This is a genomic window from Couchioplanes azureus (assembly GCF_014648355.1).
GTDB classification, from domain to species: Bacteria; Actinomycetota; Actinomycetes; order Mycobacteriales; family Micromonosporaceae; genus Actinoplanes; species Actinoplanes azureus.
Genome location: NZ_BMQY01000001.1, coordinates 225,050 through 681,379, shown reverse-complemented (window position 1 = coordinate 681,379; position 456,330 = coordinate 225,050). Strand labels below are relative to the sequence as shown.

Here is a 456,330-nt window from a genome sequence, read left to right as displayed (position 1 = left end):
TCTACGTGGCCACGATGGACTGGAGCTACCTGGTCCACCTGCTGTCCGACACCGCGCCGCCGACCGACCCCGCCGGCTGGGGCGCCGACCTGTGGACCTTCCCGTCCGCCGACTCGCCCGCCCAGCCGGTCGACGTCAGCGGCCTCGGCAACCCCCTCAACTACGGCATCCGCACCATGGCCGCCGACGGTGACGACCTGTACCTCGGCATGGCCAACCCGATGAACCTGCGTACCGACCCGGCCGACTCCGTCCCCGAGGGCGGCTGGGAGCTCATCCGGCTCGACAGAACCGGAACCGTGTCCTGAGAGGACCCCCCGTGAGAGCTTCTCTGCGCAGACTCGGCACCGCCGCCGCAGTCGTTCTCCTCGGCCTGACCGCCCCGGCGACCCCCGTCGCCGCCGCCGACGGCTCCTACACCTTCACGCTGCTGGCGAAGGCGGCTCCCGACGAGTGTTTCGACGGCATCGGCAACCCCTATCCGCCGGGGCCGCCGTGCGCCGTGGGCCAGGCCAAGGTCAGCCAGGCGTACGTGTGGGGCCTCACCCGGGTCGGCGCCGACATCTGGTTCGGCACCGGCGCCAACGTCAACTGCCTGGTCGGCGGCGCCACGCTGGACAACGTCAAGCCGGTGGTCAACGACGACTACGTCTGCGAGTACGGCGAGAGCCAGATCGTCGCGAACGACCCGGACTGGCCGGTGGAGATCGGCGACCAGCGCGCCCCGGAGGTGTGGCTCTACCACGCGTACACGAAGCGGAAGGTGAACAAGAGCGCGGAGATCCGGGCGAAGAGTACCGGCGACGCGGAGCGGCTGCGCACCACCATCGGCCTGCGCGCCGCCGGCAACCTCGACGGTGTCGTCCTGCTCGGCGGCCCGGCGCTCAACGACTCGCTCAACCTGTTCGCGTTCGACGCCCGGACCAGGCGCTTCCTCGGCTCGGTCAACCTTCCCCAGTACGGCAACATCCGCACGTTCCTGGTCGCCGAGAAGGAGCTGTACCTCGGCGTCGGCATCGGGGCCAACGGCGGCTCCGGCGGTGGCGTGCTGCGCTGGACCGGGAGCCTGGCCGACCCGTTCGCCTTCGAGATCGTGGCGAACCTGCCGGTGCAGGCGGCCGATCTCGCGTACCACGACGGGCGGGTCGCCGCGACCAGCTGGCCGGCCAACCAGCCCGCCTCGCCCGCCCAGCTGGCCGGCGTCTGGCTCAGCCCCGCGCTCGCCGACGGCGCGCCCGGGCTCAACGCCGAGGACGCGGCCGGGTGGCGGCAGGCCTGGCATGTGCGCCAGTACGAGACCGACCGGGTGGTCGCCGCGACCTACGGCGGGGGCGGGATCGCCTCCTACGGCGGCTATCTCTACTGGGGCACGATGCACGTGCCGCTGAAGTCGACCAAGGTGCACCAGCAGGTCTACCCGCAGACCACCGACGAGTCCAAGCAGGCCCAGGCGGCGAACACCCAGCGGGCCATCAGCATCTGGCGCGGCAGGGATCTGGGCCTGCCGACCCAGAAGATCGAGCTGCTCTACGGGGCGACGGCGCTACCCGCGTACGACCCGGCGACCGGGGCCTGGACCTCGGTGCCCACCGGCTGGACGCCGCTCTACGGCAAGTCCGGTTTCGACAATCCCTTCAACAACTACACCTGGCGGATGACCGTCGCCGGGAAACGGCTCTACGTAGGGACGATGGACTGGAGCTACATCGTCCAGCACATCGTCGGCGAGAACCCCGGCATCCGGGTCCGCGACGTGGCGCCGCCGCCGATCGACCCCGCCGTGTACGGCGGTGACCTCTGGGTCTTCCCGTCCACGTCGGAGAAGGCCCAGGCGGTGAACACCCAAGGCGTCGGCAACTACCTCAACTACGGGATACGCAACATGATCCCGGACGGTCCGGACCTGTATCTCGGCATGGCCGACCCGATGAACCTGCGGACCGACCCCGCCGACGACGTTCCGGAGGGCGGCTGGGAGCTGATCAAGCTCACCGCGCCCCGCACGTAACACCGCAAGCGTGGGCGGGCGGTGCATCCCACGACGCCGCCCGCCCGCCCGCCAGCTCCTCTGCGCCCCCGCGGACCGCCGCGGCGGGCGCTCCTTGCGTCTCGGAAAGGAATCGAAGTTGACCAATATACGAAGGGTCCTGTCGGCGGGGGCGGTGGCACTCGTCGCCGCCGGCGCCGCGGTGGCGCCCGCCACGGCCGCCCCGGCGCGGTTCGACTACACGTTCACCCGGCTCGCCAAGGCCAAGGCGGACGAGTGCTTCGACGGCGTCGGGAAGGCGTATCCCGCCGGCCCCCGCTGCCAGACCGGTAAGCCGAAGGTCAACCAGGCGTACGTCTGGGGCCTCACCCAGGTCGGCAAGACCCTCTGGTTCGGCACCGGGGCCAACGTGCACTGCCTGGTCAGCGGCGCCACCCTCGACTACGTCAAGCCGACCGCCAACGACAACTGGACCTGCGAGTACGGCGAGAGCCAGGCCCGCAAGGCCGACCAGGCGATCCCGGACTACATGGGCGACATGCGCGCGCCCGAGGTGTGGACCTACGACATCGCCACCGGACGCTCGGTCGACAAGAGCGCCGAGATCCGCGCCAAGTCCCCCGACGACGCCCTGCGCCTGTCGCACACCGTCGGCCTGCGCGCCGCCGGCACCATGGGCAACGTCGTCCTGCTCGGCGGCCCGGCGCTCGAGAACACCCTCAACATGTTCGCCTTCGACGCCACCACCCAGCAGTACCTCGGCTCGATCAACTTCCCGGACTTCGGCAACATCCGTACCTTCCTCGTCGCCGAGGACGCCCTCTACCTCGGCGTCGGCATCGGCCGCAACGGCTCCGCCGGCGGCGCCGTCTGGCGCTGGAACGGCGACACCGCCCGGCCCTTCGACTTCACCACCGTCGCCAGCCTGCCCGTGCAGGCCGCCGACCTGACCGTCTACGACGGCCGCATCGCCGCCACCAGCTGGCCCGCCGAGCAGCCCACCAGCCAGCAGATGCTGGCCGGCCTGTGGATCAGCCCCAAGCTCGCCGACGGCCTGCCCGGCCTCAACGACGAGGACAAGGCCGGCTGGCGCCAGGTCTGGAACGCCCGCCAGTACGAGCAGGACCGCGTCGTCTCCGCCACCTACGGCGGCGGTGGCATCGCCGCGTTCGACGGCTACGTCTACTGGGGCACCATGCACGTCCCGATGAAGTCCAGCATGGTGCACGCCACCGTCTACCCGCCCGCCACCGACCAGGCCGCCAAGGACCAGTCGGTCAAGACCCAGCGCGCGATCAGCATCTGGCGCGGCAAGGACCTGGGCACGCCGACCCAGAAGATCGAGCTTCTGTACGGCGAGAAGACCCTCCCCGCCTGGGACCCGGCCACGTCCACCTGGTCCGACAAGCCCACCAACTTCACGCCCCTGTACGGCAAGTCGGGCTTCGGCTACCTGTTCAACAACTACACGTGGCGCATGACGGTGGTCGACAACAAGCTCTTCGTCGGCACCATGGACTGGAGCTACCTGGTCAAGGACCTGCTCGCCGGCGCGGCACCCCAGCCCCCGGTCAATGCCCGGGCCCAGCGTGCCCTGGCCGACCCGGACAACTGGCACACCCCCCTGATCGACCCGACCAAGTTCGGCGGCGACCTCTACATGTTCCCCGACGCGAACTCCCCGGCCCAGGCGGTGAACGTCCGGGGCCTCGGCAACTACCTCAACTACGGCATCCGCAACATGATCCCGAACGGCAAGGGCGGGCTCTACATCGGCATGGCCAATCCGATGAACCTGCGTACCGAGCGGTTCGACCTGCGCCCCCAGGGTGGCTGGGAGCTCATCGAGATGAACAAGCGTCGATGACCGGCCGGGCGGGTATCCACCGTGGATGCCCGCCCGGTCCCGTCCCTGACCGCGCCCGAACAATCCCCGAACATCGCCGAGGAAGGCTGGTCCCATGAAGCGCCAGACCGCCCTCGCGGCCGTGCTCCTGCTGCTCCTCGCCGGCTGCACCGGCCGCGACCGCCGCGACCCGTCCCCCGCGCCGAGCTCCGCCCCGTCGGACGGCGCCCCCTCCGCTTCCTCCGCGCCCGCCTCCGCCGCGCCGGGCGGCACGACCGGTGCGCCCGGGCCCACGTCGGCCCTGCCGGTCGGCCTATCCAGCGCGGCACTGACCGTCGACGGCCGTAGCCGTACGTATGCGCTGTACCGGCCCGCCTCCGCCAAGGCCGGCGCGCCCCTCGTCGTGGTGCTGCACGGCGCGGTGGGCACCGGCCGGCAGGCCGAGCAGGCGTACGGCTGGGACGCCGAGGCCGACAAGGGCGGCTTCCTGGTCGCCTACCCCGACGGCGTCAACCGCACCTGGAACGTCAGCCCGGACTGCTGCGGCGTGGCGGCCCGCGACGACGTGGACGACGTCGGCTTCATCACCAAGCTGGTGGCGGCGGTGCCCGGGGTGGACCCGAAGCGCGTCTACGCGACGGGCATCTCCAACGGCGCGATGCTCGCCTACCGCCTCGCCTGCGAGACGACCGTCTTCGCCGCCATCGCCCCGGTGGCGGGCACCATGCTCAACGAGTGCGACGACCCCGCGCCGATCTCGGTCATCCACATCCACGGCGACCAGGACCCCACCGTCCCGTACGGCGGAGGCCCGGGCCGCCGCAGCAACGCGGGCAACGGCCGCCTCCCGGTGAAGATCGACGGCCCGTCGGTGCCGTCGCTCATCGACACCTGGCGCCGCACGGCCGGCTGCCCGGCCCCGGCCACCACCAAGTCGGGTGCGGTGACGACCTCGGTGGCGACCTGCCCGCAGGGCCGCGCGGTGGAGCTGATCACCGTCGCCGGCGCGGGGCACCAATGGCCGGGGTCGAAGCCGGCCCCGGCGGCCCAGCGCCTGCTCAAGCTCGACCCGCCGTCCACGGCCCTGAACGCCACCGCCACGATCTGGACCTTCCTCGCCGCTCACCCCAAGGCCTGACCGCCGAACCGTGTTCTCCCCCGCCCGGTACCGAAGACGCACAACCCGTCCACGCCGGACGGCGGCGTGCGGGATCCTGGTCGTGGCTGCCAGATGGTCGAGGTGTCCGAGTCCGGGGAGACGCTAGTATGTAACCCGCGTACATGACCTAGGTCGCTTTGTCCGCTTAACCCTCCCGGGTCGTCTAATGGTAGGACCGCGGCTTTTGGTGCCGTTTATAGGGGTTCGAATCCTCTCCCGGGAGCTTTCTTCCTGCGGCTAGGCTGGCGCCGCTTCTCTGACACACTGCAAACGATGGAGTCCCGCGTGAGCCAGGCCCCGAGCCGTACCGTCGTCGTCCTCGCCGCGGGCGAGGGCAAGCGGATGAAGTCCGCCACGCCCAAGATGCTCCACCCGCTGCTCGGGCGGACACTGCTCGGTCACGTCCTGCACGCGGCCGAGGCCGCGCAGGCGTCGCGGACCGTCGTGGTCGTGGGGCACAAGGCCGACCAGGTGCGCGCCCACCTCGCCGAGATCGAGCCCGGCGCCACCCCGGTGCTGCAGGCCGAGCAGAACGGCACCGGGCACGCCGTGCGCATCGCCCTCGAGGCCATCCCCGAGGCGACCGGCACCGTGGTGGTGCTGAACGCCGACGTGCCGCTGCTGCGGCCGGAGACCGTCGAGGCCCTCGTCGCCGCGCACGAGAACGCCCGCACCGGCGCGACCGTGCTCGCCGCCGAGGTGGCCGACCCGACCGGGCTCGGGCGGATCGTGCGCGGCGCCGACGGCAATCTCGAACGCATCGTGGAGGAGCGGGACGCCTCCGCCGAGGTCCGGGCGATCCGGGAGATCAACGCCGGCATCTACGCCTTCGACGCCACCCTGCTGCGGGAGGCGCTCGGCAAGCTGTCCACCGACAACGACCAGGGCGAGGAATACCTCACCGACGTCTTCGGGATCCTGGCGGCGGTCGGGCACCCGGTCGGCGTGTACGTCGCGGCGGACTCGCGGGAGACGCTCGGGTGCAACGACCGGGCCGAGCTGGCGCGGCTGCGGTCGCTGCTGCGCGACCGGATCAACACCGCCTGGATGCGCTCCGGGGTCTCGATCATGGACCCGGCGACGACCTGGATCGACGTCACCGTGACCCTCGAGCCGGACGCGGTGGTCGACCAGAACTCGCAGCTCCAGGGCTCCACCAGGGTCGCGACCGGTGCGGTGGTCGGGCCGGACACGACGCTCGTCGACACGGTCGTGGAGCAGGGGGCGACGGTGCTGCGGTCGCACTCGCTGGGCGCGGAGATCGGCCCGGAGGCCACCGTGGGCCCGTATTCCTACCTGCGGCCGGGCACGCGGCTGGGGCGCAAGGCGAAGGTCGGCGGTTTCGTCGAGACCAAGAACGCCGAGCTCGGGGCGGGCGCGAAGGTGCCGCACCTGTCGTACGTCGGCGACGCGACCGTGGGCCCGAAGTCGAACATCGGCGCGGGCACGATCTTCGCCAACTACGACGGGGTCGCCAAGCACCACACGACGATCGGCGAGGCCGCGTTCGTCGGCAGCGACACCGTGCTGATCGCGCCGGTGGAGATCGGGCCGGGGGCGTACGTGGCGGCGGGCAGCGCCGTCGCCAAGGACGTGCCGGCCGGCAACCTGGGCGTGACGCGCGCGCAGCAGCGCAACATCGAGGGCTGGACGGCGCGGAAGCGGCCCGGCACGGTCTCCGCGGAGGCGGCGGAGAAGGCGGCCCCCGAATCCGGCGAGTGACGATGACACCGCCTGCCGTGCCGGGTGCGCCCGGCACGGTCCTAGGCACTGAGAACGCGGTTGCGCAAGCTGGGGTGAGGCATCCCACGACGCGGATCCGGCACGTGGCCTTCCGGCGGCCGCGGGTAATACTTCACCTGAACACCACCCCCTCGAGCCACGGGAGCGGACGAGCCCATGGGCAGCATCGTCGCGGAGAACCGTAAGAGTCTGATGCTTTTCTCCGGGCAGGGCTTTCCGGAGCTTGCCGAGGAGATCGGCCAGGTGCTGGGCGTGGCGCCCACGCCGTCGGACTCGTACGAGTTCGCGAACGGCGAGATCTTCGTCCGGTTCAAGGAGTCCGTCCGCGGCTCCGACGCCTTCGTGGTGCAGTCGGTCACCGAGGGCGTGAACCGGTGGGTCATGGAGACCCTGATCATGATCGACGCCCTCAAGCGGGGGTCGGCCAAGCGGATCACCGTGGTGCTGCCGTTCTACCCGTACTCGCGGCAGGACAAGAAGCACCGCGGCCGGGAGCCGATCTCGGCCCGGCTGGTCGCCGACCTGCTGAAGACCGCGGGCGCCAACCGCATCCTCACCGTCGATCTGCACACCGCGCAGATCCAGGGATTCTTCGACGGCCCGGTGGACCACCTGTTCGCCATGGACATCCTGGCCGAGCACGTCCAGCGCAAGTTCGAGGGCCGGCCGATGACGGTGGTGGCGCCGGACTCGGGCCGGGTGCGGGTGGCGGAGCGCTGGACGGACCGGCTGGGCGGCTGCCCGCTGGCGTTCATCCACAAGACGCGCGATCCCCTGAAGCCCAACCAGGTCGTCGCCAACCGCGTGGTCGGCGAGGTCGAGGGCCGGGTCTGCCTCGTGGTCGACGACATGATCGACACCGGCGGCACCATCACCAAGGCCGCGGACATCCTCTTCGACGCCGGCGCGGCGGACGTGATCGTGGCGTCGACGCACGCGCTGCTGTCGGACCCGGCGACCGAGCGGCTGAAGAACAGCAAGATCTCCGAGCTGGTGGTGACCAACACGCTGCCGCTGCCGCCGGAGAAGCGGCTGGACAAGATCACCGTGCTGTCGATCGCGCCGCTGCTGGCCCGGGCCATCCGCGAGGTCTTCGACGACGGCTCGGTGACCACCCTCTTCGGCGGCCTGAGCTAGTCCGGAACCGGCCCTCGTTCGCAGCGCCGCCGTCCGCAGCGCCGCCGTCCGCAGCGCCGCCGTCCGCAGCGCCGCCGTCCGCAGCGCCGCTTCCCGCTTGCGCGGGCTTCGTCCCGACCAGCCTTCGGCTTCGTCCCGACAAGCCTCCGGCTCTGCCCCGACCGGCCTTCAGCCACGCCCGGGACCGGGCGTTCGGGCGCCCGGGTCGGGCGGCTGATCCGCGGCCGCGCGGGGGCCTGTGCAAGTTGCATCAGGCGGGTGAACTTTTCGCAGGGAGAGTGAGCCCTCGGGACCCGCCCGCTAAGGCGTGGCATGAGCAGGTAAGCTAGTGCGGTTGCCACGGCGAGGGTGCCACGCGGTCTGCTGCAGGTTTGCGGAGTTCGCTTGAGGCACCGTGATCGACGCGGTGCTCCGGGCCTGTGCCCAGTGCGCCCCTGCCGAGCACTGAGCACCACCACCGCTCGGCCCCCGCCGATCACCGCCCGTAGCCCGCAGACTTAGACGCAGCCCGATTCAGAGTTTCAGGAGTTTCCCCGTGTCCGAGGTAAAGATCAGCGCCGAGCCCCGCACCGAGTTCGGCAAGGGTGGTGCCCGCCGCACGCGCCGGGCCGGCCTGGTGCCCGCCGTGCTGTACGGCCACGGCGAGAAGCCGCAGCACATCGCGCTGCCGGCGCGTGAGTTCGCGGCCGCGATCCGGCACGGCGGCCTCAACCAGGTGTTCACGATCGACATCGCCGGCGGCTCGGGCGCCACGCTCGCGCTGCCGAAGGCGATCCAGCGCGACCCGATCAAGGACACCTACGAGCACGTCGACCTGATCATCGTGAAGCGCGGCGAGCAGGTGCAGGTCGACGTCCCGGTGACGCTGGTCGGCGAGGCCGCCAAGAACACCCTCGTGGTGAGCGAGAGCACGACGCTCTCGGTGACCGCCGAGGCACTGCACGTGCCGGCCGCTCTCGAGGTCTCCATCGAGGGCCTGGAGGCCGGTGCGCAGGTGACCGCCGGCGACGTCACGCTGCCGAAGGGCACCCAGCTGGCCGTGGACCCGGGCCACGTCATCGCGATCGTGTCGCAGGCCCAGACCGCCGCCCAGATGGAGGGCGACACCGGTGAGGCTGCCGAGGCCGCCGAGGGCGAGTCGACCGAGGAAGCCGCCGGCTGACCGGGCAAAGCGCCGAACAGGGAAAGTGCCGGCCGGCACTTTCCCTGTTTTCGTGAGGAGGGTTGATGGCGGAGGACGCACCCTGGCTGGTGGTGGGTCTGGGTAACCCCGGCCGGGAGTACGCGGGCAACCGGCACAACGTCGGGTTCATGGTCGCGGACCTGCTGGCGTCCCGGGTCGGCGGCAAGTTCGGCCGGCACAAGCGCGCGGTGGCCGAGGTGGCGGAGGGGCGGCTCGGGTTCGGTGGACCGAAGCTCATTCTCGTCAAGCCGCTGACGTACATGAATCTGTCCGGGGCCCCGGTGGCGGCGCTGGCGCAGTTCTTCAAGGTGCCGGTCGAGCAGGTGATCGCCGTCCACGACGAGCTGGACGTGCCGTACGGCCAGGTCCGCGTGAAGCGTGGTGGCGGTGAGGGTGGTCACAACGGTCTCCGGTCCATGTCGAAGTCGCTGAGCACCAAGGAGTACGCCCGGGTCCGGTTCGGCATCGGGCGGCCTCCGGGGCGGCAGGATCCGGCCGACTTCGTGCTCTCCGACTTCTCCGGTGTGGAGCGCAAGGAGCTGGAGTTTCTCGTCGACCGGGCGGCGGATGTGGTGGAGGCCGTGGTGGTCGAGGGCGTCGAGTGGGCGCAGAACAAATACCACGGGAATTGATCCCATGAGGGGCGAACGGATAGATCGTTTGGACCGTTTTGTCCGTCTATCGGTCCCGTGACGCCGCCTGCCGTTAGCGCGTTGGTCACATAGCCGCACCCACAACGGTGCGCGTGATCTGACGGCGCGGGGGAGGTTCGGGTGACACAGGACCTGTCCGGAAGCCGCAAGGCGGCGATCGACGAACCCACCGTGGTCCTGCCGACCGTCCAGCAGCGGGGCGGCTCGGAGCCGGCCCGGGCCGACGTCCCGGAGCGCCACGGTCCGGCGAACCATCCGCCGGCCAACCACGGGCCACGCCCGCATCGCCCGTCGCCGTACCGGGACCGGGCCCGCAACAGCAAGATCCCCTCCCCGGCCCGGCCCGCGGGCGACGAGGACAACGGGCCGCCCCAGGCGGGTGCCGGCGGGTGGCTCGCGAGCGAACGCGCGAAGAACCAGGCCGTGGACCGGCTGTGGTCGCCGCGGCCCAACCGGTCGTCGGCGGCCCGGCCCGCGGGGCGGCCCTTCGTCCGGGTCCGCGGCAAGCACGCCGCGATGTCGAGGCGTCAGCGCTGGGAGCGCCGTTACGTGCGGACCCTGGTCGGCAGCGACCTCCTCGCCGGGGTGACGGCCGGGGCGGTGACCTTCGGGCTGCGCTTCGGCGACGAAGTGACCACGTACAACCGCTGGTATCTGCTGCTGTCCGCGCTGTTGCCGGTGGCGCTGCTGGCGGTGCTGGTGGTCAGCCGGGCGTACGAGCGCCGCTTCCTGTTCGTCGGCACGGATGAATACCAGCGTGTGTTCCGCGGGGGAGTGGGCCTGATCGCGGGCGTGGCCGTCGTCTCGTACGCGCTGGAGCTGGAGCTCGCCCGGTCGTACGTCCTCGCCGCGCTGCCGACCGCCACCGTCACGGCCGTGGTCCTGCGCTTCGCCCTGCGCAAGCGCCTGCATCTGGAACGGGCGCGGGGCGCGAGCCTGCGCCGGGTGCTGGTGGTGGGGCACGAGTTGTCCGTCATCGCGATCACCCGGCAGTTACGCCGCGAGCGCTACCACGGCCTGGAGGTCGTCGGCGCCTGCCTGCCGCCCGAGCCCGACGGCAGCCCCGACGAGCACGCCGGGCGGGGTCCCGGTGACCACGCCGAGCGGCGCGACGGCCGGCCCCGGCCCAAGGCCAGCGACGTGGATCTGCCCGTCTACGGCACCTTCGACGACGTGGCGACCGCGGTGGACGCCGCCGACGCGGACACGGTCGTGGTGCTGAGCTGCCCCGAGCTCGACGGGGTGGCGCTGCGCCGGCTCGCGTGGCGCCTGGAGCGCGACGAGGTCGACCTGATCGTGGCGAGCGCGCTGATCGACGTCGCCGGGGCCCGGACCACGATCCGCCCGTTCGACGGGCTGCCGATGCTGCACGTCGAGCATCCGCGGCTGCACGGCGGCGCGCGGATCGTCAAGGACCTCTTCGACCGCCTCGGTGCCCTGTTTCTCCTGGTCCTGTTCGGTCCGCTGCTGTTAACCGTCGCACTCTGTGTCCGGCTGACCTCGCGCGGGCCGGTACTCTTTCGGCAGGTCCGGGTCGGCCGCGACGGCTCCCCGTTCCGCATCTTCAAGTTCCGCAGCATGTATGTCGATGCCGAGGCCCGGCTGGCCGAGCTCCGGCACCTCAACGAGCACGACGGTGTGCTCTTCAAAATCCGCGACGACCCGCGCGTGACCCCGGTCGGACGGTGGTTGCGCCGGCTTTCGCTGGACGAGCTGCCCCAGCTTCTCAACGTCCTGTCGGGCCAGATGTCGTTGGTCGGCCCGCGTCCGCCGTTGCCGTCGGAGGTCGCGGCCTACGCCGACGACGTGCGGCGCCGGCTCGCGGTCAAACCGGGCATGACGGGCCTCTGGCAGGTTTCCGGTCGCTCGGACCTTCCGTGGGAGGAGGCGGTCAGGCTGGACCTGCGCTATGTGGAGAACTGGTCCCTGAGTTTGGACCTGGTGATCCTTTTGCGGACCATGACCGCCGTGGTGCGATCGTCGGGAGCGTACTGAATCATGAGGAGAGCGATGAGCGAGCAGACAGGGACGTCGGCACGCGTAGCGGGTCAGCGGGAACCGGAGCCCGGCGGCACGCCGCCGGTCAACGACTCCGCGTTCGCCCGCTGGCTGGCGGACCGCGCCGGCCAGGTGCTGCTCCAGGTCCGTGCGGAGATGGGGTACGCGGACGGCAAGGCCCTGAAGGCGGCCGGCGACAAGGCCGCGCACGACCTGCTGCGGACGGAGCTCGCCCGGTGGCGCCCGGCCGACGCGGTGCTGTCGGAGGAGGACGACCACTCCCGCGTCGCGTGGCAGGACGGCGAGCACGGCATCGTGCGCCCGGACCGGCTGGACGCCTCCCGGGTCTGGATCGTCGACCCGCTGGACGGCACCCGCGAGTTCTCCGAGGAGGGCCGCGCCGACTGGGCGGTGCACGTGGCGCTCTGGACCGCCGACTGCTCGAGCCCGAGCTGCCTGGCGGCCGGGGCGGTCGCGATGCCGGCCCAGCACCGGACGCTCGCCACGGACAACATTCCGGCCTACCCGCCGCTGCCGCTCGCCGCCGCCACCGGCGGCCCGATCCGGATCGCCGCGAGCCGCACCCGCCCGCCGGCCTTCGTCACCGCCCTCGCCGAGGACATCGGCGCGGAGCTGGTGCCCATGGGATCGGCCGGCGTCAAGATCGCCGCGGTGATCAGCGGGGAGGCCGACGCCTACGTGCACGCGGGCGGCCAGTACGAGTGGGACAGCGCCGCGCCCGTCGCTGTGGCGTCAGCCACTGGACTGCACGCTAGCCGAATCGATGGAAGTGAGTTGAAATACAACCAGGCCGATCCCAAACTGCCGGATCTCCTGGTCTGTCGCAAGGATCTTGCTCCCCGTCTGCTTGCAGCGCTGCAGCGTCACCTCCCGCTAACCTGACCCCTGCACACACGCACATCGAAAGGCTAGGGATCCTGTGAGCCAGGCGAAGCCCTATCGCGTATCCCATCTCGACGCCCTGGAGGCCGAGAGCATCTTCGTGATGCGCGAGGTCATGGCGGAGTTCGAGCGGCCCGTCCTGCTCTTCTCCGGCGGCAAGGACTCGATCGTGATGCTGCGGCTGGCCGAGAAGGCCTTCGCCCCGGCGCGCATCCCCTTCCCGGTCATGCACGTCGACACCGGTCACAACTTCCCCGAGGTCCTGGAGTACCGCGACGCCCGGGTCTCCGAGCTGGCCCTCAACCTGGTCGTCGCCAGCGTGCAGGAGGCGATCGACTCCGGCCTGGTCCGCGAGCTGCCCGACGGCACCCGCAACCGGATCCAGACGCCGGTGCTGCTGGCCGCGGTGGAGAAGTACCGCTTCGACGCCCTCTTCGGCGGCGCCCGCCGCGACGAGGAGAAGGCCCGCGCCAAGGAGCGGATGTTCAGCTTCCGCGACGAGTTCGGCCAGTGGGACCCGAAGAACCAGCGTCCCGAGCTCTGGTCGCTCTACAACGGGCGCCACCACCCCGGCGAGTCGATCCGCGTCTTCCCGCTCTCCAACTGGACCGAGCTGGACGTGTGGCACTACATCGCCAAGGAGAACATCGCGCTGCCGAGCATCTACTACGCCCACGACCGCGAGGTCGTCGAGCGCGACGGGATGTTCTACGCGGTCAACGAGTTCATCGTCCCCAGGGAGGGCGAGAAGGTCGAGACCCGCCGGGTGCGCTACCGCACGGTCGGCGACGCGTCGCAGACCGCCGCCGTGCTCTCCGACGCCGACACCGTCGAGAAGGTCATCGACGAGGTGGCGGCGACCCGGATCACCGAGCGCGGCGCCACCCGGGGCGACGACAAGGTCAGCGAGGCCGCGATGGAAGACCGCAAGCGGGAAGGCTACTTCTGATGAGTCAGGCAGTTCTGGAGACCGAGGCGGCCGCCGCCCGCAACATGGACCTGCTGCGGTTCGCCACCGCGGGCAGCGTCGACGACGGGAAGTCGACGCTGATCGGCCGCCTGCTCTACGACACCAAGTCGCTCTTCTCCGACCAGCTCGAGGCGGTCGAGGCGGTCAGCGCCGCGCGCGGCGACGAGTACACCAACCTCGCGCTGCTCACCGACGGCCTGCGGGCCGAGCGTGAGCAGGGCATCACCATCGACGTGGCATACCGCTACTTCGCCACGCCGCGGCGCAAGTTCATCATCGCGGACACCCCGGGCCACATCCAGTACACCCGCAACATGGTCACCGGGGCCTCCACGGCCGACCTGGCGCTGATCCTGGTGGACGCCCGCAAGGGCCTGGTCGAGCAGTCCCGCCGGCACGCGTTCCTGACCTCGCTGCTGCGCGTGCCGCACCTCGTCCTCTGCGTCAACAAGATGGACCTGGTCGGCTGGGACAAGGAGGTCTACGACCGGATCGCCGACGAGTTCACCTCGTTCGCCGCGAAGCTGGACATCACGGACCTCACCATCATCCCGATCTCCGCGCTGGAGGGCGACAACATCGCCTCCCGCTCCGAGAAGAGCCCCTGGTACGAGGGCCCGTCGCTGCTCCACCACCTGGAGCACGTGCACATCGCGTCCGACCGCAACCTGGTCGACGTCCGCTTCCCGGTGCAGTACGTGATCCGGCCGCAGTCCACCACCGTGACCGACTACCGCGGCTACGCCGGCCAGGTGGCCTCGGGCGTGCTCAAGCCGGGCGACGACGTGATGGTGCTGCCTTCCGGCATGACCAGCAAGATCGCGGCGATCGACACCGCCGACGGCCCGGTCGACGAGGCCTTCCCGCCGATGTCGGTGACGGTCCGGCTGGCCGACGAGATCGACATCTCCCGCGGCGACATGATCTGCCGGCCGCACAACGCCCCGGCGGTCGCCCAGGACATCGAGGCGATGATCTGCTGGATGGACGAGACCGCGCCGCTGCGGGTCGGCGGGAAGTACACGATCAAGCACACCACGCGGACCGCCCGGACCGTCATCCGCGGCCTGCAGTACCGGCTCGACGTGAACACCCTGCACCGCGACGAGGGCGCGCCGCAGCTGGGGCTGAACGAGATCGGCCGGGTCCGCCTGCGCACCACCCTGCCGCTGCTCGCGGACGAGTACCGCCGCAACCGCACCACCGGCGGCTTCATCCTGATCGACGAGACGACCAACCGCACGGTCGGCGCCGGCATGATCATCGAGGCCGCCTGACGCCACGGTCGCCGACCAGCCCGTCCGGCCCCGGGCCGGGCGGGCTGGTCCGCGTCAGCGGTCGTCGTCGCGGGTCGTCGCGTCCTCGATCGCCTCGCTGACCGCGCCGGTGATGTCGCCGGCGGGCACCGCGATGCTCTCGCCGTCGACCTTCCCGGCCGGCTCGGGCGCGCGCTCGGGCTCGGGCGCGGTGGCGGCGCCGGAGAAGCCGTACTCGTTCGGCCGGTGCTCTTCCGATTCGACTGTCATGCCCTGCGCATACCCGTCCGATCCCGCGGATATGCCGATCAGAGCCGGCGGGCCCCCGGGCCAGGGGTGGCGGACCAGGCGGTCGGCGGGGCGAAGGAGCGGGTGCGGTAGGCCTCCTCGATCGCTCGGGTGACGGCCGTGGCCGCCTCGGTGTCGATCAGAGCCAGGACGCAGCCGCCGAAGCCGCCGCCGGTCATCCGGGCGCCGTACGCGCCCGCGGCGAGCGCCGCCTCGACCGCCACGTCCACCCGGTCGACGGTGATCTCGAAGTCGTCGCGCATGGAGACGTGCGACGCGGTGAGGAGCGGGCCGATCTCCCGGATGCGCCCCGCGCGCAGCAGGCCCACAATGTCGAGCACCCGCTGGTTCTCGGTGACGATGTGACGGACCCGGCGGCGCATGACCTCGTCGCCGAGCCGCGCGAGCGCGGCGTCGAGCTCGCCGGTGGGCACGTCGCGCAGCGCCGGCACGCCGAGGATCCGGGCCGCCGCCTCGCAGGATGCCCGGCGGGCGCCGTACTCGCCGTCGATGTGCCGGTGCGGGGTGTTGCTGTCGACGACCAGCACGGCCAGCCCCTCGGCCGCCAGGTCGAAGGGGATCTGCTCGATCTCCAGCGACCGGCAGTCCAGGAAGAGCGCCCGGCCGGCCTCGCAGCGCAGCGAGGCCGACTGGTCCATGATCCCGGTCGGCGCGCCCACGTAGCCGTTCTCGGCGCGCTGGGCGAGCGCGGGCCGCCGGGCCGGCGGGAGGTCGAGCCCGCCCAGGTCGGCGAGCGCCGTGAGCACCGCGGACTCCAGCGCCGCCGAGGAGGAGACCCCGGCGCCGACCGGCACGTCGGAGGCGAGCGCGAGCCGGGCGGGCGGCACGGTGTGCCCGGCCTCGCGCAGCGCCCACACCACGCCCGCCACGTACGCCGCCCAGCCCTCGACCGTGCCGGGTGCCGGGTCGGCGAAGGTCACCGCCCCCGGGGCGAGGTCCGAGCAGACCGTCCATCCCGGCCCGTCGCCGGGTGCCGCGGCCGCCACCACCTGCTGGGGCAGGGCGAAGGGCAGCACGTAGCCGGCGTTGTAGTCGGTGTGCTCGCCGATCAGGTTGACCCGTCCGGGCGCGGCCCAGAGGCCGGCCGGATCGGTGCCGAAGGCGGCGCGGAAGGCCGCCGTGGCCGAGGCCGCGACATCCATGACGGGGTCAGCTCACGCGACGTGAGTGCGGTAGAACTCCCAGGCGTCGCCGATCATGTCCTGCAACGTGGCCTTCTCCGGCACCCAGCCGAGCTCGTCGCGGGCGCGCTCCGACGAGGCGACCAGGGTGGCGGGGTCGCCGTCGCGCCGCGGGGCCACCTCGACGTCGAGCGCGGCGCCGGTGACGTCGCGGGCCACCTCGACGACCTGGCGGTTGGAGAAGCCGTTGCCGTTGCCCAGGTTGTAGATCTTGTGCTCGCCGCCGGTCGCCGCGTCGAGGGCGAGCAGGTGGGCGCGGGCGAGGTCGGCCACGTGGATGTAGTCGCGGACGCAGGTGCCGTCGATCGTCGGGTAGTCGTCGCCGAAGAGCTGCAGCTTGTCCCGCTTGCCGGCGGCCGCCTGCAACGCGATGGGGATGAGGTGCGTCTCCGGGTCGTGCCGCTCGCCGATGGCGGTGCCGTCGGCGCGGATCAGGGCGCCGGCCACGTTGAAGTAGCGCAGTGACACGGCCGCCAGCCCGTGTGCGAACGCCTCCGAGGTGAGCGCGAAGTCGAACGTCAGCTTGGTGGCGCCGTACGTGTTGGTGGGCGCCTTGGTGGCGGACTCGGTGATGGGCAGCTCGGTCGGGTTGCCGTAGACGGCCGCGGTGGAGGAGAAGACGAGGCGGGGGACCCGGGCGGCGCGGACGGCCTCGAGCAGCGCCAGGGAGCGGGTGACGTTGTGGTCCCAGTACAGCTCGGGCTTGACCATCGACTCGCCCGCGGCGATCAGCCCGGCGAAGTGCAGCACGGCGTCGAAGCCCGAATCCGGGGTCAGCACCGAGGCGGCGTCGGCGATGTCGGCCTCGACGAAGGTAGCGTCGGGCGCGACCGCTTCGCGGAAGCCGGTGCTGAGGTTGTCCAGAACGACCACCTCGTGACCGGCGTCGAGCAGCAGGCGGCTGGTGACGCTGCCGACGTAGCCGGCGCCTCCGGTGACGAGAAGTTTCACCACACGACCTTTCGTAGCGGTTGGGGCTCGGTCCAGAGTCGCTCAATAACAATCATAAGTCAACACGCTCGAACACCGGGTCGGACGGTGGCGGGCGTTTGACGGGAAGCCCGGCGAGACTGACACAATGGCGCTCATGTCCGACCCCGACCGCCGCCCCCGGGTGCTTTCCGGTATCCAGCCGACCGCCGACTCGTTCCATCTCGGCAATTATCTCGGAGCGGTGCGCAACTGGGTGGCCATGCAGGAAACGGCGGACGCCTTCTACTGCGTGGTCGACCTGCACGCCATCACCATGGGGCACGATCCGGTGGCCTTGCGGAACAGGACCCGGCTGTCGGTCGCGCAGCTGCTCGCCCTCGGGCTCGACCCCGAGCGCTGCACCCTCTTCGTGCAGTCGCACGTCCCGGAGCACGCCCAGCTCGGCTGGGTGCTGAGCTGCATCACGGGCTTCGGCGAGGCCGGGCGCATGGTGCAGTTCAAGGACAAGTCCGCCAAGCAGGGCTCCGACACCACCAGCGTCGGCCTGTTCACCTACCCGATCCTGCAGGCCGCCGACATCCTGCTCTACCAGGCCGACGCCGTGCCGGTCGGCGAGGACCAGCGGCAGCACCTCGAGCTGACCCGCGACCTGGCACAGCGGTTCAACACCCGGTTCGGGCGCACGTTCACCGTGCCGTCGGCGTACATCGTGCGGGATACGGCCAAGATCACCGACCTGCAGGACCCGACCTCGAAGATGTCGAAGTCCGCCTCGTCGCCGAACGGCATCATCGAGCTGCTCGACGACCCGGCCCGCTCGGCCAAGAAGATCAAGTCCGCGGTCACGGACACCGGCCGGGAGATCCTCTACGACGAGGAGAACAAGCCCGGCATCAGCAACCTGCTGACCATGTACGCGGCGCTCACCGGCCGGACCATCGACGAGCTGCTCGAACAGTACGACGGACGCGGCTACGGCGACCTCAAGAAGGACCTCGCCGAGATCGTCGTCGAGTTCGTCAAGCCGGTCCAGGAGCGCACCCGCGCCTACCTGGAGGATCCGGTCCACCTCGACAAGGTCCTCGCGGTCGGCGCGGACAAGGCGCGGGCCGTCGCGGCGGCGACGCTGTCCCAGGCGTACCAGAACATCGGCTTCCTCAGCCCGTCCCGCGGGGCCTGACGCCGGTGGCGCAGACGGAGACACCCACGACGCGGATCGGCGTCGCGATCGACATCCCCGAGCCCTGGGGGGAGCTGCTGACCCGGCGCCGGGCCGAGGCGGGTGACCCGCAGGCGGCGTACACGCCCGCGCACGTCACCCTGCTCGGCCCGACGGAGGTCTCCACCGCCTCGCTGCCGGCGATCGAGAAGCATCTCGAGGAAGTCGCCTCGGCGCAGGAGCCCTTCACCGTCCACCTGCGGGGCACCGGCACGTTCCGGCCGATCACGGAGGTCGTGTTCGTCACCCTGGCCGCCGGCATCAGCGAGTGTGAGCTGCTCGCCGCCGCGATCGCCGGCGCCGAGGGCGTGGAGCGCGACTCGCGGTTTCCGTACCATCCGCACGTGACGGTCGCCCAGGACGTCGCCGCGGCCGCGCTCGATGCGGTCTTCGAGGACCTGGCCGAGTTCGAGGCCCGGTTCGACGTGTCCGCCTTCACGCTGTTCTCGCACGATCTCTCCGCGCCCGGCGACCGTCCCTGGCAACGCCGCCGCGACTATCCGCTCGGCACCCCGTAAATCGCTGCTCCATTGGGTACGGTCACCGGCGTGAACGCCATCGACCGGGCGTACGCGGTGGTCGAGGCGCGGATCATGGCCTGGCGGCACCGCTCCCGCTACTTCGACCACCTGTGCCGGGCCGCCCTGCGCTACGACGAGGTCAACGGCGGCCGTCTGGCGGCGGCGATCGCCTACTACGGATTCTTCGCGGCCTTCGCGCTCGCACTGATCGGCTACTCGGTCTTCGGTTTCCTGATCAACTCCAATGCGGCGCTGTTCGAGGTCGTCCAGGACTTCCTGGCGGCGAACCTGCCGTTCCTGGACGTGCAGGCGATCCTCGACAGCGGCAAGACGGTCGGCATCGTCGGCATCGTCGGCCTGGTCCTCACCGGCGTCGGGTGGGTCGAGGCGATCCGGTCGTCGCAGCGGCTGATCTGGCGGCTCAACGAGCAGCCGGGTTACGTCGGGGTGCGGCAGGCGGTCGACCTGCTCGTGCTGATCGGCATCCTGCTGTTGCTCGTCGTGTCGGTGTGCGCCGTCTACGGGCTGGAGGTCCTGCTCGAACGGCTCGCCGACGGGCGCCTGGGCCTCCTGCTCTCCGTGGTCAGCGTGGTGCTCACCATCGCGGTCGACATGCTGCTCGCGGCCGCCCTGCTGGCCGCCGTCCCGCGGCTGCGGATGACCGCGCGGCGGATGGCCCCGCCCGTGCTCCAGGTGGGGATCGGCATCTATCTGCTCAACACCGTGGGCAAGTCGTTCGTCGGGCTGATCCAGCGCAATCCCGCGTACGGTCTGGTCGCCAGCGCCGTCGGCCTGCTGGTCTATCTCTACGTGCTGAACCAGCTGCTGCTGTTCGGCGCGGCGTGGGCGGCGACCAGCCCGCACGGCCGCGTGGTCGACCTCTCGGCAGACGACAAAACGGCTCCGGTAGGGCAAAATACCTGGATTCGGCACCGGGGCCCGGAATGATGATCGGTGTGGGCACACTCGTGACGCTGCATCTGCCGCCGGGCTCGCCGGTGGCCGACCTGCCGTGGATCATCACCATCGGGCCGCTGGACGACGATGAGGGATGGGAGCCGCTGGTCTGCGGCCCGTACGAGCGACCCCACGCCCTCGCCCTGGCCCAGGACGTCGTCGCCGACGAGGATCTGATGGCCGTGGTCGAGCCGCTGCTGCCGCTGGCCCACGCCGACGCGATCCGTGCCGAGGTCGAGCTCGCCAAGGCCGGGGGCGACCCCGGCGCCGACGAGTTGTCCGCCGAGACCTTCGACCAGGACGAGCCGCGCCGCACCACGCCGGGCCGTCCGCCCACGGAGGCCGAGGTGCGCGCGGGCTTCGGCCGAATCGCCGCCAAGCTCACGACGGCCGGCTAGCCGGCAGAACACGGCGCGGCATACTGGTCCGCGTGCAGCTCTCCCGCAAGTGGTCCGCTTTCCTGGTCGCGGTCGGCGTCTGGACGTGGCTGATCTGGCCGCGCTTCGGCGTCGCCATCGCCAAGGACGACCGGTCCTTCGCGGCCGGGGAGCCGACGTCCTTCCTCTGGGTGCACGCGTTGTTGATCACCGCGTCCCTGGCGATCGGCACCACCGTGGGGGTCCTGGGCGTCCGTGGCTGGCGTGCGGCGCGAGCCCGGACATCGATATCCGAAAATTCATCGGCGGACCGGGCGCATTCGCCGGAAAATTGACTGTTTGTGGCCAGCGTGGCGGACTTTCCTGCGGTTTGGCACCCGAACGCCGATTCGGTCGGACCACCGGTTGCGGCCAGGTAACGGTGAGCCAACAGTCCGGGCCGATTTCCTGACGGGGACTTTACCTGCGGTTACGCTCCCGACCTGAGATGCACCGCGCAGTGTCGGTGCGCTGTGGAAGGAGGGCGTCTTGCGCCCAGTAAGTGGGAAGCGAATCGTTGCGATTCTCGCGGCGGGTGGGCTGACGCTCGCCGCCGCTGCCTGTGGCGACGCCCCGAAGGACACCCCGAGCGGTTCCGGCGCGAGCGCTGCCGCGGGATACAAGGCGTGCATGGTCACTGACACCGGCGGCATCGACGACCGGTCCTTCAACGCCTCGGCGTGGGCCGGCCTGCAGGCCGCCAAGCAGGCGCAGAGCAACGTCGACCCGAAGTACGCGCCGTCGTCGGCCGAGGCCGACTACGAGCCCAACCTGCGCGGGTACGTCACGCAGAAGTGCAACTTCATCCTCTCGGTCGGCGGCCTGATGGGCGACGTGACCAAGAAGGTCGCGGCGGAGAACCCCAACGCGCAGTTCGGCATCGTGGACAGCGCCGTCGAGGGCGCGACCAACGTCTACCCGATGCAGTTCGCCACCGAGCAGGCCGCGTTCCTCGCCGGCTACCTCGCCGCGGGCTACTCGAAGTCCGGCAAGGTCGCCACCTACGGCGGTCTGAAGATCCCGCCGGTCACCGTCTTCATGGACGGCTTCGCCGACGGCGTGGCGCACTACAACAAGACCAAGAGCAAGAACGTGCAGGTGCTCGGCTGGGACAAGGCCAAGCAGAACGGCACCTTCGCCGAGAACTTCGGTGACCAGGCCAAGGGCAAGACGATCACCAACACGTTCGTCTCGCAGGGCGCCGACGTGGTCATGCCGGTCGCCGGCGGCACCGGCCTGGGCACCGCGGACGTCGCCAAGGCGTCCGGCGGCAAGCTCGCGGTCGTCTGGGTGGACCAGGACGGCTGCAAGAGCGCCGAGCAGTACTGCGACGTCTTCCTGACCACCGTGGTCAAGAACATCGCCGGCGCCGTGGAGCAGGCCGTGGTCGACGGCGCGCAGGGCAAGCCCCTCGCCGCCACCCCGGGCTACCTGGGCACGCTGCAGAACGACGGCGTCTCGCTGGCGCCGTACAACCAGTTCGACAGCAAGGTCGACGCGGGCCTCAAGTCCGAGGTCGACAAGCTCAAGGCGGACATCATCGCGGGCACGGTCAAGGTCGAGTCGGCCAACGCGCCCAAGAAGTGACTTGTAAGTTGATCTAGCAAACCGGCCGCCGCGCGGTCGCGGGGAGCGATCCCCGTGGCCTGCGCGGCGGCTCTGCTCGGGCCGTCACCGCGTCCCTCACGTTGTGCGGCCGGCCCCTCGTCTGCAGGAGATTGCGCTGAGACTCGAGCTGCGCGGCATCACCAAGCGCTTCGGCGACCTGGTGGCCAACGACCACATCGACCTGACCGTCGAGCCCGGTGAGGTTCACGCCCTCCTCGGCGAGAACGGTGCCGGCAAGTCCACCCTCATGAACCAGCTCTACGGCCTGCTGCAGCCGGACGAGGGCGAGATCCTCGTCGACGGCGAGGCGCGGACCTTCCGCAGCCCCCGCGACGCCATCGCCGCCGGCATCGGCATGGTCCACCAGCACTTCATGCTGGTACCCGTCTTCACCGTGGCCGAGAACATCGCCCTCGGCGCCGAGAAGACCCGGGCCGGCTTCCTGGACCGCCGCCGGGCCCGGCGCGAGGTCCTCGAGGTCTCCGAGAAGTACGGCCTGCCGGTCGACCCCGACGCGCTGGTCGAGCACCTGCCGGTCGGCGCGCAGCAGCGCGTGGAGATCGTCAAGGCCCTCACCCGCGACGTCGACGTGCTCATTCTCGACGAGCCGACCGCCGTGCTCACCCCGCAGGAGACCGACGAGCTGCTCGCGGTCATGCGCGGGCTGACCGAGGCCGGCAAGTCCATCGTCTTCATCACCCACAAGCTCAAAGAGGTCAAGGCCATCGCCGACCGGATCACCGTGATCCGGCGCGGACGGACCGTCGGCACCGCGAGCCCGGACGCCGCCGAGGACGAGCTGGCCGCGATCATGGTCGGGCGCGCGGTGAGCCTCGAGGTGGACAAGGCGCCCGCCGATCCCGGCCGCGAGGTCCTGCACGTCTCCGGCCTGATCGTCGACGACGACCGCGGCGTGCGCGCCGTCGACGGCGTCGACCTGACCGTCCGCGCGGGCGAGGTGCTGGGCATCGCGGGCGTGCAGGGCAACGGGCAGACGGAGCTCGTCGAGGCGGTGATGGGCCTGCGCCGCCCGCGCGCCGGGTCGATCAAGGTCGACAACGAAGAGCTCACCGGCATGACGACCAAGCAGATCCTGCGCTCGGGCGTCGGGTACGTCCCCGAGGACCGCAGCCTCGACGGTGTGGTCAAGGAGTTCTCCGTCGCGGAGAACCTGGTCCTGGACCAGTACGACCGGCCGCCGTACGGCAACGCCTTCCAGCTCAACCCGGCCGCGGTCGCGAAGTCGGCGCGCGAGCGGGTGGAGCAGTTCGACATCCGTACGATGTCGCCGGACACCCCCGTGGGCACGCTGTCGGGCGGTAACCAGCAGAAGGTCGTGGTGGCCCGCGAGCTGTCCCGGCCGCTGCGGCTGTTCATCGCCGCCCAGCCGACCCGGGGCGTGGACGTCGGCTCCATCGAGTTCATCCACAGCCGCATCGTGCACGAGCGCGACGTGGGCACGGCCGTGATCGTGGTGTCCAGCGAGCTGGACGAGGTGGTCGGGCTCGCGGACCGGGTGGCGGTGATGTACCGGGGCCGGATCCTGGCGATCGTCTCGCCGGACACCCCGCGCGAGGAGCTGGGCCTGCTGATGGCCGGCATCACCGGAGCGAAGGACGGCCCGGCGCCCGACGGGGACCAGGCCGTAGAGAAGGGGACGAAGTGACAACCGACGGACCGGTCGGCGCGCAGAAGGACGCCGACGAGACGGCCGCGGAGACCGCGACGGGCGCTCCCGTCACGGAGGCGACTCCTGCCGAGCCGCAGAAGCCGGAAGGCTTCCTGAGCCACTTCGTCCACAACCTGTGGGCGGCCAACACCGTGACGGTGACGGTGCTCTCGGTCGTGATGGCGATGCTCATCGGCGCGATCATGATCATCATCTCCGACCCCGCGGTGCTCAGCACCTTCTCCTACTTCACCGCGCGGCCCGCCGACGCGCTGAACGCCAGCTGGACGCTGGTGAGCACCGCGTACGCCGACCTGTTCAAGGGCGCGATCGTCGACCCGGCCGCCGTCACCGCCTGGGCCGACGGCTCGGGCACGTGGCGGCCGGTCTTCGCGCCGATCTCCGAGACGCTCACGTACGCCGCACCGCTGGTCTTCACCGGACTCTCCGTGGCGCTGGCGTTCCGCGGCGGCCTGTTCAACATCGGCGGTCAGGGCCAGGCGATCATCGGCACGATCACCGCGGCGATGGCGGGCTTCTTCCTGCCGCTGCCGCCGGTGATCCACCTGATCGCGGCGTTGCTGGCGGGCATCCTCGGCGGCGCGCTCTGGGGCTTCGTGCCGGGCATCCTCAAGGCCCGCACCGGTGCCCACGAGGTCATCGTGACGATCATGCTGAACTACACGGCCAACCTCTTCCTGGGCTGGCTGATCCTGCAGAAGGGCATCCAGCAGCCCGGCCGCAGCGACGCGATCAGCAAGGCCGTCGACGAGTCGGCGCAGCTGCCGTCGTTCGGCGCCGAGCTGCGGGCCAACCTCGGCATCATCCTGGCCGTGCTGGCCACCGCCGGGGTCGCCTGGCTGCTCAACCGCTCCGCGTTCGGCTTCGAGCTGCGGGCGGTGGGGCACAACCCGGCCGCCGCCAAGACCGCGGGCATGAGCGTTGCCAAGACGTACACCCTGCTCATGGTCACGGCCGGCGCCCTCGCCGGTCTCGGCGGCGCCACCCAGGTGCTGGGCACCGCGCACGCCCTGACCCCGCAGGTGGCCGGCAACATCGGCTTCGACGGCCTGCTCGTGGCGCTGCTCGGGCGCAACCGTCCGTGGGGCACGCTGCTCGCGGCGATCCTGTTCGGCGCCCTGCGCGCCGGCGGAAACCGCATGCAGTCGTTCACCGGCATCTCCCTGGAGCTCGTCACGGTGGTCCAGGCCCTGATCGTCATCTTCATCGCCGCGCCGGCGCTGGTGAAGGCGATCTTCCACCTCCGCGCCGCCCGCACCGCCCGGCTTGGCGCCTCCATGGCGAAGGGCTGGTGACCGGCGTGTCGACGGCGACAGTGGAAGAGACGGTGACGGCCGCGGCGCCCGCGCGGTTCTGGGACCGGCAGCGGCGCCTCGGCGTTGGCGTGGTGTTCATCGGCCTCGTGGCGACGATGGTCTTCGGTGCCCTCGCGGCCTCGGAGACCGCCCGGTTCACGCTCAGCGAGGACGCCGAGGGCGCCGCGCTGTCGATCAACGGCCAGTTCGGGGCGATCCTCTTCGGCATCGTCTCGCTGGTGGCGGGCGCCGTGCTGCTGGCCGGCCTGCTCCGCAAGTACCAGACGTGGGTGCTCTGCCTGGGCATCCTGACCTTCGTCCTGTCGTTCCTGTGCTGGCAGGTGGCGGGCAAGTTCCTGCCGCTCGTGGACACCGCCAGCGGCACCCTGGAGCTGGCCGTGCCGCTGATCCTCGGCGCCCTGGCCGGGGTCCTTGGTGAGCGTTCCGGCGTGGTCAACGTGGCGATCGAGGGCCAGTTCCTCATGGGCGCGTTCGGCGCCGCCCTGGTCGGCACGATGGCCACCAGCGTGTGGGCCGGCGTGCTGAGCGCGGCCCTCGGCGGCGTGCTGATCGCGGCGATCCTGGCCGTGCTGGCCATCCGCTACCTCGTCGACCAGGTGGTCGTCGGCATCGTGCTCAACCTGCTCGCGCTCGGCGTGACCGGGTTCCTCTACGAGCGGCTGATGCAGCCCGACGCCCAGTCGTACAACCAGCCGCCGAAGATGCCCGAGTGGAGCGTCCCGGTCCTGTCCGACATCCCCGTCGTCGGGCCGGTGCTGTTCCAGACCAACGGGCTGGTCTTCCTCGCGCTGATCCTGGTCTTCGTGGTGCACTTCGGGCTCTCGCGCACCCGCTGGGGTCTGCGTACCCGGGCGGTCGGCGAGCACCCGACGGCGGCGGACACCGTCGGCATCCGGGTGCGCGGCCTGCGCTACCTGAACGTGCTCATCGGCGGCCTGATCGCGGGTGCCGGCGGTGCGTACTTCACCCTGGCGGCGACCGGCAGCTTCAACAAGAACATGACGGCGGGCGCGGGCTTCATCGCGCTGGCCGCCCTGATCTTCGGCCGCTGGACGCCGTTCGGGGCGCTGGGCGCGGCGCTGTTCTTCGGCTTCGCGCAGAAGCTGGCCACGTACCTGAGCGCGGTCGGTAGCCCGGTGCCCAGCCAGTTCCTCAACATGCTGCCGTACCTGGCGACCATCGTCGCGGTGGCGGGCCTGGTGGGCCGCGTGCGGGCCCCGGCGGCCGACGGCCAGCCGTACATCAAGAGTTGATCCGCGGGTGCGGACCGGCCGATCAGGGGAGCCGGTCCGCACCGTAAGGGTGTGGGGCAGAATCGGCGGCATGGAGATCGACTGGGGATCGCTGCGGGCCGCGGCCGTCGAGGCGATGCGGCACGCGTACGCGCCCTACTCCGACTTTCCCGTCGGAGTGGCCGCGCTGGTGGACGACGGCCGCGTGGTCGTGGGATGCAACGTGGAGAACGCGTCGTACGGCCTGACCCTCTGCGCGGAGTGCGGGCTGGTCAGCTCGCTGCACGCCACGGGCGGAGGCCGGCTGGTCGCCGTGTCGTGCGTCGACGCCACCGGGCAGCCGTGCATGCCGTGCGGGCGCTGCCGTCAGCTGCTCTACGAGCACGGCGGCCCGGACTGCCTGGTCGAGGCGCTGCCCCGGCCGCTGAAGGTCTCCGAGCTCCTGCCGCACGCGTTCGGCCCCGAGGACATCGACCGGGTCACCGGCGCGGCCGCGGTGCCGGAGGTGCCGGCCCAGCTCGCCCGGTGGCGCGGCCGCGGCACGGTCTTCGTGCACCCGGACCTCTCCGGCGGCACCCAGGTGTGGACCGGATACTGGGAGCGCTCCGGGGGCAGCCCCGAGGAGAGCGACGCCGACAAGGGCATCCTCGAGGAGGGCCCGATCTTCCCCAGCGCCGCCGCGGCGGTGACCTGGGGTCGCACCCGTACGTCCCGGGTGGTCGTGGTGGACGCGGAAGGCGGGCTCTCGTGGGCCGGCGAAGGTGAACCGCCGGAAGGCATCGGCGCTATGTGGGAGCAACAATGACGGAGTTCGCGGCTGTTGACGTCATCCGGGCGAAGCGCGACGGGCACCCGCTGTCCGACGCGCAGATCGACTGGGTCGTCGACGCGTACACGAAGGGCGTCGTCGCCGACGAGCAGATGTCCGCCCTCGCCATGGCGATCCTGCTGCGCGGCATGGCGCCGGGCGAGATCGCGCGCTGGACCGCCGCGATGATCGCCAGCGGTGAGCGGCTCGACCTGTCCGCGGTGTCCCGCCCGACGGTCGACAAGCACTCCACCGGCGGCGTCGGCGACAAGATCACCCTGCCGCTCACCCCGCTGGTGGCCGCCTGCGGCGCCGCCGTGCCGCAGCTCTCCGGCCGGGGCCTCGGTCACACCGGCGGCACCCTCGACAAGCTCGAGTCGGTGCCGGGCTGGCGCGCCCGGCTCGGCAACGACGAGTTCGTCCGGCAGCTGCAGGACATCGGCGCGGTCATCTGCGCGGCCGGCGAGGGCCTCGCTCCGGCCGACCGCAAGCTGTACGCCCTGCGCGACGTCACCGGCACGGTCGAGGCGATCCCGCTGATCGCCAGCTCGATCATGAGCAAGAAGATCGCCGAGGGCACCGGCGCGCTGGTCCTGGACGTGAAGGTCGGCACCGGTGCCTTCATGAAGGACCTGGACATGGCCCGCGAGCTGGCCCGGACCATGGTCGAGCTGGGCGGGGCGCACGGCGTCAAGACGGTCGCCCTGCTCACCGACATGAACACGCCCCTGGGCCTCACCATCGGCAACGCCATCGAGGTGGAGGAGTCGGTGGAGGTGCTCGCCGGCGGCGGACCGGCCGACGTGGTCGAGCTGACCCTCGCGCTGGCCCGGGAGATGCTCGCCGCGGCCGGCATCGACGCCGACCCGGCCGAGGCGCTGCGCTCCGGCGCCGCCATGGACTCGTGGAAGGCGATGATCCGCGCCCAGGGCGGCGACCCGGACGCGCCGCTGCCGGTCGCCCGCGAGACGGAGTTCCTGCGCGCCACCGAGGACGGCGTGGTGGCGTCGGTGGACGCGCTCGGCGTCGGCCTGGCGGCCTGGCGGCTGGGTGCCGGCCGGGCCCGCAAGGAGGACCCGGTGAGCGCCGGCGCCGGCGTGGTGCTCAAGGTGCGTCCCGGCGACCGGGTGAGCGCGGGCGACGTGCTGCTGGAGCTGCGTACCGACGAGCCCGGCCGGATCCCGGCCGCGCAGGCCGACGCGGCCGGCGCGATCCGCATCGCGCAGGAGGCGCCCGAGCCTGGGCGGCTGCTCCTCGACCGCATAGCCTGAGCGGTCATGAAGGCGGCCCCCGACCCCCGAGCGGTACGCGACGCCAGCCTGGACGAGCTCCGGCGGCTCGGCCTGCCGCTGCCGCCGCCGGCGTTCCCGCTGGTCTGGGAGCCGGGGGACGGCGTGGAGCTGCGGCCCACGGCGGAGCTGGAGGCCCGGGCCGCGGTGCTGCACGTGGTGGTGGGCCGGTGCTTCGGCATGCCCGCCGAGACCGCGATGAGCTGGCTGCTCGCCTCCAAGCTGGTGGATTTCGTCACGCCGCCGGAGTGGCAGTTCGTCGCCGGTGACCGGGGCGACCACCGCTCGTTCGTGCTGCACCACGACGCGGTGTTCGCCCTGGCGTGGCTGCTCGGGCTGAGCCGTCACCTCGACCCGACGGCGCCGCCGGAGGAGAGGTTCATGCGGCAGATGCCGGACCTGCCCGGCGGGGAGCTGTTCAACGAGTGGCGGTCACGGTCGTTGGTGGCGCCGCGCGACGCCGTCGAGGCGGCGGTGCTGCTCGACCTCTACTACTGCCTCGACTGGGCGTTCCAGGAGGCCGAGCGGCACGGCGTGCGCCCGCCGGGCGAGGTCGACAGCAACGCCGTGGGGCAGCGGCGGTGGGCCCTGGAGTGGGCGGTGCTGTTCTCCGGCCCGTACCACGGCGCCCCGCCGGAGTGGGAAGAGGTCGACCTCTCGGTCTAGACCCGTCGATAGACGGTCAGATCAACGGCCGCGGTCACGTCGTGGGTCCCGGCCGCGTCGCGCGGCACATGCCGGGCACTCGGTGTCATCCCGATCAACGTACGGGTCTCCGCCGCCGACAACCGCAATGCGCGGCGCTGCCGCGAGGTGCTCTCCACGGCGAACCCGGCGCCGAGCGCGCCCGCCACCCGCCCGGCCTTGTCCGGGTCGACCTTGATCATGCCGAACTCGGCGATCAGCTCGGCGAGATGGTCCGCGGCCGGGGTGACGACCAGCAGCAGCCCGCCGGGGCGCAGGACGCGGTGGAACTCCGGGCCGTTGCGCGGGGCGAAGACGTTCAGGATCACGCTCGCCGAGGCGTCGGCCACCGGGATCGGGCGCCACAGGTCGGCGAGGGCGGCCGCGGCCCGGTCGTGCGCGCGGGCGGCGCGGCGCAGGGCGGGCTTGGAGACATCGATGCCCAGCCCCTGGGCGGCCGGATGGGCGTCCAGGAACCCGGCCAGATAGCTGCCGGTGCCCGTGCCGGCGTCGAGGACCAGGCCATCGGCCGGATCCGCCGCCGCGGCCAGCGCCTGGGCGATGAAGTCGTAGTGGCCCTCGGCGAGGAAGGCCTCCCGGTCCGCGATCATCTCGGCCGAGTCGCCCGAGTGGGGCGACCTTCCGGCCGTCAGGTTGACGTACCCCTGCCGGGCGATGTCGAAAGAGTGCCCGGCCGGGCAGCGCAGGGCCCGTTCGACCGGGCGCGCGAGTGTTCCGCCACACACTGGGCACCGCAGGTATGGCAATGCGCCGTCGATCATCTGCCGCGCCCCTCTAACATCTGCTGATGACTGCCATCTCCTACGACGACATAGTCAAAGCCCCCAAGGCTCTCCTGCACGACCACCTCGACGGCGGGTTGCGCCCCGCGACGATCGTGGAGCTGGCGGACGCCGTCGGGCACCAACTGCCCGAGACCGACCCGGCGCGGCTGGGTGAATGGTTCGTCGCCGCCGCCGACTCGGGGTCGCTGGAACGCTACCTGGAGACCTTCGCGCACACGGTCGCGGTCATGCAGACCGAGGAAGGCCTGCACCGGGTCGCCAAGGAATGCGCCCTCGACCTCGCCGCCGACGGCGTCGTCTACGCCGAGATCCGGTACGCGCCCGAGCAGCACCTCGAGTCCGGCCTGACCCTCGACCAGGTGGTCGACGCGGTGCACGCGGGCTTCCAGGAGGGCACCGCCGAGGCGGCGGCCCAGGGCCGGCGGATCCGCGTCGGCACGCTGCTGACCGCGATGCGGCACGCGGCCCGCTCCCAGGAGATCGCCGAGCTGGCGGTGCGCTACCGGGACCAGGGCGTCGTCGGCTTCGACATCGCCGGCGCCGAGGCCGGCTTCCCGCCCACCCGGCACCTGGACGCCTTCGAGTATCTGCAGCGGGAGAACTTCCACTTCACGATCCACGCGGGCGAGGCCTTCGGCCTGCCGTCGATCTGGCAGGCCATCCAGTGGTGCGGTGCGGACCGGCTGGGCCACGGGGTACGGATCGTGGACGACATCACCGCCGGGAAGCTGGGACGGCTGGCGTCGTACGTCCGCGACAAGCGCATCCCGCTGGAGCTGTGCCCGTCCTCCAACGTGCAGACCGGCGCGGCCGCCTCGATCGCCGAGCACCCCATCGGCCTGCTGAAGGACCTGCGCTTCCGGGTCACCGTCAACACCGACAACCGGCTGATGAGCGGCACGTCGATGTCGAAGGAGATGGCGCTGCTGTCCGAGGCGTTCGGCTGGGGCTGGAGTGAGCTGCAGTGGCTGACGATCAACGCGATGAAGTCGGCCTTCATCCCGTACGACGAGCGGCTGGCCATCATCAACGACGAGATCAAGCCGGCGTACGCGAAGTTGCTGGGGTGAAGTCCGTTTTTAACCGGCATGAGGGACACGTGCGTACTTTCGTCGCACGAAACTGGCGATTCGGTCAGGGGGGCCAGCCGTTCGGACAGATGGCGTCTACAAACACTGCATAATCCGGCATCTTGCCTTGCCGTCGGCTTCTGTGCGAGCCATCGTCTGTGCTGCGCGATCGAAGGAGATCGGGCCAGATCGGCACGCACGGATCCCCGGGCGCGCCGACTGGAGCGAGTGACGTTAAGAGACTTTTCATATACGAGCAGTGATGACTGGCCGGCGATGTCGGCGTCTCCGGACGCCGCTTCGCGTCACACAAACGGTCCGGGTCAGGCTGCTCTTTCTCTTTGACACTCGTCGTGATGGAATCTCGGGGGCCCGACCGGTGAGTCGGCCGTGTGCGGTGCCCGGTGATCCGAAGACCGGGTCCGAATCAGGAGGACGGTGACGTGAGCAAGCGCCCCAAGACGGCGAACGCTGTCATGTCGCGTCTCCGCCGGCCGGCAGGCCGGCTGCGGGACCTCCCCATCTGGTCCAAGCTCGGGCTCATCATGCTGGTGCCCACGCTGGCGACCATCATCGTCGGCACCCAGGGCCTGATCGACCACATCGACGAGGCCACCAACGCCGAGCGCGCCCGGACGCTGTCCGTGCTGTCCCAGGCGGCTGGTGGACTCGTCGACCACCTGCAGAACGAGCGCTCGTTCGCGGTGATGATCGCGACGACCCCCAAGGACTCCGCCGAACGCGCGACCGCCAACGTCTCCTACCGGCGCGAGCACCCGAAGGTCGATGCCGCCAAGCTGCCGTACTCGCAGCAGAAGGCCGCCCTGGACGACATCCCGCCGCAGGTCAACACGCTTCTCGTGAAGCTCGACCGCAACCTGGAGGGTCTGCCGGCGGTCCGCAGCCAGACGGCCAACGGCAACCTCGAGGTGGGCGACATCGAGTCCGCCTACGCCGAGATGATCGACGACCTGCTCAACGTGCGGGACGCGTCCGCCCAGCTGGCGCTGGACACCACGCTGAGCGACCGGCTGCGGGTCGTCGCCGGCGTCGCCCGGGCGAAGGACTACATCTCCCAGCAGCGCAACGTCGGGCACCAGGTGCTCGGCAAGGGCGACTTCACCACCGCACTGCGCCGCGAGTTCCTGCTGACCGACACCGGCTTCGAGATCTCCAACGCGGCGATGCGCCAGGTCGCCAGCGACGAGGACGAGGCCCTCATCGAGCGCGTCATCAGCGGGCCGGCCAAGCGGAACGCCACCGACTTCACCACTCCGCTGAAGAACCTCGCGGCGAACCAGTCCACGCAGATCCCGTTCAACCGGGAGCAGTGGGAAACCGCGATGATCGGCTACAACGACCTGTTCCGCAGCGTCGAGAACCGGCTCGACGGCCAGATCGTCGACCAGGCCACCGACATCCGCGACGACGTGCAGCGCCGGGTCTTCATCGAGACCAGCGTCCTGCTCGGCATGCTGCTGCTCGCCATCGTCTTCGCCTGGCTGGTCGCCCGGTCGATGGCCCGGTCGCTGCGCGAGCTGCGCCAGGGCGCGCTCAACGTGGCCCAGTTCGGCCTGCCGCAGGCGGTCGAGCGGCTGCGCGACCCCGCGCTGACCGGTTCGCTCACCCCGGCCCAGGTGGCCGACCAGGTCGCCGAGCCGCTGCCGGTGCGCAGCCGGGACGAGTTCGGCCAGGTGACCGAGGCGTTCAACGCCGTCCACCTGGAAGCCGTCCGCACCGCGGCCGAGCAGGCCGCACTCCGCTCCTCCGTCTCGACGATGTTCGTCAACCTGGCCCGCCGCTCGCAGATCCTGGTCGACCGGCTCATCGGTCACCTCGACCGGCTGGAGCGCGGCGAGGAGGACCCGGACCGCCTGGCCGAGCTCTTCCAGCTCGACCACCTGGCCACCCGGATGCGCCGCAACGACGAGAACCTCCTCGTTCTCGCCGGCGCGGACTCCACCCGGGTCCAGCGCGAGCCCGCCGCCCTCATCGACGTGCTCCGCGCCGCGCAGTCCGAGGTGGAGCACTACACCCGGATCGAGTTCGGCATGATCGACCGGGACATCGAGGTGTCCGCGCACGCGGTCAACGACATGGTCCACCTGGTCGCCGAGCTCTTCGACAACGCCACCGCGTTCTCCCCGCCGAACTCGCACGTCCTGGTCGAGGCCCGGCGCCTCGGCGACGGCGTGGTGCTCTCGGTCGAGGACCGCGGCATCGGCATCAGCCGCGAGCAGCTGCGCGACCTCAACGAGCGCCTGGCCAACCCGCCCATGGTGGACGTCGCCGTCTCCCGCATGATGGGCCTGGTCGTGGTCGCCCGCCTGGCGAACCGGCACGGCGTCAAGGTCGAGCTGCGCCCGGCCGACACCGAGCGCGGCACGGTGGCCGACGTCGGCCTGCCGGTCGGCGTGCTGGTGTCGTCCGCCACGGCCGCCCGGGTCCCGGCCGGCGCGAGCGCCGGCGCCGGATCCTTCGGCGGCACGGAGCAGGCCCGTCCCTCGTTCGGCGAGCCGCCGCTGGCACTCGAGAGCGGCGCCAACGGCCGCGGCGGCTACCCCGGCGGGCGTCCCTTCGACCCGAACCCGCCGATGCCCACCGGTGGCATGCTCGGCACCGGCGGCGGCCGTTCCGCCCCCGCCTGGTCCGACCTGACCGGCGTGTCGTCCAACGGCTTCGAGGCGCCGAACGGCTTCGGCGGCCCGTCCCAGGGTGGTTCCGCCAACGGCTTCGGCGGTCAGCCGCACGGCTTCGCCAACGGTGCCGGTGGCGCCAACGGCTACCACGGACCGCGCAGCAACGAGCCGATCCCGCCGCTGCCGCAGGCCGGCCCCCAGGGCTTCGCCGGTGGCGAGGTGCTCCCTCAGCGCCGCAACGGCGAGACGTTCCGGCCGGACGAGACGGGCTCCTTCGGGCACACCATCCCGCGTCAGCTTCCGCCGAGCCCGGAGTCGCAGGGCCGGTCCCCGTTCGTGCCGCCGGTCTCGGCGCCGCCGGTGCCGCCGGTCTCCGCGCCGCCCGTGCCGCCGGTCTCCGCGCCGCCGGTGACGTCCGCCCCGCCGCATGCGGGTGGCCGTCCGGTGTCGTCGCCGCCCGTGGCGGGCGCGCCGATCTCGGCCCCGCCGAGCGTCAACCGGCCGCTCTCCGCTCCGCCGAGCGTCAACCGGCCGCTGTCGGCCCCGCCGCACGCGGGTGGCCGTCCGGTGTCGTCGCCGCCCGTGTCGGGCACGCCGATGTCGTCGCCGCCCGCCGCCGCCAACCCGCCGGCGTGGCCGCCGGTGTCGGCCGACCGCGAGCACGGCACCCCGCCCGTTCCGGAGAGCCTGGCGGCCGCCTTGGACCTGACCGCCGAGTTCCCGCACTACCGTGCGGATCGCGCCGGCGCCCAGCCGCAGGTCGCCCGCCCGTCCGGTGCGCCGGAAGCGACGCCGTCGCCGCAGAGCGACGCCGAGCGGTCCGCCGCGGCCGCCGCGGCGGCGCACGAGGCGGCGACCCAGCAGGCCGCGGCCGCCCAGGCGACCGCCGCCGCGCAGATCGCCGCCGCGCAGGCCGCCGCCCGCCAGCGGGCCGGCGAGGGTCAGGCGAAGTTCTCCGACGAGACGATGGAGCTGCCGATCTTCCGGGAGCTCGAGTCGGCCTGGTTCACGACGGCCCGTCCGGCCGAGTCCCGGTCCACCGAGGTCCGGGTTTCCGAGCCCGCGCCGTCGGCCGAGGCTCAGGACGACGTGGTCAGCACCCAGCGCTTCTCGACCGGGGAGCCGGCCCGCACGGCCGCCGTGCCGCAGCAGGCCGCCTCGCCGGAGAAGCGCGACGCCGACCGCGAGCCGGCGCCCGTGGGCGCCGCCGCCAACGGCTCGGTCGCCAACGGCTCGGTCGCCAACGGCTCGGCCGGCTCGGCTGCCAACGGGTCGGTCGCCAACGGCACCTCGGCCGCCGCCAACGGCACGTCCGGCGTCGGTGGACCGGTCAACCCCTGGCAGACCGCGGCCGACGAGGGGTGGCAGGCCGCCCGCAAGGCCGCCGAGATGCCGGTGGAGACCACGACGACGGCCGGTCTGCCGCGCCGTACGCCGATGGCCCAGCTCGTTCCGGGCGGTGTCGACCGGACCGAGACCTCGGTTCAACGCCGTACTCCCGAATCGGTGCGCGGGCTGCTGTCCGCATACCACCGCGGGGTGCAGCGGGGTCGTACCAAGGATCAATCGACCAACCCGGAGGAGACTCCGGGAGGGCAGCAGTCCTCGCAGGCTGGCAAGGAGCATGAGGCATGACAAGTACGCAGGATCTGGGTTGGCTCCTCGCCAACTTTGCCGACCGCGTTCCCGGGGTGGCGCACGCGATCGCGGTCTCCGCCGACGGTCTGCTGCTCGCGGCCTCGCGGGACCTCCCCCGTGATCGTGCCGACCAGCTGGCGGCCATCGCCTCCGGTCTGGTCAGCCTGACCCAGGGCGCCGCACGGTGCTTCGAGGGCGGCGCGGTACTGCAGACCGTCGTGGAGATGGACAACGGGTTCCTCTTCCTGATGTCGATCTCCGACGGCTCCTCGTTCGCCGTGCTGGCGGCCCGGAGCTGCGACGTCGGTCAGGTGGGCTACGAGATGGCGCTGCTGGTGGACCGCGTGGGTGAGGCGCTGACGCCGGCTCCCCGCTCAGCGGCCGGGGTTCTCGGCTGAACGGATGGTTCTCCGGATCCGTCCGGTATCTGTCCAAAACCTTGACAACACGAGACACTTCTATGGGCCTAGGGATGGGGTGAGCGGTGACGATGCCCGAACGCGATGAGCCGACCGGCGCACTGGTCAGACCGTACGCCGTAACCCGTGGCCGGACCCGGCCCAAGCTGGAGATCGCGCTGGAAGCGCTCGTCGAGACCACCGTCCGCGGCCGTTCCACCGGTACCGGCCGGGGCGGGAGCGAACACCAGTACATCGCGGCGATGTGCGACGGCGGCAGAGTGCAGTCGCTGGCCGAGATCGCCGCACGCATGCAACTACCGCTCGGGGTGGCTCGAGTTATCGTCGCCGACATGGCCCACGACGGCCTGGTGGCGGTCTACGAGCCGACATCGCTGGAGGATGAGACCGATGCGGTGGGTACGGAACTGCTGGAAAGGGTGCTGAGTGGACTTCGCAGGCTCTGACATGGCGCGCCGGCCGACCGCCGGACGCGTGACCTCGGCGAAGATCGTGATCGCCGGTGGGTTCGGCGTCGGTAAGACGACGCTGGTGGGGTCCGTCTCGGAGATCACCCCGCTGACCACCGAGGCGATCATGACCTCCGCCGGTGTGGGCGTCGACGACAACCGGCAGGTGCCGGGCAAGATGACGACCACCGTGGCGATGGACTTCGGCCGCATCAGCATCGATCGCGACCTGATCCTGTACCTCTTCGGCACCCCGGGCCAGACGCGTTTCTGGTTCATGTGGGACGAGCTGGTGCGGGGCGCGATCGGCGCCGTCGTCATGGTGGACACGCGCCGGCTCGCCGACTGCTTCGCCGCCATCGACTTCTTCGAGCACCGGCGGCTGCCGTACCTGGTCGCCATCAACTGCTTCGACGGCATGCAGTACCACAACGCCCAGGACGTTCGCGACGCCCTCGCGATCTCCAGCGACGTGCCCGTGGTGAGCTGCGATGCCCGCAACCGCGAGTCGACGAAGAACGTACTCATCTCGCTGGTCGAGTACGTCCTCACGATGCGCCGGTCGCGCGCGGTGGCGCCCGCCTGACAGCCGGTCGAAAGTCCCGCTCTGCTCGCCAGAGCGGGACTTTTGCATGCGCCGAACCTGCTGCCCCTCCGGTCGTGACCGCATAGCGTGTCTCCGCGGCGTTGGCCCCACCACGAAGTGCAGTCCCTCCGCGCCGGGAGAATGATCTGTCCCGCGGAGCGCAGGGGCCTTCGCCGACGTGGTGAGCTCCGTCCGCCTGCAAGGACAGTTCTCATCGGACCCAGACGCCCCTGGCGAGCCGCTGAGCGCGACGCTGAGCGGCGAAAGCCTCGCGGACGTCGCCCAAGGCTAGGCCTCGAAGGCTAGGCCTCCGAGGCGGCCTCCTGCGCCTTCGCCCTCTTCACCACGTCCGCCCGTGCTGCGCTCATGCGTCCGAACCCGATGCAGGACCGCTCTCGAGCACCAAGCGCTGCGCGTCGACGCGCAGCACCGCTCGGGGTGTGGCGACCGTCCGGCGTGTGACACCGCTTGGCGTGTGACACCGCTTGGCGTGTGGCAACCGCTTGGCGTGTGGCAACCGCTTGGCGTGTGGCACCGCCTGGGGTGCGGCAACCGCCTGGGGTGTGGCACCGCTTGGTGTGCAGCGACCGCCCGGCGTGCGGGACCGCCCGCCTGGGTGCGGCAACCGCTTGGCGTGCGGCAACCGCATGAGGTGCGGCACCGCCGCCGCGGGGCGGGGTCAGCGGCTGGGGTAGCCCGCGTTGCGGTAGTCCTCGACCTCCTGGCCGTCGCGGCTGAAGTCCCAGCCGCCCGCGGACTCGCGTCCCGGGCGTCCGCCGATCGCGTAGCCGCCGATCTCCTGGCCGCGGCGCCAGCCGCGGAAGTAGCCGGTGGTGTGTGCCGCGATGCTGGCGGCGTCGCGGACGATGCGCAGCGGCCGCTCCTCGCGCAGCGGCGAGCCCGGCACCAGGTTGGCCTGCGGGACCCGCTTGGGCAGGCCCGCCTTGGTCTCCGCGGCCACCTCCGGCGCCGCGGCCTTCTCCGCCGCGCGCCAGCCGGTGTCCATCGGGCTGGTCCAGTCCAGGTCGGCCGCCGAGGTCGTCGAGGACTCGTCGTGACCGGTGAACCAGGCCGAGCGGGCCGCCGCGAAGATCAGCAGGTCGCCGTCGCCCTCGTCGGGGACGGGCGGGGTGGTGCTGCGGTCGAGGGCGGTCAGCGTGGGGGCGCGGCGGGCCGCGGCGCGGCCGTTGCGGCCGGCGCGGTCGTCGACCAGGCGCAGGGACGGCGGCTCGGTGATCGCCGTGACGTCCGCCGAGGTGCTCGCCAGGCCGGAGTCGACCAGGCGCAGGGACGGCGGCTCCTTCGGCATGTCCTGCCACGGCGGCTTGACGCGGCCGTCGGCGGGCGGGCTGCTCACCGAGGCGGCCGGCGGGGTGGCCGGCGCGGCCGAGTCGGCCGGCTCGTCGCCGTTGAGCAGCGGCCAGTTGGCGCGGGAGCCGGGCTCGGGCGTCTCCGAGGCCGATCGCTGCACCGGCATGGGCAGCGAGAAGTCGGTCGCGCTGCTGCGGGTGCTCGGCGGGATGACCGTGCGCTGGCGTTCGGCGCGGGCGCTGCTCATCGCGGCGTTGGTCAGCGTCGGGCGGAACGGCTGCCCGGCGTCGGCGGGAGGCACCGAGGAGGGGCGCGTGCCCGGCGTGATCGGCGTCATTCCCGGCGGGGGAGGCGGCACGGAGACCGGGCGGCTGGCCGGCGCGGGGTTCGGCGTGCGGCTCGGCAGGCCGGCGGCCGGGGCCACCGGCGGCGGCGTGACCGGGCGCGGCGCCAGCGGGGGCGGCGTGACCGGCTCGGGCGCGACCGGCGGGGAGGTCATCGGGCGGGGAGTCACCGGGCCGTTGCCGGAAGCGGCGGGCTCCGGGCGGCTGCGGCGTCCGACGCGCGCGGCGCCGGAGGTGCGGGTGGGCAGGCTGGCGGCGTCGGGCTCGGCGGCCCGGCGGGAGCCCGCCTGGCGGCGGCCCGCGGTGCCGGCCTGCTGGCCGGCGCGGGCGGCGAGCGTGCCGACCATGGCCTCGCAGGCCGAGTCGCACGAGCGGACCGCGGCGACCGCGTGCCGGACGGTGTCGGCGGCGGCCGGGGCCAGCGCCTTGTTGACGCCGCCGCGGCGGGGCGACTCGCTGATCGCCACGACCAGCGCGGTGACCGCCGAGACGACCTGGTCCTCGGTGCCGGCACCGGCCCGGGTCAGCTCGACCGCGACCTCCTCGGCGACCTGCTGGGCGTCCTTGCCGCGGCTGGTGAGGCGGCCCGGCTCGGGCAGCGCGTCCAGCACGGCCAGGGCCAGCGGGTGCGCGGGGTCCGGATACGCCCGCAGCGCCGCCGGATACAGCTCGCGCAGCACCTCGCGCAGGGCCATCGCGGCGGCGTGCCGGCCGTCGAGCATGGCGATGTGGGCGGCGAGCACCGGCTTGTAGCTGACCAGCTCGCGGGGGGCGGGGATGGTGACGGCCGCGATGGCGCCGGCCTGCAGCGCGCGGGCGAGGCCCACGGCGCGGCGGGCGGCGGTCGGCGCGGCGATCTCCTCCGGGGAGTCGTCGTCGGAGAAGCGCTCGGCGAAGTCGTCGGCGGAGTCGTCGTCGGCCACCACGAGGGGGCGCCCGGCGGCGGTCAGCAGGGAGGTGACGACGTGGTCGTCGCTGTCGGCGGCCACCGCGGCCTCGGCGAAGCCGCTCGTCCGCTCCACGAGCAGCGTGCCGAGCTGGGCGTACCCGGCCGGGTCGTCGCTGATCTCGTGGACGCCGAGCAGCCGGCCCGCGTCGTCCACCACGGCGACGGTCAGTGCCGATCCGGCCGAGGCCGTGCGCACCGACTCATCAGCCGACGCCAGACCGCAGTACACGCGCACGAGCGCCACGGCGTCGTCCTCCTCCCCAGGTGAGGGTTGTTCGCGACCAACCCCGAGTTGCACGGCCGGCCAGGACTGATGGTCCCTGGTGAGGGTCAGTCGCGCCAGTCCACAGCCGCAGAGATCTTGCCGATGACCGAGCGCCACCCCAGACTCGCCTGCTGCGCCCCGATTTTACGGAGCTTGCGGCGACCGAAGAAACCGCCCATTCCGCCACTTTCCGCGGACCGCAGGGACTCGTCCAGGTCGTCGAGTGGCGATCCCGGCGCCAGGGCCAGGATCACCGGCTTGAGCCGCAACGCGTGCCCCAGGTCGCGGGCCACCTCGCCCGCGGCGATGAGCAGTGGCAGGTCCCATGTGTCGTGACCGCCGCGCAGGTTCTCCACCACGAGGTCCAGCTCGTAACGGTCCTCCGGCAGCGGGTCGATGTCGGACGACTGTACCCGCTGGGCGAGCGTCTCCCAGGTGTCGAGTTGTGCGAGGTCGTGCGGAGCACCCGATTGAATGAAGGCGACCAGCGACTCGGCGGTCTTGAAGGCCAGCAGTTTGCCGCGGTGGCTCAGGAAGACGGGCACCTCCTCATCCCCCGCCTGGAGGTCGGCCTCCTCCGCGGCGTCGTCCTTGAAGTCCTCGGGGTCGGGCTCCTCGACGATCTCGCCGTCCTCGTTGCGCAGGACGTCGCCGGACTTGCGGTCCTTCGGATCGGCCTCCCCCTCGGCGACGAGCGCGGCGAACTCGTCGTCGACGATCACGCCTTCCTCCGCGGCGGCGCGCGCGGCGGCGGCGCGCTCGCGTGCCTCGAACGGGTCGTCCTCGTCGGTCTCGATCTCGGTGGGAGTGAGCTCCGAGGCCTTCCGGTGCGCCCGGAGCGTCAGCGCCACGCCGCCCGGCATGGCGATCTCGACCGGCGACACCCGGACCTCGTCCCAGAGTGCACGGCCTGAGAGGCCTCCCTTGACCGACGAGGTTTCTGCGGCCTCTTCGGGCGACTGGCTGGCCACACTGACCTCCGGGTTGGTTCTCGCGAGCTGTTCGGACGGGTGAGTCTGGGCACACACCTTAGTGGTCCAACCTGGAAGGAGCCCGACCGCGGTCGGAAACATCCTCCCGCGGGTCAGAAGCCCTTCGGGTGCCAGACGGTCTTGGTCTCCAGCAGTGCCGTCATCGCGCCCAGCCCCGGGTCCGCGGTGAAGTCCGCAGGCCCGGTGCCCGGACGGACGACCCGCTTGAGGCTGCCGGCGGCGGAGCGTTCCAGATCGGCGGCGAGCGCCGGGTCGGTGACCCCGGTCAGGTCCAGCGCGTTCACGTCGTCGTGGGAGGCCAGCCAGGGCGCGACCTCGGCGGCGTACCCGGTGAGGACGTTGACGACGCCGCCCGGCACGTCGGAGGTGGCCAGCACCTCGGCGAGGGTGATCGCGGCCTGCGGGGCGGCGGCGAGCACGACGACCGTGTTCCCGGTGACGATCGCCGGGGCGATCACGCTGACCAGGCCGAGGAAGGACGGCGGTGCCACCACCGCGACGACCCCGGTCGGCTCGGGAGCGGAGAGGTTGAAGAACGGTCCGGCGACCGGGTTGGCGCCGCCGTGCACCTGGGCGATCTTGTCGGCCCAGCCGGCGTACCAGACCCAGCGGTCGACGGCGGCGTCCACCTCGGCGGCCGGGACGCCGCGGGCGACGAACTCGGCATGACGGGCCTCGAGCATCTCCGCGACCCGGTAGAGCACCTGTCCCCGGTTGTAGGCGGTCGCGCCCGCCCACTTGGGCTGCGCCGCGCGGGCCGCGAGGACGGCGTCCCGCGCGTCCTTGCGGGAGGCGAGCGCGACGTTGTCGCCGTCCACGAGATAGGTCCGTCCTGATTCGCTGCGCGGGAAGGCCCCGCCGATGAAGAGCTTGTAGGTCTTGCGGACCGCCAGCCGTCCGGCGCCGCCGGGTCGGGGCACGGTCGCGACGGCGGCCGGGACGGCCTTCGTCGTTCCGGCCTTGACCGGGGACGACCTCCGGACCGCGACGGCCTTTCCGGCGGCCACGGTGCCGGGCTTGCGGGAACGGGACGAGGAAGACTCAGGCAAGGTACGCCTCCAGACCGTGCCGGCCGCCCTCACGGCCGTATCCGGACTCCTTGTATCCCCCGAAGGGGGAGGTCGGGTCGAACTTGTTGAACGTGTTGGCCCACACCACGCCCGCGCGCAGCTTGTCGGCGACGGCGAGGATCTGCGAGCCCTTCTCGGTCCAGATGCCGGCCGACAGCCCGTACGGCGTGTTGTTGGCCTTCTCGATCGCCTCGGCGGGCGTACGGAAGGTGAGCACCGACAGCACCGGGCCGAAGATCTCCTCCCGGGCGATCCGGTGCGCCTGGGTGACCCCGGTGAAGATGGTAGGCGCGAACCAGAAGCCCTGCGCCGGCAGCTCGCACGGCGGGGACCAGCGCTCCGCGCCTTCCTCGGCGCCGATGTCGGAGAGCGTACGGATGCGCTCCAGCTGCTCCGCCGAGTTGATCGCGCCGATGTCGGTGTTCTTGTCCAGCGGGTCGCCGACCCGCAGGGTGGCCATCCGGCGCTTGAGCGCCTCGATCACCTCGTCGTAGGCCGACTCCTGGATGAGCAGCCGGGACCCGGCGCAGCAGACGTGCCCCTGGTTGAAGAAGATGCCGTTGACGATGCCCTCGACCGCCTGGTCGATCGGCGCGTCGTCGAAGACGATGTTGGCCGCCTTGCCGCCGAGCTCCAGCGTGAGGCGCTTGCGGGTGCCCGCGACCGACCGGGCGATCTGGCGGCCGACCTCGGTGGATCCGGTGAACGCCACCTTGTCGACGCCGGGGTGCTCGACCAGGGTGCGGCCGGTCTCGCCGGCGCCGGTGACGATGTTGACCACGCCGGGCGGGAGGTCGGCCTGGCGGCAGACGTCGGCGAAGAACAGCGCCGACAGCGGCGTGGTCTCGGCCGGCTTGAGCACCACGGTGTTGCCGGTGGCCAGCGCCGGGGCGATCTTCCACGCAAGCATCAGCATCGGGAAGTTCCACGGGATGACCTGCGCGGCGACGCCGAGCGGACGGGGGTCGTCGCCGAAGCCCGCGTACTTCAGCTTGTCGGCCCAGCCGGCGTAGTAGAAGAAGTGTGCCGCGGCGAGCGGGAGGTCCACGTCGCGGGACTCCCGGATCGGCTTGCCGTTGTCGAGCGACTCGAGAACCGCCAGCTCGCGCGAGCGCTCCTGGAGGATGCGGGCGATGCGGAAGAGGTACTTGGCGCGCTCGGCGCCGGGCAGCGCGGACCATGGGCCGAATGCGCGCCGGGCCGCGGCCACGGCCCGGTCGACGTCCTCGGGACCGGCGGTGGAGACCTCGGCGAGGACCTCCTCGGTGGCGGGGTTGACGGTCTTGAACACCCCGCCGGAGGACGCCGGCGGCACGAACTCGCCGTCGATGAAGAGGCCGTACGAGGGTGCGATGTCGACGATCGAGCGGGACTCGGGCGCGGGAGCGTATTCGAACATCTCTTACCGGTTTCTCTGTGCAGTGCGGCGAAGCCGCTTCTCGGCCGGCTCAGTCGGGTCTTCTACTCACAGTGCGGCGAAACCGCTTCGCGGCCGGCTCAATCCAGGGTGAAGTAGTCGGGGCCGGAGTAGTGGCCGGTCGCGATCTTCGTGCGCTGCATCAGCAGGTCGTTGAGCAGCGAGGAGGCGCCGAAGCGGAACCAGTCCGGGTCGAGCCAGTCGTCGCCGACGGTCTCGTTGATCATCACCAGGTACTTGATGGCGTCCTTGGTGGTGCGGATGCCGCCGGCCGGCTTGACCCCGACCTGGCGGCCGGTGCGGGCCCGGTAGTCGCGGACCGCCTCGAGCATCACGAGCGTGACGGGCAGGGTCGCCGCCACCGGCACCTTGCCGGTGGAGGTCTTGATGAAGTCGGCGCCGGCCAGCATCGCCAGCCAGGAGGCGCGGCGGACGTTGTCGTACGTCCCCAGCTCGCCGGTCTCGAGGATCACCTTGAGGTGCGCGGAGCCGCACGCCTGCTTCACCGCGACGATCTCGTCGAACACGTGCTCGTAGCGCCCGGCGAGGAACGCGCCCCGGCTGATCACCATGTCGATCTCGTCGGCGCCGCCCGCGACGGCGTCCCGGGTGTCGGCGAGCTTGACGTCCAGCGGCGCCTGCCCGGACGGGAAGGCGGTGGCCACGCTCGCCAGGTGGACCCCGGTGCCGCGCAACACCTCGGCGGCGACCGGGACCATCGCGGGATAGACGCAGACCGCCGCGACCCGGGGGCAGCTCGGGTCCGCCGGATCCGGGCGCACCGCCTTGGCGGACAGGGCGCGCACCTTGCCGGGCGTGTCGGCGCCCTCGAGGGTGGTCAGGTCGACCATGCGGATCGCGAGGTCGATGGCGGCCGCCTTGGCGCTGGTCTTCACCGACCGGGTGCCGAGCGCCGCCGCCCGCGCCTCGACCCCTACCTTGTCGACCCCGGGCAGTCCGTGCAGGAAAGACCGGAGGTTGAAGGAAGAATCGGACAGGTCGGACAGCCTCGACGTCGTCGTCGCAGTCATGAGAGGGATTCTACGCAGCCCACCGACAGTTGATCTTGGATAACCCCGGTAGGTTGAGCGACGTGGACGTACTTGTCGTTGATCACCCGCTGGCCCAGACCCGACTCACCGTCATGCGCGACGCCAGGACGGACTCCGGCGTGTTCCGCGCCGCCCTGCACGAGCTCACCACCATGGTCGTCTACGAGGCCGCCCGCGCCTTCGCCGTCGAGCAGTTCCCGATCAGCACCCCGGTCGCGCCGACCCAGGGCACCCGGCTGGCCAACCCGCCGCTCATCGTGCCCGTGCTGCGCGCCGGGCTCGGCATGGCCGACTCCGCGCTGGCCCTGCTCCCCGAGTCGTCCATGGGCTTCGTCGGCCTGGCCCGCGACGAGGACACCTACGAGCCGCGCGCCTACATGGAGTCCCTGCCGGGCGACCTCAGCGGCCTGCCCGTGCTCGTCCTCGACCCGATGGTGGCCACCGGCGGCTCGCTCGTGCACTGCTGCCAGCTCCTGGTCGACCGCGGCTGCACGGACGTGACCATCTGCTGCGTGCTGGCCGCACCCGAGGGCATCCAGCGCTTGAAGGACTCCGGCCTCCCGCTGCGGCTGGTGACCGCCAGCATCGACGAGGGGCTGAACGACAAGATGTACATCGTTCCGGGACTCGGCGACGCCGGCGACCGCCAGTTCGGCGGGATGCCCCGCTTCTGATCCCGGCTCCGCCGGGATGGGGATTCGTGCCCCAAGAGGTCGGTGTCGAGGACACCGAAACAGACCACGGCAAAGAGCGCCTTGTCTGTTTCGGCGCCCTCGACACCGACGGGCGCAAATCCGACGTGGGTTGCGCTTACCCCTGTGGGGATCAGCGCTCCAGGAAGGCGAAGAGGGCTTCCCAGCGGTCGATGATGGAGTCGGGGGAGAAGCGGCGGACCGATTGCTGGCCGGCGGAGCCCAGGCGCTTGCGGAGGTCGGCGTCCTTGATGAGGCGTTCCAGGGCGGCGGCCATGCCGAGGACGTTGCCGGCCGTGACGACGATGCCGCCGCTGACCTCGTCGTCGATCAGTTCCCGGATGCCGGGGGCGCAGTCGAACGCGACCGTGGGCAGGCCGTACGCCATGGCCTCCATGACGGCGATCGGGAAGCCCTCCTCCCGGGACGGCAGGGCGTAGATCGACGCGGCGGAGAGCGCGGCGTCGATGTCGTTGGTCTTGCCCTGGAAGATCGGCGTGTCGTCGAGGCCCAGCTCGCGGGCCTGCGCCCGGAGCTGCGCCTCGTCGGGGCCGGCCCCGTAGATCTTCAGGTCCCAGTCCGGATGCTGCGGAGCCACGAGTGCCCACGCCTCCAGCAGCATGTCGATGCCCTTGTCGTGGGAGAGCCGGCGCAGCGTGACCACCGTCTTCTCGTCCAGCGTCGGCAGCGTCTTCGGCACGGTCATCAGCGGGTTCGGCATCGCGCCGACGTTGGTCATGCCGGCCCGGGCCCAGGCGTCCGCGTCGGCGTCGGTGAGCGCCAGGTGGATGTCGGCCCGGGTGTAGTACTGCAGGACGCGGGCGTACCGGCTGCTGTTGCGGGTCGCCTCGAAGGACTCGTGGGACATGCCGATCACCGTCATGCCGGTGGTGTCGGCGCGGACGACCCACTCCATCGCCCACACCTGGGCGGCGATCACCACGGCGCCGGGGCCGGCCTCCCGGAACAGTGCGGTCAGCTGCCGGGCGCCCTGCTCCTGGAGCGTCTCGCGCAGGCGGTTGCGCCGCCGGACGGCCGGCTTGAACCGGTCCAGGCCCACCGTCTTGCGGCGCCGGGGCAGGTGGCGGGCGTGCAGCGTGATCGTCGGGTACGGCAGGTCCGACCCGTAGTCACGCGCCTCGGTGGCGGGCTCGACTCCGATCAACCGGACCCGGTGGCCGCGCGCGGTGAAGAGCCGGGCGACGTCGTGTGCCCACTGGACCAGGCCGCCGAGCTCGTTGACGCTGTTGCAGACGATGAAGATGTCCCGGGTCTCAGCCACGGTGTCCCTCCGGACGGAAGAAACGGTCGACGACTGCCTTGGCGGCGTTCCCCGTGTCGTACTCGCCGAACTGCGAGACGAAGGACTTGCGTTGGTCGGCGTAGCGGCCGGCGAGCTGGTCCAGGTCGGCGATCGCCGCGAGGAGGTCGTCGGAGGTCCGGGTCAGCGGGCCCGGCGCGACGCTGGCCAGGTCGAAGTAGGAGCCGCGGCTGCTGCCGACGTAGTCCTCGTAGTCGGGCACGTGGAAGATCATCGGGCGATCCAGCAGGGCGTAGTCGAACATCAGCGACGAGTAGTCGGTGATGAGAGCGTCCGAGATTTCCAGCAGCGGCGTGACGTCATGGATGTGTGCCGCGTTACGTACGGTGTGACCGTATTTCGGGGGAAGGGCGAAGTGAGTCAGGTAGTGCGGCCGGACGAGCAGCACGGTGTCCTCGCCGAAACGCTCGACGAACTCGTCGAGGGAGAACGGCAACTGCAGGCCGGATGAGCCCCGCCCGAGCTCCTGCGGGCGGAACGTCGGGGCGTACAGCACCACCCGGCGGTCGTCGGTCAGGCCGAGCGTCCGGCGCAGCTCCGCCACCTCGGCGCCGTTCTCGTTGCGCACCAGTGCGTCGTTGCGCGGGTAGCCCACCCGCATCAGCTCCGCGCCGACCCGCAGACCCTTGGTCAAGGTGCGCACGTCGTGCTCGGTGCGCACCAGGAAGACGTCGAACCGGTCGATCGCGTTCTGCAGGCGCCGCTGCTTGGCCGCCGTCTGGCTCTTGATGGCCGCCTCGTCGAAGCCCATCCGCTTGAACGCGGACCCGTGCCAGGTCTGGATGTACGTGGTGCCCGGGCGCTTCTTGATGTCGAACGGGAAGCCCTGGTTGTCCACCCAGAACGCGGCACGGCCCAGTTCGCGCAGGTACGCCAGCGACTGCCGGCGTACGAGCTTGACGCCGGCGGGGAAGCCCGTCGGATGCTTGGCGGAGTACGACCAGACGGCACGGAAGTCGACGCCGGACCGCTTGAGCTCCTCGTAGATCGCCCGGGGACTGTCCGAGAACTGCTTGCCCATGTGGCTTTCGAAGACGACGGTCCGCTTGTCGATCGGCACCTTGGTGAACACGTTGTCGTACAGCGCCATCTTGGTGGTCCGGCGCTCCAGGAAGGAGAGCGTCTCCCGTTGCAGGCCGCGGACCGCGTTCCAGGTCAGCCCGCCCAGCTTGGTGGCGCGCACCCGGGAGATGGTGGAACCGCCGAGGACGGCCGCACGCCCGGACGCCGCCATCCGCAGCGCGACGGAGCGGGCATCCGTCGCGTATCCCTCCAGCACGTCGGCGGCGACCCGGGTCAGCCGTGGCCGTACCGGAAGGACGAGCTTCTCCAGCACGGACGGCTCGGCGAACAGATGCAGCTCCGTCGCGTCGTGCCCGGCGGTGAGGCGCAGGTGCATCGAGTAGATCGGGTCCACGAAGCCGATCGGGCGCAGGTCCTTGGCGGGCGTGAACCGGGCCGTCCACCGCACCCGGGTCTCGTCGACGTCGAGGCGCGCCGGCACGGTGAAGGTGCGGCGCGACCCGCGGCGGTCCTTGAGGACGAGCTTGGCGGTGGTCTTCTTGCCGGGGATGCGGCCCAGCGGGTTGACCAGGACGCCCTGGAGGGTCACCTCGTCGCCCGCGGTCTGGACGTCGACGATGTCGCTGCCCAGCCGCAGCTTCTCCAGCGGGAGATCCTGGAGGCCGAGCGAGGTGATGTCGAGGATCTCGCGGCCCAGCGGGTCGTCCAGGTGGCGGTCGCACCAGAACACCCGGCCGTCGTGGATGGTGAGGTCGGTCCGCAGGACCGCCCGCTGGCCCCGGGACACCATGTAGTCGTGGACCGCGGCGACGCCGGCGTGGTCGCCCACGCGCGTCAGGTACGCGGCGATCGCGGGCAGCGGCTTGGCCTGCCGGAAAGCCTCCGGATCGAGTGTCTCCACGTACGGCCGGGCGATGCCGACCATGGTGCGCTGGGTCTCTTCCGGCATCCCGCTCAGCCCCGCGAGGTGGGTCCGCAGGTCGTTCTCGATGAACCGGATGTCCTTCTGCAGCCGCAGCTCGGCGGTCCCGTACTCGGCGAGCAGCTTGTCGATCTCCTGCGCGACGGCGATGCGGTCGACCAGGTTGCGCTGGTCGCCGGCGCGGTTGGTGATGGACAGCGTGGCGGCCTTGCGCTCCACGTTCCACGTGTAGACGCGCTGGGGAATCACCGCGATCTTCTTCGCCGTCAGGTAGGCGTGCGCCGAGAACAGGTTGTCCTCGTAGAGCCGGCCCTCGGGGAAACGGAGGTTCTCCCGGACGAGGAAGTCGTGGCGGTAGAGCTTGTTCGTGGAGAGTACGTCGTACAGCAGGTCGGGCTGGTCGGACAGCGACTCGTGCACGACCTGGCGCTGGACGAGCCACGGCATCCAGGCCTGCTCGCTGCCGGTCAGCACGTCCCTGCGGACGCACCGGCCGACGACCATGTCCGCGCCGGAGCGCTCGGCCATGGCCAGCAGGTTGCGGCAGGCGTGCGGGTCGAGCGTGTCGTCGCTGTCCAGGAACATGACGTACCGCCCGGCGGCCTGCTCGATGCCGACGTTGCGGGGCCGGCCGGCGGCACCGGAGTTCTCCTCCAGCCGCAGCGAGCGGACCCGGTCGGGGTACTGCGCGACGAGCCGCGCCATCACGGCCGGGGTGCCGTCGGTGCTGTGGTCGTCGACGACGACGACCTCGTGGCTGCGTAGCGATTGGTCGAGAACCGAGCGGACCGCCGTCTCGACGCGGGCGGCGTCGTTGTAGGTGATCACGATGACCGTGACATCGGGCCGAGGAGTAGGCGAGGTCACGGGTACCTACCTTCCGGGTCGTCTGGGGGGGGCTCTCCAGTCGCCTCGGGCGATCGCCGCGGAGCGCGACGAGGGACTGGGCGGTCGCTTGCCGTCCGGCGCACCACCTCGAGGCGCCGGCGCGCTGAGTGCAGGATGTGAAGCAGGCTCGGCGTGCCAGCATCATAGACTACAGCCGGTGAGGTCCCGGGCGGCCCGCGAGACGGGTAAACGCCCGGTTTGCCAGGTCTGGACGCCTGTTCGCCGGGGCGCTGCCCGACCTCGCCGGGTGGGTGCCCCGGCCGGCCGGTCCGGGCGGGGAATCGCCGCTCGCGCCCGGAACGCGGGACTGTTGCCCGGCCACTATCCTCGTGAGCCATGACCTCCATCGCGCTCGCTGAGGAGCTCCTCCTCCTCGCGTACGACGACCAGACCGGCAAGGCGACCGGTTCCCGCATCGGACTGGATCTCGGCATGGCCGCGGCGGTGCTGGTCGATCTGGCGCTGGCCGGCAGGATCGCCTACGTCAACGGCAACCTCGTCGTCACGGACGCGACGCCGACCGGCGAGCCGATCGCCGACCTGGTGCTGGCCAAGGCGGCCGGGGACACCCCGCACACGCCGGCGCAGTGGGTCCAGCGGCTGCGCCACCGGCTGCGCGAGCGGGTCCTCGAGGACCTGGTGTCGCGGGGCGTGATCCGCGACGTCGACGAGACCCAGCTCGGGGCCATCCACGTGCACCGCTACCCGACCACCGACCCGGCGTGCGAGGCCGAGATCCGCAAGCGGCTCGCCGACGCGCTGATCACCGACGCGATGCCGGACGAGCGCACCGCCGCCCTGGCGACGCTGCTGGTGGCGACGCGGATGGAGCCCGCCCTGCGGCTCCCGCCCGAGGAACAGGCCCGCGCCCACGAGCGCCTGGAGGAGATCGCCAGCGGCGCCGGCTTCGCCGCCGGCACCAACATCGAGGACTCCATCGTGCGCCCCAGCGTCGCGCTCGTGGTGGCCACGCTGAGCCGCGCCATCACCGCCGCTCTGGGCGCCCCCAAGACGCCGTAGGCGGCGCCGCGCCCACCGCGGTGGGAGTCCCGCGCGGCGCCGGCCGCGAGAGATTGCGCGCGGCGCGGGCGCCCCGCGGCCGCTGCGACGACATCGCCGCCGCGTCCATCGCGAACGCAGAGGGGGCCGGTGCGACAGAATCGCCGCCGCGCCCCTCGCGAACGCAGAGCGGGCGCGGCGGCGTTCGCGTCACAGGCCCAGGGCGGCCGAGACCTCCTTGCGGAGCTGGGCCATGCCCACCCCGGAACGGAACTGGGCGTCGGCCAGCTTGCCCGTCCCGACCGGCTCGACCACCTCCAGGTACGCCTTGAGCTTCGGCTCCGTGCCCGAGGGGCGGATGACGACCCGGGCACCCGCGGTCCGCAGCGTCAGCACGTCGGCCGCCGGTGCCCGGTCCTCGACCTCGGTCACCGGCTGGCCGAGCAGCGCCGCGGGCGGGTTCGCCCGGACGTGCGCCATCGCGCGGGTGATCTCGGCGAGGTCGTCGACCCGGACCGACACCTGGTCGGTGCGGTGCACGCCCAGCTCGGTGTCGAGCTCGTCCAGCCGGTCCCGCAGCGACTTGCCCTCGGCCTTGAGGGTGGCGGCGAGCTCGGCCACGGTCAGGGCGGCGGTGATGCCGTCCTTGTCGCGGACCAGGTCGGGGGCCACGCAGTAACCGAGCGCCTCCTCGTAGCCGAAGGCCAGCTCCTCGGCGCCGCGGACGATCCACTTGAAGCCGGTGAGGGTCTCGGCGTACGGCGTCTCCCGGGCCGCGCACAGCGCCTTGAGCTGGGTCGACGACACGATCGTGGTGGCGTACGTGCCCGGCGTGCCGCGGCGGATCAGGTGGTCGGCCAGCAGCAGGCCCAGCTCGTCGCCGCGCAGCGGCCGCCAGCCGCCGTCCTCGCCGACCGGGATCGCCACCGCGCAGCGGTCCGCGTCCGGGTCGTTGGCGATGGCCAGGTCCGCGTCCTCGGCCGTGGCCAGCGCGAGGAGCAGGTCCATCGCCCCCGGCTCCTCCGGGTTGGGGAACGCCACCGTGGTGAACTCCGGATCGGGCTCGAACTGCTCGGCCACGACCGCGGGTGCGGCGAACCCGGCGGCGAGGAAGGCCTCCACCAGCACCCGCCCGCCCACGCCGTGCAGCGGCGTGTACGCGACCTTCAGCTCGCGGGCACCGGCCGGGATCACGGCCGCCGCGCTGTCCACGTACCCCTGGACGATGTCCTCGCCCAGGACCGTGCCCGGATCGCCGAGCTTGACCTCGGCCAGCGTCCCGACCGCCTGGATGGCGGCCTCGATGCCGGCGTCGGCGGGCGGCACGATCTGGGCGCCGGCGCCGCCGGGGCCGCCGAGCTGCGCGCCCAGGTAGACCTTGTAGCCGTTGTCCTGCGGCGGGTTGTGGCTGGCGGTGACCATGACGCCGGCCACGGCGCCGAGCTTGCGCACCGCGTACGCCAGCACCGGCGTCGGCAGCGGGCGCGGCAGCACCAGCGCCTCGCGCCCGGCGGCGGTGGCCACCCGGGCGGTCTGCTCGGCGAACTGCCGCGAGCCGTGCCGCGCGTCGTACCCGATGATCAGGGGGCCCTCGCCGCCCTGGTCGGCGAGCCAGCCGACCAGGCCGGCCGCGGCGCGGGTGACGACCGCGAGGTTCATGCCGTTCGGCCCGGCCCGGAGCCGGCCGCGCAGGCCGGCGGTCCCGAAGGTCAGCGGGCCGGCGAACCGGTCGGCGAGCTCGGCGGCGCTGTCCGGGAGCCGGTCGAGCAGCGCCCGGATCTCGTCGCGGCCGGCCGGATCCGGATCATCGGCCAGCCACGTCTCGGCCAGGGTGCGAAGGTCGTCAGTTGCCATGCCATGTGGATAGCACGACAGGCGCTCTCACCTGCTCTTGCCCTGGCGATTTCGGCCCTCAGCCGAGGGTGAAGGTCCGGACCAGTTCCTCGAAGACCGGCTTGCTCTCGGCGAACTGGTCCTCCGTGCTCGTCAGGTAGAAGGAGTACGCCTTGCCGTCGTGCATCACCGCGCCCCAGAGGCCGTGCCGCTCGTCGCTGCAGGTGTACTCGAGGACGGCGCCGGGCTGGCCGGCGATGGTGCGGTCGGTGAGGCCGATCTGCGCGTAGGGCTTCGGGCAGCTCGAGCTCCTCTTCTTGAGGTTCTTCTCCGCGATCTTCAGGAAGCCCTGCGGCGTGCCGTTGCCCGACTCGACCAGCAGCCGGACCTTGCGGTCGGCTCCCTCGTCGACGTAGTCGACCCAGCTGCCGCCGCTCCTCTTGGTCCAGCCCTTGGGCACCGACACGCTCGTGCCGCGGCCCTTGTAGGAGACCGTGGGGAACGGCGGCGCCGCGGCGGCCGCGCTGGGCTGCGGCCCGGCGGCGGCGGTGGGGGTCGTGGCGTCGTCGCCGCCCCCGGACAGGGCCAGCACGAGCACGAGCACCAGCAGCGCCGCCACGCCACCGCCGGCGGCGAGCTGGGTGTTGCGGGGCCAGCCACGCACCGTGGTGACGGCCCGGCCGGTGGTCTCGCGGGCGGTGGCGACGGCCTTGTCGATGAGCGCCTTGCGCTTGGCGCCGGGGCTCATGACGACGGTGCCGCCGGCCATCGGCTCGCGGGCGGCCCGGGCGCCGTCCCACTGCTGCCGAGGAGGGATCACGCTGGTGGTGTCGCCGTCGGTCGCCGGCGGGATCACGCTGGTGGTGTCGCCGTTCTGCCGGGGTCCCGGGTAGGCCCCGGTCGGCTGGCCGGCCGCGGCCGGGCCGGCGGCGGCCCGCTGGGACCCGGCCTCGCCGCCGTTGCGCTTGATCTTGGCCAGGTGCCCCGACAGCGACTCGCCGGGCGCCAGCATGGCCCGGCCGCCGATCTGGCCGGTGGGCTGGGGCTGCGGCGGGATGGGCTGGGTCTCGGCGGCCGGCGGGCGCTGCGACGGGACGACCGAGTAGGGGTCCGTCATCAGGTGTGGCGGGGCCTTGCTGGCCAGCGGGCCGGCGAGCTGCTGGCGCAGCATGGTGCGGGCGGTCTGCACGTCGAAGCGGCGGGCCGGGTCCTTCTCCAGCAGGCCCATCAGCACCGGGGTCAGCGAGCCGGCGCGCACCGCCGGGGTGGGCGGGTCCTCGACGACGGCGTGCATCGTCTCGATGGGGTCGCCCTTGTCGAACGGCGGCCGGCCCTCGATCGCGGTGTAGAGCGTGACGCCCAGCGAGAACAGGTCGCTGGGCGGGCCGAAGTCGCTGCCCATGGCGCGCTCGGGCGAGATGAAGTGCGGCGAGCCGAGGACCATGCCGGGCGTGGTGAGCTGCACGTCGGTGGGCATCCGGGCGACGCCGAAGTCGGTGAGCACGCAGCGGCCGTCGGTGCAGATCAGCACGTTGGCCGGCTTGACGTCGCGGTGCAGCACGCCGTGCGCGTGCGCCACCTCGAGGGCGCCGAGCAGGGCGATGCCGATCTTCGCGACCACCCGGGCCGCGACCGGGCCGTCCTCGATCACCATGTCGGCGAGGCTGCGCGCCTCCAGCAGCTCCATGACGATCCAGGGCCGGCCGTTCTCGTGCACGACGTCGTAGACCTGCACCACGGCCGGGTGTTGCAGGGCCGCCGCGGCGCGCGCCTCGCGCATGGTGCGCTCGTACATCGCGTCGCGGTCGCTGGGCGCCAGGCCGGGCGGAAGGATGACCTCCTTGATGGCCACGTCGCGCCGCAGCAGGGTGTCGGCGGCACGCCAGACCGTGCCCATGCCGCCGTGCCCGACCGCTGCGCGCAGCGTGTACCGCCCGCCGATGAGCGTGCCCGGGGCGGCACGTCCGCTGATCGGAGCGGTGTCGCCACTGCTCCACGTCGGGATCTGAGTCACGTAGCTGCCACCGAAGGGGGTTTAGGGGGCGGTCGGTCAACCCCGCTATCTTGCCGGTTCGCACCCCCATTCGAAAAGCCGCTGGGCGGGTGTTATCTGGATCTCGACGGTGCGTGGTGGTGGCGTCGCGCAGAGTGGAACTTATCGGACGGTGTGTGCAAAATCCCTCACGCACCACGGAGCTGAACGACGCTTTAGGATCCGTGGGGTGAACGCAGAATCCGGGTTCGAGATCAAGCCGGTGTACGACAGCGGCGACCTGCCCGACGACGTGGACGGCAAGCTCGGCCGGCCCGGCGAGTATCCGTACACCCGCGGTGTCTATCCGACGATGTACACCAAGCGGCCGTGGACCATGCGGCAGTACGCCGGCTTCGGCACCGCGGCCGAGTCCAACGCCCGCTACCACCAGCTGCTCAAGGCCGGGACGATGGGCCTGTCGGTCGCGTTCGACCTGCCGACCCAGATGGGCTACGACTCCGACGACCCGATCGCCCACGGCGAGGTCGGCAAGGTCGGCGTCGCCATCGACTCCCTCGACGACATGCGGCGGCTCTTCCACGACATCCCGCTGGACAAGGTGTCCACGTCGATGACGATCAACGCGCCCGGGTCGGTGCTGCTCCTGCTCTACCAGCTCGTCGCCGAGGAGCAGGGCGTGCCCGGGTCGGCCCTGCAGGGCACGATCCAGAACGACATCCTCAAGGAGTACATCGCCCGGGGGACGTACATCTTCCCGCCCAAGCCGTCGCTGCGGCTGGTGGCGGACACCTTCGCGTACTGCCGGACCGAGATCCCGAAGTGGAACACGATCTCGATCTCCGGCTACCACATGGCCGAGGCCGGCGCGTCGCCCGCGCAGGAGATCGCGTTCACCCTCGCCAACGGCATCGAGTACGTCCGCGCCGCGATCGCCGCCGGCCTCGCGGTGGACGACTTCGCGCCCCGGCTGTCCTTCTTCTTCGTCGCCCGCACCACGCTGCTCGAGGAGATCGCCAAGTTCCGGGCCGCCCGGCGCATGTGGGCCCGGATCATGCGCGACGAGTTCGGCGCGAAGAACCCCAAGTCCCAGATGCTGCGGTTCCACACCCAGACCGCGGGGGTCCAGCTCACCGCGCAGCAGCCCGAGGTCAATCTGGTACGCGTCGCGGTGCAGGCCCTCGGTGCCGTCGCCGGCGGCACCCAGTCGCTGCACACCAACGCCTACGACGAGGCGATCGCGCTGCCCACCGAGAAGTCGGCGCGGCTGGCGCTGCGGACCCAGCAGGTGCTGGCGTACGAGACCGGCCTGGTCGACACCGTGGACCCGTTCGCCGGCTCGTACGTCATCGAGGCCATGACCGACCAGGTGGAGGCGGCCGCCACCGCGCTCATCGAGCGGGTCTTCTCGCACGGCTCGGCGGTCGACGCGATCGAGCAGGGCTTCCAGAAGCAGGAGATCGAGACGTCGGCGTACCGGATCTCCCAGGAGATCGACGGCGGCGAGCGGGTCGTGGTCGGGGTGAACCGCTTCGGCGTCGACGAGGAGGAGAAGTACGAGCCGCTGCGCGTCGACCCGAAGATCGAGGCCGACCAGGCCGCCCGGCTCGCCACCCTGCGCGCCGAGCGGGACGGCTCGGCGGTCGAGGCGGCGCTCGCCGACCTGCGCAAGGCCGCCGAGGGCACGGACAACGTCCTGCCACCGATGCGCGAGGCCTTGCGCCGGCGTGCCACGGTGGGAGAGGTCTGCCACACGCTGCGCGGCGTCTGGGGGGTGTACCACCCCGTGGAACACTTCTGACAGTGACGGATTTTGAACCGCGTCACCTCCTACATTCGTAACCCGTTGTTGTAGGAGGTGGTGGGTCGGATGACCGCCGGAGATCGCGCCTATCAGGGCTTTCGTGACAGTGCGCGACGCGATCCGTACGGTAATGGCGTTGCACAGCGTCACCGAAATGGGTCTAGGCTATCGCGCGTTGCCGAAAGTGGCCCAAACCTCGAGAGCGATAGAGAAACCGACGTGACGAGTGCATTGACGGCGCCCGAGGGCGCGGAGACGGCACCCTTCCCGGGCCCGCCACCCGGGGCCGAGCCCCTGCCCGGGCAGCTCGACCGCTGGCTGGCCACGCGGGGCGCCGAGCTGGTGGCCATCCGCCGTCACATCCATGCGCACCCCGAGCCGTCGAACGCCGAGTTCGAGACCGCCGCGCTCGTCGCCCGGGAGCTCGCCGTCGCCGGGCTCAGCCCCCAGCTGCTGCCCAAGGGCAACGGTCTGATCTGCGACATCGGCCAGGGCGACCGGGTGATCGCCTTCCGCGCCGATCTGGACGCGCTGCCGCTGCAGGACACCAAGGACGTGCCGTACCGCTCCACGGTCGAGAAGGTGGCGCACGCCTGCGGCCACGACGTGCACACCACGGTCCTGCTCGGGCTCGGCCTGGCCCTGGCCCAGCTGAACGAGCAGGGCGAGCTGCCCGGCCGGGTGCGCCTGATCTTCCAGCCCGCCGAGGAGTGCGTGCCCTCCGGGGCGCCGGAGGTCATCGAGGCCGGCGCGCTCAAGGACGTGGCCGCGATCTTCGCGCTGCACTGCTATCCGCAGCTCCCGGCCGGCCTGGTCGGCGTCCGCTCGGGCCCGTTCACCGCGGCCGCCGACACCATCCGGGTGCGGCTCACCGGCCCCGGTGGCCACACCGCCCGGCCGCACCTCACCGCCGACCTGGTGCACGCGCTCGGCCGGGTGATCGTCGACGTGCCGGCGCTGCTGGACCGCCGCGTCGACCCGCGCGCCGGGGTGTCGATGGTGTGGGGCGCCGTGAAGGCCGGGCAGGCGTTCAACGCCATCCCGGGGGAGGGCGAGGCGCTGGGCACCGTGCGCATCCTCAACCGGGAGGCGTGGCGGGAGGCCCCGGAGCTCATCACCAAGCTGATCCGCGACGTGGTCGCGGCCACCGGCGCCGAGGCCGAGGTCGTCTACAACCGCGGCGTCCCGCCGGTGATCAACGACCGGATGGCCGCCGCGGTCATCGCGGGCGCCGCCGGCGCCGCGCTCGGCGCCGACCGGGTGGTCGAGGCCGAGATCAGCATGGGCGGCGAGGACTTCGCCTTCTACCTGGAGAACGTGCCCGGCGCGATGATCCGGCTGGGCACCGGCACGCCGGGGGTCGAGGCCAAGTACGACCTGCACCAGAGCAACTTCGACGTGGACGAGCGCTGCATCGGCTACGGCGTGCGGGTCATGGTGCACACCGCCCTGGCGGCCCTGGCGACCGGCGCCTTCTGACGCTATTGCGTCTCGGCCGGGGCGGCCGTCGCGACCGCGGGCCGCAGCCGCCGGCGGCGCCGTACGAAGTGGACGGCGGCCCACGCCGGCACGCCGAGGGCCAGGAGCCACGGCAGCAACCAGCCCAGGACGGTGGCCACCACGCCGAGCGAGGCGAGCAGGCCGGTCCAGCCGTTGCGCAGCCCGGCGAGGAACCCGGCCGGATCGTCGTCCTCCGGCGCCGCCTCGGGCTCCGGGTCCAGCAGCACGAGGGTGATCGTGGACAGTGCGGTCAGATCCGCGAGCCGGCGCTGCTTCGCCTGCAGCGACGCGAGATCGGCCTCCCGGGTCGCCACCTCGCGCTCCAGCATCACCAGGTCCTCCAGGGACTTGGCCTGGGCGAGCAGTTTGCGGCCGCTGGCCACCCGGGCCTGCTGGGTCGCGATCCGGGCCCGCAGGTCCACCGTCTCCTCGGTGACATCGTCGGTGTCGATGCCGCGGCCCTCCTCCTTGCCGAGCCCGGCGAGCTGGTTCACCACGGCGTAGAACTTGGCCGCCGGCACTCGCAGGGTCAGCGTGGCGTCGGAGGGCCCGTCCTGACCCGAGCTGCTGCGCTTGTCGCCGCCGACGAACCCGCCCGCGCCCGTCACGATGCCGGTGGCCCGCGCGGCGGCGATGCCGACGTCCTGCACCCGTACGGTGATCGACCCGGTGTAGACGATCGCCCGCTCCTCCAGGCTGAGCCTGGGCGCCTCGGCCGCGGTGTCCTTGCCCTGCGGCGCCGCGGGGCCGGCCTGGTCGGGCCCGGCACCGCCCTGCGCGGGCCCGCCTTCCCGCTCGGCCGGGGCCGGTCCGGCGATGCCTTCGCCGCGGCTCGACGTCGCCGCCGAGTCGGTGCTGCTGCCGCCGCTGCAACCGGCCAGCGCGAGCGCGGCGGCCGTCGCGGTGACGCAGAGGCCGGCGGCCAGCCGGTGCCGTGCGCGTGATGGTCTGGTATATGTCGCACTCGCCATGGTGATTCTCCTTGCCCCGTGAGGTCTGGAGCCTGGGACGTGCGGCGCACGCCCGCCGGTTCCGGCAGACTGCGGGTTGGACGGTCACGATTCGGCAGCGGAGGAGACCCGTGCGCGTCACGAAGTTCACGCATTCCTGCTTGCGGTTCGAGGGCGACGGCGTGCTCGTCGTGGATCCCGGGGCCTTCAGCGAGCGCTCGGCCCTCGCCGGCGCGGACGCCGTCCTCGTCACTCACGAGCACTTCGACCACGTGGACGTGGACGCCCTCACCGAGGCCCTCACGGCCCGGCCGGAGCTCGCCGTCTACGCCCACGCCGACGTCCTGCCCACCCTCGGCGGCTTCGCCGGCAAGGTGACCGCCGTGGAGCCGGGCGCCCAGTTCGACGCCGCGGGTTTCACGGTCCGGGCGTACGGGGGCCGGCACGCGGTGATCCACGACGACATCCCGCGCATCGCCAACCTCGGCTACCTCGTGTCCGACGGCACCGACTCGGCGTACACGCCCGGTGACTCGTTCACGGTCCCGGACGAGGAGGTCGGCACGCTGTTCGTGCCGTTGAACGCGCCCTGGATGAAGCTCAGCGAGGCGATCGACTTCGTCCGGGCGGTCCGGCCGGGGCGGGCGTACGCGCTGCACGACGCCCTGCTCACCGAGACCGGCGCGGGCATCTCCAACGGCCACCTGGAACGCCTCGGCGGCACGACGTACGCGCAGGTCGCGCCCGGCACCACGATCTCCTGACATGGGCGCGCCCGCGGACACCGACGAGCTGATCCGGCGGCTGTACGAGGCGCCGCCGGACGGCTTCGTCGCGGGCCGGGCCGCCGCGGTCGCCGCCGCCCGCAAGGCCGGCGACAAAGAGGCGGCCAAGCGCCTCGCCGCCCTGCGCAAACCCACCGTGGCGGCCTGGCTCGTCAACCTGCTCGCCCTGCGCCGGCCCGAGCTCATCGACGACCTCGTCGAGCTTGCCACGGCCCTGCGCCAGGCCCAGCGCAGCCTGCGCGGCGACGACCTGCGCGAGCTTTCCCAGCAGCGCCGGCAGGCCGTCACCGCCCTGGTCCGGGCCGCGCAGCAGCTCGCCGTCGAGGAGGACCCGGCGCTGCGCGGCGCGAAGCTGCCGATGGCCGAGGTCGAGGCGACGCTCAGCGCGGCCCTGGCCGAGCCGGACGTCGCCGAGCAGGTGCGCAGCGGCCGCCTGGTCAAGGCCGCCACGTACGCCGGCTTCGGCGAGGTCCCCCGACCCCGCCTGCGCCTGGTCACGGCCGAGGACGAACCCGCCGCCGCGCCCGAGCTCCCGGCCCCGGCCGAGCAGGAGAAACCCAAGCGCGTCCCCCTGCTGGAGGAGCGACGGCGTCGCGCCGAGCAGAAGGCCCGGGACGAGCGCGCGGCGAAGCGCCGCGAACTACGCAAGGAACTCACCGCGGCGCGGGCTGCCGACCGCAAGGCGAAGAGCGCCCTGGAGGACGCCGAGGAAGCCGAGCTCGCGGCGAGCCAGGCCGTCGACGAGCTGGAGGAACAGATCGCCGAGCTGGAACGCCAGCGCATCGTCGCCCAGGCCGAGGTGTCCCGCCGCAAGCTGGCCCGGCGCTCCGCGGAACGCGACGCGTCGGCCGCGCGCCGGCGGGTCGGCGACGTCGAAGCGGCCCTCGAGGACCTCGATGCCGACGAACCCGACTGAAGGACGGTTTTCCAGAATCGGCCGGGGAGAGCAGAATCTCCTCGTGTGACCCCCGAACAGGCAGCCGCCAATGCCCGGCCGGGACTGACGTCCCTCGTCGGGGCGTTCGCCGAGTCCCCGCAGACGCTGCGCCGCGCGCGGTTGATGGGACTGTCCGGGTGGGCGTACCACGTGTCGGCCCGCGCCGGCGCGCTCGGTGACGTACGCCCGGAGACCGTCGCGGCCGCGCTCGGCTTCATCGCCCCCGAGGCCGTGACCGACGGCTGGGAGGCGGCGGCGAAGACCATCCCGCCCGTCGAGGTCGCCACCTGGCACCTGCACGAGCTCTGCCGGTGGGGCGTCGACCAGCTCGGCGGTTTTCCCCGCCTCACCCGCCTGCTCGACCTCTCCAGGCGCGTCGTGTCCGCTGTGGACTGTGCCGGGCTCCCGCTGTTCGCCGCATGGCGCGCGATGCCGGTCCCGGACGCGTCGCCGGGGGCGCAGGGCGCGGTCCTGCTCCACCTGATGCACGAACACTGGCTGGGCGTGCACGTCGTGGCCGTACGGGCCAGCGGCCTCACCCCGCTGCAGGCGATCATCGCCGGGCCGGAGGGGGAGACCGGCGCGGTGGCGTTCGGCTGGCAGCCGCCGTACCCGCCCGCCGGGCCCCTCGTGCGGCGTCTCATGTGGGCGGAGTCGGTCGCGGGGTCGCTGGCCGGTCAGGCATACGCCGCCCTCGACCGCGCCGAGCGCGTCGAGCTGATCGGCCTGCTCGAATCCCTGTCGCATCGCCTCGGGAGATGAGGCAGGCTGGCGCGGTGACCCACCTGCCTGCCGGCTGGCGCACGCGCCGGCCGACCCTCGACGACATCCCCGAGATCCTGGCCCTGGCCCACGCGAGCGACGTCGCGGCGGTCGGCGAGCCCGACTTCACCGTCGACGAGGTCCGGGAGGCGCTGACCGGCCCGAACACCGACATGGCCCGGGACTGCTGGCTCGCTCTCGACGCGGACGGCGCCGTGGTCGGCTGGGCGTACCCGCACAACGTCGACCGCGGCGACCGCGACTTCCTCGAGGTCTACGTCTGGCCGGGACGCGGCGTCCCGGCGCAGCGTCCGCTGCTGGAGCTGCTGCTCGCCCGCGCCGCCGAGCGCGGTGCGGAGTTCGGCCACGAGAGCTACACGGTACGGGCGGGCGCGATCCCGACCGAGAAGGCGTGGATCGAGACGCTGACCGACGCCGGATTCACGTTCCTCAAGCAGCACGCCCGCATGACCATGTCGCTCGAGGGTGTGTCACCCGTCGCGCCGGAACCGCCCGCCGGGATCACCGTACGGCCCGTGGGCGCCGGTGAGCTCCGCCGGTTCCACGCGACCATCGCCGAGGCGTTCGCCGACAGCGACCACCCGACCGCCGGATACGAGGCGTGGCGGTCCCAGGCCGGCGAGGCCTCCGGCGAGTGGTTCGTGGCCTTCGCGGATGGCGAGTGGGCCGGGGTGCTCCAGTCGTCGGAGTCCGCGGCCGAGGATGGCTGGGTGCGGTATCTCGCGGTGCTCCGGGCGTACCGGAGAAGGGGTGTGGGTGAGGCCCTGCTGCGCCGGGCGTTCGCGGCCTACGCCGCGCGCGGGTGCACCCGGGCCGGCCTGGGTGTCGACATGGCGAACCCGACCAAGGCCGCGCGGCTCTACCACGCGGTCGGCATGCACCCGCTCTACGCGGCGAACATCTACCAGCGCCGGATCTAGATCTCCGGCGAGGAGGTGCGGGTCGGGCGCTGGCGCAGCTCGGAGACGTAGTCGTCGGGGGCCCCGGCCTTCTCGGCGGCGTTCGCGATCTCCGAGAGATACCACGCCGTGGGCATGCCGCCCTCGTAGCCGTCGAAGACGTAGACCCAGGCGCTCAGGTCGCCCTCCAGCGTTGAGACGCGCACGGTGAGCTTCTGGTACGCCCCCGCGGTCACGCCCTCGACCTCGTCGAGCTGAGCCGCGTCCCACGGGTGCACGTCGTAGAGGGCGACGAAGACCCGGTCGCCGGGGGACTCGACGATCGTGGTGACCGCGCCCTCCCAGCCCAGGTCGCCCTCCCCGGCGAAGGTCAGCCGCCAGCCCTCGACCCACCCGACACCCACCATCGGCGAGTGCGGACAATAGGCCCGCATCCGGGCGGGATCAAGGTTGGAACCGTACGCGGCGTAATGACCCACGGCGATGACGATAGCCCGGCACCACGTTGGGGGAGAATACGAGGCGTGCGTGTCGGCACAACTGAGTCACGTAAGTGACGAAACGTAACAATGGAGGTAGAGCGCGTGAGTCGGATCGTGATCATCGGCGGTGGGCCGGGCGGGTACGAGGCGGCCCTCGTCGCCGCGCAGCTCGACGCGGACGTGACCCTCGTCGAGGCCGACGGCGCCGGCGGAGCGTGCGTGCTCTCGGACTGTGTCCCCTCCAAGACGTTCATCGCCAGCTCGGAGGTCGTGACCGGCTACCGCCACAACGAGAGCTTCGGCGTCCGCTCCGCGGGCCTCGAAGGGGTGACCGTCGACGCCGCGGCGGTCAACGAACGGGTGAAGAAGCTCGCGCTCGCCCAGTCCGGGGACATCCAGACCAAGCTGGTCAAGGCCGGTGTGGACGTGGTGCAGGGGCGGGCCCGGCTGGGCGAGGACACCCTCGGCCACACCCACCAGGTGCTGATCACCCCGGACGGCGGCTCGACGTACGCGGTCGACGCCGCCACGGTCCTGCTGGCCACCGGCGCCACCCCGCGCGTCCTGCGTACGGCCGTCCCCGACGGCGAGCGCATCCTCGACTGGCGTCAGGTGTACGACCTCACCGAGCTGCCCTCCCACCTCGTGGTGATCGGCTCCGGCGTGACCGGCGCCGAGTTCGCCAGCGCCTACCTGGCGATGGGCGTCGACGTGACCCTCGTCTCCAGCCGCGAGCGCGTCATGCCGCACGAGGACGCCGACGCCGCCATGGCGATCGAGAGGGTCTTCCGCGAGCGCGGCATGACCATCCTCAACCAGTCCCGCGCCGACTCGGTCGTGAACACCGGCGACGGCGTCGAGGTCACCCTCGCCGACGGCCGGGTCGTCACCGGCTCCCACGCCCTGATGGCGGTGGGCGCCGTGCCGAACACCGCCGACCTGGGCCTGCGCGAGTACGGCGTGGACGTGGCCCAGGGCGGCTACGTCACCGTCGACCGGGTGTCACGCACCAACGTGCCGGGCATCTACGCGGCCGGCGACTGCACCGGCGTCCTGCCGCTGGCCAGCGTCGCCGCCATGCAGGGCCGCATCGCCATCTGGCACGCCATGGGCGAGGCCGTCGCGCCGCTGCGGCTGCGTACGGTCTCCGCCAACGTCTTCACCGACCCGGAACTGGCGACCGTCGGGGTGTCCCAGGACGACGTGGACGCCGGCAAGGTCCCGGCCCGCCAGGTGATGCTGCCGCTCACCGGCAACGCCCGCGCCAAGATGGCGGGCCTGCGCGACGGCTTCGTCAAGCTCTTCTGCCGCCCGGCGACGGGCCAGATCGTCGGCGGGGTCGTGGTGGCGCCGAAGGCGAGCGAGCTCATCCTGCCGATCACGATGGCGATCGAGAACAACCTGACGGTCGACCAGCTGGCCCACACGATCACGATCTACCCGTCGTTGTCCGGCTCGATCGCCGAGGCCGCCCGCCAGCTGATGCTGCACGAGCGCCAGTAGGTGATGATCCCGGGGCGGGCCCACCGGCCCGGGCTTGTCGGGGCTTCGCGGGGCTTCGCGGGGCTTCGCGGGGCTTCGCGGGGCTTGTCGCGGGGCTTCGCGGGGCTTCCCGGGGCTTCGCGGGGTGGACGGGTTGGACCGGCGCGTTCGGCACCGGCTCGTCCTGCCCGGCGGCGTCCTCGGGACGCTCGTCCTCGTTCTGGGCTTATCCGGGGTGGACGGGCTGGACCGGCGCGTTCGGCACCGGCTCGTCCTCGCCGGCGGCGTCCTCGGGCAGGTCGTCCTCGCTCTTGCGCCCGCCGAAGAGGGCCAGGACCCAGCCCGCCGTCCCGAAGATGACCGCGGCCGTCGCGGCGATGGCGAAGAGCCGCCACGCCGACTGGGTCACCGCGGTGCCGCCGACATGGCCGACCAGGCCGCCGTACGTCGCCCAGGCCAGCGCGGCGCCGCCGTCGTAGAGCACGAAGAGCTTGATCGGGTAGCCGGTCCGCCCGGCGTGGTAACCGGCCGCCATCCGGCCGCCGGGCACGAAGCGGCAGAGCAGCAGCACGAGCGGGCCGGGTCTGCGCAGGCCCCGGGTGAAACGCTGGGCGGCCCGGCGGGTCTTGGACCTACCCTTCGCCGCATCCGTGGCGCGATCGTGCGGCCCCCTCGCCACATCGTCCGTGCCGTAGCCGCCGTCGACGTCGCCGGCGCCATCGGTGCCCGGCGCGAACCGGTTGCGCAGGGCGGCGAGGCGGCCGCCGCCCCGCTGGTCGGCGGCATGCCCGGCCGTACGCCCGAGCCAGAAGGCGATCGAGTCGCCGGTGAACATGCCCAGCGCACCGACGGCGATGACCAGAGCCAGGTGGAGGTTGCCGTAGACCGTGAGGGCCCCAGAGGTGATCATGACGGCCTGGGTCGGCACCACCGGAACCAGCGCATCGACGGCGAGGAAGCCGAAGAGAGCGAGGTAGGCCCACGCCGGTGTTGCCAGAATGGTCAACAGATCGGTCATCGGCTCGGCCACCTCACGGCTCCAGGGGTCCCCGCATTGTCCGCGGGCGCACCTGAGAATGGGCTGAGCTCAGCATGCGCCCCGATCAGGCCCGGCTAACGGTGATGCCCGACACGGTACGTCCTTCGCGGTGCACGCGCAGTACGTGACGCGGGAGGTATCCCCGGATCTCCGCGACCTAGGCGCCGATCGGCCATGGGCGCCCTGCCGGCCTGGTGCGGAGGCCGAGATCGGTCCCGTCGCCGGGAAGGATGCCCGCCTCCTTTCGCCACGGCGGGGGATCCACGAGTGCGTCGAGGCGTGTGTCCAATGGGACACCGGCTTCTTATGGGAGGGCCGTCCGCGTACCTTTGTTAGGAGTCCGAAACGCCGAGTCTCCCGTTCTCGACGTTTACGGACAAATGGCGCCCGCCGCCCGCTATCGGTCCGGCAGCGAGGCGCCCGGGCCGTCGGTAGGTCCCGTACCGGCGGCCCGACTTCTGCCGCGGCCATGTCTGGGAGGCTGCTGCCCTCACCGGCGACCGCGCCATCCCACCCGGGTGCACGACTTCCCCGACGGGGGTATGCCGCGTTCGCGTGGGACAGTGAGGCCCGGGACCGCGTTTCGCCGCGGTCGCCCGGTGGCGGTCACGCCGTTCCTCCATGGCCCACGACCCGTGCCGCGGTGTGTTGGTGTGGCCGACGGCTCGTGCCGGGGCGTGTCGGTGTGGCCGACGGCTCGTGCCGGGGCGTGTTGGTGTGGCCAACCGCCCTTAACGTCGGTGTGCCGTGTGGCTCACGGCCTCCGTCGCCCGATGTGCTCTCTGCGGCGCCTGTCGCCGTCGGCCTTCGCCCTAGCGGTGCATTCGCCCTTGGCGGCCGGCGCCTTCGGCCTCAGCGGCGCCTTCGCCCTTGGCCCGACTCCGGCCTGGACGGCGCCTTCACCCTGGGGTCGACTTTGCCCTCGACGGCCCCTTCGCCTCCGGGCCCTGCCTTCGCCCTCGGCTGTTTGGTGCCTTGGGCTCCGGCAGGCGCTGTGTGAGGACCCGGCTGGCTGCCCGGCTCAGTCGTCGATCGTGCAGATCGTGGTGCCCGCGGTGACCGTGGAGCCGACCTCGGCGGACAGGCCGTTGACCGTGCCCGCGCGGTGGGCCTGCAGGGGCTGTTCCATCTTCATCGCCTCGACGACCACGATGACGTCGCCCTCCGCCACCGTGTCACCGTTGGCGGCGGCAACCTTGACGATCGTGCCCTGCATCGGTGCGGTCAACGCGGCGGCGCCGCCCGGGGCCGCGGACGCCGCTCGGGCGCTCGCGCGGCGGGAGGCGGGACGGGCTGCGGGGGCTGCGCCCGTACCCGTACCCGTCATGAGGTTGGCCGGGAGACGCACCTCCAGGCGCTTGCCGCCGACCTCGACCACGACGGTTTCGCGCTCCGGCGCTTCGGGCGCCGGGGCGGCGGTCGGCGTGAAGGCCGGGACGCCACCGGTCCACTCGGTCTCGATCCAGCGGGTGTGCACGGAGAAGGGCTCGTCGGTGAACGCCTCGTCGCGCACCACCAGGCGGTGGAACGGCAGGACGGTCGCGATGCCCTCGATCACCGTCTCGTCGAGCGCCCGGCGCGCCCGCTGCAGGGCCTCGGCCCGGGTCGCCCCGGTCACGATGATCTTCGCCAGCATCGAGTCGAAGTTGCCGCCGATCACGCTGCCCGCCTCGACACCCGCGTCGACCCGGACGCCCGGACCGGACGGCCAGGTCAGAGCCGTCACCGTGCCCGGGGCGGGCAGGAAGTTGCGGCCGGCGTCCTCCCCGTTGATCCGGAACTCGATCGAGTGCCCGCGCGGCTCCGGATCCTCGGAGAGCGCCAGCGGCTCACCGTCGGCGATGCGGAACTGCTCGCGGACCAGGTCGATCCCGGCGGTCTCCTCACTGACCGGGTGCTCCACCTGCAGCCGGGTGTTGACCTCGAGGAACGAGATCGTGCCGTCCTGCCCGACGAGATACTCGACCGTGCCGGCGCCGTGGTAGCCGGCCTCGCGGCAGATGGCCTTGGCGCTGGAGTGGATGCGCTCGCGCTGCTCGGGGGTGAGGAACGGCGCCGGCGCCTCCTCGACCAGCTTCTGGTGCCGGCGCTGCAGGGAACAGTCGCGGGTGCCGACGACGACCACGTTGCCGTGCGTGTCGGCCAGCACCTGAGCCTCGACGTGCCGCGGCCGGTCGAGGTAGCGCTCGACGAAGCACTCGCCGCGGCCGAACGCCGCCACCGCCTCGCGAGTGGCGGACTCGAACAGCGAAGGAATCTCCTCCAGCGTGCGCGCCACCTTGAGGCCGCGCCCACCGCCACCGAAGGCGGCCTTGATGGCGACGGGAAGGCCGTGCTCGCGAGCGAACGCGACGATCTCGTCCGCCCCGGAGACCGGCTCGGCCGTGCCCGGCACCAGCGGCGCACCGGCCCGCTGCGCGATGTGCCGCGCGGTGACCTTGTCGCCCAGGTCGCGGATCGCCGCCGGCGTCGGACCGATCCAGGTCAGGCCCGCATCGAGTACGGCCTGAGCGAACTCGGCGTTCTCGCTGAGGAAGCCGTAGCCGGGATGCACCGCATCAGCGCCGCTGCGAGCGGCGACATCGAGAAGTTTGTCGATGCGCAGATAAGTCTCGGCCGCTGTCTCCCCGTCGAGGGCCCACGCCTCGTCGGCGAGCCGCGCGGGTAGCGCGTCCCGGTCGCTGTCCGCATAGACGGCGACACTGGTCAGGCCCGCGTCGTTGCAGGCCCGAATGACACGTACGGCGATCTCGCCGCGATTAGCGATCAATACCTTGCGCACGGCCTGAGCCTATCGTCAGGTGTCACCGGCGCGCTCGGACCTGTGGACAGAGCGGAAGCCTGTGCCGAATGTCTGCCTTGTCCTGCGCGGAGTTGTCTAACTTCCCTGCTCATCGGCGCTGGGCTTTTTCCACAGGGCCGGCACGCTGACGCCGAAGGTCTGCAACAGCCGGCGAAGAAGCGGAAGGGACAGCCCGACGACGTTGCTGTGGTCGCCCTCGATCCGCTCGACGAAGGCACCCCCGAGCCCGTCGATGGTGAACGCCCCGGCGACATGCAGCGGCTCGCCGCTGGCGACGTACGCCTCGATCTCGGCGTCGCTGACATCGGCGAAGTGAACGACGGTCCGGCCCACCTCCTCCGCCTGCTTGCCGCTGGTGAGATCGGTCAGATGATGCCCGGTGTGCAGCACCCCGGACCGCCCCCGCATGGCCGTCCACCGCCGCACAGCCTCCGCGGCGTTGGCGGGCTTGCCCAGGATCTGGCCGTCGAAGGCGAGTACGGAGTCACAGCCGAGCACAAGAACATCAGGATCGGGAGGAAGCGTGGAGGCGACGGCCCGCGCCTTCATCCGCGCCAGCGCAAGGCAGAGGTCGTAGGCGTCGGTCGCCTGGACTATGGATTCGTCGACGCCGCTGACCTGGACCGCGGGATCGAAGCCGGCGGCCCGGAGCAGGGCCAGCCGGGCAGGGCTGGCAGAGGCAAGAACTAGCCGAAGGCCATCGTCAGTCCGCACAACGCCCTACGCTACAAGCCCTTCAAAGCACGCTCAGCGAGCCCCGCCGGAAGACTTACGCCGCACCCACGCGACTGCGGCACTCCCCATGACCAAGACGGCGATCGCCGCTCCGGTGATGAATGGAGTGCTGCTGCTGTCGGGTTCGGTGTGGGTGGAGGTCCGGGTTGGTGAGGGCAATCCGGTACGCCCTGAACTGCCCTGTGGCTCGGGGGCAGAAGCGTCTCCTGCTCGGAGCGCTGCCACGATGTTGACGATGCCGTGCCCATACTCTTCGTCAACGCCGGGAGCGCCCTTGTCGGTGGCTGTGTCCTTCAATCGCTGCACAACCTCTTCAGCGGTCATGCCGGGATATTTGCTGCGAAGCAGCGCCGCCGCCCCCGAAACGATGGCGGCGGCGTCCGAGGTGCCTTTCTGCCCGACGATGTAGCCGCCTTTGTTGTTGGTGCTGGTGATGTCTTCACCCGGCGCTGACAGGTCGAGCGCCTGGCCGGTGACAGAGATCGCTGCCCTACGGCCGGACCGGTCGACGGCCCCCACCGCAACCACGCTGTCGAGGAAGGCGGGCGCCGAAATAGCCACGCTCTCGGGCCTGTTCCCTGCGGAGGCTACTACTACTGCGTCGGCGGTAGCGGCCTCTTTGAAAACGGCAAAATCGTCAGGCTGTACGCCGCCTCCAATGGATATGTTGATAACCTTAGCGCCATGGTTCAGGGCGAAGCGAACAGCCTTGCCGAATGGAACATTGGTCCGGCCGCTGCCAAGTACCCGGATGGGAATCACCTTCGCATCGGGTGCTATTCCGAGTGCGCCTTGATCGTCTTCGCCGTGCGCAGCGATCAAGCCGGCCATACTGGATCCGTGGCCCGTTAGGTCTGTCCGTCCGTTGCCGGATTTGATCAAGTCCGTTCCGCTCAGAATGCTGCCGTCGAGATCGGGATGCTGAGCTACTCCGGAGTCGATAACTGCGACTGTGACACCTTTGCCGGTGCTGATCAGATGTGCTTCTGACACCTGCAGAAATGTTAGATGCCATTGCTTGTTGCGGATTTCGTCGGCGTAAGCTGGTGAGCTGCAGAAGGCGGTGAGAGCGGCAACAGCTGCCGCTGCAAGCTTCCGGTTCACCGGGGATAGCCGATGGCCGGACCGGGATCGATCGGCCCTGGATCATCGGGAGGCAACACCACCGGATCCACGCCCTTCGCCGTCTCCCATGGGTTGTCCCGGTCCCAACGACGGGACTTCCCGTCGCAGCGAGTTCGACCATCGCCTTGGCGACCCGTCATCGTGCCGGTCTGCCCGGCGTTCACAGCCGCGGCCTTCAAGTCTCCGCGCGCGGACGCCGTGTCCTGTGGCTGGCCGATCACGCCGCCCACCGGGTTGGGTCGCCCCAGTGCGGATCGACCGGATGAGGGCGGCCCTTGTGGAGCCCGTCCGATGATGCCGCCTCCAGGTGGCGCGCCGATGACACCGCCGGGAAAGGGGGTGGAGGGCCCGACGACGGGACTTACTCCGGATTTGAGGAACTTGCTCGGGGATGCGCGGCCCGGCGCAAGTGTAGAGGGCGGAATAGCGCCTCCGTTGCCTGAGGGGAATGTCGTTCCTGGAACTATGCCGATCTGTCCGGCGGTCGGTGCAAGAGGGGGCGCAGCAACCGATGGGATCGTGCCCGGCGGCTGGCTGATCAGGGGTGGCGACGAGTTGCCACTGAGAATCGGACCGCCTCCGGCTCCGTCGGGAACTCCGAAGTTCTCGCTTCGAGGAAGGTCAGTGGTCCGTGCGTCTACGGCGCCCGGATTGTCATGCGGATCGCTCGCGAACGAGCCTGGCGACGATGCTGAACGGGACGGCCTGCTACCCGGAGGTGGGATCGGTGGTGGTGCGGCCAACCCGCCCACGCCGTTGTTTCTGTCCTCCCCGCCATCGCCTTGTCCTGTCTCGGCGGGATCGTATGGTCGAGGATTTTTGAGCGCAGCCTGCCCGCTGATGAGCGTGCTGCTCAGGTCGTACATGATGACGCGCGCTTGATTGTTCAGTTGTTCTTGCTGCGCCGAAGTGACCGGCGGCGTAGTGGATCTCGGGGACGGCGACGGCGACGGCTTGCCTGACTTGGCGGCCGTGGCTTCCTGCTGAGCCTGCCAGTCGAGAATGCGCAACTCGTTAGCTTCGTACTGCTCGAGGATCGGCTTCAGCTTCGTTCGAGCGAGGCTCAGCGTGAGTGTCACGGTCGAGAAGACCGAGTAGTTCGCCGCAGCTGCATCGTGTGTCGCTTGCAGATCTGCGATGAGTTTGTCCAGACGTGCGATGTAAGCGGCGGACGCGGCGCTCTTCGACGGCGGCCACACGCTCGCCAGATTCTCTCGGTAGCTCTTGACCTGGCCCAAGTGGGCCAGCGTCAGGTCTGCCGTCTGGCTCCAGCCTTGAACTACGTCGAAGTGGGGGTCGGTGTTGTGGTCGGCGATCGCCGCCCACATGGCGCGGACGTCTTTGGAGTTCCAGTTCGTGCCACCGTACCCACCGCCGCCGTCAGCGATCAGCATCAGAGGTTCCCCCGATCGCTTGACCGTCGAGGAAGGGATCGTTGGCATCTGTGAAGCCGTCGGTCACGTCCTTGACGTTGGCGCGGGCGTAGGCGTCGCTGTTTCCGTACTCCTCGCTGATCGACCGTGCCACGGTCGCGAACTGGTGCGTACCGTCGCGAAAGTTGAAGGTATTGGAAAAGGTCTGCAGCTGGGCGTCGTAGTGGTGCTGCATGAAGCTCTGCAGCTCGGGGAACGCCGGGCTGCCCGCTGGGAGTTCGGTGACCATCGCGGCGGTGATCTGCTGCAACAACGGGTCGTATCCCGATTGCACCTCTTCGGCCAGAGCCGCTGCGAACTCCTCCATCGCCCGGATGTCGGTCTCGATCGAGGTGAATCCAGCCGTGAACGTCGAAGCCGGCCCGTTGTCCTCCACTGTGCGACCTCCCCGGGAGTGCGAAGTCTTCCGCGACCCTAGACCGGCCGGCTCGGGGTTTCGACCCCCGAGGCCGGGGCTGTGGACACTCCCACCATACTGAAGGGTGTCTATCCCAGGGGGTCCTCAGCGGGGCAGGCCCGACTCTCGCCAGGAGCCGCGGCCCGCGCCCGGGCGGACGCTGCGGAGCCAGGGGTTCGTCGAGGGGCGGGACGTTGCGGCATCCGTGCCCGTGGATGCTGCGATCAGGGCTCCTACCAGGGCGGCCAGCTCTTCTTCCGTCGGTGCGCCGTGCACCACCCTGACCAGCGGTTCCTCATTCATTGATCAAGCGTACGTTCTGCCCCGCGGTGAGCGGTGACACGCATCCCACACTCGGCTGATCGATTCGCTGCGGCTCGACAGGACCGGGTATTTTCTGCGTGATGTCTACTTCCCCCCCGCTCGTTGTCGCTGACCGCTACCGGCTCGTCGCGCCGCTCGGTCAGGGCGGGATGGGTCGTGTCTGGCGGGCGACCGATGTCGTCCTGCACCGGGAAGTGGCGATCAAGGAGCTTGTTCCTCCTCCCGGCCTCACTCCCGACGAGCGGCAGGAGATGCGGGAGCGCTCGTTACGGGAGGCGCGGGCGATCGCGCGGCTCAACAACATCAACGTGGTGCGCGTCTTCGACGTGCTGCGGACCGACGCGGATCCGTGGATCGTCATGGAGTACGTGCCGTCACGTTCCCTCCAGGACATTCTGGCCACCGACGGGCCCTTCAACCCGGTCCGCGCCGGCGAGATCGGGCTCGGCGTCCTCGGGGCGCTGCGGGCCGCTCATCGCGCCGGCGTGGTGCACCGCGACGTCAAGCCCGGCAATGTGCTGATCGGCGAGGACGGCCGCGTCGTGCTGACCGATTTCGGTCTCGCCACGGTGCCCGGCGACCCCAACGTGACGCGGACCGGCCTGGTACTGGGCTCCCCGGCGTACATCGCTCCGGAGCGTGCCCGCGACGGCTCGGCCGGTCCCGGCGCCGACCTGTGGTCGCTCGGCGCGACCCTGTACGCCGCGGTCGAGGGTGCGTCGCCGTTCGCGCGTCCCTCGGCGATCGCGACGCTTGCCGCCCTCGCCACCGAGAATCCGCCGCCGGCCCGCAACGCCGGTCCGCTCAAGCCGGTCCTCAACGGCCTGTTGCGCAAGGACCCCGCGCACCGCATCGACGCCGACGAGACCGAGCGCCTGCTGCTGCGCGCCACCGGGCGCCGGTCGCGGCTGAGCTTCCCGATGAGCGCGACCATGCGGCGTCCCGGCGCCGGCCGCGAGCGTCCGCCGATCCTTCCGGGCGTGTCCGGCAGCGCGCCCGTCGTGCCGGGCCCGCGACCCCCGGTCACGTCCGGCCGGCCGCCGACGCCTCCGCCGATCGGCTCCGGCCGCACCGGTTCCACCCCGATCACTCCGAGCCGGGGGACCGCGCCGCCGGTCAATCCGGGCCGGGCCACTCCGCCGGTCACGCCGGGGCGGGCCGGGATGGGCCGGGCCACCCCGCCGGTCACCTCCGGTCGCGCCACGCCGCCGGTCACCTCCGGGGCGCCGGGTGCGCCGCCGCCGGGCCGTCCGCCGGTCGCGCCGGGCCGCGGGCCCACGACCCCGCCGCCGGACCAGGGTCGTCCGACGATCTTCACCCCGGGCAAGGCCACGGTGGGCCGCGCGCCGCGTCCCGCGAACGCGCCCGCAAAGCCGGAACTGGACGCGACCCGGGTGGACCGCCCGCTTCCCGGCGCGGCCGACGCCACGCGGGTGGACCGGCCGCTTCCCGGCGCGGCCGACGCCACGCGGGTGGACCGGCCGCTTCCCGGCGCGGCCGACGCGACCCGGGTGGACCGGCCGCTTCCCGGCGCGGGCGACGCCATGCGGGTGGATCAGCTTTTTTCCGGTACGGGCACAGCAAACCCCCCGCCCCCAGGGCAAGAAGCAGGAGCGGAAACACCGGCCGCCTCCAGCGCGACGATGCGCGGTGCCGGCTCCGCCCTGGGCTCCTTCACGGCCGAAGAGGTCGCCGAAGCCCGCAGACGCCACGCGGACCGGCACCCACAGCCGACACCCACCCCGGCACCCCCGCCGCCACCCTCGACCCCAAGCCGCTCGACCGCGCCCAGCCGCCCCTCACCCACGAGCCCCGCCGAGGCGTCAACCTCGTCCGGCCCGGAAAATCCCACCGAGCCCCCGGCGTCCCCGAAGGCGTCGCGGCCTGCAGAGGCAGTCCCAGAGGCGCCGACCGCGGCAGAGGACTCGGCCGGTCCCGAGCAGGCGAACGTCGCCAAGGCCCCGGCCGATGCGAAGACCCCGGCCGATGCGAAGACCCCGAGCCCCGCCGCCGACGCGCCCACCCCGAAGCCGTCCGCGTCGGACAAGACCACCGCCAAGTCCGCCAGCACGGCGGACGGCGCCGCGCTGGCAACGGACGAGCGGACTATCGACCAAGCGCCCACGAGCACCGGAGACGCCGCAGACCAGGCCGCGACGGACAAGGCTCCGACGGAAGAGGCCGAGCCCGAGGCGTCGCCCGCCAAGCCCGCGGTGGGCGCGCGCGCCGGGGCTGCCTCGACCAGCAAGGCCAGCCGGAAGAAGGGCCGCGGACGGCAGACGGCTGCCGCGAAGCCCGCGGCGGACCGCCCGGCTCAGGCGGACCGCCCGGCTCAGGCGGACCGCCCGCCTCAGGCGAAGACCTCGGCGCCATCGGTCCCCGCGCAGGATGCAAACGCTCAGCCCGCGAAGCCGGACCCGAAGGCCCTGGACGCGGAGGCCCCGGCTCAAGACGCGACGGCCCCGGCCCAGGACGCGACGGCCCCGGCCCAGGACGCGACGGCCCCGGCCCAGGACGCGACGGCCCCGGCCCAGGACGCGACGGCCCCGGCCCGGGACGCGACGGCCCCGGCCCAGGACGCGACGGCCCCGGCCCAGGACGCGACGGCCCCGGCCCGGGACGCGGAGGCCTCGGCTCAGGACGCGACGGCCCGAGCTCAGGACGCGGAAGGTCAGGTCCAGGACGCGAAGGCGCAAAGCGCGACCGCGCCCACCGCGGCGGCGAGCCCGGTGGGGCAGGGCGCAAAGACGCAGGCGGGGGACGAGGAATCCCCCGTTGATGTCACGGCGCAACCCGAGGATCCATCCGATCCCGACGTTGCAGAGCCGTCCGCGAAGGCCGTCGACAAAAAGGGCAAGTCCGGTTCCGCGACGAAGAGTGCCGAGAACCCCGAGTCCGAGAGCGGCGAGTCCAACGGTGGCAAGTCCAAGGGCGGTGAGTCCAAGGGCGGTGAGTCCAAGGGCAGCGGCGCTGACGGCGGCGCGTCCGGGGTCGGTCGGTCCGAGAGCAGTCCGTCAGAGAAGAGTGAGCCGGGCCGCGTGGAGCCTGCCAGCGGTAAGACCGGTGGGGCCGCGAGCAAGCTGACCGGCGGAGTTGCGGGCGGTCCCGAGACAGAGCCTGCGTCCCACCCGGATCTCGGGTCGCTCGGCGCGTCCGAGCCGGAGCTTGCGTCCGTCGGCGCGTCCGGTCCGGACTTCCGTACCGGGGCGATCGCGGCCGACCGGGGTGAGCTGACGTCCGGGGTGCTCGCGAGCCGGCCGGCGTGGCAGCCGATGAACCTGCGGGCGCCGTCGGCCGGGCGCCGGGGGTTGACCGTCTTCGGTGTCACGCTGACCCGGCGGCAGACCGTGATCGGGATCGGTGTGCTTGCCGCCGTACTCGTGCTGCTGGCCGTTGTCGTTCCGATGGCCTTCGGGAGCGGCGGGGGTGACCCGGGTTCGCAGGCCGGGACCGCGCCGACGACGGGGGCCGGGAAGCCGCAGGTGTCCGCGACGGCCGCCGTGCCGCCGCCGGTCGCCGCGCCGCCGTCCGCCGGGTCGACGCCGTCGAACGCCCCTTCGCAAGCGCCTTCGCGAGCTGCGGTGCCCCCGGACTGGAAGACCTACGGCGGTCCCGAGACCGGCTTCTCCGTGCCGTTGCCGCCGAACGCCGTGGTGAAGGCCGAGAACCCGGACGAGATCTACATCGAGTACGACCACCGGCTGCTGCTGATCGCCCAGACGGACCAGCCGAAGCCGGATCCGATGGCCGACTGGCAGGAGCAGGAGAGAACTCGCTCGGGCGGCAAGTACCGCCAGTACCAGCCGGTCGCCATGAAGTCGGTCGACTACTTCCAGAAGGCCGTCGACTGGGAGTTCTACTACACGACTTCCACCGGGTTCCGGCAGCACGTCGTGCGGCGCAATTTCCTGGTCGGCACCAAGAAGGCGTACAGCATCAACTGGTACGTCTCGCCCGAGGACTGGAAGGCTTCCCAGAAGGATCTGCGGGTCATCTACGACTGGTTCAAGCCCCTGCCGTGAGCTCCATGCATGAGGTGATCGATGAATGGGTACTCATCGGGCACCGAATGAGGAGGTGCACGATGTTCCGCCGTCACGGCAGCAAGCCCACGCTCGCGTTGTGGATGCTGGTCGCGCTCGCCGACATCGCCATCCTCGTGGCGGCCGCGGGTGTCATGACCGTGCTCCTGGTCGCCACCGGAGCGATGCTCGTGGCAGGCGCCTTCGCCGGTGTCCGCCAACTCCAGCGCCGCGCGGCACCGCAGCCATCCTCGGCCCTGCGCCGCCGCGCCTGAGCGGTCAGGATGGGCCTGAGGGGGCGGTGATCCGCTACGCTGCCGGGCTGTGTCGATCGACTCGGTGACTGATATCTGGGAGACGCTGTTCAGCGCCCAGCCCGACCCGCCAGGGTTCCTCGTGCTGGTCACGGCGGTGGCGGCGCTTCTCGTGGTCGCGTTCCGGCCGCTGTGGCGGGTGGCGCGCAACGCCGTCACCATCGCGCACGAGGGTGGCCATGCCCTCGTCGCCCTGCTGACCGGGCGGAAGCTGCGGGGTATCCGTCTGGAGTTCGACACGTCCGGCCTGACGCTGTCCGCGGGGCGGCCCACCGGGCCCGGCATGATCTTCACGCTGCTCGCCGGGTACGTCGCGCCGTCGCTGATCGGGCTGGGCGGCGCCTGGCTGCTCGGCGGGAACCGGATCACCTTGCTGCTGTGGCTCGCCGTCGTGCTGCTGCTGCTCATGCTGATCAACATCAGGAACGTCTTCGGCGCGGTCTCGGTGGTGGTCACCGGGGCGATCGTCTTCGCCGTTTCCTGGTACGCGTCCGCGCAGGTGCAGGCCGCTTTCGCGTACGTCGGCGTGTGGTTCCTGCTGATCGGCGGGGTGCGCCCGGTGTTCGAGTTGCAGAAGTTGCGCGGCCGCGGCCGGATGCGGGACTCGGACGCCGACCAGCTCGCCGGTCTCACCCACGTGCCGGCGCTGTTCTGGGTCGGTGTCTTCCTCGCCGTCGACGTCGCCGCGCTGGTCGTGGGCGCCTTCATGCTCGCGGGGCAGTGGCTGGCCGGGTAACCGAACGGTCACTCTTTGCCCGTACAAAAGGTGATGTCGGTCACGTATCGCGCCCGATAGCTTCGGGCGTATGGCTGCTGAGCCTGGCATGGCCTGGAGTACCGCGCTGGTGGCGTTCGTCGGCGCCGTACCGCTGTGGCGCTACACCACCAACGCGATCACGATCGCCCACGAGGGCGGGCACGCGGTGTTCGGCTGGCTGTTCGGCTCGGCCGTCAAGCACGTCAAGATCTTCCGCGGCGGTGGTGGCGAGATGCTGCCCGGCGCGGAGAACTGGGTCTCGAAGTTCGTGTCCCTGGTGGCCGGCTACCTCGGGCCCTCGATCTTCGGCTTCGCCGGCGTGCTGCTGCTCGTCCACGACTTCGATCCGCGGTCGGTGCTCTTCCTCAGCCTGGCCTTCCTGGCCGGCGTCCTGATCATGGTGCGGAACCTGTTCGGCGTCGTCGTCATCCTCGCCGTGGGCGCGCTGCTCTGGGTGGTCGCGATGCGCTCGACGGCGGCGGTGCAGCTCGCCTTCGCGTACGTGTGGGTCTGGTTCCTGCTCATGGGCGGCGCCCGGCAGGTGCCGGAGCTGTTCTGGGCGATGCACACCGACCCGTCGACCGATGCGGGCCTGCTGGAGAAGCACACCCACATCGGCGACGTGGTCTGGCTCTTCGTCTTCTGGCTGCTGTCCCTGGGCGCCCTGGTCTACGGCGGCGCCCTGCTGCTACGCCATTAGAGCGGGATGTTGCCGTGCTTCTTCGGCGGCAGCGTCTCCCGCTTGGTGCGCAGCGTACGCAGCGCGCGGGTCACCTGGATGCGCGTCTCGGACGGGGCGATGACCGCGTCCACATAGCCCCGCTCGGCCGCGATGTACGGGTTGGCCAGCGTGTCCTCGTACTCCTCGATCAGTTCGGCGCGCAGCGCGGTGGGATCCTCGGCGGCGGCCAGCTCGCCACGGTAGAGGATGTTGACCGCGCCCTGTGCACCCATCACCGCGATCTGGGCGGTCGGCCAGGCGAAGTTCATGTCCGCGCCGAGGTGCTTGGAGCCCATGACGTCGTACGCGCCGCCGTACGCCTTGCGGGTGATGACCGTGACCTTGGGGACGGTCGCCTCGGCGTACGCGTAGATGAGCTTGGCCCCCCGGCGGATGATTCCGTCCCACTCCTGGCCGGTGCCCGGCAGGAAGCCGGGCACGTCGACGAACGTGACCACCGGGATGTTGAAGGCGTCGCAGGTGCGCACGAAGCGCGCGGCCTTCTCCGAGGCGGCGATGTCCAGCGTCCCGGCGAAGTGCATGGGCTGGTTGGCGACCACGCCGACCGGGCGGCCCTCGACCCGGCCGAAGCCGACCACGATGTTCTGCGCGTAGAGGGGCTGGATCTCGAGGAAGTCCTCGACCACGGCCTCGATCACGCGGTGGATGTCGTAGGGCTGGTTCGCCGAGTCCGGGATGAGCGCGTCCAGGGCGAGGTCGGTGTCGCCGGGCGTGAGATCCGCCGGGGCCTCGAAGACGCTCGGCTCGTCCAGGTTGTTGCTGGGCAGGTAGGACAGCAGCGCGCGCACGTAGTCGATCGCGTCGTCCTCGTCGCTGGCCAGGTAGTGGGCGTTGCCGCTGCGGCTGTTGTGGGTGCGCGCCCCGCCCAGCTCCTCCATGCCGACCTCTTCGCCGGTCACCGTCTTGATCACGTCGGGGCCGGTGATGAACATGTGCGACGTCTGGTCGACCATGACGGTGAAGTCGGTGATCGCGGGGGAGTAGACCGCGCCTCCCGCGCACGGGCCCATGATCAGGGAGATCTGGGGGATGACGCCGCTCGCCCGGACGTTGCGGAAGAAGATGTCGGCGTAGAGCCCGAGAGCGACCACGCCCTCCTGGATGCGCGCGCCGCCCGAGTCGTTGATGCCGATGATCGGGCAGCCGATCTTCATGGCGAGGTCGAGCACCTTGACGATCTTCTCGCCGAAGACCTCACCGAGGGAACCGCCGAAGACGGTGAAATCCTGCGAGAAGACGCAGACCTGGCGGCCGTCGATGGTGCCGTGGCCGGTGACGACGCCGTCGCCGTACGGGCGGTTCTTCTCCAGGCCGAAGTTCGTCGACCGGTGCCGGGCCAGCCCGTCCAGCTCGACGAAGGAACCCTCGTCGAGCAGCATCTCGATCCGCTCCCGGGCGGTCTTCTTGCCGCGGGCGTGCTGCTTCTCGACGGCTCGCGCGGAACCGGCGTGCACCGCCTCGTCCGTCCGCCGCGCCAGGTCGGCGAGCTTGCCGGCCGTGGTGTGGATGTCGGACTGCTCCACGTCCTGCTGGGTCGTCACTGTCCCGTGCCTCCACTCGCCCGCGCCCGTACGGTGGTCGCCGCCGGGCGCGCGTTCTCCGCGGTCGCGGTCGCCGCGCTCACTTGCTCGTGCGCGGTCTGCGCCCGTGCCGGGGAGATCGTATCCAGCGCCCCGAAGCGCCGGGCCCGGGCGGCGTCGAGCCGGGGTCGTTTCGTTCTTAATGCACCATTCGTTACAACCCGCGTGACGACATGGATGACCCCCGTCGGCGTGGCGTTGATCGTCGGTGGCATCGCGACGCTCCTCGCGTTCCGCAAGGTGCTCTTCGGCGGCGGCGAGGCCGCCGCGGCTCCCGGCAAGCGGGCTCTCGCCGCCCGGCGGGCCGCGCAGGGCAAGCGGTCCGCCCGGGCGGAGCGGATCGCCGGAGGCAAGCGGCCCGCGGAAGGCAAGCGGCCCGCGGAAGGCCAGCGGGCCGCCGAAGCCGAACGGGCCGCCGGCGCCGAGCGGGCGGTCAGGGTTGAGCGGGCCGCAGGCGCCGAGCGGGCCGTCGAGGGTGCGCGGGCCGGCGGTGCGCGGGCGGAGAACGTGCGGGCTGTCGAAGGTGTGTGGGCGGAGGGCGTGCTGGCCGAGAGTAGGCAGGCCGGGAGCGGGCGGAGCGGGGACGCCGTCCGTCGGCGTCGGCGTCACGTGGCGACCGCGGACGCCGCGGTCGCCGGGCGCCGGGCAGAGGCGGCGGAGCTCGAGACCGTGCCGGGTGGGCGTCATGCCGAGGCGGCCGCCGGCAGCGCGACCGACCGGTTCTCCGCCGACGAGTCGCCGGCCCCGGGTCCGCGGGCCTCGCGGCGCTTCTGGCCCACGTCGGGGGCCGCCGACTCCATGAGGGACCCGGCGGGCGAGGGTGCTCTTCCTGCCGTTGCGACGGACGACGCGGTCTTCGTGGACGAGGGAACGTCCGAGCCCGAGGCAATGGAAGGAGCCGACCGCTCCGGCCGGTCTGGCTTGCGGCATTTCCGGCCGGCGGAGGAGGCCGTGGAGACCCCGCCCGCCATCGCGGCCGCCGGACCGACGGACGTGCGCCTGGTCAGCCTGGGCCTGCCCGGCGAGTCGATCCTCGACGAGGAGCCCCTCCTCGACACCGTGGATGACGAGGAGTGGCCCTCGGCCGCTGCCGACGACGACAGCGCGTGGCCGGCCGCCCCCACGGCTTCCGAGCAGGACGTTCCGCTCGGGCGGGAGCAGGACTTTCCGCCGGGGCAGGAGCAGGATGTTCCGCTGGGGCGGGATGTTCCCCTGGGGCGGGATGTTCCGCTGGGGCGGGAGCGGGATGCTCCCGTCGGGCGGGAGGAGGCCGGCCTGGAGGATCCCGACCTTTCCGGCGACTTCGAGGCCGTGCACGACACCGACGCCTCGGGCAGCTACCCGGCCGCCGTGGACCCCTTCGCCGGAGGCGCCTTCGACGTCGACCCGTTCGAGCCGGAAGCCGAGACCGCGCCGGAGGAACCCGGAGCGCGGCGGTGGTCCGGCCCTGCCGCTCGCCGCTTCGGCGACCGGGTCGACGGGTGGGTACGTCCGCAGTACCGCGACGAGCCCGTGTCGGGCGACTACTGGACGCCCATCCCGGACGCCGGTTACGGCTGGCCGGTGCCCGTGGAGCGCATCCCGGCGGTCCCGCCCGCGCCCGGCGGCGAGCCGGCGGCGGAGGTCGAGTCGGAACCGACCGCGCTGGTCCCGCAGTGGCCACCGGTGCGCCCCGACGACCGCATCGGAGCGCCCCGTCCCTGGGACGGCGAGGAGTACGAGGCCGCCGGCAGGCCGGACTATCGGCCCGTTCAGCACCGGGAGCCCGCTCGGGACCACGAACCCGGCGGGGACCCGCAGGACCATCGGGACCAGCCGTCCGCGCCCGAACAGGACCGGCTGCCCGAACGCTCGCGGCGCCCGGAGCGGCCCCAGCTGCCCGGACGGTTCGGATTCGACCCGGGCCCGCGAGGCGACGACGACCTTGCGGGGCGAACGGACAAGGCCGGACCCCGCCGGGCAGACAGTGAAGGCTGGGCGGACCGGGAAGGCTGGGCGGACCGGGAAGGCTGGGCGGACCGGGAAGGCTGGGCGGACCGGGAAGGCTGGGCGGACCGGGAAGGCTGGGCGGACCGGGAAGGTCGGGCGGACAGTGGCGGCTACGCCGGCCGGCAGGCGAGTGCCGACGGCCCCATCTGGACGGTCCCGGATCTGCCCGATGCCGCGCTGCCCGAGCTGACCTGGGCGCGTACCACCGCGGACGACGACGGCTTCCGGCGTTCCTCGATCAAGGTGAGACCGCGGCGCGGGGTTGCCAGCGATCCCACCCAGAACCTGCCGGCCGTCGACGCCGGGGACCACGACCGGGCTGCCCAGCAGCCGGCCCGTCCACGTCCCCGGCCGCGCCCCCGCCCCGGCGCCGGCCAGTCCGAGGCGCGCAGCACGGTCTACGTGAGCAAGCACGCCGCGGAACCGAGCTGACTCCTGCCCGAACCCAGGACAGCGGCTCGCCGCCGGTGCGGGAAAGTGCCTGCGCCTACGGGGCTAGGGTGTGGCGATGGCCTCCTCGCCGTACGCGGATCTCGATCGCCCGCCGCTGGCCGCGCGTGCCCTGCAGCGTGCGCTCGTCGTTCCCGGCGCGATGTGGCGCCGGATCGACGTGGTCGCCGAGACCGGGTCCACGAACGCCGACGTCGCGCAGGCCGCCCGGGAGGGCGCCGGCGAGGGCCTGGTCGTCGTCGCCGAGCGGCAGGTCGCCGGGCGGGGGCGGCGCAGCCGGGAGTGGGTTTCTCCGCCGCGGGCGGGTCTGACGCTCAGCGTGCTGCTGCGGCCCGGGGTCCCCGACGCCGGGCGAGGGTGGCACGCCGTCCCGCCGGGGCGGTGGGGGTGGTTGCCGCTGCTGGCCGGGGTGGCGCTCGCCGAGGCCGTGCGGCGGGTGGCCGAGGTCGGCGCCACGCTGAAATGGCCCAACGATCTGCTGGTGACCGCGCCCGGCGGGGGCGAGGGCAAGGCCGCCGGGATCCTGGCCGAGGTTGCCGGGGACGCCGTGGTCCTGGGAGTCGGGTTGAACGTCTCCACCCGGGCCGAGGAACTGCCGCCCACGACCGGCCTGCCCGCCACGTCGCTGCGGGCCGCCGGTTCCGGCTCAGCGGATCGCGATCCGCTGCTGCGGGCGCTGCTGCGGAGCTTCGAGCGATGGTACGGCGGGTGGCGCGAGACCGGCGGCGACGCAGAGCTGTGCGGGCTGCTGGAGGCGTACCGCCGGGACTGCGCGACGATCGGGCGTGACGTCCGGGTGCTGCTGCCCGACGCCGACGCGCTCACCGGCGTCGTGACCACCGTGGACCGCGACGGGCAGCTTGTGGTCCGTACGGCTGACGGCCGGGAGCATCGCGTCTCGGCGGGTGACGTCCTGCACGTACGCTGAGGCCGTGGCTTTCCCGGACGACGTGCTGACCGACGAGGAGGAGGTCGTCCTCCACCTGCACCCGCACGCGAAGGCGGCGGTCGGGCCGGTCCTGGTCCTGCTGGCCGCCCTGGCCGCGGTCATCCTGGTGTGGGTGATGCTCCCGCCGAACACCGGCGGCCTGATCGGCGTCTGCGTCGTCGGCGCGGTGGCCCTCTTCGTCGGGGTGACCCGGGGCGTGTGGCCGTTGCTGGTCTGGCGCACCACCCACTACGTCTTCACCGACGAGCGGATCCTGCTGCAGGACGGTGTCGTGGCCCGGGAGCGCCGGGATCTGCCGCTGAACCGGGTCAACGACCACGTGGCACAGCAGTCGCTGTTCGAGCGGGTGCTGGGCTGCGGCACGCTCACCGTCGACTCGATCGGCGAGCAGTCCGCCGTCATGCTGTCGGTGCCGCGCGTGCAGCAGGTGCAGACGACGCTGTACGAGCTGATCGAGATCGACCGGGAGCTTCGGCCGGAGGACGACGAGGAAGGGGAGGAGCCGGAGCCCGAGCCGCCCGTGGCTAGACAGCGCGGCGCTGGGCGTCGATCTCCATGGCGATCTCTTCGTCCAGCCGGCCCTCGGCCTCGGCGCTGAGTTCGGCCAGGCCCGCCGCGACGTCGAGCTCGGCGATCGCGGCCTCGTGGCCGTCCACCGGCGGCTTCAGGAAGACGAACGTCCGGTACGCCCAGAAGCGGAAGAGCGTCGCGACGCCGATGCCGAGCATGGTGACGCCCATGAACAGCAGGGCGTCCTTCTCCTCGGTGAGGCCGAAGCCGTACTTGCCGATGGTCACCGCGCCCGACTGGATCACCATGCCGACCAGGTTGAACCCGAAGAACAGCGTGTACTCGCGGCGCAGTGCGGTGCGGGTGTGGTGGCGGTAGGTCCAGAAGCGGTTGGCGACGTAGGCCAGCGTGGTGGTGACGATGGTGGCGACCACGCTCGCCTTGACCGCACCGATGGGCAGCAGGGCCCAGGTGATGGCCATGTAGAGCAGGGTGTTCGCCGCGCCGATCACGCCGAACGCCAGGGCCTCGGGGGCGAGGTGGCGCAGGCGTTCCGTCAGGGGACGGGCTGAGGGCATTGGGCAACCTTACGGGGGAACGAGGGACGAAGGACCGAGCCTGAGGCTGGGCCCTGCGTCACATCCGCGGGACGGCTCGGGGTGCCGTCGGCTCGGCCGACTCGGGGAGGGTCGTGCCGGCCTGCGGGGCGGGCGCCGCCGGGACTGCCGGAGACGTGGGATCGGGGACCGTGCTCTCACCGAAAACGAAGCGACGGTACGACCAGAAACGGAAGAGCGTGCCGGCGGCGGTGCCGACGAGCTGTCCGGAGATGTTGTCCGCGAGCGGCGTCTGGAACTCGGGCCAGATCGCGCCGAGGCCGTAGTGGCTGACTGCCAGGCAGGTCAGCCCGATCATCAGGCCGACCCCGTTGAGCAGGAAGAACATGGTGTACTGCTTCGCCATGTGGGTGTGCTCGCGGTGCCGCCAGGTCCAGAACCGGTTGCCGGCGAACGCGACCGTGGTGGCGACGACGGTGGAGCCCGTCTTGGCGAGCAGGGTCTCGGCGCCCGCCTGCAGCAGCACGTTGAAGATCAGCAGGTCGATGGCGAAGGCGATGCCGCCGACGGTGCCGAACTTGCTCAGCTCGCGCACCAGTGCTCCGAAGCGTGCCCGCAGGGCGGGCAGGAGGGCGGCAGCGGGCACGGGTCGAGACTACCGGCGGGGGTCAGCCGGTGCGGACGACCTGAGCGACTCCAGAGCTTTCGTGAGCCACTCTTAACCCGGCGGGGCCGCAGGGTTGCGCTGGCGGTACGGTCGGTGACGACGCAGGTGCATTTCGGTCACCTCGTCCAGCCGGGCACGGCAGTCGGTGCACCAGGACAAATGGCTGTCCAGGCGGACGGACTCCCGCGGCGCGAGCCGTCCCCGGATGCGGCCGCCCAGCCGTTCCCCGGCCCACCGGCATTCCGGCGGGTCGGCGACGGCGACGTGCTGCTGCAGGTAGAGACGGCGCAGCCCCTCCCGGGCGCGGTGGGCGAGCACGGCGACGGCGTTCGGCGTGAGCCCGAGCTGCGGGGCGACCTCCGCCGGGCTGGCCCCTTCGACCTCGGTGCGCCAGAGCACGTCGCGCCACCGGTCGGGCAGGGCGCGGAAGGCCTGGGCGGCGTACGTGCGTTCGAGCTTGTCGAGGGCCGGGTCGAGGAAAGGCTCGCCCTCGTCGTAGCGGGTGAGGTCGTCGGTGAACTCGAGCCGCCGGTCGCGCCGCGCCCGGTGGTAGCAGACGTGACGCAGCGTGGTGTTCAGGTACGCCCGGAAGGCCACGAGCGGCCCCCGCCCGGCCCGCAGCGTGGCGAACACCTTGGCGAACGTCTCGGCGACCAGGTCGTCGGCGTCGGCGGGATCGGTGACGAGCGCGTGCGCGAGGGCTCGGGCGGCGGCGCGATGACGCTGGTAGAGGACGCCGTAGGCGCCGGTGTCGCCGGCCCGCACGGCGGCCAGCAACTCCGTGTCGGCGTCGCTCTCGCCGGCCGGGATCGACATTCCTGCCTCCTGTAGCCGGGAGTGGGAGGAAAGCCCGATTGTGGCCAAGCTTAGGGTGTTTTGTCCATTTCGGGAAATGGCGCCGCGACGCCCCGACGCTTCAACGCTGTGTGCGCACCGTCGCGCGCTCTGCGCACTCGTGCGCTCTCCAGGGAAGGATCAATCGTCATCGCGCACAAACTCCGAGGATTGTGCGGTTGTCCACAAGATTCGCCGATGAACTGAACGTTCACTCGGCATACGCTGACGTGACTCCCGTGATGGGGCCGGACCGCCGGCCTGCTTCGTCACAGGTCAGTGCCGACCGAAGGGACTCACATGTCTGTGCCCCCCACCTCCCACGCCCGCCTGCTGAGCTGGGTGGAAGAGGTAGCCGCTCTCACCACGCCCGACCGGGTGGTCTGGTGCGACGGCTCCGACGAGGAATGGACCCGCCTCACCGACGCGTTGGTGGAAGCCGGTTCCCTCGTTCGCCTCAACCCCGAGCGCCGGCCCAACTCGTTCTGGGCGCGTACCGACCCCGGGGACGTCGCCCGGGTCGAGGAACGCACCTACATCTGCTCCGTCGACCCCTCCGACGCCGGGCCCACCAACAACTGGATGGCGCCGGCCGAGATGAAGTCGACGATGACGGAGCTGTACCGCGGCTGTATGCGCGGACGCACCATGTACGTCGTCCCGTTCTGCATGGGCCCGCTCGACGCGCCGAACCCGATGTTCGGTGTCGAGCTGACCGACAGCGCGTACGTCGTCGCCTCCATGAAGATCATGACCCGGATGGGCGCCAAGGTCCTCGAGGCCATGGGCGCCGACGCCGACTTCGTGCCCGCGCTGCACTCCGTCGGCGCGCCGCTGGAGCCGGGTCAGGAGGACGTCGCCTGGCCGTGCAACGAGACGAAGTACATCTCGCACTTCCCGGAGACCCGCGAGATCTGGTCCTTCGGTTCCGGGTACGGCGGCAACTCGCTGCTCGGCAAGAAGTGCTTCGCCCTGCGCATCGCCAGCGTGGCCGCCCGGGACGAGGGCTGGCTCGCCGAGCACATGCTGATCATGAAGCTGACCTCGCCCGAGGGCCAGGTCCGCTACATCGCCGGCGCGTTCCCCTCGGCCTGCGGCAAGACCAACCTGGCCATGCTGGAGCCGACGCTGCCCGGCTGGAAGGTCGAGACGGTCGGCGACGACATCGCCTGGATGCGCTTCGGGGAGGACGGCCGCCTCTGGGCGACCAACCCCGAGTACGGCCTGTTCGGCGTCGCCCCCGGCACCGACCAGCACACCAACCCCAACGCGATGCGTACGCTCGCGCAGGGCAACTCGGTCTTCACGAACGTGGCGCTGACCGACGACGGTGACATCTGGTGGGAGGGCATGGGCGAGCCGCCCGCGCACCTCATCGACTGGAAGGGCAACGACTGGACGCCGGAGTCGGAGGCCGTCTCCAGCCACCCGAACAGCCGGTTCTGCACGCCCATCACCCAGTGCCCGATCCTCGCGCCCGAGTACGACGACCCGCGCGGCGTACCGATCGACGCGATCCTCTTCGGCGGCCGCCGCAAGACGACCGTGCCGCTGGTGACCGAGGCCCGCGACTGGGTGCACGGCGTGTACTTCGGCGCGACGCTGTCGTCGGAGACCACCGCCGCGGCGGTCGGGCAGGTCGGCGTCGTGCGCCGCGACCCGATGGCGATGCTGCCGTTCATCGGCTACCACGCCGGCGACTACTTCAACCACTGGATCGAGATGGGCAAGGCCGCGTCGGGAGACGCGAGCAAGCTGCCCAAGGTCTTCTACGTCAACTGGTTCCGCCGCGGCGACGACGGCCGGTTCCTGTGGCCGGGCTTCGGGGAGAACTCCCGGGTGCTCAAGTGGATCGTCGAGCGGCTCGACGGCAAGGCCGAGGCCGTCGACACCCCGATCGGTCAGGTGCCGACCCCCGAGGCCCTGGACCTCACCGGTCTGGACATCGACAAGGCCGACATCGAGGCCGTCCTCAAGGTGGACCGCGAGGAGTGGCTGGCGGAGATCCCGCAGGTCGAGGAGTGGTTCGCCAAGTTCGGCGACAAGCTGCCGGCCGTGCTCTGGTCCGAGCTGGACGCGCTCAAGTCCCGCCTCAACGCGTGACGACCCGCGCCCGCCTCGCGTTCGAGGCGGGCGCGGCCTGGGTACCGTCGCGTTCGTGACCATCGACTCCGGCCGGCCGGGCATCATCCGCGCCCTGCGCGGGCTGCTCGTCGCGACGGCGGCGGCCACCGTCGGGGTCGAGCTCCTCAATCTCTGGTACGCCCCGGAGCACGGTTTCGGGCTCGCCGTCCGTACGGGCTGGGCGCTGCTGCGTACCGTCGGATGGCTGGTCCTCATCTGGCACGTGGGCCGGGGGCGTGCCGCGGCCCGGCCGCTCGGCCTCATCCTGGCCGTCACCACCGTGTTCGCCGTCGGGCGGCTCGTCGTCCCGCGGACCGGCGTGCCGCCGCTCGCCGGCGTGCTGGGTTTCGCCGCCCTCACCGCGCTGTGCGTCACCGTGGTCGTGCTGCTCTACCGGCACCCCGCCGTCCGCGCTCATCTGGTGCGGCATCCGGCCAGGCTGGCCGTCACCCGCACGGGCCTCGAATGGCGCGAGACGGCGCCGAAGCGCCCGCCGGTGCCGGCGTGGGCCCTCACCGCCCGGGTCGCGGCGTTCACCTACAGCCCCTTGATGCTGGTGCCGGCGCTGATCTCGGTAGGTGAGCTGGGCAGCCGTCCGCAATGGCTGCTCGCCGTCGGTTTCTGGTTCCTGGCCGGTGTCGCCGCGAGCTACGCGGTGCTGCTCAGCACGTTCTTTCTCCTGCGCGGCAAGCGCTGGGCGCCGCGGCTGCTCATCTGGGTCACGCTCGGCGTGCTCGCCGTGGACCTGCCGCTGTGCCGTCTGCTGCTCGGCTGGGACGGCGTGATCCGCGACGGGGCGCCCCTGCTGGCCGCCGCCGTGCTGGTCTTCTACTCCCTGTGGAGGGTGGCACGCACGCCCGTCCCCGCGGCAGCGGCGGCCTGAGTGACGTCCCGCGGCTTGCCGGCCGATCCCGGCCTCCACCCGCGGATTCCCGCGGGGCGCGCCGTCTCGTCGGCGGTGACGCGGTGACTTTCGACGTCGCGGTGGTCGGTGCCGGGCCGGCCGGGTCCGCCGCCGCGCTCGCCGCCCGGCGGGCCGGCGCCTCGGTCCTCCTCCTCGACCGGGCCGGCTTTCCGCGCGACAAGCCGTGCGGCGACGGCATCGCGGCAGAGGCCCTGGACGTGCTCGCGGACCTCGGCGTGACCGGGGTGACCCACGGGTTCCCGCCCGTCGCCGGCCTGCGCCTCGTGGCGCCGGGCGGCGTCGAGGTGGCCCGGCCGCTCCCGCGCCCCGCGCACACCGTGCCCCGCCGGATCTTCGACGCGCGCCTGGTCGAGACGGCCGTCCGGGCCGGCGCCGAGCTGCGCCGGCACACGGTCCGCGCGATCCGGTGGTCTCCGTCCGGAGTGGTGCTCGACGACCGCATCGAGGCGCGGGTGGTCATCGGCGCCGACGGCGCGGGTTCCGTGGTGCGGCGCGCGCTGGGCCACCCGGCGAACCCGCCCGGGCACCTCGCCATCGCCATCCGCGGATATGCCCCGGCCCACGCACGTGGGGGCTCAGATCATCAGTCGGCCGAGCGCGGCGCCGCCGCCGTCCCGGCCCACGCCGCCGCCGTCCCAGCCGACGGCGGCGCCGCCATCCCGGCCCAGGGCGCCGCCGCCATGGCAGGCCCCCGGGCGGAACAACTGATCCGGACGACGCGCGACCGCTGGCCCGCGTACGCATGGTCGTTCCCGCTCGGCGACGGCACCGCCAACGTCGGGTACGGCGAGGTCCTGCGGGGCACGCCGCTGACCCGGGCATACCTGCTGGACCGCCTGGCCGCGCTGCTGCCCGGCACCGAACCCACCGGCCTGCGCGCCCACCACCTGCCGTTGTCCACCCACCGGCCGCCGCCGGCCCGCGGCCCGGTGCTGCTCGCCGGCGACGCGTTGTCGCTGATCAACCCGTTCACCGGCGAGGGGATCTTCTACGCCGTGCTGTCCGGTGCCCTGGCCGGCACCGCCGCGGCGGGCGGCCCCGAGCGGGCCGCCGCGCGCTATACGCGGGCGGTGCGCGAGCGGCTCGGCCGCCACCTGCGCCACTCGCGCGCCGCGGCGCTGCTCACCCGGCAGCCGCGGGTCGTCGACGCGGCCGTACGGGCGGCCCGGCGCGACGGTGCGGTTTTCGACCGGATGGTGGACCTCGGTCTCGGTGACGGGGTTTTCGACCTTCGCACGATCGGACGCATCGCGGCCGAGATGGCCCGAATCGTCGCCATGCCCTCTTGAGTGGGGCTTCCGGCTCGATAGGCTGGACGCGATGAGTCTGCGCTCCCTGGTCTACTCCCTGTACGAACGGCGGCTCGCCGGCAAACTGGCCGGCAAGCCGGTGCCGCAGCACGTCGGGGTCATGTGTGACGGCAACCGGCGCTGGGCCCGGGAGATGGGCTACGTCGACCCCAACGACGGCCACCGGGTGGGCGCGGCCCGGGTCAAGGAGCTGCTCACCTGGTGCGACCAGGCGGGCATCAAGCACGTGACGCTCTACCTGCTGGCCACGGACAACCTGCAGCGTCCCGCCGCCGAGCTGGACCCGCTGGTGAAGATCATCGAAGACCTCGCCACCGAGCTGGCCGAGGACGGCAACCCGTGGCGGCTGCGCATCGTCGGCGCGCTGGACGTCCTGCCCGCGACCACGGCGACGACCCTCAAGGCGGCCCAGGAGAAGACCCGCGACCGCTCCGAGGGCGTCGAGGTCAACCTCGCGGTGGGCTACGGCGGCCGCCGCGAGATCACCGACGCGGTCCGGTCCCTGCTGCACGAGCACGCCGCGGCCGGGCGCACCCTGGAGGAGCTCGCCGAGATCCTCGACGTCGAGCACATCGCCGAGCACCTCTACACCCGCGGGCAACCCGACCCCGACCTGGTCATCCGCACCAGTGGCGAGCAGCGGCTGTCGGGCTTCCTGCTCTGGCAGTCGGCGCACTCGGAGTTCTACTTCCACGACGCCAACTGGCCCGACTTCCGGCGCACCGACTTCCTCCGGGCGCTGCGCTCGTACGCCACCCGCCAGCGCCGCTACGGAGCCTGAACGACCACGCCGCCTTCTCTGCGCCGCGCTCTCCGCGCGTCCGCTCAGCCTGGGAGCTGTCCCCTGCTCGGGGCGGGAACTCCATCCGGCTCCGAGCTGAATCTCGCTCAGCGTGGAGCGACCCGCGTCGGCGTCGTTGGGTCGGCGCGCTGCGGTGCGGAACCAGGCGGTGGGAGCGCCGGGTCAGGGGGCGAAGGTGGGGAGGGCGTCGGCGAGGAAGCCGGCGACCGCTTCGGGCGACTCCAGGGTGAGGTCGGCGGCGCTGGAGACCTCCGCGCCCGTCTCCGGGTTGGCGACCGCGACGCACATGCCGAAGAAGCGCGGGTCGACCGCCTCGCGGGCGCGCAGCGCGTCGAAGGCCTTGATGTCCGACATGTCGTCGCCGAAATACCAGGCGCAGCCGGAGTTCAGCACGCCCTCGCTGATCACCATGCCCTTGTCCTGGTCGACCGGGGGCTTGAGCTCCACCACCATGCGTCCGCCCTGGATGCGCAGGCCCAGCCGCTCGGCCTGCTCGTGGCCCCAGCGTTCCACCTGAGACGCGAGCTGGGGTGCGGTGCGGTAGTGCAGGGCGACCGAGAGGCGCTTGTACTCCACCAGGATGGCCTCGGGCAGCTCGGCCCGGGCGCGCTCGGCCAGGTCGGCCATCGCGGGAACCCAGGGCAGCGCGGCCGGCTCGGTGACGACGTCGCCGTCGTGCCAGACCTCCAGGCCGTACAGGCCGTAGAGGTCGACGTGCTCCAGCGACTCGAACCGGGAGCGCAGGAAGCTGACCGGCCGCGCCGAGACGATCGCGACCCGGGCCACCCGGGCGGCGAGCTGTTCGAGGACGCCCAGTACGGACGGGACCGGCTGCGAGGCGTCGGGGTCGTCCGTGACCGGCGAGAGGACCCCGTCGAAGTCGAAGAAGAAGGTGGTCTCCCGGGCGCGCGCGGCGGTGAACTGCAGGGCCTCGGCGACGCTCAGGGGGTGTGAGGGGCGCGCGTTGCTCGGCGGAGACTCAGGCACGCACCCCAGCGTACCCGCCGTTCGGCGCATCGCACTCTGGCGCAACGGCCTCGAATTGGCGTATGTCGCGGGTACTACCGCAGGTGGCTCTTGACCGCTAGCGTTTATGCATGGCAAGGGGTTTTCCCGAGCCAGCCGGCCGGCCCGGACCTGCGACAATGCGCCACGGGGCCCGCATCCCGACCCCGTGCAAGTGACGGGCGCCGGACGAGGCGGACCGCGGGCGGACCGGGTTGCACGCCCGCTGGAGCAGGCCTGTGACATCTCGCCGAACCGACGCCGGGGTCGCCCACACCGATCCGGCCGCCAACGTCTCCAGCAGCCGTGCCTCCTCGGGACGCCGCGCGTCCCGGGACCGGCACGCCGACGCGGAGCCCGCGCCCGCAGGCCGGGTCTTCGTGCTGGACACCTCGGTCCTGCTGTCCGATCCGGCGGCCTTCCGCCGGTTCACCGACCACGAGGTGGTGATCCCGCTCGTGGTGATCTCCGAGCTGGAGGGCAAGCGTCACCATCCCGAGCTCGGCTGGTTCGCCCGCCAGGCGCTGCGCATGCTGGACGAGCTGCGGATCAAGCACGGGCGGCTGGACCATCCGGTCCTCTGCAACGACGAGGGCGGCACCCTGCGGGTGGAGCTGAACCACGCCGACCAGAGCGAGCTGCCACACGGCTTCCGCAACGACTCCAACGACACCCGGATCCTGTCCGTGGCGCTGGGGCTGTCCGCCGAGGGCCGGGACGTCACGCTGGTCAGCAAGGACATGCCGCTGCGGGTCAAGGCGGCCTCGGTGGGCATCACGGCCGACGAGTACCTCCACGGCCAGGCCAGCGACCCGACGTGGACCGGCATGGCCGACCTCAGCCTGGGCGACGAGGACGTCAACCGCCTGTACGCGGGCGACGAGCTGGAGCCGGAGGAAACGGGGCACCTGCCCTGCCACACCGGCCTGGTGATCCACTCGTCGCGCGGCTCGGCGCTGGGCCGGGTCACTCCGGACAAGACCGTGAAGCTGGTCCGGGGCGACCGCGAGGCCTTCGGGCTGCGGGGCCGCTCGGCGGAGCAGCGGGTGGCGCTCGATCTGCTGCTGGACGAGTCGATCGGCATCGTCTCGCTGGGCGGGCGGGCCGGCACCGGGAAGTCCGCGCTGGCGCTCTGCGCCGGCCTCGAGGCGACGATGGAGCGCGGCCGCCACAAGAAGGTGGTCGTCTTCCGCCCGCTGTACGCGGTCGGCGGTCAGGAGCTGGGCTATCTGCCGGGCAGCGAGTCCGAGAAGATGTCGCCCTGGGCGCAGGCGGTGTTCGACACGCTCGGGGCCGTGGTCCACGCGAACGTGATGGAGGAGGTCCTCGCCCGCGGGATGCTCGAGGTGCTGCCGTTGACCCACATCCGCGGCCGCAGCCTGCACGACGCCTTCGTCATCGTCGACGAGGCCCAGTCGCTGGAGCGCAACGTGCTGCTGACCGTGCTCTCCCGGATCGGGCAGGGGTCGCGCGTCGTGCTCACCCACGACGTCGCCCAGCGCGACAACCTGCGGGTCGGGCGCCATGACGGCGTGACCGCCGTGATCGAGGCGCTCAAGGGACATCCGATCTTCGCGCATGTCACCCTGACGAGGTCCGAGCGGTCTCCGATCGCAGAGGTGGTCACCGATCTGCTGGAGGAGATCCCACTCTGACGCAGCGTCATCGTGAGGCGGAAATCAGTTCGGATTTCCGCCTCACGCCTTGTTTGGGGCTGATTACGAACTGTGACTAACGCGATATCGCAAGGGTGAATGGAATAGCCCTTGTTTGCCCGGAATGGCTCCTAAACGTCCTGTGATTCATTTCACAGGTGGGCGTCGTCATTTCACATCGCCTTCACGGTGCGCCATGGTGGCTGACGAGCATCGTCCGGGTGGCCGCGCAAACCGAGATCGATCGGTGGCCGCCTCGGGCCGGCGAGCAAGGGCCGGTCCGCGCGGCCTTCGCCGGCCGCCGGTGCTTGCGGTGCGAGATGTCGCCGGTGCGGGAAGCCGGCGGATCCGCTCCGCGTCATTGCCCCCTACGAAGGGAATCTTCGTGAATCGGCTCTGGAGCCGGGTCGGCATCCGTGCGGCCTCCGTGGGTCTGCTCGTCGCGGGCGTGATCGGCGGGGTCTACCTCGGACAGGACCGGGAAGTCCAGGCGCGGAGCGCCCAGGCTCAGCTGGTGGTCCAGGCGAACAACGACGAGATGGCGCTCCTCAAGGAGCGGCACAACGAGCACGCCGCCGTTCGCGCCTACCAGCGCCGGGCGGAGGGCGAAGCCGCCACCAAGGCCGCGGTCGAGGCCAAGGCCGCCGCGGGCAAGGCACACAAGCTGGAGAAGAAGGCGATCGCCAAGGCCGCCGAGAAGAAGGCCGCGGAGAGCAAGGAATCCGGCGGATCCGGCGCCACGCCGCCGTTCACGGGTGACATTCCGGCCTCCTGCGACGAGTTCAGCGGCAACCGGGCCATCGGCTGTGCGCTGATGCTGGACGCCGGCTTCGGGATCGACCAGTTCCCGTGCCTGAACAAGCTGTGGGACAAGGAGAGCGGCTGGAACCACCGCGCCCGCAACCCCAGCTCCGGCGCGTACGGTATTCCGCAGTCGCTGCCCGGTGACCGGATGGCCTCCAAGGGTGACGACTGGCAGAGCAACCCGGCGACCCAGATCAAGTGGGGCCTCAGCTACATCAAGGGCCGCTACGACACTCCGTGCGGCGCCTGGGGTCACTCGCAGAGCGTCGGTTGGTACTAGACCTCGGGACCTCGTGACAAAGGGGTGCGCGCTTCGGCGCGTACCCCTTTTTCGTGTCGCCGACAGTGATCAAATGTCCACATGGTCCGGAAAGTCGCTTCGCTGGTCGTTCTCGGTGTGCTCGCCTCGGTGCTCACGGCGAGCCAGATAGCCGCCCGTGCCGGCGACGCCTCGCCCGCGACCGGCTCCGCGCCGCCGCTCCGGGAGGTCGTGGGCGGCGACCTGGCCCCCGAGGGGCGCTTCCCCTGGATGGTGCGGCTCTCGATGGGCTGTGGTGGCGCTTTGACGGCGCCCCGCGTCGTGCTGACCGCGGGCCACTGCGTCAGCGGCAGCGGCGAGGACGACAGCATCGGCGTCGTGGCCGGCGTCACCAACCTCAAGTCCACGGAGGCGATCGAGGCCAGGTCGGTGTCGGTGATCCGCGCCGACGGGTTCCGCGGCGAGACCTACGGCGACGACTGGGCGCTGATCCGGCTGGACCGGGACATCGATCTGCCCCTCCTGGAGCTGTCGCACGGCGGCTCCGACGAGAAGGGCCCGATGACGGTCCTCGGCTGGGGTCAGACCAGCGAGAACGCCCTGCGCCAGGAGAAGCGGCTGCGCTACGCGTCGGTGCCGGTGGTGGCCGACGGGGACTGCGCCAAGGCGTACGACAAGGTCGGCGTCGAGCTCGTGAAGGAGGAGTCGATCTGCGCCGGGAAGCGCGGGGTCGACACCTGCCAGGGCGATTCCGGCGGCCCCATGGTGCGCAAGGCGGGCGGCAGGTGGGTCCAGGTCGGCATCGTCAGCTGGGGGCTCGGGTGCGCGCGCAAGGGCTACCCGGGCGTCTACACGCAGGTCTCCACGTTCCGTGCCGATATCCGAGCGGCCACCCGCCGCCTAAGCTGAACGTGCCGGATTCGACACGCTTGGTTGGCTTCACTGGCGACCATCGGTAACCATCGGGGGATGGGTTACCCGGGAGCACAGGACGAGGCCGCCGCGAGGGTCGGTTCGGAAGCGTTCTTCGCCGCGATCGGACGCGCCTTCGTGGCCATGTGCGCGGTGATCCCGGTGCTGTTCCTCATCGAGGCGATCGACCGCGGCCTCGGCGCGGGCTCGCTCGACCTGGCCGGCGGCATCATTCCCCGCCGCCTCGACGGCCTCGACGGCATCGTCTTCAGCCCGTTCCTGCACGCCGGCTGGGACCACCTCTACGGCAACAGCGTGCCGCTCATCCTGGTCGGCACCTTCGCGCTGGCCGGCGGCACCCGGCGCTTCCTCTGGTCGACGCTGGTGATCGTGCTGGTCAGCGGCTTCGGCGTCTGGCTCGTCGGCGACCCGAGCAGCGTCGTCGTCGGGGCCAGCGGCGTGGTCTTCGGCTTCCTCGGGCTGCTCTTCGCCCGCGGCTTCGTCGAGCGCAGCTGGTGGAACCTGGGCGTGGCGGCGTTCATCGGGTTGCTCTACTGGTACCAGCTCTACAACATCCTCCCCACCGACCAGCCGGTGTCCTGGCAGGGGCATCTGCTCGGCCTGCTGGCCGGGGTGATCGCCGCGATCGCGTTCCGGCGCCGTAAGCCCAGGCCGGTCCCGAGCCTCTACAACCCCGACGCGACGCTGACCGACATCTGAGCGTGGGAGATCAGCGTGACCGGCGGGCCGGTGCGACGGCCACCGCGACCGCGACGAGCGCCAGGGCGGCGCCGAGCACGGTGTTGACGCCGGGCGGGCCCGCGGCGCCGGGGACCATCCGGTCGAGCAGCAGCGCGCCGCTGACCTGCCCCGCGATCATGCCGAGGCCGAGCAGCAGCACGCCGGTGTAGCGCACCACCGCGGCGCCCACCGCGATGAAGACGATGCCGATGGCGCCGCCCGCGTAGAGCCACCACGGGCCGGCCGGCAGGTGCGCCGGGACGCCGCGCAGGAGCACGGACACGGCGAAGGCCAGGGTCAGCACGGCCGTACCCATGACGAAGTTGACCAGGCCCGCGACCAGGGCGCTGCCGGAGACCACCCGGACGTGCCCGTTCACCGCCTGCTGCCAGGCGATGCCGACGCCCGCGAGCAGGGGCAGCACGGCCAGCGCCAGGGCGCTCGGATGTCCGATCCGGTCGGCCACCGAGATCAGCACCGCGAGCACGGTCAGCGCCGCCCCGGCGAGCCGCGGCACGGTCACCGGCTGCGGCCCGGCAGGACCCGCTCCCGCCCGGTCCACCATCAGGCTGCTCGAGGACTGGCCGGCGACGAGGGCCACGATGAAGACGGCCACGCCCACCGTCGGCACGGTCAGTCCCTGGGTGGCGACGAGGAAACCGCCGCACATGCCTCCCGCGCACTGCCAGGGGCGGATCCTGCGCTCCCGCAGGCCGCTGCGCAGACGGCGCAGACCGGACCGGCCCGCCGGCAGCAGCGGCACGCACACCGCCAGCACCAGCAGGCCGGAACCGAAGGAGAACAGGGCGGCGCCCATCGCGTCGTCGAGGCGTACGGCGAGCTCGCCGTTGATCCTCGACTGGACGGCCAGCGCGACGCCCGAGAGCACCGCGAGCGCCACGCCGATCGCGCGCCGCCCGGCATGCACCGCGGGTGGAGCGGCGGCGGTCTGGGTCACTCGCGGCCCGGCGGGAGCACCGTGGGCAGGTGACCGTCGAAGTCCACCGCCGAGTAGAGCTTGAGCTTCTCCAGGCGGTGGTACGAGTCGATGACCCGGATCGTGCCGCTCTTGGACCGCATGACGATCGACTGGGTGTACGCGCCGCCGGAGCGGTACCGCACGCCCTTGAGCAGGTCTCCGGACGTCACGCCGGTGGCCACGAAGAAGCAGTTGTCGCCGGTGACGAGGTCGTTGGTGGTCAGGACCCGGTCGAGGTCGTGACCGCCGGCGATCGCCTTCTCCCGCTCCGCGTCGTCCCGCGGCCACAGCTTGGCCTGGATCTCGCCGCCGAGGCACTTGAGCGCGCACGCCGCGGTGATGCCCTCCGGGGTGCCGCCGATGCCCATGAGCACGTCGACGTCGGACTCCGAGCGGGCCGCCGAGATGGCGCCGGCGATGTCCCCGTCGGAGATGAACTTGATGTTGGCGCCGGCCGCGCGGACCTCCTCGACCAGCTTCTGGTGCCGCGGCCGGTCGAGGATGCAGACCGTGACGTCGGAGACCGCGCTGCGCTTGGCCTTGGCGATGCGGCGCAGGTTCTCGGCGGTGCCGGCGTTGATGTCGATCACGTCGGCGCAGTCCGGGCCCACCGCGATCTTCTCCATGTAGAACACGGCGCTCGGGTCGAACATCGCGCCGCGCTCGGCCACGGCCAGCACGGCCACCGCGCCCGGCATGCCCTTGCTCATCAGCGTCGTGCCGTCGATCGGATCCACCGCCACGTCGACCTCGGGACCGGTGCCGTCGCCGACCTGCTCCCCGTTGTAGAGCATGGGGGCCTCGTCCTTCTCACCCTCGCCGATCACCACGACGCCGCGCATCTGGATCGAGTTGATGAGCGTACGCATGGCGTCCACGGCCGCGCCGTCGCCGCCGTTCTTGTCGCCGCGGCCGACCCAGCGGCCGGCCGCCATCGCGGCGGCCTCCGTGACGCGGACAAGATCGAGGGCGATGTTGCGGTCCAGATCCTGCGGATTGGCGGAAACGGGCATGACAGGGCCTCCTCGCGACGGTGCGGGGTGTGGTCGTTACTCGATCCTCACATGGGACCTGCGCAAAGTCCCGCCGCAGCGACATGGTTAACAATGGTGGGGTGTCCAGCCCCGAGACCCCCACCGTCGGCAAGCGTGCCGAGCGCCGGCCGCGGGACATGGTGATGTCGCTCGCCGTCCTGCTCGTCCCGATCGCGCTGCTGCTCCTCTTCTACCGGCTCGTGCTGGACGGGGACAAACCGATCAGCGTGGACGCCGCGCCCACCCTCCAGCAGGCCCGCGCGGCCAACGTCTTCCCGGTCAGCGAGCCGCAGGGTCTCGGCGCGGACTGGCACGTGCAGACCGCCACGTTCAAGCGGGAGCCGGGTGGCGCGACCCTGCGCCTCGGCTACGCCGACCCGGGCGGCGACTCGCTGCAGGTCGTCGAGAGCAGCGTCGCCACCGCCACGCTGATCCCCGCCGAGCTGGGCAAGGAGCCGAAGGCGGTGGGTACGTACCGGGCCGGGGCGCGCACCTGGCAGCGCTACGACGCCCGCCCCGGGGAGAACGCCCTCGTGCTGCTGGAGAAGGGCCGCACGATCATCGTGGTCGGCAAGGCCGACTCGGCGTACCTGGAGAAGCTCGCCGCGGCCCTGCCCTGATCGAGGGCTGCGGATCGAGGGGTGCATCGTCTAGGCTCCCGCCGTCCATCCGTACTGCCTTCGGAGTCACCCCCATGAACCGTCGGTTCGCCGCCGTTCTCGTGCCCCTGCTCGCCCTCTCGCTCGCCGCCTGCACGGGCGACGACGACCAGCCGGTCGACCCGAAGGCCGCCCTGGTGGCCTCGACCGCCGGGCTCAAGGCCGGCAACTACAGCTTCACGGCCACGCTCCCGGGCGACTCGACGGCCAAGGGGACCATGCACACCCCGTCGAAGACGGCCTCCCTCGACTTCGACACCGTCCAGGAGGGCACCAAGGGGAAGATCCAGTTCCGGATCGCCGAGCCCGTCCGCTACGTCAAGATGACGATGGACATGAGCGAGGCCACCAAGCAGGCGGAGAGCCTCGCGGCGCTCGGTGACGACCCGCAGAGCGCCAAGGTCGTCGAGAGCCTCAAGGCGATGATCGAGCTGTTCAGCGGCAAGAACTGGCTCAAGCTGGACGCGGCCAAGGTGACCAACGACGACTTCAAGGTCGGCATCGAGGACCCGGACCTGACCGGGGCGGCCGGCCTCTTCGGCGGCATCGCCACGGCCGAGCGCAAGGGCTCGGTCATCACCGGCACCCTCGACGCCACGGTGGTCAAGGACGACTCCCACCTGCTCGGCACGTCCGTCTTCAAGGGCGCCGACCCGGCCCAGGCCAAGGCGATCCCGTACGAGGCCACGCTCGACGACGACGGCCGGCTCACCAAGCTCGTGCTCGACGTGCCGAAGACCACCGACGCCCCGGCCGGCAAGGTGACCGTGGAGGTCAGCGGCTACGGCGCCGCCGCGAAGCAGGACGCGCCTCCGGCCGCCGAGACCAAGGACGCGCCGGAGTCCGCGTACGCGATGATCAACGGGATGAACTGAGCGTCACTGGTCGCCGCGGGCCGCCCGGGCCGCTTCGATGCGGTCCCGGGCCCCGTCCAGCCAGCGCTGGCAGACGTCGGCCAGCTTCTCGCCCCGCTCCCACAGCGCCAGGGACTCCTCCAGCGAGGCGCCCCCCTGCTCCAGCTTCTCCACAACCGTCGCCAGCTCGCCCCGGGCCTGCTCGTAGCTGAGTCTCTCGTCGGTCATGTGATGCTCTCCTGTACTTCCGTGCGCAGCTCGCCGTCGGCCAGCCGTACGCGTACGACATCTCCGGTCCCGACCTCGCCCGCCGCCCGGACCACGTGGCCGTCGGCGCGCTGCACGATGGCGTACCCGCGTTCGAGCGTGGCCGCGGGCGACAGCGCCCGCAGCCGCGCGAGGGTGTGCCGCAGGTCGTCGTCGGCCCGGCGGATCCGGTGCTCGAGGCTGCGCCCGGCCCGGTCGCGCAGCCCGGTCACCTCGGCCGCGCGCTGCTCGACCAGCGTCTCGGGGCGCGCCAGCGACGGACGGGACCGCCAGGCTTCGAGCCGGTGCGCCTCGCGCTCGATCAGGGTGAGCACCGCGCGGTCCAGCCGGCGCCGGGCCTGCCCGATCAGCAGCGTCTCCTCCGCCAGGTCGGGCACGATCCGCTTGGCGGCGTCGGTCGGCGTCGAGGCGCGCAGGTCGGCGACGTAGTCCAGCAGCGGCGCGTCGGTCTCGTGGCCGATGGCGCTGACCACCGGCGTCCGGCAGCCGAAGACCGCCCGGCACAGCGCCTCGTCGGAGAAGGGCAGCAGGTCCTCGACGCTGCCGCCGCCGCGCGCGACGACGATGACGTCGACGGTGTCGTCGTTCTCCAGCACCTTGAGCGCGTCGAGGATCTGCGGCACCGCCGTCGGGCCCTGCACCGGCACGTTGATCACGCGGAAGTCGATGCCCGGCCACCGGCGGCGGGTGTTCATCAGCACGTCCCGCTCCGCGGCCGAGGCGCGTCCGGTGATCAGGCCGATGCGCCGCGGCAGGAACGGCAGCCGGCGCTTGCGCTCGCGGGCGAACAGGCCCTCGGCGGCGAGCAGCTTCTTGAGCCGCTCCAGGCGGGCGAGCAGCTCACCGAGCCCGACCTGCCGGATCTCGTCGGCACGCAGGCTCAGCGAGCCGCGCGCCGGATAGAACTCGGGCTTGGCGTGCAGGGTGACCCGGGCACCCTCGGCCAGCTCCGGCGCGCCGGCGTCCAGGACGTCGCGGTGGGCGGTGACCGTCAGGCTGAGGTCGGCCGACGGGTCGCGCAGGGTCAGGAAGACCACGGCGGCACCGGGACGGCGGCTGATCTGGGCGACCTGGCCGTCGATCCACACCCAGCCGAGCTTGGCCACCCAGGCGCCGAGCTTCTGGCTGACGACGCGGACCGGCCACGGCTCGTCGGCGGTCGACTTCGGCTCCGGCTGGGTCACCCGGCCTAGCCTACGGGCGGGTGCAGCCCGTTCCCTCGTGCGGGCGGCCCAGGCGGCGCGCGAGACAGGACAGCAGGAGCGCGATCAGCCCCGCGTACCCCCAGAAGAGCACGTCGGCGGCGAGATGGAGGCCGTTGACGTGCCAGCCGCCGCCGGGGTTGCGGGCCATGATGGCGAACGGGTAGCCGTGCCGCTGGGCGAAGCTGTCCAGGCAGCATGACGCCGAGTCGGAGGGCACCGCGCTGACCAGCAGACCGGCGCCCAGCACGAAGCCGCCGACGAGCGCGACGGCGGGGCTCGGGCGCGCCGCGATCGAGGTCAGGGAGATCAGCAGTACCCCGCCGACCACCAGCATGGCGTGGAAGAGCAGGTAGGCGCTGTCCGGCGTACCGGACCGGCGGTCCAGCTCGACGCCGAGGTCCAGTACGCCGATCAGGACCGAGGACCAGCCGACGAGCAGACGCAGGGCCGTACCGGCGGACTCCCACACGCCGGGCGCGCCCACGGTGCCGGTGGCGCTCATGGCCCGAGTATCCCGCCGAGCGGTCCGTCAGGGTGCCGAAACGCGCCCCGACCTGGCCCTGGTCACGGCCGCGGCCACCAGCAGGCCGAGGAAACCCCAGAACACGGCGGTCGCGGCCAGGTTCACCGCGTCGACCTGCCAGCTCGCCTGCTCCGCGAGGGCCCGGGCGGTCCGGGGGTCGTCCGCCACCGCACCCCGGTTCAGCCACTCGTACGGCCAGCCGCGCCGGGCCACGAACGCCCACATCCCGCCGGACCGTGTGGTCTCGGTGAGCAGCCCGGCGAGCGCGCCCCCGACGGCCGCCGCGGCGAAGGCGCTCGCCGTCGGCAGCGCCGGCAGCGGCACCCGGTGCGGCATCAGCAGCACCAGCCCGCCGGCCGCGAGGACGGCGCCCACCATCAGATCGGCCCGCCGGCCCGGCGCCTGCAGGTTGAGCAGGATCCAGGTCAGCCCGCCGACCAGCAGGACCGCACCGGCAAAACCCCTGGTCAAGGCCCCGAGACGGGACCTGGTGCCGGTCCTGCCGGCGGCCACCTCAGTGTCGCTCACCGGCCGAGTATGCCGCGCCGGGAGCGAAACGTCCCTGGACCGGGCCGCCAGACGATCATCATCGGACCCGCTGTGGTGCGGATCGCAGCCCGGCGGTTCCCGGCGGCGGGCACGTACCATGGCCGGGTGACCTCCGAAGCCAGCACCCCAGTCCGCAAGCGTGTGCTCCTCGCCAAGCCGCGGGGCTACTGCGCCGGTGTCGACCGCGCGGTGCAGACGGTGGAGGAGGCGCTCAAGCTCTACGGCGCCCCGGTCTACGTGCGCAAGCAGATCGTGCACAACAAGCACGTGGTGAGCACGCTCGAGGCCCGCGGCGCGATCTTCGTGGAGGAGAACGAGGAGGTGCCCGAGGGCTCCACCGTCGTCTTCTCGGCGCACGGCGTGGCTCCCGAGGTCCACGAGCAGGCCCGCGAGCGCAACCTCAAGGCCATCGACGCCACCTGCCCGCTGGTCACGAAGGTGCACCACGAGGCCAAGCGCTTCGCCGCCGCCGACTACGACATCCTGCTCATCGGCCACGAGGGTCACGAGGAGGTCATCGGCACGTCGGGCGAGGCGCCGCAGCACATCCAGCTGGTCGACGGCCCCGACGACGTCGACAACGTGGTGGTCCGCGACCCCGCGAAGGTGGTCTGGCTGTCCCAGACGACGCTGTCGGTCGACGAGACCATGGAGACCGTGGCCCGGCTGAAGACCCGCCTGCCGCTGCTGCAGTCGCCGCCCAGCGACGACATCTGCTACGCCACCTCCAACCGCCAGCACGTGGTCAAGGAGATCGCGCCGGAGTGCGACGTGGTCATCGTGGTCGGCTCGGCCAACTCCTCCAATTCCGTACGCCTGGTCGAGGTGGCCCTCGGTGCCGGCGCCAAGGCCGGGCACCTGGTCGACTACGCCACCGAGATCCGGGACGAGTGGCTGGAGGGCGCCAGCACGGTCGGCGTCAGCTCGGGCGCCAGCGTCCCGGAGGACCTGGTCATGGAGGTGCTCGCCCACCTCGCGGAGCGGGGCTTCGGCGAGGTGACCGAATACACCACGGCCGAGGAGCGGCTCACCTTCTCGCTGCCGCAGGAGCTGCGCCGCGACATGAAGGCCGCGGCCGCCGCCCGCTCGTGACCGTCTAGAAGTCCCCGCCGAAGTCGCCGCCGTCGCTCCAGTCGCCCGGGGCGAAGTCGCCGCCGCCTTGATCGCCGAGGTCGCCCGCGGCGTCCTGGAAGCCTTCCTCGTAGCCCTCGGCGTAGCTCATGTCCCCGAACCCCGGCGACAGGAGCGCATCGAAGATCAGCATGCCGCCGAGCGCGCCGGCACCCGCGCCGAGCGCGGTCTTCCACACCGGCGTCGAATACCAGCCGGACGGGACCGGGCGGCCCTGGATGCGGCCGCCGGGGTAGTAGTAGGGAGTCTCCGGACCGGGCCGGGGCCCCGCCCGGTAGTGCTGCCCCTGCACGGTGACCTCGCGTTCGCGGGTCAGCTGTCCGGCCCCCTGCGCACCATGCAGCGGCGGCAGCTCCGGGCCCGGGTCGATGCCCATGGCGATGCGCGCCGCCCGCACGTACGCGAGCCCCTCCAGCGCCGATTCGCGGGCCAGCTCGCACTGCCTGACGGTCTTCGCCTGCTGGAGCTGGCCCCCGGCCGCGTTGTAGCGCTCGCCGGCGTCGGCCAGGGCCTGGCGCGCCGCCGGGTCGTCGCCGTGGAGGTTCATCACCTGGCCGCCGAGGCGCTCGTACCAGCGCTGTGCCTCGGCGCGGGCGTCGTCGAGCCGCCGCTGCTCGCGGGCCGCGCTGCCGTGGCGCCACGCCACGACGGCCGCCACCACGACCAGAACCAGGATCAACAGCAGAAACACCTTCATGTCCTCGACGGTACGCCTGCGGCGGAAACGTCGTACCTCTCTGGCAAGCTCGCGGGGTGAGCTACTCGACGCTGGCCGTGGTGGTCATCTGCCTGGCGGTCGGGGCCGCGCTCGGCTGGCTGGCCGCGCGGCTTCGGGCCGCTGCCGACATCGCCCGCCTGGAGGCGACGGTGCAGGCCGGCCGCGACGGCGAGGAACGCCTCGAGCAGTCGCTGCGAGCGCTGTCCTACGAGTCCACCGCCCAGTCGCAGGAGGCCGTCGCGCGCGCCGTGGCGCCCCTGCACGAAACCCTGCGCCGCTACGAGCAGCGGGTCGCCGACCTGGAGCGCGAGCGGGTCGACGCCTACGCTGAGCTCCGTGAGCAGGTGCGGGCCATGGGCGCGGTCTCCGGCGAGCTGCGCACCGAGACCAAGCAACTCGTCGCGGCGCTGCGCGCCCCGCAGGTCCGCGGCCGGTGGGGCGAGCACCAGCTGCGCCGCATCGTCGAGGCCGCCGGCCTGCTCGAGCACTGCGACTTCGCCGAGCAGGTCACCTCCCGCACCGACCACCAGGGCGTACGCCCCGACATGGTGGTCCGTCTGCACGGCGGACGGTCGGTGGTGGTGGATGCGAAGGCGCCCTTCGACGCGTACCTGTCTGCCATGGAGGCGCGCGACGAGCGCACCCGCGACACCCACCTCGACCAGCACGCGAGGGTGCTGCGCGGCCACGTGGACGCGCTCGCCGGCAAGGCGTACTGGACGGCGTTCGACCAGACCCCCGACTTCGTGGTCCTCTTCGTCCCGGCCGACCCGTTCCTCGACGCCGCCCTGCAGCGCGACCCCACGCTGATGGAGCACGCGTTCACCCGCAACGTCGTGCTGGCCACGCCGGCGACGCTGGTGGCGCTGCTGCGCACGGTCGCCTACTCGTGGCGCCAGGAGGCACTGGCCCGCAACGCGCTGGCGGTGCACGGCCTGGCCCGCGAGCTGTACGGCCGCCTCGCCACCCTCGGCGACCACGTGGGCAAGCTCGGCGCCTCCCTGGGCGGCGCGGTGACGGCCTACAACCGCGCGGTCGGCTCCCTGGAGTCCCGGGTCCTGGTCAGCGCCCGCAAGCTCGCCGAGATGGGCGTCTCCGACGAGGAGCTGACCGTGCCGGCCCAGGTCGAGCTCACGCCCCGCCAGCCCCAGGCCCCCGAGCTGTGCGACGAGCCGGATTCCCCGTTGTTCCGCTGACCAGGCCGCCCCCGGGGGTTGCTCGGCCGTGGGTCAGCGGGGGGTGAGGGTGGTCGTGAAGGTGGAGTAGTAGAGCTGGGTCAGGCCCTCGTAGCCGGAGTCCGTGCCGAAGTCGACAGAGGTAGCCCTGCTTGTCGGCCCGCACCGTGAGTGGGGTCGCGCGGGGGCTGGAGCGGGTGACCTCGACCCACTTCTCGGGGGTGCCGCACTCCTGGCCGTTCTCGATGTTGCCGAGGTACGCGGACTCCGGGCCGCCGTTGATCTGGTCGCCCTTGTCCAGGGTCACCCCGTAGTGGTTCGTCGCATCGAGGTAGACGGTTGGTTCCGCGGTGGAGGCGCCCGCCTTGACGTGGACCGAGCCACCCTCGGAGCCGCCGCTGCCCAGGCAGCCGGAGGCCGCCTCGGACCAGAAGGACACCGAGCTGGCAGGCGTGACCAGCGGCGTGGCGAGGTTCCCGCGGCCCTGCGGCGGGCATGAGGTGATCGTCACAGCTCAGCGGAGATGGCGGGAGAGCTCGCGGCGCAGCGCCCGGGGGCCCGGCCAGACCTGGGTCAGGTCGGCGGTGAAGGCCGGGGCGCCGTCCGCCTCGTCGTGCAGGGCGGGCCAGCCGTCGTCGCCGTCGGCCACCGAGTGGACGCGGTCGAGGTCGACCGGCGTCACGTCCAGCACGGTTCGCAGGCCCCGGCGGTGCACCACCGCGCGGTCGATGTCCGGCCAGGCCAGCAGCACCGGGTCGCTGCCCTCGGCGGCGAGCTCCAGGCCCGCGGAGGAGGCCCGCACCCACGTGCGCATCGCGGACCGCGACGACAGCGCGTAGCCGCCGCCCACCAGCACGCCGATCACCGCGCCCTGGGCCAGGGTCGCCCACCAGGGATCGTCCGGGGCGCCCAGCAGGAAGGCGACCAGCGGCGACACGGCCACGTAGGCGACCACCAGCACCCCGGTCATGACCAGGAACGTCCGCCAGGGGGAGGAGCGGAACAGCACGGCGTCCGCAGCGGGCGGTTCGACCTCCTCGGGCGGTAGGGACATGCCCACCATGCTGCCGTGTTCCGGCCGCCCAGAGGACCGGCTTCGGCGAAGTCCCGGCCCCGGCCGGCCCGGGAAGTGGGCCGGGCCGGCCGGGGAGGCGGGGGACGGCGGTCAGAAGGCGCAGGCGACGACGAGCTCGGGCGTACGGTCCGGGAGCATGTCGAGCTTGCCGATCCGCCCCGCCGCCCGCAGGTCCGGCTCGACCAGCGCCAGCCGCTCCAGCAGCGCCGCCGGGCCGAGCGCCTCGGCCAGCGGCACCTCGGCCTTCATCGACAGCTTGCGGTCCGACTTCGCCCGCCGCACCTGCCGCAGCGCGTCGCCCGCCAGATCCAGCAGCTCCGCGTCGCCGTCGGGGGCGACGCGCAGCAGCTCGTAGCGGGTCGGCCAGGTGGCGCGGTGCACCGAGCCGTAGCGCCACCACGACCAGATCTCCTCGGTCGCGTACGGCAGGAACGGCGCGAACAGCCGCACCAGCACCGACAGCCCGGCGGCCAGGGCGGCGCGCGCCGAGTCGCCGGCCGGGCCGGACGCGTACGCCCGGTCCTTGACCAGCTCGATGTAGTCGTCGCAGAACGTCCAGAAGAACGCCTCGGTGGTGGTCAGCGCGGTCGTGTGGTCGTACCCGCCGAGCGCCGCGGTCGCCTGGTCGACCACCGTGGCGAGCCGGGCGAGCACGGCCCGGTCCAGCTCGGCCGTGACCGGGCGGCGCAGCGCGTCCGCGGCGCCCAGGCCGAGCGCGAAGCGGGAGGCGTTGAGCAGCTTCGTCGCCAGCCGCCGGCCCACCTTGATCTGCGCCGGGTCGAAGGCCAGGTCGGCGCCGGGCCGCCCGTTCGCCGCCCAGTAGCGGACCGCGTCGGAGCCGTGCCGTTCGAGCAGGTCCATCGGCGTGACCACGTTGCCCTTGGACTTCGACATCTTCTTGCGGTCCGGGTCCAGGATCCAGCCGGACTGCACGGTGGTCGTCCACGGCAGGGTGCCGTGCGCGAACTGGGCCCGCACCACGGAGTAGAACAGCCAGGTGCGGATGATCTCCTGGCCCTGCGGGCGCAGGTCCATCGGGAAGACCCGCCGGAACAGGTCGTCGTCGCTGCCGAGGCCGCCGGCGATCTGCGGGGTGAGCGACGAGGTGGCCCAGGTGTCCATGACGTCGGGGTCGGCGGTGAAGCCGCCCGGGACGTCCCGGTGGGACTCGTCGAAGCCCGGCGGGCGGTCCGAGGTTGGGTCGACCGGCAACGCCGAAACGTCCGGTATGAGAGGCTGGCCGTAGTCCGGCTCGCCAGCGTCGTCGAGCCGGTACCACACCGGGACGGGCACGCCGAAGAAGCGCTGCCGGCTGATCAGCCAGTCGCCGGTGAGCCCGCCGACCCAGTGCTCGTAGCGGTGCCGCATGTGTTCCGGCGTCCAGCGCAGCTCCCGGCCCCGGGCCAGCAGCACCTCCCGCAGGTCCCGGTCGCGGCCGCCGTTGCGGATGAACCACTGCCGGCTGGTGACGATCTCCAGCGGCGAGTCGCCCCGCTCGTAGAACTTCACCGGGTGGGTGACCGGGCGCGGCTCGCCCAGCAGGTCACCGGTCTCGGCGAGGATCCGGACGATCTCGCGCCGGGCGGCGGTGACCGTCAGCCCGGCGAAGGGCGCGTACGCCGCCTCGGGAACGCCGGCCGGGCGGTCCGGCAGGAAGCGCCCGTCGCGGCCGAGCGCGACGCGGGTGGGCAGGCCCAGGTCACGCCACCAGACGACGTCGGTCAGGTCGCCGAAGGTGCAGACCATCGCGATGCCGGTGCCCTTGTCCGGGTCGGCGAGCGCGTGCCCGTACACGGGGACCTCGACGTCGAAGAACGGCGTGCGGACGGTCGTGCCGACCAGCGGGTGGTCCGGCGGGCAGACCAGCGCGACGCAGGCCGGCAGCAGCTCGGGCCGGGTCGTGTCCACCTCGACCGGACCGCGCGCGCCGTGGAAACGCAGCCGGTGGAAGGCGCCGGGCCGCTCCCGGTCCTCGACCTCGGCCTGCGCGACGGCCGTGCGGAAGCCGACGTCCCACAGCGTCGGCGCCTCGGAGGTGTACGCCTCGCCGCGCGCGAGGTTGTCCAGGAACGCCCGCTGCGACACGGCCTGCGCCTTCGGCCCGATCGTGGTGTACGTCATCGCCCAGTCGACGGAGAGCCCCAGCCTGCGCCACAACGCCTCGAACGCCTTCTCGTCCTCGACGGTCAGCCGGCCGCACAGCTCGACGAAGTTGCGCCGGGACACCGCGACGGCCGGCTTCGACGGCGTCGCGGGCGGCTGCCACCCCGGGTCGTACGGCAGTGCCGGGTCGCAGTAGACGCCGTAGACGTTCTGGACCCGCCGCTCCGTCGGCAGCCCGTTGTCGTCCCAGCCCATCGGATAGAAGACCGTCTTGCCCCGCATCCGCTGGAAGCGCGCGACGACGTCGGTGTGCGTGTACGAGAAGACGTGCCCCATGTGCAGCTCGCCCGATACGGTCGGCGGAGGCGTGTCGATCGCGTATACGTCGGCGCGCTCCTTCGAGCGGTCGAACGCGTACGTGCCCTCCTCCTGCCAGCGGCGCGCCCACTTGTCCTCGAGCCCGTCCAGCGACGGCCGCTCGGGCAGGCCGGCGCGCGCGGTCCCTGCCGTATCAGTCATGCGGTCAGGCTACGGCTCTCCTCGGGCTCCAGCAGCTGCGTTTCCTTCCGGAGCCGGGCGCACGACGCGTCGAACCCGGCGACGGCCTGCTGGATCCGGACCAGCAGCCCGTGCAGGCCGGCGTCGCGGATCTCCATGCTCTGCTCCCGGCCGCCGGCGCGGAGCCCGATGGTGGCGCGGGCGTCCAGCAGGATCGTCACCTGGCCGAAGTGCCGGTAGGCGACGGCGACGAAACGCCCGCTGCGCAGACGGCAGGCGAGCGTGGTGTCGGTGAAGACGACGACGGTGTTGCCGAGGAGGCCGGGACCGACCACCGCATGACGCACGGGCGTACCCCGGTCCAGACCGGCGCGGTCGCAGATCTGCTCGGCGGTCCATCTGGCCCGGCCGCGGACCGGTATGGCCGAGACGAGGTCGTCGACGAGGAGGTCGACCGCGGCGACCGACGCGTGCGAAGCCACTCCCAGCAGCGCGTTCGCCCGCGGGTGCAGGCCGGCCTCGCCGAGGACCGCCGCCAGCGCGCACACCCGGGCCAGGGGCGACAGCGCGCGCAGGGCCGCGGTCAGCCGGCCGGCGTCGCGGTGCCGGCCGGCGGTCTCGAGCAACCTGAGCAGCTCCAGCTGGGTGGCTGCCGTACCGGTGGCGGCGATCGTCGTGGTCAGGTCGGGGGCCACGTCGAGGACGCGGAGGACGTCCGGCGCCGCCCGCCTGCCGAGCGCGTCGTACAGCGCCTGCCGGGCGGCGGGCTCGGCCAGCTCGATCAGACTCCCGACGCATCCGGCCGCATCCCCGAACGCCCCGGAGAACGCCGCGTCGATCAGCGAGGGCGGAATCGGCAGCGAGCCGCGGAGGTGCCGCAGGACGGTTCCGCGAGCCGGCTCCGGAAGCCCGCGCAGGCACAGGGAGACCGCGGGTTCGCGTAACGCCTCCGGGTCCACGTCGTCCGGCAGCGCGCTCAGCGCCCAGGCCATCGCCTCGGGCGGCAACCGGGCGGCAAGCTCCACGATCTGCGGGGGCGTACGCTGCGCGAGGATCGGCCGGGCGAAGCGGCGTAAGTCGCCCGGCAGCGCCGCGAGGACCTCCGCCGACAGGCCCCGGTCGAGCACCAGGCGGGCGTACGCCTCGTGCCCCGTGCCGGCGAATTCCGCGACGATCGCGGCCACCTCTGCCGGCGGCCGGGCGGCCGCGTGTTCGAGCAGACTGTGCGCCTCCATGGGCAGGCCGGCGTCGTGCAGGGCCACCACGGTGCGCACGGTGCTGCCCGGTGGCCGCGACTGCAGTGCCCCGAGCATCAGCCGGCGGACCGCGGCCTGGTGCGGCAGGGTGTAGAGCTCGAGGGTCGCGTCGAGCAGCTCCTGATCGTCGAGATGCGCCAGCTGCTCGGCGGGACCGGCCGGTGCCTGGGCGGTCCACAGTGCATCGAGCAGGCCCACGCGCCGGCGCAGACCGCGGTGCCGGGCCGCCATCAGGTCGACGAGGTGGCCGGCCTGGTGCTCGCGGCCGGCCCGGTGCATCGCGGCGGCCAGCCGGGCCGCGGTGGCCGCCGGCCGCGCCGCGACGAGCCCGGCCACCCCCTCGTAGAACATGAATGCCGCCTGCTCCTGACCCGCATCGCGCAGAGCGTCGGCAAGCTGCACCGTCCGCCGGGCCGGGAAGCCGGCGCCGAGCCGGGCCAGCAGGGCGGCGACGCGGTCCCGCAGGCCGGCGGTGACCAGCGCGACGAGCAGCGCGATCAGCTGCCGGGGCCGGTCCGTCCGGGCCTCGACCGCCGCGTCCAGCAGGGCGTCGACCAGGTCGGCGTGGTCGCTGTCGAGCAGCTGCGCGGCAAGGGCCGTGATGCGGTCCGCCGGTTGCCCCGCGCAGGCCGTCAGCAGGCGGCCGATCTGCTCGCTCTGACCGGTCTTGCGGAACGCCTCGACGAGTACCACCAGCGACGCGGGCCGCCGTCCCGCCGCTCCCGCCAGGACCGCCCGGGCCTGCGCCACGGCTCCCGCCCGGGTGACCTCGTCGACGACGGCGGCCACGCCCTGTTCGGCTCGCCACGTGCCGACCGCCCGCAGCAGACGCTCGGCGGCGCCGGTGTCCTGGCTGCTCAGCCGGGCGATCAGCTCCCGCAGCCGGGCCGGCGGCAGGTGCAGCGAGCGTTGCTCGTGCTCGCCCAGCGGGGCCTGCCCGGCCGGGCCGGTCCGGCCGTGGTCGGCGAGGCCGACGTTGCGGACCAGCGCGATCCGCCCGCCCTCGTCGCTGGACCGTTGCTGGGGCGTCGGCCGTCCCGCCGCCTCCAGCGCGCTGCGGATCCGGGGATAGAGGGTGGTGAAGTCCAGGACGTCCGGGCCGCCGGGCACGCCGTCGCGGACGGCCTGCACGAGGGCGCCGGTGAAGGCGGTGAGCGGCTCGGTGGGCGGTGCCAGCGCCACCGCGTTCTCCGCCACGGCGGTCATCAGATAGGTGCCCTCGATGCGGACCCGGTCGCCGATCTCGGCGCCGGCGCTCATGCCGGGCATCATCGCCATGCCGGCGTAGCAGCAGTCGAGCAGGACGACCTTCGCCTTGGGTCCCGGGTGGTCCATGATGACGCGGCGGATGTCGTCGTAGCGCACGGCGTGCCACCACCGGTCCAGGGCCCCGTGCTCCAGGGCCAGGTAGAGGTCGTAGGCGTCGGGGCGCAGGATGCCGTGGCCCGCGAAGTAGAACACCAGCGCGTCCGACGCCTCGCCCGCGGCCCTGGCGAGCGCGTCGAGCACCGCGGCGGGATGCTCCGGGTCGACGAGCCGGACGCAGTGCTCCTGGGGCAGGCCCCAGAACCGCTCGTCGGTGAGGATGCTCGCGACCTCGTCGACGTTCGCGGCGACCGTGGGCAGTGGCTCCAGCTCCCGGTACCGCGAGGAGCCCACGACGACCGCGCGGGACTTGGCGGCGTCAGGCAGCATGCCCGCGGTCGGACAACGCCTTCGTCAGTCTGCCCAGCGTCTCGGGGTCGTCGATGACGACGGTGACGGATCCCAGCGTCACGGTCATCGACGGCGCCGTACGTCGGCTGCGCCGCCAGTTCGCGTACGCCATCAGGACGTTGGCGATGCCGGTGGCGCTGCTGATGACGACGCCTATCGTCGCCACCGCGTTCATCGAGCCGTCGCGGGCCGGCGTGGCCCGGACCGGGCCGTGCCGGGCGACCTCGGGGGTCCTGCGCAGCCACGAGCAGAGCGAGAGCAGGGCCGGTGCGTCGGAGTCCGCCGAGATGGTGAGCAGAGTGCCGGTGTCGTCCATCGGTGTGGTCCCCGTCCTCACGTGCCGTTGGGAATCAAGGGCGTGGTCCAGGAGGATCCGGCCGGCCACTCCTGCGCCGCCGGGCCGATGCGGATCACCGGCACGGGTTTGCCCACCGGCCAGAGGTCGTTGCCCGGCTGCTCCTGGAAGTACAGCGCGCCCGACGCGGCGGGTATCCGGTCGGTGCTCGAGCCGAAGAGCGCGTTGCGGACGTCCTCCGGCGTCGGGGTCTCCGGGACCGCCGGAGCGCTGCCCCGGGCGGCGTTGCGCTGCGCCTTGGCCGCCGCGTCCCGCCGGGCGGCCCACACGGCGGCCACGACCGCGTCCCGGTGCATGATCGCGTAGCCGCTGCGCAGGTCGTCCGCGGAGAAGCCCAGGCCGTCGGGTTCCGCGGCGGTGAACAGCCGCGCGAAGGCCGCGTAGTGGGCCGGCGTCCCGGGCGCGTTCGCCGCCCAGGCGAGCGGGTCGGTGGACGAGGCGTCCAGCACGCCGACACGTGCGTCCGCCAGCTGGTCGCCGGCGATGGTGAGACCCGTCGCGCCGGTCGCGATCACGAGCGGGCGTACCTTCTTCTGGCACTGGCCTCTCGTGCCGAGGGCGTCGACGAAGGTCGGCAGGTCGCGGTTGCGTCCGCTGTAGAAGACGATGTCGGGGTCCACCGCGCAGAGGCTCCGGACGATGTCCGAGAACAGCTGCGGCGTGCCGAACGACGGGGGCTTGCTGCCGTTGAACGCGTGGTTGTGGTCGTTGAGCTGGTAGCCGGTACCGAAGGCCGCGACGAACCCCTGCTTGAGCTGCTGCACGTAGCTGTCTTCGGGATTGCGGTCCCACACCAGGAACCCGGTGCGGACCTCCGGCCGCCGGCTCAGGTAGGCGCTCAGCGCCGCGGTGTACTGCTGGTTCGGCGGCGAGATCTTGAACAGCCACGGCGCCACCATGTCGTCGGCGGTGATGACCGCCCCGATGCTCGGGATGCGCAGCTCGCTGAGCCGCAGGCCAGCCAGCCGGGTCTGCGGCACGCTGATGCTCATGCCGGTCACGGCGACCAGCGGATGCGGTCCCTCCTTGAGCCTGCCGAGCTCCTCGACCACCGTCGACCAGGCGCTCTGGTCGGTGCCCTCGTTCGCCAGCACCAGCTGGAACAGCGGCGTGGGGTCGCCGAGCTCGGAAGCCCGGCCCGCGTTCGCCTGGCGCTGGGCGGCGTACGCGCCCTGCAACGAGTGCAGGATCTCGGCGCCGGACATGGCGCCGCCGGGTGCCGCCGTCATCGGCATGAACACCGCGATCCGCACGTACGGCTTGCCGCCCGGTCGCCCGGCCTGCTCGCGGACCCGGAGGTTCTCCGCGACGATCCTCGAGACGACGCCGTTGACCGCCGCGTCGCGGGAGCCGAACGGAAGGTCCTGCTCGACGATCCACCCGACGCACTCGACGCCGGCCGAGGTCGCCGCCGGCACCAGCTTGAACCCGGTTCCGGCCGGCGCCGTCAGTCCCGGGCAGGACGCGGCGGCGGCCGGGCGGCCGGCGTCGCGGTGCGTGATCGCATACCCGCCGGCGGCCACGGCGACGACCAGCAGGGCGACCGCGACGTAGCTGAGCACGCGCCGCCCGTTCCCGGCGGAAGGTGGATCCTCCACGGTCATGACTTCCACTGCCGCTCCTCGACAAGCTGGGCGATCGGCCCCAGAGTCAAGCAGTGATGAGCGCCGTTACGACGGACAGGTCGTCTTCATGACACCGCAAGGAGTAACCTGCTCGTGCTCCAGCAGCCAGGTCTTGACCGCCAGACCCCAGCGGTATCCGCGCAGCGTGCCGTCCGTGCCCAGCACCCGGTGGCAGGGCACGAACAGCGCCGCCGCGTTGCGCGCGCAGGCGGTGGCCGCCGCGCGGATCGCGGCGGGCCGGCCGGCCAGCTCCGCGAAGCCGGTGTAGGTCAGCGGCGCGCCCGGCTTGATCTCGCGCATGACCCGCCAGGCGTGGGCCAGGAACGGCCCGCCGGTGTGCTGCTCGACCACCACCCCGTCGATCGCGGTGAGATCGCCGTCGAGATAGGAACGGACCGCGTCGCCCACCGGCCCCGGCGACGCTGCGGGCCGCGTCTCCTCCCGCAACCTCTCGTGTACGAGCGCAAGCAGCTGACCCACATCCGCGGTGAATCCGGCGGCCCGCACCGCCCCGGCGTCGCTGACGACGTAGGTGAACGGGCCGGCCGGGGTGCCGACGGTCGTGTACTCCATCATGCTGATCTCCAAAGTCGCATCAGGGCGTAGGAGCGCCAGGGCCGCCACCGTTCGGCGTGCGCGGCCAGCGCCGGGGGATCGGACGGCAGGCCCAGCGCGCGAGCCCCGCGCTGCACCGCCACGTCGGTGGGGAGGAAGACGTCGGGGTCGCCGATGGCGCGCATCGCCACGTATCCGGCGGTCCACTCGCCGACGCCGGGAAGCTCGCGCAGCCGGGCGACGGCCTCTTCCCGGTCGGCGCCCGGCTCCAGGTCCAGCTTGCCGTCGGCGACCGCCTCGGCCAGCGCCCGGATGCTCCGCCGGCGGGCGGCCGGCATCCGGAACGCGTCGTCGCCCAGGGCGGCGACGGCCTCGGCGGTGGGGAAGCCGCGCAGCTCGGCGGCGGGTGCCGGCGCTCGGCGAGCCCCGGATGCCGGTGCCGTGCCCGCGGTGTCCGGACCGAGCAGGCGGCCGAGCGTGGTGCGGGCGCCGGCGACCGAGACCTGCTGGCCGACGATCGCCCGTACGGCCATCTCGAAACCGTCGACCGCGCGCGGCACCCGTACCCCCGGCTCGGTGTTGATCTTCTCGGTGAGCGCGGGATCCGCGGCCAGCGTGCCGTCGACGGCGACCGGGTCCGCGTCGAGGTCGAACAGCCGGCGGCAGCGGGCCACCGCGGGCGCCAGATCCCGCACGTCCGCCAGCCGCAGCGTCGCGGAGACGAAGCGGTCGGCCGGGGTCAGCGCGACCGTCGCGCTTCCGTGCGGCAGATGCAGACCGCGACGGTACGTCGACCCGTCGCGTTCCTCGACCCCGGGCAGCGCCCGCGCGGCGAGAAAGTCCAGCAGCGCCCCGGCGTGCAGCGGCGCCCGGTACGCCAGCCGCAACGCGATCGTGCCCGGCTCGCCGTGCCGTGCCGTGCGGCGTTCGCGCAGGGCGCTCGGCGAACGGGCGTACACCTGCAGGATCGTGTCGTTGAACTGCCGGACGCTGCCGAACCCGGCGGCGAACGCGATGTCGGCGAGGCCCAGGTCGGTCGTCTCGATGAGGATGCGGGCGGTCTGCGCGCGCTGGGCGCGGGCCAGCGCGAGCGGCCCGGCGCCCAGCTCGGCGGTGAGCATGCGGTGCAGGTGCCGTTCCGTGTAGCCGAGCCGTCCGGCGAGGCCGGGCACCCCCTCGCGGTCGACGACCCCGTCGCCGATGAGCCGCATGGCCCGGCCCACGACGTCCGCGCGGACGTCCCACTCGGGCGAGCCCGGTGCGGCGTCGGGCCGGCAGCGGCGGCAGGCCCGGAACCCGCCGCGCTGCGCGGCGGCCGCGCTGGGCAGGAACGTCACGTTCTCCCGCTTGGGTGTGACGGCCGGGCAGGACGGGCGGCAGTAGATGCCGGTGCTGCGGACGGCCGTGTAGAACCAGCCGTCGAAGCGCTGGTCTCGGCTGTCGACGGCCCGGTAGCACCGCTCGAAGTCCAGTTCCATGCCGACGAGTCTGCCCCCGCCGGCCCCCGCGCGGCTGGCGGGATTCGGACATGAGCGTGGGCGTCTGGCGAGGGGGGTGGCCGCGGGCCCCGTAGACTGGCCTGTCGTGAGCCTTACCATCGGGATCGTCGGCCTGCCCAACGTCGGCAAGAGCACCCTCTTCAACGCCCTGACCAAGAACGACGTGCTCGCCGCGAACTACCCGTTCGCGACGATCGAGCCGAACGTCGGCGTCGTGGGGCTGCCCGACGAGCGGCTGACCAAGCTGGCCGAGGTCTTCGGCAGCGAGAAGATCATCCCGGCGCCCGTCTCGTTCGTCGACATCGCCGGCCTGGTCCGCGGCGCGTCGAAGGGCCAGGGCCGCGGCAACGCGTTCCTCGCCAACATCCGCGACGCCTCGGCCATCTGCCAGGTCGTCCGCGCCTTCTCGGACCCCAACGTGCTGCACGTGGACGGCAAGGTCTCGCCCGCGGACGACATCGAGACGATCAACACCGAGCTGATCCTGGCCGACCTCCAGACGGTCGAGAAGGCCCTGCCCCGCCTCCAGAAGGAAGCCAAGCTCAAGAAGGACCGCGCCCCCGTCGTGGCCGCGGCCGAGGCGGCCTTCAAGCTCCTCAACGACGGCACCACCCTGTACGCCGGGGCCAAGGCGGCCGGCATCGACCTCGACCTCCTCGCCGAGCTGCACCTGCTGACGGTCAAGCCCTTCCTCTACGTCTTCAACGTCGACGAGGCCGAACTGGCCAACGCCGCCTTCCTCGACGAGCTGCGAGCCCTGGTGGCCCCGGCCGAGGCCGTCTTCATGGACGCGAAGATCGAGTCGGAGCTGATCGACCTGCCCGAGGACGAGGCGATGGAGCTCCTCGAGTCGACGGGCCAGACCGAGCCGGGCCTCAACCAGCTCATCCGGATCGGCTTCCAGACCCTCGGCCTGCAGACGTACCTGACGGCCGGCCCCAAGGAGGCCCGCGCCTGGGTCATCCCGATCGGCGCCACGGCCCCGGAGGCGGCCGGCGTCATCCACTCCGACTTCCAGCGAGGCTTCATCAAGGCGGAAATCGTCAGCTACGACGATCTGATCGAGGCAGGCTCGATGTCCGCGGCGAAGGCGGCGGGCAAGGTCCGCATGGAAGGCAAGGACTACGTCATGAAGGACGGCGACGTGGTGGAGTTCCGCTTCAACGTCTAGATCGGCTGCTCCTCAGCGGCGTCTCACTGGCTTGATGTGTACGGCAGGACCGGCGGGCCGGACCAGGTCGAGAAGATCAGGTGGGTCTGGACCCGCCCGACCTCCCGCCGGGCGGTGAACTCGTCGAGCACCAGGCGCTGCAGGTCGGCGCTGCTGCCGCAGGCGACGTGCACGATGAAGTCGTCGGAGCCGGTGACGTGGTGCAGGGCGCGGGTCTCCGGCAGGGACAGCACGTGCGCGACGAAGGGGTCGACCACGCCGCGGGCGTGCGGCTGCACCTGGACCATCAGCAGCGCCTCGACGTCCCGGCCGACCGCCGCCGGGTCGACCTGGGCGGCGTAGCCGGTGATGACCCCGGCGCGGCGCAGCCGGGCCACCCGGTCCAGGCAGGTGGAGGGCGCCACGCCGACGGCCGCGGCGAGGTCCTTGTTGGCGATCCGGCCGTCGTTCTGCAACAGGCGCAGAATGGCGACGTCAACCGGATCGAATTGCAGATCGGTGCCCATCCTCCGAAGATAATTCGGCGGTTCGACCGTTGTCTCGCCCTCCGCCCGACACTCAGCGCATGGAGCTCACCACCCGCGCCGTGCACGCCGGACGCGACGACCTGGTCGCGCAGGGGCTGCACGCCGTACCCCTGGACCTGTCCACGACCTACCCGGCCCGCGACACCCGCGCGGAGGCCGAGCGCCTCCACCTGCTCGGCACCGGCGCGGAGATCCCCGGCCTGCCGGTCTACGGCCGGATCGGCAACCCCACCGTGGCGCGCTTCGAGCAGGCCCTGGCCGAGCTCGAGGGCTGCGCCGCCGGGGTCGCCTTCGCCAGCGGCATGGCCGCGCTGTCCGCGTGCCTGCTCGCCGTCGCCGCGGCCGGCACCCCGCACGTGGTGGCGGTCCGCCCGCTGTACGGCGGCTCGGACCACGTGCTCACCACCGGCCTGCTCGGCACGTCCGTCACCTGGGCGACGCCGGACACGGTGCGCGAGTCGCTGCGCGCGGACACCGGCCTGGTCATCGTCGAGACCCCGGCCAACCCGACGCTCGCCACGGTGGACCTGCGCAAGCTGGCCGACGCCTGTGGCGACGTGCCCCTGCTGGTCGACAACACCTTCGCGACGCCGGTGCTGCAGCGGCCGGCCGAGTCCGGTGCCGGCATCGTGCTGCACAGCGCGACCAAGTTCCTCGGCGGTCACGGCGACGTGCTCGGCGGCGTCGTCGCGACGACGGACGAGTTCGCGGCGCGGCTGCGCCAGATCCGCTTCGCGACCGGGGGGATCCTGCACCCGCTCGCCGGCTACCTGCTGCTGCGGGGGCTGTCGACCCTTCCGGTACGCATGCAGGCGTCCTCGCGGACGGCCGCGGCGCTCGCCGAACGGCTCGCCGGCCACCCGGCCGTGACGAAGGTGCACTACCCCGGGTTCGGCGCGCTCGTCTCCTTCGAGGTCACCGGCGACCCGCACGAGGTGGTCGGCGCGGTGCGGCTGATCACCCCCGCGGTGAGCCTGGGCAGCGTCGACAGCCTCATCCAGCACCCGGCCTCGCTGACCCACCAGGTGGTCGACCCGGAGTCGCGGGCCGACGGCGGCATCGGCGACCAGCTGCTGCGCATGTCCGTGGGCCTCGAGGATGTGGACGACCTGTGGACGGACCTGTCGAAGGCGCTTGCGATGATCGACGGGTGACCGCCGACCGCGCCGCCCGGATCGCCTCCGAGATCTTCGCCCCGGCGGTCCTGGTGGCCGGTCTGCTGCTGGTGGTCGGCTGGCACGCCGGCGAGACCGCCGGCGTCTCCCGCTGGTGGGGCCTGCCCGGCGCGCTGTTCGCGGCGGGCATCCCCCTGGCGTACGTCGTGCGCGGCGTCCGCGCCGGCCGTCTGACCAACCACCACATCCCGGAACGGGAGCACCGCCGCGTGCCCCTGCTGTTCGGCATCGCCTCGGTGGCGGCAGGCCTGGTGGTCCTCCTCCTGCTCGGCGCGCCCCGCGACGTGCTCGCCCTGATGGCGGCGGGCGGCACCGGGCTGCTCGTGTTCACCGTGGTGACCCACTGGTGGAAGATGTCCATCCACGCCGGAGTGGCCGCGGGCACGGCCGCGACGCTGACCGCGGTGTACGGTCCGGCGGCGCTGCTCACCGTGCCGTTCGCCGTGCTGGCCTGCTGGGCGCGGGTCCGCCTCTCGGCACACACCGTTCCGCAGGTGATCGCCGGAGCGATCGTCGGCGCCGTCATCGCCGGCACGGTCTTCCCGGCGCTCCGGGCCGGCTGAGGTAGATCACGATTTGTACGGTCGGACCATGAACTCCTACGGACAAGCGACGGGCTCGGCGGCGCTGCAGGGACTGATGACCGGCGTGTGGGTGGCGGCCGGCGAGCTGTCACCGGCGAAACGCCGACTGGCACGGCTGGGCACGGTGGTGGCGGTGGCCGGCGCCGGAGCGGTCCGGGAACGGGTCTTCCCCGACCCCGCCCCCGCGCCCGCTCTGCCCGAGGCCGACGACACCGGAGAGCCGGAGGTGATCAGCAAGGCGAAGCTGATCGGCATCGGCGCGGGCGTGGCCGTCTCCGTCGCCGCGATGGTGGCCGGGCGCCGGCTGGAGAAGCGCTGGCTCGCGGCCCTGACCCGGGACGGGCACGCGCACCCGTACCGTGCTCTGGCCGTACGCCTGGGACTGATCTCGTTCGGCGCGACCCTGGCCCCCAACCTGATCCGCGTCCGGGAGGCCCGCCACGGCCGTTGACCTCAACCCAGGTGGAGGTCCTAGGTTGCGACGATGATCGCAATCCTGCGGCGGCCGTACACCCTGACCACCATCGGCGCCTGGAGCTCGGTCTTCCTCGCCGCGTTCGAGTCCCTGGCCGTCACCACGATCATGCCGGCGGTCACCGCCGACCTGGACGGCCGCGGCCTGTACGCGCTCGCCTTCTCGTCCACTCTGGCCGCCGGCGTGGTCGGCATGGTGGCGATCGGCTCGTGGGCCGACCGGCGCGGGCCCGCCGTGCCGCTGCTGGTCGCGACGGCGCTCTTCGTGGCGGGCCTGCTGGTCGCGGGCACGGCCGCCACCATGCCGGCCTTCGCCGCCGGGCGTTTCCTGCAGGGCCTGGGCGCCGGGGGTGAGACGGTCGCGCTCTACGTGCTGGTCGCCCAGGTCTACCCGCCGGCCCTGCACATCAAGCTCTTCGGTGCGTTCGCGTCGGCGTGGGTCGTACCGTCGATGATCGGGCCCTTCGCGGCCGGCCTGGTGACCGACGCGCTGAGCTGGCACTGGGTCTTCCTGGGCGTGGTCCTGCTGGTCGCGGCGGCGACCGCGCTGATCCTGCCGGCGCTGCGCGGCCGCGACCGCCCGCCCGCGGACCGGCTCCCGGCCTCTCCGGAGGACGTCCGCCGCATCGCCCGGGCCGCGGTCGTGGCCGCGAGTGTGGTCGCCCTCAGCTCCCTCGACGGGATCGACCGCGAGGTCGCCTTGCTGGTCGTTCCGGCGGCCCTTGCGCTCATCGCGCTCGCGATGCGCCGCCTGGTGCCCGCGGGCACCTACCGGCTGCGCCCGGGCCTGCCCGCCGCGGTCGCCCTCTGCGCGACCGCGGGAGGCGTCTTCTTCGGTACGGAGGTCTACCTGCCGTTGCTGCTGCACGACCGGTACGGCTTGCCGACCTGGCTCTCCGGCATCACCCTGACCGCCGGGGCGGTGGCCTGGGCGCTGGCGTCGGCGGTCAAGGCCCGGCTCGGCGAACGCACCGCCCCGGCCACGGCCATCCGCGTCGGCGCCCTGTTGCTGACGGCCGGCGCATCGGTCGAGCTGGCCACGGTCATCGTCGGTCTGCACCCGGCGGTGGCGGCGCTGGGCTGGTTCACGGCGGGCGCGGGGATGGGCACGCTGTATCCGCGGATCAGCGAGCTCGTCCTGGCCCGGTCGGCGCCGGCCGAGGCGGGCTTCAACACGGCGGCGAAGAGCATCGCGGACGCGGTGGGCGCGAGCGCCTCGCTCGCGGTGGCGGGCCTGCTGTTCGCCGTCGCTCCGTTCGCCGGGCCGTTCACCTTCGCCGTGGCACTGGGCGCGGTGACCGTGCTGGTCGCCGTGCGTGTGTCCAAGCCGCTACTCCCGGTAATCGCAAACTGAGCAATACGGGTGATCCACGCCCGGCCGAACGGGCACAGCCGTCACGCTCCGCTTTGAGCCAGGCCGACGAATACGTAGCGTTCCCGCGGCAGGGATCGATCCGCCCGGAGAACGAGGAGCAAGAATGCGCCGCATCGCCGCCATGCTGAGCACGGTGTCACTTGTCTGCGCAATCATGGTCGCCGCTGCCCCCGCACAGGCCGCGCCCGCGCAGGCCGCGCCCGCGTCGTCCGTCCCGTCGGCGTCCGCGCGGGCGGCCGCGGCACCCCGCACGGTGTACCTCACCTTCGACGACGGACCGTCCGCCACGTGGACGCCCCGGTACCTCGACGTGCTGAAGAAGTACGGCGCCAAGGCGACCTTCTTCACCACCGGGCAGAACGCCAAGGCGCACCGCAAGATCGTCGCTCGCATCCACCGCGAGGGACACCTGCTCGCCAACCACACGTGGAGCCACGCCGACCTCACCCGGCTGGGCAAGAGCACGGTGAAGAGCCAGCTCACCCGCACACAGACCGCCCTGGGCCGCTACAAGAGCGCCTGCATGCGGCCGCCGTACGGCGCCACCAACACATCGGTACGCCGCTGGACGAAGGAGGTCGGGCTGAAGACGGTGCTGTGGGACGTCGACAGCCGCGACTGGGAGAACTCCCAGACCGCGACCGCCATCTACCAGCGGGTCGTCCGCAACGTGCACAACGGCTCGAACGTCCTGATGCACGACGGCGGAGACTCCCAACGGGACTCCCTGGCAGCCCTCAAGCGGATCCTGCCGAAGCTGAAGAGCATGGGCTACACCTTCAAGGTCCTGCCGTACTGCTAGCCGCACCGCCGGAGGACGTCGCTTGACCGTCTTTGCCTGCGCCACCTGCGACGCTCCACTGACCGTTTCGCTGTCCCGGGTGGCTCTGCCCGACCACGCCGGCCAGAAGTACGGGCGCGGACTGCTCGGCGTCCTCATGGAGCCGGGCACGTACGCCGAGCGGCCTGCACCGGTCGGCCGCCCGTGGCGACGCGGGGCCGAGGCCGCCGCCGACGACCGGCATGTCTTTGTCACCCTGCGCGAGGGCCCGGTGGATACCGTGGCCGTCGCTCCCGGCGACACCCGGAACACCGTCCTGATCCCCGGCAGGCTGGACGGTGACTGCTGCGGCCTGGACGGCGCGAACGGCTCGAACATCGCCTGTGCCGGCTGCCGCACCCCGGTCGCCACCCGGATCGACGACTGCGGTCACTGGCAGGTGACCTGGCTGGACGTCCGCGCCACCCGCCGGATCCCCGAGCGGGCCGACACAGATCCGCCCACCGATTGGGCTGTCCTGCGGATGAGGCGCACCGGCCTGCGGTTGGTCGAGGAGCCGTGGGGGTGGCATCCGCTGTGGGAGGCCGCCGCCGGGGTCGCCCTCGCCCATGTGCTGGCCGCGTCGGACGGCCACCCCGTGACCGTGCCGGACGGCCCGGTCGCCGACGTCTTCCGCCGCTCTCTCGAGACCCTACTGAGGGCCGACCGGAAGCCTCGGAGCCTGACCCTGGCCGGCCCCGGACTGCCGCCGACCGAGGGCGATCTCGCGCTCGTGCCCAGGCATCCGGAGACCGGCGAGGTCTGGCGGCCGGCCGGGCCGGCCGTTGCGGTCCCGCTGTCCTACGAGGCATGGCATGGACTGTCTTTCCCGCAGGACCGGCCGCTGCTGGCCGGTGCCGGCGTCATCCCGCCCGAGATCACCGGGCGCGAGCGGCTCCCGTGCGGTCCGTTCCGCCCCGACGGCCGCTTGTGCGGCGCCCGGCTCGCCCGTCTTGCCGAAGTCCGCCGGCCGTGGCTGCGCGAGATCTACGAGCGGTACCAGCCGCTGTGGCTCGCCGATCCGTTCTAGGTCGCCCGAACGGGGCTCAGCAGGCGACCCAGGTGCGGTCCTTCTTCGACTTCCAGGTGCAGGTGTCGAGTTGCTTGCCCGCGGCGTTGCGCAGGGACGCGGTGTCGCCCGTGTTGTTCCAGACGTAGTTTCCGCTGCCCCAGTACCGGGTCCTGGCCTTGTCCGTGCCCTTGCCGGTGCGCAGCCAGAGGCGGCCTCCGTTGCCGGCGATGGAGACGCTGCCGAAGGTGTAGACGTGGTTCGACGTGTCTCGGATGGTGTAGCCGCGCAGGTTGACCGCTCGGCTTCCCGTGTTGACCAGGGAGATCCATTCCTCGTTGAGGCTGGCGTTGCTGCGGGTGTCCTTGCCCGGGGAGTCGTACTGGGCGCCGTGGAAGCGGAGTGGGGGTGTTGCCGCCGCGGTGGCGGGGCCGGCGGTGACGAGGGTGCCGGTGAGGACTGCCGCGGTCGTGGTGAGGATGCTGATTGTTCTGCGCACCGGAGCTCCAGGGATGTCGGTGTGGGGCGCGGACATTCTGGGCCGGGTCGGGCTCGGCCCGGTGTCGCATACCCGTCGGTCCGGCGGGCGGTCATCCTTTCGGGTGCGGCGGTGACGCTGGTGCCGCGCGCCGTCGGCCGCACAATGCTGTGGTGCTAAACCAGACATCTAGTGATTCCTGGCAGCATCTACTCGAAATGCCGCGAAAGTCTTTCTGGGCGCGCCTGCCCTTCGGCGTCCGGATGACCACGGCCGGCCTGGGCGTGCTCGCCCTGGTGGCCGGGACGGCGGGTGGGCTGGCCGCCATGACCGGTGACGAACAGGCCCGTGCGGTCACCGCCGTCAAACAGGAGGCCGCCGTCGCCGCGCCGCCGACGGTACCGGCCGAGCCACCGGCCGTGACCGCGGCGGATCCCGCCGGGCGGGCCGCCGACAAGGCGGTGGTGGGCGACGACCGTTCCGCGCCGGGCGAGGCCGACCGTACGGCGACGCGTGCCCCGCGCCGGGCGGAAGCGGACGAGCGCGGCGCGAAGTCCCCGGCGAAGCCCGCCGTGCCCGCGGCGCCGGCCGGGCCGGTGGTGCACACCGAGCGGGTCTCGGAGACGCACACCATCCCGTTCCAGACCCTGCTGGTCCGGGACCCGTCGCTGCCGCGGGGCAGCAAGCGGGTGCAGACCCGGGGCGTGCCGGGGGAGCGGGTGCTGCACTACGAGGTGACCTACACCGGTACGGAGGAGACGGCGCGGCGGCTGATCGCGTCCACCGTCACCCGGGAACCGCAGCACCGGGTCATCGCGTTCGGCAACCGCCGGGACTCCGGTGACGGCCACAGCGGGCGGGACCGCGACCGGGACCGCTGGTGCGGCGGCGACCGGGGCGAATGCGCGCCGGCCGGACGCGTCGCCGTGTGCAGCGACGAGACGATGCCGGAGGAGGAGAAGCTCCTCGACCGGCACCTGGGCCTGCTCAGCGCGGAGGACCTGAACGCCCTGGACCTGACGCTGCCCTGCGACGAGGTGCCGGCGCCGGCCGAGAAGCCCGAGGCCGAGACCCCCGGGAGGACCTGAGCGGGGGAGGATGGCGGCGTGACGGTGAACGATGCACGGCTGCACGAGCTGGCGGCGCGTCTGGTGGCGGTGCCCGGAGTGGTCGCCGTGCTGCTCGGCGGCAGCCGCGCGCGAGGCACGCACACTCCGACTCCGACACCGACCTCGGGCTCTACTACCGTCCCCCGCTGGATGTCGCCGCGCTCGACGCCCTCGCCCGCGAGGTGGCCGGGCCGCATGCCCGGGTCACCGCGCCCGGCGAGTGGGGGCCGTGGGTGGACGGTGGCGGGTGGCTCACCGTGGACGGCGCCGCCGTGGACTGGATCTACCGCGACCTCGACCGGGTCACCCGGGCGGCCGAGGACGCCGAGCGCGGCCGGTACGCGTTCCACGCCCAGGCCGGGCACCCGCTGGGCGTCGCGGACTTCGCGTACGCCGGGGAAGTGGCTCTGGGGGTGATCCTGGCCGACCCCTCCGGCGAACTGTCGGCGCTGCGGTCGCGCACCCTGGCCGTCCCGCCGGCGCTGCGCGAGGCGCTCGTGGCCGGCCTCTGGGAGGCCGACTTCCTGACCGGCGTGGCGCGCAAGGCGGTGTCCCGCGGCGACTCGTCCTACATCGCCGGCTGCCTGTTCCGCATCGTCGGCGTCTGCGCCCACGCCCTGCACGGCGCGGCCGGGCGGTGGCTGATCAACGAGAAGGGCGCGGTGGCCGCGGCGGCGGCGCTGCCCGGTGCGCCCGAACGGTTCGCCGGGCGGGTCGACGAGCTCTTCGCCGGTGTGGACGGCGATCCCGTGCACCTGTCGGCGGCCCTGGACGCGGCCGCGGACCTCGTTCTGGAGACGGCCGACGCGTGCGCCATGATGTCGCGATGACCGCCGATGAACCCACCATCCTCGCCACCAGCGCCGGCTTCGAGCGGGGCGAGCACGGACTCTTCGACCTGCGCCCCGGCCCGATCCATCACTTCGCCGCCGAGCTGGCGAACGCCGGGACCGACGCCAAGTTCTGCTTCCTGCACCAGGCCACCGGTGACCCGGAGAACTGGATCGGTGCCACCTACGCGGCCTTCGCGAAGACCGGTTACCGGGCGTCGCACCTGCAGCTCTTCCCGATGCCGAACCACGAGGACATCCGCGCGCACCTGCTGGACCAGGACGTCATCTGGGTCAACGGCGGCAGCGTCGCCAACCTGTGCGCGGTGTGGCGGGTGCACGGCCTCGAGGAGATCCTGCACGAGGCGTGGCAGGCGGGCGTGGTGCTCGGTGGCGTCTCCGCGGGCTCGATCTGCTGGCACGTCGGCGGCAGCACGGACAGCTACGGGCTGAAGCTGCGCGGGTTCACCGACGGGCTGGGGTGGCTGCCGTACAGCAACGGGGTGCACTACGACGCCGAGGAGCAGCGCCGTCCGATGATGCACAAGCTGATCGGCGACGGGACGCTGCCCGACGGGTACGCGACCGACGACGGCGCCGGTCTGGTCTATCGCGGCACCCGGCTCGCCGAGGTGGTGGCCGACAAGGAGGGCCCGCGGGGCTACGAGCTGAAGCGGGCAGCGGGCGGCTCGGTCACCGAGACGCCGCTGCCCACCCGCGTGCTCAAGTACGGCTAGGGGAGCGTCCACCGCTGGTTGGCGGCGCCGTGGCAGTCCCAGATGTGGACCTGCTGGCCGTCGACCGGGCGGTTGGCGCTGACGTCGAGGCAGCGGCCGGACTGCGGGTTGCGGATCGTGCCGTCCGGCTGGGCCGCCCAGGTCTGGGCGCCGGTGCCGTTGCACGTCCACAGTTGCGTCCGGGTGCCGTTGGCCGTGCCGCCGCCGGCGACGTCCAGGCACTTGCCCAGCGCCTTGACGGTGGCGCCGGGCGTGACGGTCCAGGTCTGCGCGGCGGTCCCGTTGCACGTGTAGAGCTGGACCTTCGTGCCGTCGGCCGTACCCGCGCCGGCGACGTCGAGGCACTTGCCCGCCAGGCCGACGACCGGTCCCGTGCGCGGCGGCTGCGGGCCGCCGAGCTCCTTGACGCGGACGTTGCGGAAGGACACCTCGTCGCCCGCGCCGTGGTTCTGCAGGCCGATGTGCCCGGCCAGGGACCGCGCCGGGTCGGCGTTGGTGAAATCGTTGATCTTCCGGCCGTTCAGGAAGATCTGCAGGCGCTCGCTCTCGACCAGAAGCTCGAAGGTGTTCCACTCGCCGGGCGGGTTCAGCGCGGCGTCGCGGGCGGCGAGGTCGGCCGACTTGAACCCGTACACGGCGCCGGTGGTGCGGTCGGGCGCGTCCGTGGCGTCGATCTGCACCTCGTAGCCGTTGTTCACCGCGGACCACGGGTCGTCCGAGGGCGGGAAACCGAGGAAGACGCCGGAGTTGTCGTCGCCGGCCAGCTTCCAGTCCAGCTTGAGCGAGTAGCTGGTGAACTGTGCGGCGCTGTACCAGAACAGGCCCATGCCGCCGGTGGAGGTCAGGGTCGCGTCCGTGTTGGTGAAGCCGCCCGGACCGGCCTGCGACCAGCCGGTCGTCGCGCCGTCGTAAAGCTTCGCGTAGCCGGTCTCGGGGCGGCAGTCGGCGTTGGTCCGGCCGGCCGCGTAGCGGATGCCGCCGAGCAGGTGGGCGCGGAAGGCGGGATCGGCGTACGACTCCCGCGTGTGCCCGCCGCCGGTGTAGAAGGAGCGGCCGGCGTCGAGGGTCTTGCACCACGCGTGCGGGTGGTCGGCGCCCATCCGGCCTCCGGAGTACGTGCTCTCGTCGAGCGTGGCCAGCACATGCGCGGTCGAGCGGGCGTTGGTGCGGTAGTCGTACCACTCGTCGGTGCGGTTCCAGCGTTGCGGCAGGTGGGCGGTCGCCGCGTGCGCCCGGTCCTCGAGCACCACGGTGGCGGGCTGGATCGCCGGGTGGGAGGCGAACCAGGCACCGACGAGCTCGCCGTAGAAGGGCCAGCCGTACTCCGTGTCGGCGGCGGCGTGCACGCCCGCGTACCCGCCGCCGCCGCGGATGTAGCCCTCGAAGGCGGCCTGCTGGGCGGTGTCGAGGACGTCACCGGTGGTGTTGAGGAAGACGACCGCCTCGTAGCCGGCGAGGCCGGCGGCGGTGAAGACGGCAGGGTCCTCGGTCGCGGTGACCGAGAAGCCGTGCTGGGCGCCGAGGTCGCGGACGGCCTGGGTGCCGGCCGCGATGGAGTCGTGCCGGAAGCCGGTGGTCCGGGAGAAGACCAGCACGTCGTACGGGTCGTCGGCGGCCACCGCCGGCGCCGGGATCAGGAGCAGGGCGGCGAGCAGTTTGCCGATCATGGCAGCACCCACTTCTGGTTGGCCGCGCCGTGGCAGTCCCAGATGTGGATCTGCTGGCCGTCGGCGGGATTGTTGGCGGAGACGTCGAGGCAGCGCCCCGACTGCGGGTTGCGGATCGTGCCGTCGGCCCGCGCGGACCAGGCCTGGGCGCCGGTGCCGTTGCACGTGTAGAGCTGGGCCCTGGTGCCGTTCGCGGTGCCGCCCCCGGCGACGTCGAGGCACTTGCCGAGGGCCTTGATCGTGCTCTCGGGGCTGACCGTCCAGGTCTGCGCCGCGGTGCCGTTGCACGTGTAGAGCTGGACCTTCGTGCCGTCGGCCGGGGAGCCCCCCGCCACGTCCAGGCACTTGCCGGCCAGGCCCCGGATCGCCCCGGTGCGCGCGGTGCCGGCGCCGTCGAGGGTGAACGCGTCCACGTCGAACAGGGCGCCCGCCCCGCCGGAGAAGGTCAGATAGAGCGTGCCGCCGGCCGCCGGGGCGCCGCTGATCGTCCCGGTCACCTCGGTGAACGTCTCCCAGCTCCCGGTCACCGGGACCGTCGCGGACCCGAGCACGGTGCCGGTCGGCGAGCCCGTCCGGAGTTGCAGGGTGCCGCCGGTGCCGCCGGAGGAGACCCGGGCGGTGAAGGAGACGGCCTTGTCCAGCCGGTACGGCTCGAACGAGACCCAGTCGCCGTGGTGGATGTTGCCGACCGTCCTGCCGCCCTCGGCCTGGGCCTTGGTGATCGGGGTGACGCCGGAGGCCGCCTTGTAGTGCTCCGCCTGGCGGTGCCGCGGCTGGAGGATGTGCTGGGTGTGCGTGGTCAGGCCGCCGGCGTCGGTGTACTCGGCGTCGAAGACCGCGAAGATGTTCGCCGCCGAGTCGTGCTCACCGTCGACCGGGATTCCGATCGTGCCGGTGCAGCCGGTGCGCGAGGTGATCTGGTGTCCGTGGTTGTCGTGGCCCAGGACGTAGGTCATCGTGACCTTGGCGCAGTCGATCGACGTGTCCTCCGGGTCGGTGACCGTGACGGTGAACGGGATGGAGTCGCCGTAGGTGAACAGGGAGCCGGCGGGCGGGTCGGCGATCCGTACCGTCGGAGCGGTGTTGCCGACCGTGACCGTTACGGTCGCGGTGCCGGTGAGGCCCTCCGCGTCGGTGACCGTCAGTGTCGCGGCGAACGTGCCGTTGCGGGTGTAGGTCTTCGTCGGGTTCGCCGCCGTCGAGGTGGTGCCGTCGCCGAAGTTCCACGAGTAGGTCAGCCCGCCCCCCTCCGGATCCGACGAGCCCGCCGCGGAGAACGTCACGGTGAGCGGTGCCTGCCCGGAGGTCCGGTCGGCGCCGGCCACCGCGGTCGGTGCCCGGTTGGCCCCGCCGAGATAGTCGAAGCGGTAGAGCGCCGAGTTCTCGTCGCCGTTGAAGTAGCCGGTGCCGTAGTCGAGGACGTACAGCGCGCCCTCCGGGCCGAAGGCCATGTCCATGACCTGCTTGCCCGCCCAGGGGAACGCGGAGATCTGGCCGGCCGAGCCGTCCGCGCCGACGTGGATCGGCTTGATCCAGCCCCGGCCCAGCTCGCCGGCGAAGAAGTGCCCGTCGAGGGCGGCCGGGAACTTCGTCGGCGAGGCGAGGCCCGGGTCGAAGCGGTAGACCGGGCCGCCCATCGGGGACTCCGAGCCGGTGCCGAACTCCGGCGGGGAGCCGGCGTCGCCGCCGTACTTGATCCAGGCCGGGCGGGCCGGTGGCAGCTTGGCCTGGCCGGTGTTGCGGAACGAGTTGTTGAGCGGACCGTTGGCGCAGTCGTACTTCGGCCCGGTGCTGTTGGTGGCGAAGTTCCACTCGTTGTAGGTCTCGGTGGGGGTGTTGGTGCCCGTGCAGTACGGCCAGCCGTAGTTGCCCGGGCTCGTGATCCGGTTGAACTCGACCTGGCCACCCGGTCCGCGCGCGGGATTGGTGGCGCCCGCGTCGGGTCCGTAGTCGCCGAGGTAGACGACGCCGGTGGCCCGGTCGACGCTCATCCGGAACGGGTTGCGGAAGCCCATCGCGTAGATCTCGGGCCGGGTGCCCGCGGTGCCGGGCGGGAACAGGTTGCCGGCCGGGATGGAGTACGACCCGTTGGCGTTCACCTTGATCCGCAGCACCTTGCCCCGCAGGTCGTTGGTGTTGCCGGCGCTGCGCTGCGCGTCGTACCCGGGATTGCGGTTGGTCCGTTCGTCGAGCGGCGAGTAGCCGGCGGAGTCGAACGGGTTGGAGTCGTCGCCGGTGGACAGGTAGAGGTTGCCCGCCGCGTCGAAGTCGATGTCGCCGCCGACGTGGCAGCAGAGGCCACGGTCGGCCGGCACGTCGAGGACGTCGACCTTGCTGGCGGTGTTCAGGCTGAAGTCGGCGTTGAGCGTGTACCGCGACAGCCGGTTGACGCCCTGCCAGGACGTCCAGGTGGTGCCGCTGGCCGGGGCGTCGCCGGAGGGCGTGGCGAGCGGCGGCGCGTAGTAGAGGTAGATGTGCCGGTTGGTGGCGAAGCCCGGGTCGACGCCGACGCCCTGCAGGCCTTCCTCGTCGTGGCTGTAGACGGCGACCGTGCCGATGACGGTGGTGGTGCCGTTCGCGTCCGTGCGCCGCAGCGTCCCGTTGCGCGCGGTGTGCAGCACGGACCGGTCGGGCAGGACGGCGATCGCCATCGGCTCGCCGACCTCGGCGACGCCCTTGGCGAGGGTCACTTGCTGGTAGTCGTCGGGATCGATGTCATGCGCCCGCGCGGGGGCGGACACGGCGGTGAGCAGGGCGGCCGCCGTCACGGCCAGCACCGCGGCCGATCGAAGTCTTGACATGTATGAATGTCTAGCGACTTCTGACGTTGCTGTCCACGCTTTAGGTCTCCATGGACGCACTTTCGTCCATGGCGACAAAAGTCGCCGTCAGGCGGCGTAGTGCAGGATCACGTTGTGCACGTGGTGGGTCTTCTCGGAGCCACGGAACTCGACCTCGTAGACGTGCTGGCCGACGGTGATCGCGATGGTGCCGGTGGAGAAGTACTGACCGGCCCAGCTCTTGTTGCTCACCACGCTCACGCTGCTGATCTTCGAGTACGGAATGCTCGTGATCGCGAAGCGCTTGCCGACGAAGGACTTGTCCTGGATGATCACTCGGCGGTCGGTGAGGCCGATGAAGCCGGTGCCGACGCCGACCGCGTCGTAGACCGCGATGATCTGCTCACCTTCGAGGAGGCCGGACGCGATCTGCTGGTACTGACCCTTGCTGTCGTAGACCGGTGCCGTCATGGTGCCGAGGCTAGCGAGCGGGCGCTACCGTGGCCCGACGACCGTGCGGTAGGCGTCCTCGATCCGGGCGGCCAGGGTGACCTCACCGTCGGTGATGGCCCCGCCGTCCGACGCGCCGAGCAGGATCTGGGTGTGACCGTTCGCGCGCTGGATGCGCGGCCGCAGGCGCAGGGTGTCGGCGGCGACCTTGATCCGCTCGGTCAGGGCGGCGTGCTGGCTGTCGTCGCAGGGGAGGACGCGTTTGAGCTGGACACCGTCCCGGGTCCAGCCGCCCAGCACCGCGAGTGCGTCGGTCAGGTAATCGGGGCGGGCGCCCCGTGTCTTCCTGCCCCGCATGGCCCACCTCCCAGGCGTCGTTGCCGGCTTGTGGCCAAACTGTCGCCATGTCGTCATGTCAGTGCCCACAGTGTGGTCCGCACTGTCAACGATGTCCACGCCCACATATCCGTGTTCTCGTGACGATCGGGACGCATCGCTCAACCTGTTCGGTCAAGATTTGTGGCACGCTCTAGGCTCATGCCCCCTGGACAGCACGTCAGCGCCTCGTCGTCACGCAGAGTGATTGTTGCGGCCGCCATCGTCAAGGACGGCCGGGTGCTGGCGTGCGAGCGGTCCGCGCCGGCCGAGGTTGCCGGGCGTTGGGAGTTTCCCGGCGGCAAGGTCGAGCCCGGGGAGAGCGACGCCCAGGCCCTCGCCCGCGAATGCGCGGAGGAACTGGGCGTCCGGGTGGAAGTCGGTGCGCGGGTCGGTCCGGACGTGTCGCTGGCGCACGGCCGCGCCGTGCTGCGCGTCTTCGCGGTGACGCTCCGGGACGGCGACGTGCCGCGCGCCCTGGAGCACACCGCGATGCGCTGGCTCGCCGTCGACGAGCTCGGCAGCGTGCCCTGGCTGCCCGCCGACGAGCCGATCGTGGCGGAGCTGCCCGCGCTACTGGCCGCCGAACGTCTTGCGTAGCTCCCGCTTGAGCACCTTGAAGCTCGGCCCCATCGGCAGCTGCTCGACGAAGCGGACCTGACGCGGATACTTGTGCCGGCCCAGCCGCTCCTTCGACCACTCGACCAGCTCCTCGGCGGTCACGCCGCCGGCGTCCGGCACCACGACCGCGCAGATCTCCTCGCCGTGCAGCTCGTCCGGCACGCCGATCACCGCGACCTGCACGACCCCGGGATGGCGAGCCAGCACCTCCTCGACCTCGCGCGGGTAGACGTTGAAACCGCCGCGGATGACCAGGTCCTTCTTGCGGTCGACGACGGTGATGAAGCCGTCGGCGTCCTTGGTGCCCAGGTCGCCGCTGCGGAACCAGCCGTCGACCAGGGCCTGGGCGGACTCCTCCGGCCGGTTGAGATAGCCGGCGAAGACGTTGTGGCCGCGGATCACGATCTCGCCGAGCTCCCCGGCGGGCAGCAGCTCGACGCGGTCGTCGACCTCGGCCCGGGCGATCTCCACCTCGACGCCCCAGACCGGATGCCCGATCGTGCCGGGCCGGGCGCCGAACGCCGGCTGGTTGGCGGTCGCGGTCGGGGAGGTCTCCGAGAGCCCGTACCCCTCGAAGATGGTGGCGCCGAAGGTCTCGGCGAACCTCTCCAGGACGGCCACCGGCAGGGAGGCACCGCCGGAGACGCAGAGCCGGAGGTCCGGCTTCCGGTCGGCCTTGGCGGCCGCCTCGAGCAACGCGACGTACATCGTCGGTACGCCGTGGAAGGCGGTCACGCGCTCGCGCACCATCAGCTCGATCGCCGCCTCGCCGGTGAAGCGGGCCAGCAGTACGAGCGTGTTGCCGACGCGGAAGGCGCCGTTCATGCTCACCGACTGGCCGAACGTGTGGAACAGCGGCAGGCAGCCCAGGACCACGTCGTCGTGGCGCACGTCGTTGACGTCGAAGACGTTGACGGTCGCGTTCATCACCAGGTTGAGGTGGGTCAGCAGGGCGCCCTTCGGCTGGCCGGTGGTGCCGCTGGTGTAGAAGACGACCGCGACGTCCTCGGCCTCGCGGGACACGTACGTCGGCAGCCGGGGGACCGCCACGACGGCCTTCTCCAGGCGTTGCGGGGCCTCCGGCAGATCGGGCGGCAGCGGGCCCACGGAGACGAGCCGGACTCCGGCCTTCAACGCGGCGGCGGTCGCCGTCTGGAGCTGGCTGGAGTGCGCCACGAGCATGCTCGCGCCGCTGTCGCGAAGGATGTACGCCATCTCCTCGGGGGTCAGCAGCAGATGCACCGGCACGACGCGCGCGCCGGCGGCCAGCGCGCCGTAGTAGACCCGGGGGAAGTCGGTGATGTTGGGGATCAGCACGGCCACCGCGTCGTCGGGCCGGATGCCCAGCTCCTGCAGGCCCGCCGCGTAGGAGAGGGATTCCGCCCAGAGGTCCCGGTAGGTCGTGCGGGTCTCGCCGTCGACGACGGCGACCTTGTCGGGATACCGGCGTGCGGACTCGGCGAGGATGGTGGCCAACGACAGTGCGGTCATGCTGCGCCTCCCTCGGCATGCCCTCCTGGCCCTTGCTTCGCTGCGGTGCAGTCGGTCATGCTGCGCCTCCCTCGGCATGCCCTCCTGGCCCTTGCTTCGCTGCGGTGCAGTCGGTCATGCCAAGTGCCCTCCGATCTTGGTGTATCCCCGTAGGAGATCTCTGGAGATGATCAGGCGTTGCATCTCGTCGGTGCCTTCGTAGATGCGCATCAGGCGGACCTGGCGGTACCACCGCTCGATGGGCAGCTCGCGGGTGTAGCCCATGCCGCCGTGGATCTGCAGCACCCGGTCCACCACGTTGTTGACCATGTTCGCGCCGTACAGCTTCGCCATCGAGGACGAGTGCCGCGGGTCCTGGCCCTGGTCGACCGTCCAGGCCGCGCGCAGGGTCAGCCAGCGGGCCGCCTCGAGCTCGACCTCGGAGTCCGCGATCATCCACTGGATGGCCTGGTTCTCGCCGATCCGGCGGCCGAAGGTCTCGCGGGTGTTGGCGTAGTCGATCGCCATGCCGAGCGCCCGCTCGGCGATGCCCAGCGCGTGCGACGGGATCAGGTAGCGGCCCTTGCCGATCCACTTCATGCCGAGCTCGAAGCCCTGCCCGATCTCGCCGAGGATGTTGCGCGACGGCACCCGGACGTTGTCGAAGACCAGCGCGGCCGGCCCGCCCTCGCCCATGGTCTGGATGAACTCGGAGCGCCACCCCATCTCGCGGTCCACCAGGAACGCCGTCGTCCCGCCACCGCGGACGCCCTTCTCCCGGTCGGTCACCGCCACCACGATGGCGAAGTCGGCGTCGTTGCCGTTGGTGATGAACGTCTTCTCGCCGTCGAGCACCCAGTCGTCGCCGTCGCGCCGCGCGCTGAGCTTGATGTTCGCCGCGTCCGAGCCGGCGCCGGGCTCGGTGATCGCGAAGCAGGAGACCCGCTCGCCCTCGATCGTGGGGATCAGGTACTCCCGCTTCTGCTCCGCGTTGGCGTGGTAGAGGATGTTGTCGGCCTCGCCGCCGAACGAGAACTGGACGAACGAGCGGCCGGTCTCGGTCAGGATCAGTGACTGCATGACGGCGGGCAGGTTCATCCCGCCGTACTCCTCCGGAGTGGACAGTCCCCAGAAACCGAACTTCCTGGCCTTGAGCCGCAGCTCGCGCAGCTCGCTGCGGTCCAGGCCGGGCCGGTGTTCCCGCTCGCGGCGCAGCGCCTCCTGCTCGAGCGGCATGACCTCGCGGGTGATGAACTGGCGAGCGGTGTCGCGGACGGCCCGCTCTTCGTCGCTGAGTGAAAAGTCCACGTGCTAAAACTAGCGGCGTAAGTTTTCCGGAGTCCAGAGTCGCAGGAGCATGGAATGGCCCGCCCCCGCCAGACGGTGCTCACCCGGCAGCGGATCGTCGAGGTGGCGGCCGCCCTGGTGGATGCCGAGGGGCTCGAGGCCGTCTCCGTGCGGCGCCTCGCCACCGAGCTCGGGGTCGCCGGGCCCTCGCTCTACCACCATTTCGCCACCAAGAACGAGATTCTGGACGCGGTCGCCGACGCGGTCGTCGCCCAGGTGGACGTGTCGGCCTTCGCCACGCACGGGTGGGCGGACGCGCTGCGGCACTGGGCGAACTCGTACCACGCGGTGCTCTGCGCCCACCCGAACATCGTTCCGGTGCTGGCCCAGGGCCCCGGGCGCCGCCCGGCCGCGCTCGCCATGGCCGACACCGTCTACGGCGGGCTCATCGCGGCGGGGTGGCCGCCCGCGCGGGCCACCCACATCGGCGCGCTGATGCGCTACCTGGTGCAGGGCTCGGCGCTCGGCTCCTTCGCCCAGGGCTTCGACGAGGACCCGCAGGTCTACGCCGAGCGCTATCCCCACCTGCGGGACGCCCACCTGCTGGCCGAGCACCGCCGCAGCGTCGACGAAGGCGCGTTCGCGCTCGGCCTGGAAACCGTGATCACCGGCCTCGAGGCCATGCGGAACGGAGTGCTGCGATGAACCGGGACAGCATCTACATCGGCGGCCGCTGGGTCGCGCCGTCGTCGGCGGAGACGATCGCGGTGGAGAACCCGGCGACCGAGGAGATCCTCGGCCACGTACCGGCCGGCACCGCGCAGGACGTGGACCGGGCCGTCGCCGCCGCGCGGGCCGCCTTCGACGGATGGGCCGGCACCCCGATGGCGGAGCGCGGCGCCCTGCTCGGCAAGCTGCACGAGGCGCTCGCCACCCGCTCGGCCGACATCGCCCGGACGGTGGGGCTGGAGCTCGGCACGCCGGTCAAGATCGCGAAGGCGGTCCAGGCCGGACTTCCGCTCACCGTGCTGCGGGGGTACGCGGACCTGGCCGCCCAGCCGGTGGCGGAGGAGACCATCGGCAACTCGGTGGTGGTCCGCGAACCGGTGGGCGTCGTCGGCGCGATCACGCCGTGGAACTACCCGCTGCACCAGGTGGTCGCCAAGGTGGCCGCCGCCCTCGCCGCCGGCTGCACCGTGGTGCTCAAGCCGAGCGAGCTGACGCCGCTGGTCGCGTACCTTCTCGTCGACGCCGCCGACGAGATCGGCCTGCCCGCCGGGGTTCTCAACCTCGTGCCCGGCACCGGCCCGGCCGTCGGCGCCGCGATCGCCGCCCATCCGCACGTCGACATGGTGTCCTTCACCGGCTCCACCGCCACCGGCCGGGCGATCTCGCACGCGGCCGCCGACCGGATCGCCCGGGTCGCGCTGGAGCTGGGCGGCAAGTCGGCCAACGTGATCCTCGAGGACGCCGACGTGCCGAAGGCGGTGAAGGTCGGCGTCGCCAACGCGTTCCTCAACTCCGGCCAGACCTGCTCGGCGTGGACCCGCATGCTGGTCCACCGCGCCCACTACGACACGGCGGTCGAGCTGGCCGCGTCCGCCGCGGCCGGCTACCGCACCGGCGACCCCTTCGACGAGGCCACCCGGCTCGGCCCGCTGGTCTCCGCGGCGCAGCGCGAGCGGGTGCGCGGCTTCATCGCGCGCGCGGACGCCCGGCTCGTCGCGGGTGGCGCGCCCGTACCGGAGAGAGGGTATTTTGTGGCTCCCACCGTCTTCGCGGACGTGGACCCGGACAGCGAACTGGCCCAGGAGGAGATCTTCGGACCGGTCCTGTCGATCATTCCCTTCTCCGACGACGACGAGGCGGTGCGCATCGCCAACAACTCCCGCTACGGCCTCGCCGGCGGGGTCTGGGGCGAGCCCGGCCGGGCCCTCGCGGTGGCCCGCCGGATGCGCACCGGGGCGGTGGACGTCAACGGCGGCGCGTTCAACCCGTTCGCGCCGTTCGGCGGCTACAAGCAGTCAGGCATCGGCCGTGAGTTCGGTGTGCACGGCCTCCACGAGTTCCAGCAGACGAAGGCGATCCAGCAGTGACGGCTCACATCCGTGCCCTCGTGGCACGCGGCCCGGGCGTGCCGCCCGCGGTCGAGGAGATCCACCTTCCCGAGATCGGCCCCGGCCAGGTCCGGGTCCGCATCCGCGCGGCCGGCGTGTGCCACTCGGACCTGTCGATGGTGAACGGGACGTTGCGACCGCCGCACCCGCTGATCCTCGGGCACGAGGCGGCCGGCGAGGTGGTCGAGGTGGGCGCGGGCGTCACCCGTGTCTCCCCGGGTACGCACGTCGCCCTCGACTGGTCGCCCCCGTGCCGCGACTGCTGGTTCTGCACCCACGGCGAACCGTGGCTCTGCGCGACGGCGAACGTGGCCGCGCTGGAGAACGGCATGACGCTCGACGGCGCGCCCGTGCACGTGATGCTGGGGCTGGGCGCCTTCGCCGAGCAGGTCGTGGTGCCGGAACGCGCCGTGATCGGCGTACCGGCCGAGCTCGGTTGGGAGAGCGCGGCCCTGCTCGGCTGCGCGGTGCTGACCGGCACCGGTGCGGTGCGCAACACGGCCCGGGTCGGCGCGGGCGACGCGGTGGTGGTGCTCGGCCTGGGCGGCGTCGGCCTGTCGGTGGTCTCCGCCGCGCGCGCCGCCGGAGCGGCGACGGTGCTCGCCGTGGACGTGTCGGAAGGCAAGAAGGCGCTGGCCGAGGCGGCGGGCGCGACCGAGTTCCTGGTGTCGGGCGAGACGCTGTCGAAGGACGTCCGGGCCCGCACGCAGGGACGCGGCGCGGACCACGCCTTCGAGTGCGTCGGCCGGGCGGCGACCATCCGCGCGGCCTGGCGGGCCACCCGCCGCGGCGGACAGGTGACGGTGGTCGGCATGGGCCGGGCCGACGACATGGTCGAGCTGAGCGCGCTGGACATCTTCACGTCCGCGCGGACCCTGCGCGCCTCGGTGTACGGATCGTCCGATCCGGACGTGGAGGTGCCGCTGCTCGCCCGCGAGGTGCTGTCGGGCGCGCTGACCCTCGACCACCTCGTGACGGACCGCATCGGCCTGGCGGACGTGCCGGCGGCGTTCGAGCGGATGGCCCGCGGCGAGGGCGCCCGTTCCGTGGTCGTCTTCTGACCCGGTCCGCGCCCGTCAGCCGATCAGCCGCCGGAACTGCAGCGTGGAGGTGCGGTAGATGAACCGTTCCGTCACGCGGCGTCCGGCACCCGGCGCGTCCACCATGCGCCAGCGGCCCACCAGGATGCCGACGTGCCCGCGCATGGCGACCAGGTCCCCGACCCGGGCGGCCCGGGGCGTGACCCGCTTGCCGCGCCGGGCCTGCGCCCTCGACGAGTGCGGCAGGCGGATGCCCACCACCCGGTAGGTGCGGGCGGTCAGGCCGGAGCAGTCCCACCGGTGCGGGCCGCTGGCGCCGTACGCGTACCGGTCACCGCGCTGGGCCCGGGCGTACGCGACGACCCGGACCCGGGCGCGGGCGTGCCGCAGGGCCAGTTGCCGTGCCGACAGGCGCGGCACCTTGCGCGGCGTCAGCCGGGGAACCTTCACCGGCCTCAGCCGTGGAGCTTGCCAGGCCACCGGCAGGGGCCGGTGCTTCTCGGCCGAGACGGCGGGTGCCTCGAGGGTGGCGGGTGCCGCCTTCGTGGGGGCGGGCAGCAGCAGCAGGGAGAGCGCACCGGCGCAGGCGGCCAGGCGCAGCGGGCTCGTGGACAGTGCGGGCTCCTCGGTCGGCCCGCCGGCATGGGCCGATCCGGGCGAAACGTCTGACTGGCGGACCGTAACTCGGCACTGTCTTCACTGGTCAATCCGCACAGCCGGGAGCCCACGTCAAGGTGGCGCGCGCGGCGGGAAACCCCGGAGGCGCGCCACTCGTTGATCTTGTCCGAGGCGGCCGGGCCGCCACGTCGGCGGCACCGGGCGGGCCCTCCCGCCGATCACCGGTAAGGGTGATCTTCAGTGCGGGAGGTGGCGGCAGAGCAGGTCCAGCTCCTCCTCGGTGTTGTAGTAGTGCACCGACGCCCGGACCACGTCCGGCAGGCCGCGTCCCTTGAGGTGCCACTGGGCGTAGTCCGCGGAGCTCGTGCTGGTGTTGATGCCGGCGGCACCCAGGGTCCGCTTCACCTCGGCCGCGTCGACGCCGTCGACGGTGAACGTCACGATGCCGCCCAGCCGGGCGCCGCGGTCGTGCACGGAGACGCCGGACACGGCACGCAGGCGCTCGCGCAGGCCTTCGGCCAGCATGGCGATGCGGGCCGTGGTCGCCTCGGCGTCCCAGGACAGCGCGTAGTCGGCCGCCGCGCCCAGGCCGAGCTTCGTCGCGTAGTTGGTCTCCCAGGTCTCGAAGCGGCGGGCGTCCGGGCGGATCTCGTACCGGTCCGGCGCCGGCCAGCTCGCCGCGTGCAGGTCGAGCAGGGGCGGTTCGAGGCGCTGCGCGAGCTCGCGGCGGGCGTAGAGGAACCCGGTGCCGCGCGGGGCGCGCAGGAACTTGCGCCCGGTCGCCGAGAGCAGGTCGCAGCCGATCTCCCGGACGTCGATCGGCAGCTGGCCGACGGACTGGCAGGCGTCGAGCAGGAAGGGCACTCCGGCCGCGCGGGTAAGCTTGCCGACCTCTGCCGCAGGGTTGACCAGGCCGCCGGAGGAGGGTACGTGGGTCAGCGCGACCAGCTTCACCGTGTCGTCCAGGCGTCTCGCCAGGTCCGCCACGTCGATCTGGCCGTGCTCGTCGTCATCGACCAGCTCGACGACCGCGCCCGTGCGGCGGGCCACCTGGAGCAGGGCGATGACGTTGCTCGCATACTCCGCGCGGGTCGTCAGGATGCGGTCGCCCGGCCGGAAGCCGAACCCGTAGAAGGCCATGTCCCAGGCGCGGGTCGCGTTCTCCACCACGGCGATCTCGTCGGGGTCGGCGCCGATCAGGCGGGCCAGCGAGCGGTAGACGTCCTCGACCCGCCCGGCGGCTTCCGCCGCGGCCTCGTAGCCGCCGATCCGGCTCTCCCGCTGCAGGTACCCGATGACGGTGTCGGTGACGGCGGCCGGCGGCAGGGCGGCGCCGGCGTTGTTGAGGTGGGTGACCGAGGCGCAGCCCGGGGTTTCCCGGCGGGCGCGGTCGACGTCGACGGTGGCGATGGCAACTCCCTGGTCCGGCGGTCTGGCACAGAACCTACCTTCACTCACTGCACGGCATCGACGCATGTGTGTATGGTTCCGAAGGATTCACCACTCAAAGGAGAGCTGTGACTACCGAAAGTAGTGACGACGATCCGGCCGGAGGCATCCTGCGGCGTCTCTCCGACGCCGCCGACCACGTCTCCGGCATCTGCTTCAAAACCGGTCCACCCCGTCGCGTCGGCGTCGAACTGGAATGGACCACCCACCGCGCCGCAGATCCCGCGGCGCACCTGCGGGCCGCCGACCTGAGCGGGGCACTCGGACCCCACGCACCCGCAGCCCTCACGAACACCGAGCCCCGGCCGCTTCCCGGCGGCGGCACCGTCACCGTCGAACCCGGTGGCCAGCTCGAGATCTCCTCCGCGCCGGCCGGCTCCCTGGCCGCCCTGCACACCGCCGTCACCGCCGACCGGCAAGCGCTGACCGGCCTGCTGGGCACCGCCGGCATCGTCCTCGGCGAGTGGGGGCTCGACCCCCACCGGCCGCCGGTACGCATTCTCGACACCCCCCGATACACGGCCATGCAGCAGGCCTTCGACCGCGTCGGCACCCTGTCCGGGCGGACCATGATGTGCAGCACCGCCGGGTTGCAGGTCTGCCTCGACGCCGGCACCGAGGCCCGGATGCCGGCCCGGTGGGGCGCCGTGCACGACCTCGGCCCCCCGCTGCTGGCCGCCTTCGCCACCTCCCGCAGGCACGCCGGCCGCGACACCGGATGGGCGAGCGGCCGGATGGCGGCCTGGTACGGCATCGATCGCCGCCGCAGCGGCCCGGTCCGTTCCTCGGCCGATCCCACCGACAGCTGGGTTCGCTACGTCCTCGCCGCTCCCGTGCTGTGCGTGCGGCGCGGCCACGGCCGCTGGGAAACCCCGGACGGGATCACCTTCGCCGACTGGATCGGTGGCGCCCTGCCCCGTCCGCCCACGGTGGACGACCTCGACTACCACATCAGCACGCTCTTCCCCCCGGTACGCCCGCGCGGCTACCTGGAGGTCCGATACCTCGACGCGCAACCGGGCCCCGAGTGGATCGCCCCGGTCGCCGTGCTGTGCGCCCTGCTCGCCGACGACGCCGTCACCGACAAGGCGCGCGACCTCGCCGCACCCGCCGCCGGGCGCTGGCGGGAAGCGGCCCTGGACGGCCTCGCCGACCCCGTGGTCGGGGCGTGCGCGGCCGGACTCCTCGACCTCGCCTGCCGCGGTCTCGACCGGACCGGCCTGCCCGGCCCGGTGCGCGACCTGGTGGCGGCCGTCGCCGACCGGCGCCTGCACGGCGGCGACGCCGTCCCCGCCGGTTCACCCAGGAAGGACCAGTTCCGATGACCCAGGACCTGCGGCTCACCGTCGCCGCCGAACTGGAACGCGCGCGAGCGCGGACCACCCTGCTCACCGACGCCGTCGACGACGGCGACCTCGTCCGTCAGCACTCGCCCCTGATGTCGCCGCTCGTCTGGGACCTCGCCCACGTCGGCAACCAGGAGGAGCTGTGGCTGGTGCGCGACGTCGGCGGCCGCGAGCCGGTGCGCCGCGACATCGACGAGCTCTACGACGCCTTCAGACACCCCCGGCGCAACCGTCCCGCGCTGCCGCTGCTCGATCCGGCCGAGGCCCGCGCGTACGTCGGCCAGGTGCGGGACAAGGCCCTCAACGTCCTCGACCGGGTACGGCTGACCGACCGCCGGCTGGTCGCCGGCGGGTTCGCGTTCGGGATGATCGTCCAGCACGAGCAGCAGCACGACGAGACGATGCTCGCCACGCACCAGCTCCGCACCGGCGCCCCGGTGCTGCAGGCGCCGGCCCCGCCGCCGGCCCGGGTGAGCGTCTCCGGGGAGGTGCTGATCCCCGGCGGCCCGTTCACGATGGGGACCGACACCGAGCCGTGGGCGCTGGACAACGAGCGTCCCGCACACCCGGTCGACGTACCGGCGTTCTACCTCGACGCCGCGCCGGTCACCAACGCCGAGTACGCGGCCTTCATCGCCGACGGTGGCTACGCCGACCCGCGGTGGTGGAGCGAGCGCGGCTGGGCGCACCGGCAGGAGGCGGGGCTGACCGCGCCCATGCACTGGCGGCCGGACGGCGACGGGTGGGCGTACACGCGGTTCGGGCGTACCGAGCGGGTCGTCGCCGACGAGCCGGTGGTGCACGTCTGCTACTTCGAGGCCGAGGCCTACGCGTCCTGGGCCGGACGGCGGCTGCCGACCGAGGCCGAATGGGAGAAGGCCGCCCGGCACGATCCCGCCACCGGCCGCTCGCGCCGCTATCCGTGGGGCGACGAGGCGCCCGGCCCCGAGCACGCCAACCTCGGCCAGCGGCACCTGGCGCCCGCCCCGGTGGGCGCGTACCCCGGCGGTGCCTCGCCGCTCGGGGTGCACCAGCTCATCGGCGACGTCTGGGAGTGGACCAGCACCGGCTTCCACGGCTATCCGGGCTTCGAGGTCTTCCCGTACGCCGAGTATTCGCAGGTGTTCTTCGGCGGCGACTACAAGGTGTTGCGCGGCGGCTCCTTCGGCACCGACGCGGCGGCGTGCCGCGGCACCTTCCGCAACTGGGACCATCCGATCCGGCGGCAGATCTTCAGCGGCTTCCGCTGCGCCCGCGACGCGGCCGCGGAGGCCGTCTGATGTGCCGTCACCTCGCGTACGTGGGCCCGCCGCAGCCCCTGTCGCCGCCGTTGTTCGACGCGCCGCACGCGCTGGTCCGGCAGGCCTGGGCGCCGCGGGACATGCGCGGCGGCGGCACCATCAACGCCGACGGCTTCGGCGTCGCGTGGTACCCGCGCGACGGCGGTGAGCCGGTGCGTTATCGCCGCGCGCATCCCCTGTGGTCCGACACGGCACTGCCCGCGCTCGCGGCCGCCACCGTGAGCTCCGGCTTCCTCGCCGCGGTGCGCTCCGCCACCGTGGGCATGCCCGTCGTGGAGACGGCGGCGGCGCCGTTCACCGACGGGCCCTGGGCGTTCAGCCACAACGGTGTCGTGCGCGGCTGGCCGCACACGGTCGCCGGCCTGGCCGGCGCCCTGCCCGTGGCGGATCTGCTCACGCTCGACGCGCCGACCGACGCCGCGCTGCTGTGGGCGCTGGTCCGCAACCTGCTGCGGGCCGGGAAACCGGCGGCGGAGGCCGTCGCCGACGTCGTCGCCCAGGTCTCCGCGGCCGCGCCCGGCTCCCGGCTCAACCTGCTGCTCACCGACGGCCGGCAGATCGTCGCCACCACCGCCGGGCACGCGCTCTCCGTACGCGCCGAGGCGGGCGCCGTCCTCGTCAGCTCCGAACCGCTCGATCCCGGCCCGCAGTGGCGGCCCGTCCCGGAGGGTCAGCTGCTCGTCGCCACCCCGTCCACTCTTGACCTCACTCCGCTAGGGAGATCGTGACCATGCTCGAGATCCACCTCGACGAGAGCGACATCGACCGCGAGCTGCGCGCCGACGTGGCCACCGGACTGACCGCCGCACCGAAGTGGCTGCCGCCCAAGTGGTTCTACGACGCCCGCGGCAGCGACCTCTTCGAGCAGATCACCCGCCTGCAGGAGTACTACCCGACGCGGACCGAGCGGTCCATCCTGGCGGCCCGGGCGCCCGAGTTGGCCCGGCTCACCGAGGCGAAGACGCTGGTGGAGCTCGGCTCCGGCTCCTCGGAGAAGACCCGCCTGCTGCTGGACGCGCTGCTGCGGCGCGGCACCCTGGGCGCCTTCGTGCCGCTGGACGTCTCGGGCTCGGCCCTCGCCGACGCGGTCGAGGGGCTGGCGGTGGACTATCCCGGTCTGACCGTACGCGGGGTGGTCGGCGACATGACCCGCCACCTGCATCACATCCCGGACGGCGACAGCCGGGTCGTGGCGTTCCTCGGCGGCACCATCGGCAACCTCGACCCGGCCGAGCGCGCGACGTTCCTGACCGCGCTGCGCGGGGTGCTGCACGAGGGCGAGTGGCTGCTGCTCGGCACCGACCTGGTCAAGGACCCGGCCGTGGTGGTGCCGGCGTACGACGACGCGGCGGGGGTGACGGCCGAGTTCAACCGCAACGTGCTGCACGTGATCAACCGGCGGCTCGGGGCGGACTTCGACGTCTCGGCATTCGAACACGTGGCGCTCTGGGACGCCGAGCAGGAGTGGATCGAGATGCGCCTGCGGGCGACGTCGGCGCAGCGGGTGCGGGTCGCCGAGCTGGGGCTGACGGTGGACTTCGCGGCGGGGGAGGAGATGCGTACGGAGATCTCGGCGAAGTTCCGGCGCGCGGGGCTGGAGGCGGAGCTGGCGCGGGCCGGGTTCGCGCTGCGGCACTGGTGGACCGATCCGGAGAGCCTGTTCGGCGTCTCCCTGGCCCAGGCCGTCACCGCCTGAGCCGCGGTGCCGGCCCGCCGTCAACCGCCCGGGCGGGTCGGTGCCGGCGCGCCCAGGGTGTGGCGCAGGCGGTCTAGATGGGTCTGGACCTGGTCGAGCTGGTGCAGCAGGACGCCGGCCGGCAGTTCCGGGGCGGGCCGGGCGATGCCCAGGTCGCGGAGCGTCGCGAAGTGGGCGTGCACCAGCTTCTCCCCGGCCGCGACCAGGCGCGCCAGGTCCGCGGGATCGGGTTCGCCGACGCCGCCTGCCGGGTTCCGCTCGAAGGTGCGCATGGCCTTGTTATCGGCCGCGGCGCCCCGGGGTTGCAGAAAAGGAGCCGCTCGGGTGTCCAGTGATCTGTCCCTCAGCGGCCGGGCGGCCTTCCTCAGCGGCCCAGTGCTGAACGGACGATCCGGGCGAGGGCGGCGCGGGCCGCGGCCGGGTCGAGGCCCATGGCGTCGCGCAGGGTGCCCCAGGTCGGCCACATGGCGGCGGCCGTCAGGGCGTTCAGCGTGTCCTCGTCGCCGTCGATCTCGCGGGCGAAGAGCGACTTCAGCTCGTCGCGGACCCGCTGGACATGGATGCGCCGGTAGCTCTGCAGGGCCGGGGAGAAGGGCTCCTTGAGCGACGACGCCCGGGCGATCGGGGCGATGTGCTCCAGCTGGCGGGCGCGCTGGTGGCAGTACAGCTCGATGCGGCGCTCGAGCGGCAGGTCGGCCGGGATCGGCTCCTGGATGTCGTCGCGCTGGTTCAGGGTGAGCTGGCCGCTGGCGGCGAAGAGCGCCTCCATGTCGGCGAAGTGGCTCCACAGGGCGCGCAGCGAGACGCCCGCCCGCTTGGCGATGCGGTCCGCGGTCGGGCGCAGGTCGCCCTCGCGGAGCAGCGTCACGTGGGCGTCGACGATCGCGGCCCGGGTGCGCTCGGCGCGGGCGGTGCGCCCGTCGATGCGCTGCGGTGGTTGGGGTGAGGCGGCCGGCATCACGACGCTCCGGTGGTATCTGGCGGACAGGATTCGGTAGCCGGTGAGCTCGGCCAGGGGTTCCGGTAGCCGAGCTCGCCCCGGGTTTCGGTAGCCGGCGAGCCCGGCTATGGGGTTCGGTAGCCGGCGAGCTCGCGGCGGGCCAGGGAGCGCTTGTGCACCTCGTCCGGTCCGTCGGCGAGGCGCAGCGTGCGGGCGGCGGCCCAGAGGCGGGCGAGCGGGGTGTCCTGGCCGACGCCGGCCGCGCCGTACGTCTGGATGGCCTTGTCCACGACCCACTCGGCGGTGGCCGGCACCGCGATCTTGATGGCCTGGATCTCGGTGTGCGCGCCCTTGTTGCCGACGGTGTCCATCAGCCAGGCCGCCTTGAGGACCAGCAGCCGGGCCTGTTCGATCCGGACCCGGGACTCGGCGATCCACTCCTGCACCACGCCCTGGTCGGCGAGGGGCTTGCCGAACGGGGTCCGCACCAGCGACCGGGTGCACATCAGCTCGAGCGCCCGCTCGGCCATGCCGATGAGCCGCATGCAGTGGTGGATCCGGCCGGGGCCGAGGCGGGCCTGGGAGATCGCGAAGCCGGAGCCCTCCTCGCCGATGAGGTTGGCGGCCGGCACCCGTACCCCGTCGAAGGTCATCTCGGCGTGGCCACCGTGGTCGCCGTCGTCGTAGCCGAAGACCTCCATGCCCCGCCGGATCGTCAGGCCGGGGGTGTCGCGGGGCACGAGGATCATGCTCTGCTGCACGTGGCGCGCGGCCCCCGGGTCGGTCTTGCCCATGACGATGAAGATCTGGCAGTTCGGGTTCATCGCGCCGGAGATGTAGAACTTGCGGCCGGTGATGACGTACTCGTCGCCCTCGCGGGCGATGCGGGTGCCGATGTTGGTGGCGTCCGAGGAGGCGACCTGCGGCTCGGTCATCGCGAACGCCGAGCGGATGGTGCCGTCGAGCAGCGGCCGCAGCCAGCGCTCCTGCTGCTCGGGGCTGCCGAACTGGGCCAGGACCTCCATGTTGCCGGTGTCCGGTGCCGCGCAGTTCAGGGCGGCCGGGGCGATGGAGGGGCTGCGGCCGGTCAGCTCGGCCAGCGGCGCGTACTGGAGGTTGGTCAGGCCGGCGCCGTGCTCGCCGGGCAGGAACAGGTTCCACAGGCCCGCGAGCTTCGCCTTCTCCCGCAACCGCGCGATCACCGGCGGCGGGGACCAGTCTCCCGCGTACGAGGCGTGGAAGTCCTCCTCGGCGGGGTAGACCCACTCGTCCATGAAGGCGAGCAGCCGCTTGCGGTAGTCCTCGGTCTTCTCGTCGAACGCGAAGTCCATCAGCTTGCCTCCAGCGTCCCGTCCAGCGACTCGTGTCCCTGCGCGACGAGGGGTGCCACCATCGCGCCGACAGTGTCGAAGCCCTCACCCACCGTCTTCCCTTGAACGTATCGGTAGTGCACGCCCTCGAGGATCACGGCGAGCTTGAATGCGGCGAACGCCACGTACCAGTGGAGGTCCGAGACGTCGCGCCCGGAGCGTTCGGCATAGTGGTCGGCTATCTCCGTCAGCCCGGGGTGACCCGGCACGGAGAGCGGGCTGCGCGGACCGCCGTCGCCGAGCAGCAGCGGCCGACCGGCGTAGACCAGTAGGAGAGCGAGGTCGCTCAGCGGATCGCCCAGAGTGGACATCTCCCAGTCGAGCACCGCGTTGACCTGCAGCTCGTCGCCGATCAGCACGTTGTCGAGGCGGTAGTCGCCGTGCACGACCGCGCCCGGGCCGCCCGCCGGAACCTCCGCGGCGAGCCGGGCGTGCAGCTCCTCGATGCCCGGCACGTCGCGGCTGCGGGAGGCGTCGAGCTGCTTCTTCCAGCGGCGGACCTGCCGCTCGTTGAAGCCCTCGGGCCGGCCGAAGTCGCCGAGCCCGATGCCCGCCGGGTCGAGGGAGTGCAGGGCGGCCAGGGTGTCCACGAGGGACAGCACCAGCCGCCGCATCGACTCCGGGCCCATCTTCTCCAGGACGCCGGCGTCGCGATGGATGGTGCCGTCGGCGTGCTCCATGAGGTAGAACGGCGCGCCGATGACGTCGGGGTCGGTGCAGAGCCGGACCGGCCGCGGTACGGGGAAGCCGGCACCGCAGAGCGCGTCCAGCACCCGGTGCTCGCGCGACATGTCGTGCGCGGTCGGTAGCACGTGCCCGAGCGGGGGACGGCGCAGCACCCAGCGGTGGGTGCCGTCGGTGACCGCGTAGGTGAGGTTGGACCGGCCGCCCGCGAACATCGTCGCGCTCAGCGGCGGCGAGCCGAGGTAGTCCCGCAGACGCTCCAGGTCGAGTCCGCGCGGCCCGCTCATGGGTGCACCGCCGCGTCGAAGCCGCGCTGGACCTTGTTCATGCCGCCGAGCCAGCGGTCGGTGTCGGTGGCCCGGACCCGGTAGAAATCGGCCACCTCGGCGTGCGGCAGGATCAGGAAGCTGTCGCCGCGCACCGCCTCGGCCACCACCGCCGCCACCTGTTCGGGCTCGAGCGCACTCGCGGCGAGGATCGCCCGGCTCGCGCTCTCGCCGCCGTCGGTCATCATGGCGGTGTTGACACCCTGGGGGCACAGCGCCTGCACGGTGATGCCGCGGTGGGCGTACGTCGCCCGGAGCCATTCCGCGAAGCCGAGAGCGGCGTGCTTGGTGACCGAGTACGGCGCCGAACCGAGCAGCGTGAGCAGCCCGGCCGCGGAGACGGTGAAGAGCAGCCGGCCGCCGTCCGAGTCCAGCCAGCGGGGAAGCAGCGCGCGGGCCACGTACACGTGGGACATGACGTTGATCTGCCACGCCTTCGCCCACTCGGCGTCCGGTGCGTCGGCCGACCCGCCGGTGAGGATGCCGGCGTTGGCGCAGAACAGGTCGCAACCGCCGAGCTCCTCCCACGCGGTGTCCACGAGCCGGCGCACGTCCGCCTCGTCGCCGGCGTCACCCGGGACGGCGATGCCCCCGATCTCGGCGGCGACGACGGCCGCGGCCGCCTCGTCGAGGTCGTTGACGACCACCCGGGCGCCGTCGGCCGCGAACCGCCGCGCCATGGCGGCGCCGATGCCGCCGCCCGCCCCGGTGACGACCACGCGCCGGATCACTGGACCGCCCCGGTCAGCGTGAGGCCGCCGTCGACGACGAGGGTCTGGCCGGTGATCCAGGCGGCGTCGGGCGAGCAGAGGAAGGCCACCGCCCCGGCGATGTCCTCCGGCGTGCCGAGGCGCTTGAGCGGATAGGTGGCGGCCACCTTCTCCTCGCGTCCCTCGTACAGTGCGGTCGCGAACCTCGTCTTGACCACCGCCGGCGCGACCGCGTTGACCCGGACCGCCGGCGCGAGCTCGACGGCCAGCTCCTCGGTGAGGTGGATGAGCGCGGCCTTGGTGACGCCGTAGAACGCGATGCCGGGCGCCGGGCGCACGCCGGATACCGACGAGATGTTCACGATCGAGCCGCCGTCCAGGCCGCCCCGCAGCGCCTCCTGCACCCATCCGAGCGTGCCGAGCACGTTGACGTCGACCATCTTGCGCGCGGCGCCGAGGTCGAGCCCCGCGAGCGGCCCGTACGCGGGGTTGATGCCCACGTTGTTGACCAGGATGGAGACGGGCCCGAAGGCGTCCCGAACGGCGTCGACGACGGCGGCGCGGTGGTCGGCGTCGTCGCCCTTGCCGGGCACTCCGATGGCGACGTCGGCGCCGCCCAGTTCCTTGACCGCGGTTTCCAGGGCCTCCGTGTCGCGGCCGGTGATGCACACCCGCGCGCCCTCGGCGACGAAGCGCTGCGCTATCGCAAACCCGATTCCGCGGCTGGCGCCCGTGACGATCGCGACGGCACCCGAGAGCTTCGACATCCGGTAGAACCCCCAAAGATCTTGCACGCTTAGTGCTGGATACTAGTGAGTAACCATCCCGCCGCCAACCCTGCATCGGCCGGCGGCGAGCCGCAACCGTTTCGCTTTCCTTACCGATGTGCTATCGAGGCGCTGCCGGGATGCCGTTCTGCGGCGGGATGGCCGGGTTGGCCACGTACGCCCGCACCGGGCCGTCGCCGTCATCGGTTTCCTGGACGGTGCCGAAGTAGGCCTGGCGGCCGCCCTGGACCCGGCTCAGCCGCTGCCCGCCGTACCCGGAATGATCGTCGGCGGAGAACCTCAGCGGGGCGAATCCCGGCCCTTGGAAGCCGCCCTTCTCCACCGCCGTGATCAGCCCGTCCCGGGTCAGGTTCCGGCCGGCGGCCTGCAGCGTCTGCACGAACAAGTATCCCACCGACATGCCGTAGACGATGTTGTTGTCGAACTCCGCGTTGTTGTTGTGCTGCGCGTTGACCCGCTTGAAGAGCTGGATCCACGGGTCGGCGTCATCGGTGCTCAACGGCAGGTAGTTGGCCGAGACCATGCCCTCGGTCAGCCCGGCGGCCGGGCCGAGCTGCTTCGCCAGGGTGGTCAGGTCGGCACCGACCTGCGAGACCACGAACTGCGGCTGGAAGCCGATCTTCGCGGCGGTGCCGAGGGTCAGCGCGGTGAAGCCCGGCACGGTCGCGAGCATGACGACCTGGCAGCCGGCCTGCTTCAGTGCGCCCAGCTGCGGGCCGACGTTGGGGTTGCTGGTCACGTACGACTGCTTCGCCGCGACCGGGCCGAGAACCTTCTCGATGCCGGCGAGGCTGTCGCGGCCGAAGTCGTCGTCCTGCCCGAGGAAGCAGACCTTCCGGCCGCCCTGGCTCTGCTTCACGTGGGTGGCGAGGATCTTGCCCTCCACCGTGTAGTCCACATTGAGCCCGAAGGTGCCGGGATACTTGTCCGGCTGGTTCCAGCTGCGACTGCCCGAGGCCACGAAGAGGTCCGGGACCCGGTTGGTCTTCAGGAAGTCCAGGACGCCGGTGTGGGTGGGCGTGCCCAGTCCGTTGAGGATCGCGAAGACCCGGTCCTGCAGCACGAGCTCGCGCACCACCTGCTGGGTGGTCGCCGGGTTGTAGGTGTCGTCCATGATCTTGTAGGTGATGGCGCGGCCGTGCACGCCGCCGTTGGCGTTGACATAGTCGAAGTAGGCCCTGGTCGCCGGTGCGATCTTCGAATAGCCGGCCGCCGCCGGGCCGGTGAGGGGCATGTGCGTGCCGACGAGGATCTCGGTGTCGGTCACGCCGGGGGTGTTTCCGCCGCCCCCACTGCCCCCGCCACCGTCGCAGGCGGTCGTTGCGGCGGCCAGGGCCAGGGCGGCGAGAGCGATGCGGAATCGCCTCATGTCTTTCTCCTTTCAGGCCTTTCGCTTCGCGCGTCTGCCTCGTGTCGCGCGTCGGAGGTGTCGCGGGGGCCGCAGGGACGCGATGCCGCCGGGAGCGGCGAGCATGACGGCGACCAGGCTGACGCCGAACAGCGCGAGCGGCAGGTTGCCTTCGAGCCGCTGCACCCCGACGTCCTCGGTGACGGTGTGCGCCAGGGCCGGCAGCGCGACGAGCAGGACCGCACCCCAGACGGCACCGGCCAGGCTGCCCAGCCCGCCGATGACGATCGCCATGACCAGGAAGAGCGACAACGACAGCGGGAACGCACCCGGCGAGACGCTCTGGGCCAGCACGGCGAAGAGGGCGCCGCCCAGACCGGCGCAGGCCGCGCTCACCACGAAGGCCAGGACCTGGGTACGGGCGACGCTGACCCCGGCGAGCCGGGCGGCGGTCTCGTCGTCCCGGACGGCCCGCATCCGCAGACCGAACGGGCCCCGCACGAGCACCGCCAGCGCGAGCATGGTGACCAGGGCGCCGGTCCAGGCGAGCCACGCCTGCCACCGCTCGACGGCGATGCTGCCGGGCGGCGGGTCGAGCACCACGGAGAGGCCCTGGTCGCTGTTGAACGTCCCGTCGTAGGTGCTGGTGATCGCCGGAACCACGACCGCGACGGCGAGCGTCAGGCCGGCCAGATAGGGGCCACGCAGCCGCGCGGCCGCCAGACCTACCACGGCACCGACCACGGTGGTCACCCCGATCGCCGCGGCGATGGACACCAGCAGGGTCCACGAACCCCGCCCGGCCATCGCCTGCTGGAGCAGGGCGACCGTATAGGCACCGGTCGCCATCAGTGCGCCGTGCCCCAGCGACAGCTGCCCGTTGAGTCCGGTCAGGACCGTCAGTCCGGCGGTGACGCACAGGTACGCCCCGACGGTGGCGAGCTGATAGGTGCGAAAGGGTGGCAGCAGGTAGGTGAGCACGACGATCAGCAGCGCGGCGCCGGCGGTGCCGCCCAGCTGCCACACCAGCCACGGTCGCCGCGGCGGCGCAGCGACCGTGGCTCCGAGCGGGGCGCGCTCGCGCAGGATGCTCATGCCGTCCTCGCCGCCGCTCGGGAGAACAACCCGCCGGGCCGGCCCAGCAGCACCACGACGAGCAGCAGCAGGACGGCGATCGGCGCCACCGTGGCGCCGAGATAGCCGCTCACGTACGACAGCAGCAGCCCCACGATCAGCCCGCCGAGCACCGAGCCGATCGCGCTGTCCAGGCCGCCGACGACCGCCGCGGTGAACGACGAGACGAAGACGATGTCCATCGCGTTCGGATGCAGCCCCAGCTCGGTGGGGATGACCAGCATGCCGGCGAGCGAGCCGACCGCCGCGGCCAGTGCCCAGCCCAGCGTCAGCATGCCGCCGACGTCGACGCCGAGCAGCCGGGAGACGTCCGGGGCGAACGCCGAGGCGCGCATCCGCAGGCCGGTCGCCGTACGCCGGAACAGCAGCGCGAGCAACCCGACCACGGCGGCCACCGCCGCGAAGACGAACAGGTCGAAGCGGGAGAGCAGGGCGACCCCGCCGACCGTGAAGGCGTCGCGTCCGAACGGCGCGCCGGCCGGGCGGAACTCGTTGCCGTAGATCATGCCGAGCACGCCCTGGATGACGAGCACCAGGCCCAGCGCGACCACCACCCCGGTGAGCGGCGACTCATGGTCGACGAAGCGCATCACCACCCGCTCGGTCACCGCGCCCAGGGCGAGGCCGCCGAGGATCGCCACGGCGAAGCCCAGCCAGTAGGAGCCGGTCGCGGCCGAGACGGAGTAGCCCGCGTACGCGGTGGCCACCGCCATCGCGCCCTGGGCGAAGTTGACGATCCGGGTCGACCGCCAGATCAGGACCAGGGCCAGGGCGAACGCGGCGTACACCGCGCCCCGGCTCAGGCCGTCGAACGTGAGGAACACGAACCGGTCCAACGGACCTCCTAGAAGCCGAGATAGGCATGCCGCAACTCGTCGTCGACGGACGTGCCGCGGCTGACGACGCGACCCAGCGCCAGCACGACGGCCTCGTCCGCGATGGCCAGCGCGCCGCGCACGTTCTGCTCCACCAGCAACACGGTCAGCCCGCTTCGGTCGCGCAACGTGCGCAGCAGCCGCAGAATCCGGGCGGTGATCTTCGGTGCCAGCCCCAGCGACGGCTCGTCGAGCAGCAGGAGCCGGGGGCGCCCGACCAGGGCGCGACCCAGCGCGAGCAGTTGCCGCTCGCCGCCGGAAAGCTGGTGCCCCGGAGCCTCCCGGCGGCGGGCCAACGGCTCGAAGAGCTCGTACACCTCGTCGAGGGCACGCTTGGCGTCCGCGCGGTCTTTACGCCACAGGCCGCCCAGCCGCAGGTTCTCGTCCACGGTCAGCTCGGTGACCACCCCGCGGCCCTCCGGCACGTGCGCCACGCCGCGGCGTACCATCTCCTCCACCCGGACCCCGCGCAGGTCGCGGCCGTCCAGAAGGATCCGTCCGTGGACGGCCGGCAACAACCCCGACAGGGTACGCAGCAGCGTCGTCTTCCCCGCCCCGTTCGCCCCCAGGACGGCGGTGATCGAACCGGCCGCGACGCTCAGATCGACGTCGTGCAGAACCGGGGCGGCGCCGTACCCGGCGGTGAGCCGCTCGATCCGCAGCAGCGCGCTCACGCGACAGCACCGAGGTAGGCGTCCGCGACGGCCTCGTCGGTCCGGATCTCGGCCGGGGTGCCGTACGCGATCGGCCTGCCGAAGTCCAGCACCAGGATCTCGTCGCAGACCGTCATGACCAGATCCATGTGATGCTCGACGAGCAGCACCGAGCAGGACAAGCTCTCGATCAGCTCGCGCAGCTCGTCGATCTCCCCGGCGCCGAGCCCGCCCGCCGGCTCGTCCAACAGCAGCAGCCTCGGCTCGCTGACCAGAGCCCGGGCCAGCGCGACCCGCTTGCGCAGCGCGTAGGGCAGATGCCCGGGCAGATCCCCGGCGCACGGCCCGACGCCGCAGCGATCGAGTGCCGCCAGCGCCCGTTCGGGGCTGCCCGGGGCGGCGACAAGCACGTTCTCCAGGACCGTCAGGCCGCTGAAGAGGCCGACGCCTTGCAGCGTGCGGGAGATACCGAGCCCGGCGAGCCGGTGCGGCCGGGGTCGCAGCGGTCGCCCGTCCAGGGCCAGGGAGCCGCTCGTCGGCGTCACGAAACCGCAGACAACGTTGAAAAGGGTCGTCTTCCCGGCGCCGTTGGGGCCGATGACCCCCACGGTACGTCCGGGGGCGACGCGCAGGGAGACGCCGTCGAGGGCGACCAGGCCACCGAAATGGACGCTGATCCGGTCGAGGGTGAGGCCGGCGTTCTCGGAAGGTGAAGCGGTCATCGTCACCTCGGCATCAAGGGCGTGGCGGTCCTGAATGGAGGTAGCTCGGAGATCAACTAAATACACTAGGAGTGTAATTACCTAGTGGTGGGTGTCAATGTCCGAAAACATCGCCGACCATGAATTCCGGCACGGCTGGGCGTCGCCTCATCCGGTCCGGGCGGATGGTGTCAGTCCGGCGGCTGGCAGCGGCAACGGCCGGCGGTCCAGTCCTGGAGCCGGCGATCCAGCTCATCGACGTCCAGGCCGTCGCAGAGCCGCAGGTTGATCACCATGGGGGTGCCGAACAGGTAGGTGTTCGTCAGCATGGTGCGCTCGACGGCCGAGGCGGGTGCCTGCGCATCGGCCCACGCCACCGCCCGCCCGCTCAGCCGGGGGCCGGACAGGTGGCGCAGCGGGTCGTCCGGCGGGGTCGGATACCGGCCGTCCGCGTCGATGCAGAAGACCGGCGCAGGGCCCAGGCCGGGGCGGAAGGCCGTGGCGGTCACGTCGGACCAAGGCATCGACATCGCAAACTCGCCGTTGCGCCACGACGGGGAATATTCCACGCCCCAGGCGCTCAGGCGCATGGCGGTGGGAGGCCCGCGGTGAACTGCCCACCAGGCGATGAGATCGGTGATGCCGTCGACCAGCCACCAGGCGCCTCGGTAGGCCAGCAGCAACCCGGAGGCCACCAGTAGCACGATGGCTGCGATTCGCAGCGCACCCTCCTCGTCGGCGCGCAGCACGGCCACGAAGCTGACGACCGCCACGATCAGCGGTGCCAGGCCGTAGAGGGTCTTGCGTACGCCCGCGGCGGGGGACTTACGCCGGTGGACCAGTACGACAGCGCCTGCATCCAGCAATGGCCACCCTCACCTCCGTGCGCGGTGCATGGTCATTCTGTCGTACCAGTGCCTGCCGTGGGAGTGTGCGCTGCGGGGATCTCACCGGGCCGGTCCCGAGCGGACGGCTAGGCCACGTTGACCGGGCGGAACTGGACGCTGACCCGGGGGCCCACCGGCCGGGCGGTCTTCGGGATCGCGTGCTCCCAGGTGCGTTGGCATGAGCCGCCCATCACGATGAGGTCCCCATGGCCCTGCGGGAAGCGCAGCGTCTCCGTGCCGCCGGCTCGGGGACGCAGCATCAGAGTGCGGGGCGAGCCGAACGACACGATCGCGACCATGGTGTCCTGTCGCGATGCACGGCCCAGCCTGTCGCCGTGCCATGCGACGCTGTCACGGCCGTCGCGGTAGAGGCACATGCCCGCGGTGACGAAGGGCTCGCCCAGCTCCGCCCGGTAGTGCGCCGACAGGCGGTCCCGGGCCTCGGTCAGGGTCGGGTGCGGGAGTTGCTCGTCGCGGCCGTACCAGCACAGGAGGCGGGGGACGTCGACCACGCCGTCATACATCGGGCGGCGTTCGGCGCGCCAGGCGACGTCGGTGAGGAGGGTTTCGAAGATGTCGTCGGAGCCGCTGACCCAGCCGGGCAGCACGTCGACCCAGGCGCCCGCGGTGAGGTGGTGACGGGTCAGGCGGCCGGGCAGGGGCTCGATCGCGGGCCCGGCCTCACCCATGACATCGAGCATCGACGGCTGGTAGGAACTCACCGGCCTATCGTACAGGTGTTCGACATCCGGAATCCTGACGGCCGGGTGGGGCGGTCTCCGCCGGGAGGCGAAGGGCCCGCGGAAAGGCGAAGGACCCGCCCGAGGGCGAGTCCTTTCCGTCAGTCCTTGTCGGGCTCGGGGTGGTTGTAGGTGATCTTTCGGAGCGGGAACTCCTGATCGTCACCGAAGGGTGACGGGCCTCCCGCGTTCTGTGATACCAGCTCGGCGACGTCCATCTTGCCGTCCGGGCCGATCGGCGGGCCCTGCGGCAGACGCGCGCCCGCCCCGGACAGGCCTGCCGCCACGCCGGTGACGCCCTCGGAGGAGCTCGGCGCCATGTTGTCGCCGCTGCGGCTGCGGGTCGGGATGCCGCCGTGGCCGATCGAGGGGTCCTCGAGCTGGTCCCGGCGGAAGATCTTGCGGCCCAGCCGGACCAGGGGGTCGTAGCGGCGGTCCACCACCCGTTCCTTCATCGGGATGATGGCGTTGTCAGTGATCTTGATGTGTTCCGGGCAGACCTCGGTGCAGCACTTGGTGATGTTGCAGTAGCCGAGGCCCTGGCTCGCCTGCGCGTACTCCTTGCGGTCCGTGCGGTCGTCGAGCGGGTGCATGTCCAGCTCGGCCGCCCGGATGAAGAAGCGCGGCCCGCTGAACGCCTTCTTGTTCTCCTCGTGGTCGCGCACGACGTGGCAGGTGTTCTGGCACAGGAAGCATTCGATGCACTTGCGGAACTCCTGCGAGCGGTCGACGTCGACCTGCTTCATCCGGTAGTCGCCCGGCGCGACCCCGGGCGGCGGGGCGAACGCGGGCGTCTCGCGGGCCTTCTCGTAGTTGAAGGACACGTCGGTCACCAGGTCGCGGATCACCGGGAAGGTGCGCAGCGGCGTGATGGTGACGGTCTCGTTCTCCTCGAAGGTGGACATCCGGGTCATGCAGCCCAGGCGCGGCTTGCCGTTGATCTCCATCGAGCAGGAGCCGCACTTGCCCGCCTTGCAGTTCCAGCGGCAGGCCAGGTCGGGTGTCTCGGTCGCCTGGAGCCGGTGGATGATGTCGAGGACGACCTCGCCGTCGTTGACCTCGACCTGGAAGTCCTGGATCTCGCCGCCGGACGCGTCGCCCCGCCAGACCCGGAAATGGCGCTTCATCAGTTGGCCTCCGTCGCGATCGCGTCGTACTCGGCGAGTTCCTGGTCGGTCAGGTACTTGCTGAGCTCGGTGCGCTTGAAGAGCCGCAGCAACTCCTCGCGCATCTTCGGCAGCGGCTTGCGCTCCAGGTGCACGTCGCCGGCGTCGTCGAGCGAGCAGACCAGGTTGACCTTGCGCCATTCCGGGCTCATCTTCGGGAAGTCCTCCCGGGTGTGCCCGCCGCGCGACTCCTCCCGCTCCAGCGCCGCCTTCGCGGTGCACTCCGAGACGACCAGCATGTTGCGCAGGTCCAGAGCCAGATGCCAGCCGGGGTTGTACCGGCGGCCGCCCGTCGCGCTGACGTTCGCGACCCGCAGCTTCAGCTCCTGCAGCCGCTTCAGCGCGTCGGACAGCTCACCCTCGCGCCGGATGATGCCGACCAGGTCGCCCATGACGGCCTGCAGATCCTGCTGCAACGTGTACGGGTTCTCCCCGCCGCTGCGGTTCAGCGGGGCGAGCGCGGTGTCCACCGCCCGCTCCACGTCCGCGGTCGCCACCTTCGGCCGCTTGCCCAGGGCATCCGCGTACGCGGCCGCGTGCTCGCCCGCCCGCTTGCCGAACACCAGCAGGTCGGAGAGCGAGTTGCCGCCGAGCCGGTTGGAGCCGTGCATGCCGCCGGACACCTCGCCCGCCGCGAACAGGCCCTCGACGTGGCCGTGCGCCGCGCCGGAGTCCGGGTCGACCTCGACGCCGCCCATGACGTAGTGGCAGGTGGGGCCGACCTCCATCGGCTCCTTGGTGATGTCGACGTCGGCCAGCTCCTTGAACTGGTGGTGCATCGACGGCAGCCGCCTGACGATGGTCTCGGCCGGCATCCGGGTGGAGACGTCGAGATAGACGCCGCCGGACTTGGTGCCCCGGCCCGCCTTGACCTCGCTGTTGATGGCGCGGGCCACCTCGTCGCGGGGCAGCAGCTCCGGCGGGCGCCGGTTGTTGTCCGGGTCGGTGTACCAGCGGTCGGCCTCCTCCTCGGTGTCCGCGTACTGGTGCCGGAACACGTCGGGGACGTAGTCGAACATGAACCGCTTGCCGTCGGAGTTGCGCAGCACGCCGCCGTCGCCGCGGACCGACTCGGTGACCAGGATGCCCTTGACGCTGGGCGGCCAGACCATGCCGGTCGGGTGGAACTGCAGGAACTCCATGTTGATCAGCGTGGCGCCGGCCCGCAGGGCGAGCGCGTGGCCGTCGCCGGTGTACTCCCAGGAGTTCGAGGTCACCTTGTACGAGCGGCCGACGCCGCCCGTGGCCAGCACGACCGCGGGCGCCTCCAGCAGGATGAACTCGCCGGACTCGCGGTAGTAGCCGAACGCTCCGGCGATGCGGTCGCCGTCGAGGAGAAGCTCGGTGATGGTGGTCTCGGCGAAGACCCGGATCCGGGAGTCGTAGTTGCCGGTCTCCGCGAAGTCCTCCTGCTGCAGGGAGACGATCTTCTGCTGCAGCGTACGGATGAGCTCCAGGCCGGTGCGGTCGCCGACGTGCGCGAGGCGGGGATACTCGTGGCCGCCGAAGTTGCGCTGGGAGATCTTGCCGTCCTTCGTACGGTCGAAGAGCGCGCCGTACGTCTCCAGCTCCCAGATCCGCTCCGGGGCCTCCTTGGCGTGCAGCTCGGCCATCCGGAAGTTGTTGAGGAACTTGCCGCCGCGCATGGTGTCGCCGAAGTGCACCATCCAGTTGTCGCGGCTGTTCACGTTCCCCATGGCCGCCGCGGCGCCGCCCTCGGCCATGACCGTGTGAGCCTTGCCGAACAGCGACTTCGAGATGATGGCGGTCTTCTTGCCGGCGAGCCGGGCCTCGATGGCGGCGCGCAGCCCGGCCCCGCCCGCGCCGATGACGACGACGTCGTAGTGGTGTCGTTCGATTCGCGTAGTCATTGTGTGTGGGGGCCCTCTAGTTGATGAAGCGCAGGTCGGGCCACCAGCCGGCCGCGAGCGCCATGATGTAGAAGTCGGTCAGCGCGAGGGTGCCGAGGGTGATCCAGGCGAGCATCATGTGCCGCGCGTTGAGCTTCGACACGAACGTCCAGAAGCGGTACCGCACCGGGTGCTTGGAGAAGTGCTTCAGCCGCCCGCCCGCGATGTGCCGGCACGAGTGGCACGACAACGTGTAGGCCCACAGCATCACCACGTTGACCACCAGGATCACGTTGCCCAGCCCGAACCCGAACTCGTCGCCGGAGCGGAACGCGACGACCGCGTCCCAGGTGTTGATGATCGAGATGATGAAGGCGGCGTAGAACGCGTACCGGTGCAGGTTCTGGAAGACCAGCGGGAAGCGCGTCTCGCCGGTGTACTTCTCGTGCGCGTCGGGCACGGCGCAGGCCGGTGGCGACAACCAGAACGCCCGGTAGTACGCCTTGCGGTAGTAGTAGCAGGTCAGCCGGAACAGCAGGAGGAACGGCAAGGTGAGCGCCGCCTCCGGGATCAGCCAGAAGCTGGGCAGCGGCGTGCCGAACATGGCCGACCCGTCGCCGCACCGGTCGGTGAGACACGGCGAGTAGAACGGCGTCAGATAGTGGTACTGCTCGACGAAGAACCACTTGTGCATGAACACGCGGACGGTCGCGTAGATGACCCACGCGCTCAGTCCCACGAAGGTGACCAGCGGCGGAAGCCACCACCGGTCCGTACGCAACGTCTTCGCCGCGATGGCGGCGCGCGCACGCCCCGCATCCGGCCTCGTTGCCGTCGTCGTCATTGACGTCTCTCCCTGACAGTGCTGCGTTTGACGTGCTCTGCCGGCGGGCGCGCCTGAACCTGTCTGCCAGACGGGGGTGTGCGTCCGCAATGTGTGGCACACGTTACAACGAAGGTCAGCGGATTGCTGCGTAAGGGAGGGCTTACTGCACGCTACAGCTCCGGAGCGGCAAGTCGGCGGATAAGTCCGGAACACGCCGGGGGAGACAACCGCGCCAGCTCGTCGGCCACGGCAGCGCCGTCGCCGGTCCGGGGAACGACGAAAAATGCGGGCGTACGCGACTTAGGCTGGGCGTCGAGGGCCTCGGCGAAGGCGGTGCGGGCGTCGAGCAGCTGCCGCCACAGGTCCTCGACGCGCTCGCCCTGCAGCTGGGTCACGTAGACCCGCACGGCGGCGTTCTCGTCGCGCACCGCGACGGCCCGGGCCTGCGGGGTCGTGGTCGCACCGGGCGGGACGAGCCGGTTGAGCCGTTGCTCCAACTCGAGGCAGGCGGTGTCCCGCACGTGGCGGTCCACCCGCACCTCGCCGGCATCGTCGCGGAAGTCCGCGACGGCGGAAACGACGGCGAGCCCACCGGCACAGAGCGCGACGACGACGAGCGCCGCGCCCGCGGCGATGCCCCCGACGAACCACCGGCGCCGGCGCCGCCGGCGGGGGTCGTCCTCCGGGCCGGCGGGCGCGAGGCGAGCGGCTCTCGTCCGCCCGGCATTTCCCGCGCCCGGCCCGGCCTCCCGGCCGCCGAGCACATCACCGCCCGCGGCGTCCGGGCCAGCCGCATCGCCGCCCGCCGCACCTGGACCGGCGGCCGCGCCGCCCGCGGCACCTGGACCGGCGGCTACGCTGCCCGCGGCACCTGGACCGTCGGCCGGGCTGCCCGCCGCGTCCGGGCTGACCGCACCGCTGCCCGCCGTAGCCGGGCCGGTAGCACCGGCTGCGGCGGCGCTTCCTCTCGCCGAGCCGGCGCGGTGGCCGGGCGGGACGGTCGTGGTCTCGTCGGCCGGGTCGAAGCCTGCCGCCGCGCCGGTGGCTCGGGGCGCTTCCGGGGCCTGGTCACGCGAGTTGTCACTCACCGCCTCAGTGAAGCATGCCGGTCAATGCGGAGACCCGGACCGCGCATCCGTCAGCGTCCCGGCTGGTGCAGCCCGGGTGGTGCATCGTGTGCGGCCCCGGCCCGGGTGGCCGGGGCCGGCGCCGGGCCGGGTCAGCCGGAGGCGTTGCCGGTGAAGTTCCAGGAGGCGAGGTGGAGGGCCGGCGCCGTGTAGCGGACGCCCGACCAGCGGTCCGGGAGGGCGACCGTCTCCGTGCCCAGCCCCAGGACCGCGCCCGGGCCCAGCGCCTGCGGGTAGGACTGGGTGAAGCGGAGGTTGCCCACCGCCGCGGTCACTTCGCCGTTCTCGATCAGCCAGACGCCGTTGCGGGTGAGGCCGGTGACCACGAGGCTCTTCTGGTCGAGCACCCGCGTGTACCAGAGGTCCGTGACCAGCAGGCCGCGGCGCACGCCCGCCGCCAGAGCCCGTGCCGAGGCCGCGACCGGCCCCGCGCCGGCCTGCCCCGCCCCGGTCTGCCCGACGTCCCCGGGTGCCGGGGCCGGGGAGGGGCTTGGCGTGTTGCCGGGCGCCGAGCCCGGGGAGCGATCCGACGCGTCCGAACCCCGGGTGGCAACCGGCGAAACCGGTGCCGGGGCGAGGCGGAGGTCGGCGGCGATCGGGCCCCAGGAGCGGGAGGACGGGGAGGCGTGGCCCGTGGAGACCGTGCCCGCCTCGGCCGCCGAGGTGCGGTCGTGGCTCACCGCGCGGGTCACGCCGGACTCGACCAGGGTGAGGGTGTCGCGGGGGGTGCCTTCCGCGTCGAAGGGCAGGGTGGCGCCCAGCGGCTCGTCGGCGATGGTGATGCTCTCGTCGAACTGCTGGACGCCCAGCTCGGCGAACGACTGGTGCTGGGCGAAGGCCTTGCCGTTGAAGCCGAAGCCGGCCAGGTTGCCGAGCAGGTCGGCCACCGCGGTCGGTTCGAGGACGACCTCGTAGCGCCCCGGCGGCAGCTCGATCGGGTCCGCGCCGGCCCGGGCCTTGGCCGCGGCGACGGCACCCAGCTCGGCGCCGTCCAGGCCGGCGAGGCGCCCGCCGGCGCGGCGGGCCACGCCGTCGGCGCCGGCGAGCCGGGCGATGCCGTCCATCGCCGCCTCGGCGGACCGACCGTGCACCGCCTGCCCGAGCGTGTTGGCGAATCCGCCCGACGCGTACGCCGTGCGGCAGAACCCGGCCGTCTCCAGCCCGCCCGCGGCCCGGACGAAGTCGCGGACCCGCAGGGCGCGTTCCTCGGGCCCGGCGCCCGCGGTGGCCTCGTCGAAGCCGGGGTCCGGACGCAGCGCGGTGGGCGGCGTGAGCCCCGGCCAGGTGACGTCGGGCGGCGACAGCCGGGCGGCGGCGACGGTGCGCTCCACGAGCGAGCGCAGTCCGTCGGCGGTCGTCACCGTGGTGGAACCGCCGGCCGTGCGCCCGTCGAGGTGCAGCCGCAGCCGGACGGTCGTGGTGGCCTCGGCGACGTTCTGGTGGATCGCGGAGTTGGCGAACCGGGTCAGCGCCTCGGCCGAGTGCGCGGCGACCACCTCCGCCTCGGCTCCGGGGCCGGCCAGCCGCCGGGTCAGTTCGACGACACGTGCCGCCAGGTCCAGCTCGGCGCTCATCCGCGGACTCCTACCCGTACGCCGGTGAAGCGGGCCGGTGCGGCGGGATGGCCGGTGTGGCCGATCTGGCCGGGCTGGCCCTTGCCGCAGTTGGGTGTGCCCCACGCCACGGTCTCGGCGGACAGCATGTCCATCGACTGCCAGAACTTCGGCCCGATGCCGGTGTAGGTGGGGTTGCGCAGGATCCGCCCCCGCTTGCCGTTCTTGATCTCGTAGCCGATCTCGCAGCCGAACTGGAAGTTGAGCCGGCGGTCGTCGATCGACCAGGAGCGGTTGATGTCCATGAAGACCCCGTCGTCGGTGGCGGCGATCATCTCGTCGAGCGTGTGCGGGCCGGGCTCCAGGCCGACGTTGGTCATGCGGACCATCGGCAGCCGGGCCCAGCCGTCGGCGCGGACGCTGCCGGCGTAGTCGAGCCCGGCGACCGCCGCCGAGTCACGCCCGGCGAGCACGCCGACCCAGATGCCGTCGCGGACCGCGTCGCGCTTGGTGGCCGGGGAACCCTCGTCGTCGTAGCCGAAGCTGCCGAGCGCGCCGGGGATCGTCGGGTCGATGGTGATGTTCATCAGCTCGGAGCCGTAGCGCAGGCTGCCGAGCCGGCCGAGGTCGAGCCACGACGTGCCGGCGAACGCGGCCTCCCAGCCGAGGATGCGGTCGAGCTCGATGGCGTGCCCGACGGACTCGTGGATCTGCAGGGCCATCTGCTCGCCGCCGAGGATGAGCGTGGTCTCCCCGGAGGGGCACAGCGGTGCGGTCAGCAGCGCGCGGGCCTCGTCGGCCATCCGGGCCGCGTGGTCGGTCAGGGCCAGCTCGTCGACGAGCTCCCAGCCGCGGCTCGCATATTGCCCGCGGTGCGAGGGCCAGGACCGGCGCTGGATCTCGCCGTCGCCGTAGGCGCTGGCGGTGATGCCCGCGCCGCACTCGCGGACGTGCTGGTCGATGCGGTGGCCCTCGCTGGAGACGAACCACTTGCGGGTGTCCCAGATCTGGTAGATGCCCTCGGCCAGGTCGGCGCCGGCGTCGCGGGCCGCGGCGGTGGCCGCGACCAGCAGGTCGCCCTTGGTGGACAGTGGCACGGACAGCGGGTCGACCTCGCAGGGACTCGCCCAGCTCGCCGTCTCGGCGCGGGCCGGCACCAAGTCGATCGCGGGACCGGGCACCCGCGCGCTCGCGGCGGCGATCTCGGCGGCCCGGCGCCCGGCGGCCCGCGCCGCGGCGGCGGACAGGTCCGGCACGGCGTAGAAGCCCCAGCTGGAACCGACCAGCGCCCGGACACCGATGCCCGCGCTCTCGTCGGAGCTGAGGTCCTCGATCTCGCCGTCACGGGCGCTCATGGTCTCGGTGCGCCGCAGCATGACCCGGGCGTCGGCATAGCGCGCCCCGGCGTCCAGAGCGGCCTCGACCGCCGCGCCGGCCTCGTCGAAGTGATCCACACTCATGCCTCGACCCTAGGGGACCGGTGCGACAAAATCCGGCCGGGCTCAGCCCGGCGGCAGCAGATCCTCCGGCGAAATCTCGGCGACGACGGGATCCGTCAGGTGCAACACCTCGCCGACCTTGGTGACGGACCGCTCCTTGTACTTGCCCGCAGCCAGCTCATGGAGATGCAACGCCCCGGTCTCCTGCTCGACGATCAGATACCAGGGGATCCCAGCGGCCGCGTAGTAGTGCATCGTGAGGACCCTGTCCGCCGAGGCGTTGGACGGCGACACGATCTCACAAACCATGAGGACGGCATCGGCGTCGACGACCGATGCATCGAAATCGATCGACTCGTGACCACCACGTCCGGGACCGGGATGCGACCTGTTGGAGCCGGACGTTGATCGCTTCCGTCACATGCTGCCGGCCTGGTGCCGCCCCGCGTTCCAGGGCGTTCGCAAGGCGGCGGGAGATGTGCTGGTGGCGGGGGTCGGGGCAGGCGTCACGTGCAGGCTCCCGTCGAAGAGCTCGACGCGCTCGGGGGTCTCCCCGAGCGCGAAGTGGCCCTCCTCCGTGATGGGGAACCCCGGCCGAAGATGGCGGACGTCATGGCGGCGATTGTCTCATGACTAGAGCCTGTCCGACAGGTCAGAGGTTGAGGCCGGTGACTCGGACGAGTTGCATCACCGATTGTTCGACGTAGCCCTGGGCCGTGAGCATGTTGCTGTGCAGCAGACCTCGCTCCGGTTCCGCCAGGAGGTAGCAGGGGATGCGGGCCTGGGCGTACGCGTGCATCTTCAGCGTCCAGTCCACCGTGGCGCTCGCCGCCGAGGTGATCTCGCAGACCAGGCGGACCGAGGCCGCCTCCACCAGCGGGATGTCCGGGTCGATCGCGCCCGCGATGATGAGGTCGGGTACGGCGATGCGGCCCGGGCCGAGGCGTACCGGGACGCCGGTGACCACGTTGAGGTCGGTGCGGCCCGCGCGCAGCGCGTTGGCCAGGGCGTTCAGGATCATCTGGTGCCGGGGCGTGTCCCTGGGGCAGGTGAGGACGTTGCCGTCCCAGAGTTCGGAGATCGCCGAGGTCTCGCCGAGCTGGAGGTAGTCGACCTCGGTCGTCGGCAGGGCTTCCATGGGCAGGCTGCGGCCGATCAGGGCTGACGTCATGCACACTCCCGGATGACGAACTCACGTTCTTCGGACAGACCCCCGGCGGGGGAGATCAACAGTGGCGCCCGGCACCCGGGGGCGAGCGCGTGGTGGGTGTAGATCTCGGGGTTGTCGGCTTGCGGGCCGAGGTAGCGCTCGGCGTACGCGGGGGAGAGCTGGGTCCAGTCGGTGACCGGGTCGATCGCCACGCCGCAGCGGAAGACGTCGGGGCGGCGCTGCACCGCGTACGCCGCGAGCCAGCCGCCGAGGCCGGTGCCGCGGACGGCGACGCGGCCGAGGTCCAGGTCGGGGTGCTTGCCGGTGAGCCCGTGCAGGGCGTCGATCTGGTCGGTGAGGGCCACGTCGGCCAGGCGCCGGTGGACCACCTTCTCGTAGCTGGGCGCCACTCCGGGCGTACCCCGGGAGTCGACGCTGACCACGACGAAGCCGGCATCGGCCCACCATTGCCTTTCCTGCCACCGGGCCGGGTCGGCGACGACGTGCTGGTGTCCGGGGCCGGCGCCCAGGTCGAGCAGCACCGGCAGGCGCGTTCCGGTGACGTGCCCGGACGGGTAGAGCACGCCGGTGGGCAGGCGGCGGTCGGTGACCCGGGTGAGGACGGGCCGCGGCCGGTACGGCAGCGGGTGCGCCTCGCAGGGCAGCGGCAGGACGGCGGCGCCGCGCCGCACGGTGTCGTCGACCACGATGACGTCGCCGCCGAGGTGCGCGTGGTGCCAGCCGGGTTCGGTGGTGATCCGGCGGACCCTGGTGCCGGCGCCGCCCAGGGCGGTGCGTACGGCGAACACGTGCTGCTCGGCCGGTTCGCCGTCGGTGGCCTCGACGATCAGCTCGCCGGTGCCGGCGAGCAGTCCGACGACCCGGCGTACGTAGACCTCGGGCGGGGTGAGCAGGCTGCCGTCGGCGAACAGGCAGCGGGCGTCGAACCCGTCGTGGGCCAGCTCGCCGCCGACCAGGACCCGGCCGTCGTTCAGCAGCAGCGGGGTCCCGGGCACGGGTTCGACCCAGCGCGCGTCGGCGAGCTCGGCGTGGACCTGCGTCTCGCCGGTGCGCGGGTCCACGGACAGCACCAGCCCGTGCTGCTGGCTGCGGCGCAGCACCGTGATCAGGGGGTTTCCGGCGGTCCAGCGGACGTCGACGAGGTAGGGGTACGTCTCGCGGTCCCAGTGCACGTCGACCCAGCCGCCGTGCAGGTCGAGCAGGTGGAGGCTGACCGCGGCGGCGCTGCGGACGGCGAGGATGCGGCTGCCGTCGGGGGACCACCACCAGCCCCGGGTACGGCCGAAGTCGGCGGCCGCGGGCTCGGCGACCCCCCAGGACACGCCGCTGCCGGGCTCGCCGGCGAGCAGCTCGTCGTGGCCGTCGGGGCCGATGACCCGCAAGGTGGCGTCGGGAGTGGTGTATCCGATGGCGTTGCCGGTCGGGTCCGGCCGCGGCTCGACCACCCGGGCGGCCGCGGCGGGCTCGCGCCCGGAGCAGTGCAGCTGCCCGTCGCGGGCCCAGGCGAGCACGGACAGGTCGGCCGATCCGGCGTACGAGTCGACGGGACCGTCGGTGATCTTGGTGACCGTGCCGGAGGAGACGGTGAGGACCCACAGCGCCGCCGCGGGATCGTAGGGTCCCGCGGAGCGCAGGAACGCCACCCGGGCGCCGTCGTCGCCGACCGTCACGGCGTGCGGCGCGCCGAAGCGGAACCGGCCGGTGCGCTCGGCGAGTTCGGGATAGTCCACGCCGACCAGCATCGCTGATCGGACACCCCTCATGGGGGGCAAACAGCAGACGCGGGGCCGGGGCGGCGCGCGCGTAAAGTGGCGCGGGTGACCGACACGCTGCCCGCCCGCCGCCTGATGCTCGTGCACGCCCACCCGGACGACGAGGTCACCGGCACCGGCGCCACCATGGCTCGCTACGCCGCCGAGGGCGCCCTCGTGACGCTGGTGACCTGCACGCTGGGTGAGGAGGGGGAGATCCACGTGCCGGAGCTGGCCGGGCTCGAGGCGCGGCAGGCCGACCAGCTCGGCGGCTGGCGCATCGCCGAGCTGCAGCGCGCCTGCGCCGCGCTCGGCGTCACCGACCACCGCTTCCTCGGCGGCGCGGGCCGCTACCGCGACTCCGGGATGATGGGCCTGGAGACCAACGACCATCCCCGGGCCTTCTGGCGGGCCGACCTCGACGAGGCCGCGGCGCACTGCCTGGAGATCATGCGGGAGGTGCGCCCGCAGGTGCTGATCACGTACGACGAGAACGGCTTCTACGGCCACCCGGACCACATCCAGGCGCACCGGGTGGCGATGCGCGCCGCGGAGCTCGCCGAGGCGGAGGGCTTCGGCCCCGAGAAGATCTACTTCACGGCGATGCCGCGCAGCGTCCTGGAGGGCGGCATGGAGGCGTTCAAGGCGCTGGACGACAACCCGTTCGCCGAGGTGGAGAACGTCGACGACCTGCCGTTCGGGCACCCGGACGACGAGATCGCCGCCCGCATCGACGGCACCGACTTCTACGAGCGCAAGGTGGCGGCGATGCGCGCGCACGCGACCCAGATCCCGGACAACTCCTGGCTGTACGGCATCGCCGGCGACTTCGGCGGCGAGTTCATGGGCGTGGAGTACTTCACCCTGGCCAAGGGCGAGCGTGGCGAGGTGTCGGGCCCGCACAAGTGGGAGAGCGACCTGTTCAGCAACGTGGTGGGGCGATGACGCTGGAGGCCCCGGCGAGCGCACCCCCGTCGGGCCCCGCGCCCGTGCCGAGCCCGGTCGGCGATCGGCTGATCACGGCGGCCGGGATGGTGGTCGCCCTGCTCGCCACGGTCGCCACGGCCCTGCTGGAGCTGTTCACGACCCCGCTGCGCCTCGGTGGTGTGCCGATCTGCGTGGCCGTCCTGCTGGCGGCGGCCGCCAACTACGGCATCGCCTGGTTCGCGGTGACGACCGTCGGGCGGCGCTGGGCCGTCGCGCCGCCGTGGGGACTGTGGACCGCGATCATGTTCTTCGCCGCGGGTGTCCGTACGCCGGAGGGCGACTATCTCATCGGCGCCGAGGACTGGGTCGCCCTCGCGATGATCCTGGTGGGCAGCCTGTCCTTCGCGGTGTTCACTTACCGGGCGATTCTGCGGGGACCAACCGTCACAAAGCTATGACAAACGGACGTGGCGTTCCGGTCGCCGCGAACGCCGGGCGGCAGACTGGCGCGAAATCCGCCGCCGCCGCTGAAGGTGACATCCGTTGACCTCCGTATCCGAAGACACCGCCCCACCGGTCACCTCCGTCCCTGCGCCGGTGGGACCTGATCCCGCCCCCGGGCCGGTCAGCCGCAGCCGGATCGTCGTGGTGGGCACGGTCGCCGCCGTCCTGATCGCCGGTGCCGGCGTGGTCGCGTGGGCGTACGGCGGTGACGTCCCGCGCGGCACCCGCGTGCTGGGCGTGGACCTCGGCGGCCGCTCGCGCACCGAGGCGGAGCGCGCGCTGACCGAGGCGGTCGGGCCGCGCACCGGCGATCCGGTCCGGGTGGACCTGGACGGCGAGCTCGTCACCATCCGGCCCGCGGACATCGCGATGACCCTGGAGGTCGACCTCAGCGTCGGACGGGCCATGCGGGGCCGGCCGGCGCCGTTCGGCACCCGCACCGTCGCGCCCGTCATCGACCTGGACGAGGCGAAGCTCGAGACGCTCCTGCGCCGAGAGCTCGACCCGGAACGGATCACGCTCAAGAAGCCGGGGATCGCGTACGCCGGACGGGTCCCGCGGCCGACGTACCCGGCGGCGGGCCGCAACCTGGACCCGGCGCTCGCCGCGGCCGAGGTCCGCAAGGCCTGGCTGGTGGGCGGTACGGCCCGGGTGCCGCTGGTGCACCGGGACCCGGCGACCAGCGGGGGGCAGGTCGACGCGCTGATCCGCGAGCTGGCCGTGCCCGCGGTCGCGGCGCCGGTGACGGTCCGGGTGGGCGCCAGGTCGTTCCCGCTCCCGCCGCGCGCGATCGCCGCGGGCCTGGTCTTCCGCTCGGACGACGACGGCCTGCTCACCCCGGCGATCGACGGCGCAAGGCTGCATGCTGCCGCGGCCAAGGGCTTCGCGCGGGTGGAGAAGGAACCGCGGGACGCCCGGATCGCACTGTCGAAGGGCAGGCCGCGGATCGTCGCGGGCGAGCCCGGAGACATGGTCGACCTGGAGGCGCTGGGCCCGGCCCTGCTCGACGTGCTGCGCAAGCCGGCGCCGCGCTCGGTGCAGGCCGTTCTCACCGAGCGGGAGCCCGATCTGACCGCGGCCGAGGTGAAGCGGTTCGGCATCAAGGAGAAGGTCTCCACCTTCACCACCTACTTCACCGGTGGCGCCGGCTCGCCGCGCAGCCAGAACATCATGACCATCGCCCGCGCGGTCGACGGCGCGATCGTCGCCCCCGGCGAGACCTTCTCGCTCAACGGGCACACCGGTGAGCGCGACTATGCCGCCGGATACCAGGACGCCCCGGTCATCGTCAACGGCAAGCTGGAGCTCGGGGTCGGCGGCGGGGCGTCGCAGTTCACCACGACGCTGTTCAACGCCGCCTACTACGCGGGGCTGGAGGACGTCGAGCACAAACCGCACTCGTTCTACTTCTCCCGGTATCCCGCGGTGATCGAGTCGACCATCTTCTACCCGACGCTCGACCTCAAGTTCCGCAACACCACGCCGTACGGGATCTTCATCGACACGTCGTACACCGGCGGCTCGGTGACCGTCACGATGTGGAGCACGAAGGTCTACGACAGCGTCAAGACCGTACGAAGCCCCCGCCGCAACCTCACCTCCCCGCCCACGGTCCACCGCGAGCCCGGCCCGAGGTGCGTCGCCTCCAGCGGACTTCCCGGCTTCACGCAGGATGCTTGGCGCGTCATCCGCAAGGACGGCGAGGAGGTGGCGCGCGAGAAGTTCACCTGGCGCTACGATCCCGAGCCACGATTCGTGTGCGGCGAGGAGCCGTGAGGCCGGTCCTGGAGGAACGTCATGAAGCAGCGTGGGGTGAGGATCGCGGTGCTGGCCGCGGCGCTGTTCGGGGTCAACGTGGTGGCGCGGCTGGTGGTGCGCCTCGGCTTCGACGGCGACGACGTCGCCGAGAGCCGCGTCTCCATCGCCATGTTCGCGGTCATCGGCCTGGTGCTGGCGGCCGTGGCGTTCGTGCGCTCGCAGCGGGTCCCGCTCGGCACCTGGCTGCCCGACCTGGCCGCGGCGGCGGTCGGCGGCATGCTGCTCACCATCCTCGTGGGCCCGTTCGTCAGCGGCGACTACCCGTTCTCCGGCGGCGCGGGCAACTTCTTCTCCCAGGTCTGGCTCTACGGCGGCTTCGCGATCGTCGGCACCCTGCTCGGGTACTGGATCGCCACGATGTTCGGCCGTGACTACCGTTCGAAGTCGCTGCAGGCCTTCACCGTGGCGAAGACGACGAGGCCCCGGCGCGTCGTGCGGCGCTGAATGTGACCCAGGACACTTACTTCGGAGAACCGTCGGGGAGCCACCCGTCGTCTAGCCGGGTGTGAGACGAACCTTGGAGTCACTCGACGAGGGTGAGTTGCTGCGCCTGACCGCGCGCGGCGACCGGCGCGCCTTCGACGAGCTGTACCGGCGTACCGCGCCGTGGCTGGCGGTGCGGCTGCGCCGGCGCTGCGCCGACGAGGACGTGGTCGCCGACGTGCTCCAGGAGACCTATCTGGCGGTCTGGCGCTCCGCGGGCAGCCAGGCGCAGGCCTCGCCGCAGGGCAGCGCCCTCGGCTGGCTCTGGACCATCGCGGCGCACCGGCTCGTCGACGCGTTCCGCAGCCGGGCGCGCCGGTCCCGCGTCCCGGCGGTGGAGACGGCCGAGACCGTGGCCCCGGCGGCCGAGGACGAGGTGATGGCCGGCCGGATCGACGCCGACCTCGAGCGCGCCCTGCTGGCCCTGCCCCCGGAGCTGCGCCAGGTGCTGCGCGCGATGGTGCTCGACGGCCTGACCGTACGGGAGACCTCGCTGCTGCTCGGCATGCCGGAAGGAACCGTGAAGACCCGCGCGCGGCGGGCCCGGATCGCGCTGCGGGAGGCGCTGTCATGAGCACTCACCCGACCCCTGAGCTGATCTCCCGGTACGCCTCGGGCGACGCCGGCGTCGACGACGCGACGGTCTGGGCGGTGGAGGCCCACCTGGAGTCCTGCGGCACCTGCCGCGGCCTGCTGACCGACGCCGTGGACCCCGGCACCCGCGACCTGCTCCAGCGGGTGTCCGAGGGCATCTCCGCGGGCATCGCCGCCGGGCCCGCGCCGGTGCGGCGCCGGCGCCGGCTGCGGCGTACCGGCGTGGCCGCCCGGGTTCTGCCGTGGCTGGCCACGGCGGTGTTCCTGATGCTGTCCGCGACCCTCTTCGAGCAGGCCTTCCCGGACGCGCCGTCGCTGGTGCTGCTGCTCGCGCCGGTGGCGCCGCTGTTGCCGATCGCCGCCGCCTGGAGCCGGCGTACCGATCCGGCCTGGGAACTGATGGCCAGCATGCCGCGCACCGGGCTGGCCCTGCTGCTGCGCCGCACGCTGGCCGTGCTCGCGGCGGTCGTCCCCGTGCTGGCGGTGGCGGCGTGGGGCACCGGCCACTCGCCGGCGCTCTGGCTGCTGCCCTGCCTGGCCTTCACCGCCGGGAGCCTGGCGCTCGGCGGGCTGGTCGGCATCGACCGGGCCGCCCTCGCGCTGGCCGTCGTCTGGTCCGCCGCGGTCGTGGTGCCGAGCATGGCCACCGACCGGATGCCGGTGGTGCTGCGCGGCGGCAGCTGGCCGCTCTGGGCGGTGAGCACCGTGCTGCTCGCGGCGGTGGTGCTCGCGCGGGCCGCCGACCATCGCCGGTTCGGCACCGGCGGCAGCTAGCACCTCCCACCCGGCGATCCCTTACCGAGCACGACGAACGGAGAGACGATGATGCGCGTCGTCAGCGCGGCCGAGACGGCACCGACCACCTATGCCTGGGCGGTGCATGCCTCCGGCCTCAAGGTCCGTGCCGGGCGGCACCTCGCCGTCGACGGGCTCGACCTGGCCCTGGGCACCGGCGTGCACGGCCTGCTCGGCCCCAACGGCGCCGGCAAGACCACGCTCATGCGCGCCCTCGCCACGGTGATCAACCCGGCCGGCGGCGCGCTGACTCTGCTCGGCCAGGACGTCTCCGGCCGGGCCGACCTGCGCCGGATCCGTCGGTGCCTGGGTTACCTGCCGCAGCACTTCGGCTGCTACCCGCGCTTCACGGTGCGCGAGTTCGTCGAGTACATGGCCTGGCTCAAGGAGATGCCGAAGGCCGCGGTCACCGGGGCGGTCCAGCGCGCCATCGACCGGGTGGGGCTGACCAGCCGCGCCGACTCGAAGCTCAAGACCCTCTCCGGCGGCATGCTGCGGCGCGCGGGCATCGCCCAGGCGATCGTCAACGACCCGGAGATCCTGCTGCTCGACGAGCCGACCGTGGGCCTCGACCCGGAACAGCGCCTGGACTTCCGCGAGCTGCTGCGCGAGATCGGCGTGGACAGCTGCGTGCTCGTCTCCACCCACCTCGTCGAGGACGTCGTGGCCGCCTGCTCCGACGTCGTGCTCGTCGACGCGGGGCGCCTCGTCTACCAGGGGACACCGGAGGATCTCGCCGCGCGGGGCGGTGCGGGTGACGCCGGCGACAGTCCCGCCGAGCGGGGGTACTCGGCGCTGCTGCGCGCGTACCGGAAGGAGAACGGCCGATGACGCGGGTGTTCCGCACCCAGGTGCTGCGCTCCTCGGCGCTGTTTTCCCTGATCCTGCTGCTCGTCCTGGGTCTGGTCTGCATGTTCGCCGCTCCCGGGTCGTGGATCGAGGGATGGCTGTTCCTCGGTACCGGCCAGCGGACCTACCTCGTGTTCCTCTGGCCGCTCGCCCTGGCGCTGGGCGCCTGGCAGATGCGCCAGGAGCACCGCGCCCGGGTGGACGAGCTCTTCGCCGGCACGGCCCGCCCCCGGTGGCAGCGGGTCACGGTCACGGCCGCGGCCCTGGCCTTCGCCGTGGCGGTGGCCTACGGGCTGGTGTTCGCCGTCGCCGCGGGATGGATCGCCGGCACCGCGACCTACCTGCCCGGCGCGGTGCCCGCGATGGCGGCCGTCGGCGCCCTGTCTCTGGTGGCGGCGGTGTGGGTCGGCATGGGCGTCGGAAGCCTGCTGCCGCACCTGGTGACCGCGCCCGCGCTGGCCACGACCGGCTTCGCGCTGCAGCTCTCCCTGCCGGTGATCTTCCGCGACAGCGACTGGCTCGCCAACCTGCTGTCGCCGTTCCTGACCCGGCCCTGGGACGCCTATTTCACCCTGCCGGCCCGGTTCCACGCGGGCCAGGCGATCTGGCTGACCGGGCTGGCCGGGACCGGGCTGCTCCTGCTGGCCGCCGCCACCCGGCTGTCCCGGTCGGCGGCGGTGCTGCCGGTGGTCCTGGGCCTCGGCGTGGCCGTGGCGCTCGCCCCCCGGGTGGACGACCACAGCACCCCGTGGGTCCGTGACCTCGCGGCAGCCGAGCTGGTCTGCACCGACGACGCCCCCCGGGTCTGCGTCACCCGGGTGCACACCGAGCTGCTGTCCGACGTGGCCCCGGTGGCCCGGGAGGCACTGTCCAAGGTGAAGGAGCTCCCCGGGGCGCCGACGAGCGCCGTGGAGGACTGGACGCTGACCTACGGCGACGACCGGGACGCGCCGGTCGGGGCCCCCGGCCCGGACACGCTGGAGTTCATCGTCGACGTCGACGGCCGGGGCAGGCTTTCGCGGCCGGAGAGCTTCGTCGCGCTGACCCTCGAGCAGCTCGCCTTCCGCGACTGCCGGGAAGCCTCCGCGGAGCAGTTCGCCGAGGATGCCGCGGTCGCCGAGGCCATCGGCTTCTGGCTGGCCGGGCGCCCGCTCGATCCGGGCGAGTCCTTCGGAGGCGAGGAACTGCACCGCAAGCGCCGGCTCTGGGACGTACTCCAGGCGCTGCCCCGGGAACAGGCGTTGCAGCGGATCGCCGAGGTACGCACCGCGGCCCGCGACTGCTCCGGCGGTGGCCTGGCCGCCATCCTCGAAGGGAACGCGCGATGAGGTGGACGTGGCTCTATCTGCGCTCCCGCGGCGTCGCTGCCTCCGCGGGGACGGGCGTGGCACTCGTCGCCACGGTGTGCGCGCTCTGGTCGGCCTTCGCCGGGTCGCGGGACGTGGACTTCCCGCTGGCCCTGCTCGTGGTGGTCCTGCTGGTCTCCGCGGTCTCCGCCACCCTGGCCGGGCCCGACGACGCGCTGGACCGCACCGCGGCGAAGCCCTGGCAGCCGGTACGGCTGGCCCACCTGCTGAGCGCCTACGCGGTCATGATGGCGCCCCTGCTGCTGACGCGGGTCACGGCCGGGCGGTTCGGGCCCGTCGCGGAGCTCGCCCGCGACGCCGCCGGCCTGCTCGGACTGACCGCCCTGGGCGCGGCGCTGATCGGTGCGCACCGGGCGTGGCTGCCGCCGCTGTTGTGGACCCTGCCGGCGCTCTACTTCAGCGCCGGCGGCGCGTCCGAGAAGACGGCGGCCCGGGCCCTCACCTGGATGGTGCAGCCGATCGGCGACCGGCCGGCGGCCGTCATGGCGGCGGCGCTGGCGGCCGCCGGGCTGCTCGCCTATGCGCTGCGCGGCACCCCGCCGCGGCCCGCCTCCGACCCGGCACCGGCCTGAGTCAGGACGGCGCCTCGCGGGTCAGATAGGTGTGGTGGGTGCGGAAGCCCAGCTTGCGGTAGAGGGCGACGGCGGCCGTGTTGCGCTCCTCGACCTGCAGGTAGGCGCGTGCCGCCCCCTGCTGCCGCGCCCATCCCGCCAGGGCTCGCACGACGTGCGCCGCCAGCCCGCCGCGCCGCGCCGCCGGAGCGGTCTGCAGCAGCGACACCCCCAGCCAGCGGTCCGGCCCGGTCACCGCGCCGCGGCCCACGGCGAGCAGGTCGCCGGCGGCGTCGCGGACATGGGCGAAGACCGCCACGGGTACGCCGGTGAGCACCTGGATCGCCGTCTCGGGCAGGGCGCCCTTGTGCTCGGCGACCATCGCGTACCAGTCGTCGGTGGGCGCGTCGGCGAGCTCGACCGTGGGCAGGTCGTCGCGCGCGCCGGTGGCCTCCAGCAGGCCCCCCACCCGCGCGGTCTGCACCAGGGTCAGCGGGCGGGCCGTCCAGCCGCGCGCGTCCAGGGCGGCGTTGACCGGTGCCGCCAGGGGCATCGGGGCGTTGACGAGGGGGCGCTGGCCGCGGGCCGCGTACCACCGCTCGACCGCGTCGATCGCGGCGTCGAGGGTCCGGTCCGGGTCGCCCACCGCCAGGGCCGAGTTGGCCCGGCCGGTCCAGCCGCCGGCCGACCGCAGGATCCAGGCGCCGAGCCGGGCCTGCGCCGGGGCCGGCCAGCCGTCGTTGGCCGCCAGCTCCAGGGCGGCCACCTCGGCGGCCGGGGGCCGGCGCGCGGCCGGCACCCGCTTGGCCCGGTGGACCTCCGCGAGCGGGACCCGCAGCGTCCCCTTGGCCGTGGCGAGAGTGAGATCCGTCTCCGTCAGCTCGACCAGTTCCCCGAGCGCATCCGTGAAAAGGGGGCGATCGTGGGAAACACCTACAATTCGACGAACCACCACCCGGTGTCCCACATCCTGCCGTCGGAGCACGTCCCACCTCCTCCCGGCGAGATACTAGGCTCTGCCCGTACCGTCGCGCTTTTCGAGCGGCTGGGCTTTGGTAAGCAAGGCTCTGGAAGGGAAAGACCGTGACCTACATCATCGCTGAGCCCTGCGTCGATGTGCTGGACAAGGCATGCATCGAGGAGTGCCCGGTCGACTGCATCTACGAGGGCAACCGGATGCTCTACATCCACCCCGATGAGTGCGTCGACTGCGGGGCCTGCGAGCCGGTCTGTCCCGTCGAGGCGATCTTCTACGAGGACGACGTTCCGGAGCAGTGGAAGGACTACACGAACGCCAACTACGAGTTCTTCGAGGATCTCGGTTCCCCCGGGGGCGCGTCGAAGGTCGGCAAGATCGAGAAGGACGCGACGTTCGTGGCGGCGCAGCCGCCGCGCGGGGACGCGCACTGACCGTGCTTTCGGCGTCGCTGCCCGACTTCCCCTGGGATCAGCTGGAGCCGGCCAAGGCCGTCGCCGCCGCCCACCCGGACGGCATCGTCGACCTGTCGGTCGGCACACCGGTCGACCCGGTGCCGGCGTCGGTCCAGGCCGCCCTGGCGGCCGCCGCGGACGCGCCGGGTTATCCGCAGACCGCGGGGACCCCGGCGCTGCGCGCGGCCGTCACCGCCTGGCTGGCCCGGGCCTGCGGTGCCTCGGGCAGCCTCGCGGTACTGCCCACCATCGGCTCCAAGGAGCTGGTGGCCTGGCTGCCCACCCTGCTCGGGGTCGGTCCGGGTGATGTCGTGGTCGTTCCCCGGGTGTGTTACCCGACGTACGAGGCCGGGGTGCGGCTCGCCGGTGCGGAGCTGGTCCGCAGCGACTCGCTCACCGCGCTCGGCCCGGATCCGCGGGTCAAGCTGGTCTGGGTCAACTCGCCGTCGAACCCGACCGGCAAGGTCCTGCCCGCGGCGCACCTGCGCAAGGTCGTCGACTGGGCGCGGGAGCGCGGCGCGGTCGTGGCCGCCGACGAGTGTTACCTCTCGCTGGGCTGGGAGGAGACGCCGGTGTCGGTGCTCTCCGACGAGGTCTGCGGCGGCGACTACACCGGCGTGCTGGCCGTCCACTCGCTGTCCAAGCGCTCCAACCTGGCCGGCTTCCGGGCGGGTTTCGTCGCCGGCGACCCGGCGGTGGTGGGGGAGCTGCTCGCGGTCCGCAAGCACGCGGGCATGATCGTCCCGGCGCCGGTGCAGGCGGCGATGATCGCGGCCCTCGGCGACGAGTCGCACGTCGCCGCCCAGCGTGACCGGTACGCGGCCCGGCGCGCGGCGCTACGGGCGGCGTTGACCGGCGCGGGCTTCACGATCGACCACAGCGCGGCAGGGCTCTACCTGTGGTCGACCCGCGGCGAGGACAGCTGGAAGACGGTCGACTGGCTGGCCGAGCGGGGCATCCTGGCGGCGCCCGGTGCCTTCTACGGCCCGGCGGCGGCGCAGCACGTGCGCATCGCCCTGACGGCCACGGACGAACGGGTCGCGGCGGCGGTCGCCCGCCTGGCCTGACCCGGGACGAGTCCCGAGCCGGGGAGGGTCCGGGCCCCGGACGAGAGACGCGGGCGGGAGCCGAAGCTTCCGCCCGCGCCGACGCAACCGCCGGTGATCGGCTAGACCAGCACCTTCAGCGCCTCCAGGCGCAGGCTCTGGCCGGTGGTGCCGACCTCGACCCAGTTCCACTTCCGGGCGCACTCCATGCCCTGCCAGCCGATGTTCTGCACGTGGCCCTCGGCGCAGACGCGCTTGGCGGTGCTGAGGCGCAGGGCCTCCAGGCGCAGCGCCTGTCCGGTGGTGCCCACCGTGACGATCCGGTTCGCGCGGGCGCAGCGGGTGCGCATCCAGCCGATGTTCTGCACGTGCGCCTTGGCGCAGATGCCGCCGGCCTTGGTGGTCAGGATGGAGACCGCCTCCAGGCGCAGCGACTGCCCGGTGGTGCCGACCATGACCGGGCGGCCGGAGCGGTTGCAGCGCCAGCCCTGCCAGCCGATGTTCTCGACGTGCCCGTTCACGCACACGGCGCCCTTGAACTTCGCCGTGTAGGCCTTGGCTGCCGCGCTCAGCGCCGGAGCCTGGACGGTGGCCGAGGGAGCCGCCGGGGTCACCGGGGCCGCCGAGGCGCCGCCGTGGGTGGGCAGGATGACGGTTGCGGCGGCAAGGCCGGCCACGGCCGCCGCGCGAAGGAAGTGAGTGATCCTGATCATGGCCGGAAAGTAGCCGCCCAAATGGGATGAAAAACACAGATTGCCCTAGGAAGCCTCCGAGTTGCACCTAACGGGTGATCAAGGACGATCGTTTGACGGCGGGCCTGCCGGGTAGCCGCAGAGAGCCCCGCCATCGTCCTGGAGGACCCGACCCGATGACACGTAAGCCCACCGAGGTGGTCAAGGATGCCGTCCAGGCCGCCACCGCGAAGGTGACCGACGCGCTGACGCCCGACGTACCCGGCTCGCCGGGCAGCGCTCCCGCGCCCCTCGAGGAACCCACCAAGCCGCACCCGCCGCTGCCGGCCAAGGCCGAGCAGGGCGCCCCCGAGACCCGCACGCCGACCGGCGCCGAGACCGGCGCGCCGGCCGAGGCCAACGGGCAGCAGGGAGCGTTCCTGACGACCTCGCAGGGCGCCCGGCTCGCCGACACCGACCACTCGCTGAAGGCCGGCCCGCGAGGCCCGATCCTGATGCAGGACCACCATTTCCGGGAGAAGATCACCCACTTCGACCACGAGCGGATCCCGGAGCGGGTCGTGCACGCCCGGGGCGCCGGAGCGCACGGCGTCTTCACCGGCTACGGCACCGCCGAGGGCGTCACCCGGGCCGGTTTCCTGACCAAGGGCAAGGAGACGCCGGTCTTCGTCCGGTTCTCCACGGTGCTCGGGTCGCGCGGCTCGGCCGACACCGTGCGGGACACCCGCGGCTTCGCCACGAAGTTCTACACCGACGAAGGCACGTTCGACCTCGTCGCCAACAACATCCCGGTGTTCTTCATCCAGGACGCCATCAAGTTCCCGGACATCATCCACGCGGGCAAGCCGCACCCCGATCGCGAGATCCCGCAGGCGCAGAGCGCGCACGACACGTTCTGGGACTTCGTCTCCCTGCACACCGAGGCCCAGCACCACACCATGTGGAACATGTCCGACCGGGGCATCCCGCGGTCGTACCGGACGATGGAGGGTTTCGGCGTCCACACGTTCCGGATGGTGAACGCGGCCGGCGAGACGGCGCTCGTCAAGTTCCACTGGAAGCCCAAGCTCGGCGTGCACTCCCTGGACTGGGAGGAGGCGCAGATCGCGGCCGGTGTGGACCCCGACTACCACCGCCGCGACCTGTACGACGCGATCGAGGCCGGCGCCTTCCCCGAGTGGGAGCTGGGCATCCAGGTCTTCCCGGACACGCCCGAGGAGACCTTCGCCGGCATCGACCTGCTCGACCCCACGAAGATCGTGCCCGAGGAGCTGGCCGCGGTGCAGCCGATCGGCAAGCTCGTCCTCAACCGCACGCCCCGCAACTTCTTCGCCGAGACCGAGCAGGTCGCCTTCCACCTCGGCCACCTGCCGCCGGGCATCGACGTCACGAACGACCCGCTGCTGCAGGGCCGGCTCTTCTCGTACGTCGACACCCAGCTCACCCGGCTGGGCGGCCCGAACTACCCGCAGATCCCGATCAACCGCCCGCACGCCCCGGTCAACGACATGCTGCGCGACGGTTTCCACCAGCACGCCGTGCACGCCGGGGTGGCGCCGTACCGGCCGAATTCGCTCGACGGCGGCAACCCGTTCCCCGCCGGGGTCAAGGAGAACGCCTTCGTCGACGTGCCGGTGCGGGTGGCGGAGGCGCCGAAGGTGCGGGCGAACCCGGTCTCCTTCGACGACCACTACAGCCAGGTCCGCCTGTTCTGGCTGAGCATGTCGCCGGTGGAGAAGGAGCACATCATCCGGGCCTACACCTTCGAGCTGGGCAAGTGCTACGAGCAGGCGGTCAAGGAACGGCAGCTGCGGTGCCTGGCGAACATCGACCCGGTGCTGTGCGAGCAGGTCGCCACCGGGCTGGGTCTGCCCGTACCCGAGCCGTCCGTCCCGCTGGCCGACGTCACCCCGAGCCCGGCGCTGTCGCAGGTGGGCGGGGAGTGGCCGGCCGACGGCCGGATCATCGGCATCGTCGTGGACGACGGCGACCTGGACGGCGTGGACGCGGTGCGCCAGGCGGTGTTCGGCGCCGGCATGGTGCCGCTGCTGATCGCCGCGCACGGCGGCATGGTGGGCCACCTGAGCGTGCAACGCACCTTCGCCACCGCCCGGTCCGTCGAGTTCGACGCCCTCCTGCTCGCCGCGGCGCCCGCGCCCGCGCCGGATGCCCTGCCGGCCCGGGACGCCAAGGCCGGCGCCGCCGACACGGTCACCGTGGACCCGCGCGTGGCGCTGCTGGTCGAGGAGGCCTGGCGGCACGCCAAGGCCATCGGGGCGTGGGGCGCCGGCGTCGCCGCGCTGGGCCAGTCGGGCGTGACCGGCACGCCGGGCGTCGTGACCGCCGATTCGGGTACGGAGGCGCTCGCCGGCGTGCAGCGGTTGCTGGCCGCCCACCGGGTATGGGAGCGGTTCCCGGCCACGGTCGCCTGATCCGCGGACACCGGAGAGGCGCGTCCCGGACGGGGCGGGCCTCTCCGGGGTTACGGCCAAAACATCAACCTTTCGGTGTGGTTCTTCTGACTGTTCGGAGGAGTTTGGCCGTCCCTTGCCGGGGGGCAAGTATCCGGACGACCTGCGACGGATTCCGGCATTCCCGGCCGTCGCTCGTTGTGCAGGTAACAGGGCCACCGACCCTCGGTGGCTGGATCGAAGGAGTCGTCCATGACGGTTATCGCCGCCCCTGTCGACAGCGCCGACCTCGCTGCTGATGCCTCGGCGACGACGGACCGCGCGAGCGAGCTGATCGCCGCGGTCGCCGCCCTGCCCGCCGGACACCCGTCCCGGGCCGCGCTGCGGGACCGCGCGATCGAGGCGTGGATGCCCCTGGCACGGCACCTGGCCAACCGCTACGCGGGCCGCGGCGAGCCGCTCGACGACCTCTTCCAGGTGGCCGTGATGGGCCTGATCAAGGCGGTCGACCGGTTCGAGGCCGACCGCGGCGTCGAGTTCGCCGGCTTCGCCATCCCGACCATCGTCGGCGAGCTGAAGCGCCACTTCCGCGACCGCACCTGGTCCATCCGGGTCCCGCGGCGGCTGCAGGAGCTCCGCCTGGCGATCACCGCGGCGAACAACACGCTCAGCCACACGCTGGGCCGGTCGCCGACGGTCGCGGACGTGGCCGACCACCTCGGCGTCACCGAGGAGGACGTGCTCGAGGGGCTGGAGGGCGCCCGTGCCTACAGCGCCACCAGCCTGTCCACCCCGATCAACGCCGACGGCAGCACCGAGCTCGGTGACACCCTCGGCGGCGACGACACCGGCTTCGAGCTCGCCGAGACCCGCGTCGCCCTCGGCCCCGCGCTGGCCCAGCTGGACGAGCGCGAGCAGAAGATCATCGCGCTGCGCTTCTACGGCAACCTGACCCAGTCGCAGATCGCCGAGCAGGTGGGCATCTCGCAGATGCACGTCTCGCGGCTGCTCACCAAGGCCCTCACCAAGCTGCGGGGCCACCTGGAGCTCGCCGTCTGAGGGCCGGACCTCAGCGGTCGACGGTGCCCGGCGGTGCCATGATCCGCAGGGCGTTGGGGTCGACGGTGATCCGGACGGGAGTCTGCCCGCACGGTTCCCCGTCGACCTCCACCCGGGCCGGCCGGTCGGTCTCCAGCCACAGCTCACCCACCGCGAGGAAGGGCTCGTCGCGCAGCGTGCGGCGGTGCCCGGTGGCGGCGTTGCGGGCGGTCTCCCGCAGCAGGGCGCGCCGGCTCGCGCCGCCCACCGGATAGGCCACCAGCAGCCGGTCGTCGGCGTCCGCGTCCCCGGCGATCGGCCGTCCGGCGTGGAAGCCGCCGTTGGCCACGTACAGCTGATGGGTGAGGAACTCGTGCTGCCGGCCCTGGGCGCGGAGCCGGGCCCGCAGCGGGCGGTGCCGGGCCAGCAGGGCCAGGGCGGTCATCGGGTACGCGAGCCGTCCGGCGACCCGCTTCAGCCGCCGGGGCGCCCTGGTCATCACGTCCGCGGAGAGCCCGACGCCGACGTGGTTGGTGAACAGCAGGTCCCCGGCGAGCCCCAGGTCGACGTCGACCACCGTGCCGTGGGTCAGCGTCGCGACGGCCTCGCCGAGATCGAGTGGCACCCCCACCGTACGGGCGAAGTTGTTCGTCGTGCCGAGCGGCAACAGCCCGAGCGCGATGTCGCGATGGGCGAGCACCCGGGCGGCCGTGCTGATCGTCCCGTCGCCGCCGCCCACGGCCAGCACGTCCGGGCCCAGCGCCACGGCGGCCGACAGGCTCGCCTCCAGCTCGCCGGGCCGGTGCACGGGAAAGTCTCCGAGCAGCCGGAATCCCGCGGCGAGCAGCCGGGACCGGGCGTCGGCATAGCGCCTCCCGCCGCGCCGGGAATGGGCGTTGACCACCAGGGCCGCCCGTCGCTCGCCGTGGATGTCCGCACTGAGCTGCTGCTTCGTCCGCATCGGCGATGACCCTACCGGTCAGGCGGTGAAGCGCATCCGCCGTCGCACGATGCGGATGGCGAGGAGGCCGAGGAGCAGGAGGGCGCCGCCCGTCGTGACCACCGTGGCGCTCGGCGTGCCGGTGACCGGCAGCCCCTCGCCGCCGGCCGCGCCGCCGGCCGCGCCGCCGGTCGCCGCCGGGGCCGCTCCCCCGGTCGCGGACGGGTCCGGCCCGGACGGAGGCGGCGGCGAGCCCGGGGAGGCGGGTGGTGTCGCGGCCGGGGTGAGCGGAGGGCCGTCGGTCACGGTGAGACGGACGAAGTTGCCGTTGGCCCGGATGTCCGCGGTCGGCAGCGTCCGCTCGCCGAGCGCCAGCACGCCCTGGTCGCCGCGGACGACCGGCTCGCCCGGGCCGGCGAAGTACGCGGCCACCCGGCGCAGGCCGCCGCGGGCGTCGGACCATCCCCTGCTCTGCCAGCGGAACGCGATGGTCGCGACCGCTCCGGGCTCCGTGCCGGGCCGGACGGCCGCGACCGGCGTCGTGATGGTCAGGCCTCCGTGCGCGGGCAGCGTCACGGAGAACTCGCACCAGGCGATGCCGCGGCCGGCGTTGGCCGTGTACCAGCAGTTGCGGTAGCGGCGGGCGAACTCGAGGCCGGCGTCGATCTCGAGCTTCGCGACCAGGCCGCGTACCGGGCCGTCGTCCGCGCTCCGTACGCCGAGGGGTACCCGGACGACGTCGCCGCGGCGGGCCCGGTACTCGACCTTGGCGGGCCACTCGTCGTCCTTGATCTCGGTGACCGCCTCCAGCCGGGCGGGATCGGCGGGCGCCGCGGCCGCGGCCAGGCCGGCGAGGGCTCCGGCGGCGAGGGCGATGGTCGTGAGCACACGAGCGACTGTCACCGCATCATGCTTCCATATCACTACAAATAGGACGTAGTTAGCCGATCGCGACCCAGACGTCGTCGAGGGCGCCTTGGAACTGGTCGTTGTCCCGGTAGGCGCCCTTGCCGCCGATGCTGAGCGGAATGGCGTTGGCGACCGACAGGGCTGCCGGCACGGTGGTGCTGCCCCGGCGGCGGCCGTCGACCCGGATGGCGAGCCAGGTGCCCCGGCGGCGGCACTCCAGGGTGTGCCAGGCGTTGTCCGCCACCGTGACGCTGCTCCGGGCGATGTGGACGCGGCCCTGGGCATCCACCATCGCGCAGCTCGGCTTGCCCGCCGTACCGTCGATCTGCAGTTTGTACTGGCTGCCCCGGGCCGAGTAGCCCTTCTGGACGATGTTCTCGCCCTTGCTGGTCTGCTTGCGGGAGAGCAGCACGGAGGCGCCGAAGCGGATCGGCTTGCGGCCCGGGTTGAGGGCCGCCGAGCTCTTGGCGCGCAACGCCACCCGGGGGCACGGCTCCTGCCGGCACGGCGGCGGGAACTGCAGCGCCGTGCCGTCACCGTGGGCGATCGAGGTGAGCGTTCCGCCCTTGCTGCTGACCGTCCTGAGCGGGTGGAGGCCGCCGGTGGCGTCGGGGAAGAGCGTGCCGGCGGTGCCGTCGAAGGTGTAGCGGACCACCTCCGTCGGCGCTGTCCCGGCGTCGGCGCGGATCCAGAACGAGCCGCCGACCGTGGCCGCCGTGGCGGTGGCGGCCACGATCGCTCCCGTCGTCCAGCGTCGGCGGCGGGTCCGTACCCGCGGCTGGTGATCGTCAGTCATGTCCGAATAATCCCAGTTTGGGGGAATCTTCGGCGCGTGCGGCGGCGCGGTCGAACGGCCAGGAACCGATGGCCGTTCGGCGGGCTACTCGTCCTCTTCCCGGGATTCCGGCTCCTCGGCCGCGGACTCGCCGGCCGCCTCGGGCTCGGCGTCGTCCAGCTCGTCCCCGACGGCCGGCACGTCGACCCAGAGGGCGCGCAACTGGTTCTGCATGAACGCCGTCAGCCGCGCCCGGTACTCCCGGTCGAACCGCTCCAGGGACTCGATCTGCCGCTGCAACGCCTCCCGCTTGGCGCCGAGGCTGCCTACGGCGTCCTCGTACCGCTGCTGGGCCTGCAGTTTGAGCTGATCCGCCTGCTCCTCGGCCTTCTTGGCGACGGTCTGCGCCTGGGTCCGGGCCTCCGAGACGATCCGGTCCGCGCTGCGCCGGGCCTCCTCGGCCTGGGCGCGCGTCTCGCGGGCCGCCTTCTCGGCGGTCGCCCGCGCCTCGGCCAGGACCTTGTCGGCCTCCCGCCGGATGTTCTGCGAGTGGGTCTCGGCATCGGCCGCGATCTTGTCGGCCGCCGCCTGGGCGTCCGTACGGATCTTCTCCGCCTGGCGGTTGGCGATGGCGATGTGCTCCTCGGCCGTCCGCTGCGCCAGCGTGAGCACCTGGAGGGCCTGGTTCGGGTGCATGGTGCCCGGCACGATCAACGGGTGCTCCGACGTGGCGGTGTCCGGAGAGGATCCGGCGAGGACGGCCTTGATGCGGTCCTTGATCTGGTGCTCGGTCACGGTCACGGCGATCTCCCCTGGGGTCGTGGGCGGACTTCTCGTCGCAGGACTCATAACGGGCGAGGGCCGCCCTTCGGCGCGGCAGTGAGACATGACTCGCCGCGACGGCTCACCGCCGCGCCGGGCCGGGACGGCCGGCGAGCCGACCGGATGGTGGAGCCCGGCTGTTCGGGCCACTTCCCGGGCCCGCGGGCGGCGGTTGTCAGGGAGCGTGGCCGGATCCTCGGGTGGTTGGTCCGGCCACGCTGCACGTCCGGACCGGCGCCACGGGAGAGCCCATGTCCAACCTCCGGCGCCGCGACGCCCGGTCGCTGTGGCCGTGGATCGCCGGCGGCCTCGCCGTCGCGATGATCGCCGCCCTGATCGCCCTGTTCGCGGTCCTCGGAGTGATCGCGAACCGGCTCTCGGCGGGCCTCGGCGCCGGCGGTTCCCCGCGTCAGGAGGCGGTCGGCGGCCGCCTGCACGAGGTGGTCGCCGACGGCGGCTTCCAGTTCTCGGTCGCCGGGATGCGCTGCGGCGCCCGCCGGCTCGGCAGCGACGACTTCGGGCAACGGGCGCGCGGCGAGTTCTGCCTGGTGGCGGTCACCGTCCGGAACATCGGCACGCGGCCGGAGATCCTCGACGGGGCGGCGCAGACCGCGTACGCCGCCGACGGCTCGGCCTTCGTCAGCGAGGTCGGCGCCGCCATGTACGTGGGCGGCCGGCGCCCGGGCATCCTGGAGCGCATCGACGCCGGCGCGCGGGTACGCGGCACGCTGGTGTTCGACGTCCCGCGCGGCACCCGGCTCACGTCGATCGTTCTGCGTGACTCCGTCCGTACCCGGGGAGTGCGCATTCCGCTTGCGCGGGCGTAGGTTTCTCGCCATGGCTGAGCAACCCGTGATCGTGGTCCGCGGCGAGGCCGTCCGTGAGGTGCCGCCGGAGATCGCGCAGTTCTGCGTCACCGTGTCCGCGCGCGACAAGGATCGGCAGGCCGCCCTCGCCCGGCTGGCCGAGCGGGCGGCCGCGCTGCGTGCCGTGCTCGACGGCTACGCCGACGCGATCGAGCGGCGCGACACCGCCGGGATCCAGGTGCGGCCCGAGCTCAAGCGCGGCGGCGAGCGCGTCTCGGCGTACGTGGGCAGCGTCGGCACCACGGTCACGGTGACCGACTTCGGCGCGCTCGGGGAGATGCTGCTGCGGCTGGCCGACGCCGAGCAGACCGCCATCTCGGGTCCCTGGTGGCAGCTGCGCCCCGGCAGCCGGGCGGGCGCCGACGTGCGGCGGGAGGCGATCGCCGACGCGCTGGGCCGCGCCCGGGAGTACGCGCAGGCCGTCGGCGCCGAGGTGGACCGGCTGATCGAGATCTCCGACGAGGGCGCCGGCGGCGGTGGCGGCGGCATGATGCGCGCCGCCGCGTTCGGCCTGGAGTCCGCCGACCTGGAGCTCGAGGTCGATCCGCAGCCGCAGACCGTGCACGCCGCGGTGGTGGTGCGGGTGGCCATCACGGAGCCCACCCTCATGTCGGAAATGTGTGACAAAAAGATATAAGGGAACTCTTCAGACCGGGCTCTCCACGCCGATGGGTGTGATTCCCGGTCCTGAAGGGTGTGAGTGCGATGGCTTTGCCGCAGCTCGGCGCCTGGGTACTGGAGGAGCTGCCGAAGCTCAACCAGGCCATCCTGCGCGACGTCCTGGCCCCGCGGGTGCTGACCGACGCCCTGCACGAGGTGGTCCTGCCCGATCTGCCCCTGCCTGAGCGGCTGTCCGCGGAGGAAGCGCAGCGGCTCGTGGTCAATCTCGGCTTCGTGGGTGCCTCGGTGGCGAGGCACTATCAGGAGCGCACGCCCGGCGGCAAGGAGACGCCGGAGCGGGCGTTCGAGGGGCTCGCGGCGGGTACGGAGCAGATTCCCTTCCAGCGCTACTTCGCCGGGCTCGCCGACCGGACGGGCACCGGCCACGACCATCGCGACAGCTACGCCTCGCTGGTGCGGTGGAACGTGGGCACGGTGGAGGTCCGCCTGGGGGAGCGGACCGTGGCGGTGCTCCCGGGGGTGTTCGACGACGGCAGGACCCGCACGTACACCGGCACCACCGGGGAGGAGAACTTCTTCGCGCTGGTGAAGAAGGGCGAGGCGGTCGAGCGGGCGGTCAACGACCTGCTGGAGCCGCTGGCCACGCCGGAGACCCGCTGGGCCTCCCCCGAGGCGGTGTCGCGGGTGCGTACCGCGACGGTGCTGGTGGACGCGCTACGGGACCTCTTCCTGGAGTTCGCGGCCCTGCCGCCCGAGAAGAGCATGCCTCCCGAGCAGTTCATGGACGTGTTCCGCCAGTTCGCCGTGCACTGGAAGCCGGGCGACATCCCGCCGAGCGGCGCCCTGGACGTCGAGGCGCTCAAGCGTGACTTCCTGCTCGGCATCGCGATTCCCGACTACGCCACGCACGTGCGCCGGTTGTTCCCGGGATTGCTGAGCGAGGAGCAGGCGGCGCTGGAGAGCCTGATGGCCCAGCCCACCCTGCCCCAGCGGATGGCCGCCGACCTCGGCGTCGACCTCGACCGGCTGCCGGCTTCCGGCCTCACCGAGCTTCGTCGGCTGGTCGGCCACCACCCGGTGCTGGCCGACTGGTACGACCTGCTGACCGCGCATGCGCGGGCCGCCGGCTCGCACCTGATGCTGAGCAAGAAGTTCCTGTTCAAGCCGCAGCGCCAGCGCGACGCCGCGGGCCTCGGCGACCGGCCCCTGGTGTCGAACCGGTCCGGCACCACCGGCATGACCGAGACCTACCTGGAGCGGCTGACCCGGGCCCGGCGTCAGCACGTGCTGGCGCCGCTGCGCCCCGCCCTCGATGCGGAAGTCCGGGAAGACGCGCCATTGAGTGCGGTACGGTCGGATTTGTTGGAGATTGCACCGGTCGAGGTGCGGCTGGTTTCGTGATTGCCGATGGCCGCGCCCGCCGCGGGCGAGGCCGCAGCCGGGAGCGGATGGTGGGCACGAAGGTGAACGGGAAGCCGGCGGTCGAGGCACGACCACCGGCGCTGGTCGGTCACGAGCAGTTGATGGCACTGATCGACCACACGTCTGCCGTTATCTACATGCGCGATGTCGACGGCCGCTACCTGCTGGTCAACCGCGAGTACGAGCGGCTGTTCGAGCTGTGCCGGGACGACATCGTCGGCCTGACCGACCACGACCTGTTTCCCAAGGACACGGCCGACGCCTTCCGCGCCAACGACCTGGAGGCCTTCGCCCGGGGCGTACCCGTGCAGATGGAGGAGGAAGTCCCCGGCGACGACGGGGTACGCACCTACATCACCGTCAAGTTCCCGCTCATCGACGAGGCCGGCCAGCCGTACGCCGTCTGCGGCATCTCCACCGACATCACCGACCGCAAGCGGGCCGAGGAACAGGTACGCCAGCTCAACGCGAACCTGGAACTGCGCGTCCGTGAGCGCACCGCCGAGCTCGAGGCGTCCACCCGTGAGCTCGACGCGTTCGCGTACTCGGTCTCCCACGACCTGCGCGCGCCCCTGCGCAGCCTGGAGGGCTTCAGCCAGGTCCTGCAGGAGGACTACGCCGACGTCCTCGACGAGCAGGGGCACCAGTATCTGCGCCGGATCCAGGCGAACGTCGCGCGCATGGCGCAGATGATCGACGACCTGCTGGGCCTGTCCCGCGCGACCCGCACCGAGCTGCACCGCGAGCACACCGACCTCTCGGCGCTGGCCCGCGAGGTGATCGCCGAGCTGCGCAACGCCGACCCCGGCCGCGAGGTGGAGGTCGTCGTGGCCGACGGGCTGGTGGCCCAGGCCGACCCGCACCTGATCCGCCTGGTGCTGCAGAACCTGCTGGGCAACGCCTGGAAGTTCACCTCGAACCGGGCCGACGCCACCATCACGATGACCTCGGCAGCGCAGCAGGGCGTCGAGGTGTTCGCGGTGACCGACAACGGCGCGGGCTTCGACATGCGCTACTCGCACAAGCTCTTCGACCCGTTCCAGCGGCTGCACTCGACGGCCGAGTACGAGGGCACCGGCATCGGCCTCGCGATCGTGCAGCGGATCATCACCCGGCACGGCGGGCAGATCGTCGCCGACAGCTCGCCCGGCAACGGCGCGACGTTCCGGTTCAGCCTCACCCCCGCACCCGCCGACTGGGAGATCCGATGAGCGACGGCCCCATCCTGCTGGTCGAGGACAACCCCGATGACGTGATGTTCACGATCCGCGCGTTCGGCAAGAACCACATCAAGAACGAGGTCATCGTGGCGAGCGACGGGGAGGAGGCGCTACGGCTGCTGCTGCCCGACGACGGCAGCCCGCCGCTGAAGCCGGCGCTGATCCTGCTCGACGTCAACCTGCCGAAGGTCAACGGGCTGGAGGTGCTGCGCCACATCCGCGGCAACGAGCGCACCATGGGCCTGCCCGTCGTGGTGCTGACCACCTCCAACGAGGAGCGCGACATCGTGGAGAGCTACCGGCTCGGCGCGAACAGCTACGTCCGCAAGCCGGTGGTCTTCGACGAGTTCCTCGCCGCCGCCAAGGTCCTCGGCGTGTACTGGCTGATCGTCAACGAGCCGCTTCCGCCCGGGCTGGGCCGGTGAGGATCGCGTGGACCCGTGCCACCTGCTCGTCATCGACGACAGCGACGACGACGCCTTCCTGATCGCCCGGCATCTGGTCCGCGCCGGGCTGACGGTCGAGCACACCCGCGTCGACACGGCCGCGGACGTGGCCGCCGCCCTGCGCGACCGGCCGCCCGACGTGGTCATCTGCGACTACAACATGCCGGCGCTGCGGGCCGAGGACGCCCTCGAACAGATCCGCCGGCAGGACCCGGACATCCCCTTCATCCTCGTCTCCGGGGAGGTCGGCGAGGAGACCGCGGCGGCGGTGATGCGCGCCGGCGCGCAGGACTTCGTGCTCAAGAGCAAGCTGGCCCGCCTGGCGCCCGCGGTGCAGCGCGAGCTCCGCGAGTCCGCGGAGCGCCGGCAGCGCCGCCGGGCCGAGGCGGCGCTGCGCGACAGCGAGGAGCGGTTCCGGCTGCTCGCCGAGCACGCCCAGGACATCATCTTCCGCTACCGCCTGGTCCCGGAGCCCGCCGTCGAATACCTGAGCCCGGCCATCGCCACGATCATCGGGCGGCCGCCCGACGACTTCTACGACGACCCGGACCTCATCTTCCGCCTGGTCGAGCCGGAGGACCGGCCGGCGCTGGAGCAGTCCTGGCGGTCGCCGCGCCCCGGCACGGTCACCGTCCGGTGGCGCGGGCCCAGCGGCGCGACCGTCTGGACCGAACAACGCGCGGTGGCCATCGTCGACGACGCCGGCCTGGTCCTGGCGGTCGAGGGGATTCTGCGCGACACCACCGAACAGGTGCTCGCCGAGCAGCAACGGGCCGAGTTGGAACGGCAGTTGCGCCAGGCCGAGCGCCTCGACTCCCTCGGCCAGCTCGCCGGCGGGGTCGCCCACGACTTCAACAACCTGCTGGCGGTGATCTCCGGCTACGCGGCCATGCTGGCCGAGGACCTTCCGCCGGACGATCCGGTCCAGTCCGACGTCAACGGCATCCAGCAGGCCGCGGCGCGGGGTACGGCCCTGATCCGCCAGCTGCTCATCTTCAGCCGCCTGGAACCGTCGCAGCCGGAGGTCCTCGACCTCAACGCCGTCGTACAGGAGATGCAGAAGCTGTTCGACCGTACGCTCGGCGAGGACATCGAGATGAGCACGATGCTGCAGCCCGGCCTGCCACCGGTGACGATGGACCGCAGCAAGCTCGAGCAGGTGCTGATGAACGCCGTCGTCAACGCGCGCGCCGCGATGCCCACCGGCGGCCGGCTGACCATCACCACCGGTGAGGGCGGCGACACGCAGGTCGGCGGCGGGTCGGCCGTCACCCTGACCATCACCGACACGGGCTGCGGCATGTCCGCCGAGGTCGCCGCCCGCGCCTTCGAGCCCTTCTTCACCACCAAGGGGCGCGGCCAGGGCACCGGTCTCGGCCTGGCCACCGCGTACGGGGCGGTGACCGAGGCGGGCGGCACGATCGCGCTGGACTCCCGCCCCGGACAGGGCACCACGCTGCGGGTCTGCCTGCCCGCGACGGCCGCCCCGGCCACCGGCGCCGACGCCGACGCGCCGAGCGCGCCCACCGGCGAGACCGGGCAGATCGTGCTGGTCGTGGAGGACGAGGACGCCGTCCGCGACATCGTCTGCCGCATCCTGACCAAGGCCGGGTACCGGATCCACCGGACCGCGACGCCGCACGAGGCGCTCAAGCTGTGCCTCGAGGACCAGGTGCAGATCGACGTCCTGCTCACCGACGTCATCATGCCGGGCATGTCGGGCACCCAGCTGGCCGCGGAGCTGCGGCGCAACCGGCCGGACCTGCCCGTGCTGTTCATGTCCGGCTACACCAACGGCATCGCGCCCGGCGGGCAGGAGCTTCCGCCGGACGCCCCGCTGCTGCGCAAGCCCTTCGGCAAGGACACGTTGCTCACCGAGCTGCACCGGCTGCTGCGCCATGGCACCGGCTCGTAGCGGTCCGGCCGATCCCTCCGTTTCGGCACCGCGAGCCGCCGCGATCGGCGAGACTCGCACCATGCGTCGATTGTTGCTCCGGATCGCCAACGTGAACCCGGAGAGCGTGACCACGCACTCGGACCGGGTCCTCTACTGCTCCATCGGCGTCTTCATCGTGCTCTATTTCGGGTACGCGACGGTGGGCGGCGCCGCCTTCGTGGACGCCAGCGCCAACTACACCGACCCGTGGTATCAGTGGCTGGTCGGCCCGCTGGTGGCGACGGGCGTGGTCGCGTACGACCGGGCCGTGGTCGGCCGGGTGGCGATCAACTTCGAGAACCTGGACTCGCCCGACCCGAACGAGCTGCTGCGCAAGCCCACGCTGGGCCTCTACGCCGGCCGGCTCTGCCTCGCCCTGCTCTTCGCGGTGATCATCACCGAGCCGCTGATGCTGGAGCGCTACAAGGGCGAGATCGACGCCCACCTCAACGACGTGCACAACGCCGAGATCAGCGAGATCGAGAAGGGCGGGGCGATCGCCGCGTACGATGCCCGGCTCGCGGAGCTCAAGAAGCAGACCGCCGCGGAGAACAAGGCGGTGCAGGCGCTGAACACGCGGGCGGCCGAGAAGCGCCGCGACGCCCGCCAGCTCTACGCCCAGGCGGTCGCCGACTCCGAGGGCGACGGCGCGTCCCGCAAGGCCGGCTGCCCGCCCGGCGGCTTCTGCGACACGCTGGTCAAGCGGTCGCGGGGCCTCGACGAGGAGGCGGCCCAGCTCGACGCCCAGGCCGCGCGGCTGCAGGAGAGCCAGAAGGCGGCCCGGGAGTCGCGCGCCGCCGAGGAGACGGACCTGACCAACAAGATCAAGGCGCAGCGTACGGCGAACGCCGAGGCGATCGCGGCCGACGCCGGGTTCGGCGCCCGTACCAAGGCCATGTGGTTCCTGGTGAGCAGCGACTTCTGGGGCATCGGCGTCTTCTACGTCGGCATCGCGCTCCTGCTGGTCGCGCTGGACTGCGCCGCGGTGGGACTCAAGATCGTCTCGCACGGCAACGCCTACGAGCGGACCGAGGCACGACAGGCCCGCTGCCGCGAGCACGAGGCGGCGATCGGCTACGAGCAGGGCCTCAAGGACGCCCGCCGGTACGCCGAGGCGGCCTCCCGGGTGATGGCGGAGAGCATCGGCAAGGCCTCGCACGACGAGGAGCTGGCCGACATCGCCATGGAACGGGCCCGGGCGCACCTGTACGACAGCGTGGCGGGCGCGCCGATCTCGCCGGTGTCGTCCGTGCCGCTGATCGACCACCACCCGCCGCCGAGCCCGCCGCACGGCCCGCCGCCCACGCTTCACGATGTGGACAGCGTCAGGGCGTAGTGCAAATTGCACGAGGGGGCTACGATTTCATCCCGGTACACCGCCAGCCCACGCTCTGTTTTCGGCGGTGGCGCCGGGCTCGAGGAGCGGCGGAGGCGGCGAGCGATCGCCGTCGCCGCCGTGGCCGGCACCGGCTGTGGATGGCCGGCGGTGGGCTGCTGTGGCACCCGCACCCCGCCATCCCGGCGGTTGCCGTCGTCACCGGCTCGGGCTCGGCCCGTCGGTGGCGCTGGTCCGGGGCTCGCAGTCCACGACGCGGACCGCCCGCTGCGGGACCGGCCGCAGCACCGGCGCCGCAAACCGCGCGGCATAGCGCGCGCGGGTCGCGGAGGTTCCCAGCGCATGCCGGAGCTGCTCGAACTCGTCGCTGGACAGGATGACGCTCGCCATGTCCAGCGCCTGCTGCCGGGATCTGCCGCGCGGAAGAGCGACGACGACTCCCTGCGGCGTCTTCACACGGACCGCGATCGGCAGCTCGGTCATGCAGACGCGCATGGTACCTCCTGAGATTCGCTGATTGCGGCGGTCGCGAGCGGGGCGCGGTGCGCCTCCGGCTACTGAATGTGTATCCGCCCACACTCTATGAAGCATCCGACATGATCGATGCCTGCGGCGCAGAATTCTTGCGATACGAAAACGGGGCGAAAGGGGCGTGCCGGGGTTTACGCCGATCGATCGGCGCTCAGCAGGGACTGCACCAGGGCGAGCACGTGCCGCCGGTCGTCGGGGCTGAGCCGGGACAGCGCCGCGACCAGGATGGTGATCTCGGGATCGGTGGCCGGCTCCTGCCAGGTGGCGAGGCCGGCGGCCGACGCGGCCACGGCGCGGACGGCGTCGAGGGGCACGGCGAGCCCCTCCGCGAGCCCTTCGAGGGTCGCGGGATGGGGCGGCCGGCGCAGGTGCTCGGCCGTCGCGAGGTGGTGGACGGTGGAGCGCGGTATGCCGCCGCGGCGCGCGACATCGGCATACGACCAGCCCTGCTCCGCCATCCGGTCCCGGATGAGCTGCTGGAGAGGGTTCATCGGCATCCCGGTCATCGTCGTGCGTCGCTCGCTCTGAGTCTGTCTCGGGTGTCCGAGTCAGCGAAGTTCATAATTTACCGCGCAAATATATCGAACGAGGTCGACCCCTTGTCCGGCACCATCGTCGAGCGTAGCGTCCGATGTCGATGGACAACCTGTCCATCGAGGTTGGACGTTGGGAGGCACGATGTCAGCCATGACGTACGCACCCACCATGTCGGCGACGGGCCAGGGCCAGATGTTCGGCGGCTGGGGCGACAGCGCGTACGGTCCACAGCAGCAGAGCGGCCAGAGCATGGGCCAGCAGCCGCTGCAGCAGCACTTCGCGCAGCAGCAGCTCGCGCTCCGCATCGCTCAGCAGCTCATCCGGCAGCAGGTCACCCAGCTGCTGGCTCAGCAGCCGCAAATCACCCAGCAGCTCGAGCACATGCAGCTCATCCAGGTGCAGACCCAGTCGCACCCCCTGGTGCAGGTGCTCGCCCAGCAGCCGCTCGTGCAGCAGATCGCGCAGCAGACCATCCAGCAGCTCACGCAGTCGGGCGTGCTGCAGGTCGCGCACCAGGTCGCCCAGCAGCTCGTGCAGCAGCAGCTGATGCAGCAGGGTTACGGCCAGCAGGGCATCGGCCAGCAGTTCGGTCAGTTCGGTCCCCAGTACGGCCAGCAGGGCTTCGGCACCCCGGGCTTCGGGCCGCAGCAGTACGGCCAGCAGCAGTTCGGTCAGCAGCAGAGCCCGTACGCGAGCTTCACCCCCGGCCCGTTCGGCCGCTGACCGTTGCGAGCCGGACAGCCGCGATCGCCTTCCTGCGCCGCCGGCGGCCACCGCCGTCGTGACGCGGTGGCAGGCCTCCCGATCGCCGCGCGGCCGGCGCGTCAGCTCTCGGCGGTGACCGGACCCCGCGTCCGGTCACCGCCGACGCACATGCGATCCCGCGCCGGTCCGGAACGATCCGGCGGCGCCACGTCAGTGGAAGGAGCACGCCATGCCCGAGCAGGGCCAGGCACCCGGCACCGGCCGGCCGAAGGGGCGGCCCGACAAACCCACCGACCGGCCGGCCGAGCCCCGCGTGGCCGACGCCCGGCCGGGCGGAACCGACGACACCCCGCGCGCGCAGGGGCCGCGCGAGTCCGGCGACGAGACGGGCAGCCGCCCGGATTCCGTGCGGCGCCGCCCGGAGCGGTATCTGGTCGCTCCGACCGGCTGGGCGACCGCGCCGGGACTCCCCGGCGCCGCCGATCCGGCCGCCGCCGGACAGCAGCTCATCGAGGCGCTGCAGCGCGATCCCGCCCTGCACGTGCTCCGGGTCATCCGCAGCTCCGCGAGCGAGTCGGGCCCCGGCGACCAGGCCCCCCTCGTGGCGGGCATCCGGTACCCCGCGGTCGCCGTGGTCGAGGCCACCCCCGAGCAGGCGGCGATCCTGGCGGCGCGGCCCGAGTTCCACGTCGACGTCGACCACCCGCTGCGGCACGGCGAGCAACTTCCCGTGCCCGCCCCGGTCCCGGGCACCGGCTCGCTGGACCAGTCCGTAACCGTGCGCTTCCGCGTCCGCGACGAGCGCGACCAAGCGCTGCGCGACGCGGTGGTCTACGTCCACGGCGGCCTCTACCCCGTCGTGGGCCGCACCGATGCCGACGGCACCGTGGAGATGGCCGTGCCGGTCGACTCCCTCGACGCCGTACGCGGCGTCTACGTGCGCCCGCGGGCCGACTGCTGGAGCACGATGCTGGACTCGCCGTCGCTGTCGGCCACGGAAGCGAACCCGGTGGTCTGCCGGCGGCTCGACACCGGGCCCCGCGAGCTCACCGGCGACGGCTGGGCCCGGCGCGCGATGAACTTCGACCGGCTGCCGCCGACGTACCGCGGCCACGGCGTGCGCATCGCCGTGATCGGTTCGGGCGTCGACGGCGGGCGCCTCGGTGCGGCCGAGGGCGTCATGTCGGGGATCAACGTCGTGGGCCAGGACGAGAAGTCCTGGGACCAGGACGCGATCGGGCGCGCGACGCACGCCGTCGCCCTGATCACCGGCACCGACGGTGACCAGGCCGGAGGTCTCGCCCCCGAGGCGGAGGTGCACGTCTGCCGGGTGCTGCCCGGCCGGCTCAGCGACCTCATCGAGGCGCTCGACTACTGCATCGCCCAGGAGGTCGACGTCATCGACCTCGGCGTCTACACGGAGGGCGCGGCCGGGCTGGTGGCGTACAAGCTGGAGGAGGCCCGGCAGGCCGGCATCCTCTGCGTGGCCGCGGCCGGCGACACCGGCGGACCGGTCACGTTCCCCGGCACCCTCGCCCCGATCTTCACCGTGGGGGCCGTCGGGCAGGTCGGTACGTACCCGCCGGAGAGCCACCATGCGGCGCAGCAGAGCGGGATGCCGACCCGGGAGGGCCTCTTCGTGGCCCGGTCCAGTTGCACGGGCCCCGAGGTGGACGTGTGCGCGCCCGGCGTCGCGGTGATCTCCGCGGTCGGCCCCGAGGGCCGGGCGGCGCTCGACGGCACGCCGATCGCGGCGACCCACGTCGCCGCGCTGGCCGGGCTGGTCCTCGCCCACCACCCGGACTTCCGGTACGGCTTCGGCATGCGCGGCCCGGCCCGGGTGCACCGGCTCGTGCAGCTGATCAAGGCGAGTTGCCGGCCGCTGGCGGGCGCGGACCCGTACCGCTGCGGCGCCGGGATCCCGGACGCGGCCGTCGCGGTCGGGCTGGTCCCGCAGTGGGCGTCGTACGGCATGCCCGAGGGCCGCGGCGTCCCGCTGGACCCATCGGTCCCGTCGGCCACGGCCGTACCACCGGCCGCGGCGACGCTGGTGGCGGCGATGCGGGCGGCCGGCTATCTGCTGCCGGACCCGGACGAGTGAGGCCGGCTGCGCCACCGAAGGCCGCCGGGCGGACGCGAGTCCACCCGGCGGCCTCGCCGTTCCGGTCGCCCGGAGAAGTTCCTCCAGCCTTGCCGCGGATTTGACGGCGGCTTGAGTCCCGGTTGAGGGAGCCCGCCGAACTACCCGGCTGACAGTGAGAGATGGCCGGTGCGCCGGTCGGTGAGAGGAACACAAGATGCAGTTGCGCGGAACGAAGATGCTGGCGGTGGCGCTGACGGTGACCGGCGGAATCGTGGTCAGCTCCGGCGTCATGTGGCAGGCCTCCAGCGCGGCTTTCACGGCGAACACCGGCAACAGCGCGAACAGCTGGAACGCGGGTACGGTCGCGCTGAGCGACGACGACACCGGCGCGGCGATGTTCTCGCCCACGAACCTGCGGCCCGGCTCGACCGGCGACAAGTGCATCACGGTTTCGTACACCGGCAGCCTCTCGGCCACGGTGAAGATGTACGGCAGCGGCATCTCCGGCGCGCTCGCCCCGTACCTCGACCTGGTGATCGAGGAGGGCAGCGGCGGCGGCTACGGCAGCTGCACCGGCTTCACCGCGTCGGGCACCGCCTACACCGGCACGCTGGCCAACTTCGGCAGCACCAGGAACAGCTTCGCCAACGGCGTCGGCACCTTCGCCCCGGCGTCGGCGAGCAGCAAGACCTACCACATCTCGTACACGGTGAACGCTTCCACGCCCGACAGCGCGCAGGGCGCCTCCGCGGCGGCGACCTTCACCTGGGAAGCGGCGAGCTGACCATGACCACCATGTCCGCACCGGCCAGGTGGGCCGGGACCCATCGGCCGGCCGGACGCCGCACGATCCCGCCGGGTCTGCCGGGGATGCTGCTCCGGTTCGTGGCCATCGCCGTCCTGGCGGCCGTGGGTGCGCTCGTCGCGTGGAGCTCGGTGCCGGCGATCTGGGGCTGGACCCCGGTCGCGGTCGTCAGCGAGTCGATGAGCCCGTCGCTGCACCGCGGGGACATCGCCGTCACCTCGGCACCGCCGGAGAACTGGACGCCGATGATCGGCCAGGTGGTGGTCGTTCCCGACCAGCAGCACCCGGGTCAGACCCGCATCCACCGCATCTCCGGCATCGACGAGAACGGCCTGCTGATCACCCGCGGGGACGCCAACAACAGCGACGACAGCTTCCGTACGGCACCCGGCCAGGTCAAGGGCATCGGTCGCCTGCTGATCCCCGGAGTCGCCCTGGCGACGCTGGACATGCGCGAGGGCGACCCCGCGATGTTCGTGGCCCAGACGCTCGCCGTGCTCGGCGCGGTCACTCTGGTGCTGCGCCCGGCCCCCAGGCCCGAGTGACGCCCCGGCCGACTTGACGGCTCGCGGGTCGGCTTCTACGGTCGGCCCACAACCGAAGATTGCGCTGCTCGAGCCCTGGCGGGAGAGCACCCGACCCGGTCGGGACGCCGAAGGAGCAATTCCTCCCCGAGAATCTCTCAGGCACAGATACCGCCAACGGCGAGGCGACTCTGGAAAGCCGGGACCACCCGAGGACCCGCACCCACGGTGCAAACCGCCTGCCGGCGGTGAAGCTCTCAGGTATAGATGACAGAGCGGGGAGGGTCATCTGCGACCAGGGAGCCTTCATGGCGGTCAGCGCCTTCGACCTCTATTCCATCGGCATCGGCCCGTCGTCCTCGCACACGGTCGGTCCGATGCGCGCCGCGCGGCTCTTCGCGGCCGCGCACCCCGGCGCGTCCCAGGTGCGGGTCGAGCTGTTCGGCTCGCTCACCGCGACCGGGCGCGGCCACGGCACCGACGGCGCGATCCTGCTGGGCCTCGAGGGTGAGGACCCCGCCACCGTCGACCCCGACCGGGCGGCCGTGCGCGTCGAGGAGATCCGTACCGACGGCAAGCTGCTGCTCAACGGCGCCCGGCCGGTCTCCGCCGAGTTCGTCCGGCACCGGCGCAGCCTGCCGTACCACCCGAACGCGCTGCGGTTCAGCGCCGACGACGGCCCCGAGGTGACCTACTACTCGGTCGGTGGCGGGTTCGTGGTGCAGGAGGGCGCGAGCACCGACCCGGACGCGACCGTGCTGCCGCACCCGTTCGCCAGCGGCGACGAGCTGCTGGAGATCTGCCGCCGCGAGGGCATCTCGATCTCCGGGGTGATGCTCGACAACGAGCGCGCCTGGCGTACCACCGAGGAGATCCACGCCGGCCTGCTGCACATCTGGGAGGTCATGCGCGGCTGCGTCGCGCGCGGGCTGCGCACGGACGGCGTCCTGCCCGGCGGCCTGCGGGTACGCCGGCGCGCCCCGGCCCTGCACGCCGAACTGGTCCGGCGCCAGGACGCCGACCCGTTGCACGTCATGGACTGGGTCAACCTCTTCGCCCTGGCCGTGAACGAGGAGAACGCGGCGGGTGGCCGGGTGGTCACCGCCCCGACCAACGGCGCGGCCGGCATCGTCCCGGCGGTGCTGCACTACTACACCCGGTTCGTGGCGGGCGCCGACGACGAGGGCGTGGTCCGCTTCCTGCTGACCGCCGCCGCGATCGGCATCCTCATCAAGGGCAACGCGTCGCTCTCCGGTGCCGAGGTCGGCTGCCAGGGCGAGGTGGGCTCCGCCGCCGCGATGGCGGCCGGCGCGCTGTGCGAGGTGCTCGGCGGCACTCCGGAGCAGGTGGAGAACGCGGCCGAGATCGCCCTGGAGCACAACCTCGGGCTCACCTGCGACCCGGTCGGCGGCCTGGTGCAGATCCCGTGCATCGAGCGCAACGCGATCGCCAGCGTCAAGGCGATCAACGCCGCGCGGCTCGCCCTGAACGGCGACGGCGAGCACCGGGTCAGCCTGGACACCGCGATCCGCACGATGCGCGACACCGGACGCGACATGTCGAGCAAGTACAAGGAGACGTCCCGCGGCGGACTGGCGGTCACCGTCGTCGAGTGCTGACCGGATAGTCGGATAGGGTGCAATTTGCACTCGCGACCGGGGAGCGGAGACGGTGAAGGTCAAGCTGAACAAGCGCCAGCTCGTCATCGGCGTCGCGGCGGTCGTGGTGGTCCTCGCCGGCCTGGCGATCGGCCGGTCCGCCCAGGACCCGGGCCCGGGCCGGCTGGACGACGGCGCGGAGCGCGCCTGCACCGCCTTCGCCGCCGGCTACGCCGATGCCGGCACCAAGACGGCCCGGCTGTCCCTTGCCGACGAGGTCAACAAGTGGTCGGCCGGCAGCGGGAACGCGCGGATCGCCGAGCGCGCCACCGCGCTGGGCCGCAGCGCGAACGAGACCACCACGGCATGGCAGGCGGACGCCACCGCCTTCACCCAGGCGTGCCGGGACGCCGGCTGGAGCGGCTCGACCGGCTGACCCGCCCACCCGTCAGGGGCGGCGCGCCTCGCCGGTGACGCGGACCGGCACGGTGAAGACGGCGCCGCGGCAGGCCGGGTCCGCGTCGGCCGCCATCCGCAGGGCGCCGGGCACGGTGAAGACGGCCACGTCGTTGCGGGCGACGTCCCAGCGCACCGCCAGCTCCGGGCGCGTGAAGCTGACGCCGTGCCGTTCGCAGCCGTTCTCGCGGTGCTCGTCGTCGGCGATGACGTTGTCGGTGCCCGCCTCGACGGAGGCGACGCGGATCGCGAAGTCGTTGTGGTTCAGCACCGTCACGGTCAGGTCGCCGGTGCCGCCGGGCGCGAGCGGGACGTCCAGGCTCGAGCGTCCCCGCAGCGCCATCTCCACGGAGGCGCCCGCTCGCGCCGAGTCGCTTCCCGAACCGGTGATCTTCCAGTACGCCCACATGGCGCCGGCGTTGACGACGGCGGCCGCCACCGCGGCGGCCACCAGGATGCCCCGGGTCCGCCGGTCGAGTCCCCGCCGGCGGGGTGGCACCTCGGTGACCGGATCGTCGAGGTCGATGCCGTTCCCGGGCGGGGGCCCGGCGGTGTCCTGCGCCCGGGTGTCGCCGGGCCTCTCGCTGCTCAGCACGGCTCGCCTCACGAGTCCGCACCGGCCTCGTCGGCGGTGCTCATGGAGCGGGGCGTCGCGGTCGGGGCGAGCCGTCTGCGGGACGTACGCATACGGGGCTTCCTTCTGCGAGGGTGCGGGTGCGTCGGCCGGTCGGCCGGCGGCGGCAGGTACGCCGGGTGCCGACACCCACAGTGCCCGATTCGCGAGCTCGCCGAGATCGGCGTTCCGTCTCGCGTTGCCCGCGCATGACTCATCAGGACAAGCGGTACGGGCTAATTCCTCCGGGGGAGGGACGGTCGTCGCGCCGATCTTCGCGAGGCCGGCCGGTGTCCGCGGCGATGACGAGTGACCAGCGGTTTCACTGCTGTTAACACTAAGAACTGGAGCGGGCAAACGCGAGGCGCGGTGGCGAATGCGCCTCGGGTCGGCCGGGGTGCACAGGGGAGCATCCGGGACGTTCCCCGGCCCGGGGCTTCAGCTCCGGGCGGTGCGGCGCCGGCGCCGGCCGCCCGGCGGGGGCGACGGGTCCGCCTGGATGCGCCGGCGTGCGTGGCCGACGAGGTGCTGCCGGTCCTTCGCCGGGGAAAGATCGCCCTCGGCGGACGTCTGCTGGCGCTTGCGGATGGCGAGGTCGAACATGGAGTCGGAGGCCTGGTCGTAGCCGGTGCGGTAGGCCTCGTCCCGATCCAGTCCCTGCTTGTACCACTGGTGGATGCGTCCGGCCGCGTACCCGCTGGCGACGACGAAGGCGAGCGCGAACAGCGCTTGGATGATGCTGTTGCCGGGCACTGTCATGACTCTCGTCCCTCCGTGGGGTCAGACCTGGTGGTGCAGCAGGCGGGCGGTCTCGCGGCGCTCGGCGTGGATGTCGTAGGCGGTGCGGTCGCCCGGTGCGATGTGGTCGCCCGGTGTGGTGCGGTCGCTCAGGTGGTGCAGCGGGACGACGGCGCGGACCTGTGCCGGCGCCGGGCCCGGCACGGCGGTCTGCGGCGCCCCGGGGAGGCCGCCCGCGGCGGTCGTGGAACCCGCCGGATGGCTGCGGACGGCAAGCTGGAACAGGGTGTGCGACGCCTGGTTGTAACCCTCCCGGTACGCCACATCGCGGTCGAAGCCGTGCCGGTACCACTGGTGCACCCGCCCGGAGACGTACGCGGTGAGGATGACCATGGCGACCGAGAGGGCGAGCTGGAGGGCGATGGAACCGGCAGGTGTCATGTTCCCGATGTTATTAGTTGCCCTAGGGAAAGTAAGCCGTCTGTAACGGCAGGACGGACGTACTCCCGGACGCCGCGAATTGACTGTTTGTTCATGGCGTTTCGGCGTGACACCGCAACGTTTTCATGAACTTCGACGGACTTCTAGTCAGCCGACCGGAAAAGGCGTTTCTGCCTCGGCTTTTTCCGGGTTGTCCGAAGGGGACGGCGGATTCGCCGGCGGCTCCGCCGGTGCGGTCGTCGTGCCCGGCCCGGGCTCCGGCGGTTCCGGCGGCACGATCACCGGCACCGGCGGCGGATCCGTGGACTCGGGCGCCGGAATCGCCGGCTCGGCCACCGCTCCGGGCGCACCGCCACCCGCGGGCGCGGCGGCGCTGGGCCCGTACGCCGGCACCACCGGGTCGCCGCCGGCGCCGGGCAGCACGACCGCGTCGCCGCCGGCGCCCGGGAGCACGACCACGCCGTCCACCACGATCGGCGCGGCCTCGCCGGGCAGCGGGATCGGCGCGCTGGGCGGGCTGGCGAGCCCGGTCCAGAAGGCGCCGTGGGTGGCCACGACGGTGTAGGTCACCAGATATCCGGCCGGTGGATGCTCGTCGACGCACCCGTGGCGGCCGGCCGGTACGTCGCAGACCAGCTGGGTGACCGGGCCGAGATGGCGGGTCACGAGGTACCGCTGCACCGGTGTGCCGGCGGCGATCTCGACCCGGTCCCACCCGATCCGCGGGCCCCGCGCGAGCAGCCCGTCCGAGGTGATCCGCGGCTCGCCCGGGGGCAGCGCCGCAACCGGCGCCGCCATGCGGGGAATGCTCGCGGCGTGCACGGTGAACGTCGCGGCGTCGGCGCCGACGTCCCAGCCGCCGTACGCGGCGACTCCGCTGCCGATCGCCACCGCGAGCGCCGCACCGGCGATCGGCAGCGGGGACCGCAGGAAACGCAGCGCCGATCCGGTACGCGCGTGGCGCCGCCTCACCGGGCGCCCATGTGCCAGCGATGCACAGCCCTGACTCCTGACATGCTCACGCCGACGTCGCGGTGCCGCGGGCGGTACGTCGGCGAGACGCCCGCGGAATGGCTCAGGATGCGCTGCTCAGGCCCTTGGCCGTCACCGGGATGGTGAAGGTGGCGCCCTGGCAGGCGGTGTCCGAGCTGTTGGTCATCCGCAGTCCGCCGGGCACGGTGAAGACGCCGATGGTGTTCTTCGGCACCTCCCAGGACACGGTCAGCACGTCGGCGCTGACGAGCACCCCGGTCTCCAGGCAGCCGGCGTCGCGGTGCGCCGGGTCCGCCGTCACCCTCCCGCGGCCGGGGCTGATCGAGGTGATCCGCACCGGGAAGTCGTTGCGGTTGGTCACCGTCACGGTCAGCCCGGCGGACCCGCCGGGATACAGCGGCTCGCTGCCGTCCGAGCGGCCCTGCAGTTCCAGCTCCACGGCGGAGCCGGCGACGGCGACGCCGGTTCCCGCTCCGCCCAGCCGCCAGTACGCCCAGGCGGCACCGGCGTTGACGATCACGGCGGCAGCGGCGGCGGCGCTGAGGATCGCCTTGCCGCGACGGTCGAGCTTGCGCATGCCAGTCCTTTTCGGTCGTGAAGCATCCGTGGCGGGGGGCGACGGGGCGAGGCCGGCGCTCGCACCCCGCCCCGTCGCCGCCGTCACGCGGCCGCGCTGACGGCGTCGAGGTGGACGTGGAACGTGAACGGTGCGCCCTGGCAGGCGTCCGCCGGGTCCGGCTTCATCCGCAACGGGCCGCTCCACGCGATCTGCGCGGTGGCCGGCTCGTCCGCGCGGCCCGCCGGCACGGTCGCCTGGGCGGGCAGCGGCGCGTCGGGGACGACCTCGACGTTGGTCTCGGCGTCACAACCCGCCCGCGAGGAGGCCAGCTTCGTCAGGTCGATGTTCGTGATGCGTACGGGAAAAGCATTCCGGTTCTCCACCGTGAGCAGCACCGTCGTCGCGTTGCCGGGAGTGAGCCCGCCCGCCGCCAGGCCCGCGCCGGTGACCTTGAGCGTGACCACGGAGCCGGCCTTGGCCTCGGCGGTGCCGGAGCCGGTGAGTCCCCAGGCGGCCCAGGCCGCGCCGGCCGCACCGAGCGCGACGGCGGTGAAGACGACAACAGTGGTGGACCGCCTGCTCAACGGACGCATGCGCGCTTGTCCTCCTGCGAACGTGAAAGTGTGGCTCCGGCCGCCGGGACACGGCCGGAGCCACGGGGAATGAAGTGCGCCCTCCGGTGGAGGCGGAACGGGCGCTGCACAACATTCCCGGACGAAGGGCAGAAACGTGATCGGATATCCGTGCGGCATTCCCACCGGATGAAGTCCCGCTTCTGCGCTCACCGGTTTAACCCGTCCGGAGTACGGCGCCGCATGCGCGGCCTCGGCGGTCGATGCCCGCTCGCCGGCGTTCCACCCGGCACAAGCCCGTCACCAGCGACGACATGCGGCTACCACCTTCGGAGTACGGTCTTCAAATCGGTGTCGGTCACGCTTCGGCCGGCTCCCCGCCGCCGGGCGGCCGGGCGACGACGAGGCTCCTCACTGGACTAGAGTCGCCTGGCGCGGGTCCTCGGCGTCTTCTGGCCGCCGAGGACCCGCCCGATCCACGCACGCGCCACGACACGGCCCGCGGATCTTTCTCCACCGCCTGCCGGGTTCGTCGGACGGCAGGCGCACGGTGCAGGGCTTCCGTTGGGGAGACGCCGTCACTTCGCAGGTAGGACGGCGTCTCGTAGAAGAAAACGCGGGAGGGGCGCCCCCGGAGATCGGGCCTTCGTGCGGCGAGTTCCGGGTTTTGATCATTACCCTGCGGCCGGTCGGATTAGCCCGTACGGGTGATCCAGCGGCGCAGCCGCCGGCGGACCGGATAGGGGACCCGGCGGGCCTGGCGGACGGCCAGATACCGCCAGGCGGGCAGGTCACCGACCGCCGCCGCCGGCGCTGCCGGGCCGGTCGCGAGAGAGGCGACGTCGAAGTCCTTCAGCCAGGACAGGTACGCGGCGCTGCCGTGCACCTCGAACAGCTTGTCTCCACCGCGCAGGGCCTGCTGGATGCCCTGCCACATGAAGAGCTCGTTCTGCCCGAAGTGCGCCTCGCCGCGCTCCAGCCGGGACCGCCACGACGTCAGGGACCCGGCGTCGAAGGGCAACCCCGCGTCATGGGGATCGACGTGGGCGGCCAGCAGGCCGGAGATCGTCCGCAGGCACTTCTCGCACCGCCCGCAGTTGACGCCCGTCCCGTCGCGGTCGAGCTGGTAGCAGACCGCCAGTGCCAGCTTGTCGCCCCGGGCGAGCCACGGCGCGACGACGTGCGCGAGCTTGTCCTGGCGTTCCAGCTCGAAGCCGTCGTGCTCCACGCGGCCGCCCGACCAGCGCACCAGGTTGTCCAGCTCCGGGTTGCTGCCCCAGGGCACCCGGAAGCCCGCGGAGTGCGTGCTCGAGACCAGCACCCGGCCGAGGCCCAGCCGTACGGCGACCGGCGCCACCAGGCTGGTCAGTGCCAGGCCGTGCTGCACCGCTCCCCACCAGTTCGTGCTGGCGAAGCCGCGGTCGAAGTCCCGGTTGAGCCGCAGCTCGTCCAGCGCCTCGCGGAGGTTCGAGCGGGCCACCACGTGGCGGGTCCCCGGTCGGACCGGGGCCGCCGCCACGATCGCGGAGAGGCGGTCCCAGAGGCCGGCGTTGCCGAGCTCGACGTCGGCGCCCCAGACGGTGACGACGCAGTCGACCGCCGGCCGATGCCGCAGCAGCGTGGTGACCGAGTCGACGCCTCCGGAGTAGAGCATCGCCGCCCGGTCCGGGTCGCTGGCGCTCGCCGCCGGCCGGCGTGCGCCGGTGAGCTGGAACCGCTGCTGCGGGAAGTGCGGGTACATCGCCTGGAGCGTCTTGGCGATCCCGGCGGCCCCGTCGGCGAAGACCGCGTCGACCTCCGGGACGTGGACGCTGCCGCCACAGGCGAGCGCGACGGGGATCACCACGCCCAGCGCGGGGACGACCGCCACGGCGGGATCGACGCCGTCGAGATCCACGTCGCGGTACTCGACGCGGATCTCCCGCTCGCGGAAGTAGCGGGCGGCCACCCGGCCCGGGCGCAAGGAAACCGAGATGCGGTTGCCGGAGATCGCCGGCGCCGCCACGACGACGTCCCGGTCGCCGGCGGGTCCCCGCTGGTGCGGGGTCGCGGCGCTCATGCGCCCACCGCGGCGGAGGGGCGGCTCTGGCGGGCGGACCAGCGCTGCGAGATCTCCGTCAGGTCGCCCTGCCAGCGGTGCGAGCGGTGGGTGAGCTCGCGCCGGGTGTCCGGGTGCAGCAGCCGCTCGACGACCGGCGCCGCGGCGGCTGCGGAGAAGGCGCCGTACTCGCACCAGGCGTCGGGCAGGCCGACGCCGGCCATCACTCCCTCGGTCTTGCGCGTGAGGTAGGCGATGGCGTACGCCGGCGTGCCCTGCGCGAGGGCCAGGATGGCGGCGTGCAGGCGTACCGCGATCACCAGGCTGCACGAGCCGTAGAGCGCGGCCAGTTCCTGCGGCGACAGGTCGTCCTCCATCAGCACCACCGGCACGGTGCGCTCCAGCCGCGCGGCCAGCCGCTCCGCGATGGGCCGGTCGTCCTCGACGGGCGTCGGGCCCTGGCACTGGGCGACCACGACGAATCCGTCCGCCCTGCCGTCCCGGTACGCGTCGCGGGCCAGCTGCACGAGCTCGTCGACGACGCGTCCGTCGGCCGCCGCACCGGCGTGCGGATGGGTCCGGGGTGCGAGGGCGATGATGCGGGGGCCGGGCAGGGAACCCAGTGCGTCCTGGACCCGGCGGGTGCGCTGGGCCGGCGTGGCGAAGGCCATGTCGGGGGCGACGCCGGCGGTGCGCAGGCCGAGCTGTTCGCTCATCGGGAGCGAGGTCTGCTCGCGCAGCGTCACGTCACCGGCCCCGCGCAGCAGCCGCCGGGCGATCCAGCGGCCCGTCGCCCGGGGGAAGGGCCCGAGGGTGTGACCGGCCAGGACGACCGGGATGCCCAGACGCGTCGCCGCCCAGGCGGGGAACAGGATGCAGAACAGCCGCGCCCAGCTCAGCAGCGGGGTGACGCTGGGGTTGTCGTAGATGTTGCTGCCGCCCACCAGGACCACGAGGTCGGCTCCGGACAGCCGGCGGCGGGTCTCGCGGTCGACCCGGCCCAGCGCGACGCCAGCCACTCTCGGGGCCAGCCGCAGCAGCCACCGCGCGGCGGCCGGCACGGAACCCACCCGCCGCCCGCCCGCCGAGCCGATCTCGGTCGGGATCCACGTGCAGTCGGTCTCGATGGCGTCGTTGCGGGACAGGTGCCGGAACTGCGTCCGGGACTCCGCCGTACCCGCCTCGTGCAGGCTGGTGACCCGGATCCGGGCCGCGGGCCACCGATCGCGCAGCAGCCGCAGGATGCCGCCGGTGATGGCGCTGTCGCCTTTGTTGTCGTCGTGCCAGTGGTTGAAGCAGACGATGAGGGGATTGCCGCGCAATGTCCGTCCTTTGGTCTCGCGCCTGGGTGAGGTGACCGGTTCAGCCCGGTCGCCCGGCGAGGCGCCGGGATGCCGCCGCCGTCGCGGGCGGGCGGCCCAGCAGCTCGTCGAGGAGCCGCACATAGGCAACGATCTGCCCGTCCAAGGTGTGGCGCCGACGGACGTGCGCGATTCCCCCGGCACCCAGACGGGTACGCAGCTCGCAGTCGGCGAGCAGGGCGCTGAGGTGCCGGCGCAGCGCAGCGACGTCGCCGGCGGGGGCGAGCAGGCCCGTCTCGCCGTCCACGACGGCCTCCGGCACCCCGGCGACCCGGTATCCGACCACCGGCACCCCGCAGGCCTGCGCCTCGAGCATGCCCAGCGGCATCCCCTCGACCATCCCGGCGTGCACGAGCAGGTCCGCGGCGCGGAAGATGTCCGCCACGTCGGCGCGCCGGCCGGCGAAGGTGACCTGGGCGCCGAGCGTCTCCCGCGCGAGCTCGCGCATCTGCCGGGCGTACTCGGGGTGGCGGGAGGTGACCCCCACGATCGCCAGGTGCCAGCCGGGCCGGCCCCGGTGCGGCGTCAGGGCGGTGATGATGTCCTCGATGCGCTTGTCCGGGTCGATGCGGGTGACCGCCACGACGAGGACGTCGTCCGGCGCGGCGCCCAGGCCCGCGCGGACGTCCGCGTCGGCGGCGCCGGGCCGGAAGGTCGCCGTGTCGACGCCGTTGGCGATGACCGTCACCCGGGATCGGCTGCGGGGGGACAGGCCCGCGGCGACGGCCTTGCTCACCGCGACGCTCGCGTCCGCGGCCCGGACCGCCGAGGCACGCAGCGCTGCGCCGAACCGGTGCGGCATCTCCTCGTGCAGGTGCAGCACGGCGGGCCGGCCGGCGGCCCGGGCGGCCAGCGCCGCGTCGAGGTGGATGGCGTGGCCGTTGGCGTGGACCGCGTCGCAGCCCGAGGAGGTGATCGCGTCGCGGATGAGGGCGCGGGTACGCCAGAGCTGCCCGCCCTCGCGCATCATCGCCCGCACGCTGAGCCTGCCGCGGTGGCCGTCGCTGCGCACCGACCGGACGATCGGCAGGGGCAGCGCGATGTGCGGCAGTCCCGCGGCCTGCCACGCCTGCGCCAGGTCCAGCTCCGGCGGCCCGGCCAGCGTCATCTCGACGCCGTGGCGGGCCAGTCCGGGTGCCATCCGCAGCAGGTAGGCCTGTGCACCCCACACGCCCACCGCCTGGTCGAGCACCAACAGTCGCACGGGCGCCGTCATGTCAGACTCCAAGGTTCTCTCTGCTGGTCAGCACGGCGATGGGATCCGCCGCCATGAGGGTCATCGCCTGCTCGATCCGTCCGGCGTCCAGGACGTTCGCGTGGAAGCTCGCGGACAGGTGTACGGCGCGGCCGGTCTCGGTCACCGCGAAGGTCAGCCCCTGCGGAGCGGCGGGCTGCACGCTGCCGCTCCACACCGGAACGCTCCCGGCTCGCCACGGGAGACGTTCGATCGGCAGGGGCCGCCCCAGATAGGTGAAGGCGAGGTCGGCCCGGGGCCGGACCGGTGCCGTGACGGGAGACCGCAGGGCGCGAGCGCCGAACGCCAGCCCGGCGCCGAGCGCGGTCAGCGGCCGGCCGGCCGCGCCGGCTCTGGCGATCATGTCGGAGATCCGCTCCGCCGGCATCGCGGCGGACATCGTCATCAGCAGACCCACCGAGAAGTTGCCGTGCAGTTCCGGATAGCTCACCGGCAGGTAGCGCCGGACGTCGTAGAGGACCCGGACCTCCGGGCTGACCGGCACCCCGCTGAGGTGGAGGGCTCGCATGATCAGACAGAGGTCGACCGCGGCGCTGGTCGCTCCGGAGGCGCTCGTCTTGCGCCAGCGGCGGACCTCGGTGGCGAGCTCGCCGGGGATCCGGTGGTAGAGCGTGACCCGCCGGGGCGACCAGGGCCGCGTGGCGACCTGCGCCGCGGGTGGCGCGTGCCGGATCGCCCGGGCGGCGGCGAGGACGCGCCTCGGCGAACGGCCGAAGAAGTTGCCGAGGGCGGCGGCGAACGGGGGCATGGCCGGCCGCGGCGGGAAGGCCGCCGGCCGGCCGGTGGCCGCGCTCTCCAGCAGCCGGGAGAGCAGCACGACGAGCGCCCGGCCGTCACCGATGGCGTGCGACATGCGCATGGCCACGTGGTCGTGGCCCACCGAGAAGGCCAGCGGCCAGCCCTGGCGCTCGTCGTGCACCAGGCCGGTCAGGAACCGTCCGTAGTCGAGACCCGGATCGGTGTCCAGGTCGGTGACCATGCCGTCGGCGACGTCGTCCAGCCGCGCCGGCGGCCGGCACCACCGGCGGCCGGCACCGTCGATCGACCAGCCCAGCCGGCTTTCCGGCCAGCGCGCCGCGGTCCGGGCGATGGCCTCGACCAGGGCCTGCCTGGCCGGCGCCCGCAGCGGACCGAGCACGGTGGCCGTGGATGCCGTCGTCCAGGGCCGGTCGAGCCGGCCGATGGGCCGCGTGGCGGTCCGTATCGCAGGGGTCATGGCCAATGCACCAGATTCCGTCGGGGGGTGAACTCGCGGGCGCGGAAGACGATCACCTTGTGGTCGTCGTGCACCACCGTCCACCGGGGATCGCGCCGCATCCGCTTCTCCAGGTTGTCCAGCGCGCGCGGGGGGAGGATGCCGAAGTACCAGTCGTACACGCGCATCTGCTCGCTGATGATCAGGTAGTTGTGGCCGCCGGTCCGGCCGGCGATCAGCTTCATGAACGTCGCGTACGAGGCCTCGGTGTCGAAGTTCGAGCCGACAAGGTTCGCCGAGTAGATCATCGGCGAGTCGTAGTCGCGCTTGAACCGGGCGAACTGGGCGTACCGGCCGTTCACCCGTTCCGGCCACACCGGCGCCGCGACCGTCACGTAGGACGGGAACGGCACATTCGTGAGCAGGTCGTCGGCGAAGTCCACCTGCTGCCGGGTCATCAGGTTCGCCGACCAGCCGCCGAAGTAGCCCTGCGCCGAGGCGCCCACCAGCCAGGCCAGCAGGATCACCACCGCGCCGGCCCGGAAGAGGCGGGCCTGCAGCGCTTCGGTGAGGGGGGTGGCCACCAGCAGCGCGCAACCGAGCAGGGAGTAGAGGAAGACCCGGAAGATCGCCTCGCCGCCGTAGTTCTGACCGCCGAGGATGAGAATCGGGCTGAAGGCCAGGATGCACGGCGCCAGGATGGGCCGGTGCTTGCTGCGCCCGGCGACGGCGCACACGCCCGCGAGCATCAGGTACGACACCGACAGCGACCGCATCACCAGGCTCGTCACCTGCTGACCGAGGACGCCGACGGTCGGGATGTTGGACTTCGCGTTGCTGATCGGATCCGCGGAGAAGAAGAGGAAGTGGCTGGCCATCTCCCAGTTGAGCAGCAGCCAGATCCCGGCGAGGGCCGCCATCGGCAGCAGGATCCACCACGGCCGCAGCCGGCGCGTCACGATCAGCAGACCGGTGGCGAGCATGACCCAGTACGGAGTCAGCTGGTGCGTGACCACGATGGCGGCGAACAGCACGAGGGCGGCACCGACGCTCAGTGGCGACGGCCGGCTGCGGAAGCGACCGGCCACGGCGAAGAAGCCGAGCATCAGGATGAAGGCGACCGCCTGCGGCGCGAAGTAGTCCTGCGCGACCCAGTTCGTGGCCTCCACGAGGAAGGCGGCGGTCACGGCCGGCAGCCGGTCCAGCCCCCACGAGCGGGCGGCGACGATCACGAGGCCGACGATCGCCAGGTGCACGCCCGTGGTGAACCAGTGCGCGACGGCGATCGGCGAGAGCCCGGTGACCTCGCTGAAGTGCGCCGTGACGGCGAACAGGCCGGGCCAGCCGCTGTAGATGTCGACGCCGCGGGCCAGGCTGCCATGGTCCTGGATGTAGTCGGCGACACCGATGTGCTTGTACGTCCACGAGTACGGCGCGACCTCGGTGATAAGCGACGTCGTCAGCCGTTCCACGGCGACCAGTCCGACGGTCACGGTGACCGCGGCGACGGTGTTGCGGAACCGCACCGCGAGCACGAACGCGATCAGCACGGCCAGCAGGGCGGCCGGATAGGTGACCGGGCCCGCCGCGATGAGCCCGTACTGCGAGACCGGCGCATCGCGCAGGCCGGGCAGGGAGACGAGCCACAGGACCAGCGCGGCGGCGAGGGCCACCCAGGGCGCCGCCACCCGTACGGGAGAGATGTGGTGCCGCCCCCGGCGGTGGGGGCGGGGAGCGGGCCGCGGGGGTGCACCGGTGATCGCGGCGGAGCGGGCGACGTAGACGGTGCCGGTCCGGACGAGCGTGTCGGTCACGAGACTCCCTCGGTGCCCGGCATCCGGCGCCGGGCGGCGAGCTGGGCCGTCGAGATGGTCAGGAGGGCGCCGGCCAGCAGCAGCGGACGCGGCTGCCACCACGGGATCGACACGGACGCCGTGACCAGGACGGTCCACACCGCCAGGCCGGTGACGGGGACGACGGCGAGCACGAACGACGCGGGCAGGGGGCGCCGGCTCCAGGCCAGCACCGCCGACCCGGGCCCGCCGAGGATGAACAGCAGCATGAGCGGGGCCCGCAGCGCCGGCGGCAGTGCCGGGACGGCGGCGAGAAGGCCGGAGACGCCGGCGATCCAGGCGACGACGAGGAGCGGGTGGCCGGTCACGAAGTCGAACACCCGTACCGCGCGGGAGTGCCGGGGGCTCATGAGGCACGCCGGTCGGCGTGGGCGAGCGGACGACGGCGGGCACCGTGCAGCCGCGCCCGCAGCAGGGCGAGCGGGCCCCGGAGGACCGCGAGCCGCTCGGCGCGCCCGAGGTCACCGATTCCGGCGAGGTCGAGGTCCCGGTCGCGGGCGACCCGGGTGATCCGGCCGAGGTGCGTCAGCGCGTGCACCGAGCGCCGGGTGATCATCATCGCCGTCCGGGGTTGGAGCGCGAGCTGGGTGATCCACGCGCCGAGGCCCGTGCCGTAGTCGCGGATCTGCCGGCTCAGGCTCGCCAGGTCCGGCCGGTGCCGGTGCCAGATGATGGCGGACGGCTCGTAGACCAGGGTGTGGCCGCTCAGCAGCACCCGGACGAACATGTCGATGTCCTCGCCGCCGCCGGTCGGCGACCCGACGCCGAAGCCCTCGTCGAAGCCGCCGAGCGCGAGGACGGTCTCCCGGCGGATGGCGAAGTTGGCGCCGGTGCCGAACCGGCCCACCTCGAAGGGGAACATCGGCTCGGCCGGCCGCGGACGCCGCAGCGAGAACGACTCCCGGACAGAGTTGCGCGCCCAGGTCACCCGCTTGTCGAAGTACGCCTGGCACGGCGAGGTCAGCTCGACCGAGGGCACCATGCCGGAGACGCAGCTGACGCCGGGCTCGGAGCGGAAGCCGGCGGAGATCCCCGCCAGCCAGCCCGGATCGACGACCACGTCGTCGTCGGTGTACGCGACGACGTCGTGCCGGGCGTGCCGGAGGCCGACGTTGCGGGCGCGCGACAGGCCGGGGACCGGAGCGTCGACGGAGCGGATGCGCGGGTCGCCGAGCTCCGCGACGATCCGGTGCGTGGCGTCGGTGTCCGACCCGTTGTCGACGACCACCACCTCGAAGGTCCCGTAGGCCAGCCGTTGCAGCGACGCCAGGGCGGTGCGGAGGTGGCCGGGGCGGTTCCGGGTGCAGAGCACGACGCTGATGCCGAGGCCGTGGTCCGGCGCCGCGACCGCGGTGGCCGGCAGGGTCGCGATGCGGCGCCGCAGCTCGGCGCCGTCCACGCGGCCCGCCCGCACCGGCAGCTCGACGAAGCCACGAGGTGCCCGGCCGTGCCGGACCAGCAGGCGGGCGCGGCCGAAGCCGGAGGCCCCGGTGAGGGTCAACGTGCCCGTGGTCTCCGCGTCGTCGGAGATCTCACCCACCCAGACGGAGTCGGGCCAGTCGGGTGTCGCCACCGGCAACACCGGTTCGAGCCGGTCGATGTGCGCCGTTCTCATGCGGTCCCCCTGCGAGAAGATCTGGTGTTGCCACGCCGGTACGTCCAGAAGATGTGCAGTGCGGCGCAGGTGGTCATCCACACCTGCGCGATCAGCAGGCCCCCGGCGGCGCCGACGCCTCCGAAGCGACTCGCCAGCAGCCCGACGGACGAATACAGGACAATCACCGTCATCGCGTTCACCCGCAGCAACGGACGAACGGTGCGGCGTGCCCGTTGCAGGGCCGCCCAGATGATGAAGAGCGTGCGGGGCACGGCCGCGGCGGACAGGATGGCGATGATCCGGGCGCCGCCGAGCCCGGCGTACGTCTCGCCGAGCAGCGGCAGGGCGACGGGCGCGATCAGGCTGAGCCCGACGGCGCCCGCGGTGACCAGCAGCGCCGTGCGGGCCAGCACGGCCCTGGCCACGCGGGGAAAGGGCGCGTCGTCGAGCCCGGCGTGGTGGACGACCAGGGACACGCCGAGCGCGGCGGAGACGAAGTCCAGCCCCTGGACGATGGTCAGGCAGAGCGCGAAGATCGCCCCCTCGGCCGGGCCGGCGACGGCGGTCACCACGAACGGCAGCAGCGTCATCGCGCCGATCGTCATGGCGCCCGCGGTCATCAGGCGCCACGCGAGCGCCGTCGCCTCCGCGGCGAGCTCCGGAGCCGGTGCCGTGTCCTCGCCGGCAGCCGCCAGCCGGAAGACACTGGGCGTCATGAGCAGCACCGCGATCAACGCCGGCAGCAGGGTCGCGGTCACCACGGCCGGGCCGAACGCGCTGGACACCGCCAGCACCGGGAGGAAGCCGATCTTGCCTACGCTGACCAGGCCATTCTCGATCGGCAGCCAGCGGGCCCGGCCCATCGCGGTGAGCGCGCAGTCCTGGACGACGAAGTAGCTCCACAACGTGGTCCCGGCGAGGACCAGGAGCACGGTGGTCACCGAGCCGCGCAGGCCGGGCAGGAAGGTGACCGAGGCCAGGCCGGAGACGAGACCGGTCGCCGCCGCGGTCAGGCCGAGCTGCCGGTAGCCGGCCCGCAGAATCTTCAGCCGCGAGGCGCCGGCCCGGGGCAGCAGGCTGACGAAGGCGTCGCCCACGCCGGTGCCGATGACGATGGCGGGCGCGGTGATGGCGGAGAGCAGGGCGGTCTGGATGCCCAGGCCGGCCGGGTGCACGGCGCGGGCGGCGACGAGCCAGAACAGCATGCCGAGGCCGGCCGACAGCGAGGAGGAGCCGGCGAGCGCCATCGCGTCGCCGTACATGCGGCGGTTGCCGGCCCGGGTCTGGGGTGCGACGGCTGCGGCCGCCCGGGGCAGCCGTCCGGCGGCCGTGCCGGTCATGCGGATCCACTCCCGGCGCCGATCCGCGGCCGCGGCGTGCGTGTCCGCCCTGCCGCCTCTGTTCGCGGTGCCGCCTCTGTTCGCGGTGCCGCCTCTGTTCGCGGTGCCGCCTCTGTTCGCGGTGCCGCCTCTGTTCGCGGTGCCGCCTCTGTCCGCCGCGCCGCCCAGGAGGCCCACGCGGCACCCGCGGCGGCGCACGCGATCCCGAGCGCCATGGCGGCGGCGCGGTCGAGGCGGCCCGTCACGACGTTGCGGGCGAGACCGAGCGGGACCGTCCGGGTGAGGTACGTCTGCTCGTCGCCCAGGGCGTCCGGCAGGTCGTCCAGCGCGGCGCGCATCTCGATCTTGCCGACGCCCTCGGCGTAGCACCGGCCGGCGAAGAAGCGCAGGGAGGCGCGGGAGGCCGGGACGTCGTGGTCCACGATGGCCTGGGGCACGTACATCCAGTGACCGCGGCGTTCGGCGGCCATGCGGATGCACAGGTCGGTGTCCTCGGGCCGGCTGACGTCGCCGACCTTGCCGAAGCCGGTCCGGAAGCCGCCCACCGCGCGGAAGACCTCGGCACGGACCGCCATGCTTCCGGCCCAGACGTTGCGGACCCGGGCGGTGGTGGTCGGCATTCCGCGGTAGTGTGCGCCCACCACCCAGCCGAACTCGTCCGGAAACCAGAAGGGCCGGCGGCTGTTCCAGACGGGACGGTAGCGGCCGCCCGTGCCCACCACGCGCGGGTCGTCGAACGGGGCGACGAGACCCGCCAGCCAGGTGGGCGCGGCGGTCTCGTCGTCGTCGAGAAAGGCGATCAGCGGCGTACGGGCCCGCGCGGCGGCGACATTGCGGGTGGCGGACGCCCCGCGGTCGGGGCCGTCGTTGCCGACCACGACGGCCGAGGGGAACTCCGTGCGCAGCACGGCGCCGAGGGCGGCGTTGTGGTCGACCGCCACGACGACGGCCGCCGGGCGGTGGCTCTGCCGCCGGAGGGATTCGATCGCGGCCCGGATGCTCGGCAGGCGCTCCGCGCTGTGGCAGGCCAGCGCCACTGTGACGGCAGCGGGATCAGACATCGCGGAGGCACGTCCGGGGGGTGAGGGGTGAGCGGGGGAGGGTCACCAGGCACCGCCGACGCGGGTGGTGACGGTGGCCGGGTCGGACGGTTCGGCGACGGGCCGCCGGGGCGGGATCGCCGGTTCCCGCCGCATCGCGGGCAGGGACCGGGTGGCCGGACGGGCCGACCGCGGCGCGGCCCGGACGGCCCGCGCCGCCGGCGTCCGGTACTCCTTGGCGATCACCCGCAGCACGCGCAGACCGTCCCGGACGGCGTTGAGGTTCGACGCGCCGGACAGCCGGTCGGATTCGTAGCTGGCGACCTCCCGCACCACGAGGGGTGCCACCGCGGCCCGGATGTTCATCATCGTCTCGACCTCGAAGCCGTCGCCGGTCTGCGGCTCGCGTCCTTCGGGGGTGGGCAGTTCCAGGTGCTTGACCGCGTGCGCCCAGAAGGCGTTGTAGCCGTAGCAGAGGTCGGTGAACGACGCCTTGTAGAGCACGTTCACCAGGCTGTTGAGGGCCGCGTTGCCGGCCCGGCGGATCCGCGTGATGTCGGACGAGCCGCCGCCCAGCGAGAAGCGCGTGCCCTTGACGTAGTCCGCGCCCGCCAGCAGCTCGTCCACGAAGGACACGATCTCGGCGGGGTCCATGGAGCCATCGGCGTCGATCATCACGATGATCTCGCCCCGGGCCGCGGCGAAGCCGCAGGCGAGCGCGTTTCCCTTGCCGGAGCGGGTCTGCTCGACGACGACGATGTCGTCGCGGATGCTGCGGGCGACCTCGACGGTGCCGTCCACGGACGCGCCGTCCACGACGATCACCTCGAAAATGCCGAGGGGAAGACGCTCGAGCACCCAGGGAATGTTTCTGGCCTCGTTCTTCGTCGGAATGACCACGGAAACCCGGGGGCAGTCGGCCGGCAGAACGGTGACGGATGCAGGCGTGGCAGCGTCCCTTGGCTTGGGCATGCGGTTTTCTCCCGGGAATAGGGCGCGAAGCGGGGGGAAGTCAATCGGCGAAGGAAAATGCCGATCGGGCGCCTGATTCGATGTCAGTTTTGCCCGATTCCTTGCTGCTGGAAGCTTCGCGGATCGCCTCGGACCGCGTCAAGGCGCCGCCGGTGGTTTCGGATTATCGCCGGGTGCCGGCGAACATCCGTAGTTTCCGGCGGTCCGATCAGACGACCCTGTTCGGTGACGACGTACAGCTATTCGCGAAAGGATGTCCGGGGCGGTCTCACTTTTGCCGGTGGAATGGCCGAACGGCATTCACGTCCACGCACGAAAAACTGCCCGCGTCCGTGCGGACGCGGGCAGCCGGGGTTCTTCGCCGGTCGGTCAGAAGGGCAAGCCGGTGTTCCAGATCGAGATCGGACCCACCGCCATCTCCCGGGGGAAGGCGGTCGCGGAGGTGTCGACCTCCCCGGAGACGGCCACGTTGAGGATCACGTACTGCGAGCCGGTGAACGGCCACGTCCGGCCGGTCGCGAGCGCGTCCGCGGCCCACAGCGTCATCGTCGGCTTCCGGTCGATGTAGAAGCGCACCGTGTGAGCGTCGAAGTAGACGCCGTACGTGTGGCTCCGGGCGTCGAGGGGCTCGCCGAGATCGGTGCTGCCGCCCGCCTCGCCCCAGCCGTACGGAAAGTCGGCCCTGGGGTTGCCGGCGGCGGCCATGTGCGCCGCCGAGTGGGCCATGGTGGGCCGGCTGCCGACACCCTCGAAGATGTCGAGCTCACCCGAGGCCGGCCAGCCCACCTTGTCGATGTTGGTGCCGAGCAGCCAGAACGCGGGCCACAGGCCGGTGCCGGTGGGTGCGGTGATGGACGCCTCCAGGTAGGAGCCCGGCGCCACGGCGAGCTTGCCCTTGGTCGTGATCCGGGCGCTGGTGAACTTGCGCGTGACGCCGTCCGGGCCGGTGAGCGTCTCGCGGCGCGCCGTGATCCTCAGCTTGCCGGTGCCGTCGAGCCGCACGTTCGACGCCCGCGAGGTGTACGTCTGCGCCTCCCCGTTGCCCCAGCCGTGCCCGCCGATCTCGTAGTTCCAGGTGCGCGCGTCCGGGGCCGTCCCGGCCGCCCCGGCGAACGCGACCACGGTGGACGGCGGCGCCGCCGAGCGGGCCGGGGCGGGCATCGCCGCCGCCCGCACGCTGAGGCCGGTGAGCTGGAAGTCGAACGAGCCGTTGGCGGGCAGGCCGAGATAGAACGCGGTGTCCGCGAAGCCGGGCGCGGTGCAGACGAACGTACGGCTGACGTAGTGCCAACCGGTGTCGGTGAACTTGGTGTACTCCGCGGTGGTCGTCGGCCGGTGCTGGTAGTTCGCGTTGCCCAGCAGCAGCCCGATCGGCCGGCCCGAGCCGGTCAGGTCCCGCACCCATCCGCTCATCGTGTAGGTCCTGCCCACGACGAAGGCGGTCTGCGGGCTCTTCAGTGCGGTGAGGGCGTAGGCCCAGGTGCCCGTGCCGCCCGACCGGCTGATCCGCACGCCGGTCGTGCCCGGGAAGGCGCCCGCGAGGCCGGTCACCCGGTTGATGGTCACGCCGCCCGACTGGGACCGGACGGTCCAGCCGGTCAGGGAGGTGGCCGCCGAGCCGTTGGCGGCGATCTCCACCAGGTCGGCGGTGGTGGCCTGCGCGCTCCTGACCGTCCGGGCCGGCGACGTCGAGGCCGCGACCGCCTGCGTGCCGTCCGGCATGGTGAGCGCCGCGGTCGCGCCGAGGACGAGCAGGTTGGCGAGCGCGGTGAGCCGGGCCGTCCGGGTGGCCGGTGCGCCGAGCGCCGGCGAGGCGGCACGCATGTTTCGGGCCAAGGCTCCTCCAGATGTGCGGGACCGCCTCGGAACGAGGACGTGAGCAACCACAGTGTCGACAGCATCGGGGCCGGACTTAGTCCGCCGCCGCTACCGGCGCCGGGCCGGGTGGTCTCACCGAGGTGACAACGATCAAGTGACCGGTGTGGGATTGCCGCGGAACACGGCGGTCCCACACCGGTCGTGACCGTCAGGGCATGACCTTCAGGGTCCAGTTGTTGATCTTCTGCACCGACACGTCCTCGCCCGTACCGCCGGTGAAGCCCACGAACGCCTTCTTGTAGCCCAGTGCCCGGCGCAGGTCGATCCGCTTCTCCAGGATCTTCATCTCCTGCCCGCCCAGGGCCCGGACCCGCACCTTGAGCGTCTTGCTCGCCGCGAGCCAGGTGATCCGGACCCGCACGGTCTGGCCGAACATCTGGATCGGCGAGGGCGCCACCATCGGCTGCACCTCGTCGGAGGCGCCCCCCGTCACCACGGCGACGTGGTTGTTGTCCACGTCGTTCGGGTTCCGGAAGGTGTCGAGCTCGACGGCGACGCTGTGGGTCATCCCGCCGTACCCGATGCTGCCGCCGTGCCCGCCGATGGCCGTGGGTCCGTCGTTCTGCAGGACGAACGCGACGCCGTCGGCGTGGCCGACCGCCCCGGTCATCGAGACCTCGAACACCGTGTCGAAGGACATCTTGGGGTTGATCTTCACGCGGGACCAGGCCGCGCCGGCCTGGCGCTTGGTGTCGCTGGTCAGGCGGAGCGCGGTGCCGTCGACGGCGGCGCTCCCCGCCATGCGCAGGCCGGGGCCGGAGCCGAAGTCGGTGTAGTGGATGACCTTGTGGCCGGTCGGTGCGGCCGTCGCGGCCGTCGGCGTGGCCGTGCCGGCCAGTGCGGCGGCCAGGGTCACGGCCGCGCACGTCGCCAAGCGTTTTCGCATTGCTTGTTCCCCTCGTACGGTTGAACGGTCGAAACCACCTTGAACCGCACAAAAAGGCGAAACGCCGGGAACGGGTAATCCCTCATACTTTCGGCCGAAAGGTCCTGCCCGTTTAGTTTTGGTCCGGCACCCTGGCCCGCGCCACGCGATCCGGACCCAGCCGGTACGTGGGCATCCGCAGCAGTTCCGGCGGCAGATGATGACGCCCGGTGTCCGACAGGTTCTCCCAGTTGCTCTTGCCCGCCAGGCCGTCGAGCCAGAGGCGGTGTGCGTGTTCGAGGGCCGCGGAGTCGGGGCGTTTCCGGCGCGGGGAGAGGCGCACCGGCGGCGTCACGCGGCGGGGGCGGCCGCGCCACCGGAGCGTCACCCGGCGGGTCCGGGCGAGCGCGGAGCGCGTCGCCCGGCGCGGGTGGCTCGGGTCCGCCGCCGCCGGCGGGCGGGCGCGGCCGTGCCAGTAGACGGCCGCCACCACGATGGCCATCGTGGCGAACGCCGACCAGGCAGTGAAGAGGATTGTCGCCAGGGGGAGGTCCACGACCTCGACGGTAACCACGACGGGGAAGGGCCGCACCGGCGGATTAACCGCTGGGGGTTAGTCACGTCGGGCCGGTTTTCGCAGCCGAACTCCCGAAGTGCACTCCGCGGAGGTAGGTCGTTCGGGGCGCCCAATCGGTCCATTTCCGGCCAGAACTATCCAGATAGGTGGTTACAGGTCGGTTTTCCCGCTATTCGCCCCCACGGATGCGCACAGAATGAGTGGACAAACCAGGCAACGGGGGGCGGAGCCGACGAGATGCGACATGCTCTCACCAGGGACACGATCGACGACGAGAGCGCGGCCGGGAGCAGGGTGCCCCGGACCGCCGTGGCGAGGACGGCATCGACGCAGCCCCTGCTGATGGACCGCACGGCACGGCCGCCGGGCCGGTCGGCGCAGCACACCGACCTGGAGCTGATCTTCCCGGTCGTCAACCGCGAGTGCGACGTGCCGTCCCGGCTGGCGGAAGCCGGCCGCGCCCTGCTCGGCCTCGGTCTCACCGTGTCGATCGCCGTCGTCGACGGCGGATCCAGCGACCGGACCCTCGAGGCCGTCGACGAGGTGGCCGCCGGCTCGCTGATCCCGATCCGGGTGCTCGGCTGCTCCACCCCCGGCTGGGGCGCCGGCGCGCTGCGGGGCGCCCGCACCAGCCGGGCCCGGTGGATCGGCTTCGGCGAGCTCAGCCCGTTCGGGCGCGGCACGGTCGACGCCCTGCGCCGCGCCGCGCATCTGCTGCGCGGCGGCAAGCACATCGTCTGCCTCGCCGCCGAGGGACAGCGGCTCACCGTGATGGACAGGACGGTCGCCGAGCTGCTGTTCGACGACGAGCTGCCCGACGGTCCGGGCTTCGCGCCCGCGCTGCCCGACACACCGCGGCACGCCGGCCTGCGGATGGCCGCGCACGGGCGCACCACCACCGCCGTCTCGGTGGAGAGCACCGTGGTCCTGCCCCGGGTGACGACGTGAGCGGACGGCGCTTCCGCGGCGGGTCCGGCGAGCACGTCGTGTGGCTGAACTTCAAGGACGGTGAGCACCCGCTCGGCGGCGGTGCCGAGGAATACATGCACCAGGTCACCGCGCGGATGGCGGCGGCGGGTCAGCGGGTCACCGTCGTCACGTCCCGGCCGAAGGGCGCGGCACGCACCGCGGAGCCGGGTGGCGTGACCGTACGGCGGATGGGCAACGCCTACACCGTCTACCTGCGGGCGCTGCTCTGGCTGCTGCGCCACCGGCGGAGCATCGACGCGATCGTCGACACCTGCAACGGCATCCCCTTCTTCTCGCCGCTGGCCGTGGGCCGGCGGGTGCCGGTCGTGGTGCTCATCCACCACGTGCACCAGACGATGTTCGCCCAGCACTTCCGCTTCCCGCTGGCCCAGATCGGACGGTGGATCGAGCGGGTCGGCAACCGCCTGGTGTACGGCGAGCGCACCATCGCCGTCGTCTCGCCCTCCTCGCGTACGGAGGTCCGCAGGGTGCTCGGCCTGCGCGGCCCGGTCTTCGTCTCGGCCAACGGGCAGGCGCCGCTGAGCGTGCCGGGAGCCCGCCGGGCCGGGGCGCCGCGCATCGTGTGCGTGGGCCGGCTCGCCCCGCACAAGCGCTGGGACCTGCTCCTGCGCGCGATGCCCCGGGTCGCCGAGCTGATCGGCGACGTCGAGCTGCACCTGATCGGCGACGGGCCGTGCCGCGCCGAGCTGACCGCCCTGGTCGGCGAGCTCGGCCTGCACCGGGTGGTGACGCTGCACGGGCGGGTCGGCGACGCCGAGCGGAACCGCCTGCTGGCCTCCGGCTGGCTGACCGTCTGCACCTCCGAGGTCGAGGGATGGGGACTGGCGGTGACCGAGGCGATGAGCCTGGGCGTACCGGCGGTGGTGCTGGCCTCGCCCGGCCTGCGCGACTCGGTGCGCAACCGCAGCACCGGCTGGGTCGTCGCCCGCCCCGACCACCTGGCCGGGCAGCTCACGTCGGCGCTGATCGAGCTGGAGGACCCGGCCGCGGCCGCCCTGTGGGCCCGCCGCTGCCGGGCCTGGGCCGGCCGGTTCACCTGGGACGCCACGGCCGACCGGGTCACCGCGCTGCTCGCCGCCGAGGACGCCCGGCGGGTCGACGCCGACCGGCGGGCCGTCTGTGACCTCGCCACGGTCGTGGATCTGCCGGTCCGCCTCGCCGCCCGGATCGATTTCACCCGGCTGCGCGGCGTGGACCAGGTCGACTGGGAACCCGGCGACCCGGGTGACCCCGGATCCGGGCGGGTCCGGATCCTGCTGGCCGGCTTCGACGAGAACGACGCGACCGCGCTGCTGCACCGGCTCGGCATCGACACCGACCCGGCCGTCACCTGGGTGTGGCTGGCCCGCCCGGCCGACCTGCTCGGCTGGAAGCGCGCCGCCGGGCCCCGCGCGGGCGACCTGCGGCCGTTCTTCGCAGACCTTTGCGCCGTGCCGGCGCACAGCGGATAGGGGACCACATGACGATCAAGGTCGTATTCCTGGGCGGCAGCAGCACGCTGGGACTCGGTGTGCGGGGGCGCTCCTACGCCGTGCGCTACGCGGAGCGGCTCGGCCCCGACGTGGAGACGTTGCAGCTCTCCCGCTCGGCGCAGACCGTGGCCGACGTGACGCCGGAGACGCTCGAGCGCATCCGCGCCTTCCGGCCCGACGTGGTGATCCTCTCCTTCGGCGCCGCCGAGGGGCACGTGCACCCGAGCCGGTTCCTGCAGGCCCTGCTCGACCGGTTCGCCCCGCAGAGCTGGCGAGGGCCGGCCGGGATGGAACCGCGGCCCTACTTCTCGCGTACGCGTACCAAGAGGGCCCGCCAGGTGCTCGTCTCCGGCACGAAGGTCCTGGTGAAGCGCGCGATCATCGGGCTGACCGGCGGCTACCACCGGCTGCCGTCCGACGTCTTCGAGGCGCGGCTGCGGGAGATCCTCGACGAGCTGGGCCCGGCCACCAAGGTGCTGATGGGGCTGTGGCGGGTGGACGCCCGCAAGTTCCCCCGGTCCAACCCGGTACTGCGGCACAACGACGGTCTGCTGCGGTCCATCGCCGCGGAGCGCGCCGACGTGCGGTTCGTCGACACCGCCGACGCCGTCCGCTACTGGGACGACTTCCTCGACGACCGGGCCCACCTCAACGACGCGGGGCACGACCGGGTCGCCGGCCTGATCCTGCACGCCACCCGCCGGACCCCAGCCGCTGCCACGAGGTAGCAGGAAGTAGCGACGTGACCGCCGTACTGGAACTGGAGGCGCCGCCACGGAAAGGCCCGCGCCGCGCGCGGCCGGCCCCGCGGTGGCTCTTCGCCGGCGTGCTGGCGGTGGCCGCCGCCGCGTACCTGGTCAATCTGCGCGGGGCGCTCGACTTCGACCTCGACGAGGTCATGTACACGATCGCCGGGCAGAACGTGGCCGGGGCGGACTCGGTCTCCTGGGGTGAGCGGCCCACGAGCGTCCACCCGCCGGTGCACTTCCTGCTGGTCGGCGCCTGGACGCTGGTCACCGGGACCGCGCACGGCAGCATCGTGGACGCGCTGTTCGGCGCCCGCTACCTGGGCGCGCTGTGCAGCGTCCTCGTCGTCGCCATGGTCGGGTTGCTCGCCCGCCGGTACACCCGCAACGGGTGGCTGGTGTCGACGGCGATGCTCCTGGCGGTGGGCAACGGTTTCCTGGTGCGCTTCGGGCGTACGGCGCTGATCGAGCCGACGGCGATCCTGGCCGGGCTGGCCGTGGTGCTGCTCGCGCTGCGGCTGCGGCGCTCTCCCGGCCCGGTCTACGCCGGCGTCGTCGGGCTGGTGTCGGGCCTCGCACTGCTGGTCAAGGAGCCACTGATCTTCACCGTGCTGGTGCCGGTGCTCGCCGCCGTGCTGGAGCGCGACCGGGCGTACCTGCGTCGCGCGGCCACGGCGGTGGTGCTCGCGGTGGCCGTCTGGGGAACCTTCCCGCTGTGGGCCGCGCTGGGCGGCGCGGGGGCGTGGTGGTGGTCGGAGCACGACACCAGCCTCCAGCGGATCAGCGGCCTGCTGCAGGTCAGCGGCCTCAACCGGCCCGGGGTCTCGTCCACCGGCGTGTTCGGCGACACCTTCACCACGTACGTGAGCGGCTACCTCACCTTCGGGCTGGGTGCCGCCGGGCTGCTCGTGCTCGCGTACCGGGGCGGGCTGTTCCACCTGCGGCGGTTGCGGGCCCGCGCGGCGAGCCTGGTGGCCTTCGGCGTGCTCAGCTACGGGTTCCTGGCGTACTGCGTGCTGCTCGGGCAGGCCAACGAGCAGCTGACGGCGTACTCGGCCGTACCCGCGGTGCTGCTGAGCGTCCTCGCCTGGGGCGACCGGATGCCGAAGGCGATCGGCGCGGGCGTCGCCGCGATCATGCTGGTCGGCGGGGCCGCCTGGGCGGTGAACGTGGCGCTGGCCCGCGACGACGCCACCACCCGGATGGGTGCCTTCCTCACCGCCGGCTACGCCTGCGCGCCGGTCAACGCGACCGGCAACGCGCTGCGCTGGGCGCCGGTGCTGCCGCGCAACCACGTCGAGTCCTTCCGCGACGGTGGCGCCGCCGTCGAGGCCGGCGTCCGGCTGTTCCTGCTCTCGCCCAAGGACAGCCGGATGCGGTACGGCAACAGCTCACCCGAGCTGGACACGTTCGTGCGCACCTACGGGACGCGCGTCCAGCACTATCCGAGCCGCCGGTACGAGCGCATCGAGCTGTGGTCGGTGCCCGGCGCCCGGCTCGCGGCCCGCGAGTGCGGCAACACCCGGCCTCCCGTCGCGGCGAACGCGTCGGCGCTGCGCTTCCTGGCCCTGCTCGGCGCGGCGGTGGCGGTGATCGGCGCGGCCGCGTACGGATGGCGGTTCGTGGCCCGCCGCCGCGAGTGGGCCCGGGAGTGGGTGCGGCGATGACCGCCGTGCTGGAGAAGCCCCCGGCCCGGCACAGCGCCGGGGCGGGCTGGCTGATGATCGCCACGACCTCCGCGGGCGTGATCAACTACGGGTACGCCCTCGTGCTCACCCACGGCCTCACCCCGGCCGAGTACGCCGCGTTCGCCGCGGGCCAGGCGCTGCTCATGGTCCGCGCGGCCATCTCCGCGGCGGGCATCCCCTGGATTCTCGCGCGCGAGATCGGCAAGGCCCCCGGAGACCTGCGGCGGCACGCGGTCGTCACCACCTTCGCGTTCTGGACCAACCTCGTGATCGGCCTCGCCCTGACCGTGGTCGTCGCCGGCGGCGTCCTGCTCTTCGGCGGGATCCAGGACGCCGTCGTGGTCGCCTGCGCGTCGCTGTGCATGTCCGTCGGCTCGACCGGCATGGGATATCTGCAGGGCGTGGGCCGGATGGACGCGATCGCGGTGCTGTTCACCACCGAGGTGGTGGTGAAGGCCGGGGTCGGCATCGGGCTGGTCTTCTGGACCGATCTCGGCTCCACCGGCGCGCTGGCCGGGTTCGTCGCGGGCAGCCTGGTCCTGCTGCTGCCGGTGCCGCGGTTCCGGCGCCTGCTCGGACCGCCGGTGTGGCGCTCAGGCGAGTCCGCCCTGCTGCGGGCCGCGATCCGGCAGACCCGCATGCAGGCCAACGTCGCGGTCGCCGCCGCGGGGGACACCGTCCTGGTCGCCGCGCTGGGGCTGGGCGGCGCGGGTGGCGGGCCCTACCAGGCGGCGTCCGCGCTGGGGCGGGTGCCGCTGTTCGCCTCGAACGCCGTCTCCACCGCCGTGTTCCCGCAGCTGAGCCGGGACGCCTGCGCCGAGCGCAAGGCCGGGGCGCTGCGCTCGTACCTGCTGGTCGCGTCGCTGATGACCGGGGTGCTGGTCACCCTGCCCGGGGAGATCCGCTCGGCGCTGTTCCCGGACGAGTTCGCGACCATCGGGCAGTGGCTGCCGTACGCGGCGGCGCTGGGCCTGGCGATCGGGGCGGTCAACCTCAGCGTCACGTTCCTGCAGGCCGACGACTCGCGCGGCACCGGGGCGCGGCTCACCCTGGTCACCGCCGGCTACCTCGCGCTGGTCACCGTCGCGGGCGCCGGGTTCGGCGTGGCGGGCCTCGCCGCCGGGGCGGCGGTCGCGGGAGTGCTCGCCGTGGCGGCGCTGGGGCTGCTCGCCCCCGTACGCCCGGGCTGGAAGATCCTGCTTCGCTCCCGCCGGAGCCTGCACGACCTCGCCGGGATCGCGGTGGTCTTCGGCGCGCTCGCCGTCGCGGGCCACCCGCTGCTCTGGACGGCGATCGCCGCCGCGGCCGGGCTGCTCGTGCTGGCCGCCAGTTTCCCCGAGTTCATGCCCCGGAGGCGCTCGTGACGGTACGCATCGGCATCGACGGACGGGTGCTCACCGACCGCTACCACGGGATCGGGCGGGTCACCCATGAGCTGATCCTCGCGATGTCGGCCACGCCCGGCGTGGAGCTCGTCGTCTTCACCGGCGAGGCCGGCGAGGGCGGCGGGGCCGGCGGGAAACCCGCCTGCCGGCGTTTCGACCTGGACCTGCTGGCGATGCTGCCGGGCGTCGAGGTCGTGCCCGTCCCGCTGCGGGCGGTGGACGTGCGGCAGCTCTGGCGCTGGCGGCCGCTGCTGCGCGGCGCGATGGTCGACGTGATGGTCTTCCCCTACCACCTGGGCGCCGCCCCACTGCTCGGCTGCCCGGCCGTCGCGCTGGTGCACGACTGCATCCTGGAGACCGATCCCCGGTTCGCGCCCTCGCCGCAGGTCGGGCTCGCCTACCGGATGATGACCTCGCTGGTCGCCCGTACCGCGACGATCGCCACGGTCAGCCAAGCCTCCGCGCGGGAGGTGGAGCGGTTCTACGGCCGCCGGGTCCATCCCGGACACGTCATCGGCAACGGCGTCGACCAGGGGCTGCGGGACGACCCGGGCGCGGCCCGGCGCCTGGAACGCGAGTTCGGCCTGGAGCCCGGGTACGTGCTGCACGTCGGCGCCCAGCGCCCGCACAAGAACGCCGCGATCCTCGTGGAGGCGATCGCGCGGGTCCCGGACGCACGGCTGGTGCTGGTCGGCTCGGCCGACGAGCGCTTCGCCGACGAGGTCGCTCCGGCGATCGACCGGTACGGGGTGGCCGGCCGCGTCACCCGGCTGCCGTTCGTGCCGGAGGAGCTGCTCGGAACGCTGTACGCGCGGGCGCGGCTGCTCGCGTACCCGTCGCTGGTCGAGGGTTTCGGGCTGCCCGTGCTGGAGGCCATGGTCGCCCGCACGCCGGTGATCGCGAGCGACGTGCCGGTCCTGCGGGAGGTCGGCGGCGCGGCGGCCCTGTACGTGGCGCCCAGACGCGCCGAGGCGTGGGCGGCCGCGATCACCCGGCTGCTCGCCGACGATGATCTGCGCGACGGCCTGGTGGCCGCCGGTGCCGCCCACGCCTCGCACTTCACGTGGGATGCCGCTGCCGCGCGGCTGGTCTCAGCGTGTCATTCCCTGACCGGCGCCTACCTGGCCGACGCGGCGAGGTAGGTCGCGCTGACGATCTCGGTGGCGTTCTGCCGGACGATGTAGAGCGCCGCGAGGTTGGCCTGCTGCGCCTGCGCCATCACGAGCGGCATCTGGTCGGCGCGCATGACGTGGCTGGTCTCCGCCATCGTGCGCAGCCCCTTCGTCCTGGCCAGCCCGGCCAGGTAGGACACCGTGTTGTAGTTCTCGGCCCAGGTGCCGTAGACGACCACGTTCACGTCCCGCAGCGCCGCGACCTGACGGGCCGCGTCGTAGCCGCGCTGCACCTCGCCGTTGATCTCCGGGCTCGAGGTGCCGGCGAGGTTGGTGGCCACGGCCTTCTCGAAGTCACCGGCGCGCATGCCGTACGAGGGGTAGAGCACGGCGGCCTTGCCCCGGTAACCGGCCAGGCGCAGCGCCGTGATCTGCCAGTTCTGGTACTGGGCCAGGGAGTCCAGGTACCACCGCAGGAACTTCGCGGCCTGGCCGCTCGGGCTCGGCTGACCCGGCTTCCAGCTCGGCACCGGGTTCGACCGCTTGGCCTGGGCGTCGAAGGCGTAGTAGAGGTTGCGCAGCTTGCCCGTCGCCGGGTTCACCTTGGACGGGTAGGTCAGCTCGCCCCAGTGCCCGCCGCCGACGCGCACGATCGAGAAGCCGGTGCCGAGGCGGCCGAAGACCTTCTTGAGGTAGCGCTCGGCGAGGTAGCGGTGCCCGATGCCGAAGATCAGGTTGGGCTCGGGCGAGTCGGTGTAGGTCTCGCCGTTCTGGTCGACGAAGCGGGCGCCGCTGCGGTTGAGCAGCCAGGCGGGTGCCTCGTGGACGCCGGTGTTGAACGAGATGGTGTACCCGAGGGACTTCAGCGTGGCGATGCGCTTGGCGATGCCGACGAGGTAGGCCTCGTTGTAGGCGCCCTGGACCGGCTCGGCCTGTGCCCACGACATCTCGACCAGGACGTCGGTGGCCCCGCCGGCGTTGTGCAGCTCGGCCATGTCGGCGTCGGAGTAGTTGCCGATGATGCCGAGCGCCGGCGCGGCGGCGGTGCTCACGACGGCGGTCGCGGTGCGGCTGGCACTGACCTGGGCCTCGGCGGGGGTCGAAGTGAACAGGGCAAGGGCGGCGGCGGCCGCGGCGGCGATCTTCGTCGAGATGAGCTTCACGCCGTGCCTGTCGGCCCGGCGCGAGGGGAGTCCTGGACTCGCAACCGAGCGCTCCGGCGTGGCACCCGAGCTGCAATGGTGCCGGTGGCGGGCGGGTGGCGCAACCACAACGCCCCGGCCGGGCAACCGCGGCGCACCCGTACGGTGCGAAGGGCGGCGTCAGTCGTCGAGGGCCAGCAGGTGGGCGGCGTGGGTCAGGCGCAGCAGCCAGGCGACGGACGGCTGGGCCCGCCGGGCCCGGCAGCCGGCGCCCCGGGAGGTGGCGAGATGGTGGGCGGCGGTCAGCACCCGGGCGCCCGAGGCGTCGCAGAAGGGCACGCCGGCGAGGTCGAGGACGATCTCGTCGACCGGGTCGGCGGTCAGCAGGTCGTACAGACAGGCGTGCAGCGCCGTCGAGACACCCCCGTCGAGGTCGCCGGAGAGGAAGATGGTGAGCAGCCCGCCGCTGTGGCTCCACGTCATCCTGGTGCCGGGGTGAAGGTCTTCGTCGCACTGGTGCGACTGGTCGGCGGCGGTGTCAGGCATCGGCCAGCCACCGGCAGCTCCGCGGCTTGACGGTCGCCCACACCACCTTCCCGGTGCGGGTGGGCAGAGCTCCCCAGGCCGCGGACAGCATGTGCACGAGCTCCAGGCCGAGCCCCGGATCCTGGATCTCCCGCCGGCCCTCGAACCTGCGCATCCGCGGCAGGCGGGGATCACCGTCGCCGACCGCCAGGTGCACGCCGGTCCGCTGCCGGGTGACGGCGACCTCCATCTCGGTGCCGGCGTGCTCCACCGCGTTGACCACCAGCTCGGTGACCACCTGCTGGGCGGCGTGCAGCACGCTGGGCAGCCGCCAGGCCGTGCATCCCTCGGCGACGAGCCCGCGGGCCGCCGCCGCCGCCGAGCGGTCGGGAGCCAGGCGGGCCTTGAGCCGGTCGGTCCGCGGCCGGCGGTAGATCAGCGCCGCCCGGGCCTCCGGCACCGTGGCGTACATCGGCTGGCAGTATCTCGCCCAGCGGCGGCGCAGGATGGCGGCCAGCGGCGCCTGCGTGGGCAGGCACATCACCACCGGCACCGGCGGTTGCATGGCCGCGCCCCAGCGGTGCGCGGTCGGCCACAGCTGGGCGCTGGCGCCGGTCGGATCTCCCACGTCGTGCAGATCCACGATCAAGCCGCTGGGTTGTTCGGCCAGGGACTGGCGCAGAGCGGTGGCGACCGCCAGGTGCAGCTCGTAGTCCCAGCGGCCCCGGACGGTCATCTCGACGATCGAGGAGTCCAGGTCGGCGACCGCCGTCACGGTGCCCTCGCCGGTCGGCGTGAGGTGGCCCAGCAGGAAGGGAAGCTCGTCTTGATCCATCGCAGGCCTCACGATCGGTGCCGGTGCGGTCCACTTCCCCCATAATGACCTAGATCTATGTAAAGCACCACGGCTCGCCACGCTGTGGGACGGCGGCCGGCGGCCCGCCGGGCGGCGAAAACGCATGACTTTTTGCCCGTCGCATCACCCGACCGGACGATTTACGGGAGCGAAACGCGGCATTCGCCCACGGTTCTTTGCACCGGGACAATAATGGCGTCCGGCGGAACAACCTTCTTCCCGCGCCGGAGCCCACATATGAGCGTGCTGCTCATCGCCGAAGATGTCGACGACATCGCGATGATTCTCGTCCGACTTTTTCGGCGGGACGGAATGACGGTACTGCGCGGGGCGGACGGGGCCGAGGCGTTCGATCTGGCCGTCGAGCACCATCCCGATGTGATCCTCACCGATCTGGGCATGCCACGCATGGACGGCTGGGAGCTGATCCGGGCCGTCCGCGGCCACGCCGAGCTGCGGGACACGCCGGTCGCCATCCTGACCGGCCAGCTCCAACCCGGCGACTCCCGGGTGCCGGAGTCCGGGGCCTGCTCGCTGCTGCTGAAACCGTGCCCGAACGACGAACTGCGTTCCGTCATCCAGCGACTCGCCGAGAACGGGCCGCACGGCCACACGTTCTCGGCGGCCGGATGCCTGAGCCACGCGACGACGAGCCTTTGACAATGAACGCCCACGCGCGCCGTCACCATCGGTCCCATTCTTTCCCATTCTCGACCGATAGTGGAGAACTGCCATGGTGAGCGTCGATCAGGCCGTGCTGGCCGATCCGGCCCGGTTGAAAGCGGTCGAGCAGTCGAAAAGGTTGCTTCCGGTTCTGCCGATGCCGGTGGACGAGATCGCCCGGCTGGCGGCCCGGCTGACCGGCGCGTCGATGGGGGTCGTCACGCTCGTCGGCAGCGAGGAGGAGTTCTTCGCCGGCACCTACGCCATTCCGGAGGCGCTGGGCAGCCGGGGGAAGCGGCTTCCGCTGGAATACTCGCTGTGCAAGTACGTCGTCTCCGCCGACCACCTGCTCGGCGTCGAGGACATGCGCGCCTCCGACGATCCGGAGCTGTGCGAGCACCTGCTGACCCGGGAGTACGGCGTACGCGCCTTCCTCAGCGTGCCGGTGCGCGACCCGGAGGACCGGCCCGTGGGATCGCTGACGGTGCTCGACACCGAGGTGCGCACGTGGACCGACGAGCACAGCGCCACGCTGCTGGAGGTGGAACGCCTGCTGCGCCCGCCGGTCGGCTGGGCGACGCTCCCGGCGGCGGTCGAGGGCCTCGACAGTGCGGCCCTGCTCGACAGCGTCCCGCAGGCACTGCTGGCCGTCGACGCGAACGGCATCGTCGTCGGGTTCAACCGCGCCGCCGAGGAGCTGCTCGGTTTCTCCTCGGCCGAGGTCTGCGGCCGCCCGCTCGACGACTGCCTCCAGCCCGACTACGACCACCAGCCCATCGGTGCCGCGCTCGACCGGCTGTTCGCGGCCGCGCCGGCCCGGGCGGTGCGCCGCCAGATCAGCATGCGGCACCGCGACGGGCACCGGCTGCTCACCGAGGTCGCGCTCACCGTCGTCCGGGGCGCTGCCGGCGCGCTGGCCTGCGTGCTCATCACCGACCTGACCGGGTCCAAGGCCGTCGAGGAACGCGCCGACCATCACGCCGGCTTCCTCGACGCACTGCTGGACAGCCTCTCCGTCGGCGTGCTGGCCTGCGACGCCTCCGGGGCGCTCGTGGTGATGAACCGCGCGCTGCGCGAGGTCTACGGACTGCCGGCCACCAGCGAACTGCCCACCGACTACGGCACCGCGGTCGGCCGCTTCCTGTACGACAGCGACCACAAGCCGCTGCCCTGGGACCGCGCTCCGCTGATGCGCGCCTGTGCGGGCGAGTATGTGCGCGACACCGACATCTTCATCGCCGTCCCCGGTCACCGGACCCGGACGTTCTCCGTCACCGCCCAGCCGATCGTCACCCCGGACGGCCGCCGTACCGGCGCGGTCGCGGTGACGCACGAGGTCACGGCGGTGCGCCGGGTCGAGCTCTTCCGGAGCTGCCACGAGGCCGTCGAGCACGCGCTGAAGTCCGCCGGGTCGATCGCCGAGGCCACCCCGAAGGTCCTGCGGGCGGTGGTGACCACCCTCGGCTGGTCGGCCGCGGAGCTCTTCCTGGTCGACGAGACCACCGGCCAGCTCCACGCGGTGGGGCACTGGCACAAATCGGCCATGGACAACGAGGACTTCTTCGGCCACACCCCGGTCAAGGGCGCGGGCGCCACCGGCCGGGTCTGGAAGACCGGGCAGCCGTTCTGGATCCGGGAGATCGGCGAGGCCACCATGCTGCGTTCGCCGTTCGAGCGGGAACGCGTCGAGATCTGCCTGCGCAACGGCATCCACACCGTCCTCGCCGTCCCGGTCACCGACGGCCGGTCGCTGCTGGGCGTGCTGACCTGTTACGCCGGGGCGGCCGAGCACGCCGAGGACATGCTGACCGTGCTGCTCGACGGCGTCGCCGCGCAGATCGGCTCCTTCGTCGCGCTCCGCCGGGCCGAGGAGCTGAGCCGGCAGCTGGGCCGGGTCCAGGACGACTTCATCTCGCTCGTCGGCCACGAGCTGCGCACGCCGCTGACCGCGATCACCGCGTACGCCGGCATGCTCGTCGACGACTACGGCGCAAACGGGGAGGGCCGCGCCATGGTGGAGAGCATCGAGCGCAACGCCCGCGAGTTGCAGACCATCGTCGCCACCCTGCTCGACCTCGCCGGCCTCGACTCGGGGCACCTGAACCTGAACGTGCAGCCCGTCGACCTCACCACGATCGTCGCCGAATGCGAGGCGGCGTCGCGCCACCACGACGTGCGGTTCCGCACCGACATGCCGGAGGCCGTCACCGTCGACGGCGACCCGGAGCGGCTGCGGCAGGTGGTGCAGGACCTGCTGGACAACGCGGTGAAGTACAGCCCCAGCGGCAGCGAGGTCCACGTCAGCCTCGCGACCGACGGAGAGATGGCGGAGCTGCGCGTCAGCGACGAGGGGATCGGCACGCCCAGCGAGGAGCGCGAGCGCGTCTTCGACCGCTTCTACCGGGGGAGCAACGTCCGTCACCACGGGACGCACGGCAGCGGGCTCGGGCTGAGCCGCGCCCGCACGATCGTCCACCTGCACGGCGGCACGATCCAGCTCCTCGACCGCGAGCCCACCGGCACCACCGCCGTCGTCCGGCTGCCCCACGAGGCGGACGCCGCCCGCACGGTACGCCGCCTCTGAGCCTTCCCGCCGGAGTTACAGCAGGGGCTCGATGTGGCGGCTGGGCAGCGGGCCCGGCTTGGCGATGTAGTAGCCCTGGCCGTGGCGTACGCCCAGGTCCAGCAGCTGGGCGTGCTCGGCGTACGTCTCGATGCCCTCGGCGACCAGCATGGCGCCGATGCTCTCGGAGAAGGTGACCAGCGCGCGGGCGAGGGCGATGCGGACCGGGTCCTGGTCGATGCCCCGGGTCAGGGAGATGTCGAGCTTGATGACGTCGGGCTGGATCTGCAGGATCTGGCTCAGGTTGGCGAAGCCGGCGCCGGCGTCGTCCACCGCGATCAGGATCCCGGCCGCCCGGAGCAGGTCCATGACCTCGCTCAGCGCCGTGTAGTCCGTGACCCGGGTGTGCTCGGTGAGCTCCACCGCGATGCGGCGGTGCGCGTGCGCCAGCAGCATGGTGATGGTCCGCGGCGTCAGCAGCGCCTCCACCGACGCGTTCAGGCTGAGCCACACCCCGTCGGGCAGGTCGCCCAGCCGCAGCAGGGACCGCTCGATCGCCAGGATCTCCAGCTCCACGCCCAGGCCGGCCGCGTCGGCCGCGGCGAACGCCTCGGCCGGGCTCGCGAAGTGCCGGCGGTCGAACCGGGCGAGCGCCTCGTAGCCGTTGACCACGCCGTCCTCGAGCTGCACGATCGGCTGGAAGGCGGTCTCCACCGCGCTGCGGTAGAGGACTTCGCGAACGGCCTTGGTGGCGGGCGAGGGGAGCTGCGCGACGGTCATGCCGCATCAGTCGGCCGGGACCGTCAAGGCAGTCTCAAGCCGCGGTCAGCGGAAAGGCAAAGCTCCGGGAGATTTCCCCGCGGCCGGCGTCGTGCGTGGCGGCGACCGTCTGCGCCGACCAGCGCATCGCGTCCAGGACCGCGCCGGTGAGGTCGTCGCCGCCACGGTTGAAGCCCATCATGGCCATGTCGCCGCGCTCGTACGCGTCGACCACCCGCAGCATCCGGCCCAGCGGACCGGTGCCCCGGGTCAGGGCCGCCCCGATGTCCGCGGTCAGCGGCAGGTGGCTCACCAGCGAGGCCGGCGTGATGCCGAGCAGCTGGGCGACCGCGGTGATCAGCCCGGCCACGAACGCCGCGTCCGGGTCGGTGTCGAACCGCGGCGCCAGGTTGTGGCACAGCCGGGCCCGGGTCAGCGCATTGGTGAGCTGCACCTCGGTCGCCTCGGCCACGTCGTCGACCGTCATGAGCATCGCCCAGCGGCGGATGTGGCCCAGGCCCAGCAGCATCACCGCCTGCCGGATGGACGACACCCGGCGGATCGACCCCACGGCGGCGCTGTTACTGGCCCGCAGCACCCGCATGGTCAGCGCCGGGTCGCTCGAGACGATCTCCACGATCCGGTCGATGTCGACGTCGGCCGCGTCCAGCGCGGCGAGCAGCTCCACCCGGCGCGACTCGAACGGGGGGATGCAGGCGGCGGTCATCACCTGGGGGCGGCTGAGCACGTAGCCCTGACGCAGCTCGATGCCGTACCGGTCGCACAGGGCCAGGTGGTCCAGCGTCTCCAGGCCCTCGGCGACGATCTCGATGCCGGGGAAGCCGCGGAAGAAGGCGAGCTGCTCCTCCAGGCGTGCCGGGTCGCAGCTCGGCAGGTCCAGCTTCACGTACGAGGCCAGCGGCAGCAGCCGCTCGTGCCCCGAGCCCCAGACGAAGTCGTCCAGCGCGATCGGGTAGCCGGCGGCGACGAGGTTCGACACCCCGGCCACCACGGCGTCGTCGACCTCGATCGTCTCGAGCACCTCGAGGACGACGCTCTCCGGGCCGAACGGGAGGATGAGCTCGCCGGTGAGGAACTCGCGCGTCATGTTGATGAAGCACATGCGGTCGCCGACGATCTCGTCGAGCCCGAACTCGGTGAACGCGTTGACGAGGACCTGGCTCGTCGCGTACGCGTCGCGCCGGTCGGCCTCGACGGCGCTGGTGTTGCCGCGGAACAGCAGTTCGTAGCCGGCGATGTCGCCGCAGGCGTCGAAGATCGGCTGCCGCCCGATGTGCACCTGGCGGGTACCCGGCTGAGTGAACTCCTGCCGCTTGTCCATGGCGTGACGATCGGCCGCCTTGATCTTCTCTTGAGCGTTCTCTGCGGAGAACTTGACCGTGGGGCCGCACCCGGGTGGGCGCGGCCCCACGGGCCGGTCCGCGCTCAGGAGCCGCCGGAGATGTACCAGTAACCCGTCACCGCCGCGGCGGGCACGTCCGGGCTCACCGGGCCCTTGCCCCAGAAGTAGTCGTTCATGCTGACCGCGCCGCCCGGCCCGATCGGGCCCATGCTGGCCCAGACCACCGAGGCGGGCTGGTCGTCGATCGACGCCTGCGCCCAGGCGCTGCGCACCGGCATCGGCTTGTTCCACCACAGGAACGGCGTCCGCAGCAGGTAGTTCGCGTACGTGCCACCGTGCGAGGCGCTGTGGTACGACACCGTGTGGAAGCTGTTGAGCTGGTGCAGGCCGGCGAACGCGGGGCCCCAGCGCTGCCACCACCGCTGACCGGGCGCCCCGGCTTCCAGGACCAGGCAGGTGAACAGGCTCATCCACTCGACGTCGCCGTTGCCCCAGCGCGCGTCGGCGTTCGACAGGAACGTGTCGTCGTTGCTGCTGCAGCCCGAGAAGCTGAAGCCGGTCGGCGACCCGTGGCCCTGCCAGTAGGTCATGTCGACGTGGTCGGTCCAGTCGCTGTCGTCGCCGCCGTACGCCGGATCCTTGAAGTCCTGCTCCCACGCGTTCTGGTCGGTCCAGCTGAACTCGACCGGGATGCCGCGGGTGGAGAACTGGCCGTTGAACGAGGCGAGGTTGGTGCCGGTGTGCGGCAGCCCGGAGCACGGTCCGGTGCCCTCGCTGCCGACGTCGACCCGGCCGTACGCGCGCGCGGTCACCTGGTCGGGACCGGGACGCGGCGCGGGCGGCGGGGGCATCTCCGGAAGCTTCGCGTCCAGCGCGGCCGGCACGACGACGACCTGGGCCCGGCTGCCGTCGGTGTTGACGCCGGAGCACCGCAGGCTCGGCTCGATGGTGCGCACCCCCGCCGACAGCGCCGGCGCCCAGTAGACCGGGGTGGCGGCGGCGATCCGGACCCGGCCGGCCATCGCCTCGGCGCAGCGGGCCTGTGCCCCGGCGGCGTCGACGACCGCGACCGAGCCGGTCTGCTCCACCGTGCGGGTGCTGTGGGACAGGCTCGTGACCTGGCCCTTGCCGTCGTACGCGATCCGCACCTTGGCGCCGGGACCCTCGTACGGCAGACCGGCGAGCGTGAAGGAGTAGGAGACGCTGGTGTCCAGCGCGGCCGACACGATCGTCCGTCCGGCGCGGTCGACCGCGGTGATCGTCGTGTTGCGGGCGCTCGCCTTCGCGTCCCGGGGCGTCAGTCCCGCCGCCGCCAGGGCGCGGGCCGAGCGCTGCAACGCGGCCCTGGTGCCGATCGTGCGCAGGCGCTTGAGCGCGGCGACGTCGAGCACCGTCGTGGTGGTCGGCTGCCCGTCCTCGTCCTTGCCGGGCCGGCCCGCCGTCCGGGTCGGCACGGCCAGGAACGACTTCTCGGCGGCGTAGCGGACACTGCCGTCCTCGCCGCGCGCGAGACGGCCGATCCCCAGGGACTTGGCCAGCCCGGACGCCTGCGCCGCGGTCAGGCCGCTCGAGCGTACGGCGAAGACCGGCAGCGTCGCCGCGACGGCCGCTCCCGCCGGGGTGGCGACCGCGCTCACCCCCAGCGGCACGGCGACCGCCGCGGTCAGCAGGGCGGCGGTCGTCCGTCGCCGGCCTCTCGGTGTCTGCGTCTTGCTCCCCATCTCTGACCCCCGTGTCTGTGCTCCGGCACCGGTCGGTGCCGCGCCCAGTATGGGAGCGGCGATTCGGGGGAAATGTGGTTATCGCCGGCGAGACGGATAGGCGACAGTGGCCCTCACTGCTCGGGCTGGGACGTCCCCACCGCGGTCACCTGGTCGACCGGCTTGCGGGTCACCTCGGACTTGACCAGCTTGCGGGACTTCTCCCGGCCGCCGGCGTAGACGACCTCGTACGTCAGGGTCCGCACGCCGTCGATGCCCTCCGAGCGCAGCTCCTTCTCGCCCTTGGCCAGCCAGTTGTCCTTGATCGTGCGGGTCTTGAACGTGACCGGCTCGGTCTCGGTGATCGTGCGCTTGCCGTCCCCGGCCGGGGCCGGCGGGCTGCTCGGCGCCGTCGAGGCGGCCACACGCTGACCGTTCTGCCAGGCCGGATCGGCCGCCTCGTCGTCGGAGAACGCGCCGGCGGCGGCGAAGGCGCCACCGAGCGGCACGATCAGCGCGGCTGCGATCAGGCCGCCTTTCTGCAAGGGCTTCAAGCGCGACCACGCGCTCGTCGGGTTCATCACCCGCACAGTCTGGACGTCCTCTTCCGGCATCAGATCCTCCGTTCGGGTGATCCTCAGCTCGCCGGGGAATCTACCGGCAGGGTGACGCCGGACGACGAGGCGGGGGCCGGCCTGGGCCGTTGCTGCGGCTCGCGGGACACGCCGAAGATGAGCAGGCCGAGCAGTCCGGTCAGGAGCACGGCGGCGATGGCAAACTCGAGCTTGTCCCGCCGCCGGGTGCGCCACAGGCCGCGGGGCGGGATCTCGTCGTACCACCGAGGTTCGTGTTCGCTCACCGCCCCAGTCTTCCCCCGAGCCCCGCCCGGCGTGATCGGTGAAAGAAGCAAAAAGATTTAGCCTCTTTCTGGACGACGTCCTGCCCCTGCGGCTCGTTGTCCATGGCCGCGCCTGGTGGAGGCTTTGCGCAGGTGTTGAGCACCGGCTGAGGTTGCATTGAGGTTGCAGGCCGAACCTTGGGGCATGACCTACTCGAACCTCCTCGCCGTTCCGCCCGTGGTCGTCGCCGGACCCGCCCGCGACCTCTCCCCGATGCCGTGGCCGTACCGCGTGGCCGCCGTCGAGCTCAGCGTCGTCGTCCCCTTCCACAGCGCGGACGCCCGCCTCGAGGGAGCCCTCAAGCGGATCAGCGAAGCCCTCAACTCCCAGGGCATCTCCTTCGAGGTGCTCGCCCTCTCCGCCCGTCCCGGCGCCGGCTCCTCGCCCGAGCTGGACCGCATGCCGCACACCCGCGTCGTCACCTCGACCACGATCGAGGACAAGGGCGCGGCCCTGCACCTCGGCTTCGCGATGGCCCGCGGCGCCTGGGTCTGCTTCGTCGACATCGACGAGGACGCCGACGTCGACGGGTACGCAGTGATCGAGTACTTCCACCGGGCCCGCGAGAAGAACCTCTGACCCGCGGACCGGCGTTCCACGAAAGGCTTTACCCCGTGCCAGCAGGACCTGACCTACTGACCCTTCCCTTCGCGGCCCTCGCGGTGTTGCTGTACCTCAACGCCAGCCTGCGGCGCGATTCCGACGACACCGGCGACGGCCCGCGGCGGCGGCGGAGCGACGGGCGGATCCGCAAGCGGTTGCGCGCCGACGCCTGACCGTCCGGCGGCGTTGCGGCCGCCCGGCGGCGATCAGGAGCGTGACGCCTGGACGAAGAAGCGGTGGGCGGTCACCGTGAAGTGCCCGTCCGTACGGATCCGCGCGTCGATCCGGCGCAGCGCCCGGTCGTACCGCTCGGGGGTGAAGTCACGCACCTGCCACGGCACCGCACGCAGGTGCCACACGATCGCCCCCACGTCGTGGAAGGTCAGCGGCGGGCGCTCCTCGCGCACGTCGGTCACCTCGAGCCCAGCCCCCTCGAGCGCCGCGACCGCCGTCGCCGCCGTCCACGTCTGCAGGTACGGCGGCGCCGCGCCCAGCTCGGCGTTCAGGTCCGCCAGATCGTCGCTGCCCACCTGCTGGGTCAGCAGCGTGCCACCCGGCCGCAGCAGCCGGGCGATGTCCTCGGCCGGCAGCCGCCCGTGCCGGCTCAGCACGACGTCGAACTCCTCCTCGCCCCCGGGCAGCTCGGTCACCACCGAGACGCCGAACGGCGCGAGCCGGTCGCGGGCCACCGGCACGTTCGGCGCCCAGCTCTCCACCGCGACGGTGTGTGCCGGCAGCGGCGCCAGCTCCGCGAGCAGCTCCCCGCCGCCCGTGTCGAGGTCCAGCACGCTGCCGGCCCGGCGCACCGGCGTCCGGGCCAGCGCCGGGTACGACCACGAGGGGTCGGAGCCGGCCGCGCGCCCGTCGAGCCAGGCGAACTCCCAGCCCGTGACGGGCACGGCCGCGGCCTCGCCCACGAGCTGGTCGTCGAGCCCTCCGGAACGCATGCCGCGACCGTAGCCGGGCCCGGCGCCCGGCGCGATCCGTTCCCAGCGGCTGCCGCGGGCCGCTGTCGGCAGGATCACCTCCACGCTGCCCGTGCCGCGCGACAGCGCCGAAGATGTCGTACCCCGGGCATAGTCTCGCGGGGACTGCGACAGACCAGCGCATGGAGGCCCCATGACCACGCTCGCCGACCGTCCGAACACCGCCCTCGTCGTGATCGACGTGCAGAAGGGCGTCGTCGGGCACGCCCATGACCGCGACCGGGTCGTCGCCAACATCGCCACCCTCGTGGAGAAGGCGCGTGCCGCCGGCACCGAGATCGTCTGGGTCCAGCACAACAGCGACGAGCTGGCCCGCGACAGCGACAACTGGCAGTACGTGCCCGAGCTGGTGCGCCGCGATCCCGAGCCGCTCGTGCACAAGACCTACGGCGACTCCTTCGAGGCCACCGACCTCGAGTCGGTGCTCGCCGACCGCGGCATCGGCCGCCTGGTCGTCGCGGGCGCCCAGACCGACGAGTGCATCCGCTCGACGCTGCACGGCGCGCTCACGCGCGGTTACGACGTGACGCTGGTGGCCGACGCGCACACCACCGAGGACCTCTCCGAATACGGCGCCCCCACGCCCGACAAGGTCATCGCCCACACCAATCTCTACTGGAAGTACCACAAGGCACCCGGCCGCACGGCGGGCACGGTCGACACCGCCGAGGTGGACTTCGCCGCGACATCCCCGGCCTGACCGGCCCGAGCCCGGCGGTCCCCGGCTCGGTGGCCCGGGGGCTCACGGCGGGCCCGGGTCTACCTCCGAGGCAGGTGGGCGGGCGTGTGACTACGACTTTCGTCCGACCGGGGAGGCGGGCAAACCCCGCTCCACGGCGATGCGGTCCGGCCCGGCCGGACGGGATAGTCGTCTCCACGCGGCGACGGCCGCCGCCGAGACGAGGAGAAAGCCGATGAGGAACAACGCGGGCGTCCTGGACGTCACCGACGGTCTCGACCGGACGCTGCTCGCCGCCGGCGGCCCCGCCCGGTGGGCGACCGGGCCACGCGACGCGCTCGCCGAGGCCGTCGCCGACCCGTCGACCGCCCCGCTCACCGGGACGCCCCCGCTCGCCGGGGCAGGCCCACTCGCCGCGGCCCCTGTCACCGGGGCGGGCCCGCTCGCCGCGGGTCCTCTTGCCGGGGGCACTCCGTCGGCCACCGCGGGGGCCGGTCAGGTGGTGGCCATCCTGACCGATCCGGCGGTGATCCGGATCGGGTGGCTCGCCGCGGGCATCTCCACCGTCGTCCTCGCCGTCGCCGCTCTGCTCTGACGGCCCCGCGCGGGTCGTCCGGGCGGCGTTCTGCGCACCGGGCGGGACGGCGTGTGGCGGATACCATGGCGGGATGCCCGTCCCCGCCGACAGAACCGCGGACGACAGTGGACCGGGCGCGGCGGCCGACGTCTGGGCGGACACCGACTTCCGCCGCCAGCTTCACCGAGCCGTTCCCCGCAACTATTGCCGGCCGCACTTCCTGCACAGCGGCGACGACGACGTCTCCAGCACGCTGCCGGCGGACATCGACGCCCTGGTCGAGGAGCTCGTCCAGCACCGGCCCAAGACCTGGATCATCACCGGCGGCCCGGGCAGCGGCAAGACGTCCATCGCCGCGGCGGTGGCGGCCGATCTGCTCGATCGCGACACCGTGCCGGTGGTGCTGGACGCCCGCGTGTGGACGGCCGCCGACGAGCGTTGCGAGCTGAAGGACGTGCTGCTGGCGCTCCGTCCGGACGAGATACCGGCGCCGCTGTGGAAGTCGCGGATCAAGCACAGACGGTGCGTCGTCGTGATCGACGGCCTGAACGAGATCGCCCGGCAGTTCGGTGACACGGCCGCCTGGCGGTTCGTGAAGTCCACCGTCGAGGGTGGGCATCCCTTCCCGGTCCTCGCCACGATGCGGCACTTCACGGACGAGCCGCAGGAATCGCTGAGCCGGCCGGTGCACCTGCTCGACCTGGCCCCGCTGACGGATGCGGAGGTCACCCGGTATCTCGCCGCGGTGGGTCTGAACGCCGGCGACGTGTTGCGCCTGCGGAGCCAGGACGACTTCGACGACCTCTACTCGAATCCGCTGCTGCTCTCGCTCCTGGCCAACCTGCTCGCCCCGCAGTCGAACGGCAGCTCGGCCACGGGCGGCACGCCACCGTCCCGGGGCCGGCTGCTGCTGCAGACCGTCCAGCGGGCGCGGCGGCACCGGCGGCTCTCCGCCGACGAGGTGGAGATCGAGCGCGGCGGGCTGCAGCTCGAGTCGGTCATGGTCGCCGCGGCCTCCTGCGCCTTCGGAAATCCCGGGGGCGACCAGCACTTCTCCCGCCGCGACGTGGAGCGGCTGGTGGCACAGAGCCGGCCCGGCGAGGCGCGGCTGACGGCCATCGTCGACGCCTTCCTGGACACGCAGATGGTGGTCCGGGTGGAGGATCCCGGATCCCTGGACAGGTTCCGCTTCGCCCATCCCTCCTTCGTCGACTTCGGCATCGCGCTGGCCTACCGGAACGAGGAGCTGCCGCCCGCGCTCATGGCCTCCGAGGAGCTGGTGCACTGCCTCGGCGACTGGGTCGGTCTCACGGCCGACCCCGACGAGAGCGCGCGCCGCGTGCTGCAGCGGATCACCGACGACGAGTACGAGTTCGACCGCTCCTGCCTCGTCGACGTGGTGTTCGCCAACCGGGGCGTGCTCGGCACCGAGACGCTCGTGCTGCTGTGGCGCGCGATCGGCGGCGCCCTCGGTTCCGCGCTGCGGGGACGGCGCTGGCAGCAGCAGTCGCTGATCCAGGCGCTCAACCAGCTTCCCGAGTGGACCATCGCCGAGGGGATCCGGCTGGGTGTGCTCGACAAGTTCTCCGGCCCGCTGCACGCCGAGATCGTGGAGCAGATGGCGCAGCGCACGCTCGACGTCCGCAAGCTGCGCCAGGCCCAGCGGCGCACCCGGGACGAGCGGTTCGCGAGCAATGCCCTCGAACGCCAGGATGCGCTGGCCCTCGCGCAGGAGCTGGGTGCGACCGGCACGGAGCGCACCGAGCTGCTGGGGGTGCTCAAGGCGCGGCTGCCCACGGCGGACGGCGAGCTTGCGGCGCGCATCGTGCAGGGCGTCATGCGCCTCGGCGGGCTCGGCGAGTTGCCCGTACTGGTCGCGACGCTCGCGTCGGATCCCGCGGAGCACACGCGCGCCGCCGCGGCCGCCGCGCTCGCCTCCGTGGGGCACCGCGACGCCATCGACCAGCTTATGGAGTCGCTGGTCAAGGACGAGTCGCCGGTGGTACGGCTGGCCTGCGCCGCCACGCTGGGCCGGTTGCGCGCGCGCCAGGCGGTCGGCGTGCTCGCCGGGGCGCTGTCCGACCCGGCCGATCCGGTCCGGGTCGGTGCGGCGCGGGCGCTCGGGGCACTGGCCGACTCCCGTACGGCTGCGGCACTGATCCGGGCCCTGGAGGTGGAGCACGACTACCACGCCCTGGCCGCGATCGCGTCGGCACTGGGCCGCCTGCGGCACGCCGACGCGGTGCCCGGCCTGGTCATGGCGCTCACCGAGACGTCCCTGACCGTACGCATGGAGGCGTGCCGCGCACTCGGCGAGATCCGGGATCCGGCGGCGATTCCGGCGTTGGCCCGCCGGCTCGCCGATCATGCCGGCGCGGTCCGCGGCGAGGCGCTGAAGGCGCTCGGCGAGATCGGCGACGCGAGCGCCACGCCGCATGTGATCGAGGCGCTGTCCCACCCGCAGGCGCAGACCCGGGCGGTGGCCTCGACCGCGCTCGGGAAGATCGGTGACCCGCGGGGCGTGGATCCGCTCCTGGCTGCCCTGGACGACGAGAACCCGTTCGTCCGCGGTGCCGCGGCCGCCGCGCTGGGCCGGCTGCCGGACCGCCGCATCGCCGCGCGTCTCAACGAGGTCGCGAGGCGCGACCCGGATTCCGCCGTGCGCTCCTCGGCGATCAGTTCGCTCGGGCGGGTCGGCGGTCCCCGCGATCTGCCCCTGCTGGAGCGGGTCATCCGCGACTCCGCGGAGTTTCCGTGGGCCCGGGCGGTGGCCGTCATGGCGTACGGTGCGCTCACCTCGGAGACGCCGATGTGGCTGGCCGCGACGGCCGACGACCTGAACGCGGCGATCCAGAACGGTGACCCGGAGGCGCAGAAACTGCGCGGCGCGATCATCTACTGCGTCGGCCGGCACTGCAACCTCGAGTTGATCGGCTGGCTGGAGACGGTGGCGCGCTCCGATCCGGAGTTCATGAACCGCACCTCCGCGACGTCGGCGCTGGTCCGCAACGGACGGGCCGCCGAGCGGTTCCTCACGGCGGTGCTCTCCGACGCCGAGCAGGCGGTCGCGGCGGGCCGCAAGCCGGGCGCGGCGATCCTCAGGATCGCCGCCACCGAGATCGTGCGAGCCTCGGCGGAGTCGCGGACCAGGAACCCGGCGATGCTCGCGCGCCTGCTCGACATCGTGCTGGCCACCGGCAAGGAATGCGAGGAGGTGCTCTCCGGGGCGGTCAAGAGCAACCGGAGCTCCGACTCGCGCGCGATGCTGCGGGTCCTCGAGTACATCAGCGACCGGCTCGCGGCGGCGTCCCGGGACGACCTGAGCCGGACCACCGTCGCGAGCGCCATCGAGTTCCACCGCCGGCAGATCGAGTTCGACGACACGCTGCAGGTCCTGCGCGCCGACGCCGGCCTGCTCACCAGGAAGTTCCAGGCGACCACCGGCGGCGGTACGGTGCGCCAGGAGGGGGATCGAGTGACCGAGCGCCGGTGCGACCTGCTCGTCGTCACGGTCAACGCCACGGAGACCGAGGCGGTGAAGAAGGCGCTGAGCGCCGCCTGCGGCCCGCCGGTGCTCGACCACGCGAAGATCAACAGCTATTGGCGGTACGGCGGGGACAACCGCCCCTCCGTCGCGCACCTGCGGTGTGGCATGGGCGCAAGCGGGGTCCGCGGCTCGTACGTGCAGGTGGGCGACGCGGTGCAGAGCCTGCGGCCGGAGTCGGTCGTGGCGGTCGGCGTCGCCTGGGGCGCGGACCCGGCGGCGACGCCGCTGGGCACGGTCCTGGTCAGCACGCAGGTGATCGACTTCGAGCGGCAGCGGGTCGGCGAGGGCTCGGACGGCGAGCGCGTGGTCGTCGCCCGCGGCGCCAGGACGGAGGCGAGCCCGCGGCTGGTGAACCGTTTCCTGGTGACCGACTACGCCGGGACCGGCGTGACCATCGTGGAGGGCCCGCTGCTCTCCGGCGAGAAGCTCATCGACGACGCGGTCTTCAAGCGCCGGCTGGTCGGGATGTTCCCGGACGCGGTCGGCGGGGAGATGGAGGGCGTCGGCATCCAGTCCGTCTGCGATCGCGAGCGGGTGGACTGGATCGTGGTCAAGGGGGTCTGCGACTTCGCCGAGAACAAGGGAGAGGACAAGGCCAACCGGCAGACCGTCGCCGCCACCCGCTCGGCGGAGGCGCTCTGCGCCGTACTGGAGCAGGGCGGCTTCTCCTAGCCGGAGCCGTCCGGTGCCGGGCCGCAGCTCACATGCAGAGCCCGGCGAGGATCTCCGCGATGGCCTCGGGCTTGTGCCGCAGGGTGGCCCGCCCGACCGAGAGCTCGGCCCGCACCACGTCGGGATCGCCGGTGGCGAAGCCGCTGGGCCACACCCACAGGCCGGTCTCCTCGGCGAGCCGCCGCGCGTTCTCCCGGAAGGTCCCGGGGGACGCCGCGAACAGCAGGTGCATCATCGGCGTCTGCGGAGGGTCCGGCACGACGCGCACCTCCGGTACGCCGGCGAGCGCGTCCCAGATCGCCCGGGCGTGCAACATCCGGGCCGGCATCTCGGCGAGCGCCCCGTCCAGCAGCCGCAACGCCGACGCGGCGGCCGGCCACAGGGCGAACAGCGTGCCACCCAGCCGGGCACGCCACTCCCGGACCGCGGCGACGTCGGCCTCCGAGCCGGCCACGCAGCACCCCGGCAGCGCCCCGATGCCCTTGTAGAACGAGACGTAGACGGTGTCGAAGAGGGCGGCGATCTCGGCGGGGGTGCGGTCGTACCCGGCGCTCGCCTCCCACAGCCGGGCGCCGTCGAGGTGGACCGCCGCGCCGCGGTCGCGCGCCCACTCCGTCTGGGCCACCAGGTCGTCCCAGGCGGGCAGCGCCCCGCCGAGATCCCGCTGGGGCAGCTCCAGCAGCAGCGCGGCGACGGGCTCGGCCACCTCGAGATCGGCGAGCGCGATGAGGCGCTCCGGATCGCCGGTGCGGCGCCCGACGAGCTGGTGCAGGCGCTGGTGGGCCTGGCCCTCGTGCTGCTCGAGATGGCAGTACGGATGCCAGACGACGGTCCGCGACGGGCGCCGGTCGGCGTGCACCCGCAGGGTGGCCGCCTGGGCCATGGTGCCGCTGGGCAGGAACACCGCCGCGGGCTTGCCGAGCAGCGCCGCGACGTGCCGCTCGAGCTCCGTGACGACGCCGCCCTCGCCGTACGTGTCGGGTTCGGTCTCGGGATCGATCGTCGCAAGCAGCTCGCGGGGCCGGACCAGGCCGTTGCCGAGGAACGTGTCGGTGCAGGCGGCCCGTCGGGCCCGGATCTCCTCATCCACCGTGCCAGTCTTCCGTGTCCGGCGGCCGGTGTCAGTCGGGATCGGGGATGCAGGGCCCTGATATGCAGGTGCCATGCGACTGCGCCCCTACGCCGAAGAGGACCTGCGACTCACCCGGCGGCTGGAATCGGACCCCCGGGTGGTCGGGCACCTTGGCGGTGCCGGCGACGTACAGCACGCGGACCGGGTGCACCGGCGGCGGATCGCGGCGGTGGCCGACGGCGATTTGTTCTTCACGATCCTGCTCACCCGCGACGACAGCGCCCACGACGGCGAGGGCGGCTGCGGTGGTGAGGAGCCGGCCGGGATCATCGCCGTCTGGCGTGCGGAGTTCGGCGGCGAGCCGGTCTACGAGCTCGGCGCGATGCTGCTGCCGGACCATCAGGCGCGCGGAGTCGCCGGGCGGGCGTTCGCGCTGCTTCTGCCGTACGTGCTGGACAGTGGGGTCCGGGTGGTGCACGCCTTCCCGGCCGTGTCGAACGGGCCGTCCAACGCGATCCTGGACAAGCTGGGCTTCACCCGCGGCGAGGAGTGCGACCTGGACTACGAGGGCCGCCCGCTGCGCTGTGCGCACTGGGTGCGCGAGCTGGTGCCGGACACGGCAGGAAGGGCTCCGGAGAGCCCTTCCTGATCTCAGCGGGGGGATCTCAGCAGCGGATCCAGCTGAAGTTGAACAGGGTGTCGACGTCACCCTCGCTGGACCTCATGGACATGGTGCTCTTGCCGGAGGACGAGCCGGCGTCCACCCGGAGCTCGGTGTTGATGTTGAGGACCTTCTGGTCCTGGCAGGGGAGGTAGATCAGCCCGGCCGCCACGTCCTGGGTGTCCCAGTACCCGTTGAGCGGTCCGTAGAAGTATTCCTCCGTGCGGTTGTTGGCCGAGGAGCCCTGCCAGTAGTAGTTGGTCTTCTGCAGGCCGGTGGCGCCGGAGTTGAGCTTCGCGCGGCCCTTGTACTCCGCCTGGGCGACCGCGAAGGTCCAACCCGCGGGGACGGTCACGAGCACGCCGACCTGGCAGTTCTTGCGGCGGTCGGTCGGGGAGGCGTCGCCGCCGGCCGCGGCCTCGAAGTCGTAGTACCTGACCCGGAAGCCGGTCTTGTCGTGGTTGCCGTACACCGCGGCCGTGCCGGGTGCGCAGCCGGAGCCGTTGGCGGCGATCACCTCGACGGTGACGGTGCCCTCCGGCACGCCCTGGGCGGGGGCGCCCGCGGTGCCGACGGCCTGGGCCGGTGCGGACAGGGACAGCGTGAGAACCGTGCCGAGTACGGCGAGAACCGCACGCCTCCCGCCGACGAGTCTTTCCTTCATTGCATTCCTCTCGGATTGCGTACTCAATATCGACATTTGCAGCGCGCGTGCGTCATCGCGGAACGGCCGGCAGGCACCGGGGCCTGGAAACGACATTCCGTTAATTGCCTGACTGATGCGCTGGGACTCTCCTGGTTGTCCCGCGAGGGAATGTTAGCCACGTGACGGCGGCCACACAAGCATCGACCCAGATCAATCGCGACTCAAACCTGATGGAGGGTGTCATTGCAGCTCACCGCCCGGTTCTGTGCCTCGGCGTGCCGGATAACGGGGATAATTCGGGCCTTCCCGGTGAGGCTGGCGTCCGTTATAGCCCGAAGGTGGGAAGTGCTGCTTTTCGCAGCCTGCCGCGAAAGATCGATGAAATACATTTTGTCACCCGGAAGCCGCACAAGATTTCATTGACCCCGATCTATGCAAACCTTAGCATTGGCCCGCGTGTGCCTCGTCGTATCAGCTTGAAGGGAGTCCAATGCGTAAATTGTTGGTGCGTGGGGGTGTGGTACTCGCATTACTCGCCTCGTCATTGTTGCAGAGCCCGGCCGCCCACGCCGGAGGCATTCTTGACGACCCGCCGAGCGACCACATCGTCATCGATCTGGTCGCCATGGCCGGCTCGGGCTGCCGCCCCGGCACGGCCGACGTCGCGGTGTCGCCCGACAACAAGGCCTTCACCGCCATCTACAGTGAATATCTCGCCCAGGCCGGTCCGGGCATCCCCAGCACCGAGGGCCGCAAGAACTGCCAGCTCAACGTGTTGGTGCACGTGCCGCAGGGCTTCACGTTCGCCATCGCCAAGGTGGACTACCGCGGATACGGGTCGCTGCTCCACGGATCCACCGCGTCGCAGCGGGCCAACTACTACTTCCAGGGCATGAGCCAGAGCGCGTACTCGAACCACCCGATCAGCGCGCCGCTGGACGACAACTGGATGGCCAGCGACGAGGTGGCCGTGGCCGCGATGGTCTGGCACCCGTGCGGTGAGATGCGCAATCTCAACATCAACACCGAGCTGCGGGTCTCCAAGGGCACATCGTCGGGCACGAGCTTCCTGACGATGGACTCCACCGACGGCAGCATCGAGACCACGTACCACTTCGCGTGGAAGCGCTGCTGACGTCTCGCGATATCTGACGAGGGTCGCCGGTTCGCCCGGCGGCCCTCGTCCGCGTCGGCGAGCGGTCGGAGGAGGTGGACGACGTGGAGACGATCTCCCGGTCCCGCGGAGCCGTCAGCGGCGGCGCAGGAGCGGCGTGCCCAGGGCGGTGAGCGTCTTGAGCAGCTCGTCGATCTGCTCGTCCGTGTGCGCCGCGGTCATCTGGATGCGGAAGCCGACCTGGTCCCGGGGCACCCCCGGATACGGCGCGAGCGTCACGTACACGCCGCTGTCGAGCAGCGTGTGCGCGACCTCCGGCAGGTCGTCCGCGTTCGTCAGCGGGACCTGGATCAGCGGATAGCCCGAGGCGTTCGGCGTCCGCACGTCCAGGCTGTGGAGATGGTCGAGCACCCGGCGGGTCTTGCGGTAGAGGTCCTCGCGCAGGTCGTCGCCGCGGACGTCGTTGACCTCGAGGCCCGCCAGCACGGTCGCCAGCGCCGCGGTCGGCACCGGGCCGGAGTAGAGGTAGGGCGGCGCGGCGATCTTCAGATGCTCCTTCACCGGCGTCGGGCAGGCGATGAAGGCGAGCAGCGACGAGTACGCCTTGGAGAACCCGCCGACCAGGACGATGTTGTCGTACCCCAGCCCGTAGTGGCGTACGACGGCGTTGCCGCGGCGGCCGTACGGGGTCGGGTCCCCGGGTCCGCGGTCGCCGATGATGCCGAAGCCGTGGGCGTCGTCGACGTAGAGCGTGGCGTCGTACTCGCGGCAGACGGCCGCGAAGCGGGCCAGGTCCGGGGTGTTGCCGGTCATGCTGTTGACGCCGTCCATGCAGACCAGGACGGGAACCCCGGCCGGCACCTCGCGGAGCAGCTCGGCGAGGTGATCGGCGTCCTCGGAGCGGAACCGGCGCACGGTGGCGCCGAGGCCGCGGGCGTGGACGCAGCCGTCGTAGACGGTGCGGTGGGCGCGCGAGTCGAGCAGGATGTGGCCCGTGCCGGCCAGGGCCGGGATGACGGCCAGGTGGATCTGGCTGATCGTCGGCAGCAGCAGGGTGTCCTCGGCGCCGAGCAGGGCGGTGAGCCGCTCTTCGATCATCGGGTAGAGGCGCGGGCTGCCGAGCATGCGCGACCAGCTCGGATGGGTGCCCCAGCGCCGGACCTGGACGTCGATGGCGTCGATGATCTCGGGGTCGAGGTCGAGGCCGAGGTAGTTGCACGACGCCCAGTCCACGTGCCAGCGGTCGCCGATGCGGATGCGGCGCCCGTCCACCTCGTCGATCACCTGGTCCCAGAGCCCCGCCCGGGTGAGCTCGGCGACGCTGCGGTAGGCGTCGGCGGCGGCGGGCGTCGTCGGGGCGGGGAGAGCGGGCACCATGGGGCGAATGCTAGATCGTCACCGGGCGCCGGTGATCAACCGGGCGGCGTCCGCCTCGGTCATCGGCCGGTCGAAGAGGAATCCCTGGCCCAGGCGGCAGCCGGCCTCGCTGAGCAGGCGGTGCTCCTCCGGCGTCTCGATGCCCTCGGCGACGACGTCCAGGTTGAGCGTGGCGGCGAGCTGGATGATGCCCCGGACCAGGTCGAGCTGCTGGCGCGAACCGGTGATGGTGTCGACGAAGGACTTGTCCAGCTTGAGCGTGTCGACCGGGACGCGGTGCAGGTAGCTCAGCGACGAGTAGCCCGTACCGAAGTCGTCGATCGACATCTTGATCCCGGCCGAGCGCAGCCGGGCGATGTCGGCGTGGATCTGTTCGTGGTCGCCCAGCAGCAGGCTCTCGGTGATCTCCAAGGTGAGCAGGCGCGCGGGCAGACCCGACCGGCTCAGCTCGGCGAACACCTGGTCCACGAAGTCCGGCGAGCGGAACTGGCGCACGGAGACGTTCACGCTGACGTACGGCGTGTCCTGCGGGTGCCTGCGGTGCCAGTCCGCCGCGGTGGCGACCGCCGTCCGCAGGACCCAGGCACCCAGCTCGACGATCAGCCCGGACTCCTCGGCCAGCGGGATGAACGTCGCCGGTGACACCATGCCGCGCTCCGGGTGCGGCCACCGCAGCAGGGCCTCGAAGCCGACCGTACGCGCGTCGCCCAGCTCGACGATGGGCTGGTAGTTGAGCACGAAAGCGCCCTCGGCGAAGGCCCGGTCCAGATCGGTGCGCAGCTGCATCCGGTCGAGCACCTCGGCGTGCAGCGACGCCTCGTAGCGCCGCCAGCGGCGTTCGCCGCTCGACGGGACGCTGTCCAGCGCGACGTCGGCCTGGCTGAGCAGATCCTTCGCCGTACGCGCGTCGGCGGTGGTGGCGACGCCCGCCCGCAGGTGCGCGGCGACCAGGCTGCCGCCGACGTGGAAGGTCTCGGTGGACAGGCCCACGACCTGCTCGGCGAGCCGCTCTATGTGGGCCACGTCGGGCGCGTCCTCGATGAGCGCGCCGAACTCGTCGGCGCCCAGCCGGGCCACCGTGCCCCGGCCGGCGAGCACCGAGGAGAGCCGCTGGGCGACGGCGATCAGCAGCTCGTCGCCGACCTCGTGGCCCATCGTGTCGTTGACGACCCGGAACCCGTCGATGTTGATGATCATGACACCGCAGGGCCCCCCGCGGCGGTCGCCGACCGCCGCAGCCACGTCGTCCTGGAACCGCAGGCGGTTGCCCAGGCCGGTCAGCGGATCCAGGTACGCGCGGGCGATCAGCTCCTGCTCCAGCCGCTGCCGCTCGGTGACGTCGCGCAGGGTCACGACGAGCCCGTTGACGCCGGGCTCGCGGCGCATGTCGCCGATGACCGCCTCGGTGCAGACGAGGGCGCCGTCGATCCGGCGTACCCGCCACTGGTTGAGCCCCTCGCCCGCCAGCCCCTTGCGGGTGGCGTCGAGCAGGTCGCGGACCTCGTCGCGGTCGTCGGGGTCGATGATGTCGAGCAGGTCGCTGCCGACCAGGTCCGCTGTTCCGACGACCTGCTCCGCCGCCGGGCTCACGTACGTGATCCGGTTGTCCTCGTCGACGATCGCGATGACCTCGGTGGCGTTGAGCACCAGCGTCCGGAAGTAGGCCTGGCTGTCCCGGCGGCTGATCTCCCGGTTCAGCCGGATCCGGTCGATCATGGTGGCGGCCTGACCGGCCAGCACCGGCACGGCCTCCTGCAGCCCGATCAGCGCCGGCTCGTCCGCGCCGACGAACAGGTCGCCGATGAGAGAGTCGCCGACGGCCAGGCGGCAGTGCAGGGCCAGTTCGAAGCGGGCCAGCGGCTCGGCGACCTCGCTCGGCAGCGTCACGACGTAGCGCAGCTCCAGCCCGCCGGTCAGGTTGCCCAGCGCGGCGGCGACCACGGCGGGCTCGCCGTGCAGCTCGAGGACCACCCGGTGTTCCGTACCCGGGGGAAGCATCCGGCCGACCGCCCGCCGCAGGACGGCCTCGGTCTCGTCGGCGCTGGTGGAGGCCAGCAGGGCCTCGCAGGCTTCGCGCAGCTCGCGCTCGCGGGCGAGGGTCTGCCGCAGGTTGTCCGCGACGGCGGACATGCGGGCCAGGGAGAGCAGGATGAGCGCCGCCGACACGACCGCGATGAGGACACCGTCGAGGACCGGCCCGCGCAGCGCCTGCACGAGCAGCGCGGCCGGTGGCAACAGCGAGGCGAAGGTCAGCACGCCGCGGCGCAGGGTGACCTGGGTACGGGTCAGTACGTGCGGCTCGGTCAGCCGGATCATCGACGGGTGCAGCGCGGCCGCGCCGCCGGCGATGTAGAAGACGAGCCAGCCCAGGTCGATCGGGCCGCCCAGCTCCCAGATGCCTTCCAGGCGGCTCAGCCCGTACAGGACGTCCGCGGTGAGCAGGCCCGCGCCCGAGGCCAGCAGGAACGCCAGGCTCGTGTTGCGCGCCGCGGCCAGGCCGAGCCGGGCCAGGATGGCCAGGGTGAGCACGTCGCTGAGGGGATAGGCGATGGAGACCGCCTTCTCCAGCGCGCCGAGCGTGGGGTCCTGCAGGAACGGGTTGATCAGGAACGTCCACGCGAGGAAGCCGGCGCCGGTGGTGAGCAGGACCGCGTCGAGCATGCCGGCGCGGTCCGTGAAGCGCGCACCCGACCTGGTCAGCCCGAACAAGCCACCCAGGAGCAGGGGTAGCGAGCCGCCGAGGAAGACCAGATCGGCCAGCGACGGGAACTGGCCCGGCACCACGACCAGCGCGACGACGGTGCCGGCGGCGAGGGTCAGATAGCCGGCGCCGAGCAGCAGCCACGGCTGGCGCCGGCGCGGCTTGTGGCGGGCGATGCCGACGGCGAAGGCGGTCAGCGAGGACAGGACGATGAGGGCCCAGGCGAGGACGTACAGCGACGGGACGAACAGATAGACCGCCGCCAGGCACAGGGTCGCGGTCAGATAGACGGGCACGGCCCGGCGCATTGGTGACCGTACGCGACCGGCGGACGCGGTGGCGGTGCGGATGGCGATGCTCGCGCGCCGGGGTGGTTCCGGAGCCGGATCGCCGAAACTGCCTGATGCGGCCGAATGTCCGTTTGTCTCGTGCCGAGTGGCGACCCGGGTGGCGGATGCGTCACCCGTACCGCTTCCGCTGGGGAAGCGCTCGTCTGTACTCAAGGCAACCTGCCCGGGGCCGCTTCTGCGCCGGCCGGTGTGGGCTGGCGTCACTACCTCTTGATCGGCATCTGGGCTTCAGGACTGAGGCCGGTTCTATCGATGAGGATGATGAAGATCAGTGCTGGATCTTACTACGCGTCCGCGGCCCGGACCTCCAGCTCCGGCAGGTGCGCGGTGGGCCGGCCGCACAGCCAGTCGGCGAACTCCTCGGGCGGCAGCGGGCGGGAGATGTAGTAGCCCTGGATGGCGCTGCACCCATGCACCCTCAGGTATTCGAGCTCGCTCTCGTCCTCCACCCCTTCGGCCACCACGATCAGCCCGAGCGTCCGGCCGAGCTGCAGGGCCGCGTCCGTCACGGCACGGCGGGTCTGGTCGGTCGTGAGGCCCCGGACGAAGCTCTTGTCGATCTTCATCTCGTGGATCGGCAGCTCGGCCAGGCGGCCCAGCGACGAGTGCCCGGTGCCGAAGTCGTCGATGGAGAGCTTGACTCCCAGGGCGTGCAGCAGTTCGAGCGTCCGCACGCTGCGCGCCGGATCCTCCATGACGCCGTTCTCGGTGATCTCGAGGGTCAGCGCGGAGGGCGGGAGCCCGTAGCGGCGCAGCGCGTCGGACACGTCGTCGGCGAGGCCGGGCTCGGTGAGGATCTGCGGTGACAGGTTGACGGCCACGGAGAGGTCCCGTCCGCCCCGGCGCCAGTCCGCGCACGCGGCCAGCGCGGTGTCGAGGATGAACCGCGTCAGTGCCGGAATGAGCCCCGCCCGCTCGGCCAGCGGGATGAACTCGTCCGGCGGCACCGGCCCGTCCGGCCGTAGCCAGCGTGCCAGCGCCTCGGCGCCGAGCACCCGGCCGTCCTCCGGATCGATCTTGGGCTGGTAGGCGACGGTCAGGGCGCCGATCTCGATCGCCGAGCGCAGTTCGGCCATGAGGGTGAGCCGGCGCGGGGTGTTGAGGTCGTCCTGCGCCTGGTACGCCCGGACCCCGGCCCGCGCATGCTTGGCGGCGTACATGGCGACGTCCGCCCGCTGCAACAGGCGGTCCGGTTCGATGCCGTGGTCGGGGGCGTAGCTGACCCCGACGCTGGCCTGGGTGGTGAGGGTCATGTCGCCGACCGGCACCGGCTGCTCCACGATGCGGCGCAGCTCCTCGGCGGCGTCCAGCGCATCCTGGGGGGAGTCGCACCGGTCGATGACCACCGCGAACTCGTCTCCGCCGAGGCGCGCGACGGTGCCCCGGTCCGCGAAGGCGGCCTGCAACCGCTGGGAGACCTGGCGCAGCAGGTCGTCGCCGACGTCGTGGCCGAGCGCGTCGTTGATCTCCTTGAAGCGGTCGATGTCCAGCAGCAGCACGCCCACGATTCCGGACCCGATGCCGGACTCGATGGCATCCCGGAGGTCGGTGAGCAGCATGCGGCGGTTGGGCAGGCCGGTCAGGGCGTCGTGCAGGCTGCTGTGCCGCAGCCGGTCGACCAGGCCGATGTTGGTCAGGGCCACCGCGGCGTGGGCCGCCAGCGCCTGGAGGAGCCGCAGGTGCTCGCCGCTGAACGTGGGAATGTCGGCGAGGCTGTCGTAGACCATCAGCACGCCGGTGCCGTTGTCCATCGCCACCGGGACGGCCATGCCGTCGACCGGGCGGTCCTTGTCGTCGCCCGGCGCGCCCGGAGGCAGGAGCACCGGTTCGCCGCGCAGCGCCGGGTACCACCAGGCCGACGGGTAGCACCCGTTGTACTGCCTGGTCGGGAGGCGGTGCTGGGCGGAGAGCTGGAAGCGCAGCGCCGCGGCGTCGCCGAAGGTCGGGACGACCAGTTCCGCGGTGTCGGCCCGGGTCACGTCGCGGACCCGGCTCAGCACGGTGTCGATCACCGTGTCCAGGTCGCGGGAGCCGTCGAGGGAACGGGTGAAGTCGTAGAGCTGCTCGACCTGCGCGTGACCCTGGGTCTGCTGGGCGTAGCGGCGGAAGACCTGGTAGATCGCGTACGACAGGATCGCCAGCAGCACCGAGGCGAGCAGCTGGTCCCGGATGACGATGGCCGCGATCAGGGCGAGCGTCGTGGTGACGGTCACCATCGGGACCTGCACCAGCTCCTTGATGTCGGCGGTGACCAGGCGCCGCCACTCCTGGCTGTCGTCGTGCAGCGAGATGACCAGGGTGACCAGCACGATCGACACCACGTCGACGACCATCATCGCCACGTACGCCGCCAGCCAGCCGCGCGGGTGCAGCACCTGCGCCGGCTCGGCGATGAGCCGGAACACGGCCGTGGCCACCGTGGCCTCTGTGGCGTAGAGGGTCACGTTGAACAGCAGCTTGACCCCGCGCTGGTGGCGGAAGGCGAGCAGGCCGACGACGCCGCCGAGGATGCGGGCCAGGACGATGGCCGCGGGGGCGCACCAGATCAGGCTCAGGACCAGCGGGATCTCGCTCAGGCTGATGGTGTGCGCGCCCCGGCGTACCGGGAAGACCACGACGAACCGCTCCGCGCAGGCGAACAGCGCGGCCAGGACCAGCAGGGTCACGGCCTCACGCGGGGAGAACAGCGCCTGGTCGCGGGCCCACAGCGCCTGCACCGTGGCGACGAGCACGGCCAGCACGACGGCGATGGCCAGCACGCGGCCGTCCGGGGCACGCCAGGAGAGTCCCGCGCGCGGCGCGTCGGCACCGTTCGACGTCACCCCGGCACGCTCCTTCCCCTCCGTCACAGCGTGTGGCTTCCTCGTACTACTTGTCGGCCGTCGGCGCGTTTTGTGAAGGGTTGCCGGGAAGAACGATGGACCGGTGCCCGGTCGGAGGAGGCGGTTCGACCTTTCGGGGGCCACCCCAGCCGGAAAGACGCCTCCCGTGGCGGGGGTCCGCGACCGATCAATGCACCTGTCGATCGGGTTACTTCTCGGGAGCATAGATGGTGAGCAGTCGTGGGCCACGTCGCTGGCTGGTCGGAATCCTGTCGGGGGCGCTCGGCGCCGCCGCCGTGGGCGCCGCGCCGGCATCGGCGGTGTCGGCCGCACCCCCACAGCCGGTGAAATCCCAGTTCCTCAGCGAGGAGTGGCTGGCTGACCAGGACGCACACTCGCTGTACAGCATCAACAAGTGGGCCGGCGTCCACGACGTCTGGAGCAGGACCGACGCGCTGGGCCGCAAGATCACCGGTAAGGGGGTCGGTGTCGCTCTGATCGACAGCGGCATCTCCCCGGTCAAGGGCCTGGACGGCGCCGGCAAGGTGATCAACGGCCCCGACCTCTCCCTGGAGTCGCAGACGGACGATCTGCGGTACCTGGACACCTACGGGCACGGCACCCACATGGCCGGCATCATCGCCGGGCGCGACCCGGAGGTCCAGGACGGCAGCGAGAAGGACTCGAGGTACTTCGTCGGCGTCGCTCCCGGAGCGCACCTGATCAACATGAAGGTCGCCGCCTCCGACGGCGCGGTGGACGTCTCCCAGGTCATCGCGGCGATCGACTGGGCGGTCGCGCACCGCGACGACCCGGGCCTCAACATCCGGGTGATCAACCTGTCGTACGGCACCGACTCGCTTCAGGACCCGCGGCTCGACCCGCTGTCGCACGCGGTCGAGGCGGCCTGGCGCAAGGGCATCGTCGTCGTGGTGGCCGCCGGAAACGACGGCGCGTCCGCCACCCGCCTGGCGATGCCGGCGATGAACCCGAACGTGATCGCCGTCGGCGGCGCCGACCCCAACGACACGGACACCCGCACCGACGACATCGTCGGCGAGTTCAGCAGCCGGGGCAGCGAGGGCCGCGCGCCCGACCTGGTGGCGCCCGGCAAGTCGGTGGTCTCGCTGCGCGACCCCGGCTCGTTCATCGACACCGAGTTCCCGGAGGGCCTGCTGCCCACCGACTCGGCCAAGCGCTTCTTCCGTGGCAGCGGCACCTCGCAGGCCGCGGCCGTGACCTCCGGCGCCGCCGCGCTGCTGCTGCAGCAGCGCCCGGACCTGACCCCGGACCAGGTCAAGCAGCTGCTCGTCAGCACCGCGGAGGCCATGCCGCAGGCCGACACCGTCGGCCGCGGCGCCGGCCAGCTCGACGTCGAGGCCGCCGTCGACGCGGCGACCCCGCAGTACCAGCAGAACCACGAGGCGTCGCTGGGCACCGGCTCGCTCGAGCAGGCCCGTGGCACCGCGCACCTGACCGACCCGATCAGCGGCAGCGACCTGACCGGCGAGCAGGACATCATGGGCCAGCCGTGGAACCCGGCGGTCTGGAGCCAGGCCGCGCTGGACGGCACCTCCTGGAACGGCGGCACCTGGAACGGCAGCGTCTGGACCGGTACGGAGTTCGACGGCACGTCCTGGGCCGCCACGACCTGGACCGGCAGCGCGTGGTCGGGCGTCGACTGGACGGCACACCAGGAGGCGTTCACCGGCCGCAGCTGGACGGGCCGCAGCTGGACGGGCCGTAGCTGGACGGGCCGCAGCTGGACCGGGCGCTCCTGGACCGGCAGCGTCTGGGCCGCAGGGAACTGGCCGGCCACCGACTGATCCACGCGGAACCCGCCGACGCCCCGGCACGCCACCTTCTGGCGTGCCGGGGCGTCGTCGTGGTGCCGTCAGTCGTTGGCGTGCAGTGCGGCGTTCAACTCGATGCCGGTGCCCTTGCGGGGTCGCGCCTCCAGCGCGCCGGTCACCGAGTTGCGCCAGAACAGCAGGCCGTCGACGCCGGAGAGCTCGCGGGCCTTGACCACGCGGCCGTCCGGCAGCGTCAGCTTCGAGCCGGCCGTGATGTAGCAGCCGGCCTCGACCACGCAGTCGTCGCCGAGCGAGATGCCGATGCCCGCGTTCGCCCCGAGCAGGCTGCGTTCGCCGATGGAGACCTTGTCCTTGCCGCCGCCGGAGAGCGTACCCATGATCGACGCGCCGGCGCCCACGTCCGAGCTGTCGCCGACGACGACGCCCTGCACGATGCGGCCCTCGACCATGGACGCGCCGAGCGTGCCGGCGTTGAAGTTGCAGAAGCCCTCGTGCATGACGGTCGTGCCGGAGGCGAGGTGGGCGCCGAGCCGGACCCGGTCGGCGTCGGCGATGCGCACTCCCGAGGGCACCACGTAGTCGGTCATCCGCGGGAACTTGTCGACGCCGTACACGCTGAGGTGCCGGCCGGCGGCCCGCTCGATGAGGCGCAGCTCGTCGACCCGGTCCGGCGGGCACGGGCCGGCGGAGGTCCACGCGACGTTGGCGAGCATGCCGAAGATGCCGTCGAGGTTCTGCTCGTTGGGCCGGATCAGGCGGTGTGACAGCAGATGGAGCCGCAGGTATGCGTCCGGGGAGTCCTTGATCGGCTCGGCGAGCGAGGCCACCTCGACGCGCACCTCGGCGGTCGAGAGCCCGGCCAGCGCCCGGGGGCCGACCAGGCCGGCCGGCAGGGTGGGCGGCTCGGCCGGTAGTTCGCCGAGGCCGAGGAAGCCGGCCGGATACCAGGTGTCGAGGACCGTCCCGTCGGCGGTGACGGTGGCGAGGCCGATGCCCCAGGCGGCCGAGGTCGAGATCGCGCTACTCACACCGGGCACCCTACTAGGGCGGGAGCTTCACGTTCGGACGGTACTGTGCGGCTCATGGCCAACCCGCTCACCTGGGACGTGCTCGTCGACCCGGTGGTGCTCACCCGCGCCCTGGTCGACATCGAGTCCGTCTCGCTGCATGAGAAAGTCATCGCGGACTGCGTCGAGGAGGCTCTGCGGCAGGTTCCGCACCTGAGCGTCGACCGCCACCAGAACACCGTGATGGCGCGGACGGATCTCGGCCGGGAGCAGCGCGTCGTGCTCGCCGGGCACCTCGACACCGTCCCGCTGCACGGCAACTTCCCGTCCTCCGTCGCCGACGACCTGATCTACGGCTGCGGCACGGCGGACATGAAGTCGGGCGTCGCCCTCGCCCTGCACCTCGCCGCCACCCTGCCCGACCCGCGCTACGACCTGACCTTCCTGTTCTACGAGGCGGAGGAGATCGAGAGCCGGTTCAACGGGCTGCACCTGGTGGCGGGGCACCGTCCGGAGTGGCTGGCCGCCGACTTCGCGGTCCTGCTCGAGCCCACGTACGGCGTGGTCGAGGCCGGCTGTCAGGGCACCATGCGGGCGATCGTCCGGACCCGCGGGCGCCGGGCGCACACCGCACGCGCCTGGCGCGGGGTGAACGCCATCCACGCCGCCGGTGCGGTGCTGCGACGGTTGGAGGACTACCGAGCGCGGACCGTGACCATCGATGGGTGCACATACCGTGAGGGTCTGCAGGCGGTGCGCATCGCCGGGGGCGTCACCGGCAACGTGGTGCCGGACGAGTGCGAGGTCGAGGTCAACCTGCGGTTCGCCCCGGACCGGACGGAGGAGCAGGCGCTCGCCCATCTGCGCGAGGTCTTCGACGGCTTCGACGTGGAGGTCACCGACTCGGCCCCCGGCGCGCTGCCCGGGCTCGGCGCGGCACCCGCGCGGGACTTCCTCGCTGCGGTCGGCGCGGAGCCGGCCGCGAAGCTGGGGTGGACCGACGTGTCCCGCTTCGCGGCGCTCGGCGTCCCGGCGCTGAACTACGGCCCCGGCGATCCTCAGCTGGCCCACGCGCCGGACGAGCACGTCGAGATCGGCAAGATCAGGGACGGTGCCGCCACGCTGCATCGCTGGCTGGCGGCGGACTGACTTTCAGGCCTGGTTGGTGGTGCGCGGTATCTCCACGGTGGTCTCCGGGTCGAGGCCCGGATCGGTCGCCGGCGGCGCCAGGGCGAGGGCGATGCGCCGCTCCTCGACCACCAGGCGGATCCGCCTCTGCATGCGACGCTGCATCTTCATTCGCTCGTAACGGGTCATCACGGTGGCTCCTTCGCCGAGATGCCCGGCCGGAGCCGGACGCCGTGCCTGCCGTGCGGGTCGATAGCGTGCGGGTCTGTCACTGTACAGAGGTCGCAGAGCTACCGTCCGTGGCTTCAATCTGGCAAAAAGGCCGCGATGCCGCAATCCTCTTGGCGAAACCCAACCGGTTATTCACCGGTTACGGACCGTCCGCACTACCGTGGGTGCCATGACGGACAGCGCAGACGGCCGTAGGCGCGTACCCCACGAGCGTCATCGCGGCGCCGTCACGCTGCGGCGTGATTCCATTCCGCCGAGCACGGCCGACGAGAAACTGCTCGACTCGCACCACCGCAGCGAGTGGAAGACCAAGGACGCCTGGCGGGCCCTGCGCATCCTCTCCGAGTTCGTCGAGGGCTTCGACACCCTCGCCGACCTGCCCCCGGCGGTGAGCGTCTTCGGCTCCGCACGCAGCGCCCCGGACAGCCCGGAATGCGTGCTGGCGGCGGAGCTCGGCGCGGCCCTCGCCGAGGCCGGGTTCGCGGTGATCACCGGCGGCGGGCCGGGCGTGATGGAGGCGGCGAACCGGGGCGCCACCGAGGCCGGCGGCATGTCGGTCGGGCTGGGCATCGAGCTGCCGTTCGAGCAGGGCCTCAACGACTGGGTCGACGTCGGCATCGACTTCCGCTACTTCTTCGTCCGCAAGACCATGTTCGTCAAGTACGCCCAGGCCTTCGTCGTCCTGCCGGGCGGCTTCGGCACCCTGGACGAGCTCTTCGAGGCGATCACCCTGGTGCAGACCCGCAAGGTCACCCGCTTCCCGGTGATCCTCATGGGCTCGGAATACTGGGGCGGACTGCTCGACTGGATCAAGCAGCGGTTGCTCGCGGACGGCAAGGTGAGTCCGGGGGACATGGACCTGATCCTGCTGACCGACGACGTGGCGGAGGCCGTACAGATGATCGTGAAGGCGGACGCGGCGGCGTCCGGGTCCGGAAAGCGGTGACGTGGCGGCGATCTGCGTCTTCTGCGCGTCCTCCAGCAGCCTCGATCCCAAGCACCTCGACCTGGCCACCTCGCTCGGCAAGGCCCTCGGCCCCCGGGGCCATTCGCTCGTCTCGGGCGGCGGCCGGGTCGGCATGATGGGCGCGGTCGCCGAGGGCGCCCGCGCCGGCGGGGCACACACCCTGGGCGTCATCCCGCAGTCCCTCGTGGACCTCGAGGTCGCGGACACCTCGGCGGACGACCTGGTCGTCACCTCCGACATGGGCGCCCGCAAGAACATCATGATCGAGCGCTCGGACGCGTTCGTGACCCTGCCCGGCGGCCTCGGCACCCTGGACGAGCTGTTCGAGGTCTGGACCACGGCCACCCTCGATCTGCACCGCAAGCCGATCGTGGTGCTGGACCCGGACGGCTTCTACGCCGGGCTGTGGAGCTGGCTCGGCGAGATCGCCGGGACGGCGTTCGTCCGCGGCCCGGCGCTGGCCCGCGTCACGCTGGTCACCTCGATCGACGCGGCCCTCGACACCATCGAGCGGGCACTGGCGTCCTGACGCCGGCGGCCGGTCAGGGCTCGGTCGCGGACTCCCACTGCCAGAGGATCTCGGTCAACCGGTCCACTCCCGCGCCCAGGTGCCGGCGGTAGGTGCTCATCGGCAGGCGCAACAGCTCGGCCGCCGCCTGCTGGGTCCCGGCCGGCCGCAGATAGGTGTGGTGCAGCGCCCGGTACGCCGACCGGTCCCGCGGCGAATCCGCCAGCGTCGCCGCCGCCTCCTCGACCAGCTCGCGCAGCGCCTCGGCCGTACGCCCGCCGGACGAGCGCGCGAGGAACCGGCCGGCCAGCAGCGGACTGGCCGCCAGCCGGTCGACCCGGCCCCATTCCCGCAGGGCCGCGCGGACCGCGGCGGCGAAGGCGGCCCGGTCCAGCGCGGCCGGCGTGGTCGGCGGCTGCGCCTCGGCCGGTTCGCCGGACGTCTCCCGCGAGGCGAGCATGCTCAGCCAGGCCAGTCGCGGCATGCGCCGCCAGTCGTGGCCGAATCCGGCGTACCGGCGGCCGTCCACGGTGAAGTCCGCGTCCTGGGCCCGGGTGAAGCCGACGTACTCGCACATCTGGGCGTACAGCTCCGGATCGGCGTGGTAGATCAGCGAGTAGCCGAGCCCCGGTGTGACCAGGTAGTGGCGCACCGCGTGCAACGAGATGAGCGCCTGCGCGGGGGAGGGCTGCTGGTAAGCCTCGGCGTCCAGCCAGAAGCGCAGCAGCGAGACCGCCTCGCCGGCGGCGGGCGCGGCGCGCCGCCACGCCGCCGTCGCCGCCGGGTCCCGCGCGTCCGCCGCGTGCAGGGTCAGGAGCACCGCCATGCCCACGGCGGTGTCGTCCGCGCCGACCACCGCGTGCACGGCCTCCGGCTGGTGCCGGCACCAGTGGTCGAACAAATCCGCCGAGGCGCTGCCTTCATGGCGCCGTACCATCTCGCGCAGCGCCGGCCACCGCTGCGGGCCCGCGGTCACCACCCGCAGGTCACCGCCCGGGCACTGTTGCAGGAACGCGCCGATCACCGGGTTGTCGCGGTGCAGGAAGGCGAAGTCCAGCAGGATCCGGCGCTGCTCGTCGGGGGCGGCGCCGGCGAACCGGCGCCGGTAGTAGGCGCCGGCCCGCTGGTGGATCGTGGCGTGCAGCTCCGGGTGCCGCCAGCGCAGGTCCCGGGCGAGCACCTCGCGGGCGAGGTCGTGCAGGACCAGTCCGTGCGTGCTCGCCGACATCACCGACAGCCCGCGGAGCCACTCGAACAGCTGGTGCGCGTCCGGCAGCTCCAGCAGCTCGGCGAGCAGCGGCTCGGTCGTCACGGCGACCTGCGACACCGCGTCGAGGGCGAGCCGGTGCGCCGCGCTCGGCACTCCGTCGAGAAGCGCGGCGAGCAGCGTGGCCACCACCTCCGGGCCCCCGGCCGGTGCGGCCGGCTCCCGGCGCTGGGCGCGCACGTCGGCGATGAGCGCCAGGGCCAGGGGATGGCCGTGGGTGAAGGACATCGCGTCGGCGTGCGCCGCGGCGGGTACGCCGCGCCGGGTGAGCAGTAGCGCGCTCTCCACCGGGTCCAGGTTGAGCAGCGGCATCGGGTGCAACACGCTCGACCAGCCGGGATCGGTGCGGTACTGCAGCGGCGGCCCGGCCCGGCTCGCCACGGCCACCACGGCGTCGCCGGGCAGCGCCGCCAGCAGCTCCGTCTCGACCGCCTCGTCGGCCAGCACCACGAGCCGGTCGCCGTCGGGCACGCGCTCGTCCAGCCACACGACGTGCCGGCCCGCGCGCTCGGCGAGATCCGCGAACTGGTGCAGCAGCGAGGTCTTGCCCACCCCGCCGGGACCCGAGACCCACACCAGCGCGCCGCCGTCGCCGGCCAGCAGCTCGGTGAACCGGGCGAGCTCGCCGGCGCGACCGACGAAGTCCCGGCGGCGGGCGCTGGCCACCCGGTCGGCGAACCGCGTGCTCATGGTCCAAGTCTCGTCCCTTCCCGGCCGGCCGTCTGTCGAAATCCCGACCGGGCGGGGTGAGCGGAAAGTGGGCGCGGACCGGACGCGGAACGGCCTGTTTTGTGGCTGTCCGGCGGCCCTAGCGTCGTCGGCGTCAGAAAGGCCGCCACCGGCCACGATCTCGAGGAGTACGTCATGATCCGCACCATCGACCGCAAGGTCCTCGCCCGCCACACCGCGCGCACCACCCTCGCCGCCGCCGTCGCCGGGCTGGCCCTGGCCGCCGCCCCGCAGGCGGCGCTCGCCTCCGCCGACGGCTGGGGCGGCACGCTGCGCCCCGGCCAACAGCAGTGCCTCACCGCCAGGGACACCGCCAACTATCAGGTCCGTGCCGACGGCCAGGCGACCGGGTCCGGCGCCAGGTTCAAGGTGCTCCGCAACGGCGGTCTCGTGTACGGCACGCCGTCCGGCACCATTTCCGGTTTCGCCTACGAGGGCCGCACCTCGTACGGCACCTTCGCCGGCCCGGGCAGCTACACCGTCTGCGCGACCAACAACAACGCCACGAACACCCTGGTCAACATCCACGTGTTCACCGACGCCCACCTGCCGTACTGACCTGACCCACACCGCACGCCGGGTACCGCCCGTCCCCCTGGGCGGTACCCGGTTCTTCCATGGCCGATCACCTACCGCACTGGCGTCCTTCGTTGATGCAGGAGACGATCTTCCGCATCTGCCGCGCCGAGTTGACGTTGACGAAGTCGTCGTGGTCCGAGAACGGGTTGTGGTCCTCCTCGGGGAACGAGTCGAGCGCGAACTGCCCGCGAAGCTGCACATCCCGGGGAATGTCGTAGGACAGGGTGATCCGCAGCTGCGGGATGGCCCGGAATCCCCGGGGGCAGGCGCCGGTGCCCCGGTCGGCGAACGCCACGTGGCTGCGGTGGTTGTCGCTGTCGACGTTCTTGCCGTCCCAGCATCCGGGGAAGTCGTGCACCCGCTGGACCTGGGACCCCGGCGGGCAGATCGGGTACGTGGCGGAGAGCCGGTCGGCGAATCCGGAGCAGGTCCAGCTGGGACGCGCGTTCGCCGGGCCGCGGCTGGTGGGCTTCGCGTCCCCGGTCAGTGCCCGCAGGAACCGGGGCATCGCGACGACCTTGCCGGCGGCGTTGCCCCGGTACTCGATCAGCACGGAGCGCGGCCGCTGGATGGGACCGGTGTTGTTGGGCAGTTCCAGATTCCGGCCCTGGGGCTCGGGCAGTGCGGAGGCGCTCGGCTGCGCAGCGGGGGCCGCCGGCGGGGCAGGCTTCGAGAGCGTGCACGCCGCCAGTGCTTCCAGGCCGCGCGGTCGGGGACCCAGGCGGTCGACGGCGGTGGCGATCCGGTCGAGGACGGCGGCGCGCCGCGCCTTCAGCGTGCCGAGGACCGAGGCGCCGCCGCGGGTGACGACGAGGCGCTCATCGGCCTCGGAGATCTGCCGGTCCAGCTCGGCCAGCGCCCGGTCGACCTCGTCGAGCGCGGATGCCGGCACGCCGGGCAGCCGTCCGCGGACCGCAGGACACCACACCTGCGGCGTCGCGGCCGCCGCGGCGGCGACGGCGCTCGCGTGGTCCGTACCCATGAAGGCGTGCATGGAGTCGTAGCTGACGTCGCAGTCCACCAGTGACACCAGCCGCGCCGATCCGCGGTCGCCGCCGACGCTCTCGCTGATCGCCCTGATCAGCTGAGCGCGCCGAGCTCGCAGGGGATCGATGACCGACGCGTGGTAGGCGGCGTCGATCCGGCCCCGGCTGCCGCTCATCCGGGCGTTCGCCGCGGCGGTCAGCCGGTCCAGTTCGGCCAGCCGGCGGTCGACGGCCGCCTTCGCGCCCGCGGGCACGGCCGGCAGCCGATCGCCCACGCGCGGGCAGGACACCGTGGGTGTGGTCCGGGACAGCGCCTGCCGGGCGCCGCTGCCGCCGGGCCGGACCGCGGGATCGATCCGCAGCACGGGCCAGAAGTACGACGACCTGTCGCCGTTGCGGCACGTGGTGCCCGAGGCCGCCAGGTCGGCGTCCGACGAGTTCGCGGTGATGGCGAGGTTGCCGACGAAGTCGTGGACATGCTCGGCGCCGTTGCGGATCCCCGGTTGGGCGACCGGGTTGTCCGGGCTGAACTTGCCGTTGCCGTTGGTGCCGCAGTCGACGACGAACCGGCCGGTGGAGGCGCCCCGCCGGGGTGCCGGGTCGGGGACGCCGGGGGTCACCTGCTCGATCGGTACGTACTGGGTCAGCTCCGTGGCCGCGTCGGCGGTTCCCTTGCCGCCGCCGGAAACGAACGTGGCGGTCATGACCCCGGTCGCGGCGAGCACCGACACCGCCATCGCGATGCGTACGGTCCGCACGGGCGCCCTGCCTCTGCTCCTGCCTGTCATTGCGTGTCTCCTCGCTTCGCGTCCCGCGTCCTGCGCGGCTCGACGGGCGGATGTACGGGACCGGCGCGAACCACGGACGGGCCTGCGCGCGATGGTCAGGAGACGGTAAGAATCCCGGCGCGATTCGACGGCCATCGACTGATTTGCACCTATCGACTAGACACAGGCCTATGCGCAGACTTCTCATGTCGGCCGCGCTCGCCGCGGCACTGTTGGTGGGGGCCGGCGGCCCGGCCTGGGCCGCGCCCCCGCCGCGGCCCGCCGCCGCGCCGGACGGCTGGTCCGTGTCCGGTGGGCAGCTGACCTGGCGCTCGGACAAGCGGGTGCCGATGGGCGACGCGGCCGTCGAGTTCTGGTCCGGCGACCGGCTGCTCGGCCGTCCACGTCCCGGGGCCGACCAGCGCACCTTCACCTTGGACCGGGGCCGGCTGCCCGGCAGCCTCGGCGACCTGTCCGTGCGTGCCGGGGGCAAGCGCCTGGACGCGGAAGGGAGCGCGCCGCGGTTCCGCCGCCAGACCGCCGCCGGCGTCAAGGTCCCGCCCCTGCCGGCCGCCAACGCCGTCGACCCGGGCGCCAAGGGCCCCTACCGGACGGTCCGCGGCGAGTATGCGCTCGACGGGGTCACGCTTCCCGGCTTCCCCGCGAAGGTCGAGATGCAGGCCGCCGTCGTCGCCCCGGCGGCCGCCCCCGGCAAGCGCCCGCTCGCGCTCTTCCTGCACGGTCGGCACTCGGTCTGCTACCGCGGCGCCGACGAGAGCGCGCCGCAGGAGTGGCCCTGCCCGGCCGGCACCACGCCGATCCCCAGCCACCGCGGCTACCTGCAGGCCCAGGAGCTGCTGGCCTCGCAGGGCTACGTCACGGTGTCGATCTCGGCCAACGGCGTCAACGGCCAGGACCACGCCGCCGAGGACGGTGGCGCGCAGGCCCGCTCCGCGCTGGTACGCCACCACCTCGCCCGGTGGGCCGGCTGGGCCGGCGCCGGCCGGGCGGGCGCCCCGGCCATCGTCCGCTCCGCGCCCCGCGCCGACATGTCGCGGGTGTTCCTGATGGGACACTCCCGCGGTGGCGAGGGCGTGAGCCGCGCCGCGATGGACACGCTCACCCCGCCTCCGCCCGCGCAGGACGGATACCGGGGCAGGGCCCGCTGGACCATCCGCGGCCTGCTGCTCATCGGGCCGACGCTCTTCGGGCAGAACCCGGTGCCGGACGTGCCGTCCGCGACCGTCCTGCCCGGCTGCGACGGCGACGTCGCCGACCTGCAGGGCCAGATCTTCATCGACGGGACCCGCGGCGTCGGCCGGGGCGCGGCGCTGCACAGTTCCCTGTACGTGGTCGGCGCCAACCACAACTTCTTCAACACCGAGTGGACGCCGGGGCAGTCGGTGGCACCGTCCTTCGACGACTTCTTCAGCGACGGCACCGACCCGGTGTGCTCGCCCGGGACGCCGACGCGGCTCACCGCGCAGCAGCAGCAGACCGCCGGCGCCACGTACATCGCCGCCGCGGCGCGGCTCTTCGTGGCGGGCGACGACCGGGTACGGCCGCTGCTCGACGGCAGCGGCGTCCGCGCCCCCTCGGCCGACCCGGCGCGGGTGCTCAGCCACGCGCTCGGTGCGCGGCGCACGCCGGCGCTGATCCCTGACCCGACGGTGACGGCCGGAGGCGGCGCCCGCATCTGCACCCAGGTCAGCGACGACGCGAACGACGCCTGCCTGCCGCCCGGCGACGACGCGCGCTCGGCGCACTTCGTGCCCTTCGGCGCCGTGCCCGAGCCGGGGCGCTACGCCGCCCGGCTCGACTGGGCGTCGGCGGGCACCCCGCTGACCCTGGCACCCCGGCGCCCGGTCTCGCTGGCCGGCGCCCGGGACCTGGCGCTGCGGCTGATGGTCCCGCCGAACACCGCCGGCACGCGATTCGGCGTCGCCGTCGTCGCGCCGGGCGGCCGGCGTACGGTCCTCGGCGACGTGGTGGTCGACGGCCTCCCCGGGACCTCCGCCACGACCTCGTACTGGGCCCGCGAGGTGCGGGTGCCCCTGCGCGGCGTGCGCGGCGCGGTGGCGAGGCTGGAGCTCGTCCCCCGCGGACCGGCCGGCCGGGCGTGGCTGATCGACGCGTGGGGCTGGCGGCCGGGCACGCCCGCGCCGCGGCAGACCTCCCTGCCGCGCATCGACATCGGCACCCTCACCGTCGACGAGGGCGACTCCGGCACCCGGACGTACCGGGTCCCGGTCACGGTCACCGGGCGCGGTCACGGGCGGGTCCGGCTGTTCCTGACCGATCCGCGGACGTTCGAGTCCACGTCGCGGCTGGCCACCGTACGCCCCGGCGACCGCACGATCCGCGTCCCGGTCGAGGTGCGTGGCGACACGATGCACGGCCAGAACGAGTTCACCATGCTGACCGCCAAGGCGGAGCGCGGCGTGGTGGTGGGCGACTACGCCGGCGGCGTCGAAGTGCGCGACGACGATCCCGCCCCGAAGGTCTCCCTCGCGCCCGTCTCCGACCGGGTGGCCGAGGGCGGCAAGCTCGCCTGGCGGGTCCGGCTGTCGGCGCCGGCCGAGATGCCCTTCTCCCTCTGGGCCTACCCGCGGCAGCCCGCCGGCAACCCGGAGCTCTCCAGCACCGACGTCGACCCCGACTGGTTCCGCGAGTACGGGTTCGAGGAGCCGGAGCCGTCGCGGCCGTTGTCGCAGACTCCGCTCGGGGCGTACGCGATGCTCCCGGCCGGCGAGACCACCGGGGAGCTGACGGTGCCGACGGTCGTCGACGGCGCGGCCGAGTCCGACGAGGTGGTGGAGTTGCACTTCGACGACGGCAGCGGGGTCGCGCCGGTCACCGGCACGGTCACCGGATGAGCTCCCGCTCAGGGGACCTGGGAGAACCGCACCATGTTCCCGGAAGGGTCGCGGAAGGCGCAGTCCCGCACACCGTACGGCTGGTCGATGGGCTCCTGGATCACGTCGGCTCCGGAGGCGCGTACCTTCTCGAAGGTCTTGTCGCAGTCGTCGGTACGGAAGATGACGCCCGGCAGCAGGCCCTTGGCGAGCAGGTCGGCGGTGGCCCGCCGGTCGTCCGCCGAGGTGTGCGGGAAGTAGCCGGGGATCTCCAGGCCGATCTCCACCTCCGGCCGGCCCGGGGCGCTCAGCGTCAGCCAGCGGTTCTCCTCGAACTCGACGTCGGTGCGGACCTCCAGCCCGAGCACGTCCCGGTAGAAGGCGAGCGCGGCCTCGTAGTCGTGGACGATGAGGAAACAATGCGACAGCGAAATCGTCATGCGGTTCACGCTAGGACGCACCGCCCCCGCAGGCTTCTCCATTCCTGATCGGTTGCCGGGACCGGGTGTCACGCCGGGGACGGGAGTCCGCCCGTCCCCGGCGCGACCGGAACCTCGCCAGCGCGCCCGTTCCCGGCGTGACCAGGGACCTCGCGGCCCGCCGGGCGACGCGGGGGCGCGGGCGAGGTACGCACTCACCGGACGCGCGCGACGCTGGGCGAGGCAGGTATGCGTGCTCGTCGCGACTAGATGGATTCAGCTCGACCATGCGCCCGCGCCCGAGCGGACGTCAAGGGTTGTCGATTGCCGCGCGCGGTGACGTTTCGCGAAAGGCGCGTATCGCCGTCGGGCCGGGAAAAGGCACATGGAAGACTCTGTCCCATGCCCCCGCAACGGGCGACTCTCCTACAGGTCGCACAGCGGGCCGGCGTGTCGCGCAGCACGGCGTCCTTCGTCCTCGCCGGACGCCACCTGGACATGCGGATCTCGGAGGACGCCCGGCAACGGGTCCTCCGGGCGGCCCAGGAGCTGGACTACCGGCCCAACCTCATGGCCCGGAGCCTGCGGACGAAGGTCACCAGGACCGTCGCGCTGATCTCCGACACCCTCGCGTCCGATCCGTACGCCGGACGGGCGATCCACGGCAGCCTCGCCGCGGCGGTGGCGCACGACCACCTGCTCTTCATCGGAGAGACCGAGGGCGACTCGGTCGTCGAGGGCAAGCTCATCGCCGACTTCCTGGACCGGCAGGTCGACGCCTTCGTGTACGCCAGCATGTTCACCCGCTACGTCCGGGTGCCGAAACAGCTCAAGGGCCGGCCCGTCGTCCTGCTCAACTGCCTGACCCGGGCCGCGCGGCCGGCGTACCACTCGGTCATCCCGGACGAGGCCGCGGCCGGGCTGAGCGCCGCCCGGACGCTCGTCGGCGCCGGCCACCGCGACGGCATCCACCTGGTCGGGAAGCCGGCCGGCCACCTCTTCGCCGGCCGTGAGCGCCTCGCCGGCATCCGGGACGGCTTCGGCGCCGCCGGTGTCCGGCTCGCCGGGACCATCGAATGCGACTGGTGGCCGGAACCGGCGTACGAGGCGGTGCGGCGCGCCCTGGCCGGCGGGCTCGCCCCGAAGGCGCTGGTCTGCCTGAACGACCGGGTCGCCCTGGGTGCCTACCAGGCGTTGCGCGAGGCGGGCCGGGCCATCCCGGGCGACGTCTCGGTGGTGTCCTTCGACGACTCCGACCTCGCCGCCTGGTTGCGGCCGCAGCTGACCAGCATTGCGCTGCCGCACTACCAGCTCGGCTGGAAGGCGGTCGAACTGCTGCTCGGCGCGGCCCAGGATCCGGCGGTGCACCGGCTGCCCATGCCCGTACGCCTGCGGGCCTCGGTCGGCAAGCCCTGACGCGTTTTCTGTCATAGCTGCGTGGTCTCATTGGTGCCGTGACCTCGACTCCCGCGGCGGTGCGCCGGCCTGCCTACCGGCTGGTGCGCCGCCCCGCACCCGCCGCGGCGGCCCTGCGCCGGGATCCGCTGCAGGAGCACGTCGTGGCGCACACCGACGGTCCGCTGCTGGTCGTCGGCGGTCCGGGCACCGGCAAGACGACGGTGCTCGTCGAGGCGGTCGCCGCGCGCATCGCCGCCGGGACCGACCCGGAGAAGATCCTGGTGCTGACCTTCGGCCGGCGGGGCGCCACGGCCCTGCGCGACCGCATCGAGGCGCGGATCGCCGGCCCGACGTTCCACGAGCCGCTGGTGCGGACCTTCCACGCATATGCCTTCGGCCTGCTCCGGCGCTCCGCCGCCGAGCGTGGCGAGCCGTCGCCCCGGCTGCTCACCGGCCCGGAGCAGGACCTCATCATCCGCGAGCTACTGGAGGCGGTCGGCGACGAGACGGTGCCCGACGCCGTGCGCTGGCCGGACGCGCTGCGTCCGGCCCTGCCGACCCGCGCCTTCGCGCAACAGCTCCGCGACCTCATGCAGCGCGCCGCCGAGCGGGGGATCGGCCCGGTCGAGCTCGCCCGGCTCGGCGAGAAGCTCGGCCGCGACGACTGGCCGGCCGCCGCCCGCTTCCTGAGGGAGTACGTCGCGGTTCTCGCCCTGCGCGACGTGACGACCCGGGGCTCCACCGCGTACGACCCGGCGGAGCTGGTCCGGGCCGCCTCCGGGCTGCTGCGCGACGATCCGGCGCTGCTCGAGGCGGAGCGCCGGCGCCTGGAGTACGTCTACGTCGACGAGCTGGCCGACACCGACCCCGCCCAGATGGAGCTGCTGGCCCTGGTCGCCGGCGGTGGCAAGCCGCTGGTGGCGTTCGGCGACCCGGACTCCTCGATCTACGGCTTCCGGGGCGCGGATCCCGAGGCGGTCAGCGCGTTCCCGGCCCGCTTCCGGACGGCGTCGGGTGCGCTCGCCGAGACGGTCACGCTGCACACGAGCTACCGCAGCGCGCCCGGGCTGCTCACCGCGACGAGCCGGGTCGCGCGCCGGATGCGTGGCCGTGCCGGCCACCGCCGGCTGCACCCCGCGGATCCCCCCGGCGACACCTCGACCCCGCCCCGTGACACTGCGACTCCGCCCCGCGACACTCCGGGCTCGTCCCGTGACACTCCGGGCTCGTCCCGTGACACTCCGGGCTCGTCCCGCGACACTCCGGGTCCGCCGGCCGGCGCTGCGGTGGTGCGCACATTTCGGTCGGCGACCAGTGAGACCGCTTTCATCGCGCATGCGTTGCGCGAGGCCCACCTGCTGCACGGGGTGCCCTGGTCCCGGATGGCCGTGCTGCTGCGCTCGACCAGCCTGCAACTGCCCTCCCTGCAGCGCGGCCTCGCCGCCGCGGGTGTGCCCACGGTGACCCACGCCGAGGATCTGCCGCTGCATCTGCAACCCGCCGTCGCGCCGTTCCTGCTGCTGCTGCGCTGCGCGCTCGAGCCGCGGGCCCTCGACGAGGAGGCCGCGGTCGCCCTGCTGCACTCGCCGCTCGGCGGCGCCGACCCGCTGGCCGAGCGGCGGCTCCGGCAGGGGCTGCGCGCCCTCGCCCTGGCCGCGGGCGACCGCCGGCCCTCCGGCGAGCTGCTCGTCGACGCCGTCCGCGACCCGGCCGGCCTCGACATGGTCGAGCGGCGCTGGGCCACGCCGGCGCAGAACGTGGCCCGGCTCATCGCCATCGCCCGCGAGTCGGCGGCCGCGGCGGGCGCGACGGCGGAGCAGGTGCTCTGGTCCGTCTGGCACGCCAGCGGCCTCGCCGAGCGGTGGTATGCGCTGAGCACCCGCGGCGCCCCGGTCGAGCCCGGCGGCGAGGGCGGCCGGGCGCGCCAGTGGCGGGCGGAGGCCGCCGACCGCGACCTCGACGCGATGGTGGTCCTCTTCGACGCCGCGGCCCGGTTCGTCGACCGGCTGCCCGGCGCGCGCACCGAGGTCTTCCTCGACCACGTTCTCGGTCAGGACCTGCCGGCCGACTCCATCGCCCCCTCGGCCGACCGCGGTGAGGCCGTCCGCCTGCTGACCGCCCACGCCGCCAAGGGCCTGGAGTGGGACGTGGTGGTGCTGGCCGGCGTGCAGGAGGGCATCTGGCCCGACCTGCGGCTGCGCGGCAGCCTGCTCGGCTCGGAGCGCTTGGTCGACGTCATCGCCGGCCGGGCCGCCTCGGGCGCGGCCGCGGTCGTCGGGCAGACGTCGGCCCTGCTCGACGAGGAGCGCCGCCTGTTCTACGTGGCGGCGACCCGGGCCCGGCACCGGCTCGTCGTGACGGCCGTCGCCTCGGCGAGCGTGGGCGGCTCCGACGGCGAGGAACAACCGAGCCGCTTCCTCGCCGAGCTGGCCCTCCCGGACCGCCGCGGCGGCGACGACCCCCCGCCACCCCCGGCGCCGCGCGACCCCCACTCCGGCCCGCCGGATTCCGGCCCACCGGATGCCGGCCCGCCGCGCGCCGACTCCCCGGACGCCGGTCCGCCGGGTTCCGACTCCCCGGACGCCGGTCCGCCGGGTTCCGACTCCCCGGACGCCGGTCCGCCGGGTTCCGACTCCCCGGACGCCGGTCCGCCGGGTTCCGACTCCCCGGACGCCGGTCCGCCCGACTCCGATTCCGGTCTCGGCGCGCCCGCCGGCGCCTGCGATCCCGATCCCGAGGTGCCGGTGGGGCGGCCGCCGCGGGCGCTCACCCTGGCCGCGCTGGTCGCCGAGCTGCGTACCGTCGTCATCGCCGCGGACGCGACGCCCGCCCGGCGGCATGCCGCGGCGGCCGAGCTGGCCCGGCTGGCGAAGGCCGGCGTCCCGGGCGCCCATCCCGACGAATGGTGGGGGCTCAAGCCGCTCTCCGACGACCGCCCGCTGGCCGAGGAGGGCGAGCCGGTCAAGGTGACCCCGTCCGCCATGGAGAGCGCACTGCGGTGCAGCCTGCGCTGGCTCCTGGAACGCCACGGCGGGGCGGCGCCCGCCGGGCCCGCCCAGGGCGTCGGCAACCTCGTGCACGCCGCCGCCATGCTCGCGGAGGACGCGAACGCCGACCGCGAGCGCCTCGTCGAGTACGTCTCCGCGCGCTTCGACGCGATCGAGCTGGCCGCGCGCTGGCTGGCCGGGCCGGAACAGGAACGCGCCCAGGGCATGGTCGACAAGCTGCTGCGCTGGCTCGCCCGCAACCCGCGCCGGCTGCTCGCCATCGAGCACGAGTTCACCGTGCGCCTCGGCGACGAGTCCCGGCCCATCCAGCTCACCGGCCGGGTCGACCGCCTGGAGATCGACGAGCAGGGCCGCCTCGTGGTGATCGACCTCAAGACCGGCAAGAGCACCGCCGTCTCGGCCGGCGAGGTCGAGGAGCACGCCCAGCTCGCCGGCTACCAGGCCGCCGTGGACGCGGGCGCGTTCGAGGCGCTCGCCGAGGGCGCCGAGAGCGGTGGCGCGGCCCTGGTGCAGCTCGGGCCCAGCAAGGAGGCGCGCGAGCAGCTGCAGCTTCCGCTCGCCGAGGCCGAGGACCCGCACTGGGCGTACGCGATGGTCCGCCGCACCGCCGACACCATGGCCGCCGCCACCTTCTCCGCGGTCGCCAATGCGAAATGCCGGGTCTGTCCCGTCCGGACGAGCTGCCCGATCAGCGGCCAGGGCCGCCAGGTCGTCGAGCCCGGCCCACCCCCGGCGGAGAGCCGATGACGCAGCCCAGCCTGTTCGCCGACGCCACGCCGCGGCCGCGGCGGCGGGCCGACTCCGGGCCCCGCTACACGCCGGTCGAGCTCGCGAAGCTGCTCCGGCTGCACGCGCCCACCCCGGAACAGGCCGCGATCATCGCGGCACCGGTCGAGCCGCTGCTGGTCGTCGCGGGTGCGGGCTCCGGGAAGACCGAGACGATGGCGTCGCGGGTGGTCTGGCTCGTCGCCAACGGGTACGCCCACCCCGACGAGATCCTCGGCCTGACCTTCACCCGCAAGGCCGCCGGCGAGCTGGCCCACCGCGTCCGGACCCGGCTCGGCCAGCTCGTGCGCCGCCTGGGGCAGCAGGACGCGCTCGCCGGGGAGCCGACGGTCGCGACCTACCACTCGTACGCGGCCCGCATCGTCACCGAGCACGGCCTGCGCGCCGGGTACGAGCCGTCCGCCCGGTTGCTCACCGAGGCCGCCCGGTGGCAGATCGTGGACTCGCTCGTCCGGTCGTACACCGGGGAGATGACCGGCCTCAACCGCGCCCCCGGCACGGTGACCGACGACGTGCTCGCGCTCGCCGGCGAGCTCGCCGAGCACCTGGTCACGCCGGACGACCTCGCCACCTGGACCGGTCGTTTCTTCGCCGAGGTGCAGTCCCTGCCCGGCCGGGTCTACAAGGACGTCGCCGACGCGCTGCACCGCCAACGGCAGCGGCTCACCCTGCTGCCCCTGGTTCGCCTCTACGACCAGCGCAAACTCGACATCGAGGCGATGGACTTCGGCGACCAGCTGGCCCGTGCGGCGCGCGTCGCCCGGGACCATCCCGAGGTCGGCGAGATCGAACGCGGCCGCTACAAGATCGTGCTCCTCGACGAGTACCAGGACACCAGCCACGCGCAGGTGGTGCTGCTCAACGCGCTCTTCGGCGGCTGCCACCCGGTCACCGCGGTCGGCGACCCGTGCCAGTCCATCTACGGCTGGCGGGGCGCGTCCGCGGGCACCCTCGACCGCTTCCCGGCCGAGTTCACCGGCCCCGGCGGACGCGAGGCCTGGGTGCTGAACCTGACCCGGAGCTGGCGCAACCGCCCGGAGATCCTCCAGGTCGCCAACGCCCTGTCGCGGCCGCTGCGCGCCGCCGGCGCCCGCGTCGCCGAGCTCATCCCGGCCCAGCGGGTGGCCGATCGGGTCGGCGGGCGTACGGTCGCCTGCGCGCTGCTGAGCACGTACGCGGAGGAAGCGCGGTGGATCGCCGGCTCGATGCTGGCCGCGTGGCGCGCGGCCGCCCGGCTGCCGGACGCGCTCGCCGCGGACATCCCGCTCGACCGGCGGCCGACCAGCGCGGTGCTGGTCCGCGTCCGCAGCCAGATCCCGGCGATCGAGGAGGCGCTGCGCGCGGCCGGCCTGCCGGTCGAGGTGGTCGGCCTCGGCGGCCTGCTCGACACCCCGGAGGTCCGCGACGTCGTCTGCACGCTGCGGGTGCTGGCCGACCCGACCGACGGCGCGGCGCTGCTGCGGCTGCTCACCGGCGCCCGCTGGCGCATCGGCCCCCGGGACCTGGTGGCCCTGCACCGCCGGGCCCGGGCCATCGCCGCGGCCCGGGCCTCCGCCACGACCGTCCCCCGGCCGGGCGCCGGCGGCGAGGAGGACCCGCAGCAGATCGTGGGGGACCGGCTCGACGACGCCACGCTGGTCGAGGCGATGGCCGACCTCGGTGCGCCCCAGCAGTTCTCGCAGGAGGGGTACGCGCGGCTGCGGGCGTACGGCAGGGAACTGGCCGAGCTGCGGCACCGCCTGGACCAACCGCTGCCCGACCTGGTCGCCGACATCGAGCGCACCATCGGCCTGGACGTCGAGGTGGCCGTCCGGGGCTGGGGCGCGGGCGACGCCGGCCTGGCCCGCGGTCACCTGGACGCGCTCGGCGACGTCGCGGCCCGCTATGCGGGCGACACCGACGGCGGCACCATCGCGGGCTTCCTCGCCTTTCTCGCCGCGGCCGAGGAGGAGGAGCGCGGCCTCGCCCCCGGCCAGGTCGACGTGGTCGAGGGCGCCGTGCAGGTGCTGACCGCGCACGCGGCCAAGGGCCTGGAATGGGACGTCGTCTCGGTGGCGGGCCTCACCAGGAACGTCTGGCCCGGCGTCACCCGCGGCTCCGACAACTATCTGGGCGGCATCGGCGTGCTGCCGTTCCCGCTGCGCGGCGACGCCTCGGGCCTGCCCGCGCTGGACCTGTCCGAAGCGGTGGACCAGAAGGACGCGGCGGGAGCTCTGGCCGCCTTCGGCCGGGCCTGGCGGGAGCACGACGAGCGGGAAGAGCGGCGGCTTGCGTACGTGGCGGTGACCCGTCCCCGGCGGCTCCTGCTCGCCTCGGGCTACTGGTGGGGCGACGGGGTGAAGCGGCCCCGCGGCCCGTCGGTCTTCCTGGAGGAGATCCGGGAGACCTGCCTCGCCGGCGCGGGCACGGTCGAGCACTGGGAACCGGAGCCCGCGGGCGACGCCACCAACCCGTCGGCCGAGCTGGTGGCGACGGCGGAGTGGCCGTCCGACCCGCTGGGGCCCCGCCGCCCGGCGATGGCGGCCGCGGCCGATCTGATCCGGCGCATGATCGCGGCGCCGACACCGGAGACGGCCGCGACGTTCGCCGAGCTGGCGGAGGAGGACGCGGAGCTGGGCTCCCGGGCGGGAGTGGCCGCCGACCTGGCCGGCCTCGCCGGTCCGGGCTCGCCCCCGTCGCCGACCGGTGCGTCCGCGCCCTCGGGTGGTGCGTCTTCGCCGTCGGCCGCGGGGGAGGATCCGGATATCTCGCGGTGGCGGCGGGAGGCTGCGCTCCTGCTGGCCGAGCGCGAGGAGCGCGCCCGGCGCGACGGTCCGCTGGAGGTCTCCCTCCCGCCGCATCTGTCGGTCTCCCAGCTCGTCGTGCTCCGCCGCGACCCGCAACTGCTGGCCCGGTCGCTGCGCCGCCCCTTGCCGCAACGCCCCGCCCCGTACGCCCGGCGCGGCACGGCGTTCCACGCCTGGCTGGAACGGCGCTTCGGCGCGGTCCGGCTGCTCGACGTCGACGAACTGCCCGGCGCCGCCGACGACGACGCGGCAGCGGACGAGGAGCTGGCGGCCCTGCAGGAGGCCTTCCTGGCCGGCGAATGGGCCGGCCGGACGCCGGTCGAGGTCGAGGTGCCGTTCGCCACCACGGTGGCCGGCGTCGTGATCCGGGGCCGGATGGACGCGGTCTTCGCCGAGCCCGGCGGCCGCTACGACGTGATCGACTGGAAGACCGGCCGGCGCCCCACGACCGCCGACGCCGCCGCGGCGACGGTGCAGCTCGCGGCGTACCGGCTCGCGTGGGCGGCGCTGGCGGGCGTCCCGGTGTCGCGGGTGCGGGCCGGCTTCCACTACGTCCGCGACGGCGTGACCGTACGCCCGGCCGACCTGCTGGATGCCGACGGCCTGGCCGCGTTGATCACCGAGCTGCCCGAGCCGGCCCCGGCTCCCGGTAGGGGTGGCAACGCCGTCGAGGCCTCATCCGCAGGTGGCGGGCAGGCCTGAGACGGCGGCTTCCTTCCCGTTGGCGGCGGTGCGGCTCACCCAGGCGGGTGACTTCGGCTCCGTAGCGGGGCTCCGCTCTGCGCAGCGACCGGAACACTCCGCCGGGCAGTGCGGCGGAGCTGGTCCTCGCGGGGAAGCCACGTCGTCGGGCGCCCACCCGCGGTGCCGTTGAAGCCGATCACCTGCCCCTCCGGCACCGCAGACACGTCGACCGTCATCGTGCTCAGTGGGAACAGCTCGTCGCCGAGGCCCGGTTCAGGAGGACGAAACGGTCATCTAGCCCGGTTCCACGCCGGTCCCGCCTGCTGGAGGACCCGCGCCACTTGTACGCCGATCACGGCCAGGACGCCTCCACCGTGCTAGGCTCCTTGGCGTTGTCAGTTTGGTTCCCAAGTACTCAGGAGCGCCTGTGGGGAAGTCTGCCCCAGGCGCTCTTTGTCGTAACCCGGGTTTCTCCGGTACGGGCGATCAGTACGGCGACACGAGTCCCGCAAAAAACGGGTCTTACCACCTCGCTCCCGTCCATAATGGCCAGGAGCGATCGACCGTCGAGGAGACGAGCATGGTTACCGGCGTTGTGAAGTGGTTCAACGCGGACAAGGGCTTCGGGTTCATCACCCCGGACGACGGCGGCGCCGACGTCTTCGCCCACTTCTCCGCGATCCAGACCTCGGGTTACCGGAGCCTGGACGAGAACCAGCGGGTGGAGTTCGAGGTCACCCAGGGCCAGAAGGGCCCGCAGGCGGCCAACATCCGTCCGCTCTGATCACAGCCTCACGCTGAGCTAGGCGCCGGCCCCCCGCGGGCGGCCGGCGCCTACCTGCATCCGAACAAGCACCGCCCCCAAAGCGAACGCCGCGCCGCCCCTCAAAGCGGGCGCCGCACCGCTCGCATAGCGAGCGCCGCACCGCTCACAAAGCGAGCGCCGCACCGCTCACAAAGCGAGCGCGACGCCGCGCACGGCCGAGCGCCGCGCCGTGCCTGGCCGAGCGCCGAGCCGCCCACGACCGCGCGCCGCGCTGACGGGATACTGCTCTCGAGAGTCTGAGCGAGCGCCCCGTCTGGCGGGCGCCGCGTTCGAGCGGCGTCGTGCCTGATGGCCGCCCTCGCGGCGACCGCCCTGGGCCGACGCCGGGCGCCGTCACGCCGCCCGGCGTGGCGGGTCGCCGATCTCCTCCGGCCGCGGCGCCGTGCCGCCCATGTGGGCCGGTAGCCACCAGCGGTCGTCCGGCCCGCTCGGCTGCTCCGGGTACGCCTGCTGCGCCTCGTCCAGCAACACGGTCAGCCGCTCGTGCAGCTCCGTCGTCGTGGACTCCGTGGTGCTGTCCTCACGGTCCGGGATCGGGTCGCCGATCTTGATGATGACCGGGATGTGGCGCCGGGTCAGCTCCTTCTTGCGGCCCTTGGTCCAGAGCCGGTGCGGTCCCCACACCGCCATCGGGATCAGCGGGACCGCCGCCGCGCGGGCCAGCCGGGCCGCCCCCGACTTCAGGGCCTTCACCGTGAAGGACTCGCTGATCGTCGCCTCCGGGAAGACGCCGACCACCTCGCCGTTCTTCAGCGCCGTTTCGGCCTCGTGGAATGCCGCATTCCCGGCCTTGCGGTCGACCGGAATATGCCGCATTCCACGCATCAGCGGCCCGCTCACCTTGTGGTCGAAGACCGACTTCTTCGCCATGAAGCGGACGAGGCGTTTCGCGGGCTGGGCGCCGAGGCCGCAGAAGATGAAATCCAGGTAGCTGACGTGGTTGCTTGCCAGCACCGCCCCGCCGGCCGAGGGGATGTGGTGCGCGCCGTCGACCTGGATCTTCAGGTCCAGCACTCGGAACATCGTCTTGGCGAGACCGACGACCGGGGGATACACGATTTCCATTCGGTCACGGTACCGGCGTTCGATGAATTCTTCCTGGGAGGAGGGCAACCGATCACGGGGTCCGGAACGTCTTATGGGTGACCGCGCTGAATCGCGCCGAGGAAGGCGCCGCCTGGGAGGCCCCGCATGCACACCGTGTCCGCACGCCGCGAACTGGCACTGGTGTTCGCGCTCGCGGTCCTCGGCGTGGCGCTGGTGCTCGTCGTCGCCTTCGCACCCTGGTACGGACCGCTGGACTACGGCGGCGCCACCCCGGCGATAGTCGAGACCACCCCGCCGCCCCCGGCGATGGTCGTGGACGCGGTCTCCACCGGCTGACATCGTTGTCGAGCCCACGATGCCCCGCGGCCATCGAGGCCACGACGCCCCGCGGCCGTGGGCCCACGATGCCCCGCGGCCGTAGACCCATGACGCCCCGCGGCCGTCGGGTCGCGCGGCGCCTGCGGTCGTCGGGCCCACGGGACCCCGTCGACACCCGAGGTGGTGTTCACTGGAGTGATGTCCGAGGGCACGCAGACTTCCACCGCCTGGTCGCGGCAGGGTGGTCCGTGGGCCTCCGGCATGGTCATCGTTCCGGGCACGGCCCCGCTGCTCCCGCCACCGGAGGAACCGCCGCGCAAGGACGACGGCCCGCAGCGCCACAAGCGCCAGATGATGGTTTTCGCGGGGATCGCCGGCGCGATCCTGGCGATCGGTCTGACCGTCATCCTCGTCGTCGGACTGACCTCGGAGGGCGATCCGTTCGGCAGCAAGGCCGCCGCCCCCTCCGAGGTCCGCCCGCCGCTCGCCCAGATGTGTCCCGCGCCCACCGTGCCGCCGAGCCAGGGCCCGACCGCCCCGCCGGCCCAGGCGCCGCCCCCGACCGGCGAGCGGACCACCGACTCCGAGGCGGGCATCTCCTACCGCAGATACGGCGCCCCGTGGCAGCCGTGGAACACCACCTGGCGGGCGGGCACGCTGCAGGTGCCGTACAAGGTCGGTCAGCATTTCATCACCGAGCAGTACAGCCTCGGTACGTACCATGCCTCGATCCTGTCGGCGGCGGTGCCGGCGGCGGACAACGACGCCGTGACCCTCAACCTGGAGTGCGTCGGCCGGCAGGTGGCCGCCGATGTGCGTGCGGAGTACTACCCGCAGCCCAACCGGTTGGAGCAGCTGCGGGACGAGATGACCACGCTGGGCGGGCGGCCGGCGTGGCTCAGCGAGTTCCGGCTGCACTTCCAGCAGCCGGGACTCACCGTGACGAACGAGCGCTCGGCGGTGGCGATCATCGATGTGGGCAAACCGACGGCGGCCGTGCTGTACGTGTCGATTCCCGGCACGCACCAGCAGTTCGACTACGTGATCGACGACGTCCTGAAGTCCGTGCGCCCGCTCTGAGCGCCGATCAGGAGCCGGTCAGGCCCCACCGCTTGCGCAGGGCGTTGTCCGCGGCGTTGAAGAGCACGTCGATCAGGATGCCGATCACCAGCACGACGATGATGAAGCAGATCACCAGGCTCGACTCGTTGAGATCCCGGGCCTGCTGCATCCGTACGCCGATCGACAGCGCGCCCGGCACGATGACGAGCAGCTCGCCCGCCATCAGGCTGCGCCAGGAGAACGCCCAGCCCTGTTTCAGCCCGGAGATGAACGACGGCAGCGACGCCGGCAGGATCAGGTGGCGGTACTTGGCGAAGCCTTTCATGCCCAGCACCTGCCCCACCCGCAGCCAGGTGCGCGGTACGTAGTCGATGCCGCTGATGAGTCCGTTGGCCACCGACGGGGCGGCACCGATCACGACGACGAACATGATGGCGCTCTCGCTGATCTGGAAGAGCAGGATGGCCAGCGGGAACCACATGATCGACGGCATGGTCTGCAGGCCCGTGATGAGCGAGCCGATCGCCGCGCGCAACGGGGCGAACCGGGAGACCGCCGCGCCGACGACCGTGCCGATGGCCACGGCCAGGGCGAAGCCGGTCAGCGCCCGGATCATGGTCAGGCGTACGCCGTCCCAGAACGCCGCGGTGGTGACCACGTCGGCCAGGTCCGTGAAGACCGTGAGCGGGCCGGGCAGCACGTAGATCGGCTTCCACTCCGCCCAGACCACGAGCTGCCAGGCGGCGAGCACGATGGCGATCGCCAGCAGCTTGGGCCAGGCGCTGCGCCAGATCCGGATGCCGAGGGCGGGCCGTTCGCTCGTGCCGCCCAGCTCGAGGGCGTCCAGCCCGGTGACCCGGTCGGCCGCGTCGGAGTCCCGCCGCGCCGTGGGGATCTCAGCCTGCATGGCGGGCCACCTCCGCGCGGAGCCGGTCGGTGATCTCGGCGGCCTGGCCGGCCACCTCGGGGGAGTCGATGCGCCGGGGCCGCTCGTGGGTCACCGGGAAGTCCTCGATGACCCGGCCGGGGCGGCTGCTCAGCAGGATCACCCGGTCGCCCAGGCGCACCGCCTCGCGGACGTTGTGCGTGACGAACAGGACCGTGAGCTGCTGCTCGCGCCAGATCCGCTCGAGCTCGTCGTGCAGGATGTCGCGGGTCATCGCGTCGAGGGCGCCGAACGGCTCGTCCATCAGCAGGATGTCCGCGTCCTGGGCGAGGGCGCGGGCCAGGGCGACGCGCTGGCGCATGCCGCCGGAGAGCTCGTGCGGCCGCTTGTCGCCGAAGCCCTTCAGCCGCACGATGTCCAGCAGCTGCGCGGCGCGCCGCCGGCGTTCGGCCTTGCCGATGCCGCGCAGCCGCATGGGCAGCTCCACGTTGCCGGTGACCGACAGCCAGGGGAACAGGGCCGCCTCCTGGAACATCAGGGAGACGTGCCGCCCGCCGGTGTCCAGGGTGCCGCCGCTGATCCGGTCGAGGCCCGCGACGAGGGAGAGCAGCGTGCTCTTGCCGCAGCCGGACGCGCCCAGCAGGCACACGAACTCGCCCTTGCGTACGGTCAGCGAGACCTTGTCCAGGGCCAGCAGGGCGCTGCCGCCGGAGCCGTACCGCTTGGAGACGTGGTCGAGGCGCACGACCTCGGTTCGGAGATCTGTTGCTTCCGCGATGCTCATGATTTCTCCGCGGGTGAGTGGTGGTCAGGCGGCCGCGTCGCTGACCGCGGGCTGACCGTCGGCCTTGAGCAGCTCGTTGAGCGGGCCGAGGTCGTAGATCCCCTTGAGGTCGACGGGCTTGAGCAGACCGACGTCCTCCGCGTGCTTGGCGCTGGTGTAGAGCGAGGACGCGATCGGGTCGTTGGTGAAGGTCAGGTTCTGGAAGGCGGCGGAGAGGATCTCGTCCTTGAGCGGCTTGCCGGACAGCGCGGCGAGCTGCTCGTTGACGGCCTTCTGGGCTGCGGCCTTGTCGCCGGCGATGTACTTCTCCGCGGCGATGTGACCCTGCAGCAGCTTCTTGACCGTGTCCGGGTGTTCCTTGAGGAACTCCTGCTTGACGATCAGGTGGGTGGTGACGAACTGCCCGCCCGGCCACAGGTCCTTCTCGTTGACCAGGATCTTGCCCTTGGACTCGAGCACCATGCGGCTCAGGTTGGGCTCGGGCACCCAGGCGCCGTCGATGGCGCCCTGGGCGAACGCCTGCACGGCGGTCGCGTTGTCCTGCGGCAGCACCGACACGTCACCGCCGCCCTGCTGGTCGGCGGTGAGGCCGTTCTGCTTCAGCCAGGCGCGCAGGGCGACGTCCTGGGTGTTGCCCAGCTGCGGCGTGGCGATCTTCTTGCCCTTGAGATCGGCGGGGGAGTTGATGCCCTCCTTGACGACCAGGCCGGCGCCGCCGGAGGTGCTGCCCGCGATGATCTTCAGCGCGGTGCCCTTGGAGGTGGCCCAGCCGTTGATGGCCGGGTTCGGCCCGATGTACGTGGCGTCGACCGCCCCGGAGAACAGCGCCTCGATGGCGGCCGGGCCGGCGTTGAAGGTCTTCGCCTCGAACGTGGTGCTGCCCAGCGCCTGCTGGTAGAGGCCGTTCTTGACGCCGATCAGCGCGGGCGCGTGGGTGATGTTCGGGAAGTAGCCCAGCCGCAGGCTGGTGGCCTCGCCACCGGCGCCCGCGGCGTCGTCGCCGCAGGCGGTGAGGGTGGTGGCCGAGACCAGGGCGGCGGCCGCCAGGGCCAGCGCACGGAGGGTACGGGAGCTCATGCTCACTCCTAGATGGTGGGTAGCGCAGGAACGGCGAGTTCGGCGAGGGTGCGGTTGTCGACGACTCCCTCGATGGCCTCTTCCACCGCGAGCCAGACGTCCCTCAGGCCGGTCGCGACCCCGCGGTACGTCGTGGTCGTGGTGGGCAGGCCGCGGACCGTGGTCAAGGCGCCGCCGGAGGCGCGGACCACGTCGCCCACGGTGACCTCCTCGGCCGGCCGGGCCAGGGCGTATCCGCCGTCGACGCCGCGGTGGCTGTGCAGCAGGCCGGCGCGGCGCAGGTCGAGCAGGATGCCCTGGAGGAAGCTGAGCGGGATGTCCTGGGCGGCGGCCAAATCGGCGGCCTTGACCAGGTGTGGGTGGTCGGCGGCGATCGCCAGCATGGCCCGGACGGCGTAGTCGGTGCGTGCCGAGACGTACACGGGGGATGTCCTCTCGGTCCGGCGGTGCGAAACTCTGCTTTCTCTATCTGATGGATGGGAATAGTGGATCAGATCGGAATAGGGCGTCAAGCCCCGACCGCATGATGGGAAGGCGGTCACCCGAAACGGGGACTCGAAAAAAGCGCACGAAAGCCGCCGCGCGCCGCAGAACACGCGCACGGTGTCGGCAAGGCGTCAGCGCCCGCCGCCGACTGTGGGACTATCACCCGGTGTTCGCCCTGTCCGAGCGCCGTCGCACGGCAGAGGTCGTACGCCTGGCACCCGGAGTGCGGGTACGCGGGCCGATCGTCTACGTCCCGCACCGCGACCACTTCTTCGCCCTGGACCCGGCGCACGAGGCCGTCGTCCGGCGGCTGAGCGGCCGGCCCGGCCGGGTCGAGGGCGACGAGGTGCGGACGCTGGCCGAGCTGGGCATCTGTGACACCGAGCCGCGGACGCCGCACCGCGCGTTCTTCGGGCGTTCCGTGGTCGGGCGGCTGGACGGGTTGCCGCCGGTCACCGAGCCGCTGGTGGTCAACTGCTTCGCCACCGCCCACTGCCCGCTGCGGTGCACCTACTGCCACGCCGACGACCTCATGACCGGCTACCGCGAGCAGGAGAACGCCCGCTGGCTGGAGCGGGTGCTGCGGGTCGCCGGCGCGACCCCGGCCATGGTCGGCGTGGTCACCGGCGGCGAGCCGCTGGCCCGCGTCGACCGCACCGAGCGGCTGGTCGAGCGGCTCGCGGCCACCGGCAAGGCGGTCGTGCTGGACACCTCCGGCGTCGGTGACCTCGGCCGGATCGTGCCCCTGCTGCACCGCCACCGGGTGCACGTACGCGTCTCGCTGGACAGCGCCGACCCCGCCGTCAACGACGCCCTGCGCCCGGCGAACCGCAGGTTCGTGCCGCTCGGCACGAGCGCGGCGGGTCATGCCCGAGAGGCGATCCGCCAAGCCGTGCGGGCGGGCATCCCGTGCAGCGTGCAGACCGTGGTCACCGCGCGCACCACCTCGGTCGCCGGTCTGCTCGCACTGCGCGACCTGCTCGTCGGGCTCGGCGTGACGACCTGGGTCCTGCACATCGTCGTGCCGGTGGGCAAGGCGGCCGACCCGCGGCGGGCCGCGCTGCTCGCGCCGGCGACCGCGCAGGACGTGCTCGACGAGGTGGTCCGGCGCACCGCCGCCGAGGGGCTGCCCATCGACATCCGGCTCACCGGCACGCACCGGGCGCCCAACTCGACCCTGTTGATCAGCGCCAGGGGCGAGCTGGCGGTGGAGGACGTGGCGCGGAGCGGCAAGAAGACCTTCGTGCTGCCGCGCCTCGGCCTGCGTGGCGCGGTGCTGCGGCACTTCCGCACCCATGTCGATCTGGAGGGGCACGCGAGCCGCTACCTCAACGGGACGCTGGCCGCATACGAGCCGGCGACCGGCGCAGTGCTCACCGCGCCGGCGAGTTGAACGTCCACGCCGCGGCGGTCTCCAGCAACGCCTTCACGCTGGTCTCGTCGCCCTCGGACAGCCTCAGCACCCGCGCCGGGACATAGCCCTCGGCGTCCACCTCGCGCAGCCAGGCGGCGGCCAGGTCGGTGTGGTTGGCGGACTCGAAGACGCTGACGATCTCGGCGGCCGCGGCGAGGCGCCGGCGCACCGCGTATCCGGGCCGGGTCGGCGCGGCGAACCAGGACCGGAACTCGGCGACGGTGGTCGCCCCGGCCAGGTACGCGGTCAGTTCGGTTCCGAGCGCGGTGACGCACAGCTCCGCGTGGTCGTCGACAGTCGCGGGGTGGTGGCCGACGCGCTCCAGCACGGTGGCAGTCATGAGTTCGAAGGTAGCTCCGTACTGCCGGTAGCGCGACCGCCGGACGGACACCTCGTGCTTCATCGGAGAAAAAGGTCGGTCACCCGGGCGGCGAGGTCGTCGAGGACGGGCTTGCCGTCCTCGATCGCCGCGACGAAGGCCGCCCACGAGTCCAGCGGGAAGTCGTCGGTCTCCGGCACCGGCTCGTTGTTGAGGTACCCCGGCAGCAGCAGCGCGTTCTGGAACAGCCAGGGGATGTAGCTGCCCTCCACGTCCCAGCCGGGCAGCTCCCGGGTGCGGTGCAGGTGGCGGCCCAGCTCCTCCTGCGACGACCAGCGCAGCATGTGGGCGTCGTGGCGCAGGCTCTTGATGTACGGGTTGTAGAGATGCCCCGGCCCCAGCCCGAACGTCTGCCGCCACTGTGCCCACAGGATCGCCTCGTCGCGGCCGCCCAGCGTCATGACGTCGTTGGTGGCGCTCTCCAGGAGCATGCTGTTCAGGTACGGCCACAACGTGAGCGGCGTCAGCAGGTTCTTCGCGTCCGTACGCAGCAGCGACTGCAGGATGGGCCAGGCGTTCTTCTCCAGCTCGTCCCACGACGTCAGGTTGGGCACCGCCTTCACCGCCGCCAGCAGGCTGTAGAGCGACGGGTTGTGGTCGCCGTAGAAGGTGCGCGCCACCGACCAGGGATCCGTCGGGCGCAGCAGGGCCTCGGGGGAGTCCATGGCCGGGGGCCGCGTGCTCTGGTCCAGGAACTCCGACAGGCTGACGAAGTCGCGCACCGCGCCGTGGCCGGTGTGGTCGATCCACCGGTCCAGGTCCGCGCGGAACTTCGCCTGGGCGTCGTGGTTGCGGGAGCCGACGTCGTCCACGCAGACCCGGACCTCCACCCCGAGGCGGGCCAGCGCGCCCGCCACGAAGGCCTGCACCATGTGGATCACCGAGGCACGCGCGCGCAGCCGTACCGGCCAGAGCATCCGGATCGGCTGGACCGTCCCGCTGAGCTGGGTCACCCAGCCGAACCGGCGTTCCAGCTGGAGCAACAGTCCCGGGACGTCGCGCGGCGGCAGCGTGCCGGGCTGGGAGACGAGCTGGCGCTCCCAGATGTGGTGGCGCACCCGGTTCTGCAGGCCGGTCGCGCGCGGGGGCACGGGCACCTCGGCCCGCTCGGCCAGCGCCGGGAACAGCCGGTCCGAGTCGACGCCGGGGAAGCACTCCACGGCCGTGCCGGTCCGCTCGCGCAGCCGCTCGGCCGTGCGCAGCGCGGTGGCCGCGTCCGCGTCGCCGAGGGCCCACAGCACCCGCATCGGCCGGGTCCGGGCCAGCGCGGCGGCGATCGTCCCGGCCCAGTCGCTGCTGCCGATCACGCAGACCGTGTCGCCGCGGATCAGGTCGGCGGTGGTGGCCACCAGCGGCGCGTTGTCGGCGATGCGGGCGGGGTCGTGCAGCAGCCGCGGGCCCCGCACGTGCAGGGTCGGCCGCCAGAAGCCGTGCAGGTGGAAGACGCGTACGGCGCCGTCGGAGCCGCCCGTGTGCCCGAAGCTGCCCCGGCTGTCCAGCGGCAGGCTCACCGCCCGCCCGCCGGCGTCCCGGATCGCGATCTCCAGCAGCGGGTCGAAGTTGGTGGTCAGGACCCGGTGGTCGAAGGCCTCCGGGATGCGGGCGAGCAGGTGTCCCAGGGCCTGTACGCCGCGGGGCAGCTGCCACGAGAAGCGGTCGTTCTCCACGCCTTCGCCGATGCCACGCTCCAGGCGCTGGCCCAGTCCGTGCGTGGCCAGCGGCGACTCCATCGGGTCCGGGGCGGCGTACGCCTTGAGCACGGCCTGCTGCGCGATCACGTCGAACGCGTCGCCGGAGACCCAGTCGGTGAACACCCGCCGGTACGCGCGGTACACCTCGATCGGCGGGGCGCCGACGAGCTCGGCCCGCGCCTGGGCCAGGGCCCGCTCCAGCGCCCCGTCGTCGTTGCGGCCCGCGGCGTACCCCTCGGCGATCTCGAGGACGCCGTGCACCCGCGGGATGGCCTTGGCCGTGATGCCCGAGCCGACGAGCAGGGTGATCTGGTCGGCGTCGTGCAGCGCCGAGGTGAGGCGTTCGAGCAGGAGCAGCTCGCCGGGGCTCAGCCCGCCACCCTCCGCTTCCGGCGTCGTCATCGGCCCGCCTGCAGCGACTGCCAGAGCTCGCCGGGGCGCTCGGTGAAGACCTGCCGGGAGGTGTGCCGGCTGGCGATCAGCGCGCCGCGGTCGAGGTACTCCTCGAGCTCCCCGGCCCGCCAGCCGAGGTAGCCGACGAAGACCCGCATCGCGTCCACGCTCTCGGCGACGTCCTCCGGCGTACCCGACAGCTGCAGCGTGCCCAGCCGGTCGCGGACCGGCGTGAACCGCAGCGGCTTGGGGGCGCCCGCGCGCAACAGCGTCACCACGATGTAGCCGTCCTGGGCCACCGGTCCGCCGTGGAACAGCATCACCGGGTTGCGCAGCAGCGGACGCCAGGCGGCGGGGAAGTCTGCCGGGAGGTCGCCCTCGGGGCGGGTGATGCACACGCCGAGGGCACCCGTCTGGTTGTGCCGCAGCACGAGGACCACCCGCTGGCCGAGGTCGTCGTCGACGAACCACGGCGCGGCGTAGAGCACGCTGCCGGCCAGGTTGTGCCGGGGCGCGGCCGCGTTGTGCACCAGCGCGATCTCCCCGCCGGCGTCCCGGGCGCGCAGCTCGGGGCGCTCGTACCCGCGGCGCAGCATGGCCCGGCGTATCGCACGCCAGATGGCGTGCACCGTGAGGGCGGGCGGCATCGCCTCCGGCGGCGGTGGCCGCAGCCCCTCCCGCAACAGCCGGATCAGCTCGCCGGTGAACGCGGTGTAGGCCTCGTCGCGCGGCGCCATGGCGGGCCGGTTGGCGGGTGCGGACACCAGCAGGCAGGTGCCGGCGGTCTCCGCCTTGTCGGCGACCGCGTCGGTGCCGGTGCTGTCCCCGCCCATCTCCGCCCCGGCGCGGCCGGAGTAGCAGCAGTCGAGGATGACGACCCGGCGCCGGGCCCGGGTGTCGGCGACGGCGCGGCGGATCCATTCGTACGGGACGCCGCGCTCGTACGGCACCTCGGGATCGCAGCCGGGCAGGCCGAGGATCAGGTTGTCGTCGTCCGCGTCGACGAGCCCGTGCCCCGCGAAGTACACCAGCAGCAGCCCGTCCCGCTCGGTGGCGGCCGCCGCCTGCCGGATCGCCCGGCTCACCGCCGCCGGATCCTCGGGGTCGGTCAGCACGTGGACGTGCTCCGCGGGCACCCCCCAGAGATCCTCGCTGCGCAGCAGGTCGCCCAGGTCGGTCACGTTGCGCCGGGCAGCGGGCAGCGGGGAGAGCCGGCGGTACGCCGCGACGCCGATCAGCACGACCTGAGAGACGGCCGGGTCTGCCACGTCACTCATGGGTCACTTCTGCTCGTGGTCCTGCAGCTGCTGCAGGGCGTCCGCCAGGGCCTGAGGGTCCTCCGCCTCGATGCGGGTGGTGGTGCCGTCCGCGGCGTTGTGCACGATGGTCACGTGGGGCGAGGGATGGCGCGACTCCCGCCACGAGGCCACGGCGAGCGCGAGCTGGCCGGCGGAGAGCCCGCTGCCGATGACGAGGGTCAGGACGTCCAGCAGGGTGCCCATCGCCTCCGGGTCGTCGCTGCGGGCCCACGCGAGCCGGCCGTCGACGCGTACCCGCTGCTCGCCGCGGAGCCAGCGGTGAAGCGACTCGGCGTCCTCGGTCGACGCGCATTCCAGTCGCAGCTCAACCGGCATGGAGGTCCCTCGCTCATATCGATGCATTTGCTGACGTCGTGGTCTTGCGATACGCGAAAGCTAGCACTCCGCCTCTACCCGGTGACCGGGCGTACCCGTCGGATGGTGTGGCGGGGGGTTAGATTCTTGGGGTGGCCCGCAGAGCGAAGATCCCCGCGACGAAATACCCGGTCGAACGGTTCACCCTCGACAACGGCTTGCGGGTGGTCCTCACGCCCGACCGCAGCGCGCCCGTCGTCGGCGTGGCCGTGGTCTACGACGTCGGCATCCGCTCCGAACCCGAGGGTCGCACCGGCTTCGCCCACCTCTTCGAGCACCTCATGTTCCAGGGGTCGGAAAACCTGGAGAAGCTCGCCCACTTCCGGCACGTGCAGGGCGCGGGCGGCAGCTTCAACGGCTCCACCCACCTGGACTACACCGACTACTTCGAGGTGCTGCCCGCCGGAGCCCTGGAGCGCGCGCTCTTCCTGGAGGCGGACCGGATGCGCGGGCCCCGGCTGACCGAGGAGAACCTGCGCAACCAGGTGGACGTGGTCAAGGAGGAGATCCGGGTCAACGTCCTCAACCGCCCGTACGGCGGCTTCCCCTGGCTGAAGCTGCCCCCGGTGATGTTCGAGACCTTCCCCAACGCGCACGACGGCTACGGCTCCTTCACGGATCTGGAGAGCGCCACCGTCGACGACGCGGCCGAGTTCTTCCGCAAGTACTACGCCTCGGGCAACGCCACGCTCGCGGTGGCCGGAGACTTCGACCTGGCCGCTACCGTCGCGCTCGTCGAGCGCCACTTCGGCGACGTCCCGGCCCGGCCGAAACCGGAGCTGCCCGACTTCTCCGAGCCCGGCCCGGCGGCCGAGCGCCGGGAGAGCTACGTGGACCGGCTCGCCCCGCTGCCGGCCATCGCCGCGGGATGGCGGGTGCCGGATCCCATCGCCGACTTCACCGCCTACCTGCCGTACGTGGTGCTGGCCGAGGTGCTCACCGACGGCGACGCCTCCCGCCTGGTCGAGCGGCTCGTGCAGCGGGACCGGACGGTCACCAGCATCGGCGGCTACCTCGGCTTCATGGGCGACGAATACCAGGTCCGCAACCCGACGGCGCTGCTGCTGCAGGCGCACCTGCCGCCCGGTGGCGACGCGGACAAGGTGTTGCGGGCCGTCGACGAGGAGCTCGACCGGCTCGCCAGCGGCGGCCTCGCGCCGGGCGAGCTGGCCCGCACCCAGGCCCGCATGGCCACGCACCTGCTGCGCGACACCGACGCGGTGCTCGGCCGGGCGCTGCCGATGGCGGTGCTCGAGCTGCAGCGCGGCCGGCCGGAGTTGCTCAACGAGCTGCCCAAGCTGGTCGGCGAGGTCACCGAGGCGCAGATCGTCGCGGCCGCCGCCACCCTGCGGCCCGAGGGCCGCGCCACCGTCGAGGTCGTCCCGGGAGTCGACAAGTGAGCGTCAGGACCCTGCCGGACCTCGTGCCGGATTCCAAGATCAAGCTGCCCCGGCAGGCCGAGCGCACGCTGAGCAGCGGCCTCACGGTCATCGCCATCCGGCGTCCCGCCGTACCCCTGGTCGAGCTGCGGCTGCGGATCCCGTTCGGGCGCTCGCCGCTGGCCCGGGCGACCCTGCTGTCGCAGGCCCTGTTCACCGGCACCGGCACCATGTCCAGCGTCGACATCGCCGCCGAGCTGCAGGCGGTCGGCGGCGGGCTCTCCGCCGGGCTGGACCCCGACCGGCTGCTGATCACCGGCAACTCGCTCGCCTCCGGCCTGGACCGGATGCTGGAGATCCTCGCCGGGGTGCTGACCGACGCGGCGTACCCGGCCGACGAGGTCGCCACCGAACGCGACCGGCTCGTCGACCACATCCAGGTCGCCCAGAGCCAGCCCGGGCACCTGGCCCGGACGGCGCTGCTCAAGCGGATGTACGGCCGGCACCCGTACGCGATCCAGACCCCGGAGCCGGAGCAGGTCAGGGGCGTACGCCCGGCGCAGCTGCGGGCCCTGCACGCCGACCGGGTCCGGCCCGGCGGCGCGGTGCTGGTGCTGGTCGGCGACATCAACGTCGAGAAGGCGATCGACGCGGCGGAGAAGGCCCTCGGCGACTGGATCGGCGCCGGCCGCGACGGCAACGTGCCCGCCACGCCGGCGCTCGAGCCCGGCCCGCTGCTGCTCGTCGACCGGCCCGGCTCGGTGCAGTCCTCGCTGCGCATGGCGCTGCCGGCGGTGCGGCGCACCGATCCCGACTACGCCGCCCTGCAGCTGGCCAACATGGTGTTCGGCGGCTACTTCTCGTCGCGCTGGGTGGAGAACATCCGCGAGGACAAGGGCTACACGTACGGCCCGCACACCGCCATCGAGCACTTCGTCGCGGGTTCGGCGCTGGTGGTGGCGGCCGAGGTGGCCACGGAGGTGACCGGCCCGGCGCTGCTGGAGACCCTGTACGAGCTGGGCCGGATCGCGAGCCTGCCGCCGAGCGATGACGAGCTCGAGCAGGCCCGCCGGTACGCCCTCGGCACGCTGCGGCTGGGCATGTCGACCCAGGCGGGCCTGGCCGGGCTGGCGAGCATCTACGCCAGCTTCGGCCTGCGGCTGGACTACCTCACCGAGCACTCGGCGGCGCTGGCCTCGGCCACGCGCGAGCAGGTGGCCGAGGCGGCCGCGCGCTACCTGGCGCCCGCCCAGGCGGTCACCGTGGTCCTGGGCGACGCGGACCAGGTCGAGAGCCAGCTCGCGACGCTGACGGCAGTCGAGCGCGGCGCCGCGTGAACCCCTCCACCCGGCAACCAGGCGACCAGCCCGACGTCGGCGAGCAGCAGCCGGGCCTCGACGGCCCGCCGCTGGCCCGTACGTCCCTCGACCGCGCGTCGCACCGCAGGCGGGACGAGGACTGGCTCGACGAGGCGTGGAAGACCGGCCTCGTCCTGATCGTGGACATCGCCAAGGGCGGCCGCGCCCTGGTGCGGTACGCGTCCTCGGACGAGCCCGCGCTGGTGCTCGTCGGCGCGGACGCGGCCCCGGAGGGCCAGCGCCTGTTCCTGGGCGTCGACCCGGACGGCGTACCGATCTTCGCCGTCGACGCGCCGCTGCCCGAGGTGGACGGCGCCGAGGCGCACACCCTGCGGGACATCGGCGACCGGCTCGGCCCGCGCGACGCCGGCATCCTCACCACGGCCGCCGCGCTGGGCAACTGGCACGCCAGCCACCGGTATTCGCCCCGCTCCGGGCAGCCCACCACGGTGCTGGAGGCGGGCTGGTCCCGGTCCGACACCCAGGGCACCCAGATGTGGCCCCGCACCGACCCGGCCATGATCGTCCTGGTGCACGACGGCGTCGCCGGTCCGGAGGGCGCCTGCCTGCTCGGCCACAACGTCGCCTGGCCGGCGCAGAGTGGCGTCCGGCGCTTCTCCTGCCTGGCCGGCTACGTCGAGCCAGGGGAGTCCGCCGAGGCCGCGGTCGTCCGCGAGGTCCGCGAGGAGGTCGGCGTCAGGCTGCGGTCGCTGAAGTACGAAGGCAGCCAGTCCTGGCCCTTCCCGGGTTCGCTCATGCTCGGCTTCACCGCCGAGGCGGACAAGGACCAGGACATCGTCGTGGACCCCGAGGAGATCGACGAGGCCCGGTGGTTCACCCGGCGCGAAGTCGCCCAGATGATCGCCGGCGACCACACCGACCCGGAAAGCGGCCTGAAACTCAGCCTGCCGATGCGGTCCTCGATCGCCTTCTACCTGGTCGAGCGCTGGCTGAGCCACACCTGAGCGGCCGCGTCAGGTCCTGGACTGCCGCGGCTATGGTGCTGCGGTGCACGATTCGAGCGGGTCCATCACCCAGTCCGCGCTGGTGGACAGCTTCCTCATCGCTCTCTGGGCGGCGGGAACGATCGTTCCAGTCCTGCTTGGTGCATCGTTGTGGCGGCGTGGACGGCGTGCGACATCGGCTGTCGCGCTCGCCTGGACGTGTGTCTTCGTCGGCGCGGGTCCTCTGGTGTTCGGCCCGACCTCCGTAGACGTCCCGGCACGCCTGTCTGGCCCGGACGAGTACTCCACCGGAAATGCGGCCGAATGGGCGCGCAGCGATGGGCGTTTCAGCACCATCGGCGCGGGAAAGGTGCAGTGCTTCGCGGGCGCGTCCGCCGGCACGGTGGCTTTCCTGGAAAGGAGCGCCCGGGATGCGTTCTATGGTCACCCGGAATTTGTCTGGACGGACCAGAAGTGTCGGTCTACGGCTCGGGTCCGACTGCCAGCCGCCGCAGGTGTGGTTCTTGCCGACCTGGTAGCGATTGCGCTGCTGGTGCGGATTCTGCGGCGGTCCGGCTCGCGTCGCCCTCCTTGCGGCCACCGCCTCCCGCATCCGGGCAGTCAAGGTGACTTCGCGGGAGGCGCAGGCCCCGACTAGTCGCCGGGGCCCGAACGGGGTGAAAGTTCGCTCAACCGGCCACACCCGTGCCGGCAAGGCGCTCCTTGACCTGGGTGATCGACGGGTTGGTCAGGGCCGTGCCGTCGTCGAAGAGCATCGTCGGGACCGTCTGGTTGCCGCCGTTGACGCTCATCACGAACTCGGCGGCCTTCGGGTCCTGCTCGATGTCGACGACGACGTACGCGATGCCTTCCCGGTCGAGCTGCGACTTCAGCCGGTGGCAGTACCCACACCAGGGCGTCGAGTACATGGTCAACATCGGTTCGGTCCCTTCGACAGAGGTCACATTGGCACTGTGCCATCCGATCAAACGTCGGACCTGGGTGCCATGATTCCCGGTTGTGACAGCGGAACGGGTTCTTGCCGGGCTCGACCCCGACCAGCGGCGGGCGGTGACCGCCCCCGCCGGGCCAGTCTGCATCCTCGCCGGCGCCGGCACGGGCAAGACCAGGGCTATCACCCACCGCATCGCCTATCGGACGCTGTCCGGCGAGATCAGCCCCCGGCATGTGCTGGCCGTCACCTTCACCGCGCGCGCCGCGGCCGAGATGCGCGCCCGGCTGACCGGCCTGGGCGCCGGCCGGGTCCAGGCCCGCACCTTCCACGCCGCCGCCCTGCGCCAGGTGCGCTACTTCGCGCCGCGGCTGCTGGAGGGCCGGGCGATGCCCGAGCTGGTCGAGAGCAAGGCCCGCCTGGTCGCGCTGGCCGCCGCCCGGGCCGGGGTGCGCGCCGACCGCACCGCCGCGCGCGACCTGGCCAGCGAGATCGAATGGGCCAAGTCCTCGCTGGTCGAGCCGGGGGAGTACGTGGTCGCCGCGACCAAGGCGCTGCGCGAGCCGCCGTACGAGGCCGCCAAGGTCGCGGAGATCTTCGCCGCGTACGAGTCGCTCAAGCGGCGCCAGGGCGTGATCGACTTCGAGGACATGCTGCGCGCCGCGGTCTGGGGCATCGAGGAGCACCCGGACGTCGCCGAGCAGGTCCGCGCGCAGTACAGGCACTTCGTCGTGGACGAGTACCAGGACGTCAACCCGCTGCAGCAACGCCTGCTGGAGGCCTGGCTCGGCGGCCGCGACGACCTCACCGTGGTCGGGGACGCCAGCCAGACCATCTACTCCTTCACCGGCGCCACGTCGTCCTACCTCGTCGACTTCCCGCGGCAGCGCCGCGAGGCCGTGGTCGTGCGCCTGGTCCGCGACTACCGCTCCACCCCGCAGGTGGTCGGCCTCGCCAACGCGGTGATCAAGCAGGCCCGGGGCACCGAGGCGAGGCTCCGGCTGGAGCTGGTCGGTCAGCGGCCGCCCGGCGCCGAGCCCGATCTCAAGATCTTCCCGGACGAGCCCGCCGAGGCGGTCGCCGTGGCCCGCCGCTGCCGCGAGCTGATCGCCGCCGGCACCCCGGCCAGCGAGATCGCCGTGCTGTTCCGGACCAACGCGCAGTCCGAGACCTACGAGAAGGCGCTCGCCGAGGCCGAGGTGCCGTACGTGGTGCGCGGCGCGGAGCGGTTCTTCGAGCGCGCGGAGGTGCGCCAGGCGATGGTCGCGCTGCGCGCGGCCGTGCGCTCCACGCCGGGGGAGACCCCGCTGGTCCAGGCCGTCGTGGACGCCCTCGCGGCGACGGGCTGGGTCCGCGACCGCCCCCCGCCGGGTGGGGCGCAGCGTGAGCAGTGGGAGGCACTCGCGGCGATCGTCACCCTCGCCGAGGAGTACGAGAGCAGCCCGGCCCTGCTGCCCATCGGCCAGGCCGGCGCGGTGCAGCGCGACGTCTCGCTCTCCGCCTTCAACGAGGAGCTGGCCCGCCGCGCCGAGCAACAGCACGCACCGACCGTCGAGGGGGTCACGCTCGCCTCGCTGCACTCCGCCAAGGGCCTCGAGTGGGACGCGGTCTTCCTGGTCGGGCTCGCCGACGGCACGCTGCCCACCACGTACGCCAAGACGCCCGACCAGCTCGAGGAGGAACGCCGCCTGCTCTACGTCGGCGTCACCCGGGCCCGGCAGTGGCTCTGGCTGTCGTACGGGCAGTCGCGGGCCCCGGGCGGGCGCACCCGGCGCCCCTGCCGGTTCCTGCCCCAGCTGGGCACCACCCAGCACCGCACCTTCGAGAAGGCCGGGCCGGCGAGTCGGAAAACCGTCAATCGACGTACGCAGGTGGTCTCCTGCCGGATCTGCGGCGCCACGCTGCTGGCCGGCGCCGACCGCAAGCTCGGCCGCTGCCCGACCTGTCCGTCCGACCTGGACGAGGACCTGTACGAGCGCCTCCAGGTGTGGCGCGCGCACACCGCCGCGGAGCAGAAAGTCCCTGCGTACGTGGTGTTCACCGACGCCACGATCGTGGCCATCGCGGAGCGCCGGCCGAGCACGCCGCCGGAGCTGCTGGCCATCGCCGGAATCGGCCCCCGCAAGCTCGGCCAGTACGGCGCCGCCGTCTTCGCTCTGGTCGGCGGCGCCAGCCCCGCAGAGCTCGTCGCAGAAAACTTTGAAAACTAGTCCGTTAATTCGTTTGCCCTCCCTTGCAGGGACGGCATAGCCTCAGGTCACACCTCGGCGAGCGCATGCTCGACGAGGCCCGACAACGAGCGCTAGGCGATGGAGGAGGTGGCACCGATGAGGCTCAGCAACACGATCGAACGACCGTCGATGCTGCTTGCTGCCGTCAGCGCTCCGTCCGCTTCGTGGCTGCCCGTGTGCGCCCCGGTGGCGACGTCCGTCCTCCCGACGGCGTATGTCCCCGTGGCGACCCCGGCGGCGGAGCGGGCCCCGGCTTCGCAGGCGCACCAGGTCCAGATCCAGGCCGAGCTGGTCCGGATTCCGGTGACCGTCGACGGAAGCAACGGGACCAGTGGGTTCGTGGGCAGCAACGGCATCGCCATGAAGCGTCAGCTGACGGATGGTGCCCGCGGTGTCCCGCCTCGAGGAAGGCCGGTCTGAGCGATCAGACCTCCGGCTCACCTCGAGGCCGCGGAACCCGTAACCGGGATCCGCGGCCTTAATTTTTTGCCGGCCCACCGGCCGGAGTGACAAGCACCACCGATCCAGAAGATCGAGAGAAAGAGAGAGGTGACCGGGCTTTATGAGTCTGGCGCTGGCCCCGCTCGACGTGAGCGTCGAGATCGAGGCAAACCTGCCCTGTCGGAAGTTCGACCCGGACCTGTGGTTCTCGGACTCCCCGGCCCAGCTGGAACTGGCCAAGTCGCTCTGCGGGGACTGCCCGCTGCGCGTCGAGTGCCTGGCCGGCGCGGTCGAGCGGAGCGAGCCCTGGGGCGTCTGGGGCGGCGAGATCTTCGAGCGCGGCGCGGTCGTGCCGCGCAAGCGGCCCCGGGGCCGTCCCCGCAAGGTCGACATCGCCCGCGACGCCGAGCTGGCGGTCGAGGTGGAGGAGCGGCTCGCGGCCAACGGCCTCGAGAGCCGCAGCTCGGTCCGACTGGCGGCATGACATGACCCTCACCACCCCCTACCGGAAGACGGAAAACGTAGCCATGACCTCGCACGCAAGCCCCAAGGTAAGACTCATCCAAGAAGCGCTCTCACGAGCACGAATGCGTCGGCCTCAGGCCGACCATCACCCTGAGGCTCACCGTCCCGCCCGCCAGATCGCCATGGAGGCCCGTCACCGGGCCGCCCGGGAACTGGGTGGACGCCTCTGACCGACTGAATCTCACGGCCCCGTCCGCAGTCCTGCGGGCGGGGCCCTTCCCTTCCTGCCCTACCCGAGCTGATCGCTGTTCCCGCCGCCATCCGGCCAAGCCGCCCCGGGTTTCCGGCGTCCCGTTCCTGCTCTTCACCTGGGCAAGCCGAGTTTTGGTGCGGTCTCATTCGACCCGGCTGAGCGCCGCGCTCTCGTTTGGCTGAGCCGAGTTCTGTTTGCGCTCTGGTCTGGCCGGGCTGGGCCTGGTTTGCGCTCTGGTCTGGCCGGGCTGGGCCTGGTTTGCGCTCTGGTCTGGCCGGGGTGAGCCTGGTTTGCGCTCTGGTCTGGCCGGGCTGGGCCTGGTTTGCGCTCTGGTCTGGCCGGGCTGGGCCTGGTTTGCGCTCTGGTCTGGCCGGGGTGAGCCTGGTCTGCGTTCTCGTCTGGCCGCGGCGAGCCCTGCCCCGCCTCTTCTGCGCGTGCTGTGCCCCATTCCCGCGAGCTCGGCGTGTCGGCGCGGGACCGGGATGCCCGTCACTCCGCCGGGGCGAAGCCCGGCAGCCACTCCTCGAGGATCGCGCGATAGGGCGCCTGTGCCTCCAGCTGGCAGAGGACGCCGATCGAGCCCAGCGTCACCCGGTGGATCAGCAGGTAGGACGGTGGCAGGTTGAGCTTGCGGCTGAGCTGGAAGGCCGGCGAGCGGGGACTCGACAGACGCGTCGCCTCGGAGCGGATCCAGCTGCGGGTGAAACGGAACTCCTCCACCGCGACCGGCTCGATCATCGGGCGCAGGAACGCGAGGACCGCCTGGGCGTCGAGCTCGTCGTCCGGCTTGATGAAGCCCTCGTCCCGCAGCCCGTCGGCCACCGCGTCGGCGTCGCCGTCGAGGGCCAGGCGCACCAGGCGGCCGATCGGCTCGGGATGGCCGTCCGGCAGCCGGGCCACCGCACCGAAGTCGATGACTCCCAGCCGGCCGTCGGGCAAAATCCGGAAGTTGCCCGGGTGCGGGTCCGCGTGCAACAGGCCGGCCCGGGCGGGCGCCGAGAAGTGCAGCGTCGCCATCAGGCGGCCGGCCTCGTCGCGCTCGGCCACCGTGCCGTCGCTGATGACCTTGGACAGCGGCGTGCCCTCGACCCACTCGGTCACCAGCACCCGGGGCGCCGAGGCGACGACCCGCGGGACGAAGATCTCCGGGTCGTCGGCGTACGCGGCGGCGAACACCTTCTGCGCCTCCGCCTCCATCGCGTAGTCGAGCTCCTCGGTGATCCGCTCGCGCAACTCGGTGAGCAGCGGCTTCATGTCGATGCCCGGCTGGATGATCTTGAACATCCCGGCCAGCCGGCCCAGCTGCCTGAGGTCCGCGAGCAGTGCCTCGCCGGCCCCCGGATACTGCACCTTCACGGCCACGGCCAGCGTCTTCGGCTTGGCGCCCTTCCGGGAGGGCGGCAGCTTCCAGAGCGCCTTGTGCACCTGCCCGATGCTGGCCGCGGCCGCCGGGCTGTCGTCGAACTCGGCGAACTTGTCCCGCCAGTCCGCCCCGAGCTGCTCGGCCAGCGCCTTGTGCACACTGGCCACCGGCATCGGCGGTGCCGCCTCCTGCAGCTTGGTCAGCGCCTGCCGGTACGGCCCGGCCATCTCCTCGGGCATCGCCGCCTCGAACACCGACAGCGCCTGCCCGAACTTCATCGCCCCGCCCTTGAGCTGGCCCAGGACGCTGAAGAGCTGCTCGGCGGTGCGCTGCTGGATATCGGCGGAGATGACGTCGGTGGCGATCCCGGTCACCCGCTTGCCGAGCCCCAGCACGGTGCGCCCGGCGAAGCCGAGGGGCAGGGCGGCAAGCTTCGCGGTCCGGGACGCCGCACGACGCGGGATGTCGGTCACCAGATCATTGTGCCCGGCTCGGCGGCGTTCGACCGCCCCGCGCGGGCCGACCGCGACTTCCTACACAGAAACAACACGGATGCGAGACCCAGCTCCGCCGCCGCAGCCGCCCCGGCGCACCGATCTCGATCTCGGCCCCCCGCGTCGCCGGCACCAGCCCGTCCACGAAGTCGAGCACCTGCGCGACGGCGTACGCGGTGGCGGCGAGCACCGTGGCAGCCGCACAGGGCTCGCCGTCCCGGGGATCGGGCACGGGCCGGCCGGCGTCCGGGTTGCGGTCCCGGCGGTGCAGGTCCAGACAGTTCAGGCAGGGCCCGCCGACGCCGGGAACCAGCGGTCCGACCACGGCCGCGGCCTCTCGGATCCCGACCGCCAGGTGCGGCTGGCGGCGCTGGGCGTACCCGGCGGCCAGCAGCGCGACGGGCTGATCGTGGTCGAGCTGGACGACCAGGTCGGCGCGGCCGTGATGGATCGCCCGGGTCCCGGTCGAGGGAACGGCGAGCAGGACGGCTGCGGTAGCGGCCGCGCTCCTGGGCGTGCCGAGCGAAGCATCCCGCAGCGGACCGGCGATCCGGTCCTGGCGGGTGACGGCGCCGGAGAGGTCGGCATGGACATGTCCGATCCCCGACTCGGCCAGCCCGACCGCGATCCCCGCCCCGAGCCGCCCGCGACCCCGCACGACGATCCGAGCCGCCCGCCGCCGACGCAGAATGTCGGCGACTGAGGTGCCCGCCCCACGGTCGTGGTGCGCCGCGGAACCACCCCGTGAGCCCGGAGCATAGAAACGCGCGGACGCCCCTGCCGGATCCGCTGCCGGATCCGCCGCCGGTCGTGCGGCCGTTCCGCTGCACTCTGTGACAAGCGTCGACGTGGGTGTTGCACCCCGGTCCGCGGCCTGAAGTGGATCCGGGGGCAGTCCACGCTGGTGCTCGACCTCGGGCAGGACCGCGGGGCCTGCGGGTGTTCCACGCCGGTCGGCTTGGGGTGGGCTCGCAGGCGCTCCACCGTTGTCTGCGGCCTCGGGTGGACCTGTGGGTGTTACACCCCGGTGGTCGGCGTGGGATGGGCTTGTGGGCGTGCCGGGGTGGTCAGCCTCTGACGGGCTTGCGGACGGTCCGCTTCGGCTCGGGAGCCGAGATGGGCTCCCAGGCCGGCAGCTTCGGGCCGGATGTGACGGGCTCGCGGGCGGTCCGCTCCGGGGCGGGAGCCGGGGTGATGCAGCGGGTAGCTCCGCCGGGTCGGCGATGAGTGGCGGACCGGCGGGTGCTCTGGTGGGGTCGGGTGCCAGGACCAGGGCGGCAGCCTCGCCGGACAGTCGCTCGGCGTCGGAGCCGCACGGGTAGAGGGCGTTTGCCGACACCACCAGCCCGGCGCGGGACAGGGAGTCGAGGAGGGCCTCGGCGTCGGCGGGAGCAGCGCCCAGGCGGGCCGCGCGGCGCAGGACCTCTCGCTGCGAGCGGGAGCCGTCCAGCAGGGTGAGCAGACGCGCGGCGGCCGGATCGGGCAGATCGATGAGCACGGCCCGGACAGTGCGGAAGCCCAGTTGGAGGGTGGAGGTGCCGCGCCAGGCGCGGAGGAGGCCGGGGAGCAAGGTCGGGCGGGATAGGGGGAGACCGCTCATGCATGACAGGTTGTCACGGCCTCAACTCGGAGCGAGTTGGTTATCCACAGGCTCTCGTACGCAGGCCCTCGGTTGTCCACAAGCTGGGGCGAGTTATCCACAGGGCCTGGGAAGCGGTGGATAACTACTCAACGTTGCGGAGCGAACACGGGTTACGACTCGTGTGGGTGAACCGGGAGTTCCGGGCTACCACCGCGGAGCGGTAGGCGGGCCGGAGCGGCCCGCGGTAAGGCGGTGAGGCTGAGCGGCCGGGGTGGGGCCGTCGATGGCGGGCCGTTGTGGGGCCGGCGGTTGCCGAGGGGCGCTCGGTTGCTGACGGGGCCGACGGTTGGTCACGGGTCCCGCAGTGTCCTGGGCCCGCAGTGTCCTGGGCCCGCAGTGTCCTGGGCCCGCAGTGTCCTGGGCCCGCAGTGTCCTGGGCCCGCAGTGTCCTGGGCCTGCAGTTGGCCGGGGCCCGCAGTGCCCTGGGCCCGCAGTTGGCCGAAGCCCGCTGTTGGTGACGAGGCCTGCGTTCTGGATGGTGCGCAGTGGCGACGGGCGGGCAGGAACGAAGGCGGGGGCGGCCGTGGGCCGCCCCCGCCTTCCGTGGCATCCGGTCAGGCCTTGGCCTTGCCCAGGATGCGGTTGACCGTCGTGCCGCAGACCGGGCACTTGCCCTTGGCCATGTTCATGCCGGTCTTCGAGACCTCGACGGTGCCCTGGAAGTCGCGCTTCTCTTTGCACTTCACGCAGTAGCCGTTGTAGGTGTTGTCGGCCACGGTTCCTCCTCGTCATGTTGTCGGCCGGGTCGGCCCGATGCCCCGGATGCGGTCAGGTCGGTGACCTGGACCCTGCCCGGGGCCCTGCTCGCGGCGACAGGCCGCGATCTGTGTTCGGCGCTGGACCGCTCCGCGACCACGTGGATGTGGCCACCCGCTCGGGGCGGTCACTACCCAGGTCCGGCCATTTCCATGTCAGCGCAGCGTCGGCGGTGACGTCGACGTCGTGAGTGTGCCGGTCGACATGACCCTTTTTGGGCAGATGCGTACGGACACGCCGACGAATTACTTCACAGCGGGAGAAAAGGGATGTTCAGCTTGGAACAGGTCAGGCGCGCGGTGCGTTCGGAGCGGTGGCGCGCTGTAAGCGGGCCGACGCCTCGCGGTGGCACCCCTCGGAGTTCGAGCGGTGCCCCGAGGCCGTGAGCCGAGGATGCCGTCGGGCATGGCAGGGCTGCCGCGATGAGAGGATGGCGCCGAGGTTTGAGGGGCGTCGAGCGGGTGACTTGGGAAGGGTGTAGCGTGCCCGTTCGGCGCTGCTGTGTTGCGGGCATGCAAAATAATTTCGGATCTTCTGGGGCGAAGCTCACATTTTGGGCGCGTGTCGTTTGGCGTACCCTTGCGGCGACCTGGGCCTGACCGATTAACGTCGCAATGTGAACCCTAGTCTGGGCCGCGCGAGCCGGTGATGGCGAGGACGCGCAAGCCTGTCGTCGAAGTGCGGCGCAGCCAGCGCCGTCGTCGCACGGTGTCCGCGTATCGCGAGGGCGAGCGGGTTGTCGTCCTCATCCCCGACCGGTTCTCCCGGGCGGAGGAGACCGAGTGGGTCGCGCGGATGCTCGCCCGGCTTGCCGCCCGGGAGGAGCGCGTCCGGCATACGGACAACGAGCTGCTCGGGCGGGCGCACAAGCTGATCGCTCGGTATCTGAGTGACCACGCCCGCGACGTCAACCCGGTGAGCGTGCGCTGGGTGACCAACCAGAACGGCCGCTGGGGATCCTGTACGCCCGACGACGGCACGATCCGCATCTCGCACCGCATCCAGGAGATGCCGGACTGGGTGATCGACTACGTGCTGCTGCACGAGCTGGCCCATCTGGTCGTGCCCAGCCACAACGCCGCGTTCTGGGAGCTGGTCAGCCGCTACCCCAAGGCCGAACGGGCCCGCGGATACCTGGAGGGCATCTCCGCCGCCACGGGCCTCGTGCTCGCGGACTGACCCCGTCGCGCCCGGGAGAAGGCGGATCCTGGGTCGCGACAGGCGCTCGATGCAGGGCGGCCCGGTAGCGGTGGGAGTTCGAGAGCAGGCGGGCGCTAGGTCGCTGGGAGCTCGAAAGCAGGCGGGCGCAAGGTCGGTGGGGGCTGGAGATGCAGGTCGCCCGGGTCTCGGTGGAGGCTGAGAAGTACGCGGGTCGCTAACGTTCACAGCGTGACCAGACGAGTCGTGGTGGCGTTGCTGACCCCGGTGGTGTGGAGTCCGCCCGGTGTCGACCGGGCGGCGTGGCGTACCGCGCTGGCCGAGGATGTGGTCGACCTGCTGGCTCGTCTGGCGCAGGCCGAGCCCGCGATCGCCGCGACCGCCGGGGATCTGCCGCTGGCTCGGGAGATCGCCTGGCCCGGCATGGCGATCTACGAGGTGCCCACCGCGACCGTCCGGCCGGTGTTCGCCGCCGCGGAGAAGGACGGGTTCGAGCAGGCGGCGGTGCTTGCCGCCGATGCCGCGGATGTGCCGGGCATGATCCTGGGCAAGTTGCTGCGGCCGTTGGGTGGTAAGCCGGTCGCCGTGGCGCCCACGGGGGCGGGCGCCGGCGTGCTGGGGGTCGCCGCGACGCTTCCGGTGCCCGGCTGGCTGGCGGACACGGACCTGGACTCGGCCAGCCCGATGGGGCTGCGGCGGCACGCCCCGCAGCCCAGCCTCGTGGAATCGACGCCGGAATGGCGGCGCCTGCGCGGCCCGGCCGACCTCGCCGCGCTCGACCCCGCCCTCGAAGGCTGGGAGAACACCCGGGCGCTCCTGGGCGGATGACCCGGACCACCGCCTGGGGTGGGCGGGCCGCCGCTCACGCAGAATGAAGGGTCCGGGGATCCGTTCAGGAGCCGCCAGGCGACTGGATCTCCGGGCCCGGCCTCGGCGGGAGCGACGGTCCGCACCACCCACCCGGCTACGACATCATGAATTTGATCCGGGTTCGTCGTCCTTGCCGAGGTTTTCCAGCTCCGAAATGTCCCAGTTCAGCTGACTGCGGGCGAACTTCTCCGGGTCGGCGAAGTCCTCGTCCGTCGGCAGCAGGTCGGGGTGGTCCCACAGCGCGTCGCGACCCTGCACGCCGCGCGCCTCGGTCACCGCCGTCCACAGCGCGCCCGCCTCGCGCAGCCGGCGCGGGCGCAGCTCCAGGCCGACCAGGGCGGCGAAGGTCTGCTCGGCCGGACCGCCCGCGGCGCGGCGGCGGCGGAACGCCTCGCTGAGCGCGGCCACCGACGGGAGCCGGTCGCCGGCCGCGCTGTCGACGACGTGGCCGACCCAGCCCTCGATCAGCGCCAGGGCCGTCTCCAGCCGGGCCAGGCTGGCCTTCTGCTGCGGGGTGTCCTCCGGGGTGAAGATGCCCTCCAGCGCCATGGCCTGCATGGACTCGGGGTCGGAGGGATCGACCCGGCTCATCGCCTCCTCGATCGCCTCGCGGTTGACGGTGATGCCGTTGGCGTACGTCTCCACGGCGCTGAGCACGTGCGCGCGCAGCCACGGGACGTGCTGGAACAGCCTCTGGTGCGCCGCCTCGCGCAGCGCGACATACAGCCTGACCTGGTCCTCGGGGATCTCCAGGCCGTCGCCGTAGGTCTTGATGTTGGACGGGACGAGCGCGGCCGTGCCCGCCGGGCCCAGCGGCAGGCCGATGTCGCCGGCCGACAGCACCTCCGCCGCGAGCTGGCCCAGGGCCTGGCCGAGCTGGCCGCCGAAGAGCGCCCCGCCGAGGGTCGCCACCATCGACTGCATCGGGCCGAGCTGGGCGCGGGCCTCCTCCGGGACGAGGTCGCCCATGGCGCCCACCATGCGACCCGCGATCGGGTCGCACAGCTTCTTCCACACGTCGAGGGTGTTGTAGACCCACTCGTTCCTGTTCCAGGCCGTCGCGTCGCGCACGCCGGAGGGCAGCGAGGAGGTCGGGTCGAGCCACAGGTCGGCGAGGCGCAGGGCCTCGGAGACCGCATTGTGCTCGTACATGTTCACCGAGGGGTCGCCGGTCGCGCTCAGCTGGCTGGCCGCCACCTGGCGGGCCAGATCCCAGTTGACCGGGCCACTTCCGGGCGCGGCGAACATCTGCTGCAGCTGATTCATGAACTGCTGCATCTGCTGCGGGTCGGAGGGATCGGGCGGCTGGGCGCCCGGCAGGCTGAAGCCGAACGGGATATCAGGCACGTCCCCAACGGTACGCGCGTCCGGCCCGGTCGTGACCGTTGCCGGTGTCAGCTCAGAGAGAACTCAGGGTCGGTTGGTACGGTCACGCGCATGAGACGTCGCGGTGTCACGGTCATCCTCGGCGCCCTGATCACCGCACTGCTGGCAGTCGGAGTCATGGCCTTTCCCCTGCCGTACGTGGTGCTCAAGCCCGGTCCGACCGTCAACACGCTCGGCTCGGACAACGGCAAAGAGGTCATTCAGGTGACGAAGGCGCAGACCTCGGCCAGCACGGGTCAGCTCCGGCTGACCACCGTAGGGGTCCAGCCCGGCGTCGAGCTCGTCTGGGCGATCCGCGGCTGGTTCAGCGACGAGCAGGCCGTGGTGCCTCGCGACCTCATCTATCCGCCGAACCGCAGCGAACAGCAGGTCGAGCAGCAGAACGCCGAGGAGTTCAAGTCCTCGCAGAGCAGTGCCGTGACGGTCGCGCTGCGTAAGCTCGGCTATCCCGTGCAGGTCTTCGTGGCCGACGTGGTCGCGGGCGGCGCCTCCGCCGGGCTGCTGCGCAAGGACGACGTGATCACCGCGGTCGACGGCGCCCCGGTGACCAGCCCGGACAAGCTCACCGAGCTGGTGCAGGCCAAGCCCGCCGGCACCGCGCTGACGATCGCCTACACCCGGGCGGGCAAGCCCGGCACCGCCCGGATCACCACGAAGACCGCCGACGGCGACGACACGCCGCGCATCGGCGTGTCGATCGACAAGAAGCAGCCGCATCCCTTCACGGTCAGCATCGACCTCGACGAGATCGGCGGCCCCAGCGCCGGGCTGATGTTCACCCTCGGCATCATCGACAAGCTCAAGCCCGAGGACCTCACGGGCGGCAAGATCATCGCGGGTACGGGCACGATCGACGACGAGGGCGGCGTGGGACCGATCGGCGGCATCCCGCAGAAGCTCGTCGGCGCCAAGGACGCGGGTGCGCAGCTCTTCCTGGTGCCGGCCGACAACTGCGCCGAGGCGCTGCGCAACGCCGTGCCGGGCCTGCCCATGGCCCGGGTCGCCACGGTCGACGACGCGCTGGCCGCGCTGCAGGCTTTCATCTCCGGGGGTACGCCCCGGCCGTGCACCGCGTCATGAGATATCCACAGCCACCCGGAGCCGAACGGCCCCGCACCCTAGAGTGAAGAACCGGTCCTGAGACTTTTGTGGGGTTCACGTTGGTCATGCGTAACAGTCCTCTGCCGAGGATGAGCCGGCGCGGTCGCGTGACCGTCGGCGTCCTCGTCGGGGTTTTCCTCCTTTTCACGTTGCTGGGCTGGGGCATCGACGCGTATACCGACTACCTGTGGTTCGACGAGGTCGACTTCACGGGTGTCTACTCCGGCGTCCTGCTGACCCGCCTCCTGCTCTTCCTCGCGATCGGTCTCGCCATGGCGCTGATCCTCGCGGCGAACCTCTACCTCGCCTACCGGCTGCGCCCGCTGCTGCGCCCGCACTCGGCCGAGCAGGCGACCCTCGAGCGCTACCGCATGGTGATCCAGCCGCGCCTGGGCACCTGGATCACCGTGGTCGCGGTGGTCATCGGCTTCTTCGCGGGCCTCTCCGCCCAGGGCCGCTGGAAGGACTGGATGCTCTTCCAGAACTCCCAGTCGTTCGGGGTGCGGGATCCGCAGTTCAACGTGGACGTGGGCTTCTACGTCTTCGACTACCCGCTGATGCGCTATCTGCTCGGGGTGGGCTTCACCGCGGTCGTGCTGTCGGTGATCGGCGCGCTCGCCGTGCACTACATCTTCGGCGGCGTGCGGCTGCAGGGCGTCGGTGACCGGATGACCTCGGCGGCGCGCGCCCACCTGACCACCCTGGTGGCGATCTTCGTGCTGCTCAAGGCGGTCGCCTACATCCTCGACCGGCGCGCGCTGCTGCTGGAGCAGCACGTCTCGCCCGGCCTCTACGGCGCCGGCTACACCGACGTGAACGCGCTCCTGCCGGCCAAGGAGATCCTGGCGTACATCTCGATCGTGGTGGCCATCGCGATCATCGTGTTCTCCAACGCCGTCATGCGGAACCTGGTCTGGCCCGGCGTCTCGCTGGCGCTGCTGGCGATCTCCGCGGTGGCGATCGGCGGCATCTACCCGCTGGCCGTGCAGAATTTCCAGGTCCAGCCGAGCCTGGCGGACAAGGAAGCGCCCTACATCAAGCGCTCGATCGAGGCCACCCGGGCCGCGTTCGGGCTCAGCGCCACGGAGGTGCGGCCCTACGCGGCGGCCAGCACCGTGCCGCCGGCCACGCTGGCCGACAACCCGAGCGCCCAGGCGGTGCGCCTCATCGACCCGCAGCTGGTGTCCCAGGCGTACACCCAGCAGCAGCAGGTGCGCGGCTTCTACGACTTCGGCCCCAAGCTGGACGTCGACCGCTACACCGTCGCCGACAAGACCCAGGACTACGTCGTCGGCGTCCGGGAGATCAACGACCAGGCGCTGACCGAGCAGCAGCAGAACTGGCTGAACCGGCACACGGTCTTCACCCACGGGTACGGGATGGTCGCCGCGCCCGCCAACCGGGTGGTCTGTGGCGGCCTGCCCTACTTCGTCTCCGGGTTCCTCGGCGACGACCAGCAGCCCGGCTGCGCCTCGGACACCGAGCAGATCAAGGTCGACCAGCCGCGGATCTACTTCGGCGAGCAGTCCACCGAGTATGCGATCGTCGGGCAGACCGACGACACGCGGAAGGTCGAGTTCGACCGGCCGCAGCCGAACGACAAGAACGCCGAGGAGCGCTACACGTACGCCGGCGAGGGCGGTGTGCCGATCGGCTCCTTCTTCCGCCGGCTCGTCTTCGCGATCAAGAACACCGAGAGCAACTTCCTGCTCTCGGACGCGGTGAACGACTCGTCGCGGCTGATGTACGTCCGGGACCCCCGCTCGCGGGTGGAGAAGGTCGCGCCGTTCCTGACCATCGACGGCGACCCGTACCCGGCCGTGGTCGACGGGCGGATCAAGTGGATCCTCGACGGGTACACGACCGCGGCGACGTACCCCTACGCCCAGCGGATCAACCTGCAGGAGGAGACGCAGGACGAGCTCACCAACCGGGGCACGTTCGCGCTCGCCCGCGACAACATCAACTACATGCGCAACGCGGTCAAGGCGACCGTCGACGCGTACGACGGCACCGTCACGCTCTACGAGTTCGACGACAAGGACCCGATCCTCAAGGCGTGGAACCAGGCGTTCGGCGGCAAGCTCATCACGCCGAAGGCGCAGACGCCGGCGGCGCTGCAGGCGCACTTCCGCTACCCCGCGGACATGTTCAAGGTGCAGCGCAACCTGCTGGCCCGGTTCCACGTGACCGATCCGGCGACGTACTTCTCCGGCCAGGACTTCTGGCAGGTGCCGAACGCGCCGGACAACCCGGACCAGCCGGTCAAGCAGCCGCCCTACTACCTCAACGTGCAGCTGCCCGGGCAGGACGGCACCCGCTTCCAGCTCACCTCGGCGGTCACGCCGAACGGCCGGGACAACCTCGCCGCCCTGATCTCCGGGTCGTACGTGGACGGCGAACCGAAGCTGGAAGTGCTCGAACTGCCGGACCAGACGGCCATCCAGGGACCGGTGCAGGTCCACCAGCGGATGACCAACAACGCCACGGTGAGATCCGAGCTCACCCTGTTGTCCAACAGCAACCAGTCCCAGGTGCTGTACGGCAACCTGATCTCGCTACCGGTCGGCGACGGCATGCTCTACGTCGAACCGGTGTACGTGAAGAGCGGGCAGCAGGACGCCGTGCCGCTGCTGCAGAAGGTGCTGATGTCGTACGGCGACGGCGGCACGTACGTCGTCCTGGCGGACAACCTCGAGGCGGGCCTCAAGCAGCTCGTGGCGCAGGGCAAGAACCAGCCGCCTCCCGCCACGACACCGGGCAACACCGGCACCCCGCCGGCCGGCGGCACCTCGCCGCCGGGGCTGACCGGGCAGCTCGCCCAGGCGGCGGCGGCCCTGGACAAGGCCATCGCGGACGTGAAGGCAGCCCAGCAGTCCGGCGACTTCGCCAAGTACGGGCAGGCGCTGCAGGCCCTGGACACGGCGATGACCAACTTCAAGAACGCGCAGAAGGCGGCCGGCACCCCGGCGGCGCCCCCGGCGGGGTCCTCGGCGCCGCCGTCCGCCCCGGCCTCGGCACCTCCGGCGTCGGCGCCCGCTCCCACACCCAGCGGCGGCTGACGCGACGTAGGCACGACGGACAGCGGCCCGCCCGGCTCACGGGCGGGCCGCTGTCGTATGCCGCGCCGGCGGTTGCCGTGCCGGCCGCTGGCACGCCGCGCCGGCGGCTGCTAGTGCCGTGCCGGCGGCTGGCGTGCCGGCGGCTGGCGTGCTGGCGGCTGGCGTGCTGGCGGCTGCCGAGGAGCCGCGATGTGGTGAGCGTTACGGGGGGTCGCTTTGCGGGTGCCGGGGGGCTCGCGCTAGGGTGGAGAAACCGACGCGGGGTGGAGCAGCTCGGTAGCTCGCTGGGCTCATAACCCAGAGGTCGCAGGTTCAAATCCTGTCCCCGCTACTAGCGTTATCGCAGGTCAGGACGCGGTTCCCTACACCAGGGGGCCGCGTTTCGACGTTTCGGAGGCCAGCGGCCCACCGCACCCCCTGTCGTGGTCTCCGGGGGTGCGATGGCAGGTGGCCCCGCTCGGACCGGGTCCGTCAGCAGGTCCGCGAGTCCTTGATCTTGATCTTGTCGACGACGCCGTAGACGGTGGCGTCCATCTCGCCCGACGGCTGCAGGCAGGTGGTGCGGCCGGTGGTGAAGTGCAGCAGCGCCCCGTCGTCGTGGCGGGTGTTCACCACGACCTTCGCGCCCCGGCTGCACGGGCCCAAAATTCTGCCAGGGGCCGGAGTCGCGGTAGGCGGCCGTGGGCCGCTCGGCCAGGTAGTCGTCGTGGGTCTTGCAGAAGCAGACGCGCGGATAATCGCAGCCGGCGATGGAGTCGTCCTGCTGGTCCGGCTCATGCAGGTCCTCCTGGTGTCCTCTCGATGCCTGCTCCGCCGCGGCGAGGCGCCCTCATCCTCGGACGGGGCGTCGGCGCGGGCCTAGCCGGTTGGGACGCCTGGGACGCCGGGATGCCCGGGCCGCCGCCGTGAGCAGCGGCGCACCGCGCGTCGTGGGATGAGAACTGGGTGGCCGGCGTGTCGGGACCGGTTTCCGGTACGCGGGAAGACGGAGACCGCGGCGGCGTCATGCGACGCCACCGCGGTCTCCGCTACAGCACCATCGGCCTCAGCCGCGGGCATCTCCGTCCGGCGTGGCTGGACCCGTCATCTCGGCGCACTTGAGCAGGACGTCCCTGGCGGACCGGTAGTTCTCCGGGGGCGCCCCGAGCCGGACGAGGTTGTCGAAGAAGCTGACGCCCGCCGTGCACAGCGCGCGGATCAGCTCGTCCGCCGGTGCGACGGCTCTCCGCCGCTCGTCGCCGGTCTCGCACGCGATCTCCATCATCGCGCCGCCCTTCCGGACCAGCCGCAGCGTGACCGGCTGGTCCGGGAAGGAGGTCTCGGCCTGCGGGTCACCCGCGCACATCCGGTCGACCAGGGTGGCCACGTACGACCACAGATCCGCGATGTCGTCCCACTCCGCGGCGGTGACGATCGGCGTTCCCCCGACGGTGATCTCGATGACGCCGTCCACCGAGTGCCAGCGCCGCTTTCCCGGGGCCAGCGCCTCCACCTCGACGAGGCGGCCGCGGGAACCCGACATGAGCAGTGAGCGAATCGACACCACGCCGTACCCTCCTTCGGATCACATCGGGTAGAACTGCCCGATCTTGCCGTCAGGACGCATGCCCAACTTGAACCTCATGCCGTTGACCTCGCCCTCGAACTGCGAGTTCCCGCCCTTTTCGAGGTACCGGCGGATCGCTCCGGAATTCTGCCGCACGACGCTTCCCACGTAGTTGGACACGTCGTCGACCGTCGTGCCGCGCGGGAAGAAGGTCTGCGCCTGCTTCCGGGAGCCGTCCCAGTAGTCGGTCATGTGGCGGTTCATGATGTGCACCATCCGCTCGTTCGTGAGCAGGACCGGGCGGCCACCACCGAGGTCGTAGCCCTTCGGCTTCCACCCGCCCGAGCGCAGTGCGCTGCGGGCCTTCTGCGGAGCGGCCTTGTCGGTCGGCGGCCGGACCTCACACGCTTCGCCGTCGTTGTGCACCAGGAGCGTCTGGCGTCCGGCCACCACGTAGTACGTGTGAATGCCGGCGACGGTGAGGTTGTGCACGCGCGTCTCGGCGTCGCGGTAGCTGACGGCGGAGATCAGCGCGTACGTGCCGGCGCTGGTCCGAAGCCACTGGCCGTCGGACAGGTCCGCGGCGTCGACCCACCGGGAGAGCGCGGGCACCCAGAAAGGGTGCTCGTCGGTCGCGGTGATGGTGGCCGTCGCACCACCCGGCACGCCGTCGGCGTCGATGGTGAGGTCGACCAGCTTCTTGGCGCCGGCACCGGTGATGGTGGCCGTCACCCGCCTACCCGCCGTGATCCCGGTCAGGGGATCCGTGGCCAGGACCCGGTCGCCGATCCTCAGCTTCTCGATCGCCCGGGTTCTGCCGTCGGCCAGCACCACCCGCGTGCCGGGCGTGAAGCTGTTCGGGGCCTTGCATCCCTTGGCGAGAAGCGTCTTGGCCTTGTCGAGGAGCTTCTGCGCCTTCTTGCGCGCCTCGTTGGTCCGCAGGAAGAACTTGGTGATCTTCCAGCCGAACTTGGCGAGGTCCGCCAGGAAGCCGAAGAGGCGCTTCGCCGGTATGAAGTTCGAGGCCGCGTACGCGCAGGCCAGCACCTCCGCCTTGCGGATGCAGTCCTCGATGTCCTGGATGCCGGTCAGATCCTTGACGAGCTGCGGAGCTTCCGCCTTGAGGAAGTCCCAGAAGCTCTCGCCCGCCTCGGCCTGCAGCTTCTTGAGCTCCGCCTGCTCCTCGGGGCTCAGCTCGGCCAGCTCGTCCGGGGTGGCCGCGAGCTGGGTGGCCGCGTCGGCGAACTTCCGCGCCTCGTCCTCACGCTCCTGCTGCCGGTCGGCCTCCGCCGCGCGCTCGTACGCCTTCTGCGCGTCGATGGAGTGTTGCAGCGCACTCGCGGCCGCTGCGGCGGCGCTGTCGGCGTGACTCTGCGCGCTGTCGGCCGCGTCCTTGGCGGCCTGGGCGTCGGCCTCGGCGCGGTCGGCGGCGGCGTTCGCGGCGGCGGCCTCGTTCTCCGCCGCGGTGGCGGACCTGTCCGCGGCGTCCGCCTCGGCCTGGGCCTCCTGCGCCGCCCGCCCGGCGATCGCCGCGTCGTTGGCGGCCTCGTTCGCGGCCTGGCGGGCCGCGGCGGCGTCGGCGCGGGCCTGGGCGTCCGCCTTGGCCGCGCTGGCCGCGGCGGCCCGGGCGGCCGCGCCGTCGGCGGCGGCCTGGGCGGCGTACCGCTTGGCCTCGGCCGCCGAGCGGGCCGCGTCGGCCGCGGACCGGGCGGCCTGGGCCGCGGCCGCGTACGCGGGCTTGACCTGCTCGTTCGCCGTCCGTGCGGCGGCCTCGGCCCGCTCTGCGGCCTTGACGGCCTCGGCGGCGCGGGCCTCCGCGGCGGCGGCCTGTTCCTCGCCGATGCTCTTGGCCTGCTCCGCGACCTGCTTGGCGAAGTCGGCGTCGATGTCGGCGCCGGTGAACGGCGACACCAGGCCGATCGCGGCGTTGTGCGGCTCGGCGATGCCCGCCGACGACTCCCGGGCCGCGGACGCCGCGGCGATCGCGATGTCGGCCTGCGCGGCCGCCGTCACCGCCTCGGTCGTGGCGGCCTGAGCCTCGTCCTTGGTGCGGTCGGCCGACCACAGAGCGCGGACCGCCTCGTCGGCGGCCTGCTCGGCCAGCCTCGTCGCCGCGTCCGCGGCCCGGGCCGCGGCGATCTCCTGCGCGGTGGCCGCCGCCGCCTTGGCGTCGGCGCGGACGCGGGCCGCGTGGGTGGCCTTCGCGGCCGCCTCGGCCTTGTCCGCCGCCGCGTCCGCGGCGCGTGCTGCCGCCCGGGCCCGCTCCGCCGCCGCCCAGGCACGGTCCGCTGCGTACTGCGCCTGGGTCGCCGCCGCACGGGCGTTCGCGGCAGCACCGGAGGCGGTGTTCGCATATCCGCGGGCGCTCTTCGCGGCGCCGTCCGCGACACCGAACTCCTGGTCCGCCGCGTCCGCGGCAGCCTGCGCGTCCTTGCGGCTCTGGTCGGTGTCGGCGTAGGCGACGGCCGCGCGCGCGGCCTGCCGCTTGGCCTCCGCCGTCTGCCGGGCCCGTTCCGCCGCGGCCGCCGCGTTACTGGCCTGCGCGGCGTCGTTCTCCTTGTCCCACGCCCTGTCGTCGGCGGCACTCGCAGCGGATTCCGCGGCCTCGGCACGCTGGCGGGCGCCGTTCGCGATCGCGGCCTGGGCGTCGGCGTTGGCGCGGGCGTTGCGGGCGGCCGCGGCCTGCCGGTCCGCCTCGGCGCGGTGCCGGGCGGCGTTGGCGCGCTCGGCCTCGGCGATCTGCCGCTGCCGCTTGGCCTCGGCCGCCTTCGCCTCGGCGATCTGCCGCTGCTGCCGGGCCTTCTCCGCACCGGCCCAGGCCTTGGCCTCGGCCGCCTGCGCCTGCTCCCGTGCCTTCTTCGCCCGCGCCGCCGCCGTCTTGGCCGCGGCGGCCTGCTTCGCCGCTGCCGCGGCGAGCTTCGCCGCCGACTGGGCGTGCTGCTCGGCGTGCTGCCGCCACTTGATCGCCTGCTGCGCGTGCGCCTCGGCCCGAGCCTGGGCACCCTGGGCGTTGTTGGTGGCGATGGTCGCGTCGATGGCGTGCTGCGCGGTCTGCGTCGCGCCCACCGCGGCCTGGGCGGCCTCGCTCATTCCCTGGGCGATCAGCGACCATTCCGCACCGTACGTGAGGCCCGTCGCGTTCAGCTCGTCGGCGGCGCTGGTCGCGATGGCCGCGGAGTTCCTCGCCTGCTCGGCGGCGGCCTGGGCGGCCCGGAGCTCGTTGGCCGTCTGCGCCTTCGCCGCGTCCAGCTCGGTGGCCTTGGCTGCCACCGTGCCGCCGCCGGCCAGGACGCGCTGGGCATGGCGGGCGGCGTTGGCCGCGCCGGCCATCGCGTTCGACGCCCGCTGGAGTGCCCGGACTCCGTCACCGTGCGCGGCCAGCAGGCGGGTGCGCGCCTTGGACGCCTGCTCCGCCCGCTTCGCCAGATCGGAGAGCTCCTCGGCGGCCTTGTTACGCGCTTCCAGGTCCTTCAGGTACCGCTCGCGCTCCTCGGCGTCGGCCTTGGCCGCGGCCGCATAGCCGGTGTTCCAGAAGGCCGCCACCGCCGCGTCGTCGCCCGCCAGCGCCTGCTCGGCGGCCGCCTTGAGCTGCGACTCCGCCGGTGCCGCCGCGGCGAACACCCGCAGCCGCTCGCGGAGCTGGGCGGCGCGCTCCTTGACGCCGGACGCGACCTTCTCGTCCTGCGCCCGCGCGATGTCCGCGCCGTACGCCAGGAAGGCCTCGCGGTCGCCGTCGGTGCCGGCCAGCACCCGCTGCACCTCGGCGTTGAAGTGGGCACCGCCGGTGCCCGCCATCGCCTTGATCTTCGTGAGGTTCTCCGCCGCGACCTGCTTCCTGCGGGCGGCGATCTGCGTCTCCAGCTGGCGCTTCTCCACCGTGGCGAACTTCATGATCGCCTGCGGGTCCGCCGAGGCCAGGGCCGCGATGGCCGCGTCGCGCACCTCGGCGTCCGGCGCCAGCGCGGCGACGTCGGCGACGGCCTTGCGCCACCGCTCCGCCGTGAGGTCCACGCCGGTCTGGCCGTTCCAGGCCTCCGTGACCAGCGGGGGTACGGGAATGGGTGTGGTGGTGACCGGGTCCTCGCGGAGCGGGCGCACGGCGGCCGACGCCGGCGGCACCGCCAGCCCGGAGCCGACCAGCACCGCCACCAGCGCCGTCAGGAGCACGGCGCGGGTGCGCTTGATAGATGTCGATGAATGATCCCGCGACCCACGCCGGACCGGGCGCCGCCGGGCGCCCGTGCTCGTCGTGGGCGCGAGCGCCGTCGCGCGCCAGCGCATGTTCAGTTCCCCCGTTGTCCTTGCGGAAAAATCGACCACATCGGAGCGTCGCTCGACGATGCAGGACGGTATGTAACCAGGGATGGCCCGCACGGTCCACACCGCTGGCCCGCCCGGCCGACGGATCGAAGGGCGGAACCTGGGACAACGTTCGCGAGATAGCTTCATCACAGGTCCCGGCGTTGAAGCGGGGGTCGTGCGGCCGCTAACGTACGCGGCTGATCCGGTCGCCCGCTGGCGATCGTCGATACACCAGCACGGGGGACCGAACTTCATGACACAGATCCACCGGGTGCGCGGCGCGCGGCCGCTGCTCGCGGCCGGCGTTGCGGCGGCCGTCCTGACCATCGGTATGCCGGCCATCGCGTACGCGGCACCGGCGCAGGGCCGGGTCCTGGCCGCAGCCTCCGCCGAGGCGCCGGCGACGTACGAGCAGAAGCTCGCGGTGGCCGTCAAGTTCGGCCGCGGCGACGACACCGCGCTGGTCGAGCTGGCCGACCGCGACTTCGTCGTCGCCATCTGGAACCACGTCAAGGCCGACCCGGCCCGGACCGAGGTGCGCGTCGCGGCCGAGGTCGCGTTCAGCGCCGACCCCGACGAGGTCGACGACGCGTGCCGCCGGTTCATCGTCACCGAGGTGTTCGCCGCCTTCGACCGCGACGTGGCGCGGGAGAAGCAGGAGGCCGACGCCAAGCGGCAGCGCGACCTCGCCCGCACCGCGGCCGCGGCCAGCATCGACGTCGTGGCCGACGCGGCGCTGTTGAACGGCACGGACGCCGACTTCGTCCGGCTGATCTGGGAGCGCGTGGCCGACGACGCCAAGTGGCCCAAGGTCAAGGCGGCGGCCCGGCAGGCCCGGGAGGGCGGCGACGAGGACCGGCAGCGGTTCATCGCGACCGGCATGGCCGAGGCGGCGAAGCAGGACGTCGACGACTGGATCGCCAAGGACCAGGAGAAGACCGAGGCGGAGAAGGCCGCGGCGCTGGCCCGCGCCGCGAAGAAGCTCGCCGCGAACCGGATCGGGCTGACCGTCACCGACGAGCTGCTCGACCTTCCGGACCGGGACTTCATCATCAAGGTCTGGAACCACGGCCCGGACGGCAGCGAGGTGCAGGCCGCGGCGATCGCCGCGACCCGCAGCCTCGACCCGAAGGTCTGGAAGGAGTTCATCGACTCCGGCGTCCACCAGGCCAAGGACCGCGACATCCAGATCGCGCTCGACCGCAAGTACCAGGCCGACAAGGCGCTGGCGGAGCGGCTCAAGGCGACCGCCACCGCGAACAAGGACCTCAACCTGGCGTACTGGACCGGCAAGGCGCTCGCCGGTACGCCGACCGAGCTCGACGCCTTCCTCCGCGTCGGCCAGTACGACCTGGACCTGGTCACCAGCTTCGCCGACGGCGAGGTGCAGCCGAGCTGGTCCAACACCGCGGCCTGGAAGAACGCCGTGGTCAACGTGGGTGGTATCTGCTGCGGGCTCAAGGGGCCGGAGCTCGGCCGCCGGACGACGGAGCCCGGGCACACCGGCAAGCAGGCGCTGATGTACTCCGGCATGGACAACGACAAGACCAAGTCGTACGCCTACCTCAAGGTGATGCCGCTGAGCCGGATCACCGTGAAGCCGACCACCCGGCTGAGCTACTGGATCTTCCCGCAGGCGAACACGGTGCGTCCCGAGGTGAAGCCCGCCAACAGCACCTGCGTGGCGATCGACCTGCTGTTCAGCGACGGCAAGAACCTGCGGGACAGCGGCGTCAAGGACGCCAAGGGCAACCGGGCGCACCCGCTGCACCAGTGCAAGAAGCTGAAGGCCGGCCAGTGGAACGAGGTCGTCGTGCCGCTGGGCCCGACCCTCAACGGCAAGAAGATCACGCTGCTGTCGGTGGGCTACGACCAGCCGGCGGGCACGGGCGGCTACCGCGGCCTCATCGACGACGTGAAGATCGCCGACTGACGGTTCGGGTCGCATCGGTGACACCGTGATCGCGGATCCGCCCCTACCCTCGCTTGTGGACTCGACGGGTCCGTACCGGCGAACGGGGAGGAACTGTGAGATCTAGGCGCGTACGCGTGCTTGCCGTCATGGCCGCTGCCATTGCCGGGGCGGCGCCGGCCGCACAGCCGGCCGCCGCCTCGGCCGCCGTGGCTGAGCCGGCCGCCGCCTCGGCGCGCGCGGCGGCCGGGGCATCGGCCCTGCGCTTCACGGAGATATCGTTCAACACCGCTCGTGTCGACGTCACCGCGGGACCGGCCGACGTCGTGCTCACCGTGGACATGACCGACACCCACCCCACCGCGGTGGAGATCATGGGTACGGCCGAGTTCCGGCAGTTCGCCGGGGCCACGCCGGTCGGCCAGCCCTGGAAGATCCCGTTCGACGCGGTGCTGACCGGTACGGCCCCGGCTCGCAGCGCCACGGCCAGCATCTACTTCCGCGTGCCGCAGTACGGTGCGACGGCTCAGGCGGCCTGGCGCGTCACCAAGATCACCGCGCACGACGGCTACGGCAACGAGAGCGCCGCGAAGAACCCGGCGCGGCTGGCCGTCGACCAGCTGGTGGACGGCGCCGGGCCGGTTCTCGACGGGATCGCCCTGGCCCCCGGCCAGCCGGCCGAGGTCGTCGACCCGGGCACCGGCGTGACGGTGGACTACCGCGTCACCGTCAGCGACCTGCAGGCCGGCTTCTGGACGGGACGGCTCGTCCTGACCGGCCCGGACGGCCTCCGGATCGGTACGCCGTTCGCCATCGCCTTCGACGGCCGGCATCTGACCTGCGGCACCGCCAGCCTCATCGACGACATCCACGACCGCGTCGAGTGTGCCGTGCCGGTCGTCATCCCGGCGGGCACCCCGGCGGGCCGCTGGACCGTCACCCGGGTGACGCTGACCGACCAGGCCGACAACAGCCTGGCCGTCTCCCACCCGGACGGCCCGGCCGTGTCGGTGACGCGGGGCTGACGCGGCCGCGGACGGCTCAACCGGCCGCCGAGCGGGGGACGCCCATCGGGTTGGGATACGGGAGGAACACCCCGACCGCGCCGGCCATCGGGGTCAGGAGGTGTGCCAGCCGGGTCTGGTCGCCGGGGCTCAGTGCGGTCCAGGGCTGTGCGGCGAGCCGGTCGGTGCGCTCCTCGACGGCTGCGTGCGCGGTCTGTCCCTCGGCGGTCGGCCGCCCGTCGGCGTCCAGCCAGCCGCGGGCGAGCAGGGCGCGGACCGCGTCGTCCCATTCGCCGTCGGTCCAGCCCCGGTTGGGCTGCAACTGCTCCCGGCCGCCGTAGAGGGCGTCCCGCAGGGCCAGCGCCTGGCAGCCGCTCAGCTCGGCGCCGACCAGGGCCGCGATGTGCCCGTCGCCCCGGTGCTCACGCAGCAGCGTGGCGGCGTGCCACAGACGGGCGAGCGCGTCGGCCGGGCGGGGCAGGGCGGCATTGGCCGCGCCCAGCGCGCGGCCGTCGGTCACCGCCGCCCCGGCCGCGGTCTCCAGCAGGTCGGCCGCCTCCGCCCAGCGTGCGGGCTCGTCGGGCAGGACCGACCGCAGTGCGGCCACCGCGCCGTCGAGGCGGGCCGTCAGAGCCTGTTCCGGCGAGGTTCGCTGCCACACGTCGGGCAGGGCGCGGGCCACCATGGCGGGTGCGAAGGAGAAGAACAGAGCGGTGACCGGGGCCGGTGTCACCGCGCCGAGGGGAGCGGCCCGTCCGGCGAAGTATCCCCGCCAGAATCCTCGCAGGCCGGCGCCCTCGAATGCGGCACGGGCGCGGGGTGCGAAGTAGGTGACCGCGTGCAGCGGCTCGAACAACTGCCACAGGCGCCGCGCCAGGGGCTCGATGGACATCCGGCGATCTTATCGAGGCCGATGCCCGATGGTGTATCCGAGCGCGGAGGACCCCGGCTGGGCGCGCTCGTGGAGCGCCACCCACCCGGGGTCCGGCGACGGGTACGTCAGAGGACGGTGGCCGTCGCGACGACCTTTCCTCGGCGCGCCTGGCGGGGATCGCCGTAGCGGACCTCGGTGCTGCCGGAGTCGAGCTGGAACTGGGCCTGGGTCCAGCTGGTCACCGTCTCGAACAGCATGTCGCCGCCCACGAGGAAGCCACCTTCCTGCTGGCCGGTGGCGGGGTTGTAGCGGTAGTACACGCCCCCGCTGGGAACCTGCGGCCGCTTGGCCACCTTGAGCACGGAGACGGTGCCGCCGCCGATGCTGGGCTGGGTGCCGAGCTCGAGGTTGGTCACCCGATAGCGGGTGACGGTCTGCTCGGCGTACACGCCGGCGGTGGCCGGCTCGTCGACGTTGCCGAAGCGCACCTGGGTGGTGCTGGTGCGGGGCTGGAACTCCATCATGGTCCAGTCGGGCGTGCTGTGGATCATGATGTCGCCCTGGTAGATGAAGTCGACGACCTCACCGGTCTTCGGGTCGAACAGGAAATACTCCCCGGTCCCGCTGTCCGCCGGCGACTGGAGCTTGAGGACCTTCACCGTGCCGCTCGGCCAGGTGGGCTGCGTGGCCCAGGCGAGATTCCACAGCCTCGTCTCGGTGATCGTCGAGGACGAGGCGGCGGCGGTCGCCGCCGCGGCCTCGGAGTGGGCACGAGGAGCGGCGGCGGCCGCCGTGCTCGTTCCCACGGCGCCGGCCGCGACGCACAGCGCCACCATCGCTGCGCCGAGGCCGGTGCGGAGCTTACGACGATTCACGAATTCCTCCTGACAAAGGATAGAAGCATGGAAATTCTTCTTGCCCAGGCGAGGAGTTATCGTAGCCTCTCGCGCACGCGCGCGATATATGCGAATTATTGACGCAATTGAAGTTTGTGACTATGGCGGCGCGAATGGTGCTCGCCTTTTCGCGCCGGGGATCAGGCCCGGACCCGGGTGGGGCGGCTCGCCGGGGAGAAGCGGGAGGCGCCGCTGTTGCCCGCTGCCCGCCGGGCGGCGGGACTCACCCGTACGGGTGAACCTGCGACCGGCGCCGGGCGCGAGGCCTGCCGGGCGGGCGGGAGCGACCGCGGTCCCACACCCGCGGCGGCCGCCACCGCCGGCAGGTGTGGGACCGGGGCCGGCGGCGCCGCAGGAGGAGCGCCGCCGGGACCGAGGGGCTGGAGGGGCCGCGTGCCGGTACGCCGCACCAGGCGTACATGCAGGAGCAACAGCAGAAGCAGGCCCGCCGAGACGCCGGCGAGCGCCAGGAGGACTGCCGTGATCGTTGTCTGCTCCACGGTGTCACGACCTTTCCGGCCATTGGTTATCCAGCCAACGACGTTAGCATCAGTCGGCCCTTCAACCAATGTGTCGGGTCGTCCTTCCCCCGGCCTATGCTTCACGAATGAGCTTCGGCGGCTACCTGAAGGAAGCCATCCACGCCGCCCGGTTTCCGACGCCCACGCACTTCGCCCGGACGGTCGGCATGGACCCCTCCGTCGTGCTGCGCTGGCTGAGCGGGGAGCAGCGGCCCACCATCCGGTCCATCGAGCGGATAGCGCCGGTGCTGGGCAAGAGCATCAACGACCTGGTGCTGGCGGCGTACCCGGATCGGCTTGCCGGACCGGCCCCCCAGCCGGTGCCGCCCACCCACCCGCTGGTGCACGAGCTGGCCCGGATGCTGGCCGACGACTCGCCCATCCCGGCGGCCGACCGGCGGGCGCTGGAGACCGTTCTCGATCGGATGATCGATCCGTACCGGAAGGCGCTCAGGCGGAGGCGCTCCGCGTGACTGTAATTAGCGTCACGCCGAATTACTCCGTAATCTCGGCTGCATGACTACGAGGGTCGGAGCCGATCACGGGCCAGCCGTGAATGGACTTCACTTTCAGATGAGTAGGTTGCTCATCGGAGCCCTCATCGTGGCGATCGCCTCGACCGGGGCACTGGTGATCACGGCCATCGTGGGCTTCCCTGAGCGACCGGGTCCGCCGCCGGGCATCCCCGGACTGCCCCCCGGCCCGCCGCCCCAGGTGCGCAGTATGGCCGTGCTGGTGGTCCTCACCGGAATCTTCGTGCTCGCCTGGCTCGCGGTGCTGGTGGCCGTCGCCCGCGACCAGATCCTGCGGCGCCTCGGCGCCGCGGCCGAGGCGCCCGCCGGGACGGAGCAGATCAAGGAACTGCTGACCGAGGTCCGGGCCCAGCTCGCGGCCGACCGCGAAAGCGAGTGGCAGGTCGTCCTCGAGCGGCTCGCGGAGTACGGCGAGCAACGCGAGACCGACGGCTACCTCAACGCCATGCGCGCGGCGGCCGGCGACCAGCAGAGCGAGGCGAACGTCCGTGCGCTGCGCCGTCCGCCCGCTCCGCGATAGGTCACTTCCGGGCCGGGGTGCGCCGGGTGGCCGGGCGGTTGAGCGGGAACGGCACCGTCTCGCGGATGCTGTGCCCGGTCAGCAGCATGATGAGCCGGTCGACGCCCAGCCCGAGACCGCCGGTGGGCGGCATGGCGTACTCCAGGGCCTGCAGGAAGTCCTCGTCGAGCTGCATGGCCTCCGGGTCACCGCCGGCCGCGCGCAGCGACTGCGCGGTGAGCCGGCGGCGCTGCTCCACGGGATCGACCAGCTCGGTGTACGCCGTGCCCAGCTCCATGCCGAACGCGACCAGGTCCCAGCGCTCGGCGAGGCGCGGCTCGTCGCGGTGTGCCCGGGTCAGCGGCGAGACCTCGGTCGGGAAGTCGGTGTAGAAGGTCGGCGCCTGGGTCTGCTTCTCCACCAGCTTCTCGTACATCTCCAGGACGATCTGCCCGGCGCTCCAGCCCGGCTGCAGTGCCACACCCGCCATCGTGGCCAGGCGCCGTAGCTCGGCGACGTCGGTGTCCGGACCGATCGCGTCCCCGACGGCTGTCGAGACCGCGTCGTGGACCGTCACGACCGGCCACGGAGTGTCCAGGTCGAACTCCACGCCGTCGCGACGGGCCACCGGGGCACCGTGCGCGGCCGTCGCCGCGGCCAGGATGAGATCGCGGGCGAGCGTACGCATGGAGGTGTAGTCGCCGTACGCCTCGTAGGCCTCCAGCATGCTGAACTCGGGGTTGTGGGTCGCGTCCACACCCTCGTTGCGGAAGTCGCGGCCCAGCTCGAAGACCTTCTCCATGCCGCCCACGGCCAGCCGCTTGAGGTAGAGCTCCGGCGCGATGCGCAGGTACAACGGCATGTCGTACGCGTTGCTGTGGGTGACGAACGGGCGGGCGTTGGCGCCGCCGTGCACCGGTTGCAGGATCGGCGTCTCCACCTCGAGGAAGTCGCGCCCGATCAGGGTGGTCCGCAGCGCGTGCACGGCGGCCGACCGGATCCGCAGCATGTCGCGGGCGGCCGGGCGCACGATCAGGTCGAGGTGGCGGCGCCGGCTCAGCATCTCCAGGTCCGCCAGCCCGCGGCGCTTGTCGGGCAGCGGGTGCAGGCACTTCGCGGTGATGGTCCACGAGTCGGCCAGCACGGAGAGCTCGCCCAGGCGCGAGGTGACGACCTCGCCGGTGACCCCGACGTGGTCGCCGAGGTCCACGCTCTTGCGCCACTGCCACAGCGGTTGCCGTCCCAGCCGGTCGACGGTCAGCATGACCTGCAGGTCGCCGCTCGCGTCGCGCAGCATGGCGAAGCACACGCCGCCGTGGTCGCGCTGCAGGACGAGGCGGCCGGCGACGGACACCCGCTGCCCCGTGGCGGTGTCCGGCGCCAGGCCCGCATGTGCCTCCCGGACCTCGCCGCAAGCGTGCGTACGCGCGAAGCCCGGCGGGTACGGATCGATGCCCTCCGCGCGCAGCACCGACAGCTTCGCCAGCCGGACCTGCGTCTGCTCACTCTGCACGACGGCCGGGGCGACGGCCGGCTCGGTCTCGGCCCCGGCGTCGAGGGGGACCCGGGGCAGGGGGATCCGCGGTTCCCCCGCCGCCGGCGTCGCCGCCTCGCTCTTCCCGCGCCGCAGCCGGGTCAGCGCGCGGGGCATCTCCACGAAGCCCTCCGCGACGGCCGACGCGAAGCCGACCTTCGCCAGGTCGCTGACGTCCTCGAAACAGAGGAAGCGGGGGATCCACTGTGGCTGGTACTTGATGTTCGAGCGATAGAGGGACTCCAGCTGGAACCAGCGCGACAGGAAGAGCAGCAGCCGCCGCCACGCCAGCAGCACCGGCCCGGCGCCGATGCGGGCGCCCTCCTCGAAGACGGCCCGGAACACGGCGAAGTTCAGCGACACCCGGGTCACGCCGAGCCGCGGCGCCTCCGCCATCAGGGCGGCCACCATGCACTCCACGAGACCGTTGTCGAGATTCCGGTCGCGGCGCATCAGGTCGAGCGACAGGCCGTCGCCGCCCCACGGTACGAAGGACAGCAGCGCCGCCTCGGCGCCGTTGCGGTCGAGCGCCTCCACCAGCACGCAGGCGCCGTCGGCCGGATCGCCGAGCCGGCCGAGGGCCATCGAGAAGCCCCGCTCGGTCTCGGTGTCGCGCCAGCGCGCCGCCAGGAAGACGACGCGCTCCATCTCGGCGGCGGGAATGTCGCGGTGACGGCGGATGCGCACGGTGTAGCCGGCCCGCTCCACCCGGGCCACGGCCTGGCGCACCTGACGCATCTCCCGGCCCTCGAGGCTGAAGTCGGCGGGCCGCAGGATCGCCTCGTCGCCCAGCTTGAGCACCCGCATCCCGGCCCGCGCGTACGCGGTCGCGCCGGCCTCCCCGGCGCCCATGATGGCCGGCGTCCAGGCGTACTCCCGGGCCTCCTGGAGCCAGGCGACGATGGCCGCTCCCCACGCCGCCCGGTCGCCGATCGGGTCGCCGCTGGCCAGGCTCACCCCGCCCACCACGCGGTACGTCACGGCCGCCCGTCCCGACGGCGCGAAGATGACCTCCTTGTCGCGCCGGGTGGCGAAGTAGCCGAGTGAGTCGTCCTGACCGTACGCGTCGAGCAGGTCACGGACCCGGTGCTCCTCGTCGGCGTCCAGGGACGCGGCGGCGCGCTGGGAGCGCAGCAGCACCGCAACCGCAGTGATCAACGTCACTGCGCCGAAGAAGCCGAGCACCAGGTTGATCCAGCCGGGTGCCATGCCGCCCCGGTGCACGTTCAGGTCCAGAGCGCCGCCGGTGACCTGCTTGATCGCGTACCCGAGCTCGTGGTGGCCGGCGCGGCGCACCGAGCCCGGGAAGGCCGCCACGAGCCCCCAGCCGATCAGCGAGAAGACGGTGATCAGCCCCGCCACGGTGGCGAGGGCCTTCGGCAGGCTGGCGCGCTGCACCCGGGCGAAGAACTGCTGATGCGCGCACGCGAGCACGGTGAGTACGACCACGGTCACCACCAGGTTCCCGGCGAGGAACCACCAGAGCCTGATGGGTACGTGCGCCCAGGCGGGCGGCGAGTTCTCGATGCGCAGGAACAACAGCACCGCATCGGTCACCAGCTGCAGTCCGAAGTAGCCGGTGAGCAGCCAGAACGCCACTCGCTTGCGGTTGTTGACGCCGAAGGCGAGCATGGCCAGGAAGACCGCGTAGCCGAGGTTCGCCGGTGCGGGCATGAGCAAGGCGTCGACGAGCCGGCGCAGGGGCAGCACACGGGTGCCGAAGGCGGCACTGACGGCCGCCAGCGCGCACAGTACCGCGACGGCGAACAGGATCCGAGAGGCCACCTTGGGCACCGCCGCGCGCCAGTTCCGGCGCGGGGCCTCCGGTTCGCCGGGCGCTCGTTCGCCCAGCTCCCGTACCTTTTCCGCTGTCGCTTGCACCAGTTTCTCCGCCCGTGTGGTTCCGACGGGAGGCGACGATACGAGACGACCGCCACCCCGGCGGAAACCGCCTCACGGCTTCCACACATCGATCTGTGATGCTTCCGGCGAGCGGCCGGAACCTAACGGCATCCACACACGCGGTCCGCGATGCTGTCCGGCGGCCGGATGGACGGGGAGGCAGGACGATGGCGTGGAACTGCGGCGCGAGGCGAGCGCCCGAGCGGCCGGCATCGTCGTGAGCCTGACCGGAATCCCCCTGCTCGCGCTGGCGGGGCTGGCGGTGGCCGGCTTCGTCACGGCGACGGTCCTGCTCTGGTCCCGGTGCGGCCGCTGGCGCCTGCTGGTCCGCACCCTGGGCGTGCTCCTGATCGAGGTCGCGGTGGTGCTCTGCGTGGGGCTGGCGGTGAACCGCTCCGAGCAGTTCTATCCGTCCTGGGCGGCGCTGGCCGGCGACACCGGCACCACGACGACCACCGCCGCGACCCAGGCCGGCGAGCTGGACGGCTCCCTCGCGGCACGGTCCAGGCTGCAGTGGCATCCCGCCGGCCTGCCGCAGTGGAAACTGGCCGCGGCGCCGACGATGACGGTGCCGTCCGACTATTCCGCCGCGAGCAACGCGCCGTACCCGGTCCTGGTGGTCCTGGGTCCCGCCACCTCGGTCACGGCACCGGCGCCGGGAGTGGTGACGGTGACCTTGACCCCGACCCCGTCGACCACGGCCGAGGCTCTGCGCACCTTGGTCCCCGACCTGAGCCGGGCGGTCCGGGTGACGGCGAGCGGCTGGGCGGTCGTGGCCGGCAGGACGGAAGCCGCGCTCGCCGGTGACCTCGTCCGATCACTGCCGGCGCAGTTCCGTGCGCTGGCCTGGGCGCAGGAATCCGTCGCGGCCTTTCCCGGCGCGCTGGGCCGCATCCCGCCCGGGACCACCGTGGCGGCCGTACGCCCGACCGCGGCCGGCCGGTCCGCGAAGCCGCCGCCCGGCGTCACCTTCCTGACCGCCGCCCCGCCCAAGGCCTGGCCCACCGCGGTCACCTGGGCCACCCGCCAACTGAGCCCGCCGCTCGCGCCGCCCCTCCAGCTGCCCACAGGGAACGTCAAGTGAACCTCACCGGAACGCCACTGCTGATCGGCACGCTCGTGGCGGTGCTGCTGACGGCCGTACTGATCGCCGTGTCCTGGGAACGCGGCGGCCGGCTCCGGCCGGTGCTGCGCGGCGTCGGCGTGCTCGCCGCACTGCTGAGCGTCACCGCCGCGGCGCTGGTGCAGGTGAACCGGATGACCGAGGCGTTCACCCTGGAAGCCGCCTCGCAGCCCACGGCCGCGGGCGGCTCCTCGCCGGACGCGCCGGAGCCGGAGATCGACGCGGACCTCCCGCCCAAGGCCGCCACGGGCAGTCAGATCCGCAAGGTCACCGTCCCGGGAAAGGTCAGCCGCCTCAACCTGGTGATGTACGTGTACCTGCCCGCCGCCTACCGCACCGGCAAGGAGCGGTTCCCGGTGGTGCAGGCGCAGCACGGCTTCCCGGGAACCCCGCGCACCTGGCTGAAGAAGCTCGAGGTCAAGTCCATCCTGGACGCGGAGATCGCCGCCGGCCGGATGGCGCCCACGGTGGTGCTGTTCCCCTTCCAGACGCCGAGCCCGACGACTCTCGACACCGAATGCACGAACCTCGTCGGCGGGCCGCAGACCGAGACGTTCCTGACCGTCGACGTGCCGGCGTACGTGAAGGCGACGTTCCGGGTCCGCACCGACCGCGCCGGCTGGGGGCTCATCGGATATTCGGCGGGCGCCTACTGCGCGACCAGCCTGGCCCTGCGGCACCCCACCCGGTACGCGGCCGCCGCCAGCCTGTCCGGCCTGGCCGAACCGGGCATCACCGTCGGCGACGGCCTGGAGAAGACCGAACACAACATGGTGTGGCGGCTGCAACATCTTCCTCCGCCACCTGTGGCACTCTGGGTCGGGTGGGCGAACGACGAGACGAGAATCCGCCGCGACTCCGAGCGGATCGTCCGCGCCGCGCGACCCCCGCTCACGGTCACCACGGCCGTCCTGGAGCGCGGCGGGCACAGCCACGCCGTCTGGCGACAGATGCTGGGTCCCGCCTTCGACTGGCTCTCCTCCCACCTGGCCCGGCCGCTGCCCTGACCACGCTGGCGGCCCTGCTGCTGATGAGCGGATGCGGACCGCTGGGCATCGGCGGGATCGGCATGGAACCGGCGGCCACCGAGCCGAGGCGCCCCACCGTGGTCACCCTCGGCGACTCGGTGCCGGCCGGCACCGGCTGCGACTGCACCGCGTTCCCGGAGCTGTACGCCGAACGCCAGCACGCCGTCTCGACCAACCTGGCGGAGGCCGGGCTGACCTCGGCCGACGTCCGCGCCCAGCTGGACGATCCGGAGGTGCGCGACACCCTGCGGCAGGCCGACGAGGTGCTGCTCATGGTGGGCGCCAACGACGTGGCCGACCTGTTCACCGACCCGGAGGCCGTCACCACCGCGGCGACCGAGGTCCGCACCAACGTCCGGGCGACGGTCGACGCCATCCAGCGGATCCACCCCAGCACCGTGATCGTGCTCGGCTACTGGAACGTCGTCCGCGACGGCGAGGTGGGCGTCTCCGAGTACGGCGAGACCGGGGTGAAGGCATCCACCGAGACGACGGACGCCATCAACGACGCCCTCGCCGAGGCGGCCGAGGACGGCGGCGCCACCTACGTGTCCACCGGCCCGGCATTCCACGGACCGGACGGGGAGAAGGACCCGACCGCCCTGCTGGTCGCCGACGGCGACCACCCGGACGCCGCCGGCCACACGGCGATCGCCCAACTCATCCCGGCGCTACAGTCGGGTTCATGATCGTTGATGCGGCGCCGCTGTTCGTTGCCGCGGACGTGCACGGGCACCGCGCGGAGCTGCACGACGTACTGCGGGACGCGGGTCTGGTCGACGCCGCCGGTCGCTGGTCGGGCCGGGACGCCCGGCTGTGGTTCCTGGGCGACTACGTCGACCGCGGACCCGACGGCATCGGCGTCATCGCGGACGTCCAGCGGCTGACCGGTCAGGCCGCCGCGGCCGGCGGTGAGGTCGGTGCGCTGCTCGGCAACCACGAAGTGCAGCTGATGGCGGCCCACCTCTTCGGCACGGCGCCGGTACCCGGATGGGACGAGCCGGACGGTTTCCGAGGTGGCTGGGCCCGCTTCGGCGGCCGCGACGACGACCTGCGCCGGCTCACCGACACCCACGCCGCCTGGATCGTCTCCCGGCCGGCCATGGCCGTCGTCGACGATCACCTGCTGGTCCACTCCGACACCACCGCCTACCTGGAGTTCGGCGAGAGCGTGGCGGCCGTCAACGCGGCCGTCGCCGCCAGCTTCGCCGGCCGCGACATCCGCGGCTGGGCGGAGTTCTGCCGGCGGATGAGCGCCCGCGGCGCCTTCCGCGACAGCGAGACCGCGACGCCGGACGATCCGGTCGGCACGATGCTCCGGACGTACGGGGGGAGCATGCTGGTGCACGGGCACAGCACGCTGACCAAGTACTTCGGAGTCGCACCGGGGGAGGTGGCCGAGGGCGTGCGATACGCGGGAGGCCGCGTCCTCGCAATCGACGGCGGCGTGTACGAGGGCGGCCGGATCCTGCTCACCCGGCTTGTCTGATCCGCTCCGCAGGTCGGATCGACGTTATGGACGAGGGTATGGACGACGTTCGGAAAGATGCCAGTGAGTCCGAGTTGAGGAGTGCGGTTCTCGGCCTCGGGATGCTCTGCGAAGGGATCGACAATGCTTTTCGCGGGGCGATTCGAGCGGGGGGTTCCGAGGGTGCCGACGCGGCCAGTTTTCTGGCGGTGTATTCATCCGCCAAGCGACTCATCAAACTGATCAGGATGGCGCAAGGGACGCATCAACTCCGCGGGCGGGCTGCCGCGGAGGTCGATGGTGATGTGGACAATCAAGGATGCGCTGCTTGAGTTGGATGCCCTCCTGTGACCTCATGCCGGTAAATCCGGCTTACCGAGCTCGCTTGACGACGTTAGGGGAGCAGTCTTGGTTGGTTACGGCCATCATGGTCAGACGCCGCGCGTGGCGGAGGCCGAGGATCTGCAGCGACGCTTGCGGAGTCAGGTCGACCTTTCGAGTCGGCTCGAATCTCGTCCTCGGTCGGTAGTGGGTCTCGACGTCTCCTATGAGAAGGAGACGAACCGCGTGTGTGCGGCCGCCGTCGTGATCGAGCTGGAGACTCTCGAGGTGAGAGAGACGTCGCTCTGCTTCGGGGAGGCGGCGTTCCCGTACGTGCCCGGCCTGCTGGCGTTCCGGGAAGTGCCGATCCTGACGGAAGCGCTGGCGCGGCTTGCCAGTGACGTCGAGGTGCTGGTCTGTGACGGCTACGGGATCGCGCACCCGAGGCGATTCGGTCTGGCGTGCCATGTCGGCGTGGTGACGGGGTTGCCGTCCTTCGGTGTCGCCAAGACTCCGTTCACCGCCGGGTTCGTGGAGCCTGAGGCTGGGCGGGGGTCCTGGTCGCCGCTCTCCGAAGAGGGTGAGGTTCTTGGTCGTGCGCTGCGTACACAGAACGAGGTCAAGCCGGTCTTCGTGTCGGTCGGTCACCGGATAGGCCTGGACCAGGCGTGCGAGTTGACCCTGGCGCTGAGTCCGAGATACCGGATACCGGAGGCGGTTCGTCAGGCGGATATCGCGTCGAGGCGCGCTCTGCGCCTGCCCCGCTGATTGCTGTGGGACATGTGCCCAGAAGATCAGAAGCCCGGCTCCCTGAACGGGGCCGGGCTTCTGATCTGACTTCTTCGTAGCGGGGACAGGATTTGAACCTGCGACCTCTGGGTTATGAGCCCAGCGAGCTACCGAGCTGCTCCACCCCGCGTCGGCCTGGCAACGTTAGCACGACCGCCGCCGCCGTCGTCCGGTGGGCTTCGTCACCGGTGGTGTCCGGGCCGTTCTCACCTGCGGGAGTAGGCGCCCTCGAGGCGCCGTCAGCGGCGGAAGCGGGCCACGGTTTCCTGGATTGCCGGGCCCGTCGCCGACGCTGCCTGGGCCCAGGATTCGAACTCCAGGCTGGCGGCGAAGTCGGCCGTCGTCGCCGTGCGTACCGAGGTCTTGATGTCCCGGGCGAGGGCCGGGTCGAGGGCCGCCCAGCGGGCGGCGCGGTCGTGCGCCGCGGCCAGCGGGTCGTCGGCGAGGGTGCCGGCCAGGCCGAGGCGGACCGCTTCCGGGCCGTCGACGCTGCCTCCGTCGAGGAGGAGCTGCATCGCTCGTTCCGGCCCGAGCGCGCGGGTCAGAAACCAGGTGCAGCCGCCGCCCGGGTGCAGGCCGATCTTGGTGAAGGAGGCGATGAGGCGGGCGCCGGGGCCGACGATGCGGGTGTCGCAGGCCATGGCGAGGTTGAGGCCCGCGCCGACCGCCGGGCCGTGGACCGCGGCGATGGTGGGGATCGGCAGCGCCAGGACGCGCAGGAAGCTGTCGTAGACGCGGTGGAGGTCGGTGCGGATGTCGGCTACCGCGCGGCTGGTGTCGCCGAAGAGGGCCGGGAGGTCGGCGCCGGCGCAGAAGGCGGGGCCGGCGCCGGTGACGACCAGGGTGCGGGCGTGGGGGTCGGCGGCCACGGCGGCGATCGCTTCGGCCAGCTGGTCGCGGAGCTGCTCGTCGATGGCGTTGCGGCGGTCCGGGTCGTTGAGGGTCAGGGTCCAGCGGCCGTCGTCGGTGCGTTCTAGCAGGACCTTGCTCACGCTGAACCTCCTGGTTGTCATGCGGCGCCGGCCGAGAGTGCACGTGCGACGCCAGCCGAGGGTGGTCATGCGGCGACGGGCGAAGGTGGATCTTGTGGCGCCAGAGTCACCATAAGACGGCGCGGTGGATCTTGTGGCGCCAGAGTCACGATAAGACGGCGCGGTGGGCCTTGTGGCGGCGGCCGTCAGAAGACGACGCGGCCCCCGGCGGGGGATGCCGGGGGCCGCGTTCGGGGGGAGAGATCAGCAGTACGTGACGCCGGAGCCCTTGCCCCACTTGCAGGAGTCGATCGACTTGCCGGTGTTGGTACGCAGGTACGCGGTGTCGCCGGAGTTGTTCCAGACGTAGCCGGTCCGGTTCCAGTAGCGGTGCTGGGCGTCGGGCCGGCCGTTGGTGCCCTTGCCGGTGTGCACGTACGCGTACTTGCCGGCGCCGAGCCGGAAGTCGCTCGAGAAGGTGTAGACCTTGCCGGAGGCGTCGCGGATGGTCCAGCCCTTGAGGTTGATGGTCGCCTTGGTCTTGTTGGTCAGGCGGACCCACTCGCCGTTGAGGCTGCTGTTGCTGCCGCTGTCGGCGCCCGGCGAGTTGTACTGGATCTTCGTGAACTGGACGGCGCCCGCCTGGACCGACGGGGTCGCCGGCTTGGGCGCGGTCGGCGTCGTCGGGGTGGTGGGGGTGGTGGGGGTCGTGCCGCCGCCGGTGCCGCTGCCGTTGCCGACGTTGAGGGAGATGGTCGAGCTCGTGCCCCGCAGCAGGTTGTTGTCCGCGTCGGCGTCGATCACCACGCGGTAGGACTGGACGCCCGAGCCCTGGCCGGTCAGGGTGGTCGAGTAGGTGGCCGTCTCGCCCGACTGGACGGAGAAGCCGTCGGCGACCTCGCTCCAGGTGCCGCCGTTGTCGCGCTGCACGTGCACGTGCAGGCCGGGCTGGCCCGGGTCGGGCTCGACGTTGACGTTGACCGTGCCGTTGCTGGCGGTCATCTGCACCGACGGGACGATGCCCACGGCGACCGAGATGCGGTTCGACTCGACGCCGCCGGCCTTGACGTAGAAGCGGAAGCCGGAGTCCAGGTCCCGGGAGAGCGTCCAGCGGCCGGAGCTGTTGGCCGTGGTCGTGATGTAGGTGCCCGCGCCCCGCGTGTAGTCGGGGGACGGGTAGAAGTCGTTGAACTTGTACGCGGACTCGTACAGCTCCACGGTCGCACCCGCCGGGGCGGTGCCGGTGAGCGTGATCGGTCCGAAGCCCTGGCGGCTTGCCGGCGCCGAGATGGTGGGCGCGTCGGCGGCGGCCGCGGGGGCGGCGAGGCCGAGGGCGGCGACGCAGCCGAGGGCGGCGGCGACGGCCGTCTGGCGTGCACGCATCAGCAGAACTCCTTGCGCATTGAGGGGCGGTCACCGCAGCGTAATGACAATAACTGAGCGTAGTCACCCGTCCTGTCGGCCCTGGTTATTGGCCGGTTGGCTGAGCGTGGGGACGACGCTGAGTTACTTTGGGTCACTTAAGGAAGTTACCTGGCGTAACGGTACTATGCCGTGAATCGGTCACGGCTAGGGTGTCTTCCATGACCGAGCTGGTGTTGCGTGCCGACTGCGGCCGATGTGCCGGGCTGTGCTGCGTGGCGCCGGCCTTCGCGAAGTCGTCCGACTTTGCGATCGACAAGCCCGCGGGCCGGGCATGTCCCCACCTGCGCGACGACTTCCGCTGCGGAATCCACGACCGGCTGCCGCAGCGGGGGTTTCCCGGCTGCGTGGTCTTCGACTGCTTCGGCGCCGGTCAGCAGGTCACCCAGGTGACCTTCGGCGGCCGCGACTGGCGGGCCACGCCCGCCATCGCCGCCGGCATGTTCGCCGTCCTGCCGGTGATGCGCCAGCTTCACGAACTGCTCTGGTACGTGACCCAGGCGCTGGACCTGCCGGCCGCGCGCCGGCTGCACCCCCGGCTCGAGACGGCGCGGGAGGAGACCGTCGCCCTCACCGCCGGTACGCCGGACGAGCTGCTCGCGCTCGACCTGGACGCGTACCGGAGGAAGGTCAACCCCCTGCTGCAGAAGGCGAGCGAGCTGGCCCGGGCCGAGGCCGGCCCCCGCCGGGCCGACCATCGGGGCGCCAACCTCATCGGCCGCCGCATGCGAGGTGCGAAGCTGCGCGGGGCCAGCCTGCGCGGCGCGCTGCTGATCGGCGCGGACCTGCGCGAGGCCGATCTGCGGCTGGCCGACTTCACCGGCGCCGACCTGCGCGGCGCCGATCTGCGCGGGGCGGATCTGCGCGGCGCGCTGTTCCTCACCGAGTCCCAGCTCAAGGCGGCGGTGACCGACGGCCCCTAGGATGAAGCCGGTCGATCGGTCGAGTGCGGGAGCGTGTCGCCATGCGGGTTTCCGGCCTCGTCTGGGCCTTGACGGTCGCCGGCATCGTCGGCCTGGTCCTGTTCGACTTCTTCTTCCACGTACGCCGCGCGCACATCCCGTCGCTCAAGGAGGCCGGGATCTGGTCCGGGGTGTACGTCGGCCTCGCGATCGTGTTCGGCGTCGGCGTGCTCGTCCTGGGCGGCCGGGACATGGGCGCCGAGTACTTCGCCGGCTGGGTCACCGAGAAGGCGCTCTCGGTCGACAACCTGTTCGTCTTCCTGGTGCTGCTGGGCAGCTTCAAGGTCCCGCGGGCCGACCAGCAGAAGGTGCTGCTGTTCGGCATCGTCTTCTCGCTCGTGGCCCGGACCGGGTTCATCTTCCTGGGCGCGGCGCTGATCAACTCGTTCGCCTGGGTGTTCTACCTCTTCGGGCTGATCCTGCTGATCACGGCCGGCCACCTGTTCAAGGGGGAGGGCGAGCGCTCGCCCGACAACATCGTGATCCGGGTCGCCCGGCGCTACCTGCGCACCTCGGACACGTACGACGGCGACAAGCTGTTCACGGTCCAGGACGGCAAGCGGGTGATGACCCCGATGCTGCTGGTCATGGTCGCGATCGGCGGCACCGACATCCTGTTCGCCCTCGACTCCATCCCGGCCATCTTCGGCCTGACCCAGAGCGTCTACCTGGTCTTCACCGCCACCGCGTTCTCCCTGCTCGGCCTGCGGCAGCTCTACTTCCTGCTGGACGGGCTGCTGGACCGGCTCGTCTTCCTGTCGTACGGGCTGGCGGTGATCCTGGCCTTCATCGGCGTGAAGCTGGTCCTGCACGCGCTGCACGAGAACAACGTGCCGTTCATCAACGGCGGCGAGCACGTGGACGTGATCGAGATCAGCACCGTCATGTCGCTGAGCCTCATCGTCGGCGTGCTGGTCGTCACGGTGGCCGCGTCGCTGCTCAGCCCGAAGGGCCGGGCCCAGACGTACGTGGCCGCCGCGCGCCGGCACGCGGCGGAGTTCCTCGACATCGAGACCGACCCGCGGTACTGCGACGAGATCTACCACAAGCTGCTCGACGAGGAAGCCCACCTCAGGAGGCTGCCGGCGAAGTACCGGGCGCGGATCCGCGAGGAGCGGGAGCTGATGGAGCTGCTCCGCAAGGCGCACCGGGTGCACGACGAGCGCGTGGCCGAGGGCACCTGCTACCGCCCGTGAGCGTCCCGGGTCAGCGCTGGCCCCGCGGGCTCGTGCCGCTTTCGTGCTCCGCGCGATGGCTGCCGCTCTCGTGCTCCGCGCGGTGGGCCGGGGCCGTGACCTTGGCGGAGTTGGCCGCGAACCGGGCGGCGGTCCGCCGGATGCGCTCGGCCCGGTCCGCGAGGTCCGTGGTCGGCTGATCCGCGGCCGGCTGATCTCCGGCGTGGTGATCTCGGGCGTGGTGATCTCCGGCGTGGTGATCCGCGTCGTGGTGGTCCCCGGCGTGATGCTGCGTGACCGGCTGATGCGGCGGGTGCTCGGAGGAGCGGTCGTCGCCGGTCCCCTCCGGCAAGCCGGCGGCGACCAGGTGTGCCACCCGGGCGGCCAGGCTCGCGGCGCGGGAGGCGAGGTCGGGCTCGGTCTGGTGCGCGGCCTGCTCGGCGGCCGCGGCCTGCAGGGCCCGTGCCTCGTCGGCGGCCCGGCCGGGCCGATAGCCCGGCAGCCGGCCCGTGCCGCCGCCCACCACCGCACCGTGCCCCGCCGACGGCGAACCGGAGACCGGCCAGGCATGCCGGGCTTGGCCGGACTCGGAACCGGCAGGCCGCACCCGGCCGGCCTCCGGTACGACCGCGTGCGCGGCGACCCGCGCATGCCGCGGGTGCGCCGCCACCGTGGGTCCGGCGGGCCGGGGGTCGGGTACGGCGGCGGGCTCGGCGTGCCTCGCGGGCGCCGCCGGCTCCGGCGGGGCGTCGGCCGGGGCCGGGCGCGGCACCGGGAGGGCGCCGAGCATGGACACCGTCTGCCCCTCGCCGCCCTGGAAGTTGGTGAACTCCGGGCCGATCAGCATCCGCGACAACATCCGCGCCTGGGGCTCCGTCAGGCCCAGCTTGGCCGCGTTCTCCACCCGGAATCCGGCGATCGCGTGCCGGATGACGTTCGCGAGCCGGTCCGCCTCGCGCGCGTCGGTCAGGTCGCCGCCCGCGAAGACCAGCGCCGGGAACGAGCCGTCGGCGCCGCCGCAGACGAGCTGGATCTGGGTCACCGCCGCGGCGCGCCCGGGCGTGCGGGAGCCCGGCTGGACGCGGATGTGCTGCGGGTACAGCCAGCGCAGCTCCCCGGACCTGATCTCCACGTCGTCGCCCGAGCCGGCGGAGGTGTGCGCGTACGCGATGCGGCGGTCGGTGACGAGCACCTCGGTCGCCTCGGGCAGCGTCCACCGCGGCAACGAGGCGGCGCGGTCGAAGGCGTACTCGGCGACGGCGCTGCGGCCCCGCCAGAGGGCGCGCTCGCCTCCCTGCAGCGGGCCGAAGACGTCGGGCAGGTCCTGCATTATTCGATTAGATCCGGCCGTGGAAAGCCGGACAAGTCGTGCCGCTGTCAAATTACCGCCGGGTCACATTGATCATCCGCACGGCGGGACGAGCGGTGCACCTTCGGACGGCATCTGCCGTACCCGGGTCTACGATCTCGCGCCGAACAGGCCGTCCGGCGGTGCGGGGGAGGCCACCGCGTCGGCGTCGGTGACCGCCGGCCGGCCGCCCGTGAAGCGCGCGAGGTCGGTCTCGACCCGGCCCGGGAACCAGTCCCCGGCCGCCCGCCGGCTCAGCTCCGCCACCGGCAGCGGGGTGCGACCGGCGACCACGACAAGGTTGCCGAAACGGCGTCCGCGCAGTACGGCGGCGTCCGCGATCAGGCAGGCCTCCGGCAGCACCGCGCGGATCGTGGCGACCTGGGTACGCGCGTACGCCAGCGGCGGCCCGTCCGCCACGTTGGCGACGAGCCGTCCCGCCGGGCCGAGCACCCGCGCCACCTCCCGGACGAACTCCACCGACGCCAGGTGGGCGGGGGTGCGCGCGCCCGCGAACACGTCGACGATCACGAGGTCGTACCCGCCGTCGCGCATGCCGGCCACCGCCTCGCGCGCGTCCGCCACCCGTACCCGGAGCTTGGCGCGGGGATCCCACGGCAGGGCCGCGCGCACCAGGTCGACCAGCGCGCCGTCGATCTCCACCACGCGCTGCGGCGAGCCGGGCCGGGTGGCCGCGATGTAGCGGGGCAGCGTCAGCGCCCCGCCGCCCAGGTGCAGCACCCGCAGCGGTGCGCCCGCCGGCGCGAGCAGGTCGATCGCGGTGGCCATCCGGCGGATGTACTCGAACTCGAGGTGGGCCGGATCGCCGAGGTCGACGTGCGACTGGGGTGTGCCGTCCAGCAGCAGCGTCCAGCCGCCGGGGCGGTCCGGATCCGGCACGAGCTCGGCGACGCCGGAGCCGACCCGCTCCACCCGCCGCTCGCCGCGCCTGCGCTGTGCCACGGCTGCACAGTATGTCGGTTGCGGTTGGGGAGCGGCCGCCCGGGAACCCGACGAAGATCGTGACGCCCGCCGACGACGGAAGGTGTGACGGCATCCGCGGAGTTCCTCCCCGACGACCCGTTGCTGCACCTGCTGCGCCGCGCCACGTACGGTCCGACCCCGGCCGCCATCGCCGAGATCCGCCGCCTCGGTGCGAAGGCGTGGCTGGAGCGGCAGCTCAAACCCGCCTCGATCGACGATCCGGTGGCCGACGGCCTGGTCGCCCGCTTCCCGCTGAGCGGCCTGACGGTCGACGGCATCCGCGCCAAGGTCCGGGCCGGCGCGGTCCGCCAGTACGGCTGGGAGCCCATGTTCGAGGTGGGCTTCGCCGCGCTGGCCAGGGCGGTCTGGAGCGAGCGGCAGCTCTTCGAGGTGATGGTCGACTTCTGGTCCAACCATCTCAACGTCACCTGCCCCTCCGGCGATGTCTGGGACAGCCGGCCCGACTACGACCGCGCCGTGATCCGCAAGCACGCGCTCGGCCGATTCGCCGACATGCTCAAGGCCTCCGCGCGGCACCCGGCCATGCTCACGTACCTGGACAACCGCTTCTCCACCCGTGCCGCGCCGAACGAGAACTACGGCCGGGAGCTGCTCGAACTGCACACGGTCGGCCTGGGCTACACCGAGTCCGACGTCAAGCACGCCGCCCGGCTGCTCACCGGCCTGACCGTGAGCTGGCAGACCGGCCGCTACCGCTACGACGCCGGCCAGCACGCCACCGGGGCCGTGCGGATCCTCGGCTTCCGCCACGCCAACAAGACCGCCACCGGCGGCGAGGCCGCGGCCATGGCGCTGCTCGACCACCTGGCGCTGCATCCCGCCACGGCCAGGCGGATCGCCACCAAGCTGTGCGTCCGGTTCGTCGCCGACGAGCCGCCGGCCGCGCTGGTGACCCGGCTGGCCAAGGTGTACCTGGACAACAGGAGCGCGATCGTGCCGGTGCTGCGGGCACTGTTCACCTCGGCCGAGTTCGCCGCCTCGGTGGGCGCCAAGACGCGGACGCCGTACGAGGACGTCGTCGCGACCGTGCGCGCCCTCGGCCACGGGCCCGAGAAGTCCGGAATCGCGGCGATCAAGGCGCTCTACTGGACCAGCGAGGCGGCCGGGCAGGCGCCGATGGCCTGGGCGCCGCCGAACGGCTATCCGGACGTCGCCACCGCCTGGGCGTCGCCGTCCGGGCAGGTCATCCGCTGGAACGCCCACCTCAACATCGCCGCCGGCTGGTGGCCGACCACGCTGCAACGGCCGTCGCCGCTGACCGAGTACGCGGGCGGCACGCTGCCGGCCACGTACGGTGCGCTGATCGACGCGGTGGCGACCCGGCTGCTCGGGCGCACCGTGACCCCCGCGCACGCCACCGCGCTCGCCGCCTTCTACGGCAAGACGCCGGCCAGCCCGCTGAAGCCCGGCGACGCGGCGGCGGGATGGGCCTTCCCGTACCTGCCGGCGTTGCTGCTCAACTCTCCCTACTTCGCGCTGAGGTGACCGTGACGGAGATGACGGACTGCGGCTGCCGGGTCAGCCGGCGCACGCTGCTCGGCGCCGGTGCCGCGGGCGCCCTCGCCGGCCTGGTCGGTGACCAGCTGGCGACCCAGCTCGCGTTCGCGTCGCCGGGCTACGGCGGGGACGTCTTCGTCCTGCTGTCGCTGCGGGGCGGCTTCGACGGGCTGTCGGCGGTGGTGCCGGCCGGCGATCCCGCCTACTACGCCGCGCGGCCCGGAATCGCCGTGCCCAAGCGGCAGCTCATCGGCGGTGACTCGTACTTCGGGCTGCACCCGGCGCTGGCGCCGCTGCTGCCGTACTGGAAGGGCGGGTCGCTGGCGGCGGTCCAGGCCGTCGGGCAGCCGGCGCCGAACCGCTCGCACTTCGCCGCGATGGAGGAGCTGGAGCGGGCGGCGCCGGGCACCTCCATCCGTACCGGCTGGCTGGACCGGCTGATGGGCGGCCTGGGCGCCTCCGGGGCGTTCGACGCCGTCTCTCTGGGCGGGGCGATGCCGGCCCGGGTGCTCGCCGGGCCCGCGCCGGACCTCGGCCTCACCGCCGTCGACAAGTTCGTGCTCTCCGGCGAGGGCAAGGGCCGCCCGATGGTCGACACCATGGCGGCCCTCTACGCCGACGCACCCGCCCCCCTCGCCCGGACCGCGGCGATGACGACGTCGGCGCTGGCCACCGCCGCGACGCTGAAGGCGGCCGGGTACACGCCCGCGAACGATGCCGCGTACCCGGACACCGAGCTGGGCGCGGCCCTGCGCGACGTGGCCCGCCTGATCAAGTCGGACGTGGGGTTGATGACCGCCTGCGTCGACTCCGGCGACTGGGACATGCACGAGAACCTCGGCACGGCCGCCCCCGGCAAGCGGATGTACGACCACCTCGCCGACCTTGCGGCCGCCCTCGCCGCGTTCGCCCGCGACCTGGGCCCGGCCGGCCTGGGCCGGGTCACGCTGATCACCATCAGCGAGTTCGGCCGCCGCGTCGGCCAGAACGGCTCCGGCGGGCTCGACCACGGCTACGGCAACGCGATGTTCGTGCTCGGCGGCGGCGTCAAGGGCGGCAAGGTGTACGGCCGCTGGCCCGGGCTGGCCGCCTCCCGGCTGGTCGACGGGGATCTCGCGGTGACCACCGACTACCGGGCCGTGATCGGCGAGATCCTGCGCGCCCGCTGTGGGCTGCCGGACGTCGCCGCGGTCTTCCCGGGAGTGTCGGCGTCCACCCTGGGCCTGGTGCGCTCCCGCTAGCGGCACCCGGCCGCCCGGTCAGCCGCGGCGGAGGGCGAAGCGCACGTGGGTCAGGCCGCCGGCCTGCCGGATGGAGAGCCCGTCGCACAGCTGCTGGACCAGCCACAGCCCCATGCCGCCGATCTCGCCCTGCCGGGGCAGCAGATAGCCGGCCAGCGGGCTCGGGCCGGTCGGGCCGTCGTCGGTCACCTCGGTCACCACCGCGTCGGCGGTCAGCCAGATGCGCAGCTCCCGGTGGGTGCCGCCGTGCCGGATGCTGTTCGTGCCGACCTCGCTGAGGGCCAGCACCAGGATCTCCACCCGGTCGGCGGGCAGCCAGCCCTCGGCCGTGGCGCGATCGCGGACCAAGGACCGCAGGCCCGCGACGGTCTTGTCGACGGGGACCGCCACCACCGGCTCGCCGGAGACCGGCCACGGCGCCTCCGGCGTCGCGGCCAGGAACTCCTCGGGCGTCTCGTACCGGGCGTTGTCCCGCCAGCCGCCGTCGTGCAGCCGGGGATGGGTGCGCACGGCGGCGGTCAGCAGCGTGGCGGGCAGGCCACGGCGGTCGTACGCGCACAGCAGATGCCCGTCCAGCTCGGCGAGGCTGCGGTTGAGGGCCGACTCGAAGCGCAGCCACGGTGCATGCGGCCCGGCGTACGGAATCTGCCCGACCAGCCGCACGAACGGGCTGCCGTCGGCGGCCGCGGTGCGCAGGATCCGCGCCCAGCCCGCGATGGTCCGGGCCGGGCGGACATACCACTCGTCGGCCGGCAGGAACCGCACCGAGCCGGCTTCCCCGGCGAGGGCGTCGCGCAGCACGCCGACACGGTCCGGCGGGGCGGCGACCGCCACGGTCTCTCCGCGCCCCAGTCCGTCCTTGACGAAGCCGCTCAGCAGGGAGGCGTACGCGTCGTCGGTGTCGTAAAGGAACGCCGAGTGGGTGAACACCACCTCGCCTCCTCCGAGCACCGCTGATCGACCACGGTAACACCCGTACCCGTCGGGCCCCGCGGCCGAGGACGCCCGGTGCACCGCTGCGGGTGAAAGGGGGACCCGGAAACGGGAATTCCGCCCTGTGGCCGTCTCCCGCCGGTCCACACTGGGCCGGTCCAACGAACGCGGGGGTGAGCGGTGTCGGGTACGGGAACCAGCATGCTGGCCGAGATCATCGGCGAGGTGCCGAGGCGGCCGTCCGAGCCGCCGGCGGCCGGGGAGATGTCCGTGATCATCGCCGCCGCCCAGCACCGTGCCGGGCCGCCGCTGAAGATCCGGCGGCACGACTCGGACGAGGGGCCGGCGTACTGGCGGTGGGACTGCGCGAGCTGCGGGGAGTACGGCGGCGGGCGGCACCACCCGGACGCGGTCAGCCGGGCGATGCGGCACTGCGCGGAACACCCGGAGCACGGTTCGTCGCTGCTTCCGCCGGCCCGCTGCCGGGAACGCGACCACCGGCTGGCCGTGCACCCGATGCTGTTCGCGCTGGACGACGACCCGCCGCCCCCGCCGCTCTCCGTCTGAGCGGCGCGGCGGCACGGGCGGCGGCGAAGGCGTCCGGGCCGGCCCGGCGAACTCAGCCCGGTCCGCCCTTCCGCGCATTCAGGACCTCGGCGATCCGGGCCACCCGCGGATCCGCCACGATCTGCTCCAGGCCGGTGCGCAGCGGCCGCCGCCAGTTCGGGTACTCGTCCGTCGTACCCGGCAGGTTGGGCTGGTCCAGCTCGCCGAGCACGTCGTAGAGGGACGCGGTGACCAGCCGGCACGGGGTGCGCGCCAGGAACTCGTGCATCGCGACGACGATCTCCTCGGGGGTGCTCGACGCCGTGATCAGGCCGTCGGCGGTGAGGCGGTCGAGAAGCTGGGCGCGGTCGCGGTCGGCGTACTCCCGCTCCTGCTCGACCGGCCCGGCCAGCTGGCCGAGCTCGGCACGGACCCGGACCTGCTCCCCGGCGAGGAAGCCGGCGGCCGTCGGCAGGTCATGGGTGGAGACGCTGGCCAGCGCGTTGCGCGGATACCGGGCGGCGGGCAGGTAGCCCTCGTCCGGATCGTCCTCGTAGTCCCGGGTGAACCAGAGCACCGCCGAGCCGAGCATGTTCATGTCTTCCAGCGTCCGGGTCACCACCGGCAGGACCGTGCCCAGGTCCTCGCCGACCACCACGGCACCGGCCCGGTGCGCCTCCAGGGCCAGGATGCCGAGCATCGCCTCCGGGTCGTAGTGCACGTACGTGCCCTCGGCCGGGCCCATCCCCGGCGGCACCCACCAGAGCCGCCACAGCCCGGCCACATGGTCCACGCGCAGGCCGCCGGCGTGCCGGAAGATGCGGCGCAGCATGTCGCGGTAGGCCGCGTACCCGGTGGCGACGAGCCGGTCGGGCCGCCAGGCCGCGAGGCCCCAGTCCTGGCCGAGCTGGTTGAAGGCGTCCGGCGGCGCGCCCGTGTGCACGCCCGCCGCGAGCACGTCCTGCAGGAGCCAGCCGTCGGCGCCGCTCGGGTCGATGCCCACGGCGAGGTCGTGCACGATGCCGATCGGCATGCCCCGGGCCCGGGCCGCCTCGTTGGCCGCGGCGAGCTGCTCGTCGAGCAGGTGCTGCAGCCACACGTGGAACGCGACCCGGTCGCCCTTGCGGGCGGCGCGGACCTCGGCGGTGTCGGGACGGCGCAGCGGCTCGGGCCACCGCTGCCAGTCGGCGCCGTGCTCCTCCGCGAGCACGCAGAACACGGCGAAGTCGGTGAGGCCCGGATCGGCGTCGAGGTCCACCTCGCCGGCGAGCGGCCAGAGCAGCTCCAGGGCGGCCCGCTTGGCCTGCCAGACCGCGCTGTAGTCGATCAGCCCGTCCGCGCTCGGGTCCGGCCGCAGCGCGTCCACCCGGGCCCGCAGCGCCGGATCGGCCGCGCGGTACGCCGCGGTGTCCGCCACCCGCAGGTACAGCGGGTTGGCGAAGCGCCGGCTGGACGGCGAGTACGGCGACGCGGGCACGGGCAGGGCCGGTGTGACCGCGTGCAGGGGATTGAGCAGGATCAGCCCGGCGCCGTGGTTCGCCTCGACCAGGGTCCGCAGGTCGCCGAGGTCGCCCATGCCCCACGAGGCGTCCGAGTGCAGCGCGTAGAGCTGCACCATCCAGCCCCAGGTCTCGGGCGGCTCGCTCAGCCGGGCCGGCACCACGACCAGCGTGACCTCCTGGTCGTCGACGTTCAGCCGGTGCCACCCCAGGGGCAGGTCGGCGGGGATTCCGGTGACCTCGCGCGCCGTACCGTCCTCGAGGTGGATCGTCCCGGCACCGACCGGCGGTCCCGCCTCGCCCTGCCGGACCACGACCGTGCCGGGGAGCCGGTGCTGTTCCTTCGCGGTGCGGATCGCGGTCAGCTCCCGCTGGATCGCCGCCTGGGACGTCGCGTCCACCCCGAGCAGGCCGAGGACGCCGACGACCGACTCGGCCGCCACGTCGCGGCGCTTGCGCTGCCAGTCCTCGTACCAGGTGGCCACCCCGTGGGCCTCCGCCAGCGCGCTCAGCTCAGCGTCCACTACCGCCCCCTCGTCATCGGTTCCTGCCCCATACCCTTCCTTGATTCCTCTAGTCCCTCCACAGGCGGGTCTTGCGGTCACCCGGCAGACTGGGGGCCATGTCTTCGGCGAAGTGGTGGGCCCGGCTGAGCGCGGCAGTGACGGGCATGGTCCTGACCCTGGTGGTGCCCGCGCACGCCTGGGCGGCGAGCAGGGGCGTGGACGGCCTCGTCGTGGAGGCGGTGAAGTCCCCTCGCCGGCGCAGCGGCTTCGGCTTCCTGCCCATCCTGGGCGGCGTCTGCTGCCTGGTCGTCGTGGGCGGCATCATCCTGGCGCTGGTGCTGATTTCGCGGAACCGCAAACGACGCTGAGCCCCCGCCCCTACCGTCGTGGGGGTGAGGATGCGGGCGAACATGGTCGCGCTGGGCGTCGGGGTCGCGGCGGTCTGCACGGTTCCGCTGGCCATCACGATGACCGCGGACGCCTCCGCGGACGTCCTGCTGTCCCGCCGCCACGCGGTTCTCGCATCGAGCGCGAAGGACACGGCCCGCACCGGCGCCATGGCGGTGGACGGCGACACGACCACGCGATGGACGAGCGGCACCAACCCCGGATCGCAGTGGCTGCGTCTCGACCTCGGCCGGGCGCAGGCCATCACCCGGGTCCGGCTGATCTGGGACGCCTCGTTCGCGCGCACGTACCGGCTGCAGCTCTCGGCCAACGGCGTGACCTGGACCGACCTGCACCGGCGTACCGGCGGCGACGGGGGCATCGACGACATCAAGCGGCTCCGGGGGTCGGGTCGCTACGTGCGGCTGCTGGCCACCCAGCGCGCGCAGGCGTCCGGATTCTCCCTGCGTGAGCTCCAGGTTTTCGGACCCGGGCCCGCGGCGGCCGCGGCACCCGTGACCACCAGGTCGGCATCGGTCCCGCCGGCCGCCGCCGGGCTCGCCACCCCCGCCAAGAAGGAGCTCGCGCTCCGGCTCGTCTCCAGCGCGGAGAACTCCACCCTCGACTGGCGCGAGGAGTTCGACTACATCGAGGACATCGGCGACGGCCGCGGCTACACGGCCGGGATCGTCGGCTTCTGCTCCGGCACCTCGGACATGCTCGCGCTGGTCACCGAGTACACCCGGCGCTCACCGGGGAACAAGCTCGCGAAGTACCTGCCGGCCCTGCGCGCGGTCGACGGCTCCGACTCGCACAAGGGGCTGGACCCGGGCTTCACGGCCGCCTGGCGGGCGGCCGCGGCCGACCCGGTGTTCCGCAATACCCAGGAGGACGAGCGGGATCGCATGTACTTCGACCCCGCGGTCACGCTGGCCGTCGCCGACGGACTGCGGGCGCTGGGTCAGTTCGCGTACTACGACGCGGCGGTCATGCACGGCATGTCCGGCCTCCGGGAGATCCGCGCCGCGGCGCTGCAGGCCGCCAAGACCCCGAAACTGGGCGGCGACGAGACGGTCTTCCTGGAAAGGTTCCTCGACGCCAGGGTCCGCGAGATGCGCACGGAGGAGGCCCACAGCGACGTCAGCCGTGTCGAGACCGCCCAGCGCACCTTCCTGCGCGCCGGCAACCTGGACCTCAACGCGCCCTTGACCTGGCGCGTCTACGGCGACCGCTACGCCGCCTGATCAGGCCCGGGCCCACTTCTGGTTGCCGGTGCCGGCGCAGTCCCAGAGCTGGAGCGGGGCGCCGTTCGCGGTGTTCCAGTCCTTGACGTCGACGCACCGGCCGGCGGAGACGTTCACCAGGTCGCCCGCGGCCGAGAGGGTGAACCGCTGCACCGGGTCGCCGTTGCAGGTCGCCAGCTGGATCGGCGTGCCGTTGCCGAGGCCGCCACCCGCCGGGTCCATGCACTTGCCCATCGCGCGCAGCGTGCCGTCGCCCTGCGAAGTCCACTTCTGCGCGGTGGTGCCGTTGCAGTCCCACAGCTGCAACCGGGCGCCGTCGACCGGGTTGGCGGCCGGGATGTCGATGCAGCGGCCGCTGGAGGCCGATCGCAGGGCGGTGGCGCCGCCGCTGCCCTCGTCCGTCCAGGCCGAGACGCGGACGTAGTCGACGAGCATCGTCTGCGGGAACTGGGTGGTGGCGTCCGGGTAGCCGGGCCAGTGGCCGCCCACCGCCACGTTGAGAATCATGAAGAAATCGTGGTCGAAAATCCACGGGTCACCGCCGAGGCTGGCGGGGGTGACGCGGAAGTACTCGGTGCCGTCCAGGTACCAGACGATCAGGCCGGGCGACCAGTCGATGCGGTAGGTGTGGAAGGCGTCGCTCAGCGGTGTGCCGACCGTACGGCCGGCGCCGATGCCCTCGGCTCCCGCGTAGCCGGGGCCGTGCACCGTGCCGTAGACCGTGTTCGGGTCCTTGCCGACGTTCTCCATGATGTCGATCTCGCCGGTGGCCGGCCAGTTGCCGCCGCCGAGCATCCAGAACGCCGGCCAGATGCCCTGGCCCTTGGGGACTTTGATGGCGGCTTCGAAGCGACCGTACGTCTGGGCGAACCTGTCCGCCGTCAGGATCCGGCCCGAGGTGTACTGGCAGCTCCCGTAGTGGCACAGGTAGTTGGCCGGGTTCTCGCGGCGCGCGGTGATGGCCAGGTGGCCCAGGCCGTCGTGGCTCACGTTGCTGGTCGAGCTCGTGTAGTACTGCTGCTCGTTGTTGCCCCAGCCGCTGCCGCCGAGGTCGAACTTCCACTTCGCCGGGTCGACCGGGGTGCCGGCCGCGCCGCTGAACTCGTCGGAGAAGGTGATGCCGCCCACGGCGGCGTGGGCGGCATCGGTGCGGGAGGTGGCGGCCAGGCCGCCCGCGAGGGTGACCGCGACCACGGCCGCGGCGAGCAGGGTGCGCATGGGAACCTCCGGGGTAAGAGGCCGTTCAATTGTTTACGCAGTCTTTACAAATCGACTGACGTCAGTCAATGAACGGCCGGTACCGGAACCCCGGAGGCTCCTTCTGCTCAGAGTTTTTTGAAGAGGCTCACCAAAGTGGTCGGCTCCCAGCCGGGCAGCGCGGTGTGCGCCTCGAGCACCCGGTAGTCCTTGCCCTTGAAGCGGACGACGTCCCCGGCCTTGTAGTCGGTGAACGTCTTCCACGGCTTGGCGGCCGCGGCGGCCGGAGCGGACGTCGTCGGCGGGGCCGCGGGCGGCTCGGTCTTGGCCGGGGGAGTCGTCGACTCCTCCACCGGCGGCGTGGTCGGGCTCTGCGCCGGCGCGGTGGTCGCCGGAGCGGTGGTCGCCGGCGCGGTCGTCTCCGGAGCGGTGGTCTCCGGAGCCGGCGACGACGGCGGGGCCGACTGCTGCGGGGCCTCGGGCGAGGCACCCACGCGGACGAAGTCGACCTCCATCCGGGCCGGCAGGTCCGCCTCGCGGGCGTCGGTGACGAACAGGCTCAGCGTCAGCCGGAACAGCTGGTCCGTCCCGTTCTGCGGCGGCGCCATCTGCTGGAGCACCTCACCGTCGCGGGACAGGGCGACCGACTCCGGGCTCCAGGCGAGCGTGTAGGTGTGGAAGTCGCCGTCCTCGACCGGGTCGGCGAGCAGGTTGACGGCGGCGTTGGTGCCGCCGGCGCCGAACAGGGCGAACGCGGGGCGCAGGCCGTCGCCGTCGCCGGGAACCTTGATCTTGGCCTCGACCTGCCCGGAGGCGCGGCGGAACATGCTCTTGGTCACGAGCTGGGCCGAGGTGAGGCCGCTGCGCTCGCTCTCGCGGGCCACGATTTCCAGGTTGCCGTCGCCGTCGAGCCGCGCGTTGCGGGTGCTCTGGCGGAAGGTGAGACCGCTGCCGGTGGTGGCGGTCCGCAGGAACCACTTCTGCGGGTCGACGGTGCTGCCTTCGGGGCCACGGAACTCGTCCGAGAACTCCTCCAGCGAGGGGATGGTGGGGATGGTACGGCGCCACTCCGACGCGTCCGCACTGTCGTTGCGGGTCGGGAGCCAGATCGCGGTCACCAGACCCGCGCTCGCCACGGCGAGCGTGAGGACGAGCCGGGGACGGATCCAGGCAGGTTTGAGTGGCGCGCTGTGTCGCGGCACGGGGGGACCTCCGGTGGGCGGGGGTACTTATGCGTCAGTGAGACCTAAGAAGATTCCCGCGGAAAGGTCAAGTGCTCATCCGCGAATCCATAAGAACATTCGGGTTTTCTCATTCCTGTCCGGATCGAGATGTGGAGGTCGTCCCTTCGGTGCCTGATTTGATCTCGAATGTGGCGCCCGGTCCCCGCCCGCCCGGCTCGGTCCGCTCCTGCCATCGAGTACGGCGCGGACCGGCAATTCGTTCACCACGACTGCGAAATGAGTAGGGTCTGCCCATGACGGAGACCAGCGGGCTGCAGACGCCCCTGTGGCGGGCGATCGCCGTGTACCGGATCACCGCCCTGGTCTACGTCGGCATCCTCGTCGTGCGCAACGTCGGCGCGTACGAACGGCCGCTCTTCGCCTGGCCGGTGCTCGCGCTCACCGCGGCCTGGACCGTCTTCACGACGTACGCGTACGCGGAGCCGTCCCGCCGCAAGCCGCCGCTGCTCGTGGCCGACCTGCTCGTCACCATGGGGGTGATGGCCTCCAGCGCGGTGATCGTCGGCCCGGACGCACTCAAGGCCGGTCGCCCCACCCTGGCGGTCGCCTGGCACGTCGCCCCGGTCATCGCCTGGGCCGTCGCCGGCGGCCGGCGCTGGGGCATCGCCGCGGCGCTGGCGATGGGCGCCACGGACCTCGTCGTGCGCAACCACTACGACCAGGCCGCGTTCACCGGCACGGTGCTGATGCTGCTCGCCGCCCTGGCCGTCGGCTACCTGGTCGGCATCGCCGAGATCTCCCAGCAACGCCTCGAACGCGCCATCGCGCTCGAGGCCGCCACCCGGGAGCGGGAGCGCCTGGCCCGCGACATCCACGACTCGGTGCTCCAGGTCCTGGCCCTCGTCAAGCGGCGCGGCGCGGGCCTCGACGGGGAGGCCGGCGAGCTGGCCCGGCTCGCCGGCGAGCAGGAGGCCGCGCTGCGCACCCTGGTCACCGGGCGGACCGCGGACCTCGCCGACGACCACGCCGACGTCGATCTCATGATGCTGCTCGACCCGTACGCGTCGGCCACGGTGTCGGTGGCCGCGCCCGCCGGCCCGGTCCGCCTGCCGTCCCGGGCCGCGACCGAGATCGCCGCCGCCGTGGCGGCCGCGCTGGACAACGTGACGACGCACTGCGAGCCCGGGACGAAGGTGTGGGTCCTCGTCGAGGACGAGCCGGAGTCGGTGACCGTCAGCGTCCGCGACGACGGCTGCGGCATCGCGCCGGACCGGCTCGCCGAGGCGGAGTCGCAGGGGCGGCTCGGCGTCGCGCAGTCCATCCGGGGACGCGTCGCCGACCTCGGCGGCACCGTACGCATCGTGTCCGCGCCGGGTCAGGGCACCGAGGTCGAGCTGACCGTGCCCCGGGCCTCGCTAGGCTGACCCCGTGGCAGTCAGGGTGATGGTGGTGGACGACCACCCGATGTGGCGCGACGGCGTGGCCCGCGACCTCGCGGCGGCGGGTTACGACGTGGTCGCGACCACCGGCGAGGGGCGCCAGGCCGTGCGCATCGCCGGGGCGGCCCGTCCGGACGTGGTGGTCCTGGACCTCCAGCTCCCCGACATCTCCGGGGTGGAGGTCATCAACGGCCTGCTGGAGGCCGTTCCTGGGGTCCGGGTGCTGATGTTGTCGGCCAGCGGCGAGCAGCAGAGCGTGCTCGACGCGGTGAAGGCGGGAGCCTCCGGCTATCTGCTGAAGTCGGCGGCGCAGGCCGAGTTCCTCGACGCGGTGGGACGGACGGCGGCCGGGGACACGGTCTTCACGCCGGGGCTGGCCGGTCTCGTCCTGGGGGAGTTCCGGCGGCTCGCGGTGGAGCCCGCCGGGGACGACGGGACCGCGCCGAAGCTGACCGAGCGGGAGACCGAGGTGCTGCGGCTGGTCGCCAAGGGCCTCTCCTATCGGCAGATCGCCGAAAGGCTGGTTCTCAGCCATCGCACCGTGCAGAACCACGTGCAGAACACGCTGGGAAAGCTGCAACTGCACAACCGGGTGGAACTGACCCGCTACGCCATTGAGAAGGGCCTGGACTAGCGCACGCCCCCGCGGATAGGCGCGGGGGCGCGAAAGGCCGTCAGTGGTAGTTCGGGGCGGTCGTCTCGTGCATGGCGGCCTCCTCGGCCGTGGCGCCACCGCCGGCCATGCCCACGTCGCGGGCGACGCTGTCCGGCTCGTCGTCGAAGCCCGAGCCCTCGTCCGGTTCCACCAGGCGGCCCACCGCTCGCGGTACGTCGTCGTCGAGCTGGCCGTCGTCGTACAGGGAGATCGCGGAGTTCGGGTCCGACGTCGGGCTCTCGCCCCAGACGTCGGCGGCCAGGCGCCGCTGCTCCGGGTCGTCGACGGTCTCGGCGTACGACTCCGGCTGGGGCGGGTCCTGCGCGCCGAAGTCGGGCTCCTCCTGGCGCAGGCGGCGGTCCAGCGACTCGCCCTCGCGCTGCTCCTCCGCGGTCTCGCCGAAGTGGTTGGCGCCGCCCGGTCCCACGCCCGCCAGCGCGGCGGGGTCGGGTCCGTCGGCCCAGCGGGGGCTGTCCACCGCGTCGTAGGCGTTCGAATCGTCGTCCGCGGTATCGGGCAGGCCGGAAGCTTCCGGGTCGGAGACCGCGGTGGGAAAGTCGTCGTCTCGCATACCCGGTGATTACCCCCGGGTGTGGCCTGCCATGCCTGTGGTCTGCACTTCGCCGGCCGGCAGGCTCTCGGCGCCGTCGGCGGGATCGTCCTCGTCCAGGGCGGCCCACACGACCTTGCCGCCGGGCACGGCGAGGCTGCCCCAGCGGCTGGCCACCGAGTCGATCAGCAGCAGGCCGCGGCCGCCGTACGAGGTCACCGGCACCGGGCCGCCGGTGAACCGGGGCGTGACCGGGGACCGGTCGCGCACCGCCACGCTCATGGCGGCGCCGTGCAGCGCGAGCAGGACCGTCATCTCCGTCCGCGCGTGCGCCACCACGTTGTTGACCATCTCGGTGACGACGATGCACGCCGCCCCGGCCAGGTCGGGCAGCTCCCAGCGGGCGCACGCCTCGGTGACCAGCTCCCGGGACTGCCGGGCGGCGCCCACGACCGGTTGCAGGCCGATGGAGAGGAAGTTCCCGGGGGCGGGACGGCCGAGCGCCGTGAACGCCTCCTCGGGGCTCGGCCAGATCGGCAGCCCGCTGCCGTGCCAGCCGGCGATGTCGCCCGCGGCGCAGACCACGAGGTGGGCGCCCGGCCAGTCGGCCGTGGCGTGGGCGACGTCGCGCAGCACGACGACCGCCTCCGGCTGGCCGACCGTCAGGTCGCGTACGTCGACGACCAGCGCCTCGGGCTGTCCGGCGAGCACGTCGAGCAGCGCCTCGCCCACCGCGGGAGCGGAGTCGGCGTCGAGCACCCCGGACAGCCGGACGACCGGATAGGTCTGCCCGCCGTCCACCAGGTGTCGGACCTCGCTCGACATGATCGCTCCATTGTGCATAACGCGTACGGCACTCGCATTCCCGCGCGGAGGAGGTTTAGGGTGACTTGCCCGATTTGGTGCAAAAGCGAGGCATGGTCATGCGCTCCGTTGTACCCCGAGCGCCGCCGCTCATGCACGTCTCAGCGGGCGGCAGGGTGCAGCCGCGCTCCCTCGGCCCGGCGCCCCGACGACGGCCGGACGGTCGCGTGGTGGTGCTGCGGCTCGGCGTAGCGGGTCAGGGCGATGACCGCGCCGAGAGTGACCACGAAGCCGACGCCGGCCAGCCACTCCCGCCCCGGATGGATCCGGTCGCCGAGCAGCAGCAGACCGACGATCGCCGCCGGCACCGCGCCGGCGGCGTCCATCGCGGCGACCGCGGCGGTGGTCGAGCCCCGCTGCATGGCGAGGCCGAGCAGGAGCTGACCCACGATCGAGTGGGCGATCAGCAGGTAGAGCAGCGGGTCGGAGACGAAGTCCCCGGCCGAGTCCGCCATCGCCAGCGGCCGGGCCGCGATCGCCGCCGCCGAGAACGCGATGCCGGCGAGGGAACCGAGCACGACGGAGCCGAGCGCGCCGTGCAGGCGTACCGCGAAGAAGCCGAGCACCGCGATCACCGCGACCGCGACCGCCAGGCCGACCACGCCGGACGTGCCGAGCTGGCGCGAATGCGCCGGCTGGGCCGACAGCACGAGCGCGGTGATGCCGCCCAGCAGCAACGCCAGCAGCGCGACCTCCGCGAGCGGCAGACTCCACTTCAGCACGAGCACGCCGAGCAGCGCCGTCACCCCCAGCCCCGCCGCCACGCTGGCCTGCACCAGGAAAAGCGGCAGGTCGCGGCGCGCCAGGAAGGCGAGGACGAACCCCAGGACCTGACAGACGAGCCCGAGCAGATAGGTACGGTGACAAGCGAGCCGGACCAGCAGTTGCGGGTCGAAAGTGTGATGCACGCTCGTCCGCGCCGCCGCCACCGACTGCAGCATGTTCGCCACGCCGTACGCGGCGATCATCGCTGCGAGGAAGAACCAGCCGGCGGACATCACTGAGCGAGAATAGACCAGCGACGCCCGCGCCCGGAGGACGAACGGTCCGTCACGCCCGGCCGCGGGCCAGCCGCTCGAGGATCTCTTCGTGCAGGTGGCCGTTGGAGGCGATGGAGCTGCCGTCGCCGGGCGCGCGGTGCCCGGCCAGGTCGGTGAAGCGGCCCCCGGCCTCGGTGACGATGGGGATCAGCGCGGCCACGTCCCACAGCGAGAGCTCCGGTTCGACCATGACGTCGAGGGCTCCCTCGGCCAGCAGCATGTAGCCGTAGAAGTCCCCGTACGCGCGGCTCCGCCAGCTGTCGCGCATCAGGCCGAGCATCGGCTCCAGGTATCCGCCCTCCTCCCAGCTGGGCAGGCTGGAGTAGCAGAAGCTGGCGTCGCCGAGCTTGCGGACGGCGGAGACGGACAGCCGGGTGGCGGCGCGCTGGTGCTTGCCCGCATACGCGCCGTGGCCCAGCGCACCCCACCAGCGGCGGCCCAGCGCCGGCGCCGAGACGAGCCCGGCGACCGGCCGCTCACCCTCCATGAGCGCGATGAGGGTGCCCCAGATCGGCACGCCGCGGATGAAGTTCTTGGTGCCGTCGATCGGGTCGACGACCCAGTGCCGGTTGCCCGCGCCGGCGGGCGCCGTGGCGCTGCCGAACTCCTCGCCGATCACCCCGTCGCGCGGCCGGGCCCGCGCCAGCGTCGACCGGATCGCCTGCTCGACGGCGGTGTCGGCGTCCGAGACCGGGGTGAGGTCCGGCTTGGACTCGACATGCAGGTCGAGGGCGCGGAACCGGGCCATCGAGATGGAGTCGGCGGTGTCGGCCAGCAGGTGGGCCAGGGCGAGGTCGTCGGCGTACGAAGCCATGCCGGCACGCTAGCCGATCACCCGGCGCCCGGCGCGGCGTCACCCGGCTGGTCGCGCACGTCCAGCTCGCCGGCGCGGCTGCTCAGGAGCCGGCGGTACGACGTGAGCCGGCGCGCGTCCGCCTTGCCGGCCGCCACCCAGGCGTCCAGCGTGCAGTCGACGTCCGCGGCGGTGTGCCCGCAGTTGGGCGGGCAGTCGACCGTCCCCTCGACGAGGTCGGGAAAGCCGTGCAGCAGGCTCTCCGCGCTCACGTGCGCCAGTCCGAAGCTGCGGATCCCGGGCGTGTCGATGATCCAGCCGGGATCGCCCTTCCTGCGGACCCGGGGCAGGCGCAGCGCGACGGCGCTGGTCGAGGTGTGCCGCCCCTTGCCCACCGCGCTGACCACGCCGACCGCCCGCAGGGCATCCGGCACCAGGCGGTTCACCAGCGTCGACTTGCCGACGCCGGAGTGGCCGACCAGCACCGAGATGCGGTCGGCGAGGTGCTCGCGCAGCTCGCTCAGGTCGCTGTCCGGCTCGACCAGCACGTACGGCAGATCGAGCTCGGCGTAGTAGTCCAGCACCGGCGCGGGCCCGGCGAGATCCGCCTTGGTCAGGCACAGCAGCGGCTCGACGTCGGCGTCGTACGCGGCCACCAGGCACCGGTCGACGAAGCCCGTGCGCGGCGGCGGATCGGCGAGCGCGCTGACGATCACGAGCTGGTCGGCGTTGGCCACGACGACCCGCTCGAGCCGGCCCTCGGGCGTGGTGTCGTCGTCGTCGGCCGTGCGGCGCAGCACCGAGGTGCGCTCGGCGATGCGCACGATGCGGGCCAGCGCCCCCGGCGCGCCCGAGACGTCGCCGACCAGCGCCACCCGGTCGCCCACCACGACGGACTTGCGGCCCAGCTCGCGGGCGCGCATCGCGGTGACGATCTCGTCCTCGCCGTCGGAGTCCTCGCGGACACAGCCGTAGCGGCCGCGGTCGACGGTGATCACCAGCGCGGCGACGGCGTCCTCGTGCTTGGGCCGGGTCCGGGTGCGCGGGCGCGACGACCGGCCCGGGCGGACCCGGACGTCGTCCTCGTCGTACTCCCGCTTGCGCGCCGGCAGCTTCAGCTCCCTGTCACCAGGCCGGCCCAGAGCTCGGGGAACTCGGGCAGCGTCTTCGACGTACACGCTACGTCGGTGAGGTCGATCCCCTCGACAACGAGCCCGATCACGGCCGCGGCGTGGGCCATCCGGTGGTCGGCGTAGGTCTCGAAGGTGGCCGCCCGCAACGGCCGGGGGGTGATCTCCAGCCCGTCGGGATGCTCCACCACCGCGGCGCCGGCCTTGGTGAGCTCCCGGGCCAGCGCGGCGATGCGGTCGGTCTCGTGGCCCCGGATGTGTGCCACCCCGCGCAGCGAGGACGGCGAGGAGGCGAGCGCGGCCAGGGCGGCGACGACCGGGGTCAGCTCGCTGACCTCCGACAGGTCGGCGTCGATGCCGCGCAGCGTGCCCGTGCCCCGCACGGTGAGCCCGTCGTCGCCCTGGCTCACCTCGGCTCCGAGCCCGGTGAGCAGCTCGGCGAGGGCGCCGACCGGCTGCCAGCTGTCCCGGGGCCAGCCGGCCAGCGTCACCGACCCGCCGGTGACCATGGCGGCGGCGAAGAACGGCGCGGCGCCGGACAGGTCCGGCTCGATCCGCCAGGACCGCCCGCTCAGGGCACCCGGCTCGACGGCCCAGACGTCCGGCTCGCTCTCGTCGACGACCGCCCCGGCCGCCCGCAGCATGTGGGTGGTCATCCGCAGATGCGGCGCGGACGGCACCGGCGGCCCCTCGTGCCGCAGCACCAGGCCCTTGGCGAAACGCGGCGCCGACAGCAGCAGGCCGGACACGAACTGGCTGGAGGCGGAGGCGTCGATGACGGCCGAGCCGCCCTCGACCACGCCGGTGCCGCGCACGACGAGCGGCAGGCCGCCCGCGGGCGACGAGTCGATGTCGACGCCGAGGGACCGCAACGCCTCCACGATCGGCCGCAGCGGGCGGTTACGGGCGTGCGGGTCGCCGTCGAACGTGACCGTGCCCTCGGCCAGTGCGGCCACCGGCGGGGCGAACCGCATCACGGTGCCGGCCAGGCCGACGTCGATGGTGGCGGGGCCGCGCAGCGGTCCGGGCTGGACCGTCCAGACCTCCGCGCCGGATTCGTCGATCCCGGCGCCCAGCGCCCGCAGGCCGGCGGCCATCAGGGTGGTGTCCCGGGCCCGCAGCGGGCGATGGACCTCGCCGGGGCCGTCCGCGAGGGCGCTGAGCACGAGGGCCCGCGCGGTCATCGACTTGGAGCCGGGCAGCCGCACGGTCGCGGCGACGGGCCCCGTGGCGACGGGCGCGGTCCAGGGTCGGGCTTCTGCGGTCACGGCACCCATTCTGCCGGTCGGGTGTGACAGCCGCCGCGCCCGGCCCGCTTCCCGTGCCCCACCGCGCTTTCGGGGGCCTGGCCGTCTTTCACTTTTCCGTGCCTCGCCCGCGTCAGTGCCCCGCCCGCTTCCCGGCTTTTCCGTGCCTCGCCTGCTTCCCCGCTTTTACCTGGCCCCGCCCGCTTCCCGGCTTTTCCGTGTCCCGCCCGCTTCGCGCTTTTGCGTGCCTGGCCCGCTTTCCGGGCGTGGCCCGCGTTCGTGGCCCGCTCGCCCGGGGTCGCACGCGGCGGGTCAGCGGGCGTGCCGGCATCGGGCGTAGGGTCTGGCGCATGTGCGGGCGCTATGCGACCACGAAGAGCGAGGCCGACCTCGGCCGGCTCTTCGACGCCGTCGCCGTGGCCGAGGCGCCGCCGGCGAGCTGGAACGTCGCACCGACCGATCCGGTGCCGGTGATCCGCATGTCGCAGCGCCACGACGGCCGGGTGGTCGACAACGCCCGCTGGGGCCTGCTGCCGCCCTGGGCCACCGATCCGCGTGCCGGAGCCCGGATGATCAACGCCCGGTCCGAGACGGTGGCCACCTCCCCGGCGTTCGCCGCCTCCTTCCAGCGCCGCCGCTGCCTGGTGCCGGCCGACGGCTGGTACGAGTGGGTACGCACCGGCAAGCAACGCCAGGCCTACTACATGACCCCGCGCGACTCCTCGGTGCTGGCCTTCGCGGGCATCTGGACGATGTGGCGCGCCGAGGCGCTGACCTGCAGCGTGCTCACCACGGCGGCGCTCGGCGAGCTGGCGGCGGTGCACGACCGCATGCCGCTGATCCTGCCGCCCGAGCGCTGGGCGGCGTGGCTGACCGGCGCCGGGGATCCCGGCGAGCTGTTGCGGCCGCCGTCCGAGGCGGCCCTGGAGGCGATCGAGGTGCGGGCGGTCCGCCCGGACGTCGGCAACGTCCGCAACAACGGCCCGGCGTTGACGACACCGCTGCCGGCTCCGGCTGCGGAAGCGACGCTCTTCTGAGGTCGACCGGGCCGGGCGGCACGGCGGGGTCGGCGCGGACATGATCGGCCAGGCGTGGGCAAATCGTGACCGCCTATTTGCCCGGTAATAGGCGCATATCAAAATGAAAGTTTTGTTCAGAGATCGATAGGACCCTTGTTCTGATCTTCCACTGTGCGATAGAAACCAGCGCCGGTGTGGCGACGGTGCGTACGGTGCGGGCCGCCTCGCCACGACTCTGCCGGTACCCACGGGGGAGGTGGGCTGATGACACGCGCTCGAATGCCGCGTCCACACGAAGTCGCCATCGCACGGCGCGACCCGAGGCTTCTCGGTGCCATCCGGGGACGCCGGTCCGACCAGGCCTGGCGGACCAGGGGCGCCTGCCGGACGGTCGATCCGGAAACCTTTTTCCCGGCTCCGAACGAACCCACGGAGAGCGCGGTGGCGCTCTGCGGCACCTGCGACGTCCAGGGGCCCTGCCTGGCCTGGGCGCTGCAGGTGGGCGACTGTCACGGGGTCTGGGGCGGCACGACGGCCCGCGAACGCCGCGCGATGCTCATCGCCTGGCGGGAACGGGTGCAGCCGAACGGTGACCCGGTCGACGACGGCCAGGACGAGCAGGATCGCCGCCTGCTCACCCTGGAACCGGTCAGCCGGTAGCCGGTCGAGGACCGACCAGGCCTGGCAACATCGGTGCCCGGTGCCCGGTGCCCGGTGCCCGGTGCCCGGTGCCCGGTGCCCGGCGGCTGGTGGCTGGTGGCTGGTGGCTGACGGCCGGTGGCCAGCGGCCAGCGGCTGACGGCTGGTGGCCGGTGCCCGGTGGCCAGCGGCTGGTGGCCTGCGGCTGACGGCTGGTGGCCGGGCGGCGGCAGGTGGCCTGGCGGCGGTCGCCCGGAAGAGCAAGATCGGCGCCTGCCGACGCGGGAGCCGGCCGGCCGGTGACCATAGGAGCTGTGCGCAGCTTCGAGATCGACACCCCGCGCGGACCGGCGCGGGTCCGGGTCACGGACCCCGCCGGCCCGCCCCTCAGCATGCTCGTCCTCGGTCACGGCGCCGGCGGGGACGTCGACGCGCCCGACCTGACGGCGGTGCACGACGCGGCGGTCGCCGGTGCCGTCCGGGTCGCCCTGGTCACCCAGCCCTACCGGGTGGCGGGGCGCCGCGCGCCGGCGCCCGCCGGTCACCTGGACGAGGCGTGGAGCGCCGTCCTGGCCGAGATCGCCGATCCGGCTCTGCCGCTCGTCACCGGCGGCCGGTCCAGCGGGGCGCGGGTCGCCTGCCGTACGGCACGGGCACTCGGTGCCGCCGGCGTGCTGGCGCTGGCCTTCCCGCTGCACCCGCCCGGCAAGCCGGAACGCAGCCGGGCCGGCGAACTTCCCGCCGGGCTGCCGACGCTGGTCGTCAACGGCGACCGCGACCCCTTCGGCGTGCCCGAGCCGTCCGGCACCATCGAGGTCGAGGTACGTCCGGGAGCCGTCCACGACCTGCGCCGGGACCTGGGCGCCACGGCCGGCATCGTGGCCGGGTGGCTGCGCCGGCACGGCTGGGCCAGCTGACCGGCCGCCGCCGCGCACGGAGGCCAGCTGACCGGGCGGCGCCGCGCGTACGGAGGCCAGCTGACCGGGCGGCGCCGCGCGTACGGAGGCCAGCTGACCGGGCGGCGCCGCGCGCACGGAGGCCAGCTGACCGGGCGGCGCCGCGCGCACGGAGGCCAGCTGACCGGGCGGCGCCGCGCGTACGGAGGCCAGCTGACCGGGCGGCGCCGCGCGTACGGAGGCCAGCTGACCGGGCGCCGTCGCGCGCACGGAAGCCCCCTGACCGCGCCGCCGCACGGAGGCCGGCCCGGCCGGGCCAGGGGCGCGGGCAGGACCGGTCCGGTGTCCAGGCGTGCCGTTCGGGTGCGCCGATCCGGCTGGGTCAGGTGCTCGGGCGCGGAAGCCGGCAGGGCCGGGCCGGGCAAGTCGGAATGCGGACAGCCGCGGCGGGCGTTGCACACCCTGGGAAGGTCGTCCGTCGGAAGGGGTGTGCCACGTGCGAGGCGGAACCGAGTTCGCCGAGCGGGAAGGTCAGGGCTCCCGCCGGGTGCGTGACCTGCTGCGCTCGCCGGAATGGCCCGCGGTGTCGCCGCCGCCCGTTCCTCCATCGGTGAGCGTCAGCGCGCCGGCGGTTTTCGAATCCAAGGGCCGGGTGCTTCCCGTCCCTCCATCGGTGAGCGTCAGCACACCGGCGGTTTTCGAATCTACGGATCGGGCACTCCCCGTATCCTCGGCAGGGCGGTCGAGGGGAGAGATGCGGGTGACGCCTACAGAGCGGGTCGAACGGAGCGGACGCGGCGAGCGGACCGACGAGCGCCGCGCGCGCTTCGAGCGGGACGCGCTGCCGTTCGTCGACCAGTTGTACGCCGCGGGCCTGCGCATGACGCGCAATCCCGCCGACGCCGAGGATCTGGTGCAGGAGACGTTCCTCAAGGCGTTCTCCGCGTTCCACCAGTTCGAGGAGGGCACCAACCTCAAGGCCTGGTTGTACCGGATCCTGACGAACACGTACATCAACTCCTACCGGCGCAAGCAGCGGCAGCCCGTGCAGGCGCCGACCGAGGAGATCTCGGACTGGCAGCTCGCCTCCAGCGAGTCGCACACGTCCGCGGGTCTGCGCTCGGCCGAGACCGAGGCGCTGGACCGGCTGCCCGACAGCGACATCAAGGACGCGCTGCAGCAGCTGCCCGAGGAGTTCCGCCTGGCCGTCTACCTCGCCGATGTCGAGGGTTTCTCGTACAAGGAGATCGCCGACATCATGGGTACGCCGATCGGCACCGTCATGTCCCGCCTCCACCGCGGCCGGCGCAACCTGCGCAAGCTGCTCGAGCGGTACGCCGTGGATCGGGGGATCACCCGCAGCCCCAGCACGCCCGCCGCACAGGAGGCCTGAGCGACGTGAGCGACGAGGACCAGAAGACCGACTGCAGCGTCGTCATCAGCGAGGTCTACCTCTACCTCGACCTGGAGTGCAGCGACGAACGGCGGCGGCTCATCCAGAAGCACCTGGACGACTGCTCCGACTGCCTGCGCGAGTACGGCATCGAGCACGAGGTGAAGGCGCTGGTCGCCCGCTGCTGCGGCGACGAAACCGCGCCCCGCGAGCTGCGTGAGCGGCTCAAGAGCAAGCTCAGCGAGTACGTGGTCGAGGTCGAGAGCCACGAGTACCTGCCCTGAGCGCCCCTGACATGGGAAAGGGCCCGCAGCGCACGCTGCGGGCCCTTGGTGTCACTCCACGGCTCAGGAGTTGGGACGCTTGCCGTGGTTGGCGGAGCTCTTCTTCCGGGCCTTCTTCTTGCGAGCCTTCTTGGCCATGTCGTTCTCCTGTCGTCGTGCGGCTCCCGACGGCGAGGCGGCCGTGGGTACGTCCAACCCGCCGATCGTAGTCGTCCGCGCGACGCGGGACCGCGCGCCCCATATGTGCCCGGGAGCGAATCATGATTGGATACCGTTCGAGCGACAGCGCCGACGAGAGGACAGCACCATGGCCGACGAGATCCGTGCCGAGATGGTGGCCAATGTGTGGAAGGTCGTGGCCGCGGCCGGTGCCGAGGTCGAGGAGGGCGACACGCTGGTGATCCTCGAGTCCATGAAGATGGAGATCCCGGTGCTCGCCGAGTCCGACGGCGTGGTGGCTCAGCTCGCCGTCAACGAGGGCGACGTCGTCCAGGAGGGCGACCTGATCGCCGTCATCGAATAGCCCGCACCCGGAGCCGGGCGGCCGGTAGGCCGAGCGGCCGGCGTCCCGCGACCGAGCGCTTCCGCGCCCAGGGCGCGGCGGTTGAGTCGCCCAGCGCGCGGCGGTTGAGTCGCCCAGCGCGCGGCGGTTGAGTGGCCCGTGGCCCGGCTGGCGGTGGCCTGAACGGCCGTGGCCCGGCCGGCGGTGGCCTCAGCGGCCGTGGCCCGGCCGGCGGTGGCCTGAACGGCCGTGGCCCGGCCGGCGGTGGCCTCAGCGGCCGTGGCCCGGCCGGTCGCTCAGCGGCCGGTGAGCCAGCGCCGCAGGCGCCCCGCGCGCCGGTTCCGCTGCCGCGGGATCCTCGGGAGGACGGCGTGCTCCTCCGCCTTGATGATCGCCGCAGCCCGCTCCCGGACCTCCGGCGACACCTCCGGGGCCGCCAGTGCCAAATGGGCGATCGACCAGGCCAGGCTGGCCGACCCCGCCGCCTCGCCGAGGCGGCGGCCGACCAGGTTCGCCACGTCCGAGCGCGCGTCCGGGTCCACCCAGGCGTAGGTGATCAGGGCGAACAGCGCCGCCTCGGTGATCCCGTCGAGGCCGCCCTTGGCGAGCTCCACCAGCAGCCGGCGCCGGGTCGAGAACGGCCACCGTTCCTCCGTACGGTGGTGCAGCAGCCCGAGGCAGGCCCACACCCGGGCGCACCGGCGCCACAGGGCGGGGTCGTGGGCGGCGAGCGCCCGGCCCACCTCGTCGTCCGGGGCCGCCGGGGGATGCGCGATGAGCGCGAGCAGATCCTCGGGCTCGACCAGCACCAGGCCGAGGGCCGCGTCGTAGGCGGCCGGCGGGTGCGGCCACAGTGGGTGGGCCGCGCGGTGCAGGCGCTCCACGGCGGCGGGCGTCGGGGCGCCGGCCACGAAGGGCTCCCGCGCCGGGTCGGGCGCAGCCTCGGGCCCGGACGGGACCCGGCTCAGCCACGGCTGGTCCGCGCAGCACTCCGCGAGGTCGGTGTGCTCGTGCGTGTCGTCGAAGTGATCGCGCTGGAAGTCGGCGAGGCGGACCAGGTGGGCCAGGTCGCCGTCGGCCCGGTAGCGCAGGCGGTGCCCGGTGTGCACCGCGCAGTCGTCGTCGGGGTTCTTGGCCAGCGCGCGGTCGATCCACTCCAGCGCGTCGTCGATCCGGCCGTGGTCGGCGAGGGTGCCCGCGATGTCGGCGTAGACGGAGAGGTCGTCCGGGTCGTACATCACCGCGCGGCGCAGGGCCGCCAGGGACTCCGGGATGCGGCCCGCGCTGCGGTACGCGTACCCGAGCCAGATCTCCGCGAGTTTCGACGGCCGCAACCGGGCTCCCCGGGCGGCCCACCGGACCGCCAGCTCGGCCTCGCCGAGCCGGCGCGCGAGCGCCGAGCCGGCGCCGAGCAGCAGCGCGTGCTCGGGATGGGCCCGCACCGCGTGCCCGACCAGCGTCAGGTACGGCCGCAGCGCCGGCCGCCCTGCCTCGGGCGCCGGGTCGCCGATGGTCGTGCACAACTGCATGACGATCCGGGCCAGCAGGCCGGGATCCATCCGTTCGCCCAGGCCCGGGTCGCTGACCCAGGGCACGCCGGCCCAGTCGACGCCGGGTGTGTGCCCGCTGGCCGCCGCGAGCAGGGGCAGGCCGTCCTCGGGCCGGCCCGCCGCGGCGAGCAGGTGGGCGCGGGCGACGACCGTGCCCACGAAGGCGTGCTGTTCCAGCGGGAAGAGTTCCAGGCCGCCGTCCGCGCGGGCGGCGAGCCGGCCGAGCAGCTCGTGGATCTCCGGCAGGGTCGGCGCATGCGCGATCGCGCCGGCCAGGTGGTCGGCGGCGTGGTGCACCTCGCCGCGATCGAGCGCCGCGCGGGCCTGCGCGAGATCGCGGTCGGCGGAGCGCCGTGAGTCGTCCATGGCCACGCCTTCCCCCATGCGCGGGCGGTCCTGGCGGCACCGGCGGTGCCGGGCCTCGCGCGCGTCGGTGGCACGTGGTGTGCCACCGACGCGAAGCCTAGGCGACGGCGCTCAATATGTCAGTCCTGCACGCCTGCGCAGTAGTGCTCGTTACGTTGCGTTTGGCGCCTGAAACGTGCAAGACTGCGCACAGTACGAGCGACAGTGCGCATCCGCGGGAGGTCCAGTGACGCAGCGAGGCCAGGGGATGGCGGCCGACATCGGCGAGCAGCCCGCCGGGTACGCCCGGCTGCTCGACGGCCCACCGGCGGCCGCGATCGCGCAGGTCGCCGCGCGGATCGCCGAGCAGCGTCCCAAGCACGTCGTCTTCGTCGGGCGCGGCACGTCCGACCACGCCGCCCTCTACGGGGCCTACCTCACGGAGATCCGTCTCGGCATCCCGGTCGGGCTCGCCTCACCGAGCGCGATCACGCTCTACGGCGCCCGGCCCGATCTGGCCGGCGCGCTCGTGGTCGGCGTCAGCCAGAGCGGCGGCTCGCCGGATCTCACCGAGGTGCTGAAAGTCGCCCGGGAGAGTGGTGCCGTCACCCTTGCGGTGACGAACAACCCCGCCTCTCCGCTCGCCGGCACCGCCGAGCTCGCGATCGACATCGCCGCGGGGCACGAGCGCGCGGTCGCCGCGACCAAGACGTACACCGCCGAGCTGCTGGCGCTGCTGCTGCTGGTCGAGGGCGTCCGCAACGGCGACGGCAGCCCCGCCGCCGCCGAGCGTGCGGCGCTGGAGAAGCTGCCGCAGCTCGCCGAGGAGACGCTGGCCGAGCGGGGTTCCGAGGAGCTCGCCCAGCGCTACCGGTTCGCGTCGCGGATGGTCACCACCGGACGCGGGTACGCGTACCCGACGGCCCGCGAGACCGCCCTGAAGCTGATGGAGACCTCCTACCTGCCGGCCCTCGCCTTCTCCGGGGCCGACCTGCTGCACGGCCCGCTCGCGATGACCGACCCGGACGTCCCGGTGCTCGCGGTGGTCGGCGCCGGGCCCGGCGGCGCCTCGATGGCCGACGTGGTGAACCGGCTCGGCGAACGCCGCGCCGACGTGGTCACGGTCGGCGCGCGGGACATCGCGGGCGCGGCCGGCCGGCTGGCCGTGCCCGAGGTCGACGAGCGCTACGCCCCGCTGCTCGACATCCTGCCGCTGCAGAAGCTGGCCCTGGCCCTGGCGCTGGCGCGCGGGGAGGACCCGGACGCGCCGCGCGGCCTGAAGAAGGTCACCGCGACGCTCTGACGGGGCATGAAAGGCTGGGTTCGTGTCCACCCTGCGCGATCTCGCCGAAGAGCACACCGACCTCGGCCCGGCCGACATCGACCACCTCACCCGGCTCGCCGGCGACTGGCAGCTGCTGTCCGACCTCTCCTTCGCCGACCTGCTGCTCTGGGTGCCCGTCCGGCCCCGGGCCGCGGAGTCCCGGTCCTTCCTCTGCGTCGCCCAGGTGCGGCCGACGACCGCGCCGACGGCGTACCAGGACGACCAGGTCGGCAAGATCGTCGGCGGGCCCGAGGTCGCCCACCTGGACATCGCGTACGTGCAGGGCCGCATCTGGCGCGAGGGCGACCCGGTCTGGTACGGCGACACCCCGGCGCGCCACGAGGCCATCCCGGTGCGGCTGCGCGGCGAGGACGAGAACATCGAGGTCATCGCGGTCATCGGCCGCGACACCAACCTGTCCACCGCCCGGACGCCCAGCCAGCTCGAGCTGAACTACCTGACCACCGCCGACGACCTGGCCCAGATGGTGAACGACGGCACCTTCCCGCCGCCGCGGCACCAGGGCGAGACCACCTCGGCGCCCCGCGTCGGCGACGGCCTGATCCGCCTGGACGCCGGTGGCAAGGTCACCTACGCCAGCCCGAACGCGCAGTCCGCGTACCGCCGGCTCGGGTTCAGCGCCCACCTGGTCGGCGAGGAGCTGTCGGTGCTGTCGAAGCGGCTCGCCACCGACCCGCTGGAGGGTACGGACGCCGCCGAGCGCATCCTCACCTCGCTGCGCGGCGAGTCCCCGGCCCGCAAGGAGGTCGAGGCGCGCGGCGCCACCGTCCTGATGCGCGCCCTGCCGCTCATGCCGGCCGGCGTGCCGATCGGCGCGCTGGTGCTGGTCCGCGACGTCACCGAGGTCCGCCGCCGCGATCGTGCCTTGATGACCAAGGACGCGACGATCCGCGAGATCCACCACCGGGTCAAGAACAACCTGCAGACCGTGGCGGCGCTGCTGCGCCTGCAGGCCCGCCGGGTCGACCTCCCGGAGGCGCGGATGGCCCTGCAGGAATCCGTACGCCGGGTCGCGTCGATCGCCCTGGTGCACGAGACCCTCTCGATGTCCAGCGACGAGGCGGTCGAGTTCGACGGCATCGTCGACCGCGTCGCCACCGCCGCCACCGAGGTCGCGGCCACCGAGATCACCGTGAAGATGCGCCGCGAGGGCACGTTCGGCGTGCTGCCCGCGGAGATCGCCACGTCGCTGGTGATGGTCCTCAACGAGCTGCTCATCAACGCCGTGGAGCACGGCTTCCCGGCGCGCGGTGAGGAGTCCGACCCGTCGGCGCACCCGCGGGAGCCGGCGGCCGGGGAGCCCGGTCCGCTGGAATCCGCGCCGGAACCGTCTGCCGGGGAGGCGGATCCGCTGGGCACCCTGCGGGAGCCGTCGGCCGAGGTCGTCGTGTCCGCGCATCGCTTCCGTAAGCAGTTGCACGTCACCGTCGCCGACAACGGACAGGGGTTGCCGGAGGGCTTCCAGGCGGACGCGGGCGGGCGGCTCGGCCTGCAGATCGTGCGCGCGCTGGCGACGGGCGAACTGCGCGGCAGCATCGAGCTGCGCAACCGCGCCGGCGGTGGCACCGAGGCCGTGCTGGTGGTGCCCCTCGGCAAGCGATGAGCTGCCGGCGCTTCCCCGGCACACGTCCCGGCACCTGCACGGCCGCGGTGCAGCCGACCTCCGGCTCCAGGCCGGCGGTGCGGGTCCGGGTCACCGCGACGCCTCCCGGGCGCAGAATCGTGGCGGCGGACACACTCCCGGATTCTGGACCGCACTGGCCCAGAAGGGCGGGGCGTGAGAGGCTTGCCGACATGACCGCTGCAGTTGACCGCCGCTTCGTGGCCCGGCGCCACGTCGACTACGGCCGTGTCCGCAGCGCCATGTGTCCGGCTGTCTGACGCCGCCCGTTTGATTTCCGGGCGCGCGAGACGCGCCGGCTTCCTCCAGACACCGTTGTCGCGAGCCCTGCCGTCAGCGTCGGCGCGTGCCCACGATTACCCGGAGGGACGCCGCCATGGCGCTCAGCACACCCGCCGCCGCGCCCGCCGTCCGCCCACGCAAGCCGCGTGGCGAGGGCCAGTGGGCGGTCGGACACCGCGAGCCGCTGAACCCGAACGAGCGGATCAAGAAGGACGACAACCCGCTCAACGTCCGGGCCCGGATCGAGAACATCTACGCCCACACCGGCTTCGCCGGTATCGACCCACAGGATCTGCGGGGCCGCTTCCGCTGGTGGGGCCTCTACACCCAGCGCAAGGCGGGCATCGACGGCGGCCGCACCGCGGTGCTGGAGCCGCACGAGCTCGAGGACGAGTTCTTCATGCTCCGCGTGCGCATCGACGGCGGCGCGCTCAACCTGGCCCAGCTGCGCACCGTGGCGGAGATCTCCACCGAGTTCGGCCGCGACACCGCCGACATCACCGACCGGCAGAACATCCAGCTGCACTGGATCCGCGTCGAGGACATGCCGGAGATCTGGCGCCGGCTCGAGGCCGTCGGCCTGCAGACCACCGAGGCCTGCGGCGACTGCCCGCGCATCGTGCTCGGCAGCCCCGTCGCCGGCGTCTCGACCGAGGAGGTCCTCGACCCGACCCCGGCGATCGACACGATCGTCGAGCGCTACATCGGCGATCCGCGCTACTCGAACCTGCCCCGCAAGTTCAAGACCTCGATCTCCTGGCTGGCCGACACGCCGCACGAGGTGAACGACATCGCGCTGCTCGGCGTCGTGCACCCGCAGTACGGGCCGGGCTTCGACCTGTGGGTGGGCGGCGGCCTCTCCACCAACCCCCGGCTCGCCGAGCGGCTCGGGGTCTGGGTGCCGCTCGACGAGATCCCGGACGTCTGGGAGGGCGTGGTCGGGATCTTCCGCGACTACGGGTACCGGCGCCTGCGCAACCGGGCCCGGCTCAAGTTCCTCCTGGCCGACTGGGGAGTGGCCAAGTTCCGCGAGGTGCTCGAGAAGGAATACCTGGGCCGCGCCCTGGTGGACGGCCCGCCGCCGGTGCTGCCGGAGAAGCCGATCGACCACATCGGCGTGCACAAGCAGCGCGACGGCCGGAACTACGTGGGTGCGGCCCCGGTCGTCGGGCGCTCCTCCGGCACGCAGCTCAGCCGACTCGCCCACCTGGTGGCGAAGCACGGATCAGACCGGGTGCGCCTGACCCCGTACCAGAAGCTGTTGGTGTTGGACATCGCCGACGACCAGGTGGAACCGTTCGTCGAAGGCCTGCGCGGCATCGGGCTGGAGGCCCGTCCGTCGGCCTGGCGCCGCGGCACCATGGCCTGCACCGGCATCGAGTACTGCAAGCTCGCCATCGTCGAGACCAAGGCCCGCGGCGAGGAGCTGGTCGCCCGGCTGGAGGAGCGGCTCCGGGACTTCGATGTGGACATCTCCATCCACATCAACGGCTGCCCGAACGCCTGCGCCCGCACCCAGGTCGCCGACATCGGGCTCAAGGGCCAGCTCGTCATGAACGCGCGCGGCGAGCAGGTCGAGGGTTTCCAGATCCACCTCGGCGGCGGCCTGGGCATGGCGCAGGGCCAGACGGCCGGCTTCGGCCGCAAGCTGCGCGGCCTCAAGGCCACGGCCGAGGAGCTCCCCGAGTACGTCGAAAGGCTCGCCCGGCACTACCTGGCGGGGCGCGCCGAGGGGGAGAGCTTCGCCGACTGGGTCATCCGGGCCGACGAAAGTCTGCTCACATGAGCGACGCGAGGAGTACCCCGCTGTACTGCCCCTACTGCGGCGACGAGGACCTGTATCCGCACGAGGCCTCGCACGGGGCGTGGGAGTGCCACTCCTGCGCCCGGGTGTTCACGGTCAAGTTCCATGGGCTGCTTTCCAAGGGAGTGAACCGATGACGGTGCTGACCGCCGCCGGGCTCGGCCTGGTGAACCTGGACGGGCCGCAGGATCCGGCCCGACGCTCGCGCGCCACGCTGGAGGCGCTCGCCAAGGAGGGTGCCGCGCAGCTCGCGGACGCCCCCGCCGAGGAGATCGCCCGCTGGGCCGCGTCGACGTTCGGCGAGCGCTTCTGCGTGACGAGCTCGATGGCCGACGCCGTCGTCGCCCACCTCTTCTCCCGCGCGGCCCCCGGCGTCGACGTCGTCTTTCTCGACACCGGCCTGCACTTCCCCGAGACGCTGAAGGTCCGCGACACGGTCGCACGGACCATGCGAGTGAACGTCCGGTCGATCCGTCCGCGGATGACCGTCGGCCAGCAGGACGGCGAGCTCGGCCCCCGGCTCTTCGCCCGCAACCCCGACGAGTGCTGCTACCTGCGCAAGGTCGAGCCGCTGGAACGCGCCCTGGCCGACTACGACGCCTGGGCCACCGGCCTGCGCCGCGACGAGTCCCCGACCCGCGCGAACACCCCCGTCGTGGCGTTCGACGCGCGCAAGGGCAAGGTCAAGGTCAACCCCATCGCCGCGTGGACGCAGGCGGACGTGGACCGCTACATCGCGCGGTGGAACGTGCCGGTCAACGAGCTCTTCAAGAAGGGGTACGGATCGATCGGCTGCTGGCCGTGCACCCGGCGGACCAAGGCGGGCGAGGACCCGCGGGCCGGTCGCTGGGCGATGTTCGACAAGACCGAGTGCGGGCTGCACGTATGAGGCAGGCGGTCGTACTGGTCGCGCACGGCAGCCGGGATCCGCGGGCGGCGCGGGCGACCGAGGCGCTGGCGGTGGCGGTGCGGGCCCGGCACCCCGGTTGGGACGTGCGCGCCTCGTACCTGGACCACAGCGTGCCGCGCCCGCGGCAGGTGCTGGCGTCGTTCGCGGAGGCGGGTCACCGGCGGGCGATCATGGTGCCGCTGCTGCTGACCGCCGCCTATCACGGGCGCGTGGACGTGCCTGGGGAGATCACCGCTGCGCGGGCCGAGGGCGTACGGCTGGAGGTCGAGCTGACCCAGGTGCTGGGTCCGGCCGGGGGCCGGGTGCCGGAGCTGTTGCTCGACGGGCTGGCGGCGCGCCTGGGTGAGGTCTCCCCGGCCGCACCGGTGGACGGGGTGGTGCTCACCGCCGCCGGAACGCGGAGCGCCTCCGCGCGGGCGACGGTGGAGGAAGCCGCCGCGGCGCTCGGGGAACGGCTCGGGGTGCCGTGGCGGGCGGCCTATGCGTCGGCCGCGCCGCCGCTGTCCGGGGACGCGGTGCGCGCGCTGCAGGCGGAGGGCTGTCGCCGGGTCGGTCTGGTGTCGTACTTCCTGGCGCCCGGATTGTTGTGGGACTCGACGGTCGCCTCCGCGCGGGAGGCGGGCGTGGCGGTGGTCACCGAGCCGCTCACGGACACCCCGGCGCTGGCGGCCCTGGTGGCCTCCCGGGTGATCGACGCCGGCGGCCGGGCGGAGTTCGTGCCGGCGGCCTGATCCGCCCCGATTCCGGTCCTTGTTTTCGATGGGGTGAGCTGCGTTACGCCAGCGGTGATCACCCTCACTGAGAAGTCGCTGAGAGCCGCGGCCCCTCTACATCGGAGGGTGAGTAGGCGAAGGCCAATACTGTCAACGATTGCGATGATTTCGAGATCATTTCGCGAAGATCGGTGATCTGATTCATGTCGTGCGTCACCATTGCTCGGCGTAATCGACTCGAAACGGTGGATGACTCCGGACAGCACGACGCCCCGGCACCGTCATGGGCCCGGGGCGCTAATGCTGTGAGGGGATTGTTCAGGCGGTGGGAGCGCCGACCCGCAGGCCGCCGCGACGCTTGACGGCGCGCCGCTCGTCCTCGCTCATACCGCCCCATACGCCGGCGTCCTGACCGGATTCGAGCGCCCACTGCAGGCACGACTCGGTCACGGGGCACCGGCGGCACACGGCCTTGGCCTGCTCGACCTGCAGGAGCGCGGGGCCGGACGTCCCGATCGGGAAGAACAGCTCCGGGTCCTCGTCGCGGCAGATCGCATCGTGGCGCCAGTCCATGGCGGCAACACTCCTTGTTTCGGCTGGGGTAATGAATTGGTGCGGGTTACTACTTACTTTTATCTGCATACGCCGTGACGACCGACGGACAGCGTTCGTCCGATCACCAGTGCGTGAGCAAGCTTTGTTCAGGAGGCCGTTCTGCACCTTCTGGATTAGGAACGCGGGCGAGCGGCATCCGGTTACTTCTTATCGCTTGTGAATGCTTTCACGAACTCCCGCGATGTCAAGGGTAGCGCTCGGAAAATCTCCGGGCGGGTGAGCTAGCTCACGACCCTTTTGTCCGCTTCCGGGGGTTGGCCCCGGGACCGGCGCATGAACGCTCCCATCAATGTAGTACGGTAGCCGCCGCCCCGCAGACCTTTCGCCCGTGTTTCTGTAACGGATCGTGAGGACCTTCGGTTTCGGCCTACCCGCTCCTCAGCAGATCACACGCAGCGCGTCGGGGACGGACAGGAAGTGCACCTTCTGCCGCTCACCCAGGTAGTCGCCGTCGACCTGGAACGACTGGGGCCGGCTGGCGACGATGGTGAACTCGGCCTGATCGTGCATGCGCAGGACGTTGCGACCCCGAGGATCGGCCCGCCGGGACGCCATCTGAGTAACTGTCCGTGTTGTGCTCGCCACTCCTAGGCTACGAAGGGCCAGCACGTCAAGTCCGCGGTCGAACGACGCCTGGGGATTGGGGTTGATCGGGCGGTCGCCGACATAGGTCCACGGGGCCGTGTTCTGAATGATGACGGTTCCCAGACCGGTTTCCGGTTCCTCCCCGGGACGCTCGATGGAGAGCGGCGGCGTCTTGCGATCTTCACCCGAGAGGACCTCCCCGATCAGAGACCTCAGATAAAGGGCGGGAGTGGACGTACGCCCGCGCAACCGCGCCTGTTCCACCCGGCGCGTGACCGCGGCATCCAGCCCCAGTCCGGCCGTGAAGGTGAAATAGCGGTCGTCGGCGCGACCCAGCCCGATCACGCGGTGCCGTCCCGAGCGCAGGCCGTCGAGGATCACACCGGTGCCCTCGACCCAGTCCCGCGGCATCCCCAGCGCCCGGGCGAAGACATTGGTGGAGCCACCGGGCACGACCGCGAGCGCGGGCAGCCGGAGCGCGGGCGACGTCCGCTGCGACGCGAGCCCCGGATCGGCGGTCATCATCCCGTTGACGGCCTCGTTGATCGTGCCGTCCCCGCCCAGGGTGACGATGAGGTCCACCCCGCTCTCCACCGCCTTGCGGGCGATCGTCGTGGCGTGCCCGCGCTCCAGGGTGTACTCCACCGTCAGCTCGACCTGGCTGCGCAGGGCCCGGACCAGTACGTCACGACTGCGTTCACTGGTGGTCGTGGCCTTGGGGTTAACCACGAGTAACGCTCGCATGGGCGGCACTGTACCTCCCGGAGCCGCCCTGAGCTGGCCGGTATCGTACAGCGGTGACCCCTGCGGAAGTGGAGAATCCCGCGACTCTGGTCTGGGCGGTGCGCCTGCTCGCCGCCGAGGCCGTGGCGCTCGCGGTGCTGGCGGCGTACCTGGTGGTGCTGGTCGTGACGGCGGATCCCGGCAGCCTTGCGGTGGCGATCTCGCTCGCCGCGATGACCGCGCTCGGCGCGGCCGCCGTCTTCCTGGTGGCCCGGGCTCTGGCGGGCCGCTCGGCGCGGGCCCGCGGGCCCGCGATCGTCGTCCAGCTCTTCCTCATCGCCTCGGGCGGATTCCTGCTGCAGACGGGGCCGGCCTGGGCGGGGGCGCTGACGATGCTGCTGGGCATCGGTGTCGCACTGCTCTGCCTGATGCCGCCCACGACGCGGGCGCTCGGTCTCGACTGATCTCGCTGCCGGCTCGGTCTCCGTGCGGGGCCTGCCGTTCCTGCGGGGCGTGCTGTTCGCGCCGGGCTTGCCGTTCGTGCCGGGCTTGCCGTTCGTGCCGGGCCTGCCGTTCGTGCCGGGCCTGCCGTTCGTGCCGGGCCTGCCGTTCGTGCCGGGCCTGCCGTTCGTGCCGGGCCTGCCGTTCGCGCCGGGCCCTGGCTATCGGGTGCTGGCCTCCGCGGCGCGTCCGGGTGGCGCGACACGCCGGTGTGACCTCGGCCGACATGGTTGTCGGGTGGGCTGATCAGCACTTCCGTCGCGCGCGGAAAGGCCTACCCTGAGTGTGGCGGATCACAAGGGGGTGAGCGAGTGACCGGATCGACGGTACGCCCGCCGGCATATCAGCTTCTGGCGGACGAACTGCGCGAGGAGATCACATCGGGTCGCTTGCAGCCCGGCGAGCGTCTGCCACCCGAGCCGGAGCTGTGCGTACGGTCGGGCGTCAGCCGCAGCACCGTACGCGAGGCGCTGCGCCTGCTCGCCAGCCAGCACCTGATCGTCACCACCCGGGGCGTGACCGGCGGCAGCTTCGTCGCCCACCCCGACGCCCTGCAGCTCTCCGAGGCGCTCTCCACCGGCCTGACCCTGCTCGCCAACTCGGCCGAGGTGGGCCTCGCCGACCTGCTCGAACTGCGGCGCGCGGTGGAGATCCCGGCGGCCGGGCTGGCCGCGGAACGCCGCTCCGACGCCCACCTCGTGGAGCTGCGCGGCGCGATGTTCGACCCCGACCTCGACGAGCTCGACACGATGATGGCCGCGCACACCGCCTTCCACTCGGCGATCGCCTCGGCGACGTGCAATCCGCTCTTCGAGCTGATCACCCGGCCGCTCTACAACATCGGGATCGGCGGGGAAGTGGTCGAGGCGCTGCCGGACGACTACTGGGAGCGGATCGACGCGGACCACCGGGACCTGCTGACGTCGGTGCGCAACCGGGATGCGGCGGCTGCGATGGAAGCGGGACGCCGCCACCTGGACTACATCGCCGCGGTGGCCGCCCGCTGAGGCGGAGTCGCCGGCTCCCGCCGCCGATCCGTCGGCCCGGTCTCGTGCCGGCCGATCCGTCGGCCCGGTTTTGTGCCCCGATTCGTCGACCCGGTCTCGCGTTGGCCGCGTCGGGCCGGTCTCGCGTTGGCTGCGTCGGGCCGGTCTCGCGTTGGCTGCGTCGGGCCGGTCTCGCGTTGGCTGCGTCGGGCCGGTCTCGCGTTGGCCGCGTCGGGCCGGTCTCGCGTTGGCTGCGTCGGGCCGGTCTCACGCCGGCCGCGTCGGCCCGGTCCCGCGCCGGCCCGGTCTCGTGCCGCCTGAGCGGCCGTCGCCCTCGCAAGGGCCGGGCCGGCCGGTCGCGTCGGCTCAGCTTTCGGTGCGGCGGGTGAGCAGTCTGATCGTGGCGTGCCGGCCGTTCGCCTCGGCGGCGGCGGACGTCGTCAGGGCGGTCAGCACCTTCCAGGCGAACGAGGACTCGGACGGCAGCCGGGCCCCGCGGACCGTGGCGACCGTCACCTCCACCGTGAGCGCGTCGTCGGTGACCGCGAAGCGGCACTCGAGGTCGGCCCCGCGGGTGGCGATCGCCAGCAACATCGCGCAGGCCTCGTCGACCGCGATGCGCAGATCCTCGATCTCGTCGAGCGCGAAGTGCAGGCGGGCCGCGAGACCCGCCGTCGCCGTTCGCAGGACGCCCAGGTAGCCCCCGTCGGCGGGCACGGTGAGCAGCACGACGTCGTCACCGAACGCCGGCTCCGGATGCGTTGTCTGAAGCTGAGTCACCGACCCCATCCTCCCGATGGTCGAGACTCTAGCGCCTGTCGGGCGAGGCGCGCTCGGCGAGTCGGTCCAGGGCGGCGCCGGTCAGCCGGTAGGGGACCCAGCCACTGCTCGCGGCCGCGCCGATCGCGGCGTAGAAGTCCGCCGCCGGGTTCCAGTCGAGCATCACCCACTCGAGGCGCCGGTACCCGCGGGTGACGCAGATGCGGGCCAGCTCGGCCAGCAGGGCGGCGCCCGCGCCGGTGCCGCGGTGGCCGGGGCGTACGTACAGGTCCTCGAGATAGATCCCGTGGACGCCTTCCCACGTGGAGAAGTTCAGGAACCAGAGGGCCATGCCGTAAGGAGCGTCCTCCTCGTCGACGGCCACGTGCCCGAAGAGGGCCGGGCGGTCACCGAAGAGCGCCGCCCGGAGCTGTTCCGTGGTCAGGTGGCACGACTGCGGCTCGCGTTCGAAATCGGCCAGCTCGTGCACCATCGCCACAACGGCCGGCACGTCCTGGGGACGTACCGGCCGAATGCGGGCGGCACTCACGCCTGCTTGGTCTCCCAGAAGATCTTGGAGATCTCCTCGATCTTCGCCAGCAGCTGGTCACCGACGGCCGGGTCCATGGAGCCCTTGGCGCCGGCCGCGCCCGCGAGCTTGGTGGCCTCGTTGAACAGCTGGTTGAGCTGCGGGTACTTCTCGAAGTGCGGCGCCTTGAAGTAGTCCGTCCAGAGCACCCACAGGTGGTGCTTGACCAGGTCGGCCCGCTGCTCCTTGATCATGATGGCGCGCGTGCGGAACTCGGGGTCGGTGTTCGCCTGGTACTTCTCGGCGATGGCCTTCACCGACTCCGCCTCGATGCGGGCCTGCGCGGGATCGTAGACCCCACAAGGCAGGTCGCAGTGCGCGCTGACCACAGTGCGCGGCGTGAAGAAACGCGGAAGTCGCATCGGGACCCCTCCATGAGTTTGCGATGATCCGGTGCTGACACTACCCCTTACACCCCGAGCCATACTCCACGCGGGATTTGATGCCATGAAATTGCAACTGCCGCTCTTCGCCGTACTCGTGCAAGGGCCGTCCATGGCACCCACCCTGCGCTCGGGAGACGCCCTGGTGGTGCGGCGGACGCGGCGGGTCCGCGAGGGCGACATCGTGGTCGCGCGCTTCCGCTCGCGACCGGAGCTGCTGGTCGTCAAGCGCGCGGTCCGGGCCCAGGACCAGGGTTGGTGGGTACGCGGGGACAACGAGTTCGTGACCGACGACTCGCGGGCGTACGGGGTGGCGGATGTCATCGGACGTGTGATGTGTCGGTACTGGCCTCGACCGGGTCGGCTAAGTTAATGTCCAGTAACCACAACACACCAGAATGTGGTTGCTTCACCGGGTGATCCCCGCATCGCACGTCGGTCCGCGCACACTCGCGCCCAGGGCCGGCTGGCACCACCGACGTACTGATGCGTGTCTGGAGTCACCGTGTCCATCTTCAGTTTCGAGCTCGATCCCGCGCTGGCCGCCGACCCCGTCTTCGACCTGCACAAGCGGGGCAAGATGACGATCTCCGCCACCGTTCCGCTGGCCAGCCGCGACGACCTGTCGCTGGCGTACACGCCGGGCGTGGCCCGGGTCTGCACCGCCATCGCCGACGACGAGAACCTGCACCACGACTACACCTGGGCCGGCAACACCGTCGCGGTCGTCAGCGACGGCTCGGCGGTCCTCGGCCTCGGCAACATCGGACCCAAGGCCGCCATGCCGGTCATGGAGGGCAAGGCCGTGCTGTTCAAGCAGTTCGGCGGCGTCGACGCCGTGCCGATCTGCCTCGACACCCAGGACGTCGAGGGCATCATCGCCGTGGTCAAGGCGCTCGGCCCGTCGTTCGGGGGGATCAACCTCGAGGACATCAGCGCGCCGCGCTGCTTCGAGATCGAGCGCCGCCTCGACGAGGCCCTCGACATCCCCGTCTTCCACGACGACCAGCACGGTACGGCGATCGTCGTGCTCGCCGCGCTGCGCAACGCGGCCACGCTGCTCGGGCGCCGCTTCGCCGACCTGCGGGTCGTGGTGAGCGGCGCGGGCGCGGCGGGCGTGGCCATCACCGACACGCTGATCGCCGCCGGTGTCCAGGGCGCCAACACGATCGTCTGCGACTCGCGGGGCATCATCCACGCCGATCGTCCCGGGCTCGCCGGCGTGAAGGCGGCGCTCGCGCAGAAGACGAACTACTCCGGGCGTACGGGAGGAATCAAGGAGGCGCTGATCGGCGCCGACGTCCTCATCGGGGTGTCCGGCGGCGCCATCGCCGAGGAGGCGCTGGCCGGGATGGCGCCGGGAGGCATCATCTTCGCGCTGGCCAATCCCACGCCCGAGGTGCCGCCCACGATCGCCCACAAGTACGCCGCCATCGTGGCCACCGGCCGCAGCGACTTCCCCAACCAGATCAACAACGTGCTGGCGTTCCCGGGCATCTTCCGCGGTGCGCTCGACGCGCGCGCCACCCGGATCACCGAACGGATGAAGGTCGCGGCGGCGGAGGCCATCGCCGAGGTGGTCTCGGACGACCTGCGCCCGGACGCGATCGTGCCGTCGGCGCTGGACCCGCGGGTGGCGCCGGCGGTGGCGGCTGCGGTGGCCGCGGCGGCGGAGCGGGACGGGGTGGCACGGCGGCAGGCGGCGCCTGCGTCGCAGTCCTCTTCGCCTTCCTTGTCGGGGGTTTCCGTCCCGGTGCCGGCGGGTTCGGCTCGGTCCTGACCGGTTTCGGCCGGTCTCTCACTCCGCAAGCCTCTTCGGGGCCGGCGGCCGCGGTTCGCCGCGGTGCCGGCCCCGTCGTGCTGTTATCCACAGGGGAAGCGTGGTGGGTGGCGTGCCACCGAGGGGGTGACTAGCGTTCTCGGCATGCGCGCCGCCTACGCCAGTGCCACGAAGCCGGACGAGCCCCTCGCCGCCCTCACCGTCGGCGACCTGCCCGAGCCGTCGCCGCCCGACGGCTGGGTGACGGTCGACGTCCGGGCCAGCTCGCTCAACCACCACGAGATCTGGTCACTTCGGGGGGTGGGCCTGCCCGCCGACCGGCTACCGATGATCCTCGGCTGCGACGCGTCCGGCGTGGACGCGCAGGGCAACGAGGTCGTCGTCTACCCGGTGGTCGACGACCCGCAGGACCCGCGCGGCTTCTCGCTGCTGTCCGAGCGCTGGCCGGGCACGCTCGCCGAGCGGGTGGCCGTCCCGGCGGCAAACCTCGTGCCCAAGCCCGCGGGGCTCTCCTTCCTCGACGCGGCATGCCTGCCGACGGCGTGGCTCACGGCGTACCACATGCTCACCACCCGCGGCCGCGTCGCCGAGGCGGAAGCGGTCCTGGTCCAGGGCGCGGGCGGCGGCGTGGCCACCGCGGCCGTGGTCCTCGCCGCGGCCCTCGGCAAGCGGGTGTACGCGACCAGCCGCGACCCCGGCAAGCGCGAGAAGATCGCCGCTCTGGGCGCCACCGCGGTCGAACCCGGCGCCCGCCTCCCCGAACGCGTCGGCGTGGTCATCGAGTCGGTCGGCGCCCCCACCTTCGAGCACTCCCTGAAGTGCGCGGCCCCCGGCGCCCGCATCGTGGTCTGCGGCGCCACCGGCGGCCCCTTCCCGAAGGTCGACCTCCGCCGCGTCTTCATGATGCAGCTCGACATCCTGGGCAGCACCATGGGCACCGCCGACGAACTGGCCGCACTCCTGAAGCTCTGCGTCACCGAGGACATCCGCCCGGTCATCGACTCGACGTACGGCTTCACCGCGGTGGCGGACGCCTTCGCCCGCCTCCACTCGGGCGAGGTGTTCGGCAAGGTGGCCATCGACCACCTCCACTGACACCGCGCCGCCGAGGTCCGCCGCGCAGCCGGCGGATGGTCCAGCCCGGCACGAACGACCCTGGCAAGACGCGCGGACGCCACAGGTCGCGCGTCTCTGCTCGGGTCGATCCGCGGGTGCACGTCGACCGGCGTCAGCCTCGAGGCTCTTCGCCGGCAGCGGCCGGCCCGCGAGCCGCGGCCGGCATGACCGTGCCAGTGGCCTCGGCGGCTCTCAGGGGATCGGGGCGGCCGCGCGCTGAGCCGGAAGGGTGCTTGCTACGGCTGAGCGGTGCCCCGCCCGGCCGCGACCGTTGCTTGCTGGGGCGCGGTCGTTTGTGTGCTGGGCGCCGTGGTTGCTTGCTTGGGCGCGGTCGTGTGTGTGCTGGGCGCCGTCGTTGCCCGCTGGGCGCGGTCGTTTGTGTGCTGGGCGCCGTCGTTGCTTGCTGGGCGCGGTCGTTGCTTGCCCAGTGCGGGTGTCGCTTAGCTCGGCACCGGGGCTTGCCAGGCGCGGGCGGTTTCGCCGGACGCGCGGGTGATGCTCGTTGAGGCGCGGGTGGTGGCAGATGGGCGACGTCCGTTGCGCGCGGCAGGTGCTCGTCGCGCGCAGGGGTGCTCGTTGCGCGGGGCGCTTGTTGCGCGCGGGCGGTGCTAGTTGCGCACGGCAATGCGTCGTTGGAGGCGGTTGGTGGTTGAAGGGGCCGCCGGTGATCTCGTTGCCGAGCTCCAGGGCGCGCGGGCGGTGCTCCTCGCGTGCAGGTGGAGGTTGTCGGGTTCCCCTTGCTGGAGTCCAAAGCCAGCTTCCCGCGTCGTCGACCCCAACGGCTGTCTCCGACGCCGTCGGAAGCCCGCGGGCGATGGTTGCCGACGTCCATGGCGCTCAGCTCAGGGCGGGGGCCCGCCGCTGGCCGGATCGGTGCCTTTGTCCGGCACCCGTTCGGGTGTGGGGAGGGCCGACGTAGGTCACTCCTAGCGGGAGATAGGGGCACACCGAGTCATGGTTCGGGCTCGTCGGGGCGGCGTGCCGGGGCAATCCGGGCGCGGAGACACTCCCACCGGAGAGTGAAATCGTGGGTGCTCCCCTGAACGGCCTGGTAAAGGGCGGGGTGGGCCTGGCTGGGAGGCGCGCGGCTTCGCTAAGGTCGTCCGCATGTCTGACAACAGCGTCGACCCGAGCGGCAACACCGAGGCGTTCCGTGCCTTCACGCAGAACGCACCCGAGGAGCCGGCAGCGGCCTCGAAGACGCCGCTGATCATCGGTGGAGCCGTGGTAGCGGTCGTCCTGGTCGCCCTCATCGCCTGGCTTGCCGTCAGCTGACGGCGGCCTCCGAGCCGCGTGGTCGCCACCGGCCGGACCGACCTTCCGCGCCCGCGTGACCGCTGCTGGACACGTTCGCCTTCCGCGCCCGGGTGACCGCTGCCGGCCGGACGGACGTTCCCTGCCCGGGTGACCGCTGCCGACCGGACCGACGTTGCACGCCTGCGTGACCGCTGCTGGACGGGCCGACGTTCCGCGCCTGCGTGACCGCTGCTGGACGGGCCGACGTTCCACGTCCGCGTGACCGCTGCTGGCCGGACCGACGTTCCACGTCCGCGTGACCGCTGCTGGCCGGACCGACGTTCCACGTCCGCGTGACCGCTGCTGGCCGGGCGGACTCTCAACGGGAACCGCGCCATGCGGGCGCTGTTGGTCGGGGCCGGCTCTCAACAGGCCTCCACACCGTGTGATCGTCGTCGGTCGGGCCGACTACAAACGGCGCCCACGGGGAGCGGGACCGTTGCTGTGCCAGGCCTACTCTTATCGGCAGCCTGACACGGCTCAGCCCGGTGGCAAGAGCCCGGACGCGACCAGGGGTTGTCGGGGTGCCATGCGGGCCGGGCTGGGTCAGGGTCGCAGGGCGGCCCTTGTCTCTTCGGCTATTTCGAGCTCCTCGTCTGTGGGGACTACGCAGACCGCGACTCTTGCGTTGTCCGGGGAGATGATCCGGTCGCCTCGGTTGTTGCGAGATTCGTCTATTTCTATGCCGAGTGCGGACAGGCCGTGCAGGGCTGTGGACCGTACCGTCGGGGAGTTCTCGCCTATGCCGGCTGTGAAGGTGATGGCGTCGGTGTGGCCGAGGATCGCGAGGTAGGCGCCGACGTGTTCCTTGATGCGGCGGCAGTAGACGGCGAATGCGAGGGTGGCCGCCGGGTCGCCCTCCGCGCGGCGGCGTTCGACTTCGCGCATGTCGTTGGCGCCGGCCAGGCCTTGCAGGCCCGCGGAGCGGGTCAGGGAGCGTTCGATCTCTTCGATGGAGAGGCCCGCCACGCGGTGCAGGTGGAAGATCACGGTGGGGTCGATGTCGCCGCTGCGGGTGCCCATGACGAGGCCGGGCAGTGGGGACATGCCCATGGAGGTGGCGACGCTGCGGCCGCCCCGGACCGCGCAGGCGCTGGCGCCGTTGCCCAGGTGGAGGGTGATCACGTTGGTCTCCTGCGGCGGTCGGCCGAGGAGGGCCGCCGTCTCGCGGGCCACGTACGCGTGGGACGTCCCGTGGAAGCCGTAGCGCCGGATCTGCCAGGCGGCGGCCAGGCCGGCGTCGATGGCGTACGTGACGCCTTCCGGCGGGATGCTCTGGTGGAACGCCGTGTCGAAGACGGCGACCTGGGGAACCTCAGGCAGGAGCTTGCGGGTGACCGCGATGCCGCTCAGGGCCGCCGGGTTGTGCAGGGGCGCGAGCGGCACCAGGCCCTCGATCGTCGCCACGACCTCGTCGTCGATGAGCGTCGGTTCGCTGAAGAGGCTGCCGCCGTGCACGACCCGGTGACCGATCGCGCCGAGGTCCTCCAGGTCCACGGACTCCATGATTCGTTGCAGGGCGGCGGTGTGATCCGGGGCGTCTCCGCCCGCCTCCCCGATGCGCTCGATCAGCCCCTTGGCCAGCGTCACCGGCTTGTGGGCGGAAGGCGCCGGGGCGGAGGGCGCCGGGGCGGAGGGCGCCGGGGCGGAGGGCGCCGGGGCGGAGGGCGCCGGGGCGGAGGGCGCGCCGGCGAAACGCGAAGCTCCGGAAGGCGCGGCGGCGGAAGATGAGCGCGCGGACGGCGAGGCCGCAGACGGCGCGGCGGCGGAAGATGAGCGCGCGGACGGCGAGGCCGCAGACGGCGCGGCGGCGGAAGATGAGCGCGCGGACGGCGAGGCCGCAGACGGCGAGGCCGCGGAAGATCGGTCCGTGGCGTGGGGAGACGGCGACACCGGGGAAGGGATCGGCTGGGGTGTCGTGGCGGCGGGTGGGGAGTCGAAGAGGCGGTACTTCACCGAGGATGAGCCGCAGTTCAGGACGAGGATCTTCATGACCGGGCCTGGATCGCCGTGATGGCGACGGTGTTGACGATGTCCTTGACCGTCGCGCCTCGGGAGAGGTCGTTGACCGGGCGGCGGAGGCCCTGCATGACCGGGCCCACCGCCACCGCGTCCGCCGAGCGCTGGACCGCCTTGTAGGTGTTGTTGCCCGTGTTGAGGTCCGGGAAGACGAACACCGTCGCCTTGCCGGCCACCGGGCTGTCCGGGAGCTTGGTCGCGGCGACCGCCGGGTCGATGGCCGCGTCGTACTGGATCGGGCCCTCGACCGGCAGGTCCGGACGGCGTTCGCGGACCAGGGCGGTGGCCGCGGCGACCTTCTCGACGTCCGCGCCCGCGCCGGAGGTGCCCGTCGAGTACGACAGCATCGCCACCCGGGGCTCGATGCCGAACGCCGCCGCGGTCCGGGCGGAGGAGAGGGCGATGTCGGCGAGCTGGGCGGCGTCCGGGTCCGGGTTGACCGCGCAGTCGCCGTACACCAGGACGCGGTCGGCGAGCAGCATGAAGAAGACGCTCGACGCGACCGTGAGGCCGGGGACGGTCTTGATGATCTCGAAGGCGGGGCGGATGGTGGCGGCGGTGGTGTGGACGGCGCCGGAGACCATGCCGTCGGCGAGGCCCGCCGCGACCATCATCGTGCCGAAGTAGTTGACGTCGCGGACCACGTCGAACGCCAGGTCGAGGGTGACGGCCTTGTGCTTGCGCAGCTCGGCGTAGCGCTCGGCGAAGGTGTCGCGCCAGCCGCTGGTGGCGGGGTCGACCAGCCGGGCGGCGCCGATTTCGACGCCCAGCTCGCGGGCCCGCCGGGTGATCTCGGCCGGGTCCCCGAGCAGGGTGAGGTCGGCGACGCCGCGGCGCAGCAGGGTCTCCGTGGCGCGCAGGATGCGCTCCTCGGCGCCCTCGGGGAGCACCAGGTGGCGGCGCTCGGCGCGGGCCCGGTCGATGAGGTCGTTCTCGAACATCAGCGGGGTGACCCGGCTGGACCGGGTGACGTCGAGCAGGCGGTCGAGCTCGGCGGTGTCGACGTGCTCCTCGAACGCGCCGAGCGCGGCCTCCACCTTGCGCGGGGTGACGGTGCTGAGCCGGGCCTGGATCCGGCCGGCGGCGTTGATCGTGTGGTAGCTGTCGCTCTGCACGACCAGCATCGCCAGGCCGGTGTTGAGCCGCTCGATGACCCGCACCGCGCGGGGGTCGGGGAACTCGCCGAGGGTCAGCACCAGCCCGGCGAGGGTGACGTTGCCGGCGGCGTGGGCGGCGCTCGCCGCGACCAGCAGGTTGGCCCGGTCGCCCGGGGTGATGACCAGCGCCCCGTCGGTGAGGTGGTCGAGCACGGCGGGCACGTGTGCCGCGCCGACGACATAGTCGAGCACGTCGCGGTCGAGGGCGTGCTCGTTGCCGGTCACCACCGTCGCGTCGAGCGCGGCGGCCACCTCGGCGACGGTCGGTGCCGCGACGGCCGGCACCTCGGGGATGGCCCAGACCGGCACGGGCAGGCCGTCCGGGGTCTCCACACCGGCGGGCACCCGGTTGGCGATCACCGCCGGCACTGTCGCATGGAGATCGACGAGCGAGTGGTACGCCGACCGCACGGCCGCCCCGAGATCGCCCCGCCGCCCCTGACCGCTGACGACGGGAAGGACCACGCTGCCGAACTCGGTGGCGAGCCGGGCGTTGAACGCCAGCTCCCGGGGCAGCTCGTCGCCGCCGTCGTCCTGCCCGTCGGCGAAGTCGCTGCCGATCACGACGACCGAGCCGCACCCCCGCTCGACCGCGCGGTAACGCTCGACGATGCGGGACACGAGCTCCTCGCGCCGGCCGTCGGCGACCAGGGCGGCCGCCTCGGACACCGTGACGCCGTAGGAGTCGTCATGTCCGGCGGCCAGCGGGTAGCGGCTCATCAGCAGTGTGAGCAGCGGATCCTTGCCGGAGCCGGAGACCAGCGGGCGGAACACCCCGATGCGGGCGACCTTCCGGGACAACAGCTCGACGACGCCGAGCGCGACCGTTCCCTTGCCGACCGAGGGCCCGAGCCCGGCGACGTAGACGCTGCTTGCCACAGACCTCAACGTACCGGTCCGGCCACCGTCGCGCCGGGCGTCGCGCGACCCTGTGGACAACGGCCGGCGGACCGGATTCAGCGCAGCTCGCGCAGATAGCCGCCGGGATCGTCGAGGAATCGCCGCCAGTGTGCCACGACCTCGAGGCCGTCCCAGCTCGTGCGCCGGATGCCGTGCTGGCCCAGCTCCAGGACGGTCGCGTCCGGCAGGGCGGTGAGCAGGGGAGAGTGGGTCGCGACCACGACCTGCGCGCCGTCCGCCCGCAGCGCGTCGAGCCGGGCGAGCAGGCCGAGCGTCGACGTGAACGACAGCGGCGCCTCGGGCTCGTCCATCAGGTAGAAGCCGTACCCGTGGAACTTGCGGGAGAGCAGTTCCAGGAAGCCCTCGCCGTGGCTGCGGTCGTGCAGGTCGCCGTCCGGCGATCCGGGCAGGTTCTCCAGGTACGTGTAGAGCCCGTGCATCGTCTCGGCGCGCAGGAAGTACGCGTTGGCCCGCCGCCCGGGCGTGCGGACCACCTTGAGCGCCTCGCCCAGCGGCGCCTCGGTGACCCGGCTGCGGTGGCGCACCGAGCGCGAGCCGCCCTCCGGGTTGAGGCCGTGGGCGACGGCGAGCGCCTCGATCAGCGTGGACTTGCCGGAGCCGTTCTCGCCGACCAGGAAGGTGACCCCGGCCGGGATGTTGAGGCCGTGGTCGAGCAGCGCCGCGACGGCGGGGATCTTCGCCCACCACGCGGCCCGGTCGACCTCGGCCTCCGGGTCCCGCTCGATCCGGCGGACGGGCCGATCCGGGAGCGGGTTACTCCTCATCGTCCTCGTCGTCGCGGGCGAGCCAGGTGGCGAACCGCTCGATCGGCGTCTCGAACTCCGGGTTGACGTCGACGAAGGTCCGCAGCTGCTCGGCCACCCACTCGAGGGTCACGGTCTCCTCGCCGCGCCGCTCGACCAGCTCCTCGATGCCTCGATCGGTGAAGTACATGCCTGGATACTAGGGGCCACGATCGTGCCGGCGGCGGCGGGGAAGCCGCGTCAGTCGGTGTCGACCTCCTGCTTACGCACCGCGCCGAGGATCTTCCGCCGGTCGAACAGGAAGTGCGGGCGCTGCTGGGTGCGGGTGACGAAATCGACGTAGGCCTTGGTGAGATCGACGTCGTCGCTGGCGAGAATGCCGTCCACCGGAATCTTCGGCCAGGTGGACTCGTATTCGAACATCTGGTTCGGATATCCGTGGTCGCTGTCGTGCAGGAAAAGATCGATCGTGTCGAGCTTCTCGATAGCCTCGGTGAAACTGCGCCGGGGATCCTTGGCGTCGCTGATCGTGAGATTCCATTGGGCGTGACCGCGCACCAGGTTGCCGGCCTCGGCGCGGACGTCGAAACTGTGCAGCATGCCGTGGCCGTTGCGTTCCAGCGCGCTGAGGGTCATGAAGGACGAACGCCCGTCGGCCACGCCGGTCTCGACGACGACGGAGGGCTGGAGCAGGCGTACGAGTCCGTAGAGGGTCAGGCCCGTCGACTGCTCGACGCCCCACCGCGGCGGGAAGACCGTCTCCGTCTGCGAATAGCGCTGGTCGAGCCGCTCGGACACCTCGTCGAACTCGTCGGCGACCTTCGCCACCTCGTCGGCCGGCCAGCCCAGGGCTTCCAGGAACGCGGTCGGCGACACTTCGAGCATCACGCTGAGCTTGGTGAAGTCGTGCAGCGTCGGAGGCTGCGGCGGCAGCGGCTTGGCGACGGGCTGGGGCTTCGGTGCGGGCTTCGGCTTGCGCACCGGCGGCCGGTATTTGCGGATCTCGTAGCCGGTGAGCCGGCGCAGGTATGAATTGGCGGTCTTCCGCAGAGGCATGATCGGAATGTACGCGCGGCATGCCACGAGAGCAATGAAATGCCGCCGCACCGGTGCCGGAGTCGGACTCGACAATGGGTTCGGCGCGGCACGACGACGCCCCGGAACGACCGAGGGGCGCCTTGCCACCGGCAAGGCGCCCCATCGTCGATCGCCTTACGGGCGCGGCAACGCCGCCTCGATCAGGGCCGACTGCTCGGCCTCGTGCATCTTCGCCGAGCCGACCGCGGGCGCGGCCGCCGCGGGACGCGAGATGCGGCGCAGGCGCACGCCCTCCAGGTGCTCCAGGAGGTTGAGCGCCACGAACGACCAGGCGCCCTGGTTGGCCGGCTCCTCCTGCACCCAGGCGAAGTCCTCGGCCTCGGGGAACTGGTTCAGCACGGCCTTGAGCTCCGCGACGGGCAGCGGGTAGATCTGCTCCATCCGGATGATCGCCGTGTCGGTGCTGCCGCGCTCGGCGCGGGCCTGGAACAGGTCGTAGTAGACCTTGCCCGAGCAGAGCAGGACCCGCTTGACCGCCGAGGCGTCCAGCGGCGTGCCGTTGATCCCGGCGTCGCCCAGCACCGGCTGGAACGTGCCGCTGGTGAAGTCGGCGACCGACGACACCGCGAGCTTGTGGCGCAGCAGGGACTTGGGCGAGAAGACGACCAGCGGCTTGCGCTTGGTCGACAGCGCCTGGCGGCGCAGCAGGTGGAAGTAGTTCGCCGGGGTGGTCGGGTTGGCCACGCGCATGTTGTCCTGCGCGCAGAGCTGCAGGAACCGCTCCGGCCGGCCGGACGAGTGGTCCGGGCCCTGGCCCTCCATGCCGTGCGGCAGCAGCAGTACGAGCGACGACTGCTGCCCCCACTTGGCCTCACCGGAGGAGATGAACTCGTCCACGATCGACTGAGCGCCGTTGACGAAGTCGCCGAACTGGGCCTCCCAGAGGACCAGCGCGTCCGGGTTCTCCACCGAGTAGCCGTACTCGAAGCCCATGGCCGCGTACTCGCTGAGCAGCGAGTCGTGGACGAAGAAGCGGGCGTTGCCGGTGGCCAGCGTGGACAGCGGCAGGAAGTCGTCGCCGGTCTTGGCGTCGACGATCGAGGCGTGCCGGGAGGTGAAGGTGCCCCGGCGCGAGTCCTGGCCGGCGAGCCGGACGGTGACGCCCTGGGTGAGCAGGGAGCCGAAGGCGATCAGCTCGCCGAAGCCCCAGTCGATGCCGCCCTCGGTGGCCATCTTGGCGCGCCGTTCGAGGAGCTGCTGCACCCGCTTGTGCGGGGTGAAGCCCTCGGGGAGTTCGATGTGCGCCTGGCCGATCGACTTCACCACGCCCGCGTCGATCGCGGTGTCCACCTGGGGCTCCGGCTCGTCGCCGGGGGCCGGGCGCACCCGGGGCGGGGAACCCGCCGCGTCGCGGGTCGCCTTGAAGACCTTCTCCAGCTGCGACTGGTAGTCGCGCAGCTGCTCCTGGGCGTCGTCCACGGTGATGTCGCCGCGGCCGATCAGCTCTTCGGTGTAGAGCTTGCGGACCGAGCGCTTGGTGTCGATGATCTGGTACATCCGCGGGTTGGTCATCGACGGGTCGTCGCCCTCGTTGTGGCCGCGGCGGCGGTAGCAGACCAGGTCGATGACGACGTCCTTGTTGAACGCCTGGCGGTATTCGAAGGCCAGCTTGGCGACGCGGACGACGGCCTCGGGGTCGTCGCCGTTGACGTGGAAGATCGGCGCCTGGATCATGCGGGCCACGTCGGTCGAGTAGAGCGACGAGCGGCTGTACTCCGGGGCGGTGGTGAAGCCGACCTGGTTGTTGACCACGACGTGGACCGTGCCGCCGGTGCGGTAGCCGCGCAGCTGGGAGAGGTTCAGCGTCTCGGCCACGACGCCCTGGCCGGCGAACGCGGCGTCGCCGTGCACCAGCACCGGCAGCACCGTGTAGCCGTGCAGGCCGAGGTCGAGGCGGTCCTGCTTGGCGCGCACGATGCCCTCGAGCACCGGGTCGACGGCCTCGAGGTGGGACGGGTTGGCGACCACGCTGACGGTCGTGGAGTTCTCGCCGTCGGGCGTCGTGTACTTGCCGGTCTGGCCGAGGTGGTACTTGACGTCGCCCGAGCCGTGCGCCGACTTCGGGTCCATCTGACCCTCGAACTCGTTGAAGATCTTCTCGTACGGCTTGCCGACGATGTTCGCGAGCACGTTGAGCCGCCCGCGGTGGGCCATGCCGATGACCATCTCGTCGAGGCCGGCCTCGGCCGACGACTGCAGGACGGCGTCGAGCAGCGGGATCAGCGACTCGCCGCCCTCCAGCGAGAAGCGCTTCTGCCCGACGTACTTGGTCTGCAGGAAGGTCTCGAACGCCTCGGCGGCGTTGAGCCGGTTGAGGACGTGCTTCTGCTCGTCCTGGTTCGGCTTGGTGTACTTGATCTCGATCCGGTCCTGGATCCAGCGCCGCTCCTCGGGGCCCTGGATGTGCATGTACTCGATGCCGACCCGGCGGCAGTAGGTGTCGCGCAGCACGCCGAGCACGTCGCGCAGCCGCATCTTCTGCTTGCCGGCGAAGCCGCCGACCGGGAAGGTCCGGTCGAGGTCCCACAGGGTCAGCCCGTGCTGGAGCACGTCCAGGTCGGGGTGCCGGCGGATCTTGAACTCGAGCGGGTCGGTGTCGGCCATCAGGTGACCGCGCACCCGGTACGCGTGGATCAGCTCGACCACCCGGGCGGCCTTGTCGATCTGCCCCTCGGAGGTCCGGGCGACGTCGCGCACCCAGCGCACCGGCTCGTACGGGATGCGCAGCGAGGTGAAGATGTCGTCGTAGAAGGAGTGCTCGCCGAGCAGCAGCTCGTGCATCGTCTTGAGGAACTCGCCGGACTGCGCGCCCTGGATGACCCGGTGGTCGTAGGTGCTGGTCAGCGTGGTGACCTTGCTGACGCCGTGCTCGGTGAGGGTCTCGTCGGACATGCCGGAGTACGGAGCCGGGTACTCCATCGCGCCCACGCCGATGATGGCGCTCTGGCCCGTCATCAGCCGCGGGATGGAGTGCACCGTGCCGATGCCGCCGGGGTTGGTCAGCGAGATCGTCGTCCCGGCGTAGTCGTCCATGGTGAGCTCGTTGCGGCGGGCCCGCCGGACGATGTCCTCGTACGCCTGCCAGAACTGCCGGAAGTCGAGCTGCTCGCAGTTCTTGACGGACGGCACGACCAGCGTGCGGGAGCCGTCCTTCTTGACCAGGTCGATGGCGATGCCGAGGTTGATGTGCTCCGGCTGCACGAGGGCGGGCTTGCCGTCGACCTCGGCGAAGGAGTTGTTCATCTCCGGGTGGGCCATGACCGAGCGGACCAGCGCCCAGCCGATGAGGTGGGTGAAGCTGACCTTGCCACCGCGGCCCCGGGCCAGGTGGTTGTTGATGACGATGCGGTTGTCGACCAGCAGCTTGGCCGGCACGGCGCGCACCGAGGTGGCGGTCGGCACCTCGAGGGAGGCGCCCATGTTCTGCACGATCTTGGCGGCGACGCCGCGCAGCGTGGTCACCTTGGCGTCGGCCGGGACGGCGCCGTTCGCGGCGGCCTTGGCGCTCGCCGGGGCCGGGGCGGCCTTCGGCGCGGCCGGCGCCGCCGCGGGGGCGGGCGCCGGGGTCGCGGCCGGCGCCGCCGGGACGGCCGGCTTCGCGGGCGCGACCGTCGCGGCGGCGGGTGCATCGGTGCCGGCCTTCGCGGCCGTGGCCTTCGCGTTGGCGGCCGTCGCCTCGTCGGGCGTCGCGATCGAGCCCGAGGCCGTGGCCGGCTTGTAGTCGGCGAAGAAGTCGTGCCAGGCGGGGTCGACGCTCGTGGGGTCGGCCAGATAGCGCTGGTACATCTCGTCGACGATCCACTCGTTGGGACCGAAATCCGCGAGTGGATTCTCATGCGAAGTCTGCTGGGTCGACACTTCCGTGTTCGCCTCTTTCACCATGTTGTCAGCACGCGACGTTCGTCACAGAGCACGAAGGATTCGGCGTCAAGGCTACGCCGTGGGATCGGCATAGCCATTCGCACGTCCCGACTGTGACCTACGGTATGAGGCGGATGTGGGCGGTGTGACCCGATGGACACGTCAGGTGACGTCGCGCCGCTTCGCGATCCAGGTGCCGAGACCGCCCAGGAACAGGGCATACCCGATCAGCACGACCGCGCCGACCCAGCGCGGCGGGCTGCCGGGCAGCTCCGTGCCGGAGATCATGAGATTGGAGGCGGTCGACGGCACGAGCACCTGCAGGTAGCCGAACCATTCGCCGAACTTCTGGGTCAGCAGGGCGAAGACTCCCGCGACGCTGGTGAAGCCGACCACGTACACGGCGCTGAGCGTGATCGCCGCGCCGATCTGGCTGCGGATGAGCACGCCGGCGCCGACGCCGAGGATCGCCCAGAGGGCGTACGCCAGCCCGTTGAGCCCGATCGCCCGCCACACCGCCGGCTCGCCGAGCTGGGTGCCGATGTTGAGCGCGTCCATCACGAACGGCACGGCGATCAGGTTGAGCACCGTGGTGACCAGCCAGAAGATGGCGCCGAGGATGACGGCCGCGCCCAGCTTCGCCAGGATCACCGACTCGCGGCGGGGCGTCACCAGGAAGGTGGTGGTCGCCGTCTGGTGGAAGTACTCGTTGGTGACCACGATCGCGGCGAGCACCAGGACGACCAGGAGGCCGAAGAACTGCCCGCTGGTGAAGAGGTTGCTCGCGATGTTGACCGTTTCCGAGACGGCGCGCATCTGCTCGGCCTGGGTGCCCTCGAGCCCCTCGCCCGCGTTGTCCGCGCTCACGAGGAACTCGCTCATGGCCCAGTTGTAGAGCAGGGCGGCCGCCCAGAGCGGCAGGGCGATGAGACCGAAGATCCACCAGGTGTTGGTGGAGCGGATCTTGAGAAGTTCGGCTCGGACGAGGTTCATCGGATGCCCGCCTTTCCGGCCGTCAGCTGCAGGAACACCTGTTCGAGGTCGGCCTTCTCGCCGGTGAGCTCGTGCAGCTCGATCCCGGCGGTGAAGGCGATGTTGCCCACCCGGGCCGGCTCCAGGCCGGTCACCATCAGGGTCTCGTCGGGCAGCGTGGTGACGCTGGCCTGCTGCGCGGACAGCGCCGCGGCCAGGTCGGCGGCCCGCGGGGTGCGCACCCGGACCTGGGTCAGCCCGGCCATCGAGCCGAGCACCTCGTCGACCGGACCCTGGCGGACCAGCCGGCCCGCCGCGATGATCACGACGTCGTCGGCGAGCTGCTGCATCTCGGCCAGCAGGTGGCTGGAGACGAGCACCGTGCGCCCCTCGGCGGCCAGGAACTTGAGCAGGTCGCGCAGCCAGCGGATGCCCTCGGGGTCGAGGCCGTTGGCGGGCTCGTCGAGGATCAGCACCTTCGGGTCGCCCAGCAGCGCTGCCGCGATGCCCAGGCGCTGCTTCATGCCCAGCGAGTAGCCCTTGAACTTGCGCTTCGCCGCCGGGGCCAGCCCGACCTTGGCGAGCGCCTCGTCGGCGGCCTGCCGCGGCAGACCCGCGGAGGCGCAGATGACCCGCAGGTGGTTGATGCCGGTGCGGCCCTTGTGCGCGCTGGACGCCTCGAGCACCGCGCCGACGTGGCGGACCGGGTGGTCGAGGTCGACGTAGCGGACGCCGGAGAACGTGGCCGTGCCCGCGGTGGGCCGGACCAGCCCGAGCATCATCCGCAGGGTGGTGGTCTTGCCGGCGCCGTTGGGACCGAGGAAACCGGTCACGCGGCCGGGCCGTACGGTGAACGACAGGTTGTCGACCGCCCGTAGTTTCTTGTATTGCTTGGTGAGCTGGGAGACCACGATCTCTCCCTGGCCGGCTGTCGCCACTGGTTCCTCCCCGTCGTTGAATAGATCAAGTTACCGGTTGACCGCAATCCATGTGGCCCGTCCTCGGGCGAGCGGGGAGCCGTCCGGGGCGTACACGGTCGAATCAACCACTGCCTTGCGCCCCTCGGCGCCGACCGGGGCGCCCACGACCACGCACCGGTCGCCCGGCGCGGGCAGCGCATCGACCGCCACCGCGATCCGGCCGAGCACGAAGACGCGGCCGGTCTGCAGGGCGGACCAGCCGCCCGGGCAGTCGAGCGCCGCCCACATCGTCGCCACCGTGACGTCCGGCGGGACCTCCCACGCGGCGGCCATCCGCCCGTCCGGCAGGGGGCCGGGGAAGATGCGCAGGCCGGCGGGGTGCTCCGGGCCGCAGACGTAGCACCCGGGGAAGGGGTGGTCCGTGAAACCGGGGTAGGGACCCGCGTCGCCGGGCGCCGCGACGGGCACTCCCGGACCGGCGTCGGCGTCCGCCGTCACCTCGGCGACGAGCGTGCCCGCCGGATCGAGCACCTTGGTCCCCGACAGGGTGAGCGGGGTCTCCAGCGGGGGCGGCACGCGCAGCGTCACCTCGAACGCCCGGCCGTCGGCGCCCGCACCGGCCTCGACGGCGAAGGTGCCGGCGGACCAGCCGCCGTTGCCGGAACCGGGCGGACCGTTGAAACGCGCGGGAATCAGCATGGCCAGACCATCTCACGCCGGTACGACAAGGCGTTCACTTGCCGGTCATCCACCACCACCCGGTGCGCCACGCCCCCGGCGATCGCGAGCCTTACACAAGTTTCATGACGGTACTGATGACCGCCGCCGCACCCACCGGGACCAGCGGCTACTCGCTCCTCATCGCCGACGACGCCAGCCTCGTCGCGGCCGCGCAGCGCCTGCGCCACGACGTCTTCGCCACCGAGCTCGGCGCCACCCTGCGCGGCGCGACGCCCGACGGGCGGGACTGCGACGAGTTCGACGAGTTCTGCGACCACCTGATCGTGCGCGACGACGCGACCGGCGACGTGGTCGGCACCTACCGGATGATGACCCCGCGGGCCGCCGAGCGCGCCGGGCGCCGCTACGGCGACGGCGAGTTCATCATGAGCGGCCTGAGCCCGCTGCGGGAGCAGCTCGTGGAGACCGGCCGGTCGTGCGTGCACCCCGACCACCGCTCCGGCGCGGTGGTCAACCTGATGTGGGCCGGCATCGCGCGCTACCTGCACCTGCACAACCTGCGCTGGCTGGGCGGCTGCGCCTCGGTGCCGCTGGCCGACGGCGGACACACCGCGGCCGGGGTCTGGGCCCGGGTGCGCGACAAGCACCTGTCCCCACCGGCCCTGCGGGTGCAGCCGCGCCGGAACTGGCTCGCCGGGACCGAGCTCGCGGGCGACCCCCGGGTGCAGCCGCCGCCGCTGCTCAAGGGCTACCTGCGGCTGGGGAGCTGGGTGTGTGGCGAGCCCGCGTACGACCCGGACTTCGACTGTGCCGACTTCTACGTGCTGTTCTCCATGGACCGGATGGATCCCCGTTACCGGCGGCACTTCCTCGGGGCGACGCGATGACCTGGCAGCCGGTGTCGTCGTGCGGGCCGCGGTGCCGGCCGGGCGGGGACGACGCCGTGGGCGGGCTCGCCACGGTGCTGCGGTTGGGTGCGGTTGCCGCCGTACTTGCCGGGGGGTTGGTCCTGGTGCCGCTGCTGCGCGGCGGCGCGGTCCGGAGGGTGGCCCGCGGCCTGCTGGCGGCTCTGGGGGTGCGGCTGGTGTGGCGCGGTCCCGTTCCGAAGCCGGGCAGCCTGCTCGTGGCCAACCACATCTCGTGGCTCGACGTGCTGGCGTTGTTGGCCGTGGCGCCGGTCACGCTGGTGGCCAAGCGAGAGGTCGGCACCTGGCCGGCGGTGGGCAGGATCGCCCGGTCGGCCGGCGCGATCTTCGTCGACCGGGACCGGCCGAGGCGCCTGCCGGAGACGGTCGCCGAGGTCACCGCCGCGCTGCGGGCCGGCCGCTCGGTCGCGGTCTTCCCCGAGGGCACGACGTTCTGCGGCGCCGAGGGCGGCCGCTTCCGGCCCGCGGTGTTCCAGGCCGCGGTCGACGCGCGCGCCGCCGTGGTCCCGATCTCCATCCGGTACGGGTCACCGTCGGCGTCCTTCATCGGCGACGACACGCTGTGGGCGTCGGTACGCCGGGTGGCGGCCCTGCGGGACCTGACGGTGACCCTCGTCGGCGCCCCGGCGTTGCGTCCCGAGCCGGGCGCGGACCGGCGTTCCCTGGCCCGGGCCGCGCAGGCGTCCGCCGGAGTCCGGGCCACGACGTTCGATCTCGCCGCCTGACGGCCTCACAGAAAACTTTCAGGCGGCGTGCAGCGCCGGTGCAGCGATCTGCGTGAAGATGGTGGCCATGGCCGCCACACAGACCCAGGGGAAGCAGACCGAGGCGAAGCTCCTCGTCGTCGAGGACGACGCCAACATCCTCGAGCTGCTCTCCGCCAGCCTGCGTTTCGCCGGGTTCGACGTCAGCACCGCGACCAGCGGCAGCGCCGCCGTGAGCGCGGCCAAGAGCGCCACCCCCGACCTCGTCGTCCTGGACGTGATGCTGCCCGACCTCGACGGCTTCGAGGTCATCCGGCTCATGCGCGAGGGTGGCGCCCGCACGCCGGTCGTCTTCCTGACCGCCCGCGACGGCACCGACGACAAGATCCGCGGCCTCACCCTCGGCGGCGACGACTACGTGACCAAGCCGTTCAGCCTGGAGGAGCTCACCGCGCGCATCCGGGCGGTGCTGCGCCGCACGAACGCCGGCGACGAGGAGCCCTCGCGCCTGGTCTTCGCCGACCTCGAGCTCGACGAGGAGACGCACGAGGTCTACCGCGCGGGCCAGCGCGTGCAGCTCTCGCCGACGGAGTTCAAGCTGCTGCGCTATCTGATGCTCAACGCCAACCGGGTGCTCTCCAAGGCGCAGATCCTCGACCACGTGTGGAAGTACGACTTCCGGGGCGACGACAACATCGTGGAGTCGTACATCTCCTATCTGCGGCGCAAGGTGGACAACGTGCAGCCGCGCCTGATCCACACGCTCCGCGGCGTCGGGTACGTCCTGCGCAAACCGGCCGCCTGAGCCACCGGTGACCCTCACCGACCGGGTCCGCAGTCACGTCCCGCTGCAGACCGGGCTCCGCCGGGTGCCCCTGCGCACCAAGCTGGTCGCGGCCGTGCTCGTCCTGGTCTTCGCCGCGCTGACCCTGATCAGCGCGGCGAGCACGTATGCGCTGCACAGTTACATGATCAGTCGGCTGGACGCGCAGCTGGTGCGCTTCACCGAGCTGGTCGACGAGCGGAACGAGCGGAAAACCAACGTTTGGATCATCCTTCCCGCCGACTACTACTACAACCTGACCACCGTCGACGGCATCGGTGACCCCGACGAGGAGAAGTACGACCCGTCGCTCGACCGCTCGCAGCTGCCTCCCCTGGTGAAGGGGCTCGACGACGTCAACCGGCACGTCGACAAGCCGTACACGGTGAGCTCTGCCGACGGCCAGGTGCACTGGCGGATGCTGGTCACCTACGCGGACGGGTCGGTGCAGCACGTCGGGCAGCGGCTGGTCGGCATCGACGACGCGATCTCGCGGCTGGTCTGGGTGGACGTCCTGGTCGGCGCCGGCGTGCTCTTCGCCCTCGCCGCGATCGGCGCCGCCATCGTCCGGCAGAGCCTGATCCCGCTGTTGCAGATCGAGCGCACCGCCGCGGCCATCGCGGCCGGGGACCTCACCCAGCGCGTGCCCGATCCCGAGCCCGACGAGGGGGAGCCGCAGACCGAGCTGGGCCGGCTGTCCCGGGCGTTGAACGCGATGCTCGCCCAGATCGAGGCGGCCTTCACCGCCCGCGCGCTCTCCGAGACCGCCGCCCGGGCCGCGGAGTCGCAGGCCCGCGACGCCGCCGAGGCCGCCCGCGCCTCCGAGGCGCGGGCGGTGCGCTCCGAGTCGAAGATGCGGCAGTTCATCGCGGACGCCTCGCACGAGCTGCGGACCCCGTTGACGTCCATCCGCGGGTTCGCCGAGCTCTACCGCCAGGGCGCGGTGGCCGCCCCCGAGGACACTGCCCGCATCCTGCGCCGGATCGAGGACGAGGCCGCCCGCATGGGCCTGCTCGTGGAGGATCTGCTGCTGCTCGCCCGGCTGGACCGGGAGCGGCCGGTCACCCTCGCGCCGGTGGAGCTTCCTGTGCTCGCGCTGGACGCCGTGCACGCCGCGCGGGCCACCGCGCCGGACCGGACGATCGAGCTCGACCTGCGTGACGAGCCGGAGCGGCTGATCGCGTACGGGGACGACGCGCGGCTGCGGCAGGTGATCGGCAACCTCATGACCAACGCCCTGGTGCACACGCCGCCGGACGCCTCCGTGAAGCTGTCGCTGTCGACCGCGCCGGGCGACCGGGTGGTGATCGAGATCGCCGACACCGGGCCCGGGCTCAAGCCCGAGCAGCGCGAACACGTCTTCGAGCGGTTCTACCGGGCGGACGAGGCGAGGACCCGGCGCACCGACGGGGATGCCACCGGCACGGGCCTCGGCCTCGCCATCGTGGCGGCGATCGTACGGGCCCACCACGGCACCGTGGAGGTCGTCAGCGAGCCGGGTCAGGGCGCCACGTTCCGGGTGTCCCTGCCCGCGATCGCTCCCGGCGAGTCCTGATTTTTCCGGCTTCGGCATTCCCAGAAAACCTTCAGGGTCAGCACAGGTCTGTCGGAGCGCTCCGGGGCAGAGTTGTCCCTATGAACGAGCACGAGACCAACCCGCAGCGGCACGAGAGCTCCTCGCCCGGGGAGTCGTCGCACCGGCCCGCGGACGCCTCCCCCGCAGGCAGCAGCCCGGAGCGGGGAGAGTCCGACACGACGGTTCAGCAGCCCGTGCCGAACCCGCCGGCGTCCTGGCAGCCCCAGCCCGGCCAGCCGCACCCCGGCGCCTCCCACCTCGGCCAGCCCCACTCGGCGCCGCCCGCGCCGTCCGCTCCGCCCGCGCCCGCGCACCCCGGGGTGGCCCACCCGGGCGCGGCGCAGCAGTGGACCGGCTCGCCGTGGCAGTCCGGGGCGCCGTACGGCCAGCCGCACCCCGGCCAGCAGTACCCGTCGCACCCCGGCTCCTCCCACCCCGGCCAGCCTCAGCCCGGCGCGGAGGGGATGTGGCAGGGCGGCTCCGGCGCGCCGATCTGGGCGACGGCCGTGGGCACCGAGCCGCCGCGTGAGCCGGCGCATGCCGGTCGCGGCCGCCGGATGCTCGCCGCCGGGGCCGCCGCCCTGGTGATCGCCCTCGGCGCCGGCGGTGTCGGCGCCGCCGCGGCGCTCGCCCTGGACGACGACAACGACACGGGCACCGTGCAGACGAGCAACGCCTCGGTCACCCGGGTCGTCGACCGGTCCTCGCTCGCGCAGATCGTCGCCGCGGTGAAGGACAGCGTCGTCTCCATCAAGACGCAGAACGGCGAGGGCTCCGGCGTCATCCTCGACGACAAGGGCTTCATCGTCACCAACAACCACGTGGTCGCCACGGCGCCGGGCGGCGCGGTCCTGGTCATCTTCGCGGATGGCAAGCAGGCGGACGGCAAGGTCACCGGCACCGACCCGCGTACCGATCTGGCCGTGGTCAAGGTCGAGGGCGTCGACGGCCTCAAGCCCGCGAAGTTCGGCTCCAGTGCCGACATGCAGGTGGGCGACACCGTGCTGGCGCTGGGCAGCCCGCTGGGCCTGGAGGGGTCGGTGACCGAGGGCATCATCAGCGCCAAGGACCGCACCATCCAGTCCGGCGGCAGCGAGGACCAGCCGCCGAACCCCTTCGGCGGGCAGCGGCAGCAGTCCGGCGCGACGTCGATGTCCGGCCTGCTGCAGACCGACGCGCCGATCAACCCGGGCAACTCGGGCGGCGCGCTGGTCAACACCAACGGGCAGGTCATCGGCATCAACTCGGCCATCGCGACCTCGGGCGCCGGCTCCGGCAACATCGGCCTGGGCTTCGCCATCCCGAGCGACAAGGTGAAGACCGTCGCCGAGGCGCTGATGCGGGGCGAGAAGGTGAGCCACCCGGCGCTCGGTGTCAGCGTGAACCCGGCCGAGGGCGGCGGCGCCCTGGTCGGCCTGGTCAGCCCGAACAGCGCGGCCGCGAAGGCCGGGCTCGAGCGGGGCGACGTCATCAAGTCGGTGAACGGCAAGACGATCAACGACTCCGACGACCTGGTGGCGATCATCCAGGCCGGCAAGGTCGGCGACACCGTATCCATCACCTTCACCCGCAACGGACAGGAGCAGAAGGTCAACGCCACGCTGGCCGAGGCCTCCTGACCCGCGGCCACGGGGTGCCGGCCGGACCGTCGGGCGGCACCACTCCCCGGGCGGTGGGCGGTCGTGACCAAGGGGGTTGGTCACGGCCGTCCACCGCACCTTTCGTGTCCACTCTGTGCGCTATCGGGCGCCGAGTGGCAAATCGGGGGCTCGCGCTCGCCCCGGCGGACCGCCTACTCTCCATCTCGCCATAGCGAAGTGGAAGGCCGACCTGAGTGACCTACGTCGAGACCCGGATGAGCGTCTGGGAAGCCCTGGCCGGCCGCGCGCCCGGTGAGCCGCTCGGTCCCGCCGATCCCGGCCTCTGGAGCGCCGTCGTCGACCGGCTCAACCCGGCTCGCGCGAAGCCCGTGCTGCGCGCGGGGATCGAGGTCGCCGAGCTGACCAGCGTCCGTGGCAGCACGTACGTGATGCTGCGCTCCCCCGATCAGGGGGGCCGGGCCTGCTACCTTCGGCTGACCCCGGAGGAGTGGCAGCTCGCGCAGCTGATGGACGGCGCGCAGACGGTGGCCCGCCTGGTCGCCGAGTTCGCCCGCCTCGCCGGGCGGCTCGCGCCCGACCAGGTCCGCCGGGTCGTCGCCGACCTGGCCGCCAACCGGATGCTCGACGAGCTGCCGGTGGACGCCTTCCGCCCGCTGCAGGAGCTCGACCGCAAGCCGCTGCCGCAGCGGGTGGGCCGCGGCCTGCTCGCCGCCGCGCGCGGCCGCCGGATGCTCGTCGTCGACGTCGACCGCTTCGTCACCGCGCTCTACCGCGGCGGCGGCCGGCTGCTCTTCACCCGCGCCGCCGCGATCGTGATGGCGGTGCTGGCCGTGGCCGGCATCGCTCTGTTCGTGGCCACGTGGTGGCGCGGAAGCCAGGCGCTGTTCCTGACCGGCGGGTCGTACCTGCTCGGCGCGGTCGTCCTGCTGCTGCTCAACCTGCTGGCACTGGCCAGTCATGAGCTCGGCCACGCCCTCGCGACCAAACATGCCGGGCGGGAGGTGCCCGCCGCCGGTTTCCTGGTCTTCTTCGGCATCCCGTCGGTCTTCGTGGACACCACCGACGTGTGGATGGCCGGCCGGCGCTCACGCATGCTGGTCACCGCGGCCGGTCCCGCCACCGGCCTGGTCCTGGCCGGCTCCCTGCAGCTCGTCGGGTTCGCCGTGCCCGCCCTGGGCCCGCTCGCGTTCAAGCTGGCCTTCGCCTGGTATCTGAACGCGCTGTTCAACCTCAACCCGCTCCTGGCGCTGGACGGCTACTACCTGCTGATGGACTGGCTGGAGATCCCGAACCTGCGGGGCCGGGGACTCGCCTGGGTCACCAGCCGGCTGCGCGGCCGCCCGCCGGCGTGGAGCGGGCTGGACCGGGAGGGCCGCCTCGTCGCGCTCTACGGCATCCTCGCGGTGCTGTGGCTGGCGATCGCGGCCAACCTCGCCTACCGCATCTGGGCCGACCGGGTGGCGGGCCTCGTCACCGGCCTGTGGCACAGCGGCATCGGCGGCAAGACGCTGCTCGTCCTCGTCGTGGGCGGACTCTGCGCCCCGCTGGTCCACCTGGGCGTCTCCGCGCTGGCCCGGTGGTGGCGCCGGGCGCGCCTGCGCGCGAGCGAGAAGGAGCGCGAGGCCGACGCCCCGCGGCGGCTCGCCGCCCTGCGCAAGTCCGACCTGGCCGGCCTGAGCGACCGGGCGCTGGCCGAGCTCGCCGCGCAGGCGCACTGGCTGCGCCCGCCGTCGGGCACCCCGATGGTCCTGGCGGGCGGCGCGCAGCAGTCCGTGTACGTCGTCGTCGACGGCGCGATGCAAGCCCGCAAGCCGGGCGACCCGGGCGGCACGATCCGCCACCACGTCGGCGCCGGCGGCGTCGTCGGGCTGGCCACCGCCCTCACCGGCCGGGCCTCGGCGCTGGACTGGCACACCGCCGGCACCACGCTGCTCGCCCTGCCCTCGGCGGCGATCGCGAGCGTGGTCGGACCGCTGCCGGGCCCGCCGCCGGCCGACCGCGCCGAGGCCGAGGCGCTCTTCGCCGACACGCCCGCCCTCGCCGCGCTGGACGGGGACGAGCGCCTGGCCGTGATCGCCTCGGCGCACCCCCTCGACCTGGAGCCGGGCGCGCCGGTCGTCCTGCCCGGACCGACCCACGCGGTCGTCGTCGAGTCCGGTGTGATCGCCATGCCCGACGGGGTCGAGCTGCGCCGCGGCACCCTGATCGGCCCGGTCGGGGACGGCAGCCCGGGCGAGGTCGCCCAGACGAGGACGCCCACCCGGCTGTGGATCGTCCCCGACGCCGCCGACCTTCCGCCGCTGATCGGCCCGCCGGCCCGGCTGGCCGGGACCGCGGCGGCCCGGGCCGAGTCCGCCACCGGCGTGCACTCCGCCGGCGTGTACCCGCCCCTCGCGGCACCGCCCGGCCCCCCGGACGGCACCGAGGACCCCGACGTGGACCGCCGCTTCGAGCGGCGCCTGTGGTGGCTGGTCCTGCTGCTGCTCCTGCTCTCGCTCCTGCTGACGGGTATGAACCTCGCGCCCGGCCCGGCCTGGGCCGAGATGCCGACCGACCGGGCGCTGCTCACCTCCGAGCGCGGCACGGTGACCGCCACGATCGACGGCCGCCCGGTGCGCCTCGCCGCGGGTGACCGCCGCTACGTCGCCCGGGGCACGCGCGTCGACGTGCCGGCCAAGGCCTCCGGGCGGCTGACCTTCCAGGGCGGTTCGGCGAGCCTGCTCTGCCCGGGCACGCAGGTCGAGCTCGGCACGCTCGTCACCGACGCCGGACGCCGGCGGGTACCGCACGGCGCACTCAGCGTCGAGACCGGGCGGGTGCTCGCCGACACCGGCAGCACCAGCGGGGCGTACGAGCCGCTCAGCCTGACCGTGACGCGGCTGGGTGCCGGTGACGTCACCAATAACGGTGCGGCGTGGTTCGCGGTCGACCCCGGCGCGGTCACCGTCGCCACCGGCCGGGTGTACGTCGCGGGCACTCCGGAGATGGCCGCCGCGACGTCGCTGAGCTGTGGCGACGGCGTACCCGTGGCGCCTCCGGCCGGCTCGCCCAGCCAGACGCCCGACGACCCGCCCCCCGCAACGCCGTCCGAGGCGCCGTCGCCGAGCGCGACCCCGCCCACGGAGTCGACGACCGTGCCGCTGCCGCCGACCGTTCCGGTGCCGCCGGGCGGGCCGAACCCGCCGCCGGCGACCGCGGATCCGCCGACGCGGCCCACGCTGAGGCCGCCACCGCCGCCCGAATCGCGGCCCAGCCGGCCGTCCACGGAGCCCGAGGACCCGCCGTCGAATCCCCAGACGCCGCCGTCGCGGCCGCAGGATCCGCCGTCGGAGCCCCCGCCTCCGCCGCGGCCGGACAATCCGCCGCCGCCCCCGGACAACCCACCGCCGCCGCCCGAGGAACCACCGTCCGAGCCGCCGCCCCCACCCGTGATCGTGCTGCCACCCGTGATTGGATGACCTGTGCTCTGTTTCTTCTGCGCCAAGGCGGCGCGTGGCAGCTGCCGGTTCTGCGGCCGCGGCGTGTGCGAGGACCACGCCCGGTTCGGGCCGTACCTGCTGCAGGTCAGCCGCTCGGCCAGCCGGGACCGGGCCGAGGCGCTGGTGGTGGAGGACGCGGTGCAGTGCGGCACGTGCCACCCGCGGCCCCAGCCGGTCGCCATGCCCGAGCTGGACTGATGGCCTGACCGAGGGATGGCCGGGCTGGACCCCACCGCCTAGCGTGAAGCCATGAGCGATTTCGACGCCGTGCTGGAGCGGTTGCTCACCGACCCGGCCTTCCAAGCCCAGCTCGCCCGCGACCCGGGCGGCGCGCTGGCCGGCTACACCCTGGACGCCGGCGAGGTCGAGCTGCTGCACCAGCAGGTCGCCGCCGACGCGGGCGCCTCGCAGGCCGCGGTCGAGGACCGGGTCAGCAAGTCCAGCACCTTCGGGCTCTTCGGCTCCTTCGGCGGCATCGGCGCGCTCACCGACAGCGTCGGATCGCAGTCCGGCCCGCAGCCGGTGGCGGTGCCCGCCGACGGCGCGGCCGGGATCGGCCCGGGCACCGACCGGGCCGACCCGTGGTCGGCCCTGGGGGCGGCGGCCGGCCGGGTGGCGCACGCGGCCGCCGGGCCCGCGGCGACCGAGGGCTTCGGCGACGCGCCGGCAGCCTGGGGGACCGGCGGCGGCGTCCCGGCGCAGTCCGGCCTCGGCTCCGCGCCCGGCGCCGTCTCGGGGTTCGGTGACGCCCCGCGCAGCGGTTTCGGTGACGCGCCGCCCGGCCGCGCGCAGGCCGAGGAGCTGCGCGCGCCGAAGGGATACACCAACCGGGTGGACGTGGACGGCGACGGCCGGTTCGACGAGGCGACCTATCGTGGGCACCGCGGCGGGGGCGCGGAGGTCCTGGTCGACCTGAACGGCGACGGGAAGACCGACTTCATCGGCGTCGACGAGGACCTCGACCGTGTCGTGGACTACGCCGACTACGACAACGACCACGACGGCCGGTTCGAGGAGCGCATGTACGACAGCGACGGCGACGGCTGGCTGGACCGCTCCGTCCCGCGCTAGCTCACTGGGCGGGCAGCACCTCCGGGCCCGTCGACACGTCGGTCGTGGCGCGCCGCTCGGCGTCGTGCGCGGCCATCGCCTCCTGGCGTCCCGGCTCCTCGCGCAGGATCGCGCAGTTCAGCCACTCGTCGGGGATGCCGAACGCGTCCACCAGCGTGCCCATCGCCGGGCGCAGCTCCTTGAGCAGGTCGTTCACCATCGCGGTGATGGCCTTGGACCGGGCCGGGGTGAGGCGCCCGTGCTCGAGGAACCAGCCCTTGTCGGACTCGATGGTGCTGAGCGCGTACAGGTCGCAGACGCGGGAGAGCAGCTGCCTCGCGGCCGGGTCGGTGGTGCGCTCGATGCCCGCGACCAGCGCCTCCAGCGCCACCCGGTCGATGTGCGCGGTGGCCGTCCTCAGCACGTGGTCCTGCACGTCGTTGAAGATGTCGAACGGGCGGTCCTTCTTGGTGGCCGAGCCCGCGCGCAGCCGCCGGATCGCGCTTTCCAGCAGGTGCCGCTCCCGGTCCTCGAACATCCGCAGGTGCCAGCCGCGGTCGCCGAGCGCCACCTCCTCGTCCCGCCCCGGCACGGCGCTCACCAGCCGCTGGATCAGCGAGCGGGCCGCCGTACGCTCCAGCACCACCTCGCGCACCTGCTCGGCGACGAACGTCGCCCGGCCCCAGCCGTCCAGCGAGCCGAACGCGTCCCGGTATCCGGTGAGCAGGCCCTTGGCGACGAGCTGCAGCAGGACGGTGTTGTCGCCCTCGAAGGTGGTGAAGACGTCGGTGTCGGCCTTGAGTGCGGGCAGCCGGTTCTCCGCCAGGTAGCCGGCGCCGCCGCAGGCCTCGCGGCAGGCCTGGATGGTCCGGGTGGCGTGCCAGGTGTGCGCGGCCTTGAGGCCGGCGGCCCGCGACTCGAGCTCGCGCTGCCGGTGCTCGTCGACCGGGCCGGTGGCGGTCTGGACGTCGTGCAGCGCGCTGACCAGCTCCTCCTGCGCGAAGTGCAGCGCGTAGGTGGTGGCCAGCGCCGGCAGGAGCTTGCGCTGGTGCGCCAGGTAGTCGTTGAGGACGATCTCGCGCTCGGCGCCGGGCTCGGCGAACTGGCGGCGGCTGTCGCCGTAGCGTACGGCGATCGTCAGGGCGCTCTTGGTCGCCGAGGACGCCGCGCCGCCGACGGCGACCCGGCCGCGGACCAGGGCGCCCAGCATGGTGAAGAAGCGGCGGGTGTCGCCCGGGATCGGGCTGGTGTAGGTGCCGTCCGGGGCGACCTGGCCGTACCGGTCCAGCAGCATGTCGCGGGGGACCGTGACGTGGTCGAAGGTCAGCCGGCCGTTGTCCACACCGAGCAGGCCCGCCTTGGGCCCGGCGTCGCCGATGGTCACGCCGGGCATCGCGGTGCCGTCGGCGTCGCGGATCGGCACCAGCCAGGCGTGCACGCCGTGGTTGCGGCCCTGGGTGACCAGCTGGGCGAAGACGACCGCCATCCGGCCGTCGCGGGCCGCGTTGCCGATGTAGTCCTTGCGGGCCGCCTGGTGCGGGGTGTGCAGGTCGAAGGTCTGCGTGGCGGGGTCGTACGTGCAGGTGGTGCGCAGCTGCTGGACGTCGGAGCCGTGGCCGGTCTCCGTCATGGCGAAGCAGCCCATCAGCTCGGCCGAGATGATGTCGCGCAGGTAGGCGTCGTGGTGGCGGCGGGTGCCCAGGGCCACCACGGCGCCGCCGAACAGGCCCCACTGGACGCCCGCCTTGACCATCAGCGACAGGTCGAGGTACGCGAGCATCTCGCCGCCGACCATCGCCGCTCCGGGGTCGGCGGCGCCGCCGTACTCGACGGGGAAGGCCGCCGCGACGCCCAGGTCGGTCGGCAGCTCCCGGAGGAGCCGGCTGACCCGCTCGCGGGCCTGCTCGCCGCTCTCGCCGTAGACGGGAAGGAACCGGTCGTCGATGCGCTCGCGGGCGGACTTGCGGATGTGCGCCCAACGTCCGTCGAGCACCTCCCGCAGGCGGGCGGGGTCGACGGGGCCGGGAAGAGGTCTGCGCATGGTGGTCACGGTACAGCCTGTACCCAGATTCGGGTACAGGCTGTACCAGATAGAGTGGCCGGATGGGCGAGGCGGCGCTGAAGCGCGACACGATCGCGGCGCGCCGCCGGGCGCAGGCGGGAGACGTGCGGGCCCGGCGGCGCCAGGAGATCGTCGACGCGGCCGTACGGGCCATCGAGGAGCTCGGCTGCGACGCCGGTCTGGGCGCGGTGGCCGACCGCGCCGGACTGCCGCGCCCCCACGTCTACCGGCACTTCACCGGCAAGGACGATCTCGACGAGGAGGTCGCCCGCCACGCGGGCCGGCTCCTGAGCGCCTGGATCCGCCCGTCCCTGACGGCGCGCGGCACGCCGCCGGAGGTGATCCGCGGCGTCATCGGCCGGGTCCTGCGCTGGGCGGTCGACCACCCCCACCTCTACCGCTTCCGCGTCCGGCTGGGTCCCGCGCAGGCCGTTCCCGAGCTCGCCGACGCCGCGGTGGCCTACCTGCGCGCCGCCGGATACGACGCGCGCCCGCCGGACCATGTGGTCGCCAGCGTCATCGGCATGGTCGACGCCGGCGTCATCTGGTGGCTGGACCATCGCGAGGGCGCCGGCCTGGACTCCCTGAACGAATGGCTCGCGGCGCAGGTGTGGCTGGTGCTGGCGGACATGCTGGAGCGGATCGGGCGTCCGCTCGACCCGTACGCGGAACTCGCGCCCGCTCTGGACAGACTCAGTTAACAAACCTAATAATTGGCCAACTGTCGATATACCGACGTGGAGGCCATCCCCATGCGCCGATCCCCGCTCCTCGCCGCGGCCGTCCTGCTCGCCGCCTCCGGTTTCGCCGTCCCCCTCGCCTCGTCCGCCAGCGCCGCCGCCGGGTGCGCGCCCGCCTGGAACGCGAACTCCGTTTACACCAAGGACATGACCGCCTCGCAGTCCGGCCACAACTTCACGGCGAAGTGGTGGACCCAGAACGAGAGCCCGGCGACCCACAGTGGTCAGTGGGACGCCTGGGCCGACAACGGCGCCTGCGGCGGCACGACCCCGCCGACCACGCCGCCGACCACACCCCCCGCGACGCCGCCCACCACTGCACCCACGACCGCACCCACCACTCCACCCACGACCCCGCCCACGGCCGTCCCGCCCGGTGGGCTGCCGAAGCACGCCCTGATCGGATACCTGCACGCCAGCTTCGCCAACGGTTCCGGATACCTGCGGATGGCCGACGTGCCGGCCGACTGGGACATCATCAACCTGGCGTTCGGCGAGCCGACCTCGGCCACCTCCGGCGACATCCGCTTCACCCTCTGCCCGGCGACCGAGTGCCCCGGCGTGGAGAGCGAGACGGAGTTCCGCGACGCCATCCGGGCCAAGCGCGCGGCCGGCAAGAAGGTGCTGCTCTCCATCGGCGGCGCCAACGGCCAGGTGCAGCTGACCACGACGGCGGCCCGTGACGCGTTCGTACGCTCGGTGAGCGCCGTCATCGACCGCTACGGCCTGGACGGCGTCGACATCGACTTCGAGGGTCACTCGCTGTCGCTGAACACCGGGGACACCGACTTCCGGAACCCGACGACACCGGTGGTCGTCAACCTCATCGCGGCCCTCAAGGCGCTCAAGGCCCGGTACGGCGCGGCCTTCGTGCTGACCATGGCGCCGGAGACGTTCTTCGTCCAGCTCGGCCACCAGTACTACGGCTCCGGGCCGTGGGGTGGTCAGGACCCGCGGGCGGGCTCGTACCTGCCGGTCATCCACGCGTTGCGGGACGACCTGACGGTGCTGCACGTCCAGGACTACAACAGTGGCCCGATCATGGGCCTGGACGGGCAGTACCACACCATGGGCGGGGCCGATTTCCACATCGCGATGACGGACATGCTGCTCGCGGGCTTCCCGGTCGCGGGCAACCAGGCCAACGTCTTCCCGGCCCTGCGCGAGGACCAGGTCGCCTTCGGCGCCCCGTCGTCGGTCAGCGCCGGCAACGGGTACGTGGCCCCGGCGGGCGTCCAGCAGGCGGTGACCTGCCTGGTCAAGGGCACCAACTGCGGAGGGTACGCGGTCCGCAGCGGCACCAACCCCGGCTTCCGCGGCCTGATGACCTGGTCGATCAACTGGGACAAGTACTACGGATGGGAGTTCCGCACCGCGCACGAGCCCTTCCTCAACGGCCTGGGCTGAGCCTGCGTGCAACGATGTGGGCATGGGGCCGGTCGCGTTCGTGCTGGGCGGGGGAGGCGTCCTCGGCGCCGTCCAGGTCGGCATGCTGCGGGCGCTGTTCCGCGCCGGTCACCGGCCCGACGTGGTCGTGGGCACGTCGATCGGCGCGGTCAACGGCGCGCTCGTCGCCGCCGACCCCACCGAGGCGGTCACCGACCGCCTGGTCCGGCTCTGGGCGTCACCCGAGGCAGCCGAGGTGTACGGGGACTCGCTCGCCCGCCAGCTCCGGCGGTTCGCGGCGCGGACCCACCTGCACTCGCCCCTGCCCCTGCGCCGCCTGCTCAGCGCCGAGCTCGGTGCGGACGCGACCTTCGCCGATCTCAAGGTGCCCTTCCGGTGCTGCGCCGCGAGCATCGAGCGGGCCGCCGAGCACTGGTTCGACGACGGGCCGCTCGTCGACGCCGTGCTCGCCTCGTCCTCGGTGCCGGGGTTGCTGCCCCCGAAGGAGATCGCGGGCGAGCACTTCGTCGACGGCGGCATCGTCAACTCGATCCCGATCGGGGAGGCGGTGCGCGTCGGCGCCAAGCTGATCTTCGTACTCCAGGTCGGGCGCATCGAGCGGCCGTTGTCCGTGCCCCGGCGGCCGTGGGAGGTGGCCCAGGTGGCCTTCGAGATCGCTCGCCGCCACCGGTTCGCCCGCGAGCTTGCCTCGTTGCCCGACGATGTGAGCGTGCACGTCCTACCGACCGGTGGCGGCGAGACCCGCGACGATCTCCCGTGGGCGTACCGCGACATGGCCGCCGCCGGGCGCCGCATCAGCCGCGCGTACACGGCCACCCGGCGCTATCTCGCCGCGAACGACGTCCTCCCCGCGCCCGGCGACGGCTCGTGATGCTGCCGCCGCCGTGGGTCCGCCGCCTGCTCATCGCGCCGGCAGTTGTGGTCCTTGCGGTCGTGCTGCTGACCACGCTGCCGGTGTGGATCCTGATCGCCCTCACGGCGACTCCGTTCGCCCCCGGGCACCTGCGGCTGCCCCGCCTCGCCTTCCTGGCGGTCTTCTACCTCGCCTGGGATGCGGCGGCCCTGGTCAGCCTGGCGGTGCTCTGGGTGGCGTCCGGGTGCGGCTGGAGGATCCGTACGCCGGCCTTCCAGCGGGCCCACTACGTCCTGACCGGCAAGTTCCTCCAGGCGCTGTTCTGGGTGGCCAAGTGGTCGCTGCACCTGAGCATCGACGTCGTGGGCACCGACCCCGACACGGGCCTGCCCGGCCGCCCGGAGATCGTGGTCAGCCGGCACGCGGGCCCCGGCGACTCCTTCGTCCTCATCCATGCCCTCGTCAACTGGTTCGAGCGGGAGCCGCGCATCGTCCTCAAGGCCGCTCTGCAGTGGGACCCCGCGGTCGACGTCCTGCTGAACCGCCTGCCCAACAGGTTCATCACGCCGGGCCGCCCCGGCGTGACCGACCTGGAGAAGGAGGTGGGCGCGCTGGCGAACGGCCTGGACCACAACGACGCGTTCGTCATCTTCCCCGAGGGCGGCAACTTCACCCCGCACCGCCGGACCCGCGCCATCGCCCGGCTCCGCGACCGCGGCCTCGAGGACATGGCGGTACGCGCGGAGGGCCTGCGCAACGTCCTCCCGCCGAAACCGGGCGGCCTGCTCGCGGCGATCGACGCCGCCCCGGACGCGGGCGTGATCTTCGTGGCGCACACCGGCCTGGACAAGATGCTGACCGTGGCGGACGTGTGGCGCGAGCTGCCCATGGACAAGCAGCTCGTGATGCGCTGCTGGAGCGTGCCCCCGGAGGAGATCCCGGCGACCGAGGCGGAGCGGATCGCCTGGCTCTACGACTGGTGGGCTCGCATCGACGCCTGGATCGACGAGCACGGACCCCGACCGCGCCCGCTGAGCACGGACTGGACGGCCCGGCGCGCGTCCGCCACGTCCGGCTGATTTCGCCTTTCGCCCTCAGGGGAATCGCTGGGCGCGGCCCTCGTTACCGGGAAAGGTAGGAGGCGTCTGATGCCGGGTGGGTGCCGCACCCGTCCGGCTCGTGCGAGAGGGTGGGTCCATGAGTGTTGACGACTTCGTGATGCGATCGGGTGGCGCGTCCTTTGACGACCAGGTCTTCGAGAGGCTGCTCCGGGAGCGGATCATCTTCCTCGGCAGCGAGGTCAACGACGAGGTGACCAACCGCATCTGCGCCCAGATGCTGCTGCTCGCCTCGGCCGACAGCGAGAAGGACATCGCCCTCTACATCAACTCGCCGGGCGGCTCGATCAGCGCCGGCATGGCCGTGTACGACACGATGCAGTACATCAAGAACGACGTGGCCACGATCGCCATGGGCATGGCCGCCTCGATGGGGCAGTTCCTGCTCTGCGCCGGCACCCCCGGCAAGCGCTATGCGCTGCCGCACGCCCGGGTGATGATGCACCAGCTCTCCGGCGGCATCGGCGGCACCGCGGCCGACATCGCCATCCAGGCCGAGAGCATGCTGCACATCAAGAAGGTCATGAACGAGCGGATCGCCTTCCACACCGGCCACACCCCCGAGGAGATCGAGATCGACTCGGACCGGGACCGCTGGTTCACCGCGCAGGAGGCGAAGGACTACGGCATCGTCGACCACGTGATCTCCAAGGCGGCCGACGTCACGTCGACGTCCGCGCTGGTCTGACCGGCCCTTTCCGACGGGCGCGCGGGTGACCGCGCGCCCGTCCGGTGTGCCGTCACGGGCCCCGGGGTATAGCGATGCCATCCCCCGAAGGTTCGAAGGAGGTGCTGACGTGAGAATCCCGACGTTCTCCCGGCAGTCCCACACCGCCCCCGAGACCGAAGACCGCGCGCCCGTCGCCGCGCGCGCCGATACCACCGACTCCGCCGCCGCCACTCCGGCCGTGACCGGACGCGCGACCCCCGCCCCGGACCGTGCTACCCCCGCTTCGGGGCGCGCGGCTTCGGAAGCGGACCGGACCGGTGCCATCGGGGTCGTCGACCGCAAAGGTCCCGACCGCCAGGGTCCCGACCGCCAGGGTCCCGATGGCAAGGGTGCCGACGGCAAGGATCCCGACCACACCCTCGCCGAGCGGCGCGTCGCCGAGCGTGACGCCCGTACCGCGGGCGCGCCGGTCGCTCCCGGTCCGAAGCCGCGGGCGAGTCTGCTCGCCACGCTCGCGCTGATCACCGGCGTGGCCGGCGCCCTGCTCGTGCTCTCCGGCCCGCTGCTCGGCTACGGCATCGGCGTCGCCGGGCTCGCCCTGGTGCTGTCGATCGCCGGCGTCCGGGCCACGGGCAGGCGGCACGTCGCCGGCAAGACCGACGCGCTGATCGGCATGGTGCTGGCGCTGTTCGCGATCGTCGTCGGCATCCTGGCGCTCACCGGCTCCCTCTCCTGGCTGGGCACCGACATGCAGCCCGCCGGCGATCTCCGCCAGTGGCTCGACTCACAGTTTGCGGACCGCTTCTGACGGGTATCCGACATTCACCGGCGGCGATGCGCCGCCGGTGACCCCTCGGAACCGGGACGGCCACCACCGTCCCGCCCCGAAATCATCCGGCGGTGCGCCGGAAAGTGCGGGACCACACCGGCCGGCGGCCACCGCCGAGCGGTCCGGGGTGCGACGGCAACGTTTGTGCGGGGGCGGCGGTGCGCCGCCCCCGACGCGTGTGCAACGAATCGTCGCCGCCGAAGCTGATCACGCAACGATTCGCCGCGTCGCGCAAGACTGGTCGGGGGCGTACGCAGGCCCTTCGCGCATAGCGTTTCCGACATGACGACTGCTGCCCCGCGCCGGTACCTGATGTGCCGGCCCACCCACTTCGCCGTCACGTACCGGATCAATCCGTGGATGGACCCGACGGCACCGTACGACAACGCCCTGGCCGTCAGTCAGTGGGAGAACCTGCGGCAGACGTTCCTCGACCTGGGCCACACCGTCGACCTGATCGACCCGCTGCCCGGCCTGCCCGACATGGTGTTCGCCGCCAACGGCGCGACCGTCGTCGACGGCAAGGTGCTCGCCGTGCAGTTCAAGGACGCCGAGCGCGCCGACGAGGCGCCCGCGTACAAGGCGTGGTTCTCCGATGCCGGCTTCGAGGTCTTCGACTCGAAGTACACCAACGAGGGCGAAGGCGACATCCTGCTCGCCGGGGACGTGCTGCTCGCCGGCACCGGCTTCCGCACGGCGCACGCCGCGCACGCGCAGACGCAGGAGGTCTTCGGCCGCCCGGTGATCACCCTCCAGCTGGTCGACCCGGCGTTTTACCACCTCGACACCGCACTTTGCGTGCTCGATGAGCGTAACGTCGCTTACCTGCCGTCCGCGTTCTCGCCGGGATCGCAGGCCGTGCTCCGCCGCCTGTTCCCGAACGCGGTCATCGCCACCCAGGCCGACGCGGAAGTGCTGGGCCTCAACGCGGTCAGCGACGGCCGTACCGTGGTCCTGCCGGTCCAGGCCACCGCGCTGACCGCGGCCCTGCAGGCCGCGGGCTACCAGACCGTGGGGGTCGACGTGAGCGAGCTGCGCAAGGCCGGCGGCGGACCGAAGTGCTGCACCCTGGAGGTTCGAGGATGACCGACCTGGACATGCGTACGCCCGGAGCGCTCGCGGACGCCGAGCGCTGGACGGCGCACAACTACCACCCGCTGCCCGTGGTGATCTCCGACGCCGAGGGCGCCTGGGTCACCGACGTCGACGGCAAGCGCTACCTGGACTTCCTCTCCGGGTACTCGGCCCTGAACTTCGGGCACCGCCACCCCGGCCTGATCGCCGCCGCCCACGCGCAGCTCGACCGGCTCACGCTGACCAGCCGCGCGTTCGTGCACGACCAGTTCGCGGAGTTCTGCCACCGCCTCGCCGAACTGTGCGGCAAGGAGCTCGTGCTGCCGATGAACACCGGCGCCGAGGCCGTGGAGACCGGCATCAAGGTCGCGCGCAAGTGGGGTTACCAGGTCAAGGGCGTGCCGGACGGGCAGGCCGAGATCATCGTCGCGGCGGACAACTTCCACGGCCGCACCACGACGATCATCAGCTTCTCCACGGACCCGGACGCGCGCAACGACTTCGGGCCGTACACCCCGGGCTTCACCATCGTTCCGTACGGCGACAGCGCGGCCATCGCGGCCGCCATCACCCCGAACACGGTCGCCGTGCTGCTCGAGCCCATCCAGGGCGAGGCCGGCGTGCTGGTCCCGCCGGCGGGCTACCTCGCCGGCGTCCGGCAGCTCTGCACCGACAACAACGTGCTCTTCATCGCCGACGAGATCCAGTCCGGCCTGGGGCGTACGGGCAAGACCTTCGCGATCGAGCACGAGGGCGTCGTCCCGGACATGTACCTGCTCGGCAAGGCGCTCGGCGGCGGCATCGTGCCCGTCTCCGCGGTCGCGGCGAACAAGGACGTGCTCGGCGTGCTCAAGCCCGGCGAGCACGGCTCCACGTTCGGTGGCAACCCGCTCGCCTGCGCGGTCGGCACCGCGGTCGTCAAGCTGCTGGAGACCGGCGAGTTCCAGCAGCGCTCCGCCGAGCTCGGCGCGAAGCTGCACGAGGGGCTGAACGCCCTGGTCGGGCGCGGCGTGCTGGCCGTACGCGGGCGCGGCCTGTGGGCCGGCGTAGACATCGACCCGGAGCTGATGACCGGCCGGCAGGCCGTGGAGCGGCTGATGGCCCGCGGCGTGCTCGCCAAGGACACCCACGGTTCGACGATCCGGCTCGCGCCGCCGCTGTCGGTGACCGAGGCGGATCTCGACCACGCGCTGGCCCAGCTGGCCGCGATCCTGTGAGAGGGGGCGGTGGGGCGGCGGCCTGACCGGCCGCCGCTCTTCCCGTCGCCCGCGCTTTCTTTCCGTCGCCCGGCGCGTCAGCGTTCGAACTTGCGGATGGCCATGGTGGGCGCCTCCGCCATGACCGAGTGCGGCTGGGTCACCCCGCCGGAGTTCCACAGCCTGGCCCGGCCCACGTACACGTTCGCGTAGAGCTCCACCACGTCGGTGGGGCCCAGCGCGCGCGTCTCGTCGCGGTTCAGCGTGATGCGCTGGTCGTCGTCGAACGAGCCGTTCGGGCGGATACCGGTGCCGTTGGTGCTCACGTCCTGGGCGCTCAGCTCGCCACTGCGCAGCGCCAGCCGGACATGCCCGCGGCTGATCCACTTCCGGGCGTCGTCGTTCAGCCACTGGCCCAGCATCACCCCGCCGCCCTCGGGCGCCCGGCCCACCACCACCGGGTTCTCCGTCGAGACCACGAAACGCCGGCGGACGACGCCGTCGATGCGTACGGACAGAACCTCGACCGCCGGGCGCGGACCAGCGTCGCGCAACCGGGCGCCGTGCCGGGGGCAGGTCGGCACGCCGGACCGCAACGCCGGCGGCGGCTGCGAGACCGGGCTCGTCGTCTTGCGCATGTCGGCGAACGGGCTGTCCGGGTCGCCACCCGAGCCGTACGCGGTGCAGGTGGACTCCGGGCAGCCCCACACGCGGGAAAGCAGCTTGCGCCCCATCGGCGACGGCTCGCCGACGGCCGGCACCTCGCCGCGCCCGACCTGCGCCACCAGGACCGGCCCGCCGGCGCCCGGCACGGCGGCGAGCAGGCGGCCGGGCTCGGCGACCCAGGGGCGGCGGTCCTGGAACTGCTCGCCCCGGCCGCGGGTGAGCACGGGCAGCCCCAGCAGCTCGGCGACCTCGAACACCCGGTCGTCGACCTGCGGCACGACCTCGACCACGCCGTCGTCGGCCCAGCGGCGCACCACCATGCGCTCGTTCGAGGTGAGATCGGCGTCGGAGAGCAGGCCGCGGGGCACCACCGCGTACACCGGGACGTTCTCCTCGGCGACGTGGCGGCCGAGCGCGTCGATGACCAGGCCCAGCCGCAACATGCTGGCCGGACGACCGCCGTCGAGGTCGGCATAGCGGACGATCTCGGAAAGATCGACGACGGCCCGCGCGAGGGCGGGATCGGTGGTGAGGCGCGCCTCGATGGCATCGAGGACCTTGCTGACCTCGAATCTCACGTGGCCTCCCGATGGATACGCGTGGGGCTGCCCGGCCATCATGCCGTCTGAAAGCGGGCATCCGCGAATCAGGGTGGCGTGGTCCATGCCGGTTCGTGGCGGGAAAGTGCCCCGTGCGGCACTTGCCGGGCGGGCGTGGCGACCCGGTCCACGCGCTGGTCCCGCCCGAGCGCGCGGCCCGGCCCCGCCTGGCTCGGCCCGGCCCGCCTGGCTCGGCCCGGCCCGCCTGGCCCGGCCCCGCCTGGCTCGGCCCCGCCTGGCTCGGCCCGGCCCGCCTGGCCCGGCCCGGCCCGCCTGGCTCGGCCCGCCTGGCTCGGCCCGCCTGGCCCGGCCCGGCTTACGAGGCGTCGGCGAGGATGCGGTCGATGCGGTTGGCCAGGGCGATGTCGCGGGTCGTCACGCCGCCGACGGAGTGGGTGCTGCAGCGGAAGGTCAGCGTGCGCCAGCGGATGTCGATGTCGGGGTGGTGGTCCATCTCCTCGGCCACCTTCGCCACCCGGTCCACGACGGCGATCGCGGCGGGGAAGCTGCGCAGGCCCACGGTGCGGACGATCGCGTCGGTGCTGCCCTCCCACCCGTCGAGGACGGCCACGGCGTTGCGTACCGAATCGGCGTCGAGCAGGTCACCCATTCCCTGAGCTTAGTCGCCGGGCGCACCCGGCCGGTGCCGGCCGGGGACGGGAATGTCGCACGTTTCGGCTACCGTGGGCGCCGACATGAGGCATGACGGGGAGGAACACCCAATGAGAAATCGACGTCTGGTGATGGCGGTCGTCGCCGTCGGCGTGGCGCTCGGCCTGACCGGCTGCGGCCCCGAGGACACCGCCAAGACGCCGACCGGTGCGGCCGGCGCGACCGCCGCGGCGCAGGCGGCCTCGCAGCTCGACCCCAAGGCCGACCTCGCCGCCGCCGCCAAGAAGCTCGCCGACCAGAGCATGAAGATCGACATGGACATGTCCGGTCAGATGTCCATGAGCGGCGTCGCCGACACGAAGGCCCGCCTCGCCAAGGTCTCCATGTCGATGGGCGCGCTCGGCGGCGACAAGATCGAGATGCGCATGATCAAGGACGACCTCTACCTGAAGGCCGGTTCCCTCGGCGCGATGCTGGGTGGCAAGGGCGGCGGCAAGACCTGGATGCACATCGACGCCGCCAAGCTGAGCGAGGGCAGCAGCTTCAACCTCAGCCCCAACGGCGACGACCCGGCCGGCACCCAGGCGATGATCTCGGCCCTCACCGAGGTCGAGCGCGTCGGCGACACGGGCTTCCAGGGCACCCTCGACCTGTCGAAGTCCCCGCGCTTCAAGAAGGGCGCGATGGCGGGGCTGGGCGACAAGCTGACCAAGATCCCGTTCACGGCGAAGAAGGACGGCGAGGGGCGCCTCGTCGAGATGACCCTCGACATGAGCGGCCTCGGCGCGGGCGCGGGCAAGATGAAGACGACGTACCACGACTTCGGCACCCCGGTCTCGGTCGAGGCCCCGCCGGCGTCCGAGGTGCAGGAGATGCCGAGCCAGCTCTCCGGAATCCTGAACGCCTGACGCACCGGGCGGACCGCCTCGAAACGAGGTGCCGAGCAGCGACCGATGGCCGGGTGGGGGACGACTCCCACCCGGCCATCGGGCTTTTCCGGTGGGCGCGTTCCGGCGGGGGGAGCTGTTTGGCGAGTCGGCGGATCGGGCATGGGGTGAGCCTTCGTCGCGACGGCGATGACGGGCGCAGGGAGGGATGACATGCGGACGGCTCGTGCAAGAGGGCTGGGCCTCGCGTCGGTGGCCGCGGTAGCTCTCGCCGTGGGTGGATGCTCCGCCGGCAATTCCGCGACTCCGGGCGCCGGAGCGTCCACCGGAAGCGTTCCCGGTGCCTCCGCGAGCGCGGGCGCCGCAGATCCCGCCGCGGCCGCCGAGCTGGCCGATGCGGCGGCGAAGCTGGGCACCACGAGCTTCAAGGTGACGATGACGTCCGGGCCGGGCCTGAACCTGACCGGGCTCATGGACGCGCCGCAGGGGGTCGGGACGGCCACGGTGGCCATCACCGGGTCGAACACCCGGATCGACATCAAGACCCTGCTCGTGGACCAGGACCTGTACCTCCAGATCCCCGGCATCACGAAGGCCGGCACCTGGACCCACGTGGACGTGTCCCGGCTGCCCGAGGGCGCCAACGTCGGTCTGCGACCCGGCCAGATCGATCCGGCCAACACCGCGCAGTTGCTGAGCTCCACGACCGACGTGCAGCGGGTCGATCCGCGCAGCTACCGGGGCACGCTCGACCTCACCAAGGTGGCCGGTGTGGTCGGCGTCGACCAGAAGATGGTCGGCTCCCTGGGGCCCCAGGCCCGCAACGTGCCGTTCACCGCGGGCCTCGACGAGCAGGGCCGGCTCTCCGCCCTGACGATCCAGGTGCCCGCCGTGAACGGGCAGCAGGCCCAGCCGCTCGAGGTCCTGTACTCGGACTACGGCACCACGGTCGATGCGAAGCGGCCGCCGGCCTCCCAGATCATCGAGGCCCCGGACGACCTCTACCCGACCCTGGGCGGCTGAGGGTAGCCGACTTCCCGCGCAGAGGCAGGACCAAGCCGGCTGCGTTCCGCGCAGGCGGCCGGTCCGATGGTTGATGCATCGGCTACCGTTCGGACCGTGCCAGAGGGACACACCATTCATCGTCTTGCCGGGCGGCACCGGGAGTTGTTCGCCGGACACGTCGTCGCCGTGGACAGCCCACAGGGGCGGTTCGCTGCCGGGGCCGCCCGAATCAGCGGCCGCCGGCTGGTGGACGCCGAGGCGTACGGCAAGCACCTGCTGCATCACTTCGACACCGAGCTCAGCCTCCACATCCATCTCGGGCTGTACGGCAAGTTCGCCGACGGTGTGGTGCCCGTGCCCGACCCCGTGGGGCAGGTGCGGATGCGGATGATGGGCGGCGGGCACTGGCTGGAGCTGCGCGGGCCGACCGCCTGCGAGGTCCTCGAGCCCGGCGCGGTGGCGGTGCTGCGGGCGCGGCTGGGCCAGGATCCGTTGCGGGACGACGCCGATCCGCTTGCCGCGTACGCAAGGGTGCGCAGCAGCATGAAGCCGGTGTTCGCGCTGCTGCTGGACCAGACCGTGGTCGCCGGGTGTGGGTTGATCTACGCGAACGAGGTGCTGTTCCGGGCCGGGCTGGCGCCCACGACGCCGGGGGCGCGCATCACGGCGGCGCGCTGGCAGGAGATGTGGGACGACCTGCGCGCCCTGATGAAGGAGGGCGTCGTGCGGGGCCGGATCGACACCGTGCACACCGCGCACACACCCGAGGCCATGCAGCGGGCGCCGCGCGTGGACCGGCACGGCGGCGAGGTCTACGTGTACCGCCGCCCCGGACAGCCGTGCCTGGTGTGCGGGACGCCGGTGCAGCGGGGTCCCCTGGCCGGCCGCAACCTCTACTGGTGCCCGACCTGCCAACCGGGCTGATTTGCGGCTACTGCGGTGCGGAGGCGGGAGCTGACGCGGCCGGTGGCGGCGGTGCGGGCACGGTGGGCAGGCCCAGCGTGAACCTCTCCCGGAGCCGCGGCAGCAGCGTCTCGTACGCCTCGACGGTTTCCGGCTGGGCGAAGTCGTGGGACAGCACGATCGATCCCGGCCGTACGTTCACCGTCACCTCACGGATGATCTTCTCCACGTGGGAGTCGCCGGTCTCCGCAGGGGTGCGCTCCCAGTCGCGGGGGTCGACCTCCCAGTAGAGAGACGTCATGCCTTCGGCGTACGCGGTGCGGACCAGGCGGTCGGTGAAGTTGCCGCCCGGCGCCCGGAAGTAGGGGATCTTCGCGTCCGGGACGGCCGCGCGGATGGCGTCGTTGGTGCGGAGCAGGTCCTCGCGGATCTTCGCCGGTTCTTCCTTGCCGAGGGTGAAGCTGTGGTTCCAGCTGTGGTTGCACAGCGCGTGTCCCGCGGCCGCGATGTCGCGGACGATGTCGGGATGCCTGCGGGCCTGCTCGCCCACGAGGCAGAACATCGCCGTGACCTGGTGCTCCTCCAGCAGGGCCAGGATCTTCGGGGTCTGCACCGGGTCCGGGCCGTCGTCGAAGGTCAGCGCGACCGTCTCCGTGCCGGTGGTGCGCAGGGACTTGGCCGGGCCGTCGCCCTCGGGGATCGGGAGCACCGCCGGGGCGGGAGCCGTCGCCGTGGCGGACGGCGCCGCGGGTGCCGGGTTCTGCGCGGGCGGCGGGGCCGACGGGTTCGCCGGGGCGGCGGTCGCCGGGCCGTCCTGGGGCGACTGCGGCTTGGCAGGAGCGGTCGCCCCGGCGTCCTTACCCGGCTTCTTCGCCGAAGGCTTGGGTGGCACGGCGACGGCGTTCTCCGCCGCGTTGACGGCGGTCACGGTCGAGTCGCCGCTCTGCTGCATCGGCACGACGAGGAGCATCAGGCCGACCGCGACCAGGGCGCCGAGCAGGGCCTGCTGCCGGTGCCGGCCGATGAGCAGCCAGGACTCGATGGGCAGGGTGCCGGGGGCGCGGTGGGCGCCGGTGGCGGGCCGCTTGCCGGCGTCGGCGAGGGCCCAGTCGCGGACGGCCTCGGCCGCCTCCCGCACTGCAGGCAGCGGGCGCACCGTGATGGCGAGCTGGTCGGCGGCCGCATGCCGGCCCCGGGAGGCGCGTGCGCCGCGCCGCGGAGTGGACGACGGGCGGGCGTCGGGCGTCTCGTGGCCGGCGAGGCCGGCGGCAACCCCGGCCTCATCCGCACCGGGGCGGCCACGATCGTGTTCCGTCGTGGGTGGACTCGGGACGGTCGGGGCGGCCGGCGACTCGGTGCGGCGGTGCCGGCCGAGGGCGGTGTCGTTCGCGAGCCGGCCGACGAGGGGGAAACTGCCGATGCCGCCGGTCAGCGCGGGGTGCGCCGTTCCGGCCGCGTGTCGCGGACCCTGCTGCGGCGCCGTGTTTTCGGGGGGATGCGGCGGCATTCGTCATGCCTACCCTGCGGCAAGATCGAAAACGAGACCGCATTCGTGATCAATGTATGACCTAGAGTAATTCAGCCAGGTCAGGAGGTTGAGGCCACGGCGGATTGGTGAACCCGGTCAGCGGGAGGAGTGCACCTCGTCCGTCGCCTTGCGCGCGGCGATCAGCACCGGGTCCCAGACCGGTGAGAAGGGCGGCGCATAGCTCAGGTCCAGGGCGGTCATCTCCTCCACCGTCATCCGGTTCCAGACCGCGATCGCCAGCGCGTCGATGCGCTTGGCGGCCTCCGTGCGGCCGACGATCTGCGCGCCCAGCAGGGTGCCCGTACGCCGCTCCGCGATCAGCTTGATCAGCATCGGGCTCGCGCCCGGGTAGTAGCCGGCGCGGCTCGTCGACTCCACCGACGCGGTCACATACGCGAACCCCGCGGCCGCCGCCTCCCGCTCGGTCAGCCCGGTACGGGCCACCTCGAGGTCGCAGACCTTCGTCACCGCCGTACCGATCACTCCGGGAAACGTCGCGTAGCCGCCGCCGAGGTTGATCCCCGCGACCCGGCCCTGCTTGTTCGCGTGCGTGCCGAGCGGGACGTGCACGGGGTGCCCGCTGACCCGGTGCACCGTCTGCACGCAGTCCCCGGCCGCCCACAGCCCGTCGAGGCGCCCCTGCGGGCCGACGACCCGCATCCGCAGGTCGGTGCGCAGGCCGCCGGTCACGCCGACCGGAATGCCGGACTCCTCGGCGAGTGTCGTGTTCGGGCGTACGCCCAGGCCCAGCACCACGATGTCGGCCGGCAGCGACCCGTCGCCGGTGACCACCGCGCGGACCCGGCCGTGGGCGGTCTCCAGGCCCTGCACCTCGGTCCCCGTGCGGACCTCGATGCCGAGGCCGCAGATCGCCGCGCGCACCCGCTCGCCCATGTCCGGGTCGATGCTGGACATCGGCTGCCCGGACCGCTCCAGCAGGGTGACCTCGAGCCCCCGCCGGATCATCGCCTCGGCCATCTCGACGCCCACGTAGCCGCCGCCGATCACCACCGCCCGGCGCGGCCGCGGATCGCGGTCGAGCCAGGCCTGGATGGCGGTGCCGTCGTCGAGGGTCTGCACGCCGAAGACGCCGCCGCCGTCGATGCGGGCCCAGTCCGGCGTGACCGGGACGGCGCCGGCCGCGTACACGAGCTCGTCGAAGCCCTCGCGGCGTGCGCCGCCGCCCGCCAGGTCGTGCGCGATCACCTCGCGCCGGTCCAGGTCGATCGCCACGACCTCGTGCCGCATCCGTACGGTGATGCCGGCCTTCGCGAAGGCGGCGGGCTCCCGGGCGATCAGGGCCTCGCGGTCGGCGACGGCGCCACCGATCCAGTACGGGATGCCGCAGGCGGAGTACGACGTGAAGTGGCCCCGCTCGAACGCCACGATCTCCAGGTCGTCCGGGCCGCGCCGCTTGCGGGCCTGCGAGGCCGCCGACATCCCGGCGGCGTCGCCACCGACGACGACGAGTTTCACCGCGTGTCCGCGGTCGTACGGGCGAGCCAGTCGACGACGTCGGCGACCGAGCCGCGCTGCGACAGCAGGGCACGCTGCCGGGCGGCGCCGGTGCCGTGCGCGCGGAGCCGGCCCATCAGGACCGTCGCCGTCTCCAGGTCGCCGTGGCGTTCGAGCTCCGGGCGTACGCAGTCGAAGAGCTGCCGCATCAGCTTCCAGGCCGGCCGGGGCTCCCGGGTGGCCATGTCGATGTTGAGTCCTTCCAGCCCGTCGTGCGCGGCCCGCCAGTGCGCGGCCATGAGCAGCGGGTGCGGCACGTTCGGCGCGGGCTTGCCCGCCTCGATGTCGCGCAGGATCGTGCCCACCAGGGCGCGGGCCAGGGCCGCCAGCAGGATCGTGTCGTCCAGCGACGGGCAGACGTCGCCCATGCGGATCTCGACCGTGGGGTAGTTCGCCGACAGGCGGGCGTACCAGTAGAGCATTCCCTCGTCGAGCATCGCGCCGCTCGCCTGCAGGTCGGAGACCAGCGTCTGGTAGTGGTCGTGGGACTCGAGGTAGGGCGCCGGGCCCACGGTCGGCCAGCGTTCCCACAGCATGGAGCGCCAGCTCGCGTACCCGGTGTCGTGGCCGGCGAAGAGCGGCGAGTTGGTCGTCGCGGCCTGGAAGATCGGCAGCCACGGGCGCAGGTGGTTGAGGACCTGCACGCCGGTCTCCGGGTCCGGGACGCTCACGTGCACGTGCATGCCGTTCAGGCCGGCGCCGGGGGAGAGGTCGCCGAAGCGCTCGCGCATCCGGCGGTAGCGGTCGTTGTCGACGGTCCGGGTGTGCGCCCCGGAGGCCGGCGCCGCGCCGACGGCGACCAGGCGGGCGCCGGCCGCCTCCGCGGCGGCGGCGAGCCCGGAACGCAGGCGCTTCATGGCGTCGTGAAGGTCGCCCAGGTCGAGCTGGGGCGGGCTGGCCGTCTCGATCTGGCTGCGCATGTACTCGTGCTGGACCGAGTCGCGGATGTCGGCGCCGAGGTGGTCGAAGACCTCGTCGACGGCCTCGACCGCCCGGGGCTCCACCGCGTCGACGAGCAGGTACTCCTCTTCCACCCCGAGGGTCAGCAGTCCCTGGGCCCGCGCTTCCCCGGCCATCTCCTCGGAGATCGTCGTCGCCGCCGCGGGTTCCGCTGTCGTCATGCGCCGCAAGTACCCTCCGCCCTCCGCCCGAAAACGACCATCTCCTGCAAAGAACTAGCGCGAACCCGCCGGCCACCGCCGGGCTTCGGGCGCCATGTCGCCCGGCCGGGGCGCCTAACAGAAAGTTAAGTTCACCGATGCCTTTACATCCTCTGTTAACACTCCTAATAATTGGCCTGACCCCCAGCGGAAGGCCACCACATGCGCCGATCCTTCACCCTTGCCGCGGCCCTTGCCCTGGCCGCCGGCGGTTCCGCCGTCCTCATCACCCCGTCGGCCGGTGCCGCGGCCGCGTGCGCGCCGGCCTGGAGCGCCGGCGCCGTTTACACCAACGGCACATCCGCGTCACAGTCCGGCCATAACTACACCGCGAAATGGTGGACCCAGAACGAGAGCCCGGCCACCCACAGTGGTCAGTGGGACGTGTGGGCGGACAACGGGACGTGCGGCGGCACGCCGCCGCCGACGACCCCGCCCGCCACGCCCCCGACCACGCCCCCGACCACGCCCCCGACCACGACCCCGCCCACCAGCGCGCCCGCCGGCTCGCTGCCCCGGCACTTCGTCACCGGCTATTGGCAGAACTTCGACAACCCGGCGAACGAGATCCGGCTCGCCGCCGTGCCGAGCACGTACGACCTGGTCGCGGTGGCCTTCGCCGACGCCACGAGCACTCCGGGCGCGGTGTCCTTCCGCATCGACGCGGGCCTGTCGGCCAGCCTCGGCGGATACACCGACGAGCAGTTCAAGGCCGACGTCGCCACGCTGCACGCGCGCGGCAAGAAGGTCGTCATCTCCGTCGGCGGTGAGAAGGGGTCGGTGTCGGTCAACGACGCGGCCGCCGCCACCCACTTCGCCGACTCGGTGCACACCCTGATCCGCACGTACGGCTTCGACGGCGTCGACATCGACCTGGAGAACGGCCTCAACCCGGCATACATGGCCCAGGCGCTGCGGAGCCTGCGCGCCAAGGTGGGGCCGAGCCTGATCATCACGATGGCACCGCAGACCATCGACATGCAGAACCCGGCAAGCTCCTACTTCAAGCTCGCGCTCGACATCAAGGACATCCTGACGGTCGTCCACACCCAGTTCTACAACTCCGGCGCGATGCTCGGCTGCGACAACAGCGCCGCGTACGGGCAGGGCTCGGTGAATTTCATCGTCGCCCTGACCTGCATCCAGCTCGAGGCCGGCCTGCGCCCCGACCAGGTCGCGATCGGGCTGCCCGCGACGACCGGCGCGGCCGGCGGCGGCTACGTCGCGCCCGCGGTGGTCAACCAGGCGCTGGACTGCCTGGCCCGCGGCACCAACTGCGGCTCCTTCCGTCCCCCACGCACGTACCCCGGCCTCCGTGGCGCGATGACCTGGTCGATCAACTGGGACGTCACCGCCGGCAACGGATGGGCCAACGCCGTATCCCCCCACGTCCACGCTTTGCCCTGAGCGGAGAACACCCCCATGAAGCTGAGAATGAGGTTCCTGGCCGCCCTCGCCGTGGCCCTGACCGGCACCGCCGCCGCGCTCGTCCCGATCACCGCGTCCAGCGCCGCCGTGGCCTGTGCTCCCGCGTGGAGCGCCGGCGCGGTCTACACCCAGGGCATGACGGCCTCCCAGTCCGGCCACAACTACACCGCGAAATGGTGGACCCAGAACGAGAGCCCGGCCACCCACAGTGGTCAATGGGACGTCTGGGCCGACAACGGGACCTGCGGTGGCACCACGCCGCCGCCCACCGACCCGGCGCCGCCCACCGGCGGCAAGATGGCGTCATCGCCGTACCTCTACCCGGGCTGGGGCAACCCGCCGGCGCCGTCGATGGTCATGAACGCCACCGGCATCAAGGCCTTCACCATCGCCTTCGTCCTGGCCAACGGCTGCAACCCGGTCTGGGACGGCGAGAGCGGCCTGACCGGCGGCGTGCACGAGAGCACGATCAACGCGATCAAGGCGGCCGGGGGCAGCGTGGTGCCCTCCATCGGCGGCTGGCAGGGCAACAAGCTGGGGCCGAACTGCCCGACGCCGGAGGCGCTCGCGGGGGCGTACCAGCGGGTGATCGACACGTTCGGGCTCAAGGCGATCGACATCGACATCGAGAACACCGACGAGTTCGAGAACACCGTGGTCCAGGACCGCATCCTCAACGCCCTGAAGATCGTCAAGCAGCGCAACCCGTCGGTGAAGACGATCCTGACCTTCGGCACCACCACGACCGGGCCCAACTACTACGGCACCCGCCTGGTCCAGCAGGCCAAGGCGCTCGGCGCCAACATCGACATCTTCACCCAGATGCCGTTCGACTTCGGCGGCGGCGCCGACATGTACGCCAGCACGGTCAACGCCTCCGAGGGCCTGAAGAACCTGCTCAAGTCGACGTTCGGCTGGAACGACGCGCAGGCGTACAGCCACCTGGGCATCTCCGGCATGAACGGCCTCTCCGACCAGCAGGAGCTCACCACGCCGCAGACGTGGACCCGGATCCGCGACTACGCGAAGAGCCGGGGCCTGGCCCGCTTCACCTTCTGGGCGGTCAACCGGGACCGGCCCTGCCCGGGCGGCGGAGTGGTCTCGCACTGCAGCGGCATCGCCCAGGACGACTGGGAGTTCACCCGGATCAGCGCCGGCTTCTGACCCGTACGCCCGCGCGCGGCCGTGGATCTCACCGATTCGCGGCCGCGCGCCGCCGCTTGCGCACCTTCTTGACCACCCAGCCGCCCACGGCGAGAACGATCAGCGTCCAGATCGCGTAGTCGAACCAGTGGCTGTAGCGCTCGACGTCCTGCCAGCGCGAACCGAGCGCGTACCCGGCGCCGACGAAGAGGCAGTTCCAGATGCCGCTGCCCAGCGTGGTGAAGACGACGAACCGGCCGAGCGGCATGTGGTTGGCGCCGGCCGGGATGCTGACGAGGCTGCGCACCACCGGGGCCATCCGGCCGAACAGCACCGCCGCACCCGCGTGCCGCTCGAACCACCGGTCCGCGGTGTCCAGGTCGTCCGCGTCGACCAGCGGGATCCGGTCGAGCCAGCGGCGCAGCCGGTCCTCGCTGAGCGCGTACCCCAGCCAGTACAGCAGGAGGGCGCCGCCCACCGAGCCGGCCGTGGCCGCGAGCGTCACGAGGACCAGGCTGACCCGTCCCTGGTTCGCCAGGAAGCCCGCCATGGACAGGACGATCTCGCTCGGGATCGGCGGAACCAGGTTCTCCAGCGCGACGAGCAGGCCGACGCCGAGCTCGCCGAGCGAGTCGATCACGGACGCCACCCACCCGGTGAGGCCACCGAGGCTGCCGGGATCGCTCATCAACGCTCCTTCGAAGGATCGAGACCACATACCCGGCTCCCACAGTACGAATCGCCTCACGTATATACCTGTAATCGGTATATGATCGCGCTGTGACCGACACACCGATGCGGGAGCCGACCTTCCTCGTGCTCACCGCGCTCGCCGCGGGCCCGCAACACGGATACGCCGTCATCGAGGACGTGGCGAGGATGACGGACGGCCGGGTCCGGCTGCGCGCCGGCACGCTGTACGCCGCCCTCGACCGGCTGCGCGGCGAAGGTCTCCTGGAAGTGGACCGGGAGGAGATCGTGCAGTCCCGCCTGCGCCGCTACTACCGCCTCACCGGGCTCGGCGAGAAGCGGCTCGCCGCGGAGACCAGCCGCCTGCGCACCCAGGCCACCCTCGCCGAGAACCGCCTGCGCGCCCGCCACCAGCCGGGTACGGCGTTCTCATGACGCTCGAGGACCACTACCGGCGGCTGCTGGCGGTCTACCCCCGGGAGCACCGGCTCGCCTACGAGGAAGAAATGATCGGCGTCCTCCTGGCGGGCGCGGAGCCCGGCCGCCGCCGGCCCACCCTTGCCGAGGCCGCCGACCTGCTCTGGTCCGGCCTCGCCGCCCGGACCGCCCGCGGTGGCGCGGGACTGCGCGGCCCCGGCTGGCGCGACACCGCAGCCGTGGTCGGCGTGCTCACCGCCGGCATCCTCGCGGCAGTGGCCGCCCGGCGGCTGGTCTGGTATCTGTGGGGCCTCGCGCAGTGGGGACAGGAGCTCACGGTCGCGCGCCTTCTCTCGATCGACCCGGCACTGCGGGTCGTAGCCTGGACGGTGGTGGTGGTCGCCGCCCTTACCGGGCTCCGGCGTACGGCGGCCGGCATGGCGCTCGCCGCGACCGTGATCGAGTTCGGCCTCATCGTCGTCAGAAGCTACGGGTGGCTCTGGATCGACACGGGGTGGCTGATTCTTCTCGCCCCGCTGACCGCGGTGCTGCTCACGCTGGCGCGTCGGGGACGGACGGCAACCGCGGTGCTGGGCCGCCGCGGCGTGGCCCTCGCCTTCGGCGCCATCGGCCTGGCCGGTGCCGCCACGGTGCTGTCCTCCGAGATCCCGTTCGGTTACGCGCCCCTCGGTCATTCGGCCGCCGTCTATGTAGCGGCGGGCTATGCGACGGCCGGAGCCGCTCTGACGGCCGGGCTGTGGCGGGCCGGCCCTCGGGTTCGCCGGCGCCTCGCCGTCACGTTTGCGGCGGTCCTCGCGGTGCCGTTCGCGCAGGAGCGGTACGCCGGCGCCGCGGGCATGCACTGGGTGCTGGAGATGACCGGCGGGAACGTCGTGCTGACGCAGGCGCTCTTTCTGGTCGGCCTGCCCGCGCTGGCGGCGCTGGCCGTCCTCGGTGGGTGGGAAGCGGCCCGGCGATGTTTCCGGCGCGGGCGCCCAGGTGACATAGCCGGGGCATGAGCGACCGGTGGTACGAGAAGGCGGTCATCTACTGCCTGGACATCGACACGTACGCGGACTCCGACGGCGACGGTGTCGGCGACATCCGCGGGCTGATCGGGCGGCTCGACTATCTCGCCCGGCTGGGCATCACCTGTCTGTGGCTCAACCCCATCCACCCGTCGCCCAACCGCGACGACGGGTACGACGTCGAGGACTTCTACAACGTCGACCCCCGGTTCGGCACCCTGGGCGACTTCGCCGAGCTGCTGCACCAGGCGGGCAACCGGGGCATCAAGGTGATCATCGACCTGGTCGTCAACCACACGTCGGACCGGCACCCGTGGTTCCAGTCGGCGCGTTCGTCGCCGGACTCGCCGTACCGTGACTGGTACGTCTGGTCCGAGACCCCGCCGCCGGACCGGCACCAGGGCATGGTCTTCCCCGGCGAGCAGGACGAGACCTGGACCTACGACCGGACCGCCAAGCAGTGGTACTACCACCGGTTCTACAAGTTCCAGCCGGACCTCAACATCGCCAACCCGCGGGTCCGCGAGGAGATCAAGAAGATCTGCGCGTTCTGGCTGCAGCTGGGCGTCGCCGGTTTCCGGATGGACGCGGTGCCGTTCATCATCGAGCAGACCGAGCCGGGCAACCCGGCGTCGCCGAAGGATCTGGGGTTCCTCACCGACCTGCGCCAGCACATCCAGTGGCGTAAGGGTGACGCGGTGCTGCTGGCCGAGGCCAACGTGGAGCCGGACCAGCTCAAGCACTTCTTCGGCGACGCCTCCGGCTCGTCGAACCGCATCCACATGCTCTTCGACTTCATGCTCAACGGCCGGCTGATGCTCGCCCTGGCCCGCCGCAACCCCGAGCCGATCATCGAGGCGCTGCGGGAGGCGCCGGCCCTGCCGTCCGGCGGCCAGTGGGCGACGTTCCTGCGCAACCACGACGAGGTCGACCTCTCCCGGCTCACCGCCGAGCAGCGCGGCGACGTCTTCGCCGCGTTCGGCCCGGACGAGGAGATGCAGCTCTACGGCCGGGGCATCCGGCGCCGGCTGGCCCCGATGCTCGGCGGCGACCGGCGGCGCATCGAGCTGGCGTACGCGCTGCAGTTCAGCCTGCGCGGCACGCCGGTGCTGCGCTACGGCGAGGAGATCGGCATGGGCGACGACCTCTCGCAGCGGGGACGCGACGCCATCCGTACGCCGATGCAATGGTCTTCCCTGCCCAACGGCGGCTTCTCCACCGCGGCACCCGGCGACCTCGTCCGCCCGATGGTGTCCGACCCGCAGTACGGCTACGAGCAGGTCAACGTCACGCTCCAGCGGCACGACCCCACGTCGCTGCTGTCCTGGTTCGAGCGGATGATCCGGACCTTGCGGGAGGCGCCCGAGGTCGGCAGCGGCACCTGCACGCACGTCGACGTCCCGGCGCCGCCCGGGGTGCTCGTGCACCGCGCGGACGACCACACCGGAACCATGCTCTTCCTGCACAATCTGGGCCCGGACGACGGCGTCGTGGACCTCGGCACGCTCGAACCGGAGGCGGAGTTCCCCAACGACGTCCTGGCCGACAGCGAGTATCCCGACCCCGGCAAACTCGACGCGCTGCCGATCAAGGGGTACGGATACCGCTGGATCAGGCTGTGCCGCAAGCCCTAACTCACCGGTAACAACTGGGTTAGAGTCGGCCGATCACTGCGGTTCAACTGTGGGAGGCCCAGGAATGACCCAGCCGAGTCGGGTAGCCATCGTCACCGGAGCCGCGCGCGGCATCGGCGCGGCGACCGCGCGCAAGCTCGCCGCCGACGGCATGGCCGTGGCAGTCGTCGACCTCGACGAGGCCGCGTGCGCGGAGACGGTCAAGACGATCAGCGACGCGGGCGGCACCGCCCTCGCCGTCGGCGCCGACGTGTCGGACCCGGCCCAGGTCACGGCCGCGGTGGAGCGGGTCGTCACCGAGCTCGGCCCGCCGACCGTCCTGGTCAACAACGCCGGAGTCCTGCGCGACAACCTGCTGTTCAAGATGAGCGACGACGACTGGGAGACCGTCATGGCGGTCCACCTGCGCGGCGCGTTCCTGTTCAGCCGCGCGGTGCAGAAGCACATGGTCGACGCCGGCTGGGGCCGCATCGTCAGCCTGTCCAGCACGTCCGCGCTCGGCAACCGCGGTCAGGCCAACTACGCCGCCGCCAAGGCCGGCATCCAGGGTTTCACCAAGACCCTGGCCTTCGAGCTGGGCCGCTTCGGCATCACCGCGAACGCGGTCGCCCCGGGCTTCATCGCCACCGACATGACCGCCGCCACCGCCGCACGCGTCGGGATGAGCTTCGAGGACTTCACCAAGGCGGCGATCAGTCAGATCCCGGTCGGCCGCGCGGGCCGTCCCGAAGACGTGGCGAACACCGTATCCTTCCTGGTCAGTGACGGAGCGGGGTTCGTCTCCGGCCAGGTGATCTACGTGGCCGGCGGGCCGCGCGCGTAGCACCCTGTCTTGATCGGGGTCGCTACAACTGATGGTGCGACCCCGATCGAGGGAAAGGGCGGAGAAGCCGACTGTGAATCGACGGATGAGCTCTCGTAGCGTGGCTCTGACCAGCACGTTCCTGCTGCTGGCCGCGGGCGGCGCGGCGGCCTGCGACAACGGCGACGAGTACCAGGACGAGGGCTTCTACTGCGCCGACGAGAACGGCGTCATCGTCGACGAGGACTACTGCGACGACGACAACGACGGTGGCGGTGGCGGCGGGTTCTTCATCTGGCACTCGTCGGGCTACCGCTCCGGCTACCCGGTCGGTTCCAAGCTGCCCGCGGGCGGCTCGAAGTTCGCCTACAACGACAAGGCCGCGCGGTCGTCCTTCGGCCTGCCGTCGACCGGCCGGATCAGCAACGGCACCATCAAGACCAGCGTCGTCGGCAAGGGCGGCAGCGGCTCGTCCGGCAAGTCGGGCGGCTGAGCTTGCGACGGATCCCGTACGGGCCGGTCCGCGACGGCTGGCGGCTCACCAACTACAGCCTCGGGCTGACCTACAACGACACCGAACTGCCCGACGGGACGATGATCTCGTACTGGCAGGAGGGGCCGTACTACGACTTCACCGAGGCGGAGATCGAGGAGCTGGAGGCGGCCACCACCGCCCTCAACAGCATGTGCCTCGAGGCCGGCGACTGGATGGTCCAGCAGTGCCCGCGGCGCACCCCGCAGGGCCGCCGCGACGGCTATTTCGCCTCGGTGTGCACCCCGGAGACCTGCTTCCTGACCCGGATCGGCATCCCGGAATACACCCACGAGCAGATCATCCGTACCTGGTTCGACGACGACCCGGAGACCTGGACCCACCACGACAAGGACCCGGACGGCCGCCTGCCGGTGCAGACGCCGGACTTCTCGCCGAGCATCTACGGCCGCTTCGACCTCTGGTACAACGGCGCGGGCAGCGTGCCCCGCCTGCTGGAGTACAACGCGCAGACGCCGACGTCCCTGGTCGAGGCCGCGGTCGTCCAGTGGCACTGGATGGACCAGACCGGCGTGACCCAGCACCCCTGGCGGCAGTGGAACTCGCTGCACGACCGCCTGGTCGGCTGGGAGGCCTCGGGTGGCGAGCCGGCCAACCCGGGCGCGTGGCGGCGCAACATCGCCAAGCTCCGCGAGGCCCGGCCCTGGCTGCCCGAGAAACCCAAGATCTTCTTCGCGTACGAGACGAGCGAGACGACCGGCGAGGACCGGATGAACGTCGCGTACCTGATGGCCACGGCGGAGGAAGCCGGTTTCCCGGTCGAGCTCATCGCCATGAGCCAGATCGGCTGGGACGTCGCCGGCGACCGGGTCCTCTTCGTCCCGGCCCCCGGCCAGGAACACAAGGCCGAGCCCATCGACGTGATCTTCATGCTGTACCCGTGGGAATGGTTCTGGAACGAGGAGGGCGGCAAGGCCTTCTTCCGGAACATGGCCGACCCGGCGAAGCGCGGCACGGTCTGGATCGAACCGCCCTACAAGGCGGCCCTGCTCGGCAACAAGGCCATCCTCCCGGTCCTCTGGAAGCTCTTCGGCGACGACCCCGAGCGGGGCAAGTATCTGCTGCCCGCCTACTTCGCCGAGTCCTCGGCGGCGGCCCGGCTCACCTCGTACGCGAAGAAGCCGGTCTGGGGTCGCGAAGGCGGCTCGGTCACCCTGGTGAAGGACGGCGTGACCATCGCCGACAACCCGTCGGAGTACGGCGCGGACGGCCGCTACGTGGTCCAGGAGCTGCTGGAACTGCCGTCGTTCGACGGCCTGGAAGGCACGGTCCACCCGGTCGTCGGCGCCTGGCTCATCGACGGCGAACCGGCCGGCATGGGCATCCGCGAAGGCCTCGGCACCGACGGCCTGGTCACCAAGGACCGCTGCAACTTCGTCCCCCACGTCATCACCTGAGCCCCGCCTTCGGCCACGCGAAAAAGCGGTCGTAGAGGTCGCTGACACCTCATTCTCGAGTTGCTGCCGGACACCGTGCCTCGCCTCGCCGTCAAAGCCGCTTCCGGGGTCAGGATGCGCCTCGCGTTTGCCGATCCCGACTGTGCCCACGTCGCCGGACGCGACGAGTTGGAGCAGGTCGGTGGCACTCTTCCAGGTCGCATCCGCAACGCCCTCAACTTCTGCGATCCGCTGAGCGATTCACCCGGTGTGGAGATCGGATTGCACAGCGTGCACCTATACGGCTTCGCCACTTTGCAGAGCGGCGGGACACGCCCTATCTCGGGTAGCGGGGGCGGTTGCGCCAGAGCCACCAGAGGCCGATGAAGGGCAGGACCAGCGGCACGTAGCCGTAGCCGCTGCCGAAGCGGGACCAGACCGTGTCGTCCGGGAAGGCCACCGCGTCGGCGATGCTCAGGGTGCCCACGATCAGCACGCCGAGCAGCTCGATGGTGCAGCTCACCAGCGCGATCAGCCGGCCCCGGGCACCGCCCACGGCCAGGCCGACGGTGGCCGCGAGGTAGACCAGGCCGGCGAAGGCCGACAGCAGGTACGCCAGCGGCGCCTCGGCGAAGTGGGTGGTGATCTGCACCAGGGCCCGGGCGCTCGCGGAGAGGGCGAAGATGCCGTACACGAGCAGCAGGACGCGGCCGAGGCCGGAGCCGATGGCGGCGTCGCGCGGGCGGGCCGGGGCTCGGGCCGGCTGCTCAGCCACCGGTCACCTCCGCGATCTGCTGCAGCCGCAGCACCAGGACCGGCAGCACCAGGCAGGCGACGCCGAGGATGAGGGTGCCCCAGCGGGTGGGTTCCAGGCGGGCCAGGTAGACCGCGACCGGGGCGAAGGCGACCGTGGTGATGAGGTAACCGACGAAGGTGGTCCAGTCGGTGGGACGGTCGCCGGTGAAGAGGCCGGCGACCGCGACGACGACCAGGATCGCGACCAGGGTGCCGAGGCCGAGCATGGACCACAGGTCGGTGTTGCTCGGGGCGCGGTTCAGCGCCGTGCGGACCAGGTACCAGACGCCCAGCACCAGGGCCGCCACGATGGTGGCGATCGAGAGGGGGCCGTTCATCACCGGCACAGCGTACTGACCTGCGTGCGCGTGTTAGTTTTCGGCCGGGTGATCTGCGGCGGAGGGCGACACGGCCATGCGGTTCGGACTTTTCGGTACGGGACCCTGGGCGCACCAGGCGCACGCTCCGGCGCTGGCGGCGCACCAGGACGTCGAGTTCGTCGGCGTGTGGGGCCGCAACGCCGAGAAGGCGGCGGCGCTGGCCGGGGAGCACGGCGCCGAGCCGTACGCGGACGCCGACGCGCTGATCGCCGACGTCGACGCGATCGCCGTCGCCCTGCCGCCGGACGTCCAGGCCGACATCGCCCTGCGCGCCGCGAAGGCGGGCCGGCATCTGCTGCTCGACAAGCCGCCGGCGTTCACCGCGGCCGCGGCCGACGGGATCGTCGCCGCCGCCACCGAGGCGGAGGTCGCCGGGGTGGTCTTCTTCACCCGGCGCTTCATGCCGCAGATCCAGCAGTTCGTCGAGGGGGCGCGGGAGGCCGGCGGCTGGCTCGAGGCCCGGGTCGACCACCTCGGCTCGATCTTCCAGCCGGGCAACCCGTTCGGCGAGTCGGCGTGGCGCAAGGAGAGCGGCGGGCTGTGGGACGTCGGCCCGCACGCGGTCGCGCTCGTGCTGCCGGTGCTCGGTCCGGTCACCGAGGTGACCGCGCTGGCCGGCCCGCGGGACATGACGCACGTCCTGATGCGGCACGCCGAGGGGGCGATCAGCACGCTCAGCCTGTCGGTGGACGCCCCGGCGAAGCTCGAGCGCGAGGACGCCGTCCTGTACGGCGAGTCCGGCGTGGCCGTCGTCCCGCCGGTGCCGTGGCTGCCGGTGGAGGCGTTCGGCCGGGCGATCGACGCGCTGATCGGGGCCGCGAACGGCGGCGAGTCGCCGGCGCTGGATCTCCGGTTCGGTGCGGAGGTCGTGCGAGTCCTCGCGGCGGCCGCGGAGTCCATCGAAAAGGGTCGTACCGTCACGCTCGCCTGACAGCGGGTCGCGCTGCGACCGAGATCACAACTAGCGCGCGTCCGGCACCCCAATGGCGCCCGGCGTGCACCTTTTGCTGCCTTTCAGGGTGCTTATCCGGCGGTCCCCACTGCCGATTGAGGTGAGCCAGGGGCTACAGATCGCAACCAGGCCGGGGTTCGGCCTTGACGCGATCGACGAGGCTCCATGGTCGATGCTCACGCCGTCACGAGGGGACCTCCATGACCTCGGTAGCCTCGCGCGCCGACGCCGCCGCGTCGCCCTTCGGCGTGCGGCCGGAAGGCCCGGCATGCGGCCGGTGAGCAGGCGCTCCCTGCTCCGCACCGCCCTCACCGGCGCGGCCGGGATCGCCGCCGGGGTGGCCGGCAGCCGGGAGGTGAGCGACTGGTTCGGCTGGGACCGCCCGCCCGTGCGGGGCGGGTACGCCGCCGCGGCCGACGACCTGTCCGCGGTGCAGCACGCCGACGTCGCCATCCGCTACCGGGTCGACACCACCCAGCAGCTGGTGGCGTTCACCTTCGACGACGGTCCGGCCCCGAAATGGACGCCGATGGTGCTCGACGCCCTGGACGCCGCGGGCGTACCGGCGACCTTCTTCATGGTCGGACAGAACCTGGAGAAGCACGCCGGCCTCCTGCGCGGGCGGATGGCCCGGCACGAGATCGGCAACCACTCCTGGTCGCACGCCGACCTCGCGACGCTGGACCTGCAGCAGGTCAGCCGGGAGCTCGAGCGGACCCACGAGGCGATCCAGCGCCACACCGGGCGTACGCCGACCCTGATGCGGCCGCCGTTCGGGCATCTCGGGGGTTCGACCGTGCTGGCCGCCGCCAAGATGGGCTACACCGTCGCCCTGTGGTCCGAGGCCATGCACGAGTTCCGTTACAAGGACGACCCGGGTGCGCAGGCCCGCTACATCGTGGACGCGGTGCGGCCCGGCACCATCGTCCTGGCCCACGACGAGGGCGACGATCGCCGGCTGGTCACCGTACGCGGCCTTCCCGCGATGTTCGACGGTCTTCGCCGCCGCGGCTTCCGCTTCGTCACGGTGTCCGAGCTCCTCGCCTCCGCCACCGTCCCGCCCTCCGCGACTGCCTCGCCCTCCGGTCCGGCCGTCGCGTCGCAGAAGCCACTCCCCGGCTGAGTCCCGCGCCGGTGAGACGGCGCTAGGGGACCGTGCGCTCGATCGCGGCGGCGCCGTCGCGCTCCAGCTCCCGGCGGGCCCGTTCGATGTTCTCCGGCGTCGGGTCGCGTCCCTGGGCCACCGCCAGGTCCTCCGGATCCCACGGCTGGTCGGCGCCGGTGCGGATCCTGACCTCCTCGCCCGGCTGCCGGAACTGCGGGTTGTCGGAGTCCGGCCCGCCCCCGGTGACGAATGCGCCGACGGCGACATCGTCCTCAATGGCGTCGGCGACCTCCTGTGTCTCCTCCAGCGGTGTGCGATCCTGCTCGCTCATGGTTCCCTCCCGCCAAGCCCGCCTGCCAGCAGGCATACCCGGGTCGCCGCGAATAAACGCCCCTCGCCGGCTGAAGAAACGGACGTTCACCGTCGTGGCGGCCAAGCGAGCGCGATTCGGACAGCGGCCGCGCGCAACGGATGGACGGTGTGTAGTGGGCCGAATACATTTCTCCGTTGTCATGTGTGCGGGCGTTCCGGCGGGGACCGTGCGCACCCGTGGCGAGGGGAACGTGACATGAGCGAACGCAGGCATGCTGCACCGAGGCCGGGCCCGACCGACACGGGCACGACGAGGTGAGCGGGCTGTCCGACGCCGAGCGGGACGCCGGCGAGATCGTCCGCCTGCTCGCCGGGCTGGCCGCCCGGCTCCAGGCCGGTGAGCAGGACCGCGGCACCGAACAGGAGATGCTCGCCGCCCTTGCCGAGGACGGCGGTGCGGCGGCGGCCCGGGTGCTCGCCTATCTGCGTACCCTCCGGGGCGCGGGCGACGGCGCGGCCACGACGGTGCCGCCCCGGCTCGGGCCGTGGCGGCACTGGGTGCCGTCGCGGGGCAACCTGTTCGGCGGTCCGGTCGCGCGTTCGCCGCGCGTCCTCGGCGGTCCGGCAGCCCCGCCGCGGATCGAGGAGCTTCCTCGGCCCCGGCGCCGCGACCCGGGAGAGTGATCCGCTAGGCGAGGCCGCGCAGGGTCTGCGACGGGCACACCCCGAAGCGCGCCCGGTACGCCGACGCGAACCTGCCCAGATGCACGAAGCCCCACCGGTGCGCCACCGCCGCCACGGTCGCCCGGGCCGGATCCTCGTCCCGCAGGGTCTCGTGCGCCCGGGTCAGCCGCACCTCGCGCAGGTACGCCATCGGCGTGCAGCCCACGTACCGGCGGAATCCCTCCTGCAGCGACCGCACGCTGACGCCCGCGATCCGGGCGAGGTCGGCCACCGTGTAGGGCCGTTCCGGCTCCTCCTGGACGGTGTCCATGACCCGCCGCACCGCCCGTGGCGGTCCGGCCGGTGCGGGCGCGATCAGTTCGTCGGTGTAGCGATGCGGCACGCTGAGCAGCAGCCCGCCCACAATGCTGCGGCGCAGGTGCTCCGCGATCGGCGACCGCCGGACCAGGCTGCCCGGATCGGCGATCTCGCCACCCAGCATCCGGACCATCGCGCTCCAGCTCCGGGCCGGTCCCGATCCCAGGTCGACGGCGGGCGGGAGGTCGATCGGCCCGGTCACCGGACGGCCGAGCAGCGCGGACAGCTCCTCCTCCAGCGCCGCTCGCTCGATCTTGACGTCGAGCTCGGCGGACCGCGCGCCGTGCAGGGTGTGGACCGGCTTGTCCGGGCCGTACAGCACGGCGGTCCCGGGCCCGGCGGTGACCTCGTGTCCGGCGTGCCGGGCCCGCAGCCGCCCGGTCGTCGGGATCGTCACGTGGTAGGCGTCCAGCTCGCCGGCGACGAGCGTCACCGGAGCTCCGAAGCCGTGCTGTCCGATGGTCAGCGGTCCGAGTTGGATCACATCGGCGCGGAACTCGAAACCCTCGGCCCCCTCCGGCGCACCGACCGCGAGCGGATAGTAGAAGCGCTGCAGCAGGGACCTGGTGTCGTCGATGTCTGCACTGCTGAAGCTGGCGATGGCGGAGGTGACGGGTGAGGGTGTCACTGTCCTGAAACGAACGTCACTCATCTCGTACGGCACTCCTGTGCATACGGCGAGTATTCGGATCGTTTAGGGGCCCGTCAATCTCCGCCCGTGCCGGTGACCGTTCCAGCACATTCCGGGCCGATGAACTACGCTGGCGTTCCGCGCCTACCTGGCGTAACTTGCAGACCAGCGGATTGTTGTTGTTGGTGGGACGCGGAGGTCCGACCGGCGCCGGGGTGAGGTGCCGGGCTGCGCGGCTGGTCGCGCAGAAGGTCCCGCAGAATGTTCGGCGTCGCCCGCACGACGCCAGGAAGAGGGCAGCCGTGTATCTGCCGATCACCACTCGCCAATTGGCCGACGGAACCGTCGAGATCGCCCCGAGCGGAGAGATCGACCTCGACAACGCCCACGTCATGCGGGACGCCGTCAACGACGTCCTGACCTCGCAGACGCCGGCACGGATAGACCTCGACCTCCAACGGGTGATGTTGATCGACAGCATCGGCATCGGCATCCTGGTGGCCTGCTTCCACGCCGCCGCGGCCTCCGGGGTGAAGCTCGTGGTGAGCCACCCCAGCCCGACGGTGTACCGGCAGCTCTGGATCTCCGGCCTGGTCGGCCTGCTGGGCTGTGCCGAGCCGCCCAACCCGCGGACCTCCGTGGGCCTGCGCCCGAGCTGACCGGCGCGGCCGCACCGGCCCACGGCCCTGCCGGCTTCCGCCCGCCCGCGGAATCTCGCCGGCATCCACCGGCCCTGTGGCGTCTTGCCGGTTCCATCGGCTCTGGTCACCTGGCCGCCTCACTGGGGGTTCGTGCCGCCCCACTGGCCCCGGCATCGTGCCGGCACCGCGCCCGCCCTGCCTCGTGCCGAACCACTGGCCCTGCCTCCTGTCGGCTTCACGCCCCTTGTCCGCCTGCCCTTTTCGCTGGTCCCGCCGCCCCGGGCTTGGCGTTTCGGTGAGGCAGTTGCCCCGGCGGGTCGGTTGCCCGGGCGGGTCGGTTGCCCGGGCGGGTCGGTTGCCCGGGCGGGTCGGTTGCCCGGGCGGGTCGGTTGCCCGGGCGGGTCGGTTGCCCGGGCGGGTCGGTTGCCCGGGCGGGTCGGTTGCCCCGGCGGGGGTGTGGTCCTCGGCGGGTGGCTGTCGGTGAGAATGCTGCACATGTCGGTGCTGCGGTCGGTCGCGTTGTTCCTGCTCGCCGCCCTCGCCGAGATCGGCGGCGCCTGGCTCGTCTGGCAGGGCGTGCGGGAACATCGGGGCCTGCTCTTCGTGGGTGCCGGGGTGGCCGCTCTCGGCGCCTACGGGTTCGTCGCCACCCTGCAGCCGGACCCACACTTCGGGCGGATCCTGGCCGCGTACGGCGGGGTGTTCGTGGCCGGGTCCCTGGGCTGGGGCATGCTCCTCGACGGCTTCCGCCCCGACCGCTGGGACGTCCTCGGCGCGATCCTCTGCCTCCTCGGCGTCGCGGTGATCATGTACGCTCCGCGCGGCGCGTGACGCCCGGCCGGTCAACCGTGATTTCCCCGGTCGCCTACCGTTGAAGGATCATGTGGCGCCGCGCGACGATCGGAATCCTCCTCCTGTACGCCGCCTGCGTCGTCGCCATCACGATCTTCCCGATCCGCGTCCGGCCCGCCTCCTACTGGGCGGGCGAACCGTTCATGACCATGGTCCACTGGATCCCCGGCGACGTCGACGCGCCGAGCTTCACGCTGAACGTCATCATGTTCATCCCGTTCGGCGTGCTCCTGCCCCTGCTGTGGCCGGCGACCGACAGCCTCCGGGCGACCGGCCTGCGCGCCCTGGCGGCCAGCGCGTCGATCGAGGGGGTGCAGCTGGTGCTCGGCCTCACCCTCGGCAGCCGCCGCACGATCGACGTGAACGACCTGATCGCCAACACCGCCGGAGCGCTGATCGGCCTGCTCATCCTCCGCCTGGCGGTCCCGTCCGCGGTGCACCGCGCGAGCGCCTGCCCACCGACTTCCCGCCGCCCACCGGCACATCCAGCCCCGCAACCCAGCCCCGGTCCCCAGCCCGGCCCCGGTCCCCAGCCCGGCCCCGGTCCCCAGCCCGGCCCCGGTCCCCAGCCCGGCCCCGGTCCCCAGCCCGCTTCCCAGCCCAGCCCCGGCTCCGAGCCCAGCCCCGGCTCCCGACCCAGCCCCGGCGCCCAGCCCAGCTCGGGCCTGGTCTCCTCACCCAGCTCGGCTCCCCAGTCCAGCCCCAGCCTCGACGCCGGCTCTCAGCACAGCCTCGACCTCGGCTCTCAGCCCAGCCCCGGCGTCGACGCCAGCCCCGGTCCTGATCTCGACGCCGGCTTCCGTCCCGATCCCGGTCCCGGCCGCGGTCCCGCCCTCGACTCGTGATCCCGCCCGTGGTGCAACGTATCGGCGTTCCTGAGCCGGCGGAGGGCCTCAGATCATGAGGTCCGGCTCCACCTGGTGAATCTTGACCGGCATGCCGTCCGGCGTCTCGACGTGCAGGCGGATGCCGAGATCCGGATCCGTGGCCAGCCGCACGATGGTGACGCCACGGTCACGCAACTGCTTCTCCAGGCGCTCGAGGGGCATGGTCGCCGAGAAGTTGAGCTCGACGGTGCTCTCACCCTGCGCCGGGTCGGGTGGCCGGGTGACAAGTCCGATCTGGGCGGTACCCACCTGCATGAGCACCCAGTCGCCGCCCCGCTCCCCGTGGATCAGCTCACCGCCCAGCTGCTCGTAGAACCCGATCGCGGCCGGCATGTCCGCCACGTGGACCATCGGCTGCAGTTGCAGCCCGGGCAGCACCGGCCGAGGAGACGGAACCTTGGCTACCCCCCGCTTCGGCGTCTCTCCCCGCCGCTCGGTGACCTCACCACGCCCCACTGCCTGACTCTGACCATCCGCCAGCATCTGCCGGGCTTGAACCTGTCCGGCTCTGTGGACATGGCCGCCTGTGTGGGTTTGCCCGGCTGTCTGCACTTGGCCGGACGTGTCGGTCTGCCCGGCTGTGTCGGCTTGCTCCGCTGGCTGGCTCGGTCCGGCTGCTCGGCCGTCGGTGGCCGCTTCGTCCCGTGCTGCCGTTGCGGCCGGCTCGGCCATGTAAGCCGGGTCGGCCACGTAAGCCGGGTCGGCCACGTAAGCCGGGTCGGCCACGTAAGCCGGGTCGGCCACGTGGGCCGGCTCGGCGACGATCGATGCCGATGCCGATGCCGATGCCGATGCCGATGCCGATGCCGATGCGGATGCCGGTGCCGATGCCGGTGCCGCCGGTGCCGACGCCGACTGCGGCGCTGGGCCGGATGCTTCGCCGTGCGGGGCTGGCGCCTCTCCCTCCTCGAGGTTCAGGAAGGGCGGGGGGATCGGGCGGGGGTCGGCGGGACTTCCCGAGGCCGGACGGCGAGGGCCCGGGGTGACGGCCGGGGGTGCGGGGCGGGTCGCCTGCGGGTCGGGAGCGGCGGGATGGCCGCCGTGGTCGTTCGCCGTCCTGCCGCCGGCGGTCACCGGTCGTTCCTTGGCCATGGCGGACTCCTGTCGGGCAGCTGTCGGCGCCGGCCGAAATGCCGCCGCCGAAGGGCTCAACGACCCGTACCGCTCATCGATTCATCCCGCCGCGTGCCGACTGCCGCGTCGAGCCCGGCTGCCGCGCGGTGCCGGCTGTCGCGCCAAGCCAGGGCCGTCGCGCGGTGCCGGCTGACGTGCCAAGCCCGGCCGTCGCCGTGCCTGGCTGCCACGCCAAGCGTGGCTGCGGCGCCATGCCCGGCTGTAACGCTGAGCCTGGCTGGGCGCCATGCCCCGCTGTAACGCTGAGCCTGGCTGGGCGCCATGCCCGGCTGTAACGCTCAGCCTGGCTACGGCGCCATGCCCGGCTGTCGCGCCAAGCCCGGGTGCGGCGCCATGCTCGGCCGCTCGGGCGGCCATCGCTTGCCCGAGCCCCTCCTAGTCGTCGAGCTGCGCGTGCTGGATCTCGCGGAGTGCGGCGGTGACGACCTCGGCGATCGGCCGGGTGCCGCTCAGGTGGGTGATCAGCAGCACGGCGTGCAGCGCGAGCGGGGCGGGTGGCGGCGGCGGGGAGCCGTCGTCGTCCCAGACTCCCAGGGCGCTCGCCAGGAGGTAGAGCATCACCTGCGGGTCCGTCTCGGGGCACCAGGTGGCTGCGGACCGCACGCTCTTGTCGAGGACGGCGCGGACGTCGTCGGCGTCGAGGCCGTCGGGGTGGGCCGCTTCCAGTTGCAGGCGCACCGCCGTACCCAAGATGAGCCCGGTCTGGGTCTGGTCCTGCGCGCCGAGCTGGGCCACCGCCTCGGTGAGGGACTCTCGGTCCCGCTCCTGGGCCGCTTTCGCCGCGGCGGCGGTGGCCGCGGCGATGGGCCGGGCGGCGGCGGGCAGGTGGCGCCACTGATCGGTCATGGCGAGACGCTATCCCTGGGGGCCGACAGAATTCCGGCCGGGAAGGGCGCCGGGCCGGGCCGGCAGGTGGCGCCATGGACAACTCATGGCGCGACGCGGACCTTGGGGGCCGACATGATTCCCGCCGGGAAGCGGTCGATGTTGTCCTGGACCCAGCGGCGCAGGTGGGCGAGCGGCTCGCACGCGTCGCGGCCCAGCGGGGTCAGCGAATACTCGACGTGCAGGGGCACGGCGGGATAGACCGTGCGGTCGATCAGGCCGTGCTCTTCCAGGCGGCGCAGTGTGGCGGTGAGCACTTTCGGGCTGACCCCCTCGAGCTTGGCGCGCAGCGCGCCGAAGCGTCGCGGGCCGTCCTCCAGGGCGCCGAGGGCGAGGGTGCTCCACTTGTTGGCCAGCAGATCCAGCATCGGACGGCAGGGGCAGGACGCGTCGTAGACGTCGTGTGCGCGGCCGCAGGAGGTGGTAGCCATCCCGCCATCTTAGTACCCATCGGAAACTAGTGTCCGTTGACGGTAACTAGGGCGTACGGAATAGCTTCCCGGCATGGTTGATCTCATGCGAGCGGTGGGCTACCGCAACAGCTTGCCCGTCTCCGATCCTTCTTCCCTGCTGGACCTGCAGCTTCCGGTGCCGGAGCCGGGCGAGCACGACCTTCTCGTCCGGGTCCGGGCCGTCTCGGTCAACCCGGTGGACGTGAAGGTACGGGCGGGCAACGACCCCCAGGGCGAACCCAAGATCCTCGGCTACGACGCGGCCGGTGTGGTGGAGCGCGTCGGCCCGGCGGTCACCCTCTTCCGTCCCGGCGACGAGGTCTGGTACGCCGGCTCGATCGCGCGGCCCGGCACCAACGCCGAGTTCCACCTCGTGGACGAGCGGATCACCGGCCCCAAGCCCGCGACGCTGGACTTCGCGCAGGCCGCGGCGCTGCCGCTGACCACGCTGACCGCCTGGGAGGCCCTCTTCGACCGGCTGCGGCTGACCGCCGACAGTACGGGCACCCTGCTCGTCCTCGGCGCCGCCGGCGGGGTCGGCGCCATCGCCGTCCAGCTCGCCCGGCAACTGACCGACCTCGAGGTCATCGGTACGGCGTCGCGTCCCGAGTCCCGGCAGTACGTGCTCGACCGCGGTGCGCACCGCGTCGTCGACCATCACGGCGATCTCGCCGCCGCGCTGCCGGACGGCGTCGACTACGTGTTCTCGACGCACTCGGCCGGCATGATGGAGACGTTCGCGCAGATCGTGAAGCCCTTCGGGGCCGTGGTGGCGATCGACAACGCGCCGGATCTGAACGTGTCGCCGCTGATGTCCAAGAGCATCGCCTGGCACTGGGAGCTGATGTTCACCCGGGCCCTGCACGATCCCGCCAGCACGGCGCAGCACGAGATCCTGCGCCAGGCCGCCGAGCTGGTCGACAAGGGAGTGCTGCACACCACGATGACCACTCTCATCGAGAAGATCGACGCCGCCGGCCTGCGCCGGGCGCACGCGGCGATCGAGGCCGGTTCGACGATCGGCAAGACCGTCCTCGCCGGATTCTGATTTCTGTCGGAGCCTCCTGGCATGGTGGCGCCATGAGATTGCACGAGGCGATGGCAGTCCGCGTCGAGCGTGGCGAGTTCCCGGGAATCGTCACGCTCGTCGCCCGGGGCGACCAGGTGCAAGTCGACACGATCGGCACGACCTCGTTCGGCGGGGACGTGCCGATGCGCCGCGACACCGTCTTCCGGATCGCCTCGCTCACCAAGCCGGTCCTCGCCGCCGCCACGATGGTCCTGGTCGAGGACGACGTCATCGACCTGGAGGAGCCCGTTCACCGCCTCCTGCCGGAGCTGGCCGGGCAGCGGGTGCTGGCCCGCGTCGACGGTCCGCTGGACGACACGGTCGCCCCGCACCGGCCGGTGACGGTGGAGGACCTGCTGACCTTCCGGATGGGGTTCGGCCTGATCACCGAGCCGTCGTTCGACCCGCCCTGGCCGGTCAACCGGCGCTCGGACGAGCTGGGCCTCGTGCTCGGCCCGCCCGACCCGCGCACCCGGCACGATCCCGACGAGTGGATCCGCCGGTTCGGCACGCTGCCGCTGATGCACCAGCCCGGCGAGCGCTGGCAGTACAACGTCGGCAGCCTGGTGCTCGGCGTGCTGGTGGCCCGGGCGGCGGGCAAGCCTCTCGGCGACGTCCTGCGCGAGCGGCTCTTCGACCCGCTCGGCATGCGGGAGACGGGCTTCTGGTTGCCTGCCTCCCGAGCCCACGACCTGCCGAGCCACTACCTGACCGAGCCGGGCGCGGACACGATGACCGAGCGCACCGGCACGGGCCCGGAAGTCTGGAGCGAGCCACCGGTCTTCCCCTCGGGCGCGGGCGGGCTGGTGTCCACCGTCGACGAGTTCCACACCTTCGCCCGGATGCTGCTCGACCGCGGCGTCCACGGCGGCACCCGGGTGCTCTCCGAGCAGTCGGTCGAGCTGATGACGAGCAACCGGCTGACGCCCGCACAGGTGGAGTCGGCCCGCACGCTGCTCGGCGGGGCCGGCTGGGGGTTCGGCATGAAGGTCACCGTCGCGGCGGACGCGACGTCGGGCCCCGGGCGGTACGGCTGGTCCGGCGGCTACGGCACGACCTGGTGCAACGATCCGCACGAGGGCCTGACCGCGATCGCCTTCACGCAGGTCGGCGACTTCCTGTGGAGCGGGGCGCAGCAGGAGTTCGAGCGGCTGGCCTGTCTCTGAGGGTGCCTCGCCGTCAGCTCGCGGGGAGAACCAGGAAGGTTTCGGCACAGTGGACGGTGTGCCAGGACGGGGCGGTCTCCGAGCCGTGCGCGGGCGTGCCGTCCGTGCCCAGGTTCCGGGCGTAGCGTGGGTGGGCGCCGCCCGAGACCTGCAGCCGCAGCCGGTGCCCGGCCGCCACCCGGTGGAAGCACTGGTCGAGGCGGACGGTCAGGCGCTGCACCCGGCCGGCGGGCACGGACGGGTCGAGCCGCAGCAGCGCGTCCGAGAAGTTGCGGGAGCGGCCGGTGCGGTCGACGTCGCAGAGCCGCAGGAAGACGTCCGCGTGGGGGTTGTCCACCGAGACCGCCAGCTCGACGACGGGGGAGCCGGCCACGTCCAGGTGGGTCACGAGCGGCGCGGTCGAGAAGGTCAGCACGTCGTCCCGTGCCTCGAGGGCGCGGTTGTCACGCACACCCGCCGAGCCGGACAGCACCCGCCCGCCGACCGACGGCGTGGGATCCGCCGGGTCGTAGCGGAACCTGACCGCCTCAGCGGCGGGGTCGGTGTGGAGTCTTTCCACCAGCGTGCCGTCGGCGCGGAGGCCGAAACGGGCCGGGGTGGTCGGCGGCGGCCAGCTCGTGAGCTCGTGCCACCGCTTCTCGCCGGTGCGGTGGACGGTGACCGGGCCCGGGGTCGGGGCGGTCGGGGGCGGGCGGGTGTCGGCGGCGAGGTGGCGGTCCAGCCAGGCCAGCGTCGCGGGCTCCGCCCGGGGTGCGCCCTTCGTCGCGACGCCCACGTGGGTCCACGGCCCGACCAGCAGCGACACCTCGACCCCTCGCTCGCGCAGGGCTTCGTACTGCTGGAGGGTCTGGTCCAGGAACAGATCCTGCCAGCCGCTGACCAGCATCACCGGCACCGTCACCCGCTCCAGGGCCCCACCCGCGCGGTAGGGGACCCAGAACGGGTCCGTCTCATCGGGATGCGACAGCCACTCCCGGTACCACGGCGCCCGCCCGCGCAGCACCGGCTCGGCGGCGTCCGCCAGCGGCAACCCGTGCAGGCCCGGACGGATCCGGCGGGCCGCGGTCGCGACGTGCCGGATCCGGCGCAGACCGCGCTCCTCCTGGCCGGCGATCTGATGGCTCCAGCTCAGGAAGTCGCCGAGGGTGAACGCGCCCGTGCCGAAGACGGCGGTGCGGAAGTCGTGCGGGCCGACGGCGACGACCGCCGTGCGCAGCTCAGGCGGGGGATCCTGCAGCAACGTCCACTGCGTCCAGCCGAGGTACGAGCCGCCGAGCGTGGCGAGCCGCCCGTCGAACCAGTCGCGGGTGCGCAGCCACGCCACCGTGTCCCGGCCGTCGGCGGTCTCCTGCGCCATCGGCACGAACGTCCCGCCCGAGCCGAACGTGCCGCGGACGCTGCTCACCACCACGTGATAGCCCCGGGCGGCCAGCATGTGGCCGTGCACCAGCGACGCCGGCAGGCCCCGGCCGTACGGGGTGCGCACCAGCACCGTGCCCCGCGCCTTCCCCGCGGGGGCGTAGTGGGTGGCGCGGAGGCGTACGCCGTCGCTCATCGGGATGGGGACGCCGTGGTTCACCGAGTACGTCGTGCGAGGCGGCGGCAGGCGCAGCAGGCGCCCGAGGAGGGAGGTGATCGGCCGGCGCACGGCCCCATCCTTGGCGGCGAGCCGCGCCGAAGGCAAGCGACCATCCGTAAACGTGTGATCACCTTCCGATTTGCCCGGTGTGTCTACTCAATTCACGGCGATGAAACCCGGACATCGCGATCACCCAGTGCGATCGGGCGCCCCGGGGTGCAGACTGCCTCGGGTGAAGCTGCGGCAAACCTCGCCAGGGCTGTGGCGGCCCCGCCGAAGAGACGGAGCGACCCCGCTACCTCGCCGAGAGGGCGGGGCGGCCCCGCTACCGCACACCCAGGGTGTGGCGGCCGCGTTTCCGCGCCGGGACGGTGTGGCGGCCATGCGGCAGCGCCCCGAGGGCGGGGCGGCCCCGCTGTCGCGCCGACCGGCGTGGCAGCCTCGGACGGAGGTGCAGCAGCACATGCTCGGCGGCCGCTACACGCTGCTGGAACCGATCGGCCACGGCGGCATGGCGGTGGTCTGGCGGGCCCGCGACGAGGTGCTGGGCCGTACGGTCGCCGTCAAACTGCTGGCCGGACGGTACGCCGACGACGCGGAGTCGCGCGCCCGCATCCGCGCCGAGGCCCGTGCCGCCGCCGCCCTGTCCCATCCGCACATCGCCCAGGTGTACGACTACGGCGAGGCGGACGAGGACGGTCTGCGGGTCCCGTACGTGGTCATGGAACTGGTGCACGGCATCACGTTGCAGCAGCGTGCCCGGACCGGGGTGCTGGACCCGAGGGAGATCTGCCGGATCGGCGCCCAGGTCGCGGCGGCCCTGGCCGCCGCGCATGCCGACGGCCTGGTGCACCGCGACATCAAGCCGGCCAACGTCATGGTCACCCGGGACGGCGTGAAGGTGGTCGACTTCGGACTCGCGGCCTCGGCCGGGGCCGCCGAGCCGGAGGAGCTGCTCGGTACGCCGGCCTACCTGGCGCCGGAGCGGATGACCTCCGACGCGGTCGAGCCCGCCTCGGACGTCTACGCCCTCGGCGTGCTGCTCTACCGGCTGCTGGCGGGCGAGTCACCGTGGACGGTCGACAGTACGACGCAGATGCTCACCGCCCACGTGAAGGTGGACCCCGTCCCGCTGCCGCACCTGCCCGGGGTGCCGGCAGAGATCACCGCATTGATCAACCGGTGCCTGCGCAAGGAGCCGGCCGGGCGGCCGAGCGCCGCCGAGGTCGCCCGCGTGCTCGGCGGCGGCGCGGTGCTCCGGACCGGAACGCCCCCGCCGCTTCCCGCACCGCCGAGCCGCCGCGGGAAACTGCTGGCCGGAACGGCGGCGACCCTCGCGTTGCTGGCCGTCGCGGGCTGGATGCTCCTGCCCTCGGGCCCGCCGCCGGCGTCCGAGCTGCCCGCGGCGATCTCCGCGCCGCCGGCCGGTGATCCCGTGCCGACCTCGGCCTCCGCGCCGGGCGGCACGACCGCGCCCGGCCTCAGGCCCGGCGCGACCTCCGCGACGATGCCCCGGCGGCCGACGACGGCACCGGCGGACCGGGCCACGTCACCGACGACCGAGCCGGCCGGGAGGCCGAGCGCCTCCGAGTCGCCGGCGGGGCTGCCCGACGGCGTGGCGACGTTCCGGTCGGCCGGGGGCACCGTCGCCGCGCGCTGCACCCTGCTGGGCCTGGCGCGGATCGTGGGCTTCGCACCGGCGAGCCCGTACAAGGTCGAGAGGGTGAATCCGGGCCCCGCGCTCGCCGCCGTGATCGTCTTCCGGGACGGCGGGAGCCGGATCCGCATGACGCTGAGCTGCGTCGCCGGCGTACCGGTGGCCGTCGTGACGACCTGATCCGGCGATCGGGAAAACGCTAAGCCGCCGCGGCGGCCGGTCGATATTGGGGGCCGTCCCGCCGGAAGGAGGCTGCCGTGGAGGCATATATCGACCCCGTGTACGAGTGGACGAGCCTGCTGGTGGGCCCGCAGGCTGTCATTCCGTGGTGGGCGTGGGTGACCCTGCTGGTCATGGTCTTCTGGGGCCTGCTCGCGCCCGGCTTCGCCGCCGCGCGCCGGCGCGAGGAGGAGCGGCAGCGGATCTTCCGCATGCAGGAGGCCGGTTACCGCCGGCTGCGCGGCCTGGACCGCTGGTCCTAGGCCGCCCACCCGGGCGCCGGTCGTGAAGGACCTACTGCGCCTGGATGTACTGGGAGGGCGGCACGCCGATCATGCCGGCGAAGTCGCGGGTCAGGTGCGCCTGGTCGCTGTAGCCGAGCTCGGCGGCGAGGGCGCCGAGGTCGAGGCGGATGCCGTCGGCGGCGCGGGCGGCGGCCTCGTGGAGCCGGTGGCGGCGGATGACCCATTTCGGGCCGACGCCGACGTAGTCGGCGAACAGGCGCTGGAGCTGGCGCATGGTGAGGTCGAACTCGCGGGCGAGGTCGTCGACGCGGGTGATGCCGGGCTCTGCCGCGGTACGGGCGACGACGGCGGCGGCCAGCCGCGCGGCCGGCTCGGGCTGCCGGGGTGCCCGGGCGGCGAGGAACTCGTCCAGCACCGCCACGGCGGTGGCGTCGTCGGCGGCGAGCACCGCCTCGGCCAGCGCTCGGCCCGGTGGGCCGAAGACGTCCTCGACGGCGAGGAACCGGTCGGTGATCGAGGAGACCGGTGCGCGCAGGAAGGGATGGAAGCCGCCGGGGTGGAACCGCACGCCGAAGACCCGTCCGGCGTCGTGCAGCACCTCGGTGAAGCGGCCGCGTGGCACGCCGGCGATCCGGCAGCGGCCGGGCTTGAAGGTCATGTTGACCGCCGGGTAGGGCAGCACCTGCTGCTCGTAGGGTTCCTCCCCGCGAAGGTCCCAGGTGACGATCCAGTAGTGGGCCACGTACGGGCGTAGCTGCGGCGCGGCACCGGGCGCGCGGAACCGGAACTTCTCCTGGCCCGCGCCCGGGTTGAGGATCGCCGGCACCGGTGCAGGTTAGCAAGGCCGGCCGGGCGCGTCGCGTTTGTTCAAGACCGGCTCCCGGCCCTGGCCTAGCCTGCGTTCATGCAGCTCAACACCATCCTGAAGAAGTCGGTCACCGAGGCGGGGGCCGTGGTCCGCGGCGTCGGGCCCGGCCAGTTCCATGCGCCCAGCCCGTGTGCCGACTGGGACGTACGCGCCCTCACCAACCACCTCCTGCAGGTCGCGTCTGCGCTGCACCTCGCCGGCCGGCGGCAGCCCGTACCCGGCGACTTGTGGGGCCGCGATCTGATGAGCGAGGGGTGGGCCGACCGCTTCGACGAGGAGGGCCGCGCCGCGGCGGCCGCATGGGCGCAGCCCGGGGCCTGGGACGGCACGGTCGGCATGGGCGGGGCCGAGATGCCGGCCCGGGTGATCGCCACCATGCTCGTCAGCGACCTGGCCATCCACGGGTGGGATCTGGCCCGCGCCACCGGGCAGGACTACCACTGCGACGACGACGTCGCCGAGGCGACGTGGCGGTTCCTCGCCGAAACCGGCGAGCAGGGCCGCCGGATGGGCATCTACGGCACCCCGGTGACCGTCGCCGACCATGCCGCGCCCTTCGAGCGGGCACTGGCCCTGAGCGGCCGCGACCCACACTGGGTCCGACCTTGCGCGTGACGACCACCCGCGGAACCGAGGACTCGTCGTCCCTCGGGTCAGCGGCCGGCGCGGAGGACCGCGACGCCGTCACGGTCAGGCGCCTTCCAGCAGGGACTTGATCCGGGCCAGGTCGGCGCGGTTGGCCCGCCGCATCGCCGTCGCCAGCATCGGCGCGGCGACCCGGGAGAAGCCCGACGGCTCGCCCCGGTTGCGCAGCGTCATCCGGGTGCCGCCGCCGTCGGCCGGCTCCCAGGTGTACGTGGTCTCCATCGGGAACGGGCCCTGCGCGGTGCGCATCACCAGCCGCTCCCCGGGGGCGTACTCGACGATCTCGTACGTGTAGCGCAAGGTACGGCCGAGGAACTGCGCCTGGAACGCGACCCGGCTACCGAGGCGCAGCGGCGGCTCGCTCTCCCATTCCACCGAGGCGATGTTGGCGTACCAGCGGGGCGCGTTGCCGGGATCGGCCGCGTAGGCGGCGACCTCGGCCACCGGCCGATGGATCACGGTCTCGGTCAGCACGTCGACGGCCATCCAGCCTCCTCACCGCGCGATCCTAACGGCGCAGGCCGCCCGCCCGGCGGCGATGACGCCGCTCGATCACCCCTACGAGTACGCGGGCAGTCGACCGCGCGGAGCACGTGGCGGTTGCGGAGGGCCGCCGGAGCCGGTACGAGCCGGCCGACCCCCGGCAGGTTGTGCTCTGGTCGAGCGGGTTCAGCGGGTCGCAATCAGGTCGGCGAGCAGGTTCTCGATGCGGGACTTGATGGCGTCACGGATGGGGCGGACGGCGTCGACGCCTTTGCCGGCCGGGTCGTCGAGCTTCCAGTCCTCGTACCGTTTGCCGGGGAAGACGGGGCAGGCGTCGCCACAGCCCATCGTGATGATCACGTCGGAGTTCTCCGCGGTCTCGTAGTCGAGCAGCTTGGGGGTTTGGTCCGTGATGTCGATGCCGACCTCGGCCATGGCCTGCACGGCGGCGGGGTTGATGCGGTCGGCGGGCGCACTGCCGGCGGAGCGGACCTCGACCTGGTCACCGGCGAGGTGACGCAGCCAGCCGGCGGCCATCTGGGAGCGGCCGGCGTTGTGCACGCAGACGAACAGGACGCTGGGCTTGTCGCTCATGATCGGGTTCCTTTGCGGTCAGGTGATGGCGGGGCTGCGGCGTTCGAGCAAGATGACGTCGCGCCAGCGGCCGTGGTGACGGCCGATGCGCTCGCGGGTGCCGACGGTGCGGAAGCCACAGCGGTGGTGCAGGGCGAGGCTGGCGGTGTTCTCGGGGAAGATGCCGGACTGGATCGTCCAGATCCCGGCGGTCTCGGTGGAGGCGATCAGCGACCGGAGCAGGGTGCGGCCGATGCCGCGTCCGCCGTGGCCGGGGTCGACGTAGACCGAGTGCTCGACCACGCCGGCGTAGGCGGGCCGCGACGAGACGGGGGAGCAGGCGACCCAGCCGGTCACCGAGCCGTCCGTGCCGAGCGCGACGAACCGGTGCCCGGGCAGCCGGGCGGCGTCGAACGCCGCCCACGTCGGTGGCTCGGTCTCGAAGGTGGCGTGCCCGGTGGCGATGCCGGCGGCGTAGATCGCGAGTACGGCACCGGCGTGGTCCGCGGTCATCGGGACCAGCCGGATCTCCGGGCTGTTCACCGGTCGCCGCCGCCGCTGGTGCCGGCACGGGTGTCCGGCACGAGGACCTGGTCTGCGGCGGCGCCGGCGTGCGGGTACAGCGCGAGCAGCAGACCCACGCCGACGAGCAGCCCGACGACGTGCGCGGCAACGTACGCCGGAACCGAGGCGGGGGCGATGCCGGCGAAGGTGTCGGTGAACGCCCGTCCGATGGTCACCGCCGGGTTGGCGAACGACGTGGAGGAGGTGAACCAGTACGCGGCGCCGATGTACGCGCCCACGGCCGCCGGGGCCACCGCGGCACGGCCGGACCGGACCAGGGCGAAGATCAGCAGCAGCAGGCCGGCAGTGGCGACGACTTCGCCGAGCCACAGGTGCGCGCCGGTGCGGGTGGTCTGCGACCAGCTCACCGGCGCGAGGTCGAACATGGCGTTGGCGAGAACGGAGCCGCCGATGGCGCCGAGAGTCTGGGCGATCACATAGCCGCCGAGGTCGCCGGCGGTCAACCCGGTGCGGTAGCGGCGCCCGAGCCACCAGTCGGCGGCGGACACCACCGGGTTGAAGTGCGCGCCGGAGATCGGTCCGAACGTCAGGATCAGCGCGCCGAGGGCGAACGCGGTGGCGACCGAGTTCTCCAGCAGCTGCAGCCCGACGTTGCCCGGGGAGAGCCGGCTGGCCATGATCCCGGAGCCGACCACGGCGGTGACCAGCAGCATCGTGCCGAGGAACTCGGCCAGCAGCCGGCGCGGCAGGGGTGCGGATGTCACGGGCACTCCCGGGCGTTGGCGGCGTTGGCGCGCGCCCGTGCGGCCAGCTCGCCGAGCCGGCCGGCGGCGGCCTCGATCGTCTCGGGCAGCAGCCGGTAGTAGGTGAACCGGCCGCGCGGCTCGGCCACCACGAGCCCGGCCTCGCGCAGCTGGCGCAGGTGCCCGGAGACGTTCGGCTGCTTCGCGCCGGTGTCCTGCACCAAGTGGCAGGTGCACGCCGGTCCGTCGGCCAGGATCTCCACGATCCGGGCACGCAGCGGATCGGTCAGCAACCGCAGTACATCAGGTGAAGCTGATATCAGCACGCCCTGATGAGATCACCTGCGACGCCACCGCGTCCAGCGGATCCCGTACGGCGAAGATGAACGTTCGGTGACCGTCGGCGGTCAGGCGCTCGCGGGGGCGGCGATCTCCAGCAGGGTGCCGAGCTGCCGGAAGGCCTCCGGCTTGACCCAGTAGTACACCCACGTGCCGCGCCGCTCGCAGTCGACGAGGCCCGCCTCGCGCAGCAGCCGCAGGTGATACGAGATGGTCGGACCGGACAGGTCGAACGCATCCGTCAAGTCGCACACACACGCCTCGGTGGTCGAGGCGATCAACGACATCAGCCGCAGCCGTACCGGATCACTGAGCGCCTTGAACATCGGCGCCACCGCACCCGCCTGCTCCAGGGTCAGCGCCTGGACCGCCAGCGGAGTGCAGCACGCCACCGCGGGGCCGGCTTCCCCGGGCCCACTCGACTTAGACATGTCTCTAGCTTGACATCTCTCTAGGCAGGGGTGCAAGCTTGAGCTCTGCTTAGAGAGCTCTCTAGTCAAGCGGAGCTCAGACCCAGGCGGGCAGTGGCCCGCACCGTCCCGAAGGAGATCGACATGACCGCCGAGCCCACCACCTCGACCACCGCCGCCACGTCCGGTTGCGGCTGCGGCACCACCGCTGCCGCCACGGCGGCCAGTGAGCCGGCGCCCGTGGCGAGCCCGTGCTGCGGCACCGCCACGGCGGCGGCCGAGGCGGGTGCCTGCTGCGACCCGAAGGCCAAGACCGAAGCGGTCGCCTCCGGTGCTTCCTGCTGCAACTGACCTTCCCCGCCCATCCGAGGAGAGAACCATGACCTCGTCACCATCCGGCCTGCCGGTCGTCGTGATCGGCGCCGGCCCGGTCGGGCTGGCCGCCGCCGCGCACCTGCACGAACACGGACTACCGTTCCTCGTCCTGGAAGCGGGAACGGGCGTGGGCGCGGCCGTGGCCGAGTGGGGCCACGTGCGGCTGTTCAGCCCGTGGCGCTACAACATCGACCCGGCCTCGCGCCGGCTGCTCGACGCCGCCGGGTGGGCGGCGCCCGACCTCGACGTCCTGCCGACCGGCGCCGACCTCGTGACCGCGTATCTTGAGCCCCTGGCAAAGCTGCCGGCCCTGGCGTCGCACCTGCGGTACGACAGCCGGGTGGTCGGTGTCGCCCGGCTCGGCGTCGACCGGGTCCGCACCGCCGGGCGCGACGGCGCCCCGTTCCTCGTACGGCTGGCCGACGGCACGGAGGTCACCGCCCGCGCGGTCATCGACGCCTCCGGTACCTGGCGCACCCCCAACGCGCTCGGCGCCACCGGCCTGCCCGCCCTCGGCGAGACGGACGCCGCGTCGTTCGTGGAGCCGGCCATGCCGGACGTGCTCGGCGCCGACCGGGACCGGTTCGCCGGCCGGCACACCCTCGTGGCCGGCGCCGGCCACTCCGCCGCCAACACGCTGCTGTCCCTGGCCGCCCTGGCCGAGGAGCACGCCGGCACGACCATCACCTGGGCGATCCGGGGCGCCGGCGCGGCGCGTGCCTACGGCGGCGGCGACGCCGACGCCCTGCCCGCCCGGGGTGCGCTCGGCACCCGGCTGCGCGCGCACGTCACCTCCGGACGGATCACCCTGCTGACGGGCTTCTTCACCCAACGGCTCGAGGTCGGCGACGACCGGGTCACGGCGGTCAGCCGGGACGCCGCCGGCTTCGAGCAGCGCGTGACCGTGGACCGGGTCGTGGTCGCCACCGGCTACCGCCCCGACCACAGCCTCGCCGCCGAGCTGCGGCTGGATCTGGATCCGATCCTGGAGTCCACCCGCACCTTGGCTCCGTTGATCGACCCGAACGAGCACTCCTGCGGCACGGTCCCGCCGCACGGCGTGGACGAGCTCACGCATCCCGAGGTCGGCTATTTCGCGGTGGGAATGAAGAGCTACGGGCGGGCACCGACGTTTCTGATGGCCACCGGCTACGAGCAGGCCCGCTCCGTCGTCGCCGCGCTGGCCGGGGACTGGTCCGCCGCCCGCGACGTGCGGCTGGAGCTGCCGGAGACCGGGGTGTGCTCGACCAGCCTCGTCACCGACGACCAGGTTCCGCGCGCCGAAGCCGGTGGCTGTTGCGGCAGCGAACCCGCCACCCCTGCGGTACCGGCCGGGCGGGGGCTGGCGACCGGGATCCGCGGCGGCCTGGTGACCGTCCCGGCCACCGCGCCCGGCGGCGACGGACAGGGCGCGGCCGGCGGCTGCTGCGGCTGATGACCGTCACCGCTACCGGTGCCGCCCCCATCCTCGCGGTCGAGGGCGGCACCGGCATCCGGCGCGGGTGGGTTGTCGTCGCCGCCCTCGCCGTCACCCAGACCGTCGGCTACGGGGTGCTGACGTACGCCTTCACCGTGCTGCTGCTGCCGATCGCCGCCGAGCTGCACACCTCAACCACGGCGGTCACCGGCGCGATGACCGCCTCGGTGCTGGCGGGTGCTGTGGCGGCGGTCCCGGTCGGGCGCTGGCTGGACCGCCACGGCGGCCGGGTCCTGATGACCGCCGGCTCGGTCCTCGCCACCCTGCTGGTCGCCGCGTGGTCGCGCGTCGACAGCGTCGCCGCGCTCTACGCGGTGCTCGTCGGGCTCGGGCTGACCGGGGCGATGGTGCTCTACGAACCCGCGTTCGCCGTCGTCGTCGCCTGGTTCCCCGACCCGCGCCACCGCGCCACCGCCCTGCTCGCCGTCACTGTGGTGGCCGGGTTCGCCAGCTCGATCTTCCTCCCGCTGACTGGTCATCTCGCGGCCGCGCACGGCTGGCGCACCGCCTTGCTGGTCCTCGCGGGCGTGCACGGTGCGGTCACCATCCCGCTGCACGCCGTCCTCGTGCGCCGCCCCACCCGGCCTGTGCCCGGCGTGGACGATCAATCGGTGGCGGCCCCTCGCCCGGCGTTGCGGATCGTGCTGGCCGATCGGCGGTTCCTGCTCCTGACCGCCGCGTTCGTGGCCCAGGCCGCCGCCCTGTCGACCTTCACGATCCACCTCGTCGCCTACCTGGTCGAACTCGGCCACCCCGCCGCGCTGGGCGCGAGCATCGCCGGCCTGCTCGGGCTGCTGTCGGTCGCCGGCCGCCTCGGCACCACCGCGGCCCAACGCCGCCTGCCACCCACCGCGGTGACTGCGGCCGTCTTCGCCGTGCAAGCCCTCGCCGCCGCCGCCCTGCCTCTGCTCGGCGCGAGCACCGCCGGGGCGGTCACCACGGTCGTCGCGTTCGGACTCGGCTTCGGCGTCGCGACCATCGCCCGGCCGCTCCTGCTCACCCAGCTGTTCGGCACCACCGGCTACGCCACCCTCGCCGGCGCCCTCACCGTCCCGGTCACCGTCGCCAAGGCCCTCGCCCCACTCGCCGCCGCCGGCATCCACGACCTCACCGGCGCCTACCCGGCCGTCTTCGTCTGCATCGGCGTCTGTTGCGCCCTCGCCGCGACCGGCATCGTCCTGCTCGGGCGGCGCTAGCCCGACACCCCCGCCGGTCGGGTGACCGCCCGGCGCATCGGGGCGACCGCCGCTGTCGCCGCCGCATACATCACCAGCCCGTACGCGAGCACGGCCAGAATCACCTGCCCGGCGTCCGGGACGAACGCGGCGACGAACAGCGCCAGCGACAGGTTGCGCACCGTCGTGGTCATCGCCACCGCACCCCGACGCGCCGCTCCACCCGGACCGGGACCGGCGAAGGTGATCAACCCGGCGGCCACGACCACGACGATGACGGCGTACGCGGCGAGCGGCACGTCACCGAGCCGGTGGAGGTTGGCGATCAGAGACCACAGCACAATCCCGGCGAGCAGCACGTCGGCCGTGCGTCGCGCCACGGCGTGCACCCGCGCCGCCAGGGTCGGGCGGCGCGCGCGCAGCCACATCCCGGCCATCAACGGCACCAGCTGTCCGGCCAGGCTGCCCACCACCAGCAGGACCGCACCGCCGGTCGGCAGCGCGCCGAGGCCCAGATGCAGCCGTGCCTCGGCAAGGGTGAGCCAGGCGGGCAGGATCACCAGGCCAGCCAGGGCGAGCAGGGCCTGCAAACTCACCGCCAAGGCCGCGTCGGCGCGAGCGTGGTGGGCCAGAAGTGCCCCGGATCCCCCACCGGGCGCCGCCGCCGCCAACAGCACGCCGGTCGCCGCCGGGCCGGACACGTCGAAGGCGGCTAGCAGCACCAGGGCGAGTCCGGGCATCAGCACCGCATTCGCGATCACCGCCACGGCGACCGGTGCCGGTTGCCTTCGCACCCGCCGCAGCCCGGCCGGGTCCACGGTGGTGCCGACGGCGAGCATCGCCGTGACCAGCAGCGCGGCGAGGGCCACCCCGGCGAGGTTCACCGTGCTTCAACCGGGGCGGCGCGGCGGACACCGGCGGTCAGACGCTGCACGACGTGCGCGGCGTCGCGGCCCACACCCCGCAACGTGGCCGAGGCGATGCCCCGCTGACCCTCCAAGCCCACGAATCCCAGCCCCGGCACAGTGATCGACACGCCCCGATCATGAACCGGATACCCCGTCCCGGCGAGAGCGCCCCGCCCGTCCGGGCCGACACAGCCGGCCAGGTGTGCGACCTGCGGGCGGAAGCCGGTAGCCAGCAGCACCACATCGACCGGCTCCACCCTGCCGTCCGCCCACACCACGCCGTCCGAGGTGAGCCGGGTGAACATCGGCCGCCAATCCGGTCGTCCGGCCCGGATCGCCGCCCGGTAGCTGCCATCGTCGAGCACCCGTACGGTCTTGCCGCGCAGTAACCGGCCCAGGGGCAGCCGCTCCACGCCGGTGCGGTGCAACCACTCGTGCAGGTCCCGCCCGAGCGGGCGCTGCGGCATGAACCGCACCGGCCCCCGCGAGGTGAGCGTCACGGTCGCCACCTCGGCCAACTCGACGGCGATCTGCACCGCCGAATTGCCCGCCCCGACCACCACGACCCGCCGGCCGGCGAACGGCGCCGGGGACCGGTAGCCGGCCGAGTGCAGCACCGAACCGGCGAACGCGTCCATGCCCGGCAGCGCCGGCCGGTGCGGCGATCCGAAGCCGCCACTGCAGGAGACGACCAGCCGGGAGGCGAACTCGCGGCCGTCTGCGGCCCGGGTCACGAAGCCCTGGGCGCTCCGGGTCACCTCGACAGCCCGGGTGTTCATTTCCATCGGCGCATCCAGGCGCTCGGCGTAGGCGGCGAGGTAGGCCACCACCTCGTCGCGGGTCGGGTACCGGTCCGGGTCGCCGGGGAACCGCAGGCCGGGCAGCTCGCTGAAGCGGGCCGGTGAGAACAGGGTCAGGCTGTCGTAGTAGCCCGACCATGATCCGGTCGGTGCTGGGCCGGCCTCCAGCAGCAGCGCGTCCAGGCCGAGGCGGCGGAGCGCGTGGACGGTGGCGAGGCCGGCCTGGCCGGCACCGATGACGACAGTGTCGAGGAGGGTCATGCCCGCCATCGTATCGTCATTTCATGGATTAGCGATATGACGATGTGAGGTAGGGTCGGCGGCGGAGGTAACCGATGTCCGACACACCGACCTTGAGCGAACGGACCCGCGAGTTCCTGCGTGCCCTCGCCAGCGAGAACCGTCAACAGGTCCTTCTGCTGTTCACCGACGGTCAGCCCCGCAGCGTCGGACAGATCGCCGCCGAGCTCGGCATCGGCCAGTCCACCGCCTCCGAGCAACTCGCCGTTCTGCGCCGCGGTGGCATCGTCCAAGCTCGACGCGAAGGCAAGACCGTCTACTACTGCGCCGACGGCGAAGGCATCAGCGAAGCCCTCGACGAACTCCAGGCGATCCTGCGTGGCTGCTGCCCATCGGCCTGAACCGGAAGCCCGGGATGCCAGGGCGCCGGGATCCGAACGGCTCGTGGGCGCTTGGTGCCCCTCCTCGCGCGGCGGGCCATGGGAAGGACGCGCTCAGCGCCGGTGAGTTTCGTACATTCGCACCCACGCCAGCAGCCCGGAGGCGGCGGTGAGGGCCGCGACGACCCAGACAGCGGCGCGGATGCCGGCGAGGTCCGCGACGATGCCGGCGAGGATGGCTCCTACGGCGAAACCTCCGTCGCGCCAAAGCCGGTAGACGCCGACGGCGCGGGCCCGCCAGGCGGGATGCGCGACGTCGCCGATCGCGGCGAGCAGGGTCGGGTAGACCGCGGCGGTCCCGAGACCGAGCAGCACCGCGGCGGCTGTCCAGACGGCGAAGGAGTCGCCGGCGGCGAAGCCGGCCAGCGCGACGGCTTGGACGAGCATTCCCGCGACGATGAACGATTTGCGTCCGTAACGGTCGGACGCAGGTCCGAACGCGACCTGGCCGAGTCCCCACACGGCCGGGTAGAGCGCGGCGAGGGTGCCGATCTGGGTCAGCGACAGTCCGGCGGTGGCGAACAGTAGCGGGAACAGGCCCCAGGCGAGGCCGTCGTTGAGGTTGTTGACCATGCCGGCCTGGCTGGCCGACGCCAGGGCCGGCTCCTGGTAGGAGACCAGGGCGGCGATCTGCCCGGTGCGTAGCTCGCCGCGGTGGGTGCCGTCGGCGGGCTGATGGGCGGCAGCTTCGGCGCGGGCGTGCTCGCGAGTCTCGCGCACGAAGACGAGTGACAGGCCGAGGCCCAGCCCCGCGTAGGCGAGGCCGAGCAGGAACGGTGCCGGGCGCAGCCCGTGCCCGGCGGCGAGCCACCCGGTGGCCAAGGCGGTGCCGGCCACGGCCAGATAGCCGGCGGCCTCGTTGAGTCCCATCGCCAGGCCGCGCCGCGACGGCCCGGCCAGGTCGATCTTCATGATGACGGTCGTCGACCAGGCCAGGCCCTGGTTGATGCCGAGCAGCACGTTCGCGGCGACGATCCAGGCCCACGACGGCGCCCAGATGATCATCAGGGGGACGGGGATGCCGATGAGCCAGCCGGCGAGCAGGACGGGTTTGCGGCCGTAGCGGTCGGCCCACGTACCGGCGAAGAAGTTCGTGACCGCCTTGGTGGCGCCGAAGGCGAGAATGTAGGTCAGGGCGGCGGTGTAGGCGGCGAGGTGGAACTCGCGTTCGGCCAGCAGCGGCAGGACCGTGCGTTCCTGACCGAGGAGTCCGCCGACGAGGGCGTTGACGGCGACCAGCAGGGAGAACTGCGCCAGGTTGGCGCGCAGCCCGAGCTGGACGGGGGCCACGGCGGGGGCGGTCACGCGTCACCGGCCAGAGTGTTGCCGGTGGCGGCGGCCCAGTCGTCCGGCCCGCCGGCGAGGACGGACAGATCGCGGCGGCCGGCGCGTTCGAGAAGGGTGGCGGCGGTCATGGCGCGTTCGCCGTGCCCACACATCACCACTGTGGGTCCCGAGGGCGTGGCGTCGGCGGACTCGTGCAGATCGCCGAGCTCGACGTGCACGGCGGTAGGGAGGTGGCCGGCGGCGTACTCGCTGTTCTGGCGGATGTCGAGCACCCGCCCGGTGACCTCGTGGGGCCGAACGAGCGGGGTGGTGGTCACCTCGCCGCCGCGAGCGATCCAAGCCTTCATGCCGCCGGCCAGCTCCCCGGCAAGCCGGTCGACGCCGACGGTGAGGGCGGGCCAGACGATGTCGGCCGGGTCCTGGTCGGGGTTGCGGACGATGACCACCGCTGTGTCGGGGGCGACGAGCCAGCCGAGCCAGGTGGCGAACTGCGCCCGCAGCGCGATCGACAGGGAACCTGGTATGTGCCCGACGGCCACGTCGGCCATCGGCCGCACGTCGACCACGACCGCGCCGTCATCCATGAGCCGGCGCACCTGCTCCACTGTCAGGGCCGGCAGACCGGGATCCCCGGTGAGGACAGCCGGTCCGCGGCGGTTGGCCTCCGCCAGCCAGCGGAAATACGCGGGGTACGAGCCGAGCGCCGCGAGGAGCTGGTCGACGAAGTCATTCATGCTCGGCGCGGCGAGCAGTGGGTTGCCGGCCTTCTGCGCGCCGATGGTGCTCCACCGGGCCGCGCCGGGCGGGGCGGAGCAGAACGACCCGGCCCCGTGGGTCGGCCACACGAGCGTGGCATCGGGCAGCTCGGCGAGGCGGTGCAGGGAGGCGTACTGCGCGCGGGTCAGTTCCAGGGTCCGGTCGTCGCCGAGCAGGTCGGTGCGGGCAGCGGATCCGACGATGAGCGACCCGCCGGTGAACACCCCTACCGGGGCGGTGCCGTCGAGCAGCAGGAACGACAGGTGCTCATCGGTGTGCCCGGGAGTCGCCAGGGCGCGCAGCGTCAGGCCGCCGAGGTCGACATCGTCGCCGTCACCCAGCCTGCAGTGGTCGAAGCCTCGGTTGCCGGCGGCCGAGGCGAGGATCGTCGCCCCGTCGGTAGCACCCAGCTGTACGGCGCCGCTGAGAAAGTCGGCATGCAGGTGGGTATCGGCGGCGAACGCCACCGCCAAGCCCTGCCGCTCGGCCAGGGAGCGAACGGCGCGCAGGTCGCGCGGCGGATCCACCACCAGGGCGCGGCCATCGCCCAGCTCCACCAACCACGTCGTGTTCCCCAGCCCCTCATCCACGAGGGGATGCACCCGCGGTGCGCCCATGACCATCGCTCCCTCCACCAGGGTTGGATCTCCCGGCTCCGCCAACATACACTCCTCCAAGGAATACTGGAGAAAGGGCGGGATGACGATCGAGGCCTGTGCCTCATGCCTGCGCCCGCGTCGCATCGCCGACGCCGACCTTCTGAGCCACAATCCTGAACAGCACATCTGCGGAAGGGGCACCGGGTGGACCGGCAGGCCAAGGACTCACTGTTCGAGCAGTTCGCCCGCGTGGGCAAGGCGTTGTCCAGCCCCAAGCGGCTGGAGCTGATCGACCTGCTCGCCCAGGGCGAACGCACCGTCGATGCCGTTGCCCGCGCTGCCGGCCTCGGCCTGACCACCTGCTCGGCCCACCTGCAAACCCTCAAGCAGGCCAATGTGGTCGCCACCCGCCGCGAGGGCACGAAGATCTACTACCGGCTCGCCGGCCCCGACGTCGCCGACCTGTTCGCCCGCCTACGCGATGTCGCCACCGCGCACTCCGCCGATGCCGTCGCCGCCCGCGACGCCTACCTCGGCGACCCCGACACCGACGCCGTGGACCGCGACGAGCTGCTACGCCGTCTCAGGAACGGTCAGGTCGTCGCCGTCGACGTACGCCCGGCCGAGGAGTACGCCGCCGGCCACATCCCCGGCGCCGTGTCGCTGCCCCTCGACCAGCTTCCCGAGCGGCTCGCCGAACTGCCGACCGATGTCGAGGTCGTGGCCTACTGCCGGGGCGCGTACTGCGTCATGGCGCACGAAGCCGTTCGTCTGCTCACCGCCCACGGGCGCCGGGCCATCCGCCTGGACGACGGCATGCTCGAATGGCGCCTGGCGGACCTACCCGTCGACACCGCCGCATGAGCGAGCCCGTCATCCTCGACGGTGGCGACCGAAGCTGCGTCCAGCTCCTGCTCGAGCTGCGCAGGCTCGTCAGCGAGGTGCCGGCCGGCACCGTCATCCACCTCGAAGCCACTGACCCCGCGGCGCCACTGGACCTGCCCGCCTGGTGCCACCTCACCGGCCACCACTATCTCGGTGCCATCGCGTCGGATCCGCCGGCCTACGGCATCGAGACGGCCGCAACTGCCAGTCAGACCGATCCCGCAGCGCCATGGCGACCCTCGCAGCGCGTCTCACCCGATCGCGGTGTCGCTCACGGAACCCTCGACCGGCTTTCCGACGCCGCCAGCTCACCGGCAGCGCGAGCATGACGAGTACGCCGCGATGGACTCCCGTGACTCAGCCCGCGCGGCGGTAGTGCATGGCCACCGCGCCGTTGTGGAGCGGCTTCGCCGAGAGCAGCTCGAGCCGGCGCGTGCCGGGCAGCCCGCCCTGGTACAGCGTCGGGCCGTGGCCGGCGATCCTGGGATGGACGAGCAGCTGGTACTCGTCGATCAGGCCCAGCCGGTCGAGCTCGGTCGCGAGCTTGCCGCTTCCGAGGAGGACCCCGGCCGGGGTCGCGTCCTTGAGCTTCTGCACGCCCTCGCGCAGATCGCCGGCGATGTGGTGGCTGTTGGTCCACGGGAAGTCCCTGCGCGTCGACGACACCACGTACTTGGGCTTGGCTTCCAACTTCAGCGCCCACTCGCGCAGGGCCGGTGGCGCCTCCTCGTCGCCGCGGGCGACGGCCGGCCAGTAGCTCTCCATCATTTCGTACGTGACGCGACCCCACAGCATTGCCCCGCCCTCGTCCATGAGACGGGTGAAGAAGGCGTGCGTCTCGTCGTCGGCGATCCCCTCCTGGT

Annotated in this window: 418 protein-coding genes, 3 tRNA genes, 3 pseudogenes and 1 riboswitch (2 of these 425 only partly in view); of the genes and pseudogenes, 225 read left to right on the top strand and 199 right to left on the bottom strand. The window is 72.5% G+C overall.

The window, feature by feature from the left end; all coding sequences use genetic code 11:
• The 13 genes from IEY99_RS03140 to cysN all read left to right on the top strand — a co-directional run.
• Positions 1-308, top strand: the 3' portion of a protein-coding gene (locus tag IEY99_RS03140; protein WP_189199128.1) for a hypothetical protein. 1,312 nt of this gene lie to the left of the window's left edge; 308 of the gene's 1,620 nt are visible here — the last part of the coding sequence; its start codon lies off the left edge, out of view; it ends in the stop codon at positions 306-308.
• Between the two features lie 11 nt (positions 309-319).
• Entirely contained in the window at positions 320-2,008 is a 1,689-nt protein-coding gene (locus tag IEY99_RS03135) for a hypothetical protein (protein WP_229798054.1), read from the top strand.
• Positions 2,009-2,126: 118 nt separating this feature from the next.
• The gene (locus IEY99_RS03130; protein ID WP_189199127.1) at positions 2,127-3,854 is read left to right on the top strand and encodes a hypothetical protein; all 1,728 of its coding nucleotides are present in this window, start codon (positions 2,127-2,129) and stop codon (positions 3,852-3,854) included.
• Positions 3,855-3,948: 94 nt separating this feature from the next.
• A complete protein-coding gene (locus IEY99_RS03125; RefSeq protein WP_229798052.1) occupies positions 3,949-4,971 on the top strand; it encodes an extracellular catalytic domain type 1 short-chain-length polyhydroxyalkanoate depolymerase in 1,023 nt (340 codons plus the stop codon).
• Between the two features lie 173 nt (positions 4,972-5,144).
• Positions 5,145-5,215 (top strand) — tRNA-Gln (locus tag IEY99_RS03120).
• A gap of 62 nt (positions 5,216-5,277) precedes the next feature.
• On the top strand, positions 5,278-6,714 hold the full coding sequence (gene glmU, locus IEY99_RS03115) for a bifunctional UDP-N-acetylglucosamine diphosphorylase/glucosamine-1-phosphate N-acetyltransferase GlmU (RefSeq protein WP_189199126.1): 1,437 nt from the start codon (positions 5,278-5,280) through the stop codon (positions 6,712-6,714).
• 177 nt (positions 6,715-6,891) lie between these two features.
• Entirely contained in the window at positions 6,892-7,872 is a 981-nt protein-coding gene (locus IEY99_RS03110; RefSeq protein ID WP_189199125.1) for a ribose-phosphate diphosphokinase, read from the top strand.
• Between the two features lie 535 nt (positions 7,873-8,407).
• The gene (locus IEY99_RS03105; RefSeq protein ID WP_189199124.1) at positions 8,408-9,034 is read left to right on the top strand and encodes a 50S ribosomal protein L25/general stress protein Ctc; all 627 of its coding nucleotides are present in this window, start codon (positions 8,408-8,410) and stop codon (positions 9,032-9,034) included.
• A gap of 65 nt (positions 9,035-9,099) precedes the next feature.
• The gene (gene pth / locus IEY99_RS03100; RefSeq protein WP_189199123.1) at positions 9,100-9,687 is read left to right on the top strand and encodes an aminoacyl-tRNA hydrolase; all 588 of its coding nucleotides are present in this window, start codon (positions 9,100-9,102) and stop codon (positions 9,685-9,687) included.
• A 141-nt stretch (positions 9,688-9,828) separates the two neighbouring features.
• Entirely contained in the window at positions 9,829-11,703 is a 1,875-nt protein-coding gene (locus IEY99_RS03095) for a sugar transferase (RefSeq protein ID WP_229798050.1), read from the top strand.
• A 15-nt stretch (positions 11,704-11,718) separates the two neighbouring features.
• The gene (locus IEY99_RS03090) at positions 11,719-12,609 is read left to right on the top strand and encodes a 3'(2'),5'-bisphosphate nucleotidase CysQ (protein WP_189199122.1); all 891 of its coding nucleotides are present in this window, start codon (positions 11,719-11,721) and stop codon (positions 12,607-12,609) included.
• A 37-nt stretch (positions 12,610-12,646) separates the two neighbouring features.
• Positions 12,647-13,558, top strand: a complete 912-nt coding sequence (cysD, locus tag IEY99_RS03085) for a sulfate adenylyltransferase subunit CysD (protein WP_189199121.1) — start codon at positions 12,647-12,649, stop codon at positions 13,556-13,558.
• Positions 13,558-14,856, top strand: coding sequence for a sulfate adenylyltransferase subunit CysN (cysN, locus tag IEY99_RS03080; protein WP_189199120.1), 1,299 nt, complete (start codon positions 13,558-13,560; stop codon positions 14,854-14,856). The genes cysD and cysN overlap by 1 nt, the downstream gene beginning before the upstream one ends.
• Before the next feature lie 54 nt (positions 14,857-14,910).
• Here cysN and IEY99_RS03075 read toward each other — a convergent pair whose 3' ends face one another.
• From IEY99_RS03075 to galE, 3 genes are read right to left on the bottom strand one after another with little or no spacing between them, the layout of a single operon-like run.
• Entirely contained in the window at positions 14,911-15,105 is a 195-nt protein-coding gene (locus IEY99_RS03075; protein ID WP_189199119.1) for a hypothetical protein, read from the bottom strand.
• Between the two features lie 38 nt (positions 15,106-15,143).
• Positions 15,144-16,286 (bottom strand): galactokinase, encoded by a 1,143-nt coding sequence (galK, locus tag IEY99_RS03070; RefSeq protein WP_189199118.1) that lies wholly within the window; start codon positions 16,284-16,286, stop codon positions 15,144-15,146.
• A gap of 12 nt (positions 16,287-16,298) precedes the next feature.
• Positions 16,299-17,276 carry a UDP-glucose 4-epimerase GalE gene (galE, locus tag IEY99_RS03065; RefSeq protein ID WP_189199117.1) on the bottom strand — a complete coding sequence of 326 codons (978 nt, stop codon included), beginning with the start codon at positions 17,274-17,276 and terminating at the stop codon, positions 16,299-16,301.
• A gap of 136 nt (positions 17,277-17,412) precedes the next feature.
• Between galE and trpS the strand changes: the two genes are divergently transcribed.
• From trpS to IEY99_RS03005, 12 genes are all read left to right on the top strand, one after another.
• On the top strand, positions 17,413-18,438 hold the full coding sequence (gene trpS / locus IEY99_RS03060) for a tryptophan--tRNA ligase (RefSeq protein WP_189199116.1): 1,026 nt from the start codon (positions 17,413-17,415) through the stop codon (positions 18,436-18,438).
• A 5-nt stretch (positions 18,439-18,443) separates the two neighbouring features.
• A complete protein-coding gene (locus IEY99_RS03055) occupies positions 18,444-18,995 on the top strand; it encodes a 2'-5' RNA ligase family protein (protein WP_229798049.1) in 552 nt (183 codons plus the stop codon).
• Between the two features lie 30 nt (positions 18,996-19,025).
• Complete coding sequence (locus IEY99_RS03050; protein WP_189199115.1) at positions 19,026-19,946, top strand: YihY/virulence factor BrkB family protein; 921 nt, start codon at positions 19,026-19,028, stop codon at positions 19,944-19,946.
• A gap of 8 nt (positions 19,947-19,954) precedes the next feature.
• Positions 19,955-20,353: a hypothetical protein gene (locus IEY99_RS03045; protein WP_189199114.1), complete on the top strand. Its 399-nt coding sequence runs from the start codon at positions 19,955-19,957 to the stop codon at positions 20,351-20,353.
• Between the two features lie 32 nt (positions 20,354-20,385).
• Complete coding sequence (locus tag IEY99_RS03040; protein WP_189199113.1) at positions 20,386-20,667, top strand: SCO4848 family membrane protein; 282 nt, start codon at positions 20,386-20,388, stop codon at positions 20,665-20,667.
• Between the two features lie 193 nt (positions 20,668-20,860).
• The gene (locus IEY99_RS03035) at positions 20,861-21,958 is read left to right on the top strand and encodes a BMP family lipoprotein (protein WP_189199112.1); all 1,098 of its coding nucleotides are present in this window, start codon (positions 20,861-20,863) and stop codon (positions 21,956-21,958) included.
• A gap of 103 nt (positions 21,959-22,061) precedes the next feature.
• Entirely contained in the window at positions 22,062-23,645 is a 1,584-nt protein-coding gene (locus tag IEY99_RS03030) for an ABC transporter ATP-binding protein (RefSeq protein WP_308427008.1), read from the top strand.
• Positions 23,642-24,964 carry an ABC transporter permease gene (locus IEY99_RS03025; RefSeq protein WP_189199111.1) on the top strand — a complete coding sequence of 441 codons (1,323 nt, stop codon included), beginning with the start codon at positions 23,642-23,644 and terminating at the stop codon, positions 24,962-24,964. Before IEY99_RS03030 ends, IEY99_RS03025 begins: the two co-directional genes overlap by 4 nt.
• A gap of 5 nt (positions 24,965-24,969) precedes the next feature.
• Complete coding sequence (locus IEY99_RS03020) at positions 24,970-26,238, top strand: ABC transporter permease (protein ID WP_189199110.1); 1,269 nt, start codon at positions 24,970-24,972, stop codon at positions 26,236-26,238.
• A gap of 70 nt (positions 26,239-26,308) precedes the next feature.
• Positions 26,309-27,022 carry a cytidine deaminase gene (locus IEY99_RS03015; RefSeq protein WP_189199109.1) on the top strand — a complete coding sequence of 238 codons (714 nt, stop codon included), beginning with the start codon at positions 26,309-26,311 and terminating at the stop codon, positions 27,020-27,022.
• Positions 27,019-28,296 carry a thymidine phosphorylase gene (locus tag IEY99_RS03010; protein ID WP_189199108.1) on the top strand — a complete coding sequence of 426 codons (1,278 nt, stop codon included), beginning with the start codon at positions 27,019-27,021 and terminating at the stop codon, positions 28,294-28,296. Before IEY99_RS03015 ends, IEY99_RS03010 begins: the two co-directional genes overlap by 4 nt.
• A 6-nt stretch (positions 28,297-28,302) precedes the next feature.
• Complete coding sequence (locus tag IEY99_RS03005; protein ID WP_189199107.1) at positions 28,303-28,980, top strand: DUF4272 domain-containing protein; 678 nt, start codon at positions 28,303-28,305, stop codon at positions 28,978-28,980.
• Here IEY99_RS03005 and IEY99_RS03000 read toward each other — a convergent pair.
• Positions 28,977-29,780, bottom strand: coding sequence for a putative RNA methyltransferase (locus IEY99_RS03000; protein WP_189199106.1), 804 nt, complete (start codon positions 29,778-29,780; stop codon positions 28,977-28,979). The genes IEY99_RS03005 and IEY99_RS03000 overlap by 4 nt on opposite strands.
• A gap of 26 nt (positions 29,781-29,806) precedes the next feature.
• On the opposite strand from IEY99_RS03000, the gene IEY99_RS02995 reads away from it, so the two are divergent.
• From IEY99_RS02995 to IEY99_RS02975, 5 genes are all read left to right on the top strand, one after another.
• The gene (locus tag IEY99_RS02995; protein ID WP_189199105.1) at positions 29,807-30,874 is read left to right on the top strand and encodes an adenosine deaminase; all 1,068 of its coding nucleotides are present in this window, start codon (positions 29,807-29,809) and stop codon (positions 30,872-30,874) included.
• Positions 30,875-31,317: 443 nt separating this feature from the next.
• Positions 31,318-35,148 carry a sensor histidine kinase gene (locus tag IEY99_RS02990; RefSeq protein WP_189199104.1) on the top strand — a complete coding sequence of 1,277 codons (3,831 nt, stop codon included), beginning with the start codon at positions 31,318-31,320 and terminating at the stop codon, positions 35,146-35,148.
• On the top strand, positions 35,145-35,549 hold the full coding sequence (locus tag IEY99_RS02985) for a roadblock/LC7 domain-containing protein (protein ID WP_014447580.1): 405 nt from the start codon (positions 35,145-35,147) through the stop codon (positions 35,547-35,549). The genes IEY99_RS02990 and IEY99_RS02985 overlap by 4 nt, the downstream gene beginning before the upstream one ends.
• A 92-nt stretch (positions 35,550-35,641) precedes the next feature.
• Positions 35,642-36,016 (top strand): DUF742 domain-containing protein, encoded by a 375-nt coding sequence (locus IEY99_RS02980; RefSeq protein WP_071807367.1) that lies wholly within the window; start codon positions 35,642-35,644, stop codon positions 36,014-36,016.
• Between the two features lies 1 nt (position 36,017).
• Positions 36,018-36,605 carry a GTP-binding protein gene (locus tag IEY99_RS02975; protein WP_189199103.1) on the top strand — a complete coding sequence of 196 codons (588 nt, stop codon included), beginning with the start codon at positions 36,018-36,020 and terminating at the stop codon, positions 36,603-36,605.
• Positions 36,606-37,284: 679 nt separating this feature from the next.
• Here IEY99_RS02975 and IEY99_RS02970 read toward each other — a convergent pair.
• The 5 genes from IEY99_RS02970 to deoC all read right to left on the bottom strand — a co-directional run bounded on the left by IEY99_RS02970 (position 37,285) and on the right by deoC (position 43,984).
• Positions 37,285-39,453 (bottom strand): transposase, encoded by a 2,169-nt coding sequence (locus IEY99_RS02970; protein ID WP_229798048.1) that lies wholly within the window; start codon positions 39,451-39,453, stop codon positions 37,285-37,287.
• 86 nt (positions 39,454-39,539) lie between these two features.
• Positions 39,540-40,445, bottom strand: a complete 906-nt coding sequence (locus tag IEY99_RS02965) for a SatS C-terminal domain-containing protein (protein ID WP_189199101.1) — start codon at positions 40,443-40,445, stop codon at positions 39,540-39,542.
• A 113-nt stretch (positions 40,446-40,558) separates the two neighbouring features.
• Positions 40,559-41,386 carry an aldehyde dehydrogenase family protein gene (locus tag IEY99_RS02960; protein ID WP_189200556.1) on the bottom strand — a complete coding sequence of 276 codons (828 nt, stop codon included), beginning with the start codon at positions 41,384-41,386 and terminating at the stop codon, positions 40,559-40,561.
• 121 nt (positions 41,387-41,507) lie between these two features.
• Positions 41,508-42,935 (bottom strand): aldehyde dehydrogenase family protein, encoded by a 1,428-nt coding sequence (locus IEY99_RS02955; protein ID WP_189199100.1) that lies wholly within the window; start codon positions 42,933-42,935, stop codon positions 41,508-41,510.
• 98 nt (positions 42,936-43,033) lie between these two features.
• Positions 43,034-43,984: a deoxyribose-phosphate aldolase gene (gene deoC / locus IEY99_RS02950; protein WP_189199099.1), complete on the bottom strand. Its 951-nt coding sequence runs from the start codon at positions 43,982-43,984 to the stop codon at positions 43,034-43,036.
• A gap of 62 nt (positions 43,985-44,046) precedes the next feature.
• On the opposite strand from deoC, the gene upp reads away from it, so the two are divergent.
• Positions 44,047-44,679, top strand: coding sequence for a uracil phosphoribosyltransferase (upp, locus tag IEY99_RS02945; protein ID WP_189199098.1), 633 nt, complete (start codon positions 44,047-44,049; stop codon positions 44,677-44,679).
• A gap of 151 nt (positions 44,680-44,830) precedes the next feature.
• Here the strand turns inward: upp and IEY99_RS02940 are convergent, their stop codons facing one another.
• On the bottom strand, positions 44,831-45,979 hold the full coding sequence (locus IEY99_RS02940; RefSeq protein ID WP_189199097.1) for a glycosyltransferase: 1,149 nt from the start codon (positions 45,977-45,979) through the stop codon (positions 44,831-44,833).
• Positions 45,972-48,830 (bottom strand): bifunctional glycosyltransferase/CDP-glycerol:glycerophosphate glycerophosphotransferase, encoded by a 2,859-nt coding sequence (locus IEY99_RS02935; RefSeq protein ID WP_189199096.1) that lies wholly within the window; start codon positions 48,828-48,830, stop codon positions 45,972-45,974. Before IEY99_RS02935 ends, IEY99_RS02940 begins: the two co-directional genes overlap by 8 nt.
• A 357-nt stretch (positions 48,831-49,187) precedes the next feature.
• Between IEY99_RS02935 and IEY99_RS02930 the strand changes: the two genes are divergently transcribed.
• Positions 49,188-49,871, top strand: coding sequence for a GOLPH3/VPS74 family protein (locus IEY99_RS02930; RefSeq protein ID WP_189199095.1), 684 nt, complete (start codon positions 49,188-49,190; stop codon positions 49,869-49,871).
• A 189-nt stretch (positions 49,872-50,060) separates the two neighbouring features.
• Here IEY99_RS02930 and IEY99_RS02925 read toward each other — a convergent pair whose 3' ends face one another.
• Together IEY99_RS02925 and IEY99_RS02920 are read right to left on the bottom strand one after the other, a co-directional pair.
• Positions 50,061-51,704, bottom strand: coding sequence for a phospho-sugar mutase (locus IEY99_RS02925; protein ID WP_189199094.1), 1,644 nt, complete (start codon positions 51,702-51,704; stop codon positions 50,061-50,063).
• Between the two features lie 58 nt (positions 51,705-51,762).
• Positions 51,763-53,697: a serine/threonine-protein kinase gene (locus IEY99_RS02920; RefSeq protein WP_189199093.1), complete on the bottom strand. Its 1,935-nt coding sequence runs from the start codon at positions 53,695-53,697 to the stop codon at positions 51,763-51,765.
• Positions 53,698-53,905: 208 nt separating this feature from the next.
• Between IEY99_RS02920 and IEY99_RS02915 the strand changes: the two genes are divergently transcribed.
• Together IEY99_RS02915 and IEY99_RS02910 are read left to right on the top strand one after the other, a co-directional pair.
• A complete protein-coding gene (locus tag IEY99_RS02915; protein ID WP_189199092.1) occupies positions 53,906-55,477 on the top strand; it encodes an acyl-CoA mutase large subunit family protein in 1,572 nt (523 codons plus the stop codon).
• Positions 55,478-55,699: 222 nt separating this feature from the next.
• A complete protein-coding gene (locus IEY99_RS02910) occupies positions 55,700-56,959 on the top strand; it encodes an amidohydrolase (protein WP_189199091.1) in 1,260 nt (419 codons plus the stop codon).
• A 2-nt stretch (positions 56,960-56,961) separates the two neighbouring features.
• Here the strand turns inward: IEY99_RS02910 and IEY99_RS02905 are convergent, their stop codons facing one another.
• A complete protein-coding gene (locus IEY99_RS02905) occupies positions 56,962-57,951 on the bottom strand; it encodes a DUF4349 domain-containing protein (protein WP_189199090.1) in 990 nt (329 codons plus the stop codon).
• Between the two features lie 110 nt (positions 57,952-58,061).
• Between IEY99_RS02905 and IEY99_RS02900 the strand changes: the two genes are divergently transcribed.
• The 4 genes from IEY99_RS02900 to IEY99_RS02885 are packed head-to-tail and all read left to right on the top strand — an operon-like array spanning position 58,062 to position 61,355.
• Positions 58,062-58,694, top strand: coding sequence for an MBL fold metallo-hydrolase (locus IEY99_RS02900; protein ID WP_189199089.1), 633 nt, complete (start codon positions 58,062-58,064; stop codon positions 58,692-58,694).
• Between the two features lies 1 nt (position 58,695).
• Positions 58,696-59,631 (top strand): hypothetical protein, encoded by a 936-nt coding sequence (locus IEY99_RS02895; RefSeq protein WP_189199088.1) that lies wholly within the window; start codon positions 58,696-58,698, stop codon positions 59,629-59,631.
• Between the two features lie 45 nt (positions 59,632-59,676).
• The gene (locus tag IEY99_RS02890) at positions 59,677-60,414 is read left to right on the top strand and encodes an SCO6745 family protein (RefSeq protein WP_189199087.1); all 738 of its coding nucleotides are present in this window, start codon (positions 59,677-59,679) and stop codon (positions 60,412-60,414) included.
• Between the two features lie 14 nt (positions 60,415-60,428).
• Positions 60,429-61,355, top strand: a complete 927-nt coding sequence (locus IEY99_RS02885; RefSeq protein ID WP_189199086.1) for a GNAT family N-acetyltransferase — start codon at positions 60,429-60,431, stop codon at positions 61,353-61,355.
• On the opposite strand, the gene IEY99_RS02880 is transcribed toward IEY99_RS02885, so the two are convergent.
• Entirely contained in the window at positions 61,352-61,813 is a 462-nt protein-coding gene (locus IEY99_RS02880; RefSeq protein WP_189199085.1) for a gamma-glutamylcyclotransferase, read from the bottom strand. The two genes, IEY99_RS02885 and IEY99_RS02880, sit on opposite strands and share 4 nt — an antisense overlap.
• 105 nt (positions 61,814-61,918) lie before the next feature.
• Between IEY99_RS02880 and IEY99_RS02875 the strand changes: the two genes are divergently transcribed.
• Positions 61,919-63,319, top strand: a complete 1,401-nt coding sequence (locus IEY99_RS02875; RefSeq protein WP_189199084.1) for an NAD(P)H-quinone dehydrogenase — start codon at positions 61,919-61,921, stop codon at positions 63,317-63,319.
• Positions 63,320-63,524: 205 nt separating this feature from the next.
• Here IEY99_RS02875 and IEY99_RS02870 read toward each other — a convergent pair whose 3' ends face one another.
• From IEY99_RS02870 to IEY99_RS02840, 7 genes are all read right to left on the bottom strand, one after another.
• Positions 63,525-64,316, bottom strand: a complete 792-nt coding sequence (locus IEY99_RS02870; protein WP_189199083.1) for a DedA family protein — start codon at positions 64,314-64,316, stop codon at positions 63,525-63,527.
• A gap of 1,042 nt (positions 64,317-65,358) precedes the next feature.
• The gene (locus IEY99_RS02865; protein ID WP_189199082.1) at positions 65,359-67,119 is read right to left on the bottom strand and encodes an acetyl/propionyl/methylcrotonyl-CoA carboxylase subunit alpha; all 1,761 of its coding nucleotides are present in this window, start codon (positions 67,117-67,119) and stop codon (positions 65,359-65,361) included.
• Positions 67,120-67,215: 96 nt separating this feature from the next.
• Positions 67,216-67,854: a Maf family protein gene (locus IEY99_RS02860; protein ID WP_189199081.1), complete on the bottom strand. Its 639-nt coding sequence runs from the start codon at positions 67,852-67,854 to the stop codon at positions 67,216-67,218.
• A gap of 33 nt (positions 67,855-67,887) precedes the next feature.
• Positions 67,888-68,979 (bottom strand): S8 family serine peptidase, encoded by a 1,092-nt coding sequence (locus IEY99_RS02855; protein ID WP_189199080.1) that lies wholly within the window; start codon positions 68,977-68,979, stop codon positions 67,888-67,890.
• Entirely contained in the window at positions 68,976-70,394 is a 1,419-nt protein-coding gene (locus tag IEY99_RS02850) for a hypothetical protein (protein WP_189199079.1), read from the bottom strand. The genes IEY99_RS02855 and IEY99_RS02850 overlap by 4 nt, the downstream gene beginning before the upstream one ends.
• A complete protein-coding gene (locus IEY99_RS02845; RefSeq protein WP_189199078.1) occupies positions 70,381-70,809 on the bottom strand; it encodes a hypothetical protein in 429 nt (142 codons plus the stop codon). The genes IEY99_RS02850 and IEY99_RS02845 overlap by 14 nt, the downstream gene beginning before the upstream one ends.
• Before the next feature lie 126 nt (positions 70,810-70,935).
• Entirely contained in the window at positions 70,936-71,133 is a 198-nt protein-coding gene (locus IEY99_RS02840) for an acyl-CoA carboxylase subunit epsilon (RefSeq protein WP_189199077.1), read from the bottom strand.
• 101 nt (positions 71,134-71,234) lie between these two features.
• Here IEY99_RS02840 and IEY99_RS35375 point away from each other — a divergent pair, with 101 nt between their 5' ends.
• From IEY99_RS35375 to IEY99_RS02820, 4 genes are all read left to right on the top strand, one after another.
• The gene (locus tag IEY99_RS35375; RefSeq protein WP_505661146.1) at positions 71,235-75,176 is read left to right on the top strand and encodes a serine/threonine-protein kinase; all 3,942 of its coding nucleotides are present in this window, start codon (positions 71,235-71,237) and stop codon (positions 75,174-75,176) included.
• 62 nt (positions 75,177-75,238) lie between these two features.
• Positions 75,239-75,451: a hypothetical protein gene (locus IEY99_RS02830; RefSeq protein ID WP_189199076.1), complete on the top strand. Its 213-nt coding sequence runs from the start codon at positions 75,239-75,241 to the stop codon at positions 75,449-75,451.
• A gap of 49 nt (positions 75,452-75,500) precedes the next feature.
• Positions 75,501-76,226: a M50 family metallopeptidase gene (locus tag IEY99_RS02825; RefSeq protein ID WP_189199075.1), complete on the top strand. Its 726-nt coding sequence runs from the start codon at positions 75,501-75,503 to the stop codon at positions 76,224-76,226.
• A 70-nt stretch (positions 76,227-76,296) separates the two neighbouring features.
• The gene (locus IEY99_RS02820; protein WP_189199074.1) at positions 76,297-76,947 is read left to right on the top strand and encodes a M50 family metallopeptidase; all 651 of its coding nucleotides are present in this window, start codon (positions 76,297-76,299) and stop codon (positions 76,945-76,947) included.
• Here IEY99_RS02820 and IEY99_RS02815 read toward each other — a convergent pair.
• Positions 76,944-78,512, bottom strand: coding sequence for an acyl-CoA carboxylase subunit beta (locus IEY99_RS02815; protein WP_373293296.1), 1,569 nt, complete (start codon positions 78,510-78,512; stop codon positions 76,944-76,946). The genes IEY99_RS02820 and IEY99_RS02815 overlap by 4 nt on opposite strands.
• Positions 78,513-78,734: 222 nt before the next feature.
• Here IEY99_RS02815 and IEY99_RS02810 point away from each other — a divergent pair, with 222 nt between their 5' ends.
• From IEY99_RS02810 to IEY99_RS02800, 3 genes are all read left to right on the top strand, one after another.
• A complete protein-coding gene (locus IEY99_RS02810) occupies positions 78,735-80,990 on the top strand; it encodes a hypothetical protein (protein WP_189199072.1) in 2,256 nt (751 codons plus the stop codon).
• A 76-nt stretch (positions 80,991-81,066) separates the two neighbouring features.
• The gene (locus IEY99_RS02805) at positions 81,067-81,936 is read left to right on the top strand and encodes a biotin--[acetyl-CoA-carboxylase] ligase (RefSeq protein ID WP_189199071.1); all 870 of its coding nucleotides are present in this window, start codon (positions 81,067-81,069) and stop codon (positions 81,934-81,936) included.
• Positions 81,937-81,940: 4 nt separating this feature from the next.
• Positions 81,941-82,555, top strand: a complete 615-nt coding sequence (locus IEY99_RS02800) for a PH domain-containing protein (protein ID WP_189199070.1) — start codon at positions 81,941-81,943, stop codon at positions 82,553-82,555.
• Here the strand turns inward: IEY99_RS02800 and IEY99_RS02795 are convergent.
• The 3 genes from IEY99_RS02795 to IEY99_RS02785 all read right to left on the bottom strand — a co-directional run bounded on the left by IEY99_RS02795 (position 82,482) and on the right by IEY99_RS02785 (position 84,507).
• Positions 82,482-83,045 (bottom strand): GtrA family protein, encoded by a 564-nt coding sequence (locus tag IEY99_RS02795; protein ID WP_189199069.1) that lies wholly within the window; start codon positions 83,043-83,045, stop codon positions 82,482-82,484. The genes IEY99_RS02800 and IEY99_RS02795 overlap by 74 nt on opposite strands.
• 58 nt (positions 83,046-83,103) lie before the next feature.
• Positions 83,104-83,670: a GtrA family protein gene (locus tag IEY99_RS02790; RefSeq protein WP_229798047.1), complete on the bottom strand. Its 567-nt coding sequence runs from the start codon at positions 83,668-83,670 to the stop codon at positions 83,104-83,106.
• 72 nt (positions 83,671-83,742) lie between these two features.
• Positions 83,743-84,507: a sigma-70 family RNA polymerase sigma factor gene (locus IEY99_RS02785; protein WP_189199068.1), complete on the bottom strand. Its 765-nt coding sequence runs from the start codon at positions 84,505-84,507 to the stop codon at positions 83,743-83,745.
• A gap of 318 nt (positions 84,508-84,825) precedes the next feature.
• Here IEY99_RS02785 and IEY99_RS02780 point away from each other — a divergent pair, with 318 nt between their 5' ends.
• The 4 genes from IEY99_RS02780 to IEY99_RS02765 all read left to right on the top strand — a co-directional run bounded on the left by IEY99_RS02780 (position 84,826) and on the right by IEY99_RS02765 (position 89,665).
• Positions 84,826-86,628, top strand: coding sequence for a phosphoenolpyruvate carboxykinase (GTP) (locus tag IEY99_RS02780; protein WP_189199067.1), 1,803 nt, complete (start codon positions 84,826-84,828; stop codon positions 86,626-86,628).
• Between the two features lie 55 nt (positions 86,629-86,683).
• Positions 86,684-87,532, top strand: a complete 849-nt coding sequence (locus IEY99_RS02775; protein WP_189199066.1) for a hypothetical protein — start codon at positions 86,684-86,686, stop codon at positions 87,530-87,532.
• Positions 87,533-87,615: 83 nt separating this feature from the next.
• Positions 87,616-88,863 (top strand): NAD(P)/FAD-dependent oxidoreductase, encoded by a 1,248-nt coding sequence (locus IEY99_RS02770; RefSeq protein ID WP_189199065.1) that lies wholly within the window; start codon positions 87,616-87,618, stop codon positions 88,861-88,863.
• A gap of 31 nt (positions 88,864-88,894) precedes the next feature.
• Positions 88,895-89,665 carry an isoprenyl transferase gene (locus IEY99_RS02765; RefSeq protein WP_189199064.1) on the top strand — a complete coding sequence of 257 codons (771 nt, stop codon included), beginning with the start codon at positions 88,895-88,897 and terminating at the stop codon, positions 89,663-89,665.
• 183 nt (positions 89,666-89,848) lie between these two features.
• On the opposite strand, the gene otsB is transcribed toward IEY99_RS02765, so the two are convergent.
• Positions 89,849-90,703 carry a trehalose-phosphatase gene (gene otsB / locus IEY99_RS02760; protein WP_189199063.1) on the bottom strand — a complete coding sequence of 285 codons (855 nt, stop codon included), beginning with the start codon at positions 90,701-90,703 and terminating at the stop codon, positions 89,849-89,851.
• Between the two features lie 227 nt (positions 90,704-90,930).
• Here otsB and phoH2 point away from each other — a divergent pair, with 227 nt between their 5' ends.
• The 4 genes from phoH2 (at position 90,931) to IEY99_RS02740 (ending at position 95,041) form a co-directional block, all read left to right on the top strand.
• On the top strand, positions 90,931-92,346 hold the full coding sequence (gene phoH2 / locus IEY99_RS02755) for an RNA 5'-3' helicase PhoH2 (protein WP_189199062.1): 1,416 nt from the start codon (positions 90,931-90,933) through the stop codon (positions 92,344-92,346).
• Positions 92,347-92,731: 385 nt separating this feature from the next.
• Positions 92,732-93,430, top strand: a complete 699-nt coding sequence (locus IEY99_RS02750) for an aggregation-promoting factor C-terminal-like domain-containing protein (RefSeq protein WP_189199061.1) — start codon at positions 92,732-92,734, stop codon at positions 93,428-93,430.
• 81 nt (positions 93,431-93,511) lie between these two features.
• Positions 93,512-94,318, top strand: a complete 807-nt coding sequence (locus tag IEY99_RS02745) for a S1 family peptidase (protein ID WP_189199060.1) — start codon at positions 93,512-93,514, stop codon at positions 94,316-94,318.
• Between the two features lie 60 nt (positions 94,319-94,378).
• Positions 94,379-95,041 carry a rhomboid family intramembrane serine protease gene (locus IEY99_RS02740; protein ID WP_189199059.1) on the top strand — a complete coding sequence of 221 codons (663 nt, stop codon included), beginning with the start codon at positions 94,379-94,381 and terminating at the stop codon, positions 95,039-95,041.
• A 10-nt stretch (positions 95,042-95,051) separates the two neighbouring features.
• Here IEY99_RS02740 and IEY99_RS02735 read toward each other — a convergent pair whose 3' ends face one another.
• Together IEY99_RS02735 and glpX are read right to left on the bottom strand one after the other, a co-directional pair.
• Positions 95,052-96,020: a DMT family transporter gene (locus IEY99_RS02735; RefSeq protein ID WP_189199058.1), complete on the bottom strand. Its 969-nt coding sequence runs from the start codon at positions 96,018-96,020 to the stop codon at positions 95,052-95,054.
• Complete coding sequence (glpX, locus tag IEY99_RS02730; protein ID WP_189199057.1) at positions 96,017-97,054, bottom strand: class II fructose-bisphosphatase; 1,038 nt, start codon at positions 97,052-97,054, stop codon at positions 96,017-96,019. The genes IEY99_RS02735 and glpX overlap by 4 nt, the downstream gene beginning before the upstream one ends.
• A gap of 101 nt (positions 97,055-97,155) precedes the next feature.
• On the opposite strand from glpX, the gene IEY99_RS02725 reads away from it, so the two are divergent.
• A complete protein-coding gene (locus IEY99_RS02725; protein WP_229798043.1) occupies positions 97,156-97,695 on the top strand; it encodes a DUF4245 domain-containing protein in 540 nt (179 codons plus the stop codon).
• 74 nt (positions 97,696-97,769) lie between these two features.
• Positions 97,770-98,609: a hypothetical protein gene (locus IEY99_RS02720; RefSeq protein WP_189199055.1), complete on the top strand. Its 840-nt coding sequence runs from the start codon at positions 97,770-97,772 to the stop codon at positions 98,607-98,609.
• A gap of 3 nt (positions 98,610-98,612) precedes the next feature.
• On the opposite strand, the gene IEY99_RS02715 is transcribed toward IEY99_RS02720, so the two are convergent.
• The 4 genes from IEY99_RS02715 to IEY99_RS02700 are packed head-to-tail and all read right to left on the bottom strand — an operon-like array spanning position 98,613 to position 101,111.
• On the bottom strand, positions 98,613-98,816 hold the full coding sequence (locus IEY99_RS02715; protein WP_189199054.1) for an exodeoxyribonuclease VII small subunit: 204 nt from the start codon (positions 98,814-98,816) through the stop codon (positions 98,613-98,615).
• Positions 98,813-100,039, bottom strand: coding sequence for an exodeoxyribonuclease VII large subunit (gene xseA / locus IEY99_RS02710; RefSeq protein WP_189199053.1), 1,227 nt, complete (start codon positions 100,037-100,039; stop codon positions 98,813-98,815). Before xseA ends, IEY99_RS02715 begins: the two co-directional genes overlap by 4 nt.
• Before the next feature lie 10 nt (positions 100,040-100,049).
• Positions 100,050-100,562, bottom strand: coding sequence for a hypothetical protein (locus tag IEY99_RS02705; protein WP_189199052.1), 513 nt, complete (start codon positions 100,560-100,562; stop codon positions 100,050-100,052).
• A 27-nt stretch (positions 100,563-100,589) separates the two neighbouring features.
• Positions 100,590-101,111, bottom strand: a complete 522-nt coding sequence (locus IEY99_RS02700; RefSeq protein WP_189199051.1) for a hypothetical protein — start codon at positions 101,109-101,111, stop codon at positions 100,590-100,592.
• A 9-nt stretch (positions 101,112-101,120) separates the two neighbouring features.
• Here IEY99_RS02700 and IEY99_RS02695 point away from each other — a divergent pair, with 9 nt between their 5' ends.
• Positions 101,121-102,224, top strand: a complete 1,104-nt coding sequence (locus IEY99_RS02695; RefSeq protein ID WP_373293273.1) for a 4-hydroxy-3-methylbut-2-enyl diphosphate reductase — start codon at positions 101,121-101,123, stop codon at positions 102,222-102,224.
• Between the two features lie 4 nt (positions 102,225-102,228).
• Here IEY99_RS02695 and IEY99_RS02690 read toward each other — a convergent pair whose 3' ends face one another.
• Entirely contained in the window at positions 102,229-102,960 is a 732-nt protein-coding gene (locus IEY99_RS02690; RefSeq protein ID WP_189199049.1) for a hypothetical protein, read from the bottom strand.
• A 56-nt stretch (positions 102,961-103,016) separates the two neighbouring features.
• Between IEY99_RS02690 and IEY99_RS02685 the strand changes: the two genes are divergently transcribed.
• Entirely contained in the window at positions 103,017-104,177 is a 1,161-nt protein-coding gene (locus IEY99_RS02685; RefSeq protein ID WP_189199048.1) for a DNA recombination protein RmuC, read from the top strand.
• Between the two features lie 493 nt (positions 104,178-104,670).
• Here the strand turns inward: IEY99_RS02685 and IEY99_RS02680 are convergent, their stop codons facing one another.
• From IEY99_RS02680 to IEY99_RS02650, 7 genes are all read right to left on the bottom strand, one after another.
• Complete coding sequence (locus IEY99_RS02680; protein WP_189199047.1) at positions 104,671-105,210, bottom strand: hypothetical protein; 540 nt, start codon at positions 105,208-105,210, stop codon at positions 104,671-104,673.
• A gap of 111 nt (positions 105,211-105,321) precedes the next feature.
• Complete coding sequence (gene valS / locus IEY99_RS02675) at positions 105,322-107,853, bottom strand: valine--tRNA ligase (protein ID WP_189199046.1); 2,532 nt, start codon at positions 107,851-107,853, stop codon at positions 105,322-105,324.
• Entirely contained in the window at positions 107,850-110,783 is a 2,934-nt protein-coding gene (locus tag IEY99_RS02670) for a caspase, EACC1-associated type (RefSeq protein ID WP_189199045.1), read from the bottom strand. Before IEY99_RS02670 ends, valS begins: the two co-directional genes overlap by 4 nt.
• Positions 110,773-111,120, bottom strand: coding sequence for an effector-associated constant component EACC1 (locus IEY99_RS02665; protein ID WP_189199044.1), 348 nt, complete (start codon positions 111,118-111,120; stop codon positions 110,773-110,775). The genes IEY99_RS02670 and IEY99_RS02665 overlap by 11 nt, the downstream gene beginning before the upstream one ends.
• A 17-nt stretch (positions 111,121-111,137) precedes the next feature.
• A complete protein-coding gene (locus IEY99_RS02660) occupies positions 111,138-112,772 on the bottom strand; it encodes an ABC transporter substrate-binding protein (RefSeq protein WP_189199043.1) in 1,635 nt (544 codons plus the stop codon).
• Between the two features lie 57 nt (positions 112,773-112,829).
• Positions 112,830-113,360 carry a methylated-DNA--[protein]-cysteine S-methyltransferase gene (locus IEY99_RS02655; RefSeq protein ID WP_373293272.1) on the bottom strand — a complete coding sequence of 177 codons (531 nt, stop codon included), beginning with the start codon at positions 113,358-113,360 and terminating at the stop codon, positions 112,830-112,832.
• Positions 113,357-114,817, bottom strand: coding sequence for a DNA-3-methyladenine glycosylase 2 family protein (locus tag IEY99_RS02650; protein WP_189199042.1), 1,461 nt, complete (start codon positions 114,815-114,817; stop codon positions 113,357-113,359). The genes IEY99_RS02655 and IEY99_RS02650 overlap by 4 nt, the downstream gene beginning before the upstream one ends.
• A 106-nt stretch (positions 114,818-114,923) precedes the next feature.
• Here IEY99_RS02650 and ychF point away from each other — a divergent pair, with 106 nt between their 5' ends.
• On the top strand, positions 114,924-116,009 hold the full coding sequence (ychF, locus tag IEY99_RS02645; protein WP_189199041.1) for a redox-regulated ATPase YchF: 1,086 nt from the start codon (positions 114,924-114,926) through the stop codon (positions 116,007-116,009).
• 23 nt (positions 116,010-116,032) lie between these two features.
• Here ychF and IEY99_RS02640 read toward each other — a convergent pair whose 3' ends face one another.
• On the bottom strand, positions 116,033-116,515 hold the full coding sequence (locus IEY99_RS02640; protein WP_189199040.1) for an Lrp/AsnC family transcriptional regulator: 483 nt from the start codon (positions 116,513-116,515) through the stop codon (positions 116,033-116,035).
• 59 nt (positions 116,516-116,574) lie between these two features.
• Here IEY99_RS02640 and IEY99_RS02635 point away from each other — a divergent pair, with 59 nt between their 5' ends.
• The 6 genes from IEY99_RS02635 to IEY99_RS02610 all read left to right on the top strand — a co-directional run bounded on the left by IEY99_RS02635 (position 116,575) and on the right by IEY99_RS02610 (position 121,994).
• Positions 116,575-117,690, top strand: coding sequence for a trans-sulfuration enzyme family protein (locus tag IEY99_RS02635; protein ID WP_189199039.1), 1,116 nt, complete (start codon positions 116,575-116,577; stop codon positions 117,688-117,690).
• Positions 117,687-118,274, top strand: coding sequence for a phosphatase PAP2 family protein (locus IEY99_RS02630; RefSeq protein WP_189199038.1), 588 nt, complete (start codon positions 117,687-117,689; stop codon positions 118,272-118,274). Before IEY99_RS02635 ends, IEY99_RS02630 begins: the two co-directional genes overlap by 4 nt.
• Positions 118,275-118,302: 28 nt before the next feature.
• The gene (locus IEY99_RS02625) at positions 118,303-118,746 is read left to right on the top strand and encodes a hypothetical protein (RefSeq protein WP_189199037.1); all 444 of its coding nucleotides are present in this window, start codon (positions 118,303-118,305) and stop codon (positions 118,744-118,746) included.
• Between the two features lie 33 nt (positions 118,747-118,779).
• Complete coding sequence (locus IEY99_RS02620; protein ID WP_189199036.1) at positions 118,780-120,123, top strand: MFS transporter; 1,344 nt, start codon at positions 118,780-118,782, stop codon at positions 120,121-120,123.
• Between the two features lie 124 nt (positions 120,124-120,247).
• The gene (locus tag IEY99_RS02615) at positions 120,248-120,946 is read left to right on the top strand and encodes a polysaccharide deacetylase family protein (RefSeq protein ID WP_189199035.1); all 699 of its coding nucleotides are present in this window, start codon (positions 120,248-120,250) and stop codon (positions 120,944-120,946) included.
• A gap of 22 nt (positions 120,947-120,968) precedes the next feature.
• A complete protein-coding gene (locus tag IEY99_RS02610; protein ID WP_189199034.1) occupies positions 120,969-121,994 on the top strand; it encodes a hypothetical protein in 1,026 nt (341 codons plus the stop codon).
• Between the two features lie 16 nt (positions 121,995-122,010).
• On the opposite strand, the gene IEY99_RS02605 is transcribed toward IEY99_RS02610, so the two are convergent.
• A complete protein-coding gene (locus IEY99_RS02605; protein WP_229798041.1) occupies positions 122,011-122,472 on the bottom strand; it encodes a lamin tail domain-containing protein in 462 nt (153 codons plus the stop codon).
• A gap of 197 nt (positions 122,473-122,669) precedes the next feature.
• Here IEY99_RS02605 and IEY99_RS02600 point away from each other — a divergent pair, with 197 nt between their 5' ends.
• From IEY99_RS02600 to IEY99_RS02590, 3 genes are all read left to right on the top strand, one after another.
• Positions 122,670-123,539 carry a G5 domain-containing protein gene (locus IEY99_RS02600; RefSeq protein WP_189199032.1) on the top strand — a complete coding sequence of 290 codons (870 nt, stop codon included), beginning with the start codon at positions 122,670-122,672 and terminating at the stop codon, positions 123,537-123,539.
• A gap of 203 nt (positions 123,540-123,742) precedes the next feature.
• Positions 123,743-124,390 carry a DNA polymerase subunit beta gene (locus IEY99_RS02595; protein WP_229798039.1) on the top strand — a complete coding sequence of 216 codons (648 nt, stop codon included), beginning with the start codon at positions 123,743-123,745 and terminating at the stop codon, positions 124,388-124,390.
• The gene (locus IEY99_RS02590) at positions 124,387-125,127 is read left to right on the top strand and encodes a Type 1 glutamine amidotransferase-like domain-containing protein (protein WP_189199031.1); all 741 of its coding nucleotides are present in this window, start codon (positions 124,387-124,389) and stop codon (positions 125,125-125,127) included. The genes IEY99_RS02595 and IEY99_RS02590 overlap by 4 nt, the downstream gene beginning before the upstream one ends.
• On the opposite strand, the gene IEY99_RS02585 is transcribed toward IEY99_RS02590, so the two are convergent.
• The 4 genes from IEY99_RS02585 to IEY99_RS02570 form a co-directional block, all read right to left on the bottom strand.
• A complete protein-coding gene (locus IEY99_RS02585) occupies positions 125,124-126,794 on the bottom strand; it encodes a ThuA domain-containing protein (protein WP_189199030.1) in 1,671 nt (556 codons plus the stop codon). The two genes, IEY99_RS02590 and IEY99_RS02585, sit on opposite strands and share 4 nt — an antisense overlap.
• Complete coding sequence (locus tag IEY99_RS02580) at positions 126,791-129,595, bottom strand: PQQ-dependent sugar dehydrogenase (RefSeq protein ID WP_189199029.1); 2,805 nt, start codon at positions 129,593-129,595, stop codon at positions 126,791-126,793. The genes IEY99_RS02585 and IEY99_RS02580 overlap by 4 nt, the downstream gene beginning before the upstream one ends.
• Positions 129,596-129,682: 87 nt before the next feature.
• Positions 129,683-130,045, bottom strand: coding sequence for a PH domain-containing protein (locus tag IEY99_RS02575; protein WP_189199028.1), 363 nt, complete (start codon positions 130,043-130,045; stop codon positions 129,683-129,685).
• Positions 130,046-130,069: 24 nt separating this feature from the next.
• A complete protein-coding gene (locus tag IEY99_RS02570) occupies positions 130,070-130,381 on the bottom strand; it encodes a 4a-hydroxytetrahydrobiopterin dehydratase (RefSeq protein WP_189199027.1) in 312 nt (103 codons plus the stop codon).
• A 222-nt stretch (positions 130,382-130,603) separates the two neighbouring features.
• On the opposite strand from IEY99_RS02570, the gene IEY99_RS02565 reads away from it, so the two are divergent.
• Complete coding sequence (locus IEY99_RS02565; RefSeq protein WP_308427018.1) at positions 130,604-130,999, top strand: (deoxy)nucleoside triphosphate pyrophosphohydrolase; 396 nt, start codon at positions 130,604-130,606, stop codon at positions 130,997-130,999.
• Here IEY99_RS02565 and IEY99_RS02560 read toward each other — a convergent pair.
• Positions 130,973-132,511 (bottom strand): long-chain-fatty-acid--CoA ligase, encoded by a 1,539-nt coding sequence (locus tag IEY99_RS02560; protein WP_189199025.1) that lies wholly within the window; start codon positions 132,509-132,511, stop codon positions 130,973-130,975. The genes IEY99_RS02565 and IEY99_RS02560 overlap by 27 nt on opposite strands.
• A 114-nt stretch (positions 132,512-132,625) precedes the next feature.
• Entirely contained in the window at positions 132,626-133,798 is a 1,173-nt protein-coding gene (locus tag IEY99_RS02555; RefSeq protein ID WP_189199024.1) for an acyl-CoA dehydrogenase family protein, read from the bottom strand.
• A gap of 54 nt (positions 133,799-133,852) precedes the next feature.
• Between IEY99_RS02555 and IEY99_RS02550 the strand changes: the two genes are divergently transcribed.
• The 3 genes from IEY99_RS02550 to IEY99_RS02540 are packed head-to-tail and all read left to right on the top strand — an operon-like array spanning position 133,853 to position 136,955.
• Positions 133,853-134,482, top strand: a complete 630-nt coding sequence (locus IEY99_RS02550; RefSeq protein WP_189199023.1) for a TetR/AcrR family transcriptional regulator — start codon at positions 133,853-133,855, stop codon at positions 134,480-134,482.
• A complete protein-coding gene (locus tag IEY99_RS02545; protein WP_189199022.1) occupies positions 134,479-135,873 on the top strand; it encodes an aldehyde dehydrogenase family protein in 1,395 nt (464 codons plus the stop codon). Before IEY99_RS02550 ends, IEY99_RS02545 begins: the two co-directional genes overlap by 4 nt.
• The gene (locus IEY99_RS02540) at positions 135,870-136,955 is read left to right on the top strand and encodes an alcohol dehydrogenase catalytic domain-containing protein (protein WP_229798037.1); all 1,086 of its coding nucleotides are present in this window, start codon (positions 135,870-135,872) and stop codon (positions 136,953-136,955) included. Before IEY99_RS02545 ends, IEY99_RS02540 begins: the two co-directional genes overlap by 4 nt.
• 15 nt (positions 136,956-136,970) lie before the next feature.
• On the opposite strand, the gene IEY99_RS02535 is transcribed toward IEY99_RS02540, so the two are convergent.
• Both IEY99_RS02535 and IEY99_RS02530 read right to left on the bottom strand, forming a co-directional pair.
• Entirely contained in the window at positions 136,971-137,384 is a 414-nt protein-coding gene (locus IEY99_RS02535; RefSeq protein ID WP_189199021.1) for a C40 family peptidase, read from the bottom strand.
• A gap of 405 nt (positions 137,385-137,789) precedes the next feature.
• On the bottom strand, positions 137,790-139,010 hold the full coding sequence (locus IEY99_RS02530; RefSeq protein ID WP_229798035.1) for an aminotransferase class V-fold PLP-dependent enzyme: 1,221 nt from the start codon (positions 139,008-139,010) through the stop codon (positions 137,790-137,792).
• A 59-nt stretch (positions 139,011-139,069) separates the two neighbouring features.
• Here IEY99_RS02530 and egtA point away from each other — a divergent pair, with 59 nt between their 5' ends.
• The 4 genes from egtA to egtD are packed head-to-tail and all read left to right on the top strand — an operon-like array spanning position 139,070 to position 143,344.
• Positions 139,070-140,326 (top strand): ergothioneine biosynthesis glutamate--cysteine ligase EgtA, encoded by a 1,257-nt coding sequence (gene egtA / locus IEY99_RS02525; RefSeq protein ID WP_229798033.1) that lies wholly within the window; start codon positions 139,070-139,072, stop codon positions 140,324-140,326.
• Positions 140,323-141,627, top strand: a complete 1,305-nt coding sequence (egtB, locus tag IEY99_RS02520) for an ergothioneine biosynthesis protein EgtB (protein WP_189199019.1) — start codon at positions 140,323-140,325, stop codon at positions 141,625-141,627. Before egtA ends, egtB begins: the two co-directional genes overlap by 4 nt.
• Positions 141,627-142,376, top strand: coding sequence for an ergothioneine biosynthesis protein EgtC (gene egtC / locus IEY99_RS02515; protein ID WP_189199018.1), 750 nt, complete (start codon positions 141,627-141,629; stop codon positions 142,374-142,376). The genes egtB and egtC overlap by 1 nt, the downstream gene beginning before the upstream one ends.
• A gap of 2 nt (positions 142,377-142,378) precedes the next feature.
• Complete coding sequence (egtD, locus tag IEY99_RS02510; RefSeq protein ID WP_189200545.1) at positions 142,379-143,344, top strand: L-histidine N(alpha)-methyltransferase; 966 nt, start codon at positions 142,379-142,381, stop codon at positions 143,342-143,344.
• A gap of 20 nt (positions 143,345-143,364) precedes the next feature.
• Here egtD and IEY99_RS02505 read toward each other — a convergent pair whose 3' ends face one another.
• The 22 genes from IEY99_RS02505 to IEY99_RS02400 all read right to left on the bottom strand — a co-directional run bounded on the left by IEY99_RS02505 (position 143,365) and on the right by IEY99_RS02400 (position 165,374).
• Positions 143,365-143,616, bottom strand: a complete 252-nt coding sequence (locus tag IEY99_RS02505; RefSeq protein WP_189199017.1) for a hypothetical protein — start codon at positions 143,614-143,616, stop codon at positions 143,365-143,367.
• A gap of 92 nt (positions 143,617-143,708) precedes the next feature.
• Positions 143,709-144,302, bottom strand: coding sequence for a TetR/AcrR family transcriptional regulator (locus IEY99_RS02500; RefSeq protein WP_189199016.1), 594 nt, complete (start codon positions 144,300-144,302; stop codon positions 143,709-143,711).
• Between the two features lie 107 nt (positions 144,303-144,409).
• Positions 144,410-145,615 (bottom strand): acyl-CoA dehydrogenase family protein, encoded by a 1,206-nt coding sequence (locus tag IEY99_RS02495; RefSeq protein ID WP_189199015.1) that lies wholly within the window; start codon positions 145,613-145,615, stop codon positions 144,410-144,412.
• Positions 145,615-146,625, bottom strand: coding sequence for a phosphotransferase family protein (locus tag IEY99_RS02490; RefSeq protein WP_189199014.1), 1,011 nt, complete (start codon positions 146,623-146,625; stop codon positions 145,615-145,617). The genes IEY99_RS02495 and IEY99_RS02490 overlap by 1 nt, the downstream gene beginning before the upstream one ends.
• A complete protein-coding gene (locus IEY99_RS02485; protein ID WP_229798211.1) occupies positions 146,622-147,344 on the bottom strand; it encodes an SDR family oxidoreductase in 723 nt (240 codons plus the stop codon). Before IEY99_RS02485 ends, IEY99_RS02490 begins: the two co-directional genes overlap by 4 nt.
• A gap of 47 nt (positions 147,345-147,391) precedes the next feature.
• Complete coding sequence (locus IEY99_RS02480; RefSeq protein ID WP_189199013.1) at positions 147,392-148,141, bottom strand: SDR family oxidoreductase; 750 nt, start codon at positions 148,139-148,141, stop codon at positions 147,392-147,394.
• Between the two features lie 121 nt (positions 148,142-148,262).
• Positions 148,263-149,531 carry an ABC transporter substrate-binding protein gene (locus tag IEY99_RS02475; RefSeq protein ID WP_189199012.1) on the bottom strand — a complete coding sequence of 423 codons (1,269 nt, stop codon included), beginning with the start codon at positions 149,529-149,531 and terminating at the stop codon, positions 148,263-148,265.
• A 12-nt stretch (positions 149,532-149,543) separates the two neighbouring features.
• Positions 149,544-150,605 (bottom strand): branched-chain amino acid ABC transporter permease, encoded by a 1,062-nt coding sequence (locus IEY99_RS02470; RefSeq protein ID WP_189199011.1) that lies wholly within the window; start codon positions 150,603-150,605, stop codon positions 149,544-149,546.
• A complete protein-coding gene (locus IEY99_RS02465) occupies positions 150,602-151,480 on the bottom strand; it encodes a branched-chain amino acid ABC transporter permease (RefSeq protein WP_189199010.1) in 879 nt (292 codons plus the stop codon). The genes IEY99_RS02470 and IEY99_RS02465 overlap by 4 nt, the downstream gene beginning before the upstream one ends.
• A gap of 8 nt (positions 151,481-151,488) precedes the next feature.
• On the bottom strand, positions 151,489-152,193 hold the full coding sequence (locus tag IEY99_RS02460; protein ID WP_189199009.1) for an ABC transporter ATP-binding protein: 705 nt from the start codon (positions 152,191-152,193) through the stop codon (positions 151,489-151,491).
• Positions 152,190-152,894 (bottom strand): ABC transporter ATP-binding protein, encoded by a 705-nt coding sequence (locus IEY99_RS02455; RefSeq protein WP_189199008.1) that lies wholly within the window; start codon positions 152,892-152,894, stop codon positions 152,190-152,192. The genes IEY99_RS02460 and IEY99_RS02455 overlap by 4 nt, the downstream gene beginning before the upstream one ends.
• Positions 152,895-153,064: 170 nt before the next feature.
• Positions 153,065-153,739, bottom strand: a complete 675-nt coding sequence (locus IEY99_RS02450; protein WP_189199007.1) for a hypothetical protein — start codon at positions 153,737-153,739, stop codon at positions 153,065-153,067.
• Positions 153,740-153,846: 107 nt separating this feature from the next.
• Positions 153,847-154,461, bottom strand: coding sequence for an alpha-ketoglutarate-dependent dioxygenase AlkB (locus IEY99_RS02445; protein WP_189200541.1), 615 nt, complete (start codon positions 154,459-154,461; stop codon positions 153,847-153,849).
• Between the two features lie 140 nt (positions 154,462-154,601).
• Positions 154,602-155,627, bottom strand: a complete 1,026-nt coding sequence (locus tag IEY99_RS02440; protein ID WP_189199006.1) for a succinate dehydrogenase/fumarate reductase iron-sulfur subunit — start codon at positions 155,625-155,627, stop codon at positions 154,602-154,604.
• Positions 155,627-157,537, bottom strand: coding sequence for a fumarate reductase/succinate dehydrogenase flavoprotein subunit (locus IEY99_RS02435; protein ID WP_189199005.1), 1,911 nt, complete (start codon positions 157,535-157,537; stop codon positions 155,627-155,629). The genes IEY99_RS02440 and IEY99_RS02435 overlap by 1 nt, the downstream gene beginning before the upstream one ends.
• Positions 157,538-157,553: 16 nt before the next feature.
• On the bottom strand, positions 157,554-158,360 hold the full coding sequence (gene sdhC / locus IEY99_RS02430; RefSeq protein WP_189199004.1) for a succinate dehydrogenase subunit SdhC: 807 nt from the start codon (positions 158,358-158,360) through the stop codon (positions 157,554-157,556).
• Between the two features lie 152 nt (positions 158,361-158,512).
• On the bottom strand, positions 158,513-159,430 hold the full coding sequence (locus tag IEY99_RS02425; protein ID WP_189199003.1) for a hypothetical protein: 918 nt from the start codon (positions 159,428-159,430) through the stop codon (positions 158,513-158,515).
• A gap of 131 nt (positions 159,431-159,561) precedes the next feature.
• The gene (locus IEY99_RS02420; RefSeq protein WP_189199002.1) at positions 159,562-161,043 is read right to left on the bottom strand and encodes a TldD/PmbA family protein; all 1,482 of its coding nucleotides are present in this window, start codon (positions 161,041-161,043) and stop codon (positions 159,562-159,564) included.
• Entirely contained in the window at positions 161,040-162,476 is a 1,437-nt protein-coding gene (locus IEY99_RS02415; protein ID WP_189200538.1) for a TldD/PmbA family protein, read from the bottom strand. The genes IEY99_RS02420 and IEY99_RS02415 overlap by 4 nt, the downstream gene beginning before the upstream one ends.
• Before the next feature lie 48 nt (positions 162,477-162,524).
• A complete protein-coding gene (locus tag IEY99_RS33920) occupies positions 162,525-162,770 on the bottom strand; it encodes a Uma2 family endonuclease (RefSeq protein WP_229798031.1) in 246 nt (81 codons plus the stop codon).
• 343 nt (positions 162,771-163,113) lie between these two features.
• Positions 163,114-163,632: a Uma2 family endonuclease gene (locus tag IEY99_RS02405; protein WP_189199001.1), complete on the bottom strand. Its 519-nt coding sequence runs from the start codon at positions 163,630-163,632 to the stop codon at positions 163,114-163,116.
• Entirely contained in the window at positions 163,629-165,374 is a 1,746-nt protein-coding gene (locus IEY99_RS02400) for a S9 family peptidase (RefSeq protein ID WP_373293271.1), read from the bottom strand. Before IEY99_RS02400 ends, IEY99_RS02405 begins: the two co-directional genes overlap by 4 nt.
• Before the next feature lie 75 nt (positions 165,375-165,449).
• Between IEY99_RS02400 and mshB the strand changes: the two genes are divergently transcribed.
• The 9 genes from mshB (at position 165,450) to IEY99_RS02355 (ending at position 173,292) form a co-directional block, all read left to right on the top strand.
• Positions 165,450-166,328: an N-acetyl-1-D-myo-inositol-2-amino-2-deoxy-alpha-D-glucopyranoside deacetylase gene (gene mshB / locus IEY99_RS02395; RefSeq protein WP_189198999.1), complete on the top strand. Its 879-nt coding sequence runs from the start codon at positions 165,450-165,452 to the stop codon at positions 166,326-166,328.
• Positions 166,325-166,768, top strand: coding sequence for a hypothetical protein (locus IEY99_RS02390; protein WP_229798029.1), 444 nt, complete (start codon positions 166,325-166,327; stop codon positions 166,766-166,768). The genes mshB and IEY99_RS02390 overlap by 4 nt, the downstream gene beginning before the upstream one ends.
• A 139-nt stretch (positions 166,769-166,907) precedes the next feature.
• Positions 166,908-168,590 carry a VanW family protein gene (locus IEY99_RS02385; protein WP_189198998.1) on the top strand — a complete coding sequence of 561 codons (1,683 nt, stop codon included), beginning with the start codon at positions 166,908-166,910 and terminating at the stop codon, positions 168,588-168,590.
• 21 nt (positions 168,591-168,611) lie between these two features.
• Entirely contained in the window at positions 168,612-169,076 is a 465-nt protein-coding gene (locus tag IEY99_RS02380; RefSeq protein WP_189198997.1) for a hypothetical protein, read from the top strand.
• 61 nt (positions 169,077-169,137) lie between these two features.
• Complete coding sequence (locus IEY99_RS02375) at positions 169,138-169,689, top strand: RNA polymerase sigma factor (RefSeq protein WP_229798027.1); 552 nt, start codon at positions 169,138-169,140, stop codon at positions 169,687-169,689.
• Entirely contained in the window at positions 169,686-170,483 is a 798-nt protein-coding gene (locus IEY99_RS02370) for a zf-HC2 domain-containing protein (protein ID WP_189198996.1), read from the top strand. The genes IEY99_RS02375 and IEY99_RS02370 overlap by 4 nt, the downstream gene beginning before the upstream one ends.
• Positions 170,484-170,531: 48 nt before the next feature.
• Positions 170,532-171,335 (top strand): ABC transporter ATP-binding protein, encoded by an 804-nt coding sequence (locus IEY99_RS02365; RefSeq protein WP_373293270.1) that lies wholly within the window; start codon positions 170,532-170,534, stop codon positions 171,333-171,335.
• Complete coding sequence (locus tag IEY99_RS02360) at positions 171,332-172,681, top strand: hypothetical protein (RefSeq protein ID WP_189198995.1); 1,350 nt, start codon at positions 171,332-171,334, stop codon at positions 172,679-172,681. Before IEY99_RS02365 ends, IEY99_RS02360 begins: the two co-directional genes overlap by 4 nt.
• Positions 172,678-173,292 carry a hypothetical protein gene (locus tag IEY99_RS02355; protein WP_189198994.1) on the top strand — a complete coding sequence of 205 codons (615 nt, stop codon included), beginning with the start codon at positions 172,678-172,680 and terminating at the stop codon, positions 173,290-173,292. Before IEY99_RS02360 ends, IEY99_RS02355 begins: the two co-directional genes overlap by 4 nt.
• 1 nt (position 173,293) lies before the next feature.
• Here IEY99_RS02355 and IEY99_RS02350 read toward each other — a convergent pair whose 3' ends face one another.
• Complete coding sequence (locus tag IEY99_RS02350; RefSeq protein WP_189198993.1) at positions 173,294-174,256, bottom strand: GNAT family N-acetyltransferase; 963 nt, start codon at positions 174,254-174,256, stop codon at positions 173,294-173,296.
• 98 nt (positions 174,257-174,354) lie between these two features.
• On the opposite strand from IEY99_RS02350, the gene fdxA reads away from it, so the two are divergent.
• The gene (gene fdxA, locus IEY99_RS33915) at positions 174,355-174,681 is read left to right on the top strand and encodes a ferredoxin (protein ID WP_106127678.1); all 327 of its coding nucleotides are present in this window, start codon (positions 174,355-174,357) and stop codon (positions 174,679-174,681) included.
• Between the two features lie 2 nt (positions 174,682-174,683).
• Entirely contained in the window at positions 174,684-175,769 is a 1,086-nt protein-coding gene (gene dapC, locus IEY99_RS02345; protein ID WP_373293269.1) for a succinyldiaminopimelate transaminase, read from the top strand.
• A 101-nt stretch (positions 175,770-175,870) separates the two neighbouring features.
• Here the strand turns inward: dapC and IEY99_RS02340 are convergent, their stop codons facing one another.
• The gene (locus tag IEY99_RS02340; RefSeq protein ID WP_189198991.1) at positions 175,871-176,461 is read right to left on the bottom strand and encodes a hypothetical protein; all 591 of its coding nucleotides are present in this window, start codon (positions 176,459-176,461) and stop codon (positions 175,871-175,873) included.
• A gap of 155 nt (positions 176,462-176,616) precedes the next feature.
• Here IEY99_RS02340 and IEY99_RS02335 point away from each other — a divergent pair, with 155 nt between their 5' ends.
• Positions 176,617-178,872, top strand: coding sequence for a catalase (locus IEY99_RS02335; protein ID WP_189198990.1), 2,256 nt, complete (start codon positions 176,617-176,619; stop codon positions 178,870-178,872).
• Positions 178,873-179,103: 231 nt separating this feature from the next.
• On the top strand, positions 179,104-179,910 hold the full coding sequence (locus tag IEY99_RS02330) for an RNA polymerase sigma factor SigF (RefSeq protein WP_189198989.1): 807 nt from the start codon (positions 179,104-179,106) through the stop codon (positions 179,908-179,910).
• Between the two features lie 10 nt (positions 179,911-179,920).
• On the opposite strand, the gene IEY99_RS02325 is transcribed toward IEY99_RS02330, so the two are convergent.
• From IEY99_RS02325 to IEY99_RS02310, 4 genes are all read right to left on the bottom strand, one after another.
• On the bottom strand, positions 179,921-180,850 hold the full coding sequence (locus IEY99_RS02325) for a diacylglycerol/lipid kinase family protein (RefSeq protein WP_189198988.1): 930 nt from the start codon (positions 180,848-180,850) through the stop codon (positions 179,921-179,923).
• Between the two features lie 18 nt (positions 180,851-180,868).
• Positions 180,869-181,732, bottom strand: coding sequence for a hypothetical protein (locus IEY99_RS02320; protein WP_189198987.1), 864 nt, complete (start codon positions 181,730-181,732; stop codon positions 180,869-180,871).
• 37 nt (positions 181,733-181,769) lie between these two features.
• Positions 181,770-182,534: a LamG-like jellyroll fold domain-containing protein gene (locus IEY99_RS02315; protein ID WP_189198986.1), complete on the bottom strand. Its 765-nt coding sequence runs from the start codon at positions 182,532-182,534 to the stop codon at positions 181,770-181,772.
• Positions 182,535-182,618: 84 nt separating this feature from the next.
• Positions 182,619-183,314, bottom strand: a complete 696-nt coding sequence (locus IEY99_RS02310; RefSeq protein WP_229798026.1) for a hypothetical protein — start codon at positions 183,312-183,314, stop codon at positions 182,619-182,621.
• Between the two features lie 272 nt (positions 183,315-183,586).
• On the opposite strand from IEY99_RS02310, the gene IEY99_RS02305 reads away from it, so the two are divergent.
• The 7 genes from IEY99_RS02305 (at position 183,587) to IEY99_RS02275 (ending at position 191,182) form a co-directional block, all read left to right on the top strand.
• Positions 183,587-184,162, top strand: a complete 576-nt coding sequence (locus IEY99_RS02305) for a DUF4352 domain-containing protein (protein WP_189198985.1) — start codon at positions 183,587-183,589, stop codon at positions 184,160-184,162.
• Positions 184,163-184,172: 10 nt separating this feature from the next.
• Positions 184,173-184,838, top strand: a complete 666-nt coding sequence (locus tag IEY99_RS02300; RefSeq protein ID WP_189198984.1) for an SIMPL domain-containing protein — start codon at positions 184,173-184,175, stop codon at positions 184,836-184,838.
• Between the two features lie 68 nt (positions 184,839-184,906).
• A complete protein-coding gene (locus tag IEY99_RS02295) occupies positions 184,907-186,223 on the top strand; it encodes a hypothetical protein (RefSeq protein ID WP_189198983.1) in 1,317 nt (438 codons plus the stop codon).
• A gap of 50 nt (positions 186,224-186,273) precedes the next feature.
• Positions 186,274-187,455 (top strand): sensor histidine kinase, encoded by a 1,182-nt coding sequence (locus IEY99_RS02290; RefSeq protein WP_189198982.1) that lies wholly within the window; start codon positions 186,274-186,276, stop codon positions 187,453-187,455.
• Positions 187,452-187,889, top strand: coding sequence for a response regulator (locus IEY99_RS02285; protein ID WP_189198981.1), 438 nt, complete (start codon positions 187,452-187,454; stop codon positions 187,887-187,889). Before IEY99_RS02290 ends, IEY99_RS02285 begins: the two co-directional genes overlap by 4 nt.
• Before the next feature lie 7 nt (positions 187,890-187,896).
• Complete coding sequence (locus IEY99_RS02280) at positions 187,897-189,825, top strand: hybrid sensor histidine kinase/response regulator (protein ID WP_189198980.1); 1,929 nt, start codon at positions 187,897-187,899, stop codon at positions 189,823-189,825.
• Positions 189,826-189,886: 61 nt separating this feature from the next.
• Positions 189,887-191,182 carry a DUF4407 domain-containing protein gene (locus IEY99_RS02275; RefSeq protein ID WP_189198979.1) on the top strand — a complete coding sequence of 432 codons (1,296 nt, stop codon included), beginning with the start codon at positions 189,887-189,889 and terminating at the stop codon, positions 191,180-191,182.
• 198 nt (positions 191,183-191,380) lie between these two features.
• Here the strand turns inward: IEY99_RS02275 and IEY99_RS02270 are convergent, their stop codons facing one another.
• On the bottom strand, positions 191,381-191,665 hold the full coding sequence (locus tag IEY99_RS02270) for a hypothetical protein (RefSeq protein WP_194505953.1): 285 nt from the start codon (positions 191,663-191,665) through the stop codon (positions 191,381-191,383).
• A gap of 179 nt (positions 191,666-191,844) precedes the next feature.
• On the bottom strand, positions 191,845-192,210 hold the full coding sequence (locus IEY99_RS02265) for a helix-turn-helix domain-containing protein (RefSeq protein ID WP_229798024.1): 366 nt from the start codon (positions 192,208-192,210) through the stop codon (positions 191,845-191,847).
• Positions 192,211-192,400: 190 nt separating this feature from the next.
• Between IEY99_RS02265 and IEY99_RS02260 the strand changes: the two genes are divergently transcribed.
• The 6 genes from IEY99_RS02260 to IEY99_RS02235 all read left to right on the top strand — a co-directional run bounded on the left by IEY99_RS02260 (position 192,401) and on the right by IEY99_RS02235 (position 198,401).
• The gene (locus IEY99_RS02260) at positions 192,401-192,973 is read left to right on the top strand and encodes a hypothetical protein (RefSeq protein ID WP_189198977.1); all 573 of its coding nucleotides are present in this window, start codon (positions 192,401-192,403) and stop codon (positions 192,971-192,973) included.
• Positions 192,974-193,184: 211 nt separating this feature from the next.
• Entirely contained in the window at positions 193,185-195,056 is a 1,872-nt protein-coding gene (locus tag IEY99_RS02255) for a S8 family serine peptidase (protein WP_189198976.1), read from the top strand.
• Positions 195,057-195,252: 196 nt separating this feature from the next.
• Entirely contained in the window at positions 195,253-195,822 is a 570-nt protein-coding gene (locus IEY99_RS02250; protein ID WP_189198975.1) for a hypothetical protein, read from the top strand.
• Positions 195,823-195,824: 2 nt separating this feature from the next.
• Positions 195,825-196,388 carry a S26 family signal peptidase gene (locus tag IEY99_RS02245; protein ID WP_189198974.1) on the top strand — a complete coding sequence of 188 codons (564 nt, stop codon included), beginning with the start codon at positions 195,825-195,827 and terminating at the stop codon, positions 196,386-196,388.
• 69 nt (positions 196,389-196,457) lie between these two features.
• Positions 196,458-196,551, top strand: a riboswitch (glycine riboswitch).
• Positions 196,552-196,675: 124 nt separating this feature from the next.
• Entirely contained in the window at positions 196,676-197,986 is a 1,311-nt protein-coding gene (locus tag IEY99_RS02240; protein ID WP_189198973.1) for an L-serine ammonia-lyase, read from the top strand.
• A 52-nt stretch (positions 197,987-198,038) separates the two neighbouring features.
• A complete protein-coding gene (locus tag IEY99_RS02235; RefSeq protein WP_189198972.1) occupies positions 198,039-198,401 on the top strand; it encodes a hypothetical protein in 363 nt (120 codons plus the stop codon).
• A gap of 12 nt (positions 198,402-198,413) precedes the next feature.
• Here the strand turns inward: IEY99_RS02235 and IEY99_RS02230 are convergent, their stop codons facing one another.
• The 19 genes from IEY99_RS02230 to IEY99_RS02140 all read right to left on the bottom strand — a co-directional run bounded on the left by IEY99_RS02230 (position 198,414) and on the right by IEY99_RS02140 (position 218,287).
• Positions 198,414-199,028, bottom strand: coding sequence for a hypothetical protein (locus tag IEY99_RS02230; protein WP_229798022.1), 615 nt, complete (start codon positions 199,026-199,028; stop codon positions 198,414-198,416).
• Between the two features lie 444 nt (positions 199,029-199,472).
• Entirely contained in the window at positions 199,473-199,793 is a 321-nt protein-coding gene (locus IEY99_RS02225) for a hypothetical protein (protein WP_189198971.1), read from the bottom strand.
• 21 nt (positions 199,794-199,814) lie between these two features.
• Positions 199,815-200,213 carry a hypothetical protein gene (locus IEY99_RS02220; protein WP_189198970.1) on the bottom strand — a complete coding sequence of 133 codons (399 nt, stop codon included), beginning with the start codon at positions 200,211-200,213 and terminating at the stop codon, positions 199,815-199,817.
• Positions 200,214-200,360: 147 nt separating this feature from the next.
• The gene (locus tag IEY99_RS02215) at positions 200,361-201,185 is read right to left on the bottom strand and encodes a hypothetical protein (RefSeq protein ID WP_189198969.1); all 825 of its coding nucleotides are present in this window, start codon (positions 201,183-201,185) and stop codon (positions 200,361-200,363) included.
• Between the two features lie 103 nt (positions 201,186-201,288).
• Complete coding sequence (locus IEY99_RS02210) at positions 201,289-201,783, bottom strand: hypothetical protein (RefSeq protein WP_189198968.1); 495 nt, start codon at positions 201,781-201,783, stop codon at positions 201,289-201,291.
• A gap of 83 nt (positions 201,784-201,866) precedes the next feature.
• Positions 201,867-202,358: a hypothetical protein gene (locus tag IEY99_RS02205; RefSeq protein WP_189198967.1), complete on the bottom strand. Its 492-nt coding sequence runs from the start codon at positions 202,356-202,358 to the stop codon at positions 201,867-201,869.
• A gap of 673 nt (positions 202,359-203,031) precedes the next feature.
• Positions 203,032-204,396 (bottom strand): hypothetical protein, encoded by a 1,365-nt coding sequence (locus IEY99_RS02200; RefSeq protein WP_189198966.1) that lies wholly within the window; start codon positions 204,394-204,396, stop codon positions 203,032-203,034.
• Positions 204,393-205,697 (bottom strand): polysaccharide pyruvyl transferase family protein, encoded by a 1,305-nt coding sequence (locus tag IEY99_RS02195; RefSeq protein ID WP_189198965.1) that lies wholly within the window; start codon positions 205,695-205,697, stop codon positions 204,393-204,395. Before IEY99_RS02195 ends, IEY99_RS02200 begins: the two co-directional genes overlap by 4 nt.
• Before the next feature lie 40 nt (positions 205,698-205,737).
• Positions 205,738-206,952, bottom strand: a complete 1,215-nt coding sequence (locus IEY99_RS02190) for a glycosyltransferase family 4 protein (RefSeq protein WP_189198964.1) — start codon at positions 206,950-206,952, stop codon at positions 205,738-205,740.
• 1 nt (position 206,953) lies between these two features.
• Positions 206,954-208,207, bottom strand: a complete 1,254-nt coding sequence (locus tag IEY99_RS02185) for a hypothetical protein (protein WP_189198963.1) — start codon at positions 208,205-208,207, stop codon at positions 206,954-206,956.
• Entirely contained in the window at positions 208,204-210,000 is a 1,797-nt protein-coding gene (locus tag IEY99_RS02180; protein WP_189198962.1) for a hypothetical protein, read from the bottom strand. Before IEY99_RS02180 ends, IEY99_RS02185 begins: the two co-directional genes overlap by 4 nt.
• Complete coding sequence (locus tag IEY99_RS02175) at positions 209,997-210,389, bottom strand: hypothetical protein (RefSeq protein ID WP_189198961.1); 393 nt, start codon at positions 210,387-210,389, stop codon at positions 209,997-209,999. The genes IEY99_RS02180 and IEY99_RS02175 overlap by 4 nt, the downstream gene beginning before the upstream one ends.
• Positions 210,386-211,654 carry a glycosyltransferase family 2 protein gene (locus tag IEY99_RS02170; RefSeq protein WP_189198960.1) on the bottom strand — a complete coding sequence of 423 codons (1,269 nt, stop codon included), beginning with the start codon at positions 211,652-211,654 and terminating at the stop codon, positions 210,386-210,388. The genes IEY99_RS02175 and IEY99_RS02170 overlap by 4 nt, the downstream gene beginning before the upstream one ends.
• Entirely contained in the window at positions 211,651-212,976 is a 1,326-nt protein-coding gene (locus tag IEY99_RS02165) for a lipopolysaccharide biosynthesis protein (protein WP_189198959.1), read from the bottom strand. Before IEY99_RS02165 ends, IEY99_RS02170 begins: the two co-directional genes overlap by 4 nt.
• On the bottom strand, positions 212,973-214,037 hold the full coding sequence (locus tag IEY99_RS02160) for a glycosyltransferase family 2 protein (protein ID WP_189198958.1): 1,065 nt from the start codon (positions 214,035-214,037) through the stop codon (positions 212,973-212,975). The genes IEY99_RS02165 and IEY99_RS02160 overlap by 4 nt, the downstream gene beginning before the upstream one ends.
• Before the next feature lie 42 nt (positions 214,038-214,079).
• Complete coding sequence (locus IEY99_RS02155; protein WP_268245098.1) at positions 214,080-214,916, bottom strand: glycosyltransferase family 2 protein; 837 nt, start codon at positions 214,914-214,916, stop codon at positions 214,080-214,082.
• Positions 214,917-215,357: 441 nt separating this feature from the next.
• A complete protein-coding gene (locus IEY99_RS02150; RefSeq protein ID WP_189198956.1) occupies positions 215,358-216,812 on the bottom strand; it encodes a family 16 glycosylhydrolase in 1,455 nt (484 codons plus the stop codon).
• A gap of 202 nt (positions 216,813-217,014) precedes the next feature.
• Positions 217,015-217,752, bottom strand: a complete 738-nt coding sequence (locus IEY99_RS02145) for an L-type lectin-domain containing protein (RefSeq protein WP_189198955.1) — start codon at positions 217,750-217,752, stop codon at positions 217,015-217,017.
• Between the two features lie 112 nt (positions 217,753-217,864).
• The gene (locus IEY99_RS02140) at positions 217,865-218,287 is read right to left on the bottom strand and encodes a hypothetical protein (protein WP_189198954.1); all 423 of its coding nucleotides are present in this window, start codon (positions 218,285-218,287) and stop codon (positions 217,865-217,867) included.
• Positions 218,288-218,545: 258 nt separating this feature from the next.
• Here IEY99_RS02140 and IEY99_RS02135 point away from each other — a divergent pair, with 258 nt between their 5' ends.
• The 6 genes from IEY99_RS02135 to IEY99_RS02110 are packed head-to-tail and all read left to right on the top strand — an operon-like array spanning position 218,546 to position 225,731.
• Positions 218,546-219,256, top strand: a complete 711-nt coding sequence (locus IEY99_RS02135) for a glycosyltransferase (protein WP_189198953.1) — start codon at positions 218,546-218,548, stop codon at positions 219,254-219,256.
• Complete coding sequence (locus IEY99_RS02130; RefSeq protein WP_189198952.1) at positions 219,253-220,749, top strand: glycosyltransferase family 4 protein; 1,497 nt, start codon at positions 219,253-219,255, stop codon at positions 220,747-220,749. The genes IEY99_RS02135 and IEY99_RS02130 overlap by 4 nt, the downstream gene beginning before the upstream one ends.
• Before the next feature lie 8 nt (positions 220,750-220,757).
• Positions 220,758-221,498: an SGNH/GDSL hydrolase family protein gene (locus IEY99_RS02125; RefSeq protein ID WP_189198951.1), complete on the top strand. Its 741-nt coding sequence runs from the start codon at positions 220,758-220,760 to the stop codon at positions 221,496-221,498.
• A 14-nt stretch (positions 221,499-221,512) separates the two neighbouring features.
• Positions 221,513-223,183 (top strand): ArnT family glycosyltransferase, encoded by a 1,671-nt coding sequence (locus IEY99_RS02120; RefSeq protein WP_189198950.1) that lies wholly within the window; start codon positions 221,513-221,515, stop codon positions 223,181-223,183.
• A complete protein-coding gene (locus tag IEY99_RS02115) occupies positions 223,180-224,568 on the top strand; it encodes an oligosaccharide flippase family protein (protein WP_189198949.1) in 1,389 nt (462 codons plus the stop codon). Before IEY99_RS02120 ends, IEY99_RS02115 begins: the two co-directional genes overlap by 4 nt.
• Positions 224,565-225,731: a glycosyltransferase family 4 protein gene (locus tag IEY99_RS02110; RefSeq protein WP_189198948.1), complete on the top strand. Its 1,167-nt coding sequence runs from the start codon at positions 224,565-224,567 to the stop codon at positions 225,729-225,731. Before IEY99_RS02115 ends, IEY99_RS02110 begins: the two co-directional genes overlap by 4 nt.
• On the opposite strand, the gene IEY99_RS02105 is transcribed toward IEY99_RS02110, so the two are convergent.
• The 3 genes from IEY99_RS02105 to IEY99_RS02095 form a co-directional block, all read right to left on the bottom strand.
• Positions 225,707-226,864 (bottom strand): beta-galactosidase, encoded by a 1,158-nt coding sequence (locus IEY99_RS02105; protein WP_189198947.1) that lies wholly within the window; start codon positions 226,862-226,864, stop codon positions 225,707-225,709. The two genes, IEY99_RS02110 and IEY99_RS02105, sit on opposite strands and share 25 nt — an antisense overlap.
• 159 nt (positions 226,865-227,023) lie before the next feature.
• On the bottom strand, positions 227,024-227,389 hold the full coding sequence (locus IEY99_RS02100; RefSeq protein ID WP_189198946.1) for an STAS domain-containing protein: 366 nt from the start codon (positions 227,387-227,389) through the stop codon (positions 227,024-227,026).
• Positions 227,382-228,203, bottom strand: coding sequence for an ATP-binding protein (locus tag IEY99_RS02095; RefSeq protein WP_189198945.1), 822 nt, complete (start codon positions 228,201-228,203; stop codon positions 227,382-227,384). Before IEY99_RS02095 ends, IEY99_RS02100 begins: the two co-directional genes overlap by 8 nt.
• Positions 228,204-228,461: 258 nt before the next feature.
• On the opposite strand from IEY99_RS02095, the gene IEY99_RS02090 reads away from it, so the two are divergent.
• Both IEY99_RS02090 and IEY99_RS02085 read left to right on the top strand, forming a co-directional pair.
• Positions 228,462-228,884, top strand: coding sequence for a response regulator (locus IEY99_RS02090; RefSeq protein ID WP_189198944.1), 423 nt, complete (start codon positions 228,462-228,464; stop codon positions 228,882-228,884).
• A gap of 73 nt (positions 228,885-228,957) precedes the next feature.
• Positions 228,958-231,471: a sensor histidine kinase gene (locus IEY99_RS02085; protein WP_189198943.1), complete on the top strand. Its 2,514-nt coding sequence runs from the start codon at positions 228,958-228,960 to the stop codon at positions 231,469-231,471.
• Positions 231,472-231,486: 15 nt separating this feature from the next.
• Here the strand turns inward: IEY99_RS02085 and IEY99_RS02080 are convergent, their stop codons facing one another.
• From IEY99_RS02080 to IEY99_RS02060, 5 genes are all read right to left on the bottom strand, one after another.
• A complete protein-coding gene (locus tag IEY99_RS02080) occupies positions 231,487-232,230 on the bottom strand; it encodes an EAL domain-containing protein (protein ID WP_189198942.1) in 744 nt (247 codons plus the stop codon).
• A 34-nt stretch (positions 232,231-232,264) separates the two neighbouring features.
• Positions 232,265-233,551 carry an EAL and HDOD domain-containing protein gene (locus IEY99_RS02075; RefSeq protein ID WP_189198941.1) on the bottom strand — a complete coding sequence of 429 codons (1,287 nt, stop codon included), beginning with the start codon at positions 233,549-233,551 and terminating at the stop codon, positions 232,265-232,267.
• A gap of 104 nt (positions 233,552-233,655) precedes the next feature.
• The gene (locus IEY99_RS02070) at positions 233,656-235,293 is read right to left on the bottom strand and encodes a DUF6345 domain-containing protein (protein ID WP_189198940.1); all 1,638 of its coding nucleotides are present in this window, start codon (positions 235,291-235,293) and stop codon (positions 233,656-233,658) included.
• 113 nt (positions 235,294-235,406) lie between these two features.
• On the bottom strand, positions 235,407-235,886 hold the full coding sequence (locus IEY99_RS02065; RefSeq protein WP_189198939.1) for a G5 domain-containing protein: 480 nt from the start codon (positions 235,884-235,886) through the stop codon (positions 235,407-235,409).
• A 23-nt stretch (positions 235,887-235,909) separates the two neighbouring features.
• On the bottom strand, positions 235,910-236,131 hold the full coding sequence (locus IEY99_RS02060; protein WP_189198938.1) for a hypothetical protein: 222 nt from the start codon (positions 236,129-236,131) through the stop codon (positions 235,910-235,912).
• A 184-nt stretch (positions 236,132-236,315) separates the two neighbouring features.
• Between IEY99_RS02060 and IEY99_RS02055 the strand changes: the two genes are divergently transcribed.
• Entirely contained in the window at positions 236,316-236,750 is a 435-nt protein-coding gene (locus IEY99_RS02055) for a glycosyltransferase (protein ID WP_189198937.1), read from the top strand.
• Between the two features lie 35 nt (positions 236,751-236,785).
• Positions 236,786-236,947, top strand: coding sequence for a hypothetical protein (locus IEY99_RS02050; protein WP_189198936.1), 162 nt, complete (start codon positions 236,786-236,788; stop codon positions 236,945-236,947).
• Between the two features lie 33 nt (positions 236,948-236,980).
• On the opposite strand, the gene IEY99_RS02045 is transcribed toward IEY99_RS02050, so the two are convergent.
• Positions 236,981-237,721 (bottom strand): class I SAM-dependent methyltransferase, encoded by a 741-nt coding sequence (locus IEY99_RS02045; protein WP_189198935.1) that lies wholly within the window; start codon positions 237,719-237,721, stop codon positions 236,981-236,983.
• Positions 237,722-237,893: 172 nt separating this feature from the next.
• On the opposite strand from IEY99_RS02045, the gene IEY99_RS02040 reads away from it, so the two are divergent.
• From IEY99_RS02040 to IEY99_RS02030, 3 genes are all read left to right on the top strand, one after another.
• Positions 237,894-238,460 (top strand): isochorismatase family protein, encoded by a 567-nt coding sequence (locus IEY99_RS02040; protein WP_189198934.1) that lies wholly within the window; start codon positions 237,894-237,896, stop codon positions 238,458-238,460.
• A gap of 214 nt (positions 238,461-238,674) precedes the next feature.
• On the top strand, positions 238,675-239,034 hold the full coding sequence (locus IEY99_RS02035; RefSeq protein ID WP_189198933.1) for a hypothetical protein: 360 nt from the start codon (positions 238,675-238,677) through the stop codon (positions 239,032-239,034).
• A gap of 73 nt (positions 239,035-239,107) precedes the next feature.
• Entirely contained in the window at positions 239,108-243,235 is a 4,128-nt protein-coding gene (locus IEY99_RS02030; protein ID WP_189198932.1) for a HEAT repeat domain-containing protein, read from the top strand.
• Between the two features lie 28 nt (positions 243,236-243,263).
• Here IEY99_RS02030 and IEY99_RS02025 read toward each other — a convergent pair whose 3' ends face one another.
• Positions 243,264-244,325 (bottom strand): threonine aldolase family protein, encoded by a 1,062-nt coding sequence (locus IEY99_RS02025; RefSeq protein WP_189198931.1) that lies wholly within the window; start codon positions 244,323-244,325, stop codon positions 243,264-243,266.
• Positions 244,326-244,398: 73 nt separating this feature from the next.
• Between IEY99_RS02025 and IEY99_RS02020 the strand changes: the two genes are divergently transcribed.
• Positions 244,399-244,956: a GNAT family N-acetyltransferase gene (locus IEY99_RS02020; RefSeq protein WP_189198930.1), complete on the top strand. Its 558-nt coding sequence runs from the start codon at positions 244,399-244,401 to the stop codon at positions 244,954-244,956.
• Positions 244,957-244,972: 16 nt separating this feature from the next.
• On the opposite strand, the gene IEY99_RS02015 is transcribed toward IEY99_RS02020, so the two are convergent.
• Entirely contained in the window at positions 244,973-245,632 is a 660-nt protein-coding gene (locus IEY99_RS02015; RefSeq protein ID WP_189198929.1) for a DUF4360 domain-containing protein, read from the bottom strand.
• Positions 245,633-246,104: 472 nt separating this feature from the next.
• On the opposite strand from IEY99_RS02015, the gene IEY99_RS02010 reads away from it, so the two are divergent.
• Complete coding sequence (locus tag IEY99_RS02010) at positions 246,105-246,749, top strand: DUF4360 domain-containing protein (protein ID WP_189198928.1); 645 nt, start codon at positions 246,105-246,107, stop codon at positions 246,747-246,749.
• A 114-nt stretch (positions 246,750-246,863) separates the two neighbouring features.
• Here IEY99_RS02010 and IEY99_RS02005 read toward each other — a convergent pair whose 3' ends face one another.
• The 3 genes from IEY99_RS02005 to IEY99_RS01995 all read right to left on the bottom strand — a co-directional run bounded on the left by IEY99_RS02005 (position 246,864) and on the right by IEY99_RS01995 (position 253,978).
• Positions 246,864-248,105 carry an aminotransferase class I/II-fold pyridoxal phosphate-dependent enzyme gene (locus IEY99_RS02005; protein WP_189198927.1) on the bottom strand — a complete coding sequence of 414 codons (1,242 nt, stop codon included), beginning with the start codon at positions 248,103-248,105 and terminating at the stop codon, positions 246,864-246,866.
• A gap of 18 nt (positions 248,106-248,123) precedes the next feature.
• Entirely contained in the window at positions 248,124-251,114 is a 2,991-nt protein-coding gene (locus IEY99_RS02000) for a putative bifunctional diguanylate cyclase/phosphodiesterase (protein ID WP_189198926.1), read from the bottom strand.
• Between the two features lie 326 nt (positions 251,115-251,440).
• On the bottom strand, positions 251,441-253,978 hold the full coding sequence (locus IEY99_RS01995) for a putative bifunctional diguanylate cyclase/phosphodiesterase (RefSeq protein ID WP_229798018.1): 2,538 nt from the start codon (positions 253,976-253,978) through the stop codon (positions 251,441-251,443).
• Positions 253,979-254,205: 227 nt separating this feature from the next.
• Here IEY99_RS01995 and IEY99_RS01990 point away from each other — a divergent pair, with 227 nt between their 5' ends.
• Entirely contained in the window at positions 254,206-255,804 is a 1,599-nt protein-coding gene (locus IEY99_RS01990; protein ID WP_189198924.1) for a S8 family serine peptidase, read from the top strand.
• A gap of 68 nt (positions 255,805-255,872) precedes the next feature.
• On the opposite strand, the gene dapD is transcribed toward IEY99_RS01990, so the two are convergent.
• Positions 255,873-256,820 (bottom strand): 2,3,4,5-tetrahydropyridine-2,6-dicarboxylate N-succinyltransferase, encoded by a 948-nt coding sequence (gene dapD / locus IEY99_RS01985; protein WP_189198923.1) that lies wholly within the window; start codon positions 256,818-256,820, stop codon positions 255,873-255,875.
• A gap of 54 nt (positions 256,821-256,874) precedes the next feature.
• Here dapD and dapE point away from each other — a divergent pair, with 54 nt between their 5' ends.
• Positions 256,875-257,948, top strand: coding sequence for a succinyl-diaminopimelate desuccinylase (dapE, locus tag IEY99_RS01980; RefSeq protein WP_189198922.1), 1,074 nt, complete (start codon positions 256,875-256,877; stop codon positions 257,946-257,948).
• 3 nt (positions 257,949-257,951) lie between these two features.
• On the opposite strand, the gene IEY99_RS34830 is transcribed toward dapE, so the two are convergent.
• Complete coding sequence (locus IEY99_RS34830) at positions 257,952-258,080, bottom strand: hypothetical protein (RefSeq protein ID WP_268245084.1); 129 nt, start codon at positions 258,078-258,080, stop codon at positions 257,952-257,954.
• 247 nt (positions 258,081-258,327) lie between these two features.
• On the opposite strand from IEY99_RS34830, the gene IEY99_RS01970 reads away from it, so the two are divergent.
• Together IEY99_RS01970 and IEY99_RS01965 are read left to right on the top strand one after the other, a co-directional pair.
• The gene (locus IEY99_RS01970; RefSeq protein WP_189198920.1) at positions 258,328-259,104 is read left to right on the top strand and encodes an LOG family protein; all 777 of its coding nucleotides are present in this window, start codon (positions 258,328-258,330) and stop codon (positions 259,102-259,104) included.
• A 1-nt stretch (position 259,105) separates the two neighbouring features.
• Complete coding sequence (locus IEY99_RS01965; RefSeq protein ID WP_189198919.1) at positions 259,106-259,654, top strand: LOG family protein; 549 nt, start codon at positions 259,106-259,108, stop codon at positions 259,652-259,654.
• A 13-nt stretch (positions 259,655-259,667) separates the two neighbouring features.
• On the opposite strand, the gene IEY99_RS34825 is transcribed toward IEY99_RS01965, so the two are convergent.
• Positions 259,668-261,590: an ATP-binding protein gene (locus IEY99_RS34825; protein ID WP_189198918.1), complete on the bottom strand. Its 1,923-nt coding sequence runs from the start codon at positions 261,588-261,590 to the stop codon at positions 259,668-259,670.
• A gap of 174 nt (positions 261,591-261,764) precedes the next feature.
• Here IEY99_RS34825 and IEY99_RS01955 point away from each other — a divergent pair, with 174 nt between their 5' ends.
• Entirely contained in the window at positions 261,765-262,187 is a 423-nt protein-coding gene (locus IEY99_RS01955; RefSeq protein ID WP_189198917.1) for a hypothetical protein, read from the top strand.
• Between the two features lie 67 nt (positions 262,188-262,254).
• On the opposite strand, the gene IEY99_RS01950 is transcribed toward IEY99_RS01955, so the two are convergent.
• Positions 262,255-263,952: a DUF1996 domain-containing protein gene (locus tag IEY99_RS01950; protein ID WP_229798016.1), complete on the bottom strand. Its 1,698-nt coding sequence runs from the start codon at positions 263,950-263,952 to the stop codon at positions 262,255-262,257.
• A gap of 200 nt (positions 263,953-264,152) precedes the next feature.
• Here IEY99_RS01950 and IEY99_RS01945 point away from each other — a divergent pair, with 200 nt between their 5' ends.
• Entirely contained in the window at positions 264,153-266,837 is a 2,685-nt protein-coding gene (locus IEY99_RS01945) for an alpha/beta hydrolase (RefSeq protein WP_189198915.1), read from the top strand.
• A gap of 8 nt (positions 266,838-266,845) precedes the next feature.
• On the opposite strand, the gene IEY99_RS01940 is transcribed toward IEY99_RS01945, so the two are convergent.
• Positions 266,846-267,256 (bottom strand): VOC family protein, encoded by a 411-nt coding sequence (locus tag IEY99_RS01940; RefSeq protein ID WP_189198914.1) that lies wholly within the window; start codon positions 267,254-267,256, stop codon positions 266,846-266,848.
• 381 nt (positions 267,257-267,637) lie between these two features.
• Between IEY99_RS01940 and IEY99_RS01935 the strand changes: the two genes are divergently transcribed.
• The 4 genes from IEY99_RS01935 to cspE all read left to right on the top strand — a co-directional run bounded on the left by IEY99_RS01935 (position 267,638) and on the right by cspE (position 276,681).
• Complete coding sequence (locus tag IEY99_RS01935; RefSeq protein WP_189198913.1) at positions 267,638-268,651, top strand: LacI family DNA-binding transcriptional regulator; 1,014 nt, start codon at positions 267,638-267,640, stop codon at positions 268,649-268,651.
• Positions 268,652-268,689: 38 nt separating this feature from the next.
• Positions 268,690-272,388, top strand: coding sequence for an ATP-dependent helicase (locus tag IEY99_RS01930; protein ID WP_189198912.1), 3,699 nt, complete (start codon positions 268,690-268,692; stop codon positions 272,386-272,388).
• Positions 272,385-275,915: an ATP-dependent helicase gene (locus IEY99_RS01925; protein WP_189198911.1), complete on the top strand. Its 3,531-nt coding sequence runs from the start codon at positions 272,385-272,387 to the stop codon at positions 275,913-275,915. The genes IEY99_RS01930 and IEY99_RS01925 overlap by 4 nt, the downstream gene beginning before the upstream one ends.
• A gap of 562 nt (positions 275,916-276,477) precedes the next feature.
• A complete protein-coding gene (cspE, locus tag IEY99_RS01920) occupies positions 276,478-276,681 on the top strand; it encodes a transcription antiterminator/RNA stability regulator CspE (protein WP_015625344.1) in 204 nt (67 codons plus the stop codon).
• A 375-nt stretch (positions 276,682-277,056) separates the two neighbouring features.
• On the opposite strand, the gene IEY99_RS01915 is transcribed toward cspE, so the two are convergent.
• Positions 277,057-277,788 (bottom strand): lysophospholipid acyltransferase family protein, encoded by a 732-nt coding sequence (locus IEY99_RS01915; RefSeq protein ID WP_189198910.1) that lies wholly within the window; start codon positions 277,786-277,788, stop codon positions 277,057-277,059.
• Positions 277,789-277,914: 126 nt separating this feature from the next.
• Here IEY99_RS01915 and IEY99_RS01910 point away from each other — a divergent pair, with 126 nt between their 5' ends.
• Positions 277,915-278,106 (top strand): hypothetical protein, encoded by a 192-nt coding sequence (locus IEY99_RS01910; RefSeq protein ID WP_189198909.1) that lies wholly within the window; start codon positions 277,915-277,917, stop codon positions 278,104-278,106.
• A gap of 180 nt (positions 278,107-278,286) precedes the next feature.
• A complete protein-coding gene (locus IEY99_RS01905) occupies positions 278,287-279,168 on the top strand; it encodes a hypothetical protein (RefSeq protein ID WP_189198908.1) in 882 nt (293 codons plus the stop codon).
• 7 nt (positions 279,169-279,175) lie between these two features.
• Here the strand turns inward: IEY99_RS01905 and IEY99_RS01900 are convergent, their stop codons facing one another.
• Genes IEY99_RS01900 through IEY99_RS01885 form a run of 4 tightly spaced genes read right to left on the bottom strand, consistent with a single transcriptional unit; the run spans position 279,176 to position 282,319 of the window.
• Positions 279,176-280,057 (bottom strand): ABC transporter permease, encoded by an 882-nt coding sequence (locus IEY99_RS01900; RefSeq protein ID WP_189198907.1) that lies wholly within the window; start codon positions 280,055-280,057, stop codon positions 279,176-279,178.
• Positions 280,047-280,820 (bottom strand): ABC transporter ATP-binding protein, encoded by a 774-nt coding sequence (locus IEY99_RS01895; RefSeq protein WP_189198906.1) that lies wholly within the window; start codon positions 280,818-280,820, stop codon positions 280,047-280,049. The genes IEY99_RS01900 and IEY99_RS01895 overlap by 11 nt, the downstream gene beginning before the upstream one ends.
• Positions 280,821-280,844: 24 nt before the next feature.
• Positions 280,845-281,897 carry an ABC transporter substrate-binding protein gene (locus IEY99_RS01890; protein ID WP_189198905.1) on the bottom strand — a complete coding sequence of 351 codons (1,053 nt, stop codon included), beginning with the start codon at positions 281,895-281,897 and terminating at the stop codon, positions 280,845-280,847.
• Positions 281,898-281,905: 8 nt separating this feature from the next.
• Positions 281,906-282,319 carry an RrF2 family transcriptional regulator gene (locus tag IEY99_RS01885; RefSeq protein WP_189198904.1) on the bottom strand — a complete coding sequence of 138 codons (414 nt, stop codon included), beginning with the start codon at positions 282,317-282,319 and terminating at the stop codon, positions 281,906-281,908.
• 230 nt (positions 282,320-282,549) lie between these two features.
• Here IEY99_RS01885 and IEY99_RS01880 point away from each other — a divergent pair, with 230 nt between their 5' ends.
• Positions 282,550-283,776: a radical SAM protein gene (locus IEY99_RS01880; protein WP_189198903.1), complete on the top strand. Its 1,227-nt coding sequence runs from the start codon at positions 282,550-282,552 to the stop codon at positions 283,774-283,776.
• On the opposite strand, the gene IEY99_RS01875 is transcribed toward IEY99_RS01880, so the two are convergent.
• The 4 genes from IEY99_RS01875 to IEY99_RS01860 are packed head-to-tail and all read right to left on the bottom strand — an operon-like array spanning position 283,757 to position 287,894.
• Positions 283,757-284,137, bottom strand: a complete 381-nt coding sequence (locus tag IEY99_RS01875; RefSeq protein WP_189198902.1) for a hypothetical protein — start codon at positions 284,135-284,137, stop codon at positions 283,757-283,759. The genes IEY99_RS01880 and IEY99_RS01875 overlap by 20 nt on opposite strands.
• A 59-nt stretch (positions 284,138-284,196) precedes the next feature.
• Entirely contained in the window at positions 284,197-286,269 is a 2,073-nt protein-coding gene (locus IEY99_RS01870; RefSeq protein ID WP_189198901.1) for an SIR2 family protein, read from the bottom strand.
• Positions 286,266-287,537 (bottom strand): YqgE/AlgH family protein, encoded by a 1,272-nt coding sequence (locus IEY99_RS01865; protein ID WP_189198900.1) that lies wholly within the window; start codon positions 287,535-287,537, stop codon positions 286,266-286,268. The genes IEY99_RS01870 and IEY99_RS01865 overlap by 4 nt, the downstream gene beginning before the upstream one ends.
• Before the next feature lie 3 nt (positions 287,538-287,540).
• On the bottom strand, positions 287,541-287,894 hold the full coding sequence (locus IEY99_RS01860; protein ID WP_189198899.1) for an effector-associated constant component EACC1: 354 nt from the start codon (positions 287,892-287,894) through the stop codon (positions 287,541-287,543).
• A 131-nt stretch (positions 287,895-288,025) separates the two neighbouring features.
• Between IEY99_RS01860 and IEY99_RS01855 the strand changes: the two genes are divergently transcribed.
• Genes IEY99_RS01855 through IEY99_RS01840 form a run of 4 tightly spaced genes read left to right on the top strand, consistent with a single transcriptional unit; the run spans position 288,026 to position 292,272 of the window.
• On the top strand, positions 288,026-289,333 hold the full coding sequence (locus IEY99_RS01855) for a M16 family metallopeptidase (RefSeq protein ID WP_189198898.1): 1,308 nt from the start codon (positions 288,026-288,028) through the stop codon (positions 289,331-289,333).
• Positions 289,330-290,649 (top strand): M16 family metallopeptidase, encoded by a 1,320-nt coding sequence (locus tag IEY99_RS01850; RefSeq protein WP_189198897.1) that lies wholly within the window; start codon positions 289,330-289,332, stop codon positions 290,647-290,649. Before IEY99_RS01855 ends, IEY99_RS01850 begins: the two co-directional genes overlap by 4 nt.
• Positions 290,646-291,635, top strand: a complete 990-nt coding sequence (gene nudC / locus IEY99_RS01845; protein ID WP_189198896.1) for an NAD(+) diphosphatase — start codon at positions 290,646-290,648, stop codon at positions 291,633-291,635. The genes IEY99_RS01850 and nudC overlap by 4 nt, the downstream gene beginning before the upstream one ends.
• 43 nt (positions 291,636-291,678) lie before the next feature.
• Positions 291,679-292,272, top strand: a complete 594-nt coding sequence (locus IEY99_RS01840; protein ID WP_189198895.1) for a hypothetical protein — start codon at positions 291,679-291,681, stop codon at positions 292,270-292,272.
• 31 nt (positions 292,273-292,303) lie between these two features.
• On the opposite strand, the gene IEY99_RS01835 is transcribed toward IEY99_RS01840, so the two are convergent.
• Complete coding sequence (locus IEY99_RS01835; RefSeq protein WP_189200525.1) at positions 292,304-292,552, bottom strand: mycoredoxin; 249 nt, start codon at positions 292,550-292,552, stop codon at positions 292,304-292,306.
• Positions 292,553-292,634: 82 nt separating this feature from the next.
• Here IEY99_RS01835 and IEY99_RS01830 point away from each other — a divergent pair, with 82 nt between their 5' ends.
• From IEY99_RS01830 to IEY99_RS01820, 3 genes are all read left to right on the top strand, one after another.
• Positions 292,635-294,776: an ATP-dependent DNA helicase UvrD2 gene (locus IEY99_RS01830; protein WP_189198894.1), complete on the top strand. Its 2,142-nt coding sequence runs from the start codon at positions 292,635-292,637 to the stop codon at positions 294,774-294,776.
• A gap of 117 nt (positions 294,777-294,893) precedes the next feature.
• Positions 294,894-295,217 (top strand): hypothetical protein, encoded by a 324-nt coding sequence (locus IEY99_RS01825; protein ID WP_189198893.1) that lies wholly within the window; start codon positions 294,894-294,896, stop codon positions 295,215-295,217.
• A 142-nt stretch (positions 295,218-295,359) separates the two neighbouring features.
• Entirely contained in the window at positions 295,360-295,722 is a 363-nt protein-coding gene (locus tag IEY99_RS01820; RefSeq protein ID WP_189198892.1) for a WhiB family transcriptional regulator, read from the top strand.
• Positions 295,723-296,445: 723 nt separating this feature from the next.
• Here the strand turns inward: IEY99_RS01820 and IEY99_RS01815 are convergent.
• The 3 genes from IEY99_RS01815 to IEY99_RS01805 form a co-directional block, all read right to left on the bottom strand.
• Positions 296,446-297,792, bottom strand: a complete 1,347-nt coding sequence (locus IEY99_RS01815) for an ABC1 kinase family protein (RefSeq protein WP_189198891.1) — start codon at positions 297,790-297,792, stop codon at positions 296,446-296,448.
• A 4-nt stretch (positions 297,793-297,796) separates the two neighbouring features.
• Positions 297,797-298,471 (bottom strand): hypothetical protein, encoded by a 675-nt coding sequence (locus IEY99_RS01810; RefSeq protein WP_189198890.1) that lies wholly within the window; start codon positions 298,469-298,471, stop codon positions 297,797-297,799.
• A gap of 1,538 nt (positions 298,472-300,009) precedes the next feature.
• Positions 300,010-300,171, bottom strand: coding sequence for a DUF5679 domain-containing protein (locus IEY99_RS01805; RefSeq protein WP_015625326.1), 162 nt, complete (start codon positions 300,169-300,171; stop codon positions 300,010-300,012).
• Between the two features lie 688 nt (positions 300,172-300,859).
• Between IEY99_RS01805 and IEY99_RS01800 the strand changes: the two genes are divergently transcribed.
• The gene (locus IEY99_RS01800) at positions 300,860-301,390 is read left to right on the top strand and encodes a M48 metallopeptidase family protein (RefSeq protein WP_189198889.1); all 531 of its coding nucleotides are present in this window, start codon (positions 300,860-300,862) and stop codon (positions 301,388-301,390) included.
• Between the two features lie 210 nt (positions 301,391-301,600).
• Positions 301,601-302,197 carry a hypothetical protein gene (locus IEY99_RS01795; RefSeq protein WP_189198888.1) on the top strand — a complete coding sequence of 199 codons (597 nt, stop codon included), beginning with the start codon at positions 301,601-301,603 and terminating at the stop codon, positions 302,195-302,197.
• A gap of 144 nt (positions 302,198-302,341) precedes the next feature.
• Here the strand turns inward: IEY99_RS01795 and IEY99_RS01790 are convergent, their stop codons facing one another.
• Positions 302,342-303,517, bottom strand: coding sequence for a zinc-dependent metalloprotease (locus IEY99_RS01790; RefSeq protein WP_505661149.1), 1,176 nt, complete (start codon positions 303,515-303,517; stop codon positions 302,342-302,344).
• A 159-nt stretch (positions 303,518-303,676) separates the two neighbouring features.
• Here IEY99_RS01790 and IEY99_RS01785 point away from each other — a divergent pair, with 159 nt between their 5' ends.
• The 3 genes from IEY99_RS01785 to IEY99_RS01775 all read left to right on the top strand — a co-directional run bounded on the left by IEY99_RS01785 (position 303,677) and on the right by IEY99_RS01775 (position 308,119).
• Entirely contained in the window at positions 303,677-304,705 is a 1,029-nt protein-coding gene (locus tag IEY99_RS01785; protein WP_189198886.1) for a YlbL family protein, read from the top strand.
• A 110-nt stretch (positions 304,706-304,815) separates the two neighbouring features.
• A complete protein-coding gene (locus IEY99_RS01780) occupies positions 304,816-307,788 on the top strand; it encodes a UPF0182 family membrane protein (protein ID WP_229798014.1) in 2,973 nt (990 codons plus the stop codon).
• Positions 307,789-308,045: 257 nt separating this feature from the next.
• Positions 308,046-308,119 (top strand) — tRNA-Met (locus IEY99_RS01775).
• A gap of 140 nt (positions 308,120-308,259) precedes the next feature.
• Here the strand turns inward: IEY99_RS01775 and IEY99_RS01770 are convergent.
• The 3 genes from IEY99_RS01770 to IEY99_RS01760 all read right to left on the bottom strand — a co-directional run bounded on the left by IEY99_RS01770 (position 308,260) and on the right by IEY99_RS01760 (position 313,615).
• A complete protein-coding gene (locus IEY99_RS01770) occupies positions 308,260-308,400 on the bottom strand; it encodes a hypothetical protein (RefSeq protein ID WP_189198885.1) in 141 nt (46 codons plus the stop codon).
• Positions 308,401-308,833: 433 nt separating this feature from the next.
• The gene (locus tag IEY99_RS01765) at positions 308,834-309,334 is read right to left on the bottom strand and encodes a hypothetical protein (RefSeq protein ID WP_229798012.1); all 501 of its coding nucleotides are present in this window, start codon (positions 309,332-309,334) and stop codon (positions 308,834-308,836) included.
• Between the two features lie 18 nt (positions 309,335-309,352).
• Positions 309,353-313,615, bottom strand: a complete 4,263-nt coding sequence (locus IEY99_RS01760) for a polymorphic toxin-type HINT domain-containing protein (RefSeq protein WP_189198883.1) — start codon at positions 313,613-313,615, stop codon at positions 309,353-309,355.
• 274 nt (positions 313,616-313,889) lie between these two features.
• Here IEY99_RS01760 and IEY99_RS01755 point away from each other — a divergent pair, with 274 nt between their 5' ends.
• Positions 313,890-315,569 (top strand): hypothetical protein, encoded by a 1,680-nt coding sequence (locus tag IEY99_RS01755; protein ID WP_189198882.1) that lies wholly within the window; start codon positions 313,890-313,892, stop codon positions 315,567-315,569.
• Positions 315,570-315,697: 128 nt separating this feature from the next.
• Complete coding sequence (locus tag IEY99_RS01750; RefSeq protein ID WP_189198881.1) at positions 315,698-316,573, top strand: hypothetical protein; 876 nt, start codon at positions 315,698-315,700, stop codon at positions 316,571-316,573.
• Between the two features lie 16 nt (positions 316,574-316,589).
• On the opposite strand, the gene IEY99_RS01745 is transcribed toward IEY99_RS01750, so the two are convergent.
• The 3 genes from IEY99_RS01745 to IEY99_RS01735 all read right to left on the bottom strand — a co-directional run bounded on the left by IEY99_RS01745 (position 316,590) and on the right by IEY99_RS01735 (position 318,822).
• Positions 316,590-317,444, bottom strand: a complete 855-nt coding sequence (locus IEY99_RS01745) for an SCO6745 family protein (RefSeq protein WP_189198880.1) — start codon at positions 317,442-317,444, stop codon at positions 316,590-316,592.
• A 107-nt stretch (positions 317,445-317,551) separates the two neighbouring features.
• On the bottom strand, positions 317,552-318,301 hold the full coding sequence (locus tag IEY99_RS01740; protein WP_189198879.1) for a hypothetical protein: 750 nt from the start codon (positions 318,299-318,301) through the stop codon (positions 317,552-317,554).
• Positions 318,302-318,462: 161 nt separating this feature from the next.
• Complete coding sequence (locus IEY99_RS01735; RefSeq protein WP_189198878.1) at positions 318,463-318,822, bottom strand: hypothetical protein; 360 nt, start codon at positions 318,820-318,822, stop codon at positions 318,463-318,465.
• Between the two features lie 107 nt (positions 318,823-318,929).
• Between IEY99_RS01735 and IEY99_RS01730 the strand changes: the two genes are divergently transcribed.
• Together IEY99_RS01730 and IEY99_RS01725 are read left to right on the top strand one after the other, a co-directional pair.
• On the top strand, positions 318,930-319,316 hold the full coding sequence (locus tag IEY99_RS01730; RefSeq protein ID WP_189198877.1) for a helix-turn-helix domain-containing protein: 387 nt from the start codon (positions 318,930-318,932) through the stop codon (positions 319,314-319,316).
• Positions 319,317-319,416: 100 nt separating this feature from the next.
• A complete protein-coding gene (locus IEY99_RS01725; protein ID WP_189198876.1) occupies positions 319,417-319,896 on the top strand; it encodes a hypothetical protein in 480 nt (159 codons plus the stop codon).
• 1 nt (position 319,897) lies between these two features.
• On the opposite strand, the gene lysX is transcribed toward IEY99_RS01725, so the two are convergent.
• Entirely contained in the window at positions 319,898-323,290 is a 3,393-nt protein-coding gene (gene lysX / locus IEY99_RS01720) for a bifunctional lysylphosphatidylglycerol synthetase/lysine--tRNA ligase LysX (RefSeq protein WP_229798009.1), read from the bottom strand.
• A 193-nt stretch (positions 323,291-323,483) separates the two neighbouring features.
• Here lysX and IEY99_RS01715 point away from each other — a divergent pair, with 193 nt between their 5' ends.
• From IEY99_RS01715 to IEY99_RS01690, 6 genes are all read left to right on the top strand, one after another.
• Complete coding sequence (locus IEY99_RS01715; protein WP_189198875.1) at positions 323,484-324,395, top strand: hypothetical protein; 912 nt, start codon at positions 323,484-323,486, stop codon at positions 324,393-324,395.
• A complete protein-coding gene (locus tag IEY99_RS01710) occupies positions 324,392-325,441 on the top strand; it encodes an alpha/beta hydrolase (RefSeq protein ID WP_189198874.1) in 1,050 nt (349 codons plus the stop codon). Before IEY99_RS01715 ends, IEY99_RS01710 begins: the two co-directional genes overlap by 4 nt.
• Positions 325,442-325,464: 23 nt before the next feature.
• A complete protein-coding gene (locus tag IEY99_RS01705) occupies positions 325,465-326,151 on the top strand; it encodes an SGNH/GDSL hydrolase family protein (RefSeq protein WP_229798007.1) in 687 nt (228 codons plus the stop codon).
• Positions 326,148-326,951 (top strand): metallophosphoesterase, encoded by an 804-nt coding sequence (locus IEY99_RS01700; protein ID WP_189198873.1) that lies wholly within the window; start codon positions 326,148-326,150, stop codon positions 326,949-326,951. Before IEY99_RS01705 ends, IEY99_RS01700 begins: the two co-directional genes overlap by 4 nt.
• Before the next feature lie 38 nt (positions 326,952-326,989).
• Entirely contained in the window at positions 326,990-327,262 is a 273-nt protein-coding gene (locus IEY99_RS01695) for a hypothetical protein (protein ID WP_189198872.1), read from the top strand.
• Positions 327,263-327,404: 142 nt separating this feature from the next.
• A complete protein-coding gene (locus IEY99_RS01690) occupies positions 327,405-328,019 on the top strand; it encodes an endonuclease V (protein WP_229798205.1) in 615 nt (204 codons plus the stop codon).
• Positions 328,020-328,096: 77 nt separating this feature from the next.
• On the opposite strand, the gene IEY99_RS01685 is transcribed toward IEY99_RS01690, so the two are convergent.
• From IEY99_RS01685 to IEY99_RS01675, 3 genes are all read right to left on the bottom strand, one after another.
• A tRNA-Met gene (locus IEY99_RS01685) sits at positions 328,097-328,170 on the bottom strand.
• Between the two features lie 109 nt (positions 328,171-328,279).
• Positions 328,280-329,032, bottom strand: a complete 753-nt coding sequence (locus IEY99_RS01680; RefSeq protein ID WP_189198870.1) for an enoyl-CoA hydratase — start codon at positions 329,030-329,032, stop codon at positions 328,280-328,282.
• 243 nt (positions 329,033-329,275) lie between these two features.
• Positions 329,276-330,394: a lamin tail domain-containing protein gene (locus IEY99_RS01675; protein WP_229798005.1), complete on the bottom strand. Its 1,119-nt coding sequence runs from the start codon at positions 330,392-330,394 to the stop codon at positions 329,276-329,278.
• 200 nt (positions 330,395-330,594) lie between these two features.
• Between IEY99_RS01675 and IEY99_RS01670 the strand changes: the two genes are divergently transcribed.
• The gene (locus tag IEY99_RS01670) at positions 330,595-331,356 is read left to right on the top strand and encodes a pentapeptide repeat-containing protein (protein ID WP_189198869.1); all 762 of its coding nucleotides are present in this window, start codon (positions 330,595-330,597) and stop codon (positions 331,354-331,356) included.
• A gap of 41 nt (positions 331,357-331,397) precedes the next feature.
• A pseudogene (locus IEY99_RS01665) lies at positions 331,398-332,372 on the top strand (TerC family protein); the annotation flags it as partial.
• Positions 332,373-332,601: 229 nt separating this feature from the next.
• On the opposite strand, the gene IEY99_RS01660 reads toward IEY99_RS01665, so the two are convergent.
• Together IEY99_RS01660 and IEY99_RS01655 are read right to left on the bottom strand one after the other, a co-directional pair.
• Positions 332,602-333,900 carry a hypothetical protein gene (locus IEY99_RS01660; RefSeq protein WP_189198867.1) on the bottom strand — a complete coding sequence of 433 codons (1,299 nt, stop codon included), beginning with the start codon at positions 333,898-333,900 and terminating at the stop codon, positions 332,602-332,604.
• Between the two features lie 129 nt (positions 333,901-334,029).
• On the bottom strand, positions 334,030-334,881 hold the full coding sequence (locus IEY99_RS01655) for a spermidine synthase (RefSeq protein ID WP_189198866.1): 852 nt from the start codon (positions 334,879-334,881) through the stop codon (positions 334,030-334,032).
• Between the two features lie 84 nt (positions 334,882-334,965).
• Between IEY99_RS01655 and IEY99_RS01650 the strand changes: the two genes are divergently transcribed.
• Both IEY99_RS01650 and IEY99_RS01645 read left to right on the top strand, forming a co-directional pair.
• Complete coding sequence (locus tag IEY99_RS01650; protein ID WP_189198865.1) at positions 334,966-336,408, top strand: DUF1800 domain-containing protein; 1,443 nt, start codon at positions 334,966-334,968, stop codon at positions 336,406-336,408.
• Between the two features lie 11 nt (positions 336,409-336,419).
• Positions 336,420-337,661 carry a DUF1501 domain-containing protein gene (locus IEY99_RS01645; RefSeq protein WP_189200517.1) on the top strand — a complete coding sequence of 414 codons (1,242 nt, stop codon included), beginning with the start codon at positions 336,420-336,422 and terminating at the stop codon, positions 337,659-337,661.
• 18 nt (positions 337,662-337,679) lie between these two features.
• Here the strand turns inward: IEY99_RS01645 and IEY99_RS01640 are convergent, their stop codons facing one another.
• Entirely contained in the window at positions 337,680-338,594 is a 915-nt protein-coding gene (locus IEY99_RS01640) for an anti-sigma factor RsbA family regulatory protein (RefSeq protein ID WP_189198864.1), read from the bottom strand.
• A gap of 180 nt (positions 338,595-338,774) precedes the next feature.
• Here IEY99_RS01640 and IEY99_RS01635 point away from each other — a divergent pair, with 180 nt between their 5' ends.
• Positions 338,775-339,161 (top strand): hypothetical protein, encoded by a 387-nt coding sequence (locus tag IEY99_RS01635; protein WP_229798003.1) that lies wholly within the window; start codon positions 338,775-338,777, stop codon positions 339,159-339,161.
• 52 nt (positions 339,162-339,213) lie between these two features.
• Here IEY99_RS01635 and malQ read toward each other — a convergent pair whose 3' ends face one another.
• Positions 339,214-341,163 carry a 4-alpha-glucanotransferase gene (gene malQ / locus IEY99_RS01630; protein WP_189198863.1) on the bottom strand — a complete coding sequence of 650 codons (1,950 nt, stop codon included), beginning with the start codon at positions 341,161-341,163 and terminating at the stop codon, positions 339,214-339,216.
• A gap of 98 nt (positions 341,164-341,261) precedes the next feature.
• Between malQ and IEY99_RS01625 the strand changes: the two genes are divergently transcribed.
• Positions 341,262-341,513 (top strand): hypothetical protein, encoded by a 252-nt coding sequence (locus IEY99_RS01625; protein WP_189198862.1) that lies wholly within the window; start codon positions 341,262-341,264, stop codon positions 341,511-341,513.
• Between the two features lie 30 nt (positions 341,514-341,543).
• On the top strand, positions 341,544-342,776 hold the full coding sequence (locus tag IEY99_RS35055; RefSeq protein WP_189200513.1) for a chitosanase: 1,233 nt from the start codon (positions 341,544-341,546) through the stop codon (positions 342,774-342,776).
• On the opposite strand, the gene IEY99_RS01615 is transcribed toward IEY99_RS35055, so the two are convergent.
• Together IEY99_RS01615 and IEY99_RS01610 are read right to left on the bottom strand one after the other, a co-directional pair.
• A complete protein-coding gene (locus tag IEY99_RS01615) occupies positions 342,777-343,994 on the bottom strand; it encodes a glycoside hydrolase family 16 protein (protein WP_189198861.1) in 1,218 nt (405 codons plus the stop codon). It abuts the gene before it with no gap.
• A 107-nt stretch (positions 343,995-344,101) separates the two neighbouring features.
• A complete protein-coding gene (locus tag IEY99_RS01610) occupies positions 344,102-345,175 on the bottom strand; it encodes a carbohydrate-binding protein (protein ID WP_189198860.1) in 1,074 nt (357 codons plus the stop codon).
• Positions 345,176-345,450: 275 nt separating this feature from the next.
• Here IEY99_RS01610 and macS point away from each other — a divergent pair, with 275 nt between their 5' ends.
• Positions 345,451-346,581, top strand: coding sequence for a MacS family sensor histidine kinase (gene macS, locus IEY99_RS01605; protein WP_189198859.1), 1,131 nt, complete (start codon positions 345,451-345,453; stop codon positions 346,579-346,581).
• Positions 346,582-346,600: 19 nt separating this feature from the next.
• Positions 346,601-347,230 (top strand): response regulator, encoded by a 630-nt coding sequence (locus IEY99_RS01600; protein WP_189200511.1) that lies wholly within the window; start codon positions 346,601-346,603, stop codon positions 347,228-347,230.
• Positions 347,231-347,270: 40 nt separating this feature from the next.
• Here IEY99_RS01600 and IEY99_RS01595 read toward each other — a convergent pair whose 3' ends face one another.
• From IEY99_RS01595 to aroA, 6 genes are all read right to left on the bottom strand, one after another.
• Positions 347,271-347,822, bottom strand: a complete 552-nt coding sequence (locus IEY99_RS01595) for a DUF5709 domain-containing protein (protein ID WP_189198858.1) — start codon at positions 347,820-347,822, stop codon at positions 347,271-347,273.
• A 9-nt stretch (positions 347,823-347,831) separates the two neighbouring features.
• Entirely contained in the window at positions 347,832-348,626 is a 795-nt protein-coding gene (locus tag IEY99_RS01590) for an ATP-binding protein (RefSeq protein ID WP_229798001.1), read from the bottom strand.
• A 140-nt stretch (positions 348,627-348,766) separates the two neighbouring features.
• Positions 348,767-349,666, bottom strand: coding sequence for a hypothetical protein (locus IEY99_RS01585; RefSeq protein ID WP_189198856.1), 900 nt, complete (start codon positions 349,664-349,666; stop codon positions 348,767-348,769).
• Positions 349,667-349,715: 49 nt separating this feature from the next.
• Positions 349,716-350,519, bottom strand: coding sequence for a histidinol-phosphatase (hisN, locus tag IEY99_RS01580; protein ID WP_189198855.1), 804 nt, complete (start codon positions 350,517-350,519; stop codon positions 349,716-349,718).
• Between the two features lie 17 nt (positions 350,520-350,536).
• The gene (gene rsgA, locus IEY99_RS01575) at positions 350,537-351,640 is read right to left on the bottom strand and encodes a ribosome small subunit-dependent GTPase A (RefSeq protein ID WP_189200509.1); all 1,104 of its coding nucleotides are present in this window, start codon (positions 351,638-351,640) and stop codon (positions 350,537-350,539) included.
• The gene (gene aroA, locus IEY99_RS01570; RefSeq protein WP_189198854.1) at positions 351,613-352,905 is read right to left on the bottom strand and encodes a 3-phosphoshikimate 1-carboxyvinyltransferase; all 1,293 of its coding nucleotides are present in this window, start codon (positions 352,903-352,905) and stop codon (positions 351,613-351,615) included. The genes rsgA and aroA overlap by 28 nt, the downstream gene beginning before the upstream one ends.
• Positions 352,906-353,225: 320 nt before the next feature.
• Between aroA and IEY99_RS01565 the strand changes: the two genes are divergently transcribed.
• The 5 genes from IEY99_RS01565 (at position 353,226) to rsrA (ending at position 357,106) form a co-directional block, all read left to right on the top strand.
• A complete protein-coding gene (locus IEY99_RS01565) occupies positions 353,226-353,912 on the top strand; it encodes an SOS response-associated peptidase (protein WP_189198853.1) in 687 nt (228 codons plus the stop codon).
• A 246-nt stretch (positions 353,913-354,158) separates the two neighbouring features.
• Entirely contained in the window at positions 354,159-354,554 is a 396-nt protein-coding gene (locus tag IEY99_RS01560; RefSeq protein WP_189198852.1) for a WhiB family transcriptional regulator, read from the top strand.
• A 293-nt stretch (positions 354,555-354,847) separates the two neighbouring features.
• On the top strand, positions 354,848-355,450 hold the full coding sequence (locus IEY99_RS01555; RefSeq protein ID WP_229798000.1) for an alpha/beta hydrolase family protein: 603 nt from the start codon (positions 354,848-354,850) through the stop codon (positions 355,448-355,450).
• Between the two features lie 475 nt (positions 355,451-355,925).
• Positions 355,926-356,822 (top strand): sigma-70 family RNA polymerase sigma factor, encoded by an 897-nt coding sequence (locus IEY99_RS01550; protein WP_308427005.1) that lies wholly within the window; start codon positions 355,926-355,928, stop codon positions 356,820-356,822.
• 5 nt (positions 356,823-356,827) lie between these two features.
• On the top strand, positions 356,828-357,106 hold the full coding sequence (gene rsrA / locus IEY99_RS01545) for a mycothiol system anti-sigma-R factor (RefSeq protein WP_071808701.1): 279 nt from the start codon (positions 356,828-356,830) through the stop codon (positions 357,104-357,106).
• A 63-nt stretch (positions 357,107-357,169) separates the two neighbouring features.
• Here the strand turns inward: rsrA and IEY99_RS35175 are convergent, their stop codons facing one another.
• The gene (locus IEY99_RS35175; protein WP_369752275.1) at positions 357,170-357,244 is read right to left on the bottom strand and encodes a 50S ribosomal protein bL37; all 75 of its coding nucleotides are present in this window, start codon (positions 357,242-357,244) and stop codon (positions 357,170-357,172) included.
• A gap of 169 nt (positions 357,245-357,413) precedes the next feature.
• On the opposite strand from IEY99_RS35175, the gene IEY99_RS01540 reads away from it, so the two are divergent.
• Positions 357,414-357,629 carry a biotin/lipoyl-binding carrier protein gene (locus IEY99_RS01540; protein WP_071808679.1) on the top strand — a complete coding sequence of 72 codons (216 nt, stop codon included), beginning with the start codon at positions 357,414-357,416 and terminating at the stop codon, positions 357,627-357,629.
• 275 nt (positions 357,630-357,904) lie between these two features.
• On the opposite strand, the gene IEY99_RS01535 is transcribed toward IEY99_RS01540, so the two are convergent.
• Entirely contained in the window at positions 357,905-359,530 is a 1,626-nt protein-coding gene (locus IEY99_RS01535; protein ID WP_444542440.1) for a tetratricopeptide repeat protein, read from the bottom strand.
• A 241-nt stretch (positions 359,531-359,771) separates the two neighbouring features.
• Here IEY99_RS01535 and IEY99_RS01530 point away from each other — a divergent pair, with 241 nt between their 5' ends.
• The 6 genes from IEY99_RS01530 to IEY99_RS01505 all read left to right on the top strand — a co-directional run bounded on the left by IEY99_RS01530 (position 359,772) and on the right by IEY99_RS01505 (position 366,196).
• Positions 359,772-360,806, top strand: a complete 1,035-nt coding sequence (locus IEY99_RS01530) for an SIS domain-containing protein (protein WP_189200505.1) — start codon at positions 359,772-359,774, stop codon at positions 360,804-360,806.
• A gap of 22 nt (positions 360,807-360,828) precedes the next feature.
• Complete coding sequence (locus IEY99_RS01525) at positions 360,829-362,451, top strand: PAS domain-containing sensor histidine kinase (RefSeq protein ID WP_189198849.1); 1,623 nt, start codon at positions 360,829-360,831, stop codon at positions 362,449-362,451.
• Positions 362,452-362,845: 394 nt separating this feature from the next.
• Entirely contained in the window at positions 362,846-364,537 is a 1,692-nt protein-coding gene (locus tag IEY99_RS01520; protein ID WP_189200503.1) for a nitrite/sulfite reductase, read from the top strand.
• Positions 364,534-364,692 (top strand): IS1 family transposase, encoded by a 159-nt coding sequence (locus tag IEY99_RS01515; protein WP_123678510.1) that lies wholly within the window; start codon positions 364,534-364,536, stop codon positions 364,690-364,692. The genes IEY99_RS01520 and IEY99_RS01515 overlap by 4 nt, the downstream gene beginning before the upstream one ends.
• Positions 364,689-365,444 (top strand): phosphoadenylyl-sulfate reductase, encoded by a 756-nt coding sequence (locus tag IEY99_RS01510; RefSeq protein ID WP_189198848.1) that lies wholly within the window; start codon positions 364,689-364,691, stop codon positions 365,442-365,444. Before IEY99_RS01515 ends, IEY99_RS01510 begins: the two co-directional genes overlap by 4 nt.
• The gene (locus IEY99_RS01505; RefSeq protein WP_373293268.1) at positions 365,426-366,196 is read left to right on the top strand and encodes a sirohydrochlorin chelatase; all 771 of its coding nucleotides are present in this window, start codon (positions 365,426-365,428) and stop codon (positions 366,194-366,196) included. Before IEY99_RS01510 ends, IEY99_RS01505 begins: the two co-directional genes overlap by 19 nt.
• Positions 366,197-366,496: 300 nt before the next feature.
• On the opposite strand, the gene IEY99_RS01500 is transcribed toward IEY99_RS01505, so the two are convergent.
• Together IEY99_RS01500 and IEY99_RS01495 are read right to left on the bottom strand one after the other, a co-directional pair.
• Positions 366,497-366,751, bottom strand: coding sequence for a WhiB family transcriptional regulator (locus IEY99_RS01500; RefSeq protein ID WP_043524653.1), 255 nt, complete (start codon positions 366,749-366,751; stop codon positions 366,497-366,499).
• 420 nt (positions 366,752-367,171) lie between these two features.
• Positions 367,172-368,122 carry a diacylglycerol/lipid kinase family protein gene (locus IEY99_RS01495; RefSeq protein WP_189198846.1) on the bottom strand — a complete coding sequence of 317 codons (951 nt, stop codon included), beginning with the start codon at positions 368,120-368,122 and terminating at the stop codon, positions 367,172-367,174.
• A gap of 53 nt (positions 368,123-368,175) precedes the next feature.
• On the opposite strand from IEY99_RS01495, the gene IEY99_RS01490 reads away from it, so the two are divergent.
• From IEY99_RS01490 to IEY99_RS01480, 3 genes are all read left to right on the top strand, one after another.
• Positions 368,176-368,565, top strand: coding sequence for a hypothetical protein (locus tag IEY99_RS01490; RefSeq protein ID WP_229797998.1), 390 nt, complete (start codon positions 368,176-368,178; stop codon positions 368,563-368,565).
• Positions 368,566-368,614: 49 nt separating this feature from the next.
• The gene (locus IEY99_RS33900; protein WP_229797996.1) at positions 368,615-368,848 is read left to right on the top strand and encodes a hypothetical protein; all 234 of its coding nucleotides are present in this window, start codon (positions 368,615-368,617) and stop codon (positions 368,846-368,848) included.
• A 65-nt stretch (positions 368,849-368,913) separates the two neighbouring features.
• The gene (locus IEY99_RS01480) at positions 368,914-369,609 is read left to right on the top strand and encodes a FadR/GntR family transcriptional regulator (RefSeq protein ID WP_189198845.1); all 696 of its coding nucleotides are present in this window, start codon (positions 368,914-368,916) and stop codon (positions 369,607-369,609) included.
• A gap of 345 nt (positions 369,610-369,954) precedes the next feature.
• Here IEY99_RS01480 and IEY99_RS01475 read toward each other — a convergent pair whose 3' ends face one another.
• Genes IEY99_RS01475 through sodN form a run of 3 tightly spaced genes read right to left on the bottom strand, consistent with a single transcriptional unit; the run spans position 369,955 to position 371,298 of the window.
• On the bottom strand, positions 369,955-370,368 hold the full coding sequence (locus IEY99_RS01475) for an ATP-binding protein (protein WP_229797994.1): 414 nt from the start codon (positions 370,366-370,368) through the stop codon (positions 369,955-369,957).
• Between the two features lie 28 nt (positions 370,369-370,396).
• Positions 370,397-370,840 (bottom strand): GNAT family N-acetyltransferase, encoded by a 444-nt coding sequence (locus tag IEY99_RS01470; RefSeq protein ID WP_189200499.1) that lies wholly within the window; start codon positions 370,838-370,840, stop codon positions 370,397-370,399.
• A 53-nt stretch (positions 370,841-370,893) separates the two neighbouring features.
• A complete protein-coding gene (gene sodN / locus IEY99_RS01465; protein WP_189198843.1) occupies positions 370,894-371,298 on the bottom strand; it encodes a superoxide dismutase, Ni in 405 nt (134 codons plus the stop codon).
• A gap of 85 nt (positions 371,299-371,383) precedes the next feature.
• Between sodN and IEY99_RS01460 the strand changes: the two genes are divergently transcribed.
• From IEY99_RS01460 to IEY99_RS01445, 4 genes are all read left to right on the top strand, one after another.
• The gene (locus IEY99_RS01460; RefSeq protein ID WP_189198842.1) at positions 371,384-371,692 is read left to right on the top strand and encodes a S26 family signal peptidase; all 309 of its coding nucleotides are present in this window, start codon (positions 371,384-371,386) and stop codon (positions 371,690-371,692) included.
• A gap of 132 nt (positions 371,693-371,824) precedes the next feature.
• Entirely contained in the window at positions 371,825-373,099 is a 1,275-nt protein-coding gene (locus IEY99_RS01455; RefSeq protein ID WP_373293267.1) for an NAD(P)-dependent malic enzyme, read from the top strand.
• A gap of 144 nt (positions 373,100-373,243) precedes the next feature.
• Positions 373,244-374,194: a zinc-binding dehydrogenase gene (locus IEY99_RS01450; protein ID WP_189198841.1), complete on the top strand. Its 951-nt coding sequence runs from the start codon at positions 373,244-373,246 to the stop codon at positions 374,192-374,194.
• A 1,128-nt stretch (positions 374,195-375,322) separates the two neighbouring features.
• Positions 375,323-375,490 carry a hypothetical protein gene (locus IEY99_RS01445; protein ID WP_189198840.1) on the top strand — a complete coding sequence of 56 codons (168 nt, stop codon included), beginning with the start codon at positions 375,323-375,325 and terminating at the stop codon, positions 375,488-375,490.
• Positions 375,491-376,057: 567 nt separating this feature from the next.
• Here the strand turns inward: IEY99_RS01445 and IEY99_RS01440 are convergent.
• Positions 376,058-377,095 (bottom strand): annotated as a pseudogene (locus IEY99_RS01440) (acetate/propionate family kinase); the annotation flags it as partial.
• Between IEY99_RS01440 and IEY99_RS33895 the strand changes: the two are divergent.
• On the top strand, positions 377,088-377,525 hold the full coding sequence (locus IEY99_RS33895) for a hypothetical protein (protein ID WP_229797992.1): 438 nt from the start codon (positions 377,088-377,090) through the stop codon (positions 377,523-377,525). The pseudogene IEY99_RS01440 and the gene IEY99_RS33895 sit on opposite strands and share 8 nt — an antisense overlap.
• Here the strand turns inward: IEY99_RS33895 and pta are convergent.
• The 8 genes from pta to IEY99_RS01400 all read right to left on the bottom strand — a co-directional run bounded on the left by pta (position 377,500) and on the right by IEY99_RS01400 (position 387,901).
• Positions 377,500-379,575 (bottom strand): phosphate acetyltransferase, encoded by a 2,076-nt coding sequence (gene pta / locus IEY99_RS01435; protein WP_189198838.1) that lies wholly within the window; start codon positions 379,573-379,575, stop codon positions 377,500-377,502. The genes IEY99_RS33895 and pta overlap by 26 nt on opposite strands.
• 68 nt (positions 379,576-379,643) lie before the next feature.
• The gene (locus IEY99_RS01430) at positions 379,644-380,372 is read right to left on the bottom strand and encodes an AAA family ATPase (RefSeq protein ID WP_189198837.1); all 729 of its coding nucleotides are present in this window, start codon (positions 380,370-380,372) and stop codon (positions 379,644-379,646) included.
• The gene (locus tag IEY99_RS01425; protein ID WP_071808697.1) at positions 380,362-380,541 is read right to left on the bottom strand and encodes a DUF6104 family protein; all 180 of its coding nucleotides are present in this window, start codon (positions 380,539-380,541) and stop codon (positions 380,362-380,364) included. Before IEY99_RS01425 ends, IEY99_RS01430 begins: the two co-directional genes overlap by 11 nt.
• A gap of 50 nt (positions 380,542-380,591) precedes the next feature.
• Entirely contained in the window at positions 380,592-381,407 is an 816-nt protein-coding gene (locus IEY99_RS01420; RefSeq protein WP_189198836.1) for a class I SAM-dependent methyltransferase, read from the bottom strand.
• 156 nt (positions 381,408-381,563) lie between these two features.
• Positions 381,564-385,331: a multifunctional oxoglutarate decarboxylase/oxoglutarate dehydrogenase thiamine pyrophosphate-binding subunit/dihydrolipoyllysine-residue succinyltransferase subunit gene (locus IEY99_RS01415; protein ID WP_373293266.1), complete on the bottom strand. Its 3,768-nt coding sequence runs from the start codon at positions 385,329-385,331 to the stop codon at positions 381,564-381,566.
• 141 nt (positions 385,332-385,472) lie between these two features.
• The gene (locus IEY99_RS01410; RefSeq protein ID WP_189198834.1) at positions 385,473-386,303 is read right to left on the bottom strand and encodes an ABC transporter permease; all 831 of its coding nucleotides are present in this window, start codon (positions 386,301-386,303) and stop codon (positions 385,473-385,475) included.
• Complete coding sequence (locus IEY99_RS01405) at positions 386,300-387,220, bottom strand: ABC transporter ATP-binding protein (RefSeq protein WP_189198833.1); 921 nt, start codon at positions 387,218-387,220, stop codon at positions 386,300-386,302. The genes IEY99_RS01410 and IEY99_RS01405 overlap by 4 nt, the downstream gene beginning before the upstream one ends.
• 30 nt (positions 387,221-387,250) lie before the next feature.
• Positions 387,251-387,901, bottom strand: a complete 651-nt coding sequence (locus IEY99_RS01400; RefSeq protein WP_189198832.1) for a hotdog fold domain-containing protein — start codon at positions 387,899-387,901, stop codon at positions 387,251-387,253.
• A 104-nt stretch (positions 387,902-388,005) separates the two neighbouring features.
• On the opposite strand from IEY99_RS01400, the gene IEY99_RS01395 reads away from it, so the two are divergent.
• The 8 genes from IEY99_RS01395 (at position 388,006) to IEY99_RS01360 (ending at position 398,063) form a co-directional block, all read left to right on the top strand.
• Positions 388,006-388,770 (top strand): GNAT family N-acetyltransferase, encoded by a 765-nt coding sequence (locus tag IEY99_RS01395; RefSeq protein WP_189198831.1) that lies wholly within the window; start codon positions 388,006-388,008, stop codon positions 388,768-388,770.
• On the top strand, positions 388,767-389,534 hold the full coding sequence (locus IEY99_RS01390) for a lysophospholipid acyltransferase family protein (protein WP_189198830.1): 768 nt from the start codon (positions 388,767-388,769) through the stop codon (positions 389,532-389,534). The genes IEY99_RS01395 and IEY99_RS01390 overlap by 4 nt, the downstream gene beginning before the upstream one ends.
• A 58-nt stretch (positions 389,535-389,592) precedes the next feature.
• On the top strand, positions 389,593-390,318 hold the full coding sequence (locus IEY99_RS01385; RefSeq protein ID WP_373293295.1) for a response regulator transcription factor: 726 nt from the start codon (positions 389,593-389,595) through the stop codon (positions 390,316-390,318).
• Between the two features lie 7 nt (positions 390,319-390,325).
• The gene (locus IEY99_RS01380) at positions 390,326-391,891 is read left to right on the top strand and encodes a sensor histidine kinase (protein WP_189198828.1); all 1,566 of its coding nucleotides are present in this window, start codon (positions 390,326-390,328) and stop codon (positions 391,889-391,891) included.
• Between the two features lie 80 nt (positions 391,892-391,971).
• Complete coding sequence (locus IEY99_RS01375) at positions 391,972-393,531, top strand: S1C family serine protease (RefSeq protein ID WP_189198827.1); 1,560 nt, start codon at positions 391,972-391,974, stop codon at positions 393,529-393,531.
• Positions 393,532-393,746: 215 nt separating this feature from the next.
• Entirely contained in the window at positions 393,747-396,971 is a 3,225-nt protein-coding gene (locus IEY99_RS01370) for a cyclic nucleotide-binding protein (RefSeq protein WP_189198826.1), read from the top strand.
• 3 nt (positions 396,972-396,974) lie between these two features.
• A complete protein-coding gene (locus IEY99_RS01365; RefSeq protein ID WP_071808714.1) occupies positions 396,975-397,190 on the top strand; it encodes a hypothetical protein in 216 nt (71 codons plus the stop codon).
• A 51-nt stretch (positions 397,191-397,241) separates the two neighbouring features.
• Positions 397,242-398,063, top strand: coding sequence for a hypothetical protein (locus IEY99_RS01360; protein ID WP_189198825.1), 822 nt, complete (start codon positions 397,242-397,244; stop codon positions 398,061-398,063).
• 1 nt (position 398,064) lies between these two features.
• On the opposite strand, the gene IEY99_RS01355 is transcribed toward IEY99_RS01360, so the two are convergent.
• Positions 398,065-400,083: an acyl-CoA dehydrogenase family protein gene (locus tag IEY99_RS01355; RefSeq protein WP_189198824.1), complete on the bottom strand. Its 2,019-nt coding sequence runs from the start codon at positions 400,081-400,083 to the stop codon at positions 398,065-398,067.
• Positions 400,084-400,145: 62 nt separating this feature from the next.
• Here IEY99_RS01355 and IEY99_RS01350 point away from each other — a divergent pair, with 62 nt between their 5' ends.
• The 8 genes from IEY99_RS01350 to rocD all read left to right on the top strand — a co-directional run bounded on the left by IEY99_RS01350 (position 400,146) and on the right by rocD (position 408,012).
• Positions 400,146-400,805 carry a TetR/AcrR family transcriptional regulator gene (locus IEY99_RS01350; protein ID WP_189198823.1) on the top strand — a complete coding sequence of 220 codons (660 nt, stop codon included), beginning with the start codon at positions 400,146-400,148 and terminating at the stop codon, positions 400,803-400,805.
• 51 nt (positions 400,806-400,856) lie between these two features.
• Positions 400,857-402,251: a chitinase gene (locus IEY99_RS01345; protein WP_189198822.1), complete on the top strand. Its 1,395-nt coding sequence runs from the start codon at positions 400,857-400,859 to the stop codon at positions 402,249-402,251.
• Positions 402,252-402,273: 22 nt separating this feature from the next.
• Positions 402,274-403,122, top strand: coding sequence for a patatin-like phospholipase family protein (locus tag IEY99_RS01340; RefSeq protein ID WP_373293265.1), 849 nt, complete (start codon positions 402,274-402,276; stop codon positions 403,120-403,122).
• A complete protein-coding gene (locus tag IEY99_RS01335; protein WP_189198820.1) occupies positions 403,119-404,183 on the top strand; it encodes a 1-acyl-sn-glycerol-3-phosphate acyltransferase in 1,065 nt (354 codons plus the stop codon). Before IEY99_RS01340 ends, IEY99_RS01335 begins: the two co-directional genes overlap by 4 nt.
• Before the next feature lie 118 nt (positions 404,184-404,301).
• A complete protein-coding gene (locus IEY99_RS01330) occupies positions 404,302-404,910 on the top strand; it encodes an ATP-dependent Clp protease proteolytic subunit (RefSeq protein ID WP_189198819.1) in 609 nt (202 codons plus the stop codon).
• Between the two features lie 109 nt (positions 404,911-405,019).
• Positions 405,020-405,700 (top strand): Yip1 family protein, encoded by a 681-nt coding sequence (locus IEY99_RS01325; protein ID WP_189198818.1) that lies wholly within the window; start codon positions 405,020-405,022, stop codon positions 405,698-405,700.
• 303 nt (positions 405,701-406,003) lie between these two features.
• The gene (gene ddaH, locus IEY99_RS01320; protein ID WP_189198817.1) at positions 406,004-406,807 is read left to right on the top strand and encodes a dimethylargininase; all 804 of its coding nucleotides are present in this window, start codon (positions 406,004-406,006) and stop codon (positions 406,805-406,807) included.
• Positions 406,804-408,012, top strand: a complete 1,209-nt coding sequence (rocD, locus tag IEY99_RS01315; RefSeq protein ID WP_189198816.1) for an ornithine--oxo-acid transaminase — start codon at positions 406,804-406,806, stop codon at positions 408,010-408,012. The genes ddaH and rocD overlap by 4 nt, the downstream gene beginning before the upstream one ends.
• 77 nt (positions 408,013-408,089) lie before the next feature.
• Here rocD and IEY99_RS01310 read toward each other — a convergent pair whose 3' ends face one another.
• Both IEY99_RS01310 and IEY99_RS01305 read right to left on the bottom strand, forming a co-directional pair.
• Entirely contained in the window at positions 408,090-409,235 is a 1,146-nt protein-coding gene (locus tag IEY99_RS01310; RefSeq protein ID WP_189198815.1) for an FHA domain-containing protein, read from the bottom strand.
• A 337-nt stretch (positions 409,236-409,572) separates the two neighbouring features.
• Positions 409,573-409,866, bottom strand: a complete 294-nt coding sequence (locus IEY99_RS01305; protein ID WP_189198814.1) for a 4a-hydroxytetrahydrobiopterin dehydratase — start codon at positions 409,864-409,866, stop codon at positions 409,573-409,575.
• Between the two features lie 112 nt (positions 409,867-409,978).
• On the opposite strand from IEY99_RS01305, the gene IEY99_RS01300 reads away from it, so the two are divergent.
• The 3 genes from IEY99_RS01300 to IEY99_RS01290 all read left to right on the top strand — a co-directional run bounded on the left by IEY99_RS01300 (position 409,979) and on the right by IEY99_RS01290 (position 412,684).
• Positions 409,979-410,776, top strand: a complete 798-nt coding sequence (locus tag IEY99_RS01300) for a hypothetical protein (protein WP_189198813.1) — start codon at positions 409,979-409,981, stop codon at positions 410,774-410,776.
• 192 nt (positions 410,777-410,968) lie between these two features.
• A complete protein-coding gene (locus IEY99_RS01295) occupies positions 410,969-411,778 on the top strand; it encodes a LolA-like protein (RefSeq protein WP_189198812.1) in 810 nt (269 codons plus the stop codon).
• Between the two features lie 96 nt (positions 411,779-411,874).
• Complete coding sequence (locus IEY99_RS01290) at positions 411,875-412,684, top strand: Fpg/Nei family DNA glycosylase (RefSeq protein ID WP_189198811.1); 810 nt, start codon at positions 411,875-411,877, stop codon at positions 412,682-412,684.
• 7 nt (positions 412,685-412,691) lie between these two features.
• Here the strand turns inward: IEY99_RS01290 and IEY99_RS33890 are convergent, their stop codons facing one another.
• The 3 genes from IEY99_RS33890 to IEY99_RS01275 form a co-directional block, all read right to left on the bottom strand.
• On the bottom strand, positions 412,692-414,170 hold the full coding sequence (locus IEY99_RS33890; protein ID WP_229797990.1) for a polysaccharide deacetylase family protein: 1,479 nt from the start codon (positions 414,168-414,170) through the stop codon (positions 412,692-412,694).
• A gap of 117 nt (positions 414,171-414,287) precedes the next feature.
• Entirely contained in the window at positions 414,288-415,667 is a 1,380-nt protein-coding gene (locus tag IEY99_RS01280) for an FAD-dependent oxidoreductase (protein WP_189198810.1), read from the bottom strand.
• Entirely contained in the window at positions 415,664-416,827 is a 1,164-nt protein-coding gene (locus IEY99_RS01275) for a carboxylate-amine ligase (protein WP_189198809.1), read from the bottom strand. Before IEY99_RS01275 ends, IEY99_RS01280 begins: the two co-directional genes overlap by 4 nt.
• Before the next feature lie 201 nt (positions 416,828-417,028).
• Here IEY99_RS01275 and IEY99_RS01270 point away from each other — a divergent pair, with 201 nt between their 5' ends.
• Both IEY99_RS01270 and IEY99_RS01265 read left to right on the top strand, forming a co-directional pair.
• Complete coding sequence (locus tag IEY99_RS01270) at positions 417,029-418,273, top strand: chitinase (protein ID WP_189198808.1); 1,245 nt, start codon at positions 417,029-417,031, stop codon at positions 418,271-418,273.
• 15 nt (positions 418,274-418,288) lie between these two features.
• Positions 418,289-419,458, top strand: a complete 1,170-nt coding sequence (locus IEY99_RS01265; protein ID WP_189198807.1) for a carbohydrate-binding protein — start codon at positions 418,289-418,291, stop codon at positions 419,456-419,458.
• 28 nt (positions 419,459-419,486) lie between these two features.
• Here the strand turns inward: IEY99_RS01265 and IEY99_RS01260 are convergent, their stop codons facing one another.
• A complete protein-coding gene (locus IEY99_RS01260) occupies positions 419,487-420,125 on the bottom strand; it encodes a DedA family protein (protein ID WP_189198806.1) in 639 nt (212 codons plus the stop codon).
• A gap of 92 nt (positions 420,126-420,217) precedes the next feature.
• Here IEY99_RS01260 and IEY99_RS01255 point away from each other — a divergent pair, with 92 nt between their 5' ends.
• The 7 genes and pseudogenes from IEY99_RS01255 to IEY99_RS33885 all read left to right on the top strand — a co-directional run.
• A complete protein-coding gene (locus IEY99_RS01255; protein ID WP_229797988.1) occupies positions 420,218-420,562 on the top strand; it encodes a PadR family transcriptional regulator in 345 nt (114 codons plus the stop codon).
• Positions 420,559-421,563 carry a hypothetical protein gene (locus IEY99_RS01250; RefSeq protein WP_189198805.1) on the top strand — a complete coding sequence of 335 codons (1,005 nt, stop codon included), beginning with the start codon at positions 420,559-420,561 and terminating at the stop codon, positions 421,561-421,563. The genes IEY99_RS01255 and IEY99_RS01250 overlap by 4 nt, the downstream gene beginning before the upstream one ends.
• Complete coding sequence (locus IEY99_RS01245; protein ID WP_189198804.1) at positions 421,560-423,206, top strand: alpha-amylase family protein; 1,647 nt, start codon at positions 421,560-421,562, stop codon at positions 423,204-423,206. Before IEY99_RS01250 ends, IEY99_RS01245 begins: the two co-directional genes overlap by 4 nt.
• Before the next feature lie 64 nt (positions 423,207-423,270).
• Positions 423,271-424,029 (top strand): 3-oxoacyl-ACP reductase FabG, encoded by a 759-nt coding sequence (gene fabG / locus IEY99_RS01240; protein WP_189198803.1) that lies wholly within the window; start codon positions 423,271-423,273, stop codon positions 424,027-424,029.
• Between the two features lie 85 nt (positions 424,030-424,114).
• Positions 424,115-424,501 carry a hypothetical protein gene (locus IEY99_RS01235; RefSeq protein WP_189198802.1) on the top strand — a complete coding sequence of 129 codons (387 nt, stop codon included), beginning with the start codon at positions 424,115-424,117 and terminating at the stop codon, positions 424,499-424,501.
• A 2-nt stretch (positions 424,502-424,503) separates the two neighbouring features.
• Positions 424,504-425,958, top strand: coding sequence for a glutathionylspermidine synthase family protein (locus tag IEY99_RS01230; RefSeq protein ID WP_189198801.1), 1,455 nt, complete (start codon positions 424,504-424,506; stop codon positions 425,956-425,958).
• Between the two features lie 51 nt (positions 425,959-426,009).
• A pseudogene (locus IEY99_RS33885) lies at positions 426,010-426,240 on the top strand (XRE family transcriptional regulator); the annotation flags it as partial.
• A 34-nt stretch (positions 426,241-426,274) separates the two neighbouring features.
• Here the strand turns inward: IEY99_RS33885 and IEY99_RS01225 are convergent.
• Both IEY99_RS01225 and IEY99_RS01220 read right to left on the bottom strand, forming a co-directional pair.
• On the bottom strand, positions 426,275-426,712 hold the full coding sequence (locus IEY99_RS01225; RefSeq protein WP_189198800.1) for a hypothetical protein: 438 nt from the start codon (positions 426,710-426,712) through the stop codon (positions 426,275-426,277).
• Positions 426,705-427,070, bottom strand: a complete 366-nt coding sequence (locus IEY99_RS01220; RefSeq protein ID WP_189200492.1) for a hypothetical protein — start codon at positions 427,068-427,070, stop codon at positions 426,705-426,707. Before IEY99_RS01220 ends, IEY99_RS01225 begins: the two co-directional genes overlap by 8 nt.
• Positions 427,071-427,146: 76 nt before the next feature.
• Here IEY99_RS01220 and IEY99_RS01215 point away from each other — a divergent pair, with 76 nt between their 5' ends.
• Positions 427,147-428,043, top strand: coding sequence for a Gfo/Idh/MocA family protein (locus IEY99_RS01215; RefSeq protein ID WP_189198799.1), 897 nt, complete (start codon positions 427,147-427,149; stop codon positions 428,041-428,043).
• Positions 428,044-428,332: 289 nt separating this feature from the next.
• A complete protein-coding gene (locus tag IEY99_RS01210; protein WP_189198798.1) occupies positions 428,333-429,187 on the top strand; it encodes a polysaccharide deacetylase family protein in 855 nt (284 codons plus the stop codon).
• Between the two features lie 22 nt (positions 429,188-429,209).
• Here the strand turns inward: IEY99_RS01210 and IEY99_RS01205 are convergent, their stop codons facing one another.
• Positions 429,210-429,500 carry a hypothetical protein gene (locus IEY99_RS01205; RefSeq protein WP_189198797.1) on the bottom strand — a complete coding sequence of 97 codons (291 nt, stop codon included), beginning with the start codon at positions 429,498-429,500 and terminating at the stop codon, positions 429,210-429,212.
• Positions 429,501-429,796: 296 nt separating this feature from the next.
• Here IEY99_RS01205 and IEY99_RS01200 point away from each other — a divergent pair, with 296 nt between their 5' ends.
• On the top strand, positions 429,797-430,165 hold the full coding sequence (locus IEY99_RS01200; RefSeq protein ID WP_189198796.1) for a hypothetical protein: 369 nt from the start codon (positions 429,797-429,799) through the stop codon (positions 430,163-430,165).
• A gap of 4 nt (positions 430,166-430,169) precedes the next feature.
• Here IEY99_RS01200 and IEY99_RS01195 read toward each other — a convergent pair whose 3' ends face one another.
• Positions 430,170-431,150, bottom strand: a complete 981-nt coding sequence (locus IEY99_RS01195; protein WP_229797986.1) for an AraC family transcriptional regulator — start codon at positions 431,148-431,150, stop codon at positions 430,170-430,172.
• A 305-nt stretch (positions 431,151-431,455) separates the two neighbouring features.
• Here IEY99_RS01195 and IEY99_RS01190 point away from each other — a divergent pair, with 305 nt between their 5' ends.
• From IEY99_RS01190 to IEY99_RS34810, 3 genes are all read left to right on the top strand, one after another.
• The gene (locus IEY99_RS01190; protein WP_071807836.1) at positions 431,456-431,812 is read left to right on the top strand and encodes an STAS domain-containing protein; all 357 of its coding nucleotides are present in this window, start codon (positions 431,456-431,458) and stop codon (positions 431,810-431,812) included.
• A gap of 477 nt (positions 431,813-432,289) precedes the next feature.
• Positions 432,290-432,625: a YnfA family protein gene (locus tag IEY99_RS01185; RefSeq protein ID WP_189200490.1), complete on the top strand. Its 336-nt coding sequence runs from the start codon at positions 432,290-432,292 to the stop codon at positions 432,623-432,625.
• Between the two features lie 50 nt (positions 432,626-432,675).
• A complete protein-coding gene (locus tag IEY99_RS34810; protein ID WP_189198794.1) occupies positions 432,676-433,491 on the top strand; it encodes a VanZ family protein in 816 nt (271 codons plus the stop codon).
• Between the two features lie 48 nt (positions 433,492-433,539).
• Here the strand turns inward: IEY99_RS34810 and IEY99_RS33875 are convergent, their stop codons facing one another.
• The 3 genes from IEY99_RS33875 to IEY99_RS01165 all read right to left on the bottom strand — a co-directional run bounded on the left by IEY99_RS33875 (position 433,540) and on the right by IEY99_RS01165 (position 435,983).
• Entirely contained in the window at positions 433,540-434,625 is a 1,086-nt protein-coding gene (locus IEY99_RS33875; RefSeq protein ID WP_229797984.1) for a VOC family protein, read from the bottom strand.
• 417 nt (positions 434,626-435,042) lie between these two features.
• Entirely contained in the window at positions 435,043-435,513 is a 471-nt protein-coding gene (locus IEY99_RS01170) for a hypothetical protein (RefSeq protein ID WP_189198793.1), read from the bottom strand.
• 83 nt (positions 435,514-435,596) lie between these two features.
• Positions 435,597-435,983 (bottom strand): winged helix-turn-helix transcriptional regulator, encoded by a 387-nt coding sequence (locus IEY99_RS01165; RefSeq protein WP_229797982.1) that lies wholly within the window; start codon positions 435,981-435,983, stop codon positions 435,597-435,599.
• A 73-nt stretch (positions 435,984-436,056) separates the two neighbouring features.
• Here IEY99_RS01165 and IEY99_RS01160 point away from each other — a divergent pair, with 73 nt between their 5' ends.
• Both IEY99_RS01160 and IEY99_RS01155 read left to right on the top strand, forming a co-directional pair.
• Entirely contained in the window at positions 436,057-437,052 is a 996-nt protein-coding gene (locus IEY99_RS01160; RefSeq protein WP_229797981.1) for a zinc-binding alcohol dehydrogenase family protein, read from the top strand.
• Positions 437,053-437,084: 32 nt separating this feature from the next.
• Positions 437,085-438,239 carry a serine hydrolase domain-containing protein gene (locus tag IEY99_RS01155; protein ID WP_189198792.1) on the top strand — a complete coding sequence of 385 codons (1,155 nt, stop codon included), beginning with the start codon at positions 437,085-437,087 and terminating at the stop codon, positions 438,237-438,239.
• 13 nt (positions 438,240-438,252) lie between these two features.
• Here IEY99_RS01155 and IEY99_RS01150 read toward each other — a convergent pair whose 3' ends face one another.
• On the bottom strand, positions 438,253-439,887 hold the full coding sequence (locus tag IEY99_RS01150) for a CocE/NonD family hydrolase (protein ID WP_229797980.1): 1,635 nt from the start codon (positions 439,885-439,887) through the stop codon (positions 438,253-438,255).
• Positions 439,888-440,200: 313 nt separating this feature from the next.
• Between IEY99_RS01150 and IEY99_RS01145 the strand changes: the two genes are divergently transcribed.
• A complete protein-coding gene (locus tag IEY99_RS01145) occupies positions 440,201-441,655 on the top strand; it encodes a serine/threonine-protein kinase (RefSeq protein WP_229797979.1) in 1,455 nt (484 codons plus the stop codon).
• A 77-nt stretch (positions 441,656-441,732) separates the two neighbouring features.
• Positions 441,733-441,957 (top strand): hypothetical protein, encoded by a 225-nt coding sequence (locus IEY99_RS01140; protein WP_189198791.1) that lies wholly within the window; start codon positions 441,733-441,735, stop codon positions 441,955-441,957.
• A gap of 31 nt (positions 441,958-441,988) precedes the next feature.
• Here the strand turns inward: IEY99_RS01140 and IEY99_RS01135 are convergent, their stop codons facing one another.
• A complete protein-coding gene (locus IEY99_RS01135) occupies positions 441,989-442,765 on the bottom strand; it encodes an AraC family transcriptional regulator (RefSeq protein WP_189198790.1) in 777 nt (258 codons plus the stop codon).
• 78 nt (positions 442,766-442,843) lie between these two features.
• Between IEY99_RS01135 and IEY99_RS01130 the strand changes: the two genes are divergently transcribed.
• The gene (locus tag IEY99_RS01130; protein ID WP_189198789.1) at positions 442,844-443,422 is read left to right on the top strand and encodes a TIGR03086 family metal-binding protein; all 579 of its coding nucleotides are present in this window, start codon (positions 442,844-442,846) and stop codon (positions 443,420-443,422) included.
• 75 nt (positions 443,423-443,497) lie between these two features.
• On the opposite strand, the gene IEY99_RS01125 is transcribed toward IEY99_RS01130, so the two are convergent.
• From IEY99_RS01125 to IEY99_RS01095, 7 genes are all read right to left on the bottom strand, one after another.
• A complete protein-coding gene (locus tag IEY99_RS01125; RefSeq protein ID WP_189198788.1) occupies positions 443,498-443,938 on the bottom strand; it encodes an SRPBCC family protein in 441 nt (146 codons plus the stop codon).
• A gap of 183 nt (positions 443,939-444,121) precedes the next feature.
• Complete coding sequence (locus IEY99_RS01120; protein ID WP_189198787.1) at positions 444,122-444,529, bottom strand: arsenate reductase ArsC; 408 nt, start codon at positions 444,527-444,529, stop codon at positions 444,122-444,124.
• Positions 444,530-444,547: 18 nt separating this feature from the next.
• Positions 444,548-445,021 (bottom strand): GNAT family N-acetyltransferase, encoded by a 474-nt coding sequence (locus IEY99_RS01115; protein ID WP_189200478.1) that lies wholly within the window; start codon positions 445,019-445,021, stop codon positions 444,548-444,550.
• Between the two features lie 26 nt (positions 445,022-445,047).
• Positions 445,048-445,797 (bottom strand): aquaporin, encoded by a 750-nt coding sequence (locus IEY99_RS01110; RefSeq protein WP_189198786.1) that lies wholly within the window; start codon positions 445,795-445,797, stop codon positions 445,048-445,050.
• A complete protein-coding gene (locus IEY99_RS01105) occupies positions 445,794-446,069 on the bottom strand; it encodes an ArsR/SmtB family transcription factor (RefSeq protein ID WP_229797977.1) in 276 nt (91 codons plus the stop codon). The genes IEY99_RS01110 and IEY99_RS01105 overlap by 4 nt, the downstream gene beginning before the upstream one ends.
• A gap of 114 nt (positions 446,070-446,183) precedes the next feature.
• Positions 446,184-446,546 carry an ArsR/SmtB family transcription factor gene (locus IEY99_RS01100; protein ID WP_189198784.1) on the bottom strand — a complete coding sequence of 121 codons (363 nt, stop codon included), beginning with the start codon at positions 446,544-446,546 and terminating at the stop codon, positions 446,184-446,186.
• Positions 446,547-446,611: 65 nt separating this feature from the next.
• A complete protein-coding gene (locus IEY99_RS01095) occupies positions 446,612-446,890 on the bottom strand; it encodes a hypothetical protein (RefSeq protein ID WP_189198783.1) in 279 nt (92 codons plus the stop codon).
• Positions 446,891-446,904: 14 nt separating this feature from the next.
• Here IEY99_RS01095 and IEY99_RS01090 point away from each other — a divergent pair, with 14 nt between their 5' ends.
• Positions 446,905-448,335 carry an NAD(P)-binding domain-containing protein gene (locus tag IEY99_RS01090; protein WP_189198782.1) on the top strand — a complete coding sequence of 477 codons (1,431 nt, stop codon included), beginning with the start codon at positions 446,905-446,907 and terminating at the stop codon, positions 448,333-448,335.
• Positions 448,335-449,573, top strand: a complete 1,239-nt coding sequence (locus IEY99_RS01085) for an MFS transporter (protein ID WP_189198781.1) — start codon at positions 448,335-448,337, stop codon at positions 449,571-449,573. The genes IEY99_RS01090 and IEY99_RS01085 overlap by 1 nt, the downstream gene beginning before the upstream one ends.
• On the opposite strand, the gene IEY99_RS01080 is transcribed toward IEY99_RS01085, so the two are convergent.
• Complete coding sequence (locus tag IEY99_RS01080) at positions 449,570-450,436, bottom strand: hypothetical protein (RefSeq protein WP_189198780.1); 867 nt, start codon at positions 450,434-450,436, stop codon at positions 449,570-449,572. The two genes, IEY99_RS01085 and IEY99_RS01080, sit on opposite strands and share 4 nt — an antisense overlap.
• The gene (locus tag IEY99_RS01075) at positions 450,433-451,521 is read right to left on the bottom strand and encodes a flavin-containing monooxygenase (RefSeq protein WP_189198779.1); all 1,089 of its coding nucleotides are present in this window, start codon (positions 451,519-451,521) and stop codon (positions 450,433-450,435) included. Before IEY99_RS01075 ends, IEY99_RS01080 begins: the two co-directional genes overlap by 4 nt.
• Before the next feature lie 74 nt (positions 451,522-451,595).
• Here IEY99_RS01075 and IEY99_RS01070 point away from each other — a divergent pair, with 74 nt between their 5' ends.
• Positions 451,596-451,901, top strand: a complete 306-nt coding sequence (locus tag IEY99_RS01070; RefSeq protein ID WP_189198778.1) for an ArsR/SmtB family transcription factor — start codon at positions 451,596-451,598, stop codon at positions 451,899-451,901.
• Positions 451,902-451,994: 93 nt separating this feature from the next.
• Here IEY99_RS01070 and IEY99_RS01065 read toward each other — a convergent pair whose 3' ends face one another.
• Both IEY99_RS01065 and IEY99_RS01060 read right to left on the bottom strand, forming a co-directional pair.
• A complete protein-coding gene (locus IEY99_RS01065) occupies positions 451,995-453,245 on the bottom strand; it encodes an MFS transporter (protein WP_189198777.1) in 1,251 nt (416 codons plus the stop codon).
• Positions 453,242-454,600 (bottom strand): MBL fold metallo-hydrolase, encoded by a 1,359-nt coding sequence (locus IEY99_RS01060; RefSeq protein ID WP_189198776.1) that lies wholly within the window; start codon positions 454,598-454,600, stop codon positions 453,242-453,244. Before IEY99_RS01060 ends, IEY99_RS01065 begins: the two co-directional genes overlap by 4 nt.
• A 186-nt stretch (positions 454,601-454,786) precedes the next feature.
• Between IEY99_RS01060 and IEY99_RS01055 the strand changes: the two genes are divergently transcribed.
• Positions 454,787-455,446 (top strand): ArsR/SmtB family transcription factor, encoded by a 660-nt coding sequence (locus tag IEY99_RS01055; RefSeq protein ID WP_189198775.1) that lies wholly within the window; start codon positions 454,787-454,789, stop codon positions 455,444-455,446.
• Positions 455,443-455,796 (top strand): sulfurtransferase TusA family protein, encoded by a 354-nt coding sequence (locus tag IEY99_RS01050; protein ID WP_229797975.1) that lies wholly within the window; start codon positions 455,443-455,445, stop codon positions 455,794-455,796. Before IEY99_RS01055 ends, IEY99_RS01050 begins: the two co-directional genes overlap by 4 nt.
• Positions 455,797-455,824: 28 nt before the next feature.
• Here IEY99_RS01050 and IEY99_RS01045 read toward each other — a convergent pair whose 3' ends face one another.
• A protein-coding gene (locus IEY99_RS01045) for a dihydrofolate reductase family protein (protein ID WP_189198774.1) crosses the window boundary here: on the bottom strand, positions 455,825-456,330 show its 3' portion. It continues 52 nt past the right edge of the window; the window shows 506 of its 558 coding nt (coding positions 53-558); its start codon lies off the right edge, out of view; the stop codon is at positions 455,825-455,827.

Coding starts and splice junctions, on each gene's coding strand:
- IEY99_RS03125 (WP_229798052.1), top strand. CDS start 3,949: ATGAAGCGCCAGACCGCCCTCGCGGCCGTGCTCCTGCTGCTCCTCGCC.
- IEY99_RS03110 (WP_189199125.1), top strand. CDS start 6,892: ATGGGCAGCATCGTCGCGGAGAACCGTAAGAGTCTGATGCTTTTCTCC.
- pth (WP_189199123.1), top strand. CDS start 9,100: ATGGCGGAGGACGCACCCTGGCTGGTGGTGGGTCTGGGTAACCCCGGC.
- IEY99_RS03090 (WP_189199122.1), top strand. CDS start 11,719: ATGAGCGAGCAGACAGGGACGTCGGCACGCGTAGCGGGTCAGCGGGAA.
- cysN (WP_189199120.1), top strand. CDS start 13,558: ATGAGTCAGGCAGTTCTGGAGACCGAGGCGGCCGCCGCCCGCAACATG.
- IEY99_RS03075 (WP_189199119.1), bottom strand. CDS start 15,105: ATGACAGTCGAATCGGAAGAGCACCGGCCGAACGAGTACGGCTTCTCC.
- galK (WP_189199118.1), bottom strand. CDS start 16,286: ATGGATGTCGCGGCCTCGGCCACGGCGGCCTTCCGCGCCGCCTTCGGC.
- trpS (WP_189199116.1), top strand. CDS start 17,413: ATGTCCGACCCCGACCGCCGCCCCCGGGTGCTTTCCGGTATCCAGCCG.
- IEY99_RS03015 (WP_189199109.1), top strand. CDS start 26,309: ATGGAGATCGACTGGGGATCGCTGCGGGCCGCGGCCGTCGAGGCGATG.
- IEY99_RS03010 (WP_189199108.1), top strand. CDS start 27,019: ATGACGGAGTTCGCGGCTGTTGACGTCATCCGGGCGAAGCGCGACGGG.
- IEY99_RS03005 (WP_189199107.1), top strand. CDS start 28,303: ATGAAGGCGGCCCCCGACCCCCGAGCGGTACGCGACGCCAGCCTGGAC.
- IEY99_RS03000 (WP_189199106.1), bottom strand. CDS start 29,780: ATGATCGACGGCGCATTGCCATACCTGCGGTGCCCAGTGTGTGGCGGA.
- IEY99_RS02995 (WP_189199105.1), top strand. CDS start 29,807: ATGACTGCCATCTCCTACGACGACATAGTCAAAGCCCCCAAGGCTCTC.
- IEY99_RS02985 (WP_014447580.1), top strand. CDS start 35,145: ATGACAAGTACGCAGGATCTGGGTTGGCTCCTCGCCAACTTTGCCGAC.
- IEY99_RS02980 (WP_071807367.1), top strand. CDS start 35,642: ATGCCCGAACGCGATGAGCCGACCGGCGCACTGGTCAGACCGTACGCC.
- IEY99_RS02975 (WP_189199103.1), top strand. CDS start 36,018: ATGGCGCGCCGGCCGACCGCCGGACGCGTGACCTCGGCGAAGATCGTG.
- IEY99_RS02955 (WP_189199100.1), bottom strand. CDS start 42,935: ATGTTCGAATACGCTCCCGCGCCCGAGTCCCGCTCGATCGTCGACATC.
- deoC (WP_189199099.1), bottom strand. CDS start 43,984: ATGACTGCGACGACGACGTCGAGGCTGTCCGACCTGTCCGATTCTTCC.
- IEY99_RS02930 (WP_189199095.1), top strand. CDS start 49,188: ATGACCTCCATCGCGCTCGCTGAGGAGCTCCTCCTCCTCGCGTACGAC.
- IEY99_RS02925 (WP_189199094.1), bottom strand. CDS start 51,704: ATGGCAACTGACGACCTTCGCACCCTGGCCGAGACGTGGCTGGCCGAT.
- IEY99_RS02905 (WP_189199090.1), bottom strand. CDS start 57,951: ATGGCGAGTGCGACATATACCAGACCATCACGCGCACGGCACCGGCTG.
- IEY99_RS02895 (WP_189199088.1), top strand. CDS start 58,696: ATGGGCGCGCCCGCGGACACCGACGAGCTGATCCGGCGGCTGTACGAG.
- IEY99_RS02870 (WP_189199083.1), bottom strand. CDS start 64,316: ATGACCGATCTGTTGACCATTCTGGCAACACCGGCGTGGGCCTACCTC.
- IEY99_RS02850 (WP_189199079.1), bottom strand. CDS start 70,394: ATGCTGATCGCTGACGGCGGCGGTGGGTACGGTGGCACGAACTGGAAC.
- IEY99_RS02840 (WP_189199077.1), bottom strand. CDS start 71,133: ATGAATGAGGAACCGCTGGTCAGGGTGGTGCACGGCGCACCGACGGAA.
- IEY99_RS35375 (WP_505661146.1), top strand. CDS start 71,235: ATGTCTACTTCCCCCCCGCTCGTTGTCGCTGACCGCTACCGGCTCGTC.
- IEY99_RS02830 (WP_189199076.1), top strand. CDS start 75,239: ATGTTCCGCCGTCACGGCAGCAAGCCCACGCTCGCGTTGTGGATGCTG.
- IEY99_RS02820 (WP_189199074.1), top strand. CDS start 76,297: ATGGCTGCTGAGCCTGGCATGGCCTGGAGTACCGCGCTGGTGGCGTTC.
- IEY99_RS02805 (WP_189199071.1), top strand. CDS start 81,067: ATGGCCTCCTCGCCGTACGCGGATCTCGATCGCCCGCCGCTGGCCGCG.
- IEY99_RS02795 (WP_189199069.1), bottom strand. CDS start 83,045: ATGCCCTCAGCCCGTCCCCTGACGGAACGCCTGCGCCACCTCGCCCCC.
- IEY99_RS02785 (WP_189199068.1), bottom strand. CDS start 84,507: ATGTCGATCCCGGCCGGCGAGAGCGACGCCGACACGGAGTTGCTGGCC.
- IEY99_RS02780 (WP_189199067.1), top strand. CDS start 84,826: ATGTCTGTGCCCCCCACCTCCCACGCCCGCCTGCTGAGCTGGGTGGAA.
- IEY99_RS02765 (WP_189199064.1), top strand. CDS start 88,895: ATGAGTCTGCGCTCCCTGGTCTACTCCCTGTACGAACGGCGGCTCGCC.
- otsB (WP_189199063.1), bottom strand. CDS start 90,703: ATGCGCCGAACGGCGGGTACGCTGGGGTGCGTGCCTGAGTCTCCGCCG.
- IEY99_RS02745 (WP_189199060.1), top strand. CDS start 93,512: ATGGTCCGGAAAGTCGCTTCGCTGGTCGTTCTCGGTGTGCTCGCCTCG.
- IEY99_RS02740 (WP_189199059.1), top strand. CDS start 94,379: ATGGGTTACCCGGGAGCACAGGACGAGGCCGCCGCGAGGGTCGGTTCG.
- glpX (WP_189199057.1), bottom strand. CDS start 97,054: ATGCCCGTTTCCGCCAATCCGCAGGATCTGGACCGCAACATCGCCCTC.
- IEY99_RS02720 (WP_189199055.1), top strand. CDS start 97,770: ATGAACCGTCGGTTCGCCGCCGTTCTCGTGCCCCTGCTCGCCCTCTCG.
- IEY99_RS02715 (WP_189199054.1), bottom strand. CDS start 98,816: ATGACCGACGAGAGACTCAGCTACGAGCAGGCCCGGGGCGAGCTGGCG.
- IEY99_RS02705 (WP_189199052.1), bottom strand. CDS start 100,562: ATGAGCGCCACCGGCACCGTGGGCGCGCCCGGCGTGTGGGAGTCCGCC.
- IEY99_RS02695 (WP_373293273.1), top strand. CDS start 101,121: ATGCCGCGCCGGGAGCGAAACGTCCCTGGACCGGGCCGCCAGACGATC.
- IEY99_RS02690 (WP_189199049.1), bottom strand. CDS start 102,960: ATGAAGGTGTTTCTGCTGTTGATCCTGGTTCTGGTCGTGGTGGCGGCC.
- IEY99_RS02680 (WP_189199047.1), bottom strand. CDS start 105,210: ATGTCCCTACCGCCCGAGGAGGTCGAACCGCCCGCTGCGGACGCCGTG.
- valS (WP_189199046.1), bottom strand. CDS start 107,853: ATGACTGATACGGCAGGGACCGCGCGCGCCGGCCTGCCCGAGCGGCCG.
- IEY99_RS02670 (WP_189199045.1), bottom strand. CDS start 110,783: ATGCTGCCTGACGCCGCCAAGTCCCGCGCGGTCGTCGTGGGCTCCTCG.
- IEY99_RS02665 (WP_189199044.1), bottom strand. CDS start 111,120: ATGGACGACACCGGCACTCTGCTCACCATCTCGGCGGACTCCGACGCA.
- IEY99_RS02655 (WP_373293272.1), bottom strand. CDS start 113,360: ATGATGGAGTACACGACCGTCGGCACCCCGGCCGGCCCGTTCACCTAC.
- IEY99_RS02650 (WP_189199042.1), bottom strand. CDS start 114,817: ATGGAACTGGACTTCGAGCGGTGCTACCGGGCCGTCGACAGCCGAGAC.
- IEY99_RS02640 (WP_189199040.1), bottom strand. CDS start 116,515: ATGGGCACCGATCTGCAATTCGATCCGGTTGACGTCGCCATTCTGCGC.
- IEY99_RS02635 (WP_189199039.1), top strand. CDS start 116,575: ATGGAGCTCACCACCCGCGCCGTGCACGCCGGACGCGACGACCTGGTC.
- IEY99_RS02625 (WP_189199037.1), top strand. CDS start 118,303: ATGAACTCCTACGGACAAGCGACGGGCTCGGCGGCGCTGCAGGGACTG.
- IEY99_RS02620 (WP_189199036.1), top strand. CDS start 118,780: ATGATCGCAATCCTGCGGCGGCCGTACACCCTGACCACCATCGGCGCC.
- IEY99_RS02615 (WP_189199035.1), top strand. CDS start 120,248: ATGCGCCGCATCGCCGCCATGCTGAGCACGGTGTCACTTGTCTGCGCA.
- IEY99_RS02600 (WP_189199032.1), top strand. CDS start 122,670: ATGCCGCGAAAGTCTTTCTGGGCGCGCCTGCCCTTCGGCGTCCGGATG.
- IEY99_RS02590 (WP_189199031.1), top strand. CDS start 124,387: ATGACCGCCGATGAACCCACCATCCTCGCCACCAGCGCCGGCTTCGAG.
- IEY99_RS02585 (WP_189199030.1), bottom strand. CDS start 126,794: ATGATCGGCAAACTGCTCGCCGCCCTGCTCCTGATCCCGGCGCCGGCG.
- IEY99_RS02580 (WP_189199029.1), bottom strand. CDS start 129,595: ATGTCAAGACTTCGATCGGCCGCGGTGCTGGCCGTGACGGCGGCCGCC.
- IEY99_RS02575 (WP_189199028.1), bottom strand. CDS start 130,045: ATGACGGCACCGGTCTACGACAGCAAGGGTCAGTACCAGCAGATCGCG.
- IEY99_RS02570 (WP_189199027.1), bottom strand. CDS start 130,381: ATGCGGGGCAGGAAGACACGGGGCGCCCGCCCCGATTACCTGACCGAC.
- IEY99_RS02560 (WP_189199025.1), bottom strand. CDS start 132,511: ATGACCGCACTGTCGTTGGCCACCATCCTCGCCGAGTCCGCACGCCGG.
- IEY99_RS02550 (WP_189199023.1), top strand. CDS start 133,853: ATGGCCCGCCCCCGCCAGACGGTGCTCACCCGGCAGCGGATCGTCGAG.
- IEY99_RS02545 (WP_189199022.1), top strand. CDS start 134,479: ATGAACCGGGACAGCATCTACATCGGCGGCCGCTGGGTCGCGCCGTCG.
- egtB (WP_189199019.1), top strand. CDS start 140,323: ATGACCCAGGACCTGCGGCTCACCGTCGCCGCCGAACTGGAACGCGCG.
- egtC (WP_189199018.1), top strand. CDS start 141,627: ATGTGCCGTCACCTCGCGTACGTGGGCCCGCCGCAGCCCCTGTCGCCG.
- egtD (WP_189200545.1), top strand. CDS start 142,379: ATGCTCGAGATCCACCTCGACGAGAGCGACATCGACCGCGAGCTGCGC.
- IEY99_RS02505 (WP_189199017.1), bottom strand. CDS start 143,616: ATGCGCACCTTCGAGCGGAACCCGGCAGGCGGCGTCGGCGAACCCGAT.
- IEY99_RS02500 (WP_189199016.1), bottom strand. CDS start 144,302: ATGCCGGCCGCCTCACCCCAACCACCGCAGCGCATCGACGGGCGCACC.
- IEY99_RS02495 (WP_189199015.1), bottom strand. CDS start 145,615: ATGGACTTCGCGTTCGACGAGAAGACCGAGGACTACCGCAAGCGGCTG.
- IEY99_RS02490 (WP_189199014.1), bottom strand. CDS start 146,625: ATGAGCGGGCCGCGCGGACTCGACCTGGAGCGTCTGCGGGACTACCTC.
- IEY99_RS02485 (WP_229798211.1), bottom strand. CDS start 147,344: ATGGCGCGGCGGTTCGCGGCCGACGGCGCCCGGGTGGTCGTCAACGAC.
- IEY99_RS02480 (WP_189199013.1), bottom strand. CDS start 148,141: ATGTCGAAGCTCTCGGGTGCCGTCGCGATCGTCACGGGCGCCAGCCGC.
- IEY99_RS02475 (WP_189199012.1), bottom strand. CDS start 149,531: ATGAGGCGATTCCGCATCGCTCTCGCCGCCCTGGCCCTGGCCGCCGCA.
- IEY99_RS02470 (WP_189199011.1), bottom strand. CDS start 150,605: ATGAGCATCCTGCGCGAGCGCGCCCCGCTCGGAGCCACGGTCGCTGCG.
- IEY99_RS02455 (WP_189199008.1), bottom strand. CDS start 152,894: ATGACCGCTTCACCTTCCGAGAACGCCGGCCTCACCCTCGACCGGATC.
- IEY99_RS02445 (WP_189200541.1), bottom strand. CDS start 154,461: ATGCTCGATGTCATGGGTGAGGCCGGGCCCGCGATCGAGCCCCTGCCC.
- IEY99_RS02440 (WP_189199006.1), bottom strand. CDS start 155,627: ATGAAGCGCCATTTCCGGGTCTGGCGGGGCGACGCGTCCGGCGGCGAG.
- IEY99_RS02435 (WP_189199005.1), bottom strand. CDS start 157,537: ATGACTACGCGAATCGAACGACACCACTACGACGTCGTCGTCATCGGC.
- sdhC (WP_189199004.1), bottom strand. CDS start 158,360: ATGACGACGACGGCAACGAGGCCGGATGCGGGGCGTGCGCGCGCCGCC.
- IEY99_RS02420 (WP_189199002.1), bottom strand. CDS start 161,043: ATGAGCGCCGAGCTGGACCTGGCGGCACGTGTCGTCGAACTGACCCGG.
- IEY99_RS33920 (WP_229798031.1), bottom strand. CDS start 162,770: ATGGTTTGTGAGATCGTGTCGCCGTCCAACGCCTCGGCGGACAGGGTC.
- IEY99_RS02405 (WP_189199001.1), bottom strand. CDS start 163,632: ATGACGTCAGCCCTGATCGGCCGCAGCCTGCCCATGGAAGCCCTGCCG.
- IEY99_RS02400 (WP_373293271.1), bottom strand. CDS start 165,374: ATGCTGGTCGGCGTGGACTATCCCGAACTCGCCGAGCGCACCGGCCGG.
- IEY99_RS02390 (WP_229798029.1), top strand. CDS start 166,325: ATGACGCTGGAGGCCCCGGCGAGCGCACCCCCGTCGGGCCCCGCGCCC.
- IEY99_RS02380 (WP_189198997.1), top strand. CDS start 168,612: ATGAAGCAGCGTGGGGTGAGGATCGCGGTGCTGGCCGCGGCGCTGTTC.
- IEY99_RS02370 (WP_189198996.1), top strand. CDS start 169,686: ATGAGCACTCACCCGACCCCTGAGCTGATCTCCCGGTACGCCTCGGGC.
- IEY99_RS02365 (WP_373293270.1), top strand. CDS start 170,532: ATGATGCGCGTCGTCAGCGCGGCCGAGACGGCACCGACCACCTATGCC.
- IEY99_RS02360 (WP_189198995.1), top strand. CDS start 171,332: ATGACGCGGGTGTTCCGCACCCAGGTGCTGCGCTCCTCGGCGCTGTTT.
- IEY99_RS02355 (WP_189198994.1), top strand. CDS start 172,678: ATGAGGTGGACGTGGCTCTATCTGCGCTCCCGCGGCGTCGCTGCCTCC.
- IEY99_RS02340 (WP_189198991.1), bottom strand. CDS start 176,461: ATGATCAGGATCACTCACTTCCTTCGCGCGGCGGCCGTGGCCGGCCTT.
- IEY99_RS02335 (WP_189198990.1), top strand. CDS start 176,617: ATGACACGTAAGCCCACCGAGGTGGTCAAGGATGCCGTCCAGGCCGCC.
- IEY99_RS02330 (WP_189198989.1), top strand. CDS start 179,104: ATGACGGTTATCGCCGCCCCTGTCGACAGCGCCGACCTCGCTGCTGAT.
- IEY99_RS02325 (WP_189198988.1), bottom strand. CDS start 180,850: ATGCGGACGAAGCAGCAGCTCAGTGCGGACATCCACGGCGAGCGACGG.
- IEY99_RS02315 (WP_189198986.1), bottom strand. CDS start 182,534: ATGACTGACGATCACCAGCCGCGGGTACGGACCCGCCGCCGACGCTGG.
- IEY99_RS02305 (WP_189198985.1), top strand. CDS start 183,587: ATGTCCAACCTCCGGCGCCGCGACGCCCGGTCGCTGTGGCCGTGGATC.
- IEY99_RS02300 (WP_189198984.1), top strand. CDS start 184,173: ATGGCTGAGCAACCCGTGATCGTGGTCCGCGGCGAGGCCGTCCGTGAG.
- IEY99_RS02295 (WP_189198983.1), top strand. CDS start 184,907: ATGGCTTTGCCGCAGCTCGGCGCCTGGGTACTGGAGGAGCTGCCGAAG.
- IEY99_RS02285 (WP_189198981.1), top strand. CDS start 187,452: ATGAGCGACGGCCCCATCCTGCTGGTCGAGGACAACCCCGATGACGTG.
- IEY99_RS02275 (WP_189198979.1), top strand. CDS start 189,887: ATGCGTCGATTGTTGCTCCGGATCGCCAACGTGAACCCGGAGAGCGTG.
- IEY99_RS02270 (WP_194505953.1), bottom strand. CDS start 191,665: ATGACCGAGCTGCCGATCGCGGTCCGTGTGAAGACGCCGCAGGGAGTC.
- IEY99_RS02265 (WP_229798024.1), bottom strand. CDS start 192,210: ATGCCGATGAACCCTCTCCAGCAGCTCATCCGGGACCGGATGGCGGAG.
- IEY99_RS02260 (WP_189198977.1), top strand. CDS start 192,401: ATGACGTACGCACCCACCATGTCGGCGACGGGCCAGGGCCAGATGTTC.
- IEY99_RS02255 (WP_189198976.1), top strand. CDS start 193,185: ATGCCCGAGCAGGGCCAGGCACCCGGCACCGGCCGGCCGAAGGGGCGG.
- IEY99_RS02250 (WP_189198975.1), top strand. CDS start 195,253: ATGCAGTTGCGCGGAACGAAGATGCTGGCGGTGGCGCTGACGGTGACC.
- IEY99_RS02245 (WP_189198974.1), top strand. CDS start 195,825: ATGACCACCATGTCCGCACCGGCCAGGTGGGCCGGGACCCATCGGCCG.
- IEY99_RS02240 (WP_189198973.1), top strand. CDS start 196,676: ATGGCGGTCAGCGCCTTCGACCTCTATTCCATCGGCATCGGCCCGTCG.
- IEY99_RS02225 (WP_189198971.1), bottom strand. CDS start 199,793: ATGACAGTGCCCGGCAACAGCATCATCCAAGCGCTGTTCGCGCTCGCC.
- IEY99_RS02220 (WP_189198970.1), bottom strand. CDS start 200,213: ATGACACCTGCCGGTTCCATCGCCCTCCAGCTCGCCCTCTCGGTCGCC.
- IEY99_RS02210 (WP_189198968.1), bottom strand. CDS start 201,783: ATGCGCAAGCTCGACCGTCGCGGCAAGGCGATCCTCAGCGCCGCCGCC.
- IEY99_RS02205 (WP_189198967.1), bottom strand. CDS start 202,358: ATGCGTCCGTTGAGCAGGCGGTCCACCACTGTTGTCGTCTTCACCGCC.
- IEY99_RS02200 (WP_189198966.1), bottom strand. CDS start 204,396: ATGAGCGCCGCGACCCCGCACCAGCGGGGACCCGCCGGCGACCGGGAC.
- IEY99_RS02190 (WP_189198964.1), bottom strand. CDS start 206,952: ATGACGGCGCCCGTGCGACTGTTGGTGCTCGACCAGGCGGTGGGCGTG.
- IEY99_RS02185 (WP_189198963.1), bottom strand. CDS start 208,207: ATGACCCCTGCGATACGGACCGCCACGCGGCCCATCGGCCGGCTCGAC.
- IEY99_RS02175 (WP_189198961.1), bottom strand. CDS start 210,389: ATGAGCCCCCGGCACTCCCGCGCGGTACGGGTGTTCGACTTCGTGACC.
- IEY99_RS02170 (WP_189198960.1), bottom strand. CDS start 211,654: ATGAGAACGGCGCACATCGACCGGCTCGAACCGGTGTTGCCGGTGGCG.
- IEY99_RS02165 (WP_189198959.1), bottom strand. CDS start 212,976: ATGACCGGCACGGCCGCCGGACGGCTGCCCCGGGCGGCCGCAGCCGTC.
- IEY99_RS02160 (WP_189198958.1), bottom strand. CDS start 214,037: ATGTCTGATCCCGCTGCCGTCACAGTGGCGCTGGCCTGCCACAGCGCG.
- IEY99_RS02150 (WP_189198956.1), bottom strand. CDS start 216,812: ATGCGTGCCGCCTCGCCGGCGCTCGGCGCACCGGCCACCCGGACGGCC.
- IEY99_RS02145 (WP_189198955.1), bottom strand. CDS start 217,752: ATGCGAAAACGCTTGGCGACGTGCGCGGCCGTGACCCTGGCCGCCGCA.
- IEY99_RS02135 (WP_189198953.1), top strand. CDS start 218,546: ATGCGACATGCTCTCACCAGGGACACGATCGACGACGAGAGCGCGGCC.
- IEY99_RS02125 (WP_189198951.1), top strand. CDS start 220,758: ATGACGATCAAGGTCGTATTCCTGGGCGGCAGCAGCACGCTGGGACTC.
- IEY99_RS02115 (WP_189198949.1), top strand. CDS start 223,180: ATGACCGCCGTGCTGGAGAAGCCCCCGGCCCGGCACAGCGCCGGGGCG.
- IEY99_RS02100 (WP_189198946.1), bottom strand. CDS start 227,389: ATGCCTGACACCGCCGCCGACCAGTCGCACCAGTGCGACGAAGACCTT.
- IEY99_RS02095 (WP_189198945.1), bottom strand. CDS start 228,203: ATGGATCAAGACGAGCTTCCCTTCCTGCTGGGCCACCTCACGCCGACC.
- IEY99_RS02090 (WP_189198944.1), top strand. CDS start 228,462: ATGAGCGTGCTGCTCATCGCCGAAGATGTCGACGACATCGCGATGATT.
- IEY99_RS02085 (WP_189198943.1), top strand. CDS start 228,958: ATGGTGAGCGTCGATCAGGCCGTGCTGGCCGATCCGGCCCGGTTGAAA.
- IEY99_RS02080 (WP_189198942.1), bottom strand. CDS start 232,230: ATGACCGTCGCGCAGCTCCCCTCGCCCGCCACCAAGGCCGTTCGCGAA.
- IEY99_RS02075 (WP_189198941.1), bottom strand. CDS start 233,551: ATGGACAAGCGGCAGGAGTTCACTCAGCCGGGTACCCGCCAGGTGCAC.
- IEY99_RS02070 (WP_189198940.1), bottom strand. CDS start 235,293: ATGGGGAGCAAGACGCAGACACCGAGAGGCCGGCGACGGACGACCGCC.
- IEY99_RS02065 (WP_189198939.1), bottom strand. CDS start 235,886: ATGCCGGAAGAGGACGTCCAGACTGTGCGGGTGATGAACCCGACGAGC.
- IEY99_RS02055 (WP_189198937.1), top strand. CDS start 236,316: ATGACCTACTCGAACCTCCTCGCCGTTCCGCCCGTGGTCGTCGCCGGA.
- IEY99_RS02045 (WP_189198935.1), bottom strand. CDS start 237,721: ATGCGTTCCGGAGGGCTCGACGACCAGCTCGTGGGCGAGGCCGCGGCC.
- IEY99_RS02040 (WP_189198934.1), top strand. CDS start 237,894: ATGACCACGCTCGCCGACCGTCCGAACACCGCCCTCGTCGTGATCGAC.
- IEY99_RS02035 (WP_189198933.1), top strand. CDS start 238,675: ATGAGGAACAACGCGGGCGTCCTGGACGTCACCGACGGTCTCGACCGG.
- IEY99_RS02030 (WP_189198932.1), top strand. CDS start 239,108: ATGCCCGTCCCCGCCGACAGAACCGCGGACGACAGTGGACCGGGCGCG.
- IEY99_RS02020 (WP_189198930.1), top strand. CDS start 244,399: ATGCGACTGCGCCCCTACGCCGAAGAGGACCTGCGACTCACCCGGCGG.
- IEY99_RS02015 (WP_189198929.1), bottom strand. CDS start 245,632: ATGAAGGAAAGACTCGTCGGCGGGAGGCGTGCGGTTCTCGCCGTACTC.
- IEY99_RS02010 (WP_189198928.1), top strand. CDS start 246,105: ATGCGTAAATTGTTGGTGCGTGGGGGTGTGGTACTCGCATTACTCGCC.
- IEY99_RS02005 (WP_189198927.1), bottom strand. CDS start 248,105: ATGGTGCCCGCTCTCCCCGCCCCGACGACGCCCGCCGCCGCCGACGCC.
- IEY99_RS02000 (WP_189198926.1), bottom strand. CDS start 251,114: ATGCGCCGGGCCGTGCCCGTCTATCTGACCGCGACCCTGTGCCTGGCG.
- IEY99_RS01990 (WP_189198924.1), top strand. CDS start 254,206: ATGGTGAGCAGTCGTGGGCCACGTCGCTGGCTGGTCGGAATCCTGTCG.
- dapE (WP_189198922.1), top strand. CDS start 256,875: ATGGCCAACCCGCTCACCTGGGACGTGCTCGTCGACCCGGTGGTGCTC.
- IEY99_RS34830 (WP_268245084.1), bottom strand. CDS start 258,080: ATGCAGAGGCGGATCCGCCTGGTGGTCGAGGAGCGGCGCATCGCCCTC.
- IEY99_RS01970 (WP_189198920.1), top strand. CDS start 258,328: ATGACGGACAGCGCAGACGGCCGTAGGCGCGTACCCCACGAGCGTCAT.
- IEY99_RS34825 (WP_189198918.1), bottom strand. CDS start 261,590: ATGAGCACGCGGTTCGCCGACCGGGTGGCCAGCGCCCGCCGCCGGGAC.
- IEY99_RS01955 (WP_189198917.1), top strand. CDS start 261,765: ATGATCCGCACCATCGACCGCAAGGTCCTCGCCCGCCACACCGCGCGC.
- IEY99_RS01945 (WP_189198915.1), top strand. CDS start 264,153: ATGCGCAGACTTCTCATGTCGGCCGCGCTCGCCGCGGCACTGTTGGTG.
- IEY99_RS01940 (WP_189198914.1), bottom strand. CDS start 267,256: ATGACGATTTCGCTGTCGCATTGTTTCCTCATCGTCCACGACTACGAG.
- IEY99_RS01935 (WP_189198913.1), top strand. CDS start 267,638: ATGCCCCCGCAACGGGCGACTCTCCTACAGGTCGCACAGCGGGCCGGC.
- IEY99_RS01925 (WP_189198911.1), top strand. CDS start 272,385: ATGACGCAGCCCAGCCTGTTCGCCGACGCCACGCCGCGGCCGCGGCGG.
- cspE (WP_015625344.1), top strand. CDS start 276,478: ATGGTTACCGGCGTTGTGAAGTGGTTCAACGCGGACAAGGGCTTCGGG.
- IEY99_RS01915 (WP_189198910.1), bottom strand. CDS start 277,788: ATGGAAATCGTGTATCCCCCGGTCGTCGGTCTCGCCAAGACGATGTTC.
- IEY99_RS01910 (WP_189198909.1), top strand. CDS start 277,915: ATGCACACCGTGTCCGCACGCCGCGAACTGGCACTGGTGTTCGCGCTC.
- IEY99_RS01905 (WP_189198908.1), top strand. CDS start 278,287: ATGTCCGAGGGCACGCAGACTTCCACCGCCTGGTCGCGGCAGGGTGGT.
- IEY99_RS01900 (WP_189198907.1), bottom strand. CDS start 280,057: ATGCAGGCTGAGATCCCCACGGCGCGGCGGGACTCCGACGCGGCCGAC.
- IEY99_RS01895 (WP_189198906.1), bottom strand. CDS start 280,820: ATGAGCATCGCGGAAGCAACAGATCTCCGAACCGAGGTCGTGCGCCTC.
- IEY99_RS01890 (WP_189198905.1), bottom strand. CDS start 281,897: ATGAGCTCCCGTACCCTCCGTGCGCTGGCCCTGGCGGCCGCCGCCCTG.
- IEY99_RS01875 (WP_189198902.1), bottom strand. CDS start 284,137: ATGACTGCCACCGTGCTGGAGCGCGTCGGCCACCACCCCGCGACTGTC.
- IEY99_RS01870 (WP_189198901.1), bottom strand. CDS start 286,269: ATGACGACGCCGGAAGCGGAGGGTGGCGGGCTGAGCCCCGGCGAGCTG.
- IEY99_RS01865 (WP_189198900.1), bottom strand. CDS start 287,537: ATGAGTGACGTGGCAGACCCGGCCGTCTCTCAGGTCGTGCTGATCGGC.
- IEY99_RS01860 (WP_189198899.1), bottom strand. CDS start 287,894: ATGCCGGTTGAGCTGCGACTGGAATGCGCGTCGACCGAGGACGCCGAG.
- IEY99_RS01835 (WP_189200525.1), bottom strand. CDS start 292,552: ATGTTGACCATGTACTCGACGCCCTGGTGTGGGTACTGCCACCGGCTG.
- IEY99_RS01825 (WP_189198893.1), top strand. CDS start 294,894: ATGAGGCTCAGCAACACGATCGAACGACCGTCGATGCTGCTTGCTGCC.
- IEY99_RS01820 (WP_189198892.1), top strand. CDS start 295,360: ATGAGTCTGGCGCTGGCCCCGCTCGACGTGAGCGTCGAGATCGAGGCA.
- IEY99_RS01800 (WP_189198889.1), top strand. CDS start 300,860: ATGGCGAGGACGCGCAAGCCTGTCGTCGAAGTGCGGCGCAGCCAGCGC.
- IEY99_RS01790 (WP_505661149.1), bottom strand. CDS start 303,517: ATGCAGCAGTTCATGAATCAGCTGCAGCAGATGTTCGCCGCGCCCGGA.
- IEY99_RS01785 (WP_189198886.1), top strand. CDS start 303,677: ATGAGACGTCGCGGTGTCACGGTCATCCTCGGCGCCCTGATCACCGCA.
- IEY99_RS01780 (WP_229798014.1), top strand. CDS start 304,816: ATGAGCCGGCGCGGTCGCGTGACCGTCGGCGTCCTCGTCGGGGTTTTC.
- IEY99_RS01760 (WP_189198883.1), bottom strand. CDS start 313,615: ATGCGCTGGCGCGCGACGGCGCTCGCGCCCACGACGAGCACGGGCGCC.
- IEY99_RS01755 (WP_189198882.1), top strand. CDS start 313,890: ATGACACAGATCCACCGGGTGCGCGGCGCGCGGCCGCTGCTCGCGGCC.
- IEY99_RS01750 (WP_189198881.1), top strand. CDS start 315,698: ATGGCCGCTGCCATTGCCGGGGCGGCGCCGGCCGCACAGCCGGCCGCC.
- IEY99_RS01745 (WP_189198880.1), bottom strand. CDS start 317,444: ATGTCCATCGAGCCCCTGGCGCGGCGCCTGTGGCAGTTGTTCGAGCCG.
- IEY99_RS01730 (WP_189198877.1), top strand. CDS start 318,930: ATGAGCTTCGGCGGCTACCTGAAGGAAGCCATCCACGCCGCCCGGTTT.
- IEY99_RS01725 (WP_189198876.1), top strand. CDS start 319,417: ATGAGTAGGTTGCTCATCGGAGCCCTCATCGTGGCGATCGCCTCGACC.
- IEY99_RS01705 (WP_229798007.1), top strand. CDS start 325,465: ATGAGCGGATGCGGACCGCTGGGCATCGGCGGGATCGGCATGGAACCG.
- IEY99_RS01700 (WP_189198873.1), top strand. CDS start 326,148: ATGATCGTTGATGCGGCGCCGCTGTTCGTTGCCGCGGACGTGCACGGG.
- IEY99_RS01695 (WP_189198872.1), top strand. CDS start 326,990: ATGGACGACGTTCGGAAAGATGCCAGTGAGTCCGAGTTGAGGAGTGCG.
- IEY99_RS01675 (WP_229798005.1), bottom strand. CDS start 330,394: ATGCGTGCACGCCAGACGGCCGTCGCCGCCGCCCTCGGCTGCGTCGCC.
- IEY99_RS01670 (WP_189198869.1), top strand. CDS start 330,595: ATGACCGAGCTGGTGTTGCGTGCCGACTGCGGCCGATGTGCCGGGCTG.
- IEY99_RS01660 (WP_189198867.1), bottom strand. CDS start 333,900: ATGCAGGACCTGCCCGACGTCTTCGGCCCGCTGCAGGGAGGCGAGCGC.
- IEY99_RS01645 (WP_189200517.1), top strand. CDS start 336,420: ATGACGGACTGCGGCTGCCGGGTCAGCCGGCGCACGCTGCTCGGCGCC.
- IEY99_RS01625 (WP_189198862.1), top strand. CDS start 341,262: ATGTCTTCGGCGAAGTGGTGGGCCCGGCTGAGCGCGGCAGTGACGGGC.
- IEY99_RS35055 (WP_189200513.1), top strand. CDS start 341,544: ATGCGGGCGAACATGGTCGCGCTGGGCGTCGGGGTCGCGGCGGTCTGC.
- IEY99_RS01615 (WP_189198861.1), bottom strand. CDS start 343,994: ATGCGCACCCTGCTCGCCGCGGCCGTGGTCGCGGTCACCCTCGCGGGC.
- macS (WP_189198859.1), top strand. CDS start 345,451: ATGACGGAGACCAGCGGGCTGCAGACGCCCCTGTGGCGGGCGATCGCC.
- IEY99_RS01600 (WP_189200511.1), top strand. CDS start 346,601: ATGGTGGTGGACGACCACCCGATGTGGCGCGACGGCGTGGCCCGCGAC.
- IEY99_RS01595 (WP_189198858.1), bottom strand. CDS start 347,822: ATGCGAGACGACGACTTTCCCACCGCGGTCTCCGACCCGGAAGCTTCC.
- IEY99_RS01590 (WP_229798001.1), bottom strand. CDS start 348,626: ATGTCGAGCGAGGTCCGACACCTGGTGGACGGCGGGCAGACCTATCCG.
- hisN (WP_189198855.1), bottom strand. CDS start 350,519: ATGGCTTCGTACGCCGACGACCTCGCCCTGGCCCACCTGCTGGCCGAC.
- aroA (WP_189198854.1), bottom strand. CDS start 352,905: ATGGGTGCCGTGACCGCAGAAGCCCGACCCTGGACCGCGCCCGTCGCC.
- IEY99_RS01565 (WP_189198853.1), top strand. CDS start 353,226: ATGTGCGGGCGCTATGCGACCACGAAGAGCGAGGCCGACCTCGGCCGG.
- IEY99_RS01560 (WP_189198852.1), top strand. CDS start 354,159: ATGACACGCGCTCGAATGCCGCGTCCACACGAAGTCGCCATCGCACGG.
- IEY99_RS01540 (WP_071808679.1), top strand. CDS start 357,414: ATGGCCGACGAGATCCGTGCCGAGATGGTGGCCAATGTGTGGAAGGTC.
- IEY99_RS01530 (WP_189200505.1), top strand. CDS start 359,772: ATGGCGGCCGACATCGGCGAGCAGCCCGCCGGGTACGCCCGGCTGCTC.
- IEY99_RS01520 (WP_189200503.1), top strand. CDS start 362,846: ATGGCGCTCAGCACACCCGCCGCCGCGCCCGCCGTCCGCCCACGCAAG.
- IEY99_RS01515 (WP_123678510.1), top strand. CDS start 364,534: ATGAGCGACGCGAGGAGTACCCCGCTGTACTGCCCCTACTGCGGCGAC.
- IEY99_RS01510 (WP_189198848.1), top strand. CDS start 364,689: ATGACGGTGCTGACCGCCGCCGGGCTCGGCCTGGTGAACCTGGACGGG.
- IEY99_RS01500 (WP_043524653.1), bottom strand. CDS start 366,751: ATGGACTGGCGCCACGATGCGATCTGCCGCGACGAGGACCCGGAGCTG.
- IEY99_RS01495 (WP_189198846.1), bottom strand. CDS start 368,122: ATGCGAGCGTTACTCGTGGTTAACCCCAAGGCCACGACCACCAGTGAA.
- IEY99_RS01470 (WP_189200499.1), bottom strand. CDS start 370,840: ATGGTGCACGAGCTGGCCGATTTCGAACGCGAGCCGCAGTCGTGCCAC.
- sodN (WP_189198843.1), bottom strand. CDS start 371,298: ATGCGACTTCCGCGTTTCTTCACGCCGCGCACTGTGGTCAGCGCGCAC.
- IEY99_RS01460 (WP_189198842.1), top strand. CDS start 371,384: ATGAAATTGCAACTGCCGCTCTTCGCCGTACTCGTGCAAGGGCCGTCC.
- IEY99_RS01450 (WP_189198841.1), top strand. CDS start 373,244: ATGCGCGCCGCCTACGCCAGTGCCACGAAGCCGGACGAGCCCCTCGCC.
- IEY99_RS01445 (WP_189198840.1), top strand. CDS start 375,323: ATGTCTGACAACAGCGTCGACCCGAGCGGCAACACCGAGGCGTTCCGT.
- IEY99_RS01430 (WP_189198837.1), bottom strand. CDS start 380,372: ATGAGGAGTAACCCGCTCCCGGATCGGCCCGTCCGCCGGATCGAGCGG.
- IEY99_RS01425 (WP_071808697.1), bottom strand. CDS start 380,541: ATGTACTTCACCGATCGAGGCATCGAGGAGCTGGTCGAGCGGCGCGGC.
- IEY99_RS01420 (WP_189198836.1), bottom strand. CDS start 381,407: ATGCCTCTGCGGAAGACCGCCAATTCATACCTGCGCCGGCTCACCGGC.
- IEY99_RS01415 (WP_373293266.1), bottom strand. CDS start 385,331: ATGGTGAAAGAGGCGAACACGGAAGTGTCGACCCAGCAGACTTCGCAT.
- IEY99_RS01410 (WP_189198834.1), bottom strand. CDS start 386,303: ATGAACCTCGTCCGAGCCGAACTTCTCAAGATCCGCTCCACCAACACC.
- IEY99_RS01400 (WP_189198832.1), bottom strand. CDS start 387,901: ATGCTGATTCCCGCGCGTTTCAACGGTCCGCCCGGTTCCGGCAACGGC.
- IEY99_RS01395 (WP_189198831.1), top strand. CDS start 388,006: ATGACGGTACTGATGACCGCCGCCGCACCCACCGGGACCAGCGGCTAC.
- IEY99_RS01390 (WP_189198830.1), top strand. CDS start 388,767: ATGACCTGGCAGCCGGTGTCGTCGTGCGGGCCGCGGTGCCGGCCGGGC.
- IEY99_RS01385 (WP_373293295.1), top strand. CDS start 389,593: ATGGTGGCCATGGCCGCCACACAGACCCAGGGGAAGCAGACCGAGGCG.
- IEY99_RS01375 (WP_189198827.1), top strand. CDS start 391,972: ATGAACGAGCACGAGACCAACCCGCAGCGGCACGAGAGCTCCTCGCCC.
- IEY99_RS01360 (WP_189198825.1), top strand. CDS start 397,242: ATGAGCGATTTCGACGCCGTGCTGGAGCGGTTGCTCACCGACCCGGCC.
- IEY99_RS01355 (WP_189198824.1), bottom strand. CDS start 400,083: ATGCGCAGACCTCTTCCCGGCCCCGTCGACCCCGCCCGCCTGCGGGAG.
- IEY99_RS01350 (WP_189198823.1), top strand. CDS start 400,146: ATGGGCGAGGCGGCGCTGAAGCGCGACACGATCGCGGCGCGCCGCCGG.
- IEY99_RS01345 (WP_189198822.1), top strand. CDS start 400,857: ATGCGCCGATCCCCGCTCCTCGCCGCGGCCGTCCTGCTCGCCGCCTCC.
- IEY99_RS01340 (WP_373293265.1), top strand. CDS start 402,274: ATGGGGCCGGTCGCGTTCGTGCTGGGCGGGGGAGGCGTCCTCGGCGCC.
- IEY99_RS01330 (WP_189198819.1), top strand. CDS start 404,302: ATGAGTGTTGACGACTTCGTGATGCGATCGGGTGGCGCGTCCTTTGAC.
- ddaH (WP_189198817.1), top strand. CDS start 406,004: ATGACGACTGCTGCCCCGCGCCGGTACCTGATGTGCCGGCCCACCCAC.
- rocD (WP_189198816.1), top strand. CDS start 406,804: ATGACCGACCTGGACATGCGTACGCCCGGAGCGCTCGCGGACGCCGAG.
- IEY99_RS01305 (WP_189198814.1), bottom strand. CDS start 409,866: ATGGGTGACCTGCTCGACGCCGATTCGGTACGCAACGCCGTGGCCGTC.
- IEY99_RS01300 (WP_189198813.1), top strand. CDS start 409,979: ATGAGAAATCGACGTCTGGTGATGGCGGTCGTCGCCGTCGGCGTGGCG.
- IEY99_RS01295 (WP_189198812.1), top strand. CDS start 410,969: ATGCGGACGGCTCGTGCAAGAGGGCTGGGCCTCGCGTCGGTGGCCGCG.
- IEY99_RS33890 (WP_229797990.1), bottom strand. CDS start 414,170: ATGCCGCCGCATCCCCCCGAAAACACGGCGCCGCAGCAGGGTCCGCGA.
- IEY99_RS01275 (WP_189198809.1), bottom strand. CDS start 416,827: ATGACGACAGCGGAACCCGCGGCGGCGACGACGATCTCCGAGGAGATG.
- IEY99_RS01270 (WP_189198808.1), top strand. CDS start 417,029: ATGCGCCGATCCTTCACCCTTGCCGCGGCCCTTGCCCTGGCCGCCGGC.
- IEY99_RS01265 (WP_189198807.1), top strand. CDS start 418,289: ATGAAGCTGAGAATGAGGTTCCTGGCCGCCCTCGCCGTGGCCCTGACC.
- IEY99_RS01260 (WP_189198806.1), bottom strand. CDS start 420,125: ATGAGCGATCCCGGCAGCCTCGGTGGCCTCACCGGGTGGGTGGCGTCC.
- IEY99_RS01250 (WP_189198805.1), top strand. CDS start 420,559: ATGACGCTCGAGGACCACTACCGGCGGCTGCTGGCGGTCTACCCCCGG.
- IEY99_RS01245 (WP_189198804.1), top strand. CDS start 421,560: ATGAGCGACCGGTGGTACGAGAAGGCGGTCATCTACTGCCTGGACATC.
- fabG (WP_189198803.1), top strand. CDS start 423,271: ATGACCCAGCCGAGTCGGGTAGCCATCGTCACCGGAGCCGCGCGCGGC.
- IEY99_RS01235 (WP_189198802.1), top strand. CDS start 424,115: ATGAGCTCTCGTAGCGTGGCTCTGACCAGCACGTTCCTGCTGCTGGCC.
- IEY99_RS01220 (WP_189200492.1), bottom strand. CDS start 427,070: ATGAACGGCCCCCTCTCGATCGCCACCATCGTGGCGGCCCTGGTGCTG.
- IEY99_RS01215 (WP_189198799.1), top strand. CDS start 427,147: ATGCGGTTCGGACTTTTCGGTACGGGACCCTGGGCGCACCAGGCGCAC.
- IEY99_RS01210 (WP_189198798.1), top strand. CDS start 428,333: ATGCGGCCGGTGAGCAGGCGCTCCCTGCTCCGCACCGCCCTCACCGGC.
- IEY99_RS01205 (WP_189198797.1), bottom strand. CDS start 429,500: ATGAGCGAGCAGGATCGCACACCGCTGGAGGAGACACAGGAGGTCGCC.
- IEY99_RS01185 (WP_189200490.1), top strand. CDS start 432,290: ATGTCGGTGCTGCGGTCGGTCGCGTTGTTCCTGCTCGCCGCCCTCGCC.
- IEY99_RS34810 (WP_189198794.1), top strand. CDS start 432,676: ATGTGGCGCCGCGCGACGATCGGAATCCTCCTCCTGTACGCCGCCTGC.
- IEY99_RS33875 (WP_229797984.1), bottom strand. CDS start 434,625: ATGGCCAAGGAACGACCGGTGACCGCCGGCGGCAGGACGGCGAACGAC.
- IEY99_RS01170 (WP_189198793.1), bottom strand. CDS start 435,513: ATGACCGATCAGTGGCGCCACCTGCCCGCCGCCGCCCGGCCCATCGCC.
- IEY99_RS01165 (WP_229797982.1), bottom strand. CDS start 435,983: ATGGCTACCACCTCCTGCGGCCGCGCACACGACGTCTACGACGCGTCC.
- IEY99_RS01160 (WP_229797981.1), top strand. CDS start 436,057: ATGGTTGATCTCATGCGAGCGGTGGGCTACCGCAACAGCTTGCCCGTC.
- IEY99_RS01155 (WP_189198792.1), top strand. CDS start 437,085: ATGAGATTGCACGAGGCGATGGCAGTCCGCGTCGAGCGTGGCGAGTTC.
- IEY99_RS01145 (WP_229797979.1), top strand. CDS start 440,201: ATGCGGCAGCGCCCCGAGGGCGGGGCGGCCCCGCTGTCGCGCCGACCG.
- IEY99_RS01130 (WP_189198789.1), top strand. CDS start 442,844: ATGCAGCTCAACACCATCCTGAAGAAGTCGGTCACCGAGGCGGGGGCC.
- IEY99_RS01125 (WP_189198788.1), bottom strand. CDS start 443,938: ATGGCCGTCGACGTGCTGACCGAGACCGTGATCCATCGGCCGGTGGCC.
- IEY99_RS01120 (WP_189198787.1), bottom strand. CDS start 444,529: ATGAGCGACAAGCCCAGCGTCCTGTTCGTCTGCGTGCACAACGCCGGC.
- IEY99_RS01115 (WP_189200478.1), bottom strand. CDS start 445,021: ATGACCGCGGACCACGCCGGTGCCGTACTCGCGATCTACGCCGCCGGC.
- IEY99_RS01100 (WP_189198784.1), bottom strand. CDS start 446,546: ATGTCTAAGTCGAGTGGGCCCGGGGAAGCCGGCCCCGCGGTGGCGTGC.
- IEY99_RS01095 (WP_189198783.1), bottom strand. CDS start 446,890: ATGGGCGGGGAAGGTCAGTTGCAGCAGGAAGCACCGGAGGCGACCGCT.
- IEY99_RS01090 (WP_189198782.1), top strand. CDS start 446,905: ATGACCTCGTCACCATCCGGCCTGCCGGTCGTCGTGATCGGCGCCGGC.
- IEY99_RS01085 (WP_189198781.1), top strand. CDS start 448,335: ATGACCGTCACCGCTACCGGTGCCGCCCCCATCCTCGCGGTCGAGGGC.
- IEY99_RS01075 (WP_189198779.1), bottom strand. CDS start 451,521: ATGACCCTCCTCGACACTGTCGTCATCGGTGCCGGCCAGGCCGGCCTC.
- IEY99_RS01070 (WP_189198778.1), top strand. CDS start 451,596: ATGTCCGACACACCGACCTTGAGCGAACGGACCCGCGAGTTCCTGCGT.
- IEY99_RS01060 (WP_189198776.1), bottom strand. CDS start 454,600: ATGGGCGCACCGCGGGTGCATCCCCTCGTGGATGAGGGGCTGGGGAAC.
- IEY99_RS01050 (WP_229797975.1), top strand. CDS start 455,443: ATGAGCGAGCCCGTCATCCTCGACGGTGGCGACCGAAGCTGCGTCCAG.